The following is a 453,468-nucleotide window of genomic DNA, read 5'->3' as shown; positions in this document are numbered from 1 at the left end:
GCACAACCGCCCTCGTCAGCTTTGAAGCGGCAGCCCGCCACGAGAGCTTTACCAAGGCCGCGCACGAGCTCTCCATTACCCAAGGCGCGATTTGTCGGCAGATCGCCAGCCTTGAGGAATTTTTGAGTGTCGAACTGTTTCGGCGCTCACGACGCGGGGTAAAGCTGACGGAGGCCGGGCTGTCCTACAGCCGCAGAGTGGCAACTCAGCTGGATGCCGTCGAGCGCGACACCCTCTCAGTCATGGGCCAGCAAGGCGCAAATACTATAGAACTGGCCGTAGTGCCTACGTTCGGCACGCAATGGCTGATCCCTCGACTCAAGGACTTTCAACGCAAGCACCCCGAGGTGACGGTGAACCTGACCAACCGCACGCGCCCCTTTCTGTTCGCCGACACCGAGTTCGACGCGGCGATCTACTTCGGTGACGCTGATTGGTCCGGTACCGAATCCCACCGACTGATGGGAGAAAATCCCGCCCCTGTCTGCAGCCCGCGCCTTTTGGGGGAACGCAAGCGGTTCACCCCGCAGCAGATCGCGGAGCTGCCATTGCTGCAGCAGACCACACGCCCCTATGCCTGGCGCCAATGGTTCAACGCCCAGCAACTGAACGTCCCTCGCGACATGACAGGCCCGCGTTACGAGCTATTCTCGATGCTGTCCCAGGCAGCCATGCACGACATGGGTATTGCACTGATCCCTCCGTTCCTTATCCAGCGAGAGCTGGACGAGCGTCAATTGGTGATCGCAAGCCCTGAGGTGCTAAGGAGCTCGAAGGCTTATTACCTGATGATTCCTGACAGAAAAGTCGAATCAGCCTCGCTGCACGCGTTCCGGGATTGGCTTATTGACCAATCTCAGCGCTACAGTCCCAGTAATTAAAGGCCAAAGCGCCCATGCTGACTTTGTAGTCAGTTAATTTTAGATCCTACAGATATACGTATATGTCGCATTTTCACAGACTGTATCTATCTATCAAAAATCGGGCTTAAGGCCATGATTTTCGCGGCTTACAGCGACTCCAACAGGCCAATTCCCGACTATTCACACCAATCATGGCAAAACACCCATCATTCAGCTGGACCCCTTTAAATACCTGTATTTAAAGAGGTTATTTCGGCGCATTGCGACAATCAGTCACAGGGTGACTTGTAGTTAATTTTTCGTCACCCGTCATAATCCCTTGAAGGCCGTAAAGTTCGCCTGCAAAATGCCGCGCCCCGCTGTCATTTCAGCGGGATCGTGCTGATCGGCCGCCCCAGTTGCGCCACTCGCGGTGCACTGGCCTTTTTACAAAAAGATCAAAAGCAAAAAGATCATGCAGGAGATTTGACGTGCACATTGGTGTTCCTCTCGAAACCCAGACCGGTGAAACGCGGGTGGCTGCCACCCCGGAAACCATCAAGAAGCTGATCGGCCAGGGCCATAAGGTCACTGTACAAAGCGGGGCCGGTCTTAAAGCCAGCATCGTCGACAGCGCCTATGAAACAGCAGGCGCAACCATTGGCAGTGCCAACGACGCGTTCGGCGCCGAGCTGATCCTCAAGGTGGTGGCGCCCAGTGACAGCGAACTCACGCTGATCAAAAGCGGCACCGTGTTGGTGGGCATGCTCAATCCGTTCAGCAACGAAACCATTGCCAAGCTGGCCGGGCAGGGCATCACCGCCTTTGCCCTGGAGGCCGCGCCACGCACTTCGCGCGCGCAGAGCCTCGACGTGTTGTCCTCGCAAGCCAACATCGCCGGTTACAAGGCCGTGCTGCTCGCCGCTCATCACTACCCGCGATTCATGCCGATGCTGATGACCGCCGCAGGTACCGTCAAAGCCGCTCGCGTGCTGATTCTCGGCGCCGGTGTTGCTGGCCTGCAGGCCATCGCTACGGCGAAACGTCTGGGTGCAGTGATCGAAGCGTCTGACGTACGCCCGGCCGTGAAAGAGCAGATCGAATCCCTGGGCGCCAAGTTCGTCGATGTCCCCTACGAAACCGATGAAGAGCGCGAATGCGCCGTCGGTGTCGGGGGTTACGCACGCCCGATGCCGACCAGCTGGATGCAACGCCAGGCCCTGGCCGTGCACGAGCGCGCCAAGCAAGCCGATATCGTCATCACGACCGCACTGATTCCCGGCCGTAAAGCGCCGACGTTGCTGAGCGCCGAAACCGTCGCACAGATGAAACCCGGCTCGGTGGTGATCGACCTCGCTGCAGCCCAAGGTGGCAACTGCCCGCTGACCGTGGCGGATGAAACCGTGGTGGAAAACGACGTGATCATCTGCGGCCCGACCAACCTCGCCGGCGCTGTCGCCGCCGACGCGTCAGCCTTGTACGCGCGCAACCTGCTGGACTTCCTGAAGCTGGTCTTCAACAAGGAAGGGCAGTTTGAACTCAACCTCGAAGACGACATCGTCGCCGCGTGCCTGATGTGCCGCGACGGCCAAGTCATCCGCAAAAACGCCTAAGCAGGGATTCAGACGATGGAAGAGCTTATCTCCCCCGGTATCTACAACCTGATCATCTTTGTGCTGGCGATTTATGTCGGTTACCACGTGGTCTGGAACGTTACCCCCGCGCTGCACACGCCGTTGATGGCGGTGACCAATGCAATCTCGGCAATCGTGATTGTCGGCGCCATGCTGGCTGCCGCCCTCACCGTGACGCCATTGGGCAAGACTATGGGCACGCTCGCCGTGGCCCTCGCAGCCGTTAACGTGTTCGGCGGTTTCCTGGTGACTCGTAGGATGCTTGAGATGTTCAAGAAGAAAGCACCCAAAGCTGTGAAAGAAGAGGTGCAGAAGTAATGAGCATGAATCTGGTAACGACGCTCTACCTGATCGCGTCGATCTGTTTCATCCAGGCCCTCAAAGGCCTGTCGCACCCCACCACCTCGCGGCGCGGCAACCTGTTCGGCATGCTTGGCATGGGGCTGGCGGTGCTGACTACCGTGGGCCTCATCTATAAGCTCGGCGCTGAGCTTGCCACTGCAGGTATCGGCTACGTGATTGTCGGCCTGCTGGTCGGCGGCACTGCCGGTTCGATCATGGCCAAGCGCGTCGAGATGACCAAGATGCCGGAACTGGTCGCCTTCATGCACAGCATGATCGGCCTCGCCGCCGTCTTTATCGCCATCGCCGCCGTGGTTGAGCCGCAATCGTTGGGCATCGTCAAACACCTGGGCGACGCAATCCCCGCCGGCAACCGCCTGGAGCTGTTCCTCGGTGCGGCCATTGGTGCAATCACCTTCTCCGGCTCGGTGATCGCGTTCGGCAAACTGTCGGGCAAGTACAAGTTCCGCCTGTTCCAGGGCGCACCTGTACAGTTCGGCGGCCAGCACAAGATCAACCTGGTGCTCGGCCTGCTCACACTGGGCCTGGGCCTGGCGTTTATGTTCACCGGCAACCTCACCGCCTTCGCGCTGATGCTGACCCTGGCCTTTGTGCTGGGCGTGCTGATCATCATCCCGATCGGCGGCGCCGACATGCCGGTGGTGGTGTCGATGCTCAACAGCTACTCCGGCTGGGCAGCGGCGGGTATCGGCTTCTCGCTGAACAACTCGATGCTGATCATCGCCGGCTCGCTGGTGGGCTCCAGCGGCGCGATCCTGTCGTACATCATGTGCAAGGCGATGAACCGTTCCTTCTTTAACGTGTTGCTCGGCGGTTTCGGCAATGCGCCGGATGCCGGTGCTGCGGCAGGTTCCAAAGAAGCACGGCCGGTGAAGTCCGGCTCGGCCGACGACGCCACCTTCCTGCTGACCAACGCCGACACCGTGATCATCGTTCCAGGCTACGGCCTGGCCGTGGCACGCGCGCAACACGCGCTTAAGGAACTGACCGAAAAGCTGACCCATCGCGGCGTCACCGTGAAGTATGCGATCCACCCGGTGGCCGGCCGCATGCCGGGGCATATGAACGTCCTACTGGCCGAGGCAGAAGTGCCTTACGACCAGGTGTTCGAAATGGAAGACATCAACTCGGAATTCGGTCAGGCCGACGTGGTACTCGTGCTCGGCGCGAACGACGTGGTCAACCCGGCCGCGAAGAACGATCCGAACTCGCCAATTGCCGGCATGCCGATCCTCGAAGCGTTCAAGGCCAAGACCATCATCGTCAACAAGCGCTCAATGGCCAGCGGATATGCCGGTTTGGATAACGAGCTGTTCTACCTGGACAAGACCATGATGGTCTTTGGTGATGCCAAGAAGGTCATCGAAGATATGGTCAAGGCCGTCGAGTAACACTGCTTCAGCGCAATACTCGAAACCCCGGCCTGCGATAGGCTGGGGTTTTTTATTACTCATGAAACCCGACCAAAGGCTCTAAATCACTACTCGGCATTCGACCATGGTAGCGGGCCGAAACTTTTTGAAATCACTACACTGCCCACCTTGCTTCCGTAGCCTGAGATAACAATTCATGTACCGTGATCGTATCCGCTTGCCTTCGTTGTTGAACAAGGTCATGAGCGCGGCTGACGCCGCCGCCTTGATCGAGGACGGCATGACCGTCGGCATGAGCGGCTTCACCCGAGCCGGTGAAGCCAAGGCCGTCCCACACGCCCTGGCCGAGCGCGCCAAGACGTCGCCGCTGAAAATCACCCTGATGACCGGCGCCAGCCTGGGTAATGACCTGGACAAACAACTGACCGAAGCCGGTGTACTGTCGCGACGCATGCCGTTCCAGGTCGACAGCACCCTGCGCAAGGCAATCAATGCCGGCGAAGTCATGTTTATCGACCAACATCTGTCGGAAACCGTCGAGCAGCTGCGCAACAACCAGCTCAAGCTGCCGGACATTGCTGTGATCGAGGCCGTGGCGATCACCGAGCAAGGGCATATTGTGCCCACTACCTCCGTAGGTAATTCGGCCAGCTTCGCGATTTTCGCCAAGCAGGTGATCATCGAGATCAACCTGGCGCACAACCCGAACCTGGAAGGGTTGCACGACATCTATATCCCGACCTACCGGCCGACTCGCACGCCGATCCCCCTGGTGAAGGTCGATGACCGCATCGGCAGCACCGCGATTCCCATCCCGCCGGAAAAGATTGTCGCCATTGTCATCACCAACCAAGCGGACTCGGCTTCTACGGTTACGCCTCCCGACAGCGACACTCAAGGGATCGCCAATCACTTGATCCACTTCCTCAAGCAGGAAGTGGAGGCCGGACGCATGACCAACAAGCTCGGCCCGCTGCAGGCCGGTATCGGGAACATCGCGAACGCGGTGATGTGCGGCTTGATTGACTCGCCGTTCGAAGACCTGACCATGTATTCCGAAGTGCTGCAGGACTCGACCTTCGACCTGATCGATGCCGGCAAGCTGAGCTTTGCCTCGGGCAGCTCGATCACGCTGTCGGAGCGGCGCAATGCCGACGTGTTCGGCAACCTGGAGCACTACAAGGACAAGCTGGTGCTGCGCCCACAGGAAATCTCCAACCACCCCGAAGTGGTGCGTCGACTGGGCATTATCGGGATCAACACTGCGCTGGAGTTCGACATCTACGGCAACGTCAACTCCACCCACGTCTGCGGCACCCGCATGATGAACGGCATCGGCGGCTCAGGCGATTTTGCACGTAACGCGCATCTGGCGATCTTCGTAACCAAATCAATTGCAAAGGGCGGCGCAATTTCCAGCGTGGTGCCGATGGTCAGCCATGTGGACCATACCGAGCATGATGTCGACATCCTTGTGACCGAAATCGGCCTGGCTGACTTGCGTGGCCTGGCGCCACGGGAGCGCGCCCGCGTGATCATCGACAACTGTGTACACCCGGCGTACCGCGATGCGCTGAACAGTTACTTCACCGAAGCCTGTGCCATCGGCGGGCACACGCCCCACATCCTGCGCGAAGCACTGAGTTGGCACATCAACCTGGAAGAAACCGGGCATATGCTCAAGGCTTGATTGATACAGATCCGAGCTGATGCAAACACAGTTTCATCAGCTCGGCGGCATCCCCGCCGGTTCCTGAAAAAACTGTACTGCTGTACCGGTCTTTTTCAACAGATAAATCCCACATCAACCCTCGAAGATGCCTATTTCGCACTAATTCAGTGCAGATAGGTACAGTTGCCCCATTTCCGTACAGTACAGCACCCATAAACAGTTAACTGGCCCCTCACAATACAGGTGAACTGTATCTAGAGAGTCTTGCGCCGGAAGAGGATCATTGGCATCAGTTAAACCACTACCTAATCCCGCCATAAGCGGAAGGATGTCATCATGGAACGTACACTCAGTTCCGAACTGTTCTTCGAAGAGAAAGCTGTAAACACCCAGGCCTCCATGCCTCTGCGCGTTCTTGCCAACCTGATGTTGTGGCAGCGCCGTATCTCCAGCCGCCACCAACTGGCCCGTCTGGATTCGCGTCTGCTGGCTGACGCCGGTATCAGCGAAGCTCAACGCTACGAAGAGCTCAGCAAGCCGTTCTGGCGCTAATTTGCGCTCGCTGGCCCTGACCCACCGGGTCCACTGCCAGCACTGATTTGTTAAGACAAAGCCCGCCCCGGGAGACCGGAGGCGGGCTTTGTTGTATTCGTCGTATGGATTTACAGCGATGGATTCAATCGAACCAGTACAGTTTTCAAAGTAACACCTATAATAGGTACAGTCAGTCAACTCACACAAAACCTACCCGAACTGACAAGCCCCGGCCTAATATCCAGTTTAAAGCGACCTTTACATTCATCTACAGGAGTCACCCCATGCCCCGTCTTCGCCTGCTTAGTGCCGCCGCCCTGTTGGTCCTGGCCGCCAACGCCAATGCCACCAGCTTCATCGTGACCACCGACTCCATCGTCGGCGCACTGAAGGCCACGTCCGACGCCACCTCCGATGCCACTTCGTCCCTGCGCGATAACAAGGTTGTGCGCGCCGCCCGTGACGACGCCGCCAGCTTTGTTGCCAGCGAAGGCGCCATCCGTGGTGTGAAGCTGGAAAGCGCCCTGGCACAGATCCGCCAACAAGCCCCACAACTGAACACCGCGACTGACGCACAGCTGGCCCAGGCCATCCTGGCTATTTAATTGCAACGAAAATCAGGGGAGCGCCAGCCGCTCCCGAATGCCTCGGCGCTGGCTCTCGCCCGGGCATTGCGCTAGCCTTGGCGCTCGCTTTCAGTTGTCGAGTCCCATGGCTTTTTCATACCGCCTGTTAATTGTCCCTGTCGTGTTTTTCGCCGGTTGGTCGCCAGTGGCTTCGGCCTTTGACCTGACCATCCAGAGCACAGTCGCGAGCGCGTATGCCACCAGCAAGGTGACCTCCGCACCGTTCGACCGCAAAGTAGTAGTGGCCGCCCAGGATGACGCTGCCGCGTTCATCGCCACTGACGGCCAATGGCGGGGGGCACGGCTGGAATCGGCATTGGATTACCTGCGCCGGACCCAACCAAAACTTCATGCGAGCGACCTTGAACTGGCGCAGGCAATTCTCGTCCAATAATCATCTTTGTATTTCCATCTTTGTATTCGGAGTTCTTCCATGCGTAGCCCGCTGATCGCCGCCACCCTAGGCTTGCTGTTGTTGGCCGACGTTGCACAGGCACAAACCCTGGTGGCCACCAGTAACATCATTGTTCGCGCCTCCGGCCGCACCATTGATTTCACTTCGGACACCACCACCTCTATCCGTGACTCCAAAGTCGTGCGCGAAGCCCACGATGACGCCGCCAGCTTCGTCGCCACCCACGGCGAAATCCGTGGCGCCCAGTTGGAAGCCGCCTTCGACACCCTGCGCACCCGCCTGCCGGAAGCCCGCGACGCCAGCGACCAGACCCTCGCCGAAGCCATCCTCGCTCTGTGAGGCGCCTCACTGCCTGGCTCCTGGCCGGGACTGTGCTGCTGTGTGCCAGCGCAGCCCAGGCCAGCCTGCAACTGCGGCTCAAGACAGACGGCTTGAGCCCGGCCGAACAGCAGGCCAGCCAGGCATTGCTCGATGAAGCGATGCGCTCACTGCCGCCGCGCTTTGTCGAGCAGCTGGACCGGCGCATTGATGTCGGCTGGACCGACAAGATGCCCGAGAATGCCTATGGCCAGGCCTCGCTGGTGTCCGAGCTGGACCTCAACCGCAACCTGCTCGCCAGCCTGACCGATGGCAGCGCCGCCACCCAGAAAACCAATCGTCCTCATGGCACCGTGCGCCGGGAAATGCTTGCCACCGTGCTGCATGAACTGACCCATATCTATGACCGTGCACGCCTGTGGTCCAAGGACGAGCGCGCACTGATCCAGCGTTGCAGCCGCCAGAACAACATCACCGGCCTGATCGGCCTGCCCGATCAATGCCGTGGCCAGAATGAGCGCCGCTTCACCCTCAGCGATGACCCACGCCTGCTGGACCTCGCCGGCTGGCCGCAGTACGTCGGTCGGCGTGGTGAGCGCGAGCAGCACAACCGCCAAATCGTGCGCAGCCCGGACATCTACGAAACCACCAGCCCGCTGGAATTCGTCGCGGTCAACATGGAGTATTTCCTCCTAGACCCAAGCTACGCCTGCCGACGCCCGGCACTGTTCCGCTATTACCAGCAACACTTCGGCTGGGCGCCGCCTGAACAGGACGCCTGCGCCAAGGCCTACCCGTTCCTCAATGCCGGTAACGACTTCGCCAAGACACCGCTGGGCCATGTGGACCCGGAGCGCGTCTACGAGATCGACTACCTGCTCGCCGAAGCCAACCAGAACCTGGTCAGCCGCTGGGGCCACAGCATGTTGCGCCTGGTGATCTGCGCTCCGGGCCGCCCCCGTGGCCCGGATTGCCGGCTGGATCTTGACCAGCATCTGGTCTTGTCCTACCGCGCATTTGTCGGCGACGTACAACTGTCGAGCTGGGATGGGCTGGTGGGCAAGTACCCGTCACGGCTGTTCGTGTTGCCCTTGGCCCAAGTCATCGACGAATACACCAAGACCGAACTGCGCGGGCTGGCCTCCGTGCCATTGAAGCTCTCACGCCAAGAGATCAACGACACCGTCGAACACGCCGCAGAAATGCACTGGAGCTACGACGGCAGTTACTTCTTCCTGTCCAATAACTGCGCGGTCGAAAGCCTGAAGCTGTTACGCAGCGGCAGCGCCAACCCGCAATTGACCGGCCTTGACAACATCACCCCCAACGGCCTGCTGGAAGTGCTGCAAGCCCGGGGCCTGGCCGATACCAGCGTGCTGGACAACAAACGCGAAGCGCTGCGCCTGGGCTATCACTTCGACTCGTTCCGCGAGCGTTACCAGGCGATGTTCGACGTGCTGCGCAAACACCTGCCGATCAAACAAACCCAGGTTGAAGACTGGCTATCGTTGAGTGCCGCCGAACGCCGCCCATGGTTCGACCAGGCCGATCTGCGCACCAGCGCCGCGTTGCTGCTGCTGGAACAAGCCAGCTTTCGCAAGCAATTGATGCTGGCCCAGGATGAGGTCAAACAACGCTACCTTGGGGCCCGCGAGCTGAAAAACGGCGGCATGGAAAAAGCCAACGCCACACTGCAACAGATCCTCGCCAACAGTGGCTTCCTCAGCCGACCAGCCGAATTGCTGGGTAGCGGCGGTTACGGCCTGCCACAACCGTCGGAAGCCAAGCGTCTGGAATCGGAAAGCGCCGAACGCCAGAAACAACTGCAGTCGCTGACCGGCGAGCTGGATAAAGAGGTAAGGGCGCTGCTGGAGCCTTCCCGCGCCGCCGAGATCGCCGCGTGCGAGGCCAACCTCAAGCAGGTAGGTGAGCACCTGCGCAAACTGCACAAGGCAGCCGGCGGCCTTGAGCTGCCTTGAAGCAGCCGAGATAAACACAGTTCAAATGTGGGAGGGGGCTTGCCCCCTCCCACATTTGAACTGTGTATTCCTGTAGACCGTGCGTCTTTTCCACATCACCTGTTTGGCCAACGAAAGCTGGCTGAAAGCTTTCACGTCTAGGATCGCTTTCACTGCCGGCAAAAGACCGGCTGTTTACAACAACAATGGTGATTCCCGATGTCCGCCCGTACCCGCCTGTTCGCCCCAACTCCCCCCGTACGCTTCGTGCCTTTCGTTCTGCGCTGAATCCACCCCGGTTCGCCATTCCCTAGCCGCGCTACGCCTGGAGTATTCCTATGCTGACTTTCCTTGGCTTTGCCATGGTCATCACGTTCATGTTCCTGATCATGACCAAGCGCCTGTCCGCGCTGATCGCCTTGATCATTGTGCCGATCCTGTTCGCCCTGTTTGGTGGCTTTGCACCAGAGATCGGCCCGATGATGCTTGCGGGCATCACCAAGCTTGCGCCGACCGGCGTGATGCTGATGTTCGCCATTCTCTACTTCGCCTTGATGATCGACTCCGGCCTGTTCGACCCGGCCGTGCGCAAGATCCTCAAGATGGTCAAAGGCGACCCGCTGAAGGTTTCGGTCGGCACCGCCGTATTGGCCTTGGTCGTGTCCCTGGACGGTGACGGCGCCACCACCTACATGATCTGCGTGGCCGCCATGCTGCCGCTGTACCAGCGCATTGGCATGAGCCCGCGCATCATGGCCGGCTTGATCATTCTCGCCGGTGGCGTGATGAATATGACCCCTTGGGGTGGCCCGACCGCCCGCGCCGCCAGTGCGCTGCACGTGGACCCTTCGGATATTTTCGTACCAATGATCCCAGCCATGGCCGCCGGCGTCGTCGCGATCCTGGTGATCGCCTACATGTACGGCAAGCGCGAGCGTGCGCGCCTGGGTGAACTGCACCTGCAGGGCGACGAGATCGACCACAGCGAAATCAGCGTGTCGCAATTCCCCGACGCGCGCCGTCCGAAGCTGATCTGGTTCAACGGCGCCCTGACCCTGGCCCTGATGTGCACACTGATCGCCGGCCTGCTGCCGCTGCCGGTGCTGTTCATGGTGGCGTTCAGTATCGCGATGATCGTCAACTACCCATGCCTGCAACAGCAGAAAGACCGCGTCGCCGCCCATGCTGGCAGCGTACTCGCGGTGGTGGGGTTGATCTTCGCTGCGGGTATCTTCACCGGCATCCTGTCGGGTACCGGCATGGTCGATGCCATGTCCAAGAGCCTGCTGGCAGTCATCCCTGACGCCCTGGGCCCGTACCTGGCGGTGATCACGGCGCTGGTGAGCATGCCGTTTACCTTCTTCATGTCCAACGATGCGTTCTACTATGGCGTGCTGCCGGTGCTGGCCGAAGCCGCCAGCCACTACGGCATCACCGCCGTGGAGATGGCCCGCGCCTCCATCGTTGGCCAACCGGTGCACTTGCTCAGCCCGTTGGTACCGTCGACCTACTTGCTGGTGGCCCTGGCCGGTATCGAATTTGGCGATCACCAGCGCTTCACCCTGAAGTGGGCAGTGCTGGTGTGCCTGTGCATAATGTTCGCTGCATTGCTGATGGGGATTTTTCCGCTGTTCAGCACTCTATAATCGTACAACCCAACTGCGCCGGCCCTACGCCGGTGCGGTCTAACACACGCTCAAAGGAATACACATGGAATGGCTGACCAATCCGGAAATCTGGATTGCCTTCTTCACCCTGACGGCCCTGGAGATCGTCCTGGGCATCGATAACATCATCATGATTTCGATCCTGGTCAGCCGCATGCCCAAGCATATGCAGGCCCGCACCCGGATCTTCGGCCTGGCGCTGGCCATGGTCACGCGTATCCTGCTGCTGCTGTCGATCACCTGGGTCATGCAACTCACCGCCGACCTGTTCGTGGTGTTTGGCCAAGGCATTTCCGGTCGCGATCTGATTCTGTTCTTCGGTGGTCTGTTCCTGCTGTGGAAAAGCTCCCAAGAGATGTACCACGCCCTGGAAGGTGAAGACGAATCCCACGACGAGCCGAAAGGCGCCGGTGGCAAGTTCATCTACACCATCATCCAGATCGCGATTATCGACATCGTGTTCTCCCTGGACTCGGTGATCACGGCTGTCGGCATGGTCTCCCATGTACCGGTCATGGTTGCCGCCATCGTGGTTGCCGTCCTGGTGATGATGCTGGCTGCTGGCACCATCAGCGAATTCATCGACAAGCACCCGTCGCTGAAAATGCTGGCGCTGTCGTTCCTGCTGGTGGTGGGTACCGTGCTGATCGCCGAGTCCTTCGATGTGCACGTGCCAAAAGGCTACGTCTACTTCGCCATGGCGTTCTCGCTGGCAGTAGAAGCGGTGAACATCAAGATGCGCACCGCCATCGCGAAAAAGAAGAAACAGCAGGATCCCGTGAAACTGCGCAAGGACATCCCGGGTCAATAACCCGAGCCAGTCGAAAAAACGGGGCGCTTGCGTCCCGTTTTTTTCATCCGCACAAAGCTGACTTCATGACAGTTTTGTTTCAATCCCCACTTTAGCTATGCGATGCTGGCGCAGAGCCCATTCGCCAACTACAGCTTAAGTACAAGACGTAGAGCGGCACGCGGCAATTTTCCTTCGCTCCTGTTGGAGCACACCTACACGGGGGGCCGAGCATGCTGACCTTGCTCAATCTGCTTTCCGCCGTGACCCTGCTTATCTGGGGCACGCACATCGTCCGTACCGGCATCCTGCGGGTCTACGGCTCCAATTTGCGTCAGGTCATCGGGCATAACATGTCCAAGCGCTGGCTTGCGTTTGTCGCCGGTATCCTGGTGACAGCCATGGTCCAGAGCAGCAACGCCACCGCTATGCTGGTGACCTCATTTGTCGGCCAGGGCCTGATGGGGCTGATGCCCGCCCTGGCGACCATGCTCGGCGCCGACGTCGGTACCGCGCTGATGGCGCGGGTACTGACCTTGGACTTGTCCTGGCTGTCACCGCTGCTGATCTTCCTCGGCGTTACTTTCTTTCTGTCACGAAAACAGACGCGGGCAGGGCAGTTGGGGCGGGTGGGGATTGGCCTCGGGCTGATCATCCTCGCGCTGCAACTGATCGTCGAAGCCGCCGGGCCGATTACCCATGCCCAGGGCGTCAAAGTGATCTTCGCTTCGCTGACTGGCGACATCCTGCTCGACGCCCTGGTCGGCGCCTTGTTCGCGATGATTTCCTACTCAAGCTTGGCTGCTGTCCTACTGACGGCCACCCTGGCCGGTGCCGGTGTGATCGGCCTGCACGTGGCCATCGGCCTGGTGATCGGTGCCAACATCGGCAGCGGCGTGCTGGCCTTCCTCAGCACCAGCATGCAAAACGCCGCCGGGCGCCAGGTGGCCCTCGGCAGCCTGTTGTACAAGCTGATCGGCCTGCTGCTGATCATTCCGGTGCTCGACCCCCTCGTGCGCTGGATGGATGATTTGGACTACAGCACCCAAGGCATGGTCATCACCTTCCACCTGCTCTACAACGTCAGCCGCTGCCTGATCCTGCTACCGACCATCGGCCCAATGGCGCGTCTGTGCGCGTGGCTGCTGCCCGAACGAGAAGACTCCAACGGCAAGGCCAAACCCCGTCATCTGGACCTCACGGCCCTCACCACGCCCAGCCTGGCACTGGCCAATGCCGCACGCGAAACCCTGCGCCTGGGCGACCTGATCGACTACATGCTCACCTCTATGCTGGAAGTACTGCGTGGCAAGCAAACCGCCATCACCCAGGAGATGCGCAGTCTCAGCGATGACGTCGAAGCGCTCTACAGCGCGATCAAACTCTACCTGGCACAAATGCCCCGCGAAGACCTCAGCGAACAGGACAGCCGCCGCTGGGCCGAAATCATTGAGCTGTCGATCAACCTGAAGCTCGCCGGCGACCTGATCGAACGCATGCTGCGCAAAGTCCAGCAGCAGAAAACCTCCCAGCGCCGCCAGTTTTCTGAAGTCGGCCTGGAAGAACTCACCGGACTGCACAGCCAATTGATCGCCAACCTGCGACTGGGCCTTTCGGTGTTCCTCAGCGCCGACCCGGAAAGCGCGCGTCAATTGCTGCGTGAGAAACGCCGCTTTCGCGCCCAGGAACGCCGCCTGGCCCACGCCCACGTGAGTCGCCTGCAACGCAAAATCGTACAAAGCCTGGAGACCAGTTCCCTGCACTTGGAGCTGATTGCCGACATGAAACGCCTCAACTCGTTGTTTTGCAGCAGTGCGTATGTAGTGTTGGAAACGTCCGACACTGGCGCGCTCTCGGCCGAAGATATTGCCGACATCACGCATTCGCCCTGAACGTACGATGGCCCGTGAAGTCAGTTAAAGCTGACCTCACTCGCCAGGAAGCCAGTTATGCGTCGCCTGTTATTTGCCTGCCTGCTCATGGGTTCTGCCCACGCCTTTGCCTTTGACCGCCTGCAAGTCGAGGGCTACACCTTGCCCAACGGCCTGCAATTGCTGCTCAAACCGGGTACCGAACGTGGGCACGTGGCGATCCGGCTGGTAGTCGGTGTAGGCCTGGATGACTTCGCCTGTGAGGAAAAGGAACTGCCGCACTTGCTCGAACACTTGCTGTTCAGTGGCATCGACGGCGGCGGCGAAGGCGACCTCGAAGAGCGCATGCAGGCCCTGGGCGGCGAGTGGAACGCCTACACCAGCAATGCCGACACCACCTTCGTGATCGAGGCCCCCGCGCACAACCAGCGCAAGGTGCTCGACCTGTTGCTGGCGATCATCACCCGCACTGAACTGACCGACGCCAATATCGATGCGGCCAAAAAAGTCGTCGAACGCGAAGATGGTGGCCATTACTCGCACCTGCAACGCCTGCTGGATCGTCAAGACCTCGGCCATACCGCCAGCAATCAACTGGCCGTGGAGCTGGGCCTCAAATGCGCCGAGCGCGCCGAAGTCGAGCACTTGACCCGCGACCAACTGCAGACACTGCGCAAAAACTGGTACGCCCCCAACAACATGACGCTGATCGTCGTCGGCGAACTCGACAAACTGCTGCCGGCCTACCTGGAACGCACCTACGGCGAACTCGATCCGGTAGACCCCACCGAGCACCGGCCCCTGCCGGACATCCAGCACACCGCCCTCGGCCACCGCGACCTGATCCAAGGCTGGGTGGGTAACGGCGCCAAACTGCACTGGCTGTTCCCCGAACCGACGCTGGACGACCAGCACGATGAAACCTACGACCTGCTCAAGGACTACCTCGACTGGGCGCTGTACCGCCAACTGCGCCTCAAGCACGGTTTGTCCTACGGCCCCTGGAGCGAACGTGAAGTGCTCGGCGGCGTCGGTTTCCTCAGCCTGAATGCCGACCTTGAGCGGGAAAACCTCCCCGAAGCCGAACAGGTGCTGCACGACCTCACCGCGCAATTGCTCAAGGACGGTCTGGATCCGGCCACCTTCGCCCGCCTGCAACAAGCCGCCATCGCCCGGCAAGCCTGGGCGGTGCAGGGCAACAGCGCCTTGGCCGACTACTATTGGGCAGCCGCGGCGGACTACGACAAGGGCCGCTTCAGCGATCCGGCCAAACGCATCAAGGCCGTCAACCTGGATCAGGCCAACCAGGCCCTGCGCCAAGTGCTCAAGCAGCCAGGCTACTGGCGCGTCGAAAAACCGCTGCTGAGCTACGACATGCTCAACTGGATTGGCGCCGGCGTGCTCGGCCTGATCGCCATTGTGTTGATCGGCGTGCGGGTTTATCGCAAACGGATCACGTAATCGGGCACCGGACACCAGGCTAAGACGTTATTCTGTCTGGGATTTTTTCCTACAAAGACTGCGAACCGCCGAATGCAAAACGTGACCCGTTTAATCACCCGCATCCTCGAACTGATGAAGCGCTACCCAGGGGTGATTGCACTCGGCGGCTTCATTTCGGGTGTGTGCAGCTTCATTTTGGTGGACCGCCAGCAGGGCATGGCCAGTTGGATCGCGGTCATCATGCTGGTGAGCTGGTTGTGGCTGATGTTGGAGAACAGCTTCACCCAGCTGTTTACCAAGGTATTCAAGCGGGAAATTCCCGAACCGCTGCTGCGCTACGCCACCCAGATGATCCATCAGGAAAGTCTGTTCTTCGTGCTGCCGTTCTTTTTCGTCACCACGGCGTGGAACAGCGGCCAATCGGTGTTTACCGGCCTGCTCGGCGCGGCGGCACTGGTGTCGATCATCGACCCGCTGTACTACAAATGGCTGGCGCCCAAACGCTCGCTGTTCCTGGCGCTGCACACCCTGACGCTGTTTGCCGCACTGCTCACCGCGCTGCCGATCATCCTGCACCTGACCACCGCCGAGAGTTACAAACTTGCCCTCGGCGTGGCCATGGCGTTGTCGATTCCAAGCCTGGCGGTGAGCATGCCGCTGCGCAGCCTCAAGGGTTGGGCGATGCTGCTGGGCGTAACGGCCGCGATTGGTTGCGCAGGTTGGTTCCTACGCAGTTGGGTACCACCGGCCACCCTGTGGATGACCGAAGTGGCCATCAGCACCCAGTTACAAGACCGCACGCCTGGCGATGACCTCAAGGAAGTCACCGCCGCCCAACTGCGCAGTAGCGGGCTCTACGCCTACACCGCGATCAACGCGCCACGCGGGCTGAATGAGCGGATCTACCACGTGTGGAAATTCAACGGCAAAGAGGTCGACCGCATCGCCCTGGACATCCACGGCGGGCGCAAGGAAGGCTATCGCGCCTGGACCCACAAGCAGAACTTCCCGCCCGATGCGGTAGGACGCTGGCAGGTTCGGGTACTGACCGAAGATGGGCAGGTGATCGGCGTGCTGCGTTTCAAAGTGACTGACGCAGCACAAACGGACAACCCGAAGTAAGCGGTATCGTGCTATTACGTAGGAATTGTGGATAGCCAATACAAGCTTGGAGCTTATGACCAGTAGTCCCACGGCCGGCGCCGCCCACCTCGACACCTCCACCACCCCTCCGTTACTGCGGATTACGGGGGACTGGACCCTGGCCCACTATGCCAACCTGAAGAAGCTGTCGGACAAACTCGACGGCCAATACGACGCCGGTGCCCGCATCGACCTCAATGGTCTCGGCGCCCTGGATACCGCCGGCGCCTCGCTACTGGTGGAGTTACTGGGCCCAACCCGCATCGAGCAATCCGCCGAGCAGACCGATTGCAGCCTGTCCGCTGCCGACCGTGCCTTGCTCAAGACCGTCTACCGCTCCCTCAATGACTTTTGCGTACCGGAAAAAGCGCCGGAAGAGGCTGCCGGTATCCAAGTGCTGGCCCGCATCGGTAGGGCGGTGGATACCGTCTGGCAGGACAGCAAGCAACTGTTGGGCTTCGTTGGCCTGATCCTCGAAACCTTTGCCCGCGGCATTTTGCGCCCCAAGCGCTGGCGCCTGACGCCGATGGTTGCCCATCTGGAACAGGTCGGCCTCGATGCCGCACCCATTGTGGCGTTGCTGACCTTTCTGGTCGGTGCCGTGGTGGCGTTTCTAGGCGCCACGGTACTCAAAAGCTTCGGCGCGACGATTTTTACCGTGGACCTGGTGGCGTTTTCCTTCCTGCGCGAATTCGGCGTGTTGCTCACCGCGATCCTGATCGCCGGCCGCACCGCCAGTGCCTTCACCGCGCAGATCGGCTCGATGAAGGCCAACGAAGAAATCGACGCGATCCGAACTCTCGGCCTGGACCCGATGGAACTGCTGGTATTGCCCCGCGTACTCGCGCTGCTGGTGGCGCTGCCAATGCTGACCTTTTTGGCGATGCTCTCGGGGATCGTCGGTGGCGGCGTGGTGTGTGCCGTGGCGCTGGATATTTCGCCGGCGATGTTCCTCTCGCTGCTGCAGTCGGACATCGGCGTGCAGCATTTTCTGGTGGGCATGGCGAAAGCACCGATCTTCGCCTTCCTGATCGCGGCCATTGGCTGCCTTGAAGGGTTCAAGGTCAGCGGCAGTGCCGAATCGGTCGGCGCCCACACCACCTCCAGCGTGGTGCAATCGATCTTTGTGGTGATCGTGCTGGATGCGGTCGCCGCGCTGTTTTTCATGGAGATGGGCTGGTGAGTCGCTTACACCGTGCACCCGCTGAGGCGGTGATCGAGGTGCGTGGGCTGTGCAATCGGTTCGGTAGCCAGAGCGTGCACGAGAATCTCGACCTGGACTTGTACAAGGGCGAAATCCTCGCCGTGGTTGGCGGCTCCGGCAGCGGCAAGTCGGTGCTGTTGCGCAGCATCGTCGGCCTGCGCCGGCCCAGCGAAGGCCAAGTGCGGGTGTTCGGCAAGAACCTGCCGAGCCTGTCGGAGCATGAGCGTTCGCTGGTAGAGCGGCGCTTTGGCGTGCTGTTCCAGAAGGGCGCGCTGTTTTCCTCGCTGACCGTGACCGAGAACGTCGCGTTGCCGCTGATCGAGCACGCCGGCCTCAGCCGCCGCGACGCCGAGCACCTGGCGGCGGTCAAACTGGCCCTGGCCGGGCTGCCGCTGTCGGCGGCCGACAAATACCCTGCGTCGCTGTCTGGCGGCATGATCAAACGCGCCGCACTGGCCCGCGCCCTGGCGCTGGACCCGGACATCCTGTTCCTCGACGAACCCACCGCCGGCCTCGACCCGATTGGCGCAGCGCAATTCGACCAACTGATCCTGACCTTGCGTGATGCACTGGGCCTGAGCGTGTTCCTGGTCACCCATGACCTGGACACGCTGTACACCATCACCGACCGCGTGGCGGTGCTGGCGCAGAAGAAAGTGCTGGTGGCGGACGCCATCGATATCGTCTCGGAAACGGACGACGCCTGGATTCACGAATACTTCCACGGCCCCCGGGGCCGCGCGGCATTGGATGCCGCTCAACCGCTCAACGAGGTATGACATGGAAACCCGAGCCCATCATGTGATGATCGGACTGTTCAGCGTGATCGTAGTGGTCGGCGCGATGCTGTTTGGCCTGTGGCTGGCCAAATCCAGCGTCGACAGCGCCTTCCAGGATTACGAAGTGATCTTCAACGAAGCGGTCAGCGGCCTGTCCCAGGGCAGCTCGGTGCAATACAGCGGGATCAAGGTGGGCGACGTGATCAGCTTGAGCCTGGACCCCAACGACCCGCGCCGCGTACTCGCGCGTATCCGCTTGGCCGGGCAGACGCCGATCAAGGAGGACACCCAGGCCAAACTCGCGCTGACCGGCATCACCGGTACGTCGATCATCCAGCTCAGCGGCGGCACGCCCCAAAGTGCGGTGCTCAAGGGCAAGGACGGCAACCTGCCGCAGATTATCGCCTCGCCATCGCCCATCGCGCGGTTGCTCAATAACAGCAATGACTTAATGACCGGTATCAACGTGCTGCTGCACAACGCCAACAACATGTTCTCCTCGGAGAACGTCGAGCGTTTGAGCAAAACCCTGGACAACCTGCAGCAAACCACCGGCGCCATTGCCGACCAGCGCGGCGACATCAAAGTGGTGATGCAACAACTGATGCAGGTGAGCAAACAGGCCAGCGCGGCGCTGGAGCAGACCACCGTGCTGATGCGCAATGCCAATGGCTTGCTCAATGATCAAGGCAAGCAAGCCTTCGGCAGTGCCGAACAGGCGATGAAATCCCTGGAGCAAAGCACCGCCACCATCAATACCTTGCTGACCAATAACAAGGACTCGGTGAACAGCGGCATGCAGGGCCTCAACGAACTGGCGCCGGCCGTGCGCGAACTGCGCGAAACCCTCGGTTCGCTGCGCGCCATCTCCCGCCGCCTGGAAGCCAATCCCAGCGGTTACCTGCTGGGCAGTGACAAGAACAAGGAGTTCACGCCATGAAGCGTGCTTATCAAATGATCGCGCCTGTGGCGCTGGCACTGGTGAGCGCCTGCTCGATCCTGCCCAAGGCCGACCCGTCGGACGTGTACCGCCTGGCCTCGGCCCAGGCGACGACCCAAGGCACGCCGGTGAGCTGGTCGCTACGGCTGAGCAAACCACAAACCAGCGAGTTCCTCGACAGCCCACGCATCGCCGTGGTGCCCAATGGCGACCTGATCAGCAGCTACGCCAACTCGCGCTGGAGCGACCCCGCGCCGGTGCTGTTGCGTAATCGCCTGCTGGACGGCTTCCAGCGCGATGGCCGGGTGACGCTGTTGAGCACCGACGACACCAATCTGCAGGCCGACTATGAGCTGGGCGGGCAATTGCAGGCGTTTCAGAGCGAGTACCGGGGCAGCGCGGTGGAGGTGGTGATCCGCCTCGACGCACGCTTGGTGCGGGGGAGTGATCAGCGAATCATTGCCAGCCGGCGCTTTGAAGTGCACCAGCCGGTGACTGACATCAAAGTACCGGCGGTGGTGGCAGGGTTTGGGTTGGCGGGGGATCAGCTGAATAAGCAGGTGGTGGACTGGGTGGTGCAGCAGGGCAGCGGTGTTGCGAAACGCTGAGGGCCTCATCGGGGGCAAGCCCCCTCCCACATTTTGAATGTGTTCACAGATCAACATGTGGGAGGGGGCTTGCCCCCGATAGCACTCTAAACCTTAACCAAAGAACCAGTAGCACACGGCAATCGCCGCCACGACACCGGCAAACTCCGCCAGCAAAGCACACCCCACCGCATGCCGCGCCCGCTGAATGCCCACCGAACCGAAGTACACCGCCAACACATAAAAGGTGGTTTCCGTACTGCCCTGGATCGTCGCCGCGACCAGTGCCGGGAAACTGTCCACGCCCTGAGTTTGCATGGTCTCGATCAGCATTGCCCGCGCGGCGCTGCCGGAGAACGGCTTGACCATCGCGGTCGGCAACGCATCGACGAAGCGCGTGTCCAGGCCGGTCCATGCCACCACGTGGCGAATGCCTTCCAGGCCGAACTCCAGGGCTCCCGAAGCACGCAGCACGCCGACGGCACAGAGCATCGCGACCAAGTAAGGCAGCAGGTTCTTGGCCACGTCGAAGCCTTCTTTGGCGCCTTCGACAAATGCTTCGTACACCTTCACCTTGCGCAGCGCACCGATCACCAGGAACAGCATGATCAGGCCAAACAATGTGAGGTTACCGAGGATCGACGACAAACCGGCCAGCGCGGTGGCGGACAGGGTTGCCAGTAACGCCATAAAGCCACCCAGCACCAGCGCACCCGGAATCAGGTAAGCCAGCACCACCGGGTCCCACAGCCGCAGGCGCTGCATCACCGCCACCGAAAGCAGGCCCACCAGGGTGGAAGCGCTGGTGGCCAACAGGATCGGCAGGAACACCAGCGTCGGGTCGGCAGCGCCTTGCTGGGCGCGGTACATAAAGATGGTCACCGGCAGCAGCGTCAGCGACGAGGCGTTGAGCACCAGGAAGAGGATCTGCGCGTTACTCGCCGTGCTGGGGATGGGGTTGAGTTCCTGCAACGCCTTCATGGCCTTCAGGCCGATAGGCGTCGCGGCATTGTCCAGGCCCAGGCCGTTGGCGGCGAAGTTAAGGGTGATCAAACCGATGGCCGGGTGGCCGGCGGGCACTTCCGGCATCAGGCGGCGGAACAGCGGGCCAAGGGCCTTGGCCAGCCAATCGACAATCCCGGCCTTCTCGGCAATGCGCAAGAAGCCCAGCCACAGCGTCAGGGTGCCGAACAGCAGCACCATCACTTCCACCGACAGCTTGGCCATGGCGAAAATGCTTTCGACCATCGCTGCAAAAATCCCGGCGTTACCGCCCACCAGCCATTGCGCCAGTGCTGACACCATTGCCACGACAAAAAAGCCAAGCCACAGGCCATTGAGCATCAGTTGAATCCCCCGAAAGATGGGGCGAATGATAGCGGGGCTGGCAGAAACGACAAACCCCGGATTTACCGGGGTTTGTCTTCAAGCTGTCCTACGATCAGCCGCGAGTGGCTTGGGCCGTCGGCAGGGCTTGCTTGGTGCGCCAGTGTGGCAGCGAGTTCCAGTAGCGCTCGCCCTTGGCGTCGTCGTACATGCCTTCCCAACGGGAGATGACCAATACCGCCAGCGCGTTACCGATCACGTTGAGCGCGGTACGCGCCATGTCCATGATGCGGTCCACACCGGCGATGAACGCCAGGCCTTCCAGCGGAATACCCACGCTGCCCAAGGTGGCCAGCAGTACCACAAAGGACACGCCCGGCACGCCGGCGATGCCTTTGGAGGTGACCATCAGGGTCAGCACCAGCATCAGTTGCTGGCCGATCGACAGGTCGATGCCATACAGCTGGGCGATAAAGATTGCCGCGATGCTCTGGTACAGGGTCGAACCGTCGAGGTTGAACGAGTAACCGGTCGGCACCACGAAGCTGCAGATCGCTTTCGGCGCGCCGTAGGCTTCCATCTTCTCGATCACACGCGGCAGCACGGTTTCAGAGCTGGCGGTGGAGTAGGCCAGTACCAGCTCATCCTTGAAGATGCGCATCAGCTTGAGGATCGAGAAGCCGAACAGACGGGCGATCAGGCCCAATACTGCAAAAGCGAAGAACAGGATGGCGACGTAAACCAGGATCACCAGCTTGGCCAGCGGCAGCAAGGAGGCGAAGCCGAAGTTGGCCACCGTCACCGCGATCAGTGCGAATACGCCGATTGGCGCGTACTTCATGATCATGTGGGTGACTTTGAACATGCTCTCGGACACGCCCTGGAACATGGTCACCAGCGGCTCGCGCAGCTCAGGCTTGAGACTCGACAGGCCCAGACCGAACAGCACCGAGAAGAAGATGATCGGCAGCATTTCGCCACGGGCGACGGCGGCGAAGATGTTCGACGGGATCAGGTTGAGGATGGTTTCGATGAACGCATGCTCATGCTGCACTTCGGCGGCGGTCGCCTGGTACTTGGAGATATCCACCGTACCCAGGGTGCTCATGTCGATGCCCGCGCCCGGGTGAAACAGGTTGGCCAGCAACAGGCCGACCACAATGGCGATGGTGGTGACAACTTCGAAGTAAAGGATGGTTTTGACGCCGATGCGGCCGAGCTTTTTCGCGTCACCGACACCGGCAATGCCGACGATCAGCGAGGAAATCACAATCGGGATCACGATCATCTTGATCAGGCGGATAAAGATATCGCCCGCCGGCTGCAATACGTTGCTGATCCACCAGGCCTTTTCAGCACTGAAATGGTTGAGCACTGCACCGATTGCAATCCCCAGCACCAACCCGATGAGGATCTGCCAGGCGAGGCTTAGCTTTGCCTTCTTCATGTCATTACCCTTACTTCAAGTGAACTTAAGGCAAATGCGCCAGCTGGACCGCTCGAAAGCGAAAAAGTGTGTGCATCTGCCTCCATGAAAGGTCACCGCAGCGTGGCCGAAATGGCTTACTGGCAGGCGAAAAAAGGCGCAACTATTCCGACGCAAGGGAGCGACGTCTAATGCCGTAAACGCCTACCCTATGCCGAATCGGCATGACTTTTTTTCATAATAACTGTCCGAACGGTCAGTTCAAATGCGACATTTTGTCAGGTGAATATGCCGTGAACCGGCCAATTCAGGCTCGCGCAGAGATTCTGCACGTGTTTGGTGCATTGGCAGGAATGCCGGGGAATTCGGTGGGATTGCGTAAGAATTGTCCTATAGACCCAACAAAACTTTCTCGATAGATGGTCGTCCCGACATACCAAGTAATGGTTGGAAACGAGCAAAAAGAAAATTAGCGGCTATAGGTGGCATAAAAGGCAGGGATGAGCGTCATAAGCCCGCCGCAAGTTCAGCAAGCCTTCAGCTTGTGAACCTGCGTCGCAGCTTTTCGCCTGACCCGGCCCTTGCGCAGGTACTCCCTGTACCCGTAGGTCACGCCGATCTCATTTGATCAGAGCAACCCGGCCCCTTGGTCATGCACCGCCCTTGGGGAGCGGCACAAACAGGAAGAAGCGTGCTTGCTTCTTCCTATGGATGCTGGCCCCGTTGACGACTAACGCCGTCAGACGGCACCTAGTACCAATTCGGATCTTTCTTCAACTGCTCCATCAGCAGCTTCTGCATGCCTTCATCCGGCTTACCGATAAAGCGGTAGTCGGCGTGACGCGTTGGCGATTTGTCTGCCGGCAGACCGGCGGGGACTTCAACCAACATGGCGTAGGCATCTTCCTTGTCGAGGCTGAAGGCGACGATCAAGCGCTTGCTCTTGCAGGTCTCTGCGGTTTCACAAAGCGGCCCGACCAAATACTGGTCACCCCCCTCTTCCACGGCATTCATCTGCTCGGCCGTGCCCGACAGATTCATCACCCATTCCGGCAGGCGTTCTTCTTTTTTCACCACGTCTTGCCAAGTCTCGCGGTACTGCGGGTCCGCGGTCAGCAATTGGTTGGCCCGGGATTGGCCGTCATTGGCGGCCATCGCCAGGCCGCTGCCGCCCAAGATCAGGGCGGCAGCTATGGCTTTAAAGCACAGAGTGGTCATATTCAGCCTCGGCCGCGACGACCAAAGAAGAACGAAGCGATGAACATCACCAGGAAAACTACGAACAGGATCTTGGCGATCCCCGTGGCGGTGCCCGCGATACCACCGAAGCCCAGAACTGCAGCCACAATGGCGATGATCAGAAATGTGATTGCCCAACTCAACATGGTGATTCTCCTTACGCTTCGATAGAGGTAACAGCGGTGATGCCGTACGGACGTTCAACACAAACGACCGCATTTGTTGCCTAGAACACCCAGCGCTCTTGGGTTGGCAGCTCGCCCAGGGTCGAATCCTGGTCAGCCACTCTCAATTGGGGTGCGGTTACATCAGCAGCACTACCGACGGTACGGCTGCCAATGGAACTGAAATGGGTCTGGGTCGTTACCGGACGTTCGAACTGCGGGGCTTGTTGCTGACTCTGCTGCCAATGCTGCATCTGCTGGCCGGCAATCAGCGTGACCATCACGGCCAAGCTGGCAAACATGCCTTGCTGCAAGCGCAGCGGCGATACACGCATTTGGCTGAGGGTTTGGCGAGTCATGCTGATGTTCTCCCGCATTCTGATTATTCGTTGGGAGAGGTATTGCAGAGCGCATGCCAGCTTTTTATCAAAATAAAAATCAATAAAATCAGCAAGTTACGCAATAAGCGTTTGACTCGGATGCAGCATCCTGCACGATGCCCTCCGAAGGGCCGTGCGAAATGCACGATGACCAGCAGTCGGATCAAAGGATCGAAAGCGACGGTTAGGTTGCCGAAGTGGCAAGACGGCATGAAAACGCCACTAGGCGGGGCTTTGTAGGAAGAGATGCAGATACCTGCACGGCAATGCCTTTTATCAATCAGAATAAACCATGCAACTTGCCCGATTATTCCGGGACTAAGCACCATCACTCATAGTTAAGGAGCGCGGGACAGATGGAATCAGCCAAGGAACTTCAAGGCCGCATTCTTTTAGTGGATGACGAGTCCGCGATCCTCCGCACTTTCCGTTATTGCCTGGAAGATGAAGGCTACACCGTCGCCACCGCCAACAGCGCCGCCCAGGCCGATGCCCTGATGCAACGCCAGGTGTTCGACCTGTGCTTCCTGGACCTGCGCCTGGGCGAAGACAACGGCTTGGACGTGCTGGCCCAAATGCGCATCCAGGCGCCGTGGATGCGCGTGGTGATTGTCACCGCGCATTCCGCTGTCGACACCGCCGTGGACGCGATCCAGGCCGGCGCCGCTGATTACCTGGTCAAGCCTTGCAGCCCCGATCAACTGCGCCTCGCTACGGCTAAGCAATTGGAAGTGCGCCAGCTCTCCGCACGCCTGGAGGCATTGGAAGGCGCGGTGCGCCAGCCCAAGGACGGCCTCGACTCCCATAGCCCATCGATGATGGTCGTGCTCGAAACTGCGCGCCAAGTGGCCGGGACCGACGCCAACATCCTTATCCTCGGCGAGTCCGGCACCGGTAAAGGTGAACTGGCCCGCGCCATTCACGGCTGGAGCAAGCGCGCAAAGAAATCCTGCGTGACCATCAACTGCCCGTCGCTGACGGCCGAACTGATGGAAAGCGAGCTGTTCGGTCATAGCCGTGGCGCCTTCACCGGCGCCAGTGAGAGCACCTTGGGCCGAGTCAACCAGGCCGACGGCGGCACGCTGTTTCTTGATGAGATCGGCGACTTTCCCCTCACGTTGCAACCCAAGTTGCTCCGTTTCATTCAAGACAAGGAATACGAGCGCGTGGGCGACCCGGTGACCCGTCGCGCCGACGTGCGCATCCTCGCCGCCACCAACCTGAACCTGGAAGACATGGTGCGCGACGGGCGTTTCCGTGAAGACTTGCTGTACCGCCTCAACGTCATCACCCTGCATCTGCCACCGCTGCGTGAGCGCAGTGAAGACATCCTGACGCTGGCCGACCGCTTCCTGGCGCGCTTCGTCAAGGAATACGCCCGCCCGGCGCGGGGTTTCAGTGATCAAGCGCGTGAAGCGCTGCTCAACTATCGCTGGCCCGGCAACATCCGTGAGCTGCGCAACGTGGTGGAACGCGCGAGCATCATCTGCCCGCAGGAAAAGGTCGAGGTCGTCCACCTCGGCATGGCCGAGCAACCGACCAACAACGCCCCGCGCATTGGTGCGGCATTGAGCCTGGACGAACTGGAAAAAGCCCATATCGGCGCAGTCCTGGCCACCAGTGACACCTTGGACCAGGCGGCACGTACCCTCGGCATCGACGCGTCGACCCTGTACCGCAAACGCAAACAGTACAACCTGTGAGCTGCACCCTATGAAGCTAGCGATGAAGCTGCGCACTCGGCTGTTCCTGAGCATCTCGGCGCTGATCACCGTCGCCTTGCTGGGCCTGATCCTGGGCCTCGTCAGCGTGATGCAGATGGCCAAGACCCAGGAATCGCTGATTCGCAGCAACTTCGTCACCCTGGATCTGGGCCTGAAACTGCGCCAGAGCCTGGGCGACCAGTTGATCATGATGCTGGAGCAACGCCCCGACCCCGAGGCGCTGCAAACCTCCAAAAAGCGTTACTTCGACTTGCTGGACGAAGGGATCGCCCACGAGCAGCGCGATGGCCGTGGCAACGGTTTCAGCCAGGCGCGCCGCCAGTACCAGGACTTGCTTGAAGCGTTCGACCAATCCCAGCAAGCGTCGCCGCCGCCAGACAGCAAGCAAAAACTCACCGAAACCTTCAATGTGCTGCGCAACGGGCTGATTGCAGAACATAAACAAGCGCTGGAAAACATCAGCGCCAGCGAGCACAAATCCCGCGAGCGCGCCTTGTTGGTCGCGGGTTTGCTGGGGTTGGTGGGGCTTGCGGTGCTGATCATCGGATTTGTCACGGCTCACGGTATCGCCCGGCGGTTTGGCGGACCGATTGAAGCGCTGGCCAAAGCGGCGGACAAGATCGGCCAAGGCGATTTCGAAGTCACGCTGCCGATCTCTTCAGCGGCAGAAATGAACTTGCTGACCCGCCGCTTCGGTCTCATGGCCGAAGCGGTGCGCCAGCATCAGGCGACCAATGTTGACGAACTGCTGGCCGGCCAGCAGCGCCTGCAAGCCGTGCTCGACAGCATCGACGATGGCCTGCTGATGATTGACCGCCAAGGCCGCTTGGAGCACCTCAACCCCGTCGCGCAGCGCCAGTTGGGCTGGGACGAGGAACGCCTCGGCCAAGGCCTTGGCGAAGCGCTGATGCGCCCGGAGCTGGATGAGCAGCTACAACTGGTGCTGCGCGGCGGCAACCTGGAGCGGGCGCCGGACGATCTGGAAGTGGAAGTCGAGGGCGAGCTGCGCCTGCTGACCTACAGCCTCACACCGGTCAGCCATACCGAAGGGCATATTCTCGGCGCCGTGATGGTGCTGCACGACGTCACCGAACAGCGCGCCTTCGAACGTGTACGCAGCGAATTCGTCCTGCGCGCCTCCCATGAACTGCGCACGCCGGTGACCGGCATGCACATGGCATTCGGCCTGTTCCGCGAACGTGCGAAGTTTCCGGCGGAGTCCCGCGAAGCGGACCTGCTGGATACGGTCAATGAAGAAATGCAGCGCCTGATGCAGTTGATCAACGACTTGCTCAACTTTTCGCGTTACCAGAACGGCCTGCAGAAACTTACCCTGGGGCCGTGCGACGTGACCGATCTGCTCGAACATGCTCGTGCACGCTTTGTGGAGCCCGCCAACGCGCAGCGGATCGAGTTACTGGTAGAAGTCCAATCCGGCCTGCCGCGGCTGTATGCCGACCAAGCGCAACTGGAGCGCGTGCTCGACAACCTGCTGGGCAATGCCTTGCGCCACACCGCCGACGGCGGGCAGATTCATCTGCAGGCGCGGCGCCATGGCGAGCGGGTCATCATCAGTGTCGAAGACAACGGCGAAGGCATCGCGTATGGCCAGCAAGGGCGCATTTTCGAACCCTTCGTCCAGGTGGGCCGCAAGAAGGGCGGCGCCGGCCTGGGGCTCGCGCTGTGCAAAGAGATCGTGCAATTGCACGGCGGCCGCATGGGCGTGTATTCGCGGCCGGGGCAGGGCACACAGTTCTACATGGCGTTGCCGCTTTAAAACTTAGCGCCGGTTGAGGACACGCAGGATGGCGGCACTTTCGGCATCCGGCTCACCGACGAACAGGGAAGGCCGGAAACGCATCTGGAACGCCGCGATCACGTGGCGCGTTGCGACATCCAGTTCGCCGGTCTGGGGCGTCGGGTAACCCAGCAGCGCCAGCTCTTCCTGAAACCAGGCAATGCTCGGCAGTTGCGCAGCATATTGCACCTGGAAACGCGCAACGGCCTGGGCATCCGGCCACACACCCAGACCCTCATCTGCCAGGCGCTTCCAGGGGAACAACGGCCCCGGATCCAGTTTGCGCAGCGGTGCTATATCGCTGTGACCGATGATGTTCTTGGGATCGATGCCATTGCGCTTGCTGATGTCCTTGAGCAACACCACCAGCGATTTCACCTGGGCCTCGGAGTACGGGTACCACAGGCGGCCTGTGGGCGTGTCCTTGTAGCCAGGGTTTACAATTTCGATCCCGATGGAGCTGGAATTGAGCCACGTACGCCCCATCCACTCGCTTTCTCCCGCGTGCCAGGCGCGCTGGCTTTCGTCCACCAGCTTGTAGATGGTAGCGGAGGCGTCGTCGCCGATCAGGTAATGCGCGCTGACCTCGCCATGGGTCAGCAAGGCCAGGGATCGCTCAAGATTGGTGGAGGTGTAGTGGACGACCACGAACTGCACACGGTTGTCGTGGTTCGCCGAAGGGTGGCTGGTGTCCAGGCGGGGACCGCTGGCGCAGCCGGCGAGCAGGAGAAACACAAAGGCGAAGTACAGGGATTTCATGGCGGTAGGCGGTACGCTGAAGACGATAATGCAACAGTGTAACGTACCGTCCGTGGTCAGACGGTCAAATTACAAAATGGAACATCTTTTACGCCGCCTGCACCTGATTACGCCCCGCCGCCTTGGCCCGATACAGCGCCTCATCCGCACGCTTGAGCGCCAGGTCACTGCGCTCACCCGGCTGGAACTGCGCCACCCCCATGGATACCGTGATGGTCACCGGCTCGCCTTTGAAGTGGAAGGGGCATGCCTCAATGGCGGCACGCAGCACTTCACCCACGCCCAAGGCGTCCGACAGGGATGAATCAGGCATCAGCAACACGAACTCTTCACCGCCAAACCGCGCGATAAAGTCGTTGGGCCGCAGGCGCTTGCGCAGCACATTGGCGATGATCTTCAACACCTTGTCGCCGGCCAGGTGGCCGTAGCCATCGTTGATACGCTTGAAGTGGTCAAGATCCAGCATCGCCAGCGACAGGCTATTGCCGTGCTGGTGCCAGGCATTGACCTCCTGATCAAGGCGTTCGCTCCAGGCGGCGCGGTTGGGCAAGCCGGTGAGCGGATCGATCAGGGCTTTCTGGCGCTGCACCTCCAGGTGCTCACGATAGCCCTGGGCTTCCTGCTCCATATTGGCAACCCGCTCGGCCAGCCCTTTCAAGCGCGCCGTGACTTCCTGCTCACGCTGGTCACGCTGCTGCTGGTGCTCGTCCATGGTGCCGAGCAAACCTTCAAGATGGCTTTCCAGCACGTGCTTGAGGCTGTCCAGATCCGCAGCTTCCTGCACGCTGCTTTGCAGGCCGTCGACCTGCTCGCGAATCTGCGTGTCCAGCTCCCTGGCGGCGGAGTGGCTGTCAGCATGGCCGTCGCTGGCCACCTGCAGATGGCCCTGGAAGGCTTCGAGACGCTCGTTGAGCTGTTTCAGGTAGGCCTCGAACTCGTGCTGGCCGCTGTCGGTGATCGCCAGCATCAACACCGCCAAGTCATCGAGGATCGGCAGCAGCTCGTACCAGTTCAACCCGTGGGCCAGACGCTCGCGCATGGCTTCGGCTTGTGGCTGATGGCGCTCGGGCAGGGAAAGCTCTTCCAGCAGGCCGAGCAGGGTGTCTTCAATATGCTTGGCCACGGAGCTGTAGGACGGCTCGGGTGAGTCCGGTAGAGAATAGGGGCCGTCCGACTGCAGCTCGTCGGGGTCCGGCTCTTCGGTCTCCAGCACAGGCGGGAGCGAGAGGCTGCCGATGACGGTCTCCTCCGGCGTCTCTACCGCAACCGGTGGTGTCTCGATAAAGGCGGCGAGAGCACTTTCGGTAGCGGGCTCTTGATCCTGTGGCACTGGCTCATCTGGAGCTGACGCTTGGGCCACAGGCGCAGCCTCTTCGGCCCGCTGCGCAGGCGCCTCATACACGAAGGTTTCACTGGTGGCCTTGGCAGGCTCGGGCTGAGCAGCCAGCGGTTCCTGAGACGGTGGCGCAAAGGCCCGCAAGGCTTGCGTCAGTTCCTCGGATTCTTCGGGCTCCTGAGGCTCAGCGCAGGGCTTGGATACAACGGGCGGCAGCGATGGGCTGGCAACGGGCTCGCCGGCTACCGCTTCGCTCGTGGCTTCCTTGGCCCCAAACAAACGCTGCAGCAAGCCTGGCCCAGGACGCGTGGTCTCACCGTCCGGCTCCAGGTTATTCAGCGCCTGCCCTTGCAAGCCGCTCAACTCGCTGAGCAACAGAGGAATCTCACGGGCCTGGCTGACGCGGCTATCCAACTGCTTGGCAAAGGTCTTCAGCGGACGTGCCACCTCACGGGGCAACGGCAGCTTTTGCAATTGCGTGACCAGCGACGTCAGCGCGGTGCTGATCTGATCGACACGGGTTTCGCGGCGCTGCTCCGAGTCCAGCACGGCCTTTTCCAGGCGCGGCAGCAAGGCGGCGAGGGCGGCGTCCATGTCGTCGGTGCGCACCACATCGCGCATTTCCTTCATGCATTGGTCAACGGCGCGGTCGGTACCCTCCGCCGCCAGCGTGCTGCGCACCAGCCCACGGCGCAGCAGGTCGAGACGGGCAGCCCAACGCCGTTCGAGCTTTTCTTGTTGCTCGATGCTTAACAGGTATTTTTCTTTCCAGCGCTGGGCGTCGTCGCTCATGCAAGGGGTCCGCTGGTGCCTGGGCTCAATGCGGGTAACGCATCAGCCGTGAGCGAACCCGGCAGACGAATCTCTACTGCGACCGGCAGGTGATCGGAAATCGGCTGCGCCAGCACCTGCACACGTTCCAGTGTGAGGCTCGGGCTGAGCAGGATATGGTCAAGACAGCGCTGCGGGCGCCAGCTGGGAAACGTGGCCTCGACTTGCGGCGCCAGCAGCCCGAGGTCGCGCAACGGGGAATTCTGCAGCAGGTCGTTGGCGTGGGTGTTCATATCCCCCATCAATACCTGGTGCTTGTATTTGCCAATCAACTCGCGCACGTAAGCCAACTGCAGGTTGCGCGTACGCCCGCCAAGTGCCAGGTGCATCATCACCACCACCAAGGCTTCAGGCCCTTCGCCAAAACGCACGAGGATCGCGCCACGCCCCTTGGGGCCCGGCAACGGATGGTCTTCGATCGCAGTTGGTTTCAAGCGGCTGAGCACACCATTGCTGTGCTGCGCCAGGCGCCCCAAGTTGCGATTGAGTTGCTGATACCAGTAGGGGAAAGCACCAAGGTGGGCCAGATGCTCCACCTGATTGATGTAGCCCGAGCGTATGCTGCCGCCGTCGGCTTCCTGCAGGGCGACCAGGTCGAAATCATTCAGCAGGTCGCCGATCTTCTGCAGGTTACCGGCCCGCCCGTTGTGGGGCAGCAAGTGCTGCCAGCCACGGGTGAGGTAGTGCCGGTACTTCTCGGTACTGTTACCCACCTGGATATTGAAACTGAGCAGGCGCAGACGATTGTCTGCCGGCAAGCCTGTCGATTCCAGATGATGTTCATTGACCTGCGGGTCATGCAGGCCAACGACACGTTCGGTGGTACCCCAGCGGCGCATGGGAAGCCCCTTACTTGGCTGCGCGCTCTTTGGCGATCAGCTGGTCGGCAACGTTGAGGGTCGCTTCAGGACCGCCAGTGGTGCCAAGGTCGAAACGGTATTTACCGTTGACGATCATGGTCGGTACGCCTTGCACGCCGTACTTCTGCGCCAGCTCCTTGGCCTGCTTGATCTGGCCCTGGATGGCGAACGAATTGAAGGTGGCCAGGAACTTGTCCTTGTCGACACCTTGGGTCGCAACGAAGTCAGCCATTTCGTCTGGCTTGGTCAGGCGCTTGCCTTCTTTCTGGATCGCATTGAATACCGCGTTGTGGACCTTGTGCTCCACACCCATGGCTTCGAGGGTCAGGAACAGTTGGCCGTGGGCATCCCATGGGCCGCCGAACATGGCCGGGATGCGCTTGAAGTTCACGTCTTTCGGCAGTTTTTCAACCCATGGGTTGATGGTTGGCTCAAACGCGTAGCAATGCGGGCAGCCGTACCAGAACAGCTCTACCACTTCGATCTTGCCCGGCACCGAGACAGGCACTGGGTTGGTCAATTCAACGTAGGTTTTACCGGCTTCAAGCGGCACGTCGGCAGCTTGCGCGGTTATGCCGAAGAGGCTGGCAGTGACGAGAGCGGCGCTGAGGATCAGATTACGCATGCTTTACTCCTGGACAAATAAAGTCGCCTCACGCGACCTTTAGGTGTGACAGGTCTACGCGGGCATGAGTTCGTTAGTGTAACGGCACCGGCCACAAAAAAGGGCGGCCTGGGCCACCCTTTTTATGCTTGCATCGCGCGATTAATCGAGCGTTAACGTTGAAGGCGCTTAGTGCAGGCCCTGGATGTAACTGGACAGGGCTGCGATGTCTTCGTCGCTCAGCTTGCGGGCGATGGTGCGCATGATCATTGCGTCGCCATCGTTTGCCCGGCCGCCTTCTTCCTTGCGGAAATCCGTCAGTTGCTTGGCAATGTATTGAGCGTGCTGGCCACTCAAGTGTGGAAAGGCCGCAGCCTCAAGACCAGCGCCATTCGGTGAGTGGCAGCCGGTGCAGGCAGGAAGACCTTTATCCAGATTGCCACCGCGGAACAGCTTCTCGCCGCGGGCAACCAACTTGGGATCGGCAGCTCCCACACTGCCTTTCTGCTTGGCAAAATACGCCGCAATGTCTGCCAGGTCCTGATCGCTGGAGTTCGCCAGCAGGCCGGTCATTTCCAGCACCGTTCGCTTGCCGTCCTTGATGTCGTGCAGTTGTTTGGTCAGGTAGCGTTCACCCTGGCCCGCCAGTTTGGGGAAGTTCGGCGCCGGGCTGTTGCCATCCGGCCCGTGGCAAGCACCACATACGGCGGCTTTCGCCTGACCGGCAGCGGCATCACCTTTAAGGGGGCCCTCTGCAGCGACGGCAGCGCCAGTGATGCCCATGGTCAACAGCAGACTCACGATCAGTTTGTTCATCAGCTAATCCAACTACGGCTAAGGGTTTAAGAGTTATCTACCGGGTTTACTCACCGCCAACTCAATGACGGCCTGGTAATCCTCAGTACTGCAGTCCATGCACAAACCACGCGGCGGCATTGCCTTGAAACCCTGGGTCACGTGTTGCATCAGCGTAGCCACGCAAACTCGGTTGTACAGCGCTTCCGGTTCCTGTGTAGCCTGAGCGCCTTAAAGCGGCATCAGGGCACCAAAAGCGAGCAACCATCAGGTCATACATCGACCTTTTCAGGGTTTGAGAGCGTTTTGCGTTCTAATGCGCAATAAAGGTCTTTCGCTCCCGTGTACCTCATCCTTCGCTGGGACAAAGCACACACAAAATCTGCGGCATTATATACTGGCGCTACTGAAACGGAAACGACACCGCTTGCCGCACCCTTTCTCGGCACCGCCCACATCGGAAATCTCATGCAACTCAAGAATCCCATCCTCGGCCTGTGCCAACAGTCCACCTTCATGCTCAGCGCCGCCAAAGTGGACCAATGCCCCGATGACGAGGGCTTTGAAGTCGCCTTTGCCGGCCGTTCCAACGCCGGTAAGTCCAGCGCGCTGAACACCCTGACCCACGCCAGCCTCGCGCGCACCTCTAAAACTCCGGGTCGCACGCAACTGCTCAATTTCTTCAAGCTAGACGATGATCGGCGTCTGGTCGACCTGCCCGGCTACGGTTATGCAAAAGTACCTATCCCGCTGAAGCTGCACTGGCAGCGTCACCTTGAGGCTTACCTGGGTGGCCGGGAGAGTTTGAAGGGATTGATTCTGATGATGGACATCCGTCATCCAATGACCGATTTCGACCTGCTAATGCTCGACTGGGCCGTCGCCAGCGGCATGCCGATGCATATCCTGCTGACCAAGGCCGACAAGCTGACCTACGGCGCCGCCAAGAACACGCTGCTCAAAGTGCAGTCAGAAATCCGCAAGGGTTGGGGCGATGCGATCACCATCCAGCTGTTCTCGGCGCCTAAGCGCATGGGCCTGGAAGACGCCTACACCGTGCTGGCCGGCTGGATGGAATTGGCCGACAAGGGCGCGGAAATCGCGGAGTAACTTTCGCGATTCACTTTCTTGGGGGCAAAAAAAACCCCGGACTTCGTATGGGGAGGGGAAGTTCGGGGTTCAAGTACTGGACCGCTAGGGCGGGGTCCAGATATCTGCCAACACTTAACACAACATAGGAGCATTGAAGGGCTTCACCACCCATTCAGTAACTCTGAGTAGCAGTTCACGGGTTAAGTTCCGACAGGATCAAAAAACTATTGGAAATAACCCACGGCGACTTCTGAACTAAAGCACTCTGCCACCACCGTCGGCGGTGGCAAATGCCCGATATCAGTGGGCTTCGTCCCAATTATCGCCCACGCCCACGTCGACAACCAAAGGCACATCCAACTGTGCTGCCGCGCTCATGTGTTCGCGAATCTTCTCGCTGACTTGCGCGACCAGATCCTCTCGCACCTCCAGCACCAATTCGTCGTGTACCTGCAGGATCACCTTGGCATCCAGGCCCGAGTCGGTCAGCCAGTTGTCCACCAGCACCATGGCTTTCTTGATGATGTCCGCCGCGGTGCCCTGCATCGGCGCGTTGATCGCCGTGCGTTCTGCGGCTGCGCGCTCCTGAGGCTTATTGGAATTGATATCCGGCAGATACAGCCGGCGACCGAAGAAGGTTTCTACATAACCCTGGTCGGCAGCCTGGGCGCGGGTGCGCTCCATGTACTCGCGAACGCCAGGGTAACGGGCAAAGTACACGTCGATATAGGCCTTGGCCGTCTTGGTATCGACGCCGATGTCCTTGCCGAGTTTTTGCGCGCCCATGCCGTAGATCAGGCCGAAGTTGATCGCCTTGGCGCTGCGACGCTGATTGGACGTGACCTCAGTCAATTCAACCTTAAACACCTCGGCTGCCGTGGCGGTGTGCACGTCCAGATCGTTGCGGAACGCATTCATCAAACCCTCGTCCTTGGACAAGTGCGCCATGATCCGCAGCTCGATCTGCGAATAGTCCGCCGCCAGCAGTTTGTAGCCCTTTGGCGCCACGAATGCCTGACGAATCCGCCGCCCTTCGGCGGTACGCACAGGGATGTTCTGCAGGTTCGGGTCACTGGAAGACAAGCGCCCGGTCGCCGCCACGGCCTGGTGATAAGAGGTGTGAACCCGCCCGGTGCGCGGGTTGATCTGCTCGGGCAGGCGGTCGGTGTAGGTGCTTTTCAGCTTGCTCATGCTGCGGTACTGCATCAGTACCTTGGGCAGCGGGTAATCATCTTCGGCCAGCTTGGCCAGCACTTCTTCGGCAGTAGACGCCTGCCCCTTGCCCGTCTTCTTCAGTACCGGCAGGCCCAGCTTTTCATAGAGAATCGCCCCGAGTTGCTTGGGCGAGCCCAGGTTGAACTCCTCACCGGCGATCTCGAATGCCTGGCGCTCCAGCTCTACCATCTTGTTGCCCAACTCGATGCTCTGAACGCCAAGCAACTGGGCATCCACCAAGGCGCCCTGGCGTTCGATACGCGCCAGCACCGGCACCAGAGGGATTTCGATGTCTGTCAGCACACTGGCCAGGCTCGGGATAGCAGCCAACTGCGCGTGCAGCGCCTGGTGCAACCGCAAGGTCACATCCGCATCCTCGGCCGCATAGGGGCCGGCCTGCTCAAGCGCGATCTGGTCGAACGTCAGCTGCTTGGCGCCTTTGCCGGCGATGTCTTGGAAGCTGACGGTGTCGTGGTCCAGGTACTTCTTGGCCAGACTGTCCATATCATGGCGCGTCGCAGTGGAGTTCAACACGTAGGATTCAAGCATTGTGTCGAAGGCGATGCCGCGCACAGTGATGCCATTTGCCGGGTCGCCGCCGATGGCGCAGTTGGCCAGGATGTTCATGTCGAACTTGGCGTGCTGGCCGACCTTCAGCTTGGCCGGATCTTCCAGTAACGGCTTCAACGCCAGCAGTACGGCGTCACGATCAAGCTGTTCCGGCGCGCCGATGTAGGAGTGGGTCAGCGGAATATAGGCCGCCTCATGAGGCTGCACGGCGAAGGAAACGCCAACCAACTGCGCCTGCTGGGCGTCGATTCCGGTGGTTTCGGTGTCGAACGCGAACAACTTCGCGTCGTTGAGCTTCTTCAGCCACAGATCGAACGTGGCTTGGTCGAGAATCGTGGTGTAGGACGTTTCTACCGGCGCTGCGAGCTCAACGGCTGCCTCAACAACGGGCGCCGCCTTCAGCTCAACTCGCTTGGCATCGCGCTGGATCTCATCAATCCAGCTCTTGAACTCCAGCAGCGTGTACAGTTCCAGCAGCTTCTCGCGGTCCGGTTCAATCAGGTGCAAATCGCCCAGGCCTACGTCCAATGGCACATCGATCTTGATCGTCGCCAACTGGTACGAAAGGAACGCCATCTCCCGGTGCTCTTCAAGCTTGGCAGGCAGCGTCTTGGCGCCGCGGATCGGCAGGGTCGGCACAATATCCAACTGTTCATAAAGCTCTTTGAGGCCGCCATTCACACCCACCAGCAAGCCGGAAGCGGTCTTGGGACCGATGCCAGGAACGCCTGGAATGTTGTCGGATGAATCGCCCATCAATGCCAGATAGTCGATGATCTGCTCCGGAGCGACGCCAAATTTCTCCTTTACGCCGTCCACGTCCATGGCGCTACCGGTCATGGTGTTGACCAAGGTAATGTGCCCGTCGACCAGTTGCGCCATGTCCTTGTCGCCGGTGGAGATCACCACCGGACGGTCAGCGGCCGCGCTGCTGCGGGCCAGGGTGCCGATCACGTCATCGGCCTCGACGCCTTCGACGCACAGCAACGGAAAGCCCAGGGCGATCACACTCTGGTGCAGGGGCTCGATCTGCACGCGCATGTCATCGGGCATGCTCGGGCGGTTGGCCTTGTATTCGGCGTACATGTCATCGCGAAAAGTCCCACCCTTGGCGTCGAACACCACGGCGAACGGGCTGTCCGGGTACTGCTTGCGCAGGCTTTTGAGCATGTTCAACACGCCCTTGACCGCACCGGTCGGCAGGCCTTTGGAGGTGGTCAGCGGTGGCAGCGCGTGGAAGGCGCGGTACAGGTAAGAAGAACCGTCCACCAGGACGACGGGCGCTTGGCTCATGAGCAGGATCAACCTTTTCGGCGGGTCAGGCGCTAGAATAGCCGGACCAATGAAAACAAAGGGACAAGGTTATCATGCGTACATTCAATCGCCTGCTGTTGACTGGCTTGATTGCACTCGCTCCGATGGCTGCCTTGGCGGCAGACAATGCGCCTTCGGGCGATCCGGAAGTGACCATTCGCACGGAAGGCGACAAGACCATCCAGGAATACCGCCAAAATGGTTTCCTGTACGCCATCAAGGTCACCCCGAAGGGGGCTCCACCGTATTTCCTGGTGCGTGCGGACGGAACCGACGCGAACTTCATCCGCTCTGACCAGCCGGATATGCTGATCCCGTCATGGAAGATCTTCGAATGGAAATGATTTCTTAATTTCAATTGGCGCCGCACCCTGCGGCGCCCGTACTGGCAGTTTTAACCATGTCTGTGTTCACCCCCCTGGCTCGGCCCGAGCTGGAAACCTTTCTCGCCCCTTACGGGCTCGGCCGCCTGCTTGATTTCCAGGGGATCGCCGCTGGTAGCGAAAACACCAATTTCTTTATCAGCCTGGAACAGGGCGAGTTCGTGCTGACCCTGGTTGAGCGCGGCCCTGTGGCCGAGATGCCGTTCTTCATCGAGCTGCTCGACGTGCTCCACGACGCCGACCTGCCCGTGCCTTACGCCCTGCGCACCACCGACGGTCTGGCATTGCGCGAACTCAAAGGCAAACCGGCGCTGCTGCAACCGCGCCTGGCCGGCAAGCACATCAAGGAAGCCAACGCGCAACATTGCGCCCAGGTGGGGGAGTTGCTTGGCCACCTGCACCTGGCGACCCAAGGCGAAAAGGTGCTGGAGCGCAAGACCGATCGCGGCCTGGACTGGATGCTCAGCGAAGGCGCGCAGTTGATTTCGCACCTGAATGACGCACAGCAGCGCCTGCTGCAAGATGCATTGGATGAGATCGCGGCGCACAAAGCGCACATCCTCGCCCTGCCACGCGCCAACGTCCACGCCGACTTATTCCGTGATAACGCGATGTTCGAAGGCACTCACCTGACGGGCCTGATCGACTTCTACAACGCCTGCTCGGGCCCGATGCTCTACGACGTGGCCATCGCCCTGAATGACTGGTGTTCGGATGCCGATGGCGTCATCGACGGGCAACGCGCTCGTGCATTGTTGGGCGCTTACGCTGGACTGCGGCCGTTTACCGCGAAGGAAGCCGAGTTGTGGCCGACGATGCTGCGCGTGGCATGCGTGCGGTTCTGGCTGTCACGCCTGATTGCCGCAGAGTCGTTTGCCGGACAGGATGTGCTGATTCATGACCCTGCGGAGTTTGAGCATCGGCTGGCGCAACGCCAACAGGTCACTGTCCAACTGCCGTTCGCGCTCTAAAAATGTGGGAGGGGCTTGCCCCCTCCCACATTTGATCTGCGCTGTGGGTTACAGCGATTCCAGGCACCCAGCCAAATCATTCCCCAGCTTATCCAGCACCTGCTCATAACCCTGAGCTGTCGCCGGGGTGTACCCGCCCAACGCATCCAATTCCGCCAGCTTCACCGGCAGCCCAGCCACCAGCGTCTCGGCCAAACGCGGGCGCAACGGCGGCTCGCTGAACACACACGTCTTGCCCACTTCCTGCAATCGCGTACGCATTGCCGCCACATGCTGGGCGCCTGGCTGCACTTCGGCCGCGACGCTGAATACACCCGCGTGCTTCAAGCCGTAAGCTTCTTCGAAGTAATCAAAGGCTTCATGGAACACGAAGTAAGGCTTGCCAGCGATGCCCGCCATACGCTTTTTCAGTCGGGCATCCAACGCGTCCAATCGACCCTCGAAGGCTCGTGCGTTGCTCTGATAACGCTCCGCATTCTGCGGGTCGGCTGCGCTCAGGTCCGCGGCCATGCGCGCCGCGATCACCCGCGCATTCACCGTGGACAACCACAAGTGCGCATCCACGCTGCCCGGGCGGTGATCGTGGTCATGTTCGTCGGCATCGTCGGCGTGGGAATGGCTATCTTCGCCGAAACGACGCAGTTTCATTCCCGGGAGATCTTGCACCGCTACCGTGGTCGCCGTGCGACCTTTCAGCACGCGAGGCAGAAAACTCTCCATATCCGGCCCGATCCAATACAGCAGATCCACCGACTGCACACGCCGTACGTCGGATGGGCGCAACGCGAAGTTATGCGGCGATGCACCGGGCGGCAACAGCACCTCCGGAACAGCCACACCGTCCTGCACAGCCGTGGCAATCAGTTGCAGTGGCTTGATGCTGGTGAGTACCCGGACCTCGGCCTGAACTGGGCCTGTGATAAACAAACTGGTGATAAAAACGACAAAAACGGGAAAAAGTCGGGACACGATGACCACTCAATGGCGTAGGAACGGGTAACATAATAACGTCTCTATCAAATGTCTGTCGCCGCTCATGCCTAAAACACCGCTTGCCAGCCGTCCCCACGACCACTCTCACTGCGTGCACACTGCGCTGTCGGAAGCCGACACTCTCTGTGCGCAGAAGGGCCTGCGCCTTACCGCCTTGCGTCGCCGGGTGCTGGAACTGGTGTGGCAGAGCCATAAGCCGCTGGGCGCCTACGACATCCTGGGCGTGCTCAGCGAGCAGGACGGCCGCCGCGCCGCGCCGCCCACCGTGTACCGCGCGCTGGATTTCCTGCTGGAAAACGGCCTGGTGCACCGCATCGCCTCGCTCAATGCCTTTGTTGGCTGCAACCACCCGGAACACGCGCACCAGGGCCAGTTCCTGATCTGCCGCGAGTGCCACGCCGCCATCGAGCTTGAACAAAAAAGCATCAGTGACGCGATTATCAAAAGCTCCGCCGACGTCGGGTTCAAGGTCGAGGGGCAAACGGTCGAAGTGGTCGGCCTGTGCTCGGGCTGCCAGGGGGCTTGATGAGCAACGCGTTAATCCGCTTGGAGCAGGTTGGGGTCACGTTCGCCGGGCAAAATGTGCTGGATAACATCGCACTGAGCGTAGAGCCGGGGCAGATCGTTACCCTGATCGGCCCGAATGGCGCCGGCAAGACCACCTTGGTGCGTGCCGTGCTGGGCCTGCTCAAGCCCGACACCGGCAGCGTGTGGCGCAAGCCCAAGCTGCGCGTCGGCTACATGCCGCAGAAACTGCACGTCGATCCAACCTTGCCGCTCTCCGTACTGCGCTTCCTGCGCCTGGTGCCCGGCGTAGATCGCGTCCGCGCACAAGCTGCACTCAAGGAAGTCGGTGCCGAACAGGTGATCGACAGCCCCGTGCAAAGCATCTCCGGTGGCGAAATGCAGCGCGTGCTGCTGGCCCGCGCCCTGTTGCGCGAGCCAGAACTGCTGGTACTCGATGAACCCGTACAGGGCGTCGACGTCGCAGGCCAGGCCGAGCTGTACAGCCTCATCACCCGCCTGCGCGACCGCCATGGCTGCGGCGTGCTGATGGTCTCTCACGATCTGCACTTGGTGATGAGCACCACCGATCAAGTGGTTTGCCTCAACCGTCACGTGTGCTGCTCCGGCCACCCGGAGCAAGTCAGCGGCGACCCGGCGTTCGTCGAACTGTTCGGCAAGAACGCCCAGAGCCTGGCGATCTACCACCACCATCACGACCACGCCCATGACCTGCATGGCGCGGTGGTTGACGATCCGGCTACCCCTCACACCCACCTCCCTCCCCACAAGCATGGAGATAACTGCAAGCATGGCTGATTTTCTGCTTTACGCCCTGCTGGCAGGATTGGCTCTGGCGCTGGTGGCAGGCCCACTGGGCTCGTTCGTGGTCTGGCGGCGCATGGCGTACTTTGGCGACACCTTGTCCCACGCCGCGTTGCTGGGCGTGGCCATGGGCTTCTTGCTGGATGTGAGCCCGACCATCGCCGTGACTGTAGGCTGCCTGCTGCTGGCGGTACTGCTGGTCACCCTGCAACAGCGCCAGCCACTGGCCTCGGACACCCTGCTGGGCATCCTGGCGCCGAGCACGCTGTCCCTGGGCCTGGTAGTACTGAGCTTCATGCATGAAGTGCGCATCGACCTGATGGCCTATCTGTTCGGCGATCTGTTGGCCATCAGCCCCACCGATCTAGCCTGGATCCTCGGCGGCAGTGCAGCCGTACTGGTGCTGCTGGTTGCCCTGTGGCGCCCACTGCTGGCAATCACAGTGCACGAAGAACTGGCCAGGGTCGAAGGCCTGCCCGTGTCGGGGTTGCGCATGGCCCTGATGCTGTTGATCGCCGTGGTGATCGCTGTCGCGATGAAGATTGTCGGCGTATTGTTGATCACGTCGCTGCTGATCATTCCCGCTGCCGCCGCCCAACGCCACGCCCGCTCACCCGAGCAGATGGCAATTGGCGCCAGCCTGCTGGGGATGCTGGCAGTGTGCGGGGGCTTGGCGCTGTCCTGGTTCAAGGACACGCCGGCTGGGCCGTCGATTGTGGTCGCGGCGGCCGCCCTGTTTCTGCTGAGTTTTGTCCTGCCCCGTCGAGGGGTGTAGACTTGCTCGCTTTTTGCGCAAATAGAGAGTCGCAGGAATGAAGCTGTTCACCTCCCGTTATCTGCTCCTTGCCGCATTTTCCCTGCTGCTGGGCGCCTGTCAAAGCACACCGCCCGCCGCCCCCGAGGCCACGGACCCGCGTGCTGCCGCCATCGCGCAGCTGGAGCAAAACCTCGCCAGCAGCGAGCTTGCCACTGCCGAAGACCAGCTGGCCACGCTACAGGCCCAGTCGCCCAACGACCCGACGCTGGAGCCTTACCAGCGCCAATTGGCCGAAGCCTACCTGCAGCGCAGCCAGATCGTGCTGCAAAAAGGTGACGTCAACGCCGCCGCCACCGCCCTGAGCCGCGCCCGCGCGCTGATGCCCAAGGCACCGGCCCTGACCGGCGGCGTCAACAGCGCTATCACCCACGCCCGCAAGGTTGAACTGGATAAAGCCGAAGAGGCCCTCAAAGCCGCCGAAGCCAAACCCGCCGCCAAGGTCATCGACCCGGCAGCGCCCAGCACCACGGTGGCCTTGAACCTCACCAATATCGAAGAGCTGCGCCATCAGTTGGACGCAATCGCCACCGACGTGGTGAATTACCAGTGTGACGTGAGCATCCAGGCGCCGCGCACCGAAGATTACCCGTGGTTGGCCACGCTGCTGACCAAACGGGTGAAGCGCATTGATTCGGCGTATGAACTGAAGATTCACCGGCAGATTCTGAAGAACATTCCGGCGCAGGTGGTTTTGATTCCGCGCAAGGCGGAGTGAAGCCATCGGGGGCAAGTCGAATCGTCGCACCGCCCCTCCCACAATTGAACTGTGAATACATTCAAATGTGGGAGGGGCGGTGCGACGATTCGACTTGCCCCCGATAGCAATCTAACAACCAACCAAAAACTTAAGCCGGAATAGCTTTAGCCTTCGGCTCACGATCCCAAACCCGATGCTGGGCAATCGCGGCAAAAAACGCCTTGAACGCTTTCGCATCCGAGCCAACGATCAGCCCGGCATCCGCTTCAAGCTTGAGCTGGTCCAACAACGGCTTCACATCACTGGCGACAGCAATCGCCTTCAAATGCTTGTACGCCTCCAGCAGGTAGTGCAACGCCACGCCATCTCCGCTCAACGCCTTGACCGAGTCTTTACCACCCGGCACGAACACCGCGTCAAAGGCCACCGACGGCAACCCTTCCATGGAAGCATCCACCGGCAGTTGCTTGCCATCCGCCGTGGTCACCGGTGCCGACGTCGGCCCCAGCACCTTGGCCTGCGCGCCTTCAGCTTCCAGCGCCTTTTTCAACGCATCAATCGCCGCACCATCAACCCCGTTGGCAGCCAGGATCGCCACTTTGCGCGTCTTGATATCACCCGACAGCAAGTTGGCCTGACTCAACGCAGGAGAGCGCGCCAACGACGACTCGCGCTGCGGCACAGTGCCTTTTTTCGGCGCCGGCAAACCCAGGTTCTGCGCCACGCGCTTAGCCAGTTCCAAGTCAATATTGGCCAGAATCTCGTTAACCTGCCGCGCACGAATGAACTCACGCTCTACCTTGCCCAGCTCAAAGCTGTAGGCCGCGATGATGTGCTCCTGCTCGTGCTTGCTCATGCTGTGGAAAAACAGACGCGCCTGGGAGAAGTGATCACCGAACGACTCGCTGCGCTCACGCACTTTATGGGCATCGATGCGCTCGTGATACGACTCAAAGCCGCCGTCCTGCGCCGCAGGCGGGGTTTCTTTCGGCCAACCGCCATCAATCGAATTCGGCTCGTAGGCAGCACGGCCCTTATCAACCGTGATGCGGTGCATGGCATCGCGCTGGCCATTGTGAAACGGCGCCACCGGCCGGTTAATGGGCAGTTCGTGAAAGTTCGGTCCACCGAGTCGGCTGATCTGCGTATCGGTGTAGGAAAACAGACGACCTTGCAGCAACGGATCGTTGGAAAAGTCGATCCCCGGCACGATATGGCCTGGACAGAACGCAACCTGCTCGACCTCGGCAAAGAAGTTATCCGGGTTGCGGTTGAGCACCATCTTGCCCAGTGGCGTAATCGGCACCAGCTCTTCGGGAATCAGCTTGGTGGGGTCGAGGATGTCAAAGTCGAAGGCATGCTCCTTGTCTTCCGGAATCACCTGAACACCCAGCTCCCACTCGGGATAGTCGCCGCCTTCAATGGATTCCCACAGGTCGCGACGGTGATAGTCGGTGTCTTTACCCGCCAGCTTTTGCGCCTCATCCCACACCAGGGAGCAGGTGCCTACCGTAGGGCGCCAGTGGAACTTGACGAAATTGGACTCACCCTTCGCATTGATAAAGCGAAAGGTGTGTACGCCGAAGCCCTGCATGCTCCGTAGGCTTTTTGGAATCGCACGGTCGGACATGGCCCAGATCACCATGTGCGCCGACTCCGGCTGCAGCGAGACGAAATCCCAAAAGGTATCGTGGGCCGAGCCGCCGGTAGGAATCTCGTTGTGCGGCTCAGGTTTGACTGCGTGCACGAAGTCCGGAAACTTGATCGCGTCCTGAATGAAGAACACGGGCATGTTGTTGCCCACCAGGTCGAAGTTGCCTTCATCAGTAAAGAACTTCACCGCAAAACCGCGCACGTCACGCACCGTATCGCCGGAACCTCGCGGCCCTTGCACGGTGGAAAAGCGCACGAATACCGGGGTTTTACGCCCTGGGTCGCGTAGGAAACCAGCTTTGGTCAGCGCCGAATGGTTCTCGTAGGATTGGAAATAGCCATGGGCGCCTGTGCCGCGAGCATGCACGATGCGCTCGGGGATACGCTCATGGTCAAAGTGCGTGATTTTTTCACGCATGATGAAGTCTTCCAGCAGCGAAGGCCCGCGCGCGCCGACCTTCAAGCTGTTCTGGTTGTCGGAAATCTTCACGCCCTGGTTGGTGCGCAAGGCTTGGCCGGTGGCGTCTGAGCGAAACTGTTCCAGGCTTTGCAATTTGGCGTTGGTGTTGCCACGGTCCAGGGTGTCGGTGCCCGCAAGTTCACTCTTCGGCGGGGTGGCTGGCTTGTTGGTACTCATCAGTCAAAACTCCTTATTCAAAGTGGCCAGAGCGGTCCCCGGCTCGTTTGAGCAAAACCCCAGGCACGGCACCTGGGAAATCGAGTTGCTTTAGTAGTGACTGACGGGGTTTTGGGCCGTTCCTTTTTTATGACCTTTGATCGCGTTATTGCCAAATCACAGGTTGAATGCGAAATAAATGCTAAGAAACACTGGATGGACAGGCTAAAATGCGCGCCCGGCTAACCGCTGATCCCTTTTCAATGCGCCCCACAAGGTTCGCTACGTGATCGAGTTTCAAAACGTCCATAAAACCTACCGCGTCGCCGGTAAGGATATTCCCGCATTGCACCCCACCAGCCTGCGCGTCGAGAACGGCCAGGTGTTTGGCCTGATCGGCCACTCGGGTGCGGGCAAAAGTACATTGCTGCGCCTGATCAACCGCCTGGAAGAGCCCAGTGGCGGCCAGATCACGGTGGACGGCGAAGAAGTCACCGCACTGGACGCCAACGGCCTGCGCCGTTTCCGTCAGCAGGTCGGGATGATCTTCCAGCACTTCAACCTCCTGGCGTCCAAGACTGTCGCTGATAACGTGGCACTGCCGCTGACCCTGGCCGGCGAACTGTCGCGCAAGGACATCGACCTGCGCGTGGCTGAACTGCTCGCCCGCGTCGGACTGTCGGACCATGCCAGGAAATACCCGGCGCAGTTGTCCGGCGGCCAGAAGCAGCGCGTCGGCATCGCACGTGCCCTGGCGACCAAGCCAAAGATCCTGCTGTGCGACGAAGCCACCAGCGCCCTCGACCCGCAAACCACAGCGTCGGTCCTGCAACTGCTGGCCGAGATCAACCGCGAGTTGAAACTGACCATCGTGCTGATCACCCATGAAATGGACGTGATCCGCCGCGTGTGCGACCAGGTGGCCGTGATGGACGCCGGCGTGATCGTCGAGCAAGGCTCGGTGGCGGACGTATTCCTGCACCCCAAGCACCCGACCACCAAGCGCTTTGTACAAGAAGCCGAGCAGGTCGACGAAGGCGAGCAGCGTGACGACTTCGCCCACGTACCGGGCCGCATCGTGCGTCTGACGTTCCAGGGCGACGCGACCTACGCGCCGCTGCTGGGCACCGTCGCCCGCGAAACGGGGGTGGACTACAGCATCCTCGCCGGCCGTATCGACCGCATCAAAGACATCCCCTATGGGCAACTAACCCTCGCGGTCACCGGCGGTGACATGGAAGCGGCCTTTGCCCGCTTCACCGCCGCAGACGTCCACATGGAGGTGCTGCGCTAATGGAAATGTTCCTGAGTTTCTTCGCCAATATCGATTGGTCCGAAATCTGGCTCGCCACCGGCGACACCATGATCATGCTGTTCGGCTCGCTGTTTTTCACCGTGCTGCTGGGCCTGCCGCTGGGCGTGCTGCTGTTCCTGACCAGCCCGCGCCAGCTGTTCGAGCAAAAGGGCCTGTACGCGCTGCTGTCGCTGATCGTGAATATCCTGCGTTCGCTGCCGTTCATCATCCTGCTGATCGTGATGATCCCGTTCACCGTACTGATCACCGGCACCTCGCTGGGTGTGGCCGGGGCGATCCCGCCGTTGGTCGTAGGCGCTACGCCGTTCTTTGCGCGACTGGTGGAAACCGCCTTGCGTGAAGTTGATCGCGGCATTATCGAAGCCACCCAGTCCATGGGCGCCACCACCCGTCAGATCATCACCAACGCCCTGTTGCCCGAAGCACGCCCTGGCATCTTCGCGGCGATTACGGTGACGGCGATTACGCTGGTGTCCTACACGGCAATGGCCGGTGTGGTCGGTGCCGGCGGCCTGGGTGACCTGGCGATCCGTTTCGGTTATCAGCGTTTTCAGACCGATGTAATGGTGGTCACCGTGGTGATGCTGTTGATCCTGGTGCAAATTCTGCAAACCGTCGGCGACCGGCTGGTGGTGCACTTTTCTCGAAAATAACGGCCATTGCCGGTAAAAAGCCGGCACATGCCCGAACAAGGAGCTTGTTGGATGAAAAAACTACTGGTTGCTTTCGCCGCCGTTGCCGCGTTTTCCGCCCACGCCGAAACCATTACGGTCGCCGCATCGCCGGTGCCGCATGCGGAAATCCTCGAATTCGTGAAACCTGCCCTGGCCAAGGAAGGCGTGGACCTGCAGGTCAAGGTCTTCACCGACTACGTGCAGCCCAACGTACAGGTCGCGGAAAAGCGCCTGGACGCGAACTTCTTCCAGCACCAGCCGTACCTGGATGAATTCAACAAAGCCAAGGGCACTCACTTGGTGAGCGTCGGCGCGGTGCACCTGGAGCCCCTGGGCGCCTACTCCAGCAAGTACAAAAAGCTGGACGACCTGCCAAGCGGCGCCAACGTGGTGATCCCCAACGACGCCACCAACGGCGGCCGTGCGCTGTTGCTGCTGGAAAAAGCCGGCGTGATCAAATTGAAGGACTCGACCAACATCCTGTCGACCATCAAGGACATCACCGAAAACCCGAAAAACCTGAAGTTCCGCGAACTGGAAGCCGCCACCCTGCCACGCGTGCTGACCCAGGTCGACCTGGCGCTGATCAACACCAACTACGCCCTGGAAGCCAAGCTGGACCCGTCCAAGGACGCACTGGTCATCGAAGGCAGCGACTCGCCTTACGTGAACATCCTGGTCACCCGCGAAGACAACAAGGATTCGGATGCGGTGAAGAAACTGGTAGCCGCCCTGCACACGCCTGAAGTGAAGCAATTCATCGAAGAGAAGTACAAAGGCGCGATCAAGCCGGCGTTCTGATCCAACCCTCAATCTCCAAAACACTGGAGATCAAAAATGTGGGAGGGGGCTTGCCCCGATTGCTGAGTGTCAGCCACTGTATCTAGTGACTGACCCACTGCTATCGGGGGCAAGCCCCCTCCCACATTTGCTTTGTGTTGTCTTCACTTGCGCTGCAACAACCCCGGCAACTGCGCCACCAGCTTCTGGTTGTTCAACGGCGCCCGAATAAACCCACGCTGCGTCCCGTCCGGGCCGATCAGTGCCAGGTTGCCGCTGTGATCCACGGTGTAGTTCGGTTTGCTGGTATCGGCCGGAATAAACGGAATGCTCACCGCATTCGACACCTTCTGCACATCCTCCACATTCGCGCCGGTCAGGCCCACAAATTGCGGATCGAAATAGCCCAGGTACTGCTTGAGCTGAGTCGGCGTGTCGCGATGCGGGTCAACGCTGACCAGGATCACTTGCAACTTATCCACAGCCTCCTTCGGCAGTTCGCTCTTGATCTGGCGCAACTGGGCGAGGGTGGTCGGGCAGATATCCGGGCAGAAGGTGTAGCCGAAGAACAACAGGCTCCACTTACCCTTCAACTCGTTGATGACCACCGGCTGGCCGTCCTGATTGGTCATGCTCACAGGCGGCAACTGCCGGCTTTGCGGCAGCAGGATGATGCCCGCGTCGATCAGCGCGGTGGGGTCGCCCTGGCCTTTGCCGCTGAGCACTTTGTTGACGGTCAGGCCCATGATCAACGCGACGATGGCCACCAGGATGAAGACGGTTTTTTGAGTTCGAGTCATAGGTTCAACAATAAGTAGTGGTCTACGAGCAGGGCGATAAACAGCAGCAGCAAGTACCAGATAGAGTACTTGAAGGTGTTGATCGCCGCGTGCGGCCGACCGCCACGGTACAACACCCAGGCCCATTGCAGAAAGCGTGCACCCAACACCAGCGCGCACGCCAGGTACAACGGGCCGCTCATATGGATCACGTAGGGCATCAGGCTCACGGCCAGCAGGGCAAAGGTGTAGAGCAGGATATGCACCTTGGTGTAATGCTCGCCGTGGGTCACCGGCAGCATCGGGATGTCGGCCTTGGCGTATTCCTCCTTGCGATGGATGGCCAGGGCCCAGAAGTGCGGCGGGGTCCAGGCGAAGATGATTAGCACCAGCAGCAGCGGCTCGGCGCTGATGTGCCCCGTGACAGCGACCCACCCCAATAGCGGCGGCGCAGCGCCGGCCAGCCCGCCGATGACGATATTCTGCGGCGTCGCACGCTTGAGGAACCCGGTGTAGATCACGGCGTAACCGAGCAGCGAGGCCAAGGTCAGCCACGCCGCCAGGGCATTGGTGAACGCCAGCAACAGGCCCAAGCCTGCAACAGCCAGAAACAATGCAAAGGCCAGCGCTGCCATCGGCGACACCCGCCCTTGCGCCAGCGGCCGCTTGTGAGTGCGCGCCATCACCGCATCGATCCGCCGATCCACCACATGGTTGACCGCCGCCGCGCCGCCGGCACACAGGGCAATGCCCAGGTTGCCAAAAATCAGCACAGTCCATGGCACGCCGGCACGGGTCGCGAGGAACATGCCTACCAGCGAGGTGATGAGCATCAGCACCACCACTTTCGGCTTGGTCAGCTCCAGGTAATCACGCCAGATCGCCTGATCGTGACGCGCGCCGATCACGGTCGCCATGGCATCTCTCCTTTAAGGGTGATGAGCCCCGATACGTGTTTGCGCGGGATAAATCGCCAGCCGAACGGCGATTGATTGCGCACCCTGACCAGGCTGGTTCGCGCGTGGTAATTGACCAGCACCAGCGTCAGCAGCAAGCCAGCACCGCCCGCGTTATGCCCGACCGCGACCGCCAGCGGCAGGCCGAACGCTACATTGCTCACGCCCAGACAGATTTGCGCAGCGAGGGCGATCAACAACAAGCCCGCCAGCCGCGTCATGCCCACCGCACGCAGTTGCCAGGCCAGGCCCAGCAGAACCAGGGTTACCAGCACCGCGCCGAGGCGATGGGTCAGGTGAATGGCCGTGCGCGCCTCGCTGTCGAGTTGGCCGCCCAGGTAATTCGGACCGATGTGCTGGGTCAGGTGAAAGCCATTGGCAAAGTCGGCCGCCGGCCACCATTCGCCATGGCAGGTGGGCAAGTCGACACAGGCGACGGCCGCGTAGTTGGAGCTGACCCAGCCGCCGAGCGCAATCTGCCCGATCACCAACACCAACCCGGCCGTCGCCCAATATTGCAGGCGCCTGGGCACGATCAACGCGGGCAGCACGCCGGACAGGCGCAAGGTCAGCAAAAACAGCAGGCTCAAGGTGGCAAAGCCGCCCAGCAGATGGCCCGTCACCACTTGCGGCCACAGCTTGAGCGTCACCGTCCACATGCCAAATGCTGCCTGGGCAAATACCACGGCCAGCAGAAACAGCGGCAATTTGACTGGCTGGCCAGGATCACGCCGGTGACTCCACGAGCGCGCCGCCAATAACATAATCAACAGACCCAAAGTGCCAGCAAAGTAGCGATGGGTCATCTCGGCCCAGCCTTTGTCGGCCTCCACCGGCGTGTCGGGAAAATGCAACTCGGCATGGGCCAACTGGGCCTCGCTTTGCGGCACGCTGATAAAGCCGTAGCAACCGGGCCAGTCCGGGCATCCGAGGCCGGCGTGGGTCAGGCGCGTGTAGGCGCCGAGCAGCACGACGATCAGCGCCAGCAAGGTGGCAAACAACGCGAGGCGAAATCCAGGTTTGGCCATGACGATGCCCCTATCCGATATTCGACAGTTTCAGCAGGTGGCGCAGGTCGTTGAGCAGGTCCTTGCCCTTGACCCTGGCGTCGTAGCGCAGCACCAGGTTGCCGTGGGGGTCGACGATCCACAGCTGCGCATCGCCCGGCGCGGCAGCGTTTTTGGTAAAGGTCGAAACATCCAGCGCGTAACGCTGCAATTGAGGGTATTCGGCTTTCAACCTGGTTTCGTAGTCGGCGCCCACCGGCTGTGCACTCGCCAACGCATGACTGGCGCGCGAGGCATCGCGCCCCAGGCCGATCTGCAATTGCCGGGCGAGGTACACCAGTTGCCGGCAATCGGCTGCACACGCCGTGGGCGCGGTGACCAGCAGTTGCCAGCGCTGTTCATCCGCTTGCACGCCAATGTCGGCGCGGGTCTGGCCATTGCCGATCATCTCGCCGTGATAACTGCGGCTGTCCGGCACCCAGAACTGCAGCTTGTACATAAAGGTGGCCAGCACCATCGGGCCGATCACCATCAGCAGGATCAGCAGCAGTTGCCAGCGGCCTTTGCGCCGATCGGGCAGGTCAGACATGTTGAGTCGATTCGTGGCCGCTCCCATGGGGCTTCTCCTTCTTGTTGTGCGATCCGAGGTAGAGGTAAAGAACCAGCAGCGCCAGCGCCATGGCGAACCACTGCACGGCATAAGCCAGGTGTTTCTCAGGGCCCATGGCGACCACCGGCCAAGTCGTTTCATAGGTACCAGGGCCGGCGTCAGCGCGCAGCTCATAGGCAAAACCGTTGCGGCCCAACTCCGCCCACAGCGCCGCGGGATGCAGGGCGGTGAGCAATCGCGGCCATGGCGCGCCCGCCGGGTCGGCCTGCAACTGGAAGGTTTCGCCGGGAGCGACGTACACCCAGGCATCGAGATTCAGCGGTTGTTCTGGTGTGGTGAAGGCGGGCGGGATACGCCGATCCGGCCAGGGCAGCCAGCCGCGATTGAGCAACAACCACAGGCCGCTGGCCTGGTCGTGGAAGGGTTGCAGCAACTCGACACCGGCCTTGCCATCGCGCATGCGGTTGTCGAGCAATACGCTGTGATCGGCGTCGAATTGACCGCGCAGATGCACACGGCGAAATGCCGGATCTGTGGAGTCGTTGAGTTGGGCGCTGCTCATCGGCGCCGCCACGCGGCGCTCGGCGTAACTGTCGAGCAAGCGTTGCTTTTCATGCCCGCGTGACAGCTGCCAGAACCCCAAGCCCACCATCAACGGCAGCAGCAGCAACACCACCACTGTCGGCGCAATACCGGGACGAAACTGTTTTATGGCGCTGGCTATACTTGTTTTCATTGCCCGCAGCTCTTCTTCAATGTCCAGGAGCCCGACCATGCTCAAAGCAGCCATTGCCCTGATGCTGATCGCAACTGTCGTAAGCCTGTTCAGTGGCTTGTTCTTTCTGGTGAAGGACGAGGGCAACTCCAATCGCCTCGTCACTGCCTTGACCGTGCGTGTCGTACTGGCCGTGATCACCCTGGCGCTGATCACCTGGGGATTTTTCAGCGGCCAGTTGGTTTCCCACGCGCCGTGGTAAGAAGCCTCACAGCACGTAAACGAAGAAAAACAGCCCGATCCACACCACATCCACAAAGTGCCAATACCAACTGGCCGCCTCGAAACCAAACTGATGCTCGGCGTTGAAGTGCCCACGCAGGACGCGCATCAGCATCACAAACAAAATGATCGTGCCGATGGTCACGTGGGCGCCGTGGAAACCGGTGAGCATAAAGAACGTCGCGCCATATACACCGGAGCCCAGCGTAAGGCCCAGCTCTTTATAGGCATGGATGTACTCCTCGGCCTGGAAGCCGAGAAATGCCAGGCCCAGCAGCACGGTGAGCGCCAACCAGATCTTCAGCGCGCCGCGATGGCCTTTGCGCAGTGCGTGGTGAGCGATGGTAATGGTCACGCTGGAACTCACCAGCAGGATGGTGTTGACCAGCGGCAACCCCCACGGGCTGATGGTGCCCTCGGGGGCGGGGTAGAGTTTTGGGTCAGGATTGTTGAGCAACGGCCAGGCAAATTCGAAATTTGGCCACAGCATATGCGCGACGCCCTTCGAGCCTTCACCGGCCAGCCAGGGCGCGGACATGTGCCGCACATAAAACAGCGCACCGAAGAACGCGATAAAGAACATCACTTCGGAAAAGATGAACCAACTCATGCCCCAGCGAAACGAGCGGTCCATCTGCGGGCTGTACAAACCGGCGCGGCTTTCCTTGATCACCGCACCAAACCAGCCGAACAACATGTAGGCGAGTAGCAGCCCGCCGACGAAAAAGATCCACGGGCCGTGGGATTCCGGGCGCGCCGCCTTGAGATCGTTGAACCACACACCTAGGCCATACACCGTGATCAGCAGTCCAAACGTGGCAATTATCGGCCATTTGCTCTGCGCCGGTACGTAGTACGTATCATGATTCGACATGTATTCACTCTCCCGATTGAGGGGGCAAACAGTAGCTAGCCGCCGGTGTGGGCAGCCACGGGCGGTTGGCGCGCAGTGATATCAAACAGCGTGTACGCCAGGGTCAAATGCTTCACATCCTTGGGCATGTCGCGATCGACAATAAAGCGCACCGGCATCTCGATACGCTCGCCTGGCTGCAACACCTGCTGGGTGAAGCAAAAACATTCAGTCTTGTGGAAATACATCGCCGCTTCGGCCGGGGAAATGCTCGGTACGGCCTGAGCAGTCATCGGCTTGTCGGTGGGGTTGTGGGCCACGAACAGCATCTCGGTCACGGCGCCGGGGTTGACCACCACCTCGTCGGCCTTGGCGTAGAAGTCCCAGACCATGTCGATAGCGTTGGTGGATAAGAACTGCACGCGCACCTGACGTGTCGGGTCCACCACTTGCGAACCCTCGTACTGCCCGGCGGTCTTGCCGTTGATGCCGAACGCCTTGCACATCACGTCGTAGATCGGCACCAGGGCAAAGCCGAAGGCGAACATCGCCACCACCAGGATCAGCAGCCGGGTGACGAGGCGCTTGAGGGGCATGGAGTCAGCCATGGCGATCACCTAAGCCGAACTCGGTCAAGGTGGGAGGGGGCTTGCTCCCGATTGCGATTTCACAGCCAATGAAGTTGTAGGCCGATACACCGCCATCGGGGGCAAGCCCCCTCCCACATTGACGGTGTTCACACCGAAAAAAGGTGTTCATTTGACCTCCGGCGGCGTGGTGAAGGTGTGGTACGGCGCCGGCGAAGGCACGCTCCACTCCAGGCCTTCAGCCCCATCCCACGGCTTGGCTGGCGCCGGTGCGCCGCCACGGATGCACTTGATCACGATGAACAAAAAGAAGATCTGCGTGGCACCAAACATAAACGCGCCAATCGACGAGACCATGTTGAAATCGGCGAACTGCAGGTTGTAGTCCGGCACCCGACGCGGCATGCCCGCCAGCCCCACAAAGTGCATCGGGAAGAACGCCATGTTCATGCCCACGAAAGACAGCCAGAAGTGCAGCTTGCCCAGGGTTTCGTCGTACATGTGGCCGGTCCATTTCGGCAGCCAGTAGTAGGCCGATGCGAAGATGCCAAAGATCGCGCCGGGCACCAGTACGTAATGAAAGTGCGCCACCACGAAGTAGGTGTCGTGGTACTGGAAGTCCGCCGGGGCAATCGCCAGCATCAGCCCGGAGAACCCGCCGATGGTGAACAGGATCACGAAGGCCACCGCAAACAGCATCGGCGTCTCGAACGTCAACGAGCCTTGCCACATCGTGCTGACCCAGTTGAACACCTTCACACCGGTCGGCACAGCGATCAGCAGCGTGGCGTACATGAAGAACAACTCGCCCACCAGCGGGATGCCGACCACGAACATGTGGTGCGCCCACACGATAAACGACAGGAACGCGATGCTCGCCGTGGCATAGACCATCGAGGTGTAGCCGAACAGCGGCTTGCGCGAGAAGGTCGGGATGATCGAGCTGACGGCGCCGAAGGCCGGCAGGATCATGATGTACACCTCGGGGTGGCCGAAGAACCAGAACACGTGCTGGAACAACACCGGGTCACCGCCACCGGCGGCACTGAAGAAGCTGGTGCCGAAGTGGATGTCCATCAGCATCATGGTCACGCAGCCCGCCAGCACCGGCATCACGGCGATCAGCAGGAACGCGGTGATCAGCCAGGTCCACACGAACAGCGGCATTTTCATCAGGGTCATGCCGGGCGCACGCAGATTGAGGATGGTGGCGACCACATTGATCGCGCCCATGATCGAACTGATGCCCATCAGGTGGATGGCAAAGATAAAGAACGTCACGCTTTCCGGCGCGTAGGTGGTGGAGAGCGGGGCGTAGAAGGTCCAGCCGAAGTTCGGCCCGCCGCCGGGGGTGAACAGCGTCGAAACCAGCAGCAGGAACGCCGCCGGCAACAGCCAGAAACTGAAGTTGTTCATGCGCGGCAGGGCCATGTCGGGCGCGCCGATCATCAGCGGGATCATCCAGTTGGCCAAGCCGACAAACGCCGGCATCACCGCGCCAAACACCATGATCAGGCCATGCATGGTGGTCATCTGGTTGAAAAATGCCGGTTCGACGATCTGCAGGCCAGGCTGGAACAGCTCGGCCCGGATCACCATGGCGAACGAACCGCCGAGCAGGAACATCGCAAACGCGAACCACAGGTACATCGTGCCGATGTCTTTGTGGTTGGTGGTCAGCACCCAACGCATCAAGCCCTTGGCGGGGCCGTGGGTATGGTCACCGGCGTGGCCATGGTCATCGATCACAGCGCTCATGGCCGTTCTCCTGCAAACGAATGGGCGGGGCGGGTCGGGGCAAACGCAATGAGGGCTGTCATTTGCTTTCCGCCTGTTTGATGGCCAGCACGTCTTTCGGCGTGACCATGTCGCCTTTGTTGTTGCCCCAGGCGTTACGCTCGTAGGTCACCACGGCCGCGATATCCACTTCCGACAGTTGCTTGCCGAAGGCCGCCATGGCAGTGCCGGGCTTGCCGTGATAGACGATGCTCAGGTGATCGGCAGCAGGCCCGGTGGCGATTTTCGAACCTTTGAGCGCCGGGAACATCGGCGGCAGGCCCTGGCCCTCGGCCTGGTGACAGGCCACGCAGGTGGTGTGATAAACCTTGTCGCCACGGGCCACCAGTTCTTCAAGGGTCCATTCTTTGGAGGTCAGCTCCTTGAGCTTGGCGGCCTCGGCCTTACGCTCACCCAGCCAGGTGTCGTAGTCGGCCTTGGACTTGACCTCGACCACGATGGGCATGAATCCATGGTCCTTGCCGCATAGCTCGGCGCACTGGCCACGGTATATACCGGGCTTCTCGACACGGGTCCAAGCCTCGTTGACGAAACCCGGAATGGCGTCGCGCTTGACCGCAAACGCCGGCACCCACCAGGAGTGGATCACGTCGGCGGCTGTGACCAGGAAGCGCACTTTGGCGCCCACCGGCAGCACCAGCGGCTGGTCGACTTCCAGCAGGTAGTGTTCGCCCTTGGTGGCCTGGTTGTGGATCTGCTCGGCGGGCGTGGCCAGGTTGCTGAAGAACTCCACATCCTGGCCCAGGTATTTGTAATGCCACTTCCACTGGTAGCCGGTGACCTGGATATCGATATCCGACTCACTGCTGTCGTAGATGTTGATCAGGGTCTTGGTCGCCGGAATGGCCATCGCAATCAGGATCAGCAAGGGCACGACGGTCCAGAGGATTTCCACGGTGGTGCTCTCGTGGAACTTGGCCGCGACCTGACCGGTAGAACGCCGGTGGACCATCATCGACCAGAACATGGCGCCAAACACGATGATGCCGATCACCACACAGATCCAGAAAATGGTCATGTGCAGGTCGAACACTGCGTGACTGACTTCTGTTGCCCCTGGCGCCATATTCGTTGTCCAGGCGGCGTGCGCCTGGCCGAATACCGACCACAACAGGAGGCCCATCCAAACGTGTGGATGTCGCATCATTGCGGGTTCCCCTTATCGTTCTTGTTATCCCGCCGGTTTGCACCTGCGTCGAAGGGAGCGGCTTCCATACTGCTTACAACCGCTTAGCCTTGCCTGCTTATGCAGTCTGGCGTCATCAGCTAATCGCGTACAAATCCGAGTATAGACAGGGACTGCAACCCCGCAATGTGTAGGGACAAATGAGGCAAAAAGGCACGGCCGGAGCCAATAAAACCGGGTGCGGAATCGATTTTCCGACGAACGATGGCAATTCGATATAACGCCTGCGCATAACCATGAAATAATTATGACAAATGCGTCTTAGGCGCTCGTATAAACGAGCTACCTTAACTTCTCCCTTTTCCTACGCCTGATTCACTGGAGCCTTCATGAACACCGCCGCATTGCGCGAGCAGATTTCCCGTGCCCATCAACACGAAGCCACTACGGGCCAGCTTGCCCAGCAGCTGGAAAAACAATTGCCGCACCTGCATGCAGCCATTTCCCTGGCTGAAGGTGATCGCAACGTGGTCATGACCCGCTTTGTCACTGCCTACATCGACCTCGTGCCGGAGTTGCTCGATGCTGCCAATGACGTGGCTCGCGAAGCCGGGATCGAAAGCCAGATCAAGCCGGTACTGAAGATTGCCGAGCATTTTTTCCTGCAACCGCCCGCAATTCTGGCAGGCCACGAAGGCCTGGATGGGCTGCTGGACGAGGCCTACCTGGCCCACCGGCTGGTGGAAGAAGTCAACGATGTGTATATCAAGCACTTCGGTCAGCCGTTGATCCCGGCGGATACCACCGTGGCTAACGTGATTGCCCATCAATTGATCGGTGAAGATTTCGCCAACCAGTTGGATCAAGCCGTGCACCTGGCGGTGGATGAGATGCTTAACGACGAGAGCTTCGCGCTGGAGTCGGTCGAAGCGTATCGCGAGCAACTGAAAAGCCCGAACACCGAGGCCGCCTGGAAGCGCTGGCCGTGCCTGTCGCGGCAGTTGGGGGTGGAGTTGGCGTTGGATCAGCCGGCTTAAACCTTGAATTCGACACAGTACAAATGTGGGAGAGGGCTTGCCCCCCTCCCACATGTTGATCCGGTTCCGTCAGCCGATTGAAGGCGCCGAGCCGATCCCCGTCGTCGTGCGAATCCTGCCTTCCAACCGTCGCTTCAACCCACGCGCCTCAATCACCAGCTTCGAACCCTTCGCCGCGTTGGCCCGACCCCATTCCTCCAGCAATTCCAAGCAGGAATGGTCGATATAGCTGAGGTTGTTGAGCGGGACATGCACCGTGGTCCCCGCAGGCACCGTCGACAGCACCTGGGTCAACGCCGGCACTTTCAGAAAGGTCGCCGCACCAATCAAACGCAGCTCCATCTCGCCCTCTTGAGGCAAGTCGATCAGGCTGACTTTCAGCCGCGACGCCTTGAACGCCAACTTGACCAACGTGAGGCCAAAGCCCACCAGCACACCCGTCAGCAGGTCAGTAAAGATGATCGCCAGCGCCGTGGCCGCATAGGTGAACATCGGCATCCGCCCGTAGCGCCCCAAAGCCTTGAACGCCTTGACGTCGACCAGCTTGATCCCGGTGTACACTAGCACCCCGGCGAGGCTAGCCACCGGGATACTTTGCAGCACGCTCGACAGCAGCAACACGAAGCCCAGCAACCATACGCCGTGGAACATTGCCGACAGACGGGTGGTTGCACCTGCCTGGACGTTGGCCGAACTGCGCACGATCACGCCGGTCATCGGCAAGGCACCGACCAGCCCGCAGAGCATGTTGCCAACGCCTTGGGCGGACAGCTCTTTGTCGAAGTCGGAACGTTGGCCGTTGTGCATGCGGTCGACAGCCGCCGCCGAGAGCAGGGTTTCGGCGCTGGCGATAAATGCCACGGCAAAGGCTGCAATCAGCAGTTGAGGATCAGCCAGGTTCAGCAGGTCGCTGGGGCGCAGCCAATCAATGGCGTCAGCCAGGTTTTCCGGGACTTCCACGCGTTTGACCTGCAACGCCAGCACCAGGCTGGTGACCGTAGCCAGGCCGACGCCGAGCAACGCACCCGGCACGAACCGCAGCGGTTGCGGGCGGAATTTATCCCACAGGTACATCACCAGCATCGTCGACAGGCCCAGCAAACCCGCTTGCCAGCCGAGCCCGCCACCAAGGGTCGGGATGGCTTCGGAAAGTGCAGCCGGGAAGCCCGCCAGGTTGTCCAGCCCAGAAGGCTTGGGCGCGCCGTCAAGCATCACATGAATCTGCGACAGCACAATCAACACGCCAATCCCCGCCAGCATGCCGTACACCACTGCGGGCGCCGTCACGCGGAACCAGCAGCCCAGGCGCAAGCGTCCGGCCACCAGTTGCAGGAAGCCCGCCAGCAGCAGGATCGGCCCCAGCATCAACATGCCGTGCTGGCGCACCAGTTCGAACACCAGCACCGCCAGACCCGCCGCCGGGCCACTGACCTGCAGCGGCGAACCCGCCAGCCAACCCACCACCAGGCCACCGATAATCCCGGTGATCAGACCTTTGGCCGGCGGCATGCCGGACGCAATCGCGATGCCCATGCACAGCGGCAGGGCGACCAGAAACACAACCACCGAGGCGAGCAGCTCCCGTGGCAATACAGCTTTCAATTGAGCAGCACGCATGATGACTCTCCCGAGGCATTCGCCGGGCGCGGTAAAGCCTGGCTGCATCCATGGCAGCCACCGCATTACCCGGCAGGGAAGTGTTTTAGAAGCGCGCTTTAGGCGTCGCGCAAGGGATCGGCCCGTCGCCGCTCAACGGTCGGAACGCCGACTGGTCGGCATCGTAGGCGCGAATTTCGCTGGTCTCGATGTTGTAGATCCAACCGTGGATATACAACTGACCATTGGCCATGCGTGAGGCCACGGAAGGGTGGGTACGCAAATGTTGCAACTGGGCGATGACGTTTTCTTCGGTCAGCACCTTCATGCTCTCGCCTTCGTTGGCGCAGTCGCAGTTGTCCTCGACCATCGACTTGGCCACCTCGGCGTGCCGCAGCCAGGCCCGTACCGTCGGCATTTTTTCCAGGCTGTCGGGGTTGAGTACCGCACGCATGGCGCCACAGTCGGAGTGACCGCAGACGATGATGTGCTGCACACCCAGGGCAAGTACCGCGTACTCGATAGCGGTTGAAACACCGCCGTTCATCTGGCCGTAGGGTGGCACTACGTTGCCGACGTTACGGGTCACGAACAGGTCGCCGGGCGAGCTTTGGGTGATCAGCTCGGGCACGATGCGCGAGTCGGCGCAGGTGATGAACATCGCCCGTGGGCTCTGGGCCGTGGCGAGTTTCTTGAAGAGTTCTTCCTGCTGGGGGAAGACGTCGTGATGGAAATGCAAAAAACCGTCAACGATATGCTTTAGCGCTGCATCGGCGGACTCCGCCACTTGAGGGGCTGAAGCCGACGCAGCCAACGGCTGTTTATCCTTATCACTCATGATTCATCCTCTTGATTAGTGCAGGGGAGTGTTCAGGACAGTTCGACGCCCGGCCAGTGGAATAGTTGTAAAACTCCAAAATCCAGGCGCCGACTCATCAGTCACTCGCTGAGCAAGGTAACTGTCGAAACTTAACTCAAACTGAATGAACCGCTCTAGATCGCGGGTTTCAGTGATGTCAAAACGCGACTATTCCTACAAGCAAGGTGCATTCTTGCTGATCAGTCTACAACAATGCCATCTGTCTGCCCGGTGGACAGAACGCCGTGCAATCCAGGTTGAATCCTTCACGGCGATTGAGCCCCAGGCGTTTGATCGCCTTGCTGAAACGCTGGGCCAGCAAATCGGCGAACGGCCCTTCGCCCCGCATGCGCACGCCGAAGCGGCTGTCATACACCTCACCACCGCGCACCTGCCGAACCAGGCTCATTACATGGGCCGCACGCTGCGGATAATGGGCTGCCAGCCACTCTTCAAACAGCGGCGCCACCTCCAGCGGCAAGCGCAGCATCATGTACGCCGCACTCTGCGCACCAGCGGCGTGCGCTTCGGTCAGCAGGCTTTCCAGTTCACTGTCGTTGATCATCGGGATCATCGGCGAGCACAGCACGCCCACCGGAATCCCCGCCTCACGCATCACCCGGATCGCTCGCAACCGCGCCTTGGGCGCGGCGGTGCGCGGTTCCAGGATGCGCTTGAGCTCATCGTCCAGGCTGGTGAGGCTGATCATCACCGCCACCAGGCGCTGGCGGGCCAACTCGGTGAGCAGGTCGAGATCACGCAGGATCAGCGAACCCTTGGTGATGATGGTCACCGGGTGTCGGTAGCGCAGCAACACTTCGAGGGTCTGCCGCGTGATGTTGTATTCGCGCTCGATGGGCTGGTACGGGTCGGTATTGGAACCCAGGTTGATCGGCGCACACACGTAGCCGGGCTTGGACAGCTGCTGCTCCAGCACATCGGCCGCATTGCTCTTGGCGATCAGTCTGGTTTCGAAATCCAGCCCCGGTGACATGTCCCAATAGGCATGGCTGGGCCGCGCATAGCAGTAGATACAGCCATGCTCGCAACCGCGATACGGGTTGATCGAGCGATCAAACGGCAGATCCGGCGAGTTATTGCGGGTGATGATGGTCTTGGCCGTCTCAATACGCACTTCGGTGCCCTGGGTCGGCGGCACTTCCTGGTACCAGCCGTCGTCCTCGGCCACGCTGACCGTTGGCGCAAAGCGGTTGTGCAGGTTGGTGGCCGTGCCCCGGCCACGGGGCGGCAACGGCGTAGACATAAAAGCGCCTCGATACTGTTTTTATATACAGTATCGAGGCGCGAGGTGTCTGACCAGTGCCGTTTGGCGGCCAGCCAGGATTTAGTGCTTTTGCGTGGCCTGCCCCAAATCATCGCCCGAAGTGGTGCGCATATCGTTCTTGCGCAGGTCGGCGACGTCGCTGGCGTTCACTGGCGCACCTTTGTTGCCCCAGCTGCCACGGATGAAACTGACCACGTCGGCGACTTCCTGGTCCGACAGGCGCCAGGCAAACGCCGGCATGGTGAAGGTCGACGGCGCCGCGTGCGTAGCCGGCAAAGTGCCGCCGTTCAACACAATGTTGATCAACGAGGTGGCATCCGCCGTCTGCACTACCGGGTTACCCGCCAGGGCCGGGAACACCCGTGTATAGCCATGGCCATCGGTTCGGTGGCAGGCCGCGCAGTTGTCGATATACACCGAGGCACCCCGCTGGCTGTCATCGCCTTTCCACAGCGCCTGGGCTACCTGCTTGTCGTACACATGGGGCTGATCCTGGGGATCGACCGCCGGCAGGCTCTTGAGGTAACGGGCGATAGCGGTCAGGTCGTCTTGCGACATGTACTGCATGCTGTGGACGACCACGTCGCTCATGCCACCAAACACCGCGCTGCGATCACTGCGACCGGTCTTGAGGAATTGCACCAGCTGCTCCTCGCTCCAGCTGCCGAGGCCGTCCTTGTGGTCGCCACGCAAGCTCTTGGCGATCCAACCTTCCAACGGCGCACTGCCGGACAGGAACGCGGTGCCATCGGTAGCACTCAGGGCTTTTTCCTGCATGGTCAGGGCACGCGGTGTATGGCACGCGCCGCAGTGGCCTAAACCTTCCACCAGGTAGGCGCCGCGGCCGATAACCGGGTCAGTCGCTGCCTCAGCCGGTGTATCCGCCACTTCAGGGGCAAACATCCAACGCCACGCCGCCAACGGCCAACGCATGCTCAAGGGCCACGGAATGTCGCTGTCCTTGTTGTCTTGGGCAACGGGTTCCACACCCCTCATGAAGTACGCATACAGCGCCTGCATATCGCTGTCGCTGACACGCGCATAAGACGGATAGGGCATCGCCGGGTAAAGCGTACTACCGCTTTTGGCGACACCATGGCGCACGGCCTTGTCGAAGTCGTCGAAGCTGTAGTCGCCCAGGCCGGTCTTGTCCGGGGTGATATTGGTGGAGTAGATCACGCCAATCGGGGTTTCCATCGGCAGCCCACCCGCAAAGGGTTTGCCACCCTTGGCGGTGTGGCAAGCCACGCAGTCACCGGCGCGGGCCAGGTATTCGCCCTGCTGGATCAGGTCGGTTTCGGCAGCGCTTATGGAGCAACTGCTGAGCAGCGCCAACGTCGCGATAACAAATGCTTTCATGGTCATCGCTCCTTATGCCTGAACCAGTGGGCCGGGGTTTTTCAGGTACTGCTCACGGATCGCCCGAGCCGACCAGTAGGTCAGCGCCGCCACCAGGCCAGTAGGGTTGTAGCCCAGGCCCTGTGGGAAAGCGGACGCGCCTGGGACAAACACGTTGTGTACATCCCAGCTCTGCAGGTAACGGTTCAACGCACTGGTTTTCGGGTCGGTGCCCATGATCGCGCCACCGTTGAGGTGGGTGGTCTGGTAGGACGCAGTGTTGAAATGCTCACCGACTTTTTTACCAAGTACCGCAATGGCCTTGGGGTTCATCGCTTGGGCGACCTTGCCCATTTTCTCGACCATGAAGCGGTTCATCTTGATGTCGTTTTCTTGCCAATCGAACGTCATCCGCAGCAGCGGCAAGCCGTAGGCATCGCGGTAAACCGGGTCCAGATCCAGGTAGTTGCCACGGTAGGATTGATGGGCGCCGTGGGCATCCATCGACACCTGATGGGTGTAGTAATCGGCGGTGGCGCGCTTCCACGCACTGCCCCAGGCCGGGGTGCCAGGCGGGTTGGACGTCCCGGCAATCGGCCGGCTGCCGGCCTGGTTGACCCACATCGGCGAACCGCCCACAAAGCCATGGGGCCCATGGTCGAAGTTGTCCGCGTTGAAGTCGTCCATCGCCACGCCATTACCGCCCGCGCCGATGAAGTTGTTGGTGTGGGTGTCTTTGTCGAAAAAGGCTTTGATGGTGGCCATGTTCTGGTAGGCGAAGTTGCGGCCCACCACGCCTTCATTGGTGATCGGGTCGTACGGCTTGCCGATGCCCGACAGCAGCATCAGCCGCACGTTGTGGAACTGGAACGCGCCGAGGATCACCAGGTCCGCCGGCTGCTCGATTTCGCGTCCTTGGGCGTCGATATAGGTCACGCCCGTGGCTTTCTTCTTGGTGCTGTCGAGGTTGACCTTGAGCACGTGGGAATTGGGGCGCAGTTCGAAGTTCGGCACCTGGCGCAAGGCCGGCAGGATGTTCACGTTCGGCGAGGCCTTGGAGTACATGTAGCACACGTAGCCACTGCAAAAACCGCAGAAGTTGCACGGCCCCATTTGCGCGCCGTAAGGGTTGGTGTAAGGCCCCGAGGTGTTGGCGGAGGGCAGGTTGTAGGGTTTGTAACCCACGTCGGCAGCCGCTTTCTGAAACAGCTGTGCGGAGACTGTGTTTTTCTGCGATTCCAATGGGAACGGGTTGGAACGATCCGGCGCATACGGGTTGCCGCCACGGCCTTCACCCACTAATTGCCCTTTCACCGTCCAGGCCTGGCCGGAGGTGCCGAAGACCTTTTCCGCGTAGTCGAAGAACGGCTCCAGTTCTTCATAGCTGACGCCGAAGTCCTGGATGGTCATGTCCTTGGGAATGAAATTTTTCCCGTAGCGTTCTTCGTAATGGCTGCGCATGCGCAGCTCGATCGGGTCGACACGAAAGTGCACACCCGACCAGTGCAAACCCGCGCCGCCCACGCCATTACCCGGCAAAAAAGCACCGAGCTGACGGTTAGGCAGGGCGACGTCATTCACGCTGTGGCGAATGGTCACCGTCTCCTTGGAGATGTCCTGGAAGAGTTTCTTGCGCACGCTGTAGGTCAATTCGTCGATGACCTGGGGATAGTTGCCGTCCGGGTACGTGTCCTGCATCGGGCCGCGCTCCAGCGCCAGCACGTTGAGGCCCGCCTCCGTCAGCTCCTTGGCCATGATCGCGCCAGTCCAGCCGAAGCCTACGATCACTGCATCCACTTTCTTCATGATGGTCGCCACGGTTATGCCCTCTCGCCACGGATGGAAACAGCCGGGAAGGGGTATTGCTCGTTGCGTTCCACCCAATCCATAAAGTCGGCGCGGGCGCCGGGGAAGCCAATCATGGTCCAGCCGACCATGCCTTTATTGCCCCCGTGGATCGGGTCGCAGAAGAAGCCTTCCTTGGTGTTTTGCAGTAACAGGTTGAAGAACATCTTTGGCGGCACCGCCTCGAAATGCGCCGTTACTTCACTGCCGCCAGCCTCTAGACGGCGCAGCATATCGTCTCGGGTAGCGCTGTCTTGCGCAGCAAAAGCTTTACCGTTGAAGGCTTTCGACCAGGCATCCGTCGCAGCAATACCCAGGCGATAGATCTCTTTGGGCACCAACTTGCTCTGCCAGCCCATCTCTGGCGCGGCGTCGGCGTTGAACGGACCTTGCATGAACCACAGCGCGCCACTGGCATACGGCGTGTTCATCTGACGGTCGATGTATTCCGGCGCACCGGCTTCCAGGGCACCTGGGCCTTGGGCGTCGGCGGGGATCAAGCGCTCGACGGCGGCGTTGATAAACGCCCATTCTTCTGCGGTGAAATAGCTTGGCTCGTAGGCCTTGTCGCTCGCCGCAGGCTTGGCCGGCGCGGCCTGGGCAGGCTCAGGCGTGGCCATCAATATCGAGCCGCCAAGGCCGGTACTGGCAACCGTGACCACCGGGATCAAGGTCAAGGATTTGCGCAAAAAGTCACGCCGGGGGTTGTCTTGATCTTGATCAGACATGGGTGCACCTCATCATGTGGTCACGGGTTTATTCGGTCGCTTCTGGGGAGCGGCTCGTCTACTTTTGGCAATCAATGGTTACAAATGATAGCAGGCTAAGGATGTGGAGAACGGATTCAACGACCTAAGTCGAATAAACGCAGGCAAAAAAATGTGGAAGGGGGCTTGGCTCCGATAGCGGTGGGTCAGCCGATACATAGGCTGCGTGACACTGCGCTATCGGGGGCAAGCCCCCTCCCACATTAGGTGTGCGTGAAACTTTTAGTCTTTTTTCAGCTTCGGGTTCGGAAAGAATTGCACTGCCTGAACCTTGGGATCCGCCGGCGCTTTGAGTGCCGAGGTATTGACCCGCGTCCCCAGCTCCTTGGGCACTGACAGCCCTTGATCATTCAAGGTGTCGGTATAGCCACAGGCCACGCATTCGCGGTGCGGCACGTTGTCCTCGGTCCACATTTTCAGCTTGTCCGGCTCGCTGCACGCCGGGCAGACCGCCCCGGCGATGAATTGTTTTTTGGTAATCACAGGCCCTTCACTCATGCTGCCGCGTCCTCACTCAGGCCGCTGTGGCGCAAGAGTGCGTCAATCGACGGTTCGCGTCCGCGGAAGTCGACGAACAGCACCATCGGCGCCTGTGAACCACCACGGGCCAGGATCGCCTCGCGGAATGCACGACCGGTGTCAGCGTTGAGTACGCCGTCCTCTTCGAACTTGGAAAAGGCATCCGCCGACAGCACTTCTGCCCACTTGTAGCTGTAGTAACCAGCCGCATAACCACCGGCGAAGATGTGCGCAAAGCTGTTGGGGAAGCGGTTGTAGGCCGGCGGACGCATGACCGACACCTCGTCGCGTACGCCTTCCAACACCTGCGCCACGCTGCGGCCATCACCATGGGTGGCGTGCATTTCGAAGTCAAACAACGAAAACTCCAGCTGGCGCACCATCATCAGGCCGGACTGGAAATTCTTCGCCGCGAGCATTTTTTGCAGCAGGTCCTGGGGCAGCGGCTCGCCGCTTTCATAATGGCCGGAGATCAGCGCCAGGCCTTCTGGCTCCCAGCACCAGTTCTCCATGAATTGGCTCGGCAACTCCACCGCATCCCAGGCCACCCCGTTGATGCCGGACACGCCGGCGTGCTCGACGCGGGTCAGCAGGTGATGCAGGCCGTGGCCGAATTCGTGGAACAGCGTGGTGACTTCATCGTGGGTCAGCAGGGCAGGCTTGCCGCTGTCAGCCGGGGTGAAGTTGCACACCAGATTGGCCACCGGGCTTTGCAGCACACCGTCAACGGTGCGACGACGGTCGCGGGCGCCGTCCATCCAGGCACCGCCACGCTTGTTGGCGCGGGCGTAAAGGTCAAAGAAGAAGCGGCCGACGTGCTGGCCGTTTTCCTTGATTTCAAACAGGCGAACATCCGGGTGCCAGGTGTCGAAGCCTTTCTGCTCGGCGATCTCGATGCCATACAGGCGCTGCACAATGGCGAACAGGCCGCCCAGCACTTTGTCGATCGGGAAGTAGGCGCGCAGGGCTTCCTGGGACACGCTGTAGCGCTGCTCGCGCAGTTTTTCGCCGTAGAAACCGCTGTCCCAGCTTTGCAGGTCGGCGCAACCTTGTTCGGCGGCGTAAGCCTTGAGCTGTTGCAGATCCTGGGCGGCAAACGGCTTGCTGCGCTTGGCCAGGTCGCGCAGGAAGCTCAGGACCTGATCGCTGGATTCAGCCATTTTGGTGGCCAGGCTCAGTTCGGAGAACGACGCGAAACCGAGCAGTTGCGCCAGTTCCTGACGCAGGTCGAGGATCTGTTCCATCACCGGGCCGTTATCGTTCTGACCGGCATTCGGGCCTTGGTCCGACGCACGAGTGCAGTAGGCCGCGTAGATTTCTTCACGCAGGGCACGGTCGTGGGCGTAGGTCATCACCGCGTAGTAGCTGGGGAATTCCAGGGTGATCAGCCAGCCGTCAAGGCCTTTGGCCTGTGCGGCAGCGGCCATTTGCGCCTTGGCCGAGTCGGTTACGCCGGCGAGCGTAGCCTCATCAGTGACATGTTTGGTCCAGGCCTGGGTGGCGTCCAACAGTTGGTTGGAGAACTTGCTGCCCAGCTCGGACAGTTTGCTCTGCACTTCGGCATAACGCTTCTGCTGCTCAGGCGGCAGGTCAATGCCCGACAGGCGGAAATCGCGCAGGGAGTGCTCAAGAATGGTTTTTTGCGCCACGTCGAAACCGGCGGCTTCGGGGCTGTTGGCCAAGGCTTCGAAGGCCTGGAACAGCTCGCGGTTCTGGCCCATTTCGGTGGAATACGCGCTCAATGCGGGCAGGCAGCTTTCATAGGCCTCGCGCAATTCGGCGCTGTTGCACACCGCGTTGAGATGGCTGACCGGGCTCCAGGCGGCGCCCAGGCGGTCATTCAGTTCGTCCATGGCCAGTACCAGCCCGGCCCATGTCGGATTTTTACCCTGGCTTTGCAGGATGCCTGCGATGGCAACGCGGTTGTCGGCGAGGATCTGTTCGATGGCCGGCTGCACGTGCTCGGCACGGATCGCCGAGAACGGCGGCAGGTCGTAGGACTGCAGAAGAGGGTTGTTCGCGCTCACGGTTGGCACCTTGGCTGAAGAAACATGTAAGAACAAAGATGGGGCCATCTTAATTACAATCAATGCCCACCGCAGCTATCAGCAGAAGAGAGAGAGGCTATCGTGACCCTTCGCACCTATCAGAACCACACGCCAACCCTGGGCGCCGGGGCTTTTGTCGATATTTCGGCGGTGGTGATCGGCGATGTCGAAATCGGCACCGACAGCTCGGTTTGGCCGCTGACCGTGATTCGCGGCGACATGCACCGCATCCGCATCGGTGCGCGCACCAGCGTGCAGGATGGCTGCGTGCTGCACATCACCCACGCAGGCCCCTTCAATCCTGATGGTTTCCCGCTGCTGATCGGCGACGACGTGACCATCGCTCACAAAGTCATGCTGCATGGTTGCACCGTGGGCAACCGCATCCTGATCGGCATGGGCAGCATCGTGATGGACGGCGCCGTGGTGGAAGACGACGTGATCATCGGCGCCGGCAGCCTGGTGCCGCCGGGCAAGAAACTCGACAGCGGCTTCTTGTATGTGGGCAGCCCGGTTAAACAGGTCCGGGCGCTGACTGACAAGGAGCGCGCCTTTTTCACCTACAGCGCCGCGAACTACGTGAAGCTCAAAGACCTGCACCTGGCTGAAGGATTTGACCAATGAGCCTGCCTTACCAAACCGTGCTGTTCGACCTGGACGGCACCCTCACCGATCCACGCGAGGGCATCACCCGCTCGATCCAGTATGCCCTCGGCAAACTGGGCATCGACGATGCCGGACCTGACCAAACTCGAACACTTCATCGGCCCGCCGTTGCTGCAAGCGTTCATGCAGTTCTACGCCTTCGATGAAGCCAAGGCCTGGGAGGCGCTGAATTTTTACCGCGAGCGCTTCAAAGCCACGGGGCTGTATGAAAACCGCGTGTTCGACGGGGTGACGCCGCTGCTGGAAGACTTGAGCAGCCAGGGCCGCCAGCTGTACGTAGCCACCTCCAAGCCGTGGGAATTTGCCCGTGAAATCGCCCGACATTTCGACTTTGCCAAGCACTTCAAGGTGATCTACGGCAGCGAATTGGACGGGACGCGGACCAACAAGGTCGAGCTGATCGCGCATCTGATGTGCGAGGAAGGCCTGGACCCGGCCACGACCTTGATGATTGGTGATCGCAAGCACGACCTGATCGGAGCGCGTAGCAATGGGCTGGATTCGGCGGCCGTCGGTTATGGGTTTGGCAGCTTTGAAGAGTTGAATGCCGAAGCGCCGACCTGGCACTTTGAGACGTTGGCAGAGATGCATCAGGCGTTTTTGCAGCGGGCTTGAGGCCGCCGCCCCCTCCCACATTTTTGAAAGGTGTACGCCGGACAAGGTGGGAGGGGGCTTGCCCGATGAGTCCCTAAAGATCACCCCCCCGCCAACTGCCTCAACGCCGCCTTGCGCTGCGCCACCGGCAATCCACCCAACTTCTCCACCGCCGCATAGAACTTCACCCAATCCCCGCCTTCGCGCGCAAACAACGCCGCAAACGCCGGCACCCACTGGTCATACAGCCCGAACGGCAGCAGCCGCGCATTGTTCATCGGCAGGTTGATCCAGGCGTCATAACGCTTGTCGCCACCCCACTGGCTGTCGCGCATCTGCCGGTACTCACGGCGCAAGTGCTCGAATTCGGCCGCCTTGGCCTGGCGCATCGACTCGGCAGACAGCGGCTGCGCGTAGAGTTTTTCCAGGCGTTCGCGCGTATTGAGGATCAGCTGGATAAACTGGTCACGCTGCTTCAACGTCAAATTGCTCAGAGGCCCCAAACCACGGGCGGCGCGCCATTGTCGGGTACCTTCCTGCTCGACAAAGCTGGCAAATGATTCGTTGAACTCCGTGTCGTTCTTCACATAAAAACGCTGGTGCGCGAGCTCATGAAAAATCAGCGTGGCCAGGCGTTCATCACCCCAATGCATCATCGAACTGATGATCGGGTCATTGAACCAACCCAGCGTGGAATAGGCTTCGACCCCGCCAATCGACACATCCATGCCTTGCTGACGCAACAACGCCGCCTCACCCCGTGCGGCACCTTGGCTGTAATAACCGCGATAAGCCACGCAACCGGCAATGGGGAAGCAGTGATTTTCAGGAGACAGGGAAAATTCCTGCGTGGCGAAGACATTCCAGACCACATAAGGCCGGCCAATATCGGCGTACAGCCGGTAACTCTGGTTGTCAGGCAGGTGCAGGTGCTCGCTGGCGAAGGTTCGCGCTTTTTGGGATTGGGTGAGATGCTCGCGCAGTTGCTGCGGGCGGGATGGGTCAGCGACGACCTCTGAAACGGGCTCTCGAGCCTGCAACAGCTGCCACTGGCCACCCGCCAATTGGCTGTAGTAGCTGACACTGGAACAGCCACTGAGCAGCAACACCATCAACCCTGGAAGAAAACGCCTGACCATACCTGACTGCTCTTGGCTGATGGGTTCGTGTTTATACTGACCGAGATACCCGTCCTGTCATCGAGTGCCTGTCATGCGTCAGCTCTTGCTTTGCGTCGCCACCTTGTTCATCAGCGCCTGTACGTCAACCCCGATGCCTCCCGCCGATCCGCAACAAGCATGGGTTGATTTTGCCACGCCAACGCCGGGCGCCAAGCTGGTGATGGCACAGCGCCTGGACGGCAAGAACCTTAATGACGGACGCTACTTCCAAGTCCCGCCTGGCGGCCACGAGCTGATGGTACGTTTTGATTTTGAAGTGCCTACGGGCGGAAATTTCAGCAGTTTTGGCCAAACGACCGAGCGAACCTGCTTCATTACGCTGCAGTACGACCATTTCGAAGCAGGCCAACGTTATCGCCTGGAAGGACGCTCGTTGGGCTACACGCCGAATATCCGTCTGTATAACGCCGCCCGCCAATTACTGGCTGAAGAGCGCAGCGTGAACTGCCTCTGATCAGTCGTTATTTTTTTGGTAGACGATCGCCTTGGTGCCGTTCTCACAACTGCCGACGACCATGGCTACGTCGTGCTTATCAGCTTCTTCCTTGCTGACGATCTCCAGGGTGTAGGACGGCACCGCGTTAGCCTGGATCTTGACCTCGATCTCTTTCCTGAGCTCTTCACAATCTTTCGGCGCGGCCACGGCCGAAGTGGCCAACACACCGCAGATGATCGCCAAGGCAAAACGTTTCATGTGTGAAGCTCCCTGAATGCACTGCGCACGGGTGTGCGCCTAGGCTGCATATGGCTATTCGACCACAGTTTGGAAACACGAGTTCTGATTTAACGCAGAACTGAATGTAGGAGGGGGCTTGCTTCCGATAACGGTGGATCAGTCGACATTTATATGACTGAAAGACCGCTATCGGGGCAAGCCCCCTCCCACAGTGGACCTACGCGGTCAGTTGACCAGCGTGGCGTCCAGGCTGATTGTTGCATTCAACACTTTGGACACCGGGCAGCCTTCCTTCGCCTTCTTGCTCAGCTCATCGAACTGCGCCTGGCTCGCGCCTGGGATTTTGGCTTTCAGGATCAGGTGCACAGCCGTAATAGCAAAGCCGCCATCGACCTGGTCCAGCGTCACTTCGGCCTGGGTGTCGATGCTGTCAGCCTTGAGCCCCGCATCGCCCAGAATCATGGAAAACGCCATGGAGAAACAGCCGGCATGCGCCGCACCAATCAGTTCTTCCGGGTTAGTACCCTTGCCGCCTTCAAAACGTGCCTTGAAGCCGTAGGGCGCTTCGCGCAACACGCCGGTTTCCGTGGAGATAGACCCCAGGCCCGTCTTCAGGTCACCTTCCCAATGCGCGGATGCTTTTTTAACGATACTCATAGCGGTCTCCTCGAACGGTGGTTTTGCGTCAGTAAGGGTTCTGAGGATAGACCGCTTGGCAAAGTTCATCTTCTTGTCGGAGAAACCTAGCAATCCAGTAGGAAATTTCTACTCAGCTATTGAATCTCGGGTATATGCCCTCATTGCATAGAGCATGCACATGAAGCGGCAGGTTTTGGATCGTCTAAAAAGCCTGCGCCCCTATTGGAGAAGCAGGCTTATGAAATCGCTGTCCGACGTGAAGTTCTCGACCCTCGACCTGGTGCCCGTGCGGGCCAATGGCAGTGTGGCGCAGTCGCTGCGCAATTCCCTGGACCTGGCCCAGCATGTGGAAAAGTTTGGCTACAACCGTTTCTGGGTGGCTGAACACCACAATATGGACGGCATCGCCAGCTCGGCCACCTCGGTGTTGCTGGGTTATCTGGCGGGCGGTACGTCGACGATCCGCGTCGGCTCCGGTGGCGTGATGCTGCCCAACCACGCGCCGCTGGTGATCGCCGAACAGTTCGGCACCCTGGAAAGCCTCTACCCCGGCCGTATCGATCTGGGCCTGGGCCGTGCGCCGGGTTCCGATCAAATGACCGCGCGCGCTCTGCGCAGAGAACGCTCCGGCAGCGCCGATGAGTTCCCTGAAGATGTTGCCGAGCTGATGGCCTACCTGGGCCCACGGACACCCGACCAACGCATCATTGCCGTACCCGGCACCGGCACCAACGTGCCGGTCTGGTTGCTCGGTTCCAGCCTGTTCAGCGCACAACTGGCAGGCGAGCGGGGTTTGCCCTACGCCTTCGCCTCCCATTTCGCACCTCGCCTGATGCACGAAGCGATTCGCGTGTACCGCAATCACTTCAAACCATCGGCGGTGCTGGACAAGCCCTATGTGATGCTCGGCATTCCGCTGGTGGCCGCTGACACCGATGAACAGGCCGACTACCTGGCCACCTCGGTGTACCAACGCATCCTCGCGTTGATGCGCGGGCAAAGCCTGGTGCAGCGCCCGCCGGTCGATACCATGGACGGCCTGTGGCTGCCCCATGAGAAAGATGCGGTGGGAAGCTTCCTCGGCCTGGCAATGGTCGGCAGCCCGGCGAAGATCCGCGCCAAACTGGAGGTGTTGATCGAGCAAACCGGCGCCGACGAGCTGATCTTTACCAGCGACCTGTATGAACACGCCGACCGGATTCATTCCTACGAGCTGCTGGCGCAGTTGATGAAGGGCTAAAACCCAGGCGAAAAAAACCGACGCACCTGCGTCGGTTTTTTATGTCTGAAACACGCAATCAACCGCGTTTGTAGACGATTTCCTTGGTGCCGCCTTCACAGCTACCGACCACTTTAGCGTCGGTCGAGGCGCCTTTATCCACTACTTCCAGCGAATAACCCGAAGCGCCCTTGGCGTCGATTTTCGCGGCAATTTCGCTTTTCAGCTCGTCACAAGGCTTGCCCGCCGCCAGGGCTGTGCCGGCAATGCTCAACAAACCTACCGCTAACAGGAACTTCTTCATCCGTTACTTTCCTTGCGCTGATCAAAAAGAGCGTGCCGACGCTTGTGGCGTCGGCACCCATTGGTTGTAGCGCAGGTTATGGCAATCGGCCAGCCGGCAAAGTTCAACTCGCCCGATCAACTACTGGCAATTCGGAACCCCACCTTGAGGGTGACCTGGTAGTGGGCGACCTTGCCGTTTTCGATATGCCCGCGGGTTTCAGTCACCTCAAACCACTCCAGGTGCTTGATGCTCTTGTTGGCTTCAGCAATGGCATTGTTGATGGCGTCCTCGATACTCGTGGTCGATGAGCCAACCAATTCGACTTTCTTGTAGGTGTGGTGATCACTCATGGCAGTTCTCCTAGGGTCGTTAAGCAAGCGTAGCAGTCAATGTTCGTACTGCTTCTGGCGGCCATTCCTACTCGAAAGTTCAGATTTACTGCACTTTCTGAAACCGCTGGAGTCGGTATCTACACACGCCACTCAATCACTTCAGGAGAGTCCACATGGCCAACACTTCTTTACGCAAAGCGTCGCTGGAAAGCATGGAAGCCGAGATTTCGAGCCTGCTCAAGTCCCTTGAAAGCCTCAAGGACGATGCGTCCGATGAGTCGCGCAAAACTTTGAAGGCCCTGAAAAGCAATGCCGAGAATGCCCTCAAGCACTCCCGCCACCTGATCAGCGACGCCTATGAAGAAAGCAAAGTCAAAATCCGCGAAACCGGTGTCGCTACCCGGGATTACGCGCAAGAGCACCCATGGACTACAGCCGGTGTGGCTGTTGGTGCCTTGGGCCTGCTCGCCGCTTATCTGCTATGCAAGCGTGGTGATTAACTCCCCGGCTGGCGCGAAAGCTCAGCCTTGAGCCACTGCGCCAGTTGCCCGGCGCGCCCGTCTGCGGCGCGTTTGGGCAGCCACAATGCCAGGTGCGCCGGGGTTTCACTGAAACCCCACGGCGCCACCAGCCGACCTGCACGCACGTCCTCGGCCACCAACGGCTGCGGCGCGATCGCCACACCCAGCCCGGCCACTGCTGCTTCCAGCAAATAATACAAATGCTCAAAACCCTGGCCGTGTTTCAACGCGCCGGGTTCGATGCCGTGTTGCTGCGCCCAACTGGGCCAGGCTTGGGGGCGCGAGGTCGTGTGCAGCAGCGCTTCGCCACATAAAGACGAGGCGGGCGCCTGGCGCAGCCGTTCGTAACCGTTGAAGCGCGGGCTCATCACCGGGCCGATGCGCTCACTGGTCAGCTCATACACCTGCATGTCCGCCGGCCACGGTGGCTCGGCGAAGACCAGCAGGGCATCCAGGCCGGGGCGCCGAGGATCAAGGTCGCCGTCACCTGCTGACAGGTGCAGACGCAAGTCCGGCAAATCTGAGTTCAAACGCCCCAAGCGCGGGATCAGCCAGCGCGCCAGCAAACTCCCCGAGCAGCCGAGCACAAACGGCGCGTCGGCGCTGGCCTGGGTCAGTTCGGCGCATACATCCCTCAACCGCTCGAATGCCTCGAAGCTGGCATCCCGTAGCCGAACGCCGGAATCTGTGAGTTTAAGGCCGCGCCCGTCTTTGATGAACAGACTGACCCCCAAGTGTTCCTCAAGCACCTTCAACTGTCGGCTGACTGCTCCGTGGGTCACGTGCAACTGCTCAGCCGCTTGGCTTACACTGTTGAGCCGCGCGGTGGCTTCAAACGCGCGTAGGGCATTTAGGGGTGGAAGGTCTCGGCTCATCTGTGAGTTTTCCTGACAGGTTACGGCGATCTTATCGGTTTTCAGTCGGGAGCGTCAGGGGTAGAGTGGCCCTCATTGTCAGTTACACACCTTTTTTCCTGGAGCGTCCCATGACTCAGTCCCAGACCGATCTACGCAACGGCCCTGACGCCAGCGGCCTGTTTGGCGCATTCGGCGGCCGCTACGTTGCCGAAACCCTGATGCCGTTGATCCTCGACCTGGCCCGCGAATACGAAGCGGCCAAGATCGATCCGGCATTCAACGAGGAATTGGCCTACTTCCAGCGCGACTATGTGGGCCGTCCAAGCCCGCTGTATTTCGCCGAGCGCCTGACTGAGTTCTGCGGCGGCGCCAAGATCTACCTCAAGCGCGAAGAGCTCAACCACACCGGCGCGCACAAGATCAACAACTGCATCGGCCAGATCCTGCTGGCGCGGCGCATGGGCAAAAAACGCATCATTGCCGAGACCGGCGCCGGCATGCACGGTGTGGCCACCGCCACCGTCGCCGCGCGTTTCGGCCTGCAATGCGTGATCTACATGGGCACCACCGACATCGAGCGCCAGCAGGCCAACGTGTTCCGCATGAAGCTGCTGGGCGCCGAAGTGATCCCGGTGGTTGCCGGCACCGGCACCCTGAAAGACGCGATGAACGAAGCGCTGCGTGACTGGGTGACCAACGTCGACGACACCTTCTACCTGATCGGCACCGTGGCCGGCCCACACCCGTACCCGGCGATGGTGCGCGACTTCCAGGCCGTGATCGGCAAGGAAACCCGCACCCAGCTGCAAGCCCAGGAAGGCCGCCTGCCGGACAGCCTCGTGGCGTGCATCGGCGGCGGTTCCAACGCCATGGGCCTGTTCCACCCGTTCCTGGACGACACCAGCGTCGAGATCATCGGCGTGGAAGCCGCCGGCCACGGCATCGAAACCGGCAAGCACGCGGCCAGCCTCAACGGTGGCGTACCGGGTGTACTGCACGGTAACCGTACCTTCCTGCTGCAGGACGACGACGGCCAGATCATCGACGCCCACTCGATTTCCGCCGGCCTGGATTACCCTGGTATCGGCCCGGAACACGCCTGGTTGCACGACATCGGCCGCGTCCAGTACACCTCGGTGACCGACGACGAAGCGCTGGATGCCTTCCACAAATGCTGCCGCCTGGAAGGGATTATCCCTGCCCTGGAAAGCGCCCATGCCCTGGCCGAAGTGTTCAAACGCGCACCGACCCTGCCCAAGGATCACCTGATGGTGGTCAACCTGTCTGGCCGTGGTGACAAAGACATGCAGACCGTGATGCACCATATGGAACAGTCCCAGCAGGAGAAACACTGATGAGCCGCCTGCAAACGCGCTTTGACCAACTCAAAGAACAAAACCGCGCCGCCCTGGTGACCTTCGTCACCGCAGGCGACCCTGGCTATGACACGTCCCTGGCAATCCTCAAGGGCCTGCCGGCCGCCGGCGCCGATGTGATCGAGCTGGGCATGCCCTTCACCGATCCGATGGCCGACGGCCCAGCCATCCAGTTGGCCAACATCCGGGCGTTGGAAGCCAAGCAGAACCTGCTGAAAACCCTGCAGATGGTTCGCGAGTTCCGCAAAGACAACAACGACACCCCGCTGGTGTTGATGGGCTACTTCAACCCGATCCACAAATACGGCGTGCCCACGTTCATCGCCGACGCCAAGGAAGCCGGTGTCGACGGCCTGATCGTGGTCGACATGCCCCCGGAACATAACGGCGAGCTGTGCGACCCGGCCCAGGCGGCAGGTATCGACTTTATCCGCCTGACCACGCCGACCACCGACGACGTGCGCCTGCCGACCGTCCTCAACGGCAGCTCCGGTTTTGTGTACTACGTCTCGGTGGCCGGTGTGACCGGCGCCGGTGCCGCCACCCTGGAGCACGTCGAAGAAGCCGTGGCCCGCCTGCGCCGCCATACCGACCTGCCGATCAGCATCGGTTTTGGTATCCGCACGCCGGAACAAGCCGCGGCCATCGCTCGCCTGGCGGACGGTGTGGTAGTGGGATCGGCGTTGATCGATCACATCGCCAGTGCCAGCAACCACCAGCAAGCCATCGACGGGGTGTTGAGCCATTGCGCGGCGCTGTCGGAAGGTGTGCGTAACGCCCGTAAGTAAGCGCCATGTAGCCAGAGGTAAAGTTCCTGATACAGAGGAATCAACTCGCCGCTTCACGGCCTAAACAGCAAGACCAAGGGATTTCGAACTGCGTTCGACGTCCCTTTTTTGTTTGTGTGCCCTGAGGAATACCCGATGAAAATGCCCAAATCCGTGATTGCAGGTCTTGGCGTGCTGGTGCTTGGCGCCAGCGCCCTGGTGCAAGCCGCGCCGCCTGACCAGCGAGGTGATGACCGTGGCGGCCCGCAGGGCCAGCACGAGCAACGGGGCGACGACCATCGCGGCCCACAGGCCAACCGTCGCGGCGGCCCACCCCAGGACTTCGGCCCGGTGCGCCAGATCATCCACGACAACCATGGCCAGTTCTCCCGTGGCGCACCGCCGCCGCCAAATGTGCGCCTGGTTCGCGGCGAGCCACTGCCTCGCGGCTATTACGGCGAACGCCTGGACAACCGCGCCCTGGCCCGCCTGCCGGTGTACCAGGGTTACGAATGGCGCCGTTCGGGACCGGATGTGGTGTTGATTGCTGTGGGTACAGGCATCGTCTACGAGATTCTGGACGGTGTGCTGAACTGACCGAATAACCTCTCGAATGTCCGCTAGGCTTGAAGGGTGAGCGTTTTGCTCACCCTTCAACGCACTTCATGCCTCTTGCCGTCTAACCACCTCGCAAGCCCCACATTCCTTGCCTCCCGGTCGTTAAGTTAGCTGCATCAGAAGTCATCCTTGGCTCTCAGGAGTACATCATGGCATTTGATCTCATCACCGCTTCGGACCGCCGCCACACCACTCTGCAGAAAGGCTTCAACCTGCGCTGGCCACTGGGCAACGTTCAGGGCCAATCGTCACCCAATGGCGCCAACCTGATTTACCTCTGCTACAGCCCCCAGGACATCATCGACGCTGCAGCACAGGCGTTGGCGGTTCCCAACGGGCGGATTACCGTGCGCAGCGGCGGCCACTGCTACGAGGGATTTGTCGCCAACAAAATGCCCGATTCCCCCGGCGAAGTGTTGTCGATTCTGGATATCGGGCAGATGAACCAACTGGCCTATGACCCGAATGGGCAAATCGTGTCTCAACTGGTGACGGGCTTGCCCTATCGCTATACCTTTCGCCTGGAAGCCGGCGGCCAGAACTGGGATGCCTATGTCGCGCTGTACAAACTGGCGGGCAAGACGCTGCCGGGCGGCTCGTGTTATTCGGTCGGGCTGGGCGGGCATATTTGCGGGGGCGGCTACGGGCTGTTGTCACGCAAACACGGGCTGGTCTGCGACTGGCTGGACGGCGTCGACATGCTGGTACCCAATACCCAGGGCAACGGACTGATACCGCTGCACGTCTGCCGTGACAGCACGGATCCAGACGAACTCAACCTGTTCGCCGCATGCTGCGGTGCGGGGGGCGGCCAGTTCGGCATCATTACCAGCTATTACTTCAAGGCATTGCCGGACGCCCCCAAAGAGGTGCTTTGGCTGGTGCTGGAATGGGACTGGGCGCTATTGACCAAGCCGGCACTCGACAACCTGTTGGCCGCCTATCAGCTGTGGTTTGCCAACAATCAGAGCAACCCGGACACCTGGGGGCTGGCGACCAAGCTAGAGATGCGCCATCAGCACACGGGCAACCTGACGCTGGGCATCCACTACGTGGACAAGGATGGCGAACTCAACGACCAGGCACCTTTCGACGATTTCGTCACCCGGATGCTCGCCGCCATTGCACTGCCCGCCACCGAATCTCTGGTGCCGTTTCACGTAATCCACCTGCCGCGCGGCAGTGCCGGCGGGCGCACCATCAATGCCTTACCCGCTGCGCGGGACGCTGCTCGGCGCCTGGATTGGCTGCCGTGTCAGCAGGCATTGAATGGCTCGGGGGATAACCAACGTGGCCGGTATAAGTCGGCCTACCAAAAAGGAGGGTTCACACCCCAGGTGCTGCAAGCCATATGGGACACGTTAACCCTGGACGACCCCGATAACGACCTGACCCAGAGCCTGATCCAGATCCAATCCTTTGGAGGGCGCATCAATGATCCCGCTCCGGGAGTACGTCGAGAATCGTCGGCGGCGCAGCGCTCCTCTTATTTGAAGTGGCAACCGCAATGTTATTGGCGCGATGCCAGCGCCGCCTCGGACCAGGCTCACGCACGTTGGATCCAGGGGCTTTATTTCAGCGCTTTTGCCAATGACGGCGGCGTGCCGATCAACAGCGAGTTCGAGGGTTGCTACATCAATTACCCGGACCTGGACATGACGCACCTTGGTGGCAACCCCGCCAATGCCAAAAACCCCCATTGGTACCGCATCTTCTTTCCGAATCTGATCATCGAAAGCCGCCTGCGGCGTACCAAACAGCGCTGGGACCCGTTGAATGTGTTCCGCAACGAGATGTCGGTGCCGTAATCCAAAAAAGAAGGGCGACCCTGGGGTCGCCCTTCTTTTACAACTGGATCCGTTCGACCTTGCCCACCAGCAGGATGTAGGACAACGCCCCAAGCAACGCCAGCACCGCAATATAGGTAATCGCTGGCGCGAACGAATCGCCGCTGGCCAGAAAACCAATCACGATCGGCGTGGCAATCGCGGACAGGTTGCCGATGAAGTTGAACACGCCCCCCGTCAGGCCCAGCAACCGTGCCGGTGCCAGGGTCGATACCAGTGACCAGGTAATCGACGCCAGGCCGTTACCAAAGAACGCCACCGCCAGGAACGCGATCACCCATGCGGTTGAGTCCACATAGTTGGCACCGATGATCGCCGTGGAAATCAACAACCCGCCAATGATCGGCAACTTACGCGCAAAGCCTACCGACGCACCCCGGCGAATCAGCCAGTCGGAAAAAATCCCCGAGCACAGCACACCCACGAACGCAGCCAGGAACGGCAGCGATGCCAGCAAACCGGACTTGATGAAGTCCATGCCGCGATATTTCACCAGGTAGGTTGGGAACCAGGTCAGGAAGAACCATAGGGTAGAGTTGAGGCAGAACTGCCCCAGGTAGATACCCCAGAGTTTGCGCTTGCTCAGCACGATGCCCAGGTCGACCCAGCTGAACGGCGCCTTGACGGTTTGCGCCTGCATATCCACCAGGCCACCACCGTCGCGGATCAGTTGGATTTCAGCCTCGTTGGCGCCTTTGAAGTCCTTTGGCTCGCGGTACACCGCGTACCAGATCGCCGCCCACAAAATACCGACGCCACCGGTGACGACAAACACCATGTGCCAGCCGTAATAGTGTTGCAGCCAGGCCAGTACGGGCGTGAGGAACGCCAGCCCGACAAACTGCCCGGAGGTGTAGAAACCGATCGCCGTCGCGCGCTCGCGCTCAGGGAACCAGGTGGTGACCACGCGGCTGTTGATCGGGTAGGCCGGGGCTTCCAGCGCACCCACGGCCATGCGCAGTACAAACAGCGCAATGAAGCTGGCGGCGAAACCGAGCATCACGGTCGCGATGGACCACAACAGCAAGGCGGCGGTGTAGAGGATGCGCGGCGGCACGCGGTCCACCAGCCAACCGCCGGGGATCTGCATGGCAGCGTAGGTCCAGCCGAACGCGGAGAAAATCAGGCCGACGTGCACCGGGTCGATCCCCAACTCACTGGTCAACGCCGGCGCGGCAATCGACAGGTTGCTGCGATCGAGGTAGTTGATAACCACGGTGATAAACAGCAACACCATGATGAAGTAGCGCTTTCGGGTAGGCGTGACTAAAGACGCCTGTCCGGTGAGGGATTCAGGGTGCATGGGGGTTGCCTCTTCTTATGTTTATTGAGGTGGGCCTTCTGAAAAAACCGGATCAAGTGTGGGAGGGGGCAAGCCCCTCCCACATTTTTTGACCCCTGTTCTTTCAGGCAGAAATCACCACTCGGCAAAGCTGCCGTCGGCATGGCGCCAGATCGGGTTGCGCCAGCGGTGGCCGATAGCCGCGCGTTCGATCACGTATTCCTCGTTGATCTCAATGCCCAGGCCCGGCCCGTTGGGGATCTTCACGAAACCCTTGTCGTAGTCGAACACCCCTGGATCACGCACGTAGTCGAGCAAGTCGTTGCTCTCGTTGTAGTGAATGCCCAGGCTTTGCTCCTGGATAAACGCGTTGTAGCAAACCGCGTCCAGTTGCAGGCAAGCCGCCAGGGCGATCGGGCCCAGCGGGCAGTGCAGGGCCAGGGCCACGTCGTAGGCTTCGGCCATGTTGGCGATCTTGCGGGTTTCGGTGATGCCGCCGGCGTGGGAGGCGTCCGGCTGGATGATGTCGACGTAGCCTTCGCTGAGCACGCGCTTGAAGTCCCACCGTGAGAACAGGCGCTCGCCCAGGGCAATCGGCGTGCTGGTCAGCGGTGCGAGTTCCTTGAGCGCTTCGTAGTTTTCGCTGAGCACCGGTTCTTCGATAAACATCAGTTTGTACGGGTCCAGTTCTTTCATCAGGACCTTGGCCATGGGCTTGTGCACCCGGCCATGGAAGTCGACGCCGATACCCACGTTAGGGCCGACCGCATCTCGCACGGCCGCCACGTTGGCCAAGGCAAGGTCGACTTTTTCGAAGCTGTCGACGAACTGCAATTCTTCGGTGCCGTTCATTTTCACGGCGGTAAAACCGCGAGCCACGGCCTCTTTGGCAGCGCGAGCGGTGTCGGCCGGACGGTCGCCGCCGATCCACGAGTACACGCGGATCTTGTCGCGCACCTGGCCGCCCAGCAGGTCGCTGACGGATACACCGAGGGCCTTGCCCTTGATGTCCCACAGCGCCTGGTCGATACCGGCGAGGGCGCTCATGTGCACGGCGCCGCCACGGTAGAAGCCGCCGCGATAGAGCACGGTCCAGATGTCTTCGATATTGCGTGGGTCTTTGCCGATCAGGTAGTCGGACAATTCTTCAACGGCAGCCGCCACGGTGTGTGCGCGGCCTTCGACCACGGGCTCACCCCAGCCGGTCACGCCCTGGTCGGTCTCGACCTTGAGGAAGCACCAGCGCGGCGGGACGATATAGGTCGTCAGTTTGGTGATTTTCATCTGTTATCTCTCTTATAGATGCGGCGCCTGTGGGCGCGGAACTTGATATCAGCTCAGGGCTTTCCAGGCGGCGACATAAGCCTGGGCACGGCTCGCTACCTGATCCACTGTCATACCCGGCTTGAACAACCCGGAACCCAGCCCGAACCCCTTGGCGCCGGCGTCGGTAAACACCTGCATGTTGTCCGGGGTAATGCCGCCTACCGGCAACAGCAGCGTGCCCGCCGGCAGTACCGCCAACCACGCCTTGATCACCGCCGGGCCCATTTGCTCGGCTGGGAACAACTTCAACACGTCGGCGCCTTCGGCGAGGGCCGCAAAGGCTTCGGTCGGCGTGGCCACACCCGGCGACAGGTAAAGGCCCGCCGCTTTGGCGGCGCGCAACACCTTGGCATCGCTGTGGGGCATGACGATCACTTGGCCGCCAGCCGCTTTGACCTGCCCGACCTGCTCGGGCGTCAACACCGTGCCGGCACCGATCAGGCAATCGGCGGGCAGGCTGTCGCGCAGGGTGCGGATGCTGGTGTACGGGTCCGGCGAATTCAGCGGGACTTCGATCACGCGGAAACCGGCGTCATACAACACCTGGCCGACCGCCTGGGCTTCATCCGGGCGCAGACCGCGCAGGATTGCGATCAAACCGTTTTGTGCGAGTGCTTGCTTGAGCATGTCAGGCCTCCGATACAGGTTGAACCAGCCCGGCCGCCACGGCCAGTTGCCACAGGCCGCGCTCGGTGGCTTCCTGCGCCAGGCTGACGTGGGCGAAACCACAAAGGGCGAGGGCGCGTTGATAGCGGGCGCACAGCGGCGCGGCGCCCACTAGGATGATGGGGGTCTTGCGGGCACTGGCCGGCAGGCCGGCGAGTTCGTGGCCGATCAACAGGCCAGACAGATAATCGGGCTGCTGGTCGCCAGCGAGTTCCTTGGTGAGCCCCAGGGTGCGGGCGCTGAACAAGGTCGACAGCACGCCGCGCTGGCCGTCTTGGGACAACGCCACGTGCACGCCGCGGTCAAAGGCGTCGGCCTGGAAGGCTTCGGGGGTCTTTTGGGTGCGGCCGAGGATGCTGTGCTTGCTCAGCACGGCGAAGACTTCACCGGTCATGAACGTATCGAAGTGAGTGATACGGCCATCGACGACCTCGACCCACTTGGAGTGGCTGCCCGGCAGGCCAATCAACACTTCAGCGCCCAAACCCTGCAGCACGCCCAGCACTTGGGTTTCTTCGCCGCGCATCACATTGGGCAAACCGACCTGCTCGATCACACCCGGCACGATGTGCACATCGACACCGCGCAAGCTGCGCACCGTATGCAGAGCCTGGCCGAGGCTGGCGACATCGACCGGAGTATTGCGATAAGCCGCTTCGCTCCAGCCTTGGGCGCTGCCGACCATACCGCAAGCAATCACCGGCAAGCCGGGTTGGGCGTCGAGCCAGTCACCGCAGGCCGCGTCGAAGGCCAATTCAAAACCGTCACTGCAACGAACGCCGGCGATGTCCCGGGGCTCACTGGGCAAATGCATGATGCCCGACGCCAGCGAGCGTTGTTCCAACACCACGCCAGCGGGGCCGAGTTTGTAAGCACGAAGGGAGCTGGTCCCCCAATCGAGCGCGATCAATTGCGCCTGCATCGCTTCACCTGAGTTCAGAGCGGATGCGGCGAATATAAACCTATGGGCGAGAAAGTCTCAATATATAAATATCAATCCCACATTCAGGGACAAAATTTAAGAAAAGGCTGACAAGTTCAGGTCACGCATGGCGCCCATCCAGATCGCGTAGTCGGTGTGATCCTTTAAATCGTCGCCGGTATCCGGGTGCAGGAACACCACCAAGCCGTCGCGATGGATCACCAGCCACGGCAGCACGACGCCGATGTATTCGGCGTCGAATGCCAATTGGCAACTCCAGTCCGGGTGCGGGCCGACGGGCTTTTCGTGCACACGCCCCATGCGCAGCGGGAAAAGTTTGGCAGCGTCTTCGCACAGGGTGCGCGCCTGCTCAAGGGTGTTTGCGTCAAAGTAGATATGGGCGTGATAGCCCTTGATACGTTGCATGACGGACTCCGGATCCAATATGCGCCAAATCCTAGACCGCAATCGACGGCAGAGCCAGCCCGGTCAACGACTGCGCGCTGCTGGCCTGCTCGGCCACCAGCCACTCGACAAAACGCTCGACCAACTGCCCGCGACGTTTGCGCTGGGGCTGTACCACGTAGTAGCCGAAACGTGAGATCACGGTGTCGCTGATCGGTCGGCACAGCCAGTTCTGCTCCAGCAGGTTATCCACCAAATGGCGCCAGCCAATGGCGACGCCCTGGCCGGCAATCGCCGCCTGGATCAGCAGGGTGTAGTTGTCGAAACGCAGCTGGCCGGGGGTGGGCGCTGCGGTGATGCCCAGCTCGCGGAACACGCCGCTCCAGTCGAACCACTGGCTGTTGTTTTCCTGGCGCAGGTGCAGCAGCGGCACATCGTGCAAGTTCTGCAGGGTCAGTGGTGCGGGCTGCGCCTTGAGCCACTGCGGGCTGCACACCGGGAACACTTCCTCATTGAACAGCCACAGGCTGTCGCCCTGCTTGAAGCGGCCGTCGCCAAACAGCACCGCCACGTCAATGTCGCTGCGCAGGGTCGCGTGGTTGCGTTCACTGGTCACCAGGCTCACATCGACCTGAGGATTGGCCTGGTGGAAGCGGTGCAGGCGCGGCATCAGCCAGTAGGCGGCGAAGGCGAAGTCGGTGGCCACTTGCAGCACTTCGTGCTGGTCCTGCTGGGTGATGGCGCTGAGGCCCTGATTGATGCTCTGCAGGCCACCTTGCACGTGCTCGAACAGCAGGGCGCCGGCGTCCGTCAGTTCGATACCGCGATAGATGCGATCAAACAGGCGCACCGCCAGCTGTTCTTCGAGGCGCTTGATCTGCTGGCTGATCGCGGGCTGGGTGGTGCCCAGCTCCATCGCGGCGGCGGTAAAACTGCGATGGCGTGCCGCCGCTTCAAATGCGCGCAGCAGGTCGAGAGACAGGTCACCCAGGGACTCATACATAAGCTGTGCTTATCCTAGACATTGCTTTTTATGGGCTTTACCCCATTTTCAATGGGCCGCATGCTCATTCGCATAAACACCGCCTATGGAATGCCGAGAACCCATGAAGCGCAAGAACATTCTTTTCATCATGGCCGATCAAATGGCCGCGCCGATGCTGCCGTTCTACGGATCTTCCCCGATCAAGCTGCCAAATCTCAGCCGCCTCGCCGAACAAGGCGTGGTGTTCGACGCTGCCTATTGCAATAGTCCACTGTGCGCGCCGTCGCGCTTTACCTTGGTCAGCGGCCAGTTGCCGAGCAAGATCGGCGCCTACGACAATGCGGCGGATTTGCCCGCCGATGTACCGACTTATGCCCACTACCTGCGTCGCCTCGGCTACCGCACGGCGCTGTCGGGCAAGATGCACTTCTGCGGGCCGGACCAGTTGCACGGCTATGAAGAACGCCTGACCAGCGACATCTACCCCGCTGACTACGGCTGGGCGGTGAACTGGGATGAGCCGGACGTGCGCCCCAGTTGGTATCACAATATGTCCTCGGTACTGCAAGCCGGTCCCTGCGTGCGCACCAATCAGCTGGATTTCGACGAAGAGGTGGTGTTCAAGGCTCAACAGTACCTGTTCGACCATATTCGTGAAGACGGCGACCAGCCGTTCTGCCTGACCGTGTCGATGACCCATCCCCACGACCCGTACACGATTCCCAAGCCATTCTGGGATCTGTACGACGACAACGACATCCCGTTGCCTGCAACACCCGCGCAAGCTGATCTCGACCCGCATTCCCAACGCCTGCTCAAGGTCTACGACCTATGGGACAAGCCGCTGCCTGTGGATAAGATCCGGGATGCGCGCCGGGCTTACTTCGGTGCCTGCAGCTACATCGACAGCAATGTCGGCAAGCTGCTGCAAACCCTGCAAGACACCGGCCTGGCCGACGACACCATCATCGTGTTCTCCGGTGACCACGGCGACATGCTCGGCGAGCGCGGCCTCTGGTACAAAATGCACTGGTTTGAAATGGCCGCCCGCGTGCCGCTGCTGGTCTGTGCACCGGGGCAGTTTGCGGCGGGCCGCGTTTCCCTCGCGGTGTCCACCGCCGACCTGCTGCCGACCCTGGTGGAACTGGCCGGCGGCGAACTCGACCCACACCTGCCACTGGATGGCCGCTCACTGGTCCCGCACTTGCAAGGGCAGGGCGGGCACGACGAAGTGTTTGGCGAGTACATGGCCGAAGGCACCATCAGCCCGCTGATGATGATTCGCCGGGGCGCCTATAAATTCATCTACAGCGAAGACGATCCCTGCCTGCTGTTCGATGTGCACAACGACCCGCACGAGCAGGAAGATCTCAGCCAGTCACCGCTGCATCGGTCACTGTTCGAGGCGTTTTTAAGTGAAGCGCGGGCCAAATGGGACATCCCGGCGATCCACCAGCAGGTGCTCGCCAGCCAACGCCGTCGGCGCCTGGTATTCGAGGCGCTGACCCAAGGCAAGCTGAAGAGCTGGGATCACCAGCCACTGGTAGACGCCAGTCAGCAGTACATGCGCAACCATATCGACCTCGATGACCTGGAGCGCAAGGCACGTTATCCACAACCCTGCCAAAACCAATAAATACAGAGGGAAGGCCATGCAAAAGTTATCTGTGATAGTGGGCATGCTGGTGCTGGGCAGCGCCAATGTGTATGCAGACACCAGCTGTGAAACCGTGAAAATGGCCGATCCAGGCTGGAGCGATATCGCGGCCACCAACGCCATCACCGGTTTTCTGCTGACGGGCATGGGCTACAAACCCAAGGTCGACACCCTCGCGGTGCCGATTACCTTTGGCGGGCTCAAGGAAGGCCAGGTGGATGTCTTCATGGGCAACTGGATGCCCGCGCAGCAGGGGTTTTACGACAAGTTCGTGGCCAACGGCGATGTGGTGCAACTGGCAAAAAACCTCGACGGCACCGAGTTCACCCTCGCCGTGCCGGATTACGTGTGGGACGCGGGTGTGCATGACTTTGCCGACCTGAACAAATTCGCCGACAAGTTCGACAAGAAGATCTACGGCATCGGCTCCGGCGCGCCGGCAAATATCTCGTTGCAGGAAATCATCAAGAAGAACGACTTCGAGCTCGGCCAATGGAAACTGATCGAGTCCAGCGAACAGGCGATGCTGGCTGAAGTGTCACGGGCGGTGAAAAAACAACGCTTCGTCACCTTCCTCGGCTGGACCCCGCACCCAATGAACGTGCAGTTGAAAATGCACTACCTCAAAGGCGGGGAAAAGTACTTTGGTGACACAGGCAGCGTGTACACCCTGACCCGCAAGGGTTATGCACAGGCCTGCCCGAACGTAGGAAAACTGCTGACCAACTTGAGTTTTACCCAGGAAATGGAGAACAGCATCATGGCCGAGGTGGCCAACAACAAGGTCAGCAATGCCGAGGCTGCGAAGGCGTGGATCAAGGCCAATCCGGCTGTGTTGGACAAGTGGCTTGATGGGGTTAAAACCGTGGATGGCCAGGATGCATTGGCCGCAGTCAAAGCCAAACTCTAACGCCTGCCCGCTTTCCCCTGTAGATCCCGTCTTCAAGTTTCGGGTCGTAGATACCGTCTTCACCCTCACCGGGCAAGCGCACATTTCGCCTTGTAGCAGCTGTCGAGCGCAAGCGAGGCTGCGTTGGCGCCCCGCAGATCGCGGGGTGTCAATACGTCCGCTACGCAGCCTCGCCAAGGCTCGACAGCTGCTACGATCCGAAGCTTGCGCTTGCCCGGTGAGGCTCTAGACGGTATCTACGTGCAGCCCAATGTTATTCTGGTTTAACCCTTTAAATCCGAGCCTCTGATGCCACGGCCCAACCGCCACACACTGTTCCCCTTCCTCAGCTGGCTCCCACGCCAAACCCGTGCCAGTGTCGGCCGGGATGCGCTGGTGGGCCTCAGTGGCGCCGTGCTTGCCCTGCCGCAGTCGATTGCCTACGCGCTGATCGCCGGTCTCCCACCGGAGTACGGCCTGTATGCCGCCATCATTCCGGTGCTGATCGCCTGCCTGTGGGGCTCGTCCTGGCATCTGATCTGCGGCCCTACGGCGGCGATTTCCATCGTGCTGTATGCCAGTGTCAGTCCACTGGCCGTACCGGGCTCACAGGACTACATCACCTTGATCCTGTTGTTGACGTTCCTCGCGGGGGTGTTCCAGTGGTTGCTGGGCATGCTGCGCTTTGGCGCGCTGGTGAACTTTGTCTCTCATTCGGTAGTGCTGGGCTTCACCTTGGGCGCCGCCGTCGTGATCGCGCTCGGTCAGCTGCCCAATCTGCTGGGGCTGGACTTGCCGAGCCAGGCCACGGCGATCAATAGCCTGCTGGCGTTGATCGAGCATGGCGGCCAATGGGACCACGCCTCGCTCGCCCTGGGCTTGAGTACATTGCTGGTGGGCGCAGTGCTCAAGTACCTGGTGCCGCGCTGGCCGACACTGTTGATCGCACTGGCCTTAAGCAGCGTCGCCGCATGGCTGTGGCCGGCGATGTTCGGGCATGTGGCATTGGTCAGTTCGTTTATCGGCAAACTGCCGCCGTTCAGCCCGTTACCGTTGGACCTGGACATGATCCTGCGCCTGCTGCCCAGCGCCGTGGCGGTGGGCATGCTGGGGCTGGTGACCAGCCTGTCGATTGCCCGCTCGTTGTCGGCACGTTCGCAACAGTTGCTTGACGCGAATCAGGAAGTTCGCGCGCAGGGTTTGTCCAATATCATCGGCGGATTTTTCTCCGGCTACTTGTCGGCCGGGTCCTTTACCCGCTCGGGCCTCAGCTATGAGGCGGGTGCCTGCTCGCCGTTGGCCGGGATGTTTTCCGCGTTGTGGGTGGCGCTGTTTGCGTTGTTTGGCGCTGCGCTGATCGCGCATATTCCGATCCCGAGCATGGCGGCGAGCATCCTGCTGATTTGCTGGGGTCTGGTGGATCATCGCGGGATTCGCGCATTGTTCCGGGTCAGCCGCGCCGAGTTTGTGGTGATGAGCCTGACCTTTGTCGCGACCTTGCTGCTGGAGTTGCAAACGGCGATCTATGCGGGGGTGCTGGCGTCACTGTTTTTCTATCTCAAACGCACGTCGCAGCCACGGGTTCAGCAATGGCGCGACGGTCGCGACGACGTATTGCGCGTCGGCGGCTCGATCTTTTTCGGCGCCAGCCACTACCTGCAAGTGCGCCTGCAACGTTTGCAGGGCGAGCGGGTGGTGATCGAAGCGCAGCAGATCAACTTTATCGACTATTCCGGGGTGGAGATGCTGCACCAGGAGGCCCGGCGATTGAAGGGGCTGGGGCGTAGCCTGACATTGCGCGGGGCGCGGCCGCAGGTAGTGGAAGAACTGAAGAAGCTGGAAGGGGCCGACAAATGCCCCCTCCATTTCGAGAACTGAACGCAGTTCAAATGTATCAGGCCAACTGACGGCGCAGCTCAGCCAACACCGGCGCCGAATCCGGGCGCACACCGCGCCACAGGAAAAACGCTTCGGCCGCCTGCTCAACCAGCATGCCCAGGCCATCCATCGCCACCGCAGCATCTTGCTCGGACGCCCAACGGCAAAACGCGGTCGGCTCCTTGGCGTACATCATGTCGTAGCAAAAGGTCTTACCCGGTTCGATCAGGCTGCCGGCAATGGGCGGTACATCGCCTGACAGACTGGCAGACGTGGCATTGATGATCACGTCCACCGGCTCACGCAGCCAGTCGAAACCACTGGCAGACACCGGGCCCAAGTCGTCGAACAGTTCAGCGAGCAACTCGGCCTTTGCCACGGTGCGGTTGGCGATGATCAAGGAAGCAGGCCGCTCGGCCAGCAACGGCTCCAACACCCCGCGTACCGCGCCACCGGCACCCAGCAACAGGATGCGTTTGCCTTGCAGGCTCAACCCGGCGTTGACCGTCAGGTCGCGCACCAGGCCGGCGCCGTCGGTGTTATCACCCAGCAGCGTGCCATCGGCCAACTTGCTCAGCGTGTTCACCGCCCCGGCGCGTTGGGCGCGTTGGGTGAGGTTGTTGGCCAGGCGGTAGGCGTCTTCCTTGAACGGTACAGTGACGTTGGCGCCACGCCCTTGCAGGAAAAACTCACGGGCACACCCGGTGAAATCCTCCAGGGGAGCAAGCAAGGTGCTGTAGTCCAATTGTTCGCCGGTCTGCTCGGCGAACATGCGGTGAATCAGCGGCGACTTGCTGTGGCCGATGGGGTTGCCGAATACGACATAACGATCCATCAGACGGTCGCCTTAGGCGCGGCAAGGCCGAGCCAGTCGCGGTCTTGCAGGAAGTAATCGGTGAGGCGCGCTTCTTCGCTGCCGGCCTCGGCTTTCCAGTCATAGCCCCAGCGCACTTGCGGCGGCAACGACATCAGGATCGACTCGGTACGCCCGCCCGATTGCAGGCCGAACAGCGTGCCACGGTCGTAGACCAGGTTGAATTCAACATAGCGGCCACGCCGGAATTCCTGGAACTGGCGCTGCTGCTCGGTATAGGCCGTGGCCTTGCGGCGCTGCACGATCGGCAGATAGGCATCGATATAGGCATCGCCGATGGCGCGGATGAAGGCGAAGCAGGTGTCGAAGTCCCACTCGTTCAAGTCATCGAAAAACAGCCCGCCGATGCCACGGGGCTCGTTGCGGTGCTTGATGTGGAAATAGGTATCGCACCAGGCCTTGTAGCGCGAGTACACGTCCGGCCCGAACGGCGCACAGGCCTGCTCGGCCACGCGGTGCCAGTGGATGCAGTCTTCTTCGTTGCCGTAATACGGGGTGAGGTCAAAGCCGCCGCCGAACCACCACACCGGCTCTTCGCCCTCTTTTTCGGCGATGAAAAAGCGCACGTTGGCGTGGGACGTCGGCACATGGGGGTTGTGCGGGTGGATCACCAGCGACACGCCGAGGGCTTCAAAGCCGCGACCGGCCAGTTCAGGGCGGTGTGCGCTGGCGGAGGGTGGGAGGCCGCTGCCGAAGACGTGGGAAAAGTTAACGCCGCCTTTTTCGATCACCGCGCCGTTTTCGATCACACGGGTGCGACCGCCGCCGCCGGCAGGCCGGGTCCAGGCGTCTTCGATAAAGCGAGTGTCCGTCTCGAAGGTTTCCAGGGCGCTGCAAATGCGGTCTTGCAGGTCAAGCAGATAGGCCTTTACAGCCTCGGTGCGGGTAGTCATGGCATCACCTTGAATCGGGCAAAGCTACGCGAGGCCATTGGGCGTCGGCGGCAAATGGGCGCACAGGATAACACCGCACCCTATGCCCTCGCAGTTGACGAAGATCAAGCTTAGGAGTTCGATAGGCGGCTACGCGAGTTCGAACCAAGGAGAAGGCAGATGGCAAAACGTATCCAGTTCAGCGCCCATGGCGGCCCCGATGTACTTGAATATGTCGACTACACGCCGGCGGAGCCGGGCCCGCAGCAGGTTCGGGTGCGTAACGAGGCCATTGGCCTGAACTTCATCGACACCTATTTCCGCAGCGGCCTGTATGCGCCGCCTGCCTTGCCGTCCAGCCTGGGTGCAGAAGGCGCCGGCGTGGTTGACGCCGTTGGCAGCGAAGTCAGCCAATTCAAGGTCGGCGACCGCGTGGCCTATGGCAGCGGCCCGCTTGGTGCCTACAGCGAACTGCACGTATTGCCCGCCGCCAACCTGGTGCACCTGCCGGACGATATCAGCTTCGAACAAGCCGCCGGGGCCATGCTTAAAGGTCTGACCGTGCAGTACCTGCTGCGCCAGACCTTTGAACTGAAGGGCGGCGAAACCATCCTGTTCCACGCCGCTGCCGGGGGTGTGGGCTCCCTGGCCTGCCAATGGGCCAAGGCGCTGGGCGTGAAGTTGATCGGTACCGTGAGTTCGCCAGAAAAGGCCGCTTTGGCCAAATCCCTCGGCGCCTGGGAAACCATTGATTACAGCAAGGAAGACGTGGCAAAGCGCGTGCTGGAATTGACCGACGGCAAAAAGGTCCCGGTGGTGTACGACGGCGTCGGCAAGGATACGTGGCTGACGTCCCTGGACAGCGTGGCGCCACGTGGATTGGTGGTGAGCTTCGGGAATGCGTCGGGCGCGGTGGATGGCGTGAACCTGGGGATACTGTCGACCAAAGGCTCGCTGTACGTCACCCGGCCGACCTTGGCGACCTACGCCAACAACCCGACGAACTTGCAGACGATGGCGAAGGATCTGTTTTCGATGATTCAAAGCGGCAAGGTGCGCATTGATATCAACCAGCGGTATTCGCTGGCGGAGGCGGCGAAGGCGCAGACGGAGTTGTCGGGGCGGCGTACCACGGGGTCGACCATTTTGCTGCCTTGAGGGCCCCATCGGGGGCAAGCCCCCTCCCACAGTTGACCGTGTTGTCCTGAAGGACACGGCTCAAATGTGGGAGGGGCGGTTCAACGATTCGACGCGGTCTCAGGAAGGCCGCACCACCTCACCCGTAGCCAGGTTGCGAATCAGGCTGGGGTTCTTGCGCCCGCCCAAGGCGCCACCCAACACCAAGTCAACCTGGCCACGGAAATACTGCTCCACACGAATCCGCGTGCGGGCAGCCGGGCGGCCTTGCGGGTTGGCCGAGGTGGAAATCAACGGCCCCACCTGCGCGCATAAATCACGCACCAAGGGGTGATCGCTGACCCGCAGCGCCACGGTGTCATGCACACCGGTAACCCATTGCGGCAGTAAATCCTGATGCGGCACCAACCAGGTATTCGGCCCAGGCCAGGTGCTGGCCATGCGGTCGATCCAGGTATCCGGGAAGTCTTCGAACAGGAAGTCGAACTGACGGATATTGTCGGCAACCAGGATCAGGCCCTTGTCCACCGAGCGATTCTTGATCGCCAGCAGCCGGTCCACCGCTTCTTCGTTCCAAGGGTCGCAACCCAGGCCCCAGACCGCCTCGGTTGGATAGGCAATCACCGCGCCTGCGCGAATTTCTCGTGCGGCTTCCAGCACACGCCACCTGTTGACCATTGTTTACTCTCCGGACTAAAGCTCTGCGCAGTTTACCGATCTTCGTTACAAAACCTAGCAGCGTGCAAGCCAGCGCCCGCTTTCGCAGATGACCAGGCCTTCCAGTTCCAACTCGGTGAGGGTCGCCAGCACCTGGGACAAAGGCCGGCCGCTGGCAATCGCCAGGGCTTCGCTGGTGTGAGGTGCCGCGTGCAGCAACGCCACCAACGGATGGGTCACCGGCATCGGCGTGGGGCGCGACAATGCCTGCCAGCCCCGCAAGCCTTCAAGGATGTGCTCGATGGTTTCCACCAGCGTCGCACCTTCGCGGATCAACTGATGACAACCCTTGGCCCCAGGGTGATGGATGGAGCCAGGGATCGCGTACACCTCACGGCCCTGCTCGGCGGCCAGCTTCGCGGTGATCAGCGAGCCACTGGCCACGCTGGCCTCCACCACCAGTACGCCCAACGACAGGCCACTGATGATGCGATTGCGCCGGGGAAAGTTGTTCGCCTGGGGCCCGGCATCCAGCGGGAACTCGGACACCACGGCACTGCCTTGGGCAATCATCGCCTCGGCGAGCCGTCGGTGGCGCTGTGGATAAAAATTTTCCAGGCCCGTGCCAAGCACGCCGATGGTATGTCCACCCACATCCAATGCCGCTTGATGCGCCGCGCCATCGATACCCAACGCAAGGCCACTGGTGATGACAAAACCAGCACTGGCCAAACTGCGAGAAAACGCCGCGGCAGTGTCCATGCCAGGGCGCGACGCGCGCCGGCTGCCGACCATCGCCAGTTGCGGTTTTTCGAGGATTGAAGGGTCGCCAGCGACGAATAACAGCGGTGGCGCATCGTCGATCTGGGCGAGCAGAGCGGGGTACTCCGGTTGGTCCCACATCAGCAAATGCTGGGCCGGGCGCCCTAACCAGGCCAATGCTTGACTGGCGCCGTCACGGATTTGCGGACTGCGCCGGGCGTCGGCGCTGACGGGGGGCAACCCCAGCGCACGCCAGGCACTGGCCGGTGCACTGATAGCCTTTGAAGCGCTGCCGAACGCTTCGATCAACAACCTGAAACGCTTCGGCCCTACCTCCGGCAGCCGGTGCAAGCGTAGCCGGGCTTCCAGCTCTGACGGGGAAATTTCACTGCTGTTTATCGGAAACATCTGATCATCCTTGACCGGAACAAGCTGTGGATAACTCTGTTGGTAACTTATTTAGCAGGCTATTTATTGCGTTTGCTCAGCAGTCTCGAAACGGTCCATCACGGCCAGTGGGCGCGAGGCGTTGAGAACCAGGCCATAACTGAGTTTTTCGTAGGTGCGGAACACCAGCAGCGTGCCGGCGCGCTCATCGGGTAGCTTCGTCGGGGCGCCGGTTAGCGGGTCACGAACGGTGGTGCCGGTTTTGATGACGGCCAGCAATTGGCCCTCGACCAGCCCGTCGCGCCGACCCTTGTTCAGGGTGACGGCGTCCAGCACGCCGATCTGGGTCACGCCCCTCGGGATATCGATGATTTTTCCTTCAATGAAAGGCGCTGATTTCTGAGGCTCCAGCGCCGTGGGCAATTGCGCGCGGAGCAGACGGTCCCCAGGACGCACCTCCTGGGTGGCCCGTTGCACGGCGAGAGTGCTGAGGTCCCCCGCCATCACAAAACGAGCAGTACCGATGTCATCGGCATTGATACCCAGCAATTCCTGGGTCTGGGGGTCGGTGTAGACCTTGCCTCGGCGAAAGATCCCATAGCTCGGCTGGGCCGGGTCCAGGTCGCCCCTGGCGTGCACACGCTCGCCCTGGGTGCCCAGCACGCGCCCGGCCTCGGCCGCGACAATGTAAGGCGCTGTGTCCAGATCCCGGGGCGTATCCAGAATGCGGTTGTGCAATAAAAAGCGCTGGATGGCCTGTTGCGTCGGTAGATCCAGACGCGGGCCAGGTTGGGGAACCAGGGCTGCGGCAAACGGAACCCACAGCAGCAAGACGAGTAGCGATTTCCTCATGGGGTGAATCTCCTTTATTATGTGCGTTCGCGTGAAATGCCAGAGCCTTCGCGGCTTTCGAGCCCTTCACACCGGCCGTATGGGTCCATCCCACCGCCGATTTGCCTTTACCTCACATGTGCAGCAATTACGCTTATGGCTATTTTGAACATCCTCGAATTCCCCGACTCGCGCCTGCGCACGATCGCCAAACCGGTGGCCGTAGTGGACGACAAGGTTCGTCAGTTGGTCGATGACATGTTTGAAACAATGTATGAAGCCCCGGGTATCGGCCTCGCCGCCACCCAGGTCAACGTGCATCAGCGCATCGTGGTCATGGACCTGTCGGAAGACCGCAGCGAACCGATGGTGTACATCAACCCAGAGTTCGAACCGCTGACCGAAGAGATGGGCGAATACCAGGAAGGCTGCCTGTCGGTGCCGGAGTTCTACGAGAACGTCGAGCGCCCGCTGCGCGTCAAGATCAAGGCCCTGGACCGCGACGGCAAGCCGTTCGAGCTGATTGCCGAAGGCCTGCTGGCGGTGTGCATCCAACACGAATGCGACCACCTCAACGGCAAGCTGTTTGTCGATTACCTGTCCACGCTCAAGCGTGATCGGATCAAGAAGAAGCTGGAAAAAAAGCATCGCCAGCAAGCTTGATGCCCTCCTTCCAAAGGCTTGCTGCGGCAAGCCTTTTTCTTTTGTGACTGCTTTTAACCGAGACCTCCCATGACCGAGCCACTGCGCATTGTTTTTGCTGGCACCCCCGAATTCGCCGCCGAACACCTCAAGGCGCTGCTTGCCAGCCCTTACGATGTCATTGCGGTGTATACCCAGCCGGATCGCCCGGCCGGTCGCGGGCAAAAACTGATGCCGAGCCCGGTCAAGCAGTTGGCGCTGGAGCACAACATTGCTGTGCTGCAGCCGCCGACCCTGCGCAACGCCGAGGCACAGGCCGAGCTGGCTGCGCTCAAGCCTGACCTGCTGGTGGTGGTGGCTTACGGCTTGATCCTGCCGCAAGTGGTGCTGGATATCCCGCGCCTGGGCTGCATCAACAGTCATGCCTCACTGCTGCCACGCTGGCGCGGTGCGGCGCCAATCCAGCGCGCGGTGCAAGCCGGTGATGCTCAAAGCGGTGTAACCGTGATGCGCATGGAGGCGGGTTTGGACACCGGCCCGATGCTGCTCAAAGTGGTGACGCCGATCACCGCCGCGGACACTGGCGGCAGCCTGCACGACCGCCTGGCCGAAATGGGCCCGCCCGCCGTGATCCAAGCAATCGCTGGCCTCGCTGCCGGCACCCTGGAAGGCGAAGTGCAGGACGACAACCTGGCCACCTACGCCCACAAATTGAACAAAGACGAAGCACGCATCGACTGGAGCCGCCCGGCCGTGGAGCTGGAGCGCCTGGTGCGTGCCTTCAACCCGTGGCCGGTCTGCCACAGCACCCTCAATGGCGAAGCCTTGAAAGTGTTGGCCGCCACGTTAGCAGACGGCAAAGGCACCCCCGGTGAAATCATTGGCGCCAGCAAAGACGGCCTGTTGGTCGCCTGTGGCGAGCAGGCCCTGTGCCTGACCCGTCTGCAATTGCCCGGCGGCAAGGCGCTGAATTTCAGCGATTTGTTCAACAGCCGCCGTGAGAAGTTTTCCCTGGGCACCGTACTTGGGGTGGCCGCGCAATGAACCCACGTCTGGCCGCCGCCAAGGCTCTCGCCGCCGTACTCAACGGCAAGGCTTCGCTGAACAGTTCACTGCCGACGCAGTTGGATAAGGTCGAGGACCGCGATCGCGGCTTTACCCAGGACCTGGCTTTTGGCACCGCCCGTTGGCAGCCGCGCTTGTCGGCGCTGGCGGCCAAGCTGCTGCAAAAGCCATTCAAGGCGGCCGATGCTGACGTCGAAGCGCTGCTGCTGGTGGGGCTTTATCAGTTGCTCTACACCCGCGTGCCGGCCCATGCCGCCATCGGTGAAACCGTCGGTTGCGCCGACAAGCTGAAAAAACCCTGGGCCAAGGCCTTGCTCAATGCCGTACTGCGCCGCGCCCAGCGCGAAAGCGAAGCGCTGCTGGCCGAGCTGGAACATGACCCGGTGGTGCGTACCGCCCACCCGCGCTGGCTGCAAAAATCCCTGAAGGCGTTCTGGCCCGAGCAGTGGGAAACCATTTGCGCAGCCAACAATGCGCATCCACCGATGATTTTGCGGGTCAACCGTCGTCATCACGCGCGTGACGCCTACCTGCAATTGCTCACCGACGCGGGCATCAACGCCACGCCGTGCGTGTACAGCGTCGATGGCATTGTGCTTGAAGCCGCCACTGACGTGCGCAGCCTGCCGGGTTTTGCCGAGGGTTGGATCAGCGTGCAGGACGAAGCCGCGCAATTGGCTGCCGATTTGCTCGACCTGGCGCCCGGCCAACGCGTGCTCGACGCCTGCTGCGCCCCGGGCGGCAAGACCTGTCACATCCTGGAAGTCGAAAAAGACCTGGCCGGTGTCGTCGCTGTCGACCTGGAAGCCAAGCGCCTGGTGCGCGTACGAGAAAACCTCGCACGCCTGGGCCTGAGTGCCGACCTGATCGCCGCCGATGGCCGTGACACCGCCACCTGGTGGGACGGCAAACCATTCCAGCGCATCCTGCTCGACGCGCCATGCTCGGCCACCGGCGTGATCCGCCGCCACCCGGACATCAAGCTCACCCGCCAACCCGACGACATCGTCGCCCTGGCCACCCTGCAAGGTGAGCTGCTGGACGCCATGTGGCCAACCCTGGACGTCGGCGGCATCCTGCTCTACGCCACCTGCTCCACCTTGCCTACCGAAAACACCGAGGTGATCGAAGCCTTCCTCGCCCGCACCAGCGGCGCCCGGGAGCTGGACCTCGCCACGACGGCTGGCATCAAGCAGCCGCACGGTCGCCAATTGCTCGCGCAAGAAGGCGGACACGACGGCTTCTACTACGCCAAACTGATCAAGATTGCCGCCGCACGCGGCTGAATGGTTTTTGAGGGAGTGACCGGATGAAAATCATCATCCTTGGGGCAGGGCAGGTGGGCGGCACACTGGCGGAACATTTGGCCAGCGAAGCCAATGACATCACCGTGGTGGACACTGACGCTGAGCGCCTGCGCGACTTGGGCGACCGCCTGGACATCCGCACCGTACAAGGTCGTGCGTCGTTTCCTACGGTGCTGCGTCAGGCCGGGGCCGACGATGCCGACATGCTGGTGGCCGTGACCAACAGCGACGAGACCAACATGGTCGCATGCCAGGTCGCCCACACCCTGTTCCACACCCCGACCAAGATCGCCCGTGTCCGCGAAGCCGCCTACCTGACCCGCGCCGGCCTGTTCGATAACGACGCCATCCCGGTCGACGTGCTGATCAGCCCGGAGCAGGTGGTGACCCACTACATCAAGCGCCTGATCGAAATTCCGGGCGCCCTGCAGGTGATCGACTTCGCGGGTGGCAAAGCGCAGTTGGTCGCAGTGAAGGCCTATTATGGCGGCCCACTGGTCGGCCAGCAGCTGCGCCAGCTGCGCGAACACATGCCCAATGTGGAAACCCGCGTAGCAGCGATTTTCCGGCGTGACCGGCCGATCCTGCCTCAGGGCGATACGGTGATCGAGGCCGACGACGAAGTGTTTTTCATCGCGGCTAAAGCGAATATTCGCGCCGTGATGAGCGAAATGCGCCGGCTTGACGAAAACTATAAACGCATCGTCATCGCCGGCGGCGGGCAGATCGGTGAGCGCCTGGCCGAGGCCATCGAAAGCCGCTATCAAGTGAAGATCATCGAGATGAACCCGGCGCGCTGCCGGCATTTGTCCGACACCCTCGACAGCACGGTCGTCCTGCAAGGCAGCGCCTCGGACCGCGACCTGTTGATGGAAGAAAACATCGCCGACGCCGACATTTTCCTGGCCCTGACCAACGATGACGAAGCCAACATCATGTCCTCGCTGCTGGCCAAGCGGCTGGGGGCGAAGAAGGTGATGACCATCATCAACAACCCGGCTTATGTCGACTTGATCCAGGGCGGCGATATCGACATCGCTATCAGCCCGCAACTGGCGACTATCGGCACCTTGCTGGCCCACGTACGCCGTGGCGATATCGTCAGCGTGCACTCCCTGCGCCGTGGCGCGGCGGAAGCCATCGAAGCGATCGCACACGGCGATGCGAAGTCGAGCAAAGTGATCGGCAAGGCCATCCGCGATATTGGCCTGCCACCGGGCACCACCATTGGCGCGATTATTCGCGATGAAGAAGTGATCATTGCCCACGACGATACGGTGATCGCCACGGGTGACCACGTGATCCTGTTCCTGGTGGATAAAAAACATATCCGCGATGTGGAGAAGTTGTTCCACGTGGGTTTGAGCTTTTTCTGATCAACCGGAGTGACCGACATGCTCGAATCCCTGGAAAAAATGCTCGCCAAGGGTGTGGATAATTCGCTGCTGCGCTTTGGGCTGGGCAAGGGTTATCTGGATCTGAAGGACAATGCCAGGGCGGCCGAGCATTTGCGCAAGTGCGTTGAGTTTGATCCGAAGTATTCAGCGGCGTGGAAGTTGTTGGGTAAGGCGCAACTTGGCTTGAATGATCTGACCGCCGCACGGCTGGCATGGGAAAAGGGCATAGAAGCGGCCCAGGCCCATGGCGACAAACAGGCGGAAAAAGAAATGACGGTGTTCCTGAAGAAACTCGACCGCCAAGCCTAAGCGCAAATCAAATGTGGGAGGGGGCTTGCCCCCGATAGCGGTGTATCAGCCAAATATCAGTAGCTGACAGACTGCAATCGGGGGGCAAGCCCCCTCCCACATTTGGTTTGTGTTGTTCTTTAGATCAGCGGTGAATCAGTACCACCGCGCTTCACCCGGCGGGCGTTTCTTGAAGCGTTTCATGCTCCACATGTACTGGCTCGGGTAGGCGCCGACATAGCGCTCCACCACCTTGCTCATCGCCGCGCAGGACGTGGCCGTGTCGGTGCTGTACATGTCTTCCGGCGCCGCTTCGAGGATTACTTTGTAGCCAGAACCGTCCGGCAGTCGCAGTGCGTGCAGGAACACACCAACAGCCTTGTGGCCCGCGAGCATGTTTGGCACGAACTTGCTGGTCAGCGCCTGGGTGGCAAAGAACGGCACGAAGATCCCTGCCGATTCCGCCGGCTCCGGGTCAGCGGGAATACCCACCTGGCCACCTTTGCGCACTTCCTTGATCACACTGAGAATGCCTTCCTTGGTGGACGCCGCCACGCGGTTGCCCAACTGCACGCGCTGTTTGCGCAGCAACTCATCCACCGCCTTGAGCTTGGGCGGGCGATAGAAAATGATCGGTTTGCACTGGTTGCAATAGAAGTGGTTCAACACCTCCCAGTTACCCAGGTGGCTGGTGATGCCGACCACGCCTTTGCCCGAGGCCAATGCTTCGTGCAGCACTTCGAGGCCTTCGACTTCACGCACCAGGTCGATGGAGCGTTGCGCCGGCCAGATCCAGGCACAGGCGCTTTCGGTCAGGGACTTGCCGATGTCCATCAGGCTCTGGCCGACCAGGCGTTCGCGGGCGGCCGGGTCCATGTCCGGGAAACATTTGGAGAGGTTGATCCGCACCGTCTCGCGAGAGCGGTTGGGGGTTTTCCACATGATCCAGCCAATCGCCGTGCCGACAGCCTGGACGGCACGCCAGGGCAGCAGGGCAAACAACCGAAGAGCGCCTACCAGCAAGGCGCCTTTAAACTTTTCCACAGGTCACTCCCGTTCGTGTGTGGTGCGCAAAGCACGCATTCTAACCGGCGTTGACCAAGTCCGCGTAACGGTCGCAGTCCTGGGTGTGATCCATGACCATGCCCGAGGCCTGCATGAACGCGTAGCAAATGGTCGGTCCGACGAAGGTGAAGCCGGCCTTTTTCAGGGCTTTGCTCATGGCTTCAGCCTCGGGGGTGATCGCCGGGACTTCGCTGCGATCCTTGAAGTGATTGACCTTGGGCACGCCGCCGACAAACGACCAGAGCAAGCCCACCGGATCTTCCAGCGCCAGCCAGGCCGCGGCGTTGCGGCGAGTGGCGTTGAGCTTGAGGCGGTTGCGCACGATACCAGGGTCGAGCATCAGCGCTTCGATCTCGTCGTCGCTCAAGTGCGCCAGGCGCTGCGCATCAAAACCAAACAAGACCTTTCGGTAATGCTCGCGTTTGCGTAAAACGGTGATCCAGGAAAGGCCCGCCTGGAACCCTTCGAGTAAAAGCAACTCGAACAAGCCCTGCGCATCGCGCAGCGGCGTTCCCCACTCCTGATCGTGATAAGCCATGTACAGCGGATCTTCAGAACACCAAAAGCAGCGTGGCATAAGGCTCCAGGGGATGGTGGCGCGGCCGAATCGGGTATACTCCCGCTCTTTAAATCGCAGCCCAAGTAACAGGTGAATTTCGTGAGCCAGCCTACGCCAGCCGTGCGTACCTTCCAAGACTTGATCCTCGCCCTCCAGCAATACTGGGCCGAGCAAGGTTGTGTGGTACTTCAGCCCTACGATATGGAAGTAGGCGCCGGCACTTTCCACACCGCTACCTTCCTGCGGGCCATTGGCCCCGAAACCTGGAACGCCGCTTATGTGCAGCCCAGTCGTCGCCCGACTGACGGCCGCTACGGCGAAAACCCGAACCGTCTGCAGCACTACTACCAATTCCAGGTGGTATTGAAGCCGAACCCGGACAACTTCCAGGAACTGTACTTGGGCTCGCTCAAGCATGTTGGCCTGGACCCGCTGGTCCACGATATCCGTTTCGTCGAAGACAACTGGGAATCGCCGACGCTGGGCGCCTGGGGCCTGGGCTGGGAAGTCTGGCTCAACGGCATGGAAGTGACGCAATTCACTTACTTCCAGCAAGCGGGCGGCATTGAGTGCTACCCGGTGACCGGCGAGATCACCTACGGCCTGGAACGCCTGGCCATGTACCTGCAGGGCGTGGACTCGGTCTACGACCTGGTATGGGCTGACGGCCCATTCGGCAAAGTGACTTATGGCGATGTGTTCCACCAGAACGAGGTGGAGCAATCCACCTACAACTTCGAACACGCCAACGTCGAGAAGCTGTTCGAACTGTTCGACTTCTATGAAAGCGAAGCCAAGCGCCTGATCGAACTCGACCAGCCGCTGCCGTTGCCAAGCTATGAAATGGTCCTGAAGGCATCCCACACCTTCAACCTGCTGGACGCCCGCCGTGCCATTTCGGTAACCGCGCGCCAGCAATACATCCTGCGTGTACGCACCCTGGCGCGTTCCGTCGCCCAAGCCTACCTGCTGGCTCGCGCCAAGCTGGGCTTCCCGATGGCCACCCCGGACCTGCGTGATGAAGTGTTGGCTAAGCTGGAGGCTGCACAATGAGTGCTCAAGATTTCCTGGTTGAACTGGGCACCGAAGAGCTGCCACCCAAGGCCCTCAACACCCTGGCCGACGCATTTTTGGCCGGTATCGAAAAAGGCCTGCAGACTGCCGGCCTGAAGTTTGAAGCCAAGAAAGTCTACGCCGCGCCACGTCGCCTGGCGGTGTTGCTGACCGCGCTGGAAACCCAGCAACCGGACCGCAGCATCAACCTCGACGGCCCGCCGCGCCAGGCGGCTTTCGACGCTGAAGGCAACCCGACCCAGGCCGCCCTTGGTTTTGCCAAGAAGTGTGGCGTGGAGCTGAGCGAGATCGATCAGAGCGGTCCGAAACTGCGCTTCAGCCAGGTCATCACCGGCAAGCCGACTGCCAGCCTGCTGCCGACCATCGTTGAAGACTCCCTGAACGACCTGCCGATCCCCAAGCGCATGCGCTGGGGTGCACGCAAAGAAGAATTCGTCCGCCCAACCCAATGGCTGGTGATGCTGCTCGGTGACCAGGTCATCGACTGCACCATCCTCGCCCAGAAGGCTGGCCGCGATTCCCGTGGTCACCGCTTCCATCATCCTGAAGCCGTACGCATCACCTCGCCGGCGAACTATGCCGCCGACCTGCGTGCCGCTTACGTGCTGGCCGATGCCAATGAGCGTCGCGAGCTGATCAGCAAGCGCACCGAAGAGCTGGCCCGCCTGCAGGAAGGCACCGCCATCGTGCCGCCAAGCCTGCTCGACGAAGTGACCGCGCTGGTTGAATGGCCAGTGCCGCTGGTGTGTTCGTTCGAAGAGCGCTTCCTCGACGTGCCGCAAGAAGCCCTGATCACCACCATGCAGGACAACCAGAAGTACTTCTGCCTGCTGGATGTGGACGGCAAGTTGCTGCCGCGCTTCATTACCGTGGCTAACATCGAAAGCAAAGACCCGCAGCAGATCATCGCCGGTAACGAGAAAGTCGTCCGCCCGCGCCTGACCGACGCCGAGTTCTTCTTCAAGCAAGACAAGAAGTCGAAGCTTGAAGACTTCAACCTGCGCCTGCAAAACGTGGTGTTCCAGGAAAAGCTCGGCAGCGTCTACGACAAGGCTGCGCGCGTTTCCAAGCTCGCTGCCTATATCGCACCCCGCATTGGCGGCGATGCGGCCTCGGCCGCCCGCGCCGGTATGCTGTCCAAGTGCGACCTGGCCACCGAGATGGTCGGCGAATTCCCTGAGATGCAAGGCGTTGCCGGCTACTACTACGCCCTCAACGATGGCGAGGCCGAAGACGTTGCGCTGGCACTGAACGAGCAGTACATGCCACGCGGTGCCGGTGCAGAGCTGCCAACCACCCTGACCGGCGCGGCCGTGGCCATCGCCGACAAGCTGGATACCCTGGTGGGTATCTTCGGTATCGGCATGCTGCCTACCGGTAGCAAAGACCCGTATGCCCTGCGCCGTGCAGCCCTGGGTGTGCTGCGTATCCTGATCGACAAGAAGCTCGACCTCGACCTGACCCAGGCCGTGGTGTTCGCCGTCGGCCAGTTCGGTACCAAGGTCAAACAAGCCGGCCTGGCCGAGCAAGTGCTGGAGTTTGTGTTCGACCGCCTGCGTGCGCGCTACGAAGACGAAGGCGTGGACGTTTCCGTCTACCTGTCGGTACGTGCCCTGCAACCGGGTTCGGCGCTGGACTTCGATCAGCGCGTACAAGCCGTGCAGGCCTTCCGCAAATTGCCGGAAGCCGATGCCCTGGCCGCGGTGAACAAGCGTGTGTCGAACCTGCTGAGCAAGGCCGAAGGCCTGGGCAACGGCGATGTCGACCCTGGCCTGTTTGCCGATGCCAAGGAGTTCTCGCTGAACTCGGCCATCGCCAAGGCAGAAAACGCCGTGAAGCCGCTGATCGCCGAGCGTAACTACGCCGAAGCACTGGCGCGCCTGGCCACCTTGCGTGAGCCGGTGGATGCGTTCTTCGAAGCAGTGATGATCAATGCCGAAGATGCCGGCGTGCGGAAAAACCGCTACGCCATGCTGGCGCGTCTGCGCGGCTTGTTCGTCAACATCGCCGACATTTCGACCCTGAGCTGACCATGGTGAAACTGCTGATTCTCGATCGGGACGGGGTGATCAACTACGACTCCGACGCTTACATCAAGTCAGTGGCGGAGTGGATACCACTGCCCGGCTCGATCGAGGCCATCGCGCAGTTGAGCAAAGCCGGCTGGACAGTGGCGATTGCCACCAACCAGTCCGGCATTGCCCGTGGCTACTACGACATCGCTACCCTGGACGCCATGCACGCGCGCTTGCGCACGTTAGTGGCGGAGCAGGGCGGTCAGGTGGGGTTGGTGACGTACTGCCCCCACGGGCCGGATGAGGGCTGCGATTGCCGTAAACCCAAGCCTGGCATGTTGAAAACCATTGCAGAACATTACAAGGTGCCGTTAGCTGGGATATGGTTCGTCGGGGACAGCCTCGGTGACCTGGAGGCGGCCAAAGCCGTCGACTCTCAGCCAGTTTTGGTAAAGACCGGGAAAGGCGAAAAGACCCAGGCGAAAAACCTGCCGGTAGGCACTTTGATTTTTGACGATCTGGCGGCCGTTGCCGCAGAACTTATCAACAACTAGCCGCCCTCGACATCCTGGCCAAGGAGTGTTCGGGAGTGCGCTTTTCAACAGGCGGGCCGTGTCCCGCAACGGTAAATGCCGCCATGTCGATCTTGCAGGCCATCAGAACCTTTTTCTTTTACCTGCTGCTGGGCACCAGTTCGCTTCTCTGGTGCACCCTGAGCTTTTTTATTGCACCCTTCCTGCCGTTCAAGGCGCGCTATCGCTTTATCAACGTCTATTGGTGCCGCTGCGCGTTGTGGCTGACCAAGGTGTTCCTGAACATCCGTTTTGAGATCAAGGGCGCTGAAAACGTCCCGGACCAGCCCTGCGTGATTTTGTCTAACCATCAGAGCACCTGGGAGACGTTCTTCCTCTCGGCGTACTTCTCGCCGTTGAGCCAAGTGCTCAAGCGCGAATTGCTGTACGTACCGTTCTTTGGCTGGGCCATGGCCATGTTGCGCCCGATCGCCATCGACCGTGACAACCCCAAGGCGGCGCTCAAGCACGTGGCCAAGAAGGGCGACGAGCTGCTCAAGGACGGCGTTTGGGTGCTGATCTTCCCGGAAGGTACGCGGGTGCCCTTTGGCACCGTGGGTAAATTCTCCCGAGGTGGTACGGCCCTGGCGGTCAACGCCCATCTGCCGGTGTTGCCGATTGCGCATAACGCCGGCAAGTTCTGGCCGAAGACTGGTTGGGCAAAACGCGAAGGCACCATCACCGTGGTGATTGGCGAACCTATGTACGCAGAAGGCGAAGGCCCACGCGCCATTGCCGCGCTGAATGAGCGCGCGCAGGCGTGGAATGAAGCGCAGCAACGGGCCATGGGTTCCCTGCCGCCGGAGCCGGTTGTGGTAGACACTCCGGTGGTATGAGCATCTGTGGATAACCTGTGCACGGATTGTTGGCGAATTGGCTTTTTTGCTTCATAACAAGCTGATTTACTTACATATTTCCAGAGACCTGAAAATCTCTAAAAACGTGCATAAGTTTTTTCCGCATAAAAAAACCGGTCCTTGTGACCGGTTTTTTATGCACAGCGCAAAAGCACGTTTTAGCACTCGTCCAGCAAGGGCAATTGCAGGCTGAATGTGGTGCCTTTGCCCACACTGCTTTCACATTCGATACGTCCTCCATGACGCTCCACGACCGCTTTGACCATGGTCAGCCCGAGTCCCAACCCATCGCTGCCTTGGGCTGAATCAAAGCGTTTGTACTGGCTGAACAACTCCGGTAAATCTTCGGCAGCTATCCCTGGGCCCTGGTCACTGATCCGGCATTCCAACCAGCCTTGCGTGCTGCTGTGTCTCAACCGGACGGTGGTGCCGGACGGCGAGTATTTGATCGCGTTCTCCAGCACGTTGAATAACGCACGGGTGAGCAGCGACTGATCGGCTGACACCATCCCCTCATCTGCCTCATCCAGATCGTGGACCAGGTGAATGCCCTTGAGCTGTGCGATCAGCGCCACTTGGTCAAAAGCATCCATAACCAGCATGGCGAACAGCGTTGGCTGGAAGTGGTAACCGTCGGCCTCGGCTTTTGCCAACTGAACAAACGATTCAGTCAGGCTCAAGGCGCGGCGTACCTGCTGCTCTATCTGCGCAAACACTGGCGACTCGGCGCTGTGTACGTCGAGCAGTGCAAGGATCGCCGAGTGCGGTGCACGAAGATCATGGGACAGGAAACGCAACATGGTTTCTCGGTGCTGCTGGGCCTCACGTTCCTTGCTGAGGTCAGTGAGGCTCAGCAGCCAACCCAGCGCCACATCCCCTTCGGCCGGTAGCAGAGGTGCAAGCTCCATGCGCAGGCTACGTTGGTGGATATCCCGAAACTCAACCAACTCCAATGCCGAAAGGGCAGGGCGCACGCCGTTGTGCAGCGGTGGATAACCCAGATCAACCAGCTGGTCCAACAGGTTTTGGTTGACCAGATCATTACCGAACACGTCGCGGGCAATCCGGTTAGCCAGCAATATATTGCCTTGGGTGTCCGTGATCAGCGTCGCCACCGGCAGGCACTCAAGGCCGTCGGCCATAAAGCGCCGGGTGTCCCGCGTGCGGCTCACCGCTTGCTCCAGGGCAAAGATGCGACCCTGCAACACATCACCTTTGCTGGCCGGCGCTCGGCGGCGTTCGGGCAAGACTTTGGGTTCGTTATCCAACCGCGCCAACTCCCAGCCAAAGTAGGCGAGGATCACGCTCAGACGTCGCCAGTTCCAGATCAGGTAGCTGAGCAGCAAACCGATCAGGCAGGCCGCAGGCGACCACCAGTAGCCCATACGCAATAGGGCAAATGAGCCGAGCAAGGCCGTGAACATACACCCCAGCGTCATCCATAGTGCATAGCGTGGGCGGTAGAGCAGCAGGCCCAGCAGCAGCGCCACCCAGGACGTTGCCATCACGGCTGACGGCCATTGGGGCAGATCCACGACGCTACGTCCTTGCAGTAGGCCGTTGAGCACGTTGGCCTGGATCTCTACACCCGCTGTAGTGCCCATCATGGGGGAAAGCGGAGTGACAAAACGATCGCCCATGCCCGAACCCGGGGCGCCTACCAAAATAAGGCGGTTACGCAACCGCTCAGGAGGGACTTCGCCGCGTAATACGCTGACATAAGACACACTCGGAAAACGGCTGTCGGGGTCGATATATGGGATGCGAACTGCATGTTCCTGATGCCAGCCCTGGGAGTTCGAATCGCGAGGCTCACCTGGCATCTCTGAGGGTTGGCCACTCATCGTGAACGCTAGCCATGCCAACTGAGGCGCCGTGGCATCGGGTGGGCCCTCGCGCAAATACAGCCTGCGCACCACGCCATCGCTGTCCGCTTCCACGTTGATATGCCCTACGCCTTTGGCACATTTAAGCAGTGGCTGCAGTTCTCCTCTGGGCTGGCTATCGCTGGCAGAATCATCACGCGCCAGGGGCAAGAGTACATTGCCGGCGTTGCACACCGCGTCGGCCAAGCGTTTGTCAGTAGCGGGATCGGCAGGATCGCTGAATATCACGTCGAACAGGATGGCGGTGGGTTGTGCAGCACTCAGGCGGTCGATCAGGTCGGCGTGCAAACTACGGGGCCAAGGCCACTGCCCGAGCTTCTTCAAGCTGGCGTCATCGATGGTCACCAATAAGATACGTGGGTCCACTGGCAGCGGTGTCAGACGGCGAAGGCTGTCGTACAGCGGATTGTTCAACGCCAGGCCAGCACTCGTCGAAAGGTAGGCCGTGATCGGCAACAACAGCAAACCGATCCACAACCACTCACGAACCAAACCGTGGAACAGCCGTTGGGCATGGGTGGGTTGACGTTTTTCAGCCTTGCCCCAGAGCATCATTGATCAGCGTGTCCCTGTTGTTGGCATACGAAAGGAAGTGACATTGCGCCCAGTGAAGCTCATTTTCGCGGCGGTGGAAAAGTTTTCCTGCGTGAGGCTCATAAAGGTAGAAGCATCAAGGTATCTACCATCGGGGCACAGAAGTCTACGACAGCGCACGCGTCGGCTGATCCTTTTCCTTACGGCCTGGAGCCGGTATCTTTCCCACATCGGTACCGAGGACTTTAACTGGGTTGATCACTCATTGAACCCAGCCTACCGAGAGATCCAAGGGGCTAACGAATCTGCGCACAATTCTTCAGATTCGATGGCTGGCATCTGCGCAGTACGTGCCCTCACTACGACTGCCGTACTCTTCAAAATGAAAGGACCCACCCATGCGTGTCGCAATACTGGATGACGAACCCGCTGAATTGCGAAGGGTGGAACAGACACTGCGACAAATCCCCAGCACCGCCGAACAGCCCTGGACCCTGCATTGCTTCGAGCGTGGTGAGGACCTGCTACGTCAGTTGCGGCGGGAAACCTTTGACCTGCTGATACTCGATTGGCAACTGCCCGATATCACCGGCATTGCGTTGCTGCGCTGGACCCGTGAGCACATGGAGTCGCCACCCGCCGTGATCATGCTCACGAGCAGGGATGCGGAAAGCGATATCGTCACCGCGTTGAACAGTGGCGCCGATGACTACGTCAGCAAACCCTTTCGTCCCAACGAACTCAAGGCTCGGGTTACCGCCGTTCTACGTCGCCATGGTCTGCAGAAGTCGGCGACCCAGGAAGTACAAAGTTTCAACGATCTGACCTTCGACGACGCCGAGTTGACCGTCACCCGCGCGGGAAAACCGATCAACCTCACTGAACGCGAATACCGCCTGGCGAGTTGCTTGTTTGCCAACTTAGCGCGACCGCTGTCTCGCGAGTACCTTTATGAGCGGTTCTGGACCCATGAAGAAATGGTGTCCTCACGGCCATTGGATACGCATATCTATCGACTGCGCAACAAGCTCGGCCTTACCGCTGATAGAGGTTGGCAGCTGTTGACGATTTATGGGTATGGGTACCGATTGGAGAGCGTGGCGACTGCTTCCCATGGTTGAAAAGGGTGATGTTCCACGTGGAGCATTCAAAAAATACTGATTTCCACGTAATAAAAAAGGCCAACGCATAACGTTGGCCTTTTTGTTTTGCGGGTCCCGCCTGGATCAGAAGTCCAGGTTAGACACTGCCAGAGCGTTGCTTTCGATGAAGTCACGGCGAGGCTCGACCGCATCACCCATCAGGGTGTTGAAGATCTGATCCGCACCAATGGCGTCTTCGATGGTCACGCGCAGCATGCGACGCTGGGCAGGGTCCATGGTGGTTTCCCACAGTTGATCTGGGTTCATCTCGCCCAGACCTTTGTATCGCTGGATGGTGTGACGTTTGGTGCTTTCGGCCATCAACCAGTCCAGGGCCTCTTTGAACTCCTTGACTGCTTTCTTACGCTCGCCACGCTGAATGTAAGCGCCGTCGTCCAACAGGGTGCTGAGTTGGGCACCCAAGGTAACCACGGTCTTGTAGTCGTTGCTGCCGAAGAAGTCGCGGTTGAAGGTGACGTAGTTCGACAGGCCGTGGGAGATCAGTTCAACCTCTGGCAACCACACGTTACGTTCACGGTCTTCACGCAGACTGGCTTTGTACACCAGGCCAGACTTCTCGACGGTGCGCAGACGTACTTCGTACTGGGCCAGCCAAGCCTGCATGTGTGCGTGATCGCCCAACTGTTCCAGGGTGATGGCCGGAAGGTAAATGAAGTGCTCGGTCAGCTCCTGAGGGTACAGGCGCGACAGGCGCTTGAGGGTCTTCATCACCATGCGGAAGTCGTTAACCAGACGCTCCAATGCTTCGCCGGAAATACCCGGGGCTTCATCGTTCAAGTGCAGGCTCGCATCTTCCAGAGCCGACTGCGTCATGTACTCTTCCATGGCGTCGTCGTCTTTGATGTATTGCTCTTGCTTACCCTTTTTCACTTTGTACAACGGTGGCTGGGCGATGTAGATGTAGCCGCGCTCGATCAACTCCGGCAACTGACGGAAGAAGAAGGTCAGCAGCAGGGTACGGATGTGCGAACCGTCGACGTCAGCATCGGTCATGATGATGATGTTGTGATAGCGCAGCTTGTCGATGTTGTATTCATCGCGGCCGATACCGCAGCCCAGCGCCGTGATCAAGGTGCCGACTTCCTGGGAGGAAATCATCTTGTCGAAGCGGGCCTTTTCAACGTTGAGGATCTTGCCCTTCAACGGAAGAATGGCCTGGGTGCGACGGTTACGACCCTGCTTGGCGGAACCGCCAGCAGAGTCACCTTCCACCAAGTACAGTTCGGAGAGGGCAGGGTCCTTCTCCTGGCAGTCAGCCAGTTTGCCCGGCAGGCCGGCGATATCCAGCGCGCCTTTGCGGCGGGTCATCTCACGAGCCTTACGTGCGGCTTCACGGGCACGCGCGGCATCGATCATCTTACCGACGACCAACTTGGCTTCGTTCGGGTTCTCCAGCAGGAAGTCGGAGAAGTACTTACCCATCTCCTGTTCCACAGCTGTCTTCACTTCGGAAGACACCAGCTTGTCTTTAGTCTGGGAGCTGAACTTGGGATCCGGCACTTTTACCGAGATGATCGCGGTCAGGCCTTCGCGTGCATCGTCACCCGTGGTGGCGACTTTATGCTTCTTGGCCAAGCCTTCGGCTTCGATGTAGGTGTTCAGGTTGCGCGTCAGTGCGGAACGGAAACCCACCAGGTGAGTACCGCCGTCGCGCTGTGGAATGTTGTTGGTGAAGCACAACAGGTTCTCGTTGAAGCTGTCGTTCCACTGCAGGGCGATTTCTACGCCGATGCCGTCTTCACGCTGGATGTTGAAGTGAAACACCTGGTTGACCGCAGTCTTGTTGGTGTTCAGGTATTCAACGAATGCCCGCAGACCGCCTTCGTACTTGAACAGCTCTTCCTTTCCGCTGCGCTCGTCTTTGAGGACGATACCCACACCGGAGTTGAGGAAGGACAGTTCACGGATACGCTTGGCCAGAATGTCCCAGCTGAAGTGGATATTCTTGAAAGTTTCAGCCGATGGCTTGAAGTGAATCTGCGTGCCGGTCGATTCACTATCGCCGACGATTTTCATCGGCTCCTGTGGAACACCGTGGACGTAAGTCTGTTCCCAGATCTTTCCGCTACGGCGGACAGTCAGGATCAACTCTTCGGACAGCGCGTTCACTACCGAAACACCTACACCGTGCAAACCGCCGGATACTTTATAGGAGTTATCGTCGAACTTACCGCCAGCGTGGAGCACGGTCATGATGACCTCTGCAGCCGAAACGCCTTCTTCTTTGTGCACATCTACCGGAATGCCACGACCGTTGTCGCGCACGGTAATGGATTCATCCGGGTGGATGATGATGCTGATGTCGTCGCAGTGACCGGCCAAAGCTTCGTCGATGGAGTTGTCGACCACCTCGAACACCATGTGGTGCAGACCGCTACCGTCATCAGTGTCGCCAATGTACATACCGGGACGTTTGCGTACGGCATCCAAACCTTTCAGCACTTTAATGCTGGTCGAGTCGTACGTGTTTTCTTCGCTCATGCCTTCACTCCCGATGGTCGTGGGTCTGGGTGATACGGCCTTGTTCCACGTGGAACAAAGCGACTGGCGTTTCCGTCTGCCAGCCTTCCCTCAATAATTCATGGTCTACACAAGTGATAAACACCTGGCAGCGTAAGTCTTCCAATAAGCGGCATAGCGCGTGGCGGTGTTGCTCGTCGAGTTCAGACGGCAAGTCATCCACCAGATAAATACACTGGCCGCGTCGGGCTTGGCTAACCAAGTGGCCTTGAGCGATACGCAGCGCACACACCACCAACTTCTGCTGGCCGCGGGACAAGATATCCGCAGCGTTATGAGCGCCTAATCTAAGACGCAAATCTGCCCGTTGGGGTCCGGCCTGGGTATGGCCAATTTGCTGATCCCGCTGCAGGGACGTGGCGAGCACTGCGCTCAGTTCACGCTCTTTGTCCCAACCACGGTAGTAGCTCAGCGTCAGCCCTTCGAGATCCAATAACTCACTCAAAGTCTGCTCAAAGACTGGTTTCAAGGCTTTGATATAGGCGCGGCGGTATTCATCTATTTCGTCGCTGGCCAGGCACAGTTCCCGGTCCCAGGCCGCTTGCGAAGCGGCGTCAAGTGTACCATGCCGCAGCCACGAGTTCCGCTGCCGCAGGGCCTTCTGCAGGCGCTGCCAAGTGGCCATGAAGCGCGGTTCCACGTGGAACACTCCCCAATCGAGGAATTGCCTGCGGATTTTGGGTGCGCCTTCCAACAGCCGAAAGCTGTCAGGGTTTATCAACTGCAATGGCAGGATCTCTGCCAATTGCGCAGCACTGCGCGCATTTTGCCCGTCGATGCGAATCTGAAATTCACCGCCACGATCACGTGATATCCCCAGGCTGCTGTATCCGCCCTCCGCCAGTTCAACCTGGCCAAAGACAGTACACGCCAATTGTTCGTACTGGATAACCGGTAACAAGCGCGCACTGCGAAAGGAACGGGCGAGCCCCAGCAAGTGGATAGCTTCCAGCACGCTGGTTTTTCCACTGCCGTTGGCACCGTGGAGGATATTAATGCGGGGGGAGGGGGAGAAGGTCACCGGGTGCAGGTTGCGCACCGCGGTGACTGAAACGCGACTGAGGGACATCTAGCGTCTGCTGAGCATGATTACAGGCGCATCGGCATAACAACATAAGCCGAATCGTCGTTGTCGGATTCCTGCACCAAGGCGCTGCTGTTGGAGTCCGACAGGATCAGGCGCACCTGTTCAGTGGTCATCACGCCAAGTACGTCCAGCAGGTAGCTCACGTTGAAGCCGATTTCCAACGAACCGCCGTTGTAGTCAACGCCTACTTCTTCTTCCGCCTCTTCCTGCTCCGGGTTATTGGCCTGGATTTTCAGCTGACCGTTGGCCAGTTGCAGACGAATACCACGGTATTTTTCGTTGGACAGAATCGCTGTGCGGCTGAACGCTTCACGCAGTGCCTGACGATCGCCGATCACCAACTTGTCACCGCCTTTAGGCAGCACGCGCTCGTAATCCGGGAATTTACCGTCGACCAGCTTGGACGTGAAGGTGAACTCGCCGGTGGTGGCGCGAATGTGGTGCTGACCCAATACGATGCTGACATTGCCATCCGGCTCAGTGAGCAGGCGCGCCAGCTCAAGAATACCTTTACGCGGCACGATCACCTGGTGACGGTCCGGCTGGCCGATATCGGCGCGCATCGAGCACATCGCCAGACGGTGACCGTCAGTGGCTACGGCGCGGATAATGCCCTCGGACACTTCCAGCAGCATGCCGTTGAGGTAGTAACGCACGTCCTGCTGGGCCATGGCGAAGCTGGTGCGCTCGATCAAACGACGCAGTTTGCTTTGCTCCAGGCTGCACGTCAGCGAGCCGGGGCCTTCTTCCACGGTCGGGAAGTCATTGGCTGGCAAGGTCGACAACGTGAAACGGCTGCGACCGGCCTTGACCACCAGCTTTTGCTCATCAACCTTGATGTCGATCAGCGCGTCGTTCGGCAGGCTTTTGCAGATATCCATCAGCTTGCGCGCGGGCACGGTGATCTCGCCTGGTTCGGCGGGCTCTTCCAGTTGCACGCGGCCAACCAGTTCGACTTCCAGGTCGGTGCCAGTCAGGGACAACTGCTGGCCTTCGACAACCAGCAATACGTTGGAGAGCACCGGCAAGGTCTGTCGGCGCTCGACGACGCCTGCGACCAGTTGCAGGGGTTTCAACAGGGCTTCGCGTTGAATGGTGAAATGCATGGTCTAGTCCCTTGCCTTAATAAGCTGCGCTGGTGTCATCAAGTGGTCAGTGTACGCAGCAGGTTCTTGTAGTCCTCGCGAATATCCGCGTCGGATTCCTTAAGTTCGTTGATCTTGCGGCATGCGTGCAAGACCGTAGTGTGGTCGCGACCACCAAACACATCGCCGATTTCCGGCAGGCTATGGTTGGTCAACTCCTTGGAGAGAGCCATGGCCACCTGGCGCGGACGAGCCACCGAGCGCGAACGGCGCTTGGACAGCAGATCGGAAATCTTGATCTTGTAGTACTCGGCCACGGTGCGCTGGATGTTATCCACACTCACCAGTTTGTCCTGCAGTGCCAGCAAGTCTTTCAGGGATTCGCGGATCAGTTCGATGGTGATGTCGCGCCCCATGAAGTGCGAGTGAGCGATGACCCGCTTTAGCGCGCCTTCCAGCTCACGCACGTTGGAGCGAATGCGTTGGGCGATAAAGAACGCAGCGTCGTGCGGTAGATCGACCTTAGCCTGATCAGCTTTTTTCATCAGGATTGCAACGCGGGTTTCGAGTTCCGGCGGCTCGACCGCAACGGTCAGACCCCAGCCGAAGCGCGATTTCAAGCGCTCTTCCAGGCCTTCGATTTCCTTCGGATAACGGTCACTGGTCAAGATGACCTGTTGGCCGCCTTCGAGCAGGGCGTTGAACGTATGGAAAAACTCTTCCTGGGAACGCTCTTTGCGCGCGAAGAATTGGATGTCATCGATCAGCAAGGCGTCAACGGAGCGATAGAAGCGCTTGAACTCGTTGATGGCATTGAGCTGCAAGGCCTTGACCATGTCAGCCACGAAGCGCTCCGAGTGCAGGTACACGACCTTGGCATTCGGGTTCTTCTTTAATAGGTGGTTACCCACAGCGTGCATCAAGTGAGTCTTACCCAAGCCAACGCCACCATAAAGGAACAGCGGGTTGTAACCGTGCTTGGGGTTATCCGCCACTTGCCAGGCCGCGGCGCGAGCAAGCTGGTTGGATTTACCTTCGACGAAATTCTCGAAGGTAAAGGTGCGGTTCAGGTAACTGGTGTGCTTGAGCGCGCCTTCTACCTGCACGGTGCGCTGTTCGGCGCGAACCGGTGCCTGTTGCGAGCTGGCGCCAGCCATCGGGTCGAAGCTGTCGCGAGACGGCTCTTCATTAATAGGCGCATTTTTCTGCGACGCTGATTTCGAAGGCGTCTGGGCAAGCGGCGCGGGTGAATTGTTAACAGGTGCCACTGCGGCCTGGGCCTGCGAGGCACTCGCCGCCAACGGCGCATTCGGCGCAGCGCGAGGCGCCGAGCTACGTTTGCTGCCTATTAACAAGGAGAGAACGGGCGCGAGACCGTTGCCATGTTCGTCGAGCAATTCGAGAACGCGGCTCAGGTACTTCTCGTTGACCCAGTCGAGAACGAAACGGTTGGGCGCATAAACGCGCAACTCGTCGCCTTCGGCTTCGACCTGTAGCGGACGGATCCAGGTGTTGAATTGCTGGGCAGGCAGCTCATCGCGCAAAAGCTCCACGCACTGCTGCCAAAGTTCCACTGACACGGATATCCCCTAAGTTGAAAGCCGGTGAGGCAAAAACAGCCGCCATTGTAGCGGCGAGCCGCCCACTTATCCACATGTAGGTTGCCCACAGGGCACCCAAAATCAACGTCTTATCGGGGAAAAAGGCGACCAATGGTCTGTGCATAAGCTCTGTGGATAAGCGCCCCTGAGCTCGTTGCACAAGTGGGGGTGAAAGTCTGTGGGTAACTGGCCTGTGGATAACATGCCATTCCACACACAGCTTATCCGACAGCGCAGCACAGGCAGAGCACTGCTTCTCCCCCGTGTTGTCATCCTCTGTACACCACGTGCAATATGGCCTTAACGAAGTTATCCACAGAGGATGGCCTGCCTAGCTTTTATAAGCTTTACAGAAAAGCTTTAAATAACTTCCTTCTTTATTTTTATATCTATGACCTTGCTCGTGGAAGGCCGGCGGATAGAAAAGGGCGTTTTGCCCTGTAGCGATCTAATTGAAGGAAAAGCTGGTTGGAAATTGACCTAGAGGCTTGCTTTCTCTAGAATCGCCGGTCTCTTAAAACGGGGGCCATTCCGGCCCGTTGTGGACGAACCAGGTAACAACGCCATGAAACGTACTTTCCAACCAAGCACCATCAAACGCGCCCGTACTCACGGCTTCCGTGCTCGCATGGCTACCAAGAACGGCCGTGCTGTCCTGTCGCGTCGCCGCGCCAAAGGTCGTGCGCGTCTGGCAGTTTGATAATCCGGTACTGGTGGTGAGTCAGGACTTCAGTCGGGAAAAGCGTTTGCTAACCCCCCGGCACTTCAAGGCAGTCTTTGACTCCCCCACCGGCAAGGTTCCGGGGAAAAATCTCCTGCTCCTTGCGCGTAACAACGATCTTGATCACCCCCGTCTCGGGTTGGTGATCGGCAAGAAGAGCGTAAAGCTCTCCGTTGAGCGCAATCGCCTCAAGCGTCTGATGCGCGAATCGTTTCGCCTCCACCAGGACACTCTGGTTGGTTGGGATATTGTTATCGTCGCGCGCAAAGGCTTGGGGGATGTAGAAAACCCCGAATTGATTCAGCATTTCGGCAAGCTCTGGAAACGTCTGGCGCGTACCAACAAGCCAGCACCAGCAGTCAGCACCGAAACTGTAGGGGTAGACAGCACCGATGCGTAAACTGGCACTCGTTCCGATCCAGTTTTATCGCTATGCCATTAGTCCTCTGATGGCCAGTCACTGTCGTTTCTACCCCAGTTGTTCCTGCTACGCGTTAGAGGCCATAGAAAATCATGGTCTTCTGCGCGGTGGCTGGCTGACCTTTCGTCGTTTAGGTCGCTGTCATCCGTGGAATCCCGGTGGTTATGACCCGGTTCCACCTATCCCTACCTCCCGTTCTTCTTCGATGGCCGAGTAATCATGGATATTAAACGCACGATCCTGATCGTCGCCCTGGCAATCGTGTCCTATGTCATGGTTCTTAAGTGGAACCAGGATTATGGCCAAGCTGCCCTGCCGACTCAGAATGTTGCTACCAATCAGGCTGCGCCGGCTATTCCGGACACTCCGTTGGGTACCAATGCGTCCGCGAGTGCCGATGTTCCCAGCGCGAATGGCGAGACAACCGCCCCTTTAGAAACGCCAGTGGTCACCAATAAAGACCTCATCCTTGTGAAAACGGATGTGCTCGACCTGGCTATCGACCCACAAGGTGGTGATATCGCGCAGTTGAAACTGCCGCTTTATCCACGTCGCCAAGATCATCCAGATGTACCGTTCCAACTGTTCGATAATGGCGGTGAACGTACTTATCTGGCGCAAAGCGGCCTGACCGGCACCAATGGTCCGGATGCGCGTGCTACCGGTCGTCCGGTTTATTCGACCGAAAAGAAGACTTATCAACTGGCTGATGGCCAAAATCAGTTGAACGTCGACCTGAAATTCAGTCTCGACGGCGTCAATTACATCAAGCGCTTCAGTTTCACTCGCGGTTTGTACGACTTGAAGGTCACTTACCTGATCGACAACACCAGCGAAAAACCGTGGAGCGGCAACCTGTTTGCCCAACTCAAGCGTGATGGCAGCTCCGATCCTTCTTCCAGCACCGCCACCGGCACCGCGACTTACCTGGGCGCAGCCCTGTGGACAAGTAGCGAGCCGTACAAAAAAGTGTCGATGAAAGATATCGACAAGGGCGCGCTGAAAGAAACCGTCCAAGGCGGCTGGGTCGCCTGGTTGCAACACTACTTCGTGACCGCATGGATCCCGAACAAAGGTGAAGCCAACCTGGTTCAAACCCGTAAAGACAGCCAAGGCAACTACATCATCGGCTTTACTGGCCCGGTGCTGAACGTCGCACCAGGTGCCAAGGCTGAAACCAGCGCTACCCTTTACGCCGGCCCGAAAAGCCAAGCGGTACTGAAAGAGTTGTCCCCAGGTCTGGAACTGACTGTGGATTACGGCATTCTGTGGTTCATTGCCCAGCCGATCTTCTGGCTGCTGCAACATATCCACAGCATTGTGGGTAACTGGGGCTTCTCGATCATCTTCCTGACCATGCTGATCAAGGGGATCTTCTTCCCACTGTCGGCTGCCAGCTACAAGTCGATGGCGCGTATGCGTGCCGTTGCCCCGAAGCTGGCTGCGTTGAAAGAGCAACATGGTGATGACCGGCAGAAAATGTCGCAGGCCATGATGGAGCTGTACAAGAAAGAGAAGATCAACCCGCTGGGTGGATGCTTGCCTATCCTCGTGCAGATGCCAGTGTTCCTTTCGTTGTACTGGGTACTCCTGGAAAGCGTAGAAATGCGCCAGGCACCGTTCATGCTGTGGATAACTGACCTGTCGATTAAAGACCCGTTCTTTATCCTGCCGATCATCATGGGCGCGACCATGTTCATCCAGCAGCGTCTGAACCCAACACCGCCGGATCCGATGCAGGCCAAAGTGATGAAAATGATGCCAATCATCTTCACCTTCTTCTTCCTGTGGTTCCCAGCTGGTCTGGTTCTGTACTGGGTGGTCAACAACGTATTGTCGATCTCTCAACAGTGGTACATCACACGTAAAATCGAAGCGGCTACCAAAAAAGCCGAGGCGTAACTTACTCTGTGGATAACCACTCAAGACGCCCCCTAGTGGGGCGTTTTGCTTTCCGTCACTTTTGTTCTGGAACCTGCTGATGAGCGCTCCTCGTGAAACCATCGCTGCTGTCGCTACCGCTCAAGGTCGTGGCGGCGTCGGCATCGTTCGAATTTCAGGGCCGCTCGCCGGCGTGGCTGCACAGGCCATCAGTGGTCGGGAATTGAAACCGCGTTATGCCCATTACGGCCCGTTTCTGGATGCAGACCAAAGCGTGCTGGATGAGGGCCTGGCCCTTTATTTCCCAGGGCCGAACTCGTTCACCGGTGAAGATGTTCTGGAATTGCAGGGCCACGGTGGTCCTGTAGTCCTCGATATGCTGCTGCAGCGCTGCCTGCAACTCGGCTGCCGGCTGGCCCGCCCAGGTGAATTCAGCGAGCGGGCATTCCTCAACGACAAACTTGACCTGGCCCAGGCCGAAGCCATTGCCGACTTGATCGAAGCCAGTTCTGCACAGGCGGCACGCAATGCGCTGCGCTCGCTGCAAGGCGCGTTTTCCTTGCGTGTGCATAACCTGACGGAGCAATTGATCAGCTTGCGCATCTACGTGGAGGCGGCGATTGATTTCCCGGAAGAAGAAATCGACTTCCTGGCCGATGGCCACGTACTGGCGATGCTGGATAAAGTCCGTGAAGAGTTATCCACAGTACTGCGCGAAGCCGGGCAGGGCGCCTTGCTCCGCGACGGTATGACCGTGGTGATCGCAGGCCGCCCGAATGCTGGCAAATCCAGTTTGCTCAATGCACTGGCCGGCCGTGAAGCGGCTATCGTTACCGAGATTGCGGGGACCACCCGGGATATCCTGCGGGAACATATCCACATCGACGGCATGCCTCTGCATGTGGTCGACACCGCAGGGCTGCGTGACACCGATGACCAGGTGGAAAAGATCGGCGTTGAACGAGCGCTCAAGGCGATCGCCGAGGCCGATCGCGTGCTGCTCGTGGTAGACGCCACCGCGCCTGAGGCTGTGGACCCTTTTGCACTCTGGCCGGAGTTCCTGGAGCAACGGCCGGACCCGGCCAAGGTCACGTTGATCCGCAACAAGGCCGACCTGACGGGCGAAGCCATTGCCATGGAAACCAGCGAGGATGGCCACGTCACGATCAGCCTGAGTGCCAAGTCGGCAGGTAATGGACTGGAATTGCTGCGTGACCATCTCAAGGCCTGCATGGGCTACGAGCAGACCTCCGAAAGCAGCTTCAGTGCCCGTCGCAGGCACTTGGAGGCACTGCGCCATGCCAGCGCAGCCCTGGAGCACGGACGTGCTCAGCTGACCTTGGCGGGGGCAGGGGAGCTGCTGGCCGAAGATCTGCGTCAGGCACAGCAGCTGCTGGGGGAAATCACTGGCGCGTTCAGCTCCGATGATTTGCTGGGGCGGATCTTTTCCAGTTTCTGTATCGGCAAATAACCGAGTTATCCACAGCGCCTCACCAGTTGTAAGACACCGTACCGAGCAAGGTACGGCTGTCACCCCAGTAGCAGCGCCCTGCGTCGTTGCAACCAGATACATATTCCTTGTCGAAGAGGTTCTTGGCATTCAGGTCGATCGACCAGTGGGTATCAATCTGGTAACCAATCGCGGCATCCACCAACGTGACACTGCCGGGGTCGAGCTTCCCGTAGAGAGTCGGCTTGGTGTAGGAATAGGCGCTATCGAAGTAGCGCACGCCACCGCCCAGGGAAAGGCCTTTGAGTTGGCCATCCAAGAATCGGTATTTGCCCCACACCGAAGCCTGGTTGCGTGGAACACCTGTCATCTGGTGCCCTTCGACCAACGAACCGGCCGTGTCCTTGGTAATCCGTGCGTCGGTATAGGTATAGGCCGCCGTCAGATTCAGGTTCGGTGTGATGTTGCTGTTGATTTCGAGTTCCGCACCTTTGGCGCGGCTTTCTCCCACTTGGCGATAGGTATTGGTGGTGCTGTCGAGATAGGTATCGTCTTGTTTGCGCAAGTCGTACACCGACAACGTCATCGCTGTGTCCCAACCGATCGGTTCGTATTTCAAGCCCACTTCGTATTGCCGGCTGGTGATGGGCTTGAGCGGTGAGCCCGCCACCGAGATCTGCTGCACCGGGACAAATGCGGTGGAGTAGCTGACATACGGCGTCAGGCCGTTGTCGAACTGGTACATCACACCACCCTGGTAGGTGAATTTCTGCTCGGTGGTGCTGGAGTCCGTGGCGCTTTTTACCTTGTCCCGGAAATCACTGTCGACCCAATCTTGGCGCCCACCGAGCAGGAACAACCAATGGTCGTACTTGCTTTGGATCTGTGCATACACGCCTTTCATCTGTTGCGCGAGCAAGGTGTTTTGCACCGCTTGCGGGGTGGTCGGGTCACGCAGATACACCGGGTCATACACATTGATCGTGCCGGCGAACCCCGCATCCCAGTCCTGGTTAAACGAAGTACGGTCGTAGCTCGCGCCGAACAGCAGCGTGTTTTCCAGGCTGCCCAGCTGGAATTTGCCTTCCAGCTGGTTATCCAGGGAGTAAACCATCGACTTGTTGTAGCGGTCGTAGGCATTCATGTTCAGTTGCGTGCCGAAGCCTTGGTTGTTCAAGTCGCCCGGCCAGGTTTCATGACGGGTGATACGTGACTGCATGTAGCGGGAGTTCTGGCGGAACTGCCAATCGTCATTGAAGCTGTGGCTGAATTCGTAACCGGTGTTCCAGGCTTCGCGCTCAAAGGTATTCCAATCCGGGTCACCGAGCATGGTGCGTTTGGACAGCTTGCCGTTGGGATTGGTGAGCAAGGTGCCGGCCGCCGGTAGGCCGAGTTCAAGGTTGGTGTGGTCTTTCTGGTAGTTGGCCAGCAGAGTCAGGGTGTTGAAGTCATCGAAGTTAAGGGTCAGGGAGGGCGCAATGTAGAGCCGATCATCCGGGACATGGTCAGTTTGCGTATCGGATTTACGCCCAAGCATCACCACCCGGCCGAGGATATTCCCGTTTTCATTGAGCGGGCCGGAGATATCCACACCCACCTGACGGTTGTGGGAGCCATAAGCCAACTGCACCTCACCCTGTGGCGTCGCGGTAGGGTGTTTACTCACCAGGTTCACCAGCCCACCTGGGGCATTTTCGCCGTACAGCAGTGAAGAGGGCCCACGGAAGATTTCCACACGCTCTAAGCCGTAGGGTTCGCTAGTGGTGTCGTACCGATTCCCTTGTACACGTAGGCCATCACGCAGCAGGCCGTAGCCGTAATCGGTGGCGTTGAAACCGCGAATGAAGAACAAATCCCCTGCCAGGCTATCGCCGGCGGCAAAGGGCGGCGCAAAAATACCGGGCACATAACCCAATACTTCGGTCAGCGTCTGGGATTTCTGGTCCTTGATGCGTTGGCCGGTGACCACCGATACCGAGCGCGGTGTTTCCGACAAGGGCGTACTGGTCTTGGTGCCGATGCGGCTGTTTAGCGCCTTGTAGCCTACATCCCCGGCAATCTCTTGATTAAAACCGTCCTGTTGATAAGTACTCACGGTGGTCGGTGAGAGCGTGAGTTGCCCGGATGGCACGGCTTGCAGCACATAGCTTCCAGGGGCCTGGACGACAGCCAGCAGGCCTGAGGTTTGCAGTAATAGCGCAAAACCCTGTTCCACCGAATAGTCACCTTCCAACCCTGGCGTACTTAAACTCGCGGTCTGCTGAGGCGAGAACGACAGAATCACATTGGCCTTGGCGGCAAATTGGCTTAAGGCATTGTCCAGCCGCCCGGCAGCAATGGTGTAGTGCTGCACCGTAACGGCTGCAAAGGCGCCGGTCGAGAGCAAAGCAGCCGTTGTGGCTACAGTGCCCGTCAGCAGGCCGTAGGTTATGCCGTGGTAAGAAAGTCGCTGGCGAAGCTTGGTGGGAAGGCGCATAGGTGGGTAAGCCCTGAAGGTAGCATCGTGATTACCTGTAGGGCCGCGCCAGGTAAAAAAAAGATAACCCCCCTGTAGATTATTTTTGCGATCAGCCGGTTCGACTCACCGATACCCAATACCGAGTGAAGTATTTCACCTGGATAGGCAGGGTCGCTTGCAGGTTGGAAAGCACCGCATCGGTGGAATCCAGGCGGAACGTTCCGGAGACGCGCAGACGTGCAGAGGCTGCGTCGCACTGCAAGACGCCCGGCCGATAGCGGGCAAGCTCGTCGATCACATCACCCAGCCGAGCATCCAGCACAATTAATTGCCCGTCGACCCAGGCGGCTTGAGTGCTGCGATACGGATGGTTATCCCCAACCTTGTGGCGGTCGAAGTCGACGCTTTCACCCGCACTGAGGATTTGGCTGTGGTTGGGTTGATCTGCGGGCGACACGCTGACCCGATCTTCCAGTACCCCAACGCGTGTGGAATCCGACAGCTGGCGTACCGTAAACCGCGTGCCTAATGCCTCAACCCGGCCTTGGCGGGTTTCGACGTAAAACGGTGTCTGCCCGCCAGACTTACCCGTGTGGATAAGTACTTCCCCCTCACGCAGGCGGATCAATCGCTGGCGCGCATCGAACGCCACGTCTATCGAGGTGTGGGTATTGAGATCGACCTGCGTGCCGTCGGCCAACGCGATGCGCCGGTGTTCACCTACGCCGGTGCGGTAGTCGGCCCACACGTTGCCCAGGGACGTATGTTGCTGAACATTCCACCCCAAATACCCGGTGCCACCCAGCAGCAACATCCACTTCAGTACCTGGCGGCGTTGTTGCGTGGTGGACAGCGCACGGCGCGTCAAATCCGCAGGCAGTGCGCCAAGGCTGCGCTGCACTTGCTCCATCTGGTTCCACGCGGCCTGGTGGGAAGGATCTCCATTGAGCCATTGCTGCCAGGCATGGTGTTCGGCCGGAGTGGGTGGTTGGGCTTGAAACTGCACATACCAACTGGCGGCCGCTTCGAAGATTTTGCGATCAGGGGCCGCCATTACAAGGTGGCCATGATCAGCGAGCATTCCGTCAGTGCGCGGATCATGTGCTTTTTCACCGTGGTCAGTGAAACCTGCAGTTGATCAGCGATCTGTTGATAAGTCAGCCCGTCGATCTGCGAGAGCATGAAGATTCGCCGCGCCCGATCACCGAGGCCGCAAAGCGCTTTGTCCACAGCCACCAGCGTTTCAATGATGATTGCCTTGTCTTCTTCACTGATGGCCATGACTTCAGGGCGTTCGGCCAAAGTCTGCCTATAGGCTTGTTCAATGGCGTGCCGGCGATACCGATCAATCACCAACCCCCTGGCAATGGTCGCCAAATAATCGCGCGGTTCCAGGATCTGCGATGCATGACGACCGCCCAGGATACGCACGAACGTATCGTGGGCCACATCGGCCGCATCGCAGGTGTTATGCAACTTGCCTTTGAGCCACCCGTGCAGCCAGGAATGGTGTTGCTCGTAGATGTGCTGGACTACAGCTGTGTGCGAAGGAGCAGACATAGGAGCGAGACAAGGTGGCTTAATGATAATCGCTATTATTAACTGCCCTATCGTTTTCTCACAATAGCCCTCTTTCTACCGCCCGCTCCAACGGACTGATGAGTTTGGATGGCCTCATCGTGGGTGAAATACAGCCCAATTCAACAATTTCTGTGGATTAAGCCCTGTGAATAACCGCCCCTGTGCCCAGTTGATAACAGGGCCTGAAACCTGAGCAAAAACCCATCTGTGGATAACCACCTGTTTAATCCACAGGCTTAAAGCACTTATCCAAGGGCCTCATTGGCACATGACCACAGACTTTTGAATCGCTGTACACAACGGAAATAAAGGGCTGTATAGATCTATCCACAGAAAACCTGCTCAGTAGAAATAAACATAAAAACAAAGATCTTATAAATTTCTTTCTTTTTAATTTCTATTGTCAGTGATTCATCCACAGCTGGTTAAATTTTGTGCAAAGGGTTCTTTAGGAAGGGCTAAGTCCCTATACTTGCCGCCAAAGCTCTAAAACTCTTTCAACAATCAATTCCTGATTACCTACATAAGCAGGCACGAGGTGCGTGGTGGATTTCCCTTCCCGTTTTGAAGTGATCGTCATCGGCGGCGGTCATGCCGGTACCGAGGCAGCACTGGCGTCAGCACGCATGGGCGTAAAAACCCTGTTGCTCACGCATAACGTGGAAACCCTCGGTGCAATGAGTTGCAACCCCGCCATTGGTGGGATCGGCAAAAGCCATCTGGTCAAGGAAATCGACGCCCTTGGCGGCGTCATGGCCATGGCGACCGACAAAGGTGGTATTCAATTTCGCGTGCTCAACAGCCGCAAAGGCCCCGCCGTGCGTGCTACTCGGGCACAAGCCGACCGCATCCTGTACAAGGCTGCGGTACGTGAAACCCTGGAAAACCAACCGAACCTGTGGATATTTCAACAGGCAGCCGATGACCTGATCGTCGAACAAGACGTGGTGAAAGGTGTTGTCACCCAAATGGGTCTGCGTTTCTTCGCTGAATCCGTGGTGTTGACCACCGGTACGTTCCTTGGCGGACTTATCCACATCGGCATGCAAAATTATTCCGGTGGCCGAGCCGGTGATCCGCCGTCGATTGCCCTGGCAAAACGCCTGCGTGAATTGCCGCTGCGCGTCGGTCGCCTGAAAACCGGGACCCCGCCGCGTATCGATGGGCGTTCTGTGGATTTCTCGATGATGACCGAGCAAGCCGGCGATACGCCGATCCCGGTGATGTCGTTCATGGGCTCCAAAGAGCAGCATCCAAAACAGGTGAGCTGCTGGATTACCCACACCAATGCCAGGACTCACGAGATCATTGCCGCGAACCTCGACCGTTCGCCAATGTATTCCGGCGTGATCGAAGGGATTGGCCCGCGTTATTGCCCGTCGATCGAAGACAAGATCCACCGCTTTGCCGACAAGGACAGTCACCAGGTCTTCATCGAGCCCGAAGGCTTGACCACTCATGAGCTGTACCCGAACGGGATTTCCACTTCCCTGCCGTTCGACGTGCAAATCCAGATCGTGCAATCGATTCGCGGCATGGAAAATGCGCACATCGTGCGCCCCGGTTATGCCATCGAGTACGACTACTTCGATCCGCGGGATCTGAAGTACAGCCTGGAAACCAAAGTGATCGGCGGGCTGTTCTTCGCCGGCCAAATCAACGGCACAACCGGTTACGAAGAAGCCGGCGCCCAAGGTTTGCTGGCCGGGACCAACGCGGCACTGCGTGCACAGGGCAAAGACAGCTGGTGCCCGCGCCGCGATGAAGCCTATATCGGCGTGTTGGTCGACGACCTGATTACCCTGGGTACCCAGGAACCGTATCGGATGTTTACGTCTCGCGCCGAATATCGCCTGATCCTGCGTGAAGACAATGCCGACTTGCGCTTGACCGAAAAAGGCCGCGAATTGGGTCTGGTCGATGACGCGCGCTGGGCAGCCTTCTGCAAAAAACGCGAAAGCATTGCACTGGAAGAGCAGCGCCTGAAAAGCACCTGGGTTCGCCCAGGCACTGAGCAGGGCGACGCAATTGCCGAAAAATTCGGCACGCCGCTGACCCACGAGTACAACTTGCTGAATCTGCTTTCCCGTCCGGAAATCGACTACGCTGGCTTGGTCGAAGTGACGGGGGGCGGCGCAGAAGATCCACAGGTCGCCGAGCAGGTCGAAATCAAGACCAAATATGCCGGTTACATTGATCGCCAGCAGGACGAGATTGCTCGACTGCGCGCCAGTGAAGACACCAAGTTGCCTGTGGATATCGACTACACCGGGATTTCCGGTCTATCGAAAGAAATTCAAAGCAAGCTGGGGATAGCTCGACCAGAAACCCTGGGCCAGGCTTCACGTATCCCCGGCGTCACTCCGGCAGCCATTTCGCTGTTGATGATTCATTTGAAAAAACGCGGCGCGGGCCGTCAGTTGGAGCAAAGCGCTTGAGTTCGTTGGTCACCTTGCAACATGCCGAAGAGTTATCCACAGGTGCACGCCAGTTGGGCGTTGATCTGACCGCAGTCCAGCACGAGTTGCTGCTGGGCTATCTGGCCCTGTTGATCAAATGGAACAAGGCTTACAACCTTACCGCGGTGCGCAATCCCGACGAGATGGTGTCCCGGCATTTGCTCGACAGTCTGAGCGTGATGCCGTTTATCGAAAACGGACGCTGGTTGGACGTGGGCAGTGGCGGCGGCATGCCGGGTATTCCCCTGGCCATCCTGTTTCCCGAGTCCCAAGTGACTTGCCTGGACAGCAACGGCAAGAAAACCCGCTTCCTGACCCAGGTCAAACTCGAACTCAAGCTGGATAACCTCCATGTTATCCACAGCCGTGTCGAAGAATTCAAGCCTGAACTGCCTTTCAACGGAATTGTTTCCCGGGCGTTCAGCAGCATGGAGAACTTCAGCAACTGGACACGCCACCTGGGTGACCGCGATACCCGCTGGCTGGCAATGAAGGGCGTCCATCCAAGCGATGAGCTGTTAGCATTGCCGACAGACTTCCACCTCGATAGCGAACACGCCTTGGCCGTACCCGGTTGCCAAGGCCAACGCCATCTGCTGATACTGCGCCGCACGGCATGATTGGGAACACAAGCAAGAATGGCTAAGGTATTCGCGATAGCGAACCAGAAAGGTGGCGTGGGCAAAACCACCACCTGCATCAACCTCGCAGCATCCCTGGTCGCGACCAAGCGCCGGGTGCTGTTGATCGATCTCGATCCACAGGGCAACGCCACCATGGGTAGCGGTGTGGATAAACACGGCCTGGAAAACTCGGTCTATGACTTGCTGATCGGCGAGTGCGACCTGGCCCAGGCTATGCACTATTCCGAACACGGCGGTTATCAACTGCTGCCGGCCAACCGCGATTTGACCGCGGCGGAAGTGGTGCTGCTGGAAATGCAGATGAAAGAAAGCCGTCTGCGCAGCGCCTTGGCGCCGATCCGCGAGAACTACGATTACATCTTGATCGACTGCCCACCGTCGCTGTCGATGCTGACACTCAACGCGTTGGTGGCGGCCGACGGGGTGATTATCCCCATGCAGTGCGAGTACTACGCGCTGGAAGGTTTGAGCGACCTTGTGGATAACATCAAGCGGATCGCCGAGTTGCTCAACCCGAACCTGCAGATCGAAGGCTTGCTGCGCACCATGTTCGACCCGCGCCTGAGCCTGATGAACGATGTGTCGGCACAGCTCAAGGAACACTTCGGCGAGCAGCTTTACGACACCGTGATCCCGCGCAACATTCGTTTGGCCGAAGCGCCAAGCTATGGGATGCCCGCGTTGGCGTACGACAAATCGTCCCGTGGCGCCATTGCCTACCTGGCTCTGGCCGGCGAGATGGTTCGCCGCCAACGCCGCAACTCTCGCACCGCTGCAGCCCAGCCAACTTAAGGAATCCCCATGGCCGTCAAGAAACGAGGTCTCGGACGTGGACTGGATGCACTGTTGAGTGGTCCGACCGTCACATCGCTTGAAGAACAAGCGGTGCAGGCCGACGAGCGCGAGCTGCAGCACTTGCCCCTGGACCTGATCCAGCGCGGCAAATACCAGCCACGCCGGGACATGGATCCACAGGCGCTGGAAGAACTGGCCAACTCGATCAAGGCCCAGGGCGTGATGCAGCCGATCGTGGTGCGTCCGATTGGCGGTGGTCGTTTTGAAATTATTGCCGGTGAACGTCGCTGGCGTGCCAGCCAGCAGGCCGGCAAAGAGACCATCCCTGCGATGGTGCGTGATGTGCCGGATGAAACCGCCATCGCCATGGCGTTGATCGAGAACATCCAGCGTGAAGATCTCAATCCGGTCGAAGAGGCGATCGCATTGCAGCGTCTGCAGCAGGAATTCCAGTTGACCCAGCAACAAGTGGCCGATGCGGTGGGCAAATCCCGCGTCACCGTGTCTAACTTGCTGCGCCTGATCGCATTGCCGGAAGTCATCAAGACCATGTTGTCCCATGGCGATCTGGAAATGGGTCATGCCCGTGCTTTGCTCGGGTTGCCGGAAAATCAACAAGTTGAAGGGGCGCGACACGTTGTCGCACGAGGGCTCACCGTTCGTCAGACTGAAGCGCTGGTTCGCCAGTGGCTCAGTGGCAAACCTGCACCGGTCGAAACCGCCAAACCTGATCCGGATATCGCGCGTCTTGAGCAACGCCTGGCCGAACGCCTGGGCTCTGCGGTGCAGATTCGCCACGGCAAGAAGGGCAAAGGCCAATTGGTGATCGGATATAACTCCCTCGATGAGCTTCAGGGCGTCCTTGCCCACATCCGCTGAAACATTTGCTTATGTAGCGCGTGATCGGAAATCACTACCCGGCAGTTGAATAGGGGCAGAACCGCCCCTATACTCTGCGCGCATTTTGTCGGCACAAATTATGCCAAGTTATTGATTTCCGGCAGCCGACCATTGAGGAGCAAGAGTGATGGAAACCCGCACGCCAAACACGTTGCCGTTCCATCGCTTGGCCGTTTTTCCGGTTTTATTGGCTCAATTTGTCATCTTGCTGATCGCCGCATTGGCGCTTTGGTACTGGCATGGAGTCGTAGCCGGATATTCAGGACTCTGCGGAGGCCTGATAGCCTTGCTGCCCAATATGTATTTTGCTCACAGGGCCTTTCGGTTTTCCGGCGCCCGAGCAGCCCAGGCTATCGTCCGGTCTTTTTATGCTGGCGAGGCAGGGAAACTGATTTTGACGGCAGTGCTGTTTGCACTGACCTTTGCAGGTGTGAAGCCATTGGCGCCGCTGGCTGTATTCGGCGTCTTCGTGTTGACCCAACTGGTCAGCTGGTTCGCTCCCCTGCTAATGAAAACAAGACTTTCGAAACCTTAGGGCGTTTGAGGCAACCATGGCAGAAACAACCGCTTCGGGCTATATCCAGCACCACTTGCAGAACCTGACCTTCGGTCAGCTTCCCAACGGCGGCTGGGGCTTTGCCCACTCCGCAGCAGAAGCCAAAGAAATGGGCTTCTGGGCTTTCCACCTGGACACTCTGGGTTGGTCGGTCGCACTGGGTCTGATCTTCGTCCTGATTTTCCGCATGGCGGCAAAGAAGGCGACTTCGGGTCAGCCAGGTGCTTTGCAGAACTTCGTTGAAGTATTGGTCGAATTCGTCGATGGCAGCGTGAAAGACAGCTTCCATGGCCGTAGCCCGGTGATTGCACCGCTGGCGCTGACCATCTTCGTCTGGGTGTTCCTGATGAACGCCGTCGACCTGATCCCGGTTGACTGGATTCCTCAGTTGGCCATGGCGATTTCCGGCGATCCGCACATTCCATTCCGTGCCGTATCGACCACTGACCCTAACGCTACCCTGGGCATGGCCCTGTCGGTATTTGCGTTGATCATTTTCTACAGCATCAAGATCAAGGGCATCGGCGGCTTCATCGGCGAACTGACCCTGCACCCGTTCGGCAGCAAGAACATCTTCGTTCAAGCCCTGCTGATCCCGGTGAACTTCCTGCTGGAATTCGTGACCCTGATCGCCAAGCCGATTTCCCTGGCTCTGCGACTGTTCGGCAACATGTATGCCGGCGAGCTGGTGTTCATTCTGATCGCTGTGATGTTCGGCAGCGGCCTGCTCTGGCTTAGCGGCCTGGGCATTGTTCTGCAGTGGGCGTGGGCTGTGTTCCACATCCTGATCATCACCCTGCAGGCCTTCATCTTCATGATGCTGACCATCGTCTACCTGTCGATGGCGCACGAAGAGAACCATTAAGACCAGTCTCGACTAGTCTGATGTCCTTCCCGGTGAAACGGGAAGGTGGCCCAACAGGGCTATGAAACGATTTGTTTTACCGCTTTAAAATCTAAAAAACCTAAACCATACGACGTAAAAGTCGGGAGGAAAGATGGAAACTGTAGTTGGTCTAACCGCTATCGCTGTTGCACTGTTGATCGGCCTGGGCGCCCTGGGTACTGCCATTGGTTTCGGCCTGCTGGGCGGCAAGTTCCTGGAAGGCGCAGCGCGTCAGCCAGAAATGGTTCCAATGCTGCAAGTTAAAATGTTCATCGTCGCCGGCCTGCTCGACGCCGTGACCATGATCGGTGTTGGTATCGCTCTGTTCTTCACCTTCGCGAACCCTTTCGTTGGTCAACTCGCCGGTTAATCACTCGTCTTTTCGAGTGATTGGTGTGTTGTGCAACGAATGAGCGAGGTATTGGCGTGAACATTAATGCAACCATTATTGGTCAGTCCTTAGCGTTCTTGATTTTTGTCGTTTTCTGCATGAAGTTCGTATGGCCTCCGGTCATCGCAGCTCTGCACGAACGTCAGAAGAAGATCGCGGATGGACTGGACGCTGCAGCACGAGCAGCTCGCGACCTGGAGTTGGCCCAAGATAAAGCGGGTCAACAACTGCGCGAAGCGAAAGCTCAAGCAGCCGAAATCATTGAGCAAGCCAAGAAACGCGGTAACCAGATCGTTGAAGAGGCTGTTGAAAAAGCCCGTATCGACGCTGACCGTGTGAAGGTTCAGGCTCAGGCCGAGATCGAGCAGGAACTGAACGGTGTCAAAGACGCGCTGCGTGCCCAACTGGGTGCTCTGGCCGTTGGCGGTGCTGAGAAGATCCTGGGTGCCACAATCGATCAAAACGCGCACGCGGAGCTGGTTAACAAACTGGCTGCTGAAATTTAAGCGAGGGCGATCATGGCAGAATTGACCACGTTGGCCCGACCTTACGCTAAGGCAGCCTTCGAGCACGCCCAGGCCCACCAGCAGCTGGCCTCTTGGTCAGCCATGCTCGGCCTGGCTGCAGCAGTGTCGCAAGACGACACCATGCAGCGCGTGCTCAAGGCCCCGCGACTGACGAGCGCAGACAAGGCCGCCACTTTTATTGAAGTGTGCGGCGACAAGTTTGATGTGAAGGCACAGAACTTCATCAACGTCATTGCCGAAAACGACCGTCTCCTGCTTCTGCCGGAGATTGCCGCTCTGTTCGACCTGTACAAGGCCGAGCAAGAGAAATCGGTAGACGTTGAAGTGACCAGTGCTTTTGCATTGAACCAAGAACAGCAAGACAAACTCGCCAAGGTTCTCAGTGCACGACTCGACCGGGAAGTGCGCCTGCAAGTTGCGGAAGACCCATCCCTCATTGGGGGTGTTGTCATTCGCGCCGGCGACCTGGTTATCGATGGCTCGATTCGCGGCAAACTCGCGAATCTTGCCGAAGCATTGAAATCTTGAGTTTGAAGGGGCAGCAGAGCAATGCAGCAACTCAATCCTTCCGAAATAAGTGAAATTATCAAGGGCCGCATCGACAAGCTCGATGTGACCTCCCAAGCCCGTAACGAAGGCACTGTCGTCAGCGTATCTGACGGCATCGTGCGGATTCACGGTCTGGCCGACGTAATGTACGGCGAGATGATCGAGTTTCCGGGCGGCGTCTACGGTATGGCCCTCAACCTGGAGCAAGACTCCGTAGGTGCCGTTGTATTGGGCGCGTACACCAGTCTGGCTGAAGGCATGAGCGCCAAGTGCACAGGCCGCATCCTGGAAGTTCCGGTTGGTAAGGAACTGCTGGGTCGCGTAGTCGACGCACTGGGTAACCCTGTTGACGGCAAAGGTCCACTGGGCAACACCGAGACCGACGCGGTCGAGAAAGTTGCTCCGGGCGTGATCTGGCGTAAGTCGGTAGACCAGCCTGTACAGACTGGCTACAAGGCTGTCGATGCCATGATTCCTGTCGGCCGTGGCCAGCGTGAGCTGATCATCGGTGACCGTCAGATCGGTAAAACCGCTCTGGCAATCGACGCGATCATCAACCAGAAGAACAGCGGCATTTTCTGCGTCTACGTAGCTATTGGTCAGAAACAATCGACCATCGCCAACGTGGTTCGCAAGCTGGAAGAAAACGGCGCCCTGGCCAACACGATCATCGTGGCTGCCAGTGCTTCGGAATCTCCTGCGCTGCAATTCCTGGCACCGTACTCCGGTTGCACCATGGGTGAATTCTTCCGCGACCGCGGTGAAGACGCGCTGATCGTTTATGACGATCTGTCCAAGCAGGCAGTGGCTTATCGCCAAATCTCCCTGCTGCTGCGCCGTCCACCAGGCCGTGAAGCTTACCCAGGCGACGTGTTCTATCTCCACTCCCGTCTGCTGGAGCGCGCATCCCGCGTTTCGGAAGAGTACGTAGAGAAGTTCACCAACGGCGCAGTGACCGGCAAAACCGGTTCCCTGACCGCACTGCCGATCATCGAAACCCAGGCTGGCGACGTTTCCGCGTTCGTTCCGACCAACGTGATTTCCATCACCGACGGTCAGATCTTCCTGGAATCGGCCATGTTCAACTCGGGCATCCGTCCTGCAGTGAACGCCGGTGTTTCGGTATCCCGTGTGGGTGGTGCCGCTCAGACCAAGATCATCAAGAAGCTCTCCGGTGGTATCCGTACCGCTCTGGCTCAGTACCGTGAACTGGCGGCATTCGCCCAGTTCGCTTCTGACCTGGACGAAGCGACCCGTAAGCAACTTGAGCATGGTCAGCGCGTTACCGAGCTGATGAAGCAGAAGCAATACGCCCCAATGTCGATCGCTGACATGGCGTTGTCGCTGTATGCCGCTGAGCGTGGGTTCCTGACCGACGTTGAAATCGCCAAGGTCGGCAGCTTTGAACAAGCGCTGATTGCTTACTTCAACCGCGATCACGCCGAATTGATGGCGAAGATCAACGTGAAGGGTGACTTCAATGACGATATCGACGCTGGCATGAAAGCCGGTATCGAGAAGTTCAAGGCCACCCAAACCTGGTAAGCCGCAGCGGGAGCCGCAAGGCTCCCGCTTGCTAACCTGATAGGTGTTACATGGCAGGCGCAAAAGAGATTCGCAGTAAGATTGCGAGCATCAAAAGCACGCAAAAAATTACCAGCGCCATGGAAAAAGTGGCGGTCAGCAAAATGCGCAAGGCACAAATGCGCATGGCTGCTAGCCGTCCTTATGCGGAGCGTATCCGCCAGGTAATTGGGCATCTGGCCAACGCCAACCCGGAATACCGCCACCCGTTCATGATCGACCGCGAAGTTAAGCGTGTGGGTTATGTGGTAGTGAGCAGTGACCGTGGTTTGTGCGGTGGTTTGAATACCAACCTGTTCAAGGCCCTGGTCAAGGACATGGCGGTAAACCGCGAAAACGGCGTCGAGATCGATCTGTGTGTCGTTGGTAGCAAGGGTGCGGCCTTTTTCCGCAACTTCGGCGGTAACGTCGTTGCAGCTATCAGCCACCTGGGTGAAGAGCCGTCGATCAATGATTTGATCGGCAGTGTGAAGGTGATGCTGGATGCGTACCTGGAAGGCCGGATTGACCGCCTGTCCGTGGTATCCAACAAGTTCATCAACACCATGACCCAGCAGCCAACCGTGGAGCAATTGATTCCACTGGTGGCGACTCCGGATCAGGAACTCAAGCACCACTGGGACTACCTCTACGAACCAGACGCCAAAGAGCTGCTTGACGGCTTGATGGTGCGCTACGTGGAGTCGCAGGTGTACCAGGCGGTGGTCGAGAACAACGCAGCTGAACAAGCGGCGCGGATGATCGCGATGAAAAACGCTACCGATAACGCCGGTGATCTGATCAGCGATTTGCAGCTGATCTACAACAAGGCGCGTCAGGCTGCGATCACCCAAGAGATCTCGGAAATCGTCGGCGGCGCTGCCGCGGTTTAACGGTTCAAATATTCAGAGGATCCAGCTATGAGTAGCGGACGTATCGTTCAAATCATCGGCGCCGTTATCGACGTGGAATTTCCACGCGACAGCGTACCGAGCATCTACAACGCGCTGAAAGTACAAGGCGCGGAAACTACTCTGGAAGTTCAGCAGCAGCTGGGCGACGGCGTAGTTCGTACCATTGCGATGGGTTCCACCGAAGGCTTGAAGCGCGGTCTGGACGTTATCGACTCTGGCGCTGCCATTTCCGTACCGGTCGGTAAAGCGACCCTGGGCCGGATCATGGACGTACTGGGCAACCCGATTGACGAAGCGGGTCCGATCGACACCGAAGAGCGTTGGGGCATTCACCGTCCAGCACCTTCGTTCGCGGAACAAGCTGGCGGCAACGACCTGCTGGAAACCGGCATCAAGGTTATCGACCTGGTTTGCCCGTTCGCCAAAGGCGGTAAAGTCGGTCTGTTCGGTGGTGCCGGTGTAGGCAAGACCGTAAACATGATGGAACTGATCCGTAACATCGCCATCGAGCACAGCGGTTATTCCGTGTTCGCCGGTGTGGGTGAGCGTACCCGTGAGGGTAACGACTTCTACCACGAGATGAAGGACTCCAACGTTCTGGACAAAGTGGCACTGGTTTACGGTCAGATGAACGAGCCGCCGGGTAACCGTCTGCGCGTAGCACTGACTGGCCTGACCATGGCCGAGAAGTTCCGTGACGAAGGTAACGACGTTCTGCTGTTCGTCGACAACATCTACCGTTACACCTTGGCCGGTACTGAAGTATCCGCACTGCTGGGCCGTATGCCTTCTGCAGTAGGTTACCAGCCGACCCTGGCTGAAGAGATGGGCGTTCTGCAAGAACGTATCACTTCGACCAAGGAAGGTTCGATCACTTCGATCCAAGCGGTATACGTACCTGCGGATGACTTGACCGACCCGTCGCCAGCGACCACCTTCGCCCACTTGGACGCCACCGTCGTTCTGTCCCGTGACATCGCTTCCCTGGGTATCTACCCAGCGGTCGACCCACTGGACTCGACTTCGCGCCAGCTGGACCCGAACGTGATCGGCCAGGAGCACTACGACACCGCTCGCGGCGTTCAGTACGTGCTGCAGCGTTACAAAGAACTGAAGGACATCATTGCGATCCTGGGTATGGACGAGCTGTCGGAAGCCGACAAGCAGTTGGTAAACCGTGCTCGTAAGATCCAGCGCTTCTTGTCGCAGCCGTTCTTCGTGGCTGAAGTCTTCACCGGTGCTTCGGGTAAATACGTTTCCCTGAAAGACACCATTGCTGGCTTCAAAGGCATCCTCAACGGTGACTACGACCACTTGCCAGAACAAGCGTTCTACATGGTCGGCGGCATCGAAGAAGCGATCGAGAAAGCCAAGAAACTGTAATCCAGGCGCCCGGAAACGGGCGCTCATCAGGTTGAGGCAATCAGATGGCTATGACAGTCCATTGCGATATCGTCAGCGCGGAAGGGGAAATTTTCTCCGGTCTGGTAGAAATGGTGATTGCACACGGCGAACTCGGTGACCTGGGTATTGCCATGGGCCACGCGCCGTTGATCACCAGCTTGAAGCCAGGTCCGATCACTCTGACCAAGCAAGGCGGGGAACGTGAGGTGTTTTACATCTCCGGTGGTTTCCTTGAGGTTCAGCCGAACATGGTCAAGGTACTTGCCGACACTGTGCAACGTGCTGGCGACCTGGATGAAGCCTCCGCTCAGGAAGCCGTCAAGGCTGCCGAGAAGGCCCTGAACGAAAAGGGTGCGGACTTCGACTACAGCGCTGCTGCTGTACGTCTGGCCGAGGCTGCAGCCCAGCTGCGCACGCTCCAGCAGATCCGCAAGAAGTAAGCGGCCTAGCCGCAATGCTTCAAGCGCGATTGATTAAAAAGGGTAGCCTCGGCTACCCTTTTTCTTTTTTAGCAAAACACTTCTCTGGTCTGAACCCGGACCGCCCAGGATTGGTAGCCATTCATGTCTCTTGAAATCGTCATTCTCGCCGCAGGCCAGGGCACCCGCATGCGTTCAGCCCTGCCCAAGGTGCTGCACCCGGTGGCCGGCAACTCCATGCTTGGCCATGTTATCCACAGCGCCCGGCAGTTGGACCCGCAACGCATCCACGTGGTGATCGGCCACGGTGCCGATGCCGTGCGTGAGCGCCTGGCCGCGGACGACCTGAATTTCGTATTGCAGGACAAGCAACTGGGCACCGGCCACGCCACCGCGCAAGCCGTACCGTTCATCACCGCCGATACGGTACTGATCCTCTATGGCGACGTGCCGCTGATCGAAGTGGAAACCCTGCAACGCCTGCTCAAGCACGTAATGCCTGGCCAGATGGGCCTGCTCACCGTTGAACTGGACGACCCCACCGGCTACGGGCGCATCGTGCGCAATGCTGACGGCAAGGTCGCCGCCATCGTTGAACACAAGGACGCCAGCGAAGCCCAACGCGCCATCACCGAAGGCAATACCGGGATTCTCGCCGTCCCTGCCAACAAGCTTGCTGACTGGATGAGCCGCCTGTCCAACAACAACGCCCAGGGCGAGTACTACCTCACCGACGTCATCGAGATGGCCGTGAGTGATGGCCTGCTGGTCGCCACCGAACAGCCCCACGACCCGATGGAAGTGCAGGGCGCCAACGACCGCAAGCAGCTTGCAGAGCTTGAGCGTCACTATCAATTGCGCGAAGGCCGTCGCCTGATGGCGCTCGGCGTGACCCTGCGTGATCCGGCTCGCTTTGACGTGCGCGGTGAAGTGACTGTGGGCCGAGATGTGCTGATCGACATCAACGTGATCCTGGAAGGTCGCGTGATCATCGAAGACGACGTGGTGATTGGCCCGAACTGTGTGATCAAGGACAGCACCTTGCGTAAAGGCGTGGTGGTCAAGGCCAATAGTCATATCGACGGTGCCGTGATGGGCGAGGGCAGCGACGCCGGCCCGTTTGCACGGTTGCGTCCGGGTACGGTGATGGGCGCCAGGGCGCATGTCGGCAATTTCGTCGAACTGAAAAACGCGCAAATGGGCGACGACGCAAAGGCCGGCCACCTGGCCTACCTGGGTGATGCGGTGATCGGTGCTCGCAGCAACATTGGCGCCGGCGCGATCACCTGCAACTACGATGGCGCCAACAAGTACCAGACGACGATTGGTGAGGACGTATTCATCGGCTCGAATAATTCGCTGATTGCACCCGTGACAATCGGCGATGGTTCGAACACTGCCGCGGGCTCAACCATCAACCAGGATGTGGATAAGTCCCAATTGGCCGTAGCACGCGCCCGCCAACGCAATATCGACGGCTGGAAACGCCCGGTCAAAATCAAAAAGACCTGAGTTATCCACATCCCCAGGTAACTTAGCTCCAATGTGGGAGGGGGCTTGCCCCCGATGGCGGCGCATCAGTCAGCTTATGTACCGACTGACACACTGCTATCGGGGGCAAGCCCCCTCCCACATTTGTCGTGTGTTGTTCGAAAAATTTGGTCTCGACGCTTGACGATATCTTGCCAATAGGTTTTGATTGCCTTCGTTATCTTTCGAAACGAAACTTATCATCACCATGTCGAAACGAAATACACCCCAACGACGCCACAACATCCTGGCCTTGCTCAATGAACAGGGCGAAGTCAGCGTGGACGAACTGGCCAAACGTTTCGAAACCTCGGAAGTGACCATCCGCAAGGACCTGGCCGCCCTCGAAAGCAACGGCCTGCTGCTGCGCCGCTACGGTGGCGCAATCACCATGCCCCAGGAACTGGTCGGCGATGCCGCTCAACCGGTCTCGGCCCATAAGCGGGCCATTGCCCGTGCGGCGGTGATGCGTCTGCGCGAACACGCCCGCATCATCATCGACAGCGGCAGTACTACTGCCGCCATGATTCCGGAACTTGGCCACCAGCCCGGCCTGGTGGTAATGACCAACTCCCTGCACGTGGCCAGCGCCTTGAGCGAACTGGAACATGAGCCAGTGCTGTTGATGACCGGCGGCACCTGGGACCCCCACTCGGACTCGTTCCAGGGCCAGGTTGCCGAGCAGGTTTTACGTTCCTACGACTTTGATCAACTGTTCATCGGGGCCGACGGCATCGATCTGCAGCGCGGTACTACCACCTTCAACGAACTGCTGGGCCTGAGCCGCGTGATGGCCGAGGTCGCCCGTGAAGTGGTGGTGATGGTCGAGTCCGACAAGATCGGCCGCAAGATTCCCAACCTGGAACTGCCCTGGAGCAGCGTCCATACCCTTATCACCGATGATCGCCTGCCGCTTGAGGCCCGCGACCAGATCCAAGCCCGCGGCATTACGCTGATATGCGCGGCAATCATCTAGGAGAAGCACCATGTGTGGAATTGTAGGCGCAGTCGCCGAACGTAACGTGACCGCGATTTTGATCGAAGGCCTCAAGCGCCTGGAATACCGTGGCTACGACAGCGCCGGTGTGGCCGTCTTCAGCAACACCGGCAAGCTTGAGCGCATGCGTCGCCCAGGCAAGGTCAGCGAGCTGGAACAGGCCCTGGCCGGCGAGCCGCTGGTCGGCCGCCTGGGTATTGCCCACACCCGTTGGGCCACCCACGGTGCGCCGTGCGAACGCAACGCCCACCCGCACTTCTCCGGCGACCTGGCCGTGGTGCACAACGGCATTATCGAAAACCACGAAGTGCTGCGTGAGCAACTCAAGAGCCTGGGCTACGTGTTCACCTCGGACACCGACACCGAAGTCATCGCCCACCTGCTCAACCACAAGCTCAAGGACCACAGCGACCTGACCACCGCCCTCAAGGCCACGGTTAAGGAACTGCACGGCGCCTATGGCCTGGCCGTGGTCAGCGCCAGCCAACCCGACCGCGTGGTTGCCGCCCGCAGTGGCAGCCCGCTGGTGATCGGCCTGGGCCTGGGGGAAAACTTCCTCGCTTCCGATCAACTGGCCCTGCGCCAGGTGACTGACCGCTTCATGTACCTGGAAGAGGGCGATATTGCCGACATTCGCCGCGAAAGCGTGGCGATCTGGGACGTGAACGGCAACTCCGTCGAACGCGAAGCTGTGCAATACCGTGACGGTGCCGAAGCCGCCGACAAAGGCGAATATCGTCACTTCATGCTCAAGGAAATCCACGAGCAACCGGCCGTGGTCCAACGCACATTGGAAGGTCGACTGAGCCAGCACCAAGTGCTGGTCAACGCATTCGGCCCACAAGCCGCCGAGCTGTTCGCCAAAGTGCGCAATGTGCAGATCGTCGCCTGCGGCACCAGCTACCACGCGGGTATGGTTGCCCGTTACTGGTTGGAAGAACTGGCCGGCATCCCTTGCCAGGTCGAAGTCGCCAGCGAATTCCGCTACCGCAAGGTGGTGGTGCAGCCCGACACCCTGTTCGTGACCATCTCCCAGTCCGGCGAAACCGCTGACACCCTGGCCGCCCTGCGCAACGCCAAGGAGCTGGGGTTCCTCGCCAGCCTGGCGATCTGCAACGTCAGCATCAGCTCGCTAGTGCGTGAGTCCGACCTGACCCTGCTGACCCAGGCTGGTCGCGAAATCGGCGTGGCGTCCACCAAAGCCTTCACCACCCAGTTGGTCGGCCTGTTGCTGCTGACCCTGTCCCTGGGCCAAGTGCGCGGCACCCTGGCCGAAGGCGTCGAAGCCACATTGGTGGAAGAACTGCGCCGCCTGCCGACCCGCCTGGGCGAAGCCCTGGCCATGGACAGCGTGGTAGAGAAAGTCGCCGAGCTATTCGCCGACAAGAACCACACCCTGTTCCTCGGCCGTGGCGCGCAATACCCGGTGGCGATGGAAGGCGCCCTCAAGCTCAAGGAAATTTCGTACATCCACGCCGAAGCCTACCCAGCCGGCGAGCTCAAACACGGCCCACTGGCCCTGGTGGATGACGACATGCCAGTAGTCACCGTGGCGCCGAACAACGAACTGCTGGAAAAACTCAAATCCAACCTGCAGGAAGTACGCGCCCGTGGCGGCCAACTGGTGGTATTCGCCGACGAGAAAGCTGGCATGACCAACGCTGAAGGCACCCACGTCATCAACATGCCGCACATCAACGACACCCTGTCGCCGATCCTCTACACCATCCCGCTGCAACTGCTGTCGTACTACGTGGCCGTGCTCAAGGGCACCGACGTTGACCAGCCGCGCAACCTGGCCAAATCGGTGACAGTCGAGTAACACCCCACGTACCTGGAGGCCCCCGCGGCCTCCAGGTTTCAACGCAAGGACGCTACGTTGACCCCTTCTTCCTTTCCCCAACCCGGCGAGCTTTTGCACAATCGCCGGTTTGCCGTCGCCAGCAACACCCATGGCCTTTCCGGTACCGGCACGGTGTTTCATTACCTTGTCGACGGCGATGCCATTTCCAGCACCTACCAAGGCGGCCGAATCCGCATGGGGACGCAAGTCGGTCGCGTCACCGGTGCCGACACCATTGAGCTGCTGTTTCAGTGCCTGACGCTGGACGGTGATCTGCTGTCCGGATGGTCGCGAGGCACGGTGGCTGTGGATAAGTCCGGGCTTACCAGACTGAGCTTTGTGTGGGGTTGGTTGTTGGGTGCTACCGGGGGCGGGGAGTCGAACTACCTTGGATTAGCCGGTTAGCAAAAAACAGAAAATAAATCGGAAAAATCTTGAGGAAAGAGATATACAAAACCCTCTATTAATCCCGCTAGTATTGGACTTACAGGAAAAATAGATCCGAAAATAAATCGGAAAAGATGAGCGAAATGACGCATAAATTCATGTCTGGAAACCACTGGCTGGAGCCTGTCTGGCCGTCCCCCGGTTTCCCTGCGTCGATTCAAGCAAGAAATGGCCAAGGCAATCCATATCTTGCTTACGCAGGGAGAGATCGCCCGTGCGGACTTCAAAGTGTTCTCCGGTCTGCATGACCGCGTGGCGAGCGACCAGCTCAAGAAATTGATTGATGTGGGGGTGGTCGAAGCGCCGTCGGCGAAATCACGCTCAATTTTTCCTGGGTTGCCCGTCTGGTTCGCCCAGATGATATTTCCGGATCTGCACCGGCGCTTTTACTGAACCAGGCTCACGGCACAAACTCCACCCGCAACCCCCGGCTCGCACTGCGCCCCTGATCATCACTGACCCGCAACCGATATTCACCCGACTTGCCCGGCCGCCAGTTCAGTGTGGCTTGCGGTGGGCCCTGGCCGATCAGGGTCTGGTCGGCGAACCAGTACAGGGTCGCCGCATCGCTGGCGGCGTTGGCGTTCAGCGGGATGCTTTCCTGGGGTTGGGACAGGCGCAGTTGGTAGCTCACCTGGGTCAGCGGTGAGCGAATCTGCGGCGCTTCGCTCTGGTCGGTGATGCGGTTGGGTTGGCAGTTTTTCATCACGCTGGGCGGCGTGCGGCGGGGCAGGCCGGCAGCGCGGTACAGGCGTTGCACGTCGCTGGGCCAGAATTCGAAGATTTCCTCTCGCGTGTACTGCGGATCGAATGGCGGGCACGCGGCTTTGCCAGTACGTGTGTCGATCAGCACTGGGCGGTGGAGGTTGGACACACGAATCGGCGAGACGCCGGGGATGTACCAGGTTTTGCGGGTTTGCGGGCACCAGCGGTTGGGCAGCTCGCCGGAGGCGGCGCAGATATCAATGCGCACCAGCCCGGCGGGCGGCTTGTCGGCTTTGATCGCGACGTTGGGCAAGGCCAGGGGCAACGCGTCCGCAATGCGGAAGAACAACGGCGCGGCCGTCTTGGCGCCAATAAACGCCGGGTTCGGCCGACCATCGAAATTACCCACCCACACCACCAGCACATACGGGCCGACCAGACCGGCGCTCCACGCATCATGAAAACCCCATGACGTGCCCGTTTTCCAGGCGGTGCGCCAATGGCGGCCTGGCAGACCATCGGGACGCGGGTTGCGCCGCAGCATGTCGCGTACCATAAAGGCCGCCTGGGGCGTGAGCAGTTGCGCGCCGGTGGTTTGCGGCTGTTCCTGCAAGTAGCGCAACGGCCGTAAATGCCCGTCTCCCGCTAACATCACATACAGCCGCGCCAGCTCCTCCGGGGTCATCTCGCCACCACCCAGTGCCAGGGCCAGGCCGTAATGGCTTTCGTCGCGCAGGCCTTTGATGCCGGCGCGTTGCAGCAAACCGTACAGAGACGGCGACTTGACCTGACTTGCCAGCCACACGGCCGGAATATTGCGACTACGGATCAACGCATCCCGCGCCGTCAGTGGCCCGACAAAACTGCCGTCGAAGTTTTCCGGTTGGAAGTAGCCGAAGTTACTCGGTAAGTCCTTGAGGATGCTCATGGGGTGGATCACCCCTTGGTCTAGCGCCAGCCCGTAGAGAAACGGCTTGAGCGTTGACCCCGGCGAGCGCCGTGACAGCACGCCATTGACCTGCCCATGGATGCTTGTGGATAAGTAGTCCGCCGAGCCCACCAACGCCTTCACGCTCTGGTCGCGGCTATCGATCAGGATCGCCGTGGCGTTTTCCACACCGGTGCTGCGCCGTTCGGCGATAAACCCGCTGATCAGACGCTCCAGCAATTGCTGCAAAGGCAGATTGAGGGTGCTGTTCAATTCGTTACCGGCTTGGGATGCCAGCAGTTGTTCGCTCACGTGCGGCGCCAAAAAAGGAATCTGTTGGCGATTGCGCGCTTCCAGGGGCAAGTCCAGCAGACTGTCATTGCGCAGGTCTTGTGGATAAGTCTCGCGCCAGTCAGCCATCAGGCGCAGCCGGGCGTTTTGCAGCGAAGGCCCGAAGCGCGCCCGCCGGCCCGGCTGTTGCGGGATCACTGCCAACGCCAAGGCTTCGGACAACGATAACTGCGCCGCCGCTTTACCGAAGTAAATGCGGCTGGCCGCTTCGGCACCTTCAATATTGCCGCCCATGGGCGCCAGGTTCAGGTACGCCTCAAGGATGTCGTGCTTGCTGTAGCGCGCCTCCAGCCATAGCGCCAACGCCATCTGCTGCAGTTTGCCGGGCACCTGGCGGGTGTTGAGGTCCCACAGGCGCCGCGCCAGTTGCATGCTCAAGGTCGAGCCGCCCTGGCGCTGGCCGCCGCTGTAGGTGGCCATGGCCGCCCGCAGCAACGCCGGGGGATTGATCCCAGGGTGCCAGTAGAAATTGCGGTCTTCCTTGAGCAGCAGGGCCTCAATCAATGAAGGCGAAATGCGCTCCAGCGGTAGCCACAGGCGATATTGGCCGTCCTGGGCCAAGGTCATGCGCAGCAGCGAGCCGTCGTCGGCCAATACCACTCTGGAGGACGTGACGGCCTGTTCCAGCGGCGTATGGGGCCACAGCCGCAATCCCGCCAGTAGCGCCGCTGCGGCCAGCAGCGGCGCCAGGCGTTTAAGGCTTGGTAATTTCAAGCTGGCCTACTTTGCCACGCCCTTGCAGGGTGGTTTCGTACATACCTTCGGCGTAGGCCGGTGGCGTGTTGAACGTCCCTGCATTGGTGGCGCGCACGCGGTACACGAAAGTGCCTACATCACGTAGCGCAGTGCCGTACAACACCACCCGATCATCCCGCACATCCACGTAGTCCGGCTGCCAGTTGCTCAACTCGGTCTCGCCGATGGGGGCTTGCCAGATGTCGGCTTCTTCTTCGCTGGCTTCTACGTACTCGGATTCCTCGCCCTCGCTTTCCTCGCTGCTCGCGGCTTCTGGCTCCGGCGGCAAGTTATACACAGGCTCGACGCCACCCGGCAGTAGGTCAACCACAGCCACTTGCTGCACTTGATCACGGTCGGTGGCGCGCAGGCGCAGGCGCACCAGGAACTCGTCGCCCACTGCCACCTTGCTCACCGGCTCGCCTTTGAGGTCGAGGTATTCGTGGATGATTTCCAGGCCATTGCTGATGGCTTTGAGCTTGGTGCCCTTATCAAAACCGGCTTCGCTGAGCATGTAGAACGCCGCAGGGCCGTCGGATTTTTCCATGACCAGCTTCTGCGTGGCGCCCGGTACGGCGGCGCGCGGTGGCTGGCCGGCCATCTCCAGCAATTGTTGCTGCTTGTCGCCCAGCCAGGCGGTGGCCTTGAGGGTCATGTCGCTTTGCGCACGCTGGCCATAGTTGTCCAGGGCGCGCAGCAACAAGGCTGCCGACAGTGAGTTGTAGCGCTGCTCATTGAGGCGTTTGCCAAGCTTGTCCAGCAGCGCCGTGGGCACGTCATCCATCAGTTCAGGGAAGTGGCGCGCCAGCAGGTGCAAGTGTTCGGCGTCGTGCACGAGTGGGTCGTAGTACAAACCGTCGCTGTCCCACTTATCCACCAGAGAACGCCACAGGATTTTGCGAAACAGCGTATCGGCCTGACGATCCTGCTTGAGCAGCTTGTAGCTGGCTGCCAGATAGGCGGCGCCCAGGTCGTTCTGCCAGCTGTCCTTGAAGTAACTTTCGTAGCGCTCGCGGATGTCGCTCAGCGCGCCGCTCACCAGAATCCCCTGACGGCTCAGCAGGTAACTGGCGTAGGCGCGGTTGCGCAATTCCGACAAGCCTTCGCTCGGGCCGTTGGCCAGGTCTGTCAGATACGCATTCGACCGTACCAGCAGATCTTCCGGTACCGGCAGCCCGCGCTCCTTGGCTTCGATCAGGAAGTCGGTTGCGTACAGGCTGGCGTACGGCGCCACGTCCGGGTTGGCCGCCCACAAACCAAAGCCACCGGCCTGGTTCTGACGCTGGCGCAACATGCGTACCGCGCTGTTGAAGGCTTGCTCAGCCTCGGGTGCGGTGCCGCCCCAGATCAAGGCCGGCATGGCCTTGGACACCAACTGCTCGGTGCACGCATAGCCGTAGTCATCCAGGTAATGCTTGAGGCCGTTGGCCCATACCAGCGGCGAGGCGGCCACGCCCAGTTGCACATCACGCAGTTGGCTGAACAGTTCACGTGTGGGCTTGAGCTCTTTGCTGGCGCTGTCGAAACGCCCCAGGCTCAGGGCCACGCGGTGTTCGCTCAAGGGCCGGATCGAGGTGGTTTCTGCCACTTGGATCCGCTTGCCATCCGGCAGCACCGCAACAAAGCGCAGGTCCGCCGACCCGAGCGTGTCGCCGACCTTGATCTTGAACTCGGCATTGCCTTCCTTGCGTGGTTGCAGCGACAGCGTGCTGCCCTTGTCGCCCTGTACCACGAGGCCGGCGCTGGTCTGCACCTCAAACTTCACCTGCGCTGCGGCGTCGAGGTTGCTGAACACCCCGGTGCTGACAGTGAACACATCCCCTGGCGCCACAAAGGCCGGTACGTTGGGCGTGATCACGATCGGCCCGCGCACGTCGGTCGTCGCCTCGCTGACGCCCACACTGTCGGTATCCACCGCAACGGCAAACAGGTGCAACTTGCCGTTGAAGCTGTCCGGTACCTGGTAATGCAGCACGGTCTCACCGGCCGGCAAATCCACCAGCCCGGACCACCAGGCCACCGGCGGCTGATGTTTACGCTTGAACGGGTTGAGATGGTTGGCCAGGGCGCCTTCCGTATCGCCACCGGGCGCTGCCCCACTGAGCAGGCGGCTGAATTCCGGCAAGATCAGGTCAAGAATCTGACTGGTGCCGACCTCCAGTGCACGTTTCTGGAAGAAGAAACCCAGCGGATCCGGCGTCTGATAGCGCGCTACTTGCAGGATGCCTTCGTCCACCGCGTAGACCACTGCGCGACCCGGCCGGTCGGCGTTGACCTTGATATCCAGGGTCTGCCCCGGCTCGATCTTCGCCGGGCCTTCGACCTTCAGCGCCATGCGCCGCGCATCCAGGTTGATGCTGAACGGCACCACGCCATAGGACAGCGGGCTCATATAAACCTCGGACGAGCCGATGTCCCGCACGAACTGCACGTTTACGTAGGCATTGCCCTCAAGCCCTGCAGGCACGCGGATATGTTGCACGCTGTTGGTGCTGTCAGCCTTGAACCACTGCTGGGTGTAGACCTTATCGCGCTCGATGGTGATCAAGCCCGCGCCGGTGTACGGCGCGCGAATGCTGATGGCGATCTCATCACCGGTGGCGTAGCTGCGTTTATCCAGGCGCAGCTGCAGCTCGGCGTTACGCTCCAGGGAGCGCGAGATGTTGCCGCGCCCGGCCACGCTGTAGTCGATCTGGTTGAGCAGGTTGCCGTTGGCGTCCTTCACTTGCAGGGTGAAATCCCCTGGTGTGCCGGTGTTCAGGGTCTGCTTGGCGCCGTCCTTGGTCATCACCAGCGGTGAGGCCGGTTGGCTGATGTTCTTGATGCGCGACTCGTACTTGTAGGTACCGTTGGATTGCTTCACCAGCACCGACACATAACGGTGCTCGACCACTTCGCTGGTCAGGCCATCCACCGCCAGCGGCGAAAGGTCTGGCGCGACGGCCATCCACTGCACCTGGCGTGGCGCATCCTTGGCAACGTACGACAGCGAGTCCTGACTTTTCACACCCACCAGATAGGGCGCGGACGACACCAGCAAGGCACTTTGCGCTGCGACGTTGCGGCCACCTTCGGCCTCAAACACCTGGGTCATTACTTGCAGGCGATACGTGCTGTTGGCGAAACGTTGCAGGTTGAGGTCGAGCACCGCCTGGCCGTTATCGTCGACGGTGGTTTCGGCCAGGTCTTCGGTGCTGGCGTCTTCCAGGGAGTCATTGAGGCGGAAGCGGTAATCGGGGTAACGGTCAAAGGCCGCGAGCGTCGGGCTCAGGGACATTTTCGCCGTGACGCGACGGCCCGACGCCGGGGCGCCGAACAGGTGCATGGCGGTGACTTTGGCCACCACCTGGTCCGGCGCAATCCAGCCCGGTACCGGCGTGTCATGCAGGCTCAGGCTGACTTTCATGCGGTCCGGCTCGAAGTCGCGGACCTTGAAGCTGACACTGCCCAGGTCGGTGCGGGTCTGTTTCTGGCCAATCAACTGCAAAGTCGCGGTGTAGTCCCCGGCGGGGGCGACTTCGCTGCTGGGGAAGTCAAAGGTTTCAAACCCGCTGGCGGACAGCTTCAGCGGCTGGCGAATCACTTCCAGACCCCGTGGATCGGTGATTTGCAGCTCCACCGGCAGGCCTTGCAGAGCACCTTTCCAATTGCCGCTGCGCACGATCATGCCCAAGTGAGCAGTTTCGCCAGGCCGGTACAGGCCGCGGTCGGTAAACAGGTAGGCGCTGAGGCGATCAATCGCACCGTCTTCTTCCAAACCGCCTACATCGAAGCGCGACAAATCCAGCTGCTGAGACTGACGGGCAATCGGCAGGAACGACTGGTCATTACCGCGACTGACTACATACATCAGCGGCGTTTTCTCACGGCGCAGTTCATCCAGCTTGGCGAAATGCACATGGCCTTCGCCGTCGGTGTGGCCGCTGCTAACCGGCAAGCCGTTGCGCCCGATGATGTCGACCTGCGCGTCGGCCACCGGAGAACCATTGCCGATGGACTGCACATACACGTCATGGCTGCCATCGCTGGAGCGTTTGGCGATGATGCCGAGGTCGGTCACCACGATAAACCGCAGGTCACTGGTGCTGCTGCGGTCGTAGTCGAAGGTACGCTCGGCCGGCTCATCCTGTGGGCTGAGCTTGAGCACAAAAATGCCGCGACGGCCGCCGTTGGCGGTGAGGTAGTGGCTCAAGTCCACGTTGTCGTAGACGGTTTTGGCCGGGTCATTGGATGACAGCGCAATGTCCAGGGACTGACGCTCGACCATGCGATCGAAGTACTCATTGCCGAAGTTCGGTCGCGCAAAGCTGCCGCTGCTCTGGTCCACCAGGTGCTGCAACTGGTTGGGCAACAGGCGGGCGATTTCCACGTGGGCGCCGGGCACGCCACGGGCCATGAAGCCCAAGCGTTTTTCACCGGTAAGGCTGAGCAGGGCGCCGTCAGACAGGAACTGCAAGGTGCGCGGATACGCTGGCATGCTCACCAGCGACGCCGTAGGATTTTTTGCCAGATAACCGCCAATGGCTTCCAGGTTGGCGGGCACGCGCACATACAGCGCACGACCGGCCGGAGCCTTGAACTTGAAGGCATGCAGGGTGTTCAGCGGTTCGACGCTGGGCACGTGGGTCAGGTTGACCTTGGTGCTGCGGGCGAGCAGGGCGTCGTCGATCTCATTAGTGGTGTAAGGGCGCGTGTCGTCCTGGGCTTTTTCTGGCAACAACCAGGCCTGGACCTTACCGGCGATGGTGTCATCGGCTACCGCGCTGGAACTGCTGAACATCAGCACCGGCTCTGGCTCGGCGCGTTCGTTATCCACAAAGCGGACTTCGGCGCCGGAAAAGGTCAGGCGATAGCGGCCGGGTACGGTGACTTCGGCCACCAATGGCGCGGCGCTGGCATTGCCGCCGTCGCGGGCCTTGATGCCTTCGTCGAGCTTGGCGCTGACCGGGGTGCTTTCCAGCGGGGTGGCCAGGGCGGCGGAGCGTACGTAGGCGTTGAGCTTCTTCTCGTCGAAGGTGATTTCCGGGCGATTGGGCAACTGGGCGTCGCGGTAGGCCAGGCCTTTGCCGAGGGTCACGGTTACACGCTTGCGTAGGTTGTCTTCATCCACCGGGTGGGAAAACCGGAAGGTCGCCACCAGCTGTTTCAGCGTCGGGTTGGATGGATCCTGGTACAACTCGTTGGCGGCCAGGGTGGCGCGGAACGGTTGCGTGGAGAACTGGGTGCTGTACTGATCCAGCAATACGCCGTCTGCCAGCAGGTTTTTCTTGGCCAGATCGAGGGTGTAATGGGCGTCGATGGGCCAGTCTTTTTCCGGCACGAACAACAGGCTGCGGTCATCTGCCCAGCGCCAGGTGCCCGCGACCTCAGGCTTGAGGGTAATGCCCTCGGTAACAGCCTTACCAATGGCGGCAAGCGGCGCCACGGATTCGGCGAAACGCACCTGCAAGTTATCCACAACCGGCGTGGGCTGGGTGTAGTCAGTCAGGTTGGGTTTGTGCAACGAGTAGCTCGCGGTGTGTGGCTGCGGCAGGTTGGAATACCAGTGCCAGCCGTAGAAGCCAGCCGCCGCGAGCAATACCAGCCCGAGCACCCCGGCACCCGTCTGGCGCGGGTAAGCGCGGGCTTTAGCGCCCAGTTTCGCCACGCCACGGCCGATAGCCCGCAGCCACAGCGGCGGATGCCATTGGCCGAAAACGGCCCCCACCACGGTCAGAAACACGCCGACAACACGACGGCTGATGGCTTTGAGCGAATCGAACATGATGAGCATCCCTGGCTAAGTGCGGCGTATCTTACAGGGTCTTTGATACAAAAGATGACGCCGATATACGCCGCACGCCGGGATCCTTCTGTTGGAACTCAGCGTCTGGTTAGGGGCTGCTGCGCAGCCCAGCGCGGGCAAGCCCGCTCACCACAAGGGTTATCGGTCAGCCTTTAAGCTCGTTGGTGCTGCGAACGGTGGGTCACGTCCACCAGTAGCGCACCAGGTGGAAGAAGATCGGCGCCGCAAAACACACCGAATCCAACCGATCCAGCATCCCGCCATGGCCTTCGATCATATGGCCCCAGTCTTTCACGCCCCGGTCGCGCTTGATTGCCGACATCACAATCCCACCGGCAAACCCCAGCAGGTTGATCAGCAGCGCAATCAAAAACGACTGCCACGGGTTGAACGGTGTGGTCCACCACAGCGCCGCACCGATCAGCGATGACAGCAAAATCCCGCCGACAAAGCCTTCCACGGTTTTAGACGGCGACAGGTTGGGCGCGATCTTGTGTTTGCCGAACAATTTCCCACACACGTACTGGAGCACGTCTGACAGTTGCACCACGATCACCAGATAGGCGATCAGCAGCAGGTTGCGGCCTTCGTAGCCGGGGATGTCCAGCGTCAGCAACGCCGGGACGAAGGACACGCAGAACACCGCGATCATCAGGCCCCATTGCACTTTCGAGGCACGTTCCAGGAAGTGCGTGGTGTCGCCGCCCAGCGAGGCGAGGATCGGCAGCAGCAAAAACACGTACACCGGGATGAAGATCGAGAACAGCCCGTACCAGTCCGAATAAATCAGCAGGTATTGCAGTGGCAACGCCAGGTAAAACGCCGCCACCAGCGCCGGGTAGTCGCTGCGCCGGGTCGGCGTGAGGGTGAGGAATTCGCGCAGGGCGTAGAACGACACCGCGTAGAACAACAGGATCACCGCGCCGGTGCCGAGCCAGAAGGCGATGCCGATCACCACCACCATCACCCACCAGGCGTTGATGCGGGCGTTGAGGTTGTCGATTACCGCGTTTGGCGTGCCGCGGGTGCGCAGTTTGAGGATCAGGCCGATCAGCGAGGCGAGCACCAGGATCGCGCCGATCCCGCCGAATAACATCAGGGTTTGGCTATCCATGTCAGACATGCTCCGGGGCGAGGGCGAGCAAGGCGTCGCGGGTACGGGCCAGGAACAGCGCCTTATCTTCACCGTCCTCCAGTTGCAGTGGCGCACCAAAGCTGGTTGTGCATAACAACGGCAGCGGCAAGACCCGCCCCTTGGGCATGACCCGGTTGAGGTTGGCGATCCACACCGGGATCAATTCGGCCTGTGGGTAACTTTTTGCCAGGTGGTACAGGCCGCTTTTGAACGGCAGCAAGCCGTCCTCCGGATTGCGCGTGCCTTCGGGGAAGATGATCAGCGAATCGCCGCCTTCCAGAGCGGCGAGCATCGGCTGCAAAGGGTTATCCACAGGCTCTTTGCGTTCGCGATCGATCAGCACGCCGTTGAACACCCGGTTGATGATGTAGCGACGCAGCGCGCTTTTATTCCAGTAATCGCTGCCGGCCACCGGGCGCGTGAATTTGCGCAGGTTTTGCGGCAACGAGGCCCACAGCAGCACAAAGTCGCCGTGGCTGCTGTGGTTGGCGAAATAGATGCGTTGCACCGGCACCGGCGCACACCCCAGCCACAGGCTGCGGGCCCCGGTGACGGTGCGGGCCATGGAGGTAATCAGCGTGGCGACCACGGGTTCGAACATGGGGATTCCTTATCCGGCGAAAGGCAGCCAAGGGCTGGCGAGGATCACGCCCAGGGTCAGCAGCGCTTGCGCGCTCAGCAGCCAGGCTTGTTTGCGCAACAGTTTGAGGGCGCCGCGACGGCGCTCGGTCCAGGGGCGGCCGGCACGCTTGGGCGATTGCAGGCCGAGGGTTTGCAGCGCCTGGTCGAGGTCGGCGGTGCGCTCAGTATCACGGGCCAGCAACGCGAACAGGTCGGCGTCGAAGGCCACACGCAGCGCCCAGTACTTTTGCAGCAGCCCGAGGATGATCATCCACAGGCTGAGCAACAGGCAGATCGGCGTAACACTCGGCATCAGCAACTGCGCCAGGCCGAACAACACACCGGCCACGGTCAGGCCTGTGGATAACTGATCCAGCGAGCGGCCGCGACGCAGCAGGCTGGCGACGACCTGGAGTTCCATATCAGCGGGCATGGGGCAAACCCTCCAACGCTTCACGGTGAGCGGGGTGCAGGACCACATCGGTCCGCGCTGTACGAATAATAGTCAGCGCTTGGTCCACCGTGGTGGCTCGCCCACTGTGCAACAACCACGCGGCGACAGCAGTGGCGCTGCGTGAGTAGCCCAGGGCGCAGCACACCAGCAACGAGCCGCTTGCACGCAGGCGTTCGATGGCCTCAGCCGCTTGCAGGCATTCGGCGGGTGTCGGTGCGATCAGGTCCAGCACGGGAATGCATTGATAGGCGCGCCCCTGTGGATTAATCGGCAGTTCGGCGCAGAGATCGACGATGGCGCTGAACGAACCCTGCTCCTTTGCGGTAGGAATCCGCCCCAGCCAAACGTTATCCACAATCTGGTCAGGCTGTGGATGTTTGCGTGTCCACAGCCGGGAGTTGATCCAGGCGCCCGCCAGATAGGGCGCATACAACCAGCGAGCGGCGGGTGTGAGCCGGCCATCGGCGCGCTTCTGGAAACCCGCAGCCCCCAGCACGCAGTAATTCGCCGTGACCAACCCCAGGGAAACCGCTGGCCACAGCAGCCACAGCCACCACCCGCCAAGGCTAAAGGCCGGGATGATCAACGCCAGCGCGCCCAAGCCGTAACGCACGCCCAGCCGCCAGCGCTTCGCATCTCGGGCAAGTCGTGCATTCAGCAGCGGGCTCGGATGTTCCAGCGGCCACAACCACACGCATAGCCAACCGGCGAGGGCGCCTGTGGGTAAGTCGATAAAGTGATGTTGATAAGTGGTCAGCACCGAAATCCCGATGAGCGCGAACCAGCCATGCACCAGCCAGCGCCAGAAACCTTGGGTATGACGTTGGAACATGACCCACAAGATCACCAGCAGCGCGATATGCAGCGACGGTGCCTGGTTGAACGGCTTGTCGAAGCCCGCCAGCACCGCAAACAGCCAACCAAACACGCCATCCAGCTCCGGCCGTTCGAAGGTGAAGCGCAGCGGCCAGATCAGGAAGCAGCTCACCGCAATCACTTGGGCACTCAGCAGGCGCAGCGCATGTTGCTTGAGTTCGTGACGGGTGCTCGGCAGCAGCAGCGAGAAACCATACAGCAGGTCGATGGACCAGTAGGGCACGATGGTCCAGGCCCAGAACGGCATATGGGTTTCCCAGCCGAACACCAGCGTGCCCACGTCGCTGCGCTGGCTGGTGACCCACGTGGCAAAGCCGTAGGTGCTGAAAAACAGCGGTGCCAGCAGTAGCAGCCACAGCACTGCGGGTTTCAACAAACCGGGTTCGCGCATGTTCAGATCTTCTGTGCCAGGGACACGGTAAAGATGCCCCATTCATCCACACGCTGGGTGATCTTGCGGAAACCTGCGGCCTCCACCAATTGATCCATTTCTGCCTGGCTGCGACGGCGCATCACCCAGGCCTGACCTTGGCGGTGGCTGGTCAATGCGCGGGCGATCAGTTCCAGTTGCGGGTGCCACGGTTGGCCGGTGTACACCAGGTAACCACCGGGCTCCACGGCTTCGGCAAGGCCGGCCAGGGAACCGCGGACCATGGCGTTATCGGCAAACAATTCATACAGCCCGGACACCACGGCCAAGGTCGGCTTGGGGTCCAGAGCGGCCAGATCGGCGCGGTCGAACGCATCGCCTTTGACGAATTGCGCGATGTCTCCCAGGCCTTTCTCGCGGATCAGCGCGCCACCGTCGCGCACGTTGATGTCACTGTAGTCGCGCAGCAGGATCGATTCCGGCAGCGGCGACACGCCCTGCAAGGCTTCCAGGATGTAACGCCCGTGGCCGGCGGCGATATCGACGATACGCACTTCGCGATCATCGCCACGCAGCTTGGCCATGGCCAGGCGCAGCAGTTCCTCGACGTTGAGCTTGCGCTGGCGGATGCCGCGCCAGCCGATGGAATTGAGGTAGTTGGTGTCGATCATCCGCCCCAGGCCGCCCTTGCCGGTGGGCGTATTGCGGTACACGTAGTCCAGGGTGCTGCCGGAGTCGAAACCGGTGTCGAAGCCCAGTTTCACCCCATCCGACAGGTTCTTGCCCAGGCCCATGCTGGCGCGGGTCATGCGCCAGTACAGGTCGCGCAGGGAATTGCGCGGCAGCGGCGCGGCGAGGGATTCGGACTCGGCGCAGGTGGCGCCGAGTTTATCGGCGTCGAGCAGGGAGGCGCGGTCCAGCGGGTGTGCAAAGTTTTGCAGGATAAAGCGCCGGGCGCTGCTCACCGCCACGGCGCGGTCACGTTCGCCAAGGGTGTCGTGGAAGAAACCGGGCAGGATGTGCAGCTCTTTTTTCAGGCTGCCAAGGCGGTCGAAAAATTGTTGTTGGGGCTTTCGATGCACCACGAAGTCGGAGCCGGAGATGAGCAGTTGAGTCGGTACCTGGATCGCCTGGGCGTCGGCTACAACCCGGTCGGCCGCTTCGTACAGGCCCAGCAGAACATTCACCGAGATGGCCTTGGTGATCAGCGGATCGCTGTCGTAGGACGCCACCCGCTCCGGATCATGGCTGAGGAACTTGGCCTTGACGTAGCTGTTGACGAAAAAGTTGCCGCGAAACTTGCGCATCAGTGCCAGGCCTGGACGGGCGAACGGCACGTACAGCTTGACCTTGAACGCTGGCGAGGCGAGCACCAGCGCACGGATTTTCGGCGCGTAATCGTGGACCCAAGTGGCCGCAATCACCGCGCCGACGCTTTGGGCGATGACGGCGAAGTTTTCCTCTTCGATGCCATAGGTGGCGCCGATATGGTCGCAGAAGGTCTGCACGTCGCGGGCGCTGGTGGCGAAGCTGGGGCTGTCGCCACGCTCGCCGGGGGATTGGCCGTGGCCGCGGGCGTCCCAGGCGAAGAAGTCGAATTGGGGCAGGTTCAGCTCATCGACCAGATGGGCGATGCGCCCCGAATGCTCGTGGCCGCGATGGAACAGCACGATCGCCTGGCGCGGCTCGCCCTCCGCAGGGGAAGTGGCCGGCCAGTGTCGGTAAAAAAGCTCGACGCCATCATGGGTGCTGAAAGTGTGTGCTTGCTGTTCGCGCATCGCAAAATCCTTATGCAGAAGGGGAAGGGGTTTCTTTCAGGCCTTGGCGTACGCGGTTGACCAGGGTGTAGGCGAGCAGGGCGGCGACCAGCCACATCACCGTGTCGACCCAACCCGCGCCGAGCCAGCCCAGCGCTACACCGGTGGCCAGCACGCCGAGTACAAAGGCCCGATCACTCTTGCCCATCGGCCCGTCGTAGCGCCGCGATGCACCGACCATCGGCCCGAGCACACCGGCGTATTCGCTGAACACCGCGAGCAAGGCCACCAGCAACACCGGCGCCAGGCTCACGCCTGGGATCAGTGCAAAGGGCAGGATCAGCGCACTGTCGGCGATCACGTCGCACAGTTCGTTGAGGTAGGCGCCCAGGCGCGATTGCTGGCCGAATTCACGGGCGAGCATGCCGTCGATGGCGTTGAGGGCCATGCGCGCAATCATCCACAGCGGGATCAGCGCAAACAGCCACAGGTGGTGGGCGAAGCTGGCGATCAGCAGGCCCACCAGCAGGGAAATCACCCCGGCCAGCACGGTGATCTGGTTGGCGGTGGTGCCGTTGTCGTAGAGGCGCTGCACGAGGGGGCGCAGCAGGTTTTGAAAACGCGGTTTGAGCTGATAGATCGAAATCATGGGGGGTGACGCTTCCTTGTCCGTGAGCCCGCGAAAAACTGGCTTGGAGTGTGCCGATTAATCACGGTGTTCACCAGTGATGGCGCGTGTTTATGGGGGTTTAGTCACGATATGGCAAGCCCCCTCCCACATTGGATCGATGTACCGCTTAAAACGCTGTTCATCAAACAAAAATTTCACGCCACGTGTTATATCGTAACGAATTATGTGCAAGCGGGCGTGTCGGGATGCAAGTGGATCTAGAAGCTGACGGCGCTTCGGTTGAAGGCCTGCCGCGTTTTCAGCAGGGGCTGTTCCATGCCCGTCGGTTGCGCCAGGCCGGTATCGGCCTGACGGTCCTGGCCGTAGGCGGTTGGGTGCTGGCGTTGTTTGTCGCGCTGTTTGCGCCGGTGTCGATCTGGCCGGTGGTGCTGATCAACTGCGCCTCGGCGTTGCTGGTGCTGGTGGCCTGCCTGCAGTCGGCGTGGTGGGTAGCCGATTGGCGCGCCCAGGCGCTTGAAGCGCCGACGGTTGAATTGAAGCAGGAAGAAACAAGTCGCTATGCACGCCTGGCAGGGCGCTTGGTCGGACAGATCGGCACGCCCGTGCTTTGGCTCGCGGGTTGGTCGCTGCTGGCGCTGGTCAGCATCGTCGAGTTCTGGAACCTGGCGTTGCCGGCTGCAGCTGTCGGTCAATCCGCCAGCATCGGCGCCGCGCTGGCCTTGGCCCTGGCGTTTGGCTTGCTGGTGTTCGAACGACGCCTGGCCCAGGAAACCGTCGCGCAATGGCCGGAAGCTTCGCAACTGGCGCAGGTGAACCGGGTGGCGATCAGTTGCCTGGTGGTCAGCGCGATTTGCCTGCTGTTTGCTGGCGCCGAGTCTGTATGGCCGTTGCGCCTGGCGGTGTTGGTGGGCCTGCTGCCGGCGCTGGTGGCGGTGGAGTTTCTGTTCAGAGGCGCGCTGTCACTGTTCAGCCCGCGCCAACCGCACCTCGAACCGCGCCTGATGGCGCAAAGTTTTATCGCCGGGTTGCTGCGCTGGCCGCCACAACCTTTGCTGGCGTTGCAGCACGAATTGCACAACCGCTTCGGCATCGATCTGCGGCAAATCTGGGCCTTTACCTACATGCGCCGCGCGTTTTGGCCGGTGTTGCTGGTGGTGCTGGCGGTCGGCTGGGCGCTGACCGGCGTGCATGAAGTGCCCCTGCAAGGCCGTGGGATTTATGAGCGCTTCGGCAAACCGGTGCAGGTCTTCGGCCCTGGCCTGCATGCCGGATTGCCGTGGCCGTTGGGCCGTGTGATCAAGGTGGAAAACGGCGTGGTGCACGAACTGGCCACCAGCGTCAGCGAAGCCGCCTCTCCCGAACTGGCCCCAGCGGAAGGCCCGGCGCCGTTGATTGCCAATCGCTTGTGGGACGCCAGCCATGTGAACGACAAATCCCAGGTCATCGCCAGCAGCAGCGGCGACAAACAGGGCTTCCAGATCGTCAATATGGATGTGCGCTTCGTCTACCGCATCGGCCTGAGCGACGAGGCCGCGCTGGCCGCCACCTATAACAGCGCGGACGTGCCGAGCCTGATCCGCAGCACCGCCAGCCGCATCCTCGTGCACGATTTTGCTTCGCGCACCCTCGACGAATTGCTCGGCGAGCAGCGCACCAGCCTGGCTGACGAAGTGGGCCGCGCCGTGCAGGCGGATTTGCGCAAACTCCACAGTGGTGTGGAAATCCTCGCCACCGTGGTCGAAGCCATCCACCCACCGGCCGGCGCCGCCAATGCCTATCACGGCGTGCAAGCCGCGCAGATCGGTGCCCAGGCCCTGATCTCCCGCGAACGTGGCGCGGCCAGCGAGCAGACCAACCAAGCCCTGCTGCAAGCCAGCACCGCCCGCGATCAAGCCACGGCGACTGCCCACGAAGTGAATGCCGGCGCCCAGGCGGCCAACCTGCGTTTCACCGCCGAACAAAAGGCCTACGCCAGCGCCGGCCAAGCCTTCGTGCTGGAACAGTACCTCGGCCAACTCAGCCAAGGTCTGGCCCACGCCAGGCTGCTGATTCTGGATCATCGCCTGGGCGCCGATGGCGCACCGACGATCGATCTGCGTTCTTTTACCTTGCCGGCCGATCCCTCGCTGCCGCGTAAAGCCGTTCAATAAGGAGTCTGTCTGTTGAGCGCTCATTCTCACGATCACGGTCATCACCATCATCATGGCCACCACCACCACGGTGACGTGCACGCTGCTGGCCCTTTCCCTTGGCGGCGCATGGCCTGGGCCGCGTTGCTGGTGTTGTTTGCGGTCGCAGCGGCCAGCCTGGTGCAAGTGCGTTCCGGCGAAGCCACGGTGATCACGCGGTTCGGCAACCCATCGCGGGTGCTGCTGGAGCCGGGCCTGGGCTGGCGCTGGCCGGCGCCGTTCGAAGCGGCGATCCCGGTGGACCTGCGCCTGCGCACCACCTCCAGCGGTTTGCAGGACGTGGGCACCCGCGATGGCCTGCGCATCATCGTGCAGGCCTATGTGGCGTGGCAGGTGCAAGGCGATGCCGACAATGTGCAGCGCTTTATGCGTGCAGTACAAAATCAGCCGGATGAGGCGGCGCGGCAGATCCGCACCTTCGTCGGCTCGGCGCTGGAAACCACGGCAGCCAGTTTTGATCTGTCCAGCCTGATCAATACGGATGCCAGCCAAGTGCGCATCGCCGATTTCGAAGCGCAATTGCGCCAGCAGATTGATCAACAATTGCTCACCACCTACGGCGTGCGCGTCGCCCAGGTCGGCATCGAGCGCCTGACGCTGCCGTCGGTGACCCTCACCGCCACCGTCGACCGCATGCGTGCCGAGCGCGAAACCATCGCCACCGAACGCACCGCCGTGGGCAAGCGCGAAGCAGCGCAGATCCGCTCCGCCGCCGAGCGCGACGCGCGGATCGTGCAGGCTGACGCCACAGTCAAAGCCGCCGATATCGAAGCCCAATCGCGAGTCGAGGCCGCGCAGATTTACGGGCGGGCCTACGCCGGCAATCCTCAGCTGTACAACTTGCTGCGCTCGCTGGATACCTTGGGCACCGTGGTGACGCCGGGCACCAAGATCATCCTGCGCACCGACGCCGCGCCGTTTCGCGCACTGGTGGACGGGCCGAAGGACGTCCAGCCATGACCGAGCGTGACAGCCCGGACAGCCCGTGGATCCAGGCCGGGCGCCTGACCTTCATGGCGCTGTACGCGGTGACCGTGTTGGCGGCCTTGGCCTGGGCATTTTCCAATGTGCGCCAGATCGACCCGCAGAACCGCGCCGTGGTGCTGCACTTCGGCGCCCTCGACCGCATCCAGAATGCTGGCTTGCTGTTGGCCTGGCCGCAGCCCTTTGAGCAAGTGGTGTTGCTGCCGGCTGCCGACCGCGTGATCGAGCGGCGGGTGGAAAACCTGCTGCGTTCGGAGGCGGCGGTGCAGGCTGACCGCGTGGCCAGCTTCGCCACGCCGCTGAGCGATGCGCTGGCCGGTTCCGGTTATCTGCTGACTGGCGATGCCGGCGTGGTGCAGTTGGATGTGCGGGTGTTCTACAAGGTCACCGAACCGTATTCCTTTGTGTTGCAGGGCGAGCATGTGTTGCCGGCCTTGGATCGGCTGGTCACGCGCAGCGCCGTGGCCCTGACGGCGGCGCGGGATCTGGACACGATTCTGGTGGCGCGTCCGGAACTGATCGGCACCGACAACAGCGCCGCCGAACGGCGGGAGCGCTTGCGCGGTGACCTGGTGCAAGGCATCAATAAGCGGCTGTCGGAGTTGACCTCCAGCGGCCTGGGTTTGGGCATCGAAGTCACTCGCGTTGATGTGCAATCGAGCCTGCCGAGCCCGGCGGTGAATGCGTTCAATGCGGTGCTGACGGCCAGTCAGCAAGCCGATAAAGCGGTGGCCAATGCGCGCACCGAAGCGGAAAAACTCACCCAAACCGCCAATCAGCAAGCGGATCGTGTGGTGCAGGTTGCCCACGCCCAGGCCAGCGAGCGCCTGGCCAGTGCCAAGGCGCAAACCGCCACGGTCACCAGCCTCGCCCAGGTCAAAGACCCGGGTTTGCTGCTGCGGCTGTACCGCGAGCGCCTGCCGAAGATTCTCGGCCAGGCGGGTTCCGTGACCACGGTCGACCCTAAAGACGACTCCCGCTTGATCATCCAGGGAGCCGAGCAATGAGCGCACCTATGTTGACCTCCGCCGAGCAGCGCAGCGCTGCCCGGCAATTGACCCTGGCCATGCTGGCGCTGGGCTTGCTCGTACTGGGCCTGGTGTGGCGCTGGCTGGCGCCGGACCAGACGGGCGTCAGTCAGCTGCTGCTGGGCGTGGCTTCGCTGCTGGTGGCCGTGCCGGTGATGCGTTCGGCGTGGTACAGCCTGCGGTTCCCCAGTTTGCATGGGATCACCGATCAACTTATCGCCTTGGCCATGCTCGGCGCCTGGGCCACCGGCGATCTGCTGACGGCGGCGTTGCTGCCGATCATTATGATCTTCGGCCATGTACTGGAAGAGCGCAGCGTGATCGGCTCTCAGGAAGCGATCCATGCTCTGGGCAAGCTGACCCGCAGCCATGCGCGGTTGGTGCAGGCCGACGGCAGCATTGTCGAGGTGGACAACGGTACGTTGAACACCGGCGATATCGTCGAAGTGCGTGCCGGTGACCGCGTGCCCGCCGACGGTGTGGTGTTGTCCGGCCAGGCGAGCCTGGACACGGCGCCGATCACCGGCGAGTCGGTGCCCTTGGAGGCGAGCGTGGGTGTGCAGGTATTTGGCGGTGCGATCAACCTCGACGGCCTGCTGCGTCTTGAAGTGACGCGCACCGGCAACGAGTCGACCTTGGGCAAGGTCATCGCGCTGATGCAGAACGCCGAGCGGTCCAAGCCACCGATCACGCGGCTGCTGGAGCGCTACGCGGGCAGCTATATGGTGCTGGTGCTGCTGCTGGCGGCGGTTACCTGGTTTGTGACCAACGATGCGCAGGCGATGCTCGCCGTGTTGGTGGCGGCGTGTCCGTGTGCGTTGGTGCTGTCGGCACCGGCCACGGCGATTGCCGGGATCGCGGTGGCGGCGCGTCATGGGATTCTGATTCGCAGCTCGGCGTTCCTGGAAGAGCTGGCGGACTTGACCTCACTGGTGGTCGACAAGACCGGCACGCTGACCTATGGCACGCTGCGATTGCAGTCCATCGAGACATCCTCGACCGATCGCCAGGCGCTGCTAAACCTTGCGGCCAGCCTTGGTTCGGCCAGTAGCCACCCGGTCAGCCGCGCGTTGGCGGGGTTGGCGACTCAGGCCCAAATGCTGGCGCTCACGGATATTCGCGAACGCCAGGGCCTGGGCGTCGTGGCACACACAGAGCAGGGCGAAGCGGCCCTTGGGCGGCCGGAGTTATTCGCGCAGTTGGGCATTGCCACCACGGGCGTGCCCAACCATGACGGCCCGATTGCCGGGCTGGCGCTGAACGGGCAATTTCTCGCCTGGCTGCTGTTGGCCGACAGCGTCAAGCCGGAAGCGCGTCAAGCTTTGCAGGAGCTTCGCGAGCTGGGCCTGGGCCGCCAATTGCTGCTGACGGGCGACCGCCAAAGCGTGGCCGACAGCCTGGCCCTGGACGTGGGCATCAGCGATGTCGAAGCCCAGGCGTTGCCCGAGGACAAGCTCAACCGCGTGCTGGGGGAAATCGGCAGCGGCTTCCGGCCGATGGTGGTGGGCGATGGGATCAACGATTCCCTGGCGCTCAAGGCTGGGGTGGTTGGCGTAGCGATGGGGGCGGGCGGGGCAGACATCGCGCTGGCCTCGGCGGACGTGGTGCTGATCGGCAGCGACCTGCGCCGCCTGGGCACCTGTGTGCGGTTGAGTCGCCAATGCCGGCACACGTTGCAGGTCAATGTGATCATCGGTCTGGGCTGGACGCTGGCGATTGTGGTGTTCGCCGCGTTTGGCTGGCTGGGTGCCGCAGGCGCGATGATCGCGGCGGTGCTGCACAACCTCAGCACGTTGCTGGTGTTGGGAAACGCCGGGCGTTTGCTGCGCTTCCACGAACCGCTGTTGAAGCTCGACGAATAATTTTCAGAAATCTTTGCACACTGCTGTAACGCCGTCGGGGGGCCTCACTCTAGTGGTGTGTCGAGACTGAGCAATCCGTTCAGACCGACACCCCTACCGATCATGAGGACTTTAACAATGAACATTAAATCCGCTGCTGCTGGTGCTGCTCTGGCGATGGCCGCCGCTACCATGTTTGCCGGTGTTGCCACCCAGGTACAAGCGGCTGACGCGCCAGTGCACTGCTACGGTGTGACCTCCTGCAAAGGCATGAACGACTGCAAGACCGCTGAAAACGCCTGCAAAGGCCAAGCGGTCTGCAAGGGCCACGGCTTCAAGTCCATGACCAAGGCAGCGTGTGACGCGGCTGGCGGCAAAGTCGGCGAATAACCGGCAACGGGTGCAACCGCAGCGCCAGCCCCTTGCGCTGCGGACACTTTCCCCAGGAGTCAGTCATGTCCGCTTCCCTTCCAAGTCTGGGTTACGGCCTGGGTTTACGCAGTGAGTACTACCAGCAGATCCTTGAACAATCGCCGGCCGTGGATTGGTTCGAAGTGATCTCCGAAAATTATCTGGTGCAGGGCGGTAAAGCCTTGTACTTCCTGGACGCGATAGCCGAGCGCTATCCCTTGGTCATGCACGGCGTGTCCCTGTCCATCGGCGGGCCGCACGCCCTCGATATCGATTACCTGAAACAAATCAAACAGCTCGCCGAGCGCATCCAGCCGGCGTGGGTTTCCGATCACCTGTGCTGGAGCCGCGGCAGTGCGCACCAGTTGCATGACCTGCTGCCCCTGCCTTACACCGAAGAAAGCCTTTATCACGTCGCCAGCCGCGTTCGCCAAGTGCAGGACGTACTGCAGCGCCCGCTGGTGTTGGAAAACGTCTCCAGTTATGTGCGCGCCAAGTCGGATGAGTTCACCGAGTGGGAATTCCTCAACGCCCTGGCCCATCTGTCGGGCTGCCAGTTGTTGTTGGACGTGAACAATGTGTACGTCAGTTCGCGCAACCATGGCTTCGATGCCTGGACCTTTATCCGCAACTTGCCGCCCGATAGCATTCGCCAGCTGCATCTGGCGGGGCATATGGACTATGGCGACTACGTAGTCGATACCCACGACCACCCGGTATGTGATCCGGTGTGGGCGCTGTATCAACAGACGCTGGAGCATTTGGGGCCGGTCTCGACATTGTTGGAGCGCGATGACCATTTTCCGCCATTCGAGGAGCTGCTCACCGAGTTGAGCAAAGCCCGCGAACTGGGCGCCACGGCCTTGGCCAGGAGAGCGCTATGCGCCTGACCGATTGGCAGTTGGCCTTCGAACAGCATTTATTAGCGCAAACGCCGGATGCCAACAGTGGCTTCGCCGCGACCTTACTCGGCGGGCCAACGCTGGATGTGGACACGGGCCTGGCGATCTACCACAACGCCTATATCGCACGGTTGCAGGAGGTGTTGCGGCATGACTTCAGCGCCATCCTGTATTGGCTGGGGGATGATGAGTTTGCCGCGCTGACCCACGCGTATGTACGCCGTTATCCGTCGGCCCATTACAGCCTGCGTTGGCTCGGCGAGCGCTTGCCGGCGTTTATCCACGAGCATCTGGTGGCCGAGCAAAGTGCACCGTTGGCGGAGCTGGCCCAGTTGGAGTGGGCCTTCACCCTGGCGTTCGATGCGCTGGAAGGCCAACCGCTGACCCTGAATGACATGGCGCTGCTGCCGCCTGAGGATTGGCCGGGTTTGCAAGTCACCCTGGTGCCGTCCGTGCAACAGCGACTGTGCCACTTCAACAGCGTCGCCATCTGGCGTGCCAGCAAGGATGGCACGGACTTCCCCGACAGCCACAGCTTGGACCTCGCACAGATTTGCCTGGTGTGGCGCCATCTGCATGTGTGCCATTACCGCAGCCTGGAACCCGCAGAGGCCTTCGCATTGTCCGGCATGGTGACGACCGGTTGGACCTTCGCAGAACTGTGCGAGCAACTGGCAGTCACTTATGCAGAGGGTGCGTCGCTGCAGGCTGTTACATGGCTGAAACAGTGGGTCCAGGACGGTCTGCTCCAGCGCCGAGCTCCATAGAAGCGGGCTATCAAATCGATAGCCTCCTACTTTTATTGGGATGGTCTACCCTCATTTCAGACGTCTGAAACAAGGGGGGACTACTCATGCTCGCGCAACTTCCACCGGCCTTACAGAATCTTCAGCTACCGCTGCGTCTGCGACTCTGGGACGGCCATGAATTCAACTTGGGCCCCGAGCCCAGTGTGACCATCGTGGTGAAGGACCCCACGGTCGTCTCGCAACTGACCCATCCCACGCTCGACTCATTGGGCGAAGCCTTCGTCGAGGGCAAACTGGAACTGGAAGGCTCTATCAGCGAAGTGATCCGGGTGTGTGATGAGCTGAGTCATGCTCTAGTCGAGGACGACGGTGGCAGTCATCCGGTGCGCTCGATCCACGACAAGGCCACCGACGCCGCGGCCATTTCCTACCATTACGACCTGTCCAACGCGTTCTACCAGCTGTGGCTGGACCAGGACATGGCGTACTCCTGCGGTTATTTCGAAACCGGCAGCGAATCCATCGACCAGGCCCAACAAGACAAATTCCGCCACCTGTGCCGCAAGCTGCGCTTGCAGCCGGGCGAGTATTTGCTCGACGTCGGGTGCGGATGGGGCGGGCTGGCGCGTTTTGCGGCGCGGGAATTCGGGGTGAAGGTGTTTGGTATCACCTTGAGCAAGGAGCAGTTGGCATTGGCTCGGGAGCGGGTGAGCGCCGAGGGCCTGGACGACCAGATCGACCTGCAACTGCTGGACTACCGCGATCTGCCCCAGGATGGCCGTTTCGACAAAGTGGTAAGCGTGGGCATGTTCGAACACGTCGGCCACGCCAACCTGGCGCAGTACTGCCAGACCCTGTTCGGCGCCGTGCGTGAATGCGGCCTGGTGATGAACCATGGCATCACCGCCAAGCACACCGACGGCCGCCCGGTGGGCCGTGGCGCAGGTGAGTTTATCGAGCGCTACGTGTTCCCCAACGGTGAACTGCCACACCTGGCGATGATGACCGCCGAAATCAGCGAAGTCGGGCTGGAAGTGGTCGACGTCGAAAGCCTGCGCCTGCATTACGCCCGCACCCTGGACCATTGGAGCGAGCGGCTGGAAGACAACCTGGAGGCAGCGGCGAAGATGGTGCCGGAGCAGGCGTTGCGTATCTGGCGCTTGTACTTGGCCGGTTGCGCCTATGCGTTTGCACGGGGTTGGATCAACCTGCACCAGATCCTGGCGGTCAAGCCCCATGCCGATGGCAGCCATGAACTGCCGTGGACGCGGGAGGATCTGTACCGCTGAGTGGGAGGGGGCTTGCCCCTTCCCACATTTTGTTTTGTGTTATCTGGTTAAAGGATGGGTGAGATCAAGCGCGCCACTCGCATCCCCAGTTGTTGCAAACGCCGGGTTTCGCGGCTTTCTTCCTGGCTGACTTCATGGGCCTGCGCGAAGTCATCCAGCAGCATCTGTTCCACCTCTTTGGCAAAGGCTTCATCGACGGTCAGCAACATCACTTCAAAATTCAGCCGGAACGAGCGGTTGTCCATATTCGCACTGCCGATGGCGCTGATTTCGCTGTCCACCAAAACCACCTTCTGATGCAGAAACCCCGGCGTGTAGCGGAACACTCGCACCCCGGCGCGTACGGCTTCGATGGCGTAGAGGCTGGAGGCGGCATACACAATGCGGTGATCCGGCCGCGACGGCAGCAGCAGGCGGACGTCCACACCGCGCAGTACTGCCAGGCGCAGGGCGGCAAACACGGCTTCGTCGGGGATGAAATACGGGCTGGTGATCCACACCCGTTCGGTCGCTGCGTGAATGGCCTCGACGAAAAACAGCGAGCAGGTTTCATACGGATCGGCCGGGCCGCTGGCGAGCAATTGGCAGAGCACACCGTCTTCGGGGTAGGCGTCCGGCAGAATCAGCGGCGGCAGTTCCCGCGCCGCCCAGAACCAGTCTTCGGCAAACGACTCCTGCAGGCACGCCACCACCGGGCCCTTCACCTGCACATGGGTATCGCGCCACGGCGCCAACGGCGGTTTTTTGCCCAGGTATTCATCCCCCACGTTATGGCCGCCGACAAACCCGGTGATGCCATCCACCACCACGATTTTGCGATGGTTGCGGAAGTTGACCTGGAAGCGGTTGAGCCAGCCACTGCGGGTCGCGAAAGCCTTGACCTGCACCCCGGCGTCGCGCAGCGATTGCACGTAGCGATGGGGCAGGGCGTGGCTGCCGATGCGGTCGTAGAGCACGTAGATGCTCACGCCTTGGGCGGCTTTTTCCTTCAGCAGCGCGTGAAGTTGCCGGCCAAGTTGGTCGTCATGAATGATGAAAAATTGGAACAGCACGGCCGTCCTGGCGGTACGGATCGCGTCGAAGATCGCGCTGAAGGTGGCGTCGCCATTCACCAGCAGGCGTACTTCATTGTTGGCCAGGCACGGCATACGGCCCAGTTTGGGCATGGCGCGCAAAGAAGCGTAGGCACTGGAGTTACGCGCGGCCAGGGCTTCTTCGACCCAGGGGCGCCAGTTCAGCTCGGTGATGGCGGTGTGCATTTCCTGGTTGGCCTGGCGACGGGCCTGGATGTAGGCGTCGAAGGTGCTGCGGCCGAAGATCAGGTAGGGAATCAGCGTGAGGTAGGGCATGAACATCAGCGACAAGGCCCAGGCGATCGAGCCTTGGGCGGTCCTGACGGTCAACACCGCGTGGATCGCGGCGAGAGTCCCGAGAAAGTGCAGTGTGGCGATGACGTAGGCGAGCAGGTGCGGGCCGAAGAAATCCATGGACGTCGGTACTCCAGGCAATCCAATGCCTAACAGACCATGTTCGGCTGTGAATGTCGCTATTTTATTTGGCGTGCAACACTGGCGCCTTTGCAGCGTCTAACGCCCACAATTGCTCAGGAGTTACCCGATGAATGCTCGTCTGCTCTGCTTGTCCTTGGTTGTTGGTTTGTCGCTGCCGGTGGCAGCGCAGGCGCAGATGCTGGCGCCGGGCTTGTGGGAATTGACCACCAGCAATATGAAAGTCGATAACCAGGACCTGCCGGACTTGTCCCTGATCCTCGGTCAGCTCAAGCAACAAATGACCCCTGAACAACGTGCCATGCTCGAAAAACAGGGCATCACCATGGCCGGCAAAGGCGTGCAGGTGTGCCTGACGCCGGCGCAGGTCGCGTCTGACTCGATCCCCCTGACCGACCCGCAATCGGGCTGCAAACAGGAGGTGACCGACAAGACCGGCAACCAGTGGAAATTCCGCTTCAGTTGCCCGAAAGCCCAGGGCACCGGTGTCGCCACTTTCCAGAGCCAGAAAGAATTCACCACCACCGTCAACGGTACCTTCAATGCCACCGGCATTCAGCAGAAGGGCAGCCTGGACACCCACGCGCAGTGGTTGGGCAACGACTGCGGCACGGTCAAACCCCGCGCCTAACGCAAGAAATGCAGCGGCAAACCCTGGCAGCTGTCGACCACCTGGCCGTTGTGCCAGGCCAGGTGGCCGGAGACCAGGGTGGTGCTGACGCTGTGGCGAAAGCTGCGTTCTGCAAAAGGTGTCCAGCCGCAGCGGGCGAGGATCGGTTCTTCGCTCACCGGCTTGCCTTCGGGCTCGGGTTTGATGAGCACCAGGTCGGCCCAATACCCTTCGCGTAGATAACCGCGATCCGGGATAGCAAACAGGTCGGCGACCCGGTGGCTGGTCTTGGCGACCAGCGTAGTCAGCGGCAGCAGGCCGTCTGCCACCAACTCCAGTAACGCCGGCAGCGCATGTTGCACCAGCGGTAACCCTGACGGCGCTTCACGATACGCCAGCTGTTTTTGCGCCCAGGTATGCGGCGCATGGTCAGTGCCAATCACATCCAGACGATCACTCAATAACGCCTGGCGCAGCGCGTCGCGGTCGGCGCGGGTCTTGATCGCCGGGTTGCATTTGATCTGATGGCCGAGGCGGTGATAGTCGCGGTCATCGAACAGCAAGTGATGGATGCAGACTTCAGCGGTGATGCGTTTTTGTGCCAGGGGCTTGTCGTCGAACAGTGCCAGTTCCCGGGTGCTGGTGAGGTGCAGCACATGCAAGCGTGTGTCGTGGCGCTTTGCTAACTCCACCGCGAAAGACGACGAGCGATAGCAGGCCTCGGCATCGCGGATCAGCGGGTGGGCGACGGCGGGAATGTTGTCGCCGAAACGCTCGCGCAAGCGCAGTTCGTTGGCCTGGATACTTGGCGTGTGTTCGCAGTGGGCCAGCAGGATGGTCGGCACTTCGGCAAACAGGCGCTCCAGAATCCGTGGATCGTCCACCAGCATATTGCCGGTGGAAGCGCCCATGAACACTTTGACTCCGGCCACTTCACAGGGGTCGAGGGCCGCGACCGTGTCGAGATTGTCGTTACTCACCCCAAAGTGAAAGCCGTAGTTGGCCACCGAGTGCAGGGCCGCACGACGCTTTTTATCGGCCAGGGCTTCCAGGTTAAGGGTGGCCGGGTTGGTGTTGGGCATGTCCATCACGCTGGTGATGCCGCCAGCCACCGCCGCACGGGACTCGCTGTAAAAGCTGCCTTTGTCCGGCGCGCCGGGGTCGCGAAAGTGCACCTGGTCGTCGATCATGCCCGGCAGCAGCCATTGGCCCTTGGCGTCGATGGCCAGCGGCGCATTGCAGCCGGTGATGCTGCTGGCGATCTTCTCGATACGGCCATTGGCGACCAGCACATCGGCGTCGAAAATCTGGCCTTCATTGACCAGGCGGGCGTTGCGGATCAGCAGGCGGCTCATGGTTCAGAACTCGTTTTGCAGGGCTTTGTAGCCGCGCACCAAATCAACGTTGGTGCGTGCCACGTCTTCGGAAAACTCAGAGGCACTGACGCTCACCGGCGGAAATTGCGACAGGTCGGTGTTGGGCCCGATGCGGGTGGTGGAGGGCACGTAGAACGCGGCCGGCAAGTCGCGGCCATCGACCACCGAGTTGTGGCGCACCACGCAACCGTCGCCCACGGCGCAATTGAACAGCACGCTGTTGAAGCCGATGAACACGCGATCGCCCACCGAGCACGGGCCGTGGACGATGGAGCGGTGGGCAATGGAGGTGAATTCGCCGATGGTGACTGCCGCGCCGGATTTGGAGTGAATCACCACGCCGTCCTGGATATTGGAATTGGCGCCGATGGTGATCGGGTCCATGGCGCCGCTGGCGTCGACTTCGTCGGCGCGGATCACCGCGTATGGGCCGACGAAGACGTTCTCGCCGATGATGACCTTGCCGCAGATGATGGCTGTTTTGTCGACATAGGCCGATTCGGCAATCACTGGCAGATCGCCGGAAGGGTTCTTGCGGATCATGCTCTGGGCTCCGTGATGATGTGGACGTGGTCGCCATCGATGGCGTTGTAGAAACAGGTGGGCCGGCCGGTATGGCAGGCAGGGCCGAGTTGGTTGACGATCAGCAGCACCGCGTCGCCGTCGCAATCCAGGCGTGCTTCTACCAACTGTTGCCAGTGACCGGAGCTTTCGCCTTTGCGCCACAGTTGCTGGCGCGAGCGCGACCAATAGCAGACTTGCCCGGTAGCGAGGGTTTCGTTGAGGGCCTGGCGGTTCATCCAGGCCAGCATCAACACCGCGCCGCTGCCGTGTTGCTGGGCGATGGCGGCGATCAAGCCATCGCTGTTCCACGCCAGCGCGTCGAGCACCGGTTTGAGTGGAAAGCGACTGCCGATGGCCGCCCCTTCCAGTTCGAGCATGCTCAGGTTCATGGCTTGCTCAGGGCCGCGCACAAGGTGTTGAGGTTGTATTCGAACAGTCCGGTAAACGTGCTGGCGGGGCCTTCGGCGGCGAGGGCGTCGGAGTACAGCGTGCCGCCGATCTGCGCGCCGCTTTCGTCAGCGATCTGCTTGAGCAGGCGCGAGTCCTTGATGTTTTCCATGAATACGGCCTTGACCTTGTCTTTGCGAATCTGGGTGATCAGCGCAGCGACTTCAGCGGCAGAGGGTTCCCGTTCGGTAGACAGGCCTTGAGGTGCAAGGAACTGAATGCCATAGGCCTGGCCCAGGTAACCGAAGGCGTCATGGGAGGTGACAATGCGGCGGTTGCCGGGTGGCAGGGCACCGAACTTGGTCTTGGCTTCGGCCAGCAGGCGATAGATTTCCTTCAGGTAGGTTTGGCTGTTGCGCTGGTAATCGGCGGTATTGGCTGGGTCGGCGGCCACCAGCGCCTTGGTGATGTTGTTCACGTAGATTTCAGCGTTGGCCAGGTTGTGCCAGGCGTGCGGGTCGGGGATGGTTTCGCCGTCTTCTTCCATGGTGTGGGAGATCACGCCCTTACTGGCGGTGACTACTGTGGCTTTGGTTTCGGTGCTGGTGACCAGGCGGTCCAGCCAAGGTTCGAAACCGAGACCATTCTTGATGATCAGCTTGGCCTTGAGCAGCGCCTTGGCGTCGTCCGGCGTGGGCTCGTAGGTGTGGGCGTCGGCATCCGGGCCGACCATGTTGCTGATCTGGATGTGATCGCCACCGATCTGGTGAGTGATGTCATCGAGAATACTGAAGCTGGTGACCACCTGGAGTTTGTCGGCGGCCTGGGCCATCGACAGCGGCAGCAGCAGACTGAACAGCACGAGTAGAGCGCGCATCGGGAAACACCTCATTGGGATGTAAGCAGGGGCGGGCGGCGCAGCAAACCGTGCACCGGACCGAAGACCACGGACAGCAGGTACCCCGCGCCAGCCACCAGCACAATCGCCGGGCCGCTGGGCAGTGAGTAGTAGAACGACAACAACAAGCCAAGCCACACCGACAGGCATCCCAGCACCGCCGATACCGCAATCAACACCGGCAGGCGCCGGCTCCAGAAACGTGAAGCGATGGCCGGCAACATCATCAAACCCACCACCATCAACGCGCCGATGGCCTGGAAGCCGATCACCAGGTTCAGTACCACCAGGGTCAAAAACAGCCCATGGGCCAGCGGGCCGAGACGGCTGACGGTTTGCAGGAACAGCGGGTCGAGGGTGTCGAGCAGCAGCGGTTTGTAGATCAGCCCCATGGCGAGCAGGCTGAACCCGGACACCCAGAGCATGCCGGTGAGGGTGGTGGCGTCGACGGCCAGGGCGGAGCCGAACAACAGGTGCAAGAGGTCCAGGCGCTTGCCGGCGATGCCGAGGATCAGTACGCCGGCGGCGAGTGAAATCGGGTAGATGGCGGCGAGGCTGGCGTCTTCGCGCAGACCGGTGCGCCGGGTGATCCAAGCGGACAGGCCGGCCATGCTCAAGCCGGCACCGAGGCCGCCGATGGTCAGCGCCGGCAGGCTGAGCCCGGCGAACCAGAAGCCCAGCGCAGCGCCGGGCAGTATGCCGTGGGCCACGGCGTCACCGATCAGGCTCATGCGGCGCAAGATCAGGAAAACGCCCAGCGGCGCGGTGCTGCATGCGAGCACCAGCCCGCCGATCAGGGCGCGGCGCATAAACACGAAATCGACGAAGGGCATCCACAGGTGGGCGGCGAAGTGCATCAGGCCACCTGCATCTGGGGCTGCGGGCGGATCAGCTCTTTGCTATTGCCGAACACACAGCCGGTGCTTTTGATATGCAGCACGTGCTCGGTGTGGTGGCGTACGGACGTCAAGTCGTGGCAAACGATGACCAGCGTGCGGCCTTCGGCATGCCAGGCGTGGATATGTTTCCAGCACAGCGCCTGGCCCTCTTCATCGAGGGCCGCGTGGGGTTCATCCAGCAACAACACCGGCGACTCGGCCAGGCTCATACGGGCCAGCAGCGCGCGTTGCAATTGGCCGCCGGACAACGCCATCAATGGGCGCTGTTCCAGGCCACTGAGGCACCAGTCTTCCAGCACCGTGTGCAGGCGCTGGCTGCGTTGCTGCGAGGTGAGTTGGGTGCCCCAGAAACCTGCGGCGACTAACTCTTGCAGGCTGATGGGGAACTGCCGGTCGAGGTGTTGCTGCTGAGGCAGGAACGCCAGGCCGCCACGGCGTGGAACATCCACGATCACCTTGCCGGCCAGCGGCTTTTGCAGCCCGGCGATCACTTTCAGCAAGCTGCTTTTACCGCAGCCGTTGGGACCGATAACGCCCGTGAGGCTGCCTTTTTCCAAGGTGAAATCCACGGCGGGCGTGAGCGGTTGGCCGGGGGCGCCCCAGCGTAACGTGGTGCAGGTGATCATTCAGGCTGTCTCGTCCAGCGGCTTTCAGCCACGGCATCGTGCGCGTGCAGGCTTTCGGCGTGGATCACTTTCAGGTGGAAGGCTTTGACGGCATCCGAGCGTTTCAAGGCGAGGTTCAGGCGGCGGGCGGCGTCTTCGCAGAACATCAGGTTCTGCCCGTTGGCCAGGGCGAAGGCTTGTTCGTCCGCACGTTTCACGGCGGTTTGTACGGCGGTGCCGAGGGCAGCTTCGGCGTCGTTGATCAGATCAGTCAGCGCCAGATGATCGCCTTGCAGGCGTACGTGAAGCTGGGCGCTGCTGCGCTGGCTGTGGGGCGTGGCGATGATCCCATTGGCGCTGCCGAGCCAAGTCAGCACAGCTTCATGCTGCAACGGCTTGTCGGCAAAATCTTCGAGAAACTGCTGCTGAATCAACTGCCTGGCAAGGGCTGCGGAACAGGGGCAAGTCGAGGAGTAAGTCACGTCAATTTTTTGTTCCACGTGGAACATCTGATTTTCAAGGCGGGCTTCGATGCTGACCGGATAGCTCTTCCAGCCGGCCAAAAGGCTCACCAGCGCCGGGCGTTTCAGCAGCAAATTCGTATGGATACGCAGGTAGGCGTTCTTAGATAAATCTTCATGACTGTCGAGAAAGCGCTGCAGTACATTGCGCAGAAGTGCAGGCGTAAGGGGCTGCTGGTCGAGCATTTCCAGCGCCAGGTACAAGCGTGACATATGAATGCCACGGGCGGTGCCGTCGTCCAGGCTCACACCGGCATCGGCGGTGGCGGTCAGACGCTGACCGTCGATGAGGATTGGCAGGGCGATGCCGCACATGCCCACCCAGTCGAGTGGCAAGGCTTGGCGTGAAGCCTGCGCGGCGATATCCGGCAGAGTCAGCGCGTTCATGAGCAGGTCCATCGTTGGAAATAATTCGACATGTTATAGTATAACAATAGAGTCGACGATGAATTTTCTGTCCTAGCCTTTTTTCAGTCATGTCGAGTACGGACGCTCCTTTATTTGCGGTATTTGTCATGCACAGACGTCAGCTTCTCAATCTGCTCCTGGCCAGCCCCTTTTTTGTGTTGCCGTTCACGGCCCACGCCACGCAGATTCGTAATGCGCGTTTATGGCGCTCAAACGACAAGCTGCGGCTGGTGTTCGACCTCAGCGGTCCGGTGCAGTACAAGACCTTCTCCCTGACCGCGCCGGAGCGCCTGATCATCGACCTCAGTGGTGCGGGGCTCAGTGGTGATTTTTCTCAACTTGAGTTGAAGAACAGTGGGATAACCTCGATTCGTTCGGGGCATTTCGGCAAGGCGGATACGCGCATCGTGCTCGACCTGGCCGCACCGATGCAGCTCAACAGCTTTATATTGCCGCCGCAGGAAGGTCAGGGGCATCGCTTGGTACTCGATCTCACCAGTGCCACTCAGGCGCCTCGTCAAATCGCTGCTGAACCTGCGCCCTTGGCGGCGCCGGTGGACAAGGCGCATCCCAAGCGCGACATCATGGTGGTGGTCGACCCCGGCCACGGCGGCAAAGACCCGGGCGCCATCGGCTCCAAGGGCCAGCGCGAAAAAGACGTGGTGTTGTCCATCGCCCAACTGCTCGCCAAGCGCCTGAAACGCGAGAAGGGCTTTGACGTGAAACTGGTGCGCAACGACGACTTCTTCGTACCGCTGCGCAAGCGCGTGGACATCGCCCGCCAGCACAAGGCCGATATGTTTATCTCGGTGCACGCCGATGCCGCGCCACGGCTTACGGCATCGGGGGCCTCGGTGTATGCGCTGTCGGAGGGCGGCGCCACTTCGGCCACGGCGCGTTTTATGGCCCAGCGTGAAAACGGCGCGGACCTGCTGGGCGCCACCACGTTGCTCAATCTCAAGGACAAGGACCCGATGCTGGCCGGGGTGATTCTCGACATGTCGATGAACGCCACGATCGCCTCCAGCCTGCAACTGGGCAGCTCGGTGTTGGGCAGTCTGCAAAGCATCACCAGCCTGCATCAGAAGCGCGTGGAACAGGCCGGGTTCGCGGTGCTCAAGTCACCGGATGTGCCATCAATCCTGGTGGAGACGGGCTTTATCTCCAACACCCGGGACGCCCAGCGGCTGGTGACGGCGCGCCATCAACAGGCGGTGGCGGATGGTTTGTTCGATGGCCTGAAAAACTACTTCCAGAAGAACCCGCCAATGAACAGCTACATGGCGTGGGTTCAGGAACAGAAGAATCCTCGGGCCTAGCAGCCGGTGATCCGGCTACAGGTGAACTTGGCGCTGGCCCCTCCGGAGCTGGAGAACCGATTGATCGTGGTCCAGCCCACGCGGCGTGTGTAACCGACCCACGCCTCCCCATCCGAGGCCAGGCCAGTGAAAAACGTCAGTTGCCCATACCGGCTGTTGGTCTGTGCCCAATAGCGTTTGCCGGCCACTTCGAAGCCGCGCAAATACGTGGTGTTGCCCACCGTCGCCACACTGTAGGCGTTGCCCAGCGGGTCGACACAGGCCAGCACGTTGGCGCTGCGCGTGCAGGTGGCCAGCGGACTCGGCGTTTGTGCACAAGCAGGCCCTGCCGCTGCTAATAACAGAGCGCACACCAGGTATTTCATAAGGTTTCTCGGGGCTGGGAGGTGTTCAAGCATTGCGCCCTTCGTCGCAGCGAGCAAGGGGGATTGGCTTATTTGTATTGTTATACTATAACATAAAAACACAGCCTGACCCGTGACCCGCTCCCCATGACCGAACAAGACCTGCTGACTACATGAATGAAGCCCAGCAGGGCTTCTTCCGCGAACCACCCTGTGTATCGAAGCCAAAGAACGTGAAGAGCTGCGCGAACGCCATAAGCGGGCGATTTGACCGGCCGACCCTGATGAGGAATACCTGATGCCCAATCGTCTCCCCGTTACCGTGTTGTCCGGCTTTCTCGGCGCCGGTAAAAGCACATTGCTCAACTATGTGCTGCGTAATCGCGAAAATCTGCGTGTGGCAGTGATCGTCAACGATATGAGTGAAATCAACATCGACGGCAGCGAGGTGCAGCGCGACGTCACGCTTAATCGCTCCGAAGAAAAACTGGTGGAGATGAGCAACGGCTGTATCTGCTGCACCCTGCGTGAAGACTTGCTGGAAGAGGTCGGAAAGCTCGCCAAGGAAGGTCGGTTCGATTACCTGTTGATTGAATCCACCGGTATCTCGGAACCGTTGCCCGTGGCCGAAACCTTCACCTTTCGCGATGAAAACGACCAGAGCCTGGCCGATGTCGCACGCCTGGACACCATGGTCACGGTAGTCGACGGCATGAACTTCCTGCTCGACTACCAGGCCGCCGAAAGCCTGGCCTCACGGGGCGAAACCCTTGGCGAAGAGGACGAGCGCTCGATCACCGACCTGTTGATCGAGCAGATCGAATTCGCCGATGTGATCTTGATCAGCAAGATCGACCTGATCAGTAGCAGCGAACGCGAAGAGTTGATTGCCATCCTTGAGCGCCTCAACGCCCAGGCACAAATCATCCCGATGGTCATGGGCGAGGTGCCGCTGCACAAGATCCTCAACACCGGCCGCTTTGACTTTGAACGCGCCGCCCAAGCGCCAGGCTGGCTACAAGAGTTGCGCGGTGAGCATGTGCCGGAAACCGAAGAATATGGCATCGCATCCACCGCCTATCGCGCACGCCGCCCGTTCCATCCGCAACGCTTCTTCGACTTTATCGACCGGCCTTGGGCGAACGGCAAATTGCTGCGCTCCAAAGGCTTTTTCTGGCTGGCCAGCAAACATCAGGACGCCGGCAGCTGGTCCCAGGCCGGCGGCCTGATGCGTCACGGGTTTGCCGGGCGCTGGTGGCGTTTCGTGCCGAAAAGCCAATGGCCCCAGGACGAAGAAAGCGTCGCGGCAATCATGGGCAACTGGCAACTCAGCACCGGCGACTGCCGTCAGGAACTGGTGTTTATCGGGCAGAACATCGACTTCGCCCACATGCGCGCCGAGTTGGATGCGTGCCTGCTCAACGATGAAGAAATGGCCCTGGGCGTCGAAGGTTGGCGCCTGCTGGCTGATCCGTTTGGTCCCTGGTATGAAGAGGCAGCCTGATGCTGGCACCGGTTATCCCCTTGCGCCCCGTGATTCGCCAGACCCGTGGTGAAACCCCGCTGGCGCTGTCCGACATCCTTGAGGACGGCGTGAACCTGGCGCTGTGGCAGCGTCAGTTGCCGCTGCATATTGCCGAGTTCGGCGCCTTGCTGGTGGCACTTAACGAGCCGTTGGCTGATTCGATGGTGATTGAGCTCAACAGCGAAGACGCCGAGCCGAACTTGCAGGGATTGGCGTCCAGTTGCCGTGATCTGGAGGGTTATGAAGGCTTTGTCGCCGATGTGTCATGGCTGGTCAGTGCCTTCGCCTGCCTGCTCGGCGCCAAGCGCATCGGCGTGCGCCTGCGGCTGCTGGATAAAGCCATGTGCCCACGTTTTCACGTCGATCATGTGCCGGTACGGTTGATCACCACCTATGCGGGTGTCGGCAGCCAGTGGTTGCGTGAAGGCGTGATGGACCGGCGCAAGCTCAGCCAAGCGGACGCCGAACCCAGCGAGCGCATCGAGCAGATTCAGTGCGGTGAAGTGGCGCTGCTCAAGGGCACCAAATGGCATGGCAACGAAGGCCACGGCCTGATCCATCGCTCACCCGGCCTGAAAGCGGATGAGCGCCGATTGATTCTGACGCTGGATTGGCTCGCGTAACCGCGTAGGATCAAACGCTCTACACGGTCTGAACGATTCCCCTGATGCTGCAGAACATTCCCACCCACGTGATCGCCGGCCCCTTGGGCGCCGGCAAGACCAGCTTGATCAAGCACCTGCTCGCCCAACGCCCGGCCAACGAGCGCTGGGCGGTGTTGATCAACGAGTTCGGGCAGATCGGCCTGGATGCTGCGCTGCTGACCCAGGACGACGACGGCATTGCCCTCGGCGAAGTTGCCGGTGGCTGCCTGTGCTGTGTGAATGGTGCACCGTTCCAGGTAGGCCTGGGCCGCTTGCTGCGTAAGGCCAAGCCGGATCGTTTGTTTATCGAACCCTCGGGCCTGGGCCATCCTGCGCAGTTGCTCAAGCAGTTGCGCGAAGCGCCGTGGCAAGCGGTGCTGGCGGTCCAGCCCTGTGTGCTGGTGCTTGATGCCCAAGCACTGGCGGCGGGCAAGCCTTTGCCGGTGGCGCAGCAGGAGGCGCTGGCCAGTGCCGGGCTGTTGGTGTTGAACAAGGATGAGGCGCTGGATGCCACGCAGCGCCATGCGATCCAACGGCAGTTACCGGATTGTGCGATTTACTGGACACGCCAGGCGCAGTTGCCGCTGGCCCAGCTACCTGGCTTGAACGCAATTGCAGGCGCGGCTGTGGATAACTTCGCAGTGCCCAAGGGGCTGGCCCAACTGCCGGCGATCTGGAGCGATCCCGCGCAGCCCATTTGTTTGAGCCAGGCCCAGGAGGGCGGCTGGAGCATTGGTTGGCGCTGGCATCCAAGCCAGCTATTTGATCCTGAGCGTCTGGCGCTGTGGCTCAAAAGTCTTGAATGGCGCCGCGCCAAACTGGTTATCCACAGCCGTGATCGCTGGATTTCCGTTAATGCTGTGGATAACAGCTCGTTCACCTGGCAGCCCAGTGAATGGCGCCGCGACTCTCGTGTCGAACTGATCTTCAGCGCCCCACAGGACGTGATCGCATTACAGGCCGCGCTGGCAGCCTGCCGTTACTGACGGTTCTTGGCCGCGTGGTCCTGCCGCCATTGGCTCAGCTCAATGACTTCAGCGCTGGGCAGCGCCTCCTTGGCCTCGAACGGGTAGGGCGCCAGTTCGATCTGCGCGCTGTGGGCGCCGAATTGGGTGATAGTCCCGCTGTGACGGGTCTCGCCCGTGACGGTGAACTCGAAATTGTAGATACGCGCCAGACGCCGCCGGCCATTGGCGTCTTTCACAAAACCGATGCGCTTCAACGCGACGGCACCGTCGAGCAATTCGATATCGAGCTTGGCGCAATGCTGCTTGACCCGCGCCAGCGCCCGCTCGCGCAGGCCGTGGTTGTGCCACACCCAGGCGGCGCCGGTCGCCAGCAGCATCAACACAAACATGTTTCCCAGGGTCAGCATGCGAAAAACTCCAACAAAGTGAGAGCAGCTTAACTGTGTCGCCGGTCTGTCGTACAGGCTGCGTTTAGTCGCATACTGCGCGGCCAGAATTTCAATGGCTTTACGGAAATCCCCTGCATGAAACGCACACCTCATCTGCTTGCGATCCAGTCTCATGTGGTCTTTGGCCACGCCGGAAACAGCGCCGCCGTGTTCCCCATGCAGCGGGTCGGGGTGAATGTCTGGCCGCTGAACACGGTGCAGTTCTCCAACCACACCCAGTATGGACAGTGGGCGGGCGAAGTGTTGGCACCGCAGCAAATTCCTGCGTTGGTGGAAGGCATTGCCGCCATCGGTGAGCTGGGCAATTGCGATGCAGTGCTGTCCGGCTACCTGGGCAGCGCGGACCAGGGCCGGGCGATTCTCACCGGCGTGGCGCGGATCAAAGCCATCAATCCCAAGGCCCTGTACCTGTGCGACCCGGTCATGGGCCATCCGGAAAAAGGCTGCATCGTGCCCCAGGACGTCAGCGATTTCCTGCTCGACGAAGCCGTTGCCATGGCCGACTTCCTGTGCCCCAACCAACTGGAATTGGACAGCTTTGCCGGGCGCAAGCCGCAGTCGCTGTTCGATTGCCTGGCGATGGCCAAGGCGTTGCTGGCACGCGGGCCAAAGGCCGTGCTGGTCAAACATTTGGATTACCCGGGCAAGTTGCCGGACGGTTTCGAGATGTTGTTGGTGACCGCCGACGGCAGTTGGCACCTGCGTCGGCCGCTGCTGGCCTTCCCGCGCCAACCGGTGGGCGTGGGCGACCTGACGTCGGGGTTGTTCCTGGCGCGAGTGTTGTTGGGCGACAGCCTGTTGGCCGCCTTTGAGTTCACCGCGGCGGCTGTGCACGAAGTGCTGCTGGAAACCCAGGCCTGCGCCAGTTACGAGTTGGAACTGGTGCGGGCCCAGGATCGTATCGCCCACCCACGCGTACGTTTTGAAGCCACGCCGATAGATCTATAAACACACAAAACCCAATGTGGGAGCAGGCAAGCCAGCTCCCACATTTTGATTGGGTTTACAGGTCGGGCTTTGCCGTGTCTCAGCCTTTGATTTCCTGGTAGCGCTTTTCCAGCTCCTGACGAATCTGCCGACGCTGTTGGGCCTGTACAAACCGGCGCTTGTCTTCGCTGTTCTGCGGTTGCAGCGGCGGCACGGCGGCCGGTTTGCGTTGGTCGTCGACGGCTACCATGGTGAAGAAGCAGCTGTTGGTGTGGCGCACAGAGCGTTCACGGATGTTCTCGGTCACCACTTTGATGCCCACTTCCATCGACGTATTGCCGGTGTAGTTGACCGACGCAAGGAACGTCACCAGTTCGCCGACATGGATCGGCTCGCGAAAAATCACCTGATCCACCGACAGCGTCACCACATAGCGACCGGCATAACGGCTTGCGCAGGCGTAGGCCACTTCGTCGAGGTACTTGAGCAGGGTGCCGCCGTGGACATTGCCTGAGAAGTTGGCCATGTCAGGGGTCATCAATACCGTCATCGACAGCTGGGCGTTTCCGGGTTCCATAGCACACTCACGGTTGTAGGCATTGGTTGGGGGCGCACCTCTGCGGGTGCTGGAATCTTTGCAGCGTCATCCTTTACGGGACGCCGGTGGTCGGCTTGCCGTCACGCCTGCACCGATCTGTTTCCATATATTGCACCGGCTTTCTGCTGGAAGTCGCGGTGTTAACCTTCAAAAGCCCATCCCAGGGCAGTTCTTACGATAAAGGCAGACTTTTCCTTCCGCACTTTGCGACGTTTCATGTGCGCGGGCGGAAGTGGGAAAAGCGCCGGTACCCTCAAGGAGCCCCTCGCCATGCACGCCATCAGCTTTATCCAGGACTTGGCCGTGATCATGCTGGTGGCAGGGGTAGTCACTGTCCTGTTTCATCGCCTCAAGCAGCCGGTGGTGCTGGGTTACATCGTTGCCGGCTTCATCATCGGCCCCCACACCCCACCGTTCGGCCTGATCCACGACGAAGACACCATCAAGACCCTCGCCGAGCTCGGGGTGATCTTCCTGATGTTCTGCCTGGGCCTGGAGTTCAGCCTGCGCAAGTTGTTCAAGGTAGGTGCCACGGCGTTTATCGCGGCCTTCCTGGAAATCATCCTGATGATCTGGATCGGCTACGAGATCGGCCGCTGGTTTGACTGGAACACCATGGACTCGCTGTTCCTCGGCGCGATCCTGGCGATTTCCTCGACCACCATCATCGTCAAAGCCCTCAATGATTTGAAGATGAAGAACCAGCGTTTCGCGCAGCTGATTTTCGGCGTGCTGATCGTCGAGGACATTCTTGGCATTGGCATCATTGCCTTGCTGTCGAGCATCGCCGTCAGCGGTACGGTCAGCTCCGGCGAGGTGTTCTCCACGGTCGGCAAGCTCTCGCTGTTCATGATCGTTGCCTTGGTGATCGGCATCTTGCTGGTGCCGCGTCTGCTGGCTTATGTGGCCAAGTTCGAAAGCAACGAGATGCTGCTGATCACCGTGCTGGGCCTATGCTTCGGTTTCTGCCTGCTGGTGGTCAAGCTGGAATACAGCATGGTGTTGGGCGCGTTTTTGATTGGCGCGATCATGGCCGAGTCCAAGCAATTGATTAAGATTGAGCGCCTGATCGAGCCGGTTCGCGACATGTTCAGCGCGATCTTCTTTGTTGCGATTGGCCTGATGATCGACCCGCAGATCCTGTTGCAATACGCCTGGCCCATCGCGGTGATCACCGTGGCAGTGGTGCTCGGCAAGATGTTGTCCTGCGGCCTCGGCGCATTTATCGCCGGTAATGACGGCCGCACCTCACTGCGCGTGGGCATGGGGCTGTCACAGATTGGCGAGTTTTCCTTCATCATCGCCGCGCTGGGCATGACCTTGCAGGTGACCAGTGACTTCCTGTATCCGGTGGCGGTCGCCGTTTCGGCGATCACCACGCTGCTGACGCCTTACCTGATTCGCGGTGCTGATCCGCTGTCGCTGAAGATCGCGGCGGTGATGCCCAAGCGCATGAGCCGGGTATTCGGTATGTACGGCGAGTGGCTGCGCAGCATTCAGCCTCAGGGCGAGGGCGCGATGCTGGCGTCGATGATCCGCAGAATCATCCTGCAAGTCGGCGTGAACCTGGCGCTGGTAATCGCGATTTTCTTCGCCGGCAGTTTTTTTGCGGCGCGCATTGGTGGGTATCTGGAAGGTTGGATCAATGATCCGAGCTGGCAGAAGGCATTGATCTGGGGCGGGGCGTTGCTGTTGTCGCTGCCGTTTTTGATTGCGGCGTACCGCAAGCTCAAGGCGCTGTCGATGTTGCTGGCGGAGATGAGCGTCAAGCCGGAAATGGCTGGGCGGCATACCCAGCGGGTGCGGCGGGTGATTGCCGAGCTGATCCCGATTCTGTCGCTGCTGGTGATCTTCCTGCTACTGGCAGCCTTGTCGGCCAGTATTCTGCCGACCAACAAGTTGCTGCTACTGATTGCCGTAGTCACGGCGGCGGTGGCGGCGGTGCTCTGGCGCTGGTTCATCCGCGTGCATACGCGGATGCAGGTGGCTTTGCTGGAGACGCTGGATAACCACAAGGATACGCCGGAGCACTGATGTGGGCCGCTCGCGGCCTGGCGGGACAAGCCCGCTCACCACAGGGATCATGTCTCAGCTTTCGAGCCAGACGTCCCGCGCCCAGTGCCAGACCGATTCCCAGGTTTCTTCCTGGACGAGCTCTTCTTCGCTGGACCACAGCACCACGGTGCCGTCTTCTTCGACGCAGTAGTAGTCGTCGCCGTCCTGGCAGATCGGGATCAGGCTGCGGTTAACGCCTGCATCCCAGGCGTTAGCGGCCACGTCCGGCAGGTAGGTGTGGGATTGCGGGTCGGTGACGGTCACCGGCTCCAGGCTGCCGTATACAACATCGCTGACGGTCAGCAGGAATTCACGGAAGACAAACGGGATGTCGATGAACAGTTGTTCTTCGATTTCCACCAGTTGATCTTCGTCAGGCAGTTCCAGAGGAACCGGGACCGGTTCGTTGGCTTCACGCAATTGTTCGATGATTTCTTCCACGGCCGGGATCCTCTTGCTAGATGGCGCGGTTTATAGGGGCGTTTTATACAGTAGCTCGCTATAAGTGCAACCGTGAAATAGAAAACCCCGGACATGAGATATGTCCGGGGTTTTTTGTTACGGCTTGCAAGCGCGGGGGTATCAGCCGTTCTGGCGGATACCGGCGACCAGCCAAGGCTGGTTTTCGCCTTGAGGGCGTTCCATGTTCCAGCTTTCGCTGAACACTTCGCCCTGGTCGAAGCGCGAGGTCTTCGACACACCACTGAAGGTCAGGGTGGCGATGGTCTTGTCGGTGCGATCATCCACACCGTCCAGCTGTACGCGCAGGTCGTCGATGTAGGTCGACTGGAACGCGTCGCCGATCTCGGCGCGTTCGCGCTTGAGGAACTCCAGCAGTTGGGGGGTCACGAACTCGGCGATCTTGTCCATTTCGTTGGCGTCCCAGTGTTGCTGCAGGGACTGGAAGTGGCTACGGGCCGCTTCGACGAAACGCTCTTCGTTGAACCAGGCCGGTGCGTTGATCACCGGACGGGCCGCAGCAGGTGCTGCCGAACCACCGAAGATCGAACCCATGGCTGGCTTCTGCTCGAACACTTCACGCTGCATCGGCGCGCCGGCTGGAGCCATGTGCTCCTGCTGCTTGCGACGACGGGCGGCGATAAAACGGAAGACCAGGAAGGCGATGACGGCCATGATCAGGATGTCGAAGATCTGCATGCCCTGGAAGCCGCCGCCCATGAACATGGAGGCGAGCAGGCCACCGGCCGCGATGCCGGCCAGAGGGCCCAACCAGCGCGACGCACCGCCGGCTTTGGCCGCGGCGCCTGCAGCACCGGCTGCGCCTGCAGTAGCGGCAGCACCGCCTGCACCGGCGGATGGAGCCATTTGGCTGGTCTGGTGAGTCGGCGCCGCGCCCGAGCTTTTGCCGCCACCGAAGCGTTTGGCGTTGGCGTCGAGGCTCATCGTCAGGCCGATGCACAACGCCATGGCGATGCTAAGAAAACGTTTCATAAAGGGAATTCCCATTTGTGGATTGCACGCGCGCCATGTTGCACAGGTGTAGTGACAGTGGCTAGCGGCATAATGTTTCGGGCTTTTGCGTAGGACCGATTCCGAAAGGTCTGTAGGACTAATGGAAGATATTGGCCCGCGCTCGTTAAAAACAAGGGCGGGCCAATAAGCTTCATGTAGGCAAATGTTTCAGACGGCTTCGAGCTTCGCGTAACCCATCATCAGCCACTTGCTGCCTTCGGCGAAGTTCACCTGCACCCGTGCCTGGGCGCCGGCACCCTCGAAGTTGAGGATGACGCCTTCGCCGAACACGGAATGCCTGACCTGCTGGCCAAGGCTGAACTGGGTTTCCGGAATTTCGGAACCGGCAAACATGCTGCTGGAGTTCTGCTGCTGGCCACCGCCGAACGGGCGGCTGACGCTGTTGGACAGGCGCACTTCCTGGATCAGGCCCTTCGGCACTTCACGTACGAAGCGCGACACCTTGTTGTAGGTCTCGCTGCCGTACAGGCGTCGGGTCTCGGCGTAGGTCATTACCAGGTTCTGCATCGCCCGGGTGATGCCCACGTAGGCCAGGCGCCGTTCTTCTTCAAGGCGGCCGGGCTCTTCCAGGCTCATCTTGTGCGGGAACAGGCCTTCTTCCATGCCCACCAGGAATACATACGGGAACTCCAGGCCCTTGGCGCTGTGCAAGGTCATCAGCTGGATGCTGTCTTCATGCTCATCGGCCTGGGTGTCGCCGGCTTCCAGGGAGGCATGGCCGAGGAAAGCGGCGAGCGGGGTCAGCTCTTCGTCTTCCTCGGTGTTTTCGAATGCACGGGCGGCGCTGACCAGTTCCTCAAGGTTTTCTACCCGTGCCTGGCCTTTTTCGCCTTTTTCCGCTTCGTGATAGGCGATCAGCCCGGACTGCTCGATCACGGTCTGAGTCATCAAGTGCAGTGGCATTTCCATGCACTTGGCGGCCAGGTTCTCGATCAGCTCGACAAATACGCCCAGCGCACCGGCGGCACGGCCGGTCAGGCCTTTGTTGGCGATCAGCAAGCGCATCGCTTCCCACATCGACACATCGGCGTGGCGCGCATGGTCGCGGATCGCTTCGACGGTTTTTTCGCCGATGCCACGGGCCGGGATATTGATCACCCGCTCCAGCGCCGCATCGTTGCCGCGACCTTCCAGCAAGCGCAGGTAGGCCATGGCGTTCTTGATTTCGGCGCGCTCGAAGAAGCGCTGGCCGCCATAGATGCGGTACGGGATACGTTCGCGCAATAAGGCTTCTTCCAATACCCGCGATTGGGCGTTGGAGCGATACAGGATGGCGATGTCGCTGCGTGAGAGGCCAGTTTTCAACGCGCTTTCGATGGTTTCCACCACGTAGCGCGCTTCATCATGCTCGTTGAAGGCGGCGTACAGGTTGATCGCTTCGCCTTCGCCGCCGTCGGTCCACAGTTCTTTACCCATGCGCCCGGTGTTGTTGGCGATCAAGGCGTTGGCGGCCTTGAGGATACCGGCGGTAGAGCGGTAGTTCTGCTCCAGGCGGATGGTGATCGCGTCCGGGAAGTCGTCGGAATACTGATAGATGTTCTCGATTTTCGCGCCGCGCCAGCCATAGATCGACTGGTCGTCGTCACCCACCACCATCAGGCTGTCGCCGCCCTTGGCCAGCAGGCGCAACCAGGCGTACTGCACGGCGTTGGTGTCCTGGAACTCATCCACCAGAATGTGGCGGAAGCGTTTCTGGTAATGGGCCAGCAAACCGGGGTTGTCGCGCCACAGGTCGAGGGCGCGCAGCAGCAGCTCGGAGAAGTCGATCACGCCAGCGCGTGCGCAGGCAGCCTCGTAGGCTTCATAGATGCTGCGCATGGTCGCCAGGAACAAGTCGCCGCTGGCCTGGATATGCTGCGGGCGCAGGCCTTCGTCTTTCTGCCCGTTGATAAACCACTGCGCCTGGCGCACGGGCCAACGCTGTTCGTCGAGGCCCAGCTCGCGGATCACGCGCTTGACCAGGCGTTGCTGGTCATCGCTGTCGAGGATCTGGAAGGTCTGGGCGAGGCCTGCCTCCTGCCAATGGGCCCGCAGCAGGCGGTGCGCCAGGCCGTGGAAGGTGCCCACCCACATGCCGGCCGGGCTGATGCCCATCAGCTGTTCGATGCGGTGACGCATCTCGGCAGCGGCCTTGTTGGTGAACGTCACCGACAGGATGGAATGCGGGGACGCGTTTTCGACCTGGATCAACCAGGCGATACGGTGCACCAGCACTCGGGTTTTACCGGAGCCAGCACCGGCCAGGACCAACTGACGGCCAACGGGGGCCGCTACGGCCTGGCGTTGGGCATCGTTGAGGGAGTTAAGCAAAAGAGAGAGATCATCGCGCATCGGCGCATTCTAGGGTGCTGGGGGGAGTCGGGCAAATCCCAATGCCGGGTGGTCGATGGAAAATATCCAGCGCAGTCTGGGGCGGCTCAACATTCTGCCCAGGGTGATGACCGGTCGGTCAATGGCCACAGCCCGCGCAGGGTCTCGCTGAAGCTGTCTGGCGCCGAGCTTTGCGCCGTGTGACCGCGCAGTTTTATGACATGGAGCAGTTTGGCCCGGGCGCTTGCTTGTGTATGCTCCGTCGACGTTTCGGGCTCACCATTATAAGAACATTGCCTATGACCCTCAGCACCGACCTGCTTGGCCCCTCGATGGCGCCCGCGCAGGTTATCCGCAAACATTACGCCACTGAGATGGCGGTTGAGCGCACGCGCCTGCTGTATCAGGGCTCGCTGCTGCCGACCCTATTAATGTTGGTGAACGGCCTGGTCTGCGCCTGGCTGCTGTGGAACCCCAAGCAATACCTGTTGGACAGCATCTGGTTGGTCTGGCTGCTGGCCCTGGTGGCCATGCGCGTTATCCAGGTGGCGGCCTTTGATTCAGCCATGCCCAGCCGTCAGGCCCAGCCAATCTGGCGGCGCATGTTCATGCTCGGCTCGGCGGTCAGTGGCCTGACGCTGGCAACTGCGGCCATCGCCCTGGCACCGGTGAACAGCTTCATGCAGCAAGCCTGGGTGTTCGGCCTGATCGGCGCTGCGACGTTGTCGGCCAGCGTGGCCTACGCCGTGAGCCTGCCGGCGTTTCTATCCTTCGCCGTGCCGTGCCTGGTGCCGTCCATTGTCTACTTGTTGTGGGATGGCAGCCCGCAGCAACAAGGCTGGGGTGTACTCGGCCTGATCCTGTTGGTGTCGCTGAACCTGGTGGCCTGGCAGGTCAACCGCCTGATCCAGCGTGAACTCCTGCGGCGTTTCCAGAACCAGGCCTTGATCGCGCATCTCCAGCAGGCGCAGCAGCGCAGCGAGCAGTTGAATCAGGACTTGGTGCGTGAAGTCGAGCAGCGTCGTCAGGTCGAGCAGGAGCTTCGTGAAGCTCAGATCGGCCTGCAGGACCGCGTGGCGCAACGCAGCCAGGAACTGGACGTCGCCAGCCTTGCGCTGAATAAGAGCGAAGCGCGCCTGGCCATGGCCCTGCAAGCCAGCGAACTCGGCCTGTGGGACTGGAACCTGCAAACCGACGAAGTCCACCACACCCAGCTTAAAGAGTTGTTCGGCCTGGAGCCGGAGTACGTCACGGCCATGCTCGGCCACCTCAAGCCGCGCCTGCACCCGGATGACTTGCCGCTGCTCAAGCGTGCGCTGGTGGAACACCTCAAGGGGCGCACCGAGGATTACCAGGTGGAATACCGCGTGCGCCATGGCGATGGGCACTGGGTGTGGATCGAAGACCGTGGCCGCGCGGTGGAGCGTGCGCCCAGTGGGCGCGTGATTCGAATGCTCGGCACGCGGCGTGACATCAGCGCCGGCAAGGCCCTTGAAGAACAACAACGGCTGGCCTCGACCGTATTTGAAGCCGCCAGCGAAGGCATCGTGATCCTCGATCCGAATTACGCGCTGATCGCGGTCAACCAGGCCTTCAGTCGCGTCACCGGCTTTGACATCGACGACATGCTCGGTCGCAACGTGGTAGAGCTACCCAGCAGCCGCGATGCCCGGCGTCACTTCCCGGTGATCCGCCAAGCCTTGCTCAGCCACGGCACCTGGCAGGGCGAACTGGTGGAAACACGCAAGAACGGCGAGCTTTATCCGCAGTGGCTGCAACTGAATGTGGTGCGCGATGTTCGCGGAAACGTCAGTCATATCGTGGGCTTCTTCGCTGATCTGTCGGCGCGGCGCGAGTCCGAGGAGCGCATGCGCTACCTCACCCATTACGACGAGTTGACCGGGTTGGCGAACCGCTCGCTGTTCCGCGAACGCTTGCGCGAAGCCCACCAGCGCGTGCGCCAGGGCGGGCGCAGCCTGGCGTTGCTGCATATCAATCTGGATCGCTTCAAGCTGCTCAATGACAGCCTGGGCCATGAAGTGGCGGACCAGTTGCTGCAAAAAATGGCGCGCCGGTTGATCAATGCCTTGCCCGAAGCCGACACCATTGCACGCCTGTCCGGCGATGAATTTGCCGTGTTGTTCGACGCCTACGGCAGCCTGTCGAGCCTGGCGCGGGTAGCCACGCGGCTGCTGGCCAAGCTGCGGGTACCCGTGACGGTGGAGGGGCATGAGCTGGTGGTCAGTGCCTCAATGGGCGTCAGCCTGCTGCCCGACAATGCGCGGGAAATTTCCGAGCTGGTCAGCCAATCAAACATGGCCATGCAACACGCCAAGCACTTGGGCGGCAACAACTTCCAGTTCTACACCGATAGCCTGCAAGCCAGCACCCTAGAGCGTCTGCAGTTGGAAAACCATCTGCGTAAAGCCATTGATGAGCGCCAGCTTTCGGTGTTCTACCAACCGAAGCTGTGCCTGGTCACGGGCAGGCTGAACGCTGCCGAGGCGTTGGTTCGTTGGGAGCACCCACAGTGGGGGATGGTGCCGCCCTGCGACTTTATCGGCCTGGCCGAAGAAACGGGCCTGATCGTGCCGCTGGGCGAATTCGTGTTGCGCCAGGCTTGTTGGCAAGCCTGTGAATGGCAGCGCCAGGGGTTGGCGCCGATTCGGGTGTCGGTGAACCTGTCGGTGCACCAGTTACGCCAGGGCAAGCTGGTTAGCCTGGTGCGTCAGGTGCTGGAAGAAACCGGCCTGGACCCGCAATACCTGGAGCTGGAACTGACCGAGAGCCAACTGCTCGACAGCGTCGAACACATCATCGCCACCTTCCAGCAGCTGCGGGACCTGGGGGTGAAGCTGGCCATCGACGACTTTGGCACGGGTTATTCGTCCCTCAGCTACCTCAAGCGCATCCCTGTGGACTACGTAAAGATCGACCAGACCTTTATTCGTGGGCTTGGGCAAGGGCGCGAGGATGCAGCCATCACCCGAGCCATCATCGCCATGGCCCACGGCTTGGCACTCAAGGTCGTGGCCGAAGGCGTGGAAGATCAGCAGCAGTTGGATTTCCTGCGGGCGGAGCGTTGTGACGAAGTGCAGGGCTATTTGATCAGCCGCCCCATGCAGGCTGACGGGCTGGCAGATTTGTTACGGAAAAATGCAGATTTTCCTTAGCGACGCCAAGGGCGCCCGAGTGGCTACAAAGCTCCTGGCCTTTGAATATCAGGGGGCCAGGGCAATTTAGTGATGCGTCGGACGGGCAAAACGACAATTCTTGTAGTATAACTACAAGCTTGCTACATCCCCTGGCCCTGCCAATAACAAGAGTCCGTCCTTTGAACCTGTTGCAACATATCGCCCAGTCGCGCCACCTGTTACGCAAATCGGAACTCAAGGTTGCCGATCACGTGCTGCTTGACCCTGCGGCTGTGATGCACAGTTCCATGGCCGACCTGGCCCACAGCGTGGGTATCAGCGAACCGACCATCGTGCGCTTCTGCCGAGCCATCGGTTGCTCCGGGTTCCAGGACTTGAAACTCAAGCTGGCCCAGAGCCTGGCCGCCGGTGCCAGCTTCGGGCAGTTTGCGATTCACGAAGACGACTCCGTCGCCGACTACAGCCTCAAGATCTTCGATACCACCTTGCACACCCTCATGGAAGTGCGTGAAAAACTCGACCCGGTGGAGCTGCAAAAGGCCGTGACGGCCATGTCCCAGGCCCAGCGTGTGGAGTTCTACGGTTTTGGTGCGTCCGGCGCGGTGGCGGCAGATGCCCAGCACAAATTCTTTCGCTTGCTGCTGACGGCAGCGGCCTACAGCGACCCGCACATGCAGGCGATGTCGGCGGTGACCTTGAAGCCGACCGACGTAGCGATCTGTATTTCCCAGTCCGGCCGTTCCAAAGACCTGCTGATCACCGCCAATCTGGTGCGTGAAAGCGGCGCGTCGTTGATCACCTTGTGCCCGAGCCAGACACCATTGGCCGAACTGTCCACGGTCAACCTGGCGATTGACGTGCATGAAGACACCGAAATCTACACCCCGCTGACCTCGCGCATTGCCCACCTGGTAGTGATCGACGTGCTGGCGATGGGCGTGGCCATGGCGCGCGGGCCGAGCCTGGTCAACCACCTCAAGAGTGTGAAGCGCAGCTTGCGCAGCCTGCGGTTGTCGCCCAAGTCCGTCAAAGCCCTCGACGACTGATTCCAAATGTGGGTGGGGGCAAGCCCCCTCCCACATTGGCATCTCCTGTGTATCCAGAATCTTCATCAGGTTGTCATCGCCACGTCATCCGCCAACGCCATTCTGAACTCCCGTACTCGCATTGGGAGATTCCAAATGGCCCGTCCCTACGAAGACAGCAACAGCGCCGTAAAAACCCGTCGTCAGCAGGAAGACCAGCGCCGCATGGCGTTCCGTCGCGCAATTGAAGACCGTTGCCAGGAGCGCCAACTGCTCCAGAGCATCAGTGATTACCCGGAACTCCACTGGCAGGCACCCGCGGCTGCCCAGCGAAGCGTTCAGCCAGCGCGCTGATCTGCACCCGCTCGCTGCGGATAAAGCCCAGGAACGCATGGGCCACCGGTGACAGGCGCTTGGCCTTGGCCTGCACCAGGCACCAGCTGCGGTACAGCGGCAGCTCCTCCACCGGCAGCTCCTTGAGCCCGCCGGTGGCCAGTTCCATATTCACCGCATGCCGCGTCAGCAAGGCCACACCCAGGCCTGCGCAGACGCATTCGCGCTGAGCCTCGGCCGAGGCCACTTCCACCGTCTGGGTGAAGTGCACACGTTTCTCCTTGAAGTATTCCTCGCAGGCCATTCGCGTGCCGGAGCCCGGTTCACGGATGAGCAGGGTGTAGGGTTCCAGGTCTTGCAGACGCAGCGGTCCTTGCAGGCTCAAGGGATGATCCGGCAGTGCCACCGCGACAATCGGGTTGTTGAGAAACGGCAGGAATTCCAGGCCCATGTCCTGGGGGACCATGGACATGATCACCAGGTCGTCGCGGTTGTCGGAAAGCCGCCGGATCACCTGGGCGCGGTTGACCACCGTCAGGTGCAGTTGCACTTCTGGATGCTGGCGCTTGAACGCGGCAAACAGATGCGGCACGAAGTACTTGGCGCTGGACTCAATCGCGAGCTTCAGTTGGCCTTGCAGTGAACCTTGCATGTCCGACAGCTGCATATCGAGGTTTTCCAGGCGCCCGAAAATGTCGCGGCTGGCCCGTTGCAGCGCTTCAGCGGCCTCGGTCATGTAGAGTTTTTTGCCGACATAATCGAACAACGGCTGGCCGATCAGTTCCTCCAGCTGCCGAATTTGCAGGCTCACGGCCGGTTGCGTGAGGGACATTTCCTCGGCGGCGCGGCTGTATGAACGCAAATCGCACACTTCATTGAAAATCTGCAATTGACGCAATGTCATACGCATCAATGACTTACGCATAATTCAAATACCCATCCCGGCCGTAATGCGCTGACTATAAGTCTTTACTTATACACAACCCAATAATTATTGATTTTTGTTAATCCCTGCTGGGGCTTAGTGTGTGTCTCGCGACTGTCATGAAACATTTAGTCACGCGCCGACCCGGCTCCAGCGGGTCGAAGAACGCAGCAATCGGCTCAAGGGAATTTCCAAGTGATAAAAAAGATCCTGATCGCCAACCGTGGTGAAATTGCCGTACGCATCGTGCGTGCCTGCGCCGAGATGGGCATTCGCTCGGTTGCGGTCTATTCCGACGCCGACCGCCACGCGTTGCACGTTAAACGTGCCGACGAAGCCCACAGCATCGGTGCCGAGCCTCTAGCCGGTTACCTGAACCCGCGCAAGCTGGTGAACCTGGCCGTGGAAACCGGTTGTGATGCGCTGCACCCCGGCTACGGCTTCCTGTCGGAAAACGCCGAACTGGCAGACATCTGCGCCGAACGTGGGATCAAGTTCATCGGCCCGTCCGCGGAAGTGATCCGCCGCATGGGCGACAAGACCGAAGCGCGCCGCAGCATGATCAAGGCCGGTGTACCGGTGACTCCGGGTACCGAAGGCAACGTCGCCGACATCGCCGAAGCCCTCACCGAAGGCGACCGCATTGGTTACCCGGTGATGCTCAAGGCCACTTCCGGTGGTGGCGGTCGCGGGATTCGGCGTTGCAACAGTCGCGCAGAACTTGAACAAGCCTTCCCCCGCGTTATCTCCGAAGCCACCAAGGCCTTTGGTTCGGCGGAAGTGTTCCTGGAAAAATGCATCGTTAATCCCAAGCACATCGAGGCGCAGATCCTCGGTGACAGCTTTGGCAACGTGGTGCACCTGTTCGAGCGTGATTGCTCGATCCAGCGCCGCAACCAGAAGCTTATCGAAATTGCCCCAAGCCCACAGTTGACCCCTGAACAGCGCGCCTACATCGGCGACCTGTCGGTGCGTGCCGCCAAGGCCGTGGGCTACGAGAACGCCGGTACCGTGGAGTTCCTGCTCGCCGAGGGCGAGGTGTACTTCATGGAGATGAACACCCGGGTGCAGGTGGAACACACCATCACCGAGGAAATCACTGGGATCGACATCGTTCGTGAGCAGATCCGCATTGCCTCGGGCCTGCCGCTGTCGGTGAAACAGGAAGACATCCAGCACCGTGGCTTTGCGTTGCAGTTCCGTATCAACGCCGAAGACCCGAAGAACAACTTCCTCCCCAGCTTCGGCAAGATCACCCGTTATTACGCGCCCGGCGGCCCCGGCGTGCGCACCGACACGGCGATCTACACCGGCTACACCATCCCGCCGTTCTACGATTCCATGTGCCTCAAATTGGTGGTGTGGGCGTTGACTTGGGAAGAAGCCATGGACCGCGGCCTGCGTGCCCTGGACGACATGCGCCTGCAAGGCGTGAAGACCACCGCCGCCTACTACCAGGAAATCCTGCGCAATCCGGAATTCCGCAGCGGCCAGTTCAATACCAGCTTTGTGGAAAGCCACCCTGAGCTGACCAACTACTCGATCAAGCGCAAACCCGAAGAGCTGGCCCTGGCCATCGCCGCCGCCATCGCCGCCCACGCAGGCCTGTGAGGAATACAACAATGTCCAAGAAAATCTTTGTCACCGACACCATCCTGCGCGACGCCCACCAATCGTTGCTGGCGACCCGCATGCGCACTGACGACATGCTGCCGATCTGCGACAAGCTCGACAAAGTCGGCTACTGGTCCCTGGAAGTCTGGGGCGGCGCGACCTTCGACGCCTGCGTACGCTTTTTGAAAGAAGACCCGTGGGAGCGCCTGCGCCAACTGCGCGCCGCGTTGCCTAACACCCGCCTGCAAATGCTGCTGCGTGGCCAGAACCTGCTGGGCTACCGCCACTACAGCGACGATGTGGTCAAGGCCTTCGTCGCCAAAGCCGCCGTGAATGGCATCGACGTGTTCCGCATCTTCGATGCGATGAACGACGTGCGGAACCTGCGCGTGGCCATCGAAGCGGTGAAAGCCGCCGGCAAACATGCCCAGGGCACCATTGCCTACACCACCAGCCCGGTGCACACCATCGATGCATTTGTGGCCCAGGCCAAGCAGTTGGAATCCATGGGGTGCGACTCGATCGCGATCAAGGACATGGCCGGCCTGCTGACGCCGTACGCCACCGGCGAACTGGTCAAGGCGCTGAAGGCCGAGCAGAACCTGCCGATCTTCATCCACTCCCACGACACCGCCGGCCTGGCTGCGATGTGCCAACTCAAGGCCATCGAAAACGGTGCCGACCATATCGACACCGCCATCTCCAGCTTCGCCTGGGGCACCAGCCACCCGGGTACCGAGTCGATGGTCGCCGCCCTTAAAGGCAGCGAATTCGACACCGGCCTCGACCTGGAGCTGCTGCAAGAGATCGGCCTGTACTTCTATGCCGTGCGCAAAAAGTACCACCAGTTCGAAAGTGAATTCACCGCGGTCGACACCCGTGTGCAAGTCAACCAGGTACCGGGCGGGATGATCTCCAACCTGGCCAACCAGTTGAAAGAGCAGGGCGCCCTCAACCGTATGAGCGAAGTGCTGGCCGAAATCCCGCGTGTGCGTGAAGACCTCGGCTTCCCGCCGCTGGTGACGCCAACGTCGCAGATCGTCGGCACCCAGGCGTTCTTCAACGTGCTGGCCGGTGAGCGCTACAAGACCATCACCAACGAAGTGAAGCTCTACCTGCAAGGCGGCTACGGCAAAGCGCCGGGCACCGTTAACGAGAAGCTGCGTCGCCAGGCCATCGGCAGCGAAGAAGTGATCGACGTGCGCCCGGCCGACCTGCTCAAGCCGGAAATGACCAAGCTGCGCGGTGAAATCGGCGCACTGGCCAAGTCCGAAGAAGACGTGCTGACCTACGCGATGTTCCCGGATATCGGGCGCAAGTTCCTCGAAGAGCGCGATGCCGGCACCTTGGCCCCCGAAGTGCTGCTGCCGATCCCTGAAGCCGGCGGCTTAGCCCGTGCCGGTGGTGAAGGTGTGCCGACCGAGTTCGTCATTGATGTGCACGGCGAAAGCTACCGCGTGGACATTACCGGTGTCGGCGTGAAAGCCGAAGGCAAGCGTCACTTCTACCTGTCCATCGACGGCATGCCGGAAGAAGTGGTGTTCGAACCGCTCAACGAATTTGTCGGCGGCGGCAGCAGCAAGCGCAAGCAGGCCAGCGAGCCGGGCCATGTCAGCACGGCGATGCCGGGCAATATCGTCGACGTGCTGGTCAAGGAAGGCGACGTGGTCAAGGCCGGTCAGGCTGTGTTGATCACCGAAGCCATGAAGATGGAAACCGAAGTGCAGGCATCGATTGCCGGCAAGGTAACCGCCGTTCATGTGGCCAAGGGCGACCGGGTGAACCCTGGCGAAATCCTGATTGAAATCGAAGGCTGATACAGCCTTCGACACTACCGTTTAATCCTCGGGGGGGCATGTGCCCCCCTTTTTTTTCGCCTGATGATCAGGCGATTGTGCGTCTTAGAACGTCATCGCCCATTGGCCCATCAGCCCCTGGTTGCGGCTGTTGCTGCCGAACTCGGCGGAATAGGTGAGGCCCACGCTATGTTCGGCTGACAGCGCCATGTCCAGGCCAGTACGCATCGCCAGGCTGTTGCGGTCCAGGGAGGTGCCGTCGATGGTGAAGTCGCTGCTGAAGTCTTCGCGTCTTTCCCCGGCGAAGGACTGGCGCACACGGCTGTCGACGGTGCCATACAGGTGTTTCCACTGGGTGCTCAGGTGCGGTTTGAGGGTCATCTGGTTGTCCAGCCTGAAGTCGCGGGCCAGGCGCAGGCCGAAGGTGCTGCTGAGGTTTTGCTGGGTTTGTGTTCCGACGTTCAGGGCGCTGTAGCCACCTTTCTCCTGGAACCGGTCGCGCTGATAACGCTGGAAACCCAAACCGGCAAAGGGCTCGACGCGCAAGCCGCCCGTGTCCAACTGGTAGCCCATTTCGGTGAACGCGTTTTGGCTCTGGGCTTTGTAATTGCCCGTGAGGTGCTCGCTATAATCGATGAAGTCAAAGTCGACACCGCGTTTGTTTCGACCGGCATGACTGCTGTAAAGCGCACCCAGGCGCAACGCCAGCGGCCCGTCCTGGCGCACCGCATAGGCGCCCATGTGCCAGCTGTCCAATTCGCCCTTGAAACGCTTGGCGCTCAGTTCACTGCCAGACTTGCCACCCACCACGCCGATCCGCCACACCGGGTCGATTGACCAGTCGGCCCCCAGCAACAGACCTTGGCTGCGTTGTTTCAAACCGGCGCTGCCTTGTTGTCCATCGAGCCTGCCGCTGTTGCCCAGGCCTTGGACCCAAACGCGGCCCGTCTCGCCGGTGTCGTTATCCAACTGGCGTATTGCCGAATGCAGGCTGGCATTCAGCTGTTTCATGCTGTTTTGGGTGGCGGTGCCCAGGTTGGCGTTTTGGCTACCGGCCACTTGTTCCAGCACGGCACCTAGCCGGCCCGGCTCCAGGCTGCCCAAGTACTGGAGGTAATCCTCCAGTTCGTATTTCGTCCAATAGCCCAGTTCGTCCGACGCCAGCAGGTCATGGACTGCGGAGTCCAGCATGCGGGCGACACTCAGGCCGTTTCGACTGGTGGCGTGGTCGGCGAGGTAGACGTCTTCGGGCGCTGGAATGGCAGGCTCTGGATAAGCGTTTTTGTTGCCTGCCACGAGCTGGTCGAGCCATTCGCTGTCGGGCTCCATGTCGCCGCGTGCCTGTGCGTTTTGAGCGCCGACGGCCCCCAGCACCAGGGTCATGGCCAGCGCGAATTGTTTCTGTAATAACCGCATGTAAACCCACCTCTTGATATATGAGGCGGGGAATTTAGCGAGGTACAGGGAGGATAAATGTCAGGCTCGCAGCCACTGGTTTGCGGGAGATGTCTCTCGTCTGCTGCGATTTGAAACGCTGGGCGATAGGGCGAATGGCGGCGGTTTACCGACGCCGAACGTAACCCTTGCCATAGTGACGCTCCATCCGCGCCTGGATCAGCTCCAGCCCTAGGGACATCACCCAATAGATGATCGCAGCGGTGGTGAGCATCTCGATGTAGCGATAGCTCGAACGGCCATAGGATTGCGCCAGGAACATCACCTCCCACACGCCCATCACCGAGATCAGGGACGAGTCCTTGAGCATCGAAATGAACTGGTTGGTGGCCGGTGGAACGATGGTGCGCATGGCTTGGGGCAGGGTGACGTGCCAAAAGATCGCGTTGTCGCGCATGCCCAGCGCGAGGGCGGCTTCGCGTTGGCCGTGGGGCACGCCGAGGATGCCGGCGCGGAAGATTTCGCTCAGGTAGGCGCCATAGTTCAGCGACAGCGCAATGATCCCGGCTGTGATCGCCCCAGGTACCAAGCCCAGTTGCGGCAGGCCCAGGTAGATCAGCAGGATTTGGATCAGCAGCGGCGTACCGCGAAAAAATGAGGCGTAGAAGGTCGCGATGCCGAACGCCACCGCACTGCGGGACAGGCGCCCCAGCGCCGTGACGAAACCCAGCGCCGACGACACCAGAATCGAACACAGGCACAGGAACAGCGTCAACGCCGCGCCCTGCAGGAAGCCATTGGGCGCCAGATGCAGGCCGACCAGGTTCGGCAGCTTGTCGAGAATGATCGAGAACTTCAGGTCAAAGCTCAGGAAGAAACTGGCAAACAGGGCGAACAGCGCCGCCCAGGTCAGGTAAAGCCGCGTGCGAAAACTCATCGGCTGATATCAGCGCCGATCCATTTTTGCGACAGCTTGCTCAAGGTGCCGTCCTGTTTGAGCTGGGCAAACACCTCACGCACTTTGCTGTCCCACGCGGCGTCGCCTTTTTCGATGGCTACTGAGTTGGGCTCCGAGTACAGCGGTTCGCCAGCCAGCTTGAAGCGCTTGTCCTGGGTCAGGCGCGGTTGGGCGGTGACCAGGTTGGTGAGGATCGCATCCAGGCGCACGCCGGCACCCAGGCCGAGGTCCTGGAAGGCGACGTTATCGGTGTCGTACGGGGCGATCTGCACGTTCTCGAATGGGTACTGCAACTGCGTGTCTTCGGCGCCTTCGATCACCAGGTTCTTGTTCAGGTAGCTCTCATAGCTGGAGGCGCTGGTGAGGCCGACTTTCTTGCCGCTCAGATCCTTGGCAGCGTGGATGCGGTCATCCTTGGCATTGACCACGATCACGGCCGGGGAAGCGTAGTACTCCACCGGGAAATCAAACACTTCGGCGCGGGCCTTGCTCGGGGTCATCGAGCAGATGCAGATATCGTAGCGCCCGCTCCAGCGACCGGCGGCGATAACGTCCCAGGACGGCGTTTCCAGGCGCAGCTTTACACCCAACTTTTGTGCCACGGCCTTGGCCACATCGACGTCGAAGCCGTCGAGTTGGTTCTGGTCATTGAGGAACGAGAACGGCGGATAGCTTTCCATCAGTACGCCCACCAACTCTTTTTTCTGTTCAATCCGCTCCAGCGTGGCCCCGCCGAAGGCTTGGGTCGAGGCAGCCAGTATCATCAGGCCCAGGGCCAGCAGGGGTTTAAGTTTCACGAAGGACACCTTTAGAAAAAAGAGTTGGTACGAACCGGATTGAACGTATTAAATAGTTATAAGAACGACTCTCATAGTGAGTTATTTTCATAAGCTTATGAGTAAAAAGCATATGGGCGCAGAAACAGTAATCCTCGATGGTGGCATGGGCCGTGAACTGCAACGCCGTGGCGCGCCGTTCCGCCAGCCGGAGTGGTCGGCGTTGGCCTTGAGCGAAGCGCCGCAGGCGGTGGAGGCGGTACACGCGGCCTATATCGACAGCGGTGCCAACGTGATCACCAGCAACAGCTACGCGGTGGTGCCGTTTCATATCGGTGAAGCGCGGTTTGCGGCTGAAGGCCAAGCCCTGGCGGCGTTGGCGGGTGAGTTGGCGCGTCGTGCGGTGACGGCCTCGGGCAAAAACGTGCGGGTGGCCGGTTCGCTGCCGCCGCTGTTTGGCTCGTATCGCCCCGATCTGTTCGAGGCTGAGCGGGTGACCGAACTGCTGACGCCTCTGGTAAAGGGCCTGGCGCCCCACGTTGATCTGTGGCTGGCGGAAACCCAGAGTTCGATCATTGAGGCGAAGGCGATCAAGGCCGGCCTGCCGCAGGATGGCAAGCCGTTCTGGCTGTCGTTTACCTTGAAAGACGAAGACACCGACGACGTGCCGCGCCTGCGCTCCGGCGAGTCGGTGGCAGGCGCCGCCGAAGCGGCGGCGCAGTTGGGTGTGCAGGTGCTGTTGTTCAATTGCAGCCAGCCGGAAGTGATTGGCGCGGCCATCGACGCGGCGCGTCAGACCTTCGAGCGCCTTGGCGTCGCGATCCAGATTGGCGCCTACGCCAATGCCTTCCCGCCACAACCCAAGGAAGCCACGGCCAATGATGGACTGGACCCATTGCGCGACGACCTCGACCCGCCGGGCTACCTGCATTGGGCCGCGGACTGGCAGAAACGCGGTGCCAGCCACTTGGGCGGTTGCTGTGGGATCGGGCCGGAGCATATTGCGGTGCTGGCCCAAAAGCTGAAGTAAGGCTTAAGCCTGGCGGCACTCCGCCAGGCCTTTCAACTGACCCGAAGCGCTCTGGTTGGACTCCGACAGCCACGCCTCAAACCCTGCGCCTACCTTCGGCCACTCCCCATCCAGAATCGAATACCACGCGGTATCGCGGTTCTGCCCCTTGACCACCATGTGCTGGCGGAACACTCCCTCGAAACTGAACCCCAACCGCTCGGCCGCGTATTTGGAGCGGGCATTGCCGTTGTTGCACTTCCATTCCAGGCGGCGGTAGCCCTGTTCGAATGCGTACTTGGCCAACAGGTAAACGGCTTCGGTGCTTTTCGGCGAGCGTTGCATCGGCGCGCCAAAAGTGACGTGGCCGATCTCGATGCGGCCCTGGGCCGGGACGATGGACATCAGGCTGAGGATGCCCTGTACTTCGCCGCTGGCGCGGTCAACCACGCTGAAGAAATACGGGTCGCTGTTGGCGGCGTGGTTGTTCAGCCAGGCATCGAATGCGGCACGCTCGGTAAACGGCCCGTAAGGCAGGTAATCCCAAAGCTTCGGATCGGCGCCGGGGCCATCGAGGGCTTGCCACAGCTGATCGGCGTGGCGTGCCGGGTCGAGTTTTTCCAGGCGAATAAAGCGCCCTTCAAGCAGGTGGGTGCTGGGTGCCGGGACGCCTTTCCAGTCGGCGGGGGAAATGGACATGCTGCGCTCCTTAAAGGCCTTTGCGAAATTGGATAAAGCCAGGGCGTTCGGCGATGCGTTCGTACAGCTGAATCGCCGTGGCGTTGGTCTCATGGGTCAACCAGTGGACCTTGCAGCAGCCGTCCGCTTTGGCGGTGGTGTAGACGAATTCGATCAGTTTGCGACCCACGCCGGTAGCGCGCTGGCTCGGGTCCACAAACAGGTCCTGCAGGTAGCAGGAGTTCTCGATGCTCCAGTTGGAGCGGTGGTAGATGAAGTTAACCATGCCCACTGCCTTGCCGTCCTGCCAGGCCAGGGCCGAGTAGGTCGGTTCCTGGGGGTTGATCAGGCGTTGCCAGGTGCTCTGGCTCACTGCGTCAGGCAGCTCGGTGTTGTAGAAGGTCAAATAGGCCTGCCACAGCGGCAGCCACGCGGCGTGGTCGGCGGCGGTGACGGGGCGGATGTCGATCTGGCTCATTCTGAAACTCCTTGGGGAATAAAGCGCGCGAGGGCCTGGTCGCGCACGTCGGGGCTGGCGGCCAGGCCTTCACGCATGCCGGCCATATCCGCCGCGCTGCGGTTCTGGCCGAGTTTGCGTTTGCCGATCACACGCTTGATCGGCAGGGCGAAGCCGACGATGGCCTTGAGCATGCCGTCAATGTAGTCGGCCGGAGCGTCGCTGACGGCCCAGGGTTGGGCGCGGCCGGTTTCGTGGCGTTCGGTCAGGGCGCTGACCAGCGCGAGCAGGCGCTCGGCGTCGGTGAACACTTCAGCTTTGCCGTAAGCGTGGACGGCGATGTAGTTCCAGGTCGGCACCACTTTGCCGTGCTCGGCCTTGGCCGGGTAGAACGCCGGGCTGATGTAGGCGTCGGCGCCTGCGAAAATCACTAGCGCGTCGCTGCCATTTTGCAAGTCGCGCCATTGCGGATTGGCCTTGGCCAGGTGTCCATAGAGCGTGCCGTTGGGGCCTTCATCGGGGTTGAGCAACAGCGGCAGGTGACTGGCCTGCAGGCCTTGCTCGCCAAAGGTCACCACCTGCGCCAGGCGTGCGTGCTGGATCAGTTGCTGGATTTCAGGCAAGTCGTCGATGGCGAAGGCGCGAGGTGTGTACATAAATATTTTCCTTGGCGAATGCCTGCATCCTAGGCAGGCTAATGGTTCGTTGTAAGAGCCATCTACTGCTCATTTCATAGGTCCAATTGCGTGCCAGCCATCGAACCTCCGCTGTCCTTCAACCCCGCCGGTATTGAGCTGGATCGCCGCCAGGGCCTTAGCCGTCAGCTTTATCAAGCGTTGCGCCAACGGGTGTTGGACGGGCGATTGGTCAGCGGCACACGTTTGCCGGCCAGCCGCGATCTGGCGGCCGCGCTGGCGATCTCCCGCAACAGCGTGGTGCGGGCCTACGATCAGCTGTACGCCGAAGGGTTTATCGAAGGGCGGGTGGGTGATGGCACGTATGTGGCGCAATTGACGCCTGCGCCGAGTCCGACAAAAAAATTATCCACAAAACTGTCCACAGGGTTTTCAACAGGCTTATCCCCAGACTTATCCACAATTTGCGCCGAATCAGCAGAAAATTTCCCGGCGCAGGTTATCCACAGCCCGGCTATTGAGCGGATGGAAAAGAACCATCTGCCGCTGCCGCCAACGGGTCCTCCACGAGCTTTTCGCGTGGGCGTGCCGGCTTTTGATCTGTTCCCTTTCGACGTGTGGGCCAAGCTGAACGCGGCATTCTGGCGCAAGCCGGACTTTCAGCAGCTGTGTTACGGCGACCCGGCGGGTGATGGCCGCTTGCGTGGCTTGATCGCTGCTTATCTGCGCAGTTCCCGGGGTATGCATTGCAGTGCTGAGCAAATAGTGATCACCAGTGGTGCGCAGCAGGCAATCAGCCTTTGTGCACAGCTGTTGGTTGAGCCCGGTACGGGGGTGGCCATTGAAAATCCAGGCTACCGCGCCGCCGGCCATGCCTTCGCCGTTGCCGGGGCAACCTTGCATGGCGTGGCCGTAGACCAGGAAGGCATCGACTGCACGGCGCTGTCGGCGCTGGATGACTGTCATTTGGCGTACGTCACCCCATCCCACCAGTACCCGTTGGGCGTGGTGATGAGCCTGACGCGGCGCCTGGAACTGTTGGCCTGGGCCGAACGACGTGGCTGTTGGATCATCGAGGACGACTACGATGGCGAGTACCGCTACAGCGGCGCGCCGCTGGCACCTTTGGCGGCGCTGGATCGCAGTGGACGGGTGTTGTACGTCGGCACTTTTGGCAAGGTCGCGTTCCCGGCGCTGCGCCTCGGGTATCTGGTACTGCCGCCAGGCTTGGTGCAGGCATTCGCTCAGCGCCGGGCAGTGGATGTGCGGCACTCGGAGATCAGCACCCAGGCGGTAATGGCCGAGTTCATGGCGACGGGGCATTTCCAGCGGCACATTCGCCGCATGCGCCGCGCCGCGTTGAGTCGGCGTAACACCTTGCTCGCAGGGTGGCCGCACGCACTGCCGGGGGTTGGCGAGTTGCCCGGCGTCGCCGCCGGCCTGCACTTGACCGTACGCGTGGACAGCCTCGCCCGGGAGCGTGAGCTGCTGGCCCAGGCGCGTTCCGCCGATGTCGAGATCAATGGCCTGAGCACTTATTGGCTGCCGAACTCTGTCACCGCGCCCGACCAACGTGCCGGCCTGGTCCTGGGGTTCGCGGCGGTGCCCGAAGCCGCAATTGCCCAGGCGCTTATGCGCTTGCGTAAAGCCTGGTCATGAGGGTCCATGCAAGGGACCGACAGGTCAGCGGCGGAGGTGATTATGTATAGGCGATCAGCTCACCGCACAGGTCCAGCTCCACCAGGCGGCGAACCTCGGCGGTGGCGAGGCCGGCGCCGATCAGCGCGTTGAGCTTGCCGAACGCCGCCTCACGGGTCATCCCACCGCCCGACAACACGCCTACGCCACGCAGGCGGCTGCCCGCTTCGTACACATCCAGTTCTACACCGCCTTCATGGCATTGCGTGATTGCTACCACGACCACACCCTGCTCCTGGGCCCGTTTGAGGCTGTCGAGGAAGGTCGGGTTGTCGCTGGGGCCGGTGCCGCTGCCATAACACTCCAGGACCAACGCCTGGATACCGCTGTCGATCATGGCATCCAATTGCACGGCGCTCATGCCCGGCACCAGCGGCAGCACACCGATGTTGGCCAGCGCCTTGGGCTGACGGTAGTCCAGGGCTGCCGGGGTTGTATCGGCCTTGCTCGCGCTGCTGCTGCGCTGCAGTGCTGCAAACGGATGGCGACCAAAGCTGCGGATCTTCGCGCAACGGGTCGGGGCCATCAGCGCGCCGTGGAAATACAAATGCACGCCGGGCGCCAGGCCTTGATCCAACGCCGCCAGTGCACCGCTGACGTTTTCCCAGGCATCGCTGTCCGGCACGCCCGCCGGCAACATCGAGCCGGTAAACACCACCGGCGCCGGCAGGCCCAGCAGTTGGAAGCTCATGGCGGCTGCGCTGTAGGCCAGGGTGTCGGTGCCGTGCAGGATCAACACAGCGTCGCAACCCGCGTCCACGGCGTCGATCACGGCGGTGTGCAGGCGCTGCCAATAAGCGGGCGTCATGTTGGCGCTGTCGATCAGCGGCGCCATTTCCCGGAAGCGCCACGTGGGCACTTGCTGGTTGGCGAGCTGCTCGCGCATGCGCGCTTCAAAGCCGGATGCCGGGGCCAGGCCATTGGCGCTGGCCTGCATGCCGATGGTGCCGCCGGTGTAGAGCACCATCACGTTGTTAGCTGGTTGCATCGAAGAATCTCCTGAACGAAAAACGCCGCCGGGCCCAGAGCATGCCCAAGGCCGGGCGGCGTGTCATCTAGCTGCGATTAACGTTGCGCTTGAGCGCTCAGTTCCGCCGCCGGGGCCGCTTCGGATTTCACCGGGTTTGCCGGCCAAGCCGAGCGGTCCAGGTCCAGGTCAGGGAACTGGCTGGAGTCGAACACCGGGGTCTTGATGCCTGCGGCGCGCTGGTTGTCGTAGTCGTTCAGGATGCGCATGGCGATCTTGAACAGGAACGCCAGGGCGAACAGGTTAACGAAGGCCAGCAGGGTCATGGTGATGTCGGCAAACGCGAACACCGTGCTCAGGTTTTCGATGGAGCCCCAGAAAATCAGCGCCAGTACCAATGCGCGGTAGCCCATCAGCACCTTGCGGTTATTGCCCACCAGGAAGCGCAGGTTGCTCTCGCCGAGGTAGTAGTTGTACATGATCGAGGTGAACACGAACAACGCCAGGGCCACCGAGATGAACATGCGGCCCCAGTCACCGACCACTGCCGCCAGGGAGTTCTGGGTCAGGGCAATGCCGTCGCCTTCAAAACCTGGGGTATAGAAGCCGGAAAGCAGGATCAGCAGCGCGGTGCAGGTGCAGATCACGAAGGTGTCGAGGAACACGCTGAACGCCTGGACCACGCCCTGGGCGATCGGGTGTTCTACGGAGGCCACCGCTGCCACGTTAGGCGCACTGCCCAAACCGGCTTCGTTGGCGAACACGCCGCGCTTCACACCCATGATGATTGCGCTGCCCACCAGGCCACCGAAGGCCTGGTCGAGGCCGAACGCGCTCTTGACGATGGTCGCGAGCATGGCCGGTACGTGGTCGAATTGCAGCACGATCACGTACAGGGTCACGGCGATATAGATCAGGGTCTTGACCGGCACCAGCAGGTCGGCGATCGAGGCGATGCGCTTGATCCCGCCGATGAACACCAGGCCCAGCAATGCCGCCAGGGCCAGGCCGGTGTAGGTGGTGTCGAGGCCGAAGGCGTTGTTGAGCGAGTGGGTCACGGCGTGGGCTTGCAGGCCGTTGAACGCGAAGCCGAAAGTCACCAGCAGCAGGAACGCCATCACCATCCCCAGCCAGCGTTTTTGCAGGCCGTGCTGGATGTAATAGGCCGGGCCGCCACGGTAGGTGCCCTCTGCGTCAGTGCGCTTGTACAGCTGGCCGAGGGAGCACTCGATAAAGCTCGACGACATGCCCACCAACGCGGTGACCCACATCCAGAACACGGCACCTGGGCCGCCAAGGGTAACGGCAATGCCGACACCGGCAATGTTACCGGCGCCTACGCGGCCGGCCAGGCTGAGCATCAGCGCCTGGAACGAGCTGAGTTGGCCGGAGCTGCTCTTCAGGCTGTCTTTGAACACCGAGAACATATGGAAAAAGTGACGCAGTTGTACGAAACGCGAGCGGATCGTGAAATAACCGCCGAGCCCGACAATGAGCACGATCAGTACTTTCCCTGAGAGGAAGTCGTTGATGACTTCGAGCATGGAGTGTTCCTCGCTGATTTTTCTAATGGCAAACGCAGGACGGTTCGACGCAATCGCTAAGCACCAGGCAGTGCACGACAGTTCGACCCCAATCCTTTTGCGGGTTGTTATTCATGCGGTTTCGCGCTGTACCGGGCCTCGTTACCGACGGCCGCAGACGCGAGAGGGGCGGCACTATACCTAGGCGAACGTGATCCGTCTGCTCGGGCTGATTAAAGGTTTCAGCCAAGCTGTTGCAGGCAAGGTGGGTTTGCAGGGCGATATTGGATTTTTTATGGGCGTCATTTCACAACCTTGAGGCAAAAAAAAGGGCCTGAAGAACGAGCCTTCGGGCCCTCAAAAGGTGAGAGGTGTCTAGTCCCTCAACCTGGTGAGCAGTGCAACAAACGCTTAGGCCTTCAACGGGACCAAGCGTGGAGCGATCATGTTTTCGGGGCGCAGGATGTCGTCGAGCATGGCGTCGTCGAGCAAGCCTTCTTCGCGCACCAGTTCCAGCACGCCGCGGCCGCTTTCGAGAGCGATACGCGCGATGCGGGTGGCGTTTTCATAGCCGATGTACGGGTTCAGCGCGGTGACCAGGCCGATGGAATGCTCCACCAGTTCGCGGCAGCGCGCTTCGTTGGCGGTGATGCCGACGATGCAGTGTTCGCGCAGCATGTCCATGGCGCGTTGCAGCAGGCGGATCGAGTCGAAGATCTTGAAAGCGATCAGCGGCTCCATCACGTTCAGTTGCAACTGGCCGCCTTCGGCCGCCATGGTCAGGGCCAGGTCGTTGCCGATCACTTGGAATGCAACCTGGTTCACGGCTTCCGGGATCACCGGGTTGACCTTGCCAGGCATGATCGAGCTGCCTGGCTGACGCGCCGGCAGGTTGATCTCGTTGATCCCGGTGCGTGGGCCGCTGGACAGCAGGCGCAGGTCGTTGCAGATCTTCGACAGCTTCACGGCGGTACGCTTGAGCATGCCGGAGAACAGCACGAAGGCGCCCATGTCGGAGGTGGCTTCGATCAAGTCGGCAGCCGGTACCAGCGGCTGGCCGCTGATGGTGGCCAGGCGTTGTACGGCCAGGGCCTGGTAACGCGGATCGGCGTTGATGCCGGTGCCGATGGCGGTGCCGCCCAGGTTCACTTCGGTCAGCAACTCTGGCGCCAGGGTTTTCAGGCGGGCCAGGTCTTCGCTGAGGGTGGTGGCGAAGGCGCGGAATTCCTGGCCGAGGGTCATCGGCACGGCGTCTTGCAGTTGGGTGCGGCCCATTTTCAGCACATGGCCGAACTCGACGCCTTTGGCGGCGAAGGCTTGGATCAGGCTGTCGAGGCTGGCCAGCAGTGCGTCATGGCCCAGCAGCAGACCCAGGCGGATCGCGGTCGGGTAGGCGTCGTTGGTCGACTGCGCCATGTTCACGTCGTTGTTGGGGTGCAGGTATTGGTATTCGCCCTTCTGGTGACCCATGGCCTCCAGCGCGATGTTGGCGATGACTTCGTTGGCATTCATGTTGGTTGAAGTGCCGGCGCCGCCTTGAATCATGTCCACCACGAACTCTTCGTGGAAATCGCCGCGGATCAGACGGGCACAGGCTTCGCTGATGGCAGCGTGCTTGGCTTCGCTGAGCTGGCCCAACTCGCGGTTGGCATCAGCGGCTGCTTGCTTGACCATTGCCAGGCCGACCACCAATTTCGGGTAATGCGAAATCGGAACGCCCGAGAGGCGGAAGTTATTCACCGCTCGCAGGGTCTGGATGCCGTAATACGCTTGGGCGGGTACTTCGAGTACGCCAAGCAGGTCTTTTTCTGTGCGGAATGATGCAGCGGAGGACATGACGGAAATCATCTCGATAGGGACCCGGAACAGGCCGGAACACCGCGAATGCTAGGCTTGTAGGAAAATTTGGGCCAATGCTGTTCAGCACTGGCCTATGCATAAACGGCATAATGCAGATGTGACCCGGCTATGATGGCGGGCGTGTGTGCCAAAATGGTGCGTACCCGTGGGAGGCAGTGATGAACCTTGAGAGCAAATGGCTGGAAGACTTCAGCGCCTTGGCGGCGACGCGCAGCTTTTCCCAGGCGGCGGAGCGGCGCTTTGTCACCCAGCCGGCGTTCAGTCGACGTATCCGCAGCCTTGAGGCCGCGCTCGGGCTGACCCTGGTCAATCGCTCACGCACCCCGGTGGAGCTGACGGCGGCGGGGCAACTGTTTCTGGTCACCGCGCGCACCGTGGTCGAGCAGCTTGGTGAAGTGCTGCGCCATTTGCATCATTTGGAAGGCGGGCAGGGCGAAGTCATGCAAGTGGCCGCCGCCCACTCCCTTGCGCTGGGTTTCTTCCCGCGCTGGATCGCGCAGTTGCGCAACGAGGGTTTGAACATCGCCACGCGGCTGGTCGCCACCAACGTCGGCGATGCCGTGCACGCCCTGCGCGAAGGTGGCTGCGACCTGATGCTGGCGTTCTACGACCCGGACGCGGCAATGCAGATGGACGCGGAAATCTTCCCGTCGCTGCATTTGGGCAACACCGAAATGCTCCCGGTGTGCGCCGCCGATGCCGACGGCAAACCGCTGTTTGACCTGGAAGGCGAGGGCAGCGTGCCGTTGCTGGCCTACAGCGCGGGTGCCTTCCTCGGGCGTTCGGTGCATTTACTGCTGCGCCAGCGCGCACTGCGTTTTACCACCGTGTACGAAACCGCCATGGCCGACAGCCTCAAAAGCATGGCCCTGGAAGGCCTGGGCATCGCCTGGGTGCCGCAACTGAGTGTGCGGGCGGAATTGGCCCGTGGCGAACTGGTGGTGTGCGGCGGGCCGCAATGGCATGTGCCGCTGGAGATTCGCCTGTATCGGTGTGCGTTGGTGCGCAAGGCGAATGTGCGGTTGTTGTGGCGCAAGTTGGAAGGTGGCGCTGCCCAAAGTACCTGAGCCAAACACGAATCAAATGTGGGAGGGGGCTTGCCCCCTCCCACAGGGTTTTGCAGTGTTTTTGACTGACTCTTGAGTCAATAAAACCGCCGGTTTGGGCGGTAAGACAGATGGTCATCCCAGGGGCTGTTTATCTGGATTATTACGGTATACTGCGCGGCCTTCGGCCGGTCCAACCGGCCTTAATTCGTACACCAAGCCACGCCGGATTTCCCGCGTGGCTTGTTGTTTTTTGACGCGCCTGCGGGCGCCCAGAGAGAAGAGGCACGACGATGAGTGCATTGGTTGGCGTGATCATGGGCTCCAAGTCCGATTGGTCCACCCTTAGCCACACCGCCGATATGCTGGAAAAACTCGGCATTCCGTATGAAGTGAAAGTGGTCTCTGCCCACCGCACCCCGGATTTGCTGTTCCAGTATGCCGATGAAGCAGAATCCCGTGGCATCGAGGTAATCATCGCCGGTGCCGGCGGCGCAGCGCACCTGCCGGGCATGTGTGCAGCCAAGACTCACCTGCCAGTGCTGGGCGTACCGGTGCAGTCGGCAATGCTCTCGGGCGTGGATTCGCTGTTGTCCATCGTGCAGATGCCGGCCGGTATCCCGGTGGCTACCCTGGCGATCGGCAAGGCTGGTGCGATCAACGCTGCCCTGCTGTCCGCCAGCATCCTGGGCGCCAAGCATCCGCAGTTCCACGCGGTGCTGAAAAAATTCCGTGCTGAGCAGACAGACAGCGTGCTGGACAATCCAGACCCACGTATCGCCTGAGGTTGTTGACGATGAAAATCGGTGTAATCGGTGGCGGCCAACTGGGCCGCATGCTGGCTTTGGCGGGTACCCCGCTGGGGATGAACTTCGCTTTCCTGGACCCGGCGCCGGACGCCTGCGCTGCGGCCCTGGGTGAACACCTGCGTGCTGACTACAGCGACCCGGACCACCTGCGCCAACTGGCCGATGAGGTCGACCTGGTGACCTTCGAGTTCGAAAGCGTCCCGGCCGAAACCGTGGCCTTCCTGTCGCAGTTCGTGCCGGTGTACCCGAGCGCCGAAGCCCTGCGCATTGCTCGCGACCGCTGGTTCGAAAAGAGCATGTTCAAGGACCTGGGCATTCCGACTCCCGCCTTCGCCGACATCCAGTCCCAAGCGGACCTGGACGCCGCTGTCGCCAGCATCGGCCTGCCAGCCGTGTTGAAAACCCGTACCCTGGGCTACGACGGCAAGGGCCAGAAGGTCCTGCGCACCGCTGCCGATGTGGTCGGCACCTTCGCCGAACTGGGCAGCGTCGCCTGCCTGCTGGAAGGCTTCGTGCCGTTCACCGGTGAAGTCTCGCTGATTGCCGTGCGGGCCCGTGATGGCGAGACCCGCTTTTACCCATTGGTGCACAACACCCACGACAGCGGCATTCTCAAGCTGTCCGTGGCCAGTACCGAGCACCCTTTGCAGGCGCTGGCCGAAGACTATTCCAGCCGTGTGCTCAAGCAACTGGATTATGTCGGCGTGATGGCGTTCGAATTCTTTGAAGTCGACGGCGGCCTCAAGGCCAACGAAATCGCCCCCCGCGTGCACAACTCCGGGCACTGGACCACTGAAGGCGCCGAGTGCAGCCAGTTCGAAAACCACCTGCGGGCGGTAGCGGGCTTGCCACTGGGTTCCACGGCCAAGGTCGGCGAGAGCGCCATGCTCAACTTCATCGGTGTGGTGCCGCCGGTTGAGCGTGTGATGGCGATTGACGATTGCCACGTGCATCACTACGGCAAAGCCTTCAAGGCCGGGCGCAAGGTCGGCCACGCCAACCTGCGCTGCAAGGACCGCGCGACGCTGCAAGCGCAGATCCTCAAGGTTGAAGCGCTGATCGCCGAGCAATAAGCCAAGCCCGACGGGAACCATTGGTGACCGTCGTCTCTCTGATTGCAGGATGCCAAAGCCTGACTAGGCTTTGGCATAGCTCACTTCATTCAGAGGGAAATGCCATGGGTATCATCGGAACCATCTTTATCGGCTTGATCGTCGGCCTGCTCGCGCGTTTCCTCAAGCCAGGCGACGACAGCATGGGCTGGATCATGACCATCCTGCTGGGTATCGCCGGCTCCCTGGCCGCGACCTACGGTGGTCAGGCACTGGGTATCTACCAGGCGGGTCAGGGCGCAGGCTTTCTGGGCGCGCTGGTCGGGGCGATCATCCTGCTGGTGATCTACGGCCTGATCAAAAAGAAGTAATCAGCCGACAAAGTCCTCTGCGCTGCGCAGGCGCAGAGGGCTAGAATGCTCGGCACTTGTAATTGCCGAGCCTCTCCATGCGCCGTCTTCTGTTGACTCTCCTCCTGCTGGGCTCTGGCCTGGCGCACGCCAGTGAATTGCCGGAAACCGACTGGCTCGACCTGATGCCGATGTCGGACCAAAAGGCCCTCGAAGCCATGCCCGAGATCGACCACAACTCCCCGGAAGCTCAAGGCACCTTTACCGACAAGGGTGGTTTGAAGCAGAGCAAAGGCTTGCCCGCGGTGATGTATTCGACCAAGACCGTGGCGGCCATGAACGGCAAGAACATCCGTATCGGTGGCTACCCGGTGCCGTTGGAAACCGATGCCAAGGGCCGTAGCACGCTGTTCTTCCTGGTGCCGTACCCAGGCGCGTGCATCCACGTGCCGCCACCGCCGCCTAATCAATTGGTGCTGGTGCGTTATCCCAAGGGGCTGAAGCTGGATGATATCTACACGCCGCTGTGGGTGACGGGCACGTTGAAGGTGGAGAAGGTCAACAATGACTTGGCGGATGCGGCGTATGCGCTGGATGCGGGGAAGGTGCGGGTGGTGAAGGAGTCAGACCTCTAGAACCCGACACATAACCATGTGGGAGGTGGCAAGCCCCTCCCACATTTGATTGGGTTTACAGAGCTATACCGCAGATGCTCACGCCCAACGTGTGACGTTCACCCGGCGCCAGCGCCACCACATCCTCCAGCACATTCGCCGTCTCGATGCACAGCATGCCTGTCCAGCCATCGTCGGCCATGTCGACGAAGGCCTTGGCGCGTTCGGTCCAGGGGTTCCAGATCACGGTGGATTTCGAGCCTTCGCTGATGAGCTGGATACGGCGCTGCCAATCCTTGTCGACGATGGTCAGCTCTGCAGGCGTGTCGAGATAGATGCGGTCGGTCTCGGCACTGAAGTGCAGCAGGCCGGATTGCTTCTTCTCGCTCCAGCCATCGGCGGTGTCGATGTACGCCGAGCCGTCCAGGCCGTCGACCTGCACGTTGCGCACATCGCTGACGGCGAAGTAGGTGTGCAGCGCCTGGCTCAGGGTGACGGTGTCGGTGCCCCGGTTATGGCTGGTCAGGCGGATGTGCAGTTGGTCGTCCAGCCGCAGGCTCAGTGTCAGGTCAACCTGATGAGGCCAGCCGGGGAAGCCGCCTGCCGGTACGGGCAGTGTCAGGTCCACGCGCAGTGCTTCGCCTTCCAGTTCGCTCCCCGCCAATTCCCAGCGTGCCGTACGCGCAAAACCGTGGGCGCCGGCAGGTTGGTCACTCTGGCGCATCGCCTTTACTCTTTGCGGGTTGCGGTCGAACACGCCAAACCATGGCCAGCACACCGGTACACCGGTTCGGATGCCTTTGCCTTGCTTGAACACCGCCGCCGGGTTAGGCCAGATCAGCGGCTGCTCGCCCTCACGCCCGTAACTGAAGATATGCGCGCCCTGCTGGGCGACCATCAATTGCGCGCCGTTGTGGCGGATACGCCAGCAGTCCAGCTCGTCGATTTTCAGGGTTTCAACGTGGGGCGTAGGCATACACAGCACTCTTCATGGCAGGCAATGGGGCAATGGACCGTCAAAACCCGGCGAGGTTTAACGTGCGCGCGACGGCACCGAACGCGTGCGGCCACTGCCGTCGATGGCGACGAACACAAACACCGCCTCGGTGACCTTGCGCCATTCGCTGGACAGCGGGTCGTCGCTCCACACTTCGACCATCATCTGGATCGAGCTGCGGCCGATTTCCAGGGCCTGGGTATAGAAGGACAACTGCGCGCCCACTGCCACCGGCACCAGAAACGCCATGCGATCAATCGCCACGGTGGCCACGCGACCGCCCGCGACCTTGCTGGCCATTGCCGTGCCGGCCAGGTCCATCTGCGCGACCAGCCAGCCGCCGAAGATATCGCCAAAGCCGTTGGTCTCGCGCGGAAGCGCGGTGATTTGCAGGGCGAGGTCGCCTTGCGGGATAGGGTCTTCTTGTTCGAGTTCGATCATGCCGGAGATGCCTCTCAAGACTGCGGGTTCTTGCGCGTGCGTGGGCCGAGTATATCGACACCCTTGCGCCGCGACGACCTTCTGTGGCTGATTTGGTCGGCAATTGGCCGCTGTATCGCGGCTTTTTGCGGCAACTGTGCTTGTGATGTGCTTTTGCAAGCGATTTGCTATCTTGCCCAACCCGTCCTGGCTCAGCCAGCACACCGGATCTGCCGTCCTGACTAATAAGAGAAGCCTTGCCATGTCCTCCGTGCCCGCAAGCAGTGCGCAGCCTTCGCGCCCGCTGACCCGCAACGACTACAAAACCCTGTCGCTGTCTGCCTTGGGCGGGGCGCTGGAGTTCTACGATTTCATCATTTTCGTGTTTTTCGCCACCGTGGTCGGAAAACTGTTCTTCCCTGCCGACATGCCTGAATGGCTGCGCATGATGCAAACCTTCGGCATCTTCGCCGCCGGTTACCTGGCCCGCCCACTGGGCGGCATCATCATGGCGCACTTCGGCGACCTGCTGGGCCGCAAGAAAATGTTCACCCTGAGCATCTTCATGATGGCCGTACCGACCCTGATCATGGGCCTGCTGCCGACCTACGCGCAGATCGGCCTGTGGGCGCCGATCCTGTTGCTGCTGATGCGCGTCATCCAGGGCGCGGCGATTGGCGGCGAAGTGCCGGGCGCGTGGGTGTTCGTCTCCGAACACGTACCGCCACGCCATATCGGCTACGCCTGCGGTACCCTGACCAGCGGCCTTACGGCCGGTATCCTGCTGGGTTCGCTGGTGGCCACCGCAATCAACACGCTTTACACCCCTGAGCAGGTCTCGGATTACGCCTGGCGTATTCCGTTCCTGTTGGGTGGCGTGTTCGGCCTGCTGTCGGTGTACCTGCGTCGCTGGCTGCACGAAACGCCGATCTTCGCCGAAATGCAGCAACGCAAGACGTTGGCCGCCGAGCTGCCATTGCGCGCGGTACTGCGCGACCACCGTGGCGCCATCGTGCTGTCGATGCTGCTGACCTGGTTGCTGTCGGCCGGCGTGGTGGTGGTTATCCTCATGACCCCGACCGTGCTGCAAACCATCTACCACTTCAGCCCGACCGTAGCGCTGCAAGCCAACAGCCTGGCCATCGTGACCCTGAGCCTGGGCTGCATCGCCTCCGGCGCCTTGGCTGACCGCTTCGGTGCGGGCCGCGTGCTCATTAGCGGTTGCGCGCTGCTGCTGGCCACTTCTTGGACGCTCTACCACAGCCTGTTGGCTCACCCGGACTGGCTGTTCCCGCTGTACGCCTTGACCGGCCTGTTTGTCGGCACAATCGGCGTGGTGCCGTACGTGATGGTCAAAGCCTTCCCACCCGTGGTGCGTTTCAGCGGCTTGTCGTTTTCCTACAACGTGGCCTATGCCGTGTTCGGCGGTCTGACGCCACTGGCGGTCTCGCTGCTGATGAAAGAAAGCCCGATGGGCCCGTCTTACTACGTGGCTGCCCTGTGTGTGATGGGGATGGGAGTAGGCGTGTATCTGTGGAAACGCGGGCGTTAAAATCACCCGGTTCCCCTGTGGCGAGCAAGCTCGCTCGCCACAGGCTCTATAGGGGTTTGCGAACCCCCGCTTCAAGCGCTCCAACCTCCTCGCAAGTCCCTTATTCATTGGCCTTCTCCCTTCCTGTCAGGAAATTCTTAAATAGTGGCCTTTCATCTAACTGTCACATTGCAGACATAGAGTGTTCACACGGCCTACCGATACTTGGCCCCGATCCAACTATCCCTATCTGCTAGGAGCAAGGCATGAAACTGAAACGTTTGATGGCGGCAATGACTTTTGTCGCTGCTGGCGTTGCGACCGCCAACGCGGTGGCCGCTGGTGTTGATCCGGCAATCCCGGCGTACGTTAAGACCACTGGTGTGTCGGGCAACTTGTCCAGCGTCGGTTCCGATACCCTGGCTAACCTGATGACCCTGTGGGCCGAGGGTTACAAAAAGGAATACCCGAACGTCAACATCCAGATTCAAGCTGCCGGCTCCGCTACTGCGCCACCTGCGCTGACTGAAGGCACCTCCAACCTGGGCCCGATGAGCCGCAAGATGAAGGACACCGAACTGGCTGCCTTCGAGCAGAAGTACGGCTACAAGCCAACCGCTATCCCGGTGGCCGTGGATGCCCTGGCCGTGTTCGTGCACAAGGACAACCCGATCCAGCACCTGACCATGGAGCAAGTGGACGCGATCTTCTCCTCGACGCGTCTGTGCGGCGGCAAAGCCGACGTGAAAACCTGGGGCGAGCTGGGCGTGACCGGCGACCTGGCCAACAAGCCAGTGCAGCTCTTCGGTCGTAACTCGGTGTCCGGCACCTACGGCTACTTCAAGGAAGAAGCCCTGTGCAAAGGCGATTACAAGCCTAACGTGAACGAACAACCAGGCTCGGCTTCGGTCGTGCAGTCGATCAGCTCCTCGCTGAACGGCATCGGTTACTCGGGCATCGGTTACAAGACCGCCAGCGTGAAAACCGTGCCTCTGGCCAAGAAAGGCAGCACTGACTACATCGAAGACACCGAAGAAAACGCCCTGAACGGCAAGTACCCGCTGTCGCGTTTCCTCTACGTGTATGTCAACAAAGCCCCGAACAAGCCTCTGGCTCCGCTGGAAGCTGAGTTCGTGAAACTGGTTCTGTCCAAACAGGGCCAGGAAGTTGTAGTGAAAGACGGCTACATCCCACTGCCAGCCAAAGTGGCCGCCAAGGCCCTGGCTGACCTGGGTCTGAAAGAAGGCAACTGATTGCCTTCGCGGGGCCGGCATACCGGCCCCGCATCCGAATTTTCTAGTCCGCTGCCAGCTATGCTTCGCGGCGGATTTGTTGCGTCACTGCACTGTCATCTTTCTGTCATACAGGATCGCTAGGGTGTGCGCATGAATGATCTGGCCAATTCCACCATGACGACGACTTCTCCTCCCAAGCGCATTGATTTCAATACGCCTGAGCTGCAACGCAAGCGCCGCATTCGCGCGCTCAAAGATCGCCTGACCCGTTGGTACGTGCTGGTGGGCGGCCTCGCCGTCCTCGGTGCTATCACCCTGATCTTCTTCTTCCTCGCCTACGTCGTCGCGCCGTTGTTCCAGGGTGCCTCGTTGACCAAGGAAGAGGCGCTCACCCCGGCCTGGATCCAGGACGCCGGCAAGCCGCTGATGATCTCCCTCGAAGAGCAGAACCAAGTCGGCATGCGGGTTTCCGACAAGGGCCAGGCGCTGTTCTTTAATGTAGAGACTGGCGCCGAGCTCAAACGCGTCGACCTGGCGCTTCCCGTGGGGACCAGCGTCGCGTCCATCGGTGAAGACCAGCCAGGCAGCCCGCTGGTGATCCTTGGTTTGTCCAATGGCCAATCGTTGGTGTTCCGCCACACCTACAAAGTGTCCTACCCGGACGGCAAGAAAACCATCACGCCAGCGATTGAATACCCTTACGGTGAAACGCCGATCGTGCTGGATGACGCCGGTCGCCCGTTGGAACATGTAGCCCTCAACGCCACTGACACCTCCCTGGTGGTGGCAGGTTCGGCCGGTTCGCACCTGAGCGTGCTGACCCTGAGCCGCGAAGAGAACATGATGACTGGCGAAGTCACCAGCGAGCAGAAGCGTGTCGAGCTGCCGCAAATGACCGAGCCGGTGAAGGCGATCTTCATCGACCCGCGCCAGCAGTGGCTGTATGTGATCAACGGCCGTGCCCTGGCCGATGTGTTCAGCCTGCGCGACAAGAGCCTCAACGGCCGCTACAAACTGTTGGAAGATGGCAACGCCGAAATCACCGCCAGCACCCAACTGGTCGGCGGTATCTCGCTGATCATCGGTAACTCCAAAGGCGGCCTGGCGCAGTGGTTCATGGCCCGCGATCCGGATGGCGAGCAGCGCTTCAAGCAGATCCGTACCTTCCAGATGGGCACGGCGCCCATCGTTGAAATCACCGCCGAAGAACGCCGCAAGGGCTTCACCGCCCTCGACGCTTCCGGCCAGTTCGGTGTGTTCCACAGCACCGCCCATCGCACTTTGCTGGTCGACCCGGTGGTCGACGGCCAGGGCGTGTTCGGCCTGTCGCCACGGGCCAACCGCGTAATCGTGGAAGCCGGCGGCAAGCTGCAACCGTTGCTGCTCGACAACCCGCACCCGGAAGTGTCCTGGAGCGCGTTGTGGAGCAAGGTCTGGTACGAAAACTACGACGAGCCTAAATACGTCTGGCAATCGACCGCTGCCAACACCGACTTCGAACCCAAGATGAGCCTGGCCCCGCTGACCTTCGGTACCTTGAAGGCCGCGTTCTACGCCATGCTGCTGGCCGCACCGCTGGCCGTCGCCGCTGCGATCTACACCGCCTATTTCATGGCCCCGAGCCTGCGCCGCAAGGTCAAGCCGGTGATCGAGTTGATGGAGGCGATGCCGACCGTGATCCTCGGCTTCTTCGCCGGCCTGTTCCTGGCGCCATACGTGGAAGGGCATCTACCGGGGATTTTCAGCCTGCTGATGCTGCTGCCGATTGGCATCCTGGTGGCGGGCTTTGTGTTCAGCCGCTTGCCGGAGTCGATTCGCCTGCGCGTTCCCGATGGCTGGGAAAGCGCGATCCTGATCCCGGTGATCCTGTTTGTGGGCTGGCTCTCGCTGTACATGAGCCCGTACCTGGAAACCTGGTTCTTCGGCGGCGACATGCGCATGTGGATCTCCCACGACCTGGGAATCACCTACGACCAGCGCAACGCGCTGGTGGTCGGCCTGGCCATGGGGTTCGCGGTGATCCCGAACATCTACTCCATCGCCGAAGACGCCGTGTTCAGCGTGCCGCGCGGCCTGACCCTGGGCTCGCTGGCCCTGGGTGCCACGCCGTGGCAGACCATGACGCGGGTGGTGATCCTGACCGCCAGCCCGGGCATCTTCTCCGCCCTGATGATCGGCATGGGCCGTGCAGTCGGCGAGACCATGATCGTGCTGATGGCCACCGGCAACACGCCGGTGATGGAGATGAACCTGTTCGAAGGCCTGCGAACGCTCGCGGCCAACGTCGCGGTGGAAATGCCGGAGTCGGAAGTGGGCGGCAGTCACTACCGCGTGCTGTTCCTCTCGGCGCTGGTGCTGCTGCTGTTCACCTTCGTCATGAACACCCTCGCGGAGCTGATCCGTCAGCGTCTGCGCAAGAAATACTCGTCGCTTTAAGAAAGGTAGAAGTCTGTGAAACAGAACTCCCTGAATGGATGGTTCAAGAGCGGCGCCCCCGGCGTCTGGATCAGCGGTGGCGCGGTGTCCATCGCGGTCATCATGACCATTGGGTTGCTGGCCGTGATTGCGGTGCGTGGTTTGGGCCACTTCTGGCCGGCTGACCTGATCCAGGCCAACTACAGCGTGCCGGGCCAGGAAAACCATATCGTCATCGGCGAAGTGGTGCAGAAAGAAGAAGTGCCCCGCGAGCGCCTGAAAAGTGCTGGCCTGCCGGTGCCCGATGAAGGCCCGGAATTCATGACCCGCGAGCTGATCAAGGTCGGCAACCGGGACTTGAATGGCAACGACTTCACCTGGATCGTCGGCGAATGGCTGAAGGACCAGACCACGCCGAAAAACCTGATGGCGATCGAGCGGCGTGAGTGGGGCAACTTCTACGGCACCCTGGTCAACGTCAAGCAGGATGGCAAGGTCATCGCTGAAGGCGAGGCCGCGTGGCCGGAACTGCAAGCCCGCGTCGACCGCGTCAACAAGCTGGCCGCCCAGCTCAAGAGCCTGGAAAAAACCGATATCGGCGCGATCAACGCCGGCCTCGAACGCATCCGCCTGCACGGTCGTAAACTGGAGCTGGAAGGCAAGCTCGATGCCACCGCCCAGGCTGATATGGATGCTGACCGCGCCGAGCTGAATGCCCGTTACCAGGACATCGAAGCGCGTCTGGCCGACCTGCACGCCCAGTTCAACCGCGATGCGCTGACTGCTCGCGATGGCAATGGCAAGGAAATCGAAATCGGCATCGGCAAAGTGGTGCACGCCTACCAGCCGAACGCCATGGGCACGCTGACCAAGATCGGTTTCTACTTCAGCAAAGTCTGGGAATTTTTGAGCGATGACCCACGGGAAGCCAACACCGAAGGCGGGATTTTCCCGGCCATCTTCGGCACCGTGATGATGACCCTGATCATGGCGATGATCGTGACCCCGTTCGGCGTACTGGCGGCGGTGTACCTGCGTGAATACGCCAAGCAGAACACCCTGACCCGCATCATCCGCATCGCTGTGAACAACCTGGCCGGTGTACCGGCCATCGTCTACGGCGTGTTCGGCCTGGGCTTCTTCGTGTATGTACTGGGTGGCTCGGTTGACCGCCTGTTCTTCGCCGAAGCCCTGCCGGCACCGACCTTCGGTACGCCTGGCCTGCTGTGGGCCTCGCTGACCCTGGCGCTGCTGGCGGTGCCGGTGGTGATCGTGGCCACCGAAGAAGGCCTGGCGCGGATTCCCCGCACCGTGCGTGAAGGTTCCCTGGCGCTGGGCGCGACCAAAGCGGAAACGCTGTGGAAGATCGTGCTGCCGATGGCCAGCCCGGCCATGATGACCGGCATGATCCTCGCCGTGGCCCGTGCCGCCGGCGAAGTGGCACCGCTGATGCTGGTAGGCGTGGTGAAACTGGCCCCGTCGCTGCCGCTGGACGGCAACTACCCATACCTGCACCTGGACCAGAAGATCATGCACTTGGGCTTCCACATTTATGACGTCGGCTTCCAGAGCCCCAACGTCGAAGCCGCACGGCCACTGGTGTACGCCACCGCCTTGCTGCTGGTACTGGTGATCGCCACGCTCAACTTGTCGGCGGTGTGGATACGTAACCACCTGCGCGAGAAATACAAAGCGTTGGACAGCTGACACGATCCAATGTGGGAGGGGGCTTGCCCCCTCCCACACTGGACCGCGCCATACACAGAATTTGAGTAAACCGCTCCGGCGGTTCAACGAACTGAATTGGTAGCACAGGGAGCATCCCATGCAACACGACACCCATTCCCACGGCATCAACATGTCTGCCCTGGGTCGCGACAAGCAGAGCCTGAGCCTGGCCCAGGAAACCGTGGCCATCGAAGTGCCAGGCCTGAGCCTGTACTACGGTGACAAGCAGGCGCTGTTCGACGTCAGCATGAACATCCCCAAGCAGCGCGTGACTGCCTTCATCGGCCCGTCGGGCTGCGGCAAGTCCACGCTGTTGCGCACCTTCAACCGCATGAACGACCTGGTCGACGGTTGCCGTGTGGACGGTGCGATCAACCTCTACGGCACCAACATCTACCGCAAAGGCGAAGACGTGGCCGAGTTGCGTCGCCGCGTGGGCATGGTGTTCCAGAAGCCCAACCCGTTCCCCAAGACCATCTACGAAAACGTGGTCTACGGCCTGCGTATCCAGGGCATCAACAAGAAGCGCATCCTCGACGAAGCCGTGGAGTGGGCCTTGAAAGGCGCGGCGCTGTGGGATGAGGTCAAGGACCGCCTGCACGAGTCGGCACTGGGCTTGTCCGGCGGCCAGCAGCAACGTCTGGTGATCGCCCGTACCATCGCCGTGGAGCCGGAAGTGCTGCTGCTCGACGAACCCTGCTCGGCACTCGACCCCATCTCGACCCTGAAAGTGGAAGAGCTGATCTACGAGCTCAAGTCCAAGTTCACCATCGTCATCGTGACCCACAACATGCAACAGGCGGCGCGAGTTTCCGACTACACCGCGTTCATGTACATGGGCAAGCTGGTGGAATTCGGCGATACCGATACCCTGTTCACCAATCCGGCGAAAAAGCAGACCGAAGACTACATCACCGGTCGCTACGGCTAGGAAGCTGTGGTTCTGATTGCATTGACGCTGCGGTTCTCCGCACCTTACCGGACGCTCCAAGGACGCCAACATGATTAGCAAAGAAGGCCTTACCCATCACATCTCCGCGCAGTTCAACGCCGAGCTTGAGGAAGTGCGCAGCCACCTCCTGGCGATGGGCGGCTTGGTGGAGAAGCAAGTCAACGACGCCGTGACCGCGCTGATCGAGGCCGACTCGGGCCTGGCCCAGCAGGTGCGTGAGATCGACGACCAGATCAATCAGATGGAACGCAATATCGACGAGGAATGCCTGCGCATTCTCGCCCGTCGCCAGCCGGCGGCCTCGGACCTGCGTTTGATCATCAGCATCTCCAAGTCGGTGATCGACCTGGAGCGCATCGGCGACGAAGCCACCAAGATCGCCCGCCGCGCCATCCAGCTGTGCGAAGAAGGCGAAGCGCCACGCGGCTACGTGGAAGTGCGCCACATCGGCGATCAGGTGCGCAACATGGTGCGCGATGCCCTAGATGCGTTTGCGCGCTTCGATGCCGACCTGGCGCTCTCGGTGGCGCAATACGACAAGGTCATCGACCGCGAATACAAGACCGCCCTGCGTGAGCTGGCGACCTACATGATGGAAGACCCGCGCTCTATCTCGCGGGTCTTGAGCATTATCTGGGTGCTGCGTTCCCTGGAGCGGATCGGCGATCATGCGCGCAATATCTCGGAACTGGTGATCTACCTGGTGCGCGGTACCGACGTACGGCACATGGGCCTCAAGCGTATGAAGGCCGAAGTTGAAGGTTCTGCCGATCAAATCCCTAATGTTCCGGGCGAACCTGACGATAAGTAAGGTTGCCCGAGAAATTAACGCCCGGCCTTTGGCCGGGCGTTTTCGTTTCTGGCATCTGAATTTTTTGCGCAGCGGAAGAAATAAAGTCCAGCTGTGACTACCGAGTTTTGGCAAAATGCCATTAGTCAGGCGTTCTGCGTGCCGAAGTTTTTATAGGATGAAGGGTCAATGAGTAAAGTCAGTGTATTGGTGGTGGATGACGCCTCGTTTATCCGCGATCTGGTGAAGAAGTGCCTGCGCAATTACTTCCCCGGGATCAAGCTTGAAGATGCGGTGAACGGCAAAAAGGCCCAGGCCATCCTGATGCGCGAAACCTTCGACCTGGTGCTGTGCGACTGGGAAATGCCGGAGATGTCAGGCCTGGAGCTGTTGACCTGGTGCCGCGAGCAACCGCACCTCAAGGCCATGCCGTTCGTGATGGTGACCAGCCGTGGCGACAAAGAGAACGTGGTGCAGGCGATTCAGGCCGGCGTTTCCGGGTATGTCAGCAAGCCGTTCACCAACGAACAGCTGCTGAACAAGGTCAAGCAGGCCTTGCACAAGGTCGGCCGCCTCGACGCCCTGGTCGCCAGCGCGCCGACCAAAATGAACTCGGCCTTCGGCAACGACTCCCTGAGCGCCCTGACGGGCGGCAAGCCTGAAGCGTTGCGTTCGGCCCCCGTTGCCGCTGCGGCGCCGGCGCCCAGCAAAGGCCTGCTCAGCAGCCCGGCGGTGCAAGCCCCTTCCGCCGCACCGGCCGCCGGTCGTGGCCAGGGCCAGCTGCGTCTGTCCAGCGGCACCCAGCAATGCGTCATCAAAGCGTTGAGCATCAAGGAAGCGCTGCTGGTGGTGCGTCGCACGGAAGTCCTGCCGCAGGTACTGGAAAGTGCCGTACTCGACCTGGAACAAGGTGACAACGCCGAAGTGGCCCGCCTCAACGGCTACCTGCACGCCATCGTCGCCTTCGAGCCCAAGCCCGACAGCGACTGGCTGCAACTGACCTTCCGGTTTATCGACCAGGATGCGCAGAAGCTCGACTACATCTCCCGCTTGATTGCACGGGGCACGGCGCAGAAGCATTTCGTGCCGGGTGCGTAAGCGCCTGAATATCGGGAATCGACCGGCTGTCTGACTCCCCATTTCTGGTTTGATTTATATCTGTTTCGATATAGTCTCTCGATAACGCTTCAGCGTTATCGAGACTTTGCTATGCCTTGAAACAAACGTCCACCGCTTAGGCCCTAATCGTCGATTTGGCTTTTTCTTTCCAGGAAAGGAGAGGCCAATGCCAAGGCACAAGGACGTAGTGTTTTTAGGAAGCTCGCTCAAGGATCTCAAAGCGTTCCCACTCGATGCCCTTAGGGCCGTGGGTTTTCAGTTGGACCTCTTGCAGCAGGGCGAACAGCCTTTTGATTGCAAGCCGATGAGAACCATAGGGCGGGGCGTCAGTGAGATTAGAGTTACTCAGGAGTCGGGAGCGTTTCGGGTGTTCTATGTGGTCAACCGGCCTGAGGCTGTTTATGTGCTGCATGCACTGCGCAAGACCACACAGAAAACCGAAGGGCGGGATATCGAACTGGCTCGCGCCAGATTGCAGGAGTTAGGTTAAGCCATGACAACTCAAAACATTCACGGTGAACGTTTCAGCTCCGTTTGGGACGCGTTGGAAGATACCCCTCAGCAAGCCGCCAATATGCGGCTACGTTCAAAACTGTTGTTGGAACTGTGCAAAACCATCCGCGGCTGGGAGCTTTCTCAAAAAGAAGCCGCCCAAAGACTGGGTATCAGTCAGCCCCGCCTCAACGACGTACTCACCGGCAAGATCGACAAACTTTCGCTGGATGCTTTGGTCAATTTGTCGGCAGCCGCGCAGATGAACGTGGATATTTGTTTTAATGGGCTGCCAGCATAGAGCTGTCATCCACACTTGCTAACCTGCCGCTCAGTCATCTCGGAAGGTTCACACCATGCTCCTTCGCCTTTTACTGTGCTGCGGGCTGGCCACGGTCACTACCTCGACCTTGGCCATGACCGTCTACAAATCCACCGACGCCAATGGTGTGGTGTTTTTCAGCGACCGGCACACCCCGGGCGCTCAAGCGTTTGAGCTGCATGAGCGCCGAGTCGAGCGTGTAAGACGACCGGTGCTCGATATGCCCAAACCCCTCTACCGACCGCAAGCCTACCGCTATCCTTTACCCTGGCGCGGCGGCCCGTTCCGCCTGACCCAAGGCCCCAACGGCAGCTTCAGCCACACCGACGCCAAGAGTCGCTACGCCATGGACATCGCCATGCCCGAAGGCACGCCGATCATCGCCGCGCGCAGTGGCGTGGTGGTGAGGACCGAGAACGGGCAGGCCGGGCGCGGCAATGATGCGTCGGGGAATTTTGTGCGGGTGCAGCATGATGACGGCACACAGGGCGTGTACCTGCACCTCAAGCAAGGGTCGGTCAGTGTGAGGGCGGGGCAGCGTGTGGCGGTGGGGAGCCCGCTGGCGTTCTCGGGCAATACCGGCAACAGCAGCGGGCCGCACCTGCACTTTGTGGTACAGCGCGCCACCGAGGCAGGGCTGGTGTCGATCCCGTATGAGTTCAACCAGCCGGTGGGCGCCTTGCCCAACTTTGCGTTGGGCAATTGAGGCTCAGTCGAGCATCAACACCTTGGCCAGTACGATCTTCGGCCCTTTCATCTTCTTGATGATAATCCGCAGGCCTTCAACCTCCAGCACTTCTTCCTCTTCCGGCACCCGTTTCAGGGTTTCGTAGATCAGGCCGGCCAGGGTTTCGGCTTCGATATGGTCCAGGTCGACGCCCAGCAGGCGTTCCACCTTGAACAGCGGGGTGTCGCCGCGTACCAGCAGCTTGCCCGGCTGGTAGGCCAGGATGCCGCGCTCGGCCTTGCGGTGTTCGTCCTGGATATCGCCAACCAGCACTTCCAGCACGTCTTCCATGGTCAGGTAGCCGATGATGTTGCCGTCGGCCTCTTCGACCACGGCGAAGTGCGAGCCGCCCTTGCGGAACTGTTCCAGCAACTGCGACAGCGGCATGTGGCGCGACACGCGCTCCAGTGGGCGCGTCAGCTCGGCCAGGTTGAACGACTCGGGGATATGGTCGAGTTCGGCCAGTTCCAGCAGCAGGTCCTTGATGTGCAGCAGGCCGACGAACTCCTGGCGGACGCTGTCGTACACCGGGTAGCGGCTGAACTTGTGGCGGCGAAACAGCGCGAGGATTTCCTTGAGCGGTGCGTTGAACTCAAGGGTCACCAGGTCTTCGCGGGAGTTGGCCCAGTCGACGACTTCCAGTTCGCCCATTTCCACGGCTGAGGCCAGTACGCGCATGCCTTGGTCGCTCGGGTCCTGGCCACGGCTGGAGTGCAGGATCAACTTGAGTTCTTCGCGGCTGTAATGATGCTCATGGTGCGGGCCCGGCTCGCCTTGGCCGGCGATGCGCAGGATCGCGTTGGCGCTGGCGTTGAGCAGGTAGATTGCCGGGTACATGGCCCAGTAGAACAGGTACAGCGGCACAGCCGTCCATAGCGACAGCAACTCGGGTTTGCGAATCGCCCAGGATTTGGGCGCCAACTCACCGACCACGATGTGCAGGTAGGAAATCACGAAGAACGCCGCAAAGAACGACACTCCCTTGATCACTTCCGGCGATTCGACGCCCACGGCGGCCAACAGCGGTTCGAGGATGTGCGCAAACGCCGGCTCACCGACCCAACCCAGGCCCAGGGAGGCGAGGGTGATACCCAGCTGGCAGGCCGACAGGTAAGCGTCGAGCTGGCTGTGCACGGTGCGCAGAATCTGCCCGCGCCAGCCGTTGGTATGGGCGATGGCCTCGACCCGGGTGGAGCGCAGTTTGACCATGGCAAATTCTGCGGCAACGAAAAAACCGTTGAGCAGTACCAGGATCAGAGCAAAAAGAATCATGCCGAAGTCGGCGAAGAGTGTGGCGAGGGTGATACCAGGGGAAGGGTCCATGATTGGGTTTTGCAGGTTCCGTGTGTTCAAGAAGGGGTGACAGGCAGGCCTGAAAGGCAGGCGCAAGTCGGCCAATGTAGCGGCTGACGGGGCGCTTGCCTAGTGGTTGCTGCCGGGTGGGACGTGGAATGTATTGTCCAAAACACTGGAGATCCACTGTGGGAGGGGGCAAGCCCCCTCCCACAGTTGGTTTCGTGCTGTATTCGAGTTATTCGTCATTCCCGACGAGCCGCGAACGCGTCACCTGCGCCGGCGGAAAATGGCAGGTAAAGGTGCTGCCATGCCCCAGCACGCTGCTGATTTCCAGGCGCGCACGGTGGCGCAGCAGCACATGCTTGACGATCGCCAGGCCCAGCCCGGTGCCGCCGGTATTGGAGTTGCGGCTGGAGTCGACGCGGTAGAAGCGCTCGGTCAGGCGCGGCAGGTGCTTGGCGTCGATGCCGATGCCGGAGTCCTGCACGCTCAGGTGGGCGCCTTGCTCGTCGGCCCACCAGCGGATGCGGATGGTGCCCTTGTCCTGGGTGTACTTCACGGCGTTGAACACCAGGTTGGAGAACGCGCTGCGCAATTCGCCCTCGCTGCCCTTGAGCAACACCTGTGGGTCGGCTTCCAGGCTGATCTGCTGCCCGCGTTCGCCTGAAAGGGCCTGGGCGTCATTCTTGATGGTCTGCAACAGGCTTTGCACCCCCACCGGATGGTTGTCCGAGGGGTAATCGGTGGCCTCAAGCTTGGCCAGCAACAGCAGGTCGTTGAGCAGCGTCTGCATGCGCGAACCTTGTTGCTGCATCTGCTGCAGGGCACGGCTCCAGCGCGGGTTGATCTCGTCGACGTTGTCGAGCAGCGTCTCCAGGTAGCCGCAGATCACCGTCAGCGGCGTGCGCAACTCGTGGGAGACGTTGGCGACGAAGTCTTTGCGCATCTGCTCCAACTGGTGGATGCGTGTCACGTCGCGTACCAGCATCAGGTGCTCGTTGTTGCCGTAGCGCGTCAGGTAAAGCTGGATACGCACCCGGTCGTTGGTCGGCGAGGGGATTTCCAGGGCTTCTTCGTAATTGTCCTGCTCAAAGTATTCCTTGAAGCGCGGGTGGCGCACCAGGTTGGTCACCGGCTGGCCGCTGTCCTGGGGCGTCTTGAGGCCCAGCAGGGTTTCGGCGGCGCGGTTCCACCATTCCAGGTTGCCGTCGCTGTCGAGCATGATCACCGCGTCCTTGAGCGCGGCGGTAGACTCCTGCACCCGGTCGATCACCGCTTGCAGGCGCCCGCGCACCCGTTGGTCGCGGCGTTGCAGGTGGTAGATGCTGTCGAACACCTCGCCCCACAGGCCGTAGCCGTCGGGTGGTGCTTCGTCGGGCTTATGCTGGCGCAGCCATTCATGCAGGCGCAGCAGTTGCTTGAGGGTCCAGCCCAGGTACAGGCCGATGCCGATGGCCAGGCTCCAGCCGTAGTAGCCGCTGATCAGCCCGACCAACAGGCAGCCGGTGATCAACAGGAGCATGTGGCGGATCAGGGTGCCATGCCAGTTCTGGTTCACTTAAACATGCGTCCTTGTCAGCTGTTAAGGAAGGAGAAGGGTTGGCTCAGCCTTTGGTGGAGAACCGGTAGCCGGTGCCGCGCACGGTTTGTACCAGATTCTCGTAGGCATCGCCCAAGGCTTTGCGCAAGCGGCGGATATGCACGTCGACGGTGCGCTCCTCCACATACACGTTGCCGCCCCACACCTGGTCCAGCAACTGGCCACGGGTGTAGGCGCGTTCCTGGTGGGTCATGAAAAATTGCAGCAGGCGGTATTCGGTAGGGCCCATCTCGGCCGGCGTGCCGTCGATGGTGACGCGGTGGCTGATCGGGTCGAGGATCAGGCCGCCGACTTCAATCGGCGCTTCGCCGTCGGTCGGGCCGGCGCGGCGTAATACGGCCTTCAGACGCGCTACCAACTCCCGTGGGGAGAAGGGTTTGGTGATGTAGTCATCCGCGCCGACTTCCAGGCCCTGGATCTTGTTGTCCTCTTCGCCCTTGGCGGTGAGCATGATGATCGGGATGTCCCCGGTCAGCTCATCACGCTTGAGGCGACGGGCCAGTTCGATGCCGGAGGTGCCGGGCAGCATCCAGTCCAGCAGGATCAGGTCCGGCTTGCGGTCGACGATAATGGCATGGGCCTGCTGGGAGTTCTCCGCCTCCAGGCAGTCGTAGCCGGCCATTTCCAACGCAACGGCGATCATCTCGCGGATGGGCGCTTCGTCGTCAACAATCAGAATGCTCCTGCCAACCATGCTCAAAAATCCTCTTGTCATTTAACTGTCTTGCGCCGCATTAGATAACGGAATTATTGCAGTCGTGTGACAGTAATTTAGTCGCTCGGGCAAATCACGGCACTCTGGACTACCCTTTGGGTCCGAATCCTGACAACCACAAAAGGAAGGTTCCGATGACTTACCGTACTGTTTCCTGGAAAGCCCTGCTGGTAACGGCCGCGTTGACGCTGCCAGGCTTGGCGTTTGCGGGGGAGCCTGCAATGACCCAAGGCGGCATGTTGGTGGATCACAAGGGCATGACGCTCTACACCTTCGATAAGGATGCCGAAGGCAAGTCGGTGTGCAAGGACCAGTGCGCGACCAACTGGCCGCCGCTGAAAGCCGAATCCACAGACACAAAGACGGGCGATTGGACGGTTATTACCCGTGATGACCAGACCAGCCAGTGGGCCTACAAAGGCAAGCCGGTGTACACCTACAAGGACGACAAGAAGGCCGGTGACAAGACCGGAGATGGCAAGGGCGGTGCGTGGCACATCATCATCAAGCCATAAGCCTGCGGCGCCGCTGAAAGCATCGGGGGCAAGCCCCCTCCCACAGTGGGAATGCGTACCCCTGTGGGAGGGGGCTTGCCCCCGATGGCGCCGGTACAGCCACCACAAAAAACTCAGCGAAACCCGTAGTCCGCCACAATCCCCACAAAAATCGCCAACCCGGCCCAGTGGTTGTGCAAAAACGCCTTGAAGCACTTCATGCGGTCCCGGTCACGGGTGTACCAGAACTCCCAGGCAAAGCAGCCCGCAGCGGCCAGCAACCCCAGATGGAACCAGCCGCCCAGCTCGAACTGCGCCCCTGCCAACAACAGACACACCAGCGCCAGGCTCTGCAGGGTCAGGATGATCACGCGGTCGGCATCGCCGAACAGGATCGCGGTGGACTTCACGCCGATCTTCAAGTCGTCGTCCCGGTCGGTCATCGCGTAATAGGTGTCATAGCCCACCGTCCACACCAGGTTGGCGATGTACAACAACCACGCCGTGGCTGGCAGGTGGCCCGTTTCGGCGGTGAACGCCATCGGCATACCCCAGGAGAACGCGGCGCCTAATACCACCTGCGGGTAATAGGTGTAGCGCTTCATGAACGGGTAACTCGCGGCCAGCGCCAATCCGCCAAGGGATAACAGGATGGTGGTGGCGTTGGTCAGCAGCACCAGCAGGAAACTGATGCCCATCAACACCGCAAAAAACACCAGCGCCTCTTTGGAACTGATCCTGCCGCTCACCAACGGGCGTTGCTCGGTGCGTTTCACATGGCCGTCAACCTTACGGTCGGCCCAGTCATTGATCACGCAGCCACCGGCCCGAGTCAGCACCACGCCCAGTACGAAAATCACGATATTGATAAATGAAGGCGAACCCTTTCCGGCAATCCACAGCGCCCACAGCGTCGGCCACAGCAGCAGGTAGATGCCGATGGGCTTGTCCATGCGGGTCAGTTGGATGAAGTCCCAGGCCCTGGGGGTCAGGCGGTTCAGGGATTTGAGCAGACGTTGGTACATCAGCGGTTCTCCGGATGGTCATGCAGCGCGTGCCAGAAGCTCGGCAGGAAGATTTCCGCCACCAGCACGCTCAGCGACCCACGGTCAAAACGTGAGCGGCGCGCCCACAGCTCATCGGCCTGATCGGCAGTCGGCAGCCATTGCCGTGGGTAATGGCACACCTCGATGGCTTGGCGCGTGAACGCTTGATCGCAGAACAGCAACTCGCCCAGTGAGCGGCTGCCCAACTCATCCATGTGCAGCCCGTCGCCCTGCAAGGCACTGCGCGCCGCCACGCTGCGGGCAAACACCCACGGTTGGCCGTGCCCGCGCAGATACACCTCGCGCACCCAGCCAACAGTGGCCGGGGCCAGGTCAAGGGCCACGCACTCATCGTCCCGCAACGGCTGCCAGCCTTCGAACAGCGGCGTCACGCTGAAAGCCTCGTCGGACAGCCATGTCAGCCGTCGCGTCAGCGAGCCTTCATCGAACAGCCAATTGAGGGTCAAGGGCGTGGGCAGAGGGCTCAAACGGCTCTGGATCAGCCATTGGCAAGCATCGGGGAGGGCGGTTGAGTGCGGCACGGAGAGTCAGTAATTGGCAGCAAAAGAGGCGGCGAGCTTACCATGGCACCCTGGACTTTTGCCGGGCTCAACCGGCACCTTGCGTCGATCGCGCTTGCATCTGCCGGCCCCGATCAGTACAAAACGCCCTGAGCCGCGCGGCAATGCGAGTCTATCGACCGTCGGCCAAGATGCCTGGACCCTGAGGAAGTAAGTAATGAAGAAGTGGCAATGTGTAGTCTGTGGCCTGATTTATGACGAGAAAGACGGCTGGCCGGATGACGGAATCGCTCCGGGTACCCTGTGGCAGGACGTCCCGGAAGACTGGCTGTGCCCGGACTGCGGCGTGGGCAAAATGGATTTCGAAATGATCGAAATCGGCTAATTTTCAGCTTTCAGAAAAGTACTACAAGGAGAAAGGAATGAACGCACCTGTCGTGATCATCGGCACAGGATTGGCCGGTTACAACGTAGCCAGGGAGTTTCGCAAACTCGACAGCGAAACCCCCTTGTTGCTGATCACCGCAGATGACGGGCGCTCCTACTCCAAGCCCATGCTCTCCACCGGCTTTGGCAAAAACAAGGAAGCCGATGGCCTGAGCATGGCCGAACCGGGCACCATGGCCGAGCAACTCAAGGCCCAAGTGCGTACCCACACCCGTGTCAGCGGCATCGATCCGGGCCACAAGCGCCTGTGGATCGGCGAGGAAGCCGTGGCTTACCGCGACCTGATCCTGGCGTGGGGTGCAGAAACCGTGCGCGTGCCGGTTGAAGGCGACGCGGCGGAACTGATTTTCCCGATCAACGACCTTGAAGACTACGCGCGCTTTCGCACTGCCGCGGCCGGCAAACGCCGCGTGCTACTGCTGGGCGCCGGCCTGATCGGCTGTGAATTCGCCAACGACCTGATCCTCGGCGGCTATGAAATCGACTTGGTCGCCCCGTGCGAACAAGTAATGCCAACCCTGCTGCATCCGGCGGCCGCTGCCGCTGTACAGGCTGGCCTGGAAGGCCTGGGTGCGCGGTTCCACCTGGGCCCGGTGCTCAACCGCCTGCAGCGCACTTCGGATGGGCTTGAAGCGCATCTGTCGGACGGTGAAGTGATCCCCTGTGACCTGGTGGTCTCGGCCATCGGCCTGCGTCCGCGTGTGGACCTGGCGGCCGCTGCCGGCCTGCAAATCAACCGTGGGATCATGGCGGACCGCCACCTCAAGACCTCTCACGCCAATATCTATGCCCTGGGCGACTGCGCCGAGGTCGACGGCCTGAACCTGCTGTACGTCATGCCCCTGATGACCTGCGCCCGCGCCCTGGCCCAGACGCTGGCAGGCAACGCGACAGCCGTCAGTTACGGCCCGATGCCCGTCACCGTGAAAACCCCGGTCTGCCCGCTGGTGGTTTCGCCGCCCCCACGGGGCGCCGAAGGTGTATGGAGCGTCGAGGGCCAGGGCGCCGACATCAAGGCCCTGTGCCGCGACGCCAGCGGTCGTCTGCTGGGTTACGCACTGACGGGCACAGCCGTGATGGAAAAACTGGCCCTCAACAAAGAACTTCCGCCGCTACTGGCGTAAATGCTGGTCGTTCTGTCGGAATAAGCACGTTTTTCACCCCAGAAAGGTCGCCGCGAGGCTGGCGGAGCGTGCGAGGGCATGCCATCCTCACTTCCGTCTGCCGCAGAGTAGAGCCTGCGGCGCTTTGGGCGCCGTTCCGTCAGAGAGCGGCACGGACATAACAACAAAAAACCGTCAAAGAGGCTTCACACATGCGTAAACCAGAACTCGCAGCCGCAATCGCTGAAAAAGCGGATCTCACCAAAGAACAGGCCAACCGCGTCCTCAACGCCGTTCTCGAAGAAATCACCGGCGCCCTGCACCGCAAGGACAGCGTCACCCTGGTTGGCTTCGGCACCTTCCTGCAACGCCACCGCGGCGCCCGCACCGGCAAAAACCCGCAAACTGGCGAGCCAGTGAAAATCAAGGCGAGCAATACCGTTGCGTTCAAACCGGGTAAATCGCTGAAAGATACCGTTAACGCTTAACGCGCAGTACCGTCTCGAAGGGAGGCGGGGCGGTAAGAAGAATGGGCACGCCGACTGGGTTGGGTGCCCATTTTTGTTGGGGCTGATTATGGGCTTGGGCTCAACCGTAGAAATAGTCAAAAAAGCGTTCGTAGTTATCCTCGCCCAACAAGGGGCTGACTTCCTTTTTGAGTAACTTCACGAACGTGCTAGAAAGCTCATCATCGTCGTTGTAGATATCAAAGATGTCGAATTTTCCATGGACGATCTCGACAGTCTTGGCGAATGCCAGCAGGAAATCAGCGAGAGAGTCGGCAATCTTGAACGGTGCTACGGCATCGTAGCTCGCCAGTACGGGTGTGCCTGGCATATCGGTCACCGCGATAACGGGCTTGCCACCGCCTATGTCATCCATGAAAACCAAGTGTTGCGCAGGCCAGTTCCCATTCAACTCAGTCTTGTTGGATTCGCCTGCCCACTTGAAGCCGACTTGACCGTCTTCCAATGCGTCCAAGTTGAAAAAGCAGATGGGGGTCAAGCCCGTTTCGACTTCCACATCGACCGGCTCGCAAAGTTCGTAGAAGGAGTCCATCTCAGCGGACCGAGGCAGGGTTTGCGGCCATTTGGCGTTTGCCTGGCCGTTGTTTTCGAAGCGACCTTCGATGTCAAATTTCTTGTGGACGCGGCGCAGTTCTTTAAATGCGTTATCAAGGGCGCTCATATTCTTCTCCAATGGAAACCTATTTACCGCAGCCGGGTTTTGTAGCCGGTGTCCTGGCTCGGTCGATCAATCGGCCTTTGCCTGCATTACCGTAATTCTTCCTGTGCCCTTGGGGGCTGTTCAAGTGTTCGTCAATGCCACTTGGATGGTTCGCGTTTTGCAAGAATACAATGTTCCGTGGGTCACCTTTCCAGGCCTTGCCCAGTGCACCGTTACCTTCGACACTGTTGATATGGTGGCCGGTGTAACCCGCTTTGGACATCAAAGAGTTCAAGCGGGCATTGCTCTTGGTATTTTCGATCAAGTCTCGCTCATGGGGCGCCCAGTCTCTTGAACCACCACCGCGGCTCACGAGTTCCCGCTCTTCTCCCCAGGCCCGATTAATGGCTGTCCCACGGCCGCCGGCCTTGGGTGTAACGGAATTCTTGGGCTTGTACCGTACCAAATCCTTCGGGTTCAGGCCGTAGGGGTCGATCCACGTCAGTGGATTCGTTGAATACAGGTAAAGATTCAGTCCCCCGGCAAGGCCAATGGGGTCAGGCGTAGTGAAGCGGCCGATGTCCGGATCGTAGTAGCGAAAAATATTGTGATGTAGGCCGGTTTCCCGGTCCAGGTACTGCCCCTGGAATCTCAGGTTCTGTTCTTCGATGTAGTAGGGTTCACGCGTTTCCCGAACGGTGTTTCCCCATACCTGATAGCTGGCTTGCCAAACTGTCTGGCCGTCATTTTCCGAAAGCAGCTCGGGCAGCCCGTTCAGGTCATTATGGTAATAGCGCACTTTTTGCTGGGCGCCTGTTCCATCAACCCGAGCCAGGGGTTCGTGGCTTTCGTCACCATAGATATAAAGACTTGTCTGCGCATGTTTGTGCTCTTGCACCAACCGTAACCCGTCCCAAGTGAATCGAGTCTCGCTCAGCAGTTGGCCATTTGCGTCGTGGGTTGTCTTGGATGTTCGTCGGCCCAGCGGGTCATAGGTCATGTGCACGACCGATTGCTGCCCGCCCTGTTCATTTCGTACTTCGATCAGACGATGTTCGGCGTCATAGGCGAAACGCTGGACGCCGCGCTTGGCACTGCGCTTCTCGATCATCCGGCCGAAACCGTCGTAGCGATAGCGTTTGTCCTGGAAAGTCAGGAGCTTGTTGTGCACCACCAGCCCGGCCCCGGGTTGTGGGCCATCGAGCAGGTTGGCAGCGGCGTCGTAGGAATAGGTTTCGTGTCGTGCTGCAAAATTGTCCTGGCTGGCGATGACTCGGTCGGTTGCATCGTAATGCAGCAATTGACGGTGCTGGCCATCGGTCTGTTGCTCAAGCTTGCCCACCAAGTTATCGGCGGTGTCGTACTCGAACTGTTTTTGTACTGCGCCAGGCAGTACAGATGCCCGGGTGATGTGGCCGCGTTCGCGGGAGCGCAGACGGCCACAGCGATCATAATGCTGGCGTGTACTCAGATACCCCTGAGTACGCAGTACTTCACGGTGTAGACGGTCGCGCTCGAAATCGCTGATGACACGTCCGTCTAGGTTTATCTGATGGAGGTGCCCGCTGCCGTAATAGAGGCGATTGAGCCAGCGCCCATCGGGTAAGCGCGTCTGGTTGAGGTTTCCCAGCTCGTCGTAGTGATGCTGTAACGCACCTGCTGCGGTTTTCTCCTCTACAGCTCGACCCAGGGCGTCATAGCTGAAGCAGACGGTTTGTTGCTGGCCTGTCTTATGGGTAAAGGTGACAGCCTTGAGTTGGTCCAGTAAGTCGTAGGTGTACTCAGTACGGCCATCATCGGTGACCTTGCCCACCAGTCGCCCTGCCGCGTCGCGCTCAAAGTCATGCACGACAGTCGGTTCGAGCACGGCCGTGACTACTGCCATCCCGCTACCGTACGGTGCTGCAACCGCTTCCATGCGCGAAATATTGTTCAGTACGTCGTAGTGATAGCGGCGGATACTCCCATCCAAATCCTGCTGTTCGGTCACACGATCATTGGCGTCCCATTCGAAGCGATATCGTTCGCCGTTCTCGTTTGTCAACGTGCGCAGCCGGCCATAGCTGTCATAGGCAAAGTTGACCTCGCGATTGTGCGCGTCGACGCGCTGGCGGACTTGCCCCTTTCGATTTCGCAGGTAGTGTGTAGAGTGCCCGGCGAAGTCGGTATGAGCCGTTAGTTGGCCGATGGTGTCGCGTTGGAAATACTCAATACGCCCATCCGGAAGTTGAGTGCTCAGCACTCGACCCTGGACGTCGTGAACGAATGTCGTACGCTCACCCAGTGCATCAGTGATGACCTGCAAATAACCTCTTTCGTCGTAGCTGAACCGCGTCGGGTAGCCGGAGCAGTCAATATGCTCAATGAGTTGACCGAACGGGTTCCAACGCAGCCGTTTACTTTTCCCCGTTGCATCGATGATCTCTACCGGTTGTCCGCTGCTGTCGTAGCGATACCGTGTGATATGACCCAGCGGGTCGGTCTCGACAATACAGTTGCCCCGCGAGTCGTAGCGTGAGTGCCAGGTGTTGCCCTCGCTATCAGTCACCGAAACCGGCAACGCCCAATGCTCCAACCACACTATTGAATTATTGCGCCCTAATGGATCGCTCTCGCCGATCAGGTTGCCGGGGTCATCGTAGCTGTACGCATAGCGGCCACCCTGCGGGTTAGTGGCACTGAGCAGTTGGCGCTCGTCGTTCCACTCAAAAAGCCAGGTCTGACCGAGATTGTCGTTGTACTCAATGATTTGGTGCTGTGCGTTCCAATACCGGGAACTGACGCGCTGTAAGCCGTCGCTGATGCGCGTGAGACCGGCTTGCAAGTCGTAGTCGAACTGATAGGCGTCGCCGTCGTCGGTCCAATGTCGAACCACACGCCATTCCATGTCTTCAACCAACGCCCACTCATAAAAGCAGCGCAATCCGGTGGGCAGTTGGTGCTCCACCATCCGGCGACCGTTGTCGTAAACAAAGCGACGCTGTATCTGGCCGGTCGCGTCGCGTACTTCGGCTAGGCTTGCGGCTGCGTCGTAGGCATAGCTGACGAGCACTTCACGACGCTGGTCGGGGTACACACGCTCGATTCGCGCCAATAGACCTTGATCGCGGATCAGCTCCACCTGCACAAGGTCGAACGTGTCGCGCAGCCGCACCAGGCGTCCGGTTTCGTCGTAGTCGATATGGATTCGGTTGTCATTGCGGTCGCCGAGCTGGCTCAGGCGCAACTGCGACGGGCTGGCAGTGGGTTCGAACAAGCGGTACAGACCATCATCACTTTCGATCAGCAACTGCCCATTGAGGTGTCGCCGCACGGCGAGCCCTTCACCGGCGCTGAATACTGCGCCGCCCAACGGGATCGAACCCATGTCAATCGGGCGTCCCTGCTCGTCGGTGTACACCAACGTCTCGCCGCCTTCGGGATGCGCACGGATCTCTACGCACACTTCATAGGGCACGCTCCAGCCAGCACCAAACAGGCTGCCCGAGCGTTCGTCGCGGCTGTTGTAGAAGCGTTGCCAGTCAATCGGCAGGATGCCGGGCAGCACAAAATCCAGTTCCTCGACATCGCCCAGTACCTTCGCGCCCGTCGCCGCATGCACCGGATTCGATGAGCCCATCGCCGCGTTGGCCATTGCGCCCATCGCACTGCTGACGGCCATCGAAGTCGCGCCGCCGATCAACATGCACGGCAGCTTGCTGAAGAACTTGCCCTTGCCGCCCTTGAGCATCAGCAACGCCGTCACCGCCAGCCCGACGCCCGGTGTCTTGCCGCTGCGAACCTCACGCACCACCACCGAGCCGCCGCCAATGGTCACGTTGGAGGAGATCAGCCCCGACGACACCACCGTTGCATCGCAGGTGCTGCGATCACCGCTGCGCACCGCCGGCTGGCCGTTGATCGTGACCTTGTCCGAACCCTCGGCCAGAAACTGCGGTGGCATCGGCGGGTGCTTCATGCACACGACCACGTCCAGCGGCTTGGGCACGGCGCCGGGAGCCGGTGTCGCAACGGTCGGACGCCACATCTGCGAGAAGAAACTCTCGGCCATGTCCAGATAGCTGGCTTCGGGTTCAGGCGCGGGCTCTTCCAGCTCGGTACTGGCTGGCGCGACGTGGGAACTGATCGCCCCGGCGGCACGGGCTGCGGGGATGCTGTTGGTCAGTGTGTCGGTGGAACCGGTGAGAATGTTGGCCTGCACCGTGGGCGGAAACAGCGCGTTGCTGAAGCTGTCGCATAAATTCGTCAGGCCTTTGTCCGCGCCCGTCTTGCTCATGGCCAGGCCGACAATCGTGCCCACAACTGCGCCCAACAGGAAGCAGCCGAGCCCGCCGGTGGCGACGGTAATGCCGGTGGCCGCGACCACGGCAGCGGTCGCCACGGCGGTGATCGCGATATTAGCCGCCACCTCCAGCACACCGCCGAGGATATCGGCCATCATGGAAGTGTGGGTCAGCGCATCGCCCATGCGGGCAGCCCAGAGTGCGTCAGGCACGCGTTTTGTCCAGCGTCACGGCATTCACTTGAGATTTTCCAATGCCAGTTGGTCTCTTGGTCTGGTTACGACATGCTCATCAAAGCAGTTCTGACGCGCCATTCACCACAGCTTGTCTTTCAAGCCCTCGCTTGCCAGGCAGCAGCGTGGTAGTGAAAATGGCACGCCGACTGAGTTGGGACGCCCACCTTAATATGGGTTTCAATGGTCCAGTGCTGCATGGATTTTCACTAGTTGCTCTTTGTATTTCTTACTGTTGGGTATGCGTATGCCTTTCAGATAAGCATCCAGTTGTTCAGGTGCGTTCTCAAGGAAGAACAGCTCAAGCAAATAGATGATCAGGAAATTTTTATAGAAAGGGAGGGTTTTGACTATTTTATCCTCGTCCTGATTTCCCTCTTGCTCGTGAGCGGTCGACATAAGTGTCGATAGCTTTGCTCTTACGAACGGTACAAGCCCGACTTTACGGTGCTCTAAAAGCTGTTCAAGCGCGTCGATATCTACTTTGGCGATATTGATTTTATTGGCGTCGTGTTGGAAAAGTATGTCCGAGGGCTGACTCTCGTTAATGTCGAGATTCAACTGCTCCTGAACCGCCAGCAACATGGCCTGATAGTGATCGCTCTCTATGAACGCCTTAACGTCGTCAATATTTACCATTTGTCGATACCCGTGATTATTTTGGAAAGATCATATCCGGTATGTCTATAAGGATCCGCGGCCTCATGGTCCCACGGGGTCAGTGCATCGAGGTTTTTTGAATCATGGACGCCCGTACCGCCTGTACGCTGAGGTATATCACGGTGGTGCAGCTCCATCGAAACCACTCTCTCCTCAACCGCGCCCGTCTTGCGGTTGACGACTTCCACTTTCATTTGCGGAGCCAAGCCGTCTTTCATACGCGCCAGGTTATTTTTTGAGTAGCGCGATGCGTTATTGGTCGCCTCCTCCTTCCAGAATTTTTTCCGCGAAGTGCTCCAGCAGGACCAGCCCCATGGGTCGATCCAGCCAAAGGGGTTCGGCGCATAGGTATATAGATTCAACCCCCCGCTCAGGCCAATCGGGTCAGGGGTGGCGAACCTTCCGATATCCGGGTCGTAAAAACGAAAGGTGTTGTAGTGCAGTCCGGTCTCCCGGTCCAGATACTGCCCCTGGAATCTCAGGTTTTGCTCTTCTATGTAGTAAGGTTCACGTACCTCTTTCAAGGTATTTCCCCACACTCGGTAATGGGCCTGCCAAACGCTGGAGCCATCCGCCTCAGTCAACAGCTCCGGCATGCCATTAAGGTCGCTGTGGTAGTACCGGACCTTTTGCAGCGGGCCTGTTCCATCCACCCGCGCCAGCGCTTCATAGCCACTATCACCATAGATATAGAGACTGGTTTGCTGATGACGGTGCTCTTGCAGCAGTTGCGCCGCGTCCCATATGAAGCACGTGTTGCCCAATAAGTGTCCTTTATGGTCCCGCTCGGCTTTCTCTATGCGCCGGCCGAGTGGGTCGTAGGTCATCGTGACGGTATGGCCGCGTTCGTTAAGCACTTCTATCAATCGATTTTCCGCGTCGTAGCGAAAGCGTTGTACGCCATGGCGACCGCTGCGCTTTTCGATCATCCGACCCCAGCCGTCGTAGCGGTAACGTTTATCCTGATAGGTGATCACTTGGTTATGAACGACGAACCCGGCGCCGGCATCTGGTCCATCCAGCAAGTTTGCCGCAGCGTCGTACGCGAAAGTCTCCTGCTGGCCATCCGTACTGTCCTGACTGGCAATAATGCGTCCGGTGGAATCGTAATGGAACAACTGACGGTGTTGGCCGGAGAGATGTTGATCCAACTTGCCGACAAGGTTATCTGCCGGGTCGTATTCGAAATGTTTCTGTATCGCGCCGGGTCGCCTGTAGAGTGGGCCTGTCTGTTGCCGTGAGCGCGAGCGCAAGCGACCGTTGCGGTCGTATTCGCTGCACGTACTGATCTGGCCTTGGGTGCGTAACACTTCACGGTGCAGACGGTCACGTTCGAAATCAGTTATCACCTGGCCGTCCAGATTGATCTGATGCAGGTGGCCACTGCCGTAGCGCAAACGACTGAGCCAGCGACCATCGGGCAATTGGGTCTGGATCAGATTACCCAGTTCGTCATAGTGATGTTCAAGCGTGCCTGAGTGGCTAGCTTCTTTCAGCAGTTGCCCAAGGCCATTATAGGCAAACGTCAACTCCTGGCGTCGCCCGTGCCTGTCGGTGAATGTAGCCGCCACCAATTGGTCTGTAGGTGCGTAGGTATAGTCAGTGATGCCATCCACGGTCTCTTTTTGGGTGAGCCGTCCCACTGCATCCCGTGAAAGCTGATAAACGAGGGGGGCCGTGGGGGTTGATGGCATAAGGTCGAGCCTGTTCCCGTAAGGTGCGGGTACGAGGCTGACTGTCACTATGTTGTTCAGCGAGTCATATTCATATCGTTTGCTACTGCCATCGAGGTTGTACTGCTCTGCCAATCGGTCCCCATCGTCCCAGGCGAACCGGTAGCTCTCGCCATTCTCGTTGGCCAGCGTTTGCAATCGTCCGTAGGCGTCATACCCAAACTGAACCTGCCGGCCATGTGCATCGATGCGCAGGCGTACTTGGCCTCGGCGATTATGTTGATAGAGCGTGGTATGTCCCGCAGTATCAATGTAATTTACCAGTTGCCCGCTGGCGTCACGTTGAAGGTGCTCTGTTCGTCCGTCCGGAAACTGAGTCATGAGCAACCGACCACGCGGGTCATGGCCGAATTGAGTTCGCTCACCCGAGGCATCGGCGATGACTGCCAGATAGCCCCGACTGTCATAGCTCAAGCGCGTCGGGTAGCCGGAGCAGTCAATATGCTCGATCAGCTGTCCCAGAGAGCTCCAACGCAGCTTTTTGCTCTTGCCCATCGCGTCGACGATCTCCACGACCTGGCCGTGTACGTCGTAACGGTAGTGGGTGCTATGCCCCAGTGGGTCGGTTGCACAAATACAGTTTCCGCGTGCGTCATATCGGTAGTGCCAGCTGTTTCCAGCGGGATCCGTCTGTATCAGCGGCAAAGCCCAATGCGCCAGCCACAGGGTTGAGTCAATACGCCCCAGGGGGTCTTGCTCACTGATCAGGTTTCCGGTTTCGTCATAGTTGAACGAGTACCGCCCGCCTTGAGGATCGGTCGCACTCAGCATCTGACGTTCGTCATTCCACTCGAACCGCCACGTTTGGCCAAGGTTGTCCGTGGACGAAATGATCTGGTGCTGCAGATTCCACAGACGCATGCTCACGCGCTGCAAATTGTCGGTGATACGTGTCACCCCTGCGCTCAAGTCGTAATCGAATCGGTACTCATCGCCCTCATCGGTCCAGTGCCGAACGACACGCCATTCGCGCCCTTCAACCAAGCCCCAATCGTAAAAACACCGCAACCCAGTGGGCAGTTGATGCTCGGTCATCCGCAGGCCAGCGTCGTAGGCGAAGCGCCGTTGGACATGACCGGTCGCATCAGTAACGGTGGCTAAACTGCCGTTCAGGTCATAGCTATAACTGGCGAGCGTTTCCCGGCGTTGATCGGAGTGAATACGCTCGACCCGGATTACCCGATCAAGCTCGCGGACCAGCTCAATCTGCACCAGTGTGAAGGTATCTCGCAGGCCGACCAGGCGCCCTTGTGGGTCATACTCGAGGAAAATACGGTTGTCATTTCGGTCGCCCAACTGGCTCAGGCGTAGCACTGATCGGGCTGTCGGGGTTGGATCAAACAAGCGATAGAGACCGTCATCTCGCTCGATCAACAATTGACCGTTACGATGACGCCGAACACTCAAACCCTCGCCTGGACTGAACATCGCGCTGCCCAGCGCCACCGAACCCAGGTTGATACGCCGACCCTGTTCGTCGGTGTAGATAAGTTCTTCGCCGCCATCCGGATGCGCCAGGATTTCTACGCTTACCTCATACGAAACGCTCCAGCCCGCGCCAAACATGCCGTCGCGGCGCTCATCCCGACTGTTGTAGAAGCGCTGCCAATCGATCGGCAAGATACCTGGCAATACGAAGTCCAGTTCGGTATCGCCTCCCAACACTTTCGCCCCTGTCGCCGCATGCACCGGGTTGGGTGAACCCATCGTCGCATTGGCGGCAGCGCCCATGGCCTGGCTGACCGCATAGGATGAGACGCCGCTGAGCAACATGCAGGGCAAGTCGCTTAGCGCCTTGCCTTTCGCTCCTTTGAGCATCATCAGCGCTTCAATCGCCAGCCCAACGCCTGGCGTCTTGCCGCTACGAATCTCTTGCACCACCACCGTTCCGCCACCAATCGTGACGTTCGGCGAGATCAAACCCGACGACACCACCGTCGCGTCGCACATGCTGCGGTCGCCGCTGCGCACGGCGGGTTGGCCGTTGATGGTGACCTTGTCCGAACCTTCGGCGAGAAGCTGGGGCGGCATCGGCGGGTGACGGGCGCACAGCACCATGTCGGTAAGCGCAGGCACAACGCCTGGAGCTGGCGTTGCGACGGTTGGTCGCCAGAGTTGGGAGAAGAAGCCCTCGGCCATATCCAGAAAGCCTGGTTCTGCTTGCGGCATAGAGTCGGGCTCAGGTGGCGCTTGTTCGAGTTCAGTGCCCGCAGGCGCAACATGAGAAGGAATTGAACCTGCCGCTCGGGCCGCCGGAATGCTGTTGACGAAAGTATTGGTTGAACCCACCGCAATCGTCGCTTCCACCACGGGCGGAAACAGTGCGTTGCTGAAATCCTCGCACATCTTACTGAGGCCCTTATCGGCCCCCGTCTTGCTCATTGCCATGCCGACGACGATGCCCACCACCGCGCCGAGGATGCAGCCGCCAATACCGGCGGTTGCGACCGTCACACCTATTGCCGCCGCCACCGCAGCGGTTGCGAGTGCCGTAATCGCCACGTTGGCCGCCACCTCCAATACACCGCCGAGGATATCGGCCATCATGGAAGTGTGGGTCAGCGCATCGCCTAGCCGGGCAGCCCATAACGCGTCAGACATGCAATTGGCTCATCAAGAAATAGCGTCAAACGACAGCGAGTTTTTTATCAGCGCCCAATGCGCCGCCTCGGTATCTCCAAGCTTGTCCGCCTTCACGTAACTCAACGCGAGCATTTTGCGCGTGCCCGGTATCACCAACGCCAGCTGATACTGGAACACCTTGTCATTGCCCTTGTTGAATTGGCTGCGCAGTTCGATGCCTTCGACTTCCTGCGCGGCACCCAGGCGCACGTCGACGCCCGGTTGGTAACGCAAGTCCTGCACCTGTTTTTCCAGGCGCTGGAGCTGGTCGTTGAAGTTGCTGTGCAGGGTTTCGCCGTCGGCCAGCAAGCTGCGGCTGATGATTAGGGACGTGCCCAGTTCGGGGAACTTGAGGATGTTGATCGTCGCGTCCTGAAGCTCGCCGGCCGGCAGTTGAAGCTGGAATTCGTTGATTCGGTACGTCATGGCAAACAGGTCTCGTCAGGAACTTTTAGGCGCGGGAAACGCGGCTTTGATATTGGCGTCGATACTGGCTTTGACGCCCTGGCCGTCGGGCGTGGCGCCAGCGCCGCCACCATTGTTCAGGTGCAGCACGCCGCCGGTGTTGAACTCGGCATCGCCGCTGGCGTAGAAGCTGATCTGCACGCCGGTCAGGTTGATCTGCCCGCTGGCGTTGAGCTCCAGAATGCTTTCGCCGCAGACCAGACGCAGGTTTTCACCCACTTCGATCACGTAGCTCTGGCTGATGCTGTCGGTCTTTCTCTGGCCCACCGAGAGGATGTCTTCCTGCTTGACGACGCGCAGGCGGTTGTTGCCAATGGTCACCGTCTCGTTGTGCCCAATGCTTTTATTACGGTCATGCCCCACCGAGTGGCTCTCATCCACCTCCACCACAATGTCCTGATTACGCTCGGCATGAATGTACAACTGCTCCAGGCCCTTCTTGTCCTCCATGCGGATTTCATTGAAGTTGGCCGGTGTGCCGCCCTTGCTGGAGCGGCTTTTCATACCGCTTTGGGTGGCGTTTTCCGGCAGATCGTAAGGCACCGTCTGCTCGGCGTTGTACACCCGCCCTGTGATGATCGGCCGGTCGGGGTCGCCTTCGAGGAAGCTGACAATCACTTCCTGGCCGATCCGTGGGATCTGCATCGAGCCCCAGTTCTTGCCGGCCCAGGATTGCGATACGCGAATCCAGCACGAGCTGTTTTCGTTGGATTGGTCGTGACGGTCCCAGTAGAAGTGCACCTTCACGCGGCCGTACTGGTCGGTCCAGATTTCCTCGCCTTTGGGGCCCACCACCAACGCGGTCTGCGGGCCTTTGACGATGGGGCGATAGGTGCTCGCCAGGGGGCGGAAGCTTTGTTGGGCGTCGATGCAGGTCAGGCTGCTTTCAAACTGCGCCGAGCCTGAGCCGCCGCCGCTTTCCAGGCTTTCCTGGACGATGAGATAGCGACAGCCGACGATCAGGTATTCGCGGTTCTGGTCCTGGCGACTGAAGCCGGTGAGGCTGAACAGGTGGCCCGAACCGAGGCCGCGGGCATTGCCGTTGAACTCGATCTGCTCATGCAGGGTTTGCAGGGCTTCGATGCGGGTGCGCGCGTAGTGTTCGCCGTCGGCGCTTTGCACATAGGTGCCGGGGTAGTCGTACAGCGGGTAATCGCCGGCAGTGTGCGGGCGCGGCATGGCCGAGCGCACGTCGATGCTGGCGCTGGGGCGCTGGAAGTCGTAGTCGTTGAGTTCCAGGGAGCCTGGCTGCACTTCCTGCGCCAGGTGCCAATTGTGCATGTGGTCGCGTTCGCGCTGCTGCTCATCCTTGGGGTAATACGGGATCGACGCATAGCCCGGCACGGTGGTGTGGGCGCCATAGGCGTCGGCCAGCACCAGCACGTGGCGGTCCTGTTCATGGCGGAAGAAGTAGTAGATGCCTTCCTGTTCCATCAGGCGGCTGACGAAATCGAAGCTGGTCTCGCGGTACTGCACGCAGTATTCCCACTCGCGGTACGGCCGGCTCAGGGCGTCTTCAAAGTCGGAAAAACCCAGGTCGCGGAACACCTGCTTGATGATCTGCGGGATGCTCAGGTTCTGGAAAATCCGGCAGTCCGAGGTGCGGCTCAGCAGCCAGAACCACGGGCGCAGCGTCACTTGGTAACTGGCGAACTGGCCCCTGTCGATGTTCTGGCTGCAGCGCGCAACGATGCCGTTGAAGTGCCGCTCGCCGCCGTCCGCCAGTTGCACACCGACGCTCATCGACTTGCCCAGCAACTGGTTGAGATCGATGTTGGCGTCCAGGGACGTCAGTTGCAGCTCATAGTTGAACAGCCGCCCCAGTTCTTCACCGCCGCCCATTTCATTGAGCAACAGTACATCCGGCCCGAGGGGGCTGGTGATCTTGGCCAGGCGTGAGGCTTGGTTAAAAAGCATCGAAGTACCCTAATAGCTGAAGGAACCCAATCCAAATGTGGGAGGGGGCAAGCCCCCTCCCACATTTTTTTCCGCGTTCCGTCAGGTCAATCGTTGAACTGGTAGTGCAGCTCGTTATCCCGGCTGCTGATCCGCACCCCCGCCAACGCCTTGCCTTCGAGCATGCGCGTGAGGAATTCACGGCTCATGTCCGGCAACAGGCTGTTGGTGAGGATGGTGTCGATCATGCGCCCGCCGCTTTCGGTTTCGGTGCAGCGCGAGACGATCAGGTCGACCACCGCGTCGTCGTAGTCGAAGGCGACTTTGTGGGTGCTCTCCACACGCTTCTTGATGCGCCCCAATTGCAGGCGGGTAATCGCCTTGAGCATCGTGTCACTCAGCGGGTAGTACGGAATCGTCACCAGGCGACCCAGCAGCGCCGGCGGGAAAATCTCCAGCAGCGGCTGGCGCAGGGCCTTGGCGATTTCTTCGGGCTCGGGGATGTTCGCCGGGTCTTTGCAGACCTGGGAAATCAGCTCCGTGCCGGCGTTGGTGGTCAGCAGGATCAGGGTGTTCTTGAAGTCGATCACCCGGCCTTCGCCGTCCTCCATCACGCCCTTGTCGAACACCTGGAAGAAGATCTCATGCACGTCCGGGTGGGCTTTTTCCACCTCGTCCAGCAGCACCACGCTGTAGGGCTTGCGCCGCACCGCTTCGGTCAACACGCCGCCTTCGCCGTAGCCGATATAGCCCGGTGGCGCGCCCTTGAGGGTCGATACCGTGTGGGCTTCCTGGAATTCGCTCATGTTGATGGTGATCACGTTCTGCTCACCGCCGTACATGGCTTCGGCCAGGGCCAGGGCGGTTTCGGTCTTGCCCACGCCGGAGGTGCCGGCGAGCATGAACACGCCAATCGGCTTGCTCGGGTTGTCGAGGCCGGCGCGGGAGGTCTGGATGCGCTTGGCGATCATCTGCAAGGCATGGTCCTGGCCGATGATGCGTTTCTTCAGGTGCTGGTCGAGGTTGAGCACGGTTTCCAGTTCGTTGCGCGCCATGCGGCCCACCGGAATACCGGTCCAGTCAGCCACCACCGAGGCCACGGCCTGGTAATCCACGGTCGGCAGGATCAGCGGTGTTTCGCCTTGCAGCGCGGTGAGGCGCTGTTGCAAGTCGATTAATTGCGCACGCAATTCATCGTTGCCGCTGTCCACCACCCCGGCTTTTTCACGCAGGGTTGCGCGGGTGGCGAGCAACTCGTCCACCAGGGTTTTCTCTTCGGCCCAACGGCTTTCCAGTGTCGCCAAGCGTTCACGCTCGCTCGTCAGCAAGGCTTCGCTGTTGCTCTGGCGTGCACCAATGTCGATGCCGATGGCATGCTCGCGGGCGATGATTTGCAGCTCGGTTTCCAGGGCTTCGATGCGGCGGCGGCTGTCGTCCACTTCGGCCGGTACGGCGTGCAGGCTGATGGCGACGCGGGCGCAGGCGGTGTCCAGCAGGCTCACGGATTTGTCCGGCAACTGGCGCGCCGGAATGTAGCGGTGCGACAGCTTCACCGACGCTTCCAGCGCTTCGTCGAGGATCTGCACCTGGTGGTGTTTTTCCATGGTCGAGGCCACGCCGCGCATCATCAGCAGGGCTTTGTCTTCCGACGGCTCGGCGACTTGCACCACCTGGAAACGGCGGGTCAGGGCCGGGTCTTTCTCGATGTGCTTCTTGTACTCGGCCCAGGTAGTGGCGGCCACGGTACGCAAGGTGCCACGGGCGAGGGCGGGCTTGAGCAGGTTGGCCGCATCGCCCGTCCCGGCGGCGCCACCGGCACCCACCAGCGTGTGGGCTTCGTCGATGAACAGGATGATCGGCTTGGGTGACGCCTGAACGTCTTCGATAACCTGGCGCAGGCGCTGTTCGAACTCGCCTTTCATGCTGGCGCCGGCTTGCAGCAGGCCCACGTCGAGGCTGCGCAGTTCCACGTCTTTCAGTGCCGGCGGCACATCACCGGCGACGATGCGCAGGGCAAAACCTTCGACTACGGCGGTCTTGCCTACCCCGGCTTCACCGGTAAGGATTGGGTTGTTCTGGCGTCGGCGCATGAGGATGTCGACCAACTGGCGAATTTCTTCATCGCGGCCAACAATCGGGTCTAGCTTGCCGCTGCGCGCCTGTTCGGTCAGGTCCACGGTGAAACGCTTGAGCGCTTCCTGCTTGCCCATCGCGCTCGGCGCCATCGCGCCGCTGGCTTCGCCTGGCACCCCGGCGTCGAAGCCGTCGCTGGCGCTAAGGGCATTTTCCGGCGAGTCGCCGACGTACTCGTCAAAGCGCTCGCTCAGGGCCTCGGCCTTGATCTTGTCGAACTCCGACGACAAGCCCAGCAACCCATGGCGCAAGCTTGGCGTCTTGAGGATGCCCAGCACCAGGTAACCGGTGCGCACCTGGCTTTCGCCGAACATCAGGCTGCCGTAGACCCAGCCGCGTTCCACGGCTTCTTCCACATGGGAGGACAGGTCGGTGATCGACGTCGAGCCGCGCGGCAGGCGGTCCAGGGCTTCGGTCAGGTCACGGGCCAGGCGCGCCGGCTCCACGTTGAACTGGCGGATGATGCGGTGCAGGTCCGAGTCCTGCAGTTGCAGCAACTGGTGAAACCAGTGGGCCAGTTCCACATACGGGTTACCGCGCAATTTGCAGAACACCGTGGCGGCTTCGATGGCCTTGTAGGCCACGCTGTTGAGTTTGCCGAACAACGCGGCGCGACTGATTTCACCCATGCTCTGGATTCCTTGAGGTGGTGGCGTGATCGGCGTAATGCCGGGCCAGGATTAGGTCGTTGGCGTCAACCGCAGGGCGGCCGAGCCAGGTGTTGAAGCCCAGGCGGAACTGACCGTTGAGTTGCAGCGCCGGTACTTCGGGTTGTTGCAAAACCAGGTTCAGATCCCAGTCCAATTCATGGCCCAGGTACTCGGCGACCCACGCCACCAGCTCGTTGAACGGCTGTTGGCCGGGCAGCATGCCCATGTAGTCATCCAGCGTGAGCGGGCCGAGGCGAATACGAAATTTATGCTGGCGGTCCCACACATGGCTGCCCAGGCAGAAGTCCACGCCCAACCGGTTGGCGCTGACACTCACGCGGCTGCGCTCGGGCAGTTCCAGCCATTGGCCGACGTATTCTTCAATCGCCACGGGCAGGCCGAAATACTCGCTGAGGATCGCCTTCAAGCCGTCCGGATAACGGGTCTGTGCGGATAAATGGCCGCTGTAATGCAGCTTCGCGGTGTCGGGAATCAGCCCTTGGTTGAGCAGGCTTGGCATGCCCCGGCCACTCAGGGCGGCGAGGCGTGCAGACCAGTAGTCATCGTCCGGGCGGTCATGGCTGACCGTCGGCCGGGCCTCGGCCCAGGCGCGGTAAAACAGGCTGAGCAGACGGTGATGGAACACGTCCAGGAACTGCTTGCTGGTGCTGTCGGCGTTGTTGCGCTGGCGCTCACGCACATACTCGGTGATGTGCAGCGGCAGCGGGCCGTTGGGGCCGCCGAGGCCGAAAAAGAACTGCTCCAGCCGCGCCGGCTTGCCGTCGCCACCGGGATCGACCGAGGCCAGCGTGGCCGGGGCGAAGGTGCAATCGGCCTGTTGCCCAAGACGCAGCGGGTCATCGGCCAGGCGCAGGGAATGGCCCAGGCGCGGCAGCTCGGGCGATTCGCACTCGATACGCCGCAATGCCTGGAAGAAATCGTATTCCCAGGGCTCCTGATGCATCGCATCCAGGGTACTCACAGGGTCGGACGCCGCCCGGGCTTGGCTTTCCATCGCATGATCTCGCCGCGTTCGGTGGTACGGATCACCGTCTCGGTAAAGCTGTTGATCGACACGTAGCGTGCCAGGAAGCGTTCCAGCACCGCACCGAGCAGGAACACGCCGGTGCCGCGAAACGCGTTTTCATCGAATTCCAATGTGATCTCAAGGCCACGGCCAAACACAATCGGGCCGGGCATCGGCAGGCGGCGGGTCACGGCTTTGCTGCTGACGTCGCGCAGGCCTTCGATCTGCAATTGCAGCGCCGCATCGTTGCTGTCGCCGTACAGGCGCAGCAGTTCGCGCAAGGCGCCGGCGCCCTGGCCTTGCTCGCTCAAAGACAGGTAGTTGAGTGACAACTGGCTGATCAGGCGCCAGGCCTTGGCGTCATGGGCATGGCTGGCACGCGGGCGACTCGGGCCCGCCACGCAGCGCACGGCCAGCACCGGGGCGCTGTCGGCCAGGGTGAAGTCGGTCTTGCCATTGCCCACGCTCATGAACAGCGGCAAATCGCGGTTGGTGCACAGCGCCGTCACGCCCAGTTGGCGCAAGTCGTGGCCGTAGGGTGCCTGGCGGCTGTCCACCAGGCTGACGAAGGTTTCGCTGCCCACGTAGGTGGAGCGCGGGCCGTTGCGACGTTGGTCGCTGGACAGCACGCGGGGCTCGCGACGCACCGTGTAGTAGGCCTGGTCACGGCCGTAACGGGACGGGTCACGCACCGCGTAGAACGGCAAAAACGGCTGCTCCGGCCCGGTGCCGTGGCCGGTGATGCCGCTGAGCGAGTGAATCTCGAAATCCATCGGCCGCGTGCGGTCGGCGATCACATGGTGTTCGTTGACGCGGTCGGACAAGTGGATACGGTCCACGCGCTTGGGGAACAGGTTGATCGCCGGCGTGCAGAACGGCAGGAACTGCGCCGCGCCGACGCTGCCTTCCAGGCTCGGTTCGTGGCGGTCGAACAGCACGATCAGCTCCAGTTCCTGGCCATCGCAGCGTTTGACCGCACGGCTCAGCTCGGCGAATTCGACGAACAGGAAGCGATGGGGCAGGGCGAAGTACTCCTGCAACAACCGATAGCCCTGGAACGCCCGCGCTACCACTGGCATGGCCGCGTCGGCATCGTCAAAACCCCGGGAGCGCAGTGCGTCCTGGGGCAAGCGCTCAACCCAATCGCCGCCGGGCTTGCGCGCGAACACCGCACAGGCGTTGCCCAGCAGTTGCTCGTAGAGGCGGAACGGTTGCTCGTCGGCGCCGCTGAGGTAGAGCGGCAGGTTGTCCAGGTCGAGACTGTTGAACGGCAATTCGGCGCCGGTGCGCAGGGTCAGGCGCAAACCGGCCTTGGCCTTGGGTTCGCTGGCGGCCAGGCGGCCGAGCACGGCGGCGGGGTTGCCGAAGTATTCGGCGTTGCTGACCTGCAACGGCCACAACGTCACCGGGTGGGCGGTGCGGTACTCGCAGCAGGTCTGGGTTTCGCGGCCCAGGGCGGCGCGCAACACGGTGTCGCGGGGCAGGGGGAAACCACTGGCCAGGGAGCCTTCGTCGGGATCGGTCTGCAACTGCACCACGGTCATCGACGGCGTTGGCGCCAGGTAATGCGGGTAGGCGATTTCCAGCAGGTTGTGGGTGAAGGTCGGGTACTCGGCGTCGAGCTTGAGCTGTACGCGGGCCGTGAGGTAGGCAAAGCCTTCGAGCAGGCGTTCGACGTACGGGTCGGCGCAGTCCATACCGGACAACGTCAGCCGACTGGCGATCTTCGGGTATTCCTTGGCGAACTCGGCGGCGCTTTCGCGCACGTGGTGCAGTTCCTGGTTGTACAGCTCCAGCAGGCGCGGGTTCATGGGCGTCTCCGCTGGTCGGCATTGACCACGCGCACGTGGCCGGATTCCAGGTCTAGGTCGGTTTGCAGCAACAGGCGCAACGGCACCGGCTGCGCCCACAGGTCGCCTTCGATCTCGAAACTCAGGGCGTTGTGGTTCATTTCGCCATGGCCGACACGGGCTTTGACCCGCAGGGTGTGACGCAGAATGCGTGGCTCAAAGGTGGCGATGGCCTGGTAGATCAGGGCTTCCAGGGCCTTGATATCGACACTGGAAACGCTGTTGCCCGCCAATGCCGGCAGGCCGTAATTGACCACCGAAGTGCCGGCCGGGGTGTGCAGCGTGGCATCGGCATCGAGCAACGACGTGGTGTTGAGCAGCCACGCCAGGTCGCGCAAGACCGAGGCTTTCAATTGGGTCAGGGACAGCACGCGTTTGTCGGCGCTTTCCTTCGGGTTGGTTGGATCGTCGTCGGTCAGCCGGTCCAGCAAGGACGGCTGCAGACGGTCGCGGGAAGCGATTTCAGTTACCACCAAAGCAGCTCCACGGACGGGTTGCGAGAGAAACAAAATGTCTTGGGCCATGGCGCGAAGCCATGGCCACAAGGGCTATCAGCGCTTGGTGTTGGAACGGATGTTCCAGCCAAACTTGATCGCGCCGCCGTCTTTGGTGCCGTCGGCTTTCTGCGGCTGGTAGTCGACCATCACTTGGGCGAAGTTCAGGGTGACGTTCTCGGTCAGGCGGTCATCGGAACCCGAACCACCGGTGCTCAGGGAAGTGACCAGCACTTCTTCCAGGTTGATCACCATGTACTCGACCTGGCTTTCACCACCGGCCTTGCGCACGGTCAGCTTGACCTTGTCGATGTGCTTGCCGCTGGCGCAGTGCATCATCAGGTTCGGCGACGCTTTGTCGACGTACTTGGTCAGCGACAGGTCCTGGATATTCACCTTGCCCGCGCCGCCACCGCCGCCCACGTGCATGTTGCCGGACTGGGCCATGCCCCAGCTCCAGTTCAGTACGTCGATTTCGTCCTTGTGGGCCTTGTCCATGGACTCGCCCTTGATGTCGCCGATCTTGATGAAAATATCAACAGCCATGTTTTCTCCCTGTGTGGCGCTTGCCACTGAATTTGAGTTACTCCAAATGGGCAGTGCTTTTGTGTGGGAGGGCGCTTGCCCCCGATGCAGGCACCTCGGTGTGTCAGTCACACCCCAGTGATGCTATCGGGGGCAAGCCCCCACCCGCAGAAGAGCCAGCTCATCCGTGGGTTAGGCGCTCTTGGCCGAAGGCAGCTTCGATACCAGGCGCAGCGACACGGTCAGCCCTTCAAGCTGATAGTGCGGGCGCAGGTAGAACTTGGAGTTGTAGTAACCCGGGTTGCCTTCGACGTCTTCCACGATCACTTCGGCGGCAGCCAATGGGTGCTGGGCCTTGGTGGTTTCGGTGGAGTGCGCCGGGTCGCCGTCGACGTAGTTGAGGATCCAGTCCTGCAACCAGCGCTGCATCTCGTCCTTCTCTTTGAAGGAACCGATCTTGTCGCGCACGATGCACTTCAAGTAGTGCGCGAAACGGCAGGTGGCGAACAGGTACGGCAGGCGCGCAGCCAGGTTGGCGTTGGCGGTGGCGTCCGGGTCGTCGTATTCGGCCGGTTTCTGCAACGACTGGGCGCCGATGAACGCGGCGAAGTCGGTGTTTTTCTTGTGCAGCAGCGGCATGAAACCGTTCTTCGCCAGTTCCGCTTCACGGCGGTCGCTGATGGCGATTTCGGTCGGGCACTTCATGTCCACGCCACCGTCATCGGTAGGGAACGTGTGGGCCGGCAGGTTTTCCACTTCACCACCGGACTCCACGCCACGGATGCGCGAGCACCAGCCGTAGTGCTTGAACGAACGGTTGATGTTCACCGCCATCGCGTATGCGGCGTTGGCCCAGGTGTACTTGGAGCTGTCGGCACCGTCGGTGTTTTCTTCGAAGGCGAAGGCTTCCACCGGGTCGGTCTTGGCGCCATACGGCAGGCGCGCCAGGAAGCGCGGCATGGTCAGGCCGATGTAGCGCGAGTCTTCCGATTCACGCAGCGAGCGCCAGCCGGCGTATTCCGGGGTGGTGAAGATCTTGGTCAGGTCGCGCGGGTTCGACAGTTCCTGCCACGAGCCCATGCCCATCACGGTCGGCGAGGCCGCAGCGATGAACGGGGAGTGCATGGCGGCGCAGACTTTCGACAGCTCGCCCAGCAGCTCGACATCCGGAGGCGACTGGTCGAAGTAGTAGTCGCCTACCAGGCAACCGTACGGTTCGCCGCCGAACTGGCCGTATTCTTCTTCGTACATCTTCTTGAAGATCGGGCTCTGGTCCCACGCGGTGCCCTTGAATTTCTTCAGGGTCTTGTGCAGGTCCGGCTTGGAGATGTTGAGCACGCGGATCTTGAGTTGCTCATCGCTCTCGGTGTTGTTGACCAGGTAGTGCAGGCCACGCCAGGCACTTTCCAGCTGCTGGAAATCCTGGTGATGGATGATCTGGTTGACCTGGGCGGTGAGCTTGGCGTCGATGGCGGCGATGATCGATTCGATCGATTTGATCGCGTCGTTGGACACCAGGTCAGTCTGGGCCAGTGCCTGTTCAGCCAAAGTGCGCACGGCGGTTTCCACGGCTTCGCGGGCACGCTCGGTCTTGGGCTTGAATTCTTGCATCAACAGCGAGGCGAACTCGCTGGTTTCTTCGGTGGCGCCGAGGTTGAGCGCGCCTTCGCGGGCGGTATTGTCAGTCATGATTATTGGTCCCCTGCAGGCTTGGGCGCGCTGGCAAGTGCTTGAAGCAGTGCCGGGTCCTTGATTGCCTTCATGATGATTTCTTCAGCGCCGGTCTTGCCGTCCATGTAGGTCAGCAGGTTGGCCAACTGGGTGCGGGCTTCGAGCAGCTGTTTGAGCGAATCGACCTTGCGGGCCACGGCGGCCGGGCTGAAGTCGTCCATGCTTTCGAACGTGATATCCAGGCTCAGGTTGCCTTCGCCGGTCAGCTCGTTCGGTACGTGGAACGCTACGCGCGGCTGCATGGCCTTGAGGCGCGAGTCGAAGTTGTCGACGTCCACTTCAAGGAACTTGCGATCAGCCACTGGCGCCAGAGGCTCGGCAGGTTTGCCGGCGAGGTCGGCCATCACACCCATTACGAAGGGCAGCTGGACCTTTTTCTCGGCGCCGTAGAGCTCGACGTCGTACTCGATCTGCACCCGAGGCGCGCGGTTGCGCGCGATGAATTTCTGAGAACTTTGCTTCGCCACGTTGCTGCTCCTGGTCGCTTGAGCGACGGTGTTGTTACTGCGCAGTCGGCCGGCTTATTCGCCGTCCGGGCCACGCAGGTTTTCAAATTGGGACATGCCATCGGGAATCAGATTGCGCACGATCGCCGCAAAGTCGGCATGCACCAGGTTCTTCGCCCGGTTCAACAGCACCGGCAGCGGGCTCGAAGGCTCGTGACGGGTGTAGTACGCAAGGATCTTGTCGAGGCTGCGCAGCACCTCATCGCGGCTGGCGATGTCGCCGGCCGGGCGGGGTGCGGCAGGGGCAGCGGCGTACTCGACCGAGGGGGCATTGTCGTCACTGACGGCCTCGGGTTCGCTGCTGCCTTGGGTGTCTGGAACCGCTTGGTTGAGCACTTGCAGCGCTTGCTTGAGCGGTTGCTTCAAGAGGGTCAGGTCCACGCCCTGGGCGGAACCGACCTGGTCGCTGACCTGCTGCTCGATGGCTTCGCAGGCCGCACGGGCGGCACTCAAGGCGTCGCGGGTGGCTTGCAGGTGTTCGGGGTCGCTGTCGAGGAACGCGGCGTGCAGTTGCTGGGCGCCGAGTTGTTCATCAGGGAAATTCATCAGGCCGCTGGCGTTCAGTGCAGCGCGCAGGCTCACAGGGCCGAAGGTGCGCGAGCGCGTGAGGATGCTTTCGCGCAGCAGGCGAATGGTCGCGTCGCTGGTCAGGCCGGACAGGGCGTTGATGCGCACAGTCGGGTCGTTATCGTCGTCGGCATCCAGGCGCGGGTGCAGATCGGTCCAGTATTCGCGCAGCAGGGCGTTGATCAGCGTCAGGACGTCGGCCAGCCCGGCCACACCCTGGAGGGCGAGGGAGCTTTGCAGGAGGAAATGGGTGATGCGCAGGTCTTTGCTGCGCTGCAGCAAGTCGAGGCTCTGCTGCTGGATGCTGCGCCATTCCGGCGGCTCAGCGGGCAGGATGGAGTCACCCATGCTGCGCTCAGGCTGGCCCTTGGCATCACGCTCCAGTTGGAGAAATTGCGCGTCATACTCCATGTCTTCGCCACAGGGCGAAGTCGCGGAAACGGCGGTGAGCAGCAACGGCACATCCACTGAAATTGATCTCCCTATCAGCCCGTTAGATGTCGGGCAATTCATGCATTAGTTGCGCAAGGAACTTTGCATGGTTTCTTGGTCATATAAGCACGATGCTACTAATGTGCCATCATTGGTGTTCAAGAAGTTGTGCATTTTTGGTGTAGTACTTATGCCTTGTCAAGGTAAGCTATTCGCCCTCTGTGACAGATGTGCGGTGCTTAACAACCTGCGCGACCGGTGGGTCGAACGGCGCACCGGGACAGGATTTTTGTCATAGAGCCCAGTTAAGATCAGCGATCATGCTGGCATCAGCAGTTTGTAGACGGTCGGATGCACGACCTGATGGGGCTCTCTCGGGAAACGCTGTCCCGGGAATTGCCCGCGCGCGAAGTATCAGCAAGGAGGCAAGATGTCGCTGTGTTTGACTATCACTAGTTATCACAAGATCACCCCAGGGCAATGCGCCGAAAAGTCCATGAATCAGGGCTCGATGGCGATCGGCCGCAGTTCGGATAATGACTGGGTACTGCCTGATCCTGAGCGGCTGGTGTCTTCGCAACACTGCGTTATTCAATACAAGGACGGCCGTTATTATTTAACCGATAACAGCACCAACGGTGTGGAGTTGGTTAACGCCGGTGTGCGCATGCGCCGGGGCAATAGCGAGCTGCTGCAAAATGGCGAGCTGATCCGCATCGGCGACTACGAGATTCAGGCGCGTATCGATTTCAATGTGCAGGCCGTCGATAACCAGCCGTTTGCCGGTGAGTCGCCGAACAGCTTTGAAGCGCTGATGGGCGCCGTGGTCAGTGCGCCGGTAGCCACGCCCGTGATCGCGCCGCAGTTCCAGGGCGCCTCGGCGATGGACACCCTGCCGGACCTGTTCGACTTCCTCAGCCCCACCGCCGTACCGCCGCCGACCGTGCCGGACCACGTGCCCTCCGAGCAACATGACTTCCGCCCGCCGACGCCAGTGGCTGCGCCTGTCGTTGCAGCGCCCGTGGCGTCGGGCTCGGTGATTCCTGAAGACTGGGACTTGTTCGGTGACGCGCCGGCGCCAGCGCCAGCGCCGGTGGCCAGCACGCCGCCGCCCAGCACGCCGCCGCCCCTGGCACCGACTCCACCGCCCACTGCCCCGGTCATCGCGCCGCCACCTGTGGTCGAGCCCTTGCTCCCCGTGGCCGACAGCCAACAACCCGACCTCTTGCAAGCCTTCCTGCGTGGCGCCGGCCTCGACCAGTTGCGTCTGGACAACGCCCAGGCCGAAGCCCAGATGGAAAGCATCGGTCGCAGCTACCGGCTGATGGTCGAAGGCCTGATCGACGTGTTGCGCGCCCGCGCCAGCCTCAAGGGCGAGTTCCGCATGCAGCAGACGATGATCCAGCCTGCTGAAAACAATCCGTTGAAATTTGCCCCGAATGCCGAGGAAGCGTTACTGCTTTTGCTTCGCCATGGCAACCAAGCGTTTATGGCGCCGGACCTTGCCGTGCGGGACAGTTTCGACGACTTGCGGGCCCACCAGCTGGCCGTGATGGCCGGGGTGGAAGCCGCGATCAAGCACTTGCTCACGCGATTCGAACCAACCCAGCTGGAGGAACGCATGGGCAAGCCCGGCGGGCTGTCGAGCCTTTTCAACGGCTCGCGCCAGGCCCAGTACTGGCAGCAGTTCACCGAGCTCTACGGCAATATTTCCCGCGAGGCCCAGGAAGACTTCCAGGACCTGTTCGGCCGCGAATTCAGCCGAGCCTACGAAGAACACAGCGCGCGACAGCGTCGCTAACGCCACGCCGCAACAACGGATCAACGGATAGCTAAGTACGTCATTGAGGACGCAGGATGATTCCCAGGTTTTTACTCGCAGTCGCCACCGCGCTGCTGCTGACGGCGTGTGCCAACGACGCGGTCAAACCCGAAGCGGCGGTCGAGGAGCAGGCGGATACCGCTGCCGTCGAATTGCACTTCCACGCAATTTCCGGGCTTAACCCCGGCGCCAACGGCCAGGCCGCTCCAGTGCGCGTGCGCATTTTCGAACTGAAAAACGCCGCCACCTTCGGCCGTTCCGACTACTTCGCCTTGGCGGACCGTGCCCAATCGACCCTCGGCCTGGACCTGCTGGACCAGGACGAAGTGATGGTCCAGCCCGGCCAGCAACTGAGCATCCAGCGTGACCTCGACCCGTCCACGCGCCAGATCGGCTTGCTGGTGGGTTACCGCGAGTTGGACCGTGCGCAATGGCGCGCGGTAATCAACGTGCCAGCGCGCCAATACACCGAATACCAGATCAGCCTCGATGTGCGTGCCGTGCGCGCCGACGTCGTGGTTTCCCCATCCAGCCCTGCCCAATAACAAGCAATCGGAGCCCCCATGTCCTGGAACAATCGCGTGGTCTGGTCGGAAGGCATGTTCATCGGAACGCAGCACTTCCAGCAGCATGACCGTTACCTGGAAAACCTGATCGACGCCCGCAGCCGCCCATTGGCCGCCGGTGCCTGGGGGTTTTCCGAGTTGCTGATCGACCAGGGCCTGCTGGCCCAGGGCAAGCTGGCCATCGTCTCGGCACGGGGTCTGCTGCCTGACGGCACGCCGTTCAATATCCCCCAGGATGACCTGGCACCAAGCCCGCTGAACATCGACGACAACCTGCGCGACGGCCTGGTGTACCTGGCCTTGCCGCTCAAGCGCGCCGGTGCGCGGGACACGGTTGATGAAGGCGAAGCCCTGGAGGCTGCGCGCTACGTAAGCCAGGTGCGCGAAGTGCGCGACGACAACGCCCCGTTCGAAAACCGCGCGCCAGTGGCCGTGGGTTCCCGTGCGTTGCGCCTATTGACCGCCCAGGACGGCATCAGCGACTACGCCGCCATCGGCCTGGTGCGCATCAAGGAAAAGCGCGCCGACCGCGCCCTGGTGCTCGATGACACCTACATTCCACCGGTATTGGACGTGGCCGCGAGCAAACCGCTGACCGCGTTTCGCAGCGAACTGCTGGGCCTGTTGCACCAGCGCGGCGAAGCCCTGGCCGGCCGCGTGGTCGCGTCTGGCGCCGGTGGTGCATCGGAGATTGCTGATTTCATGCTGCTGCAACTGGTCAACCGCGCCCAGCCGCTGATCCAGCATTTCAGCCAGTTGAGTCCGCTGCACCCGGAGCGCTTCTTCAGCGAACTGGTGAGCCTGGCCGGTGAGTTCTCGACCTTTTCCACTGCGGGCCGTCGTCCCCAGGAATACCCGCAGTACCAGCACGATGACCTGGCCCTGAGCTACGCCCCGGTGATGGCTGCCTTGCGTGAAGCGCTGTCGATGCTGATCGACAGCAAGGCCACGCCGATTCCGATTGTCGAGAAAGCCTACGGCATTCACGTGGCGATGCTTGCCGACAAGACCCTGCTCGACAACGCCAGTTTCATCCTGGTCGTGCGTGCCGATGTGCCCGGCGAAACCCTGCGCGGCCGCTTCGGCCAGCAGAGCAAGGTCGGCGCGGTGGAGCACATCCGCGACATGGTCAACCTGCAACTGCCGGGCATCGGCCTGGTGCCCTTGCCGGTGGCGCCGCGCCAACTGCCGTATCACGCGGGCAGCACCTATTACGAGCTGGACCGCGGCAGTGAGCATTGGCAGCAACTGAGCAACTCCGGCGGTTTTGCTTTCCACATCGCCGGGCAGTTCCCGGGCTTGAACCTGGCCTTCTGGGCGATCCGAGGATAATCCGCGATGCATCCCAATGATGACGACCGCACCCAGTTCATGCCGCGCCCAGGTGGCCGTGCGCCGGAACCTGCACGAGCAGAACCGGCCCCGCTGTCGATGCCGGCTGCACCGATGCTCACCGGCAAAAGCCAGGGGCTGAACCCACTGGAAAGCGCCGCTGGCCCACTGCTGGCCTTGCTGACGCGCCTGCGCAATACCATCGCCCACCCGGCACCAGCCAGCCTGCGCGCGCAGTTGCTGGCCTACCTGCGCCAGTTCGAAGAGCGCGCCGAAGCCGCCGGTGTGGCGCGCAACGAAGTGCTGCTGGCCCGTTACGCGCTGTGCACCGCCCTCGATGAAGCCGTGTTGAGCACGCCGTGGGGCAGCACCAGCGATTGGGGCAAGCAAAGCCTGCTGATCACCGTGCACAACGAAGCCTGGGGCGGCGAGAAAGTCTTCCAGTTGCTCGACCACTGCCTGCAAAGCCCACGGGAGCGCCTGTACCTGCTGGAACTGTTGTACCTGTGCATGTGCCTGGGTTTTGAAGGCCGCTACCGCGTGATGAACGACGGTCGCAGCCAGTTGGAAGCCTTGCGCGAGCGCACCGCTGCCGCGATTCGCAGTGCCCGTGGCGAGCATGAGCGTGAGCTGTCGCCGCACTGGCGCGGCGTGACCGTGGCGCGGGACCGCCTGGCGCAATTCATGCCGCCGTGGATCGCCGTGGCCATTGGCGTGGCGCTGCTGCTGGCGTTGCTGTTCACCTTGCGCATGCTGCTGGCGTCGCAGGCGGAGCCGGTGTTCAAGAATATCCATGCCCTGGGCGAGATCCCGGTGCAGGCCATCGACCGTCCAGTGGCGCAGCCCAAGGTCATCGAACGGCCGCGTCTGGCCGGGTTCCTGGCCGAAGACATCAAGGCCGGTCGCGTGGCCGTGGAAGATAAAGTCGACCGTTCGGTGGTCACCATTCGTGGCGATGAACTGTTCGCATCGGCCAGCTCCAGCATTGTCGACGACTACCAGCCGTTGATGCTGCGCATCGCCGATGCCATCCGCAAGGTCAAGGGGCAGGTGCGCGTCACCGGTCACAGCGACAATCGCCCGATTGCCACGCTGCGCTTCCCGTCCAACTGGGCGCTGTCCGAAGCGCGGGCCAAGTCGGTGCTGGAGATCCTCGCGGCCAAGACCGGCCAGGCGGATCGCTTCAGTGCCGAGGGCAGAAGCGACACCGAGCCGTTGGCCACCAACAGCACAGCCGAAGGCCGCGCCCGCAATCGTCGGGTTGAAATCACCGTATTGGCGGAGGGCGTCGAGTGAAGGCGTTTTTCAGTTTCATGATTCGCTGGGTGATCCCGGTATTGGGCCTGATCGCCCTGAGCCTGATCATCTGGTTTGTCGGGCCGTTGCTCGACGTGCTGGTGCCGCAAGGGCGCCGCTGGGCGCTGATCATCCTGATGTTCGGGGTGTGGATCGCCTACCGCGTGTTCCGCATCATCCAGGCCCGCCGTCAGGCCGCCGAAGTGATGCGCAGCCTGGCCGCCGAAACCCCGGCCGACCCCAACAGCGTGGCCACCGCCGAAGAGTTGTCGACCCTGCGCCAGCGCATGGACGAAGCCCTCGCGCTGTTGAAAAAAGCCAAGCTCGGCGGTGACGAGCGGCGCAATCTCTACGAGCTGCCGTGGTACGTGATCATCGGTCCGCCGGGTTCGGGCAAGACCACCGCGCTGGTCAATTCCGGCCTGCACTTTCCGTTGGCCGCGCAATTGGGCGCCGGTGCGGTGCGTGGCGTCGGCGGTACGCGCAATTGCGATTGGTGGTTCACCGATCAGGCCGTTCTGCTCGACACTGCTGGCCGCTACACCACCCAGGACAGCAACTCCACGGTGGATAAAGCCGCGTGGCTGGGCTTTCTCGACCTGCTGAAAAAGCAGCGTTCACGCCGGCCCATCGACGGTGCGTTTATCGCCATCAGCCTCTCGGATCTGCTGCTCGGCACCGACGCCGAGCGCGCCGCCCATGCGGCTGCGATTCGCCTGCGTATCCAGGAGCTGTACACCCAATTGGGCGTACGTTTCCCGATCTACCTGATGCTGACCAAGCTCGATCTGGTGCCGGGTTTCATGGAGTACTTCGATAACCTGAGCAAGGAAGACCGCGCGCAGGTGTGGGGTATGACCTTTGCCTTGGACGACGGCAAGAACAGCGACAGCCCGTTGGCCCATCTGCAAAGCGAATTCGCAGGATTAGAGCAACGCCTCAACGAGCGTCTGGTGGAGCGCCTGCAACAGGAACGCGACCCGGCGCGGCGCGACCTGATCTACGGCTTCCCGCAGCAGTTCGGCGCGTTGAAGGATTGCCTGCAAAGCTTCCTCGAAGGCGTGTTCAAACCCAATGCCTTTGAAGAGCGCGTGCTGTTGCGCGGTGTGTATTTCACCAGCGGCACCCAGGAAGGCAGCCCGATTGACCGCCTGATCGGCGCCATGGCCCAGAGCATGAACCTGGACCGCCAGCATCTGGCACGCCAGAGCGGCACCGGGCGCAGCTACTTCATCGAAAAGTTGTTCACTGCCGTGGCGTTTGCCGAGCGTGGCCTGGTGGGTGTGAACCCGAAGGTTGAACGCCGGCGCAAGTGGATCGCACGGGGTGTACTCGCGGCTACGGTGGCGTTGGTGGTGGTGGTCAGCGGCCTGTGGTGGGTGAGTTATCGCGCCAACCAGGCGTATATCGCCCAGGTCGACCAAAAGGTCGCGCCGCTGGGCCAGACTGTGCAGAACCTCAGCCCGGCGCAGCGTGAAGTCCTTGCGGTGCTGCCGTTGCTCAACGCAGTGAAGAACCTTGCTGGGGATTCGCCGAGCTGGTCCGAAGGCCTGGGCTTGTATCAGGGCGACATGCTCGAAGCCGAATCCGCCAGCGTGTACCGCAAGCTGCTGATCGCGGTGTTCGCGCCGCGTCTGGTGACGCGCATCGAAGAGCAACTGCACGGCGGCGGCAACTCGGATTTCCTCTACGAAGGCCTCAAGGCCTATCTGATGCTGGCCGACAGCGAGCATTACGATCCGGACTTCATCAAGGCCTGGATCGCCCTCGACTGGGATCGCAACCTGCCCCGCGACCTGCCGGCCGACCAGCGCCAGGCGTTGACCGGGCACTTGCAGGCGCTGTTCGATCGTCACCCGCCGAACGCACGCCTTGATCCGCGCCTGATCGATGACCTGCGCCGCCAACTGCAACAGCTGCCGGTGGCCCAGCGTGTCTACGACCGGGTCAAACGCCAGAAACTGCCCGAAGGCATCCCGGACTTTCGCATCAACGAAGCCGCTGGCCGTGATGCCGCGCTGGTGTTCAGCCGTAAAAGCGGCAAGCCGTTGGGCGAGCCGTTGAGTGGGTTTTTTACCGCCAAGGGCTATCGCCAGGCCTTCCTGCTGAGCAGCCTGAACCAGACCGGCACCCTCGCTGAAGAGCAGTGGGTGCTGGGCCACGAGCAGGCCGATCAACAGAACGTGGTGAGCCTGGCCGCCGATGTGCGTCGCCTGTATTTCCAGGACTACCAGCGCCAGTGGGATGCCTTGCTCGCCGATATCGACTTTGTGCCAATCACCAGCGTGGCCCAGGCGGCCGATGTGCTGCGGGTGATTTCCGGGCCGACGTCACCGCTGAAAAAGCTGCTGGTGGCGGTGGCCAGGGAAACGGACCTGCAAGCCGAAGAACGTCAGCTGGCCGCCAAAGGCGTACCGGTTGAAGGCGGTGTCGACAAGCTCAAGGAGCGCCTGGGCAGTCTGCTCGGCCAGGAACAACCGACCGGCAATGCACCGCAGGCGGCGGATGATCCGGTGACCGCGCATTTTGCCGAACTCAACAGCATCGTCAGCAAGAATGAAGGCGAGCCGGCGGCGATCGATGGCCTGCTGTCGGACATGAACGCGCTGTATGTGCAGGTCAGCGCCATGGTCGGCGCCAGCGGCGATGCGCTGCTCGGCGAAGCCAAGAATCAGGCGGCGGCTGCGGCCACGCGGGTCAGCCTGAATGCCGAACGCCAGCCGCCGCTGGTGCAGGGCATGGTCAAGTCGGTGGTCAATTCCACCACCAACAGCATGATGGGTGGGGTGCGTAACCAGCTGAACGCGGCCTGGGTCAGCGAAGTGGTCAACGTGTATCGCCAGTCCCTGGCAGGGCGTTACCCGATGTCGCCGGGCAGTGCGCGGGACGCCACGCTGGATGACTTCGGGCAGTTCTTCGGCGTGGGCGGGGTGATGGACAACTACTTCCGCAAATACCTGCAACCCTACGTGGACACGTCTGCGCAGACCTGGCGCTGGCAGCCGGGCGCTGCGCAGAAGCTGGGGATCGCGCCGGGGGTGCTGCAAACCTTCCAGCGCGCCGCGACGATTCGTGATGCGTTCTTCCGGTCGGGGGGCACCCAGCCCATCGTGCGTTTCGAACTCAAGCCGGTGTCGATGGACCCGACGATTACCCAGTTCCTGCTCGATCTCGACGGCCAGCAACTGAGCTACGACCACGGCCCAAGCCGCCCGGTAGCGATGCAATGGCCGAACCCCGGCAGCATTGGTGTGGTGCGGATTTCCATCATGCCGCCATCGGCCAGTGGCCGCTCGGGCGTGACCCTCGACGGCCCGTGGGCGTGGTTCCGCCTGCTGGAGCAATCGGACCTTACTGCCGGCAACTCGCCGGACCGCTTCAACCTGCGCCTGCGGGTCGACGGCGCGAGCATCGCCTACGAGTTGCGTGCCAACAGTGCTTTCAACCCGTTCAAGAGCCGCGTGCTCAACGGCTTCAGCCTGCCGGAGCGGCTATGACGACCCTGGGTTTCTACGGCAAGTTAGCCAGTCGCGGGGACTTTGTCAGCCGCGCCTTGCCCCAGAGTTTTGTTGGCCCGTGGGACAGCTGGCTGGCGGCGGGTTTGCTCGCCAGCCAGAACACCCTGGGCGCTGATTGGCTCAACGTGTACCTGGTCAGTCCGCTGTGGCGCTTTGTGCTGGCGCCGGGCGTGTGCGGGCCGGACGCAGTGGCGGGCGTGGTGATGCCGAGCATTGACCGGGTCGGGCGCTATTTCCCGTTGGCGGTGGTGGCCTTGCTTGATCACGACACCAATCCCGCTTCGCTGGTGGGCGGGCCGGACACGTGGTTCGAGCAGGCCGAAGAGCTGTTGCTCAGCACCCTGGACAGCGGCGCGACTTTCGAAAGCTTCAACGACGGCCTCGACAGCCTGGGCTTGCCAGCGACTGAGCCGCGTGCGGTCGACAGCCGTTTCGCGGGCCTGCAACGGGTGTCCGCCACCGTGCCTCATGGGCGCATGACCGCGCTTGCCGAACAGGCCTGCGAGGGCGCAAGCCTATGGTGGGGCCGAGGCTCGGAACGTATTTCCCCTGGTTTATTACGGTGTCAGGGCTTGCCTGCCGCCAGCGATTTTGCGCAGTTTCTGCTCGGACAAGAAGGTGTGGTGTAGATGGGCGCGACGTACAAATCCGCGAGCAAAAGCCATGTGGGCATGGTGCGCCAGGTCAACGAAGATGCGTGCCTGGACCTGCCGGAAAACCGCCTGTGGGTGGTCGCCGATGGCATGGGCGGGCATGCGGCGGGCGACTATGTCAGCAGCCTGATCGTCGACAGCCTGCGCAGTGTGCCGTTGGGCCGCTCCCTCGACGAATACTCGGCCGCCCTGCGCAATGACCTGATCCGCATCAACGCCGCCGTACGCGAAGAAACCGCCAACCGTGGCGTGACCATGATGGGCAGCACCGTGGTAGTACTGGCTGCCCGTGGCTTGCGCGGCGTCTGCCTGTGGGCCGGCGACAGTCGCCTGTATCGCCTGCGTGACGGCGTGCTTGAAGGCATCTCCCGCGACCACAGCTACGTGCAAGACCTGCAAGACAGCGGCCTGCTCAGCGAAGCCGACGCCCGCACACATCCGCGCGCCAATATCGTCACCCGCGCCGTGGGCGTGGAAGCCCAGCTCGAAGTGGCGGTGGTCGACCTGTTGATTGCCCCCGGCGACAGCTACCTGTTGTGCAGCGACGGGCTGAACAAGACCGTCGAAGACTGCGAAATCCGCGAAGTACTCAGCCATGACGCGCCGGATGAAATCGTGCGCAGCCTGGTGCACCTGGGGCTCAATCGCGGCGCGCCGGACAACATCACCGCCATCGTTGTGAAGGTATCGGCATGAATATCGTGATTCCTGGCTACGACATCGAAGGCGAGATCGGCGAAGGCGCCATGGCCAGCGTGTACCTGGCGACCCAGCGCTCGCTGGAGCGCAAGGTGGCGCTGAAGGTGATGGCGGCGGCACTGGCCGCCGACCCGAGCTTCTGCGAGCGCTTCCTGCGTGAGGGCAAGACCCTGGCGCGGCTGTCGCACCCGCATACCGTGACCATCCATGACATCGGCAATGTCGGTGAGCTGTATTACATGGCCATGGAGTTTTTGCCCAACGGCACGCTCAAGGAGCGCATCGCTGCCGGTATGACGCCGGAGCAGGGCGTGACGCTGATCCGCCAGATCGCCTCTGCACTGGGCTATGCCCACGGGCAAGGCTTGGTGCACCGCGACGTCAAGCCCGCGAACATCCTCTTCCGCGCTGACGGCACGGCGGTGTTGTCGGACTTTGGCATCGCCAAGTCCCTGGACGACCGCACCCAGTTCACCCAGGCCGGTTTTGCCGTGGGCACGCCGAGCTACATGAGCCCCGAACAGGCGCGGGGCCAGGAGATCGATGGCCGCGCCGATCTGTATGCGCTGGGCGTCGTGCTCTACGAAATTCTCGTCGGCAAGCTGCCGTACAGCGGCACCGACGCGCTGTCCACCGCGCTGGCGCACCTGACCGAACCGTTGCCGGAATTGCCGGTGCACCACGGTCGTTATCAGGGCGTGTTGCGCAAGTTGTTGGCCAAGGATCCGGCCGAGCGGTTCCCGGATGCGGCGGCGTTGTTATTGGCGCTGGATCAATTACCGATGGAATCGCCCGAGGCCACCCTGGTGCGCCCGATTCCGCTGAGTTTCGACCTGGGCGGCATCACGCCGGAGTCCATCGAAATCCCCACGGCCCAACCCGAGCCGGTGCGTCAACCGGTGGTGCCGCCGACGCCGCACAGCGAGCAGCGTCGCGGGCCGGTGTTGGCGCTGGCGGCGGTGGCTGTGGCGGTTGCCCTGGCGATTGGCGGTGCTTCCTATTGGTGGCTGAGTGGCGATGATGAGCCCGCCAAGCCGCCGGCCGCTGCAGTGCCTGCGGCAACGCCCGCAGCAACACCCGCGGCGGCAGCGGTTGAGGCGGATGGCGGTCAGCGTCCGTTGCTGATGGCGGGCAAGAAAACCCTGTTCCAGCGCGTCCTCAGCAAACCGGGCGCGAAGCTTGCGGATGAGGCCGGCAGCGCGCCAGGTAAAACCCTGCCGGCGTTTTCGGTGCTCTACGTGTACCAACGCAAGGACGTCGACGGCCAGCCGTGGGTGCGCGTCGGCACCGCCACCGACGGGCGCAGCGACGGTTGGCTGCCGGCCGCCCAGGTCAGCGACTGGAAGCAGAGCCTGGTGCTCAAGTTCACCGAGCGCTCGGGCCGTGCGCCGGTGATGTTCCTGCGCCAATCCGGCGAAGTGGAAAAGCTGCTCGCCGACCCGACCGCCGCCAAGGGGGCGTTGGCCAAGGCGCAGAAAAACAGCGAAGACAACGCGCAAATCCTCGCCCTGGAACCCACCGCCAGCGCGGTGCCGCAGAACCAGTTCTACCTGTTGCCGATCTTCGACTCCAAGGAGAGCTTCGACGAAAACGGCCAGCCGGTGCAGTTGCTCAATGTCGCCTCCATCGACCCTGGCAGCAGCGCCGTCGCCAAGCCCGCGACGCCGGTGATCAGCGCCAACGCCGATGCCTTCCGCACCGCCGTGGTGCTGGTGGTGGACACCACGGTGTCGATGCAGCCGTATATCGACCAGATTCGCGACGTAGTCCATGAGCTGCAAACCCGCATCGGCGAGCGCGGCGAGTTGGACAGCGTCAGCTTTGGCATGGTGGGTTTTCGCAGCAGCATCAAGAAAACCCCTGGCCTGGAATACGTGGCCAAAACCCTGATCAGCCTCGACCAGGGCCGCGACCCGCAACGCTTCCTGGACATGGCGCGGCAGGTCAAAGCCTCCAGCGTGTCGAGCCATTCGTTCAACGAAGACGCATTTGCCGGGGTGATGCAGGCGGTGGACGGCATGGACTGGTCCGGCTATGGCGGGCGCATCATCCTGCTGGTCACCGATGCGGGTGCGCTGCGCAAAAACGACCCGTTTGCCGCCACCCAGATGAACGAAGCCGAAGTGCGCCAGGCGGCGCTGGGCAAACAGATCAAGATCTACGCCCTGCACCTGCGCACCGACGCCGGCAAGAAAACCCACGCCGGCGCCGAGAGCCAGTACCGCATCCTCACCGCCGACGCCAACCCGCAGATCGGCGACCTGTACACACCGGTGCCCGGTGGCGATGTGCGCAAGCTGGGTGAGCGTGTCGACGAGATCGGCAGCGTGTTCGCCAACCTGGTACACCAGGTGCGCAGCAACACGCCGCAGCCTGTGCCGATGCTCAGTTCGGCGCCGACCCTGGCGGACAAATCTGCCGCTGTGGGTTACGCCATGCACATGGACTTCCTCGGCCGCAAAACCGCGAGCCAGGCACCGCAACTGGTGAGTGCCTGGACCGCCGACCGCGACCTGACCAACCCGGCGCTGCCGGCTTTCCAGGTGTGCGTGATGCTGACCAAGTTGCAGCTCAACGACTTGCAGCAGTCGTTGAAACTGATCGTCGACGCGGCGCGCAAGACCCAGACCTCACCCAAGGATTTCTTCCAGGAAATCGCCAGCGCCTCGGCTTACATGAGCCGCGACCCGCAAGCCCTGCGCAAGGGCGGCAACCTGGCAGACGGCGGCATCCTCGGCGAATACCTGGAAGGCCTGCCGTACCGCAGCAAGTCGCTGAACATGACCCAGGATTTGTGGTTGTCGCTGAGCGTGGCTGAGCAGGAAGACTTTATCGACGAGCTGGATTCGAAAATCCGCCTCTACGAAACCTTCCATAACGACGTCGCCAACTGGGTCCGTTTCGGCGATGCCGAGCCGGGCGATGCGTTGTACCGCGTGCCGTTGTCGACGCTGCCGTGATGCTGAACCTGAGCGCGGTGCACAAGAGCCGGGGCGTCGGGAGCCAGCGCTACAGCCTGGTGATCCCGGCGCTGCACCTGCGTGCCGGGGAGCAGTTGGCGATTGTCGGGCCCAGCGGTTGCGGCAAGAGCACCTTGCTGGACTTGCTGGCGCTGGTCCTGGCGCCGGATCAGGTCGGGCAGTTCGACTTCAATGCTGTCGACATCGGCAGCCTGTGGCGTGCCGATCAGCAATCGCGCTTGGCGCAGTTGCGCAGCCAACACCTGGGTTATGTGCTGCAAACCGGCGGGCTGCTGGGGTTTCTTGATGTGCGCGGCAATATCGCCTTGTCCCGGCAACTGTTGGGCCTGGAGGACGATGGCAGTGTGGCGCGCCTGGCCCAACAGCTGGAAATCAGCGACCAGTTGGCGAAGAAGCCCTCGGCGCTGTCGGTGGGCCAGCGCCAGCGTGTGAGCTGCGCCCGCGCCCTGGCCCATGCACCGCAACTGGTGCTGGCGGATGAACCGACCGCCTCCCTCGACCCGCTGAACGCCGAGCGTGTGATGCACGCGCTGCTGACCCAGGCCCGCGAACACCGCGCCGCCTGTGTGATCGCCACCCATGACGAGCCCCTGGCCCGCGCCAGCGGCTTGCTGATACGGCGTATCAGTTGCCGCCGCGATGCCGACGGTGGCGTCACTGCCACCCTTGGGGAGGCGTGCTGATGCGCATCCCCTTGATCGCTTCGCTGGCCTGGCAGGATTACCGCAACGACGCCTGGCTGTCGGCCTGTTCGGTGTTGGCATTGGTGGCGGTGATCGCGCCGTTGCTGGTGTTATTCGGCCTGAAATTTGGACTGGTTAGCAGTTTGACCGAACGTTTGCAGACCGACCCGGCCACCCGTGAAATTATTCCGCTGGGCGGTGGTCGATTCAGCAGCGTATTTGTCGAGCAGCTTGGCCAGCGCAGCGATGTGGCGTTCGCCGTGCCGCGCACGCGGCAGATTGCGGCGACGGCGCAGGTGGGCGCGCTGACCTTGGAAATGCTGCCGACGGCGCCGGGTGATCCGTTGTTGGGTGCTGTGGCGCTGCCGCAGGGCCTGGGTCAGATCGTGCTGAGCCACACCGCTGCCGAGAAACTGGCGGCGCGGCCTGGGGATTTATTGGAAACCCGCTTTGCCCGCCAGGTCGCGGGGCGTGTCGAGGAGCAACGCACACGGGTGCAAGTGGTGGGGGTGCTGCCGCTGGAAGCGTTCGCCCGTGATGGCCTGTTCGCCGCGCCGGGCTTGCTGGAAGCGGCGGAAGATTACCGCGACGGCCGTGCTGTACCGGCGCTGGGATGGGCAGGTGATGAGGTGGCTGTGACTGAGCAGCGGGTCTATCCGGCGTTTCGCTTGTATGCGCGCAGCCTCGGCGATGTGGAGCCGTTACGGGTGTATTTCGCTGGGCAGAACCTGTTGGTGTCGACCCAGGCAAACACCATCGCCCAGGTGCAGTCGTTGAGCCGCAACCTGTCGATCGTATTCTGGGTCATCGCTGGGTTGGCGTTGGCGGGGGCATTTGCGGCGATCTTCGCCGGTGCCTTGGCCGCCGTGGCGCGCAAGCGTCGGGAATTGTCGGTGTTGCGTCTGTTGGGGTTTTCCACCGGCGCGTTGCTGTTGTTCGTGGTGGTGCAGGCGCTCTACAGCGCAGGGTTTGCCGCCGTGCTCAGTGCCGGGCTGTATGGCCTGGCCGAGGCGGCGTTAAACACGTTATTTGTGCAGGTGCCGGGCGAACACGCCAGTCACCTGCTGGCGCGTCATTACGGCCTGGCCCTGGTTGCAGTCCTCGGCGTCAGCGCCGTGGCGGCGGCGTGTGGGGGTTGGCGAGTGGCGCGTATCCAGGCTTCTGAAGGAATCAGAGATGTATAAGTTACTGGGCGCCGCCCTGGCGCTGAGCCTGGCCTCGATGGCCTGGGCCGATGAAGCAAGCGATAAACTGGACAACCCCAAACCGTTGCCGGATGACGTGAGCCTGCCGCTACCGTGCGAGGGCAATATGGTGTTCCGCTACGCCTACGTGCTGGCCCAGGGCACCCTGGACGACCGCGAGATCAGCCTCGGCTACCCCTTCGCCGAGGGCGAGGCCGGTTACCAGCAGTCGTTTATTTCCGGCTACCGCCGCGATTTTATCAACGGCCAGTTCACCCTCAAGGATTTGCCGAAAGACTGGAACAAAGTCATCGCGCCGTTGATGCCCAAGACCGACGCCAAGACGCCACTCAAGCCGATGCTGTACTTCATCGGCAAGTACGAAGTGACCGCGCGCCAATACGCCCAGGTCATGGCCCAGGCGCAGTCCCTGGCCAGCGGTGAACCGGCCCCCGCCTGCGATGCGCCGACTGGCATGGCCGGGCGTTTGCCCAAGGTGAAACTGTCGCGTTTTGAGGCTGAGCGCTTCTCGGCGGTGTACAGCGCGTGGCTGATGAAATACCACCGCGAGTTGCTGCCGGTCAGTGGTCGCGGTTCGTCGGCAGAAGACGGCGGCCTGGGTTTTGTGCGCCTGCCCACCGAAGTGGAGTGGGAGTTTGCCGCACGCGGTGGCCAGGCGGTGAGCCGTCAGGATCTGGAAGGGCGCCTGTTCCCGCGTCGCGTCGAAGGCAGCGAAAGTGATGGCCCGCTGGGTGACTACGCTGTGTTCAACCAAGTCGCCGGCGGTACTGGCCAGGCGGCGCGCCTGATGCCCATCGGCACCAAATTGCCCAATCCGATTGGCATGTTCGACGTGATCGGCAATGCGGCGGAGATGGTCCAGGAGTCTTTTCAATTGGTCCATGCCGGGCGACGTCAGGGCACCTATGGCGGCTTTGTGGTCAAGGGCGGCAACTACCTGGAAGGCGAGGGTACGCTGTTCACCGGCATGCGCCGCGAATACCCGCTGTTCGCCGCCGACGGCACCGAGCAAAGCAACGAAACCACGGGTTTTCGCGTAGCGATTGGCGCGCTGTCGGCGCCACGTTCGCGTTACAAGGAGCTGTTTGTGCAGTGGCAAAAAGAAGGGCGCCTTGCCGCGCTCACCGACGCCATCGACGACGCCCAGGACCCGACCAAGCGCCTGGACAGCATCATCGCCGCCAGCGTTGACCCCAAGCTGCAAGCCGAACTGGGGCTGGTCAACGAAGAGCTCAAGCGCAATGTCTCGCTGATCGCCCAGCAACGCGAAGAAGCGGCGGGCAATCTGATCCAGTCGGCCGCCTTGGTGGCCGAGACCATCAGCAACTACAACATCCGCCTGGCCAACCTGCAGAAGAGTCGCCAACAGTCTCTGGACAACAAGGACGAGGCCAGTGCGAAGCTGTTTGATATGGCCATTGCCAACGGTCGCAGCGCCCTCGACGGCGCGGTGGCGATTTACATCGACAACCTGGCCACCGGCACGCGCTACACCGATGCGGTGATCCAGGCGCAGTTTCAACGGATCAAGGAAGAGTTGGATCGCAAGCCCGTGCTCGGCAAGAGCCTGGTGACGCGCGCAACACTGTTCGTCCGCCATGTCGGCAACTACCGCAAGCAACAGCGGGCCGACCCGGCGACGATCTTGAAGGAACTGCTCGCAGCGAGCGGTCAGCGGTCTTGACCGTTGGTTGTGCGGCGAGCTTGGAAGGGACTCAGGCGGCAGTTGCCGGCTGGGCAAGTCAAACTTAGAAGAGAACACAACTTATGCTTTTTTCCCGTAAGGCGGTTTCCAAGCGTCACTTACTGCTGATTGCCGCTGGCTTCAGCACCGTGCTGACAGGTTGCGCCACATCGCCGGCCTCCAAGGTCGCGTCCAGCACCAAGGTCGAGTACTACCCCAACTGCTACGAGCCGGTGCAGCACTTGCGTGCCACCGATTCGAACATGACCAAGTCGGTCGTCACCGGTGCGGCCATCGGCGCAGCCGGCGGTGCCCTGCTCGGCGCCCTGACCGGCGACAAGGAAAAACGTGGCCGTAATGCCGCCATTGGCGCAGCCGGCGGCGCCCTGGCGGGCGGCGCGGCGGGTTATTACACCGAGCGTCAGAAGCAGATCGCCGATGACAACCAGCGCATTGCCTCGTACGCGGCTGACGTCAACAAAAGCGCCTCCGACATCGATCGCAGCACCGCGTACGCCAAGGCGTCCCAGCAGTGCTACCAGAGCGCATTCACCAAATTGGTGTCTGATCGCAAGGCCAAGACCGTCAACGACACCGAAGGCCGCAAACGCCTGGCGGAAATCGTCTCGGGCCTGAAGGAGTCCAATGACCTGATCGTTGCGGTCAACGGCAAAGCTGCCGAAGACCTGAACAACTACACCCAGGCCTACGAGAAAGACCTGCAACAAGTGGGCGTGCAGCGTGCCGACGTGGTCACCGTCGCCAAGGCCGATGCAGCACCTGCCGTGACGCCAGCCAACAAGAAGAAAGGCACCGGTACCAAGCCGCCGAAGAAGCCACCACTGCCAACCGTACCGACTGAAGCGGTTTCCACCGAGAAAACCTTCCAGACCGCCCAAACCAAGCAAGATGAAAGCAAGAAGGTCGCCAGCGCCGGTAAGACTCAGATCGAAGGCACCTGCCGCGATCCAAACCTGGCCGACTGGGCGCCGGTACCTTGCCCGAACGTTTAAGTGGAAGGCTCACTGTAAACGTTGAATGCCGGCCGCCACATTGGACAGTAGTGGCGGTCGGCAGTCAGGCTGGAACATTAGCGTGATATTACTGCTTGACCGGTTAAACCAGTTATTTTGAATTTCTTACTCGTGAACGTTATTTTTGTTGGGGTGGGGTTGGTTTCCGTTGATTCGAAAACGATATCGCCCTCAAGTGTTTGGGCCTCTTTGTTGTACTTGAACTCTATCTCGCCTGACTCTGCATGTAACACATGAGCGTTATAAACTAAAGCAGCTACCGCCGACTGTCCGCTCTGGTTTTCGTTGATGGGGAGTTGTTGTAGCGTGCCGTCGCCCAGTTTCGTTTCGGGGAGGTAGAAAAACAGACGCTGGTGATCCACCGTCGCGACAAACTCTAAAAAAACCGGATGGCCTGGAGCTGTAACGAACTGCATGGAAAATACAGTTGGCTCAAATGAATGACCTCCTGGGGTGATCGTTCCGACCAGTTCGCCGGTTGTTGTTTTAATACCGGCCGGCTCATGGAACGCTATTTTGCCTAGGCTCAGGTGCGCTTTTTCCGTGATCTGGGGGTTTACGTTTTTCGCCACGCAGTCAAACTTAGCTTCAATGTTTTCAATAGTTGCAGTCGTGCTTAGTTCAAAAAAGCCGCTCTCTTGCTCGAAAGTATCCGTTACATTAGTCTTTGGCGCTATGTAAGTCAGATTTACAGAATTGCCCGATCCGTCAGTCAAGTCGTAACGGCCTTGTGTAAGCCCATCGGTAATCCTTGCTGCGAAAATATGCAGTCCACCTTCTGGGCCATCGCCGAATACAAATCGAGAGCCGTTAATTATTAGTTTTCCATCTTTCTGGCTGATGGTTGGGGGGATGGCAAGTGTATAATTTATCTCGCCGAGTTTTATATGGAATTCTATCTCTTTGACGAGTGTATTAGGTGTTGGCTTCATGGCGAGGGACCTCTTTCAATAAAGTAAGATATAGGAGTGATCATCTTGGCTTTCAGCAAGCTTTTTATCTGCTGTTAGAATTGACAGTTTTTCATATTGATTTCGAATATTGATTATTCCGCTGGTGAACACCGAACGTAGGTGGCGTATACAATGACTCGTCAGTCAGCACTTAAGTTGCGTGTTGAGCTGTTCACTTTCCCATGACGAAGTGGCGTTTTTCTGGCGAATGGCTAAACTGCGCCAGCTCTTTATTATTTATGAGGCTGTGCGTTTATGAAGTTTCGTCTTCTGCTGTGGGTGCTGGGCCTGATGATGGGCAAAGCCAGTCGCACCAATCCTGCCTTCCAGCAACAGTTGGGTGATAAAGACCTGGCGTTCCAGTTGCAGACCCTCGACGGCAAGGTTGCCCGTCACTTCATCGTCAAAGACCAGCGCATCACCAGCCGCTCAGGGGTTCATCCTGCGCCGGCGTTCGCCATTGCGTTTAAAGATGCGGCCTACGGCTTCGCCACGATGCAGGCGAAGAACAAGCAACTGGCGTTCATGACGGGGATTCAGGACAAGTCGATCCAGATCAAGGGCAACCCGGCGCTGGTGATCTGGTTCCAGGGGTTGACCAAGTATCTGAAGCCGAAGAAAAAGAAGAGTTGAGGTTTTTCAGTAAAATCGAGTTGGATTCATCGGGGGCAAGCCCCCTCCCACAGGGGAATGTATTCCAAATGTGGGAGGGGGCTTGCCCCCGATAGCTATCTGACAGGCGCCAGATTCAGCCCTGGCTGAACTGCGAGGCCAACTCGCGCAACAGCACCTCGGCATCCAGCACCTTGCCGACCACTTCCTCAGCCTTGTCGCGGGTCAGGCCCAGGCGCTCCAGCAGCGCATCCGGAATGGCCTCGTCCGGCCCGGAGCCAATCCCCCGGCTGCGCAATAAACGCACCGCCAGACACACCAGGTTCGGATACTCGGCGTACTGCCCGTCGTAGGTCGGGTCGTGCTGGAAGCGCAGGGCGGTGGACAGTTCGTCCGGCATGTCCCAGTAGCGCATCAGCCAGGCGCCGATCTGCTCACGGCTGATGCCCAGCAGGTGTTGTTCCACGTAGCTATGGCACAGGTGCGGGTTGACCTCCAGGTGACGGCAGATCAGCGAGAAGTGCGGCGGGAACACGTGAGCCAGCAGCAGGTAACCGAAGTTGTGCAGCAGGCCGGCCAGGTAGGTCAGGCCGGCTTCGGGGCGCTGGGCGCGGGGCATGGCGCGGGTCAGGCCTTCGATCACGGCGGCGGTGTAGATTGACTGGTGCCAGTACGGCGTGGCCTGGTGCGGGTTGTCCTTGGGCAGGCTCAAGGTCTTGCCCAGGGCCAGGCCCAGTGCCAGGTTGATCACCAGGTCAAAGCCCAGCACCCGTACGATGGCGTCTTCCACCGAGCGGATTTTGCCGGGTGACGCGTAATACGGCGACGCCGCCCAGCTCACCACTTGGGCGGCCAGGGCTGGGTCGGTTTCGACCACGCCGGTGATGTCGTCGATGGTGGCGTTGGGGTCGACGCGCAGCTTGATGATCTTCTGCGCCGTGTCGGCCAGCGGTGGAATCTCGATGGTCGCTTCCAGGCGCTGCTGGATACGGCGGGCGGTGAACGCCTGCATCGCCTGGGTGATTTCCTCGCGGTCATCATTGGGGCGGTCGAGGTTCGGGCGGATTTTGCTCAGCGGCTCGCCGAACTGCGCGGCGCTCGCCTTGGTGAGCATGGTCTTGAAAGCGTCACTGGCGATTTCCAGCAGCAGGCCGGCTTCGCCGGAGTGCACCAGCAGGCTTGGCTCATTGAGCAGGCTGTCTTCGTACAGGCACGGCGAACTGGTGAGTGCCGGCAGGCCTGGCAGCAGGTTCAGCTCATGCTTGTCCAGCATGCGTTTGACGCGATCCGGCGACACAGCGATGAGGCGGCGACCGGTGAGTTCGGTGAGGCGGTTGAGGTCGAGCAACTGATTCTGGGGGAACAGCACCATCAGTGCGCCCACCGCGTCTTCCAGCAGCACGGCCTGCACCTTGCGCGCAGGATTCAGGCCAGGGTGTTCTGCGACTTCCGTGTAGGGGATGGCGAGTTTTGCGAGCAGAGCCCGAATGACCGGCGGGGCGGTCAGTGGGGCTGTGGCGAGGGCAACTTCTGACATGGCCTGATCCAATTTCGTACAGTCACCGAAGTATAACCAGCTTGATACACCTGTAGGTCGCTTAAGTGAGTCAGGCGTCACACTTGGCCGTATTGCTGCCCATGGCGTAGCCAGCGATCGAGCAGCGGGCTGACGTGATCCGGCCAGCGTTCCATGAGGGCTTGCGCCGCATCGCGCACGGCGGGGAGCAAGTCGGCGTCGCGCATGAGGTCGGCGACTTTGAATTGCAGCAGGCCGGTCTGGCGGGTGCCGAGCATTTCGCCTGGGCCGCGCAGTTCGAGGTCTTTTTCGGCAATGACAAACCCGTCGTTGGTCTCGCGCATGATGCCCAGGCGCTGGCGTCCGATCTGCGACAGCGGCGGGTGATACAGCAGCACGCAGTGGCTGGCGGCGCTGCCCCGACCGACGCGGCCGCGCAGTTGGTGCAGTTGCGCCAGGCCCAGGCGCTCGGGGTTTTCAATAATCATCAGGCTGGCGTTGGGCACGTCTACGCCGACTTCGATCACCGTGGTGGCCACCAGCAGTTGCAGGTTGCCGGCCTTGAATTCAGCCATTACGGCGGCTTTTTCGGCGGGCTTCATGCGCCCGTGGATCAGGCCCACCTTGAGTTCACCCAAGGCGCTGGTGAGGTCTTCGTAGGTGGTCTCGGCAGCCTGGCAGGTGAGTTCTTCGGACTCTTCGATCAGCGTGCACACCCAGTAAGCCTGGCGCCCTTCGGCACAGGCGCCGCGTACCCGCTCGATCACTTCGACACGCCGGGTGTCGGTGACCAGCACGGTGTTGACCGGGGTGCGGCCGGGCGGCAGTTCGTCGAGGATCGAGGTATCGAGGTCGGCGTAGGCACTCATGGCCAGGGTACGCGGGATCGGCGTGGCGGTCATGATCAGCTGGTGCGGGTTCATCCGGCCGCCCACGCCTTTCTGGCGCAGGGCCAGGCGCTGCTGCACGCCGAAGCGGTGTTGTTCGTCGATGATCACCAAGGCCAGGTTCTTGAACTTCACTTCGTCCTGGAACAGCGCGTGGGTGCCCACCACCATCGGTGCGCCGCCGGCGATCTGCTCCAGGGACGCTGCGCGGTTCTTGCCCTTGAGTTTGCCGGCCAGCCACGCGACTTCCAGGCCCAGGGGTTCGAGCCAGCGCTTGAAGGTGATGAAGTGCTGCTCGGCGAGGATCTCGGTGGGTGCCATCAATGCGACCTGGTAACCGGCTTCCAGCGCCTGCAAGGCGGCGAGGGCGGCGACCACGGTTTTGCCTGCGCCCACATCGCCCTGAATCAACCGGAGCATGGGTTCTTTCTGGCTGAGGTCGTAGGCGATTTCATTGCCGACACGTTGCTGGGCGCCGGTCGGCGCAAACCCGAGGTTGGCCAGGTACTGCGCAGGCAGGCGCGTGGCCTTGGGCATCGCCGGGGCGCGCAGGGAACGCATGCTTTCGCGCAGGCGTTGCTGGGACAGCTGATGAGTGAGCAATTCTTCGAAGGCCAGGCGGTGTTGGGCCCAGTGGTGACCCAGGGCCAATTCGTCGACATCGGCATCGGCCGGCGGGTGATGCAGGTAGCGAATCGCATCGTCCAGTGGTGCCAGTTGATAGTCGCGAGCCAGCTCCAGTGGCAGCCAGTCGGGCAGGCTTTGCGGGCCAAGCATCGTCAGGGTCTGCGTGCACAGCTGGCGCAGGCGTTGCTGGGTCAGGCCTTCGGTGAGCGGGTAGATGGGCGTGAGGGTGGTGTCCACCGGCGGCGGTTCGTCGCCGGTAATCGCGCGGTATTCCGGGTGGTAGATTTCCAGGCCTGAGGCGCCGGGCCGGGCTTCGCCATAGCAGCGCACGCGCGTGCCGCGCTTGAGGCCTTCCTTCTGCGCGTTGCTGAAATGGTAGAAGCGCAGGCTCAGGCCGCCGGTGCCGTCCTGCAGGCGCACGACCAGGCTGCGGCGCTTGCCCATGACCACGTCGGCGCCGCTGACGGTGCCTTCGACTACCGCGTCTTGCCCTGGGCGCAAGTGGCCGATGGGCACCACGCGGGTACGGTCCTGATAACGCAGGGGCAGGTGAAACAATACGTCCTGGAGGTTTTCCAGGCCGACCTTGGCCAGTTTCTCGGCCATGGCTTCACCGACACCCTTGAGTGCCGTCACCGACACCTGCGACAGCTCTGTCATACCGTTGCTTAGCTCGCAGCAGGCGGCTTGGCCACCGAACACAGGCGGATCGAGTCGGCGAGGATCTCAATCGCTTTAGGCCGTGGGAAGCTCGCACGCCAGGCGATTGCCACCGTGCGGAACGGCACCGGCGGTGTGAGCGGGCGCACTGCGATCACGCCGGGGGCGTAGTGATGGCTGTCCACCGCCGACAACGGCAGGATCGAAATGCCCAGGCCGGACGCAACCATGTGGCGAATGGTTTCCAGGGAGCTGGATTCCACGGTGGTGTGCTTGGCGCCGTCGTTGCCTTTGGTCAGCGTCGGGCAGGCTTCCAGCACCTGGTCGCGGAAGCAGTGGCCTTCGCCGAGCAGCAACAGGCTCTTGTCGTTGAGCAGGCCGGCGTCGATGGTGTCTTTCTGCGTCCACGGGTGGGAGGCGGGCATGAGCACGTAGAACGGCTCGTCGTAGAGCGGCAGCGTCAGCACGTCGGCCTCGTTGAACGGCAGCGCGATAATGATCGCGTCCAGCTCGCCGTTGCGCAGTTTGTCGCGCAGCACGTGGGTGAAGTTCTCTTCGATATACAGCGGCATCTGCGGCGCGACGCGGTGCAGTTGCGGGATCAAGTGCGGGAACAGGTAAGGGCCGACGGTGTAGATGGCGCCGACTTTCAGCGGTGCGGTCAGCTGGTTTTTGCCGGCCTGGGCCAGCTCGCGAATGCTTTGCGCTTGTTCCAGGACTTTCTGGGCCTGGGCAACGATGCCTTCGCCCACGGGCGTAAGGCGCACGGCGCTTTTGCTGCGCTCGAAAATCAGCACACCGAGTTCGTCTTCAAGCTTTTTCACGCCCACCGACAGCGTCGGCTGGCTGACGTGGCAACGCTCGGCCGCGTGGCCGAAGTGCTGCTCTTGGGCGAGGGTAACGATGTAGCGTAATTCTGTAAGAGTCATAGCGGGCGTCCATGAGGTTGCGGGCCAAGCATACCGGCTGCAATCGATAGACGCACGTTATCAGAAGTTTGTTGGGGATTGAGCGGGGAATGCAGAGGATTTTGCTGAGTGTGGCAAGGGTTGCCCCTTGCCACAGTCATTTTCAGCGGCGACGTTTCTCGATGTTGTACACAAACGGTGCAACGATCTCGACACTGCCGCTTTTCACCATATCGGCCGGTGGCTTGGGCAGTGGCTGGGCACGACGGATCATGTCCAGGGTTGCACGGTCCAGGTCGGCGTTGCCGGAGCGGCCCACCAACTCGTAGGACAGCACGTTGCCTTCGGCATCGACCACGAAGCGCAGGCGGTTCAGGCCTTCCTTGCCACGCGCCTGGGCTCCTGGCGGGTACTTCTTGTACTTCTGCAGATGCGCCAGCAGCGTGCCTTCCCAGGATGCCTTGGCTGCAATCTGCTGCGGCGACGGGCCTGGAACCGGCTGGGCCGATTTTTCGGCTGGCGCTTGGGTCGGTGGAGCATCGCTCGGCGGGTCCTCGGAAGGTTTCTCCTTGGGCGGCTCGATCTTTTTCTCTACCGGCTTGGGCGGCTGAGGTTTGGGCTTGGGCTTGACCGGCTTGGGCACCTGGATCGTTGGCTTGGGTGCCTCGGCCAGTTTCGGCAAAGGCAACTCTTCCACCGGTGCAGGCGGCTGCGGTGGCGTTACCACTTTCGGCGGGGCCGGCGGCGGCGGCGCAGGCATCGGCGCCAGGTCAATGACCATGGCGGCCGGTGGCAACTGCACGGTGTTCGGCGCCGACCAATGAAGCGCGATAGCAATCGCGACGGCATGCACGCCCAGCACGACGGCAAGGCTGGTGCCATAACGCGTCAGTTTGTGGCGCGTCGTGATCATTTCTTGGCTGCCGTCTCAAGTCCGACCAGGCCTACCTTGAGGTAGCCGGCTGCCCGCAGGGCATCCATCACGCTCATCAGGTCGCCGTAGTCCACGCCCTTGTCGGCCTGGAAGAAGATCGTCGTGTCTTTCTTGCCTTGGGTCTTGGCGTCGAGCACCTGGCCCAGGGTTTCAGCTTTGACTTCTTCTTCGCCCAGGAACAGGCGTTGGTCTGCCTTGACGCTGAGGAACACCGGCTTCTCAGGCCGCGGCGCAGGCTTTGCGCTGGACGCGGGCAGATCGACCTTGATGTCCACGGTGGCCAAGGGTGCGGCGACCATGAAGATGATCAGCAGTACCAGCATGACGTCGATAAACGGCGTGACGTTGATTTCGTGGTTCTCGACGAGTTCATCGTCGCCTTGATTCAAATGCAGGCCCATGGCCGATTACCCCACTTTCACCATGTGCGGTTGCGAGCTGCGCTCGGTAGGCAGGTGATCGAGGTCGCGGCTGACCAGCAGCAGGACTTCTGCCGACGCGTCCGATACCTGGGCTTTGTAGCCGGCAATCGAACGGGCGAAGACGTTGTAGATCACCACCGCAGGAATTGCCGCAACCAGGCCCAGGGCGGTTGCCAGCAGGGCTTCGGCGATGCCTGGGGCAACGACGGCGAGGTTGGTGGTCTGGGTTTTGGCGATGCCGATAAAGCTGTTCATGATGCCCCACACGGTGCCGAACAGGCCGACGAACGGTGCGGTAGAACCGATGGTGGCGAGGACGCCGGTGCCGCTGCTCATGTTACGGCCACAGGCTGCAACCAGGCGCTCAAGGCGGAATGCAACGCGCTCCTTGATGCCTTCTTTTTCGCGGGTATTGGCCGACAGGCGCATTTCTTCCAGCGCGTCGTGCACCAGCGTGTTGGCCAGGGTGCCCTTCTTGGTCGCGCTTTCGCTCGCTTCCTTGAGGGTGGCGGCTTTTTTCAGGTGGACGATTTCAGTACGCAGACGACGCTTGGCACCCAGCAGCTCGAAGCCTTTGGCGATCCAGATGGTCCAGGTGATGATCGAGGCGATGGCCAGGCCGATCATCACGGCTTTCACCACGACGTCTGCGTTCTGGTACATGCCCCATGGGGAAAGGTCGTGGGCCATGCCCAGCGTGTTGTCTTCTTCCAGTACTACGCCGGTTTCGTCGGCGGCAGCAGGGGCTGCAGCCAGGGCCGGGTCGGTGGCGGCTGGCGCAGCAGCGGGAGCGGCCGGGGCTGTAGCGTTGTGCTCGGCGGCAGCCGGGGTGGCCGGGGCGGTGGCATCAGCGAATGCGGCGGTCGGTGCCAGCAATACGCTGAACACCAGCGCTGCAATCGCGCGCCAGGCGCGGGACGGGGTTGGCGAAGCGGGGGTTGTATTACGTGTCATGCTGGCCGGACCTGAGAGGAAAAATGAGTGATCGTCCTACCAGACCCTAAACGGCCGAGGACAAATGGGTGGTCATTATTGCAAGTAATTCTTGTTAACAGAAGTAATACAGTAACTTTATTTGGACTTTTTCTGGCCGCTGGTCAGCCGAGAAGGCTAATCTAGACCTTTGAGAATGGAGTTTTGTGATGTCTGCACCTTCTGTTGTGATTGCCGGATGCGGCGATGTGGGTAGTCGTCTGGCTAGCCAATTGCTGGCCTGGGAATGGGAGGTTCATGGCCTGCGCCGCGATATTTCGCGTCTGCCCGACGGCGTGATCGGCATTGCCGGCGACCTGTTCAACAAAGATTGTCCTGACACCTGGCCCATCGGCGGGGTGGATTACCTGGTGTATTGCGCTGCCGCCACGGATCACGACGAAGCCGGTTATCGCGCCGCTTACGTACAAGGACTGAAACATGTGTTGGAGTGGCTGGATGATTACGGCCAAGTGCCGAAGCACCTGCTGTTTGTATCCAGCAGCAGTGTTTACGGACAGCAGAATGGCGAGCGGGTCGACGAAACGTCGCAGACTCAAGCGAAGGGGTATTCCGGACAGGTGATGCTGGAGGCTGAGCAGGTCGCGCTCAATAGCGGCATCCCAGCCAGCATTGTGCGCCTGACCGGCATTTATGGCCCCGGCCGCGAGTGGCTGCTGACCCAGGTTCGCCAAGGCTATCGCGTAGCAATCGACCCACCTTTATATGGCAACCGCATTCACGCGGATGATGCGGCGGGCTTGCTGGCGTTTTTGTTGCGTCGTGTGGAACAGGGTGGGTCGTTGGACAAGGTCTACATCGGTGTGGACGACGCGCCTGCGCCACTGGCCGAAGTGGTGGACTGGTTGCGCGAGTACCTGGGTGTGACCGAATGGTCCGAAGACGCCAGCGTGCGGCGTGCGGGCAGCAAGCAGTGCAGCAATGCCCTGGTCAAGGCATTGGGATGGAAACCGACCTATCCAAGCTTTCGTGAAGGCTATGCTGCAATCCTTGAAGGAAAGCGCTAACTGAAAAAGGAGCCCGAGCAGACTGTGTGAAAACGCACTGAAGGCCGGCCCAACAAACGCCCCGACTCGTTCGGGGCGTTTGTTTTTATGCCGGCGACAGGCGAAAAAAGGCCTTCTAGCCCATTAGCGCCATCAGTTGGCGGGCCCCGAGCACGTTAATCGCTCGTTTCAGGTTGTAGGCATTCACCGCCAAGGCCATTTCAGCTTTCGTCCCCTCAAGTTGCCGCAGCAAGAAACGACCATTACCCAATAGCCACTGTTTGAGGTTGCCGAAGGGGTGCTCAACGATGGATCTTCGGTTGGCCATCATCTCAGGATGCGCCTGCATCCTTTGCTCCATCCGCTCGAAAGCCTCTTCATGGGCATGTCGTGAGACATAACGACGCTGGGCTCCAGTGCATTGCGCTTTCAGCGCGCAGTTGGCGCAGTCGTCGACGGCGGCCTGATAGATCCGATCACCTTTCGCTGGAAATAGCCGTAGAGATAGAGTTTTAGCTGATCGGCAGGATCATAAGAGGGGCGACCGGTGCCTTTGGGCAACGCCTTATCGAACCCCAACTGCACCAGATCCAGCTTGGCCACGTAGAGGTCTATGACTCGAACGAGGTGATCCTCGGGGATCAGTTCTTCCAGCGAGACCGGGAACAGGCTGGTCTGGCTGCGAGATTCGCCCTGGATGTACGCCATAACGAAAAATGCTCCGTATCTTTCGATACGGAGCATTTTCTTTGAGCTCTGCGCAGATTGCTAGGTTTTCACACAGTCTGCGAGGGCTCCTTTTTTACGGTTTTTCCAGCAGCCACTGTCGTGGCCCAGGTGTAAACGAAGGTACTTCGTCGGCCTGTGCGGTGTTGACTGCCTGGAAAATTTCCAGCTGTTTGCCTTTGCGGACAAAAATCCATGGATTGCCCACGCCGTTGAGTTGCAGCCACATACTGTCGTAGCCGCCGCTCATTGAAGCGCAATCACCTGCCAGGCACAGCGAGTACCGGTCGACACCCGGTAAGCCTGCGACTTTGCCGTCAGCCTGAAACTGCACCGTGGCGCCGTTGCCGAAGCCGTCAGTGATTTTCCAGTCGCCGCCCATATAGGCCGCATACAGTGCGCGTTCGAAGTTCGCGCCCAGTGGCGCACCTTCCGGGGCGGGGTCTTTGGCGCGGGCAAATAGCTGTTCGGGCTCGTTGTCGTTGGCCACTTGCAGCAGCTGCTTGCCTTTGCGCTTGAGTTCAGTGGCGGAGCTGCCGTAGAAATCCACGCTCCAGGCGCCGGATTGTTCGCCGAGCAGCTTGCCTTCGGCAACTTCAAAACCGTTGTAGTAGCGCGCCTGCGCAGCCTTGGAATTGACCTCCCATTCGAGGTTCGGGCCAAAACTCTGCAGTGCTTCACGCAAAGGGCCGCCCTTGGCTGCCGCATCGATGGCGACCTGGTTGATCCAGGTGCCGCTCACATCCAGGTCGGCCGGGTTGCTGGCGCAGCCGCCGAGCATCAGGGCGAGCAACGAAGTGGCTACAAGCGCTTTGCGCATCATGAAATCCTTTTAAAACGAAGTCGGCGCGGCCTGTGAAGGCTGCGCCGGGTGTTTTACTCGATGACCAGGATCGCGTCCATCTCAACCTGTGCGCCCTTTGGCAGGGCCGCAACGCCGATGGCGGCGCGGGCTGGGTAAGGCTGTTCGAAGTATTTGCCCATGATCTCGTTGACCTTGGCGAAGTGGCTCAGGTCGGTGAGGAAGATGTTCAGCTTGACGATGTCCTTGAACGAACCGCCCGCCGCTTCGGCTACAGACTTGAGGTTTTCGAAGACCTGCACGGTCTGTGCTTCGAAGCCCTCCACCAGTTCCATGGTCTTCGGGTCCAGCGGGATCTGGCCGGACATGTAGACAGTGTTGCCCGCCTTGATCGCCTGGGAATAAGTGCCGATGGCCGCCGGGGCCTTGTCGCTGGTGATAACAGTCTTGGTCATGAATGACTCCTTGTAAGAGGGTGGGTTATGCACGCATGCGGGTGATGCGGATCACACCGGTCAAGGCGCGCAGCTTCTTGATCACGCGGGCCAGGTGCACGCGGTCGTGAACGCTGACCACCAGTTGGACCACGCTGATGCGACCATCGCGTTCGTCCATGCTGATTTTTTCGATATTGCCGTCGGCCGCGTTGACGCTGCTGGCCAGCAGGGCGATCAGGCCGCGCTGGTGTTCCAGCTCCACGCGCAGCTCGACGTTGAATTCGCCGGTGACATCCTTGGCCCATGAGAGCTGGATGCATTTTTCCGGGTTGTGACGGATTTCGGTGATGTTGCGGCAGTTGTCCAGGTGCACGACCATACCTTTGCCTGCGGACAGGTGGCCGACAATCGGGTCGCCCGGGATTGGCGTGCAGCACTTGGCATAGCTGAGCACCAGGCCCTCGGTGCCGCGAATCGCCAGCGGGCCTTCGGGGCTTGGCAACTGCTCGCCTTCGCCCAGCAGGCGGCGAGCGACCACATAGGCCATGCGGTTGCCCAGGCCGATATCTTCCAGCAGGTCCTCGACGGTTTCCTGGCGATACTCGTGGAGCATCGCTTGCACGCGCTCCTGCGGGATTTTGTCCAGGGCGCTGTCGAAGCCGTTGAGTACCTTGTTCAGCAGGCGTTCGCCGAGGCTGATGGACTCGGAGCGACGCTGCAGTTTGAGGGCGTGACGAATGTGCGTGCGCGCCTTGCCGGTAACCACGAAGTTGAGCCATGCCGGATTCGGGCGTGCGCCCGGTGCGCTGACGATCTCCACGGTGGAGCCGCTTTGCAGCGGCTCAGACAGCGGGGCGAGACGACGATTGATCCGACAGGCGATGCAGCTGTTGCCCACGTCGGTATGCACCGCGTAAGCGAAGTCGACCGCCGTGGAGCCTTTGGGCAGCTCCATGATCCGGCCTTTGGGCGTGAACACATAGACCTCGTCCGGGAACAGGTCGATCTTCACGCTTTCGATAAATTCCAGCGAGTTGCCGGCACGTTGCTGCATTTCCAGCACGCCTTTGACCCACTGGCGAGCGCGGGCATGGGTGCCTTTTGGCTGCTCGTCGCCGCTGGATTTGTACAGCCAGTGGGCGGCGATGCCGTTGTTGGCCATCTCTTCCATTTCGCGGGTGCGGATCTGGATCTCGATCGGCACGCCGTGCATACCGAACAGCGTGGTATGCAGTGACTGATAGCCGTTGGCCTTGGGAATCGCGATGTAGTCCTTGAAGCGGCCCGGCAGGGGTTTGTACAAATTATGTACAGCGCCCAACACGCGGTAGCAGGTATCGACCTTGTCGACGATGATCCGGAATGCGTACACATCCATGATTTCGTTGAAGGCCCGACGCTTGCCGCGCATCTTCTTGTAGATGCCGTAGATGTGCTTCTGCCGGCCGCTGACCTCGCCCTCAATCTCGTCGATCGCCAGGCAGTGGCTTAGCGACTCTTCGATCTTGTTGACGATTTCCTTGCGATTGCCACGGGCGCGCTTGACCGCCTGGTAGATGCGCGCCGAACGCATCGGGTGCATGGCCTTGAAGCCGAGGTCTTCGAACTCGATACGAATGGCGTGCATGCCCAGCCGGTTGGCGATGGGCGCGTAGATTTCCAGGGTTTCCTTGGCGATGCGCCGGCGTTTTTCGCCGGACAGCACTTCCAGCGTGCGCATGTTGTGCAGCCGGTCGGCCAGCTTGACCAGGATCACCCGGATATCCCGGGCCATGGCCATGGCCATCTTCTGGAAGTTTTCCGCCTGGGCTTCGGCCTTGGTCTCGAAGTTCATCTGGGTCAGTTTGCTGACCCCATCGACCAGTTCGGCCACGGTTTCGCCAAATTGCGCGCTGAGCGCTTCCTTGGCGATGCCGGTGTCTTCGATCACGTCATGCAGCATCGCGGCCATCAGGCTCTGATGGTCCATGTGCATGTCAGCGAGAATATTTGCCACCGCAAGAGGATGGGTGACATACGCCTCACCGCTACGGCGGCGTTGGCCGTCGTGGGCTTGTTCGGCGTAGAAATACGCTCGGCGGACCAGGTTGACCTGGTCGGGGCCGAGGTAGGTCGATAAGCGATCGGCGAGGGCGTCTATGCTCGGCAAGATGTGAACTCCTGCCGAAGGCTTTGACCCCGCGCCGTGCTACGTCGACCAGGCATAGGCTTAGACGGCCTCGTTGGACTCGTCCTCGAACGCTGCAAACAGCGGTTCGTCTTCAACGATTTCAGCGTTGGCGATGAACTCGTAGCTCATCAGGCCTTCAGCGATTTCACGCAGGGCTACAACGGTAGGCTTGTCGTTTTCCCACTGGACCAGAGGCTCTTTGCCGCCAGTGGCCAGTTGACGGGCACGCTTGGTAGAGAGCATGACCAGCTCAAAGCGGTTTGCCACGTGGTCTAGGCAGTCTTCAACGGTTACGCGGGCCATGATATTCCTCGGAGCGGATGCAAGATGCGCGCTGCCCGGTTGGGCGAGCGGACTAAACAGTTTAAAAAATCACCAGCGTTTAGGGAAGCGCTGATTTTTCGCAAGCCCTCGCAAAACCGCTGCAAGTGCCAATGTAAAGCCCTTGCAGCGGTTTTGGGAAGCTCTAATCAGCCGAGTAATTCGGCCAGTAACTTACCGAAACGCTGCTGTTGACGCTTTTGCTGGAGCTGATTAGTGCGGAAAATCGCCTTCAGATCATCCAGTGCGTGGGAAAAATCGTCGTTGATGATCAGGTAATCGTAGTCGACGTAGTGGCTCATTTCGCTGACGGCTTCACGCATGCGCCCTTCGATGATCTCGTCGCTGTCCTGCCCGCGGTTGGTCAGGCGCTGGTGCAAGGCTTCAAGCGAAGGCGGCAGGATGAAGATCGAGCGCGCCTGGGGCATCAGCTTGCGTACTTGCTCGGCGCCCTGCCAGTCGATTTCCAGGATCAGGTCGTGGCCTTCGTCCAGGGTCTGCTGCAGGTGGCTTTGCGAGGTGCCGTAGAGGTTGCCGAATACCTCGGCGCGCTCCAGGAAGTCGCCGTGTTCGATCATCTTGACGAACTCGGTGCGCTCGACGAAGTGATAGTGCACGCCGTTCACCTCGCCCGGGCGCATGGCGCGGGTGGTGTGGGAGACCGAGATGCGGATCTGTTCGTCAGCGTCGGTCAGGGCCTTGACCAGGCTGCTCTTGCCCGCGCCCGAAGGGGCGGAAATGATGTAAAGGGTGCCGGTGCTGTGGGTCATGAAGGTTGCCTTACTCAATATTCTGTACTTGTTCGCGCATCTGCTCGATCAACACTTTGAGGTTGACCGCAGCCGTAGTGCTGCGCGGGTCGAAAGCTTTGGAGCCGAGTGTATTGGCTTCGCGGTTGAGTTCCTGCATCAGGAAGTCCAGGCGCCGACCGGCGGCGCCGCCGGATTTGAGTACGCGGCGCACTTCGAGGATGTGGGTGCTCAGGCGATCCAGCTCTTCGGCGACGTCGCTCTTCTGGGCCAGCAGGACCATTTCCTGCTCCAAACGCGTCGGGTCGAGGTCGGCCTTCATGTCGGTGAAGCGGTCGAGGACCTTCTGGCGCTGGGTGGCGAGCATCTGCGGCACCAGCTCGCGCAAGGTGACCACGTCGGCTTCTATCGAGGTCAGGCGCTCGTTGATGAGGCGGGCCAGTTCGCTGCCTTCGCGTTCGCGGCCGGCCTTGAGTTCCTTCAAGCCCTGGGTGAACAGGGCGAGGGCTTCGGCGTTGAGGGCTTGCGGGTCGGTGGCATCGGCCACCAGCACGCCTGGCCAGGCCAGCACTTCCAGGGGGTTCAATGCGGCGGGTTGCTTTATCAGCCCGGCGATGGTCTCGGCAGCGGCGACCAGTTGCGCAGCGCGCTCGCGATCCACTTGCAGTGGTTTGCCGGTGGTCTCTTCGGTAAAGCGCAGGGTGCATTCCAGCTTGCCGCGGGAGATGCCCTGGCGCAGGGCTTCACGGGCGGCGCCTTCGAGGTCGCGGAATGATTCCGGCAGGCGCAGGTGCGGCTCCAGGTAGCGGCTGTTGACCGAGCGCAGCTCCCAGCTCAAGGTGCCTTGGGCGCCGGCTTTTTCGACGCGGGCGAAGGCGGTCATGCTGTGCACCATGGAGGTACCTCGCGATGCAGCCCCGAAAACACGGGCTGATGGTTAAGAAGGCGCAGGATTGTAGCGCAGTGGGGCGAGCGCGCCCAAACAATGGGCGATAGGCTGTCCATTCGTAACCGGATTTTTTAGCAGTGCCCCGAATCGGTTCGCGGCTCTATAATGCCCGGCAGTTTTTCGTCCTCAGTACAGGTATCCCCTATGAAACGTCCAAGTGGTCGCGCTGCCGATCAGCTCCGCTCGATCCGCATCACCCGCAACTACACCAAACACGCCGAGGGATCTGTACTGGTCGAGTTTGGCGATACCAAGGTGATTTGCACCGTCAGCGTCGAAAATGGCGTGCCGCGCTTCCTCAAGGGCCAGGGCCAGGGTTGGTTGACCGCCGAGTACGGCATGCTGCCGCGTGCCACTGGCGAGCGTAACCAGCGTGAAGCCAGCCGTGGCAAGCAGGGCGGCCGCACCCTGGAAATCCAGCGCCTGATCGGTCGTTCCCTGCGTGCAGCCCTGGACATGTCCAAGCTGGGCGACGTGACCCTGTACGTCGACTGCGACGTGATCCAGGCCGATGGCGGCACCCGTACCGCGTCCATCACCGGCGCGATGGTGGCCCTGGTCGACGCACTGAAAGTGATCAAGAAACGTGGCGGCCTGAAAGGCGGCGACCCGCTCAAGCAGATGATCGCTGCCGTATCGGTTGGCATGTACCAGGGCGAGCCTGTGCTGGACCTGGACTACCTGGAAGACTCGGCTGCCGAGACTGACCTGAACGTCGTGATGACCAGCACCGGTGGTTTCATCGAAGTGCAGGGCACCGCCGAAGGCGCGCCATTCCAGCCGGCCGAACTGAATGCAATGCTGGCCCTGGCCCAGAAAGGCATGACCGAAATCTTCGAACTGCAGAACGCCGCACTGGCTGACTAAGCCGCCTTCAAGGAGAAGCGCCATGAGTGACAGTCAATTGCCGGTCCCGGCACCGACCAAGGAAGTTCGCCAGTGGGCGATGTTGTGTCACTTCGCGGCGTTTCTGGGGTTGGTATTCCCCTTTGGCAGCCTGTTGGGGCCGCTGATCGTGTGGCAGATCAAGAAGGATATGGACCCGCTTATCGATGATCAGGGCAAGGAAGCCCTGAATTTCCAGATTACCGTGGCCATCGCCTGGCTGGTCTGCATGGTGCTGGGTTTTGTGGTGATCGGCTTTGTGCTGATGTTGGTGCTGGTGGTTGCAGCGCTGGTGCTGACCATCATTGGTGGCGTTAAAGCCAATAACGGCACGGCTTACCGATACCCCTGGACCTGGCGCCTGGTCAAATAATGATCGCCCACAAAAAAACCGACAGCGATGTCGGTTTTTTTGTGCCTGGAGAAAGACCTTAGATGGTCAGTGTCCAGTCGTAGTCCACGATCAGCGGCGCATGTTGCGAGAAGCGCGGCTGGCGTGGCAAGCGTGCGCTGCGAACAAACCGGCGCAGACCTGGGGTCAGCAACTGGTAGTCGAAACGCCAGCCCAGATTAAGCATCTCGGCCTGTTCGTTATCCGGCCACCAGCTGTACTGGTCGCCTTCACGGCTGACTTCGCGCAGGGCATCCACATAGCCCATATTGCCGACAATCTCGTCCATCCAGGCCCGTTCCGGCGCCAGGAAGCCTGGGGATTGCTGGCTGTCGCGCCAGTTCTTGATATCCAGCTTCTGTTGCGCCACGTACAGCGAGCCACAGTAAATGTACTCGCGACGTTTACGCCGCTGCTTATCCAGATAACGGGCGAAATCGTCCATTAGCTTGAACTTCTGGTTCAAGTCTTCATCGCCGTTCTGCCCCGAAGGAAGCAGCAAGGTCGCGATGCTGACCTTGTCGAAATCGGCTTGCAGGTAGCGCCCGTAGCGGTCGGCTGTCTCGAAGCCGAGGCCGCTGATGACCGCCTTGGGTTGCAACCGCGAGTACAAAGCCACGCCACCTTGGGTGGGCACTTCGGCATCGCAGGCATAAAGGAAGTAGCCATCCAGTTGGAAGGCTGGGTCGTCCAGTTCAAAGGCGGAGGCGCGGGTGTCCTGCAGGCAGATGACGTCGGCATTCTGAGCTTGCAGCCAACTGAGCAAACCACGCTCGACTGCAGCCTGAATACCATTAACGTTCACACTGATGATCCGCATAAATGGCCCCAAAAATCGCGTGCGTGTATGATACACGCCGTCTACCTAATTAGCTAAATCCGTGGTATCTGAGGCTTTTTTCATGCAGGCGTATCAACGCGATTTCATTCGTTTTGCCATCGATCGCGGCGTTTTGCGCTTCGGTGAGTTCACTCTCAAGTCCGGGCGCACCAGCCCGTACTTCTTCAATGCTGGCCTGTTCAACTCGGGTTCGGCCCTGGCTCAGCTGGGTCGTTTCTACGCGGCAGCCATCGTTGAAAGCGGTATTTCCTTCGACGTGCTGTTTGGCCCGGCCTACAAGGGTATCCCCCTGGCGGCCACAACGGCAGTGGCTTTGGTTGAGCATCACGGGCGGGATCTGCCTTGGTGCTTCAACCGCAAGGAAGCCAAGGCTCACGGCGAAGGCGGCAGCCTGGTGGGCGCGCCGCTGACCGGCGACGTGCTCATCATCGACGATGTCATCACCGCGGGCACCGCAATCCGTGAAGTGATGCAGATCATCGCTTCCCAGGACGGCGCCAAGGCCGCTGGCGTGTTGATCGCACTGAACCGCCAGGAGCGCGGCAACGGTGAATTGTCGGCGATCCAGGAAGTGGAGCGCGATTTCGGCATTCCGGTCGTGAGTATCGTGTCGTTGAACCAGGTGTTGCAGTTCCTGGAAGATGATCCGCAGCTCAAGCAGCATCTGCCGGCGGTGCGTGCGTACCGCGAGCAATTCGGCGTCTGATACAGCAAGTAATGTGGGAGGGGGCAAGCCCCCTCCCACATTTGTTTTCTGCGTTTTTAAGGACGCTTGCGGTTGCTGATCAGCGTGCCCACACCGGTGTCGGTGAAGATTTCCAGCAGGATCGCGTTCGGCACGCGGCCATCCAGGATCAGCGAGCTACCGACGCCGCCTTGCACCGCTTCCAGCGCGCAACGGATCTTCGGCAGCATGCCGCCGTAGATGGTGCCGTCGGCGATCAACTCGTCCACCTGTTGGGTGGTCAAGCCGGTCAGCACCTTGCCTTCCTTGTCCATCAGGCCGGCGATGTTGGTCAGCAGCATCAGCTTTTCAGCTTTCAGCGCTTCGGCAACCTTGCCCGCTACCAGGTCGGCGTTGATGTTGTAGGACTCGCCATTGGCGCCCACGCCGATGGGTGCGATCACCGGGATGAAGTCGCCTTTGACCAGCAGGTTCAGCAGGTCGGTGTTGATGCCGATCACTTCGCCCACTTGGCCGATGTCGATGATTTCCGGCTGGGTCATTTCCGGCGTCTGACGGGTGACGGTCAGTTTTTTCGCGCGGATCAACTCAGCGTCCTTGCCGGTCAGGCCGATGGCGCTGCCGCCGTGGCGGTTGATCAGGTTGACGATGTCTTTGTTCACCTGGCCGCCGAGGACCATCTCCACCACGTCCATGGTCTGCGCGTCAGTGACGCGCATGCCATCGATGAAGTGACTCTCGATCGACAAACGCTTGAGCAGGTCGCCGATCTGCGGGCCGCCACCGTGTACTACCACGGGGTTGATCCCGACGGCTTTCATCAACACGATGTCGCGGGCAAAGCCGGTTTTCAGCTCGTCGCTTTCCATGGCATTGCCGCCGTACTTGATCACCAACGTCTTGCCGACGTAGCGTCGAATGTAAGGCAACGCTTCGGACAGGACCTTGGCGGTGTTGGCAGCGGCTTCGCGTTCGAGGGTCATTCAGGGCTCCGGAAAAAAATCAGAACGGTAATTGGAGATCAGGGGCAACACGTTTCAACTGGGCGTGGAACACGTCCTTGATGCGCTGCAACTCAGCCTCGGTATCCGCCTCGAAACGCAGGACCAGCACCGGTGTGGTGTTGGACGCGCGAACCAGGCCCCAGCCTTTGGCGTAATCGACTCGCACACCATCAATGGTGGTCAGGTTGGCGCCTTCGCCCCATTGCGCATCGTGCAGTGCGTCAATGATGCTGAATTTGCTCTCCTCGGTCACATGGATATTGATCTCTGGCGTAGAAATATCATTCGGGAAGGTCTGGAACAGTTCTTCGGCGGTGGATTCTTCCTTGCTGAGGATCTCCAGCAGACGAGCGGCGCTGTAAATGCCGTCATCAAAGCCGAACCAGCGCTCCTTGAAGAACACGTGACCGCTCATTTCGCCGGCCAACAGGGCGCCGGTTTCCTTCATTTTCTTTTTGATCAACGAGTGACCGGTCTTCCACATTAGCGGACGGCCGCCATATTCCTTGATCAGCGGCGTCAGGCGACGGGTGCACTTCACGTCGAAAATGATTTCGGCGTTGGGGTTGCGCGCCACTACGTCACGGGCGAACAGCATCAGCAAGCGGTCGGGGAAGACGATCTCGCCGGTTTCAGTCACCACACCGACGCGGTCGCCGTCACCGTCGAAGGCCAGGCCGACGTCGGCGCCGGTTTCCTTGACCTTGGCGATCAGGTCCACCAGGTTCTCAGGTTTGCCCGGATCCGGGTGATGGTTCGGGAAGTTGCCGTCGACCTCGCAAAACAACGGAATCACTTCGCAGTTCAGCGCTTCGAGCAGTTGCGGCGCGATCACGCCGGCCGCGCCGTTGCCGCAGTCCACCACCACTTTGAGGCGGCGGGCGAGCTTGACGTCGCGGGTGATTTCATCGGAGTAGCGCTGCAGGATGTCGACCTTGGTGATGCTGCCTTTGCCGCTGGTCAGGTCGTTGGTCTTCAGGCGGGTATGCAGGGCTTGGATCTGTTCGTTGGCCAGGGTGTCGCCAGCAATGACGATCTTGAAGCCGTTGTAGTCCGACGGGTTATGGCTGCCGGTGAGCATCACCCCGGACTTGCCGGCCAGGACATTGGCGGCGTAGTACAGCGCCGGCGTTGGTACCAGGCCGACGTCGCTGACGTGGCAGCCGGCGTCGGCCAGGCCCTGGATCAGTTGTTCCACCAGTTCCGGGCCGGACAAACGACCGTCGCGGCCGACCGAAACGTTGGGCTCATCCTGGGCCAGGCTCTGGGCGCCAATGGCGCGGCCAATCCAGTAGGCCGTTTCGGCGGTCAGGGTCTTGGGCACCACGCCACGGATGTCATAGGCGCGAAAAATGCTGTCGGGGAATGTCGGGGCTACTCGGGCTGCGGTACTCATCGCGGGGGGAAACTCCATCTGAAGGGGGCAAGGCTGGCCTTAATGTGGCTGACCGGCAGGCTCAAACTGAAGGGTATGACGGTGTTTTCGGCAGAGAGTTCGTGGTGCAAAAATGCCATCGGCGTTTGGCGGCCTGGCTCTTTTTTGCGTAATGCATTGATTTCACTATGGAAATCTCGCTGATAAATTCCGCGCATTCTTCATCCTGAAAAGCCATGCGGTGGCGTCTGGTCGGGCAGAAGCACCCGGCCAGGTTCAGCTTAGTCAGAGACTGCCGGAATGCCCGAAGCCGCCTGCGCCGCGTTGGGTTTCGTCGAACTCATGCACCAGTTCGAAGTGCGCCTGCACCACCGGCACAAGAACCAGCTGGGCGATGCGCTCGCCGACCACGATGTTGAAGGCAGTCTGGCCACGGTTCCAGCACGACACCATCAACTCGCCCTGGTAGTCCGAGTCGATCAGGCCGACCAGATTGCCCAGTACGATGCCGTGTTTGTGACCCAGGCCGGAGCGCGGCAAGATCAGCGCCGCCAGGCCAGGGTCGCCCACGTAGATCGACAGGCCGGTCGGAATCAGGACGGTCTGACCCGGCTCAAGCAGGGTGTCCTGCTTGAGCATGGCGCGCAGGTCCAGGCCGGCGGAGCCAGGGGTGGCGTAGGCCGGCAGTGGGAATTCGGTGCCGATGCGTGGGTCGAGGATCTTGGCTTGCAAAGCGTGCATGGAAATTAAACCTGGTTCAGCCGTTGGGCGATAAAAGAGATCAACTGGCGGGCAATCTTGCCCTTGCTGGTCTGGGCGAAAAGGGTGGCGTGCAGGTCGCGGTCAATCACGCTGCAGGCGTTTTCCTCGCTGTTGAAGCCGATGCTCGGGTTGGCGACATCATTGGCAACGATCAGGTCGAGGTTTTTGTCTTTCAATTTGCGTGCGGCGTAGTCCAGCAAGTGCTCGGTCTCGGCCGCGAAGCCGACGCTGAACGGGCGGTCTGGACGGGTGGCGATGGTGGCCAGGATGTCCGGGTTGCGCACCATTTGCAGGAGCAGGCCGTCGCCGCTTGTAGGGTCTTTCTTGAGCTTTTGCGGGGCGACGACTTCCGGGCGGTAGTCCGCAACCGCTGCCGAGGCGATAAACAGGTCGCAGGGAATGGCCGCTTCGCAGGCCGCGAGCATGTCCCGGGCGCTGACTACGTCGATTCGCGTGACGCGATCAGGGGTCGGCAAATGCACCGGTCCTGTGATCAAGGTGACACGTGCGCCTGCCTCGACCGCCGCTTCTGCCAGCGCAAAGCCCATTTTTCCTGAGCTATGGTTGGTGATGTAGCGCACCGGGTCGATGTTTTCCTGGGTCGGGCCAGCGGTGATCAGCACGTGCTTGCCGGTCAGGGCCAGATGCTGGAAGCACTCGGCGGCGCACTGGGCCAGATCGGTGGCTTCGAGCATGCGGCCCATGCCCACGTCGCCGCAGGCCTGGCTGCCGGACGCCGGGCCGAACACCTTGAGGCCACGACTTTGCAGGAGTTGAGTGTTGGCCTGGGTGGCCGGATCGCGCCACATGGCCTGGTTCATGGCCGGGGCGATGGCCACGGTGGCGTCGGTGGCCAGTACCAGCGTGGTAAGCAGGTCGTCGGCAATGCCTTGGGCGAGGCGGGCGATCAGGTCCGCGGTGGCTGGGGCGATCAGCACCAGGTCGGCCCATTTGGCCAGTTCGATGTGGCCCATGGCGGCTTCCGCCGCCGGGTCCAGCAGGTCCAGGTGAACCGGGTGGCCGGACAAGGCCTGCATGGTCAGGGGGGTGATGAACTCACTGCCGCCACGAGTCATGACCACGCGGACTTCGGCGCCTTGGTCCAGGAGCCTGCGAACCAACTCTGCGCTCTTGTAGGCGGCAATGCCGCCGCCGACGCCGAGAACGATGCGTTTCCGATACAGACGCTGCATTGGTTTGCCTTTCCAGTTCAGTGAAGCCAGTTCAGTGACGCCTGCGATCTCCCCTCCCCAGGTGAAATCGCACGCAAAAAAGAGGGCCTACGATAACACAGCGTCTGTCAGGCAGCAGCGGCGCACATGCACAGGGAGGTGGGATGAGTATTCGTGACTGGCCGGCGGCAGAGCGTCCGCGGGAGAAGCTTTTGGCATGGGGCGCGGCAAGTTTGTCAGATGCCGAGTTGTTGGCAATCTTTCTGCGCACAGGTGTAGCCGGTCGGAGTGCGGTGGACTTGGCGCGCCATCTGCTCGCCCAATTTGGTGGCTTACGCCCGCTGCTGGAGGCCAACCAGGCGCTGTTCAACCAGCAACTGGGCTTGGGGCCGGCGAAGTTTGCCCAACTGCAGGCGGTACTGGAAATGTCCCGGCGGCATATGGCCGAACACTTGCGCAGTGAGTCAGTGCTGGAAAGCCCGGAGGTCGTGCGGGGTTACCTCAAGGCGCTGTTGCGCCATGAGCCCCACGAGATCTTTGGCTGCCTGTTTCTCGATTCAAAACATCGGGTATTGGGCTTCGAGGCATTATCCGAGGGCACCATCGACGCTGCGGTGGTGTATCCCCGGCAAGTGGTCAAACGCGCACTGGCCTACAACGCGGCGGCGTTGATCTTGTGTCACAACCATCCTTCGGGAAGCGTGGAGCCGAGTGCTGCTGATCGAAAATTGACCAAAGTCCTGCAGAAAGCGCTGGAGATGGTGGACGTGCGGGTGCTGGATCACATCATCGTGGGGGATGGTGATCCATTGTCGATGGCGGAGTACGGATGGATGTAGCCCCCACCCTTTGCGGTGGGGGCCATGGTTCAGGGCTTGACGCTGACCTTCGAGAAGTCCTGGCGCCCGAATGGGCTCACCTGGTATCCCTCGACATTCTTGCGGGCCAGGGCAAACGCGGTCGGATGCGCCAGCGGCAGCCACAACGCCTGCTGCTGGATCTGCGCCTGGGCCTGTTGATACAGCTTGCTGCGCACCCCTTGCTCGCTGGTGGTCTTGCCGGCACTGATCAGCTTGTCCAGCGCCGGGTCGCAGTAACGCGCGAAGTTGGTCCCGGACTTCACCGCTGCGCAGGAAAACTGCGGGGTCAGGAAGTTATCCGGATCACCGTTGTCGCCGGCCCAGCCCATGAACAACAGGTCATGCTCGCCGGCTTTGGCGCGGCGAATCAGCTCGCCCCATTCGATCACGCGGATCTCGGCCTGGATGCCGACTTTGGCCAGGTCGGCTTGCAACAGTTGCGCGCCGAGGTTCGGGTTGGGGTTCAGCAGGCTGCCGGTGGGGCGTGTCCAAATGGTGGTCTTGAAGCCATCCTTGAGCCCGGCGCGATTGAGCAGGGCCCTGGCCTTGTCGAGGTCCTGTGGATAACCCGGCAAGTCCTTGGCGTAGCTCCATGTATTGGGCGGATAAGGGCCGTTGGCGGCTTCGGCGGTGCCTTCAAATACCGCTTTGAGGTAGCTGGCCTTGTCGAAGGCCAGGTTGATCGCCTGACGCACTTCGGGCTTGTCCAGGGGAGGGTGCTGGCTGTTGATCGCCACGAATGCGGTCATGAATGCGGCGGTTTTTTCTACTTTGAGGGCCGGGTCTTTCTCGGCCTCGCCCACATCCAGCGGCTTGGGCGACAGGGCGATCTGGCATTCATCGCGGTGCAGCTTCTGCAAGCGCACGTTGGCGTCCGGTGTGATCGCGAAGATCAAGTTATCCACAGCCGGTTTGCCGCCAAAGTAGTCCGGGTTGGCTTTGTAGCGAACCACGGCGTCTTTCTGGAAGCGACTGAAAATGAACGGCCCGGTGCCAATCGGTTGGCTGTTGAGCTTCTCGGGCGTACCGGCCTTGAGCAGTTTGTCGGCGTACTCGGCCGGGTAAATCGAGGCGAAGCCCATGCTCAGGGCGGCGAGAAAGGTGGAGTCGGCATGGTCCAGGGTGAAGCGCACGGTCAGTGGGTCGAGCGCATCGATCTTCTTGACCAGTGTCGGTAGTTGCAGCGACTGGGCGTGAGGGAAACCGCTCTGGGCGATCTTGTGCCACGGGTTGGCCGGGTCGAGCATGCGCTCGAAGCTGAAGCGCACGTCTTCGGCGTTCAGGCTGCGGCTGGGGGTGAAGTACTCGGTACGGTGGAACTTCACATTCGGGTGCAGCTTGAAGGTGTAGGTCAGGCCGTCCGGCGACACGTCCCAGCTGTCGGCCAGGCTTGGCACCAGCTTGCCGCTGGCGGCATCGAAGTCCACCAAGCGGTTCATCAATACGTCCGCGGAGGCGTTGGTGGTGGTCAGCGAGTTGTACTGCACCACATCAAACCCTTCGGGGCTGGCCTCGGTGCACACGCTCAGGTTGGTGGCGGCAGAGGCCAGCGGAGCGATAAAAAGAGGGGCAAGCAACAGCGGTAGGGCAGCGAGGCGCATATTCGGTTTCCTTTGCAGATCGAAGGCCCATCTGCGAGTGCAGTCTGGAAAAGTCCTACCGTAGTGCTCTGATTGATAAATGACTAGCCCATTTTTGCCTGTGCTTTTGGCTCAAATGCTGTTTTGATGGCGCCTCAGATAGTTTCGTCGCGCACTTCACGGTGCACGCGGGCGCTGAAAATCATTCTGTGCGACGAGCGGTCGGCTGTTGTAGCGGCCCCTCCTGGCAACGGTTCTGGCGTCAACGGCCGAGATTTACTCCGGTAAAAACACACTCGCTGTTGTTGCGTCAGGGTCTTTCTGGTATAAAGCAGCGCTCTTTTCTAGGGGCCCGGTTCCTTCACTGTAGGTGTAGCCGGTAAGACCCTTAAAGAAACGCGGCGCCTGGCGCCAAATGACTGAGAGATTAAGCGGCCAACCCATGCCGGGTTGGGCATGTGGTTTTAGAGGGCTGAGGCATGTCGAGAGTCTGTCAAGTTACCGGTAAGGGTCCGGTGACTGGGAATAACATTTCCCACGCAAATAACAAAACCCGTCGTCGTTTCCTGCCGAACCTGCAGCATCACCGCTTCTGGGTTGAAGAAGAGAAACGTTTTGTTCGCCTGCGTGTATCTGCTAAAGGCATGCGTATCATCGACAAGCGTGGCATCACTGTCGTGCTGGCCGAAATCCGTGCCGCTGGCAAGATCTAAGGAGCTCTATCATGCGTGAATTGATTCGAATGATCTCTAGCGCCGGTACTGGTCACTTCTACACTACCGACAAGAACAAGCGTACTACCCCGGACAAGCTCGAAAAGAAAATGTTCGACCCGCGCGTTCGCAAGCACGTGATCTACAAAGAAGGCAAAATCAAGTAATTGATTTTCTTCCTTGTGAAAAAAAGCCCGTCTCTCACGAGTCGGGCTTTTTTTTGCGTGGAATTTGGTTGATCAAGCCTTCTGTTCAAACACCACGTAGATCTTGCGGCAGGGTTCCAGTACTTCCCAGGTGCCACTGAAGCCGGCGGGAATCACGAAGCGGTCGCCGGCGCGCAAGGTCTTGGCGTTGCCCTCGGCGTCGCGCAGCACGGACACACCCTGCACGATCTCGCAGTACTCATGCTCGGTGTAGCTGACCTTCCACTGCCCGACCTCACCTTCCCAGACCCCCGCACTCATCTGGCCGCATGGGCTGTTGTAGTGGTTGTAGACCGTCTGCTCGGGATCTCCCTTGAGGATTTTCTCTGCGGCAGGGCGATAGCGTTCGGGGGCGGTGTTGGCTTGGCTGAAGTCGACGATGTCCTGGATGCTCATGTGCGTGTCCCGTCTGGCCTGGGGTTGGAGAGCCCAAAGTCTATGTTTATTAAAATGAACATCGCAAGGGCGTTTACCGGCGTTATGTCAAATATATTGAAACATCCCCAGCCGCTGGTTTAGGGTGGCAGCTGCCTTTGAGCCGAACAGTTGGCTGGCGGGCAAGCATTCTTTGAGGCTGCCGGGGGACATCGCCTGGCCCTTGTATTCAACAAGAGGAGGACACTCGCATGACCACCCTGACCCGTGCCGACTGGGAACAACGCGCCAAGGATCTGAAGATCGAAGGCCGCGCCTACATCAATGGCGAATACACCGCCGCTGTTTCCGGTGACACCTTCGAATGCATCAGCCCGGTCGACGGCCGTCTGCTGGCCACTGTTGCCAGCTGTGACGCCGCCGACGCCCAGCGCGCCGTCGAAAATGCCCGCGCCACCTTCAATTCCGGCGCTTGGTCGCGCCTGGCGCCGGCCAAACGCAAAGCCACCATGATCCGTTTCGCGGCGCTGCTCAAGGCCAATGCCGAAGAGCTGGCGCTGCTGGAAACCCTGGACATGGGCAAGCCGATCAGCGACTCCCTGAACATCGACGTACCCGGCGCGGCGAATGCCCTGAGCTGGAGCGGCGAGGCCATCGACAAGATTTACGACGAAGTCGCTGCCACGCCGCACGATCAACTGGGCCTGGTAACCCGCGAGCCGGTGGGTGTGGTTGGCGCCATCGTGCCGTGGAACTTCCCGCTGATGATGGCCTGCTGGAAACTCGGCCCGGCGTTGTCCACCGGTAACTCGGTGATCCTCAAGCCGTCCGAAAAATCCCCGCTGACCGCCATCCGTATCGCGGCCCTGGCGGTTGAAGCCGGTATTCCGAAAGGCGTGTTCAACGTGCTGCCGGGCTACGGCCACACCGTCGGCAATGCGCTGGCGCTGCACATGGACGTCGACACGCTGGTATTCACCGGCTCGACCAAGATCGCCAAGCAGCTGTTGATCCGCTCCGGCGAGTCGAACATGAAGCGCGTATGGCTGGAAGCCGGCGGCAAAAGCCCGAACATCGTGTTCGCCGACGCCCCGGACCTGCAAGCCGCCGCGAAATCTGCAGCCAGCGCCATTGCCTTCAACCAGGGTGAAGTCTGTACCGCCGGCTCGCGCCTGCTGGTGGAGCGCTCCGTCAAGGATACATTCCTGCCGCTGGTCATCGAGGCGCTCAAGGCCTGGAAGCCCGGCAACCCGCTGGACCCTGCAACCACCGTCGGCGCGTTGGTGGACACCCAGCAGATGAACACCGTGCTGTCGTACATCGAAGCAGGTCACGCCGATGGCGCCAAACTGGTGGCCGGCGGCAAGCGCATCCTGGAAGAAACCGGCGGTACCTACGTCGAGCCAACGATTTTCGACGGCGTGACCAACGCCATGAAGATCGCCCAGGAAGAGATCTTCGGCCCGGTACTTTCGGTGATCACCTTCGACAGCGCCGAAGAGGCGATCAAGATTGCCAACGACACGGTGTATGGCCTGGCTGCCGCCGTGTGGACCGCTGACATCTCCAAAGCGCACCTGACCGCCAAGGCCCTGCGCGCCGGCAGCGTGTGGGTCAATCAATACGACGGCGGCGACATGACTGCGCCGTTTGGTGGCTTCAAGCAATCGGGTAACGGTCGCGACAAGTCGCTGCATGCGTTCGACAAATACACCGAACTGAAGTCGACCTGGATCAAGCTCTAAGCAACACCGCAGGTCGAAGGTGGGAGGAGGTTTGCCTCCGATAGCAGTGTGTCAGGCACTTAACGTGCTCAATGATCCGCCGCCATCGGGGGCAAGTCCCCTCCCACACTGTTTTGTGTGTTCTCAAGAATTATCCACAGGAGCGTGGCAATGCGTTGGGCGACCTATTTCGCCGTCCTGGCCTCGGTACTTAGCGTCGGCTTGGCGCTGGGTGTCAGCATGCCGCTGGTGTCCCTGCGTCTGGAAGGTTGGGGCTACGGCAGCTTCGCCATTGGCGTGATGGCGGCCATGCCGGCGTTCGGCGTATTGCTTGGCGCCAAGGTCTCCAGCCGGCTGGCCGCATGGCTCGGCACTGCCAATCTGATGCGTCTGTGTATGTGGTGCGGTGCGGTGTCCATCGGTTTACTGGCGATCCTGCCCAGCTACCCGATATGGCTGGTGCTGCGCCTGATGATCGGGGTGATCCTGACCATCGTGTTTATCCTCGGTGAAAGCTGGATCAACCAGTTAGTGGTGGAGCAGTGGCGTGGCCGATTGGTGGCGCTGTATGGCTGCAGTTATGCCTTGAGCCAGCTGTCCGGGCCACTGCTGCTGGGCGTGATCGGCACCGACCATGACTATGGCATCTGGGTCGGCGTGGCTTTGTTGGTGATTGCCCCGCTGGCATTGCTGGGACGCTCCGGCGCACCCACCGCCGATTCGTTCAGCGTGACTTTCGTCGAGCTGTGGCGCTTTTGCCGCAGCCTGCCGGCGATTGCCTGGGCGGTGGCGCTGTTCGCCGCGTTCGAAGCGATGATCTTGACGCTGCTGCCGGTGTATTGCCTGCAACAAGGCTTTACCGCCGAGATTGCCTTGGCGATGGTCAGCACGGTGGTGGTCGGCGATGCGCTGCTGCAACTGCCCATCGGTGCGCTGGCCGACTACCTGCCACGGCGCACGTTGTTCCTGAGTTGTGCTGTGTTGTTGCTGGTGTCCAGCCTGGCGATTCCGTTGACGTTGCACACGCTGTTGATCTGGCCGATATGGGTGTTGTTCGGCGCCAGTGCCGGTGGGTTGTTTACCCTGTCGCTGATCCTGATCGGCGAGCGTTATCGCGACGATGCGCTGGTGCGCGCCAATGCCCACATCGCCCAGCTGTGGGGCATCGGTTGCCTGATCGGGCCACTGGTGGCCGGGGCGGGCAGCCAGTGGATCAACGGGCATGCCCTGCCGCTGTTGATGGCGGCGGGGGCGTTGGGGTTGGTCGTGCTATTGCTGCGCCAGGGCGCATTCGGTGCCGCACAGCCAGCCTGAATTGAAATGCGGTCCTCTGTGGGAGGGGCTTGCGGCCTCCCGCAGAGGATTTGCGTTGTGTCAGAGCATGCGTTCCAGGCCGACGCGGGTGGCGAACCACGCATTGAACCGCCGCCACCAACTGCCAGGCTCGCGGGTCAGCGTGTGCAGTTGCCCGTCATCTTCGGTGACCCACACCACGTTGCCGTCCTGCAGTTTCGCCTCGTAACTCAAGGCGGGTGCCATGCCTTGCAACGCCAGGTTGCGCACGTGTTCCGCCAGTTCGGGGCTGTCCACCAAGACGCCGACTTCGGTATTCCACAACACAGAGCGGGGGTCAAAATTGAACGAGCCGATAAACGACTTCGTCCGATCAAAGATCATGGCCTTGCTGTGCAGGCTGGAATCCGAACCTCGGAAGGAGCCCCGGCGAAACAGGTGCGGGCTGCTGCCACCGCCGTCGCCGGGTTGGCGGCGCAGTTCATAGAGTTTGACCCCGTGCTCCAGCAGCGCCTTGCGATAAGGCGCATAGCCGCCGTGCACGGCCGGCACATCGGTGGCTTCAAGGGAGTTGGTCAACAGGCTCACCGATACACCCGCGTCGGCGCGCCCCGTCAGGTACACCAGCCCAGGCTGCCCCGGTACGAAGTACGCCGAGATCATTATCAGCTCATGGTTGACGCCTTCCAGCTCCGGCGCGAGTTGGGTGGTCAGCAGCAGGCGTGGGTCCGGGTCGGCCTTGGCCAGCACTTTGCTCGGCGCGTCCCACAACGCCTGGTTCCAGGCCCAGATCAGCTCGCGGCGCCAGATGTCCATGCGCGGTTGGGTCTGGTAGGTGCGCAGGCGGTTGTACAGCGCGTGATTCTGCTGGCGTGACTCGGCCAACGACGCCTCCAGGCGCACGCGCGCGGCAGCCAGGTCGCCTTTAGAGGGGCTGTTTGAGACAAAATCGTCAATCGGTTTGCTCAGGGCGCTGTTCCAGTACTGATCGAAACTGTGCCCGAGCTGCTCGGCCACCGGCCCTACGCTGAGCATGTCGATATCGGTGAAATTCAGGTTTGGCTCGGCGTCGAAATATTCATCCCCCAGGTTTCGCCCGCCGACGATGGCCACACTGTTGTCCGCCAGCCACAGCTTGTTGTGCATGCGCCGGTGTTGCAGCGACAGGTCGAACAGGCGGCCCATGGCCCGCGTCACACCGGTGCTGCGCCCCAAGTGCAGGGGATTGAACAGGCGAATCTCGATCTTGGGGTGGGCGGCGAGGGTGGCGATGATCTGGTCGAGGCCGTCGCTGGTGGTGTCGTCCAGCAGGATGCGCACACGCACGCCACGGTCGGCGGCCTTGAGCAGTTCATCCACCAGCATGCGCGTGCTGATGCCGTCGTGGACGATGTAGTACTGCAGATCGAGGCTGGTCTGAGCGTTCCGGATCAGCTCGGCGCGGGCCATGAAGGCTTCGCTGCTGTTGGGCAACAGGCGGAAACCGGAGCGGCCCTGGTAAGGCGCGGCCTGGGCCTGGATCGAGCGGCCGAACGACGACTGTGCTGCCGGCAGTGCGTCGCTGGGGATACGCGGTGTGCTCACTGTGGCGCAGCCACCCAGGGTCAGGGCTCCCAACAGGCAAAACGGTAAAAGCCGTCGAATCATCAAGGGAGGCGCTTCCAGTTCAGGGCGGTTGTCGGCATATGACGGCGATTTCTCGCGAAAGGTCAGTCCGCCGACTCGGTCAACATCTTTATCGCCGCGACACCGACCTTGCGCACCGCTTCTTCAATCTGCGTGGTTGGCTTGGCACCGTAGTTCATACGCAGGCAGTTCCGATACTTGCCCGATGCAGAAAAGATGCTTCCCACGGCGACCTGGACACCTTGTTCTATGAGCACCCGGTTGAGTTTCAGAGTATCGAAGCCCTCCGGCAGTTCTATCCACAGCATGAAGCTGCCCTGGGGGCGGCTGGCGCGCGTGCCCGCCGGGAAATAGCGGCTGACCCAATCGAGCATCAAGTCGCGATTGCGCTGGTATTGGGTGCGCATGCGCCGCAAATGCGGCTCGAAATGCCCACCCTTGAGAAATTCGGCAATTGCGATCTGCGGTTGGGTCGCGGTGGAGCCGGTGCTGATGTATTTCATGTGCAGCACCCGTTCCAAGTAGCGCCCCGGTGCCACCCAGCCAATGCGCAGGCCCGGCGCCAGGGTTTTCGAGAAGGAACTGCAGAGCAGCACGCGGCCATCTTCGTCGAAGGATTTGATGGTGCGCGGGCGTGGGTAACTGTAGGCCAATTCGCCATACACATCGTCTTCGATGATCGCCACGTCAAAACGCTGTGCCAGGGTCAACAAAGCGCGTTTGCGTGCCTCCGGCATGATGTAGCCCAACGGGTTGTTGCAGTTGGGGGTCAACTGAATGACTTTGATCGGCCACTGCTCCAGGGCCAACTCCAAGGCTTCGAGGCTGATGCCGGTGATGGGGTCAGTGGGGATTTCCAGGGCTTTCATGCCCAGTCCCTTGAGGGTCTGCATGGCGCCGTGGAAGCTCGGCGAGTCCACCGCGACGATATTGCCGGGGTCACAGATGGCGTGGATGCTGGCGGACAGCGCCTCATGGCAGCCGGTGGTGATCACGATGTCTTCGGCGGTCAACTGGCAGCCGGAATCCAATGACAGCCGGGCGATTTGCTCGCGCAGTTCCATACAGCCGAGGATGTTGTCGTAATACAGCCCCGGCAGATCCTGGCGCCGGCTGACGCGGGCAAGGCTTCGCAGCAGGGGTTTGAGGGTGGGTGACAATACATCCGGCATGCCCCGGCCCATCTGTATGACGTCTTTTCGCGGCACAGCGCGAATCAGTTCCAGCACTTGGTCCCACTGGGATATTTCTACCGGGCGTTGGGCGGGGCGGCCTATTTCCGGCAGGGCCGGCAGCTCGCGGCCAACGGGAACGAAGTATCCGGACTTGGGCTTGGGCATCGCCAGGCCGTTGTCTTCCAGCAGGCGATAAGCCTGTTGCACGGTGCTGAGGCTGACCCCATGTTCGACGCTCAAGGCCCGCACGGACGGCAATCGATCACCGGGGCGATAGAAGCCCTGTTCGATGCGGGTGCCCAGCAATTCGGCGAGATTGACATAAAGGGTCATGACGGTCGCTCCCAGTGGACCAGTACAGATAGAGAGAAAATACAGGATTCACTGGCCCATAGGCAGTGTCTGTATGGATTTAATAAAGGTAGGTTGAATCTGTAATGGTTTTTGCCGTTCGCCCATGCTTGTCACTCAAGGCAACACGCCACTGAGGGGCAACAACATGAACGGCATGAGCGATGTGCGGCTGGCGCTACACAGTCAGGAACTGGAAGCAGGGCAGGAGCGGGCACTGTCTGCGCTCACGGGTAACCGCTGGAGCCTGTTCTGGCACCGTCGCCACACGCGCAAGGCTTTGCTGACCCTGACCTGCGAGCAATTGCAGGATATCGGACTGACTGCCGAGCAGGCGCGCCAGGAAGGCTTGAAGCCTTTCTGGCGCGGTTGATCACACCAGCTCTTTGAGGCGGTGCCAGAGCATCCCCAGCGCCAGCAGCGGCGAGCGCAGGTGCTGGCCGCCGGGGAAGGTGATGTGCGGCACCTTTGCGAACAGATCGAAACGTCCCTGCTGCTGGCCGCTGATGGCTTCGGCCAGCAGCTTGCCCGCCAGGTGTGTGGCGTTGAGGCCATGGCCCGCATAAGCCTGGGCGTAATACACGTTGGGTTGATCCGCCAACCGACCGATCTGCGGCAAGCGGTTGGCGCCGATGCCGATCATGCCGCCCCACTGGTAGTCGATTTTTGCGTCGGCCAACTGCGGGAACACCTTCAGCATTTTCGGCCGCATGTAGGCGCCGATGTCCTGGGGATCACGGCCGGAGTAGTGGCAGGCGCCGCCGAACAACAGGCGACGGTCGGCTGACAAGCGGAAATAGTCCACCGTCACCCGTTGATCGCACACCGCCATGTTCTGCGGCAACAGGTTGGCGGCCTGCGCTTCGCTCAAGGGTTCGGTGGCGATGATATAGCTGCCGGCGGGCAGCACTTTGCCGCTCAGGTGCGGGTTGAGGCCGTTGAGGTAGGCGTTGCAGGCCAGTACCAGGGTCCTGGCACGCACGTGGCCGTGGGCGGTGTGCACCTTGACCTCGGGGCCGTAGTCGATGTGTGTCACTTCGGACTGCTCAAACAACTGCGCGCCCAACTGCTGCGCGGCGGCCGCTTCGCCGAGCGCCAGGTTCAGCGGGTGCAGGTGGCCTGACCCCATGTCGATCATGCCGCCCACATAGCGGTCGGAACCGATGACGCTGCTCATCTCGGTAGCTTGCAGCAGGCGCACTTCATGGCGATAGCCGAGGCTGCGCAGTTCTTCGGCGTCTTCGGCGAGCCCGTGCAGGTCGCGAGGCTTGTTGGCGAGGTCGCAGTAGCCCCAGGTCAGGTCGCAGGGGATCTGGTAGCGCTCGACGCGCTCACGCACGATCTCGACGGCTTCCAGGCCCATCAGCTTAATCTCGCGCACGCCATCGCTGCCGATCACATTGGTGAACTGGTCCAGGCCGTGGCCGACGCCGCGAATCAGTTGCCCGCCATTACGCCCGCTGGCGCCCCAGGCGATCTTGCGCGCCTCCAGCAACACCACGCGCAAACCACGCTCGGCCAGTTCCAGTGCGGTGTTAAGCCCGGAAAAACCCCCGCCGATCACGCACACGTCGGCAGTCACTTCGCCGGTCAACACCGGGTAATCGGGCTGCGGCAGGCTGCTGGCGGCGTAGTAGGAAGCGGTGTGCCGGGCGCTGGCGGTCATGGGGAGCATCCCTGTTTGGAAAATTTGACGCAGGATACAGCGGTCGGACGAAGCTGTCTGTGCGGTGCGTTTTGCGTCAGAATCCACGCCTATTCGCCGTTTGGTACCTGCTTCGATGAGTTGCAACAGTCAGAAAGTCAGCGCATTGCGCCGCCAGATTCCTTCGTTCGAGTGCGTCCCCGGTTGCCACGACTGCTGTGGGCCAGTGACTACATCGCCCGAGGAAATGTCGCGACTGCCGCGTAAGACTGCTGCCGAACAGGACGCGGCAATGGACGAGCTGAACTGTGTGCACCTGGGGCCCAACGGTTGCACGGTGTATGACGAGCGGCCGTTGATCTGCCGCTTGTTTGGCACGACCAAAACCTTGCCATGTCCCAATGGGCGGGGGCCGGTGGAGCTGATTCACCCGAGGGTGGAGAAGCAGATCCACGAGTACATGGCGAGTACCCGGCAGGTGCTGGTGTAGCGGCTTTACTCGATCACCTGTGTCAGTCAGTCGGGGATCGGCAGGTTCAGGCTCTCTTTCACCTCTTCCATCACGATGTAGCTCTTGGATTCGCGCACGTGGGGCAGCTTGAGCAGAATGTCGCCCAGCAACTTGCGGTACGACGCCATCTCGGAAATCCGCGCTTTTACCAGGTAGTCAAAGTCGCCGGAGACCAAATGACACTCCAGCACATGGGGCAGTTTCAGCACGGCCCGGCGAAATTCCTCAAAGGTGTCGCCGGATTTGTAATCGAGGCTGATCTCGACAAATACCAGCAGACTGCCCTTCAAATGCTGGGGATTGAGCCGCGCGTTGTAGCCCATGATGATCCCTTCGCGCTCCAGCCGGCGGACCCGTTCGGTGCACGGCGTGGTCGACAGCCCGACCTTTTCACCCAGCTCTGTGAACGAGATACGCCCGTCGGTTTGCAGGATGCGCAGGATATTGCGGTCGATCTTGTCCAGCTCCCGCTTGGTCTGGGTGTTGGTACGCATAGGGGATACGCCTCTGTGAAAAGGGTTTCTGCCGAGAATTGTCGCCAAATATAGGCATTTATATAGTGAAATGCACTGGTGATTGCTTTTTATACTGCGCTCATCATTGCTCGAACAACACACGTCGGCGGCCAAGCCGCGATGAGGATATAAAAATGCGCGTTCTGGTCTTGGGTAGCGGCGTCATTGGTGTGACCAGTGCCTACTATTTGGCTCGGGCCGGTTTCGAGGTGGTCGTGGTCGACCGCCAGCCAGCCGCTGCCATGGAAACCAGCTTCGCCAACGCTGGCCAGGTGTCGCCGGGCTATGCCTCGCCATGGGCCGCACCGGGCGTGCCGCTCAAGGCAATCAAGTGGCTGCTGCAACGCCACGCGCCGCTGGCGATCAAGGCCACGGCCGATATCGATCAATACCTGTGGATGGCGCAGATGCTGCGCAACTGCACCGCCAGCCGGTATGCAGTGAACAAGGAGCGCATGGTGCGCCTGTCCGAGTACAGCCGCGACTGCCTCGACGAATTGCGCGCCGAGACCGGCATTGCCTACGAAGGCCGCAGCCTGGGGACTACCCAGCTGTTCCGCACCCAGGCACAGCTCGACGGCGCCGCCAAGGATATCGCCGTGCTGAAAGAATCCGGCGTGCCCTTCGAACTGCTCGACCGCGCCGGCATTGCCCGCGTTGAACCGGCCCTGGCCAGCGTCACCGATATTCTCGCCGGTGCCCTGCGTCTACCTAACGACCAGACCGGCGATTGCCAGATGTTCACCACTCGCCTGGTCGACATGTGCAAGCAGTTGGGCGTGGAGTTCCGCTTCGAACAGGATATCCAGCGCCTCGACCATGCCGGTGATCGTATCAACGGCGTGTGGATCGACGGCAAGCTGGAAACCGCCGACCGCTACGTGCTCGCCCTCGGCAGCTACTCGCCGAAGCTGCTCAAGCCGCTGGGGATCAAGGCGCCGGTGTACCCGCTCAAGGGTTACTCGCTGACAGTGCCGATCACCAACCCGGCGATGGCGCCGACTTCGACCATCCTTGACGAGACCTACAAGGTCGCGATCACCCGTTTCGACAACCGCATCCGTGTCGGTGGCATGGCTGAAATAGCCGGTTTTGACCTGTCGCTTAACCCGCGTCGGCGCGAAACCCTGGAGATGATCGTCAACGACCTTTATCCTCAGGGCGGCGATCTGGCCGCCGCCGAGTTCTGGACCGGCCTGCGCCCGACCACCCCCGACGGCACACCGATTGTCGGTGCCACTCCCTTCAAGAATCTGTTCCTGAACACTGGCCATGGCACCCTCGGTTGGACGATGGCCTGCGGCTCCGGCCGCTTGCTGGCTGATCTGATGGCCAGGAAAACCCCGCAAATCAGTGCCGCGGGCCTCGATATTTCCCGTTACGGCAACCACCAGGAGTCCGCACAACATGTCAATCCAGCGCCAGCTCACCAATGAGCGCATGAGCCAGATCGTCGTCCACAGCGGTACCGTGTACCTGGCCGGGCAAGTCGGTGACGACATGAACGCCGCAATTGAACAGCAGACCCGTGAAACCCTGGCCAATATCGAGCGCTTGCTGGACCTGGCCGGCACCGACAAGACCAGGCTTTTGTCCGTGACGATCTACCTGAAAGACATCGACGCCGATTTCGCCGGCATGAACGCGGTGTGGGACACGTGGCTGCCAAAGGGCGTCGCTCCGGCCCGCGCCACGGTTGAAGCCAAACTGTGTGAGCCAGAAATCCTGGTAGAGCTGTCCGTCGTGGCCGCGCTGCCTTAAACCAAGATCCCTCTCCCGGTGCCGAAGCAGTTGGTCGGTGCCGGTTTTTCTTCACTTTGCCGCCTAGAAGCCTGCCGCCATGCGTCCAGCCCGTGCCCTGATCGACCTCCAAGCCCTGCGCCACAACTACCAATTGGCCCGTGAAGTCACGGGGGCCAAGGCCCTTGCCGTGGTCAAGGCCGACGCCTACGGCCATGGTGCCGTGCGGGTGGCCCAGGCGCTGGAAGCCGAGGCTGATGGGTTTGCCGTCGCGTGTATCGAGGAAGCCCTGGAGCTGCGCGCTGCCGGGATTCGTGCGCCGGTGCTGCTGCTGGAAGGTTTTTTTGAAGCCGACGAACTGCCGCTGATCATCGAGCATGATCTGTGGTGCGTGGTGCATTCGCTGTGGCAGCTGGAGGCGATCGAACAGGCCAGGCTGGGCAAACCTCTGACGATCTGGCTCAAGCTGGACTCGGGCATGCACCGCGTCGGCCTGCACCCCAAGGATTATCACGAGGCCTACCAGCGCCTGCTGGCCAGCGGCAAAGTCGCGAAAATTGTCTTGATGAGCCACTTCGCTCGCGCCGATGAACTCGATTGCGTCAGCAGCAATGAGCAAGTCGCGGTGTTTGAGGCGGCGCGCCAAGGCTTGGCGGCTGAGGTCAGCCTGCGCAATTCGCCGTCGGTGCTGGGCTGGCCGAGCATGTCCAGCGACTGGGTGCGCCCCGGCATCATGCTTTACGGCGCGACGCCATTTGGCGAAGACCACGCCATTGCCGCACGTCTGCAGCCGGTGATGACCCTGGAATCGAAAGTGATCTGCGTACGCGAACTGCCGGCCGGCGAGCCTGTGGGCTACGGCGCCCGGTTTATCACGCCCAAACCGATGCGCATCGGCGTGGTTGCCATGGGGTATGCCGACGGCTACCCGCGCCACGCGCCCACCGGCACGCCGGTGCTGGTGGCTGGGCAGCGCAGCCAATTGCTGGGGCGTGTGTCCATGGACATGCTATGTGTCGACCTGACGGACGTGCCCCAGGCCGGTCTGGGTTCCACGGTGGAGTTGTGGGGCAAGCACATCCTTGCCAGTGACGTCGCAGTTGCCGCCGAGACCATTCCCTACCAGATCTTCTGCAACCTGCGTCGAGTGCCAAGGCTCTATTGCGAGGCTTGAGCGTCAGGCACGAACACCGCGCCCTGGGATTTAGGCCCAAGTGTTGTAAATACTGAACGCTGTCGCCATGATAACGCTCAATTACAACAAAGCCTGAATCCTAGGAGGCTCCTGCATTGGACGTCGGCGAACGACTGCAATCCATCCGTAAACTGAAGGGTCTTTCCCAGCGCGAGCTCGCCAAGCGTGCGGGTGTCACCAACAGCACCATTTCGATGATCGAAAAAAACAGTGTCAGCCCCTCGATCAGCTCCTTGCGCAAGGTGCTGGGCGGCATTCCCATGTCGATGGTCGAGTTCTTTTCCGAAGAGATCCTCCAGGAAATACCGACCCAGATCGTCTATAAAGCCAATGAGCTGATCGACATCTCTGACGGCGCCGTCACCATGAAACTGGTAGGTCGGGCGCACCCGAGTCGGGCCATCGCGTTTCTCAACGAGATCTACCCGCCTGGCGCCGACACCGGTGAAGAAATGCTCACCCACGAAGGCGAAGAAACCGGGATTCTGTTGGAAGGTCGCCTGGAGTTGGTGGTCGGTCTTGAAACTTTTGTGCTCGAAGCCGGCGATAGCTACTACTTTGAAAGTACCAAGCCTCATCGTTTTCGCAATCCGTTCGACGTACCGGCGCGACTAATCAGCGCAGCCACACCCGCGAACTTTTAAGAATAGAGGCGTCCTGCCAGCGTTGCAGAGACACCCTGGCTGTATTCCGCAAGGTTGAATCTCCCTTTATTTAATAGGGTTGTTTCAGCCCGGCGGGCTAACCGTTATACTTTCGCCGCCTGCGAAACCGTGGCCGCAGGCGTGAATAGCCACCATTGAGGGTGAACGCGTGAACCTAATTATGAAAATGCTGGCTGCACCAGCAACCGTACTGGCCTTATGGGCTGTGAGCGCACAAGCTGCGACCAATGATGACATTGCCAAGCGCCTGGAGCCCGTGGGCCAGGTCTGCGTCCAGGGCCAGGAATGCAAAGGCATGGAAGTCGCCGTGGCCGCAGGCGGTGGTGGTGCGAAAACCCCGGATGACATCATCGCCAAACACTGCAACGCGTGCCACGGCACCGGCCTGCTGAACGCGCCGAAAATCGGCGACACCGCCGCCTGGAAAGAACGCGCCGACCACCAGGGCGGCCTTGATGGCATCCTGGCCAAGGCCATCACCGGCATCAACGCCATGCCGCCTAAAGGCACATGTGCGGATTGCTCGGATGAAGAGCTTAAAGGGGCGATCAAGAAGATGTCCGGCTTGTAATTAGCCGATCTTCGCCAAAAAAGCCGCTTACGAGCGGCTTTTTTGTGCCTGTGATTTAGGTTTCGGGCTGGTGATTGCAGCAAAGACCCGGCAAGCTCGGTCCAACCCCTAATCATGGAATGTCAGGAGGGTCGGATGGTGCAGTTGTGTTCAATCGAGCAAGCAGTTGACGACGTACTGGCGCGTTTGCCGGCGCATATCCACATGGGCATGCCGCTGGGCCTGGGCAAGCCCAATCTGTTCGTCAATGCGCTGTACCGGCGTGTCGCCAAGCTGCCGGAGCGGGCGCTGACGATTTACACCGCGCTGAGCCTGGGCCGGCCAACGATGGGCGATGGCTTGCAGAAGCGCTTTCTCGAACCCTTTATCGAGCGGGTGTTTGGGGATTACCCCGAGTTGGAGTTTCTCGCTGCCCTGCATTCAGACAGCCTGCCGAAGAACATCCACGTGCAGCAGTTCTTCATGCAGCCCGGCAGTCTGCTGCACAGTACGTCTGCCCAACAGGATTACGTCAGCAGCAACTACAGCCACGCCGCCCGCGATATCAATGCCGCAGGCCTGAACCTGGTGGCGCAGTTGGTCGCGAGCAGCGCCGAGCACCCAGACCGCCTGAGCCTGAGCTGCAACCCGGATATCACCCTCGACCTGTTACCGATGATCGCCAAGCGCCGTGACGCGGGGGAAACCATCCTGATCGTCGGCCAGGTTCACACCGATTTGCCCTACATGCCGGGCGATTCCGAGTTGGGCATGGATGCGTTCGACTACCTGATCGATGCAAAGGACAGCACCACGCTGTTCTCCACACCGAACATGCCGGTGGGGTTCCAGGACCATTTCATCGGCCTGCATGCCAGCACGCTAGTGCGCGATGGCGGCACCTTGCAGATTGGTATCGGTTCCATGGGCGATGCGCTGACCGCCGCCTTACTGGCGCGCCAGGCCGATAATGAAGCGTACCGCCTGCTGCTGACCGACCTGGATGTGTACCAATGGGCACCGCTGATCAGCCACGAGGGCGGTGTCGACCCCTTCGCCCGTGGCCTTTACGGGTGCAGCGAAATGTTCGTCAACGGCCTGTTGGTACTGGCGGATGCGGGAATTGTGCGGCGCAAGGTATACCCGGATATCGCGACCCAGGAACAAGCCAATGCCGGCTTGCTGGACGATGCGGCGCAGCCTGACGGTGTGTCCATCCACGGTGGTTTCTTCCTCGGGCCACGCAGTTTTTACCAGCGCTTGCAGGAAATGACCCACGCCAAGCGCCTTGAATTCAACATGACCCGCATCAGCTACATCAACGAGCTGTACGGCCAGGAAGAACTCAAGCGTTTGCAGCGCCTGGATGCTCGGTTTATCAACAGCGCGATCATGGTGACGTTGCTCGGCGCGGGTGTGGCGGACCAGTTGGAAGACGGCCGCGTGCTCAGCGGCGTAGGCGGGCAGTACAACTTTGTGGCCCAAGGCCATGCGCTGGAAGGTGCGCGGTCGATCCTGATTTTGCGCAGCTGGCGCGAATCGGGCGGAGAGGTCAGCTCCAATATCGTCTGGGATTATGGGCACTGCACTATTCCTCGGCACCTGCGGGATATCGTCATCACCGAGTATGGAATCGCCGATCTGCGCGGTCAGACGGATGCCAAGGTGATTGAGGCGTTACTCAATATCACCGACTCCAGGTTCCAGGATGACCTGATCGAAGAGGCGCAAAAGGCGGGCAAGTTGCCCAAGGATTTCCAGCTCGATCCGCGATTTATCGACAACACACCGGAGCGGCTCAAGGGGATTCAGGCGCGGCATCGGCGTTTGTTTCCGGAGTACCCGCTGGGCAGCGATTTCACGGATGAAGAGCGGGATCTGTTGCGCGCATTGAACTGGCTCAAGAGCAAATTCAAGCTGACGGAAATTCTGGAGTTGGGTAAGGCGGCGCTGGATGCACCGGAGCCGCAAGCGTTTCCCGAGCATTTGAAGCGGATGCGGTTGGATAAACCGGAGGGGCTGAAAGAAGACTTATACCAGCGCCTGCTACTGGCCGGCCTCCAAGCCACCGCGCACTAACAAGCAACACAAGGCAAATATGGGAGGGGGCAAGCCCCCTCCCACATTTTGAATCGAGGTTATTCGATGAACGTAACTACGCCACCGGCCAACGACTTCACCCGCGCCAGCGACTCAACCCGATAACCCTGCGCATCCAGTTCCGCACGGCCACCCTGGAACGATTTCTCGATCACGATCCCCAGGCCGGCAACGGTTGCACCGGCCTGCTTGATGATCGAAATCAGCGCCTGGGACGCTTTGCCATTGGCCAGGAAGTCGTCGATCACCAACACGCGGTCGCTGCTGGTGAGGTGGCGCGGCGAGATGGCCACGGTGCTTTCGGTTTGCTTGGTGAACGAGTAAACGGTCGCCGACAGCAGGTTTTCAGTCAGGGTCAGGGACTGGTGCTTGCGGGCGAAGATCACCGGCACACCGAGGTTCAGCCCGGTCATGATCGCCGGTGCAATACCCGAGGCTTCGATGGTGACGATCTTGGTGATGCCCGAGTCCTTGAACAACGCGGCGAATTCATCACCGATCAGTTTCATCAGCGCCGGGTCGATCTGGTGGTTCAAAAAGGCGTCGACCTTGAGTACCTGATCGGAAAGCACGATGCCTTCTTCGCGAATTTTCTTGTGCAGTGCTTCCACGGAAAGCTTCCTCTAATGGCGCGATCTGCGCCGAAAGTAGATTGAAAAGTAGTCGATTCTAGCGCTTTAACATCGCGCGTATGTCCGCCAGGGCGGTGTTGCCGCGCACGGCCTTCACCTCGGTCGGGGTGTCGTCATTGCCTTCCCAGGCCAGGTCATCCGGCGGCAGTTCATCCAGGAACCGGCTGGGGGCGCAATCGATGATCTCGCCGTATTGCTTGCGCTTGGCAGCAAAGGTGAAGGCCAGGGTCTGACGCGCGCGGGTAATGCCGACGTAGGCCAGGCGCCGTTCTTCCTCGATGGTGTCGGCTTCGATGCTGGAGCGGTGCGGGAGGATTTCCTCTTCCATACCCATGATGAACACGTAGGGAAATTCCAGGCCCTTGGAGGCATGCAAGGTCATCATCTGTACACCTTCGGCGCCGTCTTCCTCTTCCTGCTGACGTTCGAGCATGTCGCGCAGCACCAGCTTGCCGATGGCGTCTTCGACGGTCATCTCGCCGTCTTCGTCTTTTTCCAGGGTGTTCTTCAGCGCTTCGATCAGGAACCAGACGTTGCCCATGCGGTAATCCGCGGCCTTGTCGCTGGAACTGTTGGTGCGCAGCCAGTTTTCATAGTCGATGTCCATGACCATGCTGCGCAGGGCGCTGATCGGGTCTTCACCGGCGCATTGCTCGCGCACCTTGTCCATGAAGCGCTTGAAGCGCGCCAGGCGATCGGTGAAACGCGTGTCCAGGTGCTCGCCCAGGCCGATCTCGTCGGTGGCGGCGTACATCGAAATCTTGCGTTCGGTGGCGTAGTTGCCGAGCTTTTCCAGAGTCGTCGAGCCGATTTCCCGGCGCGGCACGTTGATCACGCGCAGGAAGGCGTTGTCGTCGTCCGGGTTCACGATCAGGCGGAAGTAGGCCATCAGGTCTTTTACTTCCTGGCGTCCGAAAAAGCTGTTGCCCCCCGACAGGCGATACGGAATCTGGTGGTGCTGCAACTTCAACTCGATCAGCTTGGCCTGGTAGTTGCCGCGATACAGAATCGCAAAGTCGCTGTAGGGCCGATCGGTACGCAGGTGCAAGGTGAGCAACTCGACGGCCACGCGCTCGGCTTCGGCATCTTCATTGCGACAGCGGATCACGCGGATTTCGTCGCCGTGGCCCATCTCACTCCACAGCTGTTTTTCAAACTCGTGGGGGTTGTTCGAGATCAGCACGTTGGCGCAGCGCAGGATACGGCTGGTGGAGCGGTAGTTCTGCTCCAGCATGACCACTTTCAAGGACGGGTAATCGACCTTGAGCAGCATCAGGTTTTCCGGACGGGCGCCGCGCCAGGCATAGATCGACTGGTCATCGTCACCCACCACGGTGAACTGGTTGCGCTTGCCAATCAGCAACTTCACCAGCAAGTACTGGCTGGCGTTGGTGTCCTGGTATTCGTCCACCAGCAGGTAGCGCACCTTGTTCTGCCACTTTTCGAGGATATCGGCGTGTTCCTGGAACAGCTTGACCGGCTGCAGGATCAAGTCGTCGAAATCCACCGCGTTGAACGCCTTGAGCGTGCGCTGATAGTGGGTGTAGACGATGGCGGCGGTCTGTTCCTTGGGGTTGCGCGCGTTTTCCAGGGCTTCGGGCGGCAGGATGAGGTCGTTTTTCCAGGCGCCGATCATGTTCTTGATCTCGTCGACGCCGTCGTCGCCCGCGTATTCCTTCTGCATGATGTCGGTCATCAAGGCCTTGACGTCGGTCTCGTCAAAGATCGAGAAGCCCGGCTTGTAGCCCAGCCGCGCATGCTCCTTGCGGATGATGTTCAGCCCCAGGTTGTGGAAGGTACACACCGTGAGGCCACGGCCTTCGCCACCCTTGAGCAGGGTGCCGACCCGCTCCTTCATCTCGCGCGCGGCCTTGTTGGTAAAGGTCATGGCGACGATGTACTGGGCGCGGATGCCACAGCTCTGGATCAGGTGCGCGATCTTGCGGGTGATCACGCTGGTCTTGCCGGAACCGGCACCGGCGAGCACCAATAGAGGGCCGCCGACGTAGTTCACGGCTTCTTGCTGCCGGGGATTGAGTCGGGACATACAGAATTTCGGGAGTCGTTGTTCAAAAGGGCGGGCATTTTAACAGGCTGGCAAGATTCTGCTGCCCTGGATCGACGGTGTGACGTACCACTCGATCTAAATTTGCCGGTTTTGCTACTTTGCCGCAGGATGTCGAGGCTTTTTACGCTTAAAACAGCGACAAATGCTTACACCTGCGCATTTGATAACCCCTATCATTGGTGATTATCAGGCCGCACGTCATAATGCCCGCCGCCAACGAAATTTTGCAGAGTCTAGGGAGCTAGCTTGTCTACGCCTGTCGAACCCTTGCGTTTGCTGCTACTGGCCGATACGCCTGAGTGGGCAGCGTTGTTGCGCGAGTGCCTGGCGCCGATGGGCGATGGGGCTGTGCTGATCAGCGCGCCAAACTGGGACTCGGTGAGTCGTCTGTTCGACGATGACGCCAGCGCCGTGCTGTTGACCACGTCCAGCCTGCAACCCGGCCCTGGCCAGTGCAGCTTGCCGTGCGTATTGCTGTTGGAGCAGGAGCCGCTGGTTTCGCCGCTTGGCGTCAGTGACTGGCTGATCCGTGACGCACTGGACGCCGACATACTGCGCCGCTGCCTGCGTCATGTGCGTGAGCGCGGCGTGCTGGAAAACACCCTGCAACGCCTGGCCGAGCAAGACCCGCTCACCGGTATCGCCAACCGCCAGGGCTTCCAGACCCTCCTTGCGGCGCGGCTGGCCGAGAACGAAGGCCGCGGTCTGGCCCTCGGTCATCTGGACCTCGACAACTTCCGCCACGCCAACGATGCCCTCGGCCACCAGGCTGGCGACCGCTTGATCCTGCAGGTGGTTTCGCGGCTCAAGAGCCAACTTGAAATCGGCGACCAACTGGCACGCCTGGGCAGCGACGAGTTCGCCTTGCTGATTGACACCCGCCGCGCACCGCAACGCGCAGAGTGGATGGCCGAGCGCATCACCGAAGCCATGGCCGAGCCGTACTGGGTGGATGGCGAAAGCCTGCTGATCGGTTGCAGCCTGGGCGTGGCCCATGCCCGCGCCCGCGCTGGCGCCGACCCATTGATGTGGCACGCCCATATCGCCATGCAGCAAGCCAAGAGCACCCAAGGCTGTACCTTCCATATCTTCAACGAACGCATCAACCGCAACGCGCGCAGTCTCGCCGATCTGGAAAGTGAACTGCGCCGCGCCTTGCGCCGCGATGAACTGGAGCTGCATTACCAGCCGCGCCTGGACCTGGATGACGGCCACATCGTTGGCCTCGAAGCCCTGGTGCGCTGGCGCCACGGCGAGCGCGGCCTGTTGCCGCCCAGCGAGTTCGTGCCTTTGGCCGAACAGAGCGGCCTGATCGTACCGTTGGGCTACTGGGTAATCTCCCGCGCCCTGCGCGACATGCAAGACCTGCGTGAGCGCGGCCTGCCGCCGTTGCACATGGCGGTCAACCTGTCGTTCCGCCAGTTCCAGGACAGCCAGTTGCTCTCGACCCTCAGCCGATTGATCGCTGAGCGCGGCGTAGAGGCGCAATGGCTGGAGTTCGAACTGACCGAAACCGCCGTAATGCGCCGTAGCGATCTGGTCAAGCAGACCATGGACGCCCTCGGCCGGCTCGGTGTGCGGTTTTCTCTGGACGACTTTGGCACCGGTTTCTCCTCGTTCGTGCACCTCAACAGCCTGCCGATTGCCTTGTTGAAGATCGACAAGAGTTTTGTCGGCGGCATGGAAGAGCGCGAAGAGAACCGCAAGCTGGTGCACGCGATGATCAACCTGGCCCACAACCTCAACCTGGAAGTGGTGGCCGAGGGCGTGGAAACCCCGGAGCAGCTCGCGTTGCTGAGGCTGTTCGGTTGCGACCAGGCCCAGGGTTACCTGATCAGCAAACCGCTGCCCCTGCCGGAGTTGGTGGATTACCTCACATTCGGCAAGGGCCAGCAGGCGCTGTTGGGCTGCTGACCTGCAAACCCAATCAACGGTGGAAGGGTAGGGTTTTACTCTGTTTGTGCAGCCTGAAACGAGGCTTGAACCTCAGGCTCCTGGCGAATCATCCGCTTCATCTTCGCCTCGAACGCCCAGGTCAGGCTTACCGCCGCACAGGCCAGGCCGAGTGCCAAACCCCACCATACACCGGTTGGCCCCCAGCCCAGCGTGAACGCCATCAACCACGCTGAAGGCGCGCCGATCAACCAGTAGCAGCCCAGCCCCACCAGGAAGGTGGTCTTGGCGTCCTTGAGCCCCCGGATGCAGCCCATGGCGATGGTCTGCACGCCGTCGAACAATTCGAACCAGGCCGCGACGGCCAGCAGGCTGACGGCGAGCACGATCACCTCGTGGAACGCCGGGTCGTCATGGTCGAGGAACAGGCCGATCAGCGGGTCGGAAAACAGCCACAAGACCACGGCAAATCCCAACATTATCGTCGCCCCAAAGCTGATGCCGACGCGACCGGCCATGCGCGCCTGCAACAATTGCCCGGCTCCATAGTGCTGGCCGATGCGCATGGTCACCGCGTAGGACATACCCGCAGGGACCATGAATGCCACCGAGACGATCTGCAGGGCGATCTGATGCGCCGCCAGTTGCGTACTGCCCATGGTGCCCATGCACAGCGCGGCAAAGGCAAACAGCCCGACTTCGACCGCGTAGGTGCCGCCAATCGGCAGGCCCAGGCGCCACAATTCACGCAGGTATTGGGTATTGAGGCGCAGCAGGCCGGCGCTTAGCGGGTAGGCGGCGTAAGCGCGGTTGCTGCGGATGTACCACATCAATGTCAGGGCCATGCCATTGGCGACGATGGCGGTGACCAGGCCAATACCCATCAAGCCGAGTTTCGGCAGGCCGAACATGCCTTCGATCAACGCGTGATTGAGCAGGTAGTTCAGCACCGTGCCGCCGAGGCTGATCACCATCACCGGGGTGGCCTTGCCGATGGCGCTGGTGAAGCCGCGTAAGGCCATGAAACTCAGGTAGCCGGGCAGGGCAAATGGCAGCATGGTCAGAAATTGCCCCGCCGACTGCACGTTGGTGTCGGTCTGGCCGAACATCAGCAGCACCGGCTTGAGGTTCCACAGCAGCAGCGCCGCGGCCAGCGCCATCAGCCAGGCGAGCCACAGCCCGGCCTGGGTCAGGCGGGTAGCACCTTCGATGTCGCCGGCGCCGTGACGGATCGCCACCAAGGTGCCCACGGCGGCGATTACCCCAATGCAGAAGATCGACACGAACGAATAGCTAGCCGCACCCAGGCCTCCACCGGCCAAGGCTTCGGGGCTCAGGCGCGCCATCATCAGGGTGTCGGTCAGCACCATCAGCATGTGCGCCAACTGGGAAGCAATCAACGGCCCTGACAGCCGCAGGATGGCCCAGAGTTCGGTACGTGCCGGATGCTGCATGATCATCACACTCAGAAAGTCGGAGGTTCGGGAGGGTTTGATTCTCGGCCCTCTCAGCCCATTGCACAAAGGGATAAAAGCGATCATTCGCATGATTAAAACTCATGCCAGATTGATTCTGGTAGGGTTTAGGCGTTCTGCTGTCGGAGCTTTCCTTATGTCGCGTCGTCTTCCTCCTCTTTATGCGTTACGGGCATTTGAAGCAGCCTCCCGGCATAACTCCTTTACCCGTGCCGCCGAAGAACTGTCGATTACCCAGAGTGCGGTGAGCCGACATATCCGCACGCTGGAAGAGCATTTCGCCTGCCGCCTGTTCCAGCGAAGTGGCCGTAACCTTCAGCTCACCGAATCAGCGCGCCTGCTGTTGCCCGGTGTGCGCGAGGGGTTCGCGGCGCTGGAACGGGCCTGCCATACCCTGAACGCCGAGGATGACATCCTGCGCATGAAGGCGCCGTCCACCCTGACCATGCGCTGGTTGTTGGCGCGGCTCAGCCGCTTTCGGGCGTTACAACCGGGCAATGAAGTGCAACTGACCAGCGCCTGGATGAATGTGGATGAAGTGGATTTCAATCAAGAGCCTTTCGACTGTGCGGTGCTGTTGAGCTATGGGCACTTTCCGGCGGACTGGGAAGCCAGCTACTTGTTCCCTGAGTTGTTAATACCCGTGGGCGCGCCGAACCTGTTGAACGATGGCCCTTGGGACGTAAATCGCCTGGCCGCTACCGAGTTGCTGCACCCCACGCCCGACCGCAGGGACTGGCGCAAATGGCTGGAGCGCATGGGGCTGTCGAACCAGGTATCGCTCAAGGGCGGGCAGGTGTTCGATACGCTTGAACTGGGCATGATTGCTGCCGCTCGTGGTTATGGCGTGTCCATGGGCGATCTGCTGATGGTGGCCGAAGATGTCGCGCAGGGACGCTTGAGTCTGCCGTGGCCGACGGCGGTTGCGAGTGGGGAAAGTTACTATCTGGTGTGGCCGAAAACCCGTCCGGGTGGTGAACGCTTGCGGCGCCTGGCGGATTTCCTCCAGAGCGAGGTGCATTCCATGGTTTTACCTGCCGTCGAACGCCTCAATTGAAGGGTTCGCGCCTTATCACGCAACCGTTTGCGTGATACCCCTGCGATTCGCTCAAGTATTGCCAGGCGCAGCCGAAGTAGGTGTGTTGGAACCATCGTGCTCCAACGTTTCCCACCAGATAATTTGCCGAGCAGCGCTATGAGATCAGGATGATCCTGGCCTCGGCCAGGAGCTGTCATGTCTCAACCCCGCGCCCGGATCGCCTCGCAGTTAGGCCTCGCATTAGCCGTGATTCTGGCTGTCGCCATCGGCGGCAGTACCGTGTTCGCCTTGCGTTCCCTTGATTCCGCCAACCTCGATACCCGCGAAGAGCACCTGGCCAGCGAAGCGCGATTGCTCGCCGACCAACTCAATACGTTCCACAGCACGTTGCGCGAGAGCACCCAGCGTCTGACCGGACTGTTTGAGAAGCGCTTCAGCGCCGGGTTGCGGGTGCAGGCAGACCAGATGGTCGCGGTGGCCGGGGTCCAGACGCCGAGCTTGTTGCTGGGCAGCGAAGTGCTCAACAACAACTTCACTGAAGTGGATGAGTTCAAGCAGATGTCCGGCGGCGTGGCCACCGTGTTCGTGCGCAGCGGCGACGACTTTGTCCGCGTCAGCACCTCCCTGACCAAGCAGGACGGCAGCCGCGCCATTGGCACTGTGCTTGACCGCCAGGGCCCTGCTTACCAGCGTGTGCTCGGTGGGCAGGCGTATATCGGCCGCGCGGTGTTGTTCGACCGCTCCTACATGACTCAGTACAGCCCCGTGCGCGACACCAGCGGCAAAGTGATCGCCGTGCTGTTCATCGGTTTTGACTACACCGACGCCCAGGCCGCGCAGTTCGAGAACCTCAAGCGCTTCCGCATCGGCCATACCGGTTCCCTGGCGTTGCTCGACGAGCAGAAGCGCTGGCTGGTGCCGCCAGCCGGTGTGCAGGCGTTGGATCAAGCGGTTCCTGTGATGTTGGACTTGGCCAAGACCCCAGGCAAAGGCCGCTTCTGGAGCGACAAGAACGAAGACTTCTACAGCGTTTCGGTGCCCTTCGATGGCGGCCCATGGGCCGTGGTCGCGAGCATGCCGAAGGCTGAAATCCGCGCGGTGACCTGGGCAGTAGGCATTCGCCTGGTGATCGGCAGCGTGCTGGCGATGCTGCTGGCGGTAGGCGCTACGGTGTGGCTGCTGCGCAGCAAACTGCAACCGTTGAGCGACCTGGTGCGCCAGGCCGAAGCCTTGGGCGCGGGCGACTTGAGTGCGCGTCTCAACGTGTCCAGCCATGATGAAATCGGCCAACTGGCCCGCAGCTTCAATCAGATGGGTGAAGCGCTGTCGACCATGGTTTCTCACATCCGCAAGGCGGCCGAAGAGGTCAACAGCCGTGCCCAGGCGCTGTCCGGGTTGTCCGGCGGGGCTTATGACGGCATGGAGCAGCAGTCCGGCGAAATCACCAGCATGGCTGGCGCGGTGGAAGAGTTCAGTGCAACGTCGCTGAATATCGCCGACAACATGGGCAACACCGAGCGTCTGGCCCAAGAGAATGCCCAGCAAACCCGTATCGGCCGCACCTCGATGCAAGAGGCGTCGTCGTCGCTGGAGCATATCGCGACCGCGCTGAACAGCACGGCCACGGTGATCAATACCCTCGGCCAGCGCTCCCAGGAAATCGGCGGCATCGTCGGTGTGATCACCTCCATCGCCGAGCAGACCAACCTGCTGGCGCTCAACGCCGCCATCGAGGCGGCTCGCGCCGGTGAGCAAGGTCGTGGGTTTGCCGTGGTGGCTGACGAAGTACGTAACCTGGCCTCGCGTACCCGCGAAGCCACCGATGAAATCTCCGGGATGATCCAGAGCATCCAGCGGGAGACCGGTAATGCCATCAGCACCATGGAACACGGCAACACGCTGATGCAGGAAGGCCTGTCGCGCAACGCCGACGTGGCCTCGGCCCTGGCGCGTATCGACGAACAAAGCCGTTCGGCCGGTCAGCAGTTCGCGGCGATTACCACGGCAACCCAAGAGCAAAGCAGCACCGCGACGTTGCTCAGCAGCAACTTGCAGAGCATCGCGCTGGCCAACAGCGAGCAGCGGGAAGTGGTGTCGAACCTGGCGATTACAGCCAAGGAACTGGAGACGTTGGCGGCTGGCTTGCGGCATGAAGTGGATCGCTTTCGCTGAAGCCATTGCGGTACAAAAATGTGGGAGGCGCCAGGCTCAATTGATCGCAGCCGGGCGGTATTGCAGCGCCTCCTTCAGATGGTCCCGGCTGATATTGTCCACTTGATCCAGATCCGCCAGGGTGCGCGCTACTTTGAGCAACCGATGAGCCGCCCGCAGCGACAAAGTGAGCCGCTCGCAGGCGCTCTCCAGCCAGCTTTCATCGGCTTTCGCCAACTGACAGTGCTCACGCAGCCTCGGCAGATCAAGAAAGGCGTTGGCGCAGCCCTGGCGCTGTTGCTGACGCTCCCGCGCATCGGCCACCAGGGCTGAGGCCGTTGCCGTGGTCTCTCCAGCCTGCTGGGTGGGATTGAGCGCAGTGGTTTCACGCGCCACGGTAAGGTGCAGGTCGATCCGATCCAGCAAGGGGCCAGACAGCTTGTTGCGATACCGCTGGATCTGTTCCGGCGTGCAGCGACAACGCCCAGTGGGCTCACCCATGTAACCGCAAGGGCAGGGGTTCATCGCCGCTACCAGCTGGAAGCGCGCCGGGAAACTCACCCGGTCGCGGGCGCGGGAAATCACGATATGGCCCGACTCCAATGGCTCGCGCAGAACTTCCAGCACCTTGCGATCAAACTCCGGCAATTCGTCCAGGAAGAGCACGCCATGGTGCGCCAGGGTGATTTCCCCTGGCTGCGGTTTCGACCCACCGCCCACCAATGCCGGCCCTGACGCCGAGTGGTGCGGCTGGCGGAACGGCCGGTGCGGCCAGTGGCTCAGTGGGGCGAGACTGACCACCGACTGAATGGCCGCCACTTCGAGGGCCTCCTGTTCGCTCAGCGGTGGCAGCAAACCGGGCAGGCGGCTGGCGAGCAAGGTCTTGCCGGTACCCGGTGGCCCACTGAACAGCAGGTTATGTGCGCCCGCTGCGGCAATCAGCAATGCCCGCTTGGCGGCCAGCTGACCCTGCACTTCGCTCAAATCCGGGTACGGCTTGTTCAGGTACTGCAAGCCATCGGACTTGTAGGGCTCAATCGGCACATGCCCATTGAGGTGCGCCACCACCTGCAGGAGGTGATCCACTGCAATCACTTTCAAACCCGACGCCAGGCACGCTTCCTCCGCGTTCGCCCGCGGCACTATCACCGTGCGCCCGGCCTTGCGCGCCGCTAAAGCCGCTGGCAACACACCTTTGACTGCGCGCACTTCACCAGACAACGCCAACTCACCCAGGCATTCAACGTCATCGAGCATCAACGCCGGCACTTGCACACTGGCGGCGAGGATCCCCAATGCAATCGCCAAATCAAAACGCCCGCCGTCCTTGGGCAGGTCGGCGGGCGCGAGGTTGAGGGTGATACGGCGCGAGGGGTATTGCAGGGCGCAGTTGAGAATGGCGCTGCGAACGCGGTCCTTGCTTTCCTTGACGGCGGTTTCGGGTAAACCCACCAGGGTCAAGGACGGCAAACCATTGGCCATGTGCACCTCGACGGTGACGGCGGGGGCTTCTACGCCGACCTGGGCGCGGCTGTGGACGATGGCGAGGGACATGCTCGTTCCTTGAAATGGGAGGCCGCTTCCTGCGGTTTTTCAAGGGTAGACGAGGTGGAGAAGGGCGAGGCGGGGAGGTTTTACAGAACGTATCCAGAGCAAAGGTGGGAGAGGACTGGCCCCATCCCACACTGATCGCATTTATTCAGCCGCAGGTGTCAACCGCGCTTCCAGCTCTGCGACTTTGGCCTCCAGACTCTCCAGTCGCGCACGGGTGCGGGCGAGCACCACCATCTGGCTGTCAAATTCTTCCCGGCTGACCAGATCAAGCTTGCTGAAACCACTTTGCAGCAAAGCCTTGAACTGACTTTCGATTTCATTGCGGGGCAGCGGGGTTTCGCCGCTGAACAGGCGAGAGGCGTGGCCGCTCAGGGCGTCGAGGAGGTCTTTGGGCGCGAGCATGGGAAATATTCCGGAAAACTGTTGGCGGGCAGTGTATCACGCAGCGTCTATAGTCTTTTTCACGGCCTGCGGCGCACGCTTTTCGCGCATCGGGCCGGGCGGCGTCGCACTGTTTTCGTGCGCATTGCAGCCGCCAAGTAGCCCCGTGTGTGGGGTTAAGCGGGCAAAGGACTGATTTCAGTGATTTTTACGGAGCTGGCAAGGTTTCTGCTTAGACGATCATGACCCATGCACTGATGCAGTCGCTGTGACGAATGCAGTGCGCCGACGGATCAGGGGTACAGGTTTCGTCACCAGTGGTTCGCTGGCGTCCCAATGGCAACTGCCCTTGCGACGATGCGTTACAAAGCCAGGCACTGCGCTTAGACTTGAGACGGGTTTGTTTTCCTGGGGCAAGTCCACCAATTCGGGAGAGAGTTTTCATGAAGCTAGTCACTGCCATCATCAAGCCGTTCAAGTTGGACGATGTACGCGAGTCGTTGTCCGAGATCGGCGTGCAGGGCATTACCGTTACTGAGGTCAAGGGCTTCGGTCGGCAGAAGGGTCACACCGAGCTGTATCGCGGCGCGGAATACGTAGTCGATTTCCTGCCGAAGGTGAAGATTGATGTCGCCATTGACGACAAGGATCTTGACCGGGTTATCGAGGCGATAACCAAGGCCGCCAACACCGGCAAGATTGGTGACGGCAAGATCTTCGTGGTCAATCTGGAACAGGCTATTCGCATCCGTACCGGCGAAACCGATACCGACGCAATCTAAGCCGCCAAACCCCAACGCCCCAGGAGAAAACAATATGACTCTGCGTAAATTCGCAGGGCTCGGAGCCCTGTTGTCCATCGTAATGCCAAGCCTGGCCATGGCGGCAGACGAAGTGGCTGCTCCAGTCCTCAACTCCGGCGACACCGCCTGGATGCTGACCGCCACCGCACTGGTGCTGTTCATGACCATCCCCGGCCTGGCGCTGTTCTACGGCGGCATGGTCCGCTCCAAAAATATTCTGTCGGTGATGATGCAGTGCTTCGCCATCACTGGCCTGATCAGCATCCTGTGGGTCGTCTACGGCTACAGCATTGCGTTCGATACCACCGGTATGGAACAGGGTGTGGTCAATTTCAATTCCTTCTTCGGCGGCATGGGCAAGGCGTTCCTGGCGGGCGTGACCCCGGCCAGCATCACCGGGCCTGCGGCGTTGTTCCCGGAAGCGGTGTTCATCACCTTCCAGATGACCTTCGCCATCATCACCCCGGCGCTGATCGTGGGTGCCTTTGCTGAGCGCATGAAGTTCTCCGCGATGCTGATCTTCATGGGCATCTGGTTCACCCTGGTCTATGCGCCCATCGCGCACATGGTCTGGAGCGGCAACGGCGGCCTGATGTGGGACTGGGGCGTGCTGGACTTCGCCGGCGGCACCGTGGTGCACATCAACGCTGGTGTGGCTGGTCTGGTGGCGTGCATCGTGCTCGGCAAGCGTAAAGGCTTCCCGACCACCCCAATGGCACCGCACAACCTGGGTTACACCCTGGTGGGCGCGGCAATGCTGTGGATCGGCTGGTTCGGCTTCAACGCCGGTTCTGCTGCTGCCGCCAACGGCACCGCCGGCATGGCGATGCTGGTGACTCAGATCGCTACCGCTGCTGCGGCGCTGGGCTGGATGTTCGCCGAGTGGATCACTCACGGTAAGCCAAGCGCACTGGGCATTGCCTCGGGCGTGGTGGCTGGCCTGGTGGCCGTTACACCGGCCGCTGGCACCGTTGGCCCAATGGGCGCCCTGGTGATCGGCCTGGTGGCGGGCGTGGTCTGCTTCTTCTGCGCGACCAGCCTCAAGCGCAAGCTCGGCTACGATGACTCTCTGGACGCATTCGGCGTGCACGGTATCGGCGGTATCGTCGGTGCGATCCTCACCGGTGTGTTCGCAGCCCCTGCATTGGGCGGCTTCGGCACCGTGACTGACATCGCGGCTCAAGTCTGGATCCAGTGCAAAGGTGTCGGCTTCACTGTGATCTATACGGCCATCGTCACCTACGTCATCCTCAAGGTACTCGACATGGTCATGGGCCTGCGTGTTACCGAAGAGGAAGAGGCTGTCGGCCTCGACCTGGCGCAACACAACGAACGCGGCTACAACTTGTAAGTACGTGTTAAAAAAGATGCCCGGCTTGCCGGGCATTTTTTTGCCTGGCGTTTGTCAGTCGTAAGAGGCTGTGCGGTTTTTTGCGCTGACTTTGTGATCGGGCGCGCACGGCACTTTTCACCGTGCGAATGTCTTACAGGCATGTAGGCGTATTCGACACTTTGTTTTTTCCCTGAGCGCGCTAGAATGCGCGCCGATGGGCGGAGAACTGTATGTGGCAACAGACCCTGATTACCCTGCGGGCCAAGCCCCGGGGCTTTCACCTGGTGACCGATGAGTTGCTCGCCGGCTTGCCTGAATTGAAGGCGTGTCGTGTGGGCCTGTTGCACCTGTGGTTGCAGCACACCTCGGCCTCGTTGACCGTCAACGAGAATGCCGACCCGGCGGTTCGCCGTGACTTCGAACGTTTTTTCAACGCGCTGGTGCCGCAAGGCCGTGCCGGGTTCGAACACAACGACGAAGGTCCGGATGACCTGCCGGCGCACTTCAAGGCCAGTCTCCTGGGCTGCCAGCTGAGTTTGCCGGTCAATGCCGGCCGCTTGGCGATGGGGACCTGGCAAGGTGTTTATCTGGGCGAGCACCGTGATCATGGCGGTGCTCGTAAAGTCCTCGCCACCTTGCACGGTGATGGGGCATAAGCCACTGGTTATCCAGTGGATGTTGATTTTTCTCCGGCGACCTCGACAGAGGGCGAAGCTGGGCTATAACTAATCTGCTTTTCGCAAGTCATGAGGTAGAACATGAGCGACGATGATCTGGAAAACGACGAACTCGAAGTAGGTGACGAAGACGACACCGAAGAAGGTCTTGAAGCTGCAGCGGAAGACGTTGCGGACGACGACGGTGGCGATGATGCACCTGCCCCGGCGGCCAAAGGCAAAGCCAAGGCAGCTGTTTCGGTAGATGAATTGCCGAGCGTTGAGGCCAAGAACAAAGAGCGCGATGCCCTGGCCCGTGCGATGGAAGAATTCCTCGCTAAAGGCGGCAGAGTGCAGGAAGTCGAGGCTAACGTGGTGGCAGACCCACCCAAGAAGCCGGATAACAAGTACGGCAGCCGACCTATCTGAGGTCAGTCACCTGCTTGTAAGAAAAAGCCCGCCGTCGCTGCGGGCTTTTTCATGCCTGTGAGCTGTGTGATCATCCAAATGTGGGAGGGGTTTTGCCCCCTCCCACATTTGGATCTCCAGTGTTATTGCCAGCTGCGTAGCAGTGCTGGCAATTCGGTCAGGCTGCGAATCTGCGCATCCGGGTGCTTATCGCCTTCCCACACCTTGCCTGTCGGGTTGAACCACACCGCCCGCAACCCAGCCTGCTGCGCCCCGGCGATGTCATCGCCCGGATGGTCGCCAACATGCACCGCCGCACTGGCGTCCACGCCGCCACGCTGCAACGCCTCTTGAAACAATCGCGCATCCGGTTTGGCAATCCCGATATCTTCAGCACGCAGGGCGAAATGGAAATAATCCGCCAGGCCAACGCGCTGCACATCGGCATTGCCGTTGGTGATCACGCCGAGCAGGAAGTGCTGGCGCAGGGCCTTGAGCATCGGCTCGGCTTCCGGAAACACGCTGATCTGGTGGCGGGCGTGAATGAACGCTTCGAAGCACACACCCGCCATCTCCGTGGCTTGCGGCTGTGGATATCCGGCCTCCTCGAAGGCGTGCATCAGCACCCGGTGGCGCAACACGCTGATGCGGTGCTTGAGCTCCGGATGACGTTGCAATACCTGTTGGCGCAGGCTGGCGAAATGCTCCAGCGGCAGATCACCGACCTTGGAGGCATGCACGGCCAGCCATTCGCGCATCGACGCTTCGGCGCTGATGATGACGGGTACGTTGTCCCAGAGCGTGTCGTCCAGGTCGAAGGTGATCAGCTTGATACTCATGAGTCGCCGCCCTTGATGCGTTTGGCCCGTGGATGGGCGCTGTCGTACACCGTTGCCAGGTGTTGGAAGTCCAGATGGGTGTAGATCTGCGTGGTCTTGATATCGGAGTGGCCGAGCAGCTCCTGCACGGCGCGCAGGTCCTGGGATGACTCCAGCATATGGCTGGCAAAGGAGTGCCGCAGCATATGCGGGTGCAGGTTCTGCCCCAGTTCGCGCTCGCCGGCGGCCTTGACCCGCACCTGAATCGCCCGTGGCCCCAGGCGCCGGCCTTGCTGGCTGATAAACACGGCGTCGTCCGCCGGGTTGGCCAGCGCCCGCAGCGGCAGCCACAGTTGCAGGGCTTCGCGGGCCTTTCTGCCCACTGGCAGCACGCGGGTTTTGCTGCCCTTGCCGAGGACTTGCACCAGTCCGTCCGCCAGGTCCAACTGGTCCAGGTTCAGGCCGGTCAGTTCCGACAGGCGCAGGCCCGAGGAATAGAAAAGCTCCAGGATCGCCTGGTCGCGGTGGGCGAGGAAGTCGTCTTCCACGGCGCCGTCGAGCAATTGCAGGGCGCGGTCGGTGTCCAGGGTCTTGGGCAGGCGCCGTTCGCCCTTGGGCGCAGACAGGCCGTTGGCCGGGTCGTGATCGCACAGGCCTTCGCGGTTGAGGTAGTGATAGAGCCCGCGTACAGCCGACAGCAGGCGCGCCAGGCTGCGCGAGGACTGGCCGGCGTGGTGCAGGCGTGCGATCAGGCTGCGCAGGTTCTGGATATCCAGGGCCTTCCAACTGGTGACCTGCTGTTTTTCGCAGTAGGCCAGGACCTTGTTCAAGTCCCGTCGGTAGGCTTCCAGCGTGTGGGGCGACACCTGACGCTCGTTGCGCAGGTGAGCGCAGTAAGCGTCCAGTTGCCGTTCCATGGCTAGCGCACCGCGCGCAGGGCGGTGGTGAAGCGCGGTAGAACGCGGCCCAGCACTTCGGCGATATAGGTCAGGAACAGCGTGCCCACCGAGCTTTTGTAGTGCGCGGGATCACGGCTCGCGATGGCCAGCACGCCATGCAAACCTTGATGGCTGAGGGCGACCACTGCAGTGGAACCGATCTCCTTGCGCTGTTCGGCGCCAAACAGGAAGTCCAGCTCGTGCTCGCGCAGGGTGCCGCTGATGCTCTTGCCCTCGGACAACAGGCCGCCAATCGCGGTCTGCGCGTCGCTGCCGCTGACCCAACGGCCCACGGGCATCGGGTTGTCGCTGAACAGGATCAGGCTGACAAATGGCACCTGGAAGTCCTGGCGCAGGCTGTCTTCTACCGCGATCACGGTTTCTTCCAGGCTGGTGGCGTCCATCAGGGCAAGAATCAGGCGACGGGTCTTGTCGAACAGGCGGTCGTTGTCGCGGGCGACGTCCATCAGGTGCGAGAGCTTGTGACGCATCTCGATGTTGCGCTCGCGCAGGATCTTCATCTGTCGTTCCACCAGCGACACGGTGTCGCCACGCTGGTGGGGGATGCGCAACGCCGGCAGCAGTTCTTCGTGCTCGACGAAGAAATCCGGGTTCGCCTCAAGGTACGCCGCGACAGCGGCGGCCTCCAGACTTTCGCTCGGGGTTGCGGGTGCGGGTACTTGAGGCTTATCGGTCATTAGCTGGGCTCACTCATAGACGGACCTGTCCTTCGTATACACGCGAGGCCGGCCCGGTCATCAGCACCGGGTGGCCAGGGCCTGCCCATTCGATGGACAGGCGTCCACCGGGCAGGTCGATCAGCAGCGGCGAATCCATCCACCCCTGGCTGATCGCGGCGACGGCAGCGGCGCAAGCACCGGTGCCGCATGCCTGGGTTTCGCCGGCGCCGCGTTCCCATACACGCAATTGCGCGCGGGAACGGTCGATCACCTGCAGGAAACCCACGTTGACCCGCGCCAGAAAGCGCGGGTGGTGTTCGATCTTCGGCCCCAGTTCATGCACGGGGGCATTGTTGATGTCGTTGACCCGCAGTACGGCATGGGGGTTGCCCATGGACACGGCGGCGATGTCCACCGACTGGCCGTCCACATCCAGCGCGTAGCTGACGGCCTGCTCGGTGGCCTGGAACGGAATATCCGCCGGCACCAGGCGTGGCGCGCCCATGTTGACGCTGATCTGGCCGTCGCTGCGGATATCCAGTTCGATCACGCCGCTCTTGGTCTCGACGCGGATCTGGCGCTTGGCAGTCAGGCGCTTGTCCAGCACGAAGCGCGCGAAGCAGCGCGCACCGTTGCCACACTGCTCCACTTCGGATCCGTCGGAGTTGAAGATCCGATAGCGGAAATCCACCTCCGGGTTGCTCGGCGCTTCGACAAGCAGCAATTGGTCGAAACCAATCCCGGTATGCCGATCGCCCCACTGTTTAGCGTGCTTGGGCAGGATGTGCGCGTGCTGGCTGACCAGGTCCAGGACCATGAAATCATTGCCCAGCCCGTGCATCTTGGTAAAACGCAGCAGCATGGCTTACTCCGGCAGCAGGCTTTCGCCAGCATACAACTCGGCTACCGTCTCGCGGCGACGCACTTCAAACGCTTGATCACCGTCCACCAGCACCTCGGCGGCACGGCCGCGGGTGTTGTAGTTGGAACTCATGACAAACCCGTAGGCACCGGCCGAATGCACGGCCAGCAGATCGCCTTCTTCCAGGGCCAACTGACGATCCTTGGCCAGGAAGTCACCGGTTTCGCAGATCGGGCCGACGATGTCATAGGCACGGGCTTTGCTGTCGCGAGGCGTCACTGCGGTGACATTCATCCAGGCCTGATACAGCGCCGGGCGGATCAGGTCGTTCATCGCCGCGTCGACGATGGCGAAATCCTTGTGTTCGGTGTGCTTGAGGTACTCGACCTGGGTCAGCAGCACGCCGGCGTTGGCGACGATATAGCGGCCGGGCTCGAACATCAGTGTCAGGTCGCGGCCTTCAATGCGCTCGCGCACGGCCTGGATATAGTCGGCAATCAGCGGCGGCTCTTCATCGCGATAACGCACACCCACGCCACCACCGAGGTCGATGTGGTGCAGGTAGATGCCGCACTCGCCCAGGCGGTCGATCAGCGCCAGCAGGCGGTCGAGGGCATCCAGGAACGGTGGCAATGTAGTCAGTTGCGAGCCGATATGGCAGTCGACACCCAGCACTTCCAGGTTCGGCAGTTGGGCGGCGCGGATGTACACATCTTCGGCGTCGGCAATGGCGATGCCGAACTTGTTCTCTTTGAGACCGGTGGAAATGTACGGGTGGGTGCCAGCATCGACGTCCGGGTTGACGCGCAGGGAGATCGGCGCACGAACGCCCATCTCGGCGGCTACGACTTGCAGGCGCTCCAGCTCGTCGGTGGATTCGATATTGAAGCAATGCACACCGACTTCGAGGGCGCGGCGCATGTCTTCGCGGCTCTTGCCGACGCCGGAGAACACAATCTTGTCAGCCTGACCGCCAGCCGCCAGTACTCGCTCCAGCTCGCCACGGGACACGATGTCAAAACCAGCGCCCAGACGCGCCAGGACATTCAGTACACCCAGGTTGGAGTTGGCCTTGACTGCGTAGCACACCAGGTGCGGTACGCCGTCCAGTGCGTCGGTGAAGGAGCGGTATTGCGCTTCGATGTGAGCGCGGGAGTACACGTACGTCGGGGTGCCAAAGCGCTGGGCAATCGCGGACAGCGCCACGCCTTCCGCGAACAGCTCGCCGTTCCGGTAGTTAAAAGCGTCCATGGAGTTCCCTTATTCGTAGGTGTCGTGCTTATGCGCTTTGGATGGCTTTTGCGACGATTGCGCCTGTTCATTCGGGTCTTTGCTGTCATCGGGCAGGTACAGCGGGCCTTTTTGACCACAGGCACTAACGAGGCAAGCGACCGCGACGAGCGCAGCAAGGGAAGAGATCAGGCGCTTCATGGCGAAATCCTTGAATATGCATTAATTGCGCCCGAGTATACCGACCACCCGCCAGCTTGCCTATGCGCTGAAATACCCGTCCGGCGGGGGTTTGCCGACATGAAGGGGAAGCAGGCTACGCTGGCAGAGGATATTTCGTACCGTCATCGGTAGCGAAATCGGTATCCTTTGCAATCGGCGAAGCTCGCCCGTATCGTGCGGCGCTTGAGCAAAACCAGACACTTTTGAGGTTGCCACAATGAGTTTGACCGAAGCCCGTTTTCACGACCTGGTGGATGCCACGCAGCAGGCGCTGGAAGATATTTTCGACGACAGCGGCCTGGACGTGGACCTGGAAAACTCGGCCGGCGTGCTGACCGTCAAGTTCGACAGCGGCCAACAGTTGATCTTCAGTCGCCAGGAGCCGCTGCGTCAGTTGTGGTTGGCGGCGCGTTCCGGTGGCGTTCACTTCGACTACGACGAAGAAAGCGGCAAATGGCAATGCGACAAGAGTGAAGAGCTGCTGGGCGAGATGCTCACGCGCCTGGTCCAGGAATATACCGGCGAAGAGCTGGATTTCGACGAGATTTGACTGTGACCCAGCCTGTACCTGTCCGCCCGCCCAAGCCGCTGTTCAGCAATGTGAGCCCTGCGGTGCCGTCACCTTGTATCAGTTTGTGTCGCCTGGACGAGCAAAAAGTCTGCCTCGGCTGCTTTCGCCACGTCGAAGACATCCGCGAATGGCGCTCCGCCGACGATGCGCGGCGCCGGATGATCTGTGCCGAGGCCGAGCAGCGCAGGGCGAACGCCTGAGGCTGTCTTGTTTATTTGTGACGCTGTGGTAGTGTCCGGGTACGCCTCAACTCACCGAGGCCCGTGAGAACCCCGCCTTTTTTTGGCGGGGTTTTGCTTTTTTGTGCAGAAAAAAGGAGTCTGCCTGAATCATGACCACCGCACCGTCCATCATCCTCACCCGTCTTGACGTGCAGCGCCTGGAGCAATTGATCGACCGCTTGGGCGACGCAACTCCCGGCGTCGAAGCGTTGCAAGCCGAACTCGACCGCGCCGAAGACGTGGTCGGTCACGATGAAGTGCCTGCGGGTGTCGTGACCATGAACTCCAGCGTGCATTGCCGTGAGCAAGGCAGCGGCAAGGACTACCACCTGACCCTGGTCTACCCGAAAGACGCCAATGCCGATGAAGGCAAAATCTCGGTCCTGGCGCCAGTGGGCAGTGCATTGCTCGGCCTGCAAGTGGGCCAGCACATCGACTGGCCTGCGCCGGGCGGCAAGACGCTGAAGCTTGAATTGCTCAGCGTTGAAGGCCAACCCAAGGATGGCGGAGCGTTCCCGCTTTAAATCTGGCTCAGCGCCGCATTCAGCGACAGCTCCAGCTCGGCCTTGTAACGCAGGTAAAGGTTGCTCGGGCTCTGCACATCGCCGAGCAGGCCCGATAGATCAAGGTCGGTGATGTAGCAGCGGTAGCGTTCGGTTTCCCGGCGCTGCCCGACGATCTCCTGGGCGACCACGGCAAATAGCTGGTCGCCGAACTCCAATTCGCAAAACTCCCGTTGATTACAGTACAGCGTGATGCCCACCTGGCCGGGTGCTGCCTTGCCGATAATCGCCTGCACGTCGTAAAACGGTTTGTTCGTCGGGTTGTGCGGCGTCGGGCGGGGCTCGATGCCGCGTGCGCGGCCGTTGCCTGACGGCAATAATTGGTAATACAAGGTCTGCGCCGCGCCCAGCGGCTGTTGCGTGTCCAGCGGCGACAACGCCTCGCGACGATAGATGATTGATTGCAGGAAGCGCTGCAACGGCGCCAACAGGCTCTGCTCATCATGAAACGGCAGGCGCTGTTGCCACAGTGCGTTGAACTCATCCAGCACATACAGCTCGGCGAAACCTTCATTGACCCGATAGAACACCTGCACGCAATCGGCCATGCCCATGGGCAACAGCAGCGCCAAGTCGTGGTCTTCCAGCGCCATGGAATCCAGATGCAATGGGCTGTAGCTGGCCAGCTCTTCACTGAGGTAGGCGATCAGCGCGTCCTGGGTTGCCAGTGACACGTGGGTGGCCTGGCCCGGCGTCAACTCCATCACGTGGTAGTGCTGCTGGACTTGCAGCAAGTACCGGTGATTGGACTGACCCAGCAGCAGGTTCTGCGCGGTGTCGAAGATTTCTTCCACGCGCTGGGCAATGAATTGCGCACGGTTGTGACAGAAGCAGCGCACCCGCAGCCGTGGCAGGTGGTCCGGCGGCAGTTGGTTGAGGTAGTCGCGCAGGCAGTCGAGCAAGGCGTGCGGGCCGTCGTAACGGCTGACCATTACCTCGTTCCAGCTGTTGAGCGTGACCTGGTCCAGGGTCAGCACCAGGTTATCGCGCACCCCGGCATAGCTCAGGGAATCGGTGCGCTCGGTGGTCATCAGGATATTCAGGTCGCGGTGATGCTTGAGCGGGTCGACGCCGACGTTGATCAGCAGCAACACCTCCTCGGGCACCGCCGAGCGCAGCAGGCTGATTTCATCGACGCTGGTCAGGGGCAGGGCGACGGTCTGCTGCAGGCTGCCCAGCAGGTTGAACAGCTCGAATTCGGTCATGTCGCTGGTGCCGGGGTGCAGCGCCAGGCGCGTGCTGCTGTCGATCACGCCATTGCGATGGCACCAGGTGAGCATCTCCAGCAGGTCGCGGCTGCGCTTGATCGGCGCGAAGTGCTCCCATTCCAGCGCGGTGAGGTTGCCGTTGTACAGGCCCCAATGGTGCTGGCCCGGTTCCTTGCGGTTGGGCGACTGCACCAGGGTCAGGGTGTCTTCGGCCAGGTCCGGGGCGATGCCGGGGTTGATGAACTCGACCTTGCCGGCCTTGCGCTCGAAGGCGGCGTACAGGCGCCGGCCCAGCACATTGAGATCGCGCTTGTTGATCAGGCTGACGGTCTGTTCGGTACGGGCAAACTGGGTCAGGAAGCGATAGCTGTAGTTCAGCTCGCTGACCAGCGCACGACGCTCTGACGCCACCTGGCGCACTTTCCATTGGCTGCGGCTGTCCAGCAGGGCCAGTTGACGCTGGTCCCAGCCCCACTCGTGGGCGAGGCGCTCCAGCAACAGTCGCTGCCAACTGGTGCTGCGTTGGCCGGCGGTGAGTTTGCGATTGACCTTCAGGTACAGCGCACGGCGCACCAGCTCCAGGCGTTCCGGCTCGTTGCGGGCCTGGAGGTATTCCTCGATGCGGCGGTACACCACGATGTACGGGTCCAGCTCATCCAGGTCCATCTGGTTGGCGAACACCGCGCGCTTGAAGCGCAGGCTCAGGCAGTGCACGTTCGGGTGCTCGCTCGCGTAGACCTCAGTCAGCAGCAGCTTGAGCACCGATTTGTAAGGCGACTCGATGCCTTTGAACAGTTGCCACAGCCCCGCGCCAATGAATTCGCCGGGGGGAATATGCGCGAGGTGGCCCAGGTCGAGGGTTTCATCGGCGCGAATAAACCGCTTGGAAAGCAGCGTATGGGTGAATTCGGCGTAACGGGTTTCTTCGTATACCGGCACCAGCCACCAGATCGGCGTGCGCCCGGCCAGCCAGATGGCGGTGCGGTAAAACTCGTCCAGCAGCAGATAATGCTGGGTGGTGCCGCAGTCGTCGGAGCTCAGCTGGGTGTCGCGTTCACCGAGCACAAAGCGCGTCGGCTCGATCAGAAAGAAGTGCGCCTCGGCGCCCATGGTCAGGGCCCAGGCTTCCAGCATCTGGCATTTCTTGCGCAGTTCGGCCTGCTCGTTTTCGCTCAGGTCGGGAGCGTGGCAGACCCACACGTCCATGTCGCTCTGATCCGCCTGGGCCAGGGTGCCAAGGCTGCCCATCAGGAACAGGCCATGGATCGGCTTGGGCTGATTGACCGGCCGCGGCTTGTAAGAGAACGAGCGGGTCAGGCGTTGGGCTTCGGCCAGGGCCTGGGCGTCAGGTTCGAAGTTCGACAGCCCGGCCGGCGTGCTGCCCGATACATAGCCGGGCAACAGCGGATGATTGACGTGGAAAAACAGCGGCAGCAGGGTCAACACGCTTTGTTGGCGCGGCGTCAGACCTTCGACTGCACGGGCCATGCGGCCTTCGTTGAGGGCCATGAAGCGCGCGCGCAGTTGGGCCAGCACCTTGCGGTCGATGCCTTCGTCCAGGTCCGGGCGGATTTCATGGGTGCGGGTCATGTCGAACTCGTGGCTCGCAGAGCCCGACGTGGGCGGCCGTGTAGGAGTTTACAGTCAGTGGCGTAGGAGTTTTAGAGGGAAAGCAGCGTTTGATGCCAGAATTTTCTCACGTGCACAGCAAAGCCCTCGGAATCCGCAATGGGCGGACTCCATGGGCGGTAGTCGGTATCAGGCGGCTTCTTTGGTGTTGGCAGTGGTCAAAATGGTCAGCAGGGTTTGGGCCTGCTCCGCAGCGTCCCGGCCAAGGCTGGTGAGGTAGCCTCCGTCCGGCTGGTCGATCAGTCCTTTTGCATGGAGTCGCTTGGCAGCGGCGATAGCAGTGGCAGCGGCGGTCTGGTGGACTTTCAGACCTTCCTTGGTGCTGTCCAAGGGAAAGAGTACAAGGATTTCCAGTTCGGCAACCAACTCAGGGGTATACGACATAAGGACTCCAGACTTTCTAAAATTTATTAGAGGCTAGCAGACCATAAGGTGAACGCACTTTGCCGAACTGTCCAGCGTGTTGCGGTGTGCCGGGGTTATTCCTTTTCCGGCGGCAACTCAGGCAACGCCCGCAGCGCGGTTTCATACCACTCGGTATTGAAGGCGCGGTCTTCTTCCAGCATTGCGTCAATCTCGAATGCGAGCACGTGGGCCATGAGATTCAGGATCTCTTCACGCTCATAACCCACCAACGTCAACTTGTTGAAGGTAGCTTTGGCGGCAGGCGGGTTGTCGCTTTCGATCTGGTTCTCGATTGCTTCGATCAGGGTCTCTTCGGTGAATTCTTCTTCGTCGTTGTCGATATCGGTCGGCTCGCTCATGGCAGGCTCCTCAAGGAAAGGGCGCCAGTCTACCCCCATTCAGGCAGGTGATGCTGCTGGTCAGGCCGCGCCCCAGGATCTATAACTCCTGCAGCCAACCCCGCACACGGCCTGGAGGCTTTGCGATGCTCAAGCTTTACGGATTTTCGGTCAGTAACTACTACAACATGGTGAAACTGGCGCTGCTGGAGAAAGGGCTGCTATTTGAAGAGGTGCCTTTCTACGCTGGCCAGACCCCGCAAGCCTTGGCAATCAGCCCGCGTGGCAAGGTGCCGGCGCTGGGCGTGAAGCAGGGGTTTATCAACGAAACCAGTGTGATCCTCGAATACATCGAGCAAACCCAGGAAGGTCCGTCGCTGTTGCCAGCCGAGCCATTCCAGCGCGCCCAGGTGCTTGCGCTGTGCCGTGAAATCGAGCTGTACATCGAGCTGCCTGCCCGCGCGTGTTTTGCCGAAGCGTTCTTCGGCATGCCGGTGCCGGAGGCGATCAAGGAGAAATCCAAAGCGGAGTTGCTGCTGGGGATCGGTGCTTTAGGCAGGCACGGCAAATTTGCGCCTTATGTGGCGGGGGAGAGCTTTACGCTTGCAGACCTGTATTTCATGTACAGCGTGAACCTCGCCTGTGGCGTGGGCGAAAAGCTGTTTGGCCTGGACTTGCTGGCTGAGATGCCGAAGGCGAAGGCGTTGCTGGAAAAGTTGCACGCCATGCCCAATGCTCAGAAAGTGGCGGCGGACAGAGAGGCGGCGATGCCGGCGTTTATGGCGATGATCGCGGCCAAGAAATAGATTTTGGCGTCTGGCAGGACGCTATCACGGGCAAGCCCGGCTCCCACATTGGAATGCGATTTCCTGTGGGAGCTGGCTTGCCTGCGATACTTTTAGCGGCTGGCGAGCAATTCCTGGCCGCGCAACACAGCTGCCTTCACCTGCGCCGGCGCAGTGCCGCCGACGTGGTTACGGGCATTCACCGAGCCTTCCAGAGTCAGCACGGCAAACACGTCCTGTTCGATCTGGTCGCTGAATGTGCGCAATTCTTCCAGGCTCATTTCCGCCAGGTCCTTGCCGGTGTCCACGCCGTATTTCACGGCATGGCCGACGATTTCGTGGCAGTCACGGAACGGCAGGCCACGGCGCACCAGGTAGTCCGCCAGGTCAGTCGCGGTGGAGAACCCACGCAAGGCCGCTTCGCGCATGATCGCGTGTTTTGGCTTGATCGCCGGGATCATGTCGGCAAAGGCACGCAGCGAGTCGCGCAGGGTGTCGGCTGCGTCGAACAGCGGCTCCTTGTCTTCCTGGTTGTCTTTGTTATAGGCCAGCGGCTGGCCTTTCATCAGGGTCAGCAAGCCCATCAGCGCGCCGAACACACGGCCGCTCTTGCCACGTACCAGCTCTGGCACGTCGGGGTTTTTCTTTTGCGGCATGATCGAACTGCCGGTGCAGAAACGGTCCGGCAGGTCGATGAACTGGAATTGCGCGCTGGTCCACAGCACCAGCTCTTCGGAGAAGCGCGACAGATGCATCATCGCGATGCTGGCGGCGGCGCAGAATTCGATGGCGAAGTCACGGTCCGACACGCCATCCAGGGAGTTGCCCCCTACGGCGTCGAAGCCCAGCAATTGCGCGGTGTACTCACGGTCGATCGGGTAAGTGGTGCCGGCCAGCGCGGCGCTGCCCAACGGCATGCGGTTGGCGCGCTTGCGGCAATCCACCAGGCGCTCGTAGTCGCGGCTGAGCATTTCGAACCAGGCCAGCAGGTGGTGGCCGAACGTCACAGGCTGGGCGGTTTGCAGGTGAGTGAAGCCGGGCATGATGGTGTCCGACTCGCGCTCGGCCTGCTCCAGCAGACCTTTTTGCAGGCGAGTAATTTCGGACAGGATCAGATCGATTTCGTCGCGCAGCCACAGGCGGATATCCGTGGCCACCTGGTCGTTACGGCTACGACCGGTGTGCAGCTTCTTGCCGGTCACACCGATACGGTCGGTGAGGCGGGCCTCGATATTCATGTGCACGTCTTCCAGGTCGACGCGCCAGTCGAACGTACCGGCCTCGATCTCACCGCGGATGGTGGTCAGGCCGTCGATGATGCTGTCGCGTTCGGCGTCGGTCAGTACACCGACTTTGGCCAGCATCGTCGCGTGGGCGATGGAGCCCATGATGTCGTGGCGGTACAGGCGCTGGTCGAAGGTGACGGAGGCGGTGAAGCGGGCGACGAAGGCGTCGACGGGTTCACTGAAGCGGCCGCCCCAGGACTGGTTGGTCTTGTCGGTGCTCATGGATTCGCTCGTGGTCTGCTTAATAAAGAGGCGTGGAAGTCTGCCGGCGATAATAACAGGGTTGCCCGTGGAGGCGGTGCTGCGGGTCGTCGGCATTTTTATTTGTGCAAAGGATGGCTAAGTGCCTTGCCGCCGACCGCGTCCGGGAAGAGACTGGAGGCAGGTGTTTATTGAAACGATATTTGACGATTGAGCAATATCGTTCCAGTGAGCGTCTACAGTTGGACTGATAGTGTGTGAATGCACCAAAGTCGGGTATTGCGGTCAGAGCCTGACTATCCATTTAAAAGGGGGGTATTCGGATTGTGTATCAGCAAACCCTACGACGATGCCCGATGGCAGCAGGTTTTGGGCGCTATTGAACAGGTCCGGGTAAATATGGGTGCCGCTGTCGGGGCACTTTTTGCCGCTCGCGCTAGTCTTAGCGTGGATCGCTGTGACGCAAGTCACCGCACCTGTCTACGTTATCCTTGTGCGAGACTCACGCAGGAATCCAGCGCTATATGAATGTCCTGATCGTTGATGACGAACCCCAAGCCCGCGAGCGACTGACCCGCTTGGTCAGTGAGCTTGAGGGTTATACAGTCCTTGAGCCGAGTGCCTCCAACGGGGAGGAGGCGTTGACGCTGATCGACAGCCTCAAGCCGGACCTGGTGTTGCTCGATATCCGCATGCCGGGCCTCGATGGCCTGCAAGTTGCCGCCCGGCTGAGCGAGCGGGAATCGCCGCCTGCCGTGGTGTTGTGCGCCGCGCAGGAAGAGTTTGCCGAACAGACACTGGAAGCCAGTGGCGTCAGCTTTGTGATCAAGCCAGTGACTGGCGACGCCTTGCTCAAGGCCCTGAAGAAAGCCGAGCGCCCCAACCGCGCTCAACTGGCCGCCTTGACCCAGCCTGCCGCCCAAAGTGGTAACGGGCCGCGCAGCCACATCAGCGCACGTACACGCAAAGGCATTGAGCTGATTCCGCTGAGCCAGGTGGTTTACTTCATTGCCGATCACAAGTACGTGACCCTGCGACATGAGGCCGGCGAAGTGTTGCTCGATGAGCCGCTCAAGGCCCTTGAGGATGAGTTCGGTGACCGCTTCGTGCGTATCCACCGCAACGCACTGGTGGCCCGCGAGCGCATCGAGCGCCTGCAACGCACACCCCTTGGGCACTTCCAGTTGTTTCTCAAAGGGCTTAACGGCGATGCGTTGATTGTCAGCCGACGCCATGTCGCCGGCGTGCGCAAAATGATGCAGCAGCTTTAGTCCGAGGGCTCCAGCGAGGTCTGCATTCCTTATCCCGGTGCGACGTGGCCAGGGAGGCCCCGCACTTGCTGATTCAAATCAAAGCGCGTTTGCCTGAGCTGTTATTATCTGCCGTATCTACCCAGTACGGATTGATCCATGTCCTCTCGCGAAATCCGCATCGCCACCCGTAAAAGTGCCCTGGCCCTATGGCAGGCCGAATACGTCAAAGCACGCCTTGAGCAGGCCCATCCCGGCCTCGCGGTGTCCCTGGTGCCCATGGTCAGTCGCGGCGACAAGCTGCTCGACTCGCCGCTGTCGAAGATCGGTGGCAAGGGCCTGTTCGTCAAGGAGCTGGAGACGGCGCTGCTGGAAAACGAAGCCGACATTGCAGTGCATTCGATGAAAGACGTGCCCATGGACTTCCCCGAAGGCCTGGGCCTTTTTTGTATCTGCGAGCGCGAAGACCCGCGTGATGCCTTCGTTTCCAACACCTATGCGTCCCTGGATGAGCTGCCGCTGGGTAGTATCGTCGGCACCTCCAGCTTGCGTCGCCAGGCCCAGTTGCTGACCCGTCGCCCGGACCTGCAGATCCGTTTTTTGCGCGGCAACGTCAACACCCGTCTGGCCAAGCTGGATGCCGGCGAATATGACGCGATCATCCTCGCCGCTGCCGGTCTGATCCGCCTGGGCTTCGAAGACCGTATCACCTCGGCCATCAGCGTCGAAGACAGCTTGCCTGCTGGCGGGCAGGGCGCCGTGGGCATCGAATGCCGCACCGCCGACCGTGAAATCCACGCGCTGCTCAAGCCTCTCGATCACCACGATACCGAAGTGCGCGTCACGGCCGAGCGTGCCCTGAACAAACACCTCAATGGCGGCTGCCAGGTGCCCATCGCCTGCTACGCCGTGCTTGAAGGTGAAAACCTGTGGCTGCGTGGCTTGGTCGGCGACCCCGACGGCGGCACCTTGCTGACGGCAGAGGTGCGCGGGCCGCAGCGTGATGCCACGGCCCTGGGCATCCAGGTCGCTGAAGAACTGCTGGATAAAGGCGCCGGTGCCATCCTGCAAAAAGTCTACGGTGAGGCCGGCCCGCAGTGAGCGGATGGCGAGTGCTGCTGACGCGGCCTGCCGAGGAGTCGACAGCCCTGGCGGCGTCGTTGTCTGAAGCCGGCATTTTCAGCAGCAGCTTGCCCTTGCTCGACACTGAGCCTTTACCCATCACGCCCGGACAGTTGGCTGTATGGCGCGACCTGGATCGCTATTGCGCGGTGATCGTGGTGAGCAAGCCCGCTGCGCGCCTAGCCGTGCAGCAATTGGCTTTTCGTCCCGCGCCGCCAATGCCTTGGTTCAGCGTCGGCGCGGCAACAGCGCAGGTACTGGCCGATCATGGCCTGAACGTTCACTATCCCCAAACCGGCGACGACAGCGAGGCCTTGCTTCAGCTGCCGGCGTTGCGCGAGGCTGCTGCACGCCCTGGTTCGCGGGTGTTGATCCTGCGGGGCGAGGGCGGACGAGAGCTGCTGGCGGAGCGTTTGCGCGAGCAAGGTGCTAGTGTCGACTATCTGGAGTTGTACCGCCGTTTTCTTCCAGACTATGACGCCGGTGTGCTGGTGCAACGTATCCAGTTGGAACGCTTGAACGGGCTGGTGGTCAGCAGTGGGCAGGGTTTTTTGCACCTGCAAGCCTTGGCCGGCTCCCATTGGCCACAGGTGGCACAGCTGCCGTTGTTCGTGCCCAGCCCACGCGTCGCCGAGATGGCGCGGGCTGCGGGCGCAGAAAAAGTTGTGGATTGTCGCGGCGCGAGTGCCGCGGCTTTGTTAGTGGCGTTACGGAGTCATGCCGTTCCCACTCTCTGATACGCAAAGGACGGATACGTGAGCGAAACAGCCTTGCCTAAAGATGAAACCCAACCCGCACTCGATGCGCCGGTTGAGTCACCGGTCACCACGCCGCGCCGTGGCAATGGCCTGGCAGTTGTCGCGCTGCTACTTGGCGCCGCTGGCGTCGCCGCCGGCGGCTGGGGGATCTGGCAGGTCCGCGCCCTGCAAGCCAGCAGCCAGCAGCAGTTGGGTCAGGTGCAGACCCTGGACGACCAATCCCAATCCCTCAAGCAAAGTCAGCAGCAACTGGCTGCACGTCTTGCCCAGTTGCCGGGTGCGGACGAGCTGGAAGAGCGCCGCCGTCTGGTCGCCCAGCTGCAAGGTGATCAGCAGCGCCTGAACCAGCGCCTGGAAACCGTGCTCGGGGCAAGCCGCAAGGACTGGCGCCTCGCCGAGGCCGAGCACTTGATCCGTCTGGCGAGCCTGCGGTTGTCCGCCCTGCAAGATATCAACAGTGCCCAAGCGCTGGTCCAGGGCGCCGATGAGATTCTTCGTGAGCAAAGCGATCCAGGTTCCTACGCCGCCCGTGAACAATTAGCCAAGAGCCTGGCCGCGTTGCGCAGTACCGAGCAGCCGGACCGTACCGGGTTGTACCTGCAATTGGCAGCCTTGCGTGACCAGGTTGTTCAGCTGGCGGCCATTGCCCCCGAATATCAGCTCACCGAGCCCGCTTCCCAGGGGCGTCCAAGCACGGATACGGATAACCGCTGGAGCCAGTGGTGGGAACAGATTTCCCGCTACTTCCGCATCGACTTCAACCCCGACGACAACGTCCGGCCACTGCTTGCCGGCCAGGGCTTGAACCAAGTTCGCCTGGCCCTGAGCCTGGCGTTGGAGCAAGCCCAATGGGCGGCGCTCAATGGCGAGTCGGCGGTGTACAGCCGATCGCTGGGCGAAGCGCGCAGCGTGTTGCAGGACAACTTCAACCAGGACAACCCGCAAAGCAAAGCGATGCTGGCGCGTATCGCCGAACTTGAGCCCAAAGCCGTGTCGGTGGTGACACCGGATCTGGCGGCGAGCCTGGCCGCAGTGCAGGCGTACCTTGAACGTCGTCATCTGTCTGCTGATGAAGCCAAGGCGGCGGCTGGCAACCCGGCGGCCTCGTCGGCGAAGCAGGAGTAGACCCGATGAAGCGTTTCTATGTGATCCTGGTGCTGGCGATTGCGATCGCCCTGGCACTCGCTGTGGGCATTTCGAAACACACCGGCTACGTGCTGATTACCTACCCTCATGTGCTGCATTACGAGTCGAGCTTATGGGCGACCGTGGTGGCCGTGTTTGCCATCGGCCTCGCCATCTACCTGATCCGCGTGTTGCTGAGCCTGGTGACCACCTCCGGTGGCGTGGTCAACCCATGGTCTCGGCGTAACCGCAGTCGCCGTGTGCAGATCGCTATCGAGCAGGGTCAGATGGACCTTGCCGAAGGCCGCTGGGCCAGCGCTGAGCGGCATCTGCACCGTGCCGCCGAAGCTGAGCGCCAACCGCTGCTTTACTACCTCGGCGCTGCCCGGGCGGCGAATGAGCTGGGGCGTTATGAAGAGTCCGACGTGTTGCTGGAGCGTGCGCTGGAGCGTCAGCCCCAAGCAGAACTGGCGGTCGCTTTGAGCCATGCGCAATTGCAATTGGACCGTGGTGATACTGATGGTGCGCTGATCACTTTGCAGGCCATGCACGAGCGTCATCCCCATAACGCCCAGGTGCTGCGCCAATTGCAGCGCCTGCACCAGCAACGAGGCGACTGGTCGTCGGTAATCCGACTGTTGCCGGAACTGCGCAAGGACAAAGTGCTGCCTGCCAGCGAACTGGCCGAGCTGGAGCGCCGTGCCTGGGGTGAGAACCTGAGTCTGGCAGCCCAGCGCGAAGAACAGGGCGAAGCGGGTTTGCAGTCCCTTGAACGGGCCTGGCAACAACTCACTTCGGCCCAGCGCCAGGAGCCGCAGTTGGTTCTGGCCTACGCCGAGCAACTGCGCCAGCTGGGCGCCGATGCCAAGGCGGAGGAGGCGTTGCGCAGTGCTATCAAGCGTGATTACGACAGCCACCTGATTCGTCTCTACGGCCTGCTGCGTGGCAGTGATCCGGCCCGGCAATTGAAGTTTGCCGAGGGGTGGCTCAAGGATCACCCAGGTGATGCCAGCCTGCTGCTGACATTGGGGCGTCTGTGCCTGCAAAACAGCCTTTGGGGCAAGGCGCGGGACTATCTGGAAAGCAGCCTGCACGTGCAGCGCAATCCGGAGGCGTGTGCCGAGCTGGCGCGGTTGTTGGCCCAGCTGGGTGATACCGAGCGCAGCAATCAACTGTTTCAGGAAGGTCTGGGCTTGTTGGATAACCGCTTGCTGGCGTCTCCACTGCCAGTTGCCGCCCGCGTTTGATGTAGGAAAGGAGAGAGGGTTGGCTCGGATTCGTCTGAGAGCTAACCCTTCATGTCCTGCGGATGTAGGCTCTGGAGCGCTTTATTGCAAACTCCTACGCCTGGATGCTCGAAGTCTTCCATCCTTTTGCGGGATGTCCCTAGGCCCTCACAGAATTGTCCGCTCTATCGCGTATTGAAAGCGGTCAGGCCTTTCCTCTACCGTAACCACCTATCTCTCGCGGTGCGGATAAAGCATGTCTTTGGCCCCTTCACGCTCCTTGTTTTTTATTGCGTTCATCGCAGGCGCACTGACGTTGGGCGCGTCCTTCTATCTTGAGTTCGGTGCATCGTTGCGTCCGTGCTTCCTGTGCCAGATACAACGGGTATTTCTGGCCGCATTCCTGCTCGTCAATCTGGTCGCGGTTGTCCATAACCCCAGGCGTTCCACTTATTACCTGTATGGGCTGGCAAGCATGGTGTGTGCGTTGTTGGGCGCCATCACCGCAGTGCGCCAGGTGCTGCTGCAAAATGCCGCACCGGATCAGGCGACCCATTGCTGGCCCAGCCTGAGCCATATGGTCCAAGATCTGTCCATGTGGCAGGCATTGAAATTGGTGGTTGAAGGCACTGCCGATTGTGTGGAAATCAGCTGGACGCTGTTTGACTTGAGCGTTCCCGAGTGGAGCCTGCTGTTCTTCCTGGGCATGTTGACCCTTGGGGCCATACAGTTTTCTCGGCTGTTTTTGAGCCGTCCATTGCATCAGGTAGAGCGCTGAATGGAGGTCGTGGTTTGTAGGGCGGGATTAAACACTTGTATGAACTTTCTCTCCTGCGTACCTTGAAGCCATAGTCGTGCGGGCATAATCTGGCCCGCACGCGTTATCAAAACCGTTTGTTTGTCAGATGCGGCTTTGTCCCGCTGCAGCTTGATCCTTGAAGTTTTGCGTGGGCATCAGGCGGCAGCGCCCCTATAGGGAAGAGAGATCATCATGCTGGAAAGTTGTCAGAATGCTCAGGAACGCTGGGGTGGGGTGCACAAGCTGATCGACAGCTGGCTGAAGGCACGTCACGAACTGGTTCGCTCCTTTGATGCGCTTGGCGCCAAGCCTGAGGCTCTGGCAGAAAATCACAAATCATTGCGAGAGTTCTGTGGGACTTTGGTGGACTACGTTTCAGCAGGCCATTTTGAGATCTACGAGCAACTGACCGGCGAAGCGAAAGCCTTCAACAACAAGCGTGGCTTGGAGTTGGCCGAGACCATTTACCCGCGTATTGATGTGATCACCGAGAAGCTGCTGGCCTTCAACGATCTGTGCGATGAAGGCAAGTGTGTTGCTGAAAAGTTCAAGGAGCTTGGTGGTCTGCTTCACGAGCGTTTCGAACTGGAAGACTGCCTGATCGAAGTGCTGCACAACGCCCACAAGGAAGAGTCAGCCACTCAGGCTTGATCCTCAACGGCAGTTGGAAAAACGGTGCGCATGGCGCACCGTTTTTTATTGGGTCAGTGGCGAGTGCCGAACAATTCGATCTCGAATACCAATGGCGTGTAAGGCGGGATCAACTCACCTGCACCGTCGGCGCCATAGGCTTGGGCGGATGGAATCACCAGGCGCCATTTCGCTCCCACGGGCATCTGTTGCAACGCGCTGCTCCAGCCGTCGATAACGCTGTCCAGGCGAAACCACTGGGGCTGTGTGCTCTGATCGAAGACCGTGCCATCGGGCAAGCGGCCCACGTATTTCACTTGAACCTGATCATTCGCGCCGGGCTTGCTACCGCTGCCAGGTGCCAGTTCGGTGAGCAGGATTCCAGCGGCCAATTCGCGCACCCCTTTCGCGGTTTTTTCCTTGGCCAGAAACTGCTGTTCAGCGGCAAGGGCTTTTTCGCTTTTGGGGGCGTGAGCGTCGGCTTCGGCCTGCGCTTCATGCAGGGCAAGAATCTGTTCGATGCGTGCATTATCCAGCGCCAGCGGCTTGCCTTGATAGGCTTGCTTGAGGCCGTCGATCAAGGCCTGGATCTGCAGGTCCGGTACTTCCTGACGCAGGCGTTCACCGAGGCTGGCGCCAAGGCTGTAGGCAAGGTCGTGCTGGTCTTGGTCTGCCGTTTTGGCAGGTGATTGCTCGCTCGCATTGGCCACGGAAATTGCCAAGCCCAGCACAAGAAAAAGGTAACGCGACATGGGCATTCTCCCGCCTGAAGTGCGACGGATTATGCCAGTGTGAATGGGTAAAAAGTGCCGCGTATTTTCGTTATATCAATAAGAATTTTCGTACCGTGCAACGCATGGCAAACGATACTGTCAACATGCCCTAGCGGCGGTAAGAGCAGAGGGCTAGTATGAGCCGCACCCACGTCAGCCAGGAGGTAAACCATGTCGGCCAAACAGAAGCCTGTTAATACCCCGTTGCACTTACTCCAACAACTGTCGAGCAGCCTGCTCGAACATCTGGAAAGCGCGTGCTCCCAAGCGTTGGCCGATGCAGAAAAACTGCTCGCCAAATTGGAAAAACAACGCGGTAAGGCGCAAGAAAAACTGCACAAATCCCGCACCAAACTGCAGGGCGCCGCTACTGCCGGCAAGGCCAAGGCACAAGCCAAAGCCAAAGACGCTGTCAAAGAACTTGAGGACCTGCTGGACGCCCTCAAGGATCGCCAGGCTGAAACCCGCGCCTACATTTCCCAGCTCAAGAAAGATGCTCAGGAAAGCCTGAAACTGGCCCAGGGCGTCGGTCGTGTGAAAGAAGCTGTAGCGAAGGCACTGGGCGCGCGCGCACCTGCTAAAGCGATCGCCAAGCCAACTGCTAAAACCGCTGCTGCAAAGCCAGCCGCCAAGCCAGTTGCCAAGACTGCCGCTGCAAAACCAGCCGCCAAACCAGCTGCTAAAACCGCTGCTGCAAAACCAGCCGCCAAGCCAGTTGCCAAGACTGCTGCTGCAAAACCAGCCGCCAAACCAGCTGCTAAAACCGTTGCTGCAAAACCAGCCGCCAAGCCAGTTGCCAAGACTGCCGCTGCAAAACCGGCCGCCAAACCGGCTGCTAAAACTGCTGTTGCAAAACCGGCCGCCAAGCCAGCTGCCAAGACTGCTGCTGCAAAACCAGCCGCCAAGCCAGTTGCCAAGACTGCTGCTGCAAAACCGGCCGCCAAGCCAGCTGCTAAAACCGCTGCTGCAAAACCAGCCGCCAAGCCAGCTGCTAAAACCGCTGCTGCAAAACCAGCCGCCAAGCCAGCTGCTAAAACTGCTGCTGCAAAACCAGCCGTCAAGCCAGCTGCCAAAACCGTCGCTGCCAAACCAGCCGCCAAGCCAGCACCCGCCAAGCCAGCAACACCTGCGGCTACTTCGGCTGCCTCCACCGCTCCAAGCGCCCCGGCCAGCAGCACCCCTGCACCGGCAGCACCAAGCACCACTCCAACCAGCGCTTCCTAAGTGCCGGTGGCCACGACGCGCAAGTGTTGCAGCGCGTCGTGGTCAAGGTTGGTGGCAGCCTCAGCCACCAGTCCTTCCAACCATTTCTGATGCTCCATCACTTCTGTGTTCGACCATGTCTTTGCCAGCGCTTCCAGGCGTGACAGCAGCTCGCGTTCCGCTTCCAACTCCAGGGCCTTGACCCGCTCCCGTAACGCCGACAGCTGTTCATCCCGCTGCGCCAACACCCGCCATTGCACGCGCACCTTTCGCAACGGGTCGATGACGTGTGCCTGCCAGGGTCCGGCGATCTGTTTCAATGCCTGCACGCGCTCGCAGGTCAGCGCCGCCCCGCGATGTTCCAGCCACGCCCCACACAGCAGCAGGCACACATCCGCTCCTTGTTCCTGCAAACGCAGACACGCGGCCTCCACACCCGGACGGGCGTAAGTCGAGAGGGCAAAGCTCCACAGGTCAGCACACATATTCACACCCAAGCCATTGGCCAACGAAGCTGGTAGACTCCGCCGCCATTATGATCCGACTTCAAAGCCTAACATTACAGCGTGGCCCGCAACGTCTTCTCGAAGACGCCGAGCTGACCCTGCACGCCGGTCACAAAGCCGGCCTGATCGGTGCCAACGGCGCCGGCAAATCCACGTTGTTTGCCCTGTTGCTGGGTGAGCTGACCCCGGATTCCGGGGATTGCCTGCTGCCGGCCGACTGGCGCATCGCCCATATGCGCCAGGAGATCGACACCCTGGACCGCATCGCGATCGACTACGTGCTCGATGGCGACCTGCGTCTGCGCCAGGTGCAACACGACCTGGCCGAGGCCGAGAAAGCCCAGGACGGCGCCGCCCAGGCCCGCCTGCACTCGGAACTCGACAGCGCCGACGGCTACACCGCCGATGCCCGCGCCCGCAAGATGCTTGCCGGCCTTGGCTTTACCAACGAGCAAATGGACCGCCCGGTCGCCGACTTCTCCGGCGGCTGGCGCATGCGCCTCAATCTGGCCCAGGCGCTGATGTGCCCCTCGGACCTTTTGCTGCTCGACGAGCCGACCAACCACTTGGACCTTGATGCGATCCTGTGGCTGGAAGATTTCCTCAAGAGCTACCAGGGCACCTTGCTGCTGATTTCCCACGACCGGGACTTCCTCGACGCCGTGGTCGACAACATCGCCCACGTCGAACAGAAGAAAATCACCCTCTACCGGGGCGGCTACACTGCGTTCGAGCGTGCCCGTGCCGAGCGCCTGGCCCAGCAACAGCAGGCGTTCGAGAAGCAGCAAGCGCAACGTGCGCACATGGAAAGCTACATCGCCCGGTTCAAGGCCCAGGCCACCAAGGCCCGTCAGGCCCAGAGCCGGATCAAAGCCCTGGAACGCATGGAAGAACTGTCGGCGGCCCACGTCGATTCGCCGTTCGACTTTGTATTCCGCGAATCGGTGAAGATCTCCAGCCCCCTGTTGGACCTCTCGGATGCCCGCCTGGGTTATGGCGACAAAACCATCCTGGAGAAGGTCAAGCTGCAGCTCACGCCAGGTGCGCGCATCGGTTTGCTCGGCCCTAACGGTGCGGGCAAGTCGACGCTGATCAAGAACCTTTCAGGTGAGCTGCAACCCCTGGCCGGCCGCCTGACCCGTGGTGAGAACCTGGTGGTGGGCTACTTCGCCCAGCATCAGTTGGACTCCCTGGACTCCAAAGCCAGCCCGCTGCTGCACCTGCAACGCCTGGCACCGACCGAGCGCGAGCAGACCCTGCGGGACTTCCTCGGTGGTTTCGACTTCCGTGGCGCGCGCATCGATGAGCCGGTGCTGAACTTCTCCGGTGGTGAAAAGGCGCGCCTGGCGCTGGCGCTGATCGCCTGGGACCGTCCGAACCTGCTGCTGCTCGATGAGCCCACCAACCACCTTGACCTGGAAATGCGCCTGGCGCTGACCATGGCCCTGCAGGAATTCAGTGGTGCGGTACTGGTGGTGTCTCACGATCGCCACTTGCTCAAGAGCACCACCGACAACTTCCTGCTGGTGGCCGATGGCAAAGTCGACGAGTTCGACGGCGACCTGGATGACTACGCACGCTGGCTGACGGATTACCGTCTGCGCAACGCACCGGTCAGCAACACGCCGATCAACCCGGACAAAACCGACAAGAAGGCTCAACGTCAGGCTGCTGCGGCCTTGCGCCAACAGTTGGCACCGCACAAGCGCGAAGCCGACAAGCTGGAAGCCGAGCTGGGCAAGCTGCACGAGCGCCTGGCCAAGATCGAAGCCAGCCTGGGCGACAGTGCGGTGTACGAGGCTGCGCGCAAGGATGAGTTGCGCGACCTGCTGGCCGAACAGGCCAAGCTCAAGGTGCGTGAAGGGCAATTGGAGGAAACCTGGATGGAAGCCCTCGAACTGCTCGAAACCCTGCAAGCGGAGCTGGAGGCGCTGTCCTGATGGAAGCGTTGCAATTGCCGATCCCGACGCAATGGGTCGAGCCTGTGTGGATCGGTGTGCAAATCCTGCTGATCCTGCTGGGCGCTTACCTCGCCCAGCGTTTCGTTGCCAAAGGCCTGACTCGCCTGGGTGAGCGCTACCCGTTCCCGCCGCAACTGTTGATGCCACTGCGCGGCGGCCTGCGCTGGCTGATCATGGGCAGTGCGCTGATCTTCGTGCTGGGTCGCCTGGGCGTGTCGGCCACGGTGCTGTGGACCGCGTTGTCGGGGTTTGTTGCGGTTGCCGCCGTGGCGTTCTTCGCGATGTGGTCGGTGTTGTCGAACCTGCTGTGCGCGATCTTGATCTTCACGGTCGGGCCGTTCCGCATTGGTGACATCGTCGAGCTGGTGGATACCGTCGACAAGCCGGGTGTGAAAGGCCGTGTGGTAGCAATCAACCTGCTCTACACCACGTTGGTCGAGGTCGCAGAGGCCGGGACTGACAGCGCGATGGTGCAAGTGCCCAACAGCCTGTTTTTCCAACGTTCCGTGCGGCGCTGGCCAGGCACCCATGTGTTTCCGGGCGACCGCTAGTACTCACATCTTGTAAAAATCTATAGCCAGCCTTCGGCCTGCGGAGTTAGCTTAAGACACAATCGCTAATTCCTTCCCGAGGTGTGCAATGGCACTCGATACGTGGCTGGCCTTTTTCCTGGCCAGTTGGATCATCTCCCTTTCCCCTGGCGCCGGTGCCATCGCCTCGATGTCCAGCGGCCTGCAATATGGTTTTGTGCGCGGTTACTGGAACGCCATTGGCCTGCAACTGGGCCTGGCGATGCAGATTGCCGTGGTGGCGGGTGGTCTGGGTGCGATTCTGGCGGCGTCGTCCACCGCGTTTTATGCGATCAAATGGTTCGGCGTGGCCTACCTGGTGTACTTGGCCGTCAAGCAATGGCGCGCCTTGCCCATGGACATGAGCGATGACGCCGCGCCACGCGCGATCGGCAAACCGATGGCGATGATGTTCCGCGGTTTTCTGGTCAACGCCAGCAACCCGAAAGCCCTGGTGTTCATGCTGGCGGTACTGCCGCAGTTCGTGAACCCGCAGGCACCGTTGCTGATCCAGTACCTGATCCTGGGTGCGACGATGATCAGCGTCGATATGATTGTGATGGCGGGGTACACGGGGCTGGCATCCAAGGTGCTGCGCCTGTTGCGCACGCCGAAGCAGCAGAAGCGTGTGAACCGCACGTTTGCGGGGTTGTTTGTGGGGGCAGCGGGCTTCCTCGCCAGCCTGCATCGCGCAACGGCTTGAGCTGACGAAACGCAATCAAAGTGTGGGAGGAGGCAAGCCCCCGCCCACATTGATTTTGTGGTTGGTTGTGAAGCTTGGGCTCAGCGCAGTATTTTCGGCGCTTCATCCCTTGGCAGGTTATTACGCAACACCGGCTGGCCAGGCGCTTGATAGCCGCCACCCAACTGCTCCGCCAACTGCCGCGCCACATCCTCACCCAACGTCTTCGACACTTCCTTCACCACCCGTGGCCGGTTCAGGCTTATGCGTTGGTCACGGCTGCTCACCAGTTTGGTGTCCTGGCCTTCGCCCATGGCGGTAAACGCCGAGGTGATTTCAAAGGTGCGGGTGTTGATCAGGCTGAAATCCGCCACCAGCGTCAGGCCCAGCACCGCCGAGTAGCTGTTGGTGTGGTCAAGCGCGTTGATGTCCTGGGTGAAGTCGATGTCTGACAGCGTGCCGAACAGCACGTAGTCCGCGCCCTTGAAGTGGCCGGCCTTGATGCGCTTGATCACGTCGTAGACGTCGCCCTTGGCATCGGCGGTGTAAGGCGTGCCCTGCACCAGTTGAAACTGGCGGGACTTGAGGATCTCGCCTTTGATGTCGCCACTGAATTTGCGCAGCTCGGTCTGCTCGATGTAGCTGTTGCGGCTTTCGTACTCGCTGTAGCTCGCCGCGCCGCTGGCCTGGTAGCTGCTGGCTTGGAAATTGTTACTGGCCGAGACCTGGTGGATGTATTCCTCAACCCGCGCCTCGTAGGCCAGGTCGGTCACCGCGATCTTCGGCGCGGCCGACGCGCCAAAGGCGCACAGCAGGCCGATCAAACCGATCCATGCACGCATTGCTTAGCGCTCCGTGGTCTTGCGGATTTCTTTTTCGTCCATCCATTCGGCCAGACCACTCTCGACGTCGATCAGTTGCAGGCTGAACTTGTAGAACACGTCTTTGTAGTCCGCGCTGCGCTTGACGATGGAACTGATGGAGCCTTCCAGCCGGTACTTGGCCGCGATCATGTTGCCGGTCTTGCTCACGGTGGACTTCTTGTACAGGCCGCTCTGGTTCTGCAGTTTCAGCTGGTCGACCTGGCTTTGCATGTCGGTGTTGTCGCTGGCGAAGCGCGCGGTACCGGTCTTCATCAGTTGGGTCTTGATCGACGTGGTGATCTCGCGGGTGTCGATGTACTCGCTGGTCTTGTTCTTCACGTCATACACCTGCACCACCGGGCGGCCTTGCAGGATGCCGGACTGGGCCAGGGAGCGGGTCATGCTTTCGGCGATCATCTGCAGGTCGGTGGAACCGAACTCGTTGGTGACCGTTTCCACGGCCTTGGTATCGCCGTAGTTGATGTTCTTGCTACCCAACACGGGCGAAGTATTGGAGCAACCGCTGGCCAGGACGGCCACCACGGCGAGCATCGAAACGCGTGCAAACATGGAGAAATCTCTCAAGAAGGATGGACGGCTCAAGGGGTTTTGACTTCGAGGCGAAAGTCCGCTGCCTGGGGCAGATTGGCGATGGCCGGCAGGAAGGTGGCCTGATTGACGTAAAGGTTCAGCACCTTCCAAGTGTCTTCATCGCCCACTGGGAAACCGTCGGCACCCAGCCAGGCGAAGCGGTAATACAGGGTCTGGTTACTGCTGGTGATATTGCTCAACTGCACCTTGGCGGTGAGAAAGCCGTTCTCGCGGGCGACGCGAATGGCGCCGACGGCGATGCCCTTGAACTTGCCCATCACCACGATTTTGCTCGCGGCACTGCCGGGTTCCGGCGGCGGCGGGGTGGCGCAGCCGGCGAGCAGGATCAGCGCCAGGGCGCCGAGGATGAAACGACGCATAGCGTACTCCTTAAGGTTGTTTGAGGGTGGCGATGGCCTGGGGCGGCGTGCTCGGCACCACATGCGCCGCAAGACCGCCGGCAAACACCTGGTTACCGACCACGCGCAGGGTGATGACCTGGTAGCGCTGGTCGGCCTTGACCATCACTCGCGTGCCGCCCAGGGCGTTGGGCAGGCTGACCTGATGCTCGCCGTGCTTGAGGCGCAGGCGGGCGACTTGGGTCATGTCCGGCAGGGTGCGCCAGGTGCGGGTGTCGGCGCCTTCGGTCACGGCCGAGGCGATGCCCAGCACCAGGCCCGCCATGGGATTGGTCCTGTTCAGGTTGTTTTGTGCCACGCCACGGGTGACCGCACGCACGGTGGTGCGCAGGATGATGCCGGGCATGTCATCGCGCAGGGCTCGGCGCGACATGGCTGTGGTGCTATTGAGGGCCGTGAGGTTCTGTTGCTGGCCGTCGACGCCAATCTGGGTGAAGGTCGCGGTGGAGCGGTCGGCCTTGATCACCGGGAAAGACAGCGGGGTGATCACCAGGTTGCCGTTGATCGGGATTGGCAGCGGCAGGCGGATCGAATCGCGGGCCGGCGCCAGGCCGCTCTGGACCACGATCAGCACGTCGGTTTCATCGGCGCCGACCTTGGACTTGTCGAGATCCAGCAGGGCCTTTTCCAGCAGCGGGGTGTCAGGGCGCAGCTCCGCAGCCTTGCGATAACCAGGCGCGGCCAGGTCTTTTTCACCCAGGGCTTCGTAGACGAAACCGGCCAGGTAATGGCTGAAGGCGCTCTGGTAGCTGTTTTTCAGGCCGACCACTTCCGGCGCGTTGAGGGCTTCCACCGGGTAACCGCTCAGGTCTTTCATCTGGGTGGTCACACCTTGGCGCTCGGCATCATCCTCGCGCTTGAGGTATTCCCTGTCGCGCAGGTCGGCGATCACGGCTTCGCGTTCGTGGGTTTTCTTGATTTCGGTGCGTGCACCGTCGAAGTCATTCAGGGCCAGCAGGTTCAGGGCCATCTGGGTGGTCAGCATGACTTTTTCGTAATCGTAGCCTTCGTAGCGACGCACTTTGTCGTTGGCCAGCAAGCTGCCGAACTGGGAAAGGTACCGTGCGCTGTCGAACTTGACCGATTCTTCCCACGTGTAGACTTGCAGGTCGGCCCTGCGCCAGGCGGTCTGGCTACCGGTCAGGTCGCCCTTGGCTCGCAGCAACTCGCCTTTCTCGAAGTAATACAGAAGGTCCTTGTCTTCGCCAGTGTTGTTCTTTTCCAGCAGGGTCAAGGCGCTGTCGACATTGCCACTGGCCAGTTGCTGGTTGGTGGCTTGCAGCTCGGAGTCGTAGCTGCGGAACATCGAACAGCCGGAGAGCAAGGTGACCGCCACGAGCGCGAGCGGAGGTAAGGCGCGAAGTGCCATGCAGCTTCTTCCCTGAAAGTAGTCAGCCGGTGTGGTAATTCCTCATAAAAACGAGGAATGAAATTCCCTTTCGCACTAACAGGGCGCGGCATTATAGGCGCCGTTACTGGCAAAACAATGGCTTTTTGCCGTGATGCTGCCCACAAAAATGCCACCACTTCGCGTTAAAGTCGTCGTGCTTGACCACGCCAGATCACTTACGGCTTGAGTCAAACCCCTGAAGCCCTAACAATGTGTTACTTCGTATTTCCCTTTGAGATTCATTCATGACTGCCCCCTTCCGTTTTCTCGCCTGGCTGTTGTTGCCGGCGTTGATGTCGTGCAGCTTCAACCTGTTGGCCGCGACTGCCGAAGGCGCGCCACAAGCCCTGCATTTACTGGACTACATTGGCGCTGACTACCCGCCGACGGTGGAGGCGGGCAAGGTGGTGGATGATTCGGAATACCGCGAGCAGGTGGAGTTTCTCGGGGTGTTGCAGGGGCTGGTGGCGGACTTGCCGCAAAAGCCTGAGCGCGCCGAGTTGGTCAAGGATGTTGATGAGTTACTGTCAGCCGTCAAAGCGCACGAGGACGGCGCGATTGTCGCTCGTCAGGCCCGTCAGTTGGGCGCGAAGCTGGCTGTGGCGTATGAAGTCAGCCAGGCCCCGGTCATCACGCCGGACCCGACACGCGGCGCACCGCTCTATGCCCAGCATTGCTCGGTATGCCACGGCACGGCCGGCGCCGGTGATGGCCCGGCGAGCGTGGGCATGACGCCGCCGCCTGCCAACCTGCGGGATGCCACGCGGCTGGATCGCCTGAGCCTCTACGCGATTTACAACACCCTGGGCCTGGGCGTCGAAGGCACCGATATGCCGTCCTTCGCCGACCAGTTGGACGACCGTCAGCGCTGGGACCTGGCCACTTACATCGCCGGCTTCACCGCTGACCCCACGGCGGCAAAAAGTGAGCAGCCCTTCAACCTCGCCGATCTGGCACGCCAAACCCCCAACGAAGTGTTGGCCGCCAACGGCCCGGCCGCTGCCGCCACCTTCCGCGCCCAGCGGGCGCAGCCGCCGCAGGTCAAGCGTGGCCCGGCGCAGTTGCTCGACTACACCGCGACGACGTTGGACAAGAGCCTCGCCGCGTTCCGTAATGGCGACCACGAACAAGCCTACGACCTGTCCGTAGCGGCTTATCTGGAAGGCTTCGAGCTGGTGGAAAGCTCCCTGGACAACGTCGACGCCAACGTGCGCAAGGACACCGAGAAGGCCCTGATGGCCTATCGGCAGTCGCTGCAGGACGGCTTGCCGCTTGAGCAGGTGCAGCAGCGCCTGGACGTCGCCAAAGGCAAACTCACCGAATCCGCCGGGTTGTTGGGCAGCGACGGCTTGAGTTGGTCGTTGAGCTACATCTCGGGTCTGCTGATTCTGCTGCGCGAAGGCCTGGAAGCGATTCTGGTGCTGGCGGCGATCCTCGCCTTCCTGCGTAACACCGGCCAGCAATCGGCGGTGCGCAGCGTTAACGTCGGCTGGGGCCTGGCGCTGCTGGCGGGCTTGGCCACCTGGGCCTTGGCGGCATACGTGATTGACGTGAGCGGCGCCCAGCGCGAATTGCTTGAAGGCTGCACGGCCCTGTTCGCCAGTGTGATGGTGCTGTGGCTGGGCGTGTGGATGCACGACCGCCGCCATGCAGCTGCGTGGCAGGACTACATCAAGAGCAGCCTGGTGGGCGGTGGTGGGCGTTTCGGTTTCGCCGTGCTGGCGTTTTTCTCGGTATACCGCGAGTTGTTCGAAGTGATCCTGTTCTACGAAACCCTGTGGCTGCAAGCCGGGCCGGCCGGGCACAACGCTGTGCTGGCTGGCGGCGCCACAGCGCTGGTGCTGCTGGTGGGCCTGGCCTGGGTGATCCTGCGCGGTTCGGCAAGGTTGCCGCTGGCGCTGTTCTTCGGCATCAACGCAGCGCTGCTGTGCGCACTGTCGGTGGTGTTCGCCGGGCATGGCGTCAAGGCGTTGCAGGAAGCCGGCATCTTCGGCACGCGGCCGGTGGCGTTCTTTGACTTCGACTGGCTGGGCATCCACGCCGACGCTTATTCGTTGAGCGCGCAGGCGGTGGCGATCCTGGCGATTGTGGTGCTGTATGGCCGCAGCCGTTTGGCCGAAAAACGCCGCGTGGCGGCTTGATCATGCGGGTATGGATCGACGCCGACGCCTGCCCTCGGGCGGCCAAGGACCAGGTGGTCAAGTTTGCCCTCAAGCGCCAGTTCGAGGTGGTGCTGGTGGCCGGGCAGAGTCAGATCAAGCCGAGCTTTGCCTGTGTGAAGCTGATTGTGGTGCCCAGCGGCCCGGACGCGGCGGATGATTACCTGGTGGAACACGCCGTGCCCGGCGAACTGGTGATCTGCAGCGATGTGCCGTTGGCCGATCGCCTGGTCAAGAAGGGCGTCACGGCGCTTGACCCACGGGGCAAGGAGTTCAGCCCCGCGAATATGAGTGAGCGCCTGGCGGTGCGTAACCTGTTCACCGATCTGCGTGAGCAAGGCCAGATGGGCGGCGGGCCACCGCCCCATAGTGAGAAGGATAAGCAGGCGTTCGCCAATGCCCTGGACCGCATCCTCACTAAGTTGATGCGCCCGGCCTGACTCCTGTGGTGAGCGAGCTTGTCTCGCGCGGGTGCAAGCCCGCTCACCACAATTGAGTGCTGTGTGAGCGGGTCAGTCGTTTTCGTGGGTCAGCTCCAGCACCCGATCCACCAGTTTGTTGATGCCCGAGGCCACTTCACTGATGCTCTTGCCGAGCATGTAAGCCGGAGTGCTCACCAGCTTGCGCGCCTTGTCTTCGACGATGTCTTCAACCGCGCACTCCTGGTGGATGGCGCCCATCTTGTCCAGTGCGGCGGCAGTGTCGGCACAGTTGCCAATGGTGCAGGTCACACCGGGGCCGTAGATCTTGGCAGCCAGGGCCGGTGAAATACAGATCAGCCCCACCGGCTTGCCGGCCTCGGCAAAGGCTTCGGCCAGTGCCAACACCTGTGGATTGACGCTGCACTCGGCGCCTTTCACCGCAAAGTCCGACAGGTTCTTGGCCGCGCCAAACCCGCCGGGCACGATCAGCGCATCGAAGTCTTCGGCATTGGCCTCTTTGATGTCTTTCACCTCGCCTCGGGCAATGCGCGCCGATTCCACCAGCACATTGCGCGACTCGGGTATTTCTTCGCCGGTGAGGTGGTTGATCACGTGCAACTGTGGCATGTCGGGGGCAAAGCATTGGACCTGAGCGCCGCGCTGGTCCAGGCGCAGCAAGGTGATCACGCTTTCGTGGATCTCTGCGCCGTCATACACGCCGCAGCCGGAAAGGATCACTGCAATCTTTTTGCTCATGGGCATTTCTCCTGGAGTCTTGGCGTTAAATGTCTACTAATTTGTAACCTGTTGCCAATGGGATCTCACGCCTCTGCACCTAATCTTGATGTAACAAAAATAGATCGGACTAGCCCATGGACTTCGTGCCTTACGCGGTACCGTTTTTCATTGCCTTGATCGTAGTGGAGCTGCTCGCCGACCGTTGGCGTGGTCAGCGCAACTACCGGGTGGCGGACGCCATCAACAGCCTCAGCACCGGCGTGCTGTCCACCACTACCGGGCTGTTGACCAAGGGCGTAGGACTGTTGACCTACGCATTCGCCCTCAAGCACCTGGCCGTGATCGAGCTGCCGACCCAGAGCGTCTGGTCCTGGGTCTTCGCCTTTGTGCTCTACGACTTCTGCTACTACTGGCTGCATCGCATGGGCCACGAGCGCAACATCCTGTGGGCCGCGCACTCGGTGCACCACCAGAGCGAGGACTACAACCTCAGCACCGCCCTGCGCCAGACCAGCACGGGTTTCCTGTTGAGCTGGGTCTTCTACCTGCCTCTGGCCGTGCTCGGCGTGCCGCTGGTGGTGTTCATCAGCGTGGCGTCCCTCAACCTGCTCTATCAATTCTGGGTGCACACCCGCCATGTGCCCAAGCTCGGCTGGTTCGAGTGGTGCTTCGTCACGCCGTCCAATCATCGGGCCCACCATGCACAGAACGCTCTCTACATGGATCGCAACTATGGCGGGGTGTTCATTTTTTGGGACCGGCTGTTCGGCACCTTCCAGGAAGAAGACGACAACGAACCGGTGGTTTTCGGCGTGACCACGCCCCTGGCCAGTTGGAACCCGCTGTGGGCCAACCTGCAGTTCTATGCGCAGCTGTGGAGCGATGCACGGCGTACCGAGAGCAAGTGGGACAAGCTGCGCATCTGGTTCATGCGCACCGGCTGGCGCCCGGCGGACGTGCAGGCCAAATACCCCCTGGCCAAGCCCGACTTGAGCCAGTTCCGAAAATTCGAAGTGCCGCTGGACGTGCGCCAACAGGTGTACATCGCCCTGCAGTTTGCGGCATATGTGGGGTTTGGCAGCTATTTGATGAATGTCGGCGAGGGTTTGCCCACGGCAGCGTTGGTCTTGGGCTGGAGTGGGATGGCGCTGGGGTTGTTTACTTTGGGCGTGGCCCTGGAGAATCGCCCGTGGGCCTTGAAGGCCGAGCTGGCGCGCCTGGCGCTGAATGTGCCGCTGGTGTGGCTGGCGCCGCAGGTCGGGCTGTGGCCGGCCAGCCACCTTGGCTGGCTGGGGCTGTTGAGTTACAGCCTGCTCAGCGTGATCGGCCTCTACTGCTGTAGAAGCCGGCTTACTCGACTGGTGTCTTAGGCGCTTCGACCGAGGCCGGCTCGGCTGCGAGCCTGGCCTTGGCGTCGGCACAGGCCTGGCGGGCAATGCGGGCGTTCTTGAAGCGGCGGCGCAGCCACAGGGCGAAGCCCAGCAGCAACAGTGCGCCGAGGACCCACAATTCGTACTTTTTGACGCTGCCGAGCATGCCTTCCAGCACCGCGCCGAAGTGGTAAGCCGCCGCACCCAAGGCCGCGGCCCAGATCGCAGCACCAATCCCGTTGAGGATCAGGTAGCGCAGTGGCGGGTAGCCTGACAGGCCAATCGCCACCGGCATCACTGTGCGCAATCCATAGACGAAGCGAAAGCTCAGCACCCAGATATCCGGGTGTTTGCGGATATGTTCCAGCGCCTTGTCGCCCATCAATTGCCAGCGCGGTTTGCGTGCCAGCAGCTTGCGGCCGTGCTTGCGCCCCATGTAATACCAGAGCTGGTCGCCGGCGTAGCTGCCAAAGAAGGCAACGACCACCACCAGGTTGATATCCATGTAGCCACGGAACGCCAGGAAGCCTGCGAGCACCAGAATGGTCTCGCCTTCAAAGAAGGTCCCGAGGAAGAGGGCAAAGTAGCCGAAGTCATGCAGAAATTGTTGAAGCATGGTCTGGGTGCTGGCGAAATGAACGCGCAGCCTACGCCTTCGTGAACATTCATGAAAGTATCGAGATGTGTCACGAAGTGAACAATTCCTACATAAACGACGAATGCGACTACAGGTCGCATCGATAAGCACAACTGTCATACCTTCGTCATAATGGCCGCTTATAACTGCAACGCTCGCCCGTAAACCCGGGCTCAGGAGTCTGTCGTGAGCTTTACCCCTGCCAATCGCCTGTTCCCCGCCACTCGTCTGCGTCGCAATCGCCGTGATGATTTTTCACGCCGTCTGGTTCGTGAAAACGTCCTGACGACGAATGATCTGATCCTGCCGGTGTTTGTGCTCGACGGCGCAAATCGTCGGGAAGCGGTGGCGTCGATGCCGGGGGTGGAGCGCCTGACTATTGACCTGTTGCTTGAAGAGGCGGCGGGTTGGGTCGAATTGGGGATTCCGGCGTTGGCGCTGTTCCCGGTCACGCCGGCCGAACTCAAGTCCCTCGACGCTGCCGAAGCCTGGAACCCGGACGGGATTGCCCAGCGCGCTACCCGCGCGCTGCGCGAGCGTTTCCCGGAGCTGGGCGTGATCACCGACGTGGCGTTGGACCCGTTCACCACCCACGGCCAGGATGGCATCCTGGACGAAGAGGGTTATGTCCAGAACGACATCACCGTCGATGCGTTGGTCAAGCAGGCCTTGTCCCACGCTGCGGCAGGCGCCCAGGTGGTTGCACCGTCGGACATGATGGACGGACGTATCCAGGCGATTCGCGAAGCCTTGGAGCTGGCCGGCCACGTCAATGTGCGGATCATGGCGTACTCGGCCAAGTACGCAAGCGCCTACTACGGCCCGTTCCGCGATGCGGTGGGCTCGGCGCTGAATCTGGGCAAGGCCAATAAGGCCTCGTACCAGATGGACCCGGCCAACAGCCATGAAGCCTTGCACGAAGTGGCGGCCGATCTGGCCGAAGGCGCCGACATGGTGATGGTCAAGCCGGGGATGCCGTACCTGGACATCCTTTGGCGGGTCAAAGATGAATTCAAGGTGCCGACCTTTGTCTATCAGGTCAGCGGCGAATACGCGATGCACATGGCTGCAATACAGAACGGATGGTTGAGTGAAGGGGTGATTCTGGAATCCCTGACGGCCTTTAAACGCGCGGGGGCTGATGGCATTCTGACCTACTTTGCCGCCCGCGCCGCCCAATTGCTTAGAGAGCAACAATAGCCCTCACAGGAACATTCGATGAATACCGAAGGACTCTCCGAAGTTGCAGTAAAAGACGCTCACCCGGTGGTTGAACAAGTCACCGAGACACCTCCCGAGCTGGAGCCGGCCCCGCCTGCCGTGGTGGCCGAAGTGCCAGCGCCGGCGCCGGCGCCCCTGGTGACCAATCTGGATGACAGCAGCCTGTATATCCACCGCGAGTTGTCGCAACTGCAATTCAACATCCGCGTGCTGGAACAGGCGCTGGATGAGTCCTACCCGTTGCTGGAGCGCCTGAAATTCCTGCTGATTTTCTCCAGCAACCTGGACGAGTTCTTCGAGATCCGCGTCGCCGGCCTCAAAAAGCAGATCACTTTCGCCCGTGAACAAGCCGGTGCCGACGGACTGCAACCGCACCAGGCACTGGCGCGCATCAGCGAGCTGGTGCACGGCCATGTGGACCGCCAATACGCGATCCTCAACGATATTTTGCTGCCGGAGCTGGAAAAACATCAGGTCCGCTTCATCCGCCGCCGTCACTGGACCACCAAGATCAAGACGTGGGTGCGCCGCTATTTCCGCGACGAGATCGCGCCGATCATCACTCCTATCGGCCTCGACCCGACGCACCCGTTCCCGTTGCTGGTGAACAAAAGCCTCAACTTTATCGTCGAGCTGGAAGGTATCGACGCCTTCGGTCGCGATTCCGGCCTGGCGATCATCCCGGCCCCGCGCCTGTTGCCACGGATCATCAAGGTACCGGAAGAGGTGGGGGGCGCTGGCGACAACTATGTATTCCTCTCGTCGATGATCCACGCCCACGCCGATGACCTGTTCCAAGGCATGAAGGTCAAGGGCTGCTACCAGTTCCGCCTGACCCGTAACGCCGACCTGGCGCTGGACTCCGAAGACGTCGAAGACTTGGCCCGTGCCCTGCGCGGTGAGCTGTTCTCGCGGCGCTACGGCGATGCAGTGCGCCTGGAAGTGGCCGACACCTGCCCCAAACACCTGTCGGACTACCTGCTCAAGCAATTCAACCTCAGCGAGACCGAGCTGTACCAGGTCAACGGCCCGGTGAACCTGACGCGCCTGTTCAGCATCACTGGCCTGGACAGCCATCCGGAGCTGCAATACACGCCGTTCACTCCGCAGATTCCGAAACTGCTGCAAAACAGCGAGAACATCTTCAGCGTCGTGAGCAAGCAGGACATCCTGCTGCTGCACCCGTTCGAGTCCTTCACCCCGGTGGTCGACCTGCTGCGCCAGGCCGCCAAGGACCCACACGTCCTGGCCGTACGCCAGACCCTGTATCGCTCGGGTGCCAACTCGGAAATCGTCGATGCGCTGGTGGACGCCGCGCGTAACGGCAAGGAAGTCACGGCCGTGATCGAATTGCGTGCGCGGTTTGACGAAGAATCCAACCTGCAACTGGCCAGCCGTCTGCAAGCGGCCGGCGCGGTGGTGATCTACGGCGTAGTCGGCTTCAAGACCCACGCCAAGATGATGCTGATCCTGCGCCGCGAAGCCGGCGAAATTGTGCGTTACGCCCACTTGGGCACCGGCAACTACCACGCCGGCAACGCCAAGCTCTACACCGACTACAGCCTGCTGACCTCCGACGACGCCTTGTGTGAAGACGTTGGCAAGTTGTTCAGCCAGTTGATCGGCATGGGCAAGACCTTGCGCATGAAGAAGCTGCTGCACGCGCCGTTCACCCTCAAGAAGGGCATGCTCGACATGATTGCCCGCGAGACCCAGTTCGCCCTCGATGGCAAACCGGCGCACATCATTGCCAAGTTCAACTCGCTGACCGATCCGAAGATCATCCGCGCGCTGTACAAGGCCAGCCAGTCCGGCGTGCGCATCGACCTGGTGGTGCGTGGCATGTGCTGCCTGCGTCCGGGCATTGTCGGGGTGTCGCACAACATCCATGTGCGCTCGATCATCGGCCGCTTCCTGGAGCACACGCGGGTCTTCTACTTCCTCAACGGCGGCGAAGAGCAGATGTTCCTCTCCAGTGCCGACTGGATGGAGCGCAACCTCGACAAGCGTGTTGAGACCTGCTTCCCGGTGGAAGGCAAGAAGCTGATCATGCGAGTGAAGAAGGAGCTGGAAAGCTACCTGACCGACAATACCCACAGCTGGAGCCTGCAGTCGGACGGTCGTTACGTGCGCAACACGCCAACCGGCAACCAGAACCCGCGCAGCGCGCAGGCGACGTTGCTGGAGAAGTTGGGCAGCCCGATTCTTGCGGTGAACTGACACGCAATAAGGTCTGAAAATGTGGGAGGGGCGGTGCGACGATTCGACTTGCCCCCCTCCCACATTTTTTTTGCGGTGTTCTTTGGATCGAGTCAGCGCAGGTTCAGGCTGAAACCCACCCGCGTCAGCCACTCCGCTTCCTGGGCAAAGTCCGCCTGGGTCAGCTGGTTTTCATCCAGCCAGCCTTTGGGGAACATCACTTCCAGGCTGTCGCCATCGGCACGCAGTTTGACCTGGGGCATTTCCTGGGTGCCACGGATGTGGTGGAACAGGATCGCGAAGCGCAGCAGCACGCACAGGCGGATCAGCTTGATGCCTTCATCACCGAACTCGGCGAATTTATCCTTGGGGATGTTTCGGCGATGGCCGCGTACCAGCAGCGCAAGCATCTGCTGGTCTTCCCGGGAAAAACCGGCCAGGTCGGAGTGCTCGATCAGGTAGGCGCCGTGCTTGTGGTAATGGTAGTGGGCGATGTCCAGGCCCACTTCATGCACCTTGGCGGCCCAGCCCAGCAGCTCACGCCATACACCGTCTTCCAGGTCCCAATCCTCGGCCACCTGGTCGAAGGCATGCAGGGCTTTGCGCTCTACACGTGCCGCTTGTTCCAGGTCAACGTGATAGCGCTCCATCAGCGAACTGAGGGTGCGTTCACGCACGTCTTCGTGGTGATGGCGGCCCAGCAGATCGTAGAGCACGCCTTCACGCAGGGCACCGTCGCAGTGGTCCATGCGTTGCAGTTCAAGGGCGTCGAAGATGGCTTCGAGAATCGCCAGGCCGGCCGGGAAAATGGTGCGGCGGTCGGGCTTGATGCCGTCGAAGTCGATTTTCTCCGCATCCCCGAGTTTGAACAGCTTGCGCTTGAGCCAGGCCAGGCCTTCGGCGTTGACCTCGCCCGTGCCATGGCCACCGGCCTTGAGGGCTAGGCCGATGGCCCGGATGGTGCCGGATGAGCCGATGGCTTCATCCCAGGTCAGGCGGTGCAGGGCGTGCTCGATGCTCATGATCTCCAGCCGCGCTGCGGTGTAGGCCTGGGCGTAGCGCGCCGGGGTGATCTTGCCGTCCTTGAAATAGCGCTGGGTATAGCTGACGCAACCCATCTGCAGGCTTTCGCGCAGCAGTGGTTCGAAACGCTGGCCGATGATGAACTCGGTGCTGCCGCCGCCGATGTCCGCCACCAGGCGCTTGCCGGGGGTGTCGGCCAGGGTGTGGGACACGCCGAGGTAGATCAGGCGCGCTTCTTCACGACCGGAGATGACTTCTACCGGGTGTCCGAGGATTTCCTCGGCGCGGCGGATGAATTCGCCACGGTTGCGCGCTTCGCGCAGGGCGTTGGTGCCGACGATCCGCACCGCGCCCAGGGGCATGCCGTTGATCAGTTGGGCAAAACGCTTGAGGCAATCGAGCCCGCGTTGCATGGATTCTTCATTGAGCTGGCGCGCGTCGTCGATCCCGGCAGCCAGTTGCACTTTCTCTCCGAGCCGCTCAAGGATGCGGATTTCGCCGTTCTGGGCCTTGGCCACGACCATGTGAAAGCTGTTCGAGCCCAGGTCGATGGCGGCGATCAGGGACAGATTCTTGGCTTGGGATTGCGGCATGGTTTGGGGGTCTCGGTCGATAACCTGACCATCGTGCCACGATCGACCGCTGACGCCAACGCGTTGTGCTTCGGGAATGTCGCCGGCGACGTCTGTAGGCGTTGTTTGTAGGAAGTGTAGGCTGTCGTCTTAAGCTGCTGCTCGCAAGTGCGCGAGCCACTGTAGGGGATTTTAACTTAGGGGCCTTTTACGCTTAGCTTTGATTTGGCCTACAGCCTGTGAGTCAGAGTTCTATTCATTATTTTGCTCAAGCCTACTGATGGGGCAGGCACGGATGACAGTTTATTTTTATCGCTCCGACACCAATTAAAGGGTTGTCTTATTCTTTAGGTAAGTGCCAAAGAGACAGACTGTCACTCGGCAATTTTGCCGTGGTGTTATTTATTTATGGTTTGAATTCAAGGCAAAAATAAATACGCCTGAAAACTTTCAGTGACAGGTCGAATATGAAGAAAATTGTTGGATTGACTCTTGGTATTGCTTATCTGGCTGCGGCCTTTAACGCTCAGGCATCCACCAGTGCAGAACTGATCGTCAGGGGTACGATCAAACCTGCCGCCTGCAACCTCAGCATGACCGGTGGCGGCATTATCAACTACGGCACCATCCCCTCGGGCAAACTGCTTCCGACGGCGTTCAACCCGCTCGCGGAAATGACCACTCCCCTGAGTATCAACTGTGGCACCACGGCTGCTCAGTTCGGGCTGAAGTTTGTCGACCTGCAGGCTGGCAGCAAAGTGCCAGGCATCCTCAATGCACTGGGGGCAGGTTATACCGAGGCTCATAACTACGGCTTGGGGAGCGCCTCTGGCCGCAGGACCGGCGGCTTTGCGGTTACCCTCAAGGACCTCCGGTCGTCGTCCACAGTGCTCAGTCCCATCGTGCGTGTGAGCACCGGCGCGTGGCAGAACAGCGACGGCAAAGTTGCCCAGTCGCCTAGTCAACATTCGTGGCGCAGCAGTACAACTGCGGTTCCCGCCATGATCACTCAGTTGACCGGAACTATTGCTGTGAGGGCGGTGATCAACAAAGGTCAGGATCTGGACCTGAGCCGTGACATTACCCTTGATGGGCGTGCAACGCTTGAGTTGAATTACATCTAAGCGACTGAACTACAGCCGGCCTGAAACCCTATGTTTCTTGTCGGCTGTTTTTATGTGGGCGTCAATCGTCAACTTAAATGTTGCGGGGAGTACTGAGTGCTTAGTTTTTCAGCAATAAGTAATGTGCGGTTGCTGTGTGCAAGTGTGTGTTTGTATTTCGCAAGTTTTGCAATGGCGGACGGCATGTTGCCGGAAACTACCCTGGTTGTGCTCTATGAAGAGCAGGGCGAAGCCACCATAAACATCAAGAATACCGATGCGGCACCGGCGCTGCTTCATTCTGTCGTCGAGAACGTGCCCGAGGACGTGGAGCCGCTGCTGATTGTGACGCCGCCCATTACGCGCGTAGAGGCAGGTGAAACCCAGTTGGTGCGTTTCATCAGCACGTTGAAAGAGCCCTTGAAGACCCAGCGGTTGAAACGCGTTTCCTTCGAGGGCATTCCCCAGGCTAAAGCCCCTGGCGGTACGACCATCGGCATCACCCTGCGACAGAACTTGCCGCTGATCCTGCACCCACGAGGTTTACCTCTGCATCACACCCCTTGGGAGCTGCTGAAGTGGAAGCAGGTGGGGGAGCGCCTAACGGTGCATAACGACAGCGCTTACGTGGTGCGCCTGGCGCCGGAGGTGCAGTTGCTGCCTCATCAAATCGTTGCAACGCTGCCGCGCACCTATCTATTGCCGGGGGAAGCGCTGGCGTTGAGCGTTGATGGGCCGTTGGCGGGTGTGACTGCCGTCAATATCCAGCCGGCCACGGTCTACGGGTTTGCGGCGGACAACTACCGCGCCCCGATCAATGCCAATGGGGATTGATCGTTCCATGACAAACCTGTCGAGTAACAAGCGTATGACGTCGTTGTGGCCCCGCCGACCCACGCTGCTTATGGGATTTGCGACGTTATGGAGTTTGCCTGGCCTTGCTCCCGCGCTGGAATTGGGCGAGGGGTTCGATCTGGCGGCGCTCACCACCCATGGCATTGATCCGAAAGTGTCTGACTACTTCCGTAGTGCGGCGCGTTTTCGCGAGGGTGTTCAGGTGGTGGGGCTGCGGGTTAACGGGAACCCCCTGGGCTTGGTGGATGCACGGTTCGATTCACACGGGCAGCTGTGTTTTACCCCTGGGCTGCTGGAGAAAGCCGGGTTGGTAACGCCCAGCGGCATGCTTGGCAAGGGGACTGATGCGGACCAGGCCTGCCATGACTTCCTCGGCGCTTTCCCGACGACGATGGTGCGACTGCGCCCCGGCAGCGACGAGGTGGCGCTGGTGGTACCGACCGGATCACTGCGTGCGCCGCAATGGGAGGCCAAACAATTTGCCCGAGGCGGTACGGCGGCGTTGTTCAACTATGACGTGCAGGGTTTCGACAGCCATTCGCGCAGTGGGCCCAGCCGGTTCGTCTCGGCCCATACCGAGGCGGGCTTCAACGTGGGTGACTGGATTGTTCGCAGTCGTCAATTCTATGTATCTGACAATGGTGTGGCCCGTACCGAGCACCTGTATGCCTATGCCCAGCGAGACCTCGCTGCGTTGCAGTCGACTTTCCAGGTAGGCCAACTCGCCAGTAACAACCCGTTGTTCAGTGGGATTCAATTGTCCGGTGTGCAGTTTTCCCCCGATGGCCAGTCGCGGGCGCCGGCGGGCAGCAACAATGCCGTGGTAGAAGGGTTGGCCCAAAGCCAGTCACGCATTGAAGTACGCCAGGCAGGCGTGCTGATTCACAGCACGCTGGTGCCTGAAGGCCCTTTCAGGCTGACGGGCCTGCCCTTGCTCAATGGCACCAGCGACCTGGAGGTCAGCGTCATCGATGTACGGGGCGCCAGGCGCAGTTTCGTGGTGCCTGCCGCCTCTTTCGCAGGGGCTGCGCCAGCGGCACCGGGCTTTTACTTCTCCCTTGGCAAGGTGCGTGAAAACGAGCAAGAGCAGGCGCCGTCGCCGGTAGTCGCCATGGCCAGCGGCACGTGGGGCCTGGGCCGCGACTCCTCGGCCGGCGTTGGCCTGTTGAATACCGACGAATACTGGTCGGCAGGCGGCACCCTCAGCAGCGTGTTTTTCCAGCGGGTTTCCGTGGGCGCACGTCATAACGTGTCCCGGGACAGTCGCAACGCGGTATCCGGGTCTCGCAGCAGTGTGTCGGTGAGCAGCCCGGTGTACGGCAATCTCGACCTCAGTCTCAGCGCAACCACCCAGACCCGTGGGTATCGCGAGGTGCTGGAAGCGGGTCGCCCGAGTAACGCCGACGAACTGGGGTCGCGCTTCAGTCATCAGTACACGGCAGGCCTGAGCTGGGTCGATAACACGCTGGGGGCATTTTCCCTGGGCTACACCCGCAGCGCGCAGCTTGACGGGCACGCTACAGACCATGTGTTCGCTTCATGGAACAAGTCGTTTCGCCACGCCGATGTCGCGTTGATCGCCGACTCGCAAGTGGGCGGTAGCCAGGTACGCCGTGATGCTGCGAGTGGAGGCCGGCGGCGCGACACCGCCCAGGACGATGACCTGTCCGTGCGTTTGCAGGTCAGCATGCCCTTGGGCAGTGATCGTCGCCTGAACAGCTATACCAGTCATCGTGGAAAGCAGGCCCGTGCAGGCGTCGCGCTCAGTGAACGGGTCAATGAGTATGTGAATTACGACGTGGGTATCGAACGTGACCTCAGTGCCAGGGAGCAATCGGTTCGGGGTCAGGTGGACTTGATGCCGCGATACACCCGCGTCGGCCTGGGGGTCAATCGGGACCCGCTGGGTACAAGCTATACCGGGCAGTTGCAAGGCGGCATGGTGGCTCACGAAGGTGGGTTGACGTTCTCGCCGTATGCCGTGCAGGACACGTTTGGCATCGCATCGGTGGGCAAGCTCAGCGCCGCGAAAATCGACACCCCGCACGGACCGGTATGGACCGACTTCAGTGGGCAAGCCGTGATCCCCGGCTTGCCGGCCTACACCAATAGTCGCATCGAAGTGCAAACCCAGTCCCTGCCCAAGCGTGTTGACCTGAAGAACGGCACCCAGGTGCTCGCCGCGGGCCGAGGGTCGGTCAACAGCGTGGCGTTTGATGTGGTGACAGTGCGCCGCATGTTGCTCTCCGCCGTTGATCAACAGGGTCGGCCGCTGCCTCAGGGCGCTTCGGTGTTTGACAATAACAATCGCTTCCTGACCAGCGTGGTGGGCGAGGGCATGATTTTCCTGAACGACGCCAATAACGAGCAAAGCCTGCGGGTTTCATTGCCGGACTCTTCTACCTGCCTGCTGAATCTGGCCACCGAGACCCCGCGTGACAATGACACGTTCTACGAGACAGCATCGGCGGTGTGCCATGGCCGCTAATCGCAAAGGTATGGGCTTTGCACTGATGTGCACATTGTTGATGGTCCAGGGTGTACGGGCTGAAAATTGCCGGGTGTCCGTCAGTCAGCCCCGTATCGACTATGGCGTTATTCGCAAGGAGACACTGGCCCCAAGCGCATCCTTCCCGCTGGGAACGCGCACGGTGCACCTGAGCGTACTCTGTGCAGAGCCTTCGGCAATGGCATTGCGGTTTGTCGGGGCGGCCGATGGGCAAGGTTTTCGCTTTGGTCGTGAGGGGCGCTTTCGTCTGACCCTCAAGCATGCCCAGGTGGATGGGCAGCCCGTCACGTGGGGGGTGGCACATCTGCCCGGTGAAGCTGTCAACGGGCAGTTATTGCCGGGCCGGGTCCTTGTGGCACCGGTGGCCGGAAAGCGACTGACCGCCCAGGTCGACATCGACACCGAGCTGCCCTCCGACGTTTTGCAGGTGCGCAGCCAGACCTTGCTGGAAGGGCAGGGTCATTTCGAACTGGTCAGCCCGGCTGCTCCACTGAACCGATGAAGTTGGCGAGCTCTGGGGTTTGCGGGTTGGCGAACAGTATTCTGGGGTCGCCAACTTCATGCACCTTGCCCTGGTGCATGAACACCAGCTTGTCGCCAACCTCTCGGGCGAAACGCATCTCGTGGGTCACCATGATCAAGGTCATGCCGTCCTTGGCCAACTGACGGACGACGCTGAGTACCTCATTGACCAGCTCCGGGTCCAGGGCCGAGGTGATCTCGTCGCACAGCAGCACTTTGGGTGACATGGCCAGGGCGCGGGCAATGGCGACGCGCTGTTGCTGGCCGCCGGACAGGCGATCAGGAAAGGCGTCGAACTTCTCGCCCAGTCCCACGCGCTCAAGCATTTGTCTTGCCAGTTGCGCGGCCTTGGCCTTGGGCACTTTCTGCACCACTTGTGGGGCGAGCATCACGTTTTCGCCCACCGTAAGGTGCGGGAACAGGTTGAACTGCTGGAATACCATGCCGACTTTCTGCCGCAGGCTGCGCAGGTCGGCGCGGGCGGCGTCGAGGTATTCGCCGTCGACTTCGATCACGCCGTCGTTGATCGATTCCAGGCCGTTGAGGGTGCGCAGCAAGGTGGACTTGCCCGAGCCACTGCGGCCGATGATCGCCACCACCTGGCCTTCTTCAACGGTCAGGTCGATGCCTTTGAGGACGTGGTGATCGCCGTAATACTTATGCAGGGCGGAAATTCTAAGCAGAGGCATGCAGTCTCCTTTCCAGGTAGCGCGCACTGAGGGACAAGGGGTAGCAGAGCAGGAAGTAACCGAGGGCCACCAGGCCGTAGACCATGAAGGGCTCGAAGGTAGCGTTGGCGAGCATGCCGCCGGTCTTGGTCAATTCGGTGAAGCCGATGATCGAGGTGACTGCGGTGCCTTTGACCACCTGCACCGAGAACCCCACCGTTGGCGCGACGGCAATGCGCAGCGCCTGGGGCAGGATCACATAGCGCAGTTGCTCCAGCGGATTAAGCGCCAGGCTGGCCGAGGCTTCCCACTGCCCGTGGGCGATGGAGTCGACGCAGCCGCGCCAGATTTCGGCGAGGTAGGCGCTGGTAAATAAAGTGAGGGCAATCGCTGCCGCCAGCCAGGGCGAAATATCAATCCCCAGCAAGGCGATGCCGAAGAACACCAGGAACAGTTGCATCAGCAGCGGCGTGCCCTGGAACAGTTCGATGTAGGTGCGCGCAACATTGCACGCGAACGCCTTGTTGCTGATGCGCATGGTCATCACCAGCAAGCCGATCAGGCCGCCGCCGATAAACGCCACCAGCGACAGCAACAGTGTCCACTGCAAGCCGGTCAGCAGATTGCGCACGATGTCCCAGAAGGAAAAATCACTCATCGACTGTTCCTCATCACAAAGCGGCGGCCGATCCAGTTGAGCAACTGGCGAATCATCAGCGCCATGCACAGGTACACCAGGGTGGTCAGTGCATAGGTTTCAAATGCGCGGAAATTGCGCGATTGGATAAAGTTGGCGGCGAAGCTCAGCTCTTCGGTGGCGATTTGCGAGCACACCGCTGAGCCGAGCATCACGATGATGATCTGGCTGCTCAGGGCCGGCCACACCTTGCCCAGCGCCGGTAGCAGCACCACGTGGCGGAACGCCTCGAAGCGCGTCATCGCCAACGCTGCTGCAGCTTCCAGTTGCCCACGGGGAATGGCCTGGATGCCGGCGCGGATAATCTCCGTGGAGTAGGCCCCCAGGTTGATTACCATCGCCAATACGGCCGCCTGCCACTCGGTAATCTTCAGCCCCAGGGACGGCAGGCCGAAGAAGATGAAGAACAGTTGCACCAGGAACGGCGTGTTGCGGATCAACTCGACATAGACGCCGAAGAACCAGGCAAACGGCTGGATCTTCCATGCCCGCACCACCGCGCCGACGGTACCCAGGGCCACGCCGAGGATCGCGCCGATGGCCGTCAGCTCAAGGGTGAACAGCGCGCCGCGCAGCAGCAGGTCGGTATTGGCCAGCACGGGTACAAAGTCAAATTGATACGCCATGAAGTCAGCTCCGTCGTATCAGAGATCAGCAGGCAGCGGCTCTTTGAGCCACTGCATCGCGTTCTTTTGCAGGCTGCCGTCAGCCTTGCCCGCGACCAGGATCTGGTTGACCTTCTCCAGCAGCGCCGGCTCGTTTTTGTTCACGCCGACGTACACCGGCGAGTCCTTGAGTTTTACCTTCAGCGCCGGCACGCGTTTTGGGTTGCGTTCGCTGATCGCGACCATCACCACGTTGCCGCTGGCGATCAGGTCAACTTGGCCGGCCAGGTAGGCGGCGATGGTCGAGTTGTTGTCTTCGAAGCGCTTGATGGTGGCTTCCTTGGGCGCTACGGCGGTCAGCTCGATGTCTTCGATGGCGCCACGGGTCACGCTGATGGTCTTGCCCTTGAGGTCGTCGAGGCTGCTGATGGCGGCATCCGGTGGGCCGAACACCGCCAGGTAGAACGGCGCGTAAGCCTTGGAGAAGTCGATGACCTTTTCCCGCTCAGGGTTCTTGCCCAGGCTTGAGATCACCAGGTCGACCTTGCCGGTGGTGAGGAACGGGATGCGGTTGGTGCTGTTGACCGGGGTCAGCTCCAGTTTGACCTTGAGTTGGTCGGCCAGCAGCTTGGCGGTGTCGATATCCAGGCCGCGTGGCTTCATGTCCGGGCCGACAGAGCCGAATGGCGGGAAGTCCTGGGGCACTGCGACCTTGAGGGTGCCACGGGCGACAATATCGTCCAGACCGTTGGCCTGGGCGGGTGCCTGGATGAGCATCAGGCTGGCAAACAGGGCAGTGAGCAGGGCGCTGTAGCGCTTGGTCATGGCAACTCTCCGAGAAGGGCGAAGGAATTTTCTGAATTTGCTCAGTGCATAGCCCATGCCAGCACGCAGGGAATGGCGTGCGGGGCTGGGATTTGTTGAGGTGCTGTGGTCTTACTGGTCTGAACAGTGAGTGAGCTTTTCGCACTCTTTTCGAGCGCCGATAAAACCCCGCGAGCCCCTTTGGGGCGTGGCTTGCCGCCGGCCGCGATTAGCTTTACAACTAGCCACTCAGTTGTCTGGAACCTTGAGTTTTTTATGAATTCCATCGCCCAAGCCGTACCGGAAGCGGCCCTGCAGGCCATCCGCAAACTGATCAAGGAACAGGGTTTTGTGCCGGGCGACGCATTGCCGTCCCAGCGCGACCTGGCGGTGCAGTTGGGCGTGAGTCGGGCGTCGTTGCGCGAGGCATTGTCGTCCTTGAGTGCTTTGGGCTTGGTCAGCGTGCAGCCGGGCAAAGGTGTATTCGTGCAGGCGGCTGAGGAGGCGCCGGGATTTGCCTGGCCGTTCGCGGCCCAGGCCACGCCGCTGGACATCTTCCAGTTGCGCTATGCCCTGGAGGGCTTTGCGGCGGGGCTGGCGGCGGTGACGCTGACCATTGATGAATTGGACAGTCTTGAGGATAACGTCGAGGCGATGCGCAAGGTGCTCAAGGCCGGCGACTTCGAAGCGGCGGCGCGATTGGACTTCGAATTCCACCAGCGCATCCTGCTGGCCAGCGGCAACCAGGCAATGGTGAGTATCCTGAGTGCCAGCGCCGAGGTGTTCCTGGAGAGCCAGAAACTACCGTTCATCCGGCCAGAGCGGGCCATGGAAACCTGGCAGGAACATCGCAAGATACTGCGCGCACTGGCCCGCCGCGCCAGTGCGGCGGCACAGAAAACCATGCAGGAGCACGTACGGAACGCGGCGTTGCGTACGGGCATTGCCTTCGTGACGCCTGTCACGCCGTGAGTCGGGCCATACCCAAACTCATGCACCGCCATAGCAAGACTCAATCAGAGGCGGCTTCCTGAACGGGGGAAGGGCGGCTATGATGGGCAACGTTTTTTTTGCTTACAATCCGGAGACATCCATGAGCAACGATCTTATCAAGCACGTCACCGACGCGACCTTTGAGGCCGAAGTACTCAAGGCTGACGGCCCGGTGCTGGTTGACTACTGGGCTGAATGGTGTGGCCCTTGCAAAATGATCGCTCCGGTCCTGGACGACATTGCAACCACTTACGAAGGCAAGCTGACCATTGCCAAGCTGAACATCGACGATAACCAGGAAACCCCGGCCAAGCACGGCGTGCGCGGTATTCCTACGCTGATGCTGTTCAAGAACGGCAACGTCGAAGCCACTAAAGTGGGTGCGCTGTCGAAGTCCCAGCTGCAAGCTTTCCTCGACGCCAACATCTAAGCGTCGTCAAAAAGGCCCCGCAAATCGCGGGGCTTTTTCGTTAAACAGGGCTAGACGCTCCGAAATTCAGGTGGTACATTCGGCCCCGCACTGGTTTCTCCACTGCCCCCTGCAAGCCGTCGCCGACGCATTCCTTTTCGATTAGTACGCGATCCTGTCGCCTTCTCTGCGGCGCGGCCTCATTAAGCCAAAAGCTTAATTTCCCCCCCCTCCATAAATGATTACGTCATTCCTATATGAATCTGACTGAACTCAAGCAAAAGCCGATTACCGACCTGCTCCAACTGGCCGAAGAAATGGGCATAGAAAATATGGCCCGTTCGCGCAAGCAGGACGTGATTTTCTCCCTGCTCAAGAAGCACGCGAAAAGCGGCGAGGAAATCTCCGGTGATGGCGTGCTGGAGATTCTCCAGGACGGCTTCGGCTTCCTCCGCTCTGCAGACGCCTCCTATCTCGCCGGCCCAGACGATATCTACGTCTCGCCGAGCCAGATCCGTCGCTTCAACTTGCGCACCGGTGACACCATCGTTGGCAAGATCCGCCCTCCGAAGGAAGGCGAGCGTTACTTCGCCCTGCTCAAGGTCGATACGATCAACTTCGATCGTCCAGAGAACGCGAAAAACAAGATTCTCTTCGAGAACCTGACCCCGCTGTTCCCGACCGTGCGCATGAAGATGGAAGCCGGTAACGGTTCCACCGAAGACTTGACCGGTCGTGTAATCGACCTGTGCGCCCCGATCGGCAAAGGCCAGCGTGGCCTGATCGTCGCACCGCCGAAAGCCGGTAAAACGATCATGCTGCAGAACATTGCAGCGAACATCGCCCGTAACAACCCTGAGGTTCACCTGATCGTATTGCTGATCGATGAACGTCCGGAAGAAGTAACCGAAATGCAGCGCACCGTGCGCGGCGAAGTGGTTGCCTCGACGTTCGATGAGCCGCCAACCCGCCACGTGCAGGTTGCCGAAATGGTGATCGAGAAGGCCAAGCGCCTGGTCGAACACAAGAAGGACGTGGTGATCCTGCTCGATTCCATCACCCGTCTGGCCCGTGCCTACAACACCGTGATCCCGAGCTCCGGCAAGGTACTGACCGGTGGTGTCGATGCCCACGCCCTGGAGAAACCGAAGCGTTTCTTCGGCGCTGCGCGGAACATCGAAGAAGGCGGCTCGCTGACCATCATCGCCACCGCACTGGTTGAAACCGGTTCGAAGATGGACGAAGTGATTTACGAAGAGTTCAAGGGTACCGGCAACATGGAACTGCCTTTGGACCGTCGCATCGCAGAAAAGCGCGTGTTCCCGGCGATCAACATCAACCGTTCCGGCACCCGCCGCGAAGAGTTGCTGACAGCCGACGACGAACTGCAGCGCATGTGGATCCTGCGCAAGCTGCTGCACCCGATGGATGAAGTTGCAGCCATCGAGTTCCTGATCGACAAGCTGAAAACCACCAAGACCAACGACGAGTTCTTCCTGTCGATGAAGCGTAAGTAATACGACGTTTCAGGTCCGAAAGAATGGTGCCCTCAGGGGCGCCATTTTTTTTCGCCTGCTTTTTAAGCACCGTTGGCACCCAAAAGCACCGCGATAGGCTGCCAGCCAGCCTCAGAGCAGGTAGGATGTACGCCTATTTTACGGGTGGCATGGTTAATGAAATTCAAGGATCTTCGGGATTTCGTGCAGCAACTTGAGCAGCGCGGAGAGTTGAAACGCATCCAGGTGCCGGTGTCCCCGGTGCTGGAAATGACTGAGATTTGCGACCGCACCCTGCGTAACAAGGGCCCGGCGCTGCTGTTCGAAAACCCGACCGGCTTTGATATTCCGGTGCTCGGCAACCTGTTCGGCACGCCCGACCGCGTGGCGTTCGGCATGGGCGCCGAGTCGGTCAGCGAACTGCGCGAGATCGGCAAGCTGCTGGCCTTCCTCAAGGAGCCCGAGCCGCCCAAGGGCTTGAAGGACGCCTGGTCGAAGTTGCCGATCTTCCGCAAGATCATTGCCATGGCGCCCAAGGTGGTCAAGGACGCCGTGTGCCAGGAAGTGGTCATTGAGGGCGATGACGTCGACCTGGCCATGCTCCCGGTGCAAACCTGCTGGCCTGGCGACGTCGGCCCGCTGATCACCTGGGGCCTGACTGTCACCAAAGGCCCGAACAAGGACCGTCAGAACCTCGGCATCTACCGTCAGCAAGTGATCGGCCGCAACAAGGTGATCATGCGTTGGCTGAGCCACCGTGGCGGCGCGCTGGACTTCCGTGAGTGGTGCGAAAAACACCCTGGCCAGCCGTTCCCGGTCTCCGTGGCCCTGGGCGCCGACCCGGCCACCATCCTCGGCGCCGTGACCCCGGTGCCGGACAGCCTGTCCGAATACGCCTTCGCCGGTCTGCTGCGCGGCAACCGCACCGAGCTGGTGAAGTGCCGTGGCAACGACCTGCAAGTACCGGCCACTGCTGAAATCATCCTCGAAGGCGTGATCCACCCTGGCGAGATGGCCGACGAAGGCCCTTACGGCGACCACACCGGCTACTACAACGAAGTCGACAGCTTCCCGGTGTTCACCGTCGAGCGCATCACCCACCGGATCAAGCCGATCTACCACAGCACCTACACCGGCCGTCCACCGGATGAGCCGGCGATTCTCGGCGTGGCACTCAACGAAGTGTTCGTGCCGATCCTGCAAAAGCAATTCCCGGAAATCACCGACTTCTACCTGCCGCCGGAAGGCTGTTCGTATCGCATGGCCATCGTGACCATGAAGAAGTCGTATCCGGGCCATGCCAAGCGCGTCATGCTGGGTGTGTGGTCGTTTTTGCGACAGTTCATGTACACCAAGTTCGTTATTGTCACCGACGACGACATCAACGCCCGCGACTGGAACGACGTGATCTGGGCCATCACCACGCGCATGGACCCCAAGCGCGATACGGTGATGATCGACAACACGCCGATCGACTACCTCGACTTCGCGTCGCCGGTATCTGGCCTTGGCTCCAAGATGGGCCTGGATGCCACCCACAAATGGCCGGGTGAAACCACCCGCGAATGGGGTCGGGTGATCGTCAAGGATGAAGCCGTGACCGCGCGCGTCGATGCGATGTGGAAAGAATTGGGAATAGATTGATGCGTGTAACCCTGCAACCTTCCGGCGCTGTGCTGGAGCTGGTCCCCGGCGAGCGAATCCTCGAAGGCGCGCGCCGCCTGGGCTACGAATGCCCCCAGGCCTGTCGCAACGGCGTGTGCCATGTGTGTGCCGCGCTGCTGGTGGAAGGTCGGGTGCAGCAAGCCGGTGAGGTACGCGATCACGGTGAGTTCTACACCTGCATCGCCGAACCGCTGGAAGATTGCATTGTGTTGTGGGATGGCGTGCTGGCGCCGGGAGAGTTGCCGTTGCGCAAGTTGTCGTGTCAATTGAGTGAATGCGTAGAGGTCGGTGGTGATGTGTGGCGCGTGCGCCTGCGGGCTCCGGCCGGCAAGACGGTGCGTTACCACGCCGGGCAGTACCTGATGATCGAACGGGAAAATGGCGAGAAATCAGCCTTTTCCCTGGCATCGGCGCCTCACGCCGGACGCGAGCTGGAACTGCATGTGCTGGCCCGCGAGGACAGTGCGCGCAGCCTGCTGGAACAACTGCAACGTAACCAGATGGCCCGCGTAGAACTGCCGTTTGGTGACACTCACCTGGCCGAGTTACCGGACGGTCCGCTGGTGTTGATCGCCGCCGGCACCGGCATGGCGCAGATGCACAGCCTGATCGAACATTGCCGCGCCTCCGGCTTCAAGCACCCGGTGCACCTGTACTGGGGCGTGCGTCGCCCGGAAGACTTTTACGATATCGAGCACTGGGACCAGTGGCTGCAATTGCCTAACCTGTTCCTGCACAAAGTCGTCAGCGATTTGTGCGGCTGGGAAGGGCGCTGCGGTTTGCTCCATGAAGCCGTGTGCGAGGACATCGTCGACCTCAAGGCTGTACACGTCTACGCCAGCGGTTCACCGGCGATGATCTACGGCACCTTGGATGCGCTGGTCGACGCTGGCATGGATGCGCACCAGATGCGCGCCGACGTATTCGCCTACGCGCCGCGCCCTTAAAAGCGCACGCCGGTCGTCACCATCGCCGCATTGAACCCCAGCAACACCAACTCCGCCGCCACAGGCCCGTAATAGGTGCCTACTGACGGAATGATCACCGGCGCCACGCCGAAACGGTTCAAGGGGATCTTGTCGCGGTACTTGCCGCGATAGCCCTGGATCGCCCCGCCCGTAACCTTCAGGTACACCGGATAGTCGTTCATGTCATAGCGCTTGCCCGCGTAAGCGTAGTACGAGCGCTGGCTGAACGAGTTGCGAAAGGTCGCCCCGCCATACACCCACCCTGATGCCTCATTGCGCTCCAGGCCAATCAGGTCCTGGTTGTTGTTGTGGTCCTTATCCGGCGCGAAGTGGCGGGTATAGACGCTGGTCTGCGCGTACCAGAAGCCTTTGTCGTCTTCGGTAACGGGCGCTTCGCTGGCCAGCGCGGTGGTGGCCTGGGCCAGCAATAACAGGCCAGGCAGTCGGAATCTTTTCATGGGTGCGACCTCGGTAGTCGGTTTGATGGGCGGCTAAGTGGGTCGTGATGTGCGCACTATTTTGACGGTTTGACGCGAGCCCAGGCTGAACCGGGGCTGAAACTAGCGGGATTGCTGCACATAATCCTGATGAAAGGGTGCCGGGCTTATGCATTCGCTTATTCTTTAAAGGTATTTAATTTGTTACATGAATATCTTTAAGCTATAACGCAACGGACTACCGATTTTCTGCCAATAACCAACAACTGACCGCCACCGCCCGCCAGCCGGATCGATCGTACGCACTCAGCGCATTGAAGCGCCGGGTCTTGATTCCAAGGGGAGCGGTATGGGGAGCTACAACAAACACGCGCTGTACATGGCGATTTTGTCGGCCAATTTGCTGACCGCTGTGGGTTTCAATCCAGTCTTTGCGGCCGAAACGTCCGCCACCGATGCACCCAGACTCGACACGGTAATCGTCACCGGCACCCGTGCTCAGGAGCGCACGGCCAGTGCGTCGCTGTCACCCATTGATGTGATCTCCGGCGAAAGCCTGCGCAGCACCGGCTCCGATGAGCTGGGCGCGGTGCTGGCGCGCCTGATTCCATCCATCAATTTCCCGCGCCCAAGCCTGGTGGATGGCGCCGAGCTGGTGCGACCTGCGCAATTGCGTGGCCTGTCACCCGATCAGGTGCTGGTGCTGGTCAACGGCAAGCGCCGCCACACCAGTGCCTTCGTCAATCTGGGCGGTGCGGTGGGGCGTGGCTCGGCGCCGGCGGACCTGAATGCGATCCCGCTGTCGGCGGTGGACCATATCGAAGTGCTGCGCGACGGTACCTCGGCGCGCTACGGCTCGGATGCGATTGCCGGGGTGATCAACGTGATCCTCAAGCACGCCGACCACGGCGGCTCGATCTCCACCAAGTTCGGCGAATACAAGAAGGGCGACGGTATCCAGCGTAATGTCAGCGGCAACACCGGCCTGGCATTGGGCGACAACGGCTTTATAAACCTCTCTGCCGAAGGCGCCGACAACGATTACACCAACCGCGCCGGCGATGACTACCGTGCGGGCAGTGTCGGTTCTACCACCTACGGCCAGCGTGTTTTCCGTCAGGGCGAGCCGGCTACCAATGAAGGCAAGTTCCAGTTCAACTCCGAATATTCCTTCAACGACTCGGCCGAGTTCTACACCTTCGGCGGCTACAGCAAGCGGCGCGGCGAGACAGCGGCGTTCTACCGGGCGAGCAATGCGGCCAACAATATCCCTGCGCTCAACCCCAACGGTTACCTGCCGTTGATCAAGGGCAACCTCGAAGACACCTCGCTGGTGGTGGGCTTGCGCGGCTTGCTGGCCTACGACTGGCATTACGACTTGTCGGCCAACTACGGCAAGAACCAGTACGCACTCAGCACCGAAACCATCAACACCTCCCTGGGCCTGGCCACGCCGCGCAAGTTCGACAACGGCACCCTGAGCAACGACCAGAAACAAGTCAGCCTGGACCTGTCCCGTGAGTTTGATGTGGGTTGGCTGCCGTACCCGGTGTCCGTGGCGTTTGGTGGCGAATACCTGCACCAGGGCTATGAAATCGAAGCCGGCGAGCCGGCATCCTACTTCCAGACCGGCAGCTCCGGGCTGGGCGGTTTCCGGGATGCCGATGCCGGCACCAGCTCGCGTCACAATTGGGCCCAGTACCTGGACCTGGAAACCAATTTCACCGAAAAACTCAGCGCCTCGGCCGCCGTGCGTCATGAGGATTACAGTGATTTCGGCTCCAATGTCAGCGGCTCGCTGTCAGCCCGCTATGACTTCACCCCGCAAGTGGCCTTGCGCGGCAGTGTTTCCAACGGTTTCCGCGCGCCCTCCCTGGCGCAGCAGAACTTTGCCTACACCTCGTCGCAGTTGATCGGCAGCACCATCCAGGAAGCCGGCACCTTCCCGGCCAACAGCCAGGTGGCGCGCTTGCTCGGCGCCGAGGACCTCAAGGCCGAGAAGTCGCGCAACTACAGCCTGGGCCTGGTGCTTGAGCCGGCCGATGACCTGACGGTGACCGTGGATGTGTACCGCATCGACATCCGTGACCGTATCAGCCTGTCCTCCAACCTTGGCATAAACGCGGCGACGCGGGCCTATCTGCAGGCCAACGGCGTGGGCAACATCGACTACACCACCGCCCGCTACTTCACCAACGCCACCGACACCAGCACCGATGGCGTGGACCTGGTGGCCAACTATCGCTACCTGTTCGACAGCGGCGTGCGTTGGAACAGCACCGTAGGCTACAACTACAACCACACCAAAGTGACCGATGTGAAACCCAACCCGGCCATCCTCGACAGCCTTGGTGCGAACCTGGTACGTGTGGACCGCCGCGAGCGCATCGGTTTGCTCGGCGATACCACGCCCCAGCACAAGCTGAGTCTGGGTAACGACTTCACGTTCGGTAATTGGGCACTGCACAGCAATCTGGTGCGCTATGGTGAATTCACCAGCTACCAGGCGGACAAGGTCAACGACCAGACCTTCAAGGCAGCCTGGGTGCTGGATTTGTCGGCCGACTACAAGTTGAAGAACTGGACCTTCACCCTGGGCGGCGACAACGTCACCGATAAATACCCGGAGAAGGTCAACGCCTTCGCCAGCAGCGGTGGCAATTTGGCCTATAGCACTTTTTCGCCGTACGGTTACAGCGGCGCGTTTTATTACGGTAAAGTTGCTTACAACTGGTAACACACAGGAGGCGTACCGCTTTTCGCCATGACCGCCATTGAAACCGATCTTCAGCAATTGGCTTACCCTCCGCGGCTCGATCTGGGGCCGCAACTCACTCACGAACAGTTGATGAGCTCGATGCAGGCCACCATGGGCCGGCACAAGGGTGGGCCGGTCTGGTTATTTGCGTACGGTTCGCTGATCTGGCGTCCTGAATGCTCGTCCGCCGAACGGCTGCGGGCACGGGTCCACGGTTATCACCGGGGCCTGTATCTGTGGTCCCACGAGCATCGGGGTACGCCGGAAACGCCGGGGTTGGTGTTCGGGCTGGATCGCGGTGGCTCGTGCAGCGGGTTCGCCTACCGCTTGCCGGAGGATCAGCTGGAGGCCTCGCTTTACGCCTTGTGGCAGCGCGAGATGCCATACCCGTCGTACCGGCCACACTGGCTCAGCTGCCGTCTGGAAGATGGCAGTCAGGTGCAGGCATTGGGGTTTGTATTGGAACGGCATTTGCCCAGTTACGCAGGCAATTTACCCGACGTCATCCTTAATCACGTGTTGCAGAGCGCTTGCGGGCGTTACGGCACTACGCGCGATTATGTCGAGCAGACCGTGAACGCCCTGCGTAGCCACGCCATGCCAGATAAGAATCTGGAGGCGCGGCTCAAGCGGTGTGCAAAGGGTTGCTCAGGCGATTAACGCGCCGAGCTGACGCTATTGGTGTGCCACAGCGTTGGGATCAGGAATGCGATCGCCAGCAGGCACGCGCCGATCAGCAGTACGAAACCACCGTCCCAGCCGAAGTGGTCCACGGTGTAGCCCATCGCCGCACTCGCGGCCACCGAACCACCCAGGTAACCGAACAGACCGGTGAAGCCCGCAGCCGTACCGGCGGCTTTCTTCGGGGCCAGTTCCAGCGCCTGCAGGCCGATCAGCATCACCGGGCCATAGATCAGGAAGCCGATGGAGAACAGCGCAATCATGTCGATCATCGGGTTGCCCGGCGGATTGAGCCAGTAAACCAGGGTTGCCACGGTCACCAGTGCCATGAACACCACGCCCGTCAGGCCACGGTTGCCACGGAAGATCTTGTCCGACATCCAGCCGCACAACAGTGTGCCTGGAATGCCTGCCCACTCGTAGAAGAAGTACGCCCAGGACGTTTTATCTACGTCGAAGTGCTTGGCTTCCTTCAGGTAGGTTGGCGCCCAGTCCAGCACGCCGTAGCGCAGCAGGTAAACGAACACGTTGGCGAAGGCGATGTACCACAGCATTTTGTTGCGCAGCACGTATTTGACGAAGATTTCCTTGGCGCTGAATTCTTCTTCATGGCTGGCGTCGTAGCCTTCCGGGTAGTCGTTCTTGTACTTCTCGATGGGCGGCAGGCCGACCGATTGCGGGGTATCGCGCATGGTGATGAAGGCAAAGGCTGCTACCGCCAAGGCCACAGTGGCCGGCACGTAGAAGGCAGCGTGCCAGTCGTTGAACAAGGCCATGCCCAGCAGGAACAACGGGCCGATCAGGCCGCCGCCGACGTTGTGCGCCACGTTCCACACCGAAACCACGCCGCCGCGTTCTTTCTGCGACCACCAGTGCACCATGGTCCGCCCACTTGGCGGCCAGCCCATGCCCTGGGCCCAGCCGTTGATGAACAGCAGAATGAACATCATGGTCACGCTGGACGTTGCCCAGGGCGCGAAACCGAAAATGAACATCACGCCTGCCGACACCAGTAGACCGAAAGGCAGGAAGTAGCGAGGGTTGGAACGGTCGGACACCAGGCCCATGAGGAACTTGGACAGGCCGTAGGCAATCGCAATGGCCGACATTGCCAGGCCCAGTTGACCGCGGGTGTAACCCTCGTCGATCAGATAAGGCATGGCCAGGGAGAAGTTTTTACGCAGCAGGTAATAACCGGCGTAACCAAAGAAAATACCGGCGAAGATCTGCCAGCGCAGTCGTCGGTAGGTACTGTCTATTTTTTCTTCAGGCAGGGGTGCCTGGTGCGCGGCAGGACGAAAGAAAGCAAACATTCAAGAGCTCCAAATTTCTTGTTTTGACTGCGGATGCGAATGTTACAGTTTCGTTACCGAAAATAGCATTGCATCTTGGCGGCAAACACGGGAAATGAGCGCAAGTGCATGTTCTCTTACGAACATGTCGCGAATAGATAAGTGGTGGTCGCAAACAGTTTCTGAGGCGGGTGGAGATCCAAATGTGGGAGGGGGTTTGCTCCCGATAGCGGTGATTCAGTCAACAGATGTGTCAACTGATCCACTGCAATCGGGGGCAAGCCCCCTCCCACATTGATCGCGTTTCAAAGGGTTATTACCGGGTCTGGACGACCACCTTGCCTACCGCCTTGCGCTGTCCCAGGTCATTGATCGCCTGGGCGGCCTGTTCGAGCGGATACACCTGCGACACCAGTGGCTTGAGCTTGCCCTCGCCATACCAGGTGAACAATTGCTGGAAGTTCGCCGCATTATCCTGCGGCTGGCGCTGGGCAAAAGAGCCCCAGAACACCCCGACTACCGCCGCGCCCTTGAGCAGCGCCAGGTTCACCGGCAGCTCTGGAATGCGTCCGCTGGCAAAACCCACCACCAGCAAGCGGCCGTTCCAGGCGATCGCGCGGATGGCTTGGTCAAACAGGTCGCCGCCCACCGGGTCGTAGATCACATCGGCGCCGTTGCCATCGGTGAGGCGCTTGATCTCATCTTTCAGGCTGGTTTCGCTGTAGTTGATCAGCTCATCGGCGCCGGCGGCCTTGGCCACGGCAAGTTTGTCGGCACTGCTGGCGGCGGCGATTACGCGGGCGCCTATGGCCTTGCCGATTTCCACGGCGGCCAGGCCTACACCGCCGGACGCGCCGAGCACCAGCAAGGTTTCGCCAGGTTGCAGGTTGGCGCGTTGTTTAAGCGCATGCATCGAGGTGCCGTAGGTCATGCTGAAGGCGGCGGCGGTGTTGAAGTCCATGCTTGGCGGGATCGGCAGCACGTTATAGCCCGGCACCGCGACCTGCTCGGCAAAGCTGCCCCAGCCGGTGAGGGCCATGACCCGGTCGCCGACTTTCAAATGGCTGACTTTCTCACCCACTTCGCTGACCACGCCGGCCGCCTCGCCACCCGGCGAAAACGGAAAGGGCGGCTTGAACTGGTACTTGCCCTCGATGATCAAGGTGTCCGGGAAATTCACCCCCGCCGCATGCACCTCCAACAGGATTTCGTTCTTCTTGATCGCCGGGCTGGCGATTTCTTCCAGCACCAGGGTTTCGGCGGGGCCGAAGGCTTTGCACAGCACAGCTTTCATCGGGCTATTCCTTTTGGTGTCGTGGCCGATAAGTGTAGGAGGGTAGGCCCGTGGGTCAACGAGCATGCCCGGCCCTGATAAGTCGCCATAAGCTTGTGCTCAGCCTTACTAGCGTTATGCTACTCGGCACCGAATTTGAGGAATGAACTGTGAAAGCGTGGATCCTGTTGATGCTGGCCCTGACCTTGCCCATGGCAGCCCAGGCCGAAGAAGCCAAAGAAGGCGAGGCGCCGAAGGTCAGCTATATCAGCCTGAGCCCGCCGTTCGTGGGTAACTACGGCCTGGACGGTACGGCGAAGCTCAAGGTGTTCAAGGCTGATATCGCCCTGCGCGTGACCGGCACCGAAGCCGCCGCAGCGGTCAAAGCCAACGACGCGTTGATTCGTAACCAGTTGGTGGCGCTGTTTACCCAGCAGACCAACGAGACCATGAGCACCGTTGAGGGCAAGGAGAAACTGCGCCAGGAGGCCCTGAAACAAACCCAGCAAGTGATGAACGACGAGACCGGCAAACCGGTGGTCGAAGACCTGTTGTTCAACAACCTGATCATTCAGTAGGCGGCACTTCCCACAGCTTCAGCAGGGCTTCAGTGAATGCGGGTTCCAGGACACGGTTGCCGTGCCCGCTGAGGTGGTTGGAGTCGAAAAACAGCGGCTTGGCATCGTCGTCATAGGCTGAGCAGGTGGAGCCTGGGCATAGCGGCGGCAGTGGGTCCCACACCCTCAGGCCCGGATAGGCCGCCGTCAGTTGCTTGAGGAGCTTCATTTGCGGTGCACGCAGGCGTTCCAGTTGCTCGCGCTGCATGGTCAGGCCTGGCGCGCACACCGGGTTCATGCGGTTGAACCAGTCCGAGCAACGATTGGGCGCGGCTTTGAACAGCGGTTTGGGGGCGTCAATCAGCACAGTGAGCCGTGCCGCCTGCAATCGGCTCAGCACCTTGTCGGCGGACGCTCGTGCGGCGTCGATGTTCTCGGCGCTCAGTTCGCTCAATGCGTCATCGACCAGTTTTGTTTCACCCTCGCGCCACTCACGTCCGGTGAGTTCCGGCATGCGCAGCGAGGCCAGGAACACCACGTCTCCCGGCTTGGCGCGTGCTTCGATCTGCTGGAGTTGGGCTTCGCGCGAAGCTGAACAGTGCGCAGGGTCGGGGCCGATAAGGCTGACGACACCGCAACCGCCCATTTCATATTCCACCACCGTGACGCCGAGCTTGAGCGAGACCAGCTTCAACAGGGTGCGGTATGCCGCCGTATGGGAATCTCCGATAACAAACAACGTACGTCCCTTCAGGCGCGGGTCGTCGACGGTTTCAAAGTCTTCCTGGGGGTAATGTTTGTAGGCATACCAGGTGTAGGTATCGCGAGTCTGGCTGAGTGACAGGGTCGACGGGTTCAACGACACCCATTGCGCGCCGAGCCACAGCAGCCCGGTGACGGCCGCCCCGCCGGTAAACGTGAGCCAGGCCTTGCGTTGCAGCGCGCAGCGGCCGCTGCGGATCGGTGCTTCGATACAGTGGTAAGAGGCGGCCGCGAGCGCGAGTACCAGTACGGGGTAAAGCAGTTGAACCGCTGACAGCTCAAGCCCGACGGTCCAGCGCAGGAACACGAGGAGCGGCCAATGCCACAGGTAAAGCGAATAAGACAGTCGACCGATGTAAGTCGCTAACCCGCTTTGCAACAGGCGTTGCAGCGCGCCGGCTGGTTGATCGGCCTGTAACACGATGCCGGCGATCATGAACAATGAACCGGCCACAGTCACTATCGCCCAGGGAAAGGGGAATTGATTCGGGTTGGCGAACACAAAACCACTGATGAGCAGCCCCATGCCAACCGTGAGCATGGCCGGCGCCCATTGATTCATGCGAGGCGCCGTGCCTATCAGTTGGAACAGGATTGCTCCGGCGGCAAGCTCCCAGAAGCGCCCTGGCAGCAGGTAAAACGCTGACAGCGGCTCGGTATTCACCTGGTAGGCGCCGATAATCAGCGACGCAACGGCCATCAGCGGCAGCAGCCCCCAAATGATTGCTACGCCTTGCCGGCAGCGCAGCCATATAAAGAACAGCACGGGAAAGATTACGTAGAACTGTTCTTCTACCCCCAATGACCAGGTGTGCAGGTAGGGGTTGAGTTCGGCGCCGGGTGAAAAGTAGGTGTCGGTGCTCCACGCCAGCACGAAGTTGCTCAAGCCAAAAAAAGCCGCCAGCCCCGTGCTGTTGATCATTTCGCTGAGCCAGAACTGTGGCATGAACATCGCCGACAGCACCACGCTCACACTGAGCATTACCAGCAGCGCGGGCAGGATGCGCAGCAAGCGGCGTCGGTAAAAATCTTTCAGGTAGGCGCCCAGGCCCAGTTCGCGACGGTCCCACAGCGACTGGCTGATCACGTACCCGGAAATCACGAAAAACATGTCCACGCCGGTGAAACCACCCGGCAGCAGGTCGATGTAATCCATGTGGTAGATGATCACGCTGAGCACGGCGATGGCACGCAGGCCGTCAATAGCAGGCAGGTAGGGGGCGCGAGTCACGGGGCCTTCCTCCTTGATAAAAGGGATCGACGATTTTGCCAAACCCAAGGCCCCGCGACGACTAGCCGTTCGGACAGGTGTGTCTGCGCTTGTTTCGAAGTTTCAGTGCAGTGCCAGTACCGCGGCCCATTGTTCAGCGGTGACTGGCATCACCGACAACCGGCTGCCCTTTTGCACCAGCGGCAACTCGGCGAGGGCGGTCTGCTGTTTCAGGTAGCCCAGGCCCAGCACCTTTGGAAAAGTCCGGACGTGCGCGACGTTGATCGCCGTCCACGGGTTTTTCTCCGAGGTGGCCTTGGCGTCGAAATAGTGGCTGTCCGGCTCCAGCGCGGTCGGGTCCGGATAGGCCGCCTCGACAATCTTGCCGATACCGGCGATGCCTGGCTCGGGGCAACTGGAGTGGTAGAAGAAAAACTCATCGCCGACGGCCATGGCGCGCAGGAAATTGCGCGCCTGGTAATTGCGCACGCCGTCCCAGCGCGCTTCGCCGAGCTTTTCCAGGCCTTTGATGGACAGTTCGTCGGGCTCGGATTTCATCAGCCAGTAGGCCATTTTTGGGCTCCTGAAAAAGGCAGTGGGCAAGTTGTCAGGCAATTTGATGACAAACCGACAGTCGGTTGGCGCCAAGGTTTGCGTGTTGGTTCACGTTACCGCAAAATGCCGGCCTTTAAGCTTGACGCCGCTGCAACGGACTACTTTGGAACGTTGTTGTCATCGTGTACGAGGTGCCTGAAGGGGGGCAATCGATGCAACGTAAACCGGATTTACTATGGATTTTGGTGATTTTGTTTGGTCTGGGCGTCGTGACCACCGGGTATGCCCAAAGCTTGTGGTCGAACAAGACCGATGCTCCCGTTGAACTGGCTCAACAGCAGCCGCAACCGTTCAAGCGTTAACCCTTCTTCAAGACGCCGCTGCTTCAAGCGGCGTTTTTGCGACATACCACTGCTTATCCGTGACGGTGCCAGCCAATGGCACATCCCAACTGGCTTGTGCCAATCGATCAACCTTCTGACATTCATGGGCCAGGCCCAGCAGCGTCGGCTTGCGCCAGTTTTGGCGGCGCGCCAGATACGCCAGGCTGCGGTCGTAGAAACCGCCGCCCATGCCCAGGCGACCGCCGGCGTCATCGAACCCCACCAACGGCAGCAACACCAGGTCCAGCGCCCACACCTTGCGCTGGCGCTTGGCGTTGACTCGTGGCTCCAGGATCCGAAAACGGTTGGGCCGCAGCTTTTCCCCAGGCTTAACGCGCTGGAACACCATCTTGGTGCGCGGCCAGGCGCTGAGCACCGGCAGGTAAGTGGCCTTGCCCCGGCGCTGAGCGGCACGCAGCAGCAGGCGCGGATCGATTTCACCGTCCGTCGGTAGATATAAGGAAATATGTTTGGCTCGGCGAAACAGCGGGTGCTGTGCCAGTTGCCGATACAGGCCGTGGGCGGCTTGGCGCTGCTCGCTCGGCGTCAGGGCGCGGCGGGCTTTGCGCAACATGCGTCGAAGTTGCGGACGGGAAAGCGGCGCAGGTTCGGTCATGGGTTTTCGGCTCATAAAACAATGCCAGTCCGGGGACTGGCATTGAGTTTGGGAATTCAGGCTCCCCGACAGAACCGCTGTCGACTAAGCCCTTGAACCCGAAAGTTCAAGGTGGAAGAAGCAGTAGGCTTTAAGGCTTTCCGTCTAGCGGACATGCACACCAGCCCAACGTGCAACTTCCAGGGTAGTGCGAATCGGCTCCGGGACATCGCCGACTGGCAAGCACGCCAGGGAGTGGGGCGAGTATACCTTAAACAGTCGCGGGGATCAGCCCTTGGGTTGCTCTGTGTCGCTGGAAAGCACCAGGTCGACACGTTCAAGCAGGTCACGCACCTGCTCGCGGGTCGAGCCGCTGGCCTGTACGTCAGGGCGTTCCTGCTTATGCAGCAGATCGTGGGTAATGTTCAGCGCGGCCATCACGGCGATACGATCGGCGCCGATCACTTTGCCGCTGCTGCGGATTTCACGCATCTTGCCATCCAGGTAGCGGGCGGCGCTCACCAGGTTATTGCGCTCTTCCTGGGGGCAGATGATCGAATATTCTTTGTCGAGGATCTGCACGGTGACGCTATTGCTTGAACTCATGAGTCTTGCTCCAGGGCCTTCAGGCGCGAAATCATCGATTCGACCTTACGCCGGGCGATTTCGTTTTTTTCAATGAGGTGAGCGCGTTCCTCGCGCCAGGTCTTTTCCTGAGCTAATAGGAGTCCGTTTTGACTCTTAAGTTGCTCGACCCGAGTAATTAGCAATTCGAGTCTGGCCATCAGCGCTTGCAGGTCGGTGTCTTCCATTGGGTTCCACTGGATTTTGTCTGATGAATGGCAACTGCAGGATAAACGATCTGACGCCCTTGATAGTCTTGGTACGTCTGCCGGTGCTAGGATACAGCGCTCCATTCTAGACATTGCGCCGTCTGGCGCCTAGCTCACCATGCCCATTAAGAACTCCCCGTACGACGCTTTTTCCACACTGTTGAGCACCAGCGGCCACCCTTGCTCGCCTGCCGAACTGCACGGCGTGTTGTTGGGCCGCAGCTGCACTGGCGTTGGCTTTGATGCCGACAACTGGCTGGCTGACGTGGCCGAGCTGCTGGAAACCGAACCGACCGACAACGTGCGCAACGCGCTGATCGGCCTGCAAGAGATGGTCAAGGGCGAGCTGACCGGTGATGACGTCACCGTGGTCCTGCTGCTGCCGACCGACGACGCGCCGCTCACCGAACGCGCCGCCGCACTGGGCCAATGGTGCCAGGGTTTCCTCCACGGTTTCGGCGTCAACGCCGGCGGCCTGGAGCTGAGCACCGACGCCAAGGAAGTGCTGCAGGACCTCGCCGCGATCTCCCAAGTGCAAGACGCGCTGGAAGAATCCGAAGACGGCGAAGGCGACTACATGGAAGTCATGGAATACCTGCGCGTCGCGCCGTTGCTGCTGTTCACCGAGACCCGAAAGTCCGCTGAACCCGCCGCTCTTAAACCGTCGTTGCACTAAGGCCTTCGCCGCACTAAGAAAGGAAGTCCATCTGCCCATGATCCATATCCCCAAAGCGGAATACACCCGCCGCCGCAAGGCGCTCATGGCGCAGATGGAACCCAACAGCATCGCGATCCTGCCGGCCGCCGCCGTGGCCATCCGCAATCGTGATGTCGAGCACGTCTACCGCCAGGACAGCGACTTTCAGTACCTGAGCGGCTTCCCCGAACCGGAAGCGGTGATCGTGCTGATGCCCGGTCGCCAGCATGGCGAATACGTGCTGTTCTGCCGCGAACGCAACGCCGAGCGCGAACTGTGGGACGGCCTGCGCGCCGGCACCGAAGGCGCAATTCGCGAATTTGGCGCTGACGATGCGTTTCCCATCACCGATATCGACGACATCCTGCCCGGCCTGATCGAAGGCCGCGACCGGGTCTATTCAGCGATGGGCAGCAATGCTGAGTTCGACCGGCACGTGATGGAGTGGATCAACGTGATCCGCTCTAAAGCGCACCTGGGCGCCCAGCCGCCGAACGAATTTGTTGCGCTGGATCATCTGCTCCACGACATGCGCCTGTATAAATCGGCGGCAGAAGTGAAGGTGATGCGCGAGGCTGCGCGGATTTCCTGCGCCGCCCACGTCAAGGCGATGCAGGCCAGCCGCGCCGGTTTGCATGAGTTCAGCCTTGAAGCCGAGCTGGATTACGAGTTCCGCAAAGGCGGCGCGAAAATGCCCGCCTACGGCTCCATCGTCGCCGCCGGGCGCAACAGCTGCATCCTGCATTACCAGCAGAATGACGCGCTGCTCAAGGACGGCGACCTGGTACTGATCGACGCCGGTTGCGAGATCGATTGCTACGCCAGCGACATCACCCGCACCTGGCCGGTCAACGGCAGGTTTTCACCCGAGCAAAAAGCGATCTACGAGATTGTGCTGGCCTCCCAGGAAGCCGCTTTTGCCGAGATCGCGCCGAACAAACACTGGAACCAGGCCCATGAGGCCACCGTGCAGGTCATCACCGCCGGGCTGGTGAAGCTGGGATTGCTGCAAGGTGAGGTTGGTGAACTGATCGCCAGCGAAGCCTACAAGCCTTTCTATATGCACCGCGCCGGCCACTGGCTGGGCATGGATGTGCATGATGTGGGCGAGTACAAGGTGGGCGGTGAATGGCGGGTGCTGGAAGTCGGCATGGCGTTGACCGTGGAGCCGGGGATCTATATTTCGCCGGACAACCAGACCGTGGCGAAGAAATGGCGTGGCATTGGCGTGCGCATCGAGGACGACGTGGTAGTGACCAAGCAAGGCTGTGAAATCCTGACCGGCGGCGTGCCCAAGACCGTCGCCGAGATCGAAGCGTTGATGGCGGCCGCCCGATGAGCCGGGTCAACCTGGCCATTATCGGCGGTGGTCTGGTGGGCGCCAGCCTGGCGCTGGCGTTGCAGGCCGGGGCCAAGGCGCGGGGCTGGAAGATCGTGCTGATCGAACCTTTCGCACCGGGCGACAGCTACCAGCCAAGCTACGATGCGCGGTCGTCGGCGCTGTCGTTTGGTGCGCGGCAGATTTATCAGCGGTTGGGCATCTGGCAGGACATCTCCCGCCGCGCCGAGCCGATCAAGCAGATCCACGTGTCTGACCGTGGGCGGTTCTCTACTGCACGCTTGTCCGCCATGGAAGAGGGCGTGCCGGCCCTCGGCTATGTGGTGGAAAACGCCTGGCTCGGCCAATGCCTGTGGCAAGGCCTGGACAAAGACGTGGTCAGCTGGCGCTGCCCGGCAGAAGTGACGCGCATGGAACCGCTGCCCGACGGCTATCGCCTGACCCTCAACGATGAAACCGTGTTGGAATGCGACCTCGCCGTGCTCGCCGATGGCGGCCGTTCCGGGTTGCGCGAGCAATTGGGCATCGGCGTGAAGACCCGTCCGTATAACCAGAGCGCGCTCATCGCCAACATCACGCCCAGCGAAGCCCACAACGGCGAAGCCTTCGAGCGCTTCACCGACGATGGCCCGATGGCCTTGCTGCCGCTGCCGGACAACCGCTGCGCGCTGGTCTGGACCCGCATCGGCATGGACGCCCAGCGCCTGGCGGCACTCGACGAGCGCAGTTTCCTGAGTGAGTTGCAGGGCGTGTTCGGCTATCGCCTGGGCACCTTGAAGCAGGTTGGCGCACGCCATCTGTATCCGCTGACCCTGGTGGAAGCCGAAGAACAGGTGCGTTCCCACCTGGCGGTCCTCGGCAACGCCGCCCACAGCCTGCACCCGATTGCCGGGCAGGGCTTCAACCTGTCCCTGCGCGATGCGAGCGCCTTGGCCGAGGCCTTGCTGGCCGGACCTGCGGTGCCGGGCGACCTGGCGACCTTGCAGGCCTACCGCGAGCGCCAGCGTATGGACCAGAAGCTGACCGTGGGTTTCTCCGATCAGGTCACGCGCCTGTTTGGCAGTGCACAACCGTTGGTGGCGCTGGGCCGCAACATGGGCCTGCTGGGCCTGGATCTGTTGCCGCCGGCCAAGCGCTGGTTCGCCCGTCAGGCCATGGGCCTGGGCACGCGTCCCGATGCGTAAGTGGCTGGTGGCGCGGCTGGGCAAGGCACGCTTGCTGCGTTGGGTCATGACCCTGTATCCGCCATACCTGGGCGCTGGCGTCAGCGTGCAGCACATGAGCGCGGATTTTCGCCACGTCAAAGTGCGCATGGGCCTGGGCTGGTACAACCGTAATTACGTCGGCACGCAGTTCGGCGGTAGCCTGTATTCGATGGTCGACCCGTTCTACATGCTGATGTTGATGGAGAACCTGGGCCGCAATTACATCGTCTGGGACAAGGCCGCGAGCATCGACTTCATTTCGCCGGGCAAAGGCCCGGTGTATGCCGAATTTTTCATCGACGAGGCCTTGCTGGACGAGGTGCGTCGACAGACCGCTGGCGGCGAGAAATACCTGCCTCACCTCAAGGTCGAGATTCATGACGGCTCCGGCACCCTGGTGGCGCGGGTCGACAAAACCCTTTACGTGCGGCGCAAGCCGCCAGCGAGACAGGCTTAAAGCATGGACATGCGCGCAGATGTGCTGATTGTCGGGGCCGGAATGGTCGGAAGCGCCTTGGCGCTGGCGTTGCAGGGCAGTGGCCTGCAAGTGCTGCTGCTCGATGGCAGCCCGCTGAGCGTCAAGCCGTTCGACCGTGACGCGGCCTTTGAACCCCGCGTGAGCGCCTTGTCGGCCGCCAGCCAGCGCATCCTTGAGCGCCTGGGCGTGTGGGACGGCATTGTGTCGCGCCGCGCCAGCCCTTACGGCGAGATGCAAGTGTGGGACGGCAGCGGCACCGGGCAGATCCACTTTTCGGCCGCCAGCGTGCACGCCGAAGTGCTCGGGCACATCGTCGAAAACCGCGTGGTGCAGGATGCCTTGCTTGATCGCCTGCACGACTGCGACCTTGGCCTGCTGGCCAATGCGCGCCTGGAGCAGATGCGCCGCTCCGGCGATGACTGGCTGCTGACCCTGGCCGATGGCCGCACCTTGCGTGCGCCGCTGGTGGTGGCCGCCGATGGTGCCAACTCTGCGGTGCGTCGCCTGACCGGCACCGCCACCCGTGAATGGGATTACCTGCACAACGCCATCGTCACCAGCGTGCGCAGCAGCCAGCCGCACCAGCGCACGGCCTGGCAACGCTTTACCGATACCGGCCCGTTGGCGTTCTTGCCGCTGGTGCGCGATGGGCAGGAGGACTGGTGTTCGATCGTCTGGTCGACCACGCCGACTGAATCCGAACGCCTGATGGCGTTGGATGATGAAAGCTTCTGCCGTGAACTGGAGCGCGCGTTTGAAGGACGCCTGGGCACGGTGGTCAGCGCCGATCCACGGGTTTGCGTGCCGTTGCGTCAACGTCACGCCAAACGCTACGTGGCCGAGGGCCTGGCGTTGATCGGCGATGCAGCCCACGTGATCCATCCGCTGGCCGGGCAGGGCGTAAACCTGGGTTTCCTGGATGCGGCGGTGCTGGCCGACGTGTTGTTGTCGGCGACTGAACGCGGTGAGCGCCTGGCGGATGTGAAAGTGCTGAGCCGTTACGAGCGTCGGCGCATGCCCCACAACCTGGCGCTGATGGCCGCGATGGAAGGGTTTGAGCGTTTGTTCCAGGCCGACCAGCTGCCACTGCGCTGGCTGCGCAATGCCGGTTTGAAGTTGGTCGACCAGATGCCCGAAGCCAAGGCGGTATTTGTGCGCCAAGCCCTCGGCCTGACCGGCGACCTCCCAGACCTCGCCAAACCTTGAATTGAAATACGCCCACCTGTGGGAGGGGCGGTGCGACGACTCGACTTGCCCCCGATGAGGCCGTCCAGCCCAACTCAAATTCCAGCCATGCAACATCTGGTAACGCCTCCGCCGAGCGTTACCAAATGCCAGTCCCTATCATTTGCGCTCACTTTGCAAATGAGAGACCGCACCCATGTTGGCACCCAAGCGCCTCCTGACTGCCCTGGCACTCACCCTGATCGGCAGCACCACCGTGCAGGCAGCCGACGAAGTGGTGGTCTACTCCTCGCGCATCGACGAACTGATCAAGCCGGTGTTTGACGCCTACACCCAAAAGACCGGCGTCCAGGTCAAGTTCATCACCGACAAGGAAGCCCCGCTGATGCAGCGCATCAAGGCCGAGGGCGAAAACGCCACCGCCGACCTGTTGCTCACCGTGGATGCCGGCAACCTCTGGCAGGCCGAGCAAATGGGCATCCTGCAACCCTTCACCTCCAAGGTGATCGACAAGAACATTCCTCTGCAATACCGCTCGTCCACTCACGCCTGGACCGGCTTGAGCCTGCGTGCGCGGACCATCGCCTATTCCACTGACCGGGTAAAACCGGGCGACTTGACCACGTACGAAGCCTTGGCCGACAAGCAGTGGGAAGGCCGCCTGTGCCTGCGCACGGCGAAAAAGGTCTACAACCAGTCGCTGACCGCAACCCTGATCGAAACCCACGGCGCGGCCAAGACCGAAGAAATCGTCAAGGGCTGGGTGAATAACCTGTCTACCGACGTGTTCTCCGATGATATCGCGGTGCTGGAAGCCATTAATGCCGGCCAGTGCGACGTGGGCATCGTCAACACCTACTACTACGGCCGCCTGCACAAGCAGAAGCCGGACCTGGCGGTGAAGCTGTTCTGGCCGAACCAGGGCGACCGTGGCGTGCATGTGAACCTGTCGGGCATTGGCTTGACCAAGCACGCGCCGCACCCGGAAGCCGCCAAGGCACTGGTGGAGTGGATGACCACGCCTGAAGCACAGAAGATCTTTGCCGATGTGAACCAGGAATTCCCGGCCAACCCGGCAGTGCCGCCGTCGGCTGAAGTCGCTGCCTGGGGCAAGTTCGTGGCCGACACCTTGCCGGTGGAAGTGGCGGGCAAGCGTCAGGCAGAAGCCATTCGCCTGATGGATCGCGCCGGCTGGAACTAAGTACAATTTGTAGGACGCCGTAGATCAAAATGTGGGAGGGGGCTTGCCCCCGATGGCGAAGTGTCAGTCTACTCATCATTGACTGGTCCACCGCTATCGGGGGCAAGCCCCCTCCCACATTGGCATGTGCTGTTTTCAAGTTATTCATCTGACGAGAGCTGACCTTTGGCCCACCCCGCCCAACGCCGCTGGTACCTGCCGGTCTTCAGCGTCGCCGCTTTGGTGCTGCTGCCGCTGAGCGTGCTGTTGCTGTCCTGGCAAAGCATCGACCAGCAGATCTGGTCCCACCTCTGGGAAACCCAGATGCCCCGCCTGCTGGGCAATACCCTGACGCTGGTACTGGGCGTCGGCGTCGGCGTAACCCTGCTGGGCGTCAGCCTCGCCTGGCTTACCAGCCTCTGCGAATTCCCCGGACGGCGCTGGCTCGACTGGGCGCTAATGCTGCCGTTTGCCATTCCCGCCTATGTGCTGGCGTTCGTGTTTGTCGGCCTGCTGGATTTCGCAGGCCCCGTGCAGACCCTGTTGCGGGAATGGTTTGGCACAGGCCTGCGCCTGCCTCGCGTGCGCTCCACGAGTGGCGTGATCATCGTGTTGGTGCTGGTGTTCTACCCTTACGTCTACTTGCTGGCGCGCACGGCGTTCCTGGCTCAGGGCAAAGGCTTGATGGAAGCGGCGCGTGTACTTGGGCAATCACCGTGGCAAGCGTTCTGGCGCGTGGCACTGCCGATGGCGCGGCCGGCGATTGGCGCGGGTGTGGCTCTGGCGCTGATGGAAACCCTGGCGGATTTCGGTGCGGTTTCGGTGTTCAACTTCGACACGTTCACCACTGCGATCTATAAAACCTGGTACGGCTTTTTCAGTCTTTCCAGCGCAGCCCAACTGGCCAGTCTGTTGCTGCTGGTGGTGATGCTGGTGCTGTACGGCGAGCGGCGCGCCCGTGGCGCGAGTCGTTCCGGTAATGAGCGGCCTCGGAGCAAGGCGCTCTACCACTTGCGCGGGTTTAAGGCCGCTGCCGCCAGCGCGTGGTGCGGGCTGGTGTTTGCGTGTGCCTTTGTCATTCCGGTGCTGCAGTTGATCGTCTGGTTCTGGCAGCGCGGCCGGTTCGATCTGGATGAGCGTTATTCGGGCCTTATCGTCCACACGCTTTATCTCGGAGGCATTGCAGCACTGATCACGGTCAGCGTGGCGTTGGTGTTGGCCTTCGCCAACCGCCTGGCGCCAACTCGGGTGATTCGCTCCGGTATCAGCCTGGCCAATGTTGGCTATGCGTTGCCGGGTTCGGTGCTGGCGGTGTCCATCATGCTGGCGTTCAGCTATCTGGACCGCGAACTGGTAGTCCCGCTTGCCGGCAAGCCGTTGCTGCTGGGCAGCCTGTCTGCGCTGGTGTTGGCGTATCTGGTGCGTTTTCTGGCGGTGGCCTATGGGCCGCTGGAAAACAGCCTGGCGCGGATCCGGCCTTCATTGCCGGAAGCGGCGCGTAGTTTGGGCGTGAGTGGGCCGCGACTGTTTTGCAAAGTGTATCTGCCGCTGTTGCTGCCCGGCACCCTGAGTGCCGCGCTGCTGGTGTTTGTGGATGTGCTCAAGGAAATGCCCGCGACTCTGCTGATGCGCCCGTTCGGCTGGGACACCCTGGCGGTACGGATCTTTGAAATGACCAGCGAAGGCGAGTGGGCACGGGCTTCGCTGCCGGCATTGACATTGGTGCTGGTGGGCCTGTTGCCAGTGATCGGGTTGATCCGACGCTCCGCCCGACCAATCGGCTAGGTGTCAGTCCTACGGCTTGAGGCTACAATGCGCGGCATTCGGTGCGCTCCGCCTTTCGGATCGGGTCGCTGTACGTGGCTGAAGCCCTTGTAATTCAAGGTCTTCAGCACGAATAGCAACGCTGCGCACCTTCGCCAAGCCCGGAAGGAGAAACCCATGGGACAGCGTACGCCTCTGTATGACCTGCATCTCGCCCTCGGCGCGAAAATGGTCGATTTTGGCGGTTGGGATATGCCTTTGCATTACGGCTCGCAAGTTGAAGAACACCATCAGGTGCGACGCGACTGCGGGGTGTTCGATGTATCTCATATGACCGTGATCGACGTCACCGGCCCCCAGGCCAAGGAATGGCTCCAGTACCTGCTGGCCAATGATGTCGAACGATTGCATGGCTGTGGCCGTGCGTTGTACAGCGCCATGCTCAACGAGCAGGGTGGCGTGGTGGACGACATGATCGTCTATCGCATTGAAGCCGGGTACCGACTGGTGGTCAACGCCGCCACCCGTGACCAGGACATGGCCTGGATGCAGGCGCAAGTGGGAAGCCATCAAGTGCAATTGGCCGAGCGGCCCGAGTTGGCCATGCTAGCCATTCAAGGCCCCCATGCCCGGCAGAAGATTGCCGAGTTGGTTACCCAGTCCCGCAGCACCCTGATTCACCAGCTCAAGCCTTTTGAAGGCCAGGCCGACGGCGATTGGTTTATTGCCCGCACGGGTTATACCGGCGAAGACGGTCTGGAGATTGTCCTGCCTGCCGATCAGGCACCGGGATTTTTCAACGATCTGGTAGGGGCCGGTATCTCGCCTATCGGCCTCGGCGCACGGGATACCCTGCGCCTGGAAGCCGGTATGAACCTGTACGGCCAGGATATCCACCTGGACGTTTCACCCCTGGCGGCCAACATGGCCTGGAGCATCGCCTGGGAACCGGCCGGGCGTGATTTCATCGGCCGTGCGGCGTTGGAGGCCGAGTTGGCTGAAGGTGTGCAGTTCAAACTGGTGGGGCTGGTGCTGGAGGAACGCGGGGTTTTGCGCGCTCATCAGGTGGTTCGTATCGCCAATGTTGGCGAAGGAGAGATCACCAGTGGTAGTTTCTCCCCTACGCTGAGCAAATCCATTGCCTTGGCGCGTGTACCGACGGCGACGGCCGATCGGGCCGAAGTGGAAATCCGCGGCAAGTGGTACCCGGTTCGAGTGGTCAAACCGACCTTCGTGCGCCATGGCAAAACCTTGATCTAACTATTTCCGGCAGGCCGAAGGCCGCTGACATTACTTCTTGAGGACACAGACTATGAGCGATATCCCTGCGGACCTGCGTTTTGCCGAAAGTCATGAATGGGCCCGTCTGGAAGCTGACGGCACCGTGACCGTCGGGATCTCCGACCATGCCCAGGAAGCGTTGGGGGATGTGGTGTTTGTTGAGCTGGCCGAAGTCGGCGCCACGTTCGAGGCTCAAGGCCAGGCAGGCGTGGTTGAGTCGGTGAAGGCCGCTTCGGATATCTACTCTCCGATTGCCGGTGAAGTGATTGCGGTCAACGAAGCGCTGGGTGGCAGCCCTGAGCTGCTGAACTCCGACCCTTACGGCGCCTGGATCTTCAAGCTCAAGCCAAACGACAAGGCTGATCTGGATAAACTGCTGGATGCCGCCGGCTACGCAAAAGCCATCGGCGAGTAAGGCAAGACCCATGCGGGAGGGGCCAAGCCCCTCCCGCATTGATTGGTGAGTGCCTAGTTCGCTTTCAGAACTGTCTTGACTGCCGCCACCGACCGCTCCACATCGGCCTCTGTCATTGCCGTAAACATCGGCAGCGACACGATCAAACGCCCGACTTTCTCCGCCACCGGGAACATGCCTTCCTTGAACCCCTGCGCCCGATACAGGCTCAGCAGGTGAATCGGTGGGTAGTGATAGCCAATGCCGACACCATGAGCCTGCATCTGCTCCATGAAGGTTGCGCGGGCCGGCAGGCCGTCCTGACGCTCCTGCAATACCAGTTGGAACAGGTGCCAGTTGCTGTTTTCGAAGTCGGCGGGTGGCAGTTGTGCGCCGTATTGCTCTTCAAAGTCACTGCCGAAACACTTGAAGTAGTGCCGCGCCAGGTTTTGGCGGTGGGCAGTGATCTTCTCAATATTGGCAAACTGCCCCAGGCCGATGGCCGCAGCGATATCGGTCATATTGAACTTGCCGCCCAGTACATCTACATCCAAGCCGTCGAAGCCGGTACGGGTGACGCCCTGCAGGCGGTATTTCTCTGCCAGGCGTGCTTCTTCGGCATTATTCAATACCAGGCAACCGCCCTCGGACGAGGTGATGTTCTTGTTGGCCTGGAAGCTGAACGACACGAAGTCCCCGGTGGCGCCGATGCGCTCGCCGTCCCAGCTGGAGCCCAGCGCCTGGGCGGCGTCTTCGACGATGCGCAGGTTGTACTTGTTGGCCAGCGCGTACAGCATCGGCATATCTAACGGCAGCCCGGCCAGGTACACGGGGATGATGGCCTTGGTGCGCGGGGTGATCGCGGCTTCCACCTGGCCCAGGTCGATATTGCGGGTGATGGGGTCGATATCGGCGAACACCGGCGTGGCCCCCACTTCCAAAATCACGTTGGCGGTCGCCACCCAGGAGATCGGTGTGGTGATGACTTCATCCCCTGGCCCTATACCCGCGATGCGCAAGGCAATTTCCATGGTGCAGGTGCCCGAGTTGAAGGTGCGCACGGGGCGCCCGCCAAAGTATTCCGACAGTTGCGCCTCGAACGCCTGCACTTTTGGCCCGCTGGTGATCCAGCCCGAACGCAATACATCGCCCACCGCCGAAATGGTGGCTTCATCAATGGTGGGTTTGGAGAACGGCAGAAAGGGCAGTTGGCTCATAACGACGAAGGCATCCGTTTCAGGTTGGCGATGAGTACAGGAGGTATCAGTACCGGCATGGTTGCACGGCCTGACTGAATATAGCCTGTCGCCTGTGAATGAATCGTCATGCAGCGGGCAAAAAAATGCCGCTTCGAAAGCGGCATTTTTTAGAGTGTGGATATCACTCGGTGACAGCGTTTTTAGCGAGGATAGCGTTAGCCAGCTCCATATCCGTGGCCTGCAGGCCAGGGTTGTCGGCGCGGACTTTCTGCATGGCGGCTTCCAGGTACGGGCCGCGGATGCCGCCGTCGCTGGCGACAAAGCTGCCGGCGTCGTCTTGTGCGGCAACGACCAGTTTGTGGTCCTTGAAGGTCAGGTACGTCGAGCCGGTGGTGGCGCCCGACGAGATGACATTGCGCCAGAAACTGTCGGCCATGGCTGAACCGACAGGAAGGGAAAGCACAGCGAGGGTAGCGACAGCATATTTGAGACGCATGATGAGTGACTCCGGGTGGGTGATCTGTACCGTTTGATTGTAGTTAGCCCAACCGAGTTCCATCACTGACTAAACAGTTTCTACCTTCAAAATCACGCCATCCAGGCCAACCACCCGGACTTGAGCGCCCACAGGGCTGTCAGGCCCGGTCACCATCCATACACCATCACCGATCCTTACCTTGCCCCGACCGCCCACGATCGCCTCATGCACCACGAATACGCGGCCGACCAGCTCCGAGCCGCGCTCGTTGAGCCCTGGTTGGTCGCTGGCCTTGGCGCTGCTGCGCTGGCGTTTCCACCAGTACACCGCCGTCAATATCGACAATACGGCGAACAGCAGCAGTTGCCACTCCAGCCCCAGTGGTGGCACCAGGAACTTGATCACGCCCACGGCAGCCGCTGCGATACCCATCCACAGCAGGTAACCACCGGCGCCGAATACCTCAAGAATCAACAGCACTGTACCCAGCGCCAGCCAATCCCAGAATGAAAGGTGCTGCAGGAAATCCCACATGGCGAGTGCCTCAGCCTTTCTTGTTATCGAATGTGGCCTTGACGATCTCGCCGATGCCGCCGACCGCGCCGATCACCTGGCTGGCTTCAAGCGGCATCAGGATGACCTTGCTGTTATTGGCCGAGGCCAGTTTGCCGAGGGCGTCGATGTATTTTTGCGCAACGAAGTAGTTGATGGCCTGCACGTTACCGGTAGCGATGGCCTCGGAAACAACCTGTGTGGCACGGGCCTCAGCCTCTGCTTGACGCTCACGGGCTTCAGACTCCAGGAACGCGGCTTGGCGTCCACCTTCAGCTTCAAGAATCTGTGCCTGCTTCTTGCCTTCGGCAGTCAGGATCGCCGACGCCCGCAGGCCCTCGGCCTCAAGGATTTGTGCACGTTTGATCCGCTCGGCTTTCATCTGGCCGGACATGGCAGCCATCAGGTCGGCGGGCGGGCTGATGTCCTTGATCTCGATACGGGTGATCTTGATGCCCCACGGAGCAGTGGCTTCATCCACGGTTCGCAGCAGTTTTTCGTTGATGCCGTCACGCTGGCTGAGCATGGCATCCAGCTCCATGGAGCCCAGGACGGTACGGATATTGGTTTGCAGCAGGTTGCGGATGGCGTGTTCGAGGTTGTTGACCTCGTAGGCGGCCTGGGCGGTATTGACCACCTGGAAGAAGCACACAGCGTCGATCTGCACGGTGGCGTTGTCGGCGGTGATGACTTCCTGGGGTGGAATATCCAGCACGCTTTCCATCACGTTGATCTTGCGACCGATGCGGTCCATGACCGGGATGATGATGTTCAGGCCGGGCTTGAGGGTGTTGGTATAACGGCCGAAACGCTCGACCGTCCATTGGTAGCCCTGAGGTACCACCTTGAAGCCCATGAATAATATGGCGGCGGCCAAACCTACGAAAAGAAGCAGTACGGTTCCGATCTGCATAGCGATTCCCTATCTGATGGTGTCAGTTAAACGGCGTTCGGCCGATTGTAACGGGGTTGTCACCGATAAGAACGCTTTCAGCGAGCTGTAATCAAAGGATTTGTTACCGAGTCCCCAGGCGTTACTCGCAACACTTCGGCCATTGTGGTCAGCCCCGCTTGCGCCTTGCTCACTCCGGCCATGCGCAGGCTGCGCATGCCCTGCGCAACAGCTGCCCGGCGCAGGGTCTGCACGTCGGCGCCGGGAGTGATCAGTGCCTTGATCGACTCATCCAATACCATGACTTCGTAGACTCCTGCGCGTCCCCGATACCCGCTGTTGCGGCATTCCCCACACCCAATGGCCTCGTGGGCATCGCCCGTCGAGCGCTTGCAATGAGGACACAGCACTCGCACCAAGCGCTGCGCCATGACGCCCAACAGGGTGGCCTTGATCAAATAATGAGCGATACCCAGTTCCTGCAAGCGGCTGATAGCGCTGGGCGCATCGTTAGTGTGCAGCGTCGATAGCACCAAGTGCCCGGTAAGCGCGGCCTGGATCGCCATTTCTGCGGTTTCCTGGTCGCGAATCTCGCCGATCATGATGATGTCCGGGTCTTGGCGCAGCAGGGCGCGGATACCGCTGGCGAAGGTCAGGTCGATGTTGTGCTGCACCTGCATCTGGTTGAACGCCGGCTCGACCATCTCGATCGGGTCTTCCACCGTGCACAGGTTGAGTTCCCGTGTCGCCAGTTGCTTGAGCGTGGTGTAAAGGGTGCTGGTTTTGCCTGAGCCGGTAGGGCCGGTGACCAGGATGATGCCGTTGCTCTGGCTCGTCATGGCGTGCCAGCGCTGCTGGTCCTCGGTGGACAAACCCAGCCGGTCAAAATCCTTGAGCAGCACTTGGGGGTCGAAAATCCGCATCACCAGTTTTTCGCCGAAGGCCGTCGGCAACGTCGACAGACGCAACTCAACTTCCGCACCGGCCGGGCTTTTGGTTTTGACCCGGCCGTCCTGGGGTTTGCGCTTTTCTGCCACGTTCATCCGGCCCAGGCTTTTCAGGCGGCTGACCACTGCCATCGTCACCTGGGGTGGAAATTGGTAGACGTCGTGCAGCAGCCCATCAATGCGAAAACGCACCCGGCCCTGCTCACTGCCAGGCTCGATATGAATATCACTGGCCCTTTGGGCGAAGGCGTATTGCAACAGCCAGTCGACGATATTGACGATATGCGCGTCATTGGCGTCCGGCTCCTGTTCGCTGGCGCCCAGGTTGAGCAACTCGAAATTCCCAGGCACTGCGACCTTTTGATCCGCACCGCTGACGGACTTCGCCAACCGGTAAAACTCGCTGATACACCGCTGAATGTCCTGGGGGTTGGCAACCACGCGCTTGATCGACCGCTTGAGCACTTGCGCCAGCCCGGACTCCCAACTGCTGACGTGGGGCTGGGCACTGGCGACGGTGACGGTGTGCGTATCCACAGCCACGGCCAGAATGGCGTGGCGCTGGGCGAACGCGTGGGACATCAGCGGCACCACCGTTGCGACATCGATCTTCAGCGGGTCGATACGCAGGTAAGGTTGCCCGACATGCCGGGCCAGCCATTGGGTCAGGGTTTCCAGGGACGGCCCATGGGCGGCGATGCACTCTAACGGGTGCTGGGTGTCGCTGGCCGGCATCGCCGATAACCGCTGCGCGGTGTCGGGGGTTATCAAACCGTTCGCTACCAAGTCCGGCAGCAACGCATGCAGTTCCAATCGCTGATCAACAGCCATGTAGGGAATCCTGGGTAGCCTTGGATGAAATTTCAGGCTAGCCAGCCCCTGGATTTCCTCCTCCCAGCGTGTGTTGCAGGTCTTTACTGAGCGGCTGCAACCATCGCCGCAGGCCCCACGCAATCAGCCGGCCACAGGTCCAGCGCACACACGCTGATCAGGTTTCGAATCTTTTCACCGATGACCTGGGCCCGATGCCAGCTCAAACCATCGATCACGATATCGATGCTCAGCAGGTCGTCTTCCCGGTTCACGCTGACGTGCCGAGGGGTCAGGAATTGCAGCGCAAAGTAGTTGAGTACCCGGCACAACACATCAGGCTCCGCCTCGGCGACGATCTGGTAATGCGCCTCGCAATGAGCGCTGGTGACAGCCCACGCATCGACGCGGGCAGCAGGGTGAGTGGTTTCGACGGCGTGCATGCTGACTCTCCAGATTCGACTGGAGGAATTTTTACATTCGCCAACGGAGATTTCTTATCTAAGATGGGCGTTATATGCGCGAAATCGAATAAATCAATTCAATATTACGAAAGTGAAAGGTATTTTTATGCACAGCGAGTTGGACGTCTACGACCGTCGCATCCTGGCCCTGTTGCAAGAGGACGCTTCGCTCTCCAGCGCACAGATCGCCGAACAGGTGGGATTGTCCCAATCGCCATGCTGGCGGCGTATTCAGCGGCTCAAGGATGAGGGGGTTATCCGCGGCCAGGTGACGCTGTTGGATCGCAAGAAGATTGGCCTCAACACGCAGATTTTTGCCGAGGTCAAACTCAACGCCCACGGCCGATCCAACTTCACTGAGTTCACCGACGCGATTCGCGGCTTTCCAGAAGTATTGGAGTGTTATGTGCTGATGGGGGCGGTGGATTTTCTGCTGCGCATCGTGACGTCGGACATCGAGGCGTACGAGCGGTTTTTCTTTGAGAAGTTGTCGATGGTGCCGGGGATTCAGGAGGTCAACTCGATTGTGGCGTTGTCGGAGATCAAGTCCACCACCAGCCTGCCAGTATTGCGCTGACAGGGAAGGCTCATCGCGGGCAAGCCCGGCTCCCACAGGAGAATGCATTCCAATGTGGGAGCGGGCTTGCCGCGATAGCGATCTTACAGACGCAGCAGGGTCTTCCAGGCCCGATTCTGATACACCGCAATTGCCTGGTGCATCCGCGCATCCAGCGACTCATCGGTAATCGGCTGGTTGGCCAGTTGCGCCAACTTGTTCAGCTCGCCGTACAAGCGGTCCAGCTCCGGAATGTCCACCACCTGGCGTGCATGGTGCAGCCACGCCTGGATGCGTTCGATACGCGGCAGTTGCTCGGCCAGGTCTTCCGGCTGCTGCTGGTAGCGTGGCAGTTGCAGGGCGACGGCGTCCTCGGCCAGCAGGCGCGGCAGCCAGTTGGTGATCTGCGCGGCGCCCTGGCGGTTGCCACGCACGTTGCGGTCGGCAGTCCAGGTGCGAGCCAGCAGCCAGCGCGACAGGTTCAGTGAGAACAGGCCCCAGCGCACGTCGTCCAATTCTTCGACGAACTGCTCCGGCGCAGCTTTGCGGATGTCTTCATCGTCGTCACCGGCCTGGACCAGCGGGCGCCAGTCTTCCAGCAACGCATCGAGTACGCTGCGCAGTTCGCTGGTGGATTGACGCGGTGCGGCCTGGCCGAGACTGCCGATCAGGGCGCGCAGTTCGCCGAGGTTGTCGACCCAGTCTTGCAGCAGGCGCCAGTGGCCATTGAAACGGTATTGCTCAGCCAGGCGCTGGCTGCTGCCCAGCAGGTGCCACATGATCGCGGCGAAGGCATCGTCCAGCGGCATTTCGGCGTGGATCTGCGGCGCCGGCAGGCTCAGGGAGTAGCTGCTGGCGTCATAAAGACGGTAGCCGCGCTCGGCCTTGCTGATATCGCAGGGCATCAGGGCCAGGGTCGCGGCCAGCTCGGCGGCCAGCTCCAGCAGGGCCGCCGGTTCGCCTTCGCGCAGTTCCAGTTCCAGCTCGCAGATTTCTTCTTTCTGCTTGCCGACCACCACGTGGCCCAGGTCCAGGGCGGCTTCGATCACAACTTTGGCCTTGCCGCGACCCCAGGCGATTTCGGCGCGTTCACGCACGAAGTCGGTGGTGAAGATCGGCTTGAGGGTCTTTTTGTCCAGCTCGGACAGTTGCTCGGGCCAGCATTCGCCGTCGAGCTTCTTCACGTCGAGCTTGGCTTTGGGCAGGTCCCAGTTGTACTCGTTGCGTTCCGACAAGCCGGCGATGCTCTGGCCACGGGTCTTGAGGGTCTGGATGATCTCGTCACCGTCCTTGCGCAGGCGCAGGGCGACTTTGGCCTGGGCCAGGTCGCGCTCGGGGGTGTCAAAGTACTGGTTCATCAACTCACGGCGTTCCCAGCCACTTTTGTTGCGTTTTTTCAGTAACGGGTGCTCACGCAGCGCGGCGAGTGTTTCGCGGCTGACGCGGAGCTTGATTTCGGTTTCTTTCTGCATGGCCGGAAAATCCAGGATCGGGAGCGCAGCCGGGGAAAAGTGTGGCTGCCAAGGTCGTGCAGTGTACAGGACTGAGCCCGGCAACGTGCCGCAACGGTTTATTGTGTCGTGCAGATGGCTCTATAGTGGGGCTCATCCGGGAAGTTGAGAGACCGCGCATGCCGTTACCGTCCATGAAAGAGCAGTTCGCCGCCTTGATTGCAGCGCCCTCGGTCAGTTGCACCCAAGCGTCTCTCGACCAGACCAACCGCCCGGTGATCGATTTGCTCGCCAGTTGGCTGGGGGACCTGGGTTTCGCCATCGACATCCAGCAAGTCAGCCCCGGCAAGTTCAACTTGCTGGCCAGCTTCGGCAGTGGCCCTGGTGGGCTGGTGCTGGCCGGTCATAGCGACACGGTCCCTTATGACGCCGCGCTGTGGAAAACCGATCCGCTCAAACTGACGGAAGTCGACGGCCGCTGGGTAGGATTGGGCAGTTGTGACATGAAGGGCTTTTTCGCCCTGGCCATCGAGGCGGTGTTGCCGTTGCTGGACCAACCCTTCAAGCAACCGTTGCTGATCCTCGCCACCTGCGATGAAGAAAGCTCCATGTCCGGTGCCCGTGCGCTGGCCGAAGCGGGGCGCCCGCTGGGCCGCGCGGCGGTGATCGGCGAGCCCACGGGGCTCAAGCCGATCCGTCTGCACAAAGGCGTGATGATGGAGCGCATCGACATTCTTGGGCGTAGTGGCCATTCGTCGGACCCCAGCCTGGGCCACAGCGCCCTTGAAGCCATGCACGATGCCATCGGCGAACTGCGTGGCCTGCGTCTGCTCTGGCAGCGCGAGTACCGCAACCCGCAGTTCAGCGTGCCGCAACCGACCATGAACTTCGGTTGTATCCACGGCGGCGACAACCCCAACCGCATTTGCGGCCAGTGCTCCCTGGAGTTTGACCTGCGGCCCTTGCCGGGTATGGATCCCGGGGTGTTGCGCGCCGCCATCCGGCAGAAGCTCGAACCCCTGGCCGAACGGCATCAGGTGAAGATTGACTACGCGCCGCTGTTCCCCGAAGTGCCGCCGTTTGAACAACCGGAAGATGCCGAGCTGGTGCGGGTTGCGCAACGATTGACCGGTCATCTTGCCGAAGCAGTGGCGTTCGGCACCGAAGCGCCTTATCTTCAGCGCCTTGGTTGTGAAACCCTGGTGCTCGGCCCCGGCGATATCGCCTGCGCCCACCAGCCGGGCGAATACCTCGAAATGTCACGCTTGACGCCTACAGTGCGTCTATTGCGGGAACTGATCGAACATTACTGCCTGAAACCTGCATAAATTAACCCCTGCCTGTTCGTACATAGAAGGAGAGCGAGCGTGTCGCCAAGCCTGTTCCGACGATAACCATCAGCCCGCTGTGCGTTTTCACGATCCTTCCTTTTTTGGCTGCTTTTTATTACAGGCCCAGGTGTTATGCCCGAATACGTCAATTGGCTTCGTCACGCTTCGCCCTACATCAACGCTCACCGCGACTGCACCTTTGTAGTCATGCTGCCTGGCGACGGTGTGGACCATCCCAACTTCGGCAATATCGTCCACGACCTGGTGCTGCTCCACAGCCTGGGCGTGCGGCTGGTGCTGGTTCATGGGTCGCGCCCACAAATCGAAGCGCGCCTTGAAGCACGTGGCCTGGTCCCGGCTTATCACGAAGGCATGCGCATCACCGACGCGCCGACGCTGGAGTGTGTGATTGACGCGGTCGGCCACTTGCGTATCGCTATTGAAGCGCGCTTGTCGATGGACATGGCCTCATCGCCGATGCAGGGTTCGCGCCTGCGGGTGGCCAGCGGCAACCTCGTCACGGCGCGTCCGATCGGCGTGCTCGAAGGCGTCGATTACCACCACACCGGCGAAGTGCGTCGGGTCGACCGCAAGGGCATCAACCGCTTGCTGGACGAGCGATCCATCGTGCTGCTATCGCCATTGGGTTACTCGCCCACCGGTGAGATCTTCAACCTGGCCTGCGAAGACGTCGCCACCCGCGCCGCCATCGACCTGGGTGCCGACAAACTGCTGCTGTTCGGCGCCGACCTGGGCCTGATCGATGAAAATGGCCGGTTGGTGCGCGAACTGCGTCCGCAACAAGTGCCGGCTCACCTGCAACGCCTGGGTAGCAGCAACTACCAGGCCGAGCTGCTTGACGCGGCGGCCGAGGCTTGCCGGGGCGGGGTAGGGCGCAGCCATATCGTCAGCTACGCCGAAGATGGCGCGCTGCTCACCGAGCTGTTTACCCGCGATGGCGGCGGCACCTTGGTGGCCCAGGAGCAATTCGAACTGGTGCGCGAGGCGGCGATTGAAGACGTCGGTGGTTTGCTCGACCTGATCAGCCCGCTGGAAGAACAAGGCATCCTGGTACGCCGTTCGCGGGAAGTGCTGGAGCGTGAGATCGAGCAGTTCAGCGTGGTCGAGCGCGAAGGCATGATCATCGCCTGTGCGGCGCTGTATCAGATTGCCGATTCGGATGCGGGTGAGTTGGCGTGCCTGGCGGTGAACCCGGAGTATCGCCATGGCGGGCGTGGTGATGAGTTGCTCGAACGCATTGAAACCCGTGCCCGGGCCCAAGGCTTGAAAACCTTGTTCGTCCTCACCACCCGTACCGCTCACTGGTTCCGTGAGCGTGGTTTTGTACCGAGTACCGTCGACCGGCTGCCGTCGGCGCGGGCGTCGCTGTACAACTACCAGCGTAATTCGAAGATCTTCGAAAAGGCGCTGTAAGCCTGATCTTCAACGCGCTGAGGATCCAAATGTGGGAGGGGGCTTGCCCCCGATGAGGGAGTGTCAGTGAACTAATGAGCGACTGATACACCGCCATCGGGGGCAAGCCCCCTCCCACATGTTTGAGCGCATTTATTCCTTGGCGAATTTGTCGGTCACGAAGGCCGAATATATTGATTTGCGCCGATACGATGAACGCGACGATGGGGAGATTGCGCGAGTCAGCTGCTGCCAGCGGGCTGGAACCGAGGTTGCCGATGGTCAAATCGGCGGCTTGGACAGCACAAGAAATTATTAGTGACACAAAAACTGTAACAAATTGACGGGAGGATATGCGTTTGGCCATGATGGCGTCGCCTTTTTGATCGTGGGTGACGTATGCAACAGAGCGATCACACTAATCGATCTAAAAAAGCGCTAACAAATACCCTTTAGGAATTAGCTTATGGAGCGGCTGGTCTACCCTGACCTGTCCGAATCATGCAAAGGCTTATTCCTGGATCGTATGAAAAAGAATGAAATAATTCTTTTTGGGTGTATGAAAAACTCATTACCCTGCAGGGACCAAATCAACTGCGATTAGACGAAGGTAGTAGACACACAAGGTTACGATTGACTTGTCAGTCACTATCCGGTGGTAATCGCGCATCTGTGGATCTAGGGCGTCAGACCCGAGACCGAAGAAATACAAAAATTAGAAATGAGAGGAGCGGTACATGAATAAGTCCACCTTGGCTTTGGCTGTAGCTTTGGGCGCGATCGCCCAGCAAGCAGGCGCTGCCGGTTTTATCGAAGACAGCAAGGCCACACTGGGGCTGCGTAACTTCTATATCAATACTGATAACCGTGATGGCGCTACCAAAGCGGCCGGCGCGCAGAACAAGTCGGAAGAGTGGGGCCAAGCTTTCGACCTGCGCTTCATCTCCGGTTACACCCAAGGCACCGTAGGCTTTGGTCTTGACGCTATCGGCCTGCTGGGCGTGCGTCTGGATTCGGGCGGCGGCACCAACGGTGCCACTAAACCTTCGACCGGCAACGCTGGTTCTTACGGCGGCACGGTTTTCCCGAGCAAGTCCAACGGCGAAGCTGTTGATAACTACTCCAGCCTGGGCCTGACTGCCAAAGCCAAGATCTCCCAGACCGAATTGAAGCTGGGCACGCTGCAGCCAAAGCTGCCGGTTCTGGTGACCAACGATGGTCGTCTGCTGCCGCAAACCTTCCAGGGTGGCCAGATTACTACCAACGATATCAAGGACTTCACGCTGGTAGCGGGTCAGATCGAAAAGGCCAAGGGTCGTAACTCCAGCAACGTTGAAAACCTGTCTATCGCAGGTGCCAACGGTCGTACGGCCTCTGGCCGCGACAGCAACAAGTTCTATTACGCCGGTGGTGACTACAAAATCACCAAAGACCTGACTGCCCAGTACTACTACGGCAACCTGGATCAGTTCTACAAGCAACACTTCCTGGGCCTGCTGCACAACTGGGCCATCGGTCCTGGCGTGTTGAAAACCGACTTGCGCTACTTCAATAGCCGCTCTGACGGTAACAACAGCAACGACGCCACCTACTACACCAGCGGTGACTACGGTACTAACGCCGCCGGTAACAACATCACCAAAGGTAAAGTCGACAACAACCTGTACAGCGGCTTGTTTCTGTACACCGTTGAAGGTCACACCTTCGGTGGCGGTTACCAGGCCAGCAACGGCAACAGTGACTTCCCGTTCCTGAACCAGGGCGACGGTGCGTCGGCCTATCTGACCACTGACATGCAGATCGCCAAGTTCGCTCGCGCTGGCGAACGCACCTGGCAAGCTCGCTACGCTTATGACTTCGCCAAGGTTGGCGTGCCTGGCCTGACCGCCGGTGTGGTTTACCTGCGTGGCGATAACATCGACACTGCCGGCAAGGTCGGCTCTACAACGCCGCAACCTACTGTGAACTCCAACGGCGCGAGCGAGTGGGAACGTGACATCACTGTTGCCTACGTCGTGCCACAAGGTCCGCTGAAGAACGTTGGCGTAGCCTGGAAAAACGCCATGTGGCGCAACGACATTGCCGGCCAGCGCAATCAGGACGAAAACCGTCTGATCGTCAGCTACTCGCTGCCACTGTTCTAGTAGCGTGAAGTTGTTGTAAGACTGTAAAAACCTTGCCCGGCGCAACGCCGGGCAAGGTGTCTTGCTTTCAAGTCGGGCTAAACCCCCGCAAGCCCTTCCTGAACCCCTCTTTGTACAGCGTCTCAAGGCCTTCTCGAACCTTGGAGCCGATGGTGCGCCTCACTCTTTGCCGCGTCCAATGAACCCTTTTTTAATATTCCTATATCGTCTAGATAAATCGATATTTATTCTTTTTAAATCATCCACAATCCATGCACAGTGGGCTCCATAAGCACTCATCAGGAGCCACACCATGAGCCTAAGACTGGGCGATATCGCCCCCGACTTCGAACAGGATTCCAGCGCCGGCAAGATTCGTTTCCACGAATGGTTGGGCGATAGCTGGGGTGTGTTGTTTTCCCACCCGGCGGACTTCACCCCGGTGTGCACCACCGAGCTGGGTTTTACCGCCAAGCTCAAGGACGAGTTCGCCCAGCGCGGCGTCAAGGCCATCGCCCTGTCGGTCGACCCGGTGGATTCGCACCACAAGTGGATCGAAGACATCAACGAAACCCAGAACACTATTGTCAACTTCCCGATCCTGGCCGACGCCGACCGCAAGGTCTCGGACCTCTACGACCTGATCCACCCGAACGCCAGTGACACCCTCACCGTGCGCTCCTTGTTCGTGATCGACCCGAACAAAAAGATTCGCCTGACCATCACATACCCGGCCAGCACCGGGCGTAACTTCCACGAAATCCTGCGGGTCATCGACTCGCTGCAGCTGACCGACAACCACAAGGTCGCCACCCCCGCCAACTGGCAGGACGGTGATGAAGTGGTGATTGTGCCGTCGCTCAAGGATGAGGAAGAGATCAAGAAGCGCTTTCCCAAGGGCTATCGCGCTGTGAAGCCGTACCTGCGGCTCACCCCGCAACCCAATCGTTGAAGCGGATATAGCCATCGGGGGCAAGCCCCCTCCCACAGTTGACCGCGTTCTCCTGTGGGAGGGGGCTTGCCCCCGATGGTGTCGGTCAATGCAACACCTTCGAAAGTGAATCACAGCAGGGGTTTTCAGGCCGTTTCGACGGCCTTTTTTTTCGCCTGGCGGTTTATAACTCGCATATGCATTTAAAGAATAAACAAATGAAAAAATAAGATTTATAGATATATAAATCTGCTGATAAGGTCTGTCACATATTGGCGCCATCGCCACACAGCGAACCGCCGGCACTAGCTCAAGGAATTCCTGCATGTTGGTCGTAACACTTGGAGGCAGTCCCAGCCAGCGTTCCCGCTCCGGGGTCTTGCTGGAAAAAACCCGTCAATGGTTGCAAGACAAAGGCGTTGAAGTGGTGAGTTACCAGATACGGGACTTCCCGGCCGAAGACTTGCTGCATGCGCGCTTCGACAGCCCCAAGGTCATCGACCTGCTGCAACAGGTGGCTAATGCGGATGGCCTGGTGATCGCCACGCCGGTGTACAAGGCGTCGTTCTCGGGTGCATTGAAAACCGTGCTCGACCTGCTGCCTGAACGCGCCCTGGCCCACAAGATCGTTTTGCCGATGGCCACCGGTGGCAGCATCGCCCATATGCTGGCCGTGGACTACGCGCTCAAACCGGTGCTGTCGGCGTTGAAAGCCCAGGAATTGCTCCACGGCATTTTTGCCGAAGACAGCCAGATCGCCTACGCCGAAGGCAGCGCTCAGGCGCAACTGGTGCCTGTGCTCGAACACCGTTTGCATGAGTCGCTGGAGCAGCTCTACAGCGCCATGGCCCGTCGCCCGAAACCGCTGGACCCCCATGTGTTGAATGACCGTTTGTTGACTGCTCGCTGGAGCATCTGAGCCTTACCCCTTTAAGAAACACTCACCTTACTCAGCCGCCAACGGCCAAGCAGGTGCAGCCAAAACCCTAATCGCATATTTGGAGAGAGCGCCATGCGCACTGTCATCTTGCGTCGTGGTCTGGTCGCACTGTTTGCTGCGGCTGTGTCCTTCGGCGCCATTGTTCAAGCTCAAGCCGCCGAGACCCTGCGGATCGGTTATCAGAAGTACGGCACCCTGGTGCTGCTCAAGGCCAAGGGCACCCTGGAAAAACGCCTGGCCGCCCAAGGCGTGCAGGTGCAATGGACCGAGTTTCCGGGCGGCCCGCAATTGCTTGAGGGCCTGAACGTCGGCTCCATCGACTTCGGCGTTACCGGCGAAACCCCACCGGTGTTCGCCCAGGCGGCAGGTGCCGATCTGCTCTACGTGGCCTACGAGCCGCCAGCGCCGACCAGTGAAGCGATCCTGGTGCCGAAAGACTCGACGATCAAATCGGTGGCCGAGCTCAAGGGCAAGAAAATCGTGCTCAACAAAGGCTCCAACGTGCACTACCTGCTGGTTCGTGCACTGGAAGACGCCGGCCTCAAATACACCGACGTGCAGACGGTGTTCCTGCCGCCCGCCGATGCCCGCGCCGCATTCGAACGTGGCAGCGTAGATGCCTGGGTGATCTGGGACCCATACCAGGCCGCCGCCGAGAAACAACTGCAAGCCCGCACCCTGCGCGACGGCAGCGGCATCGCCGACAACCATCAGTTCTACCTGGCGACCAAACCCTACGCCGAGCAGCACCCTGAAGTGGTCAAGGCGCTGATTGAAGAAGTGCGTGCCGTGGGCGAATGGTCCAAGGCCAACCCACAGGAAGTGACTGAACAAGTTGCGCCCCTGCTTGGCCTGCCGGCGGACATCACCCTGACCTCGGTGAAACGCCAAGGCTACGGCGCGCTGTTTCTGACCCCTGAGGTGGTCGCCGCCCAGCAGAAAATCGCCGATACCTTCTACCAACTCAAATTGATCCCCAAGCCCTTGAGCATCAAGGACGTGATCTGGACGCCACCCGCCGCTGTGGCCAAAGCGCCGTAATTCGACTTCTTCAGGAGACAACTCCATGAGCCTCAATATTTTCTGGTTCCTGCCTACCCACGGCGACGGCCATTACCTTGGCACCGCCGAAGGCGCTCGCGCCGTCGACCACGGTTATTTGCAGCAAGTGGCCCAGGCCGCTGATCGCCTGGGCTTCGGCGGGGTGTTGATCCCCACCGGACGCTCCTGCGAAGACTCGTGGCTGGTGGCCGCCTCGCTGATCCCGGTGACCCAGCGTCTGAAATTCCTTGTTGCCCTGCGCCCCGGGATCATTTCCCCGACGGTGGCGGCGCGTCAGGCTGCGACCCTGGATCGCCTGTCCGGCGGCCGTGCGTTGTTCAACCTGGTCACCGGTGGTGATCCGGAAGAATTGGCCGGCGATGGCTTGTTTCTCACTCACGAGGAACGCTACCAGGCGTCGGTGGAATTCACTCGCATCTGGCGCCGTGTGCTGGAAGGCGAAACCGTGGATTACGACGGCGAGCACATCAGCGTCAAAGGCGCCAAATTGCTCTATCCGCCGATCCAGCAACCGCGTCCGCCGCTGTACTTCGGCGGTTCTTCCGAAGCCGCCCAGGACCTCGCCGCCGAACAGGTGGAAATGGTGCTGACCTGGGGCGAGCCCCCGGCCGCCGTCGCAGAAAAGATTGAACAGGTACGCGCCAAGGCCGCGAAACTCGGGCGCACCGTGCGCTTCGGCATTCGCCTGCATGTGATCGTGCGCGAAACCAACGATGAAGCCTGGAAAGCCGCCGACAAACTGATCTCCCATCTGGATGACGACACCATCGCCCGCGCCCAGGCTTCCCTGGCGCGCTTCGATTCGGTCGGCCAGCAACGCATGGCCGCCTTGCACGGCGGCAACCGCGACAACCTCGAAGTCAGCCCCAACCTGTGGGCCGGTGTCGGCCTGGTACGCGGTGGTGCGGGCACTGCTTTGGTGGGCGATGGCCCAACGGTTGCGGCGCGGGTCAAGGAGTACGCCGCGCTGGGCATCGACACCTTTATCTTCTCCGGCTACCCACACCTGGAAGAGTCGTATCGCGTGGCTGAACTGCTGTTTCCGCACCTGGACATCGAACGTCCCGAGCTGCCGAAAAGCGCCGGTTACGTGAGCCCGTTCGGCGAAATGGTCGCCAACGACATCCTTCCCAAAGCTGCGTCACAGAGCTGAGGCGGCGTTATGAACCTTGAAAAATTGAGCCATCGCGTAGCTCCCTGGGTGCTGCCGATTCTATTGCTGGCGGTGTGGCAGTTGTCGGTGTCGGCGGGTTGGTTGTCGACGCGCATTCTGCCGGCACCCAGTGCGGTGATTGAAGCCGGTGTCCACTTGGTTGCCAGTGGCGAAATCTGGACGCACCTGGCCATCAGTGGCTGGCGCGCCGGCCTGGGCTTTGTGATCGGCGGCAGCATCGGCCTGGCGCTGGGGTTTATCACCGGCCTGTCAAAGTGGGGCGAACGCCTGCTGGACAGCTCGGTGCAGATGATCCGCAACGTGCCGCACCTGGCGCTGATTCCGCTGGTGATCCTGTGGTTCGGGATTGACGAGACCGCGAAGATTTTCCTGGTCGCCCTCGGCACATTGTTCCCGATCTACCTGAACACCTATCACGGCATCCGCAACGTCGACCCGGCGCTCGTGGAAATGTCGCGCAGTTACGGTTTGTCCGGTTTCAGCCTGTTCTGGCAAGTGATCCTGCCGGGCGCGCTGCCTTCGATTTTGGTGGGTGTGCGTTTTGCCCTGGGCTTTATGTGGTTGACGCTGATCGTGGCGGAAACCATCTCTGCCAGCTCGGGCATCGGCTACCTGGCAATGAACGCCCGTGAATTCCTGCAAACCGACGTGGTGGTGCTGGCCATCGTGATGTACGCGATCCTTGGCAAACTGGCCGACCTGGCGGCGCGCGGTCTGGAGCGGGTGTGGTTGCGCTGGCATCCGGCGTATCAAGTGAATAAAGGAGGTGCGGCATGACGGCTCAACAACCTCCGCGCCTGCTCAAGGGGATACCCCTGGCGGTGCGCAAATTGCGCAAATCGTTCGGCGCACGGGAAGTGCTCAAAGAGATTGACCTGCACATTCCGGCGGGCCAGTTCGTGGCTGTGGTCGGCCGCAGCGGGTGCGGCAAAAGTACCTTGCTGCGCCTGCTGGCCGGCTTGGACAAAGCCAGTGGCGGCGAGCTGCTGGCCGGCTCCGCGCCGCTGAGCGAAGCGATTGAAGACACGCGGTTGATGTTCCAGGAAGCACGTTTGCTGCCGTGGAAAAAGATCATCGACAACGTGGGCCTGGGTCTCACTGGCAACTGGCGCCCCAAAGCGCTCGAAGCACTGGAAGCGGTCGGCCTGGCCGAGCGTGCCAATGAGTGGCCAGCAGCGCTGTCCGGGGGCCAGAAACAACGTGTTGCCCTGGCGCGTGCGCTGATCCATCAACCGCGCCTGCTGCTGCTCGATGAGCCATTGGGGGCACTGGATGCCCTGACCCGCATCGAGATGCAGCAACTGATCGAAAACCTCTGGCAGAAGCACGGCTTCACCGTGTTGCTGGTGACCCACGACGTCAGCGAAGCCGTGGCGATTGCCGACCGGGTGATCCTGATCGAAGACGGCGAAATCGGCCTCGATTTGATCGTCGACCTGCCACGTCCGCGTGCCCGTGGTTCACACCGCCTGGCCGCGTTGGAAGCCGAAGTGCTCAACCGTGTGCTGTCGTTGCCCGGCACGCCGCCGGAACCCGAACCTGTTTCACCGCTGCCTACGCAATTGCGTTGGGCTCAATAACTCACTTGTCCCGCGAAGGAAAAACACCATGACTATCAAAGCCATCAACGTGCGTAACCAGTTCAAAGGCACCATCAAGGAAATCGTAGTCGGCGACGTGCTGTCGGAAATCGACGTGCAGACCGCCTCCGGGATCGTCACTTCGGTGATCACCACGCGCTCGGTCAAAGAGTTGGAGCTGGTGATCGGCAGTGAAGTGATTGCGTTTGTGAAGTCGACTGAGGTGTCGATCGCGAAGTTGTGATTGGTCTTGAGGCCGCCATCGGGGGCAAGCCCCCTCCCACATGTTGAACTGTGAACACACTCAAAATGTGGGAGGGGGCTTGCCCCCGATGAGGCCAGATCGGCCAATACAAGACTCAACGCTTGGGCAGGTACGCCGGCAAATACAGCCCCACGTAAGCATCAAACACACGCATTCCTTCCTCCGCCATGCGCGGCGTAATCAGCCCATGCTGATGCACCGAGCGCGCATACACGCGATCACTCAATTCCAACGCCAGCGCGAACACATCCACATCGGTGGGCAGGGTCGGCACTTCGAAGTGCCGGCTGAACACCGCCAACATCAAATCTCCCAACTCCAGATCGTGCTGGCGATCTGCCTGGGTCACTTCGGTCAATCCGTGCTGGGCCAGGATCAACTGCCGAGCGGCGGCGTCGTTGCTGTAGATGGTGAGCATGCGCTGCTCGATTACGTAGGACAGGTCGCGCCAGTGCTTGAGCGGCTCATGCCCGATAGGCGCCTCAATGGCTGCCCGGAACGCGGCGTGCACATCGGCCGTCAACGCTTGCAGCAACGCCGGTACGCTGGCGAAAAAGTGGTACACCGACGACGGCGGAATCTGTGCACGTTCGGCCACGCTGTAGATCGACAAACTGGCCACGCCTTCGGCGGCCAGTAGGGTGCGGGCGGCGTCGAGGATCGCGTCGATCCGGGCCTGGCTGCGGGCACGGGGTTTACGCGGGGTGGCGGGGCGGGTGGTCATGGAAGTCTCCTACAAGGCAGCGGGCATTGTATGAGCACAGAGGTGGGTTGTCTGCCAGACCGCCATCCGGGGCAAGCCCCCTCCCACATTTTGATCTGTGAACACACTCAAAGTGTTGGAGGGGGCTTGCCCCCGATAAGCATGAGTATCTACACAACTCTTAAAGGCTGACACAGAATCCTGTGGTGAGCGGGCTTGTCCCGCGCTGGGCTGCGAAGCAGCCCCAATAAGGTCACCGCAGAGTGCCAGAACCAATCGAGGTGAAGGTTTTGGGGCTGCTGCGCAGCCCAGCGCGGGACAAGCCCGCTCACCACAAAAGCCCATTTGCCATAGATTGAGCATCCTCCGGAAGTTGTGTAGATGCCCATGCCCCGATAAGGCCGACTCGGTCCCCCGGAACAAACCCATAAAAAACGCCACAGACCAAAGGCCTGTGGCGTTTTTTCAATGCAACCGCCGCTTACACGGTATGCAGATACCAGTTGTACTCAAGGTCGGAAATGGAGTGTTCAAACTCTTCCAGCTCACTTTCCTTACAGGCGACGAAGATATCGATGTATTTAGGATCGATGTACTTGGCCATCACCTCGCTGTCGTCCAACTCGCGCAGGGCATCACGCAGGTTGTTCGGCAGGCTTTGCTCGTTCTGCTCGTAGCTGTTGCCTTCCACGGGTGCGCCAGGCTCGATCTTGTTGGTCAGACCGTGGTGCACGCCTGCCAGGACCGAAGCCATCAGCAGGTAAGGGTTGGCGTCGGCGCCGGCCACACGGTGTTCGATACGTACGGCATCGGACGAGCCGGTCGGTACGCGAATCGCCACGGTGCGGTTGTCCAGGCCCCAGCACGGCGAGTTCGGCACGTAGAACTGTGCGCCGAAACGACGGTAGGAGTTGACGTTGGGGCACAGGAACGCCATTTGGGCGGGCAGGGTCTCCAGCACACCGCCGATCGCATGACGCAATGCGGCGTTCTGCTCGGGATCCTCGCTGGCAAAGATGTTCTTGCCGTCTTTGTCCAGGATCGAAATGTGAACGTGCAGCCCGTTGCCTGCCTGGCCTGGGTAAGGCTTGGCCATGAAGGTGGTGTCCATCTCATGGTCGTAGGCGATGTTCTTGATCAGGCGCTTGAGCAGTACCGCGTAATCGCACGCTTTGATCGGGTCGGCGACATGGTGCAGGTTCACTTCGAACTGCGCCGGGGCACTTTCCTTGACGATGGCGTCGGCCGGGATGCCTTGCTCTTTGGCACCTTCCAGAATGTCCTGGAGGCAGTCGACGTATTCGTCGAGGTCGTCGATCAGGTAGACCTGTGTCGAGTGCGGGCGTTTGCCGGAGATCGGCGAGCGGGGCGGTTGTGGGCGGCCGTTCACGTTCTCCTGGTCGATCAGGTAGAACTCAAGCTCGAAGGCAGCGCAGATGGTCAGACCGAGGTCGTCAAATTTGCTTACAACCTGGCGGAGCACTTCGCGGGGATCGGCGAAGAAAGGTTCACCTTCAAGTTCGTGCATGGTCATCAGCAGTTGCGCGGTAGGGCGCTTTTGCCAAGGCTCATTGCACAGGGTATCGGGGATTGGATAACAGATTCGGTCAGCATCACCGATGTCCAGACCCAGGCCGGTGCTTTCCACCGTCGAGCCATTGATATCCAGGGCAAATAAAGAGGCAGGCAGGTTAATGCCCTTCTCGTAAACCTTGTGGAGGCTGGTGCGTTCGATGCGCTTGCCGCGCACCACACCATTCATATCCGCAATTAGAAGGTCTACGTACAGAACCTCAGGATGATCCTTAAGGAACGCGTTCGCTTCGTTAAGCTGAACGGCACGCGGGGGTACCGACATGATGCAACACCTTTGTTGTTAAAAATATCAATCATTGATCTTTTCTGGTTTCAGTCAACCCGAACGGCATGCCGAAGTCAAGCGAGGCCTTTTTTGCCCTAAAAAAGCGCCGCGAAGCCTTTTTTGGGGCTTTTTGGGGCGGTTTTTTGCATTTGACCGGCTTGGGAATCGCAGGCTTGAGCGGGCCGTGTTGTATTTTTTACGGGGGTGTTGTGTAAAAAAATGAACAAGGCTAAGCTCGATTCAAACCCATAACAGCAATAATACCGGGGTGCTTCATGTTTCACCTGCCGCCACTCGGCGTCTATGCCTGCTTCTGCCAGGCGTTGTCCGCAGTCCGTTCGCCCCGCGTGAATGCCCCGGCACCGGCCAATATTCTTGACGGCCCGTCCGACCTTTTCTTTGCCCCCTCAACTGCCCCTGACCGGCGCCTTTTCAAGGAACCGATCAAGATTGTGCACGACTTTGGCGTGAGGAATGCAACGCTGCAGCAAATGGCAGGTAAGCTCCTACCCTGAATGAACAAACGACGCGGATGCTGCGTCAACCAACGCCTGGCCTTTAATGGATGCCAGGAAACCCAGCCCAGAGGCATTTATGAGTAACAACCTCGACCAGCTCACCGATTGGTTGAAAGACCACAAGATCACAGAAGTCGAATGCATGATTGGCGACCTCACCGGCATCACCCGGGGCAAGATCTCGCCGACCAACAAGTTCATCGCCGAAAAAGGCATGCGCCTGCCCGAGAGCGTTCTGTTGCAGACCGTGACCGGCGACTATGTCGAAGACGACATCTATTACGAATTGCTCGACCCGGCCGACATCGACATGATCTGCCGCCCCGACCAGAACGCGGTGTTCCTGGTGCCGTGGGCCATCGAGCCGACCGCCCAGGTGATCCACGACACCTACGACAAGCAAGGCAACCCGATCGAGCTGTCGCCGCGCAACGTGCTCAAGAAAGTCCTCCAGCTCTACGCCGACAAAGGCTGGCAGCCCATTGTGGCGCCGGAGATGGAGTTCTACCTGACCAAACGCTGCGAAGACCCGGACTTCCCGTTGCAACCGCCGATCGGTCGTTCCGGGCGCCCGGAGACCGGTCGCCAATCCTTCTCTATAGAAGCGGCCAACGAATTCGATCCACTGTTCGAAGACGTCTACGACTGGTGCGAACTGCAGGAGCTGGACCTCGACACCCTGATCCACGAAGACGGCACCGCGCAGATGGAAATCAACTTCCGTCACGGCGACGCGCTGTCCCTGGCCGACCAGATCCTGGTGTTCAAGCGCACCATGCGCGAAGCCGCGCTCAAGCACAACGTGGCGGCCACCTTCATGGCCAAGCCGATGACCGGCGAGCCCGGCAGCGCGATGCACCTGCACCAGAGCATCATCGACATCGCCACCGGCAAGAACGTCTTCTCCAATGAAGACGGGAGCATGAGCCAGCTGTTCCTCAACCACATTGGCGGCCTGCAGAAATTCATCCCCGAATTGCTGCCACTGTTTGCCCCTAACGTGAACTCGTTCCGCCGCTTCCTGCCCGACACCTCGGCGCCGGTCAACGTGGAATGGGGCGAAGAAAACCGCACCGTCGGCCTGCGCGTACCGGATGCCGGCCCGCAGAACCGTCGTGTTGAAAACCGCCTGCCGGGCGCCGACGCCAACCCGTACCTGGCGATTGCCGCCAGTCTGCTGTGCGGCTACATCGGCATGGTTGAAGGCCATAACCCTAGCGCGCCGGTGGTGGGTCGTGGTTACGAGCGGCGCAACCTGCGTTTGCCGTTGACCATTGAAGACGCCCTGGAACGCATGGAAAACAGCAAGACCATCGAGAAATACCTGGGTCAGAAATTCATCACAGGCTACGTCGCGGTCAAGCGGGCCGAGCATGAAAACTTCAAGCGCGTGATCAGTTCGTGGGAGCGGGAATTCCTGCTCTTCGCCGTCTGATGCGCCGGGCGCGCGGCTCGCGCCGTGCGCCCTTCACTGAAATTTCAGGAGATTGGTATGTCCAGCAACAACCCGCAAACCCGTGAATGGCAAGCCTTGAGCAACGATCACCACCTGGCGCCGTTCAGCGACTTCAAGCAATTGAAAGAGAAAGGCCCACGGATCATCACCAAAGCCCACGGCGTGTATTTGTGGGACAGCGAAGGCAACAAGATCCTCGACGGCATGGCCGGCCTGTGGTGCGTGGCGATCGGTTACGGTCGCGATGAACTGGCCGACGCCGCCGCCAAACAAATGAAAGAACTGCCGTACTACAACCTGTTCTTCCAGACCGCTCACCCGCCGGTGCTGGAGCTGGCCAAGGCCATTTCCGACATCGCGCCTGCCGGCATGAACCACGTGTTCTTCACCGGCTCCGGCTCCGAAGGCAACGACACCATGTTGCGCATGGTCCGCCATTACTGGGCGATCAAGGGCCAGCCGAACAAGAAAACCATCATCAGCCGCAAGAATGGCTACCACGGCTCAACCGTGGCTGGCGCCAGCCTTGGCGGCATGACGTATATGCACGAACAGGGCGACTTGCCGATCCCGGGCATCACCCACATCGCCCAGCCGTACTGGTTTGGCGAAGGCGGCGACATGAGCCCCGAGGAATTCGGGATCTGGGCCGCCAACCAGCTGGAAGAGAAGATCCTCGAACTGGGCGTGGACACCGTCGGTGCCTTTATTGCCGAACCGATCCAGGGCGCCGGGGGGGTGATCGTCCCGCCCGCCACCTACTGGCCGCGCATCAAGGAAATCCTCGCCAAGTACGACATCCTGTTTGTGGCCGACGAAGTGATCTGCGGGTTTGGCCGTACCGGTGAGTGGTTTGGTAGCGACTTCTACGACCTCAAGCCAGACATGATGACCATCGCCAAAGGCCTGACCTCGGGCTATATCCCTATGGGCGGCCTCATCGTGCGTGACGAAGTGGTCGAGGTGCTGAACGAAGGCGGCGATTTCAACCACGGTTTCACCTATTCCGGTCATCCGGTGGCCGCCGCAGTGGCCCTGGAAAACATCCGCATCCTGCGTGATGAAAAAATCATCGAGCAGGTCAACAGCGAAACGGCACCCTATTTGCAGCGTCGTCTGCGCGAGCTCAATGATCACCCGTTGGTGGGCGAAGTGCGCGGTGTGGGTCTGTTGGGCGCTATTGAACTGGTGCAGGACAAGGCCACTCGCAAGCGCTATGAAGGCAAGGGCGTCGGCATGATTTGCCGCAACTTCTGCTTCAACAACGGCCTGATCATGCGCGCCGTGGGCGACACCATGATCATTTCGCCGCCGCTGGTGATCAGCAAGGCCGAGATCGACGAGTTGGTGACCAAGGCGCGCAAGTGTCTGGACCTGACTTTGGCGGCATTGCAGGGCTAAGTGCTAGTCTCCGCCTGCGGCAGATAACGCAGGCTGCGGCTCAAAAGAAAAAATTGGAGCATCACCAAATGAAGGCATTAGGTTTGAAGAACGCTGGCAAGACCCTCCTCGCCTTGTCCCTGATGGGCGCAATGGCGGGCGCGGCCCAGGCAGACGATAAAGTGCTGCACGTCTACAACTGGTCCGACTACATTGCACCGGACACCATCGCCAACTTCGAAAAAGAGTCGGGCATCAAAGTGGTGTACGACGTTTTTGACAGCAACGAGACCCTGGAAGCCAAGTTGCTGGCGGGCAAGTCCGGTTACGACATCGTCGTGCCGTCGAACAACTTCCTCGCCAAGCAGATCAAGGCCGGTGTCTACCAAGAGCTGGACACGTCCAAGCTGTCCAACTACAGCAACCTGAACAAGTCCCTGCTCAAAGCCGTGTCGGTCAGCGACCCGGACAACAAGCACGCCTTCCCGTACATGTGGGGTTCGATCGGCATCGGCTACAACCCGGAGAAGGTCAAGGCCGCACTGGGCGTGGACAAGATCGATTCGTGGGACGTGCTGCTCAAGCCTGAGAACATCGCCAAGCTCAAAAGCTGCGGCGTGAGCTTCCTCGATTCGCCAACCGAAATGCTGCCGATCGCGCTGCATTACCTGGGCCTGCCGACCGACAGCCAGAAGAAAGACGATCTCAAGCAAGCCGAAGCGCTGTTCCTCAAGATCCGCCCATCGATTGGCTACTTCCACTCCTCCAAGTACATCTCGGACCTCGCCAACGGCAACATCTGCGTAGCCGTGGGTTACTCGGGTGACATCCAGCAGGCCAAATCCCGTGCGGCTGAAGCCGGTGGCAAGATCAAGGTTGCCTACGACATTCCGAAAGAAGGCGCTGGCAGCTTCTTCGACATGGTCGCCATCCCTAAAGATGCCGAAAACGTCGACGCCGCTTACAAATTCATGAACTACCTGCTCAAGCCGGAAGTCATGGCTTCGATCACCGACAGCGTGCGTTTCCCGAACGGTAACGAGAAGGCCACGGCATTGGTCGACAAGGACATCACCAGCGACCCGGGCATCTACCCGCCAGCCGATGTGCAAGCCAAGCTCTACGCCATTGCTGACTTGCCAGCCGCAACCCAGCGTGAAATGACGCGCAGCTGGACCAAAATCAAGTCCGGCAAGTAAGCCTCAACACCTGTGGGAGAGGGCTTGCCCCTCTCCCACACATTAAATGACAAAAAGTTTTGCCGGATCGGTTTATCGAGGGTAAGTTGCGCGCCGGTTTTGTTGCCGGGCAACAACTTCAGGCCCAACTATTTAAGAGGACCTCCACTTGCCAATTTCTTTATTTCGCAAAGCCATGCTGGTGGGTGCAGGTATCACGCTGGCTGTCAGCGTGCAGGCCGCATCGACGGTGCATATTTATAACTGGTCGGACTACATCGGTACCGACACCCTGGCCAACTTCGAAAAGGCCACCGGCATCAAGCCCGTGTATGACGTGTTTGATTCCAACGAAACCCTGGAAGGCAAGCTGCTGGCCGGGCGTACGGGCTACGACGTGGTCGTGCCGTCCAACCACTTCCTCGGCAAGCAGATCAAGGCCGGGGCGTTCCAGAAACTCGACAAGTCGTTGCTGACGAATTACGCAAATCTTGATCCGGCGTTGCTCAAGCGCCTGGAAAAGAACGACCCAGGCAACCAGTACGCCGTGCCGTACCTGTGGGGCACCAACGGCATCGGTTACAACGTCGACAAAGTGAAGGAAGTGCTGGGCGTCGACAAGATCGACTCCTGGGCCGTGCTGTTCGAGCCGGAAAACATGAAGAAGCTGGCCACTTGCGGCGTGTCCTTCATGGATTCGGCAGATGAAATGCTGCCGGCGGTGCTCAACTACATGGGCCTGGATCCCAACAGCACCAACCCGGACGACTACAAAAAGGCCGAAGAAAAGCTGCTCAAAGTGCGGCCCTACGTGACCTACTTCCATTCCTCCAAATACATCTCCGACCTGGCCAACGGCAACATTTGCGTGGCGGCCGGTTTCTCCGGTGATGTGTTCCAGGCCAAGGCCCGTGCGGCTGAGGCTGGCAAAGGCGTGAACATCGCCTACGCAATTCCGAAAGAAGGCGGCAACCTGTGGTTTGACGTGCTGGCGATCCCCAAGGACGCCGCCAACGTCAAAGAGGCCCACGCCTACATCAACTATTTGCTGCAACCTGAGGTCATCGCCCAGGTCAGTGATTACGTCGGTTACGCCAACCCTAACCCAGGGGCGGACACACTGATGAAGCAATCGATACGCACCGACGAAGCGGTTTACCCACCGCAGGCGGTTCTCGATCGGACATTCGTCAACTTCGAGCTACCCCCGAAAGTGCAACGTTTAATGACCCGTAGCTGGACCAAGGTCAAGACGGGCAAGTAAGGCTCAACCTATCCAAGGTTCGTCCGTATTGGACGTTCTGCACTCTTTTTTTCTGGGAGTTTCGTAAATGGCAGTTGCCTCCGGCGCCTATAAGAAAGCCCTCGAAGGGGACCAGACACCGAAGAAGGTGCTGGTCAAAATCGACCGGGTCACGAAGAAGTTCGACGAGACGATTGCCGTGGACGATGTGTCCCTGGAAATCAAGAAAGGCGAGATCTTCGCCCTGCTCGGCGGTTCGGGTTCGGGCAAGTCCACCTTGCTGCGCATGCTCGCAGGTTTCGAGCGCCCGACCGAGGGCCGCATCTACCTCGACGGTGTGGACATCACTGACATGCCGCCCTATGAGCGGCCGATCAACATGATGTTCCAGTCCTACGCTTTGTTCCCACACATGACTGTGGCGCAGAACATCGCGTTCGGCCTGCAACAGGACAAGATCCCCAAGGCCGAGATCGACGCCCGTGTGGCCGAGATGCTCAAGCTGGTGCAGATGAGCCAGTACGCCAAGCGCAAGCCGCACCAGTTGTCCGGTGGCCAGCGTCAGCGTGTGGCCCTGGCCCGTTCCCTGGCCAAGCGCCCGAAACTGCTGCTGCTCGATGAGCCCATGGGCGCCCTCGACAAGAAACTGCGTTCGCAGATGCAGCTGGAACTGGTGGAAATCATCGAGCGCGTCGGCGTGACCTGCGTGATGGTGACCCACGACCAGGAAGAGGCCATGACCATGGCCGAGCGCATCGCGATCATGCACCTGGGCTGGATCGCCCAGATCGGCAGCCCGATCGACATCTACGAAACGCCTACCAGCCGTCTGGTGTGCGAGTTCATCGGCAACGTCAACATCTTCGACACCCAAGTGGTCGATGACGCCGAAGGCCATGCGGTGCTCAAGTGCCCGGACCTGGACCGCGACATCTACGTGGGTTACGGCATCGCCACGTCGGTGGAAGACAAGTCGGTGACCTACGCGATTCGCCCGGAAAAACTGCTGGTCACCACCGAAATGCCGACCTGCGAGCACAACTGGTCCAGCGGCAAGGTGCACGACATCGCCTACCTGGGCGGTCACTCGGTGTTCTACGTGGAGCTGCCGAGCGGCAAGCTGGTGCAGTCCTTCGTAGCCAACGCCGAGCGCCGTGGCCAGCGGCCCACCTGGGGTGATCAGGTGTACGTGTGGTGGGAAGACGACAGCGGCGTGGTACTTCGCTCATGAACACAAAAAAGCTCAAGCGGCGCTTGAACCGCCTCGTCCCTAGTGGCAAGCAGGTGGTCATCGGGATTCCGTTCCTGTGGCTGTTCCTGTTTTTCGCCCTGCCGTTTTTCATCGTGCTGAAAATCAGTTTTGCCGAAGCCGACGTAGCGATCCCGCCGTACACCGAGATCTACACCTACGTTGAGCAGAAGCTGCAAGTGGTGCTGAACCTGGCCAACTACAGCTTGCTGGCGGGCGACGAGTTGTACATCGCCGCGTACCTGGGCTCGCTGAAGATGGCGTTTTTCAGCACGCTGCTGTGCCTGCTGATCGGCTACCCGATGGCCTACGCCATTGCCACCGCGCGCAAAGAGATGCAGACCGTGCTGGTGCTGCTGATCATGATGCCGACCTGGACTGCGATCCTGATCCGCGTGTATGCGTGGATGGGCATCCTCAGCAACAACGGGCTGCTCAATGGCTTCCTGATGTCCATGGGGCTGATCAACGAACCGCTGCAGATCCTCAACACCAACATCGCGGTGTATATCGGCGTGGTCTATTCGTACCTGCCGTTCATGATCCTGCCGCTGTACGCGAACCTGGTGAAGCATGACCAGAGCCTGCTGGAGGCCGCGTCGGACCTGGGTTCGAGCACCTTCAACAGCTTCTGGAAAATCACCGTGCCGCTGTCCAAGAACGGCATCATCGCCGGTTGCATGCTGGTGTTTATCCCGGTGGTGGGCGAGTTCGTGATTCCGGAACTGCTGGGCGGCCCGGAAACCCTGATGATCGGTAAAGTGTTGTGGCAAGAATTCTTCAACAACCGTGACTGGCCGGTGGCGTCTGCCCTGGCGGTAGTGATGCTGGCGATCCTGATCGTGCCGATCATTCTGTTTAACCGCAGCCAAGCCAAAGAATTGGAGGGCAAGATATGAAGCGCGTCAGTTTCTCAAGCTTCATGCTGGTGGCGGGGTTGCTGTTCATCTACCTGCCAATGCTGATCCTGGTGATCTACTCGTTCAACGAATCCAAGCTGGTGACGGTGTGGGGCGGTTGGTCGATCAAGTGGTACGTGGGCCTGCTGGACAACACCCAGTTGATGGGGTCGGTGGCCCGCTCCCTGGAAATCGCCTGCTACACGGCGGTTGCCGCGGTGGCGTTGGGTACGTTGGCGGCGTTTGTGCTGACGCGCATCAGCCAGTTCAAGGGCCGTACGCTGTTCGGTGGCCTGGTGACGGCGCCTCTGGTGATGCCGGAAGTGATCACGGGTCTGTCGCTGTTGCTGCTGTTCGTGGCCATGGCGCAGATGATCGGTTGGCCCCAGGAGCGTGGCATCGTCACCATCTGGATCGCCCACACCACGTTCTGTGCGGCGTATGTGGCGGTGGTGGTGTCGGCGCGCTTGCGTGAGCTGGACCTGTCGATCGAAGAGGCAGCCATGGACCTCGGCGCGCGGCCGTGGAAGGTGTTCTTCCTGATCACCATCCCGATGATCGCGCCGTCGCTGGCGGCGGGCGGCATGATGTCGTTTGCGCTGTCGCTGGATGACCTGGTATTGGCCAGCTTCGTGTCGGGCCCGGGCTCGACGACCTTGCCGATGGAAGTGTTCTCGGCCGTGCGCCTTGGGGTTAAACCCGAGATCAACGCCGTGGCCAGCCTGATCTTACTGGCGGTGTCGCTGGTGACCTTCCTGGTGTGGTTCTTCAGCCGTCGCGCCGAAGAACACCGCAAGAAAGCCATTCAGCAAGCCATCGAAGAAGCGGCAGCAGATGGCTGGAAACAGCCGGACAAGCGCCGGGCGCCTGCACCGGTCTAAAGCCTGGTGTAATACAAAATGTGGGAGGGGGCCTGCCCCCGATAGCGGTGTATCAGTCAACAGATGCAGTGACTGGCAGTCAGCAATCGGGGGCAAGCCCCCTCCCACAGTTGATTGCATTTCAAGCCCAAGGCGACGTGCGAATCACCTCCACAAAGTTCATCGGCTTGAACCCCGGCTCCTGATCCACCAGCACATCGGTCTTCACGTTGCCAAACGTGGTCTGCGGGCGATGGCGCAAGCCGTCGGCAAAGGCGCAGATGATGCACTCCTTGAACCCTTCACCCCGTGGATGCGCATGCACCACGGCTTCGCGCTGCACGCTGGTAAACGCGGCGTAATCCATGCCCAGCACGTCCATCTCCACACCGGCCGTCACCAGCGCCACGGTAGGGCGCAGATGTTGCGGCACACCTGGCGTGGTGTGCAGGGCAATGGACAGCCACACCTGTTCGATATCGTCATCGCTCAGCCCATAAGGCTTTAGAAAGGCGGCGGCCGCATTGGCACCGTCCACTTCGAAACGCTCGTTATCGCTGCGATGACCTTCCACCAGCCCGAGGTCGTGGAACATCGCGCCGACGTAAAGTAGCTCCGGGTTGTAGGTCAACTGCTTGCGCTCACCGCTCAACGCGCCGAACAGAAACACCCGGCGCGAGTGGTGGTAGAGCAGGTCGGATTCGATGTCGCGGATATACTCGGTAGTGGCCTTGGCCAGGGCGCTGTCGGGGATCTTGATGCCGGCGATGGAAGTGGTCATGGTGGCTCTCCTCTGGAAAGCATCCAGTCTGGTCGCGCGCCCACGAAGCGGCCAGGGTGACGAGGGTGCGATCCCGGCCAATCTGGCGCGACATCGTGCCAAGGGTGTACGCGATCAGATGTGGGAGCTGGCTTGCCTGCGATAGCATCACCTCGGTATACCTGATGGACCGAGTCGTCTGCATCGCAGGCAAGCCAGCTCCCACAGCGTTTTGCGTCAGCCCGAGATATAAGGTTTGCCCATGCACAAAACCGTCGCCATCCTGATCTTCCCCGGCGTCCAGTCCCTGGACGTGACCGGCCCCATGGACGTGTTCTGCGAGGCCAACCGTTTCCTCGCGCCCGACGACCATTACCAACTGGAAGTGATCGGTGTCGGCCACGGCACGATGGCAGCCTCCAATGGCTTGTCACTTCAGGCTCACAGGCATTACAGCGAAGCCCTGCAAGCCTATGACCTGCTGCTGGTTGCCGGCGGCCCGCAGTTGCCGTTCGAGGATTTCGGGCCGCCGTTCAGTGAGTGGCTGCGCGGCGCTACGGCCCGTGCGCAGCGCTTCGGCTCAATCTGCAACGGCGCTTTCATGCTGGCTCGTGCCGGTCTGCTGGACGGCAAAACCGTCACCACCCATTGGGGCGACGCCGCTGACCTGGCGCGCCTGTGCCCCTCGGCCCAGGTCGAAGCCGACCGCCTTTACGTACAGGACGGCAATCTCTACACCTCCGCCGGGGTCACGGCGGGCATCGACTTGTCGTTGTACCTGCTGTCTCAGGACCACGGCCCTCAGGTGGCCTTGAGCGTGGCCAAGCGCCTGGTGGTGTTCACCCAGCGCTCAGGCGGGCAGTCGCAGTTCAGCCCGTTTCTTACGCCCCATGCCGAAACCACCTCGGCCGTAGCGTTGGTGCAGCTGTATGTATTGGCGAATTTGACCGGGGATCTGACCATCGCCGACCTGGCCAAGGCCGCGCATATGAGCGCACGCAATTTCTCTCGGGTGTTTGCCCGTGAAGCGCAGGTTACGCCGGCGGAGTTTGTCGAGCGGGCGCGGGTGGATGCGGCGCGGGTGCTGCTTGAAAGTACTCACGCACCGCTGAAAACCGTGGCTTACCAATGCGGTTTTCGCGATGCCCAGCACATGCGCAGTGTGTTCAACCGCCGGTTGGGGGTGACGCCGCAACAGTTCAGGCTCAACTTTGCGGCGCCATCGCCATCGCCATCGCCATCGCTATCGGGGCGGTGCGACGACTCGACAAGCCCCCTCCCACAGTTTTGATCGTGTTTGCGGCTGCTATCGGGCGGGCAGCAGTTTCAGGGTGCCACGGGTGTTGGCGGTGACTTCTTCATCACTGAAGTGCGCCTGCTCGTAGCCGCCTTCGATATATGTCTGCGCCTGGTCGCTGTAGTGGCGGTCAAACGGCACGCCGCTTTGCCCGACCGGGTTGATCGTCAAGGCGTGGGCCACATCGGCAAAGTCGATCAGGCGGCGGGTCGACGGGCCGTAGGTCACCGGCCACGGCGCCGGGCCGATGGCGGCCGACTGGTTGTTCGGCACCTCGTGGCTGCCGGGCGCCGGGAAGGGGCCCACGTTGACGATCAGGTCCAGCGGTTTCTGCGAGCCCAGCGGATGGCCGTGGGTCAGGGTATGCGCCTTGCCCCACTGCCATTGCGTTGGGTCATCGCCGAAGGTGGCTTTCAGGTGCATGAGGCTGTTGTCCCACGCGAGCTTGACGGTCTCGGCGCGCGTGCCGTCCCACCAAGGCGAGGTCGGGTCAGCGGCCAGGCGTGGCAAGGCGGCGTCGACGACCCGTGTGGTGAGCAGGGTCTTGAACATGGCGTCGCCGAGTTTTGGGCGAAAGGTCGCGTCGGCGAGGTTGTAGAGAAGTTGGTTGAACAGCGTGGCGCTGGTGGAGTCGAGCGGGTAGTCACCTTTCCAACTGGCCAGTTGTTCCACCAGCTTCAACTGTGCCGGGTCCTTGACCACCTCACGCAGCACCGGCAACAGCGGCGCCAGCAAGCGCGGGCCAAAGGCAGTGGTGGTGCCCAATTGCAGGGCCTGGCTGTTGTTCACATCCCACTTCACGCTCTTGTCGCTCAACTGCGCGTTCAACTGTTGGCCACGGTCGGCCAGGTTGTAATAGCCGGGGATCTCCATGCCGGTGGGCGATGCCGGCTGGGCATTGGCCGACACCACATAACCGCGAGCCGGGTTTTCTTCCTGGGGGTTGGCGCTGAACGGATAGAAGCCCAGCTTGTCGGCCTGGGCGGTGCTGCCGTCGAGGATGAACCCAGGGTTGACGCCAGCCGGACGGATCGGCAACTGCGCCGCTGCCCACCAGCCGATATCGCCCTTGGCATTGGCCCACACGATATTCAGCCCCGGTGCCGACACCTTGGCCGCCGCCGCGCGGGCCTTGGCCAGGGTGTCGGCGCGGTTGAGCTGGTAAAAGCCGTCGAGGATCGGGTTCTGGGTATCGAGGAAGGCCCACCACAGGGCGATGGGCGTCTTGCCGGCGGTCTCGCCAAGCACGTCATTGATAATCGGCCCGTGGGGCGACTGGCGCAGGGTGAGGGTGACCGGCGCCTGGCCTTTCACCGCGATCTGTTGTTCGCTGCTGGTCATGTCGACCCATTGGCCGTGGTACCAGACCTGGTTGGGATTGTCCGGGTTGATCTTCTCGGCGACCAGGTCGACGTCGTCGTTCTGGAACATGGTCAGGCTCCAGCCAAAATCCAGGTTGTGCCCCAGGAACGCCACCGGCACCAGCGCGTTGTGATAGCCATACAGCTCAAAGCCCGGCGCGGACAGGTGCGCCTCATACCACACCGATGGCACCGAGAAGCGGATATGCGGGTCACCTGCCAGCAACGGCTTGCCGCTCTTGGTGCGGCTGCCGCTGATGGCCCAGGCGTTACTGCCTTCGAACTGCGGCAGGCCGTTGTCGGCCAGGGCCTGCTCGCTCAAGGACGCGATGGCGCCGAGTGTTTGCCAATCGCTGGCGGCCAGGTTGAGCGCGCCTTTGGGTTGCCAGTCGAGGTCGAAGACTTTCAGGTACTCGCCGCCCAATTGGTCGCGGACGTAGGTCAGCAAGGGTTCGGTACGAAATGCGGCGGCAAAGCTGTAGGCCATATACCCGGCGACGCTGATGGTGTCTTCGGCGGTGAACCGGCGCTTGGGGATCCCCAGCACGTCGAACTCCATCGGGCTGGCGTGGCTGTCCTGATACTGATTGATCCCGTCCAGATAGGCTTGCAGGGCCTTCCACGAGGCAGACTCGTGATCCATCTGTTCCACGTAGCTCAAGGCTCGCTCACGGATGCGCAGGCTGCGAAACAGTTTGTCGGTCTCCAGCAGCTTGGGGCCCAGCACCTCGGCCAGTTCGCCACGGGACAGGCGCCGCATGATCTCCATCTGGAACAACCGGTCCTGGGCGTGCACATAGCCGAGGGCGCGATACAGGTCGGTCTCGTTCTCGGCACGGATATGCGGCACGCCACGGTCGTCGTAGCGCACCGTGACCGAGCCTTGCAGGTTGGCCAGCGTGACCGTGCCCTGGCGGGTGGGCTGCTTGCTGTACACATACCAGCCGCCGCCGAGGGCGATCAGCACTATCAGAACCGCGAGAACCCGCAAGACGCGCTTCATGGACTTTCCTTACCGGGAGTGGAGTGACTAACGATCTACAGGCCACGAACAATAGCAGCCCACTGCCAGGGTGTGAGTGGCACTCACTTCACGGCCTGCTTGGAGTGCCTTCAGGATCGGTTCGATAAAACTGTTGCTGGCGTTGCACGTCAGGCCTTCACTGTACGGCCCGAAATACGCGAGCTTTCCTGTGCGATCCCAGATGCCTACGGCTGGGCTGGCCGGTACCTGGCTGGCGCCGGGCAGGGCGGTGAGGATTTTCATGTTGCGCAGGTTGTCGGGCAACCGGCCGTGGCTGCCGGGTTTTTGCAGGGCGTAGAACTCTACGCCCTGGGGCGCGAAGTGCTCGATCAACTCGCCCAGGTGCTGCTGGTTGCCAACGTTGCACGGGCAGGCCGGGTCCCAGAAGTGCACCAGGCGGATCGGACCTGGGCCACTCAGTTCGGCAGGCAGGCGCAGTGCATCGCCGGAAAACACCGCGGTGTGTTCGCTGAAGGCGCGCAGGTAGCGGCCCTGGAACCAGTCATACGCGGCCCACAGCACGCCCGCGCAGATGATCAGGATCAGGCTGGCAAACAGGGTGGTGCGGTAGGGTTGTCGCATTCAGATCAATCCTCGAAGGTCGCGTAGCTTGCCATGCCTGCCCTGACAGATGAATATCGCAGCTCGATATTCATCTGCGCTGTACGTTTAGTCTGGAACCTCTTATGCCCGTTACCTTTGACCCCGATCATCTGCGCGATAGCTTGCGACCCCTGGTGGATGCGCAACCGCTCAGCGCCGAAGCGCGGGTGTACCAGCGTTTTTATGGGTTGGACCTGGCCGCGCGCAAAGTGCCGGCTGTGAGCCGTCTGGGACGCTTTGAAGTGCGCGGGTTCGAGGTGGTGGGGCAGGTGTGGTCGCCGCCACAACCGGTGGCAACGATGTTTATGTTCCACGGCTTCTACGACCATATGGGCCTGTATCGCCACGTGGTGGACTGGGCGCTGGACCAGGGCTTCGTGGTGATCGCCTGCGACCTGCCGGGACACGGCCTGTCCAGCGGGGTGCGCGCCAGCATTGATGATTTCGCGGTGTACCAAGACGTGGTGCAGGCACTGTTCGCCCAGGCCCAAGCGCTGCAACTGCCGCAACCCTGGCACCTGTTCGGGCAAAGTACCGGCGGCGCGGTAGTGGTGGATCACCTGCTTCACCACGGTGCCGACAGCCCGGCCCAGGGCAAGACCTTCCTGTTGTCGCCGTTGGTACGGCCGCGGGCGTGGGGGTGGTCGCAGCTCAGCTATTACCTGCTGCGTCCGTTCGTCAAAGGCATCGCCCGGCGATTCAGCGAGAACACCAACGACCCGCAATTCAAGCCGTTCCTGGAGGCTGACCCGCTGCAGCCGCGCCAACTGCCCACCGCCTGGGTGGGCGCACTGTCACGCTGGATCAAGCGTATCGAAGCCGCACCGCACAGCTCGCGGAGGCCGGTGATTGTGCAGGGTGAGGAAGATATGACGGTGGAGTGGCAGCACAACTTGCAGGTGCTGCGGGGCAAGTTTGATGCGCCTGAGGTGTTGATACTGCCCCGTGGCCGACATCACTTGGCGAATGAGATTCCGGAGATTCGTGAAGAGTACTTCCGGTATTTGACAGACCATTTGAAATAACACAATCCCAATGTGGGAGGGGGCTTGCTCCCTCCCACATTGGTTAAGGTGCCAGGCTTGAGGTGCTCTGGCCCACCGCCAGCCCGGCGCGGATCGCTGCCAGCGCCGCTTGGTAATACGCCTTACCCTGCGGCGACTCCGCAAACGTCGCGAATTCTTCCAGCTCCGGGTCAGACAAATCCCGATAGACATACAGCAGCGTATTGTTCAGATCATTCCCAATCTGCTGCATCAACCGCTCACGCTGGCCATTCAACATGCCTTGGGCCTGACCCCCACCCAGCAGGCCAGGGATCATCTGGCTCAAGCTGTCAGCCGCGACACCGGCAATCGCCAAGCTGACTTCTGCACCAGCCTCGCGGGCGGGGAGCGCCTGGGCCAGGTGGCCGATGATCAGGCTGCGCGTGGCGTCGGCTTCGATTTTAGGCAGGCCCTGGGCGTTTTTCGCCAGTTGGTCGCGGCGGGTGGCGAGCAGCTCGGCGGCGACAATCTTGCGGCCCAGCGGTGATTGGAAAAACGCCAGGGCAGGCTTGGGGTCTGCCAGGTTCTTGCGCAACTGCGCCTCGGCGCGTTGGTCCATGGGTTGGGCGGCAAAGCGTTTATTGCTGTTGTCCACCAACGCCTGGTAAACCGCTGGCGGCAGGCTGTTGCGGTAGCGCTGCTGGGCAGCACTGAGGGCGTCATTGAAATGCGCACGTTGTTCGGCCCAGCCGGCGACCTTGTACAACTGGTCATGGCCGTCTGCCCAAGCGGGCAAAACGCAGAACATCAGCAAGGAAAAAAACAAACGACGCATATGGACTCCTGTCAGTCGGCCACTATTGTCCGTGTCGGGCGTAGGATTTGTCGAGAAGTCCTATCAGTCACCTGACTAAAGTGTGGTGAGACGCTCGACGGCGCTGTCGGATTTGAAGACGTATGGATACTATGCGCGCCATGCAAATACCCCTCGATCACCCCCTGCTGCAACGCATTGTCGACGACCTGGCCGAAAAAGGTTGGTCGCAGCAGAACGGCTTCCTGCCCCAGGCTCTGACCCTGGAACTGGCGGCTGAGTGCCGTAAACGTGCGGCCAAGGGTGAACTGGCGCCGGCGGCGGTGGGGCGCGGACCGTCCCAGGAAATTCGCGAGGGCATTCGTGGCGACCATATCCAGTGGCTGGAGGAGGGCGATGCTGCCGTCTGCGACAGCTACATGGCGGTGATGGACAGCGTGCGCCTGGCGATGAACCGGGGCTTGTTCCTGGGCCTGGAAGATTTCGAAAGCCACTTCGCGATGTACCCGCCAGGAGCGTTTTACCTCAAGCACCTGGACCGTTTTCGCGACGACGACCGGCGCATGGTCTCGGCGGTGATCTACTTGAACGACGCCTGGCTGCCCGAGCATGGCGGTCAGTTGCGCATGTACCTCAAAGGCGGCGTCGAATACGATGTGGTGCCCACTGGCGGTTGCCTGGTGGTGTTCCTGTCGGGCGAAGTGCCCCACGAAGTCATGCCCGCCACGCGCGAACGCCTGTCCCTCACCGGCTGGTTTCGCCGGCGGGGCAACGAGCCGTTTTAACCATGCAAAAGATTTTGATCAGCCGCTGCCTGCTCGGCCACAAGGTACGTTACAACGGTGGAGCCAGCGGGCCGTTTGACCAACTGGCGGCGTGGCAGGCCGAAGGCCGGGTGGTAGCTATCTGCCCGGAAGTGTCGGGCGGTTTGCCGACGCCCAGGCCCTCTGCCGAGATTCCCGGCGGGCAAGGCATTGATGTCTGGGAAGGCCGCGCCAAAGTGCTCACGGCCGAAGGTGAAGATTTCAGCGCCGCCTTTCTCGATGGCGCCCGTCAGGCCCTGGCGTTGGTGCAGCGCCACGGTATCCGCATCGCCATCCTCAAGGCCAATAGCCCGTCCTGCGGCAATCTGCTGACCTATGACGGCACCTTCACGGGCGTGAAGGTGACTGGCGAGGGCGTCACGGCGGCGCTGCTCAAGCGCCACGGCGTACAGGTGTTCAGTGAGTTGGAGTTGCCTGAGGCGGCGCAGGCGTTGGCGCTACTGTAGGGGCATCGCCCTCCAACCACTTCTGCGACAGCGCCTTCAACCGGCCGTCGTCCTTCACCCGCTTCAATGCGCCGTCCAAACTCGTCTTGAATGCCGGGTTGCCCTTCTGGAACGGGATTGCCAGCTCAGGCTTCTCGCTATAAGCCTCGCTGAAATCGAACTGATCCTTAAGCTCGGCAGTCATAGCGATATGGTTGATGGCCACGTCGTATTTGCCGGTGGCGACCCCCGGCAGCAGGTCGGCGTCATCGGTGGTGATGAACGAGGAGCGCACGTCCATTTCCTTCGCCAGCAGTTCTCCCAGCTCGACTTCGAAGCCGGTGAGTTTGTCGCCTTCCTTGAAGTTATAGGGTGGAGTGTCGGCTTCAAGGGCGATGCGCAGTTCGCCGCGATCATTCACGTCGTCGATCAGTTCGGCATGCGCCAAAGGGCTCAGAAGGGGAAGCAAAAGTAACAGGCCAGGCGAAAAGCGCATGGTCACTCCTAAAGAATTCGAATGTGCGAGGCGCCGTTCAGCATCGCTTTGCTATGGTGGTGAGTGCCTTGGACAGCAATTTGTCGCGAAGTTGTCATAACCCTACAGATTTCACAGAAAAACTGGAGAAGCGAATGAAAGCCCTTTTGTCCCGTGCAACGATAGCCAGCCTGTTGCTGGGCGCCTCGATGTTGGCCAATGCCGCCGATGTGCCTCGTACCCCCGCGCCCAAAGGTGCCGAGGTGTTTATCGTCTCGCCCAAAGATGGTGCCACTGTCGACAAGACCTTCACCGTCAAATTCGGCGTCAAGGGCCTGGACCTGGAGCCGATCGACAAGCAAGTGCCCAACGCCGGTCATCACCACTTGCTGGTAGACCAGGACGTGAAGTCGCTGAAAGCTGACGAAGCCATTCCGGCCACCGCCACCTCGATCCACTTCGGCAAGGCGCAAACCGAAACCGAGCTGACCCTGACCCCAGGCAAGCACACCCTGCAATTGGTGGCTGGCGACAACGTTCACCGCCAGTTTGAACCCACTGTAGCCTCGAAAATCATCACGGTTAACGTCAAGTAAGATTTGTTCAGACAAAAAAATGGGAGACCCCTGCGGGTCTCCCATTTTTTGTGCAGCGTTTAAAGCGTTAGAACAACACGCGGCTACGGATGGTGCCGTTGATGTGCTGCAGCTTCTCTTGCGCCAGGTCCGAGTACTCGGCGTCGACGTCGATCACCACGTAGCCAACCTTCTCGTTGGTCTGCAGGAACTGACCTGAGATGTTGATGCCGTTTTCCGCGAAGACCTTGTTGATCTCCATCATCACGCCAGGGATGTTCTGGTGGATGTGCAGCAGACGGTGCTTGCCAGGGTGAGCCGGCAGGGCCACTTCCGGGAAGTTCACGGACGATACGGAAGTACCGTTGTCGCTGTACTTGACCAGTTTTTCCGAGACTTCCAGGCCGATGTTGGCCTGGGCTTCAGCGGTGGAACCGCCGATGTGCGGGGTCAGGATCACGTTGTCCAGGCCACGCAGCGGGCTTTCGAAGATATCGTCGTTGGAGCGTGGCTCCACCGGGAACACGTCGATGGCGGCGCCGATCAGGTGCTTGTCCTTGATCGCGTCGGCCAGGGCGTCCAGCTCGACCACGGTGCCGCGTGCAGCGTTGATCAGGATGCCGCCTTTCTTGATGGCGCGGATTTCCTTCTCGCCGATCATCCACTGGGTCTCAGCGGTTTCCGGAACGTGCAGGGTCACGATATCGGACATGCCCAGCAGCTCGGTCAGGCTCGACACCTGGGTCGCGTTGCCCAATGGCAGCTTGGTCAGCGTGTCGTAGAAGAACACCTGCATGCCAAGGCCTTCAGCCAGTACCGACAGCTGAGTGCCGATCGAGCCGTAACCGACGATACCCAGCTTCTTGCCGCGGATTTCGAAGGAGTTGGCCGCACTTTTGATCCAGCCGCCACGGTGGCAGGAAGCGTTCTTCTCAGGGATACCGCGCAGCAGCAGGATGGCCTCGGCCAGCACCAGCTCCGCAACGGAACGGGTGTTGGAGTACGGTGCGTTGAACACCGCGATGCCGCGCTCGCGCGCCGCGTTGAGGTCGACCTGGTTGGTGCCGATGCAGAAACAGCCAACTGCCACGAGTTTCTTGGCGTGATCGAAGATCTCTTCGGTCAGTTGAGTGCGGGAGCGAATGCCGATGAAGTGCGCGTCGGCGATCTTTTCCTTGAGCTGGGCTTCCGGCAGAGAACTGGTGATGTACTCAATGCTGGTGTACCCGGCGGCTTTCAGAACGTCGACAGCCGATGGGTGGACGCCTTCCAGAAGAAGGAACTTGATCTTGCTCTTATCGAGAGAAGTCTTGCTCATCTGCGTAAACCTGTATCCCGGAGAAAAATGGCAGGGAATCGGATCACTTAAGCTGACCCGGACGGCAGGAAAGCCGTCACCGCAGAAACGCCCTTGGGCTCTGTCCTGCGGGGGCGGTATGCTAGCATACGTGCCCCGCTAAACACCCATTCCTGCGACGTGAAGCGTTCTCAGGATGACCATGAATTGTTCGAGAGTTCTGTCGATGACCCATCCTGCCCTGATTGATGAGCTAAAGACCCTGGTTGAGCCCGGCAAAGTGCTGACCGACGCCGACTCCCTGGAGGCTTACGGCAAGGATTGGACCAAGCACTTCGCACCTGCGCCCACCGCCATCGTCTTCCCCAAGACCATCGAGCAGGTTCAGGCCATTGTGCGCTGGGCCAATGAACACAAGGTGGCGCTGGTGCCGTCCGGTGGTCGTACCGGCCTGTCGGCAGCGGCCGTGGCGGCCAATGGCGAAGTGGTTGTGTCGTTCGACTATATGAACCAGATTCTCGACGTGAACCTCACCGATCGCACCGCCGTGTGCCAGCCGGGCGTGGTCACCAAGCAATTGCAGAACGTCGCCGAAGAAAAAGGCCTGTACTACCCGGTGGACTTCGCCTCGTCCGGTTCGAGCCAGATTGGCGGCAATATCGGCACCAATGCCGGCGGGATCAAGGTGATTCGCTACGGCATGACCCGTAACTGGGTGGCCGGCATGAAAGTCGTCACCGGCAAGGGCGACGTGCTGGAACTGAACCGCGACCTGATCAAGAACGCCACCGGCTACGACATGCGCCAGCTGTTTATCGGCGCGGAAGGCACCCTGGGCTTTGTGGTCGAAGCCACCATGCGCCTGGACCGGGCACCGAAGAACCTCACCGCCATGGTGCTCGGCACTACTGATTTCGACTCGATCATGCCGGTGCTGCACGCGTTCCAGAACAAGCTGGACCTGACCGCGTTCGAATTTTTCTCCGACAAAGCCCTGGCCAAGGTCATGGGCCGTGGCGACGTGCCGGCGCCGTTCGAAACCGAGTGCCCGTTCTACGCGCTGCTGGAATTCGAAGCCACCACCGAAGAAGTCGCCAACCACGCCCTGGAAACTTTCGAGCACTGCGTCGAGCAGGGCTGGGTGCTGGACGGCGTGATGAGCCAGAGCGAAACCCAACTGCACAACCTGTGGAAACTGCGCGAGTACATCTCCGAGACCATTTCCCACTGGACGCCGTACAAGAACGACATCTCGGTCACCGTCTCCAAGGTGCCGGCGTTCTTGAAGGAAATTGACGCGATCGTCGGCGAACACTACCCCGATTTCGAAATTGTCTGGTTCGGCCATATCGGCGACGGCAACCTGCACCTGAACATCCTCAAGCCGGAAAACCTGAGCAAGGACGAGTTCTTCGCCAAGTGCGCCACGGTGAACAAGTGGGTGTTCGAAACCGTCGAGAAGTACAACGGCTCGATCTCCGCCGAACACGGCGTGGGCATGACCAAGCGCGATTACCTGACCTACAGCCGCTCGCCGGTTGAAATCGAATACATGAAGGCCGTGAAAGCGGTATTCGACCCTAACGGGATCATGAACCCTGGCAAGATCTTCGCTGTTTAAGGAGTCGTTCCATGAGCTACCAGCACAAGTATGTCGACGGCACCAACATCCACTTCCCGGTGGGTAAAGTGGTGTGCATTGGGCGTAACTACGCCGAACATGCCAAGGAACTGGACAACCCGGTGCCGACCGAGCCGTTGCTGTTCATCAAGCCCGGCAGCTGCGTAGTGCCGCTGGAAGGCGGTTTTGCCATCCCTGCCGAGCGTGGCTCGGTGCACTACGAAGCGGAAATCGCGGTATTGATCGGCAAGCCACTGTCGAACAAGCCAAGCCGTGAAGAAGTGCTGGATGCCATCTCCGGCTTCGCCCCGGCCCTGGATCTGACCCTGCGTGACAAGCAGGCCGAGCTGAAAGCCAAGGGCCTGCCGTGGGAAATCGCCAAATCCTTCGACGGCGCGGCAGTGATTGCCCCCTTTGTGGTGAGCAGTACCTTTGCGGATGTGACCGATATCGGCATTCGCCTGACCATCAACGGCGTAGCGCGCCAGGACGGCAATAGCGCGCAGATGCTCAACCCGATCATCCCGATGATCCAGCACATGGCCGGCTGCTTCTCGCTGCAGGCCGGTGATGTGATCCTCACTGGCACTCCGGCGGGTGTAGGCCCGTTGAATGTGGGTGATGAACTTGTGTTGGAACTGACCGGCGTGAACCGCTTCGAAAGCAGCGTTCGATAAACACCTGGTCAAACCTGTGGGAGGGGGCAAGCCCCTCCCATATTGATTTGTGTGGGTCCACTTAATCTGGGTTTTTGCATTTTTTTCACACACTATCCGGATAATCCTTGGCCTTGTGCTATCCCCTAACGCTGACTTTCCGGAAAAAGCGCCCCATGGCCGTGTCCCTGCCTTCCGCCACACCCAAGCCGCGTTCTCGTTTTGCCCTGCGCTGGTATTCCTGGCTGTTTTTGGCAGGCGTCATCGTTTATGGCGTTGCCTGGGCCATGCATTGGGACGATCGCGGCATGCTGTGGGTGTCGGAGCGCTTTGAAACATCGGCTGAGCGCAATGAAAGTGTGTGGTTGCCGGACTACCACGCCGTCATCGACGCGAAAGTCTTGCCAGGCATGGAGAAGGACGAAGCCTCGGACGTCTCCTACAACCCGCAGACCAAAACCCTGTTTTCCGTCATGGGCAAAAACCCGTTCCTCGTTGAGTTGAACCTGCAAGGCGATGTGCTGCGCAAGATGCCGCTTAACGGCTGGAGCAACCCGGAAGGTGTTACGGTCATGGAAAATGGCCTGCTGGCGGTGGTCGATGAGCGCGACCACAGCCTGACCATCGTCAAGGTCGATGCCTCCACCCAGCAACTGAACAAAGCTGATTTCCAGAGTTATGACCTGGGCCCCTCCAAAGACCAGAACAAAGCCTTTGAGGCGATCACCTGGGACAAGCTAGGCCAGCAGCTTGTACTGGGCGAGGAGCGCCCGCCGGCGTTGTTCACCTGGAAAAGCGACGGCAGCCAGACCCTGGTTGGCGACAAGCAAAAACTCGCCAGCAAAGAACTGGATATGCGCAACCTTTCGGCGTTGGCTGTCGACCCGCGCACCGGCCACCTCCTGGTGCTTTCGGCCGATTCCCACCTGTTGCTGGAGTTGGACGAGAAGGGCGAACAGGTCAGCTTCATGACCTTGCTGGGCGGCTTCAATGGCCTGGGCAAAACCATTCCCCGGGCGGAAGGGGTGACCATGGATGAGGATGGCACGCTGTACATGGTCAGTGAGCCGAACCTGTTCTATCGTTTCGAAAGGCAGAAATAGACGGCCAGTTACGTCGGATATTTCTCTATCTGCGGCATGTCGCCAGACATCCGGGCGCGTTTAAGTTTAAATTCAGACAGGCGTGATATTCATTCGCCACTTTTGATTTTGAGCCCGCCCAATGCGCCGACTTGCCCGCCCCAAACCCATTCTGTTTCTCCTGGCGCTGATCGCCCTGATCTGCGCCGGAGTCGCTGGGCAGCACTTTCGCCTGTTCGAGCGCGCCTGGTTCAACTGGCAGGTGTGGCGCCAACCCGCCGATGAGCGCTCCATTGGCCTGGCCGAATACCGGGTAACGCTGGAGGCCCGGGTCATTGAGGGTCTGGACGACGATGTCTCGGCCCTCACCTATGATCCGGTGCGCAAAAGCCTGTTTACCGTCACCAATCAAAATGCCGAACTGATCGAGTTGTCTTTGGACGGCAAGATCCTGCGGCGCATCCCTTTGGTGGGGTTCGGCGATGCCGAAGCCGTGGAATTTATCAGCGACAACATCTATGTCATCACCGACGAACGCCAGCAGCGCTTGATCAAGGTGCATGTGGACGACGAGACCCAGTTCCTCGATGCCGCCGATGCGGAGCAGATGACTCTTGGCCTGCACGTGGGTGGCAACAAGGGGTTTGAGGGCTTGGCCTATGACTCGGTGGGCAAGCGCCTGTTCGTGGCCAAGGAGCGCGACCCGATGCTGATCTACGAGGTCCACGGTTTTCCCCATTTCAAGCCGGAAAAAACCTACTCGGTGCACGTGATCAACAACCCCAAGCGCGACGCCGGGCTGTTTGTGCGTGACCTGTCGAGCCTGCAATACGACGAGCGCAGCGGCCACCTGCTGGCACTGTCGGATGAGTCGTTTTTGGTATTGGAGCTGGATATCGACGGTCGCCCGTTGAGCAGTCTTTCTCTGCTCAACGGCCGTCACGGCCTGAAAAAACGTGTGCCTCAGGCCGAAGGGATCGCCATGGATGACGAAGGTACGTTGTACCTGGTCAGCGAGCCGAACCTGTTCTACGTGTTCAAGAAACCCAGTCCCTGAAAACACCGCCAAACCAATGTAGTGTTCTCAGGCCTTGAGGGTTTTGACGCCTTCCGGGGTGCCGAGCAGCAGCACATCCGCCGGACGCGCCGCGAACAGGCCGTTGGTGACCACGCCGACAATCGCATTGATCTGAGTTTCCAGCTCCACCGGGTTGGTGATCTGCATATTGAACACGTCGAGGATGATGTTGCCGTTGTCGGTCAACACGCCTTCGCGGTACACCGGGTCGCCGCCCAGTTTCACCAGCTCGCGGGCTACGTGGCTGCGGGCCATCGGGATCACTTCCACTGGCAGCGGGAACGCGCCGAGGACCGGCACCAGCTTGCTGGCGTCGGCGATGCAGATAAAGGTCTTGGCCACGGCCGCGACGATCTTCTCGCGGGTCAGGGCTGCGCCGCCGCCCTTGATCAGGTTCAGGTGCTCGTCGCTCTCATCGGCGCCGTCGACGTAGAACTCCAGGTCGCTCACGGTGTTGAGCTCGTACACTGGAATGCCATGGCCCTTCAGGCGTGCGGCGGTGGCTTCGGAGCTGGCCACGGCGCCGTCGAACGCGCCTTTGTGCTGGGCGAGCGCATCGATAAAGCAGTTGGCAGTGGAGCCGGTGCCGACACCGACGATGCTTTTGTCGTCGAGTTTAGGAAGGATTAAATCGACGGCGGCCTGGGCCACTGCCTGTTTGAGTTGATCCTGGGTCATGCGGGCTCCGGAACGGGCGGGGAGTAAAGAGGGGCGCGAGTATAACCCAACAAAACCTCGGGATTCGTGTGGTCGCCCGCCCAAACGCTGGGTTAGACTCCTTGGCCCTGCCCAACCTGCTCAGTGATTCCCGCCGATGCTTGAACAGTACGTCAAAAAGATCCTCACCTCGCGCGTTTACGACGTTGCCGTAGAAACCCCGCTGCAGACCGCCCGCCAGCTCTCCGAGCGCCTGGGTAACAAGGTTTGGCTCAAGCGCGAGGATTTGCAGCCGGTGTTCTCGTTCAAGATTCGCGGCGCTTATAACAAGCTGACGCAACTGAGCGCCGAAGAGCGTGCGCGAGGCGTGGTGACGGCGTCGGCGGGCAACCATGCGCAAGGCCTGGCCCTGGCGGCCAAGGTGCTGGGGGTCAAGGCCACGATTGTGATGCCCAAGACCACCCCTGAAATCAAAGTCGAAGGCGTGCGCTCTCGCGGCGGCAAAGTGGTGCTGCACGGCGACTCCTTCCCGGAAGCGCTGGCCTACTCGCTGAAACTGGTCGACGAAAAAGGCTACGTCTACATTCACCCCTACGATGATCCGCACACCATTGCCGGGCAGGGCACCGTGGCGATGGAAATTCTGCGCCAGCATCCAGGCCCGCTGGATGCGATTTTCGTCCCGGTGGGCGGTGGTGGCCTGATCGCAGGCATCGCGGCGTATGTGAAATACCTGCGACCGGAAATCAAGATCATCGGCGTCGAGCCGGATGACTCCAACTGCCTGCAAGCCGCCATGGCGGCGGGTGAGCGCGTGGTGTTGCCGACGGTCGGGATCTTTGCCGACGGCGTTGCGGTGGCACAGATCGGCCAGCACACCTTTGATATCTGCAAAGACTATGTCGACGAAGTGATCACCGTGAGCACCGATGAAATCTGTGCGGCGATCAAGGACATCTACGACGACACCCGTTCCATCACCGAGCCGGCAGGCGCGTTGGGCGTGGCGGGCATCAAGAAGTACGTCGAGACCCGTGGTGTCAGTGGCCAGACCTTCGTCGCCATCGACTCCGGGGCCAACGTCAACTTCGACCGCCTGCGCCACGTAGCCGAGCGCGCCGAACTGGGTGAAGGCCGCGAAGCCATCATCGCCGTGACCATTCCCGAGCAACCAGGCAGCTTCAAGGCGTTCTGCGAGGCCGTGGGCAAGCGCCAGATCACCGAATTCAACTACCGCTACCACTCCGGCAGCGAGGCGCACATCTTCGTTGGCGTGCAAACGCACCCGGAAACCGACCCGCGCAGTGCGCTGATCGCCAGCCTCACCGAGCAGGGCTTCCCGGTGCTGGACTTGACCGAGAACGAACTGGCCAAGCTGCATATCCGCCATATGGTCGGCGGGCATGCGGCCCACGTCAGCAATGAAGTGGTGTTCCGTTTCGAATTCCCGGAGCGTCCGGGGGCGCTGTTCAACTTTCTTAACAAATTAGGCGGGCGCTGGAACATCTCGATGTTCCACTATCGCAACCACGGCGCGGCGGACGGCCGTGTGGTCGCCGGCCTGCAAGTGCCGGCGAGCGAGCGTCACCTGGTGCCGGCGGCCCTCGAAGCCATTGGCTACCCGTACTGGGATGAAAGCGATAACCCGGCCTATAAACTGTTCCTCGGTTGAGCGACTACGCTGATTGGGGGCGGCCTCTAAGGAATACGAAACATGGAAACCCTGATCACCCTGAAAGTTATCCACATTGCAGCCACCGTGGTGTTGTTGCTCAGCGGCCTCGGCCTGGCGCTGCTGGCCTGGCGTAAACGCAGCGCCGGCGCGGCGGTGACCGTGCAGCGCCCGTGGGCGTTCGTGTGGTTGCTGATGGGCATTTGCGTGGTGAGCATGCCGTTTACGGGCTGGTGGCTGGTGCACCTGACTGGCTGGCCGTTGGGGCAGACCTGGATTCTGGGCTCCAGCATTCTCTATACCGTGGCGGCGCTGGCGTGGTTCTGGCTGGTGGCGCGGCTTAATCGCCTGCGCAAGGGGGAGGGAGGTAGTCTGAATTTCACCCTGGTGCTGGCGGTGGTCAGTCTGGTGGGGTTTGTGGCGATTGCGGGGTTGATGGGTGCCAAGCCGGTTTAAGGCTTGAGAGCTTGTCGACCTTATCGGGGGCAAGCCCCCTCCCACATTTGACTGTGTTCACAAATCAAGTGTGGGAGGGGGCTTGCCCCCGATAGGGCCATCAGCTGCGCAGCGTAATCACCGGCCACCCGCGCTTCTCGGCTTCGGCGCGCAAGTTCGGGTCCGGATCCACCGCTACCGGGTGGGTAACCTGCTCCAGCAGCGGCAGGTCATTCATCGAGTCGCTATAGAAATAGCTGTCTTGCAGGCTATACCCCGTCTCTTCCAACCAACGATTCAAGCGTGTCACCTTGCCTTCACGAAAGCACGGCACATCGGTGCTGCGCCCGGTGTAGCGGCCGTTTTCCATCTCGCACTCGGTCGCAATCAGCGTCTCGACGCCCAGGCGTGCAGCAATGGGCGCGGTGACGAATCGGTTGGTGGCGGTGATGATCACCAGTTTGTCACCGGCGGCACGGTGCTTGGCCAGCAGTTCCACGGCCAGTGGCAGCATGATCGGCTCGATGCAGTCGCGCATATAGTCGTTGTGCCACTCATCCAGTTGGGCCATCTCGGTGCGGCCGAGGATTTCCAGGCAAAAGTTCAGGTAGGCGGCGTTATCCAGCTTGCCGGCCAGATAATCCTGATAGAACTCGTCGTTGCGAGCCTTATAGGCTACGGCGTCAAGAATCCCGCGTTCGCACAGGTAATCGCCCCAGGCGTGGTCGCTGTCACCGCCAAGAAGGGTGTTGTCCAAGTCGAATAAAGCCAGGCGCATTGCAGTTACTCGCTGAAAAGTCTGTAAAAAGGCGTCCAGAATACGGTCTTTTCACAAGAGTGCACATAAGGTAAGAAGCCTCGTTGCCGCTGGAACAACCTTTGTGGAACAATGCGGCGACATGCGTTTGCGAGGTTGTTGCCGTGATCGACCCCGATGGTTTCCGTCCTAATGTCGGGATTATTCTTACGAATGATGCCGGACAGGTGCTATGGGCTCGCCGAATCAACCAAGATGCCTGGCAGTTTCCTCAAGGCGGAATCAACCCCGACGAAACCCCTGAAGACGCCTTGTACCGTGAGTTGAATGAAGAAGTCGGCCTTGAGCGCGAAGATGTGCAAATTCTGGCCTGTACCCGCGGCTGGTTGCGCTATCGTCTGCCGCAGCGCCTGGTGCGTACTCACAGCCAACCGCTGTGTATCGGCCAGAAGCAGAAATGGTTTCTCCTGCGCCTGATCTCCGACGAGCAGCGGGTGCGGATGGATTTGACCGGTAAGCCGGAGTTCGATGGCTGGCGTTGGGTCAGCTATTGGTACCCGCTGGGCCAGGTGGTGACATTCAAGCGCGAGGTTTATCGTCGCGCTCTCAAAGAGCTTGCCCCGCGCCTTTTAGCGCGCGACTGACGACGGAGTTCGACCCCGAGCCATGCTCAATACGCTGCGCAAGATCGTCCAGGAAGTTAACTCCGCCAAGGATCTCAAGGCGGCGTTGGGGATTATTGTGTTGCGCGTCAAGGAAGCCATGGGCAGCCAGGTCTGCTCGGTTTACCTGCTGGACCCAGAGACCAACCGTTTTGTGCTGATGGCCACGGAGGGCTTGAACAAGCGCTCCATCGGCAAGGTCAGCATGGCGCCCAATGAAGGTCTGGTGGGCCTGGTGGGGACGCGTGAAGAACCCCTGAACCTTGAAAACGCGGCCGATCACCCGCGTTATCGTTACTTTGCCGAAACCGGCGAAGAGCGCTACGCGTCATTCCTCGGCGCACCGATCATTCACCACCGCCGCGTTGTCGGCGTGTTGGTCATCCAGCAGAAAGAACGCCGCCAGTTCGACGAAGGTGAAGAAGCCTTCCTCGTGACCATGAGCGCGCAGCTCGCCGGGGTTATTGCCCACGCCGAGGCCACGGGCTCGATTCGCGGCCTGGGCCGTCAGGGCAAGGGCATCCAGGAAGCCAAGTTCGTCGGCGTGCCGGGTTCGCCGGGCGCGGCCGTCGGTACGGCGGTGGTCATGCTGCCACCGGCCGACCTCGATGTAGTGCCGGACAAGACCGTCAACGACATCGACGCCGAAATCAAACTGTTCAAGACCGCCCTGGAAGGCGTGCGCGCCGACATGCGCAACCTGTCGACCAAGCTGGCCACTCAACTGCGCCCCGAAGAGCGTGCGTTGTTTGACGTGTACCAGATGATGCTCGACGACGCGTCCCTCGGGAACGAAGTCAAAACCGTGATCAAGACCGGCCAATGGGCCCAGGGCGCCCTGCGTCAGGTGGTCACCGATCACGTCAACCGTTTCGAATTGATGGACGACGCCTACCTGCGCGAGCGCGCCTCGGACGTGCGCGACCTCGGTCGCCGTCTGCTGGCTTACCTGCAGGAAGACCGCACCACCAACCTGGTCTACCCCGACAACACCATCCTGATCAGTGAAGAACTGACCGCCACCATGCTCGGCGAAGTGCCGGAAGGCAAACTGGTGGGCCTGGTCTCGGTACTCGGTTCGGGTAACTCCCACGTCGCGATCCTGGCTCGGGCCATGGGCATCCCGACAGTGATGGGCCTGGTGGACCTGCCGTATTCCAAGGTCGACGGCATCGACATGATCGTCGATGGCCATCGCGGTGAAGTCTTCACCAACCCCAGCGACGTGCTGCGCAAGCAATACGCCGAAGTGGTGGAAGAAGAGAAACAACTGGCCCTGGGCCTGGATTCATTGCGCGAGCTGCCGTGCGTGACCACCGATGGTCACCGCGTACCGCTGCTGGTCAATACCGGCCTGCTGGCCGACGTGGCCCGTGCGCAACAGCGAGGCGCCGAAGGCGTAGGGCTGTACCGCACCGAAGTGCCGTTCATGATCAACCAGCGTTTCCCGAGTGAGAAGGAGCAGCTGGCGATCTACCGCGAGCAACTGCAAGCCTTTCACCCGTTGCCGGTGACCATGCGCAGCCTGGACATCGGCGGCGACAAGTCACTGTCGTATTTCCCGATCAAGGAAGACAACCCCTTCCTCGGCTGGCGCGGCATTCGCGTGACCCTCGACCATCCGGAAATTTTCCTGGTACAGACCCGCGCCATGCTCAAGGCCAGCGAAGGCCTGAACAACCTGCGCATCCTGTTGCCGATGATTTCCGGTACCCATGAGCTGGAAGAGGCGTTGCACCTGATCCACCGTGCCTGGGGCGAAGTGCGCGACGAGGGCGCCGACGTACCGATGCCGCCGATTGGCGTGATGATCGAAATCCCGGCAGCGGTGTACCAGGCCAAAGAGCTGGCGCGGCAGGTGGACTTCCTGTCGGTGGGTTCCAACGACCTGACCCAATACCTGCTGGCCGTGGACCGCAACAACCCACGGGTGGCCGACCTCTACGACTACCTGCACCCGGCGGTGCTGCAAGCGCTGCAACACGTGGTGCGCGACGCCCATGCCGAAGGCAAGCCGGTGAGCATCTGCGGTGAAATGGCCGGTGACCCGGCGGCGGCCGTGCTGTTGATGGCGATGGGCTTTGACAGCCTGTCGATGAACGCCACCAACTTGCCGAAGGTCAAGTGGATGTTGCGCCAGGTTGAGCTGAGCATGGCCAAGGATCTGCTGGCCGAGTTGATGACTATCGACAACCCGCAAGTTATCCACAGCTCGCTGCAGTTGGCGCTGAAGAACCTGGGGCTGACGCGGATGATCAACCCGGCCTCCGCTAAAACCCTCTAGACCGAGTCGCCTTTTTCGCAGGCAAGCCAGCTCCCACATTGGAATGCATTTCAACTGTGGGAGCCGGGCTTGCCCGCGATAGCGCTCGCTCAAGCACCGCTAAATCCTCAGTTCGACCTCGCCAAGTCGGCCACCATGCGGCCCAAAACTACGCTCCACCATCTGCCGCGTCCCGTTGGCATTTACAATCAGCGCCGTACTCGCCCGCGTCCCATAACTTGGGCTGGCAATAAACACGCTGGATAAAAGACTTTCCGTCGCCAAGCCCACTCCGGTATCTGGCAGGTCTGCAAACGGCGCCGTTTGAGGATCACTCAAAATCCCCAACAAGGCTTCCGGCTGTGGATCATCCAATACCGCGCTCAACGCCTTCTTGGTTTTGAGCAACTTTGGCCACGGCGTATCCAACCCGGCGTTGGATAAGCCGTACACGCCAGCCTCCAATCGTGTGGGCTTGGTCTGGTTGGCGTTGTAATGCCACAGCTCATCCCGTGTGCCCACCAGCAGGTTAAACCCGGCATATTCAATCGAACGGCCATTAACGTCGGCCAAATACTGATCAATGGGCAGCGAACCACTGAGAAACCGCGCCACCAGCTCCCCGCGGGACTTACGTGCCGGGGGCTGGTGGGGATCACGGATATTGGTCAGGGCCGCAAATCGCCCATCGGCGTTCACTCCCAGCCAGGTACCGCCCGCTTCCTGATCGCGACCGGCATAGACTTCGGGCACATCCGACCACTGGGCCAGCCGCAGGCTGGGGCGGGCGTAGAACTCGTCACGGTTGGCCGCGACGATCAGCGGTTGGGCGTGGCCCGGCCGCCAGGCGAAAACAATCAGGCACATCAGGCGATTCCCTTTTGTGTTTTTTTGCCACTGTACCCACACCAGCAGCGGTGTTCCATCGTATCCAGTTGGGCCGCATGCCTTCCATCCGTTAACATGCCGGACTTGCTTCGGGGGCTCCCATGGAATTTCTGCTGTATTTGCTGCTGGGCGCCTGCGCGGGCGTGCTCGCCGGGCTGTTTGGCGTGGGCGGCGGGATCATTATCGTGCCGGTGCTGGTGTTCAGCTTCACCTTGCAGGGCTTCGACCCGCAGGTGTTGACGCACCTGGCGGTGGGCACGTCCCTGGCAACGATCATCTTTACCTCGGTCAATGCCGTGCGTGAGCACCACCGACGTGGCGCGGTGCGTTGGCCGATTTTTGTGTGGATGACCGTTGGCATCCTCATCGGAGCTGGTTTTGGCGCACTGACTGCCGAGGCGATTTCCGGCCCGCATTTGCAGAAGATCATTGGCGTGTTCGCGCTGATCATCGCCGTACAACTGGCCCTGGAGGTCAAGCCCAAGGCCAGCCGGACGGTGCCCGGTAAAGTCGGCCTGACGCTGGCAGGCACGGTGATTGGCTGGGCGTCGGCGATATTCGGGATTGGTGGCGGTTCGCTGACCGTGCCGTTCCTGACCTGGCGCAGCGTGCCGATGCAGCAGGCGGTGGCCACATCTTCGGCCTGTGGCCTGCCGATTGCCTTGGCCAGTGCATTAAGTTTCATGATTCTGGGCTGGCATGACCCGCTGCTGCCCGCGCATAGTCTAGGGTTCGTGTATTTGCCGGCGCTGCTGGGCATTGCCCTGACCAGCATGGTGTTTGCCCGCTTCGGCGCACGCCTGGCGCATCGGTTGTCGCCGCGCTTGCTCAAGCGGTTGTTCGCCGGCCTGCTGTTTTGCGTGGGTTTGAATTTTTTGCTGTAACGCAGACTTAATCGCGTCCGGGCATGGTCCGGTCGCCATAACGCATGATTTAACGAGGAGTCGCAATGCTGCCTTACCCGCAGATCGACCCGGTGGCCCTGGCCATCGGTCCGCTGAAAATCCACTGGTACGGGTTGATGTACCTGATCGGCATCGGCGGCGCCTGGCTGCTGGCCTCCCGGCGCCTGAACCGTTTCGACCCGACCTGGACCAAGGAAAAACTCTCCGATATGGTCTTCTGGCTGTCGATGGGGGTCATCGTGGGCGGGCGTCTTGGGTATGTGCTGTTCTACGATCTGTCCGCCTACCTCGCCAACCCGACACTGATTTTCGAAGTGTGGAAGGGCGGCATGGCGTTCCACGGTGGGTTTATCGGCGTGATGATCGCCGCCTGGTGGTTTGGCCGGCGCAATGGCAAGTCATTCTTCCAACTGATGGACTTCGTCGCGCCGCTGGTGCCGATCGGCCTGGGCGCCGGGCGCATCGGTAACTTCATCAACGCTGAGCTGTGGGGCAAGCCGACCGACGTGCCGTGGGCCATGGTGTTCCCGCCGTTCAGCGACCCGGCGCAACTGCCGCGTCACCCGTCGCAGCTGTACCAGTTCGCGCTGGAAGGCGTGGCACTGTTCCTCATTTTGTACATTTTCTCGCGTAAACCCCGCCCAACCATGGCCGTTTCCGGCATGTTCGCGCTGTTTTACGGGATCTTCCGTTTCATCGTCGAATTCGTGCGCGTGCCGGATGCGCAGTTGGGCTACCTGGCATGGGGCTGGTTGACCATGGGCCAGGTGCTCAGTGTTCCAATGATCCTGGTCGGCCTCGGCCTGCTGTGGTGGGCGTACAATCGCCCGCAGCCGCTGAAGAACGCTGCGCTTTAAATTCGAATGCCGGGGCCTGCGCGCGGGCCCCGGCTTCAACGATACGGGTACTTACATGAAGCAATATCTCGAACTACTGAACGACGTCGTGACCAATGGCCTGACCAAGGGCGATCGCACCGGCACCGGCACCAAGGCTGTGTTCGCCCGTCAGTATCGGCATAACTTGGCCGACGGCTTCCCGCTGCTGACCACCAAGAAGCTTCACTTCAAAAGCATCGCCAATGAGCTGATCTGGATGTTGAGCGGCAACACCAACATCAAGTGGCTCAACGAAAACGGCGTGAAGATCTGGGACGAATGGGCCACCGAAGACGGCGACCTGGGCCCGGTCTACGGCGAGCAATGGACCGCCTGGCCAACCAAGGACGGTGGCACGATCAACCAGATCGACTACATGGTCCACACGCTCAAGACCAACCCCAACAGCCGCCGCATCCTGTTCCACGGCTGGAACGTCGAGTACCTGCCCGACGAAACCAAGAGCCCCCAGGAAAACGCGCGTGACGGCAAACAAGCCCTGCCACCTTGCCACCTGCTGTACCAGGCATTCGTGCATGACGGCCATCTGTCGATGCAGTTGTACATCCGCAGCTCCGACGTATTCCTCGGCCTGCCGTACAACACTGCTGCGCTGGCGCTGCTGACCCACATGCTGGCCCAACAGTGCGACTTGATCCCTCACGAGATCATCGTCACCACTGGCGATACCCATGCCTATAGCAACCATATGGAACAAATCCGCACTCAGCTGGCGCGTACGCCGAAGAAGCTGCCGGAGTTGGTGATCAAGCGTAAGCCTGCGTCGATCTACGACTACAAGTTCGAAGACTTCGAGATTGTGGGTTACGACGCCGACCCAAGCATCAAGGCCGACGTGGCTATCTAGAGCCCACCTTCGTCTTCAGATGTGGGCTTTTGTGTGGGAGGGAGCTTGCCCCCGATAGCGGTGGATCAGCTAAATATTGGTTGGCTGAAACTCTGTCATCGGGGGCAAGCCCCCTCCCACATTTGAACTGTGTTTGCTTGAGTTAATGGCCGTGGCTTCTGCCCACATGTGAGTGCTCAGCCTCGCTGGCCGCAACACTCCCGCTGACCTCCAGCCGCTGCAAAATCCCACACTCCGGCCCGCCGCCGCAGCGCTGGCGCAAGTCCAGCAACTGCACCTGCAACGCCAACAACCCATCGATCCGCGCTTTCACATGATGGATATGCTCGTCGATCAACGCATTCACACTTTCACACTGGTCCTGAGGACTGTCCCGTAGACCCAGCAGGCTGCGAATTTCTTCGAGGGTCATGTCGAGGCTGCGGCAATTGCGGATAAAGATCAGCCGCTCGGTATGCGCCTGGGTGTACACCCGGTAGTTGGCGTCGGTGCGCGCCGGGGGCGGCAGCAGGCCTTCTTTCTCGTAATAACGGATGGTTTCCACCTGACAGTCGGTCAGTTTGGCCAATTCGCCGATC

General features: G+C 60.7%; 421 protein-coding genes, 1 other RNA gene and 8 pseudogenes (2 of these 430 cut by a window edge). 236 read left to right on the top strand and 194 right to left on the bottom strand.

Annotated features, from left to right (window positions below; all coding sequences use genetic code 11):
- The 19 genes from DNK50_RS03910 to DNK50_RS03820 all read left to right on the top strand — a co-directional run.
- Positions 1–881, top strand: partial view of a LysR family transcriptional regulator gene (locus DNK50_RS03910; protein WP_112192874.1) — the 3' portion only. 19 nt of this gene lie to the left of the window's left edge; only the last 881 of its 900 coding nucleotides appear in the window; its start codon lies beyond the left edge, outside the window; it ends in the stop codon at positions 879–881.
- 452 nt (positions 882–1,333) lie between these two features.
- On the top strand, positions 1,334–2,455 hold the full coding sequence (locus DNK50_RS03905) for a Re/Si-specific NAD(P)(+) transhydrogenase subunit alpha (protein ID WP_112192873.1): 1,122 nt from the start codon (positions 1,334–1,336) through the stop codon (positions 2,453–2,455).
- 15 nt (positions 2,456–2,470) lie between these two features.
- Positions 2,471–2,794 carry an NAD(P) transhydrogenase subunit alpha gene (locus DNK50_RS03900; protein ID WP_005783507.1) on the top strand — a complete coding sequence of 108 codons (324 nt, stop codon included), beginning with the start codon at positions 2,471–2,473 and terminating at the stop codon, positions 2,792–2,794.
- On the top strand, positions 2,794–4,230 hold the full coding sequence (locus tag DNK50_RS03895) for an NAD(P)(+) transhydrogenase (Re/Si-specific) subunit beta (RefSeq protein ID WP_099586230.1): 1,437 nt from the start codon (positions 2,794–2,796) through the stop codon (positions 4,228–4,230). Before DNK50_RS03900 ends, DNK50_RS03895 begins: the two co-directional genes overlap by 1 nt.
- A 178-nt stretch (positions 4,231–4,408) precedes the next feature.
- Complete coding sequence (locus DNK50_RS03890) at positions 4,409–5,902, top strand: acetyl-CoA hydrolase/transferase family protein (protein WP_112192872.1); 1,494 nt, start codon at positions 4,409–4,411, stop codon at positions 5,900–5,902.
- Between the two features lie 318 nt (positions 5,903–6,220).
- Complete coding sequence (locus DNK50_RS03885; RefSeq protein WP_032885015.1) at positions 6,221–6,436, top strand: DUF1127 domain-containing protein; 216 nt, start codon at positions 6,221–6,223, stop codon at positions 6,434–6,436.
- 266 nt (positions 6,437–6,702) lie between these two features.
- Positions 6,703–7,023 (top strand): DUF2388 domain-containing protein, encoded by a 321-nt coding sequence (locus tag DNK50_RS03880; RefSeq protein ID WP_099586228.1) that lies wholly within the window; start codon positions 6,703–6,705, stop codon positions 7,021–7,023.
- 106 nt (positions 7,024–7,129) lie between these two features.
- On the top strand, positions 7,130–7,438 hold the full coding sequence (locus tag DNK50_RS03875; protein WP_099586227.1) for a DUF2388 domain-containing protein: 309 nt from the start codon (positions 7,130–7,132) through the stop codon (positions 7,436–7,438).
- 39 nt (positions 7,439–7,477) lie between these two features.
- Positions 7,478–7,798: a DUF2388 domain-containing protein gene (locus DNK50_RS03870; protein WP_099586226.1), complete on the top strand. Its 321-nt coding sequence runs from the start codon at positions 7,478–7,480 to the stop codon at positions 7,796–7,798.
- Positions 7,795–9,756: a DUF4105 domain-containing protein gene (locus DNK50_RS03865; RefSeq protein WP_112192871.1), complete on the top strand. Its 1,962-nt coding sequence runs from the start codon at positions 7,795–7,797 to the stop codon at positions 9,754–9,756. Before DNK50_RS03870 ends, DNK50_RS03865 begins: the two co-directional genes overlap by 4 nt.
- Before the next feature lie 317 nt (positions 9,757–10,073).
- A complete protein-coding gene (locus DNK50_RS03860; RefSeq protein ID WP_099586224.1) occupies positions 10,074–11,381 on the top strand; it encodes a CitMHS family transporter in 1,308 nt (435 codons plus the stop codon).
- 64 nt (positions 11,382–11,445) lie between these two features.
- On the top strand, positions 11,446–12,213 hold the full coding sequence (locus DNK50_RS03855) for a TerC family protein (protein ID WP_099586223.1): 768 nt from the start codon (positions 11,446–11,448) through the stop codon (positions 12,211–12,213).
- 212 nt (positions 12,214–12,425) lie between these two features.
- Positions 12,426–14,084, top strand: coding sequence for a Na/Pi cotransporter family protein (locus tag DNK50_RS03850; protein ID WP_112192870.1), 1,659 nt, complete (start codon positions 12,426–12,428; stop codon positions 14,082–14,084).
- Between the two features lie 57 nt (positions 14,085–14,141).
- Entirely contained in the window at positions 14,142–15,524 is a 1,383-nt protein-coding gene (locus DNK50_RS03845; protein ID WP_112192869.1) for a pitrilysin family protein, read from the top strand.
- 72 nt (positions 15,525–15,596) lie between these two features.
- Complete coding sequence (locus DNK50_RS03840; protein WP_099586220.1) at positions 15,597–16,628, top strand: DUF5924 family protein; 1,032 nt, start codon at positions 15,597–15,599, stop codon at positions 16,626–16,628.
- A 55-nt stretch (positions 16,629–16,683) separates the two neighbouring features.
- Positions 16,684–17,832: an ABC transporter permease gene (locus DNK50_RS03835; protein ID WP_099586219.1), complete on the top strand. Its 1,149-nt coding sequence runs from the start codon at positions 16,684–16,686 to the stop codon at positions 17,830–17,832.
- A complete protein-coding gene (locus tag DNK50_RS03830; protein WP_099586218.1) occupies positions 17,829–18,632 on the top strand; it encodes an ABC transporter ATP-binding protein in 804 nt (267 codons plus the stop codon). Before DNK50_RS03835 ends, DNK50_RS03830 begins: the two co-directional genes overlap by 4 nt.
- A gap of 1 nt (position 18,633) precedes the next feature.
- Positions 18,634–19,572, top strand: coding sequence for an MlaD family protein (locus tag DNK50_RS03825; protein ID WP_099586217.1), 939 nt, complete (start codon positions 18,634–18,636; stop codon positions 19,570–19,572).
- The gene (locus tag DNK50_RS03820; protein ID WP_112192868.1) at positions 19,569–20,180 is read left to right on the top strand and encodes an ABC-type transport auxiliary lipoprotein family protein; all 612 of its coding nucleotides are present in this window, start codon (positions 19,569–19,571) and stop codon (positions 20,178–20,180) included. The genes DNK50_RS03825 and DNK50_RS03820 overlap by 4 nt, the downstream gene beginning before the upstream one ends.
- 93 nt (positions 20,181–20,273) lie before the next feature.
- Here DNK50_RS03820 and DNK50_RS03815 read toward each other — a convergent pair whose 3' ends face one another.
- The 5 genes from DNK50_RS03815 to DNK50_RS03795 all read right to left on the bottom strand — a co-directional run bounded on the left by DNK50_RS03815 (position 20,274) and on the right by DNK50_RS03795 (position 24,673).
- Complete coding sequence (locus DNK50_RS03815) at positions 20,274–21,503, bottom strand: nucleoside recognition domain-containing protein (RefSeq protein ID WP_112192867.1); 1,230 nt, start codon at positions 21,501–21,503, stop codon at positions 20,274–20,276.
- A gap of 97 nt (positions 21,504–21,600) precedes the next feature.
- Positions 21,601–22,932 (bottom strand): glutamate/aspartate:proton symporter GltP, encoded by a 1,332-nt coding sequence (gltP, locus tag DNK50_RS03810; RefSeq protein ID WP_099586214.1) that lies wholly within the window; start codon positions 22,930–22,932, stop codon positions 21,601–21,603.
- 729 nt (positions 22,933–23,661) lie between these two features.
- The gene (locus DNK50_RS03805; protein WP_112192866.1) at positions 23,662–24,129 is read right to left on the bottom strand and encodes an inhibitor of vertebrate lysozyme family protein; all 468 of its coding nucleotides are present in this window, start codon (positions 24,127–24,129) and stop codon (positions 23,662–23,664) included.
- Between the two features lie 2 nt (positions 24,130–24,131).
- Positions 24,132–24,296 (bottom strand): DUF1328 domain-containing protein, encoded by a 165-nt coding sequence (locus tag DNK50_RS03800; RefSeq protein ID WP_003170804.1) that lies wholly within the window; start codon positions 24,294–24,296, stop codon positions 24,132–24,134.
- An 80-nt stretch (positions 24,297–24,376) separates the two neighbouring features.
- Positions 24,377–24,673, bottom strand: a complete 297-nt coding sequence (locus tag DNK50_RS03795) for a hypothetical protein (RefSeq protein WP_112196890.1) — start codon at positions 24,671–24,673, stop codon at positions 24,377–24,379.
- A gap of 377 nt (positions 24,674–25,050) precedes the next feature.
- Between DNK50_RS03795 and algB the strand changes: the two genes are divergently transcribed.
- Both algB and DNK50_RS03785 read left to right on the top strand, forming a co-directional pair.
- On the top strand, positions 25,051–26,397 hold the full coding sequence (gene algB / locus DNK50_RS03790; protein WP_099586212.1) for a sigma-54-dependent response regulator transcription factor AlgB: 1,347 nt from the start codon (positions 25,051–25,053) through the stop codon (positions 26,395–26,397).
- A 10-nt stretch (positions 26,398–26,407) separates the two neighbouring features.
- Positions 26,408–28,195 (top strand): ATP-binding protein, encoded by a 1,788-nt coding sequence (locus DNK50_RS03785; protein WP_099586211.1) that lies wholly within the window; start codon positions 26,408–26,410, stop codon positions 28,193–28,195.
- Positions 28,196–28,198: 3 nt separating this feature from the next.
- Here DNK50_RS03785 and DNK50_RS03780 read toward each other — a convergent pair whose 3' ends face one another.
- The 6 genes and pseudogenes from DNK50_RS03780 to DNK50_RS29360 form a co-directional block, all read right to left on the bottom strand.
- A complete protein-coding gene (locus tag DNK50_RS03780; protein ID WP_099586210.1) occupies positions 28,199–28,975 on the bottom strand; it encodes an N-acetylmuramoyl-L-alanine amidase in 777 nt (258 codons plus the stop codon).
- Positions 28,976–29,063: 88 nt separating this feature from the next.
- On the bottom strand, positions 29,064–31,103 hold the full coding sequence (locus tag DNK50_RS03775; RefSeq protein WP_112192865.1) for a GGDEF domain-containing protein: 2,040 nt from the start codon (positions 31,101–31,103) through the stop codon (positions 29,064–29,066).
- Positions 31,100–31,981 (bottom strand): endonuclease/exonuclease/phosphatase family protein, encoded by an 882-nt coding sequence (locus tag DNK50_RS03770; protein ID WP_099586208.1) that lies wholly within the window; start codon positions 31,979–31,981, stop codon positions 31,100–31,102. Before DNK50_RS03770 ends, DNK50_RS03775 begins: the two co-directional genes overlap by 4 nt.
- A 10-nt stretch (positions 31,982–31,991) precedes the next feature.
- Positions 31,992–32,627: a thiol:disulfide interchange protein DsbA gene (dsbA, locus tag DNK50_RS03765; protein WP_112192864.1), complete on the bottom strand. Its 636-nt coding sequence runs from the start codon at positions 32,625–32,627 to the stop codon at positions 31,992–31,994.
- Between the two features lie 168 nt (positions 32,628–32,795).
- Positions 32,796–33,422: a cytochrome c gene (locus tag DNK50_RS03760; RefSeq protein WP_099586206.1), complete on the bottom strand. Its 627-nt coding sequence runs from the start codon at positions 33,420–33,422 to the stop codon at positions 32,796–32,798.
- Between the two features lie 33 nt (positions 33,423–33,455).
- Positions 33,456–33,644, bottom strand: a pseudogene (locus tag DNK50_RS29360) (c-type cytochrome).
- A gap of 225 nt (positions 33,645–33,869) precedes the next feature.
- On the opposite strand from DNK50_RS29360, the gene yihA reads away from it, so the two are divergent.
- Entirely contained in the window at positions 33,870–34,511 is a 642-nt protein-coding gene (gene yihA / locus DNK50_RS03750) for a ribosome biogenesis GTP-binding protein YihA/YsxC (protein ID WP_042943980.1), read from the top strand.
- 282 nt (positions 34,512–34,793) lie between these two features.
- Here the strand turns inward: yihA and polA are convergent, their stop codons facing one another.
- On the bottom strand, positions 34,794–37,571 hold the full coding sequence (gene polA / locus DNK50_RS03745; RefSeq protein ID WP_112192863.1) for a DNA polymerase I: 2,778 nt from the start codon (positions 37,569–37,571) through the stop codon (positions 34,794–34,796).
- 74 nt (positions 37,572–37,645) lie between these two features.
- On the opposite strand from polA, the gene DNK50_RS03740 reads away from it, so the two are divergent.
- Both DNK50_RS03740 and DNK50_RS03735 read left to right on the top strand, forming a co-directional pair.
- Positions 37,646–37,936, top strand: a complete 291-nt coding sequence (locus tag DNK50_RS03740; RefSeq protein WP_099586204.1) for a DUF2782 domain-containing protein — start codon at positions 37,646–37,648, stop codon at positions 37,934–37,936.
- A gap of 56 nt (positions 37,937–37,992) precedes the next feature.
- Positions 37,993–38,946, top strand: coding sequence for a homoserine kinase (locus tag DNK50_RS03735; protein WP_099586203.1), 954 nt, complete (start codon positions 37,993–37,995; stop codon positions 38,944–38,946).
- Between the two features lie 48 nt (positions 38,947–38,994).
- Here DNK50_RS03735 and DNK50_RS03730 read toward each other — a convergent pair whose 3' ends face one another.
- Positions 38,995–39,924, bottom strand: a complete 930-nt coding sequence (locus DNK50_RS03730; RefSeq protein ID WP_112192862.1) for a zinc ABC transporter substrate-binding protein — start codon at positions 39,922–39,924, stop codon at positions 38,995–38,997.
- Between the two features lie 58 nt (positions 39,925–39,982).
- On the opposite strand from DNK50_RS03730, the gene zur reads away from it, so the two are divergent.
- The 4 genes from zur to DNK50_RS03710 are packed head-to-tail and all read left to right on the top strand — an operon-like array spanning position 39,983 to position 42,800.
- Positions 39,983–40,465: a zinc uptake transcriptional repressor Zur gene (gene zur, locus DNK50_RS03725; protein ID WP_017528744.1), complete on the top strand. Its 483-nt coding sequence runs from the start codon at positions 39,983–39,985 to the stop codon at positions 40,463–40,465.
- Positions 40,465–41,262, top strand: coding sequence for a zinc ABC transporter ATP-binding protein ZnuC (znuC, locus tag DNK50_RS03720; protein ID WP_112192861.1), 798 nt, complete (start codon positions 40,465–40,467; stop codon positions 41,260–41,262). The genes zur and znuC overlap by 1 nt, the downstream gene beginning before the upstream one ends.
- Positions 41,255–42,043 carry a zinc ABC transporter permease subunit ZnuB gene (gene znuB / locus DNK50_RS03715; protein WP_099586200.1) on the top strand — a complete coding sequence of 263 codons (789 nt, stop codon included), beginning with the start codon at positions 41,255–41,257 and terminating at the stop codon, positions 42,041–42,043. The genes znuC and znuB overlap by 8 nt, the downstream gene beginning before the upstream one ends.
- A 37-nt stretch (positions 42,044–42,080) precedes the next feature.
- Positions 42,081–42,800, top strand: coding sequence for a PA5502 family lipoprotein (locus DNK50_RS03710; RefSeq protein ID WP_099586199.1), 720 nt, complete (start codon positions 42,081–42,083; stop codon positions 42,798–42,800).
- A 130-nt stretch (positions 42,801–42,930) separates the two neighbouring features.
- Here the strand turns inward: DNK50_RS03710 and katE are convergent, their stop codons facing one another.
- Complete coding sequence (gene katE / locus DNK50_RS03705; protein WP_112192860.1) at positions 42,931–45,072, bottom strand: catalase HPII; 2,142 nt, start codon at positions 45,070–45,072, stop codon at positions 42,931–42,933.
- 265 nt (positions 45,073–45,337) lie between these two features.
- On the opposite strand from katE, the gene DNK50_RS03700 reads away from it, so the two are divergent.
- The 3 genes from DNK50_RS03700 to DNK50_RS03690 are packed head-to-tail and all read left to right on the top strand — an operon-like array spanning position 45,338 to position 47,841.
- The gene (locus tag DNK50_RS03700; protein ID WP_099586197.1) at positions 45,338–46,345 is read left to right on the top strand and encodes a methionine ABC transporter ATP-binding protein; all 1,008 of its coding nucleotides are present in this window, start codon (positions 45,338–45,340) and stop codon (positions 46,343–46,345) included.
- Positions 46,345–47,019: a methionine ABC transporter permease gene (locus DNK50_RS03695; RefSeq protein ID WP_099586196.1), complete on the top strand. Its 675-nt coding sequence runs from the start codon at positions 46,345–46,347 to the stop codon at positions 47,017–47,019. Before DNK50_RS03700 ends, DNK50_RS03695 begins: the two co-directional genes overlap by 1 nt.
- A 51-nt stretch (positions 47,020–47,070) precedes the next feature.
- Positions 47,071–47,841 carry a MetQ/NlpA family ABC transporter substrate-binding protein gene (locus DNK50_RS03690; protein WP_112192859.1) on the top strand — a complete coding sequence of 257 codons (771 nt, stop codon included), beginning with the start codon at positions 47,071–47,073 and terminating at the stop codon, positions 47,839–47,841.
- Positions 47,842–47,984: 143 nt separating this feature from the next.
- Here the strand turns inward: DNK50_RS03690 and DNK50_RS03685 are convergent, their stop codons facing one another.
- The 5 genes from DNK50_RS03685 to DNK50_RS03665 are packed head-to-tail and all read right to left on the bottom strand — an operon-like array spanning position 47,985 to position 51,908.
- Entirely contained in the window at positions 47,985–48,620 is a 636-nt protein-coding gene (locus DNK50_RS03685; RefSeq protein WP_112192858.1) for an SCO family protein, read from the bottom strand.
- Positions 48,617–49,516 (bottom strand): heme o synthase, encoded by a 900-nt coding sequence (cyoE, locus tag DNK50_RS03680; protein WP_099586193.1) that lies wholly within the window; start codon positions 49,514–49,516, stop codon positions 48,617–48,619. Before cyoE ends, DNK50_RS03685 begins: the two co-directional genes overlap by 4 nt.
- Complete coding sequence (locus tag DNK50_RS03675; RefSeq protein WP_112192857.1) at positions 49,504–50,583, bottom strand: heme A synthase; 1,080 nt, start codon at positions 50,581–50,583, stop codon at positions 49,504–49,506. Before DNK50_RS03675 ends, cyoE begins: the two co-directional genes overlap by 13 nt.
- A 10-nt stretch (positions 50,584–50,593) precedes the next feature.
- Positions 50,594–51,178, bottom strand: a complete 585-nt coding sequence (locus DNK50_RS03670) for a hypothetical protein (RefSeq protein WP_112192856.1) — start codon at positions 51,176–51,178, stop codon at positions 50,594–50,596.
- Positions 51,144–51,908 carry an SURF1 family protein gene (locus tag DNK50_RS03665; RefSeq protein WP_112196889.1) on the bottom strand — a complete coding sequence of 255 codons (765 nt, stop codon included), beginning with the start codon at positions 51,906–51,908 and terminating at the stop codon, positions 51,144–51,146. Before DNK50_RS03665 ends, DNK50_RS03670 begins: the two co-directional genes overlap by 35 nt.
- A gap of 37 nt (positions 51,909–51,945) precedes the next feature.
- On the opposite strand from DNK50_RS03665, the gene DNK50_RS03660 reads away from it, so the two are divergent.
- On the top strand, positions 51,946–52,149 hold the full coding sequence (locus DNK50_RS03660) for a twin transmembrane helix small protein (RefSeq protein ID WP_012721507.1): 204 nt from the start codon (positions 51,946–51,948) through the stop codon (positions 52,147–52,149).
- A gap of 6 nt (positions 52,150–52,155) precedes the next feature.
- On the opposite strand, the gene DNK50_RS03655 is transcribed toward DNK50_RS03660, so the two are convergent.
- The 4 genes from DNK50_RS03655 to coxB form a co-directional block, all read right to left on the bottom strand.
- Positions 52,156–53,043, bottom strand: coding sequence for a cytochrome c oxidase subunit 3 (locus DNK50_RS03655; RefSeq protein ID WP_099586189.1), 888 nt, complete (start codon positions 53,041–53,043; stop codon positions 52,156–52,158).
- A 35-nt stretch (positions 53,044–53,078) separates the two neighbouring features.
- Entirely contained in the window at positions 53,079–53,630 is a 552-nt protein-coding gene (locus DNK50_RS03650; protein WP_112192855.1) for a cytochrome c oxidase assembly protein, read from the bottom strand.
- A gap of 147 nt (positions 53,631–53,777) precedes the next feature.
- Positions 53,778–55,367, bottom strand: coding sequence for a cytochrome c oxidase subunit I (gene ctaD / locus DNK50_RS03645; protein ID WP_112192854.1), 1,590 nt, complete (start codon positions 55,365–55,367; stop codon positions 53,778–53,780).
- A 58-nt stretch (positions 55,368–55,425) separates the two neighbouring features.
- Complete coding sequence (coxB, locus tag DNK50_RS03640; RefSeq protein WP_112192853.1) at positions 55,426–56,553, bottom strand: cytochrome c oxidase subunit II; 1,128 nt, start codon at positions 56,551–56,553, stop codon at positions 55,426–55,428.
- 368 nt (positions 56,554–56,921) lie between these two features.
- Between coxB and DNK50_RS03635 the strand changes: the two genes are divergently transcribed.
- Entirely contained in the window at positions 56,922–57,569 is a 648-nt protein-coding gene (locus DNK50_RS03635) for a hypothetical protein (RefSeq protein ID WP_112192852.1), read from the top strand.
- Positions 57,570–57,638: 69 nt separating this feature from the next.
- Here the strand turns inward: DNK50_RS03635 and DNK50_RS03630 are convergent, their stop codons facing one another.
- The 8 genes from DNK50_RS03630 to prlC form a co-directional block, all read right to left on the bottom strand.
- Positions 57,639–59,186 carry a SulP family inorganic anion transporter gene (locus DNK50_RS03630; protein WP_099586184.1) on the bottom strand — a complete coding sequence of 516 codons (1,548 nt, stop codon included), beginning with the start codon at positions 59,184–59,186 and terminating at the stop codon, positions 57,639–57,641.
- An 85-nt stretch (positions 59,187–59,271) separates the two neighbouring features.
- Positions 59,272–60,003 (bottom strand): carbonic anhydrase, encoded by a 732-nt coding sequence (locus DNK50_RS03625; RefSeq protein WP_099586183.1) that lies wholly within the window; start codon positions 60,001–60,003, stop codon positions 59,272–59,274.
- Between the two features lie 226 nt (positions 60,004–60,229).
- Positions 60,230–61,288 carry a PA0069 family radical SAM protein gene (locus DNK50_RS03620; protein ID WP_112192851.1) on the bottom strand — a complete coding sequence of 353 codons (1,059 nt, stop codon included), beginning with the start codon at positions 61,286–61,288 and terminating at the stop codon, positions 60,230–60,232.
- Between the two features lie 81 nt (positions 61,289–61,369).
- Positions 61,370–62,668, bottom strand: coding sequence for a cytochrome c (locus DNK50_RS03615; RefSeq protein ID WP_112192850.1), 1,299 nt, complete (start codon positions 62,666–62,668; stop codon positions 61,370–61,372).
- Positions 62,669–62,680: 12 nt separating this feature from the next.
- Complete coding sequence (locus DNK50_RS03610) at positions 62,681–64,465, bottom strand: GMC family oxidoreductase (protein WP_112192849.1); 1,785 nt, start codon at positions 64,463–64,465, stop codon at positions 62,681–62,683.
- 2 nt (positions 64,466–64,467) lie between these two features.
- Complete coding sequence (locus tag DNK50_RS03605; RefSeq protein ID WP_099586179.1) at positions 64,468–65,220, bottom strand: gluconate 2-dehydrogenase subunit 3 family protein; 753 nt, start codon at positions 65,218–65,220, stop codon at positions 64,468–64,470.
- Between the two features lie 261 nt (positions 65,221–65,481).
- Complete coding sequence (locus DNK50_RS03600) at positions 65,482–65,757, bottom strand: YheV family putative zinc ribbon protein (protein WP_010207776.1); 276 nt, start codon at positions 65,755–65,757, stop codon at positions 65,482–65,484.
- Entirely contained in the window at positions 65,754–67,853 is a 2,100-nt protein-coding gene (gene prlC / locus DNK50_RS03595) for an oligopeptidase A (RefSeq protein ID WP_177411503.1), read from the bottom strand. Before prlC ends, DNK50_RS03600 begins: the two co-directional genes overlap by 4 nt.
- Before the next feature lie 54 nt (positions 67,854–67,907).
- Here prlC and DNK50_RS03590 point away from each other — a divergent pair, with 54 nt between their 5' ends.
- Positions 67,908–68,450 carry a gamma carbonic anhydrase family protein gene (locus DNK50_RS03590; protein ID WP_099586177.1) on the top strand — a complete coding sequence of 181 codons (543 nt, stop codon included), beginning with the start codon at positions 67,908–67,910 and terminating at the stop codon, positions 68,448–68,450.
- 2 nt (positions 68,451–68,452) lie between these two features.
- A pseudogene (locus DNK50_RS03585) lies at positions 68,453–69,107 on the top strand (HAD family hydrolase).
- Between the two features lie 80 nt (positions 69,108–69,187).
- On the opposite strand, the gene DNK50_RS03580 reads toward DNK50_RS03585, so the two are convergent.
- Positions 69,188–70,225 (bottom strand): aminopeptidase, encoded by a 1,038-nt coding sequence (locus DNK50_RS03580; protein WP_112192847.1) that lies wholly within the window; start codon positions 70,223–70,225, stop codon positions 69,188–69,190.
- 73 nt (positions 70,226–70,298) lie between these two features.
- On the opposite strand from DNK50_RS03580, the gene DNK50_RS03575 reads away from it, so the two are divergent.
- A complete protein-coding gene (locus tag DNK50_RS03575) occupies positions 70,299–70,721 on the top strand; it encodes a hypothetical protein (protein WP_112192846.1) in 423 nt (140 codons plus the stop codon).
- On the opposite strand, the gene DNK50_RS03570 is transcribed toward DNK50_RS03575, so the two are convergent.
- Together DNK50_RS03570 and DNK50_RS03565 are read right to left on the bottom strand one after the other, a co-directional pair.
- A complete protein-coding gene (locus DNK50_RS03570) occupies positions 70,722–70,961 on the bottom strand; it encodes a DUF1161 domain-containing protein (RefSeq protein WP_034110558.1) in 240 nt (79 codons plus the stop codon). It lies immediately after the preceding gene.
- Between the two features lie 207 nt (positions 70,962–71,168).
- The gene (locus tag DNK50_RS03565; protein WP_099586173.1) at positions 71,169–71,600 is read right to left on the bottom strand and encodes an OsmC family protein; all 432 of its coding nucleotides are present in this window, start codon (positions 71,598–71,600) and stop codon (positions 71,169–71,171) included.
- A gap of 220 nt (positions 71,601–71,820) precedes the next feature.
- Here DNK50_RS03565 and DNK50_RS03560 point away from each other — a divergent pair, with 220 nt between their 5' ends.
- Positions 71,821–72,822, top strand: coding sequence for an LLM class flavin-dependent oxidoreductase (locus DNK50_RS03560; protein ID WP_099586172.1), 1,002 nt, complete (start codon positions 71,821–71,823; stop codon positions 72,820–72,822).
- A 58-nt stretch (positions 72,823–72,880) separates the two neighbouring features.
- Here the strand turns inward: DNK50_RS03560 and DNK50_RS03555 are convergent, their stop codons facing one another.
- Both DNK50_RS03555 and DNK50_RS03550 read right to left on the bottom strand, forming a co-directional pair.
- Positions 72,881–73,105 (bottom strand): DUF1161 domain-containing protein, encoded by a 225-nt coding sequence (locus DNK50_RS03555; RefSeq protein WP_032885104.1) that lies wholly within the window; start codon positions 73,103–73,105, stop codon positions 72,881–72,883.
- Between the two features lie 116 nt (positions 73,106–73,221).
- Positions 73,222–73,437 (bottom strand): dodecin, encoded by a 216-nt coding sequence (locus tag DNK50_RS03550; RefSeq protein ID WP_032885105.1) that lies wholly within the window; start codon positions 73,435–73,437, stop codon positions 73,222–73,224.
- A 155-nt stretch (positions 73,438–73,592) separates the two neighbouring features.
- Here DNK50_RS03550 and DNK50_RS03545 point away from each other — a divergent pair, with 155 nt between their 5' ends.
- On the top strand, positions 73,593–73,919 hold the full coding sequence (locus tag DNK50_RS03545; protein ID WP_003170746.1) for a YqjD family protein: 327 nt from the start codon (positions 73,593–73,595) through the stop codon (positions 73,917–73,919).
- Here DNK50_RS03545 and DNK50_RS03540 read toward each other — a convergent pair.
- Positions 73,916–74,815, bottom strand: a complete 900-nt coding sequence (locus tag DNK50_RS03540) for a LysR family transcriptional regulator (RefSeq protein WP_112192845.1) — start codon at positions 74,813–74,815, stop codon at positions 73,916–73,918. The two genes, DNK50_RS03545 and DNK50_RS03540, sit on opposite strands and share 4 nt — an antisense overlap.
- Before the next feature lie 110 nt (positions 74,816–74,925).
- Here DNK50_RS03540 and trpB point away from each other — a divergent pair, with 110 nt between their 5' ends.
- From trpB to DNK50_RS03520, 4 genes are all read left to right on the top strand, one after another.
- Positions 74,926–76,152 (top strand): tryptophan synthase subunit beta, encoded by a 1,227-nt coding sequence (trpB, locus tag DNK50_RS03535; RefSeq protein WP_112192844.1) that lies wholly within the window; start codon positions 74,926–74,928, stop codon positions 76,150–76,152.
- Positions 76,152–76,961 carry a tryptophan synthase subunit alpha gene (trpA, locus tag DNK50_RS03530; protein WP_112192843.1) on the top strand — a complete coding sequence of 270 codons (810 nt, stop codon included), beginning with the start codon at positions 76,152–76,154 and terminating at the stop codon, positions 76,959–76,961. The genes trpB and trpA overlap by 1 nt, the downstream gene beginning before the upstream one ends.
- A 135-nt stretch (positions 76,962–77,096) precedes the next feature.
- Complete coding sequence (locus DNK50_RS03525) at positions 77,097–77,537, top strand: anti-virulence regulator CigR family protein (RefSeq protein ID WP_112192842.1); 441 nt, start codon at positions 77,097–77,099, stop codon at positions 77,535–77,537.
- A gap of 170 nt (positions 77,538–77,707) precedes the next feature.
- The gene (locus DNK50_RS03520; protein ID WP_112192841.1) at positions 77,708–79,366 is read left to right on the top strand and encodes a BBE domain-containing protein; all 1,659 of its coding nucleotides are present in this window, start codon (positions 77,708–77,710) and stop codon (positions 79,364–79,366) included.
- A 37-nt stretch (positions 79,367–79,403) separates the two neighbouring features.
- Here the strand turns inward: DNK50_RS03520 and DNK50_RS03515 are convergent, their stop codons facing one another.
- The 6 genes from DNK50_RS03515 to DNK50_RS03490 form a co-directional block, all read right to left on the bottom strand.
- Positions 79,404–80,708 carry an MFS transporter gene (locus tag DNK50_RS03515; RefSeq protein ID WP_112192840.1) on the bottom strand — a complete coding sequence of 435 codons (1,305 nt, stop codon included), beginning with the start codon at positions 80,706–80,708 and terminating at the stop codon, positions 79,404–79,406.
- Positions 80,709–80,822: 114 nt separating this feature from the next.
- On the bottom strand, positions 80,823–81,971 hold the full coding sequence (gene dgoD, locus DNK50_RS03510; RefSeq protein ID WP_099586165.1) for a galactonate dehydratase: 1,149 nt from the start codon (positions 81,969–81,971) through the stop codon (positions 80,823–80,825).
- Between the two features lie 48 nt (positions 81,972–82,019).
- A complete protein-coding gene (locus DNK50_RS03505; protein WP_112192839.1) occupies positions 82,020–82,640 on the bottom strand; it encodes a 2-dehydro-3-deoxy-6-phosphogalactonate aldolase in 621 nt (206 codons plus the stop codon).
- A gap of 1 nt (position 82,641) precedes the next feature.
- Positions 82,642–83,601, bottom strand: a complete 960-nt coding sequence (locus tag DNK50_RS03500; protein WP_112192838.1) for a 2-dehydro-3-deoxygalactonokinase — start codon at positions 83,599–83,601, stop codon at positions 82,642–82,644.
- A 96-nt stretch (positions 83,602–83,697) separates the two neighbouring features.
- Positions 83,698–84,027 carry a DOPA 4,5-dioxygenase family protein gene (locus DNK50_RS03495; RefSeq protein WP_099586162.1) on the bottom strand — a complete coding sequence of 110 codons (330 nt, stop codon included), beginning with the start codon at positions 84,025–84,027 and terminating at the stop codon, positions 83,698–83,700.
- A gap of 31 nt (positions 84,028–84,058) precedes the next feature.
- Positions 84,059–85,009, bottom strand: a complete 951-nt coding sequence (locus DNK50_RS03490) for a LysR family transcriptional regulator (protein WP_099586161.1) — start codon at positions 85,007–85,009, stop codon at positions 84,059–84,061.
- Positions 85,010–85,112: 103 nt separating this feature from the next.
- Between DNK50_RS03490 and betC the strand changes: the two genes are divergently transcribed.
- The 3 genes from betC (at position 85,113) to DNK50_RS03475 (ending at position 89,415) form a co-directional block, all read left to right on the top strand.
- Positions 85,113–86,627 (top strand): choline-sulfatase, encoded by a 1,515-nt coding sequence (gene betC / locus DNK50_RS03485; RefSeq protein WP_112192837.1) that lies wholly within the window; start codon positions 85,113–85,115, stop codon positions 86,625–86,627.
- A 16-nt stretch (positions 86,628–86,643) separates the two neighbouring features.
- A complete protein-coding gene (gene choX / locus DNK50_RS03480) occupies positions 86,644–87,558 on the top strand; it encodes a choline ABC transporter substrate-binding protein (RefSeq protein ID WP_112192836.1) in 915 nt (304 codons plus the stop codon).
- Positions 87,559–87,846: 288 nt separating this feature from the next.
- Entirely contained in the window at positions 87,847–89,415 is a 1,569-nt protein-coding gene (locus DNK50_RS03475) for a SulP family inorganic anion transporter (RefSeq protein ID WP_099586158.1), read from the top strand.
- A gap of 16 nt (positions 89,416–89,431) precedes the next feature.
- Here the strand turns inward: DNK50_RS03475 and aroE are convergent, their stop codons facing one another.
- Positions 89,432–90,250, bottom strand: coding sequence for a shikimate dehydrogenase (aroE, locus tag DNK50_RS03470; RefSeq protein WP_112192835.1), 819 nt, complete (start codon positions 90,248–90,250; stop codon positions 89,432–89,434).
- Positions 90,250–91,182, bottom strand: a complete 933-nt coding sequence (hemF, locus tag DNK50_RS03465; RefSeq protein WP_099586156.1) for an oxygen-dependent coproporphyrinogen oxidase — start codon at positions 91,180–91,182, stop codon at positions 90,250–90,252. Before hemF ends, aroE begins: the two co-directional genes overlap by 1 nt.
- A gap of 159 nt (positions 91,183–91,341) precedes the next feature.
- On the opposite strand from hemF, the gene DNK50_RS03460 reads away from it, so the two are divergent.
- On the top strand, positions 91,342–92,319 hold the full coding sequence (locus DNK50_RS03460; protein WP_112192834.1) for a quinone oxidoreductase: 978 nt from the start codon (positions 91,342–91,344) through the stop codon (positions 92,317–92,319).
- Positions 92,320–92,418: 99 nt separating this feature from the next.
- Here the strand turns inward: DNK50_RS03460 and DNK50_RS03455 are convergent, their stop codons facing one another.
- The 3 genes from DNK50_RS03455 to DNK50_RS03445 all read right to left on the bottom strand — a co-directional run bounded on the left by DNK50_RS03455 (position 92,419) and on the right by DNK50_RS03445 (position 94,956).
- On the bottom strand, positions 92,419–92,976 hold the full coding sequence (locus DNK50_RS03455) for an L-threonylcarbamoyladenylate synthase (RefSeq protein ID WP_099586154.1): 558 nt from the start codon (positions 92,974–92,976) through the stop codon (positions 92,419–92,421).
- Between the two features lie 54 nt (positions 92,977–93,030).
- Positions 93,031–94,125 carry a DNA-processing protein DprA gene (dprA, locus tag DNK50_RS03450; protein ID WP_112192833.1) on the bottom strand — a complete coding sequence of 365 codons (1,095 nt, stop codon included), beginning with the start codon at positions 94,123–94,125 and terminating at the stop codon, positions 93,031–93,033.
- A 63-nt stretch (positions 94,126–94,188) separates the two neighbouring features.
- The gene (locus DNK50_RS03445; protein ID WP_112192832.1) at positions 94,189–94,956 is read right to left on the bottom strand and encodes a peptidoglycan-binding protein; all 768 of its coding nucleotides are present in this window, start codon (positions 94,954–94,956) and stop codon (positions 94,189–94,191) included.
- Between the two features lie 135 nt (positions 94,957–95,091).
- Between DNK50_RS03445 and def the strand changes: the two genes are divergently transcribed.
- The 5 genes from def to DNK50_RS03420 all read left to right on the top strand — a co-directional run bounded on the left by def (position 95,092) and on the right by DNK50_RS03420 (position 99,655).
- The gene (def, locus tag DNK50_RS03440; protein ID WP_099586151.1) at positions 95,092–95,598 is read left to right on the top strand and encodes a peptide deformylase; all 507 of its coding nucleotides are present in this window, start codon (positions 95,092–95,094) and stop codon (positions 95,596–95,598) included.
- Positions 95,599–95,667: 69 nt separating this feature from the next.
- Positions 95,668–96,621: a methionyl-tRNA formyltransferase gene (gene fmt, locus DNK50_RS03435; RefSeq protein ID WP_112192831.1), complete on the top strand. Its 954-nt coding sequence runs from the start codon at positions 95,668–95,670 to the stop codon at positions 96,619–96,621.
- Positions 96,618–97,928 (top strand): 16S rRNA (cytosine(967)-C(5))-methyltransferase RsmB, encoded by a 1,311-nt coding sequence (rsmB, locus tag DNK50_RS03430; RefSeq protein ID WP_112192830.1) that lies wholly within the window; start codon positions 96,618–96,620, stop codon positions 97,926–97,928. Before fmt ends, rsmB begins: the two co-directional genes overlap by 4 nt.
- 23 nt (positions 97,929–97,951) lie before the next feature.
- Positions 97,952–99,325 carry a Trk system potassium transporter TrkA gene (gene trkA / locus DNK50_RS03425; RefSeq protein ID WP_112192829.1) on the top strand — a complete coding sequence of 458 codons (1,374 nt, stop codon included), beginning with the start codon at positions 97,952–97,954 and terminating at the stop codon, positions 99,323–99,325.
- Positions 99,326–99,343: 18 nt separating this feature from the next.
- The gene (locus DNK50_RS03420) at positions 99,344–99,655 is read left to right on the top strand and encodes a lipopolysaccharide assembly protein LapB (RefSeq protein WP_112192828.1); all 312 of its coding nucleotides are present in this window, start codon (positions 99,344–99,346) and stop codon (positions 99,653–99,655) included.
- 135 nt (positions 99,656–99,790) lie between these two features.
- On the opposite strand, the gene DNK50_RS03415 is transcribed toward DNK50_RS03420, so the two are convergent.
- Both DNK50_RS03415 and DNK50_RS03410 read right to left on the bottom strand, forming a co-directional pair.
- Positions 99,791–100,678 carry a lysophospholipid acyltransferase gene (locus tag DNK50_RS03415; RefSeq protein WP_099586146.1) on the bottom strand — a complete coding sequence of 296 codons (888 nt, stop codon included), beginning with the start codon at positions 100,676–100,678 and terminating at the stop codon, positions 99,791–99,793.
- 40 nt (positions 100,679–100,718) lie between these two features.
- Positions 100,719–101,276, bottom strand: coding sequence for a DNA-3-methyladenine glycosylase I (locus DNK50_RS03410; protein WP_099586145.1), 558 nt, complete (start codon positions 101,274–101,276; stop codon positions 100,719–100,721).
- A gap of 81 nt (positions 101,277–101,357) precedes the next feature.
- On the opposite strand from DNK50_RS03410, the gene glyQ reads away from it, so the two are divergent.
- The 4 genes from glyQ to DNK50_RS03390 all read left to right on the top strand — a co-directional run bounded on the left by glyQ (position 101,358) and on the right by DNK50_RS03390 (position 105,755).
- Positions 101,358–102,311 (top strand): glycine--tRNA ligase subunit alpha, encoded by a 954-nt coding sequence (gene glyQ / locus DNK50_RS03405; RefSeq protein ID WP_003213601.1) that lies wholly within the window; start codon positions 101,358–101,360, stop codon positions 102,309–102,311.
- Positions 102,308–104,362, top strand: coding sequence for a glycine--tRNA ligase subunit beta (glyS, locus tag DNK50_RS03400; protein WP_099586144.1), 2,055 nt, complete (start codon positions 102,308–102,310; stop codon positions 104,360–104,362). The genes glyQ and glyS overlap by 4 nt, the downstream gene beginning before the upstream one ends.
- A 2-nt stretch (positions 104,363–104,364) precedes the next feature.
- Complete coding sequence (gene gmhB / locus DNK50_RS03395; RefSeq protein ID WP_162633358.1) at positions 104,365–104,901, top strand: D-glycero-beta-D-manno-heptose 1,7-bisphosphate 7-phosphatase; 537 nt, start codon at positions 104,365–104,367, stop codon at positions 104,899–104,901.
- A gap of 83 nt (positions 104,902–104,984) precedes the next feature.
- On the top strand, positions 104,985–105,755 hold the full coding sequence (locus tag DNK50_RS03390; protein WP_017528685.1) for a 1-acyl-sn-glycerol-3-phosphate acyltransferase: 771 nt from the start codon (positions 104,985–104,987) through the stop codon (positions 105,753–105,755).
- Between the two features lie 179 nt (positions 105,756–105,934).
- Here DNK50_RS03390 and DNK50_RS03385 read toward each other — a convergent pair whose 3' ends face one another.
- Positions 105,935–108,217, bottom strand: a complete 2,283-nt coding sequence (locus tag DNK50_RS03385; RefSeq protein ID WP_112192827.1) for a CHASE2 domain-containing protein — start codon at positions 108,215–108,217, stop codon at positions 105,935–105,937.
- Between the two features lie 377 nt (positions 108,218–108,594).
- Between DNK50_RS03385 and DNK50_RS03380 the strand changes: the two genes are divergently transcribed.
- Positions 108,595–109,317, top strand: a complete 723-nt coding sequence (locus DNK50_RS03380) for a response regulator transcription factor (RefSeq protein WP_099586142.1) — start codon at positions 108,595–108,597, stop codon at positions 109,315–109,317.
- Between the two features lie 105 nt (positions 109,318–109,422).
- Here DNK50_RS03380 and gyrB read toward each other — a convergent pair whose 3' ends face one another.
- Genes gyrB through dnaA form a run of 4 tightly spaced genes read right to left on the bottom strand, consistent with a single transcriptional unit; the run spans position 109,423 to position 115,631 of the window.
- A complete protein-coding gene (gene gyrB / locus DNK50_RS03375) occupies positions 109,423–111,840 on the bottom strand; it encodes a DNA topoisomerase (ATP-hydrolyzing) subunit B (RefSeq protein WP_112192826.1) in 2,418 nt (805 codons plus the stop codon).
- A 4-nt stretch (positions 111,841–111,844) separates the two neighbouring features.
- Complete coding sequence (gene recF / locus DNK50_RS03370; protein WP_112192825.1) at positions 111,845–112,948, bottom strand: DNA replication/repair protein RecF; 1,104 nt, start codon at positions 112,946–112,948, stop codon at positions 111,845–111,847.
- Positions 112,949–112,968: 20 nt separating this feature from the next.
- Positions 112,969–114,072 carry a DNA polymerase III subunit beta gene (gene dnaN / locus DNK50_RS03365; RefSeq protein ID WP_005783345.1) on the bottom strand — a complete coding sequence of 368 codons (1,104 nt, stop codon included), beginning with the start codon at positions 114,070–114,072 and terminating at the stop codon, positions 112,969–112,971.
- Positions 114,073–114,110: 38 nt separating this feature from the next.
- A complete protein-coding gene (dnaA, locus tag DNK50_RS03360) occupies positions 114,111–115,631 on the bottom strand; it encodes a chromosomal replication initiator protein DnaA (protein ID WP_099586139.1) in 1,521 nt (506 codons plus the stop codon).
- Positions 115,632–116,217: 586 nt separating this feature from the next.
- Here dnaA and rpmH point away from each other — a divergent pair.
- The 5 genes from rpmH (at position 116,218) to mnmE (ending at position 120,146) form a co-directional block, all read left to right on the top strand.
- A complete protein-coding gene (rpmH, locus tag DNK50_RS03355; protein WP_003213577.1) occupies positions 116,218–116,352 on the top strand; it encodes a 50S ribosomal protein L34 in 135 nt (44 codons plus the stop codon).
- Positions 116,353–116,368: 16 nt separating this feature from the next.
- The gene (gene rnpA / locus DNK50_RS03350) at positions 116,369–116,773 is read left to right on the top strand and encodes a ribonuclease P protein component (protein WP_053128141.1); all 405 of its coding nucleotides are present in this window, start codon (positions 116,369–116,371) and stop codon (positions 116,771–116,773) included.
- Positions 116,766–117,011: a membrane protein insertion efficiency factor YidD gene (yidD, locus tag DNK50_RS03345; protein ID WP_010207715.1), complete on the top strand. Its 246-nt coding sequence runs from the start codon at positions 116,766–116,768 to the stop codon at positions 117,009–117,011. Before rnpA ends, yidD begins: the two co-directional genes overlap by 8 nt.
- A 2-nt stretch (positions 117,012–117,013) precedes the next feature.
- Positions 117,014–118,696: a membrane protein insertase YidC gene (gene yidC, locus DNK50_RS03340; RefSeq protein ID WP_099586138.1), complete on the top strand. Its 1,683-nt coding sequence runs from the start codon at positions 117,014–117,016 to the stop codon at positions 118,694–118,696.
- A gap of 79 nt (positions 118,697–118,775) precedes the next feature.
- The gene (gene mnmE, locus DNK50_RS03335) at positions 118,776–120,146 is read left to right on the top strand and encodes a tRNA uridine-5-carboxymethylaminomethyl(34) synthesis GTPase MnmE (protein ID WP_099586137.1); all 1,371 of its coding nucleotides are present in this window, start codon (positions 118,776–118,778) and stop codon (positions 120,144–120,146) included.
- Between the two features lie 19 nt (positions 120,147–120,165).
- On the opposite strand, the gene DNK50_RS03330 is transcribed toward mnmE, so the two are convergent.
- The 3 genes from DNK50_RS03330 to DNK50_RS03320 form a co-directional block, all read right to left on the bottom strand.
- Positions 120,166–122,601, bottom strand: a complete 2,436-nt coding sequence (locus DNK50_RS03330) for a TonB-dependent siderophore receptor (RefSeq protein WP_112192824.1) — start codon at positions 122,599–122,601, stop codon at positions 120,166–120,168.
- Positions 122,602–122,692: 91 nt separating this feature from the next.
- Positions 122,693–123,637: a FecR domain-containing protein gene (locus DNK50_RS03325; RefSeq protein ID WP_112192823.1), complete on the bottom strand. Its 945-nt coding sequence runs from the start codon at positions 123,635–123,637 to the stop codon at positions 122,693–122,695.
- Positions 123,637–124,143, bottom strand: a complete 507-nt coding sequence (locus tag DNK50_RS03320) for a sigma-70 family RNA polymerase sigma factor (protein WP_112192822.1) — start codon at positions 124,141–124,143, stop codon at positions 123,637–123,639. Before DNK50_RS03320 ends, DNK50_RS03325 begins: the two co-directional genes overlap by 1 nt.
- 566 nt (positions 124,144–124,709) lie before the next feature.
- Between DNK50_RS03320 and mnmG the strand changes: the two genes are divergently transcribed.
- From mnmG to DNK50_RS03230, 18 genes are all read left to right on the top strand, one after another.
- Positions 124,710–126,602 carry a tRNA uridine-5-carboxymethylaminomethyl(34) synthesis enzyme MnmG gene (gene mnmG / locus DNK50_RS03315; protein ID WP_112196887.1) on the top strand — a complete coding sequence of 631 codons (1,893 nt, stop codon included), beginning with the start codon at positions 124,710–124,712 and terminating at the stop codon, positions 126,600–126,602.
- The gene (gene rsmG / locus DNK50_RS03310) at positions 126,599–127,243 is read left to right on the top strand and encodes a 16S rRNA (guanine(527)-N(7))-methyltransferase RsmG (RefSeq protein WP_112192821.1); all 645 of its coding nucleotides are present in this window, start codon (positions 126,599–126,601) and stop codon (positions 127,241–127,243) included. Before mnmG ends, rsmG begins: the two co-directional genes overlap by 4 nt.
- Before the next feature lie 18 nt (positions 127,244–127,261).
- On the top strand, positions 127,262–128,059 hold the full coding sequence (locus tag DNK50_RS03305) for a ParA family protein (protein ID WP_032885161.1): 798 nt from the start codon (positions 127,262–127,264) through the stop codon (positions 128,057–128,059).
- Positions 128,060–128,068: 9 nt separating this feature from the next.
- Complete coding sequence (locus DNK50_RS03300; RefSeq protein ID WP_017135124.1) at positions 128,069–128,941, top strand: ParB/RepB/Spo0J family partition protein; 873 nt, start codon at positions 128,069–128,071, stop codon at positions 128,939–128,941.
- Positions 128,942–129,089: 148 nt separating this feature from the next.
- Positions 129,090–129,497, top strand: coding sequence for a F0F1 ATP synthase subunit I (locus DNK50_RS03295; RefSeq protein ID WP_010565865.1), 408 nt, complete (start codon positions 129,090–129,092; stop codon positions 129,495–129,497).
- Positions 129,498–129,513: 16 nt separating this feature from the next.
- Positions 129,514–130,383, top strand: coding sequence for a F0F1 ATP synthase subunit A (gene atpB / locus DNK50_RS03290; RefSeq protein WP_017736231.1), 870 nt, complete (start codon positions 129,514–129,516; stop codon positions 130,381–130,383).
- A 133-nt stretch (positions 130,384–130,516) separates the two neighbouring features.
- Positions 130,517–130,774 (top strand): F0F1 ATP synthase subunit C, encoded by a 258-nt coding sequence (gene atpE, locus DNK50_RS03285; RefSeq protein ID WP_002555987.1) that lies wholly within the window; start codon positions 130,517–130,519, stop codon positions 130,772–130,774.
- A gap of 56 nt (positions 130,775–130,830) precedes the next feature.
- Positions 130,831–131,301: a F0F1 ATP synthase subunit B gene (locus tag DNK50_RS03280; protein WP_008439543.1), complete on the top strand. Its 471-nt coding sequence runs from the start codon at positions 130,831–130,833 to the stop codon at positions 131,299–131,301.
- A gap of 12 nt (positions 131,302–131,313) precedes the next feature.
- Positions 131,314–131,850 carry a F0F1 ATP synthase subunit delta gene (locus tag DNK50_RS03275; protein WP_017528669.1) on the top strand — a complete coding sequence of 179 codons (537 nt, stop codon included), beginning with the start codon at positions 131,314–131,316 and terminating at the stop codon, positions 131,848–131,850.
- Positions 131,851–131,871: 21 nt separating this feature from the next.
- A complete protein-coding gene (gene atpA / locus DNK50_RS03270) occupies positions 131,872–133,416 on the top strand; it encodes a F0F1 ATP synthase subunit alpha (RefSeq protein ID WP_003177064.1) in 1,545 nt (514 codons plus the stop codon).
- A 50-nt stretch (positions 133,417–133,466) separates the two neighbouring features.
- The gene (gene atpG / locus DNK50_RS03265) at positions 133,467–134,327 is read left to right on the top strand and encodes a F0F1 ATP synthase subunit gamma (RefSeq protein WP_010565870.1); all 861 of its coding nucleotides are present in this window, start codon (positions 133,467–133,469) and stop codon (positions 134,325–134,327) included.
- Positions 134,328–134,354: 27 nt separating this feature from the next.
- Positions 134,355–135,731, top strand: coding sequence for a F0F1 ATP synthase subunit beta (gene atpD, locus DNK50_RS03260; RefSeq protein WP_003177062.1), 1,377 nt, complete (start codon positions 134,355–134,357; stop codon positions 135,729–135,731).
- A 44-nt stretch (positions 135,732–135,775) separates the two neighbouring features.
- Positions 135,776–136,192 (top strand): F0F1 ATP synthase subunit epsilon, encoded by a 417-nt coding sequence (locus tag DNK50_RS03255; protein ID WP_032885166.1) that lies wholly within the window; start codon positions 135,776–135,778, stop codon positions 136,190–136,192.
- A gap of 123 nt (positions 136,193–136,315) precedes the next feature.
- The gene (gene glmU, locus DNK50_RS03250; protein WP_112192820.1) at positions 136,316–137,683 is read left to right on the top strand and encodes a bifunctional UDP-N-acetylglucosamine diphosphorylase/glucosamine-1-phosphate N-acetyltransferase GlmU; all 1,368 of its coding nucleotides are present in this window, start codon (positions 136,316–136,318) and stop codon (positions 137,681–137,683) included.
- A gap of 226 nt (positions 137,684–137,909) precedes the next feature.
- Positions 137,910–138,677, top strand: a complete 768-nt coding sequence (locus DNK50_RS03245) for a DeoR/GlpR family DNA-binding transcription regulator (RefSeq protein ID WP_099586130.1) — start codon at positions 137,910–137,912, stop codon at positions 138,675–138,677.
- Between the two features lie 10 nt (positions 138,678–138,687).
- The gene (gene glmS / locus DNK50_RS03240) at positions 138,688–140,520 is read left to right on the top strand and encodes a glutamine--fructose-6-phosphate transaminase (isomerizing) (RefSeq protein ID WP_112192819.1); all 1,833 of its coding nucleotides are present in this window, start codon (positions 138,688–138,690) and stop codon (positions 140,518–140,520) included.
- A 57-nt stretch (positions 140,521–140,577) separates the two neighbouring features.
- On the top strand, positions 140,578–140,946 hold the full coding sequence (locus tag DNK50_RS03235) for a hypothetical protein (RefSeq protein WP_112192818.1): 369 nt from the start codon (positions 140,578–140,580) through the stop codon (positions 140,944–140,946).
- Positions 140,947–141,156: 210 nt separating this feature from the next.
- Positions 141,157–141,381, top strand: a complete 225-nt coding sequence (locus tag DNK50_RS03230) for a hypothetical protein (RefSeq protein ID WP_177411502.1) — start codon at positions 141,157–141,159, stop codon at positions 141,379–141,381.
- 7 nt (positions 141,382–141,388) lie between these two features.
- On the opposite strand, the gene pbpC is transcribed toward DNK50_RS03230, so the two are convergent.
- The 8 genes from pbpC to DNK50_RS03190 all read right to left on the bottom strand — a co-directional run bounded on the left by pbpC (position 141,389) and on the right by DNK50_RS03190 (position 155,354).
- Entirely contained in the window at positions 141,389–143,686 is a 2,298-nt protein-coding gene (pbpC, locus tag DNK50_RS03225) for a penicillin-binding protein 1C (RefSeq protein WP_112192817.1), read from the bottom strand.
- Positions 143,667–149,471 carry an alpha-2-macroglobulin gene (locus DNK50_RS03220; protein WP_112196886.1) on the bottom strand — a complete coding sequence of 1,935 codons (5,805 nt, stop codon included), beginning with the start codon at positions 149,469–149,471 and terminating at the stop codon, positions 143,667–143,669. The genes pbpC and DNK50_RS03220 overlap by 20 nt, the downstream gene beginning before the upstream one ends.
- 202 nt (positions 149,472–149,673) lie before the next feature.
- Entirely contained in the window at positions 149,674–150,606 is a 933-nt protein-coding gene (locus DNK50_RS03215) for a phosphatidate cytidylyltransferase (RefSeq protein ID WP_032885177.1), read from the bottom strand.
- Between the two features lies 1 nt (position 150,607).
- Positions 150,608–151,228: a 1-acyl-sn-glycerol-3-phosphate acyltransferase gene (locus DNK50_RS03210; protein WP_099586110.1), complete on the bottom strand. Its 621-nt coding sequence runs from the start codon at positions 151,226–151,228 to the stop codon at positions 150,608–150,610.
- 9 nt (positions 151,229–151,237) lie between these two features.
- Positions 151,238–151,681: a hypothetical protein gene (locus tag DNK50_RS03205; protein ID WP_099586109.1), complete on the bottom strand. Its 444-nt coding sequence runs from the start codon at positions 151,679–151,681 to the stop codon at positions 151,238–151,240.
- Complete coding sequence (locus tag DNK50_RS03200) at positions 151,671–152,969, bottom strand: phosphatase PAP2/dual specificity phosphatase family protein (protein ID WP_112192816.1); 1,299 nt, start codon at positions 152,967–152,969, stop codon at positions 151,671–151,673. The genes DNK50_RS03205 and DNK50_RS03200 overlap by 11 nt, the downstream gene beginning before the upstream one ends.
- Positions 152,970–152,971: 2 nt before the next feature.
- Entirely contained in the window at positions 152,972–154,726 is a 1,755-nt protein-coding gene (locus DNK50_RS03195) for a bifunctional alpha/beta hydrolase/class I SAM-dependent methyltransferase (RefSeq protein ID WP_112192815.1), read from the bottom strand.
- A 10-nt stretch (positions 154,727–154,736) separates the two neighbouring features.
- Entirely contained in the window at positions 154,737–155,354 is a 618-nt protein-coding gene (locus tag DNK50_RS03190) for a CDP-alcohol phosphatidyltransferase family protein (RefSeq protein WP_099586106.1), read from the bottom strand.
- A 227-nt stretch (positions 155,355–155,581) separates the two neighbouring features.
- Between DNK50_RS03190 and hflK (DNK50_RS03185) the strand changes: the two genes are divergently transcribed.
- The 8 genes from hflK (DNK50_RS03185) (at position 155,582) to cfaB (ending at position 164,729) form a co-directional block, all read left to right on the top strand.
- Positions 155,582–157,486, top strand: coding sequence for a protease modulator HflK (hflK, locus tag DNK50_RS03185; protein WP_112192814.1), 1,905 nt, complete (start codon positions 155,582–155,584; stop codon positions 157,484–157,486).
- A 9-nt stretch (positions 157,487–157,495) separates the two neighbouring features.
- Positions 157,496–158,485, top strand: a complete 990-nt coding sequence (gene hflC, locus DNK50_RS03180; RefSeq protein WP_371926585.1) for a protease modulator HflC — start codon at positions 157,496–157,498, stop codon at positions 158,483–158,485.
- Positions 158,482–159,516, top strand: coding sequence for a protease modulator HflK (hflK, locus tag DNK50_RS03175; protein ID WP_112192813.1), 1,035 nt, complete (start codon positions 158,482–158,484; stop codon positions 159,514–159,516). The genes hflC and hflK (DNK50_RS03175) overlap by 4 nt, the downstream gene beginning before the upstream one ends.
- Positions 159,513–161,399 (top strand): cation-translocating P-type ATPase, encoded by a 1,887-nt coding sequence (locus DNK50_RS03170; RefSeq protein WP_099586102.1) that lies wholly within the window; start codon positions 159,513–159,515, stop codon positions 161,397–161,399. The genes hflK (DNK50_RS03175) and DNK50_RS03170 overlap by 4 nt, the downstream gene beginning before the upstream one ends.
- Positions 161,400–161,516: 117 nt before the next feature.
- The gene (locus DNK50_RS03165) at positions 161,517–161,768 is read left to right on the top strand and encodes a hypothetical protein (RefSeq protein ID WP_099586101.1); all 252 of its coding nucleotides are present in this window, start codon (positions 161,517–161,519) and stop codon (positions 161,766–161,768) included.
- Between the two features lie 65 nt (positions 161,769–161,833).
- Positions 161,834–162,679 (top strand): DUF692 domain-containing protein, encoded by an 846-nt coding sequence (locus DNK50_RS03160; protein WP_112192812.1) that lies wholly within the window; start codon positions 161,834–161,836, stop codon positions 162,677–162,679.
- Positions 162,670–163,458 (top strand): DNA-binding domain-containing protein, encoded by a 789-nt coding sequence (locus DNK50_RS03155; protein ID WP_112192811.1) that lies wholly within the window; start codon positions 162,670–162,672, stop codon positions 163,456–163,458. Before DNK50_RS03160 ends, DNK50_RS03155 begins: the two co-directional genes overlap by 10 nt.
- Positions 163,459–163,544: 86 nt before the next feature.
- A complete protein-coding gene (gene cfaB / locus DNK50_RS03150) occupies positions 163,545–164,729 on the top strand; it encodes a C17 cyclopropane fatty acid synthase CfaB (RefSeq protein WP_112192810.1) in 1,185 nt (394 codons plus the stop codon).
- A 47-nt stretch (positions 164,730–164,776) separates the two neighbouring features.
- On the opposite strand, the gene cls is transcribed toward cfaB, so the two are convergent.
- Positions 164,777–166,216 (bottom strand): cardiolipin synthase, encoded by a 1,440-nt coding sequence (gene cls / locus DNK50_RS03145; RefSeq protein ID WP_112192809.1) that lies wholly within the window; start codon positions 166,214–166,216, stop codon positions 164,777–164,779.
- 130 nt (positions 166,217–166,346) lie between these two features.
- Here cls and DNK50_RS03140 point away from each other — a divergent pair, with 130 nt between their 5' ends.
- Positions 166,347–166,868 carry a DUF3617 domain-containing protein gene (locus DNK50_RS03140; RefSeq protein ID WP_112192808.1) on the top strand — a complete coding sequence of 174 codons (522 nt, stop codon included), beginning with the start codon at positions 166,347–166,349 and terminating at the stop codon, positions 166,866–166,868.
- Here DNK50_RS03140 and DNK50_RS03135 read toward each other — a convergent pair.
- Genes DNK50_RS03135 through folE2 form a run of 7 tightly spaced genes read right to left on the bottom strand, consistent with a single transcriptional unit; the run spans position 166,865 to position 172,484 of the window.
- Entirely contained in the window at positions 166,865–168,202 is a 1,338-nt protein-coding gene (locus DNK50_RS03135) for a dihydroorotase (protein ID WP_112192807.1), read from the bottom strand. The genes DNK50_RS03140 and DNK50_RS03135 overlap by 4 nt on opposite strands.
- Before the next feature lie 3 nt (positions 168,203–168,205).
- A complete protein-coding gene (locus DNK50_RS03130) occupies positions 168,206–168,766 on the bottom strand; it encodes a DapH/DapD/GlmU-related protein (RefSeq protein ID WP_048721911.1) in 561 nt (186 codons plus the stop codon).
- Positions 168,763–169,176: a phosphoribosyl-AMP cyclohydrolase gene (hisI, locus tag DNK50_RS03125; protein WP_112192806.1), complete on the bottom strand. Its 414-nt coding sequence runs from the start codon at positions 169,174–169,176 to the stop codon at positions 168,763–168,765. Before hisI ends, DNK50_RS03130 begins: the two co-directional genes overlap by 4 nt.
- The gene (locus tag DNK50_RS03120; RefSeq protein WP_112192805.1) at positions 169,173–170,051 is read right to left on the bottom strand and encodes a metal ABC transporter substrate-binding protein; all 879 of its coding nucleotides are present in this window, start codon (positions 170,049–170,051) and stop codon (positions 169,173–169,175) included. The genes hisI and DNK50_RS03120 overlap by 4 nt, the downstream gene beginning before the upstream one ends.
- Positions 170,052–170,062: 11 nt before the next feature.
- Complete coding sequence (locus DNK50_RS03115) at positions 170,063–170,929, bottom strand: metal ABC transporter permease (protein ID WP_099586092.1); 867 nt, start codon at positions 170,927–170,929, stop codon at positions 170,063–170,065.
- Positions 170,929–171,597, bottom strand: coding sequence for a metal ABC transporter ATP-binding protein (locus DNK50_RS03110; protein ID WP_099586091.1), 669 nt, complete (start codon positions 171,595–171,597; stop codon positions 170,929–170,931). The genes DNK50_RS03115 and DNK50_RS03110 overlap by 1 nt, the downstream gene beginning before the upstream one ends.
- The gene (gene folE2 / locus DNK50_RS03105) at positions 171,594–172,484 is read right to left on the bottom strand and encodes a GTP cyclohydrolase FolE2 (RefSeq protein ID WP_112192804.1); all 891 of its coding nucleotides are present in this window, start codon (positions 172,482–172,484) and stop codon (positions 171,594–171,596) included. The genes DNK50_RS03110 and folE2 overlap by 4 nt, the downstream gene beginning before the upstream one ends.
- Before the next feature lie 128 nt (positions 172,485–172,612).
- Between folE2 and DNK50_RS03100 the strand changes: the two genes are divergently transcribed.
- Positions 172,613–173,824: an N-acetylmuramoyl-L-alanine amidase gene (locus DNK50_RS03100; protein ID WP_112192803.1), complete on the top strand. Its 1,212-nt coding sequence runs from the start codon at positions 172,613–172,615 to the stop codon at positions 173,822–173,824.
- Here the strand turns inward: DNK50_RS03100 and DNK50_RS03095 are convergent.
- Positions 173,821–174,189, bottom strand: a complete 369-nt coding sequence (locus DNK50_RS03095) for a glutamine synthetase (protein WP_112192802.1) — start codon at positions 174,187–174,189, stop codon at positions 173,821–173,823. The two genes, DNK50_RS03100 and DNK50_RS03095, sit on opposite strands and share 4 nt — an antisense overlap.
- A 172-nt stretch (positions 174,190–174,361) precedes the next feature.
- On the opposite strand from DNK50_RS03095, the pseudogene DNK50_RS29400 reads away from it, so the two are divergent.
- The 4 genes and pseudogenes from DNK50_RS29400 to DNK50_RS03075 form a co-directional block, all read left to right on the top strand.
- Positions 174,362–174,439: pseudogene (locus tag DNK50_RS29400) on the top strand (RNA polymerase-binding protein DksA); the annotation flags it as partial.
- A 27-nt stretch (positions 174,440–174,466) separates the two neighbouring features.
- Complete coding sequence (gene zigA, locus DNK50_RS03085) at positions 174,467–175,672, top strand: zinc metallochaperone GTPase ZigA (RefSeq protein ID WP_112192801.1); 1,206 nt, start codon at positions 174,467–174,469, stop codon at positions 175,670–175,672.
- The gene (locus DNK50_RS03080; RefSeq protein ID WP_099586086.1) at positions 175,672–176,316 is read left to right on the top strand and encodes a DUF1826 domain-containing protein; all 645 of its coding nucleotides are present in this window, start codon (positions 175,672–175,674) and stop codon (positions 176,314–176,316) included. Before zigA ends, DNK50_RS03080 begins: the two co-directional genes overlap by 1 nt.
- 44 nt (positions 176,317–176,360) lie before the next feature.
- Complete coding sequence (locus DNK50_RS03075) at positions 176,361–177,323, top strand: GTP-binding protein (protein ID WP_112192800.1); 963 nt, start codon at positions 176,361–176,363, stop codon at positions 177,321–177,323.
- On the opposite strand, the gene DNK50_RS03070 is transcribed toward DNK50_RS03075, so the two are convergent.
- A complete protein-coding gene (locus tag DNK50_RS03070) occupies positions 177,317–177,712 on the bottom strand; it encodes a DUF3301 domain-containing protein (RefSeq protein ID WP_099586085.1) in 396 nt (131 codons plus the stop codon). The genes DNK50_RS03075 and DNK50_RS03070 overlap by 7 nt on opposite strands.
- 117 nt (positions 177,713–177,829) lie before the next feature.
- Here DNK50_RS03070 and pdxY point away from each other — a divergent pair, with 117 nt between their 5' ends.
- Positions 177,830–178,702: a pyridoxal kinase PdxY gene (pdxY, locus tag DNK50_RS03065; RefSeq protein ID WP_099586084.1), complete on the top strand. Its 873-nt coding sequence runs from the start codon at positions 177,830–177,832 to the stop codon at positions 178,700–178,702.
- A 79-nt stretch (positions 178,703–178,781) separates the two neighbouring features.
- Here the strand turns inward: pdxY and DNK50_RS03060 are convergent, their stop codons facing one another.
- A complete protein-coding gene (locus tag DNK50_RS03060) occupies positions 178,782–179,258 on the bottom strand; it encodes an acyl-CoA thioesterase (RefSeq protein WP_028618540.1) in 477 nt (158 codons plus the stop codon).
- Between the two features lie 291 nt (positions 179,259–179,549).
- On the opposite strand from DNK50_RS03060, the gene DNK50_RS03055 reads away from it, so the two are divergent.
- Positions 179,550–181,313 (top strand): cation:proton antiporter, encoded by a 1,764-nt coding sequence (locus DNK50_RS03055; protein WP_099586083.1) that lies wholly within the window; start codon positions 179,550–179,552, stop codon positions 181,311–181,313.
- Between the two features lie 54 nt (positions 181,314–181,367).
- Here DNK50_RS03055 and DNK50_RS03050 read toward each other — a convergent pair whose 3' ends face one another.
- The 3 genes from DNK50_RS03050 to uvrD form a co-directional block, all read right to left on the bottom strand.
- Entirely contained in the window at positions 181,368–181,775 is a 408-nt protein-coding gene (locus DNK50_RS03050; protein ID WP_112192799.1) for an SMI1/KNR4 family protein, read from the bottom strand.
- Positions 181,776–181,916: 141 nt separating this feature from the next.
- The gene (locus DNK50_RS03045; protein ID WP_112192798.1) at positions 181,917–182,786 is read right to left on the bottom strand and encodes a Tim44 domain-containing protein; all 870 of its coding nucleotides are present in this window, start codon (positions 182,784–182,786) and stop codon (positions 181,917–181,919) included.
- Positions 182,787–182,975: 189 nt separating this feature from the next.
- Positions 182,976–185,159, bottom strand: coding sequence for a DNA helicase II (gene uvrD / locus DNK50_RS03040; protein ID WP_099586080.1), 2,184 nt, complete (start codon positions 185,157–185,159; stop codon positions 182,976–182,978).
- 278 nt (positions 185,160–185,437) lie between these two features.
- On the opposite strand from uvrD, the gene DNK50_RS03035 reads away from it, so the two are divergent.
- The 3 genes from DNK50_RS03035 (at position 185,438) to DNK50_RS03025 (ending at position 189,672) form a co-directional block, all read left to right on the top strand.
- On the top strand, positions 185,438–188,311 hold the full coding sequence (locus DNK50_RS03035) for a bifunctional diguanylate cyclase/phosphodiesterase (protein ID WP_112192797.1): 2,874 nt from the start codon (positions 185,438–185,440) through the stop codon (positions 188,309–188,311).
- A 161-nt stretch (positions 188,312–188,472) separates the two neighbouring features.
- Positions 188,473–189,339, top strand: coding sequence for a transcriptional regulator HexR (gene hexR / locus DNK50_RS03030; protein ID WP_003177007.1), 867 nt, complete (start codon positions 188,473–188,475; stop codon positions 189,337–189,339).
- A gap of 135 nt (positions 189,340–189,474) precedes the next feature.
- Entirely contained in the window at positions 189,475–189,672 is a 198-nt protein-coding gene (locus DNK50_RS03025; RefSeq protein WP_099586078.1) for a PA3496 family putative envelope integrity protein, read from the top strand.
- On the opposite strand, the gene DNK50_RS03020 is transcribed toward DNK50_RS03025, so the two are convergent.
- Positions 189,602–190,576: a LysR family transcriptional regulator gene (locus DNK50_RS03020; protein WP_112192796.1), complete on the bottom strand. Its 975-nt coding sequence runs from the start codon at positions 190,574–190,576 to the stop codon at positions 189,602–189,604. The genes DNK50_RS03025 and DNK50_RS03020 overlap by 71 nt on opposite strands.
- A 195-nt stretch (positions 190,577–190,771) precedes the next feature.
- Between DNK50_RS03020 and DNK50_RS03015 the strand changes: the two genes are divergently transcribed.
- Both DNK50_RS03015 and oadA read left to right on the top strand, forming a co-directional pair.
- Positions 190,772–192,187, top strand: a complete 1,416-nt coding sequence (locus DNK50_RS03015) for an acetyl-CoA carboxylase biotin carboxylase subunit (RefSeq protein WP_112192795.1) — start codon at positions 190,772–190,774, stop codon at positions 192,185–192,187.
- An 11-nt stretch (positions 192,188–192,198) separates the two neighbouring features.
- On the top strand, positions 192,199–194,007 hold the full coding sequence (gene oadA, locus DNK50_RS03010) for a sodium-extruding oxaloacetate decarboxylase subunit alpha (RefSeq protein WP_112192794.1): 1,809 nt from the start codon (positions 192,199–192,201) through the stop codon (positions 194,005–194,007).
- Positions 194,008–194,091: 84 nt separating this feature from the next.
- On the opposite strand, the gene DNK50_RS03005 is transcribed toward oadA, so the two are convergent.
- The 3 genes from DNK50_RS03005 to DNK50_RS02995 form a co-directional block, all read right to left on the bottom strand.
- Positions 194,092–195,402, bottom strand: a complete 1,311-nt coding sequence (locus tag DNK50_RS03005) for an autotransporter domain-containing protein (RefSeq protein WP_112192793.1) — start codon at positions 195,400–195,402, stop codon at positions 194,092–194,094.
- 145 nt (positions 195,403–195,547) lie between these two features.
- Positions 195,548–196,318 (bottom strand): amino acid ABC transporter permease, encoded by a 771-nt coding sequence (locus DNK50_RS03000; RefSeq protein ID WP_099586074.1) that lies wholly within the window; start codon positions 196,316–196,318, stop codon positions 195,548–195,550.
- Positions 196,315–197,136, bottom strand: coding sequence for an ABC transporter substrate-binding protein (locus DNK50_RS02995; RefSeq protein ID WP_112192792.1), 822 nt, complete (start codon positions 197,134–197,136; stop codon positions 196,315–196,317). The genes DNK50_RS03000 and DNK50_RS02995 overlap by 4 nt, the downstream gene beginning before the upstream one ends.
- A gap of 112 nt (positions 197,137–197,248) precedes the next feature.
- Between DNK50_RS02995 and DNK50_RS02990 the strand changes: the two genes are divergently transcribed.
- Positions 197,249–198,145, top strand: a complete 897-nt coding sequence (locus tag DNK50_RS02990) for a homocysteine S-methyltransferase family protein (protein WP_112192791.1) — start codon at positions 197,249–197,251, stop codon at positions 198,143–198,145.
- 3 nt (positions 198,146–198,148) lie between these two features.
- On the opposite strand, the gene DNK50_RS02985 is transcribed toward DNK50_RS02990, so the two are convergent.
- Genes DNK50_RS02985 through DNK50_RS02975 form a run of 3 tightly spaced genes read right to left on the bottom strand, consistent with a single transcriptional unit; the run spans position 198,149 to position 199,915 of the window.
- Entirely contained in the window at positions 198,149–198,823 is a 675-nt protein-coding gene (locus tag DNK50_RS02985; protein ID WP_099586071.1) for a GNAT family N-acetyltransferase, read from the bottom strand.
- Positions 198,824–198,833: 10 nt separating this feature from the next.
- Positions 198,834–199,280 (bottom strand): GNAT family N-acetyltransferase, encoded by a 447-nt coding sequence (locus DNK50_RS02980; RefSeq protein WP_099586070.1) that lies wholly within the window; start codon positions 199,278–199,280, stop codon positions 198,834–198,836.
- On the bottom strand, positions 199,277–199,915 hold the full coding sequence (locus DNK50_RS02975; protein ID WP_112192790.1) for an FMN-binding negative transcriptional regulator: 639 nt from the start codon (positions 199,913–199,915) through the stop codon (positions 199,277–199,279). The genes DNK50_RS02980 and DNK50_RS02975 overlap by 4 nt, the downstream gene beginning before the upstream one ends.
- A 90-nt stretch (positions 199,916–200,005) precedes the next feature.
- Between DNK50_RS02975 and DNK50_RS02970 the strand changes: the two genes are divergently transcribed.
- Entirely contained in the window at positions 200,006–201,553 is a 1,548-nt protein-coding gene (locus DNK50_RS02970; RefSeq protein WP_112192789.1) for a PLP-dependent aminotransferase family protein, read from the top strand.
- A gap of 40 nt (positions 201,554–201,593) precedes the next feature.
- Here DNK50_RS02970 and DNK50_RS02965 read toward each other — a convergent pair whose 3' ends face one another.
- From DNK50_RS02965 to aspA, 3 genes are all read right to left on the bottom strand, one after another.
- Entirely contained in the window at positions 201,594–202,580 is a 987-nt protein-coding gene (locus DNK50_RS02965; RefSeq protein ID WP_112192788.1) for an asparaginase, read from the bottom strand.
- A 77-nt stretch (positions 202,581–202,657) separates the two neighbouring features.
- On the bottom strand, positions 202,658–204,103 hold the full coding sequence (locus DNK50_RS02960) for a sodium:alanine symporter family protein (RefSeq protein WP_099586066.1): 1,446 nt from the start codon (positions 204,101–204,103) through the stop codon (positions 202,658–202,660).
- 390 nt (positions 204,104–204,493) lie between these two features.
- Positions 204,494–205,918, bottom strand: coding sequence for an aspartate ammonia-lyase (aspA, locus tag DNK50_RS02955; protein ID WP_032884466.1), 1,425 nt, complete (start codon positions 205,916–205,918; stop codon positions 204,494–204,496).
- 182 nt (positions 205,919–206,100) lie between these two features.
- On the opposite strand from aspA, the gene DNK50_RS02950 reads away from it, so the two are divergent.
- The 5 genes from DNK50_RS02950 to DNK50_RS02930 all read left to right on the top strand — a co-directional run bounded on the left by DNK50_RS02950 (position 206,101) and on the right by DNK50_RS02930 (position 209,834).
- The gene (locus DNK50_RS02950; protein WP_053127569.1) at positions 206,101–207,009 is read left to right on the top strand and encodes a LysR substrate-binding domain-containing protein; all 909 of its coding nucleotides are present in this window, start codon (positions 206,101–206,103) and stop codon (positions 207,007–207,009) included.
- A gap of 272 nt (positions 207,010–207,281) precedes the next feature.
- A complete protein-coding gene (purE, locus tag DNK50_RS02945) occupies positions 207,282–207,773 on the top strand; it encodes a 5-(carboxyamino)imidazole ribonucleotide mutase (protein WP_003176980.1) in 492 nt (163 codons plus the stop codon).
- 11 nt (positions 207,774–207,784) lie between these two features.
- Entirely contained in the window at positions 207,785–208,870 is a 1,086-nt protein-coding gene (locus tag DNK50_RS02940) for a 5-(carboxyamino)imidazole ribonucleotide synthase (RefSeq protein WP_112192787.1), read from the top strand.
- A 104-nt stretch (positions 208,871–208,974) separates the two neighbouring features.
- Positions 208,975–209,220 (top strand): GlsB/YeaQ/YmgE family stress response membrane protein, encoded by a 246-nt coding sequence (locus DNK50_RS02935; RefSeq protein ID WP_099586064.1) that lies wholly within the window; start codon positions 208,975–208,977, stop codon positions 209,218–209,220.
- A gap of 77 nt (positions 209,221–209,297) precedes the next feature.
- Positions 209,298–209,834, top strand: coding sequence for a DUF3299 domain-containing protein (locus tag DNK50_RS02930; protein WP_099586063.1), 537 nt, complete (start codon positions 209,298–209,300; stop codon positions 209,832–209,834).
- Between the two features lie 55 nt (positions 209,835–209,889).
- On the opposite strand, the gene DNK50_RS02925 is transcribed toward DNK50_RS02930, so the two are convergent.
- Both DNK50_RS02925 and DNK50_RS02920 read right to left on the bottom strand, forming a co-directional pair.
- Complete coding sequence (locus tag DNK50_RS02925; RefSeq protein ID WP_112192786.1) at positions 209,890–210,789, bottom strand: D-hexose-6-phosphate mutarotase; 900 nt, start codon at positions 210,787–210,789, stop codon at positions 209,890–209,892.
- 57 nt (positions 210,790–210,846) lie between these two features.
- A complete protein-coding gene (locus tag DNK50_RS02920) occupies positions 210,847–211,251 on the bottom strand; it encodes an acyl-CoA thioesterase (RefSeq protein WP_003176975.1) in 405 nt (134 codons plus the stop codon).
- A 241-nt stretch (positions 211,252–211,492) separates the two neighbouring features.
- On the opposite strand from DNK50_RS02920, the gene DNK50_RS02915 reads away from it, so the two are divergent.
- From DNK50_RS02915 to DNK50_RS02870, 10 genes are all read left to right on the top strand, one after another.
- Positions 211,493–212,782 (top strand): MFS transporter, encoded by a 1,290-nt coding sequence (locus tag DNK50_RS02915; RefSeq protein ID WP_112192785.1) that lies wholly within the window; start codon positions 211,493–211,495, stop codon positions 212,780–212,782.
- Positions 212,783–213,027: 245 nt separating this feature from the next.
- Positions 213,028–214,014 carry a phosphate ABC transporter substrate-binding protein PstS gene (locus DNK50_RS02910; RefSeq protein WP_099586060.1) on the top strand — a complete coding sequence of 329 codons (987 nt, stop codon included), beginning with the start codon at positions 213,028–213,030 and terminating at the stop codon, positions 214,012–214,014.
- Positions 214,015–214,398: 384 nt separating this feature from the next.
- A complete protein-coding gene (locus DNK50_RS02905) occupies positions 214,399–216,432 on the top strand; it encodes an ABC transporter permease subunit (RefSeq protein ID WP_177411586.1) in 2,034 nt (677 codons plus the stop codon).
- 15 nt (positions 216,433–216,447) lie between these two features.
- Positions 216,448–218,118 carry a phosphate ABC transporter permease PstA gene (gene pstA / locus DNK50_RS02900; RefSeq protein ID WP_099586058.1) on the top strand — a complete coding sequence of 557 codons (1,671 nt, stop codon included), beginning with the start codon at positions 216,448–216,450 and terminating at the stop codon, positions 218,116–218,118.
- A 118-nt stretch (positions 218,119–218,236) separates the two neighbouring features.
- Complete coding sequence (gene pstB / locus DNK50_RS02895; protein ID WP_027608247.1) at positions 218,237–219,070, top strand: phosphate ABC transporter ATP-binding protein PstB; 834 nt, start codon at positions 218,237–218,239, stop codon at positions 219,068–219,070.
- Between the two features lie 70 nt (positions 219,071–219,140).
- Entirely contained in the window at positions 219,141–219,902 is a 762-nt protein-coding gene (gene phoU, locus DNK50_RS02890) for a phosphate signaling complex protein PhoU (RefSeq protein WP_053127580.1), read from the top strand.
- 168 nt (positions 219,903–220,070) lie between these two features.
- Positions 220,071–220,979: a response regulator gene (locus tag DNK50_RS02885; RefSeq protein WP_099586057.1), complete on the top strand. Its 909-nt coding sequence runs from the start codon at positions 220,071–220,073 to the stop codon at positions 220,977–220,979.
- A 187-nt stretch (positions 220,980–221,166) separates the two neighbouring features.
- Positions 221,167–221,490, top strand: coding sequence for a type II toxin-antitoxin system RelE/ParE family toxin (locus DNK50_RS02880; RefSeq protein WP_112192783.1), 324 nt, complete (start codon positions 221,167–221,169; stop codon positions 221,488–221,490).
- Positions 221,491–221,493: 3 nt separating this feature from the next.
- Positions 221,494–221,793: a helix-turn-helix domain-containing protein gene (locus tag DNK50_RS02875; protein WP_099586055.1), complete on the top strand. Its 300-nt coding sequence runs from the start codon at positions 221,494–221,496 to the stop codon at positions 221,791–221,793.
- A 55-nt stretch (positions 221,794–221,848) separates the two neighbouring features.
- Positions 221,849–222,520 (top strand): peptidoglycan DD-metalloendopeptidase family protein, encoded by a 672-nt coding sequence (locus tag DNK50_RS02870; protein WP_112192782.1) that lies wholly within the window; start codon positions 221,849–221,851, stop codon positions 222,518–222,520.
- Positions 222,521–222,523: 3 nt separating this feature from the next.
- Here DNK50_RS02870 and DNK50_RS02865 read toward each other — a convergent pair whose 3' ends face one another.
- The 3 genes from DNK50_RS02865 to phoB form a co-directional block, all read right to left on the bottom strand.
- Positions 222,524–223,864 carry a hemolysin family protein gene (locus tag DNK50_RS02865; RefSeq protein WP_099586053.1) on the bottom strand — a complete coding sequence of 447 codons (1,341 nt, stop codon included), beginning with the start codon at positions 223,862–223,864 and terminating at the stop codon, positions 222,524–222,526.
- 208 nt (positions 223,865–224,072) lie between these two features.
- Complete coding sequence (gene phoR, locus DNK50_RS02860; RefSeq protein ID WP_178117271.1) at positions 224,073–225,359, bottom strand: phosphate regulon sensor histidine kinase PhoR; 1,287 nt, start codon at positions 225,357–225,359, stop codon at positions 224,073–224,075.
- 82 nt (positions 225,360–225,441) lie between these two features.
- The gene (gene phoB, locus DNK50_RS02855) at positions 225,442–226,131 is read right to left on the bottom strand and encodes a phosphate regulon transcriptional regulator PhoB (protein WP_003231714.1); all 690 of its coding nucleotides are present in this window, start codon (positions 226,129–226,131) and stop codon (positions 225,442–225,444) included.
- Positions 226,132–226,286: 155 nt separating this feature from the next.
- Between phoB and DNK50_RS02850 the strand changes: the two genes are divergently transcribed.
- On the top strand, positions 226,287–226,667 hold the full coding sequence (locus DNK50_RS02850) for a hypothetical protein (RefSeq protein ID WP_112192781.1): 381 nt from the start codon (positions 226,287–226,289) through the stop codon (positions 226,665–226,667).
- Between the two features lie 113 nt (positions 226,668–226,780).
- On the opposite strand, the gene ubiA is transcribed toward DNK50_RS02850, so the two are convergent.
- Positions 226,781–227,671, bottom strand: coding sequence for a 4-hydroxybenzoate octaprenyltransferase (ubiA, locus tag DNK50_RS02845; RefSeq protein ID WP_112192780.1), 891 nt, complete (start codon positions 227,669–227,671; stop codon positions 226,781–226,783).
- Positions 227,671–228,234 (bottom strand): chorismate lyase, encoded by a 564-nt coding sequence (locus DNK50_RS02840; protein ID WP_112192779.1) that lies wholly within the window; start codon positions 228,232–228,234, stop codon positions 227,671–227,673. The genes ubiA and DNK50_RS02840 overlap by 1 nt, the downstream gene beginning before the upstream one ends.
- Before the next feature lie 196 nt (positions 228,235–228,430).
- On the opposite strand from DNK50_RS02840, the gene DNK50_RS02835 reads away from it, so the two are divergent.
- The 3 genes from DNK50_RS02835 to DNK50_RS02825 all read left to right on the top strand — a co-directional run bounded on the left by DNK50_RS02835 (position 228,431) and on the right by DNK50_RS02825 (position 230,251).
- Positions 228,431–228,598, top strand: coding sequence for a rubredoxin (locus DNK50_RS02835; protein ID WP_003213373.1), 168 nt, complete (start codon positions 228,431–228,433; stop codon positions 228,596–228,598).
- 37 nt (positions 228,599–228,635) lie between these two features.
- Positions 228,636–229,784: an NAD(P)/FAD-dependent oxidoreductase gene (locus DNK50_RS02830; protein ID WP_112192778.1), complete on the top strand. Its 1,149-nt coding sequence runs from the start codon at positions 228,636–228,638 to the stop codon at positions 229,782–229,784.
- Positions 229,785–229,975: 191 nt separating this feature from the next.
- Positions 229,976–230,251: an HU family DNA-binding protein gene (locus tag DNK50_RS02825; protein WP_003176958.1), complete on the top strand. Its 276-nt coding sequence runs from the start codon at positions 229,976–229,978 to the stop codon at positions 230,249–230,251.
- A gap of 100 nt (positions 230,252–230,351) precedes the next feature.
- On the opposite strand, the gene DNK50_RS02820 is transcribed toward DNK50_RS02825, so the two are convergent.
- From DNK50_RS02820 to tssA, 14 genes are all read right to left on the bottom strand, one after another.
- Positions 230,352–230,951 carry a hypothetical protein gene (locus tag DNK50_RS02820; protein ID WP_099586047.1) on the bottom strand — a complete coding sequence of 200 codons (600 nt, stop codon included), beginning with the start codon at positions 230,949–230,951 and terminating at the stop codon, positions 230,352–230,354.
- Positions 230,952–230,970: 19 nt separating this feature from the next.
- The gene (locus DNK50_RS02815; protein ID WP_256595473.1) at positions 230,971–235,425 is read right to left on the bottom strand and encodes an RHS repeat-associated core domain-containing protein; all 4,455 of its coding nucleotides are present in this window, start codon (positions 235,423–235,425) and stop codon (positions 230,971–230,973) included.
- Between the two features lie 201 nt (positions 235,426–235,626).
- Positions 235,627–236,085 carry a hypothetical protein gene (locus tag DNK50_RS02810; protein WP_099586046.1) on the bottom strand — a complete coding sequence of 153 codons (459 nt, stop codon included), beginning with the start codon at positions 236,083–236,085 and terminating at the stop codon, positions 235,627–235,629.
- A complete protein-coding gene (locus DNK50_RS02805) occupies positions 236,079–240,440 on the bottom strand; it encodes an RHS repeat-associated core domain-containing protein (protein ID WP_112192777.1) in 4,362 nt (1,453 codons plus the stop codon). Before DNK50_RS02805 ends, DNK50_RS02810 begins: the two co-directional genes overlap by 7 nt.
- Positions 240,441–240,452: 12 nt before the next feature.
- Positions 240,453–240,887 carry a DcrB-related protein gene (locus DNK50_RS02800; protein WP_099586044.1) on the bottom strand — a complete coding sequence of 145 codons (435 nt, stop codon included), beginning with the start codon at positions 240,885–240,887 and terminating at the stop codon, positions 240,453–240,455.
- Positions 240,888–240,902: 15 nt separating this feature from the next.
- Entirely contained in the window at positions 240,903–242,843 is a 1,941-nt protein-coding gene (locus tag DNK50_RS02795; RefSeq protein WP_112192776.1) for a type VI secretion system Vgr family protein, read from the bottom strand.
- Between the two features lie 86 nt (positions 242,844–242,929).
- On the bottom strand, positions 242,930–245,584 hold the full coding sequence (tssH, locus tag DNK50_RS02790; protein ID WP_112192775.1) for a type VI secretion system ATPase TssH: 2,655 nt from the start codon (positions 245,582–245,584) through the stop codon (positions 242,930–242,932).
- On the bottom strand, positions 245,577–246,620 hold the full coding sequence (tssG, locus tag DNK50_RS02785) for a type VI secretion system baseplate subunit TssG (protein WP_099586041.1): 1,044 nt from the start codon (positions 246,618–246,620) through the stop codon (positions 245,577–245,579). Before tssG ends, tssH begins: the two co-directional genes overlap by 8 nt.
- Complete coding sequence (tssF, locus tag DNK50_RS02780; RefSeq protein WP_099586040.1) at positions 246,584–248,443, bottom strand: type VI secretion system baseplate subunit TssF; 1,860 nt, start codon at positions 248,441–248,443, stop codon at positions 246,584–246,586. Before tssF ends, tssG begins: the two co-directional genes overlap by 37 nt.
- Positions 248,440–248,955 carry a type VI secretion system baseplate subunit TssE gene (gene tssE / locus DNK50_RS02775; protein WP_005792513.1) on the bottom strand — a complete coding sequence of 172 codons (516 nt, stop codon included), beginning with the start codon at positions 248,953–248,955 and terminating at the stop codon, positions 248,440–248,442. The genes tssF and tssE overlap by 4 nt, the downstream gene beginning before the upstream one ends.
- A gap of 78 nt (positions 248,956–249,033) precedes the next feature.
- Positions 249,034–249,522, bottom strand: a complete 489-nt coding sequence (locus tag DNK50_RS02770) for a type VI secretion system tube protein Hcp (protein WP_017735732.1) — start codon at positions 249,520–249,522, stop codon at positions 249,034–249,036.
- Positions 249,523–249,693: 171 nt separating this feature from the next.
- Positions 249,694–251,190 (bottom strand): type VI secretion system contractile sheath large subunit, encoded by a 1,497-nt coding sequence (gene tssC / locus DNK50_RS02765; protein ID WP_099586039.1) that lies wholly within the window; start codon positions 251,188–251,190, stop codon positions 249,694–249,696.
- A gap of 2 nt (positions 251,191–251,192) precedes the next feature.
- On the bottom strand, positions 251,193–251,699 hold the full coding sequence (gene tssB, locus DNK50_RS02760; protein ID WP_017135823.1) for a type VI secretion system contractile sheath small subunit: 507 nt from the start codon (positions 251,697–251,699) through the stop codon (positions 251,193–251,195).
- Positions 251,700–251,753: 54 nt separating this feature from the next.
- Entirely contained in the window at positions 251,754–252,773 is a 1,020-nt protein-coding gene (gene tssA, locus DNK50_RS02755) for a type VI secretion system protein TssA (RefSeq protein WP_112192774.1), read from the bottom strand.
- 394 nt (positions 252,774–253,167) lie between these two features.
- On the opposite strand from tssA, the gene tagH reads away from it, so the two are divergent.
- The 12 genes from tagH to tagQ all read left to right on the top strand — a co-directional run bounded on the left by tagH (position 253,168) and on the right by tagQ (position 270,189).
- Positions 253,168–254,538: a type VI secretion system-associated FHA domain protein TagH gene (gene tagH / locus DNK50_RS02750; RefSeq protein ID WP_112192773.1), complete on the top strand. Its 1,371-nt coding sequence runs from the start codon at positions 253,168–253,170 to the stop codon at positions 254,536–254,538.
- A 56-nt stretch (positions 254,539–254,594) separates the two neighbouring features.
- On the top strand, positions 254,595–255,104 hold the full coding sequence (gene tssJ, locus DNK50_RS02745; protein WP_099586036.1) for a type VI secretion system lipoprotein TssJ: 510 nt from the start codon (positions 254,595–254,597) through the stop codon (positions 255,102–255,104).
- An 18-nt stretch (positions 255,105–255,122) separates the two neighbouring features.
- Complete coding sequence (gene tssK, locus DNK50_RS02740; protein ID WP_099586035.1) at positions 255,123–256,457, top strand: type VI secretion system baseplate subunit TssK; 1,335 nt, start codon at positions 255,123–255,125, stop codon at positions 256,455–256,457.
- 6 nt (positions 256,458–256,463) lie between these two features.
- Positions 256,464–257,753: a DotU family type VI secretion system protein gene (locus DNK50_RS02735; protein ID WP_099586034.1), complete on the top strand. Its 1,290-nt coding sequence runs from the start codon at positions 256,464–256,466 to the stop codon at positions 257,751–257,753.
- On the top strand, positions 257,750–261,250 hold the full coding sequence (tssM, locus tag DNK50_RS02730; RefSeq protein ID WP_099586033.1) for a type VI secretion system membrane subunit TssM: 3,501 nt from the start codon (positions 257,750–257,752) through the stop codon (positions 261,248–261,250). Before DNK50_RS02735 ends, tssM begins: the two co-directional genes overlap by 4 nt.
- Positions 261,247–261,900 (top strand): type VI secretion system-associated protein TagF, encoded by a 654-nt coding sequence (gene tagF, locus DNK50_RS02725; protein ID WP_112192772.1) that lies wholly within the window; start codon positions 261,247–261,249, stop codon positions 261,898–261,900. Before tssM ends, tagF begins: the two co-directional genes overlap by 4 nt.
- Positions 261,901–262,620, top strand: coding sequence for a PP2C family serine/threonine-protein phosphatase (locus DNK50_RS02720; protein ID WP_112192771.1), 720 nt, complete (start codon positions 261,901–261,903; stop codon positions 262,618–262,620). It begins immediately after the preceding gene.
- A complete protein-coding gene (locus DNK50_RS02715; RefSeq protein ID WP_112192770.1) occupies positions 262,617–265,583 on the top strand; it encodes a serine/threonine-protein kinase in 2,967 nt (988 codons plus the stop codon). Before DNK50_RS02720 ends, DNK50_RS02715 begins: the two co-directional genes overlap by 4 nt.
- Entirely contained in the window at positions 265,583–266,287 is a 705-nt protein-coding gene (locus tag DNK50_RS02710) for an ABC transporter ATP-binding protein (protein WP_112192769.1), read from the top strand. The genes DNK50_RS02715 and DNK50_RS02710 overlap by 1 nt, the downstream gene beginning before the upstream one ends.
- Positions 266,287–267,471 carry an ABC transporter permease gene (locus DNK50_RS02705; RefSeq protein ID WP_112192768.1) on the top strand — a complete coding sequence of 395 codons (1,185 nt, stop codon included), beginning with the start codon at positions 266,287–266,289 and terminating at the stop codon, positions 267,469–267,471. The genes DNK50_RS02710 and DNK50_RS02705 overlap by 1 nt, the downstream gene beginning before the upstream one ends.
- Complete coding sequence (locus DNK50_RS02700; protein WP_099586027.1) at positions 267,464–269,176, top strand: SUMF1/EgtB/PvdO family nonheme iron enzyme; 1,713 nt, start codon at positions 267,464–267,466, stop codon at positions 269,174–269,176. Before DNK50_RS02705 ends, DNK50_RS02700 begins: the two co-directional genes overlap by 8 nt.
- Before the next feature lie 83 nt (positions 269,177–269,259).
- Positions 269,260–270,189, top strand: a complete 930-nt coding sequence (tagQ, locus tag DNK50_RS02695) for a type VI secretion system-associated lipoprotein TagQ (protein WP_099586026.1) — start codon at positions 269,260–269,262, stop codon at positions 270,187–270,189.
- A 77-nt stretch (positions 270,190–270,266) separates the two neighbouring features.
- Here tagQ and DNK50_RS02690 read toward each other — a convergent pair whose 3' ends face one another.
- Positions 270,267–271,142 carry a hypothetical protein gene (locus DNK50_RS02690; RefSeq protein ID WP_112192767.1) on the bottom strand — a complete coding sequence of 292 codons (876 nt, stop codon included), beginning with the start codon at positions 271,140–271,142 and terminating at the stop codon, positions 270,267–270,269.
- Positions 271,143–271,418: 276 nt separating this feature from the next.
- On the opposite strand from DNK50_RS02690, the gene DNK50_RS02685 reads away from it, so the two are divergent.
- On the top strand, positions 271,419–271,796 hold the full coding sequence (locus DNK50_RS02685; RefSeq protein ID WP_072435248.1) for a helicase: 378 nt from the start codon (positions 271,419–271,421) through the stop codon (positions 271,794–271,796).
- Positions 271,797–271,911: 115 nt separating this feature from the next.
- Here DNK50_RS02685 and DNK50_RS02680 read toward each other — a convergent pair whose 3' ends face one another.
- The 6 genes from DNK50_RS02680 to exbB all read right to left on the bottom strand — a co-directional run bounded on the left by DNK50_RS02680 (position 271,912) and on the right by exbB (position 278,683).
- A complete protein-coding gene (locus DNK50_RS02680; protein ID WP_112192766.1) occupies positions 271,912–273,312 on the bottom strand; it encodes an aminoacyl-tRNA deacylase and HDOD domain-containing protein in 1,401 nt (466 codons plus the stop codon).
- 77 nt (positions 273,313–273,389) lie between these two features.
- The gene (recG, locus tag DNK50_RS02675; RefSeq protein WP_112196885.1) at positions 273,390–275,465 is read right to left on the bottom strand and encodes an ATP-dependent DNA helicase RecG; all 2,076 of its coding nucleotides are present in this window, start codon (positions 275,463–275,465) and stop codon (positions 273,390–273,392) included.
- 8 nt (positions 275,466–275,473) lie between these two features.
- Complete coding sequence (locus DNK50_RS02670; protein WP_003213305.1) at positions 275,474–276,394, bottom strand: hydrogen peroxide-inducible genes activator; 921 nt, start codon at positions 276,392–276,394, stop codon at positions 275,474–275,476.
- A 142-nt stretch (positions 276,395–276,536) separates the two neighbouring features.
- Positions 276,537–277,286: an energy transducer TonB gene (locus DNK50_RS02665; protein WP_112192765.1), complete on the bottom strand. Its 750-nt coding sequence runs from the start codon at positions 277,284–277,286 to the stop codon at positions 276,537–276,539.
- Positions 277,283–277,708, bottom strand: a complete 426-nt coding sequence (gene exbD / locus DNK50_RS02660) for a TonB system transport protein ExbD (RefSeq protein WP_032884416.1) — start codon at positions 277,706–277,708, stop codon at positions 277,283–277,285. Before exbD ends, DNK50_RS02665 begins: the two co-directional genes overlap by 4 nt.
- 6 nt (positions 277,709–277,714) lie before the next feature.
- Positions 277,715–278,683, bottom strand: coding sequence for a tonB-system energizer ExbB (exbB, locus tag DNK50_RS02655; protein WP_112192764.1), 969 nt, complete (start codon positions 278,681–278,683; stop codon positions 277,715–277,717).
- Between the two features lie 188 nt (positions 278,684–278,871).
- Between exbB and DNK50_RS02650 the strand changes: the two genes are divergently transcribed.
- Positions 278,872–279,729, top strand: coding sequence for an SDR family oxidoreductase (locus DNK50_RS02650; RefSeq protein WP_112192763.1), 858 nt, complete (start codon positions 278,872–278,874; stop codon positions 279,727–279,729).
- 115 nt (positions 279,730–279,844) lie between these two features.
- Here DNK50_RS02650 and DNK50_RS02645 read toward each other — a convergent pair.
- The 7 genes and pseudogenes from DNK50_RS02645 to DNK50_RS02615 form a co-directional block, all read right to left on the bottom strand.
- Positions 279,845–280,416, bottom strand: a pseudogene (locus tag DNK50_RS02645) (transposase).
- Between the two features lie 94 nt (positions 280,417–280,510).
- Positions 280,511–281,254, bottom strand: coding sequence for a hypothetical protein (locus tag DNK50_RS02640; RefSeq protein WP_099586021.1), 744 nt, complete (start codon positions 281,252–281,254; stop codon positions 280,511–280,513).
- 56 nt (positions 281,255–281,310) lie between these two features.
- A complete protein-coding gene (locus DNK50_RS02635) occupies positions 281,311–281,691 on the bottom strand; it encodes a RidA family protein (protein ID WP_003176922.1) in 381 nt (126 codons plus the stop codon).
- A 25-nt stretch (positions 281,692–281,716) separates the two neighbouring features.
- Positions 281,717–283,822, bottom strand: a complete 2,106-nt coding sequence (spoT, locus tag DNK50_RS02630) for a bifunctional GTP diphosphokinase/guanosine-3',5'-bis pyrophosphate 3'-pyrophosphohydrolase (protein ID WP_032884411.1) — start codon at positions 283,820–283,822, stop codon at positions 281,717–281,719.
- A gap of 60 nt (positions 283,823–283,882) precedes the next feature.
- Positions 283,883–284,146 (bottom strand): DNA-directed RNA polymerase subunit omega, encoded by a 264-nt coding sequence (rpoZ, locus tag DNK50_RS02625; protein WP_017735757.1) that lies wholly within the window; start codon positions 284,144–284,146, stop codon positions 283,883–283,885.
- Positions 284,147–284,313: 167 nt separating this feature from the next.
- Positions 284,314–284,934: a guanylate kinase gene (gene gmk, locus DNK50_RS02620; RefSeq protein WP_092355860.1), complete on the bottom strand. Its 621-nt coding sequence runs from the start codon at positions 284,932–284,934 to the stop codon at positions 284,314–284,316.
- Positions 284,935–284,944: 10 nt separating this feature from the next.
- Entirely contained in the window at positions 284,945–285,808 is an 864-nt protein-coding gene (locus tag DNK50_RS02615) for a YicC/YloC family endoribonuclease (RefSeq protein WP_112192762.1), read from the bottom strand.
- Positions 285,809–286,006: 198 nt separating this feature from the next.
- Here DNK50_RS02615 and rph point away from each other — a divergent pair, with 198 nt between their 5' ends.
- Both rph and DNK50_RS02605 read left to right on the top strand, forming a co-directional pair.
- On the top strand, positions 286,007–286,729 hold the full coding sequence (gene rph, locus DNK50_RS02610) for a ribonuclease PH (protein WP_016975928.1): 723 nt from the start codon (positions 286,007–286,009) through the stop codon (positions 286,727–286,729).
- A gap of 22 nt (positions 286,730–286,751) precedes the next feature.
- A complete protein-coding gene (locus DNK50_RS02605; protein WP_032884406.1) occupies positions 286,752–287,120 on the top strand; it encodes a DUF4870 domain-containing protein in 369 nt (122 codons plus the stop codon).
- 58 nt (positions 287,121–287,178) lie between these two features.
- On the opposite strand, the gene DNK50_RS02600 is transcribed toward DNK50_RS02605, so the two are convergent.
- Entirely contained in the window at positions 287,179–287,958 is a 780-nt protein-coding gene (locus tag DNK50_RS02600) for an exodeoxyribonuclease III (RefSeq protein ID WP_003195493.1), read from the bottom strand.
- An 82-nt stretch (positions 287,959–288,040) separates the two neighbouring features.
- On the opposite strand from DNK50_RS02600, the gene pyrE reads away from it, so the two are divergent.
- The gene (pyrE, locus tag DNK50_RS02595) at positions 288,041–288,685 is read left to right on the top strand and encodes an orotate phosphoribosyltransferase (protein ID WP_112192761.1); all 645 of its coding nucleotides are present in this window, start codon (positions 288,041–288,043) and stop codon (positions 288,683–288,685) included.
- Positions 288,686–288,741: 56 nt separating this feature from the next.
- On the opposite strand, the gene argB is transcribed toward pyrE, so the two are convergent.
- The 5 genes and pseudogenes from argB to coaBC all read right to left on the bottom strand — a co-directional run bounded on the left by argB (position 288,742) and on the right by coaBC (position 292,998).
- A complete protein-coding gene (gene argB / locus DNK50_RS02590; protein WP_015886532.1) occupies positions 288,742–289,647 on the bottom strand; it encodes an acetylglutamate kinase in 906 nt (301 codons plus the stop codon).
- 19 nt (positions 289,648–289,666) lie between these two features.
- Positions 289,667–291,088, bottom strand: a pseudogene (locus DNK50_RS02585) (phosphomannomutase/phosphoglucomutase); the annotation flags it as partial.
- Complete coding sequence (locus DNK50_RS02580) at positions 291,061–291,261, bottom strand: hypothetical protein (protein ID WP_112192760.1); 201 nt, start codon at positions 291,259–291,261, stop codon at positions 291,061–291,063. The pseudogene DNK50_RS02585 and the gene DNK50_RS02580, both read right to left, overlap by 28 nt.
- A 67-nt stretch (positions 291,262–291,328) precedes the next feature.
- Positions 291,329–291,784 (bottom strand): dUTP diphosphatase, encoded by a 456-nt coding sequence (dut, locus tag DNK50_RS02575; RefSeq protein ID WP_112192759.1) that lies wholly within the window; start codon positions 291,782–291,784, stop codon positions 291,329–291,331.
- A 5-nt stretch (positions 291,785–291,789) separates the two neighbouring features.
- Entirely contained in the window at positions 291,790–292,998 is a 1,209-nt protein-coding gene (gene coaBC / locus DNK50_RS02570) for a bifunctional phosphopantothenoylcysteine decarboxylase/phosphopantothenate--cysteine ligase CoaBC (protein ID WP_099586016.1), read from the bottom strand.
- 143 nt (positions 292,999–293,141) lie between these two features.
- On the opposite strand from coaBC, the gene radC reads away from it, so the two are divergent.
- Positions 293,142–293,816 carry a DNA repair protein RadC gene (radC, locus tag DNK50_RS02565; RefSeq protein WP_112192758.1) on the top strand — a complete coding sequence of 225 codons (675 nt, stop codon included), beginning with the start codon at positions 293,142–293,144 and terminating at the stop codon, positions 293,814–293,816.
- A gap of 29 nt (positions 293,817–293,845) precedes the next feature.
- On the opposite strand, the gene DNK50_RS02560 is transcribed toward radC, so the two are convergent.
- The gene (locus DNK50_RS02560; RefSeq protein WP_112192757.1) at positions 293,846–295,438 is read right to left on the bottom strand and encodes an ABC transporter substrate-binding protein; all 1,593 of its coding nucleotides are present in this window, start codon (positions 295,436–295,438) and stop codon (positions 293,846–293,848) included.
- 458 nt (positions 295,439–295,896) lie between these two features.
- Here DNK50_RS02560 and rpmB point away from each other — a divergent pair, with 458 nt between their 5' ends.
- Together rpmB and rpmG are read left to right on the top strand one after the other, a co-directional pair.
- Entirely contained in the window at positions 295,897–296,130 is a 234-nt protein-coding gene (gene rpmB, locus DNK50_RS02555; protein WP_003176907.1) for a 50S ribosomal protein L28, read from the top strand.
- Positions 296,131–296,141: 11 nt separating this feature from the next.
- Positions 296,142–296,297, top strand: coding sequence for a 50S ribosomal protein L33 (gene rpmG / locus DNK50_RS02550; protein WP_003176906.1), 156 nt, complete (start codon positions 296,142–296,144; stop codon positions 296,295–296,297).
- Between the two features lie 72 nt (positions 296,298–296,369).
- On the opposite strand, the gene DNK50_RS02545 is transcribed toward rpmG, so the two are convergent.
- Positions 296,370–296,732, bottom strand: a complete 363-nt coding sequence (locus DNK50_RS02545; protein ID WP_112192756.1) for a cupin domain-containing protein — start codon at positions 296,730–296,732, stop codon at positions 296,370–296,372.
- A gap of 230 nt (positions 296,733–296,962) precedes the next feature.
- On the opposite strand from DNK50_RS02545, the gene DNK50_RS02540 reads away from it, so the two are divergent.
- Positions 296,963–298,456, top strand: a complete 1,494-nt coding sequence (locus DNK50_RS02540) for an aldehyde dehydrogenase (protein ID WP_112192755.1) — start codon at positions 296,963–296,965, stop codon at positions 298,454–298,456.
- A 150-nt stretch (positions 298,457–298,606) separates the two neighbouring features.
- The gene (locus DNK50_RS02535) at positions 298,607–299,749 is read left to right on the top strand and encodes an MFS transporter (RefSeq protein WP_112192754.1); all 1,143 of its coding nucleotides are present in this window, start codon (positions 298,607–298,609) and stop codon (positions 299,747–299,749) included.
- A 60-nt stretch (positions 299,750–299,809) separates the two neighbouring features.
- Here DNK50_RS02535 and DNK50_RS02530 read toward each other — a convergent pair whose 3' ends face one another.
- Both DNK50_RS02530 and DNK50_RS02525 read right to left on the bottom strand, forming a co-directional pair.
- Complete coding sequence (locus tag DNK50_RS02530; protein ID WP_099586010.1) at positions 299,810–301,375, bottom strand: phospholipase D family protein; 1,566 nt, start codon at positions 301,373–301,375, stop codon at positions 299,810–299,812.
- A 62-nt stretch (positions 301,376–301,437) separates the two neighbouring features.
- Positions 301,438–302,862 carry a PLP-dependent aminotransferase family protein gene (locus DNK50_RS02525; RefSeq protein ID WP_112192753.1) on the bottom strand — a complete coding sequence of 475 codons (1,425 nt, stop codon included), beginning with the start codon at positions 302,860–302,862 and terminating at the stop codon, positions 301,438–301,440.
- A 166-nt stretch (positions 302,863–303,028) separates the two neighbouring features.
- Here DNK50_RS02525 and DNK50_RS02520 point away from each other — a divergent pair, with 166 nt between their 5' ends.
- Positions 303,029–303,253, top strand: coding sequence for a DUF1127 domain-containing protein (locus tag DNK50_RS02520; RefSeq protein ID WP_099586008.1), 225 nt, complete (start codon positions 303,029–303,031; stop codon positions 303,251–303,253).
- Here the strand turns inward: DNK50_RS02520 and DNK50_RS02515 are convergent, their stop codons facing one another.
- On the bottom strand, positions 303,254–304,546 hold the full coding sequence (locus DNK50_RS02515) for an FAD-binding oxidoreductase (RefSeq protein ID WP_112192752.1): 1,293 nt from the start codon (positions 304,544–304,546) through the stop codon (positions 303,254–303,256).
- Between the two features lie 115 nt (positions 304,547–304,661).
- Here DNK50_RS02515 and DNK50_RS02510 point away from each other — a divergent pair, with 115 nt between their 5' ends.
- The gene (locus tag DNK50_RS02510) at positions 304,662–305,015 is read left to right on the top strand and encodes a YkgJ family cysteine cluster protein (RefSeq protein WP_099586006.1); all 354 of its coding nucleotides are present in this window, start codon (positions 304,662–304,664) and stop codon (positions 305,013–305,015) included.
- A 26-nt stretch (positions 305,016–305,041) separates the two neighbouring features.
- Here DNK50_RS02510 and DNK50_RS02505 read toward each other — a convergent pair whose 3' ends face one another.
- Complete coding sequence (locus DNK50_RS02505) at positions 305,042–305,530, bottom strand: Lrp/AsnC ligand binding domain-containing protein (protein WP_003176896.1); 489 nt, start codon at positions 305,528–305,530, stop codon at positions 305,042–305,044.
- A 155-nt stretch (positions 305,531–305,685) separates the two neighbouring features.
- Between DNK50_RS02505 and dadA the strand changes: the two genes are divergently transcribed.
- From dadA to DNK50_RS02475, 6 genes are all read left to right on the top strand, one after another.
- Positions 305,686–306,987, top strand: a complete 1,302-nt coding sequence (dadA, locus tag DNK50_RS02500) for a D-amino acid dehydrogenase (protein WP_099586005.1) — start codon at positions 305,686–305,688, stop codon at positions 306,985–306,987.
- Positions 306,959–307,312, top strand: a complete 354-nt coding sequence (locus DNK50_RS02495) for a RidA family protein (RefSeq protein WP_099586004.1) — start codon at positions 306,959–306,961, stop codon at positions 307,310–307,312. Before dadA ends, DNK50_RS02495 begins: the two co-directional genes overlap by 29 nt.
- Before the next feature lie 79 nt (positions 307,313–307,391).
- Positions 307,392–308,465: an alanine racemase gene (alr, locus tag DNK50_RS02490; RefSeq protein ID WP_099586003.1), complete on the top strand. Its 1,074-nt coding sequence runs from the start codon at positions 307,392–307,394 to the stop codon at positions 308,463–308,465.
- Between the two features lie 116 nt (positions 308,466–308,581).
- Positions 308,582–309,130 carry a cupin domain-containing protein gene (locus tag DNK50_RS02485; RefSeq protein ID WP_005792468.1) on the top strand — a complete coding sequence of 183 codons (549 nt, stop codon included), beginning with the start codon at positions 308,582–308,584 and terminating at the stop codon, positions 309,128–309,130.
- Between the two features lie 181 nt (positions 309,131–309,311).
- Positions 309,312–309,722 (top strand): cytochrome c5 family protein, encoded by a 411-nt coding sequence (locus DNK50_RS02480; RefSeq protein ID WP_112192751.1) that lies wholly within the window; start codon positions 309,312–309,314, stop codon positions 309,720–309,722.
- A 135-nt stretch (positions 309,723–309,857) separates the two neighbouring features.
- Complete coding sequence (locus DNK50_RS02475) at positions 309,858–311,780, top strand: acetyl-CoA hydrolase/transferase C-terminal domain-containing protein (RefSeq protein WP_099586001.1); 1,923 nt, start codon at positions 309,858–309,860, stop codon at positions 311,778–311,780.
- 59 nt (positions 311,781–311,839) lie between these two features.
- Here DNK50_RS02475 and DNK50_RS02470 read toward each other — a convergent pair whose 3' ends face one another.
- Positions 311,840–312,412, bottom strand: coding sequence for a xanthine phosphoribosyltransferase (locus DNK50_RS02470; RefSeq protein WP_071485175.1), 573 nt, complete (start codon positions 312,410–312,412; stop codon positions 311,840–311,842).
- Between the two features lie 58 nt (positions 312,413–312,470).
- Positions 312,471–314,480 carry a DNA helicase Rep gene (gene rep / locus DNK50_RS02465; protein ID WP_099586000.1) on the bottom strand — a complete coding sequence of 670 codons (2,010 nt, stop codon included), beginning with the start codon at positions 314,478–314,480 and terminating at the stop codon, positions 312,471–312,473.
- A 267-nt stretch (positions 314,481–314,747) separates the two neighbouring features.
- Here rep and DNK50_RS02460 point away from each other — a divergent pair, with 267 nt between their 5' ends.
- Entirely contained in the window at positions 314,748–316,415 is a 1,668-nt protein-coding gene (locus tag DNK50_RS02460; RefSeq protein ID WP_099585999.1) for a bifunctional diguanylate cyclase/phosphodiesterase, read from the top strand.
- 35 nt (positions 316,416–316,450) lie between these two features.
- Here the strand turns inward: DNK50_RS02460 and DNK50_RS02455 are convergent, their stop codons facing one another.
- Positions 316,451–317,854 carry a NorM family multidrug efflux MATE transporter gene (locus DNK50_RS02455; RefSeq protein WP_112192750.1) on the bottom strand — a complete coding sequence of 468 codons (1,404 nt, stop codon included), beginning with the start codon at positions 317,852–317,854 and terminating at the stop codon, positions 316,451–316,453.
- A gap of 151 nt (positions 317,855–318,005) precedes the next feature.
- Between DNK50_RS02455 and DNK50_RS02450 the strand changes: the two genes are divergently transcribed.
- Positions 318,006–318,926, top strand: coding sequence for a LysR substrate-binding domain-containing protein (locus DNK50_RS02450; protein WP_099585997.1), 921 nt, complete (start codon positions 318,006–318,008; stop codon positions 318,924–318,926).
- Between the two features lie 177 nt (positions 318,927–319,103).
- The gene (locus DNK50_RS02445; protein ID WP_112192749.1) at positions 319,104–321,080 is read left to right on the top strand and encodes a methyl-accepting chemotaxis protein; all 1,977 of its coding nucleotides are present in this window, start codon (positions 319,104–319,106) and stop codon (positions 321,078–321,080) included.
- A 36-nt stretch (positions 321,081–321,116) separates the two neighbouring features.
- Here DNK50_RS02445 and DNK50_RS02440 read toward each other — a convergent pair whose 3' ends face one another.
- Both DNK50_RS02440 and DNK50_RS02435 read right to left on the bottom strand, forming a co-directional pair.
- Positions 321,117–322,613, bottom strand: coding sequence for a YifB family Mg chelatase-like AAA ATPase (locus DNK50_RS02440; RefSeq protein WP_112192748.1), 1,497 nt, complete (start codon positions 322,611–322,613; stop codon positions 321,117–321,119).
- Positions 322,614–322,754: 141 nt separating this feature from the next.
- Positions 322,755–323,015, bottom strand: a complete 261-nt coding sequence (locus DNK50_RS02435; protein WP_099585989.1) for an accessory factor UbiK family protein — start codon at positions 323,013–323,015, stop codon at positions 322,755–322,757.
- Positions 323,016–323,437: 422 nt separating this feature from the next.
- Between DNK50_RS02435 and glnK the strand changes: the two genes are divergently transcribed.
- The 4 genes from glnK to sutA all read left to right on the top strand — a co-directional run bounded on the left by glnK (position 323,438) and on the right by sutA (position 326,215).
- Positions 323,438–323,776 (top strand): P-II family nitrogen regulator, encoded by a 339-nt coding sequence (gene glnK, locus DNK50_RS02430; protein WP_002555808.1) that lies wholly within the window; start codon positions 323,438–323,440, stop codon positions 323,774–323,776.
- Between the two features lie 34 nt (positions 323,777–323,810).
- On the top strand, positions 323,811–325,148 hold the full coding sequence (locus DNK50_RS02425; protein WP_112192747.1) for an ammonium transporter: 1,338 nt from the start codon (positions 323,811–323,813) through the stop codon (positions 325,146–325,148).
- Positions 325,149–325,360: 212 nt separating this feature from the next.
- Positions 325,361–325,786 (top strand): secondary thiamine-phosphate synthase enzyme YjbQ, encoded by a 426-nt coding sequence (locus DNK50_RS02420; RefSeq protein WP_112192746.1) that lies wholly within the window; start codon positions 325,361–325,363, stop codon positions 325,784–325,786.
- Positions 325,787–325,888: 102 nt separating this feature from the next.
- Positions 325,889–326,215, top strand: coding sequence for a transcriptional regulator SutA (gene sutA / locus DNK50_RS02415; RefSeq protein WP_032884367.1), 327 nt, complete (start codon positions 325,889–325,891; stop codon positions 326,213–326,215).
- 122 nt (positions 326,216–326,337) lie between these two features.
- Here the strand turns inward: sutA and DNK50_RS02410 are convergent, their stop codons facing one another.
- From DNK50_RS02410 to DNK50_RS02385, 6 genes are read right to left on the bottom strand one after another with little or no spacing between them, the layout of a single operon-like run.
- Positions 326,338–327,033 carry an HAD family hydrolase gene (locus tag DNK50_RS02410; RefSeq protein ID WP_112192745.1) on the bottom strand — a complete coding sequence of 232 codons (696 nt, stop codon included), beginning with the start codon at positions 327,031–327,033 and terminating at the stop codon, positions 326,338–326,340.
- On the bottom strand, positions 327,030–327,929 hold the full coding sequence (gene xerC, locus DNK50_RS02405) for a tyrosine recombinase XerC (protein ID WP_099585986.1): 900 nt from the start codon (positions 327,927–327,929) through the stop codon (positions 327,030–327,032). Before xerC ends, DNK50_RS02410 begins: the two co-directional genes overlap by 4 nt.
- Positions 327,930–327,931: 2 nt before the next feature.
- Entirely contained in the window at positions 327,932–328,648 is a 717-nt protein-coding gene (locus DNK50_RS02400; protein WP_099585985.1) for a DUF484 family protein, read from the bottom strand.
- A 13-nt stretch (positions 328,649–328,661) separates the two neighbouring features.
- Positions 328,662–329,492: a diaminopimelate epimerase gene (gene dapF, locus DNK50_RS02395; protein ID WP_112192744.1), complete on the bottom strand. Its 831-nt coding sequence runs from the start codon at positions 329,490–329,492 to the stop codon at positions 328,662–328,664.
- Positions 329,493–329,495: 3 nt separating this feature from the next.
- On the bottom strand, positions 329,496–330,743 hold the full coding sequence (lysA, locus tag DNK50_RS02390) for a diaminopimelate decarboxylase (protein WP_112192743.1): 1,248 nt from the start codon (positions 330,741–330,743) through the stop codon (positions 329,496–329,498).
- A gap of 9 nt (positions 330,744–330,752) precedes the next feature.
- The gene (locus DNK50_RS02385; RefSeq protein ID WP_010207449.1) at positions 330,753–330,923 is read right to left on the bottom strand and encodes a lipoprotein; all 171 of its coding nucleotides are present in this window, start codon (positions 330,921–330,923) and stop codon (positions 330,753–330,755) included.
- Between the two features lie 238 nt (positions 330,924–331,161).
- On the opposite strand from DNK50_RS02385, the gene cyaY reads away from it, so the two are divergent.
- The 3 genes from cyaY (at position 331,162) to rnk (ending at position 332,260) form a co-directional block, all read left to right on the top strand.
- Entirely contained in the window at positions 331,162–331,494 is a 333-nt protein-coding gene (cyaY, locus tag DNK50_RS02380) for an iron donor protein CyaY (RefSeq protein WP_112192742.1), read from the top strand.
- A 2-nt stretch (positions 331,495–331,496) separates the two neighbouring features.
- Positions 331,497–331,715 carry a DUF1289 domain-containing protein gene (locus tag DNK50_RS02375; protein ID WP_112196884.1) on the top strand — a complete coding sequence of 73 codons (219 nt, stop codon included), beginning with the start codon at positions 331,497–331,499 and terminating at the stop codon, positions 331,713–331,715.
- A gap of 131 nt (positions 331,716–331,846) precedes the next feature.
- Positions 331,847–332,260 carry a nucleoside diphosphate kinase regulator gene (gene rnk, locus DNK50_RS02370; protein ID WP_099585981.1) on the top strand — a complete coding sequence of 138 codons (414 nt, stop codon included), beginning with the start codon at positions 331,847–331,849 and terminating at the stop codon, positions 332,258–332,260.
- Here the strand turns inward: rnk and DNK50_RS02365 are convergent.
- The 3 genes from DNK50_RS02365 to DNK50_RS02355 all read right to left on the bottom strand — a co-directional run bounded on the left by DNK50_RS02365 (position 332,257) and on the right by DNK50_RS02355 (position 335,900).
- The gene (locus tag DNK50_RS02365; protein WP_099585980.1) at positions 332,257–335,097 is read right to left on the bottom strand and encodes a class I adenylate cyclase; all 2,841 of its coding nucleotides are present in this window, start codon (positions 335,095–335,097) and stop codon (positions 332,257–332,259) included. The genes rnk and DNK50_RS02365 overlap by 4 nt on opposite strands.
- A 168-nt stretch (positions 335,098–335,265) precedes the next feature.
- The gene (locus DNK50_RS02360) at positions 335,266–335,520 is read right to left on the bottom strand and encodes a TIGR02647 family protein (RefSeq protein ID WP_099585979.1); all 255 of its coding nucleotides are present in this window, start codon (positions 335,518–335,520) and stop codon (positions 335,266–335,268) included.
- Positions 335,521–335,615: 95 nt separating this feature from the next.
- Positions 335,616–335,900, bottom strand: a complete 285-nt coding sequence (locus DNK50_RS02355) for a hypothetical protein (RefSeq protein WP_099585978.1) — start codon at positions 335,898–335,900, stop codon at positions 335,616–335,618.
- 125 nt (positions 335,901–336,025) lie between these two features.
- On the opposite strand from DNK50_RS02355, the gene DNK50_RS02350 reads away from it, so the two are divergent.
- On the top strand, positions 336,026–336,685 hold the full coding sequence (locus DNK50_RS02350; RefSeq protein ID WP_099585977.1) for a glutathione S-transferase family protein: 660 nt from the start codon (positions 336,026–336,028) through the stop codon (positions 336,683–336,685).
- Positions 336,686–336,777: 92 nt separating this feature from the next.
- Here the strand turns inward: DNK50_RS02350 and argH are convergent, their stop codons facing one another.
- Positions 336,778–338,172 (bottom strand): argininosuccinate lyase, encoded by a 1,395-nt coding sequence (argH, locus tag DNK50_RS02345; RefSeq protein ID WP_112192741.1) that lies wholly within the window; start codon positions 338,170–338,172, stop codon positions 336,778–336,780.
- A gap of 390 nt (positions 338,173–338,562) precedes the next feature.
- On the opposite strand from argH, the pseudogene DNK50_RS29395 reads away from it, so the two are divergent.
- From DNK50_RS29395 to rsd, 8 genes and pseudogenes are all read left to right on the top strand, one after another.
- Positions 338,563–338,679: pseudogene (locus DNK50_RS29395) on the top strand (sensor histidine kinase); the annotation flags it as partial.
- Positions 338,676–339,422, top strand: coding sequence for a LytTR family DNA-binding domain-containing protein (locus DNK50_RS02340; protein ID WP_099585975.1), 747 nt, complete (start codon positions 338,676–338,678; stop codon positions 339,420–339,422). The pseudogene DNK50_RS29395 and the gene DNK50_RS02340, both read left to right, overlap by 4 nt.
- A gap of 138 nt (positions 339,423–339,560) precedes the next feature.
- Positions 339,561–340,502 carry a hydroxymethylbilane synthase gene (gene hemC, locus DNK50_RS02335; protein ID WP_112192740.1) on the top strand — a complete coding sequence of 314 codons (942 nt, stop codon included), beginning with the start codon at positions 339,561–339,563 and terminating at the stop codon, positions 340,500–340,502.
- The gene (locus tag DNK50_RS29060) at positions 340,499–341,260 is read left to right on the top strand and encodes a uroporphyrinogen-III synthase (RefSeq protein ID WP_256595464.1); all 762 of its coding nucleotides are present in this window, start codon (positions 340,499–340,501) and stop codon (positions 341,258–341,260) included. The genes hemC and DNK50_RS29060 overlap by 4 nt, the downstream gene beginning before the upstream one ends.
- An 18-nt stretch (positions 341,261–341,278) precedes the next feature.
- Positions 341,279–342,406 (top strand): uroporphyrinogen-III C-methyltransferase, encoded by a 1,128-nt coding sequence (locus DNK50_RS29055; protein ID WP_256595463.1) that lies wholly within the window; start codon positions 341,279–341,281, stop codon positions 342,404–342,406.
- Between the two features lie 5 nt (positions 342,407–342,411).
- Positions 342,412–343,653 (top strand): heme biosynthesis protein HemY, encoded by a 1,242-nt coding sequence (locus DNK50_RS02325; protein WP_112192739.1) that lies wholly within the window; start codon positions 342,412–342,414, stop codon positions 343,651–343,653.
- 235 nt (positions 343,654–343,888) lie between these two features.
- On the top strand, positions 343,889–344,410 hold the full coding sequence (locus DNK50_RS02320) for a disulfide bond formation protein B (RefSeq protein ID WP_099585972.1): 522 nt from the start codon (positions 343,889–343,891) through the stop codon (positions 344,408–344,410).
- 213 nt (positions 344,411–344,623) lie between these two features.
- A complete protein-coding gene (rsd, locus tag DNK50_RS02315) occupies positions 344,624–345,082 on the top strand; it encodes a sigma D regulator (RefSeq protein WP_112192738.1) in 459 nt (152 codons plus the stop codon).
- Positions 345,083–345,135: 53 nt separating this feature from the next.
- Here rsd and DNK50_RS02310 read toward each other — a convergent pair whose 3' ends face one another.
- The gene (locus tag DNK50_RS02310; RefSeq protein WP_112192737.1) at positions 345,136–345,813 is read right to left on the bottom strand and encodes an FKBP-type peptidyl-prolyl cis-trans isomerase; all 678 of its coding nucleotides are present in this window, start codon (positions 345,811–345,813) and stop codon (positions 345,136–345,138) included.
- A 192-nt stretch (positions 345,814–346,005) separates the two neighbouring features.
- On the opposite strand from DNK50_RS02310, the gene DNK50_RS02305 reads away from it, so the two are divergent.
- Positions 346,006–347,058, top strand: a complete 1,053-nt coding sequence (locus DNK50_RS02305) for an AlgP family protein (RefSeq protein ID WP_112192736.1) — start codon at positions 346,006–346,008, stop codon at positions 347,056–347,058.
- Here the strand turns inward: DNK50_RS02305 and DNK50_RS02300 are convergent.
- Positions 347,055–347,522 carry a TIGR02444 family protein gene (locus DNK50_RS02300; protein ID WP_112192735.1) on the bottom strand — a complete coding sequence of 156 codons (468 nt, stop codon included), beginning with the start codon at positions 347,520–347,522 and terminating at the stop codon, positions 347,055–347,057. The two genes, DNK50_RS02305 and DNK50_RS02300, sit on opposite strands and share 4 nt — an antisense overlap.
- Before the next feature lie 50 nt (positions 347,523–347,572).
- Here DNK50_RS02300 and DNK50_RS02295 point away from each other — a divergent pair, with 50 nt between their 5' ends.
- From DNK50_RS02295 to DNK50_RS02285, 3 genes are all read left to right on the top strand, one after another.
- Positions 347,573–349,483 carry an ATP-binding cassette domain-containing protein gene (locus tag DNK50_RS02295; protein WP_112192734.1) on the top strand — a complete coding sequence of 637 codons (1,911 nt, stop codon included), beginning with the start codon at positions 347,573–347,575 and terminating at the stop codon, positions 349,481–349,483.
- Positions 349,483–350,055: a mechanosensitive ion channel family protein gene (locus tag DNK50_RS02290; RefSeq protein WP_099585966.1), complete on the top strand. Its 573-nt coding sequence runs from the start codon at positions 349,483–349,485 to the stop codon at positions 350,053–350,055. The genes DNK50_RS02295 and DNK50_RS02290 overlap by 1 nt, the downstream gene beginning before the upstream one ends.
- 88 nt (positions 350,056–350,143) lie before the next feature.
- Complete coding sequence (locus DNK50_RS02285) at positions 350,144–350,776, top strand: LysE family transporter (protein ID WP_099585965.1); 633 nt, start codon at positions 350,144–350,146, stop codon at positions 350,774–350,776.
- Positions 350,777–350,856: 80 nt separating this feature from the next.
- Here DNK50_RS02285 and DNK50_RS02280 read toward each other — a convergent pair whose 3' ends face one another.
- The 4 genes from DNK50_RS02280 to DNK50_RS02265 are packed head-to-tail and all read right to left on the bottom strand — an operon-like array spanning position 350,857 to position 353,997.
- A complete protein-coding gene (locus DNK50_RS02280) occupies positions 350,857–351,597 on the bottom strand; it encodes a penicillin-binding protein activator LpoB (RefSeq protein ID WP_099585964.1) in 741 nt (246 codons plus the stop codon).
- 3 nt (positions 351,598–351,600) lie between these two features.
- Positions 351,601–352,188 (bottom strand): penicillin-binding protein activator LpoB, encoded by a 588-nt coding sequence (gene lpoB, locus DNK50_RS02275; protein WP_099585963.1) that lies wholly within the window; start codon positions 352,186–352,188, stop codon positions 351,601–351,603.
- A gap of 29 nt (positions 352,189–352,217) precedes the next feature.
- Positions 352,218–352,589 (bottom strand): YcfL family protein, encoded by a 372-nt coding sequence (locus tag DNK50_RS02270; RefSeq protein WP_112192733.1) that lies wholly within the window; start codon positions 352,587–352,589, stop codon positions 352,218–352,220.
- A gap of 10 nt (positions 352,590–352,599) precedes the next feature.
- Complete coding sequence (locus DNK50_RS02265) at positions 352,600–353,997, bottom strand: COG3014 family protein (RefSeq protein WP_112192732.1); 1,398 nt, start codon at positions 353,995–353,997, stop codon at positions 352,600–352,602.
- Between the two features lie 266 nt (positions 353,998–354,263).
- Here DNK50_RS02265 and DNK50_RS02260 point away from each other — a divergent pair, with 266 nt between their 5' ends.
- Both DNK50_RS02260 and DNK50_RS02255 read left to right on the top strand, forming a co-directional pair.
- Positions 354,264–356,159, top strand: coding sequence for an FTR1 family protein (locus tag DNK50_RS02260; RefSeq protein ID WP_112192731.1), 1,896 nt, complete (start codon positions 354,264–354,266; stop codon positions 356,157–356,159).
- Between the two features lie 2 nt (positions 356,160–356,161).
- A complete protein-coding gene (locus DNK50_RS02255; RefSeq protein WP_112192730.1) occupies positions 356,162–356,617 on the top strand; it encodes a YaiI/YqxD family protein in 456 nt (151 codons plus the stop codon).
- Between the two features lie 72 nt (positions 356,618–356,689).
- Here the strand turns inward: DNK50_RS02255 and elbB are convergent, their stop codons facing one another.
- Positions 356,690–357,355 carry an isoprenoid biosynthesis glyoxalase ElbB gene (elbB, locus tag DNK50_RS02250; protein ID WP_099585958.1) on the bottom strand — a complete coding sequence of 222 codons (666 nt, stop codon included), beginning with the start codon at positions 357,353–357,355 and terminating at the stop codon, positions 356,690–356,692.
- A 116-nt stretch (positions 357,356–357,471) separates the two neighbouring features.
- Between elbB and DNK50_RS02245 the strand changes: the two genes are divergently transcribed.
- Positions 357,472–358,707: a sterol desaturase family protein gene (locus DNK50_RS02245; RefSeq protein WP_112192729.1), complete on the top strand. Its 1,236-nt coding sequence runs from the start codon at positions 357,472–357,474 to the stop codon at positions 358,705–358,707.
- On the opposite strand, the gene DNK50_RS02240 is transcribed toward DNK50_RS02245, so the two are convergent.
- Positions 358,688–359,323, bottom strand: a complete 636-nt coding sequence (locus DNK50_RS02240) for a DedA family protein (RefSeq protein WP_099585956.1) — start codon at positions 359,321–359,323, stop codon at positions 358,688–358,690. The two genes, DNK50_RS02245 and DNK50_RS02240, sit on opposite strands and share 20 nt — an antisense overlap.
- A 207-nt stretch (positions 359,324–359,530) precedes the next feature.
- Between DNK50_RS02240 and hemB the strand changes: the two genes are divergently transcribed.
- Positions 359,531–360,544: a porphobilinogen synthase gene (hemB, locus tag DNK50_RS02235; protein WP_112192728.1), complete on the top strand. Its 1,014-nt coding sequence runs from the start codon at positions 359,531–359,533 to the stop codon at positions 360,542–360,544.
- 18 nt (positions 360,545–360,562) lie between these two features.
- Positions 360,563–362,785 carry a polyphosphate kinase 1 gene (ppk1, locus tag DNK50_RS02230; protein ID WP_112192727.1) on the top strand — a complete coding sequence of 741 codons (2,223 nt, stop codon included), beginning with the start codon at positions 360,563–360,565 and terminating at the stop codon, positions 362,783–362,785.
- Between the two features lie 92 nt (positions 362,786–362,877).
- Here the strand turns inward: ppk1 and ppx are convergent, their stop codons facing one another.
- Positions 362,878–364,380, bottom strand: coding sequence for an exopolyphosphatase (ppx, locus tag DNK50_RS02225; protein ID WP_160385030.1), 1,503 nt, complete (start codon positions 364,378–364,380; stop codon positions 362,878–362,880).
- Between the two features lie 446 nt (positions 364,381–364,826).
- On the opposite strand from ppx, the gene DNK50_RS02220 reads away from it, so the two are divergent.
- The 4 genes from DNK50_RS02220 (at position 364,827) to DNK50_RS02205 (ending at position 369,328) form a co-directional block, all read left to right on the top strand.
- Positions 364,827–365,483 carry a DUF1120 domain-containing protein gene (locus DNK50_RS02220; RefSeq protein WP_099585952.1) on the top strand — a complete coding sequence of 219 codons (657 nt, stop codon included), beginning with the start codon at positions 364,827–364,829 and terminating at the stop codon, positions 365,481–365,483.
- Positions 365,484–365,654: 171 nt separating this feature from the next.
- Positions 365,655–366,296, top strand: a complete 642-nt coding sequence (locus DNK50_RS02215) for a fimbria/pilus chaperone family protein (protein ID WP_256595458.1) — start codon at positions 365,655–365,657, stop codon at positions 366,294–366,296.
- A 7-nt stretch (positions 366,297–366,303) separates the two neighbouring features.
- A complete protein-coding gene (locus DNK50_RS02210; RefSeq protein WP_112192725.1) occupies positions 366,304–368,805 on the top strand; it encodes a fimbria/pilus outer membrane usher protein in 2,502 nt (833 codons plus the stop codon).
- Positions 368,795–369,328, top strand: coding sequence for a hypothetical protein (locus tag DNK50_RS02205; protein ID WP_112192724.1), 534 nt, complete (start codon positions 368,795–368,797; stop codon positions 369,326–369,328). Before DNK50_RS02210 ends, DNK50_RS02205 begins: the two co-directional genes overlap by 11 nt.
- Here the strand turns inward: DNK50_RS02205 and DNK50_RS02200 are convergent.
- The 4 genes from DNK50_RS02200 to DNK50_RS02185 are packed head-to-tail and all read right to left on the bottom strand — an operon-like array spanning position 369,300 to position 372,143.
- The gene (locus tag DNK50_RS02200; protein WP_099585948.1) at positions 369,300–370,037 is read right to left on the bottom strand and encodes an amino acid ABC transporter ATP-binding protein; all 738 of its coding nucleotides are present in this window, start codon (positions 370,035–370,037) and stop codon (positions 369,300–369,302) included. The genes DNK50_RS02205 and DNK50_RS02200 overlap by 29 nt on opposite strands.
- Complete coding sequence (locus DNK50_RS02195; protein ID WP_112192723.1) at positions 370,024–370,674, bottom strand: amino acid ABC transporter permease; 651 nt, start codon at positions 370,672–370,674, stop codon at positions 370,024–370,026. Before DNK50_RS02195 ends, DNK50_RS02200 begins: the two co-directional genes overlap by 14 nt.
- Entirely contained in the window at positions 370,671–371,339 is a 669-nt protein-coding gene (locus DNK50_RS02190) for an amino acid ABC transporter permease (protein WP_017736949.1), read from the bottom strand. Before DNK50_RS02190 ends, DNK50_RS02195 begins: the two co-directional genes overlap by 4 nt.
- An 18-nt stretch (positions 371,340–371,357) precedes the next feature.
- The gene (locus tag DNK50_RS02185) at positions 371,358–372,143 is read right to left on the bottom strand and encodes a transporter substrate-binding domain-containing protein (protein ID WP_099585946.1); all 786 of its coding nucleotides are present in this window, start codon (positions 372,141–372,143) and stop codon (positions 371,358–371,360) included.
- Between the two features lie 255 nt (positions 372,144–372,398).
- Between DNK50_RS02185 and DNK50_RS02180 the strand changes: the two genes are divergently transcribed.
- From DNK50_RS02180 to DNK50_RS02160, 5 genes are all read left to right on the top strand, one after another.
- Positions 372,399–373,094: a FadR/GntR family transcriptional regulator gene (locus tag DNK50_RS02180; protein ID WP_099585945.1), complete on the top strand. Its 696-nt coding sequence runs from the start codon at positions 372,399–372,401 to the stop codon at positions 373,092–373,094.
- A gap of 121 nt (positions 373,095–373,215) precedes the next feature.
- Entirely contained in the window at positions 373,216–373,545 is a 330-nt protein-coding gene (gene trxA, locus DNK50_RS02175) for a thioredoxin TrxA (RefSeq protein ID WP_099585944.1), read from the top strand.
- Between the two features lie 236 nt (positions 373,546–373,781).
- Positions 373,782–375,041 carry a transcription termination factor Rho gene (gene rho / locus DNK50_RS02170; RefSeq protein WP_003176825.1) on the top strand — a complete coding sequence of 420 codons (1,260 nt, stop codon included), beginning with the start codon at positions 373,782–373,784 and terminating at the stop codon, positions 375,039–375,041.
- A 156-nt stretch (positions 375,042–375,197) separates the two neighbouring features.
- Complete coding sequence (gene ubiD, locus DNK50_RS02165; RefSeq protein ID WP_038444369.1) at positions 375,198–376,664, top strand: 4-hydroxy-3-polyprenylbenzoate decarboxylase; 1,467 nt, start codon at positions 375,198–375,200, stop codon at positions 376,662–376,664.
- Positions 376,664–377,632 (top strand): CDP-6-deoxy-delta-3,4-glucoseen reductase, encoded by a 969-nt coding sequence (locus DNK50_RS02160; RefSeq protein WP_112192722.1) that lies wholly within the window; start codon positions 376,664–376,666, stop codon positions 377,630–377,632. Before ubiD ends, DNK50_RS02160 begins: the two co-directional genes overlap by 1 nt.
- Here the strand turns inward: DNK50_RS02160 and DNK50_RS02155 are convergent.
- On the bottom strand, positions 377,629–378,111 hold the full coding sequence (locus DNK50_RS02155; protein ID WP_099585942.1) for a sn-glycerol-3-phosphate transporter: 483 nt from the start codon (positions 378,109–378,111) through the stop codon (positions 377,629–377,631). The genes DNK50_RS02160 and DNK50_RS02155 overlap by 4 nt on opposite strands.
- A 328-nt stretch (positions 378,112–378,439) precedes the next feature.
- Here DNK50_RS02155 and DNK50_RS02150 point away from each other — a divergent pair, with 328 nt between their 5' ends.
- A complete protein-coding gene (locus tag DNK50_RS02150; protein WP_112192721.1) occupies positions 378,440–380,827 on the top strand; it encodes a TonB-dependent siderophore receptor in 2,388 nt (795 codons plus the stop codon).
- Positions 380,828–380,854: 27 nt separating this feature from the next.
- On the top strand, positions 380,855–381,508 hold the full coding sequence (locus DNK50_RS02145; RefSeq protein WP_099585940.1) for a gamma-glutamylcyclotransferase: 654 nt from the start codon (positions 380,855–380,857) through the stop codon (positions 381,506–381,508).
- Here the strand turns inward: DNK50_RS02145 and glpT are convergent.
- The gene (glpT, locus tag DNK50_RS02140; protein WP_112192720.1) at positions 381,505–382,842 is read right to left on the bottom strand and encodes a glycerol-3-phosphate transporter; all 1,338 of its coding nucleotides are present in this window, start codon (positions 382,840–382,842) and stop codon (positions 381,505–381,507) included. The genes DNK50_RS02145 and glpT overlap by 4 nt on opposite strands.
- A gap of 295 nt (positions 382,843–383,137) precedes the next feature.
- On the bottom strand, positions 383,138–384,115 hold the full coding sequence (locus DNK50_RS02135; RefSeq protein WP_112192719.1) for an NADPH:quinone oxidoreductase family protein: 978 nt from the start codon (positions 384,113–384,115) through the stop codon (positions 383,138–383,140).
- A 149-nt stretch (positions 384,116–384,264) separates the two neighbouring features.
- On the opposite strand from DNK50_RS02135, the gene DNK50_RS02130 reads away from it, so the two are divergent.
- Entirely contained in the window at positions 384,265–384,672 is a 408-nt protein-coding gene (locus tag DNK50_RS02130) for a flagellar basal body-associated protein FliL (protein WP_099585937.1), read from the top strand.
- Here DNK50_RS02130 and DNK50_RS02125 read toward each other — a convergent pair.
- The gene (locus DNK50_RS02125; protein WP_112192718.1) at positions 384,662–386,644 is read right to left on the bottom strand and encodes an acyltransferase family protein; all 1,983 of its coding nucleotides are present in this window, start codon (positions 386,642–386,644) and stop codon (positions 384,662–384,664) included. The genes DNK50_RS02130 and DNK50_RS02125 overlap by 11 nt on opposite strands.
- A gap of 102 nt (positions 386,645–386,746) precedes the next feature.
- Positions 386,747–387,196, bottom strand: coding sequence for an EVE domain-containing protein (locus DNK50_RS02120; protein WP_112192717.1), 450 nt, complete (start codon positions 387,194–387,196; stop codon positions 386,747–386,749).
- Positions 387,197–387,390: 194 nt separating this feature from the next.
- Between DNK50_RS02120 and DNK50_RS28900 the strand changes: the two genes are divergently transcribed.
- Positions 387,391–387,540, top strand: coding sequence for a hypothetical protein (locus tag DNK50_RS28900; protein ID WP_010207387.1), 150 nt, complete (start codon positions 387,391–387,393; stop codon positions 387,538–387,540).
- Positions 387,541–387,547: 7 nt separating this feature from the next.
- Here DNK50_RS28900 and DNK50_RS02115 read toward each other — a convergent pair whose 3' ends face one another.
- From DNK50_RS02115 to DNK50_RS02100, 4 genes are all read right to left on the bottom strand, one after another.
- Complete coding sequence (locus DNK50_RS02115) at positions 387,548–388,177, bottom strand: 5-formyltetrahydrofolate cyclo-ligase (RefSeq protein WP_112192716.1); 630 nt, start codon at positions 388,175–388,177, stop codon at positions 387,548–387,550.
- Between the two features lie 58 nt (positions 388,178–388,235).
- Positions 388,236–388,414: non-coding RNA, 6S RNA (gene ssrS / locus DNK50_RS02110), on the bottom strand.
- A gap of 30 nt (positions 388,415–388,444) precedes the next feature.
- On the bottom strand, positions 388,445–388,762 hold the full coding sequence (locus DNK50_RS02105; RefSeq protein ID WP_027608375.1) for a cell division protein ZapA: 318 nt from the start codon (positions 388,760–388,762) through the stop codon (positions 388,445–388,447).
- Positions 388,759–388,968, bottom strand: coding sequence for a TIGR02449 family protein (locus DNK50_RS02100; RefSeq protein WP_007982902.1), 210 nt, complete (start codon positions 388,966–388,968; stop codon positions 388,759–388,761). Before DNK50_RS02100 ends, DNK50_RS02105 begins: the two co-directional genes overlap by 4 nt.
- Positions 388,969–389,107: 139 nt before the next feature.
- Here DNK50_RS02100 and DNK50_RS02095 point away from each other — a divergent pair, with 139 nt between their 5' ends.
- The 9 genes from DNK50_RS02095 (at position 389,108) to gcvH (ending at position 398,533) form a co-directional block, all read left to right on the top strand.
- Positions 389,108–389,665, top strand: a complete 558-nt coding sequence (locus DNK50_RS02095) for a YecA family protein (protein ID WP_112192715.1) — start codon at positions 389,108–389,110, stop codon at positions 389,663–389,665.
- Positions 389,666–389,702: 37 nt separating this feature from the next.
- Complete coding sequence (pepP, locus tag DNK50_RS02090; protein WP_099585932.1) at positions 389,703–391,025, top strand: Xaa-Pro aminopeptidase; 1,323 nt, start codon at positions 389,703–389,705, stop codon at positions 391,023–391,025.
- Entirely contained in the window at positions 391,022–392,209 is a 1,188-nt protein-coding gene (ubiH, locus tag DNK50_RS02085; RefSeq protein WP_112192714.1) for a 2-octaprenyl-6-methoxyphenyl hydroxylase, read from the top strand. Before pepP ends, ubiH begins: the two co-directional genes overlap by 4 nt.
- Complete coding sequence (locus tag DNK50_RS02080; protein ID WP_099585930.1) at positions 392,202–392,687, top strand: DUF4442 domain-containing protein; 486 nt, start codon at positions 392,202–392,204, stop codon at positions 392,685–392,687. Before ubiH ends, DNK50_RS02080 begins: the two co-directional genes overlap by 8 nt.
- A gap of 9 nt (positions 392,688–392,696) precedes the next feature.
- Positions 392,697–393,914, top strand: coding sequence for a 2-octaprenyl-3-methyl-6-methoxy-1,4-benzoquinol hydroxylase (locus tag DNK50_RS02075; protein ID WP_177411585.1), 1,218 nt, complete (start codon positions 392,697–392,699; stop codon positions 393,912–393,914).
- Positions 393,915–394,089: 175 nt separating this feature from the next.
- Positions 394,090–395,094 (top strand): extracellular solute-binding protein, encoded by a 1,005-nt coding sequence (locus DNK50_RS02070; protein ID WP_112192712.1) that lies wholly within the window; start codon positions 394,090–394,092, stop codon positions 395,092–395,094.
- Between the two features lie 165 nt (positions 395,095–395,259).
- Positions 395,260–396,858: an iron ABC transporter permease gene (locus DNK50_RS02065; protein ID WP_099585927.1), complete on the top strand. Its 1,599-nt coding sequence runs from the start codon at positions 395,260–395,262 to the stop codon at positions 396,856–396,858.
- A gap of 156 nt (positions 396,859–397,014) precedes the next feature.
- Complete coding sequence (gene gcvT / locus DNK50_RS02060) at positions 397,015–398,097, top strand: glycine cleavage system aminomethyltransferase GcvT (protein ID WP_112192711.1); 1,083 nt, start codon at positions 397,015–397,017, stop codon at positions 398,095–398,097.
- Positions 398,098–398,149: 52 nt separating this feature from the next.
- Positions 398,150–398,533, top strand: coding sequence for a glycine cleavage system protein GcvH (gcvH, locus tag DNK50_RS02055; RefSeq protein WP_099585925.1), 384 nt, complete (start codon positions 398,150–398,152; stop codon positions 398,531–398,533).
- Between the two features lie 53 nt (positions 398,534–398,586).
- Here gcvH and DNK50_RS02050 read toward each other — a convergent pair whose 3' ends face one another.
- The 6 genes from DNK50_RS02050 to DNK50_RS02025 all read right to left on the bottom strand — a co-directional run bounded on the left by DNK50_RS02050 (position 398,587) and on the right by DNK50_RS02025 (position 403,833).
- Positions 398,587–399,729, bottom strand: a complete 1,143-nt coding sequence (locus DNK50_RS02050) for a DegT/DnrJ/EryC1/StrS aminotransferase family protein (protein WP_112192710.1) — start codon at positions 399,727–399,729, stop codon at positions 398,587–398,589.
- Between the two features lie 163 nt (positions 399,730–399,892).
- A complete protein-coding gene (locus tag DNK50_RS02045; protein WP_003176799.1) occupies positions 399,893–400,207 on the bottom strand; it encodes a DUF2388 domain-containing protein in 315 nt (104 codons plus the stop codon).
- A gap of 69 nt (positions 400,208–400,276) precedes the next feature.
- Entirely contained in the window at positions 400,277–400,723 is a 447-nt protein-coding gene (locus tag DNK50_RS02040) for an NfeD family protein (RefSeq protein WP_099585923.1), read from the bottom strand.
- A gap of 10 nt (positions 400,724–400,733) precedes the next feature.
- Positions 400,734–401,654 carry an SPFH domain-containing protein gene (locus tag DNK50_RS02035; protein WP_032884271.1) on the bottom strand — a complete coding sequence of 307 codons (921 nt, stop codon included), beginning with the start codon at positions 401,652–401,654 and terminating at the stop codon, positions 400,734–400,736.
- Positions 401,655–401,731: 77 nt separating this feature from the next.
- Complete coding sequence (locus DNK50_RS02030) at positions 401,732–403,411, bottom strand: GspE/PulE family protein (RefSeq protein ID WP_112192709.1); 1,680 nt, start codon at positions 403,409–403,411, stop codon at positions 401,732–401,734.
- A gap of 83 nt (positions 403,412–403,494) precedes the next feature.
- Positions 403,495–403,833 (bottom strand): hypothetical protein, encoded by a 339-nt coding sequence (locus DNK50_RS02025; protein WP_099585921.1) that lies wholly within the window; start codon positions 403,831–403,833, stop codon positions 403,495–403,497.
- Positions 403,834–403,960: 127 nt separating this feature from the next.
- Here DNK50_RS02025 and DNK50_RS02020 point away from each other — a divergent pair, with 127 nt between their 5' ends.
- Positions 403,961–404,431 (top strand): Lrp/AsnC family transcriptional regulator, encoded by a 471-nt coding sequence (locus tag DNK50_RS02020; protein WP_112192708.1) that lies wholly within the window; start codon positions 403,961–403,963, stop codon positions 404,429–404,431.
- Positions 404,432–404,514: 83 nt separating this feature from the next.
- Here the strand turns inward: DNK50_RS02020 and DNK50_RS02015 are convergent, their stop codons facing one another.
- Positions 404,515–405,882: an inorganic triphosphatase gene (locus DNK50_RS02015; RefSeq protein WP_099585920.1), complete on the bottom strand. Its 1,368-nt coding sequence runs from the start codon at positions 405,880–405,882 to the stop codon at positions 404,515–404,517.
- A gap of 158 nt (positions 405,883–406,040) precedes the next feature.
- Here DNK50_RS02015 and argE point away from each other — a divergent pair, with 158 nt between their 5' ends.
- Together argE and argA are read left to right on the top strand one after the other, a co-directional pair.
- Positions 406,041–407,189: an acetylornithine deacetylase gene (gene argE / locus DNK50_RS02010; RefSeq protein ID WP_112192707.1), complete on the top strand. Its 1,149-nt coding sequence runs from the start codon at positions 406,041–406,043 to the stop codon at positions 407,187–407,189.
- Positions 407,190–407,324: 135 nt separating this feature from the next.
- A complete protein-coding gene (argA, locus tag DNK50_RS02005; protein ID WP_099585918.1) occupies positions 407,325–408,626 on the top strand; it encodes an amino-acid N-acetyltransferase in 1,302 nt (433 codons plus the stop codon).
- 172 nt (positions 408,627–408,798) lie between these two features.
- Here argA and tauA read toward each other — a convergent pair.
- Positions 408,799–408,972 (bottom strand): annotated as a pseudogene (tauA, locus tag DNK50_RS29050) (taurine ABC transporter substrate-binding protein); the annotation flags it as partial.
- Positions 408,973–409,342: 370 nt separating this feature from the next.
- Between tauA and DNK50_RS01995 the strand changes: the two are divergent.
- From DNK50_RS01995 to DNK50_RS01960, 8 genes are all read left to right on the top strand, one after another.
- On the top strand, positions 409,343–410,749 hold the full coding sequence (locus tag DNK50_RS01995; protein ID WP_112192706.1) for an OprD family porin: 1,407 nt from the start codon (positions 409,343–409,345) through the stop codon (positions 410,747–410,749).
- Positions 410,750–411,041: 292 nt separating this feature from the next.
- Positions 411,042–411,680: a peroxiredoxin gene (locus tag DNK50_RS01990; protein ID WP_016978988.1), complete on the top strand. Its 639-nt coding sequence runs from the start codon at positions 411,042–411,044 to the stop codon at positions 411,678–411,680.
- A 304-nt stretch (positions 411,681–411,984) separates the two neighbouring features.
- The gene (ssuE, locus tag DNK50_RS01985; RefSeq protein ID WP_112192705.1) at positions 411,985–412,578 is read left to right on the top strand and encodes an NADPH-dependent FMN reductase; all 594 of its coding nucleotides are present in this window, start codon (positions 411,985–411,987) and stop codon (positions 412,576–412,578) included.
- Between the two features lie 93 nt (positions 412,579–412,671).
- On the top strand, positions 412,672–413,640 hold the full coding sequence (locus DNK50_RS01980; protein ID WP_099585915.1) for a sulfonate ABC transporter substrate-binding protein: 969 nt from the start codon (positions 412,672–412,674) through the stop codon (positions 413,638–413,640).
- A 25-nt stretch (positions 413,641–413,665) separates the two neighbouring features.
- On the top strand, positions 413,666–414,814 hold the full coding sequence (gene ssuD, locus DNK50_RS01975) for an FMNH2-dependent alkanesulfonate monooxygenase (RefSeq protein WP_099585914.1): 1,149 nt from the start codon (positions 413,666–413,668) through the stop codon (positions 414,812–414,814).
- Between the two features lie 9 nt (positions 414,815–414,823).
- Positions 414,824–415,612 carry an aliphatic sulfonate ABC transporter permease SsuC gene (gene ssuC, locus DNK50_RS01970; RefSeq protein ID WP_112192704.1) on the top strand — a complete coding sequence of 263 codons (789 nt, stop codon included), beginning with the start codon at positions 414,824–414,826 and terminating at the stop codon, positions 415,610–415,612.
- Complete coding sequence (gene ssuB, locus DNK50_RS01965; RefSeq protein ID WP_032884247.1) at positions 415,609–416,415, top strand: aliphatic sulfonates ABC transporter ATP-binding protein; 807 nt, start codon at positions 415,609–415,611, stop codon at positions 416,413–416,415. Before ssuC ends, ssuB begins: the two co-directional genes overlap by 4 nt.
- 28 nt (positions 416,416–416,443) lie before the next feature.
- The gene (locus DNK50_RS01960) at positions 416,444–416,659 is read left to right on the top strand and encodes a molybdopterin-binding protein (protein WP_003176783.1); all 216 of its coding nucleotides are present in this window, start codon (positions 416,444–416,446) and stop codon (positions 416,657–416,659) included.
- Between the two features lie 115 nt (positions 416,660–416,774).
- Here DNK50_RS01960 and DNK50_RS01955 read toward each other — a convergent pair whose 3' ends face one another.
- Both DNK50_RS01955 and DNK50_RS01950 read right to left on the bottom strand, forming a co-directional pair.
- Positions 416,775–417,404, bottom strand: coding sequence for a TetR/AcrR family transcriptional regulator (locus tag DNK50_RS01955; RefSeq protein ID WP_112192703.1), 630 nt, complete (start codon positions 417,402–417,404; stop codon positions 416,775–416,777).
- 460 nt (positions 417,405–417,864) lie between these two features.
- The gene (locus tag DNK50_RS01950) at positions 417,865–419,241 is read right to left on the bottom strand and encodes a glutamine synthetase family protein (RefSeq protein WP_003213894.1); all 1,377 of its coding nucleotides are present in this window, start codon (positions 419,239–419,241) and stop codon (positions 417,865–417,867) included.
- 278 nt (positions 419,242–419,519) lie between these two features.
- Here DNK50_RS01950 and DNK50_RS01945 point away from each other — a divergent pair, with 278 nt between their 5' ends.
- The 8 genes from DNK50_RS01945 (at position 419,520) to DNK50_RS01910 (ending at position 428,048) form a co-directional block, all read left to right on the top strand.
- Positions 419,520–419,759, top strand: a complete 240-nt coding sequence (locus DNK50_RS01945) for a hypothetical protein (RefSeq protein WP_099585911.1) — start codon at positions 419,520–419,522, stop codon at positions 419,757–419,759.
- Between the two features lie 79 nt (positions 419,760–419,838).
- Positions 419,839–421,197, top strand: a complete 1,359-nt coding sequence (locus DNK50_RS01940) for a glutamine synthetase family protein (protein ID WP_099585910.1) — start codon at positions 419,839–419,841, stop codon at positions 421,195–421,197.
- 57 nt (positions 421,198–421,254) lie between these two features.
- On the top strand, positions 421,255–422,619 hold the full coding sequence (locus DNK50_RS01935; protein WP_099585909.1) for an aspartate aminotransferase family protein: 1,365 nt from the start codon (positions 421,255–421,257) through the stop codon (positions 422,617–422,619).
- 83 nt (positions 422,620–422,702) lie between these two features.
- Positions 422,703–423,797: a polyamine ABC transporter substrate-binding protein gene (locus tag DNK50_RS01930; protein ID WP_099586239.1), complete on the top strand. Its 1,095-nt coding sequence runs from the start codon at positions 422,703–422,705 to the stop codon at positions 423,795–423,797.
- 148 nt (positions 423,798–423,945) lie between these two features.
- The gene (locus DNK50_RS01925) at positions 423,946–425,040 is read left to right on the top strand and encodes a polyamine ABC transporter substrate-binding protein (protein WP_099585908.1); all 1,095 of its coding nucleotides are present in this window, start codon (positions 423,946–423,948) and stop codon (positions 425,038–425,040) included.
- 67 nt (positions 425,041–425,107) lie between these two features.
- Positions 425,108–426,250: an ABC transporter ATP-binding protein gene (locus DNK50_RS01920; RefSeq protein WP_028618367.1), complete on the top strand. Its 1,143-nt coding sequence runs from the start codon at positions 425,108–425,110 to the stop codon at positions 426,248–426,250.
- A complete protein-coding gene (locus DNK50_RS01915) occupies positions 426,247–427,167 on the top strand; it encodes an ABC transporter permease subunit (protein WP_099585907.1) in 921 nt (306 codons plus the stop codon). The genes DNK50_RS01920 and DNK50_RS01915 overlap by 4 nt, the downstream gene beginning before the upstream one ends.
- Positions 427,164–428,048 carry an ABC transporter permease subunit gene (locus DNK50_RS01910; RefSeq protein WP_099585906.1) on the top strand — a complete coding sequence of 295 codons (885 nt, stop codon included), beginning with the start codon at positions 427,164–427,166 and terminating at the stop codon, positions 428,046–428,048. The genes DNK50_RS01915 and DNK50_RS01910 overlap by 4 nt, the downstream gene beginning before the upstream one ends.
- 121 nt (positions 428,049–428,169) lie before the next feature.
- On the opposite strand, the gene DNK50_RS01905 is transcribed toward DNK50_RS01910, so the two are convergent.
- Positions 428,170–428,808 (bottom strand): HD domain-containing protein, encoded by a 639-nt coding sequence (locus DNK50_RS01905; RefSeq protein WP_099585905.1) that lies wholly within the window; start codon positions 428,806–428,808, stop codon positions 428,170–428,172.
- Positions 428,809–429,049: 241 nt separating this feature from the next.
- Between DNK50_RS01905 and DNK50_RS01895 the strand changes: the two are divergent.
- A pseudogene (locus tag DNK50_RS01895) lies at positions 429,050–430,009 on the top strand (GlxA family transcriptional regulator); the annotation flags it as partial.
- Positions 430,010–430,093: 84 nt separating this feature from the next.
- On the opposite strand, the gene DNK50_RS01890 reads toward DNK50_RS01895, so the two are convergent.
- Positions 430,094–432,448 carry a penicillin acylase family protein gene (locus DNK50_RS01890; RefSeq protein WP_112192702.1) on the bottom strand — a complete coding sequence of 785 codons (2,355 nt, stop codon included), beginning with the start codon at positions 432,446–432,448 and terminating at the stop codon, positions 430,094–430,096.
- Between the two features lie 27 nt (positions 432,449–432,475).
- Positions 432,476–433,051, bottom strand: coding sequence for a DUF6436 domain-containing protein (locus DNK50_RS01885; RefSeq protein WP_112192701.1), 576 nt, complete (start codon positions 433,049–433,051; stop codon positions 432,476–432,478).
- A 104-nt stretch (positions 433,052–433,155) separates the two neighbouring features.
- Here DNK50_RS01885 and DNK50_RS01880 point away from each other — a divergent pair, with 104 nt between their 5' ends.
- Entirely contained in the window at positions 433,156–434,097 is a 942-nt protein-coding gene (locus DNK50_RS01880; RefSeq protein WP_112192700.1) for an alpha/beta hydrolase, read from the top strand.
- A 43-nt stretch (positions 434,098–434,140) separates the two neighbouring features.
- On the opposite strand, the gene DNK50_RS01875 is transcribed toward DNK50_RS01880, so the two are convergent.
- Positions 434,141–434,893: a DUF2059 domain-containing protein gene (locus tag DNK50_RS01875; RefSeq protein WP_099585900.1), complete on the bottom strand. Its 753-nt coding sequence runs from the start codon at positions 434,891–434,893 to the stop codon at positions 434,141–434,143.
- A gap of 131 nt (positions 434,894–435,024) precedes the next feature.
- Here DNK50_RS01875 and DNK50_RS01870 point away from each other — a divergent pair, with 131 nt between their 5' ends.
- Positions 435,025–435,657, top strand: coding sequence for a 2OG-Fe(II) oxygenase (locus tag DNK50_RS01870; protein WP_112192699.1), 633 nt, complete (start codon positions 435,025–435,027; stop codon positions 435,655–435,657).
- 2 nt (positions 435,658–435,659) lie between these two features.
- On the top strand, positions 435,660–436,142 hold the full coding sequence (locus DNK50_RS01865; protein WP_112192698.1) for a DUF523 domain-containing protein: 483 nt from the start codon (positions 435,660–435,662) through the stop codon (positions 436,140–436,142).
- Here DNK50_RS01865 and DNK50_RS01860 read toward each other — a convergent pair.
- Positions 436,093–436,617, bottom strand: coding sequence for a transporter substrate-binding domain-containing protein (locus DNK50_RS01860; protein WP_112192697.1), 525 nt, complete (start codon positions 436,615–436,617; stop codon positions 436,093–436,095). The two genes, DNK50_RS01865 and DNK50_RS01860, sit on opposite strands and share 50 nt — an antisense overlap.
- A 134-nt stretch (positions 436,618–436,751) precedes the next feature.
- Between DNK50_RS01860 and DNK50_RS01855 the strand changes: the two genes are divergently transcribed.
- Positions 436,752–437,192: a DUF4399 domain-containing protein gene (locus tag DNK50_RS01855; RefSeq protein ID WP_112192696.1), complete on the top strand. Its 441-nt coding sequence runs from the start codon at positions 436,752–436,754 to the stop codon at positions 437,190–437,192.
- Between the two features lie 67 nt (positions 437,193–437,259).
- On the opposite strand, the gene serA is transcribed toward DNK50_RS01855, so the two are convergent.
- Entirely contained in the window at positions 437,260–438,489 is a 1,230-nt protein-coding gene (gene serA, locus DNK50_RS01850; protein WP_003176761.1) for a phosphoglycerate dehydrogenase, read from the bottom strand.
- 205 nt (positions 438,490–438,694) lie between these two features.
- Between serA and DNK50_RS01840 the strand changes: the two genes are divergently transcribed.
- From DNK50_RS01840 to DNK50_RS01825, 4 genes are all read left to right on the top strand, one after another.
- A complete protein-coding gene (locus DNK50_RS01840) occupies positions 438,695–440,089 on the top strand; it encodes an FAD-binding oxidoreductase (protein WP_099585895.1) in 1,395 nt (464 codons plus the stop codon).
- A gap of 11 nt (positions 440,090–440,100) precedes the next feature.
- Positions 440,101–440,766 (top strand): fumarylacetoacetate hydrolase family protein, encoded by a 666-nt coding sequence (locus DNK50_RS01835; RefSeq protein ID WP_112192695.1) that lies wholly within the window; start codon positions 440,101–440,103, stop codon positions 440,764–440,766.
- A 155-nt stretch (positions 440,767–440,921) separates the two neighbouring features.
- A complete protein-coding gene (locus DNK50_RS01830) occupies positions 440,922–441,848 on the top strand; it encodes an SdiA-regulated domain-containing protein (protein ID WP_112192694.1) in 927 nt (308 codons plus the stop codon).
- A gap of 121 nt (positions 441,849–441,969) precedes the next feature.
- Positions 441,970–442,884 carry an SdiA-regulated domain-containing protein gene (locus DNK50_RS01825; RefSeq protein WP_099585892.1) on the top strand — a complete coding sequence of 305 codons (915 nt, stop codon included), beginning with the start codon at positions 441,970–441,972 and terminating at the stop codon, positions 442,882–442,884.
- 27 nt (positions 442,885–442,911) lie between these two features.
- Here DNK50_RS01825 and rpiA read toward each other — a convergent pair whose 3' ends face one another.
- Entirely contained in the window at positions 442,912–443,583 is a 672-nt protein-coding gene (rpiA, locus tag DNK50_RS01820; RefSeq protein ID WP_099585891.1) for a ribose-5-phosphate isomerase RpiA, read from the bottom strand.
- 136 nt (positions 443,584–443,719) lie between these two features.
- Here rpiA and ilvA point away from each other — a divergent pair, with 136 nt between their 5' ends.
- Positions 443,720–445,234 (top strand): threonine ammonia-lyase, biosynthetic, encoded by a 1,515-nt coding sequence (ilvA, locus tag DNK50_RS01815; RefSeq protein WP_099585890.1) that lies wholly within the window; start codon positions 443,720–443,722, stop codon positions 445,232–445,234.
- A gap of 42 nt (positions 445,235–445,276) precedes the next feature.
- Positions 445,277–445,690 carry a DUF2269 family protein gene (locus DNK50_RS01810; RefSeq protein WP_099585889.1) on the top strand — a complete coding sequence of 138 codons (414 nt, stop codon included), beginning with the start codon at positions 445,277–445,279 and terminating at the stop codon, positions 445,688–445,690.
- Between the two features lie 100 nt (positions 445,691–445,790).
- Here DNK50_RS01810 and DNK50_RS01805 read toward each other — a convergent pair whose 3' ends face one another.
- Complete coding sequence (locus DNK50_RS01805) at positions 445,791–446,447, bottom strand: HAD family phosphatase (RefSeq protein ID WP_112192693.1); 657 nt, start codon at positions 446,445–446,447, stop codon at positions 445,791–445,793.
- Positions 446,448–446,590: 143 nt separating this feature from the next.
- Here DNK50_RS01805 and DNK50_RS01800 point away from each other — a divergent pair, with 143 nt between their 5' ends.
- Positions 446,591–447,070, top strand: a complete 480-nt coding sequence (locus tag DNK50_RS01800; RefSeq protein WP_049713461.1) for an RNA pyrophosphohydrolase — start codon at positions 446,591–446,593, stop codon at positions 447,068–447,070.
- A gap of 22 nt (positions 447,071–447,092) precedes the next feature.
- The gene (gene ptsP, locus DNK50_RS01795; protein ID WP_032884201.1) at positions 447,093–449,372 is read left to right on the top strand and encodes a phosphoenolpyruvate--protein phosphotransferase; all 2,280 of its coding nucleotides are present in this window, start codon (positions 447,093–447,095) and stop codon (positions 449,370–449,372) included.
- Between the two features lie 99 nt (positions 449,373–449,471).
- Here ptsP and DNK50_RS01790 read toward each other — a convergent pair whose 3' ends face one another.
- Complete coding sequence (locus DNK50_RS01790) at positions 449,472–450,218, bottom strand: NRDE family protein (protein ID WP_112192692.1); 747 nt, start codon at positions 450,216–450,218, stop codon at positions 449,472–449,474.
- 122 nt (positions 450,219–450,340) lie between these two features.
- Between DNK50_RS01790 and DNK50_RS01785 the strand changes: the two genes are divergently transcribed.
- The 3 genes from DNK50_RS01785 to DNK50_RS01775 all read left to right on the top strand — a co-directional run bounded on the left by DNK50_RS01785 (position 450,341) and on the right by DNK50_RS01775 (position 452,890).
- Positions 450,341–451,123 carry a sulfite exporter TauE/SafE family protein gene (locus DNK50_RS01785; protein WP_032884198.1) on the top strand — a complete coding sequence of 261 codons (783 nt, stop codon included), beginning with the start codon at positions 450,341–450,343 and terminating at the stop codon, positions 451,121–451,123.
- 65 nt (positions 451,124–451,188) lie between these two features.
- Positions 451,189–452,001 (top strand): prolipoprotein diacylglyceryl transferase, encoded by an 813-nt coding sequence (gene lgt / locus DNK50_RS01780; protein ID WP_099585886.1) that lies wholly within the window; start codon positions 451,189–451,191, stop codon positions 451,999–452,001.
- Between the two features lie 55 nt (positions 452,002–452,056).
- A complete protein-coding gene (locus DNK50_RS01775; RefSeq protein ID WP_099585885.1) occupies positions 452,057–452,890 on the top strand; it encodes a thymidylate synthase in 834 nt (277 codons plus the stop codon).
- A 142-nt stretch (positions 452,891–453,032) separates the two neighbouring features.
- On the opposite strand, the gene cadR is transcribed toward DNK50_RS01775, so the two are convergent.
- Positions 453,033–453,468, bottom strand: the 3' portion of a protein-coding gene (cadR, locus tag DNK50_RS01770) for a Cd(II)/Pb(II)-responsive transcriptional regulator (RefSeq protein WP_099585884.1). Its footprint extends 5 nt past the window's final position; the window shows 436 of its 441 coding nt (coding positions 6–441); its start codon lies off the right edge, out of view; the stop codon is at positions 453,033–453,035.

The organism is Pseudomonas sp. LG1E9 (assembly GCF_003290225.1).
Taxonomy (GTDB): Bacteria; Pseudomonadota; Gammaproteobacteria; order Pseudomonadales; family Pseudomonadaceae; genus Aquipseudomonas; species Aquipseudomonas cyclaminis.
The sequence above is the reverse complement of the archived record's forward strand: the minus strand, read 5'-3'. Positions and strand labels throughout refer to the sequence as shown.

Bases quoted from the DNA above. Each gene is read 5' to 3' on its own strand.
- DNK50_RS03650 (WP_112192855.1), bottom strand. From the start codon at position 53,630: ATGGCTGACTCCATGCCCCTCAAGCGCCTCGTCACCCGGCTGCTGATC.
- DNK50_RS01860 (WP_112192697.1), bottom strand. From the start codon at position 436,617: ATGCGCTTTTCGCCTGGCCTGTTACTTTTGCTTCCCCTTCTGAGCCCT.
- trpA (WP_112192843.1), top strand. From the start codon at position 76,152: ATGAGCCGCCTGCAAACGCGCTTTGACCAACTCAAAGAACAAAACCGC.
- rpmB (WP_003176907.1), top strand. From the start codon at position 295,897: ATGTCGAGAGTCTGTCAAGTTACCGGTAAGGGTCCGGTGACTGGGAAT.
- DNK50_RS03490 (WP_099586161.1), bottom strand. From the start codon at position 85,009: ATGTATGAGTCCCTGGGTGACCTGTCTCTCGACCTGCTGCGCGCATTT.
- DNK50_RS01935 (WP_099585909.1), top strand. From the start codon at position 421,255: ATGTCCAGCAACAACCCGCAAACCCGTGAATGGCAAGCCTTGAGCAAC.
- DNK50_RS02835 (WP_003213373.1), top strand. From the start codon at position 228,431: ATGAAGAAGTGGCAATGTGTAGTCTGTGGCCTGATTTATGACGAGAAA.
- DNK50_RS02830 (WP_112192778.1), top strand. From the start codon at position 228,636: ATGAACGCACCTGTCGTGATCATCGGCACAGGATTGGCCGGTTACAAC.
- DNK50_RS02495 (WP_099586004.1), top strand. From the start codon at position 306,959: ATGTCAATCCAGCGCCAGCTCACCAATGAGCGCATGAGCCAGATCGTC.
- DNK50_RS02285 (WP_099585965.1), top strand. From the start codon at position 350,144: ATGGCACTCGATACGTGGCTGGCCTTTTTCCTGGCCAGTTGGATCATC.
- rpmH (WP_003213577.1), top strand. From the start codon at position 116,218: ATGAAACGTACTTTCCAACCAAGCACCATCAAACGCGCCCGTACTCAC.
- DNK50_RS02715 (WP_112192770.1), top strand. From the start codon at position 262,617: ATGAATATCGTGATTCCTGGCTACGACATCGAAGGCGAGATCGGCGAA.
- lgt (WP_099585886.1), top strand. From the start codon at position 451,189: ATGCTGCCTTACCCGCAGATCGACCCGGTGGCCCTGGCCATCGGTCCG.
- DNK50_RS03195 (WP_112192815.1), bottom strand. From the start codon at position 154,726: ATGCGCGAACAGCAAGCACACACTTTCAGCACCCATGATGGCGTCGAG.
- DNK50_RS01905 (WP_099585905.1), bottom strand. From the start codon at position 428,808: ATGACCACTTCCATCGCCGGCATCAAGATCCCCGACAGCGCCCTGGCC.
- DNK50_RS02480 (WP_112192751.1), top strand. From the start codon at position 309,312: ATGAAAATGCTGGCTGCACCAGCAACCGTACTGGCCTTATGGGCTGTG.
- glmU (WP_112192820.1), top strand. From the start codon at position 136,316: ATGTCTCTTGAAATCGTCATTCTCGCCGCAGGCCAGGGCACCCGCATG.
- DNK50_RS03155 (WP_112192811.1), top strand. From the start codon at position 162,670: ATGCGCCTGACCGATTGGCAGTTGGCCTTCGAACAGCATTTATTAGCG.
- pepP (WP_099585932.1), top strand. From the start codon at position 389,703: ATGATCCATATCCCCAAAGCGGAATACACCCGCCGCCGCAAGGCGCTC.
- DNK50_RS01810 (WP_099585889.1), top strand. From the start codon at position 445,277: ATGGAAACCCTGATCACCCTGAAAGTTATCCACATTGCAGCCACCGTG.
- DNK50_RS03895 (WP_099586230.1), top strand. From the start codon at position 2,794: ATGAGCATGAATCTGGTAACGACGCTCTACCTGATCGCGTCGATCTGT.
- DNK50_RS02025 (WP_099585921.1), bottom strand. From the start codon at position 403,833: ATGCACGCCGTCGAAACCACTCACCCTGCTGCCCGCGTCGATGCGTGG.
- DNK50_RS02355 (WP_099585978.1), bottom strand. From the start codon at position 335,900: ATGAGCGAGCCGACCGATATCGACAACGACGAAGAAGAATTCACCGAA.
- oadA (WP_112192794.1), top strand. From the start codon at position 192,199: ATGTCCAAGAAAATCTTTGTCACCGACACCATCCTGCGCGACGCCCAC.
- DNK50_RS02245 (WP_112192729.1), top strand. From the start codon at position 357,472: ATGGACTTCGTGCCTTACGCGGTACCGTTTTTCATTGCCTTGATCGTA.
- DNK50_RS02260 (WP_112192731.1), top strand. From the start codon at position 354,264: ATGACTGCCCCCTTCCGTTTTCTCGCCTGGCTGTTGTTGCCGGCGTTG.
- argB (WP_015886532.1), bottom strand. From the start codon at position 289,647: ATGACCCTCGAACGCGAAGCCGCTGCCAACACCGCCAAGGTCCTGTCC.
- rsmB (WP_112192830.1), top strand. From the start codon at position 96,618: ATGAACCCACGTCTGGCCGCCGCCAAGGCTCTCGCCGCCGTACTCAAC.
- hflK (WP_112192813.1), top strand. From the start codon at position 158,482: ATGACCGAGCGTGACAGCCCGGACAGCCCGTGGATCCAGGCCGGGCGC.
- exbB (WP_112192764.1), bottom strand. From the start codon at position 278,683: ATGACACGTAATACAACCCCCGCTTCGCCAACCCCGTCCCGCGCCTGG.
- DNK50_RS01825 (WP_099585892.1), top strand. From the start codon at position 441,970: ATGCGCCGACTTGCCCGCCCCAAACCCATTCTGTTTCTCCTGGCGCTG.
- DNK50_RS03000 (WP_099586074.1), bottom strand. From the start codon at position 196,318: ATGAGTTTTCGCACGCGGCTTTACCTGACCTGGGCGGCGCTGTTCGCC.
- DNK50_RS02965 (WP_112192788.1), bottom strand. From the start codon at position 202,580: ATGCAACCAGCTAACAACGTGATGGTGCTCTACACCGGCGGCACCATC.
- DNK50_RS02070 (WP_112192712.1), top strand. From the start codon at position 394,090: ATGTTGGCACCCAAGCGCCTCCTGACTGCCCTGGCACTCACCCTGATC.
- rpiA (WP_099585891.1), bottom strand. From the start codon at position 443,583: ATGACCCAGGATCAACTCAAACAGGCAGTGGCCCAGGCCGCCGTCGAT.
- DNK50_RS03140 (WP_112192808.1), top strand. From the start codon at position 166,347: ATGAATGCTCGTCTGCTCTGCTTGTCCTTGGTTGTTGGTTTGTCGCTG.
- DNK50_RS02925 (WP_112192786.1), bottom strand. From the start codon at position 210,789: ATGCCTACGCCCCACGTTGAAACCCTGAAAATCGACGAGCTGGACTGC.
- DNK50_RS03605 (WP_099586179.1), bottom strand. From the start codon at position 65,220: ATGTCTGATCAAGATCAAGACAACCCCCGGCGTGACTTTTTGCGCAAA.
- dsbA (WP_112192864.1), bottom strand. From the start codon at position 32,627: ATGCGTAATCTGATCCTCAGCGCCGCTCTCGTCACTGCCAGCCTCTTC.
- DNK50_RS03525 (WP_112192842.1), top strand. From the start codon at position 77,097: ATGAAAATGCCCAAATCCGTGATTGCAGGTCTTGGCGTGCTGGTGCTT.
- DNK50_RS01835 (WP_112192695.1), top strand. From the start codon at position 440,101: ATGAGCTACCAGCACAAGTATGTCGACGGCACCAACATCCACTTCCCG.
- prlC (WP_177411503.1), bottom strand. From the start codon at position 67,853: ATGGCCCCATCTTTGTTCTTACATGTTTCTTCAGCCAAGGTGCCAACC.
- DNK50_RS03785 (WP_099586211.1), top strand. From the start codon at position 26,408: ATGAAGCTAGCGATGAAGCTGCGCACTCGGCTGTTCCTGAGCATCTCG.
- serA (WP_003176761.1), bottom strand. From the start codon at position 438,489: ATGAGCAAGACTTCTCTCGATAAGAGCAAGATCAAGTTCCTTCTTCTG.
- DNK50_RS02635 (WP_003176922.1), bottom strand. From the start codon at position 281,691: ATGACCAAGACTGTTATCACCAGCGACAAGGCCCCGGCGGCCATCGGC.
- DNK50_RS03210 (WP_099586110.1), bottom strand. From the start codon at position 151,228: ATGTTCGAACCCGTGGTCGCCACGCTGATTACCTCCATGGCCCGCACC.
- DNK50_RS02800 (WP_099586044.1), bottom strand. From the start codon at position 240,887: ATGACGTACCGAATCAACGAATTCCAGCTTCAACTGCCGGCCGGCGAG.
- uvrD (WP_099586080.1), bottom strand. From the start codon at position 185,159: ATGCGCGATGATCTCTCTCTTTTGCTTAACTCCCTCAACGATGCCCAA.
- DNK50_RS01775 (WP_099585885.1), top strand. From the start codon at position 452,057: ATGAAGCAATATCTCGAACTACTGAACGACGTCGTGACCAATGGCCTG.
- DNK50_RS02950 (WP_053127569.1), top strand. From the start codon at position 206,101: ATGAACCTTGAGAGCAAATGGCTGGAAGACTTCAGCGCCTTGGCGGCG.
- xerC (WP_099585986.1), bottom strand. From the start codon at position 327,929: ATGGAACGGCAACTGGACGCTTACTGCGCTCACCTGCGCAACGAGCGT.
- DNK50_RS02445 (WP_112192749.1), top strand. From the start codon at position 319,104: ATGTCTCAACCCCGCGCCCGGATCGCCTCGCAGTTAGGCCTCGCATTA.
- DNK50_RS01855 (WP_112192696.1), top strand. From the start codon at position 436,752: ATGAAAGCCCTTTTGTCCCGTGCAACGATAGCCAGCCTGTTGCTGGGC.
- DNK50_RS01875 (WP_099585900.1), bottom strand. From the start codon at position 434,893: ATGCGTCGTTTGTTTTTTTCCTTGCTGATGTTCTGCGTTTTGCCCGCT.
- cfaB (WP_112192810.1), top strand. From the start codon at position 163,545: ATGCTCGCGCAACTTCCACCGGCCTTACAGAATCTTCAGCTACCGCTG.
- DNK50_RS03300 (WP_017135124.1), top strand. From the start codon at position 128,069: ATGGCCGTCAAGAAACGAGGTCTCGGACGTGGACTGGATGCACTGTTG.
- DNK50_RS02810 (WP_099586046.1), bottom strand. From the start codon at position 236,085: ATGGTAAATATTGACGACGTTAAGGCGTTCATAGAGAGCGATCACTAT.
- DNK50_RS02115 (WP_112192716.1), bottom strand. From the start codon at position 388,177: ATGACCGAACCTGCGCCGCTTTCCCGTCCGCAACTTCGACGCATGTTG.
- DNK50_RS03665 (WP_112196889.1), bottom strand. From the start codon at position 51,908: ATGAAAACAAGTATAGCCAGCGCCATAAAACAGTTTCGTCCCGGTATT.
- radC (WP_112192758.1), top strand. From the start codon at position 293,142: ATGAGTATTCGTGACTGGCCGGCGGCAGAGCGTCCGCGGGAGAAGCTT.
- gltP (WP_099586214.1), bottom strand. From the start codon at position 22,932: ATGAAGAAGGCAAAGCTAAGCCTCGCCTGGCAGATCCTCATCGGGTTG.
- DNK50_RS03815 (WP_112192867.1), bottom strand. From the start codon at position 21,503: ATGCTCAATGGCCTGTGGCTTGGCTTTTTTGTCGTGGCAATGGTGTCA.
- ptsP (WP_032884201.1), top strand. From the start codon at position 447,093: ATGCTCAATACGCTGCGCAAGATCGTCCAGGAAGTTAACTCCGCCAAG.
- ssuB (WP_032884247.1), top strand. From the start codon at position 415,609: ATGACGGCTCAACAACCTCCGCGCCTGCTCAAGGGGATACCCCTGGCG.
- DNK50_RS02530 (WP_099586010.1), bottom strand. From the start codon at position 301,375: ATGATTCGACGGCTTTTACCGTTTTGCCTGTTGGGAGCCCTGACCCTG.
- DNK50_RS02360 (WP_099585979.1), bottom strand. From the start codon at position 335,520: ATGTCGTATACCCCTGAGTTGGTTGCCGAACTGGAAATCCTTGTACTC.
- znuB (WP_099586200.1), top strand. From the start codon at position 41,255: ATGGCTGATTTTCTGCTTTACGCCCTGCTGGCAGGATTGGCTCTGGCG.
- DNK50_RS03025 (WP_099586078.1), top strand. From the start codon at position 189,475: ATGGCCCGTCCCTACGAAGACAGCAACAGCGCCGTAAAAACCCGTCGT.
- DNK50_RS03685 (WP_112192858.1), bottom strand. From the start codon at position 48,620: ATGACTCGAACTCAAAAAACCGTCTTCATCCTGGTGGCCATCGTCGCG.
- DNK50_RS02650 (WP_112192763.1), top strand. From the start codon at position 278,872: ATGTCTGCACCTTCTGTTGTGATTGCCGGATGCGGCGATGTGGGTAGT.
- DNK50_RS02455 (WP_112192750.1), bottom strand. From the start codon at position 317,854: ATGATCATGCAGCATCCGGCACGTACCGAACTCTGGGCCATCCTGCGG.
- DNK50_RS03110 (WP_099586091.1), bottom strand. From the start codon at position 171,597: ATGATCACCTGCACCACGTTACGCTGGGGCGCCCCCGGCCAACCGCTC.
- DNK50_RS02720 (WP_112192771.1), top strand. From the start codon at position 261,901: ATGGGCGCGACGTACAAATCCGCGAGCAAAAGCCATGTGGGCATGGTG.
- DNK50_RS02425 (WP_112192747.1), top strand. From the start codon at position 323,811: ATGACTCTGCGTAAATTCGCAGGGCTCGGAGCCCTGTTGTCCATCGTA.
- DNK50_RS03630 (WP_099586184.1), bottom strand. From the start codon at position 59,186: ATGCGTGCTGCTCAATTGAAAGCTGTATTGCCACGGGAGCTGCTCGCC.
- recG (WP_112196885.1), bottom strand. From the start codon at position 275,465: ATGACAGAGCTGTCGCAGGTGTCGGTGACGGCACTCAAGGGTGTCGGT.
- cyoE (WP_099586193.1), bottom strand. From the start codon at position 49,516: ATGGCGACCGTGATCGGCGCGCGTCACGATCAGGCGATCTGGCGTGAT.
- DNK50_RS02100 (WP_007982902.1), bottom strand. From the start codon at position 388,968: ATGGAAGACACCGACCTGCAAGCGCTGATGGCCAGACTCGAATTGCTA.
- DNK50_RS01865 (WP_112192698.1), top strand. From the start codon at position 435,660: ATGCAAAAGATTTTGATCAGCCGCTGCCTGCTCGGCCACAAGGTACGT.
- phoB (WP_003231714.1), bottom strand. From the start codon at position 226,131: ATGGTTGGCAGGAGCATTCTGATTGTTGACGACGAAGCGCCCATCCGC.
- DNK50_RS02870 (WP_112192782.1), top strand. From the start codon at position 221,849: ATGCTCCTTCGCCTTTTACTGTGCTGCGGGCTGGCCACGGTCACTACC.
- gcvH (WP_099585925.1), top strand. From the start codon at position 398,150: ATGAGCGATATCCCTGCGGACCTGCGTTTTGCCGAAAGTCATGAATGG.
- DNK50_RS02050 (WP_112192710.1), bottom strand. From the start codon at position 399,729: ATGAGCCAACTGCCCTTTCTGCCGTTCTCCAAACCCACCATTGATGAA.
- glnK (WP_002555808.1), top strand. From the start codon at position 323,438: ATGAAGCTAGTCACTGCCATCATCAAGCCGTTCAAGTTGGACGATGTA.
- DNK50_RS02680 (WP_112192766.1), bottom strand. From the start codon at position 273,312: ATGTCAGAAGTTGCCCTCGCCACAGCCCCACTGACCGCCCCGCCGGTC.
- DNK50_RS02215 (WP_256595458.1), top strand. From the start codon at position 365,655: ATGGCGGACGGCATGTTGCCGGAAACTACCCTGGTTGTGCTCTATGAA.
- argE (WP_112192707.1), top strand. From the start codon at position 406,041: ATGCCGTTACCGTCCATGAAAGAGCAGTTCGCCGCCTTGATTGCAGCG.
- DNK50_RS01955 (WP_112192703.1), bottom strand. From the start codon at position 417,404: ATGACCACCCGCCCCGCCACCCCGCGTAAACCCCGTGCCCGCAGCCAG.
- DNK50_RS02015 (WP_099585920.1), bottom strand. From the start codon at position 405,882: ATGCAGAAAGAAACCGAAATCAAGCTCCGCGTCAGCCGCGAAACACTC.
- DNK50_RS02420 (WP_112192746.1), top strand. From the start codon at position 325,361: ATGTGGCAACAGACCCTGATTACCCTGCGGGCCAAGCCCCGGGGCTTT.
- DNK50_RS03475 (WP_099586158.1), top strand. From the start codon at position 87,847: ATGCCACGGCCCAACCGCCACACACTGTTCCCCTTCCTCAGCTGGCTC.
- DNK50_RS01880 (WP_112192700.1), top strand. From the start codon at position 433,156: ATGCCCGTTACCTTTGACCCCGATCATCTGCGCGATAGCTTGCGACCC.
- DNK50_RS03805 (WP_112192866.1), bottom strand. From the start codon at position 24,129: ATGACCACTCTGTGCTTTAAAGCCATAGCTGCCGCCCTGATCTTGGGC.
- DNK50_RS02670 (WP_003213305.1), bottom strand. From the start codon at position 276,394: ATGACTCTTACAGAATTACGCTACATCGTTACCCTCGCCCAAGAGCAG.
- ubiA (WP_112192780.1), bottom strand. From the start codon at position 227,671: ATGTACCAACGTCTGCTCAAATCCCTGAACCGCCTGACCCCCAGGGCC.
- DNK50_RS02340 (WP_099585975.1), top strand. From the start codon at position 338,676: ATGAATGTCCTGATCGTTGATGACGAACCCCAAGCCCGCGAGCGACTG.
- DNK50_RS03825 (WP_099586217.1), top strand. From the start codon at position 18,634: ATGGAAACCCGAGCCCATCATGTGATGATCGGACTGTTCAGCGTGATC.
- DNK50_RS03275 (WP_017528669.1), top strand. From the start codon at position 131,314: ATGGCAGAATTGACCACGTTGGCCCGACCTTACGCTAAGGCAGCCTTC.
- yidC (WP_099586138.1), top strand. From the start codon at position 117,014: ATGGATATTAAACGCACGATCCTGATCGTCGCCCTGGCAATCGTGTCC.
- DNK50_RS02850 (WP_112192781.1), top strand. From the start codon at position 226,287: ATGACTTACCGTACTGTTTCCTGGAAAGCCCTGCTGGTAACGGCCGCG.
- tssK (WP_099586035.1), top strand. From the start codon at position 255,123: ATGTCCTGGAACAATCGCGTGGTCTGGTCGGAAGGCATGTTCATCGGA.
- argA (WP_099585918.1), top strand. From the start codon at position 407,325: ATGCCCGAATACGTCAATTGGCTTCGTCACGCTTCGCCCTACATCAAC.
- DNK50_RS03670 (WP_112192856.1), bottom strand. From the start codon at position 51,178: ATGGGAGCGGCCACGAATCGACTCAACATGTCTGACCTGCCCGATCGG.
- yihA (WP_042943980.1), top strand. From the start codon at position 33,870: ATGCAACTCAAGAATCCCATCCTCGGCCTGTGCCAACAGTCCACCTTC.
- DNK50_RS02885 (WP_099586057.1), top strand. From the start codon at position 220,071: ATGAGTAAAGTCAGTGTATTGGTGGTGGATGACGCCTCGTTTATCCGC.
- DNK50_RS03880 (WP_099586228.1), top strand. From the start codon at position 6,703: ATGCCCCGTCTTCGCCTGCTTAGTGCCGCCGCCCTGTTGGTCCTGGCC.
- dgoD (WP_099586165.1), bottom strand. From the start codon at position 81,971: ATGAAAATCACCAAACTGACGACCTATATCGTCCCGCCGCGCTGGTGC.
- DNK50_RS03205 (WP_099586109.1), bottom strand. From the start codon at position 151,681: ATGCCCGCTGATATGGAACTCCAGGTCGTCGCCAGCCTGCTGCGTCGC.
- DNK50_RS01945 (WP_099585911.1), top strand. From the start codon at position 419,520: ATGTTTCACCTGCCGCCACTCGGCGTCTATGCCTGCTTCTGCCAGGCG.
- glmS (WP_112192819.1), top strand. From the start codon at position 138,688: ATGTGTGGAATTGTAGGCGCAGTCGCCGAACGTAACGTGACCGCGATT.
- DNK50_RS02975 (WP_112192790.1), bottom strand. From the start codon at position 199,915: ATGTACACACCTCGCGCCTTCGCCATCGACGACTTGCCTGAAATCCAG.
- DNK50_RS03635 (WP_112192852.1), top strand. From the start codon at position 56,922: ATGAACACCGCCGCATTGCGCGAGCAGATTTCCCGTGCCCATCAACAC.
- lpoB (WP_099585963.1), bottom strand. From the start codon at position 352,188: ATGTTTGCACGCGTTTCGATGCTCGCCGTGGTGGCCGTCCTGGCCAGC.
- DNK50_RS03860 (WP_099586224.1), top strand. From the start codon at position 10,074: ATGCTGACTTTCCTTGGCTTTGCCATGGTCATCACGTTCATGTTCCTG.
- DNK50_RS03655 (WP_099586189.1), bottom strand. From the start codon at position 53,043: ATGTCGAATCATGATACGTACTACGTACCGGCGCAGAGCAAATGGCCG.
- DNK50_RS02930 (WP_099586063.1), top strand. From the start codon at position 209,298: ATGCGCCGTCTTCTGTTGACTCTCCTCCTGCTGGGCTCTGGCCTGGCG.
- tssJ (WP_099586036.1), top strand. From the start codon at position 254,595: ATGATTCCCAGGTTTTTACTCGCAGTCGCCACCGCGCTGCTGCTGACG.
- DNK50_RS02435 (WP_099585989.1), bottom strand. From the start codon at position 323,015: ATGCTCGCGCCCAAAGACCTCCTCGACGCCCTGAGCGGCCACGCCTCT.
- DNK50_RS02440 (WP_112192748.1), bottom strand. From the start codon at position 322,613: ATGTCCCTCGCCATCGTCCACAGCCGCGCCCAGGTCGGCGTAGAAGCC.
- DNK50_RS02825 (WP_003176958.1), top strand. From the start codon at position 229,976: ATGCGTAAACCAGAACTCGCAGCCGCAATCGCTGAAAAAGCGGATCTC.
- DNK50_RS02920 (WP_003176975.1), bottom strand. From the start codon at position 211,251: ATGATCGAACTCGAACAAGAAGACCCTATCCCGCAAGGCGACCTCGCC.
- DNK50_RS02200 (WP_099585948.1), bottom strand. From the start codon at position 370,037: ATGCCTCTGCTTAGAATTTCCGCCCTGCATAAGTATTACGGCGATCAC.
- DNK50_RS02120 (WP_112192717.1), bottom strand. From the start codon at position 387,196: ATGGCCTACTGGCTGATGAAATCCGAGCCCGACGAACTGTCCATCAAA.
- DNK50_RS02270 (WP_112192733.1), bottom strand. From the start codon at position 352,589: ATGCGTCGTTTCATCCTCGGCGCCCTGGCGCTGATCCTGCTCGCCGGC.
- DNK50_RS02475 (WP_099586001.1), top strand. From the start codon at position 309,858: ATGGTGCAGTTGTGTTCAATCGAGCAAGCAGTTGACGACGTACTGGCG.
- DNK50_RS03855 (WP_099586223.1), top strand. From the start codon at position 11,446: ATGGAATGGCTGACCAATCCGGAAATCTGGATTGCCTTCTTCACCCTG.
- lysA (WP_112192743.1), bottom strand. From the start codon at position 330,743: ATGGACGCTTTTAACTACCGGAACGGCGAGCTGTTCGCGGAAGGCGTG.
- DNK50_RS02160 (WP_112192722.1), top strand. From the start codon at position 376,664: ATGCGTGTAACCCTGCAACCTTCCGGCGCTGTGCTGGAGCTGGTCCCC.
- DNK50_RS03095 (WP_112192802.1), bottom strand. From the start codon at position 174,189: ATGAAATACCTGGTGTGCGCTCTGTTATTAGCAGCGGCAGGGCCTGCT.
- DNK50_RS03505 (WP_112192839.1), bottom strand. From the start codon at position 82,640: ATGCTCAAGCAAGCACTCGCACAAAACGGTTTGATCGCAATCCTGCGC.
- DNK50_RS03500 (WP_112192838.1), bottom strand. From the start codon at position 83,601: ATGCAGGCGCAATTGATCGCGCTCGATTGGGGGACCAGCTCCCTTCGT.
- DNK50_RS01870 (WP_112192699.1), top strand. From the start codon at position 435,025: ATGCGCGCCATGCAAATACCCCTCGATCACCCCCTGCTGCAACGCATT.
- DNK50_RS02400 (WP_099585985.1), bottom strand. From the start codon at position 328,648: ATGACCGATAAGCCTCAAGTACCCGCACCCGCAACCCCGAGCGAAAGT.
- coaBC (WP_099586016.1), bottom strand. From the start codon at position 292,998: ATGCAGCGTCTGTATCGGAAACGCATCGTTCTCGGCGTCGGCGGCGGC.
- DNK50_RS02710 (WP_112192769.1), top strand. From the start codon at position 265,583: ATGCTGAACCTGAGCGCGGTGCACAAGAGCCGGGGCGTCGGGAGCCAG.
- tssG (WP_099586041.1), bottom strand. From the start codon at position 246,620: ATGGAAAGCCAAGCCCGGGCGGCGTCCGACCCTGTGAGTACCCTGGAT.
- cls (WP_112192809.1), bottom strand. From the start codon at position 166,216: ATGGATTTCTTCGGCCCGCACCTGCTCGCCTACGTCATCGCCACACTG.
- trpB (WP_112192844.1), top strand. From the start codon at position 74,926: ATGACTCAGTCCCAGACCGATCTACGCAACGGCCCTGACGCCAGCGGC.
- DNK50_RS02865 (WP_099586053.1), bottom strand. From the start codon at position 223,864: ATGGACCCTTCCCCTGGTATCACCCTCGCCACACTCTTCGCCGACTTC.
- phoR (WP_178117271.1), bottom strand. From the start codon at position 225,359: ATGCTCCTGTTGATCACCGGCTGCCTGTTGGTCGGGCTGATCAGCGGC.
- tagQ (WP_099586026.1), top strand. From the start codon at position 269,260: ATGCTTTTTTCCCGTAAGGCGGTTTCCAAGCGTCACTTACTGCTGATT.
- DNK50_RS03295 (WP_010565865.1), top strand. From the start codon at position 129,090: ATGGAAACCCGCACGCCAAACACGTTGCCGTTCCATCGCTTGGCCGTT.
- DNK50_RS02300 (WP_112192735.1), bottom strand. From the start codon at position 347,522: ATGTGTGCTGACCTGTGGAGCTTTGCCCTCTCGACTTACGCCCGTCCG.
- glpT (WP_112192720.1), bottom strand. From the start codon at position 382,842: ATGTTTGCTTTCTTTCGTCCTGCCGCGCACCAGGCACCCCTGCCTGAA.
- DNK50_RS02665 (WP_112192765.1), bottom strand. From the start codon at position 277,286: ATGATCACGACGCGCCACAAACTGACGCGTTATGGCACCAGCCTTGCC.
- DNK50_RS01785 (WP_032884198.1), top strand. From the start codon at position 450,341: ATGGAATTTCTGCTGTATTTGCTGCTGGGCGCCTGCGCGGGCGTGCTC.
- ppk1 (WP_112192727.1), top strand. From the start codon at position 360,563: ATGAATACCGAAGGACTCTCCGAAGTTGCAGTAAAAGACGCTCACCCG.
- DNK50_RS01840 (WP_099585895.1), top strand. From the start codon at position 438,695: ATGACCCATCCTGCCCTGATTGATGAGCTAAAGACCCTGGTTGAGCCC.
- ubiD (WP_038444369.1), top strand. From the start codon at position 375,198: ATGAAATTCAAGGATCTTCGGGATTTCGTGCAGCAACTTGAGCAGCGC.
- DNK50_RS03045 (WP_112192798.1), bottom strand. From the start codon at position 182,786: ATGAAACGTTTTCTTAGCATCGCCATGGCGTTGTGCATCGGCCTGACG.
- phoU (WP_053127580.1), top strand. From the start codon at position 219,141: ATGATTAGCAAAGAAGGCCTTACCCATCACATCTCCGCGCAGTTCAAC.
- mnmE (WP_099586137.1), top strand. From the start codon at position 118,776: ATGAGCGCTCCTCGTGAAACCATCGCTGCTGTCGCTACCGCTCAAGGT.
- DNK50_RS02180 (WP_099585945.1), top strand. From the start codon at position 372,399: ATGAATTCCATCGCCCAAGCCGTACCGGAAGCGGCCCTGCAGGCCATC.
- DNK50_RS03005 (WP_112192793.1), bottom strand. From the start codon at position 195,402: ATGCGGTTATTACAGAAACAATTCGCGCTGGCCATGACCCTGGTGCTG.
- DNK50_RS02305 (WP_112192736.1), top strand. From the start codon at position 346,006: ATGTCGGCCAAACAGAAGCCTGTTAATACCCCGTTGCACTTACTCCAA.
- atpD (WP_003177062.1), top strand. From the start codon at position 134,355: ATGAGTAGCGGACGTATCGTTCAAATCATCGGCGCCGTTATCGACGTG.
- zigA (WP_112192801.1), top strand. From the start codon at position 174,467: ATGCCCAATCGTCTCCCCGTTACCGTGTTGTCCGGCTTTCTCGGCGCC.
- DNK50_RS03060 (WP_028618540.1), bottom strand. From the start codon at position 179,258: ATGGAACCCGGAAACGCCCAGCTGTCGATGACGGTATTGATGACCCCT.
- dprA (WP_112192833.1), bottom strand. From the start codon at position 94,125: ATGTTTCCGATAAACAGCAGTGAAATTTCCCCGTCAGAGCTGGAAGCC.
- DNK50_RS01910 (WP_099585906.1), top strand. From the start codon at position 427,164: ATGAAGCGCGTCAGTTTCTCAAGCTTCATGCTGGTGGCGGGGTTGCTG.
- polA (WP_112192863.1), bottom strand. From the start codon at position 37,571: ATGAGCCAAGCGCCCGTCGTCCTGGTGGACGGTTCTTCTTACCTGTAC.
- DNK50_RS02520 (WP_099586008.1), top strand. From the start codon at position 303,029: ATGAACGGCATGAGCGATGTGCGGCTGGCGCTACACAGTCAGGAACTG.
- rho (WP_003176825.1), top strand. From the start codon at position 373,782: ATGAATCTGACTGAACTCAAGCAAAAGCCGATTACCGACCTGCTCCAA.
- sutA (WP_032884367.1), top strand. From the start codon at position 325,889: ATGAGCGACGATGATCTGGAAAACGACGAACTCGAAGTAGGTGACGAA.
- ssuD (WP_099585914.1), top strand. From the start codon at position 413,666: ATGAGCCTCAATATTTTCTGGTTCCTGCCTACCCACGGCGACGGCCAT.
- rpmG (WP_003176906.1), top strand. From the start codon at position 296,142: ATGCGTGAATTGATTCGAATGATCTCTAGCGCCGGTACTGGTCACTTC.
- atpB (WP_017736231.1), top strand. From the start codon at position 129,514: ATGGCAGAAACAACCGCTTCGGGCTATATCCAGCACCACTTGCAGAAC.
- rpoZ (WP_017735757.1), bottom strand. From the start codon at position 284,146: ATGGCCCGCGTAACCGTTGAAGACTGCCTAGACCACGTGGCAAACCGC.
- DNK50_RS03870 (WP_099586226.1), top strand. From the start codon at position 7,478: ATGCGTAGCCCGCTGATCGCCGCCACCCTAGGCTTGCTGTTGTTGGCC.
- DNK50_RS03165 (WP_099586101.1), top strand. From the start codon at position 161,517: ATGAACATTAAATCCGCTGCTGCTGGTGCTGCTCTGGCGATGGCCGCC.
- ctaD (WP_112192854.1), bottom strand. From the start codon at position 55,367: ATGAGCGCTGTGATCGATGACCATGGCCACGCCGGTGACCATACCCAC.
- DNK50_RS02535 (WP_112192754.1), top strand. From the start codon at position 298,607: ATGCGTTGGGCGACCTATTTCGCCGTCCTGGCCTCGGTACTTAGCGTC.
- argH (WP_112192741.1), bottom strand. From the start codon at position 338,172: ATGAGCACCGACAAGACCAACCAGTCCTGGGGCGGCCGCTTCAGTGAA.
- choX (WP_112192836.1), top strand. From the start codon at position 86,644: ATGCAAAAGTTATCTGTGATAGTGGGCATGCTGGTGCTGGGCAGCGCC.
- pstB (WP_027608247.1), top strand. From the start codon at position 218,237: ATGCAACACGACACCCATTCCCACGGCATCAACATGTCTGCCCTGGGT.
- DNK50_RS02960 (WP_099586066.1), bottom strand. From the start codon at position 204,103: ATGCTCGAAGTCATCAACGACTTCCTCTCAGGGAAAGTACTGATCGTG.
- ssuE (WP_112192705.1), top strand. From the start codon at position 411,985: ATGTTGGTCGTAACACTTGGAGGCAGTCCCAGCCAGCGTTCCCGCTCC.
- DNK50_RS03675 (WP_112192857.1), bottom strand. From the start codon at position 50,583: ATGGCCAAACCTGGATTTCGCCTCGCGTTGTTTGCCACCTTGCTGGCG.
- DNK50_RS01950 (WP_003213894.1), bottom strand. From the start codon at position 419,241: ATGTCGGTACCCCCGCGTGCCGTTCAGCTTAACGAAGCGAACGCGTTC.
- DNK50_RS01885 (WP_112192701.1), bottom strand. From the start codon at position 433,051: ATGCGACAACCCTACCGCACCACCCTGTTTGCCAGCCTGATCCTGATC.
- DNK50_RS03800 (WP_003170804.1), bottom strand. From the start codon at position 24,296: ATGTTGAGTTGGGCAATCACATTTCTGATCATCGCCATTGTGGCTGCA.
- DNK50_RS03320 (WP_112192822.1), bottom strand. From the start codon at position 124,143: ATGTCTGCTCCTTCGCACACAGCTGTAGTCCAGCACATCTACGAGCAA.
- DNK50_RS02325 (WP_112192739.1), top strand. From the start codon at position 342,412: ATGAAGCGTTTCTATGTGATCCTGGTGCTGGCGATTGCGATCGCCCTG.
- DNK50_RS02795 (WP_112192776.1), bottom strand. From the start codon at position 242,843: ATGCTTTTTAACCAAGCCTCACGCCTGGCCAAGATCACCAGCCCCCTC.
- hflK (WP_112192814.1), top strand. From the start codon at position 155,582: ATGCAAGTGGATCTAGAAGCTGACGGCGCTTCGGTTGAAGGCCTGCCG.
- DNK50_RS03215 (WP_032885177.1), bottom strand. From the start codon at position 150,606: ATGGATAGCCAAACCCTGATGTTATTCGGCGGGATCGGCGCGATCCTG.
- DNK50_RS02310 (WP_112192737.1), bottom strand. From the start codon at position 345,813: ATGTCGCGTTACCTTTTTCTTGTGCTGGGCTTGGCAATTTCCGTGGCC.
- DNK50_RS03835 (WP_099586219.1), top strand. From the start codon at position 16,684: ATGACCAGTAGTCCCACGGCCGGCGCCGCCCACCTCGACACCTCCACC.
- DNK50_RS03600 (WP_010207776.1), bottom strand. From the start codon at position 65,757: ATGAGTGAAGGGCCTGTGATTACCAAAAAACAATTCATCGCCGGGGCG.
- DNK50_RS03875 (WP_099586227.1), top strand. From the start codon at position 7,130: ATGGCTTTTTCATACCGCCTGTTAATTGTCCCTGTCGTGTTTTTCGCC.
- DNK50_RS03305 (WP_032885161.1), top strand. From the start codon at position 127,262: ATGGCTAAGGTATTCGCGATAGCGAACCAGAAAGGTGGCGTGGGCAAA.
- DNK50_RS02265 (WP_112192732.1), bottom strand. From the start codon at position 353,997: ATGGCACTTCGCGCCTTACCTCCGCTCGCGCTCGTGGCGGTCACCTTG.
- DNK50_RS02150 (WP_112192721.1), top strand. From the start codon at position 378,440: ATGGGGAGCTACAACAAACACGCGCTGTACATGGCGATTTTGTCGGCC.
- DNK50_RS02515 (WP_112192752.1), bottom strand. From the start codon at position 304,546: ATGACCGCCAGCGCCCGGCACACCGCTTCCTACTACGCCGCCAGCAGC.
- recF (WP_112192825.1), bottom strand. From the start codon at position 112,948: ATGTCCCTCAGTCGCGTTTCAGTCACCGCGGTGCGCAACCTGCACCCG.
- DNK50_RS03460 (WP_112192834.1), top strand. From the start codon at position 91,342: ATGGCAAAACGTATCCAGTTCAGCGCCCATGGCGGCCCCGATGTACTT.
- folE2 (WP_112192804.1), bottom strand. From the start codon at position 172,484: ATGAACGCGCTGACTCTGCCGGATATCGCCGCGCAGGCTTCACGCCAA.
- DNK50_RS03200 (WP_112192816.1), bottom strand. From the start codon at position 152,969: ATGCGCGAACCCGGTTTGTTGAAACCCGCAGTGCTGTGGCTGCTACTG.
- DNK50_RS03775 (WP_112192865.1), bottom strand. From the start codon at position 31,103: ATGAGCGACGACGCCCAGCGCTGGAAAGAAAAATACCTGTTAAGCATC.
- DNK50_RS02105 (WP_027608375.1), bottom strand. From the start codon at position 388,762: ATGAGTTCAAGCAATAGCGTCACCGTGCAGATCCTCGACAAAGAATAT.
- DNK50_RS02040 (WP_099585923.1), bottom strand. From the start codon at position 400,723: ATGTGGGATTTCCTGCAGCACCTTTCATTCTGGGATTGGCTGGCGCTG.
- DNK50_RS02080 (WP_099585930.1), top strand. From the start codon at position 392,202: ATGCGTAAGTGGCTGGTGGCGCGGCTGGGCAAGGCACGCTTGCTGCGT.
- DNK50_RS03560 (WP_099586172.1), top strand. From the start codon at position 71,821: ATGAAATCGCTGTCCGACGTGAAGTTCTCGACCCTCGACCTGGTGCCC.
- DNK50_RS02605 (WP_032884406.1), top strand. From the start codon at position 286,752: ATGAGTGACAGTCAATTGCCGGTCCCGGCACCGACCAAGGAAGTTCGC.
- ppx (WP_160385030.1), bottom strand. From the start codon at position 364,380: ATGCCGCAATCCCAAGCCAAGAATCTGTCCCTGATCGCCGCCATCGAC.
- DNK50_RS02690 (WP_112192767.1), bottom strand. From the start codon at position 271,142: ATGAAGCCAACACCTAATACACTCGTCAAAGAGATAGAATTCCATATA.
- tssH (WP_112192775.1), bottom strand. From the start codon at position 245,584: ATGGGTGAAATCAGTCGCGCCGCGTTGTTCGGCAAACTCAACAGCGTG.
- atpA (WP_003177064.1), top strand. From the start codon at position 131,872: ATGCAGCAACTCAATCCTTCCGAAATAAGTGAAATTATCAAGGGCCGC.
- DNK50_RS01805 (WP_112192693.1), bottom strand. From the start codon at position 446,447: ATGCGCCTGGCTTTATTCGACTTGGACAACACCCTTCTTGGCGGTGAC.
- DNK50_RS02240 (WP_099585956.1), bottom strand. From the start codon at position 359,323: ATGCTTCAACAATTTCTGCATGACTTCGGCTACTTTGCCCTCTTCCTC.
- DNK50_RS03885 (WP_032885015.1), top strand. From the start codon at position 6,221: ATGGAACGTACACTCAGTTCCGAACTGTTCTTCGAAGAGAAAGCTGTA.
- DNK50_RS03325 (WP_112192823.1), bottom strand. From the start codon at position 123,637: ATGGCGGCCCCTGATCGCAAAATCTTCGAAGCGGCCGCCAGTTGGTAT.
- DNK50_RS02820 (WP_099586047.1), bottom strand. From the start codon at position 230,951: ATGAGCGCCCTTGATAACGCATTTAAAGAACTGCGCCGCGTCCACAAG.
- DNK50_RS03420 (WP_112192828.1), top strand. From the start codon at position 99,344: ATGCTCGAATCCCTGGAAAAAATGCTCGCCAAGGGTGTGGATAATTCG.
- dnaN (WP_005783345.1), bottom strand. From the start codon at position 114,072: ATGCATTTCACCATTCAACGCGAAGCCCTGTTGAAACCCCTGCAACTG.
- alr (WP_099586003.1), top strand. From the start codon at position 307,392: ATGCGTCCAGCCCGTGCCCTGATCGACCTCCAAGCCCTGCGCCACAAC.
- DNK50_RS01830 (WP_112192694.1), top strand. From the start codon at position 440,922: ATGGCCGTGTCCCTGCCTTCCGCCACACCCAAGCCGCGTTCTCGTTTT.
- DNK50_RS02185 (WP_099585946.1), bottom strand. From the start codon at position 372,143: ATGACCAAGCGCTACAGCGCCCTGCTCACTGCCCTGTTTGCCAGCCTG.
- DNK50_RS02220 (WP_099585952.1), top strand. From the start codon at position 364,827: ATGAAGAAAATTGTTGGATTGACTCTTGGTATTGCTTATCTGGCTGCG.
- DNK50_RS03115 (WP_099586092.1), bottom strand. From the start codon at position 170,929: ATGCACTTCGCCGCCCACCTGTGGATGCCCTTCGTCGATTTCGTGTTT.
- pyrE (WP_112192761.1), top strand. From the start codon at position 288,041: ATGCAGGCGTATCAACGCGATTTCATTCGTTTTGCCATCGATCGCGGC.
- DNK50_RS03845 (WP_112192869.1), top strand. From the start codon at position 14,142: ATGCGTCGCCTGTTATTTGCCTGCCTGCTCATGGGTTCTGCCCACGCC.
- DNK50_RS03100 (WP_112192803.1), top strand. From the start codon at position 172,613: ATGCACAGACGTCAGCTTCTCAATCTGCTCCTGGCCAGCCCCTTTTTT.
- DNK50_RS02700 (WP_099586027.1), top strand. From the start codon at position 267,464: ATGTATAAGTTACTGGGCGCCGCCCTGGCGCTGAGCCTGGCCTCGATG.
- exbD (WP_032884416.1), bottom strand. From the start codon at position 277,708: ATGGGCCTGCATTTGAATCAAGGCGACGATGAACTCGTCGAGAACCAC.
- algB (WP_099586212.1), top strand. From the start codon at position 25,051: ATGGAATCAGCCAAGGAACTTCAAGGCCGCATTCTTTTAGTGGATGAC.
- gmhB (WP_162633358.1), top strand. From the start codon at position 104,365: ATGGTGAAACTGCTGATTCTCGATCGGGACGGGGTGATCAACTACGAC.
- DNK50_RS02350 (WP_099585977.1), top strand. From the start codon at position 336,026: ATGCTCAAGCTTTACGGATTTTCGGTCAGTAACTACTACAACATGGTG.
- DNK50_RS02030 (WP_112192709.1), bottom strand. From the start codon at position 403,411: ATGGCTGTTGATCAGCGATTGGAACTGCATGCGTTGCTGCCGGACTTG.
- znuC (WP_112192861.1), top strand. From the start codon at position 40,465: ATGAGCAACGCGTTAATCCGCTTGGAGCAGGTTGGGGTCACGTTCGCC.
- dut (WP_112192759.1), bottom strand. From the start codon at position 291,784: ATGCACGCTTTGCAAGCCAAGATCCTCGACCCACGCATCGGCACCGAA.
- DNK50_RS02990 (WP_112192791.1), top strand. From the start codon at position 197,249: ATGGGCGCAGAAACAGTAATCCTCGATGGTGGCATGGGCCGTGAACTG.
- DNK50_RS01995 (WP_112192706.1), top strand. From the start codon at position 409,343: ATGAATAAGTCCACCTTGGCTTTGGCTGTAGCTTTGGGCGCGATCGCC.
- DNK50_RS03160 (WP_112192812.1), top strand. From the start codon at position 161,834: ATGTCCGCTTCCCTTCCAAGTCTGGGTTACGGCCTGGGTTTACGCAGT.
- DNK50_RS03890 (WP_112192872.1), top strand. From the start codon at position 4,409: ATGTACCGTGATCGTATCCGCTTGCCTTCGTTGTTGAACAAGGTCATG.
- DNK50_RS03760 (WP_099586206.1), bottom strand. From the start codon at position 33,422: ATGAACAAACTGATCGTGAGTCTGCTGTTGACCATGGGCATCACTGGC.
- trkA (WP_112192829.1), top strand. From the start codon at position 97,952: ATGAAAATCATCATCCTTGGGGCAGGGCAGGTGGGCGGCACACTGGCG.
- DNK50_RS03135 (WP_112192807.1), bottom strand. From the start codon at position 168,202: ATGAGCCGCCTGCTGATCCGCAACGCCCGCCTGGTCAATGAAGGCCAG.
- DNK50_RS02135 (WP_112192719.1), bottom strand. From the start codon at position 384,115: ATGAAAGCTGTGCTGTGCAAAGCCTTCGGCCCCGCCGAAACCCTGGTG.
- DNK50_RS03690 (WP_112192859.1), top strand. From the start codon at position 47,071: ATGAAAAAACTACTGGTTGCTTTCGCCGCCGTTGCCGCGTTTTCCGCC.
- DNK50_RS02145 (WP_099585940.1), top strand. From the start codon at position 380,855: ATGACCGCCATTGAAACCGATCTTCAGCAATTGGCTTACCCTCCGCGG.
- DNK50_RS28900 (WP_010207387.1), top strand. From the start codon at position 387,391: ATGCAACGTAAACCGGATTTACTATGGATTTTGGTGATTTTGTTTGGT.
- DNK50_RS03390 (WP_017528685.1), top strand. From the start codon at position 104,985: ATGTCGATCTTGCAGGCCATCAGAACCTTTTTCTTTTACCTGCTGCTG.
- DNK50_RS02280 (WP_099585964.1), bottom strand. From the start codon at position 351,597: ATGCGTGCATGGATCGGTTTGATCGGCCTGCTGTGCGCCTTTGGCGCG.
- DNK50_RS02910 (WP_099586060.1), top strand. From the start codon at position 213,028: ATGAAACTGAAACGTTTGATGGCGGCAATGACTTTTGTCGCTGCTGGC.
- DNK50_RS03245 (WP_099586130.1), top strand. From the start codon at position 137,910: ATGTCGAAACGAAATACACCCCAACGACGCCACAACATCCTGGCCTTG.
- DNK50_RS03190 (WP_099586106.1), bottom strand. From the start codon at position 155,354: ATGATTTCGATCTATCAGCTCAAACCGCGTTTTCAAAACCTGCTGCGC.
- yidD (WP_010207715.1), top strand. From the start codon at position 116,766: ATGCGTAAACTGGCACTCGTTCCGATCCAGTTTTATCGCTATGCCATT.
- DNK50_RS03555 (WP_032885104.1), bottom strand. From the start codon at position 73,105: ATGAAGAAGTTCCTGTTAGCGGTAGGTTTGTTGAGCATTGCCGGCACA.
- glyS (WP_099586144.1), top strand. From the start codon at position 102,308: ATGAGTGCTCAAGATTTCCTGGTTGAACTGGGCACCGAAGAGCTGCCA.
- DNK50_RS02935 (WP_099586064.1), top strand. From the start codon at position 208,975: ATGGGTATCATCGGAACCATCTTTATCGGCTTGATCGTCGGCCTGCTC.
- DNK50_RS03020 (WP_112192796.1), bottom strand. From the start codon at position 190,576: ATGCGTAAGTCATTGATGCGTATGACATTGCGTCAATTGCAGATTTTC.
- DNK50_RS03230 (WP_177411502.1), top strand. From the start codon at position 141,157: ATGGCCAAGGCAATCCATATCTTGCTTACGCAGGGAGAGATCGCCCGT.
- DNK50_RS02510 (WP_099586006.1), top strand. From the start codon at position 304,662: ATGAGTTGCAACAGTCAGAAAGTCAGCGCATTGCGCCGCCAGATTCCT.
- fmt (WP_112192831.1), top strand. From the start codon at position 95,668: ATGACCGAGCCACTGCGCATTGTTTTTGCTGGCACCCCCGAATTCGCC.
- aspA (WP_032884466.1), bottom strand. From the start codon at position 205,918: ATGTCCTCCGCTGCATCATTCCGCACAGAAAAAGACCTGCTTGGCGTA.
- DNK50_RS01920 (WP_028618367.1), top strand. From the start codon at position 425,108: ATGGCAGTTGCCTCCGGCGCCTATAAGAAAGCCCTCGAAGGGGACCAG.
- DNK50_RS02940 (WP_112192787.1), top strand. From the start codon at position 207,785: ATGAAAATCGGTGTAATCGGTGGCGGCCAACTGGGCCGCATGCTGGCT.
- DNK50_RS03120 (WP_112192805.1), bottom strand. From the start codon at position 170,051: ATGCGCGCTCTACTCGTGCTGTTCAGTCTGCTGCTGCCGCTGTCGATG.
- DNK50_RS02580 (WP_112192760.1), bottom strand. From the start codon at position 291,261: ATGCGCGGAATTTATCAGCGAGATTTCCATAGTGAAATCAATGCATTA.
- atpE (WP_002555987.1), top strand. From the start codon at position 130,517: ATGGAAACTGTAGTTGGTCTAACCGCTATCGCTGTTGCACTGTTGATC.
- purE (WP_003176980.1), top strand. From the start codon at position 207,282: ATGAGTGCATTGGTTGGCGTGATCATGGGCTCCAAGTCCGATTGGTCC.
- DNK50_RS02880 (WP_112192783.1), top strand. From the start codon at position 221,167: ATGCCAAGGCACAAGGACGTAGTGTTTTTAGGAAGCTCGCTCAAGGAT.
- gcvT (WP_112192711.1), top strand. From the start codon at position 397,015: ATGGGACAGCGTACGCCTCTGTATGACCTGCATCTCGCCCTCGGCGCG.
- hemC (WP_112192740.1), top strand. From the start codon at position 339,561: ATGTCCTCTCGCGAAATCCGCATCGCCACCCGTAAAAGTGCCCTGGCC.
- DNK50_RS01940 (WP_099585910.1), top strand. From the start codon at position 419,839: ATGAGTAACAACCTCGACCAGCTCACCGATTGGTTGAAAGACCACAAG.
- tagF (WP_112192772.1), top strand. From the start codon at position 261,247: ATGACGACCCTGGGTTTCTACGGCAAGTTAGCCAGTCGCGGGGACTTT.
- DNK50_RS02685 (WP_072435248.1), top strand. From the start codon at position 271,419: ATGAAGTTTCGTCTTCTGCTGTGGGTGCTGGGCCTGATGATGGGCAAA.
- DNK50_RS03520 (WP_112192841.1), top strand. From the start codon at position 77,708: ATGGCATTTGATCTCATCACCGCTTCGGACCGCCGCCACACCACTCTG.
- DNK50_RS03840 (WP_099586220.1), top strand. From the start codon at position 15,597: ATGCAAAACGTGACCCGTTTAATCACCCGCATCCTCGAACTGATGAAG.
- DNK50_RS02295 (WP_112192734.1), top strand. From the start codon at position 347,573: ATGATCCGACTTCAAAGCCTAACATTACAGCGTGGCCCGCAACGTCTT.
- DNK50_RS03550 (WP_032885105.1), bottom strand. From the start codon at position 73,437: ATGAGTGATCACCACACCTACAAGAAAGTCGAATTGGTTGGCTCATCG.
- atpG (WP_010565870.1), top strand. From the start codon at position 133,467: ATGGCAGGCGCAAAAGAGATTCGCAGTAAGATTGCGAGCATCAAAAGC.
- DNK50_RS03055 (WP_099586083.1), top strand. From the start codon at position 179,550: ATGCACGCCATCAGCTTTATCCAGGACTTGGCCGTGATCATGCTGGTG.
- DNK50_RS02980 (WP_099586070.1), bottom strand. From the start codon at position 199,280: ATGAGCCAGATCGACATCCGCCCCGTCACCGCCGCCGACCACGCCGCG.
- DNK50_RS02255 (WP_112192730.1), top strand. From the start codon at position 356,162: ATGCGGGTATGGATCGACGCCGACGCCTGCCCTCGGGCGGCCAAGGAC.
- DNK50_RS02020 (WP_112192708.1), top strand. From the start codon at position 403,961: ATGCACAGCGAGTTGGACGTCTACGACCGTCGCATCCTGGCCCTGTTG.
- DNK50_RS03780 (WP_099586210.1), bottom strand. From the start codon at position 28,975: ATGAAATCCCTGTACTTCGCCTTTGTGTTTCTCCTGCTCGCCGGCTGC.
- DNK50_RS02770 (WP_017735732.1), bottom strand. From the start codon at position 249,522: ATGGCTGTTGATATTTTCATCAAGATCGGCGACATCAAGGGCGAGTCC.
- DNK50_RS01980 (WP_099585915.1), top strand. From the start codon at position 412,672: ATGCGCACTGTCATCTTGCGTCGTGGTCTGGTCGCACTGTTTGCTGCG.
- DNK50_RS02320 (WP_099585972.1), top strand. From the start codon at position 343,889: ATGTCTTTGGCCCCTTCACGCTCCTTGTTTTTTATTGCGTTCATCGCA.
- katE (WP_112192860.1), bottom strand. From the start codon at position 45,072: ATGAGTACCAACAAGCCAGCCACCCCGCCGAAGAGTGAACTTGCGGGC.
- DNK50_RS03615 (WP_112192850.1), bottom strand. From the start codon at position 62,668: ATGAAAGCATTTGTTATCGCGACGTTGGCGCTGCTCAGCAGTTGCTCC.
- DNK50_RS01990 (WP_016978988.1), top strand. From the start codon at position 411,042: ATGAGCCTAAGACTGGGCGATATCGCCCCCGACTTCGAACAGGATTCC.
- DNK50_RS03710 (WP_099586199.1), top strand. From the start codon at position 42,081: ATGAAGCTGTTCACCTCCCGTTATCTGCTCCTTGCCGCATTTTCCCTG.
- DNK50_RS03220 (WP_112196886.1), bottom strand. From the start codon at position 149,471: ATGTTCGATTCGCTCAAAGCCATCAGCCGTCGTGTTGTCGGCGTGTTT.
- DNK50_RS03170 (WP_099586102.1), top strand. From the start codon at position 159,513: ATGAGCGCACCTATGTTGACCTCCGCCGAGCAGCGCAGCGCTGCCCGG.
- DNK50_RS02540 (WP_112192755.1), top strand. From the start codon at position 296,963: ATGACCACCCTGACCCGTGCCGACTGGGAACAACGCGCCAAGGATCTG.
- DNK50_RS02640 (WP_099586021.1), bottom strand. From the start codon at position 281,254: ATGCGCAAAGCGCTTGTAGCCACTTCGTTGCTCGCCCTGATGCTCGGC.
- DNK50_RS02095 (WP_112192715.1), top strand. From the start codon at position 389,108: ATGCCCATTAAGAACTCCCCGTACGACGCTTTTTCCACACTGTTGAGC.
- gyrB (WP_112192826.1), bottom strand. From the start codon at position 111,840: ATGAGCGAAGAAAACACGTACGACTCGACCAGCATTAAAGTGCTGAAA.
- DNK50_RS03075 (WP_112192800.1), top strand. From the start codon at position 176,361: ATGCTGCAGAACATTCCCACCCACGTGATCGCCGGCCCCTTGGGCGCC.
- DNK50_RS03385 (WP_112192827.1), bottom strand. From the start codon at position 108,217: ATGATGCTCTGGGGCAAGGCTGAAAAACGTCAACCCACCCATGCCCAA.
- DNK50_RS02035 (WP_032884271.1), bottom strand. From the start codon at position 401,654: ATGCAGATCGGAACCGTACTGCTTCTTTTCGTAGGTTTGGCCGCCGCC.
- DNK50_RS03660 (WP_012721507.1), top strand. From the start codon at position 51,946: ATGCTCAAAGCAGCCATTGCCCTGATGCTGATCGCAACTGTCGTAAGC.
- hisI (WP_112192806.1), bottom strand. From the start codon at position 169,176: ATGAACCTGAGCATGCTCGAACTGGAAGGGGCGGCCATCGGCAGTCGC.
- DNK50_RS03900 (WP_005783507.1), top strand. From the start codon at position 2,471: ATGGAAGAGCTTATCTCCCCCGGTATCTACAACCTGATCATCTTTGTG.
- DNK50_RS03080 (WP_099586086.1), top strand. From the start codon at position 175,672: ATGCTGGCACCGGTTATCCCCTTGCGCCCCGTGATTCGCCAGACCCGT.
- DNK50_RS03380 (WP_099586142.1), top strand. From the start codon at position 108,595: ATGCGTGTCGCAATACTGGATGACGAACCCGCTGAATTGCGAAGGGTG.
- ubiH (WP_112192714.1), top strand. From the start codon at position 391,022: ATGAGCCGGGTCAACCTGGCCATTATCGGCGGTGGTCTGGTGGGCGCC.
- DNK50_RS03455 (WP_099586154.1), bottom strand. From the start codon at position 92,976: ATGGTCAACAGGTGGCGTGTGCTGGAAGCCGCACGAGAAATTCGCGCA.
- dadA (WP_099586005.1), top strand. From the start codon at position 305,686: ATGCGCGTTCTGGTCTTGGGTAGCGGCGTCATTGGTGTGACCAGTGCC.
- DNK50_RS03035 (WP_112192797.1), top strand. From the start codon at position 185,438: ATGACCCTCAGCACCGACCTGCTTGGCCCCTCGATGGCGCCCGCGCAG.
- DNK50_RS01790 (WP_112192692.1), bottom strand. From the start codon at position 450,218: ATGTGCCTGATTGTTTTCGCCTGGCGGCCGGGCCACGCCCAACCGCTG.
- DNK50_RS02190 (WP_017736949.1), bottom strand. From the start codon at position 371,339: ATGGCGTATCAATTTGACTTTGTACCCGTGCTGGCCAATACCGACCTG.
- DNK50_RS03445 (WP_112192832.1), bottom strand. From the start codon at position 94,956: ATGAGGAAATCGCTACTCGTCTTGCTGCTGTGGGTTCCGTTTGCCGCA.
- cyaY (WP_112192742.1), top strand. From the start codon at position 331,162: ATGAGTTTGACCGAAGCCCGTTTTCACGACCTGGTGGATGCCACGCAG.
- DNK50_RS03580 (WP_112192847.1), bottom strand. From the start codon at position 70,225: ATGGTCAGGCGTTTTCTTCCAGGGTTGATGGTGTTGCTGCTCAGTGGC.
- DNK50_RS02410 (WP_112192745.1), bottom strand. From the start codon at position 327,033: ATGAGTATCAAGCTGATCACCTTCGACCTGGACGACACGCTCTGGGAC.
- DNK50_RS02560 (WP_112192757.1), bottom strand. From the start codon at position 295,438: ATGCGCCTCGCTGCCCTACCGCTGTTGCTTGCCCCTCTTTTTATCGCT.
- DNK50_RS03735 (WP_099586203.1), top strand. From the start codon at position 37,993: ATGTCTGTGTTCACCCCCCTGGCTCGGCCCGAGCTGGAAACCTTTCTC.
- DNK50_RS03410 (WP_099586145.1), bottom strand. From the start codon at position 101,276: ATGCCACGCTGCTTTTGGTGTTCTGAAGATCCGCTGTACATGGCTTAT.
- tagH (WP_112192773.1), top strand. From the start codon at position 253,168: ATGTCGCTGTGTTTGACTATCACTAGTTATCACAAGATCACCCCAGGG.
- DNK50_RS03695 (WP_099586196.1), top strand. From the start codon at position 46,345: ATGGAAATGTTCCTGAGTTTCTTCGCCAATATCGATTGGTCCGAAATC.
- coxB (WP_112192853.1), bottom strand. From the start codon at position 56,553: ATGATGCGACATCCACACGTTTGGATGGGCCTCCTGTTGTGGTCGGTA.
- DNK50_RS03130 (WP_048721911.1), bottom strand. From the start codon at position 168,766: ATGATCCGCAAGAACCCTTCCGGCGATCTGCCAGTGATTGCCGAATCG.
- DNK50_RS02735 (WP_099586034.1), top strand. From the start codon at position 256,464: ATGCATCCCAATGATGACGACCGCACCCAGTTCATGCCGCGCCCAGGT.
- DNK50_RS02600 (WP_003195493.1), bottom strand. From the start codon at position 287,958: ATGCGGATCATCAGTGTGAACGTTAATGGTATTCAGGCTGCAGTCGAG.
- DNK50_RS03545 (WP_003170746.1), top strand. From the start codon at position 73,593: ATGGCCAACACTTCTTTACGCAAAGCGTCGCTGGAAAGCATGGAAGCC.
- dapF (WP_112192744.1), bottom strand. From the start codon at position 329,492: ATGCTGCTGCGTTTTACCAAGATGCACGGGCTGGGCAATGATTTCATG.
- DNK50_RS03770 (WP_099586208.1), bottom strand. From the start codon at position 31,981: ATGCGCCGCTGGGGTACCACCGAACGTGTCGTTGGCCTGCATGACCCG.
- DNK50_RS02155 (WP_099585942.1), bottom strand. From the start codon at position 378,111: ATGAAAAGATTCCGACTGCCTGGCCTGTTATTGCTGGCCCAGGCCACC.
- tssF (WP_099586040.1), bottom strand. From the start codon at position 248,443: ATGAACCCGCGCCTGCTGGAGCTGTACAACCAGGAACTGCACCACGTG.
- DNK50_RS02385 (WP_010207449.1), bottom strand. From the start codon at position 330,923: ATGAAGCGCCTGATCTCTTCCCTTGCTGCGCTCGTCGCGGTCGCTTGC.
- rph (WP_016975928.1), top strand. From the start codon at position 286,007: ATGAAACGTCCAAGTGGTCGCGCTGCCGATCAGCTCCGCTCGATCCGC.
- hemF (WP_099586156.1), bottom strand. From the start codon at position 91,182: ATGACTACCCGCACCGAGGCTGTAAAGGCCTATCTGCTTGACCTGCAA.
- DNK50_RS03495 (WP_099586162.1), bottom strand. From the start codon at position 84,027: ATGCAACGTATCAAGGGCTATCACGCCCATATCTACTTTGACGCAAAC.
- aroE (WP_112192835.1), bottom strand. From the start codon at position 90,250: ATGGATCGTTATGTCGTATTCGGCAACCCCATCGGCCACAGCAAGTCG.
- DNK50_RS01915 (WP_099585907.1), top strand. From the start codon at position 426,247: ATGAACACAAAAAAGCTCAAGCGGCGCTTGAACCGCCTCGTCCCTAGT.
- DNK50_RS02525 (WP_112192753.1), bottom strand. From the start codon at position 302,862: ATGACCCTTTATGTCAATCTCGCCGAATTGCTGGGCACCCGCATCGAA.
- DNK50_RS02505 (WP_003176896.1), bottom strand. From the start codon at position 305,530: ATGCGTACCAACACCCAGACCAAGCGGGAGCTGGACAAGATCGACCGC.
- DNK50_RS02915 (WP_112192785.1), top strand. From the start codon at position 211,493: ATGTCCTCCGTGCCCGCAAGCAGTGCGCAGCCTTCGCGCCCGCTGACC.
- DNK50_RS03515 (WP_112192840.1), bottom strand. From the start codon at position 80,708: ATGCACCCTGAATCCCTCACCGGACAGGCGTCTTTAGTCACGCCTACC.
- DNK50_RS03850 (WP_112192870.1), top strand. From the start codon at position 12,426: ATGCTGACCTTGCTCAATCTGCTTTCCGCCGTGACCCTGCTTATCTGG.
- DNK50_RS02365 (WP_099585980.1), bottom strand. From the start codon at position 335,097: ATGACCCGCACCCATGAAATCCGCCCGGACCTGGACGAAGGCATCGAC.
- DNK50_RS02290 (WP_099585966.1), top strand. From the start codon at position 349,483: ATGGAAGCGTTGCAATTGCCGATCCCGACGCAATGGGTCGAGCCTGTG.
- tssC (WP_099586039.1), bottom strand. From the start codon at position 251,190: ATGACTGACAATACCGCCCGCGAAGGCGCGCTCAACCTCGGCGCCACC.
- DNK50_RS03540 (WP_112192845.1), bottom strand. From the start codon at position 74,815: ATGAGCCGAGACCTTCCACCCCTAAATGCCCTACGCGCGTTTGAAGCC.
- DNK50_RS02875 (WP_099586055.1), top strand. From the start codon at position 221,494: ATGACAACTCAAAACATTCACGGTGAACGTTTCAGCTCCGTTTGGGAC.
- ilvA (WP_099585890.1), top strand. From the start codon at position 443,720: ATGCTTGAACAGTACGTCAAAAAGATCCTCACCTCGCGCGTTTACGAC.
- DNK50_RS02545 (WP_112192756.1), bottom strand. From the start codon at position 296,732: ATGAGCATCCAGGACATCGTCGACTTCAGCCAAGCCAACACCGCCCCC.
- trxA (WP_099585944.1), top strand. From the start codon at position 373,216: ATGAGCAACGATCTTATCAAGCACGTCACCGACGCGACCTTTGAGGCC.
- DNK50_RS01960 (WP_003176783.1), top strand. From the start codon at position 416,444: ATGACTATCAAAGCCATCAACGTGCGTAACCAGTTCAAAGGCACCATC.
- elbB (WP_099585958.1), bottom strand. From the start codon at position 357,355: ATGAGCAAAAAGATTGCAGTGATCCTTTCCGGCTGCGGCGTGTATGAC.
- DNK50_RS02985 (WP_099586071.1), bottom strand. From the start codon at position 198,823: ATGTCCATTTCCCCCGCCGACTGGAAAGGCGTCCCGGCACCCAGCACC.
- DNK50_RS03740 (WP_099586204.1), top strand. From the start codon at position 37,646: ATGCGTACATTCAATCGCCTGCTGTTGACTGGCTTGATTGCACTCGCT.
- DNK50_RS02045 (WP_003176799.1), bottom strand. From the start codon at position 400,207: ATGCGTCTCAAATATGCTGTCGCTACCCTCGCTGTGCTTTCCCTTCCT.
- DNK50_RS02705 (WP_112192768.1), top strand. From the start codon at position 266,287: ATGCGCATCCCCTTGATCGCTTCGCTGGCCTGGCAGGATTACCGCAAC.
- DNK50_RS03625 (WP_099586183.1), bottom strand. From the start codon at position 60,003: ATGAGTGATAAGGATAAACAGCCGTTGGCTGCGTCGGCTTCAGCCCCT.
- gmk (WP_092355860.1), bottom strand. From the start codon at position 284,934: ATGACCCACAGCACCGGCACCCTTTACATCATTTCCGCCCCTTCGGGC.
- rep (WP_099586000.1), bottom strand. From the start codon at position 314,480: ATGTCCCGACTCAATCCCCGGCAGCAAGAAGCCGTGAACTACGTCGGC.
- ssuC (WP_112192704.1), top strand. From the start codon at position 414,824: ATGAACCTTGAAAAATTGAGCCATCGCGTAGCTCCCTGGGTGCTGCCG.
- DNK50_RS02075 (WP_177411585.1), top strand. From the start codon at position 392,697: ATGCGCGCAGATGTGCTGATTGTCGGGGCCGGAATGGTCGGAAGCGCC.
- DNK50_RS03330 (WP_112192824.1), bottom strand. From the start codon at position 122,601: ATGCGCCTTCCCACCAAGCTTCGCCAGCGACTTTCTTACCACGGCATA.
- DNK50_RS02450 (WP_099585997.1), top strand. From the start codon at position 318,006: ATGTCGCGTCGTCTTCCTCCTCTTTATGCGTTACGGGCATTTGAAGCA.
- zur (WP_017528744.1), top strand. From the start codon at position 39,983: ATGCCTAAAACACCGCTTGCCAGCCGTCCCCACGACCACTCTCACTGC.
- DNK50_RS03795 (WP_112196890.1), bottom strand. From the start codon at position 24,673: ATGACTCGCCAAACCCTCAGCCAAATGCGTGTATCGCCGCTGCGCTTG.
- DNK50_RS02805 (WP_112192777.1), bottom strand. From the start codon at position 240,440: ATGTCTGACGCGTTATGGGCTGCCCGGCTAGGCGATGCGCTGACCCAC.
- DNK50_RS02195 (WP_112192723.1), bottom strand. From the start codon at position 370,674: ATGAGTGATTTTTCCTTCTGGGACATCGTGCGCAATCTGCTGACCGGC.
- DNK50_RS03820 (WP_112192868.1), top strand. From the start codon at position 19,569: ATGAAGCGTGCTTATCAAATGATCGCGCCTGTGGCGCTGGCACTGGTG.
- DNK50_RS03070 (WP_099586085.1), bottom strand. From the start codon at position 177,712: ATGCTGACCCTGGGAAACATGTTTGTGTTGATGCTGCTGGCGACCGGC.
- pdxY (WP_099586084.1), top strand. From the start codon at position 177,830: ATGAAACGCACACCTCATCTGCTTGCGATCCAGTCTCATGTGGTCTTT.
- DNK50_RS03570 (WP_034110558.1), bottom strand. From the start codon at position 70,961: ATGAAACGTTTTGCCTTGGCGATCATCTGCGGTGTGTTGGCCACTTCG.
- def (WP_099586151.1), top strand. From the start codon at position 95,092: ATGGCTATTTTGAACATCCTCGAATTCCCCGACTCGCGCCTGCGCACG.
- DNK50_RS02210 (WP_112192725.1), top strand. From the start codon at position 366,304: ATGACAAACCTGTCGAGTAACAAGCGTATGACGTCGTTGTGGCCCCGC.
- DNK50_RS01890 (WP_112192702.1), bottom strand. From the start codon at position 432,448: ATGAAGCGCGTCTTGCGGGTTCTCGCGGTTCTGATAGTGCTGATCGCC.
- rsd (WP_112192738.1), top strand. From the start codon at position 344,624: ATGCTGGAAAGTTGTCAGAATGCTCAGGAACGCTGGGGTGGGGTGCAC.
- betC (WP_112192837.1), top strand. From the start codon at position 85,113: ATGAAGCGCAAGAACATTCTTTTCATCATGGCCGATCAAATGGCCGCG.
- DNK50_RS03255 (WP_032885166.1), top strand. From the start codon at position 135,776: ATGGCTATGACAGTCCATTGCGATATCGTCAGCGCGGAAGGGGAAATT.
- DNK50_RS02615 (WP_112192762.1), bottom strand. From the start codon at position 285,808: ATGGTGCACAGCATGACCGCCTTCGCCCGCGTCGAAAAAGCCGGCGCC.
- DNK50_RS03575 (WP_112192846.1), top strand. From the start codon at position 70,299: ATGCGTCAGCTCTTGCTTTGCGTCGCCACCTTGTTCATCAGCGCCTGT.
- DNK50_RS03565 (WP_099586173.1), bottom strand. From the start codon at position 71,600: ATGAGTATCGTTAAAAAAGCATCCGCGCATTGGGAAGGTGACCTGAAG.
- rnk (WP_099585981.1), top strand. From the start codon at position 331,847: ATGACCACCGCACCGTCCATCATCCTCACCCGTCTTGACGTGCAGCGC.
- DNK50_RS02205 (WP_112192724.1), top strand. From the start codon at position 368,795: ATGGCCGCTAATCGCAAAGGTATGGGCTTTGCACTGATGTGCACATTG.
- DNK50_RS03620 (WP_112192851.1), bottom strand. From the start codon at position 61,288: ATGTCTACGCCGTTGCCGCCCCGTGGCCGGGGCACGGCCACCAACCTG.